The organism is Echinicola rosea, from assembly GCF_005281475.1.
Lineage (GTDB): Bacteria > Bacteroidota > Bacteroidia > Cytophagales > Cyclobacteriaceae > Echinicola > Echinicola rosea.
On sequence record NZ_CP040106.1, the window covers coordinates 3222210 to 3683582 of the forward strand.

At 43.1% G+C, this 461373-nt stretch carries 361 protein-coding genes, 1 tRNA gene, 1 pseudogene and 1 riboswitch (2 of these 364 running past the window's edge); of the genes and pseudogenes, 212 read left to right on the top strand and 151 right to left on the bottom strand.

Annotated features, from left to right (window positions below):
* The 6 genes from FDP09_RS12895 to FDP09_RS12920 all read left to right on the top strand — a co-directional run.
* Positions 1-81 carry the final stretch of a RagB/SusD family nutrient uptake outer membrane protein gene (locus FDP09_RS12895; RefSeq protein ID WP_137403055.1) on the top strand. 1332 nt of this gene lie to the left of the window's left edge, so 81 of the gene's 1413 nt are visible here — the last part of the coding sequence; its start codon lies beyond the left edge, outside the window; it ends in the stop codon at positions 79-81.
* A gap of 178 nt (positions 82-259) precedes the next feature.
* Positions 260-1543: a serine hydrolase domain-containing protein gene (locus FDP09_RS12900; RefSeq protein WP_137403056.1), complete on the top strand. Its 1284-nt coding sequence runs from the start codon at positions 260-262 to the stop codon at positions 1541-1543.
* A gap of 11 nt (positions 1544-1554) precedes the next feature.
* The gene (locus FDP09_RS12905) at positions 1555-3084 is read left to right on the top strand and encodes a glutamate racemase (RefSeq protein ID WP_137403057.1); all 1530 of its coding nucleotides are present in this window, start codon (positions 1555-1557) and stop codon (positions 3082-3084) included.
* On the top strand, positions 3074-4636 hold the full coding sequence (locus tag FDP09_RS12910; RefSeq protein WP_137403058.1) for an N-acyl-D-amino-acid deacylase family protein: 1563 nt from the start codon (positions 3074-3076) through the stop codon (positions 4634-4636). Before FDP09_RS12905 ends, FDP09_RS12910 begins: the two co-directional genes overlap by 11 nt.
* A 1080-nt stretch (positions 4637-5716) precedes the next feature.
* Positions 5717-6877, top strand: coding sequence for a glycoside hydrolase family 43 protein (locus FDP09_RS12915; RefSeq protein WP_373289261.1), 1161 nt, complete (start codon positions 5717-5719; stop codon positions 6875-6877).
* 1389 nt (positions 6878-8266) lie between these two features.
* Positions 8267-8533, top strand: coding sequence for a hypothetical protein (locus FDP09_RS12920; RefSeq protein WP_137403059.1), 267 nt, complete (start codon positions 8267-8269; stop codon positions 8531-8533).
* A 113-nt stretch (positions 8534-8646) separates the two neighbouring features.
* Here FDP09_RS12920 and FDP09_RS12925 read toward each other — a convergent pair whose 3' ends face one another.
* Positions 8647-12702 carry a hybrid sensor histidine kinase/response regulator transcription factor gene (locus FDP09_RS12925; protein WP_137403060.1) on the bottom strand — a complete coding sequence of 1352 codons (4056 nt, stop codon included), beginning with the start codon at positions 12700-12702 and terminating at the stop codon, positions 8647-8649.
* A 1039-nt stretch (positions 12703-13741) separates the two neighbouring features.
* Here FDP09_RS12925 and FDP09_RS12930 point away from each other — a divergent pair.
* From FDP09_RS12930 to FDP09_RS12965, 8 genes are all read left to right on the top strand, one after another.
* Positions 13742-16867 carry a SusC/RagA family TonB-linked outer membrane protein gene (locus FDP09_RS12930; protein ID WP_137403061.1) on the top strand — a complete coding sequence of 1042 codons (3126 nt, stop codon included), beginning with the start codon at positions 13742-13744 and terminating at the stop codon, positions 16865-16867.
* Positions 16868-16879: 12 nt separating this feature from the next.
* Complete coding sequence (locus FDP09_RS12935) at positions 16880-18745, top strand: RagB/SusD family nutrient uptake outer membrane protein (RefSeq protein ID WP_137403062.1); 1866 nt, start codon at positions 16880-16882, stop codon at positions 18743-18745.
* A 13-nt stretch (positions 18746-18758) separates the two neighbouring features.
* A complete protein-coding gene (locus FDP09_RS12940; RefSeq protein WP_137403063.1) occupies positions 18759-19463 on the top strand; it encodes a DUF3823 domain-containing protein in 705 nt (234 codons plus the stop codon).
* Positions 19464-19887: 424 nt separating this feature from the next.
* Complete coding sequence (locus tag FDP09_RS12945) at positions 19888-20952, top strand: family 43 glycosylhydrolase (protein WP_229683505.1); 1065 nt, start codon at positions 19888-19890, stop codon at positions 20950-20952.
* Between the two features lie 28 nt (positions 20953-20980).
* Entirely contained in the window at positions 20981-23068 is a 2088-nt protein-coding gene (locus FDP09_RS12950) for a CehA/McbA family metallohydrolase domain-containing protein (protein WP_137403065.1), read from the top strand.
* 143 nt (positions 23069-23211) lie between these two features.
* Positions 23212-25749, top strand: a complete 2538-nt coding sequence (locus tag FDP09_RS12955) for a glutaminase family protein (RefSeq protein ID WP_229683506.1) — start codon at positions 23212-23214, stop codon at positions 25747-25749.
* A gap of 175 nt (positions 25750-25924) precedes the next feature.
* Positions 25925-28054 (top strand): beta-L-arabinofuranosidase domain-containing protein, encoded by a 2130-nt coding sequence (locus FDP09_RS12960; protein WP_137403066.1) that lies wholly within the window; start codon positions 25925-25927, stop codon positions 28052-28054.
* A gap of 41 nt (positions 28055-28095) precedes the next feature.
* Positions 28096-29928, top strand: a complete 1833-nt coding sequence (locus FDP09_RS12965; protein ID WP_137403067.1) for a glycoside hydrolase family 2 protein — start codon at positions 28096-28098, stop codon at positions 29926-29928.
* 1299 nt (positions 29929-31227) lie between these two features.
* Here the strand turns inward: FDP09_RS12965 and FDP09_RS12970 are convergent.
* The 6 genes from FDP09_RS12970 to serA form a co-directional block, all read right to left on the bottom strand.
* Positions 31228-33711, bottom strand: a complete 2484-nt coding sequence (locus FDP09_RS12970) for a zinc-dependent metalloprotease (protein WP_137403068.1) — start codon at positions 33709-33711, stop codon at positions 31228-31230.
* Between the two features lie 193 nt (positions 33712-33904).
* Positions 33905-34372 (bottom strand): Spy/CpxP family protein refolding chaperone, encoded by a 468-nt coding sequence (locus FDP09_RS12975; protein ID WP_137403069.1) that lies wholly within the window; start codon positions 34370-34372, stop codon positions 33905-33907.
* Between the two features lie 38 nt (positions 34373-34410).
* A complete protein-coding gene (locus FDP09_RS12980; RefSeq protein ID WP_137403070.1) occupies positions 34411-34797 on the bottom strand; it encodes a hypothetical protein in 387 nt (128 codons plus the stop codon).
* Positions 34798-34832: 35 nt separating this feature from the next.
* Positions 34833-35381: an RNA polymerase sigma factor gene (locus FDP09_RS12985; protein ID WP_137403071.1), complete on the bottom strand. Its 549-nt coding sequence runs from the start codon at positions 35379-35381 to the stop codon at positions 34833-34835.
* Between the two features lie 300 nt (positions 35382-35681).
* Positions 35682-36608 carry a universal stress protein gene (locus FDP09_RS12990; protein WP_137403072.1) on the bottom strand — a complete coding sequence of 309 codons (927 nt, stop codon included), beginning with the start codon at positions 36606-36608 and terminating at the stop codon, positions 35682-35684.
* Positions 36609-38300: 1692 nt separating this feature from the next.
* Entirely contained in the window at positions 38301-40193 is a 1893-nt protein-coding gene (gene serA / locus FDP09_RS12995) for a phosphoglycerate dehydrogenase (protein WP_137403073.1), read from the bottom strand.
* Between the two features lie 152 nt (positions 40194-40345).
* Here serA and FDP09_RS13000 point away from each other — a divergent pair, with 152 nt between their 5' ends.
* On the top strand, positions 40346-40870 hold the full coding sequence (locus tag FDP09_RS13000) for a DUF4920 domain-containing protein (RefSeq protein WP_137403074.1): 525 nt from the start codon (positions 40346-40348) through the stop codon (positions 40868-40870).
* Between the two features lie 5 nt (positions 40871-40875).
* Positions 40876-41079 (top strand): hypothetical protein, encoded by a 204-nt coding sequence (locus tag FDP09_RS13005; protein ID WP_137403075.1) that lies wholly within the window; start codon positions 40876-40878, stop codon positions 41077-41079.
* A 143-nt stretch (positions 41080-41222) separates the two neighbouring features.
* Here FDP09_RS13005 and FDP09_RS13010 read toward each other — a convergent pair whose 3' ends face one another.
* The 4 genes from FDP09_RS13010 to sppA all read right to left on the bottom strand — a co-directional run bounded on the left by FDP09_RS13010 (position 41223) and on the right by sppA (position 49011).
* Entirely contained in the window at positions 41223-42542 is a 1320-nt protein-coding gene (locus FDP09_RS13010) for a TolC family protein (RefSeq protein WP_229683373.1), read from the bottom strand.
* A 100-nt stretch (positions 42543-42642) separates the two neighbouring features.
* Positions 42643-45807: an efflux RND transporter permease subunit gene (locus FDP09_RS13015; protein ID WP_137403077.1), complete on the bottom strand. Its 3165-nt coding sequence runs from the start codon at positions 45805-45807 to the stop codon at positions 42643-42645.
* A gap of 27 nt (positions 45808-45834) precedes the next feature.
* Positions 45835-46989, bottom strand: a complete 1155-nt coding sequence (locus FDP09_RS13020; RefSeq protein WP_137403078.1) for an efflux RND transporter periplasmic adaptor subunit — start codon at positions 46987-46989, stop codon at positions 45835-45837.
* 264 nt (positions 46990-47253) lie between these two features.
* Positions 47254-49011 (bottom strand): signal peptide peptidase SppA, encoded by a 1758-nt coding sequence (gene sppA, locus FDP09_RS13025; RefSeq protein WP_137403079.1) that lies wholly within the window; start codon positions 49009-49011, stop codon positions 47254-47256.
* Positions 49012-49094: 83 nt separating this feature from the next.
* On the opposite strand from sppA, the gene folK reads away from it, so the two are divergent.
* Together folK and FDP09_RS13035 are read left to right on the top strand one after the other, a co-directional pair.
* Entirely contained in the window at positions 49095-49577 is a 483-nt protein-coding gene (folK, locus tag FDP09_RS13030; RefSeq protein WP_137403080.1) for a 2-amino-4-hydroxy-6-hydroxymethyldihydropteridine diphosphokinase, read from the top strand.
* A 179-nt stretch (positions 49578-49756) separates the two neighbouring features.
* The gene (locus tag FDP09_RS13035; protein WP_137403081.1) at positions 49757-51148 is read left to right on the top strand and encodes an MATE family efflux transporter; all 1392 of its coding nucleotides are present in this window, start codon (positions 49757-49759) and stop codon (positions 51146-51148) included.
* 23 nt (positions 51149-51171) lie between these two features.
* Here FDP09_RS13035 and FDP09_RS13040 read toward each other — a convergent pair whose 3' ends face one another.
* On the bottom strand, positions 51172-51507 hold the full coding sequence (locus tag FDP09_RS13040) for a HopJ type III effector protein (protein WP_137403082.1): 336 nt from the start codon (positions 51505-51507) through the stop codon (positions 51172-51174).
* A gap of 143 nt (positions 51508-51650) precedes the next feature.
* On the opposite strand from FDP09_RS13040, the gene FDP09_RS13045 reads away from it, so the two are divergent.
* Positions 51651-52283 carry a hypothetical protein gene (locus FDP09_RS13045; RefSeq protein ID WP_137403083.1) on the top strand — a complete coding sequence of 211 codons (633 nt, stop codon included), beginning with the start codon at positions 51651-51653 and terminating at the stop codon, positions 52281-52283.
* 58 nt (positions 52284-52341) lie between these two features.
* Here the strand turns inward: FDP09_RS13045 and FDP09_RS13050 are convergent, their stop codons facing one another.
* The 5 genes from FDP09_RS13050 to FDP09_RS13070 all read right to left on the bottom strand — a co-directional run bounded on the left by FDP09_RS13050 (position 52342) and on the right by FDP09_RS13070 (position 59329).
* Positions 52342-53172 carry an alpha/beta fold hydrolase gene (locus FDP09_RS13050; RefSeq protein ID WP_137403084.1) on the bottom strand — a complete coding sequence of 277 codons (831 nt, stop codon included), beginning with the start codon at positions 53170-53172 and terminating at the stop codon, positions 52342-52344.
* Positions 53173-53275: 103 nt separating this feature from the next.
* Entirely contained in the window at positions 53276-54571 is a 1296-nt protein-coding gene (gene bioA / locus FDP09_RS13055) for an adenosylmethionine--8-amino-7-oxononanoate transaminase (RefSeq protein WP_137403085.1), read from the bottom strand.
* A gap of 345 nt (positions 54572-54916) precedes the next feature.
* Complete coding sequence (gene fabD, locus FDP09_RS13060; RefSeq protein WP_137403086.1) at positions 54917-55792, bottom strand: ACP S-malonyltransferase; 876 nt, start codon at positions 55790-55792, stop codon at positions 54917-54919.
* Positions 55793-56120: 328 nt separating this feature from the next.
* On the bottom strand, positions 56121-56546 hold the full coding sequence (locus tag FDP09_RS13065) for a thiol-disulfide oxidoreductase DCC family protein (RefSeq protein ID WP_137403087.1): 426 nt from the start codon (positions 56544-56546) through the stop codon (positions 56121-56123).
* Positions 56543-59329 (bottom strand): T9SS type B sorting domain-containing protein, encoded by a 2787-nt coding sequence (locus tag FDP09_RS13070; RefSeq protein ID WP_137403088.1) that lies wholly within the window; start codon positions 59327-59329, stop codon positions 56543-56545. Before FDP09_RS13070 ends, FDP09_RS13065 begins: the two co-directional genes overlap by 4 nt.
* 369 nt (positions 59330-59698) lie before the next feature.
* On the opposite strand from FDP09_RS13070, the gene FDP09_RS13075 reads away from it, so the two are divergent.
* From FDP09_RS13075 to FDP09_RS13120, 10 genes are all read left to right on the top strand, one after another.
* On the top strand, positions 59699-60385 hold the full coding sequence (locus FDP09_RS13075; protein WP_137403089.1) for a succinate dehydrogenase cytochrome b subunit: 687 nt from the start codon (positions 59699-59701) through the stop codon (positions 60383-60385).
* Between the two features lie 12 nt (positions 60386-60397).
* Positions 60398-62332 (top strand): fumarate reductase/succinate dehydrogenase flavoprotein subunit, encoded by a 1935-nt coding sequence (locus tag FDP09_RS13080; RefSeq protein ID WP_137403090.1) that lies wholly within the window; start codon positions 60398-60400, stop codon positions 62330-62332.
* 31 nt (positions 62333-62363) lie between these two features.
* Positions 62364-63113, top strand: a complete 750-nt coding sequence (locus FDP09_RS13085; RefSeq protein WP_137403091.1) for a succinate dehydrogenase/fumarate reductase iron-sulfur subunit — start codon at positions 62364-62366, stop codon at positions 63111-63113.
* A gap of 194 nt (positions 63114-63307) precedes the next feature.
* Entirely contained in the window at positions 63308-63619 is a 312-nt protein-coding gene (locus FDP09_RS13090) for a hypothetical protein (protein WP_137403092.1), read from the top strand.
* Positions 63620-63798: 179 nt separating this feature from the next.
* Complete coding sequence (locus FDP09_RS13095) at positions 63799-65235, top strand: sodium:solute symporter family protein (RefSeq protein ID WP_137403093.1); 1437 nt, start codon at positions 63799-63801, stop codon at positions 65233-65235.
* Between the two features lie 78 nt (positions 65236-65313).
* Complete coding sequence (locus FDP09_RS13100; RefSeq protein WP_137403094.1) at positions 65314-65751, top strand: GNAT family N-acetyltransferase; 438 nt, start codon at positions 65314-65316, stop codon at positions 65749-65751.
* Position 65752: 1 nt separating this feature from the next.
* Positions 65753-66823, top strand: a complete 1071-nt coding sequence (locus FDP09_RS13105) for an alanine racemase (RefSeq protein WP_137403095.1) — start codon at positions 65753-65755, stop codon at positions 66821-66823.
* A gap of 116 nt (positions 66824-66939) precedes the next feature.
* Complete coding sequence (locus FDP09_RS13110) at positions 66940-67545, top strand: porin family protein (protein ID WP_137403096.1); 606 nt, start codon at positions 66940-66942, stop codon at positions 67543-67545.
* A 221-nt stretch (positions 67546-67766) separates the two neighbouring features.
* Positions 67767-68312 carry a porin family protein gene (locus FDP09_RS13115; RefSeq protein ID WP_137403097.1) on the top strand — a complete coding sequence of 182 codons (546 nt, stop codon included), beginning with the start codon at positions 67767-67769 and terminating at the stop codon, positions 68310-68312.
* A 325-nt stretch (positions 68313-68637) separates the two neighbouring features.
* Entirely contained in the window at positions 68638-69711 is a 1074-nt protein-coding gene (locus FDP09_RS13120) for a Gfo/Idh/MocA family protein (RefSeq protein ID WP_137403098.1), read from the top strand.
* Between the two features lie 718 nt (positions 69712-70429).
* Here the strand turns inward: FDP09_RS13120 and FDP09_RS13125 are convergent.
* The 9 genes from FDP09_RS13125 to FDP09_RS13165 form a co-directional block, all read right to left on the bottom strand.
* Positions 70430-71317: a carbohydrate kinase family protein gene (locus FDP09_RS13125; RefSeq protein WP_137403099.1), complete on the bottom strand. Its 888-nt coding sequence runs from the start codon at positions 71315-71317 to the stop codon at positions 70430-70432.
* A gap of 152 nt (positions 71318-71469) precedes the next feature.
* Entirely contained in the window at positions 71470-72813 is a 1344-nt protein-coding gene (locus tag FDP09_RS13130; RefSeq protein WP_137403100.1) for a sugar porter family MFS transporter, read from the bottom strand.
* 99 nt (positions 72814-72912) lie between these two features.
* Positions 72913-74409 (bottom strand): glycoside hydrolase family 32 protein, encoded by a 1497-nt coding sequence (locus FDP09_RS13135; protein ID WP_137403101.1) that lies wholly within the window; start codon positions 74407-74409, stop codon positions 72913-72915.
* A 31-nt stretch (positions 74410-74440) separates the two neighbouring features.
* Positions 74441-76087: a glycoside hydrolase family 32 protein gene (locus FDP09_RS13140; protein ID WP_137403102.1), complete on the bottom strand. Its 1647-nt coding sequence runs from the start codon at positions 76085-76087 to the stop codon at positions 74441-74443.
* A 182-nt stretch (positions 76088-76269) separates the two neighbouring features.
* Positions 76270-78012 (bottom strand): RagB/SusD family nutrient uptake outer membrane protein, encoded by a 1743-nt coding sequence (locus tag FDP09_RS13145; RefSeq protein WP_137403103.1) that lies wholly within the window; start codon positions 78010-78012, stop codon positions 76270-76272.
* A 12-nt stretch (positions 78013-78024) separates the two neighbouring features.
* Entirely contained in the window at positions 78025-81174 is a 3150-nt protein-coding gene (locus FDP09_RS13150) for a SusC/RagA family TonB-linked outer membrane protein (RefSeq protein WP_137403104.1), read from the bottom strand.
* Between the two features lie 147 nt (positions 81175-81321).
* Positions 81322-82659, bottom strand: coding sequence for a sugar porter family MFS transporter (locus FDP09_RS13155; protein WP_137403105.1), 1338 nt, complete (start codon positions 82657-82659; stop codon positions 81322-81324).
* A 452-nt stretch (positions 82660-83111) separates the two neighbouring features.
* The gene (locus FDP09_RS13160) at positions 83112-85853 is read right to left on the bottom strand and encodes a hybrid sensor histidine kinase/response regulator transcription factor (protein ID WP_137403106.1); all 2742 of its coding nucleotides are present in this window, start codon (positions 85851-85853) and stop codon (positions 83112-83114) included.
* A 129-nt stretch (positions 85854-85982) separates the two neighbouring features.
* The gene (locus FDP09_RS13165; RefSeq protein ID WP_137403107.1) at positions 85983-86660 is read right to left on the bottom strand and encodes a DUF4494 domain-containing protein; all 678 of its coding nucleotides are present in this window, start codon (positions 86658-86660) and stop codon (positions 85983-85985) included.
* A gap of 945 nt (positions 86661-87605) precedes the next feature.
* On the opposite strand from FDP09_RS13165, the gene FDP09_RS13170 reads away from it, so the two are divergent.
* Positions 87606-89888: a patatin-like phospholipase family protein gene (locus FDP09_RS13170; protein ID WP_137403108.1), complete on the top strand. Its 2283-nt coding sequence runs from the start codon at positions 87606-87608 to the stop codon at positions 89886-89888.
* 79 nt (positions 89889-89967) lie between these two features.
* On the opposite strand, the gene FDP09_RS13175 is transcribed toward FDP09_RS13170, so the two are convergent.
* Complete coding sequence (locus FDP09_RS13175) at positions 89968-91992, bottom strand: cation:proton antiporter (protein ID WP_187328670.1); 2025 nt, start codon at positions 91990-91992, stop codon at positions 89968-89970.
* An 83-nt stretch (positions 91993-92075) separates the two neighbouring features.
* The gene (locus FDP09_RS13180; RefSeq protein WP_137405029.1) at positions 92076-92555 is read right to left on the bottom strand and encodes an Mpo1 family 2-hydroxy fatty acid dioxygenase; all 480 of its coding nucleotides are present in this window, start codon (positions 92553-92555) and stop codon (positions 92076-92078) included.
* Between the two features lie 97 nt (positions 92556-92652).
* On the opposite strand from FDP09_RS13180, the gene FDP09_RS13185 reads away from it, so the two are divergent.
* The 3 genes from FDP09_RS13185 (at position 92653) to FDP09_RS13195 (ending at position 96141) form a co-directional block, all read left to right on the top strand.
* A complete protein-coding gene (locus FDP09_RS13185) occupies positions 92653-93777 on the top strand; it encodes an NAD(P)/FAD-dependent oxidoreductase (protein ID WP_137403109.1) in 1125 nt (374 codons plus the stop codon).
* 274 nt (positions 93778-94051) lie between these two features.
* On the top strand, positions 94052-95533 hold the full coding sequence (gene nhaC / locus FDP09_RS13190; protein ID WP_137403110.1) for a Na+/H+ antiporter NhaC: 1482 nt from the start codon (positions 94052-94054) through the stop codon (positions 95531-95533).
* Positions 95530-96141, top strand: a complete 612-nt coding sequence (locus FDP09_RS13195) for a 3'-5' exonuclease (protein WP_137403111.1) — start codon at positions 95530-95532, stop codon at positions 96139-96141. The genes nhaC and FDP09_RS13195 overlap by 4 nt, the downstream gene beginning before the upstream one ends.
* Here FDP09_RS13195 and FDP09_RS13200 read toward each other — a convergent pair.
* Positions 96125-96721, bottom strand: a complete 597-nt coding sequence (locus FDP09_RS13200) for an IMPACT family protein (RefSeq protein WP_137403112.1) — start codon at positions 96719-96721, stop codon at positions 96125-96127. The two genes, FDP09_RS13195 and FDP09_RS13200, sit on opposite strands and share 17 nt — an antisense overlap.
* 213 nt (positions 96722-96934) lie before the next feature.
* Here FDP09_RS13200 and FDP09_RS13205 point away from each other — a divergent pair, with 213 nt between their 5' ends.
* From FDP09_RS13205 to FDP09_RS13215, 3 genes are read left to right on the top strand one after another with little or no spacing between them, the layout of a single operon-like run.
* Positions 96935-97348, top strand: a complete 414-nt coding sequence (locus FDP09_RS13205; RefSeq protein ID WP_137403113.1) for a sugar 3,4-ketoisomerase — start codon at positions 96935-96937, stop codon at positions 97346-97348.
* Positions 97326-98240, top strand: a complete 915-nt coding sequence (locus tag FDP09_RS13210) for a GNAT family N-acetyltransferase (RefSeq protein ID WP_137403114.1) — start codon at positions 97326-97328, stop codon at positions 98238-98240. The genes FDP09_RS13205 and FDP09_RS13210 overlap by 23 nt, the downstream gene beginning before the upstream one ends.
* 1 nt (position 98241) lies before the next feature.
* Positions 98242-99195: a glycosyltransferase gene (locus FDP09_RS13215; RefSeq protein ID WP_137403115.1), complete on the top strand. Its 954-nt coding sequence runs from the start codon at positions 98242-98244 to the stop codon at positions 99193-99195.
* 3 nt (positions 99196-99198) lie between these two features.
* Here the strand turns inward: FDP09_RS13215 and FDP09_RS13220 are convergent, their stop codons facing one another.
* The 5 genes from FDP09_RS13220 to FDP09_RS13240 are packed head-to-tail and all read right to left on the bottom strand — an operon-like array spanning position 99199 to position 106295.
* Positions 99199-100473, bottom strand: coding sequence for a M16 family metallopeptidase (locus FDP09_RS13220; protein WP_137403116.1), 1275 nt, complete (start codon positions 100471-100473; stop codon positions 99199-99201).
* The gene (porV, locus tag FDP09_RS13225) at positions 100473-101684 is read right to left on the bottom strand and encodes a type IX secretion system outer membrane channel protein PorV (protein ID WP_137403117.1); all 1212 of its coding nucleotides are present in this window, start codon (positions 101682-101684) and stop codon (positions 100473-100475) included. The genes FDP09_RS13220 and porV overlap by 1 nt, the downstream gene beginning before the upstream one ends.
* Entirely contained in the window at positions 101681-104956 is a 3276-nt protein-coding gene (porU, locus tag FDP09_RS13230) for a type IX secretion system sortase PorU (protein WP_187328671.1), read from the bottom strand. The genes porV and porU overlap by 4 nt, the downstream gene beginning before the upstream one ends.
* A complete protein-coding gene (gene pssA / locus FDP09_RS13235) occupies positions 104953-105645 on the bottom strand; it encodes a CDP-diacylglycerol--serine O-phosphatidyltransferase (RefSeq protein WP_137403119.1) in 693 nt (230 codons plus the stop codon). Before pssA ends, porU begins: the two co-directional genes overlap by 4 nt.
* Positions 105642-106295 (bottom strand): MBL fold metallo-hydrolase, encoded by a 654-nt coding sequence (locus FDP09_RS13240; protein WP_137403120.1) that lies wholly within the window; start codon positions 106293-106295, stop codon positions 105642-105644. The genes pssA and FDP09_RS13240 overlap by 4 nt, the downstream gene beginning before the upstream one ends.
* A gap of 57 nt (positions 106296-106352) precedes the next feature.
* Here FDP09_RS13240 and FDP09_RS13245 point away from each other — a divergent pair, with 57 nt between their 5' ends.
* From FDP09_RS13245 to FDP09_RS13260, 4 genes are read left to right on the top strand one after another with little or no spacing between them, the layout of a single operon-like run.
* Positions 106353-107405, top strand: a complete 1053-nt coding sequence (locus tag FDP09_RS13245; RefSeq protein ID WP_137403121.1) for an NAD(P)/FAD-dependent oxidoreductase — start codon at positions 106353-106355, stop codon at positions 107403-107405.
* Between the two features lie 24 nt (positions 107406-107429).
* Positions 107430-110729: a biopolymer transporter Tol gene (locus FDP09_RS13250; protein ID WP_137403122.1), complete on the top strand. Its 3300-nt coding sequence runs from the start codon at positions 107430-107432 to the stop codon at positions 110727-110729.
* Positions 110730-110752: 23 nt separating this feature from the next.
* Entirely contained in the window at positions 110753-111634 is an 882-nt protein-coding gene (locus tag FDP09_RS13255; protein ID WP_137403123.1) for a YicC/YloC family endoribonuclease, read from the top strand.
* Position 111635: 1 nt separating this feature from the next.
* Positions 111636-112430, top strand: a complete 795-nt coding sequence (locus FDP09_RS13260; RefSeq protein ID WP_137403124.1) for a thymidylate synthase — start codon at positions 111636-111638, stop codon at positions 112428-112430.
* Between the two features lie 32 nt (positions 112431-112462).
* On the opposite strand, the gene FDP09_RS13265 is transcribed toward FDP09_RS13260, so the two are convergent.
* A complete protein-coding gene (locus FDP09_RS13265; RefSeq protein ID WP_137403125.1) occupies positions 112463-113287 on the bottom strand; it encodes an aminotransferase class IV in 825 nt (274 codons plus the stop codon).
* 158 nt (positions 113288-113445) lie between these two features.
* Here FDP09_RS13265 and sdaAB point away from each other — a divergent pair, with 158 nt between their 5' ends.
* From sdaAB to FDP09_RS13280, 3 genes are read left to right on the top strand one after another with little or no spacing between them, the layout of a single operon-like run.
* Positions 113446-114123: an L-serine ammonia-lyase, iron-sulfur-dependent subunit beta gene (gene sdaAB / locus FDP09_RS13270; RefSeq protein ID WP_137403126.1), complete on the top strand. Its 678-nt coding sequence runs from the start codon at positions 113446-113448 to the stop codon at positions 114121-114123.
* Positions 114124-114132: 9 nt separating this feature from the next.
* Positions 114133-115479 (top strand): TolC family protein, encoded by a 1347-nt coding sequence (locus FDP09_RS13275; RefSeq protein ID WP_137403127.1) that lies wholly within the window; start codon positions 114133-114135, stop codon positions 115477-115479.
* 11 nt (positions 115480-115490) lie between these two features.
* Complete coding sequence (locus tag FDP09_RS13280; RefSeq protein WP_137403128.1) at positions 115491-116777, top strand: efflux RND transporter periplasmic adaptor subunit; 1287 nt, start codon at positions 115491-115493, stop codon at positions 116775-116777.
* A gap of 103 nt (positions 116778-116880) precedes the next feature.
* Here the strand turns inward: FDP09_RS13280 and FDP09_RS13285 are convergent, their stop codons facing one another.
* The 3 genes from FDP09_RS13285 to FDP09_RS13295 all read right to left on the bottom strand — a co-directional run bounded on the left by FDP09_RS13285 (position 116881) and on the right by FDP09_RS13295 (position 119279).
* On the bottom strand, positions 116881-117750 hold the full coding sequence (locus FDP09_RS13285) for a substrate-binding domain-containing protein (protein WP_137403129.1): 870 nt from the start codon (positions 117748-117750) through the stop codon (positions 116881-116883).
* 210 nt (positions 117751-117960) lie between these two features.
* On the bottom strand, positions 117961-118866 hold the full coding sequence (locus FDP09_RS13290) for a hypothetical protein (RefSeq protein WP_229683372.1): 906 nt from the start codon (positions 118864-118866) through the stop codon (positions 117961-117963).
* The gene (locus tag FDP09_RS13295; RefSeq protein WP_137403130.1) at positions 118842-119279 is read right to left on the bottom strand and encodes a nucleoside deaminase; all 438 of its coding nucleotides are present in this window, start codon (positions 119277-119279) and stop codon (positions 118842-118844) included. The genes FDP09_RS13290 and FDP09_RS13295 overlap by 25 nt, the downstream gene beginning before the upstream one ends.
* Before the next feature lie 220 nt (positions 119280-119499).
* Between FDP09_RS13295 and FDP09_RS13300 the strand changes: the two genes are divergently transcribed.
* Positions 119500-121329: a sensor histidine kinase gene (locus FDP09_RS13300; RefSeq protein WP_244940511.1), complete on the top strand. Its 1830-nt coding sequence runs from the start codon at positions 119500-119502 to the stop codon at positions 121327-121329.
* 19 nt (positions 121330-121348) lie between these two features.
* Here FDP09_RS13300 and FDP09_RS13305 read toward each other — a convergent pair whose 3' ends face one another.
* The 3 genes from FDP09_RS13305 to FDP09_RS13315 all read right to left on the bottom strand — a co-directional run bounded on the left by FDP09_RS13305 (position 121349) and on the right by FDP09_RS13315 (position 127417).
* On the bottom strand, positions 121349-122710 hold the full coding sequence (locus FDP09_RS13305) for an MFS transporter (RefSeq protein ID WP_137403131.1): 1362 nt from the start codon (positions 122708-122710) through the stop codon (positions 121349-121351).
* 82 nt (positions 122711-122792) lie between these two features.
* Positions 122793-125219 (bottom strand): glycoside hydrolase family 31 protein, encoded by a 2427-nt coding sequence (locus FDP09_RS13310; protein WP_137403132.1) that lies wholly within the window; start codon positions 125217-125219, stop codon positions 122793-122795.
* A gap of 1163 nt (positions 125220-126382) precedes the next feature.
* The gene (locus FDP09_RS13315; protein WP_137403133.1) at positions 126383-127417 is read right to left on the bottom strand and encodes a LacI family DNA-binding transcriptional regulator; all 1035 of its coding nucleotides are present in this window, start codon (positions 127415-127417) and stop codon (positions 126383-126385) included.
* Between the two features lie 365 nt (positions 127418-127782).
* Here FDP09_RS13315 and FDP09_RS13320 point away from each other — a divergent pair, with 365 nt between their 5' ends.
* The 13 genes from FDP09_RS13320 (at position 127783) to FDP09_RS13380 (ending at position 148029) form a co-directional block, all read left to right on the top strand.
* Positions 127783-130749 (top strand): SusC/RagA family TonB-linked outer membrane protein, encoded by a 2967-nt coding sequence (locus FDP09_RS13320; RefSeq protein ID WP_137403134.1) that lies wholly within the window; start codon positions 127783-127785, stop codon positions 130747-130749.
* Positions 130750-130768: 19 nt separating this feature from the next.
* Positions 130769-132358, top strand: a complete 1590-nt coding sequence (locus tag FDP09_RS13325) for a RagB/SusD family nutrient uptake outer membrane protein (protein ID WP_137403135.1) — start codon at positions 130769-130771, stop codon at positions 132356-132358.
* Positions 132359-132376: 18 nt separating this feature from the next.
* Positions 132377-133417: a SusE domain-containing protein gene (locus FDP09_RS13330; RefSeq protein WP_137403136.1), complete on the top strand. Its 1041-nt coding sequence runs from the start codon at positions 132377-132379 to the stop codon at positions 133415-133417.
* A gap of 370 nt (positions 133418-133787) precedes the next feature.
* Entirely contained in the window at positions 133788-134849 is a 1062-nt protein-coding gene (fbaA, locus tag FDP09_RS13335; RefSeq protein WP_137403137.1) for a class II fructose-bisphosphate aldolase, read from the top strand.
* A gap of 285 nt (positions 134850-135134) precedes the next feature.
* Positions 135135-136694 (top strand): alpha-amylase family glycosyl hydrolase, encoded by a 1560-nt coding sequence (locus FDP09_RS13340; RefSeq protein ID WP_137403138.1) that lies wholly within the window; start codon positions 135135-135137, stop codon positions 136692-136694.
* Between the two features lie 231 nt (positions 136695-136925).
* A complete protein-coding gene (locus FDP09_RS13345; RefSeq protein WP_137403139.1) occupies positions 136926-137435 on the top strand; it encodes a helix-turn-helix domain-containing protein in 510 nt (169 codons plus the stop codon).
* Between the two features lie 289 nt (positions 137436-137724).
* The gene (locus FDP09_RS13350; RefSeq protein WP_137403140.1) at positions 137725-138273 is read left to right on the top strand and encodes an RNA polymerase sigma factor; all 549 of its coding nucleotides are present in this window, start codon (positions 137725-137727) and stop codon (positions 138271-138273) included.
* Between the two features lie 185 nt (positions 138274-138458).
* A complete protein-coding gene (locus FDP09_RS13355) occupies positions 138459-139415 on the top strand; it encodes a FecR family protein (RefSeq protein ID WP_137403141.1) in 957 nt (318 codons plus the stop codon).
* Between the two features lie 243 nt (positions 139416-139658).
* Entirely contained in the window at positions 139659-143111 is a 3453-nt protein-coding gene (locus FDP09_RS13360) for a SusC/RagA family TonB-linked outer membrane protein (RefSeq protein ID WP_137403142.1), read from the top strand.
* Between the two features lie 30 nt (positions 143112-143141).
* The gene (locus tag FDP09_RS13365; RefSeq protein ID WP_137403143.1) at positions 143142-144611 is read left to right on the top strand and encodes a SusD/RagB family nutrient-binding outer membrane lipoprotein; all 1470 of its coding nucleotides are present in this window, start codon (positions 143142-143144) and stop codon (positions 144609-144611) included.
* A 43-nt stretch (positions 144612-144654) separates the two neighbouring features.
* Positions 144655-145095: a hypothetical protein gene (locus FDP09_RS13370; RefSeq protein WP_137403144.1), complete on the top strand. Its 441-nt coding sequence runs from the start codon at positions 144655-144657 to the stop codon at positions 145093-145095.
* A 623-nt stretch (positions 145096-145718) separates the two neighbouring features.
* Positions 145719-146897, top strand: a complete 1179-nt coding sequence (locus FDP09_RS13375; RefSeq protein ID WP_137403145.1) for a pyridoxal phosphate-dependent aminotransferase — start codon at positions 145719-145721, stop codon at positions 146895-146897.
* 16 nt (positions 146898-146913) lie between these two features.
* On the top strand, positions 146914-148029 hold the full coding sequence (locus FDP09_RS13380; RefSeq protein ID WP_137403146.1) for an AEC family transporter: 1116 nt from the start codon (positions 146914-146916) through the stop codon (positions 148027-148029).
* A gap of 30 nt (positions 148030-148059) precedes the next feature.
* Here the strand turns inward: FDP09_RS13380 and FDP09_RS13385 are convergent, their stop codons facing one another.
* Complete coding sequence (locus tag FDP09_RS13385; RefSeq protein ID WP_137403147.1) at positions 148060-148767, bottom strand: hypothetical protein; 708 nt, start codon at positions 148765-148767, stop codon at positions 148060-148062.
* A 1213-nt stretch (positions 148768-149980) separates the two neighbouring features.
* On the opposite strand from FDP09_RS13385, the gene FDP09_RS13390 reads away from it, so the two are divergent.
* The 9 genes from FDP09_RS13390 (at position 149981) to FDP09_RS13430 (ending at position 160613) form a co-directional block, all read left to right on the top strand.
* Complete coding sequence (locus FDP09_RS13390; RefSeq protein ID WP_137403148.1) at positions 149981-150205, top strand: bacteriocin; 225 nt, start codon at positions 149981-149983, stop codon at positions 150203-150205.
* A 61-nt stretch (positions 150206-150266) separates the two neighbouring features.
* Positions 150267-151439 (top strand): HlyD family secretion protein, encoded by a 1173-nt coding sequence (locus tag FDP09_RS13395; protein ID WP_137403149.1) that lies wholly within the window; start codon positions 150267-150269, stop codon positions 151437-151439.
* 43 nt (positions 151440-151482) lie between these two features.
* A complete protein-coding gene (locus tag FDP09_RS13400) occupies positions 151483-153684 on the top strand; it encodes a peptidase domain-containing ABC transporter (RefSeq protein ID WP_229683371.1) in 2202 nt (733 codons plus the stop codon).
* Positions 153685-154276: 592 nt separating this feature from the next.
* Positions 154277-154732 (top strand): RpiB/LacA/LacB family sugar-phosphate isomerase, encoded by a 456-nt coding sequence (locus tag FDP09_RS13405; RefSeq protein ID WP_137403150.1) that lies wholly within the window; start codon positions 154277-154279, stop codon positions 154730-154732.
* 40 nt (positions 154733-154772) lie between these two features.
* Positions 154773-156170: an NADP-dependent phosphogluconate dehydrogenase gene (gndA, locus tag FDP09_RS13410; RefSeq protein ID WP_137403151.1), complete on the top strand. Its 1398-nt coding sequence runs from the start codon at positions 154773-154775 to the stop codon at positions 156168-156170.
* Positions 156171-156197: 27 nt separating this feature from the next.
* The gene (zwf, locus tag FDP09_RS13415) at positions 156198-157715 is read left to right on the top strand and encodes a glucose-6-phosphate dehydrogenase (RefSeq protein WP_222840286.1); all 1518 of its coding nucleotides are present in this window, start codon (positions 156198-156200) and stop codon (positions 157713-157715) included.
* 3 nt (positions 157716-157718) lie between these two features.
* On the top strand, positions 157719-158447 hold the full coding sequence (gene pgl, locus FDP09_RS13420) for a 6-phosphogluconolactonase (protein WP_229683370.1): 729 nt from the start codon (positions 157719-157721) through the stop codon (positions 158445-158447).
* Positions 158448-158560: 113 nt separating this feature from the next.
* Complete coding sequence (locus tag FDP09_RS13425; RefSeq protein ID WP_229683369.1) at positions 158561-158854, top strand: GNAT family N-acetyltransferase; 294 nt, start codon at positions 158561-158563, stop codon at positions 158852-158854.
* Positions 158855-159134: 280 nt separating this feature from the next.
* Positions 159135-160613: a Gfo/Idh/MocA family oxidoreductase gene (locus FDP09_RS13430; protein ID WP_137403153.1), complete on the top strand. Its 1479-nt coding sequence runs from the start codon at positions 159135-159137 to the stop codon at positions 160611-160613.
* Between the two features lie 122 nt (positions 160614-160735).
* Here FDP09_RS13430 and FDP09_RS13435 read toward each other — a convergent pair whose 3' ends face one another.
* Together FDP09_RS13435 and FDP09_RS13440 are read right to left on the bottom strand one after the other, a co-directional pair.
* Entirely contained in the window at positions 160736-161356 is a 621-nt protein-coding gene (locus FDP09_RS13435; protein WP_187328672.1) for an outer membrane beta-barrel protein, read from the bottom strand.
* A 175-nt stretch (positions 161357-161531) separates the two neighbouring features.
* The gene (locus FDP09_RS13440) at positions 161532-162362 is read right to left on the bottom strand and encodes a helix-turn-helix domain-containing protein (protein ID WP_137403155.1); all 831 of its coding nucleotides are present in this window, start codon (positions 162360-162362) and stop codon (positions 161532-161534) included.
* 125 nt (positions 162363-162487) lie between these two features.
* Here FDP09_RS13440 and FDP09_RS13445 point away from each other — a divergent pair, with 125 nt between their 5' ends.
* Genes FDP09_RS13445 through FDP09_RS13455 form a run of 3 tightly spaced genes read left to right on the top strand, consistent with a single transcriptional unit; the run spans position 162488 to position 164852 of the window.
* Positions 162488-163282, top strand: coding sequence for an SDR family NAD(P)-dependent oxidoreductase (locus FDP09_RS13445; protein WP_137403156.1), 795 nt, complete (start codon positions 162488-162490; stop codon positions 163280-163282).
* A 13-nt stretch (positions 163283-163295) separates the two neighbouring features.
* A complete protein-coding gene (locus FDP09_RS13450; protein WP_137403157.1) occupies positions 163296-163898 on the top strand; it encodes a short chain dehydrogenase in 603 nt (200 codons plus the stop codon).
* 3 nt (positions 163899-163901) lie between these two features.
* Positions 163902-164852 carry an aldo/keto reductase gene (locus FDP09_RS13455; RefSeq protein WP_137403158.1) on the top strand — a complete coding sequence of 317 codons (951 nt, stop codon included), beginning with the start codon at positions 163902-163904 and terminating at the stop codon, positions 164850-164852.
* 537 nt (positions 164853-165389) lie between these two features.
* Here FDP09_RS13455 and FDP09_RS13460 read toward each other — a convergent pair.
* The gene (locus FDP09_RS13460) at positions 165390-166085 is read right to left on the bottom strand and encodes a carbon-nitrogen hydrolase family protein (RefSeq protein ID WP_137403159.1); all 696 of its coding nucleotides are present in this window, start codon (positions 166083-166085) and stop codon (positions 165390-165392) included.
* A 637-nt stretch (positions 166086-166722) separates the two neighbouring features.
* Between FDP09_RS13460 and FDP09_RS13470 the strand changes: the two genes are divergently transcribed.
* On the top strand, positions 166723-167256 hold the full coding sequence (locus FDP09_RS13470) for a hypothetical protein (RefSeq protein ID WP_137403160.1): 534 nt from the start codon (positions 166723-166725) through the stop codon (positions 167254-167256).
* Between the two features lie 583 nt (positions 167257-167839).
* On the opposite strand, the gene FDP09_RS13475 is transcribed toward FDP09_RS13470, so the two are convergent.
* Entirely contained in the window at positions 167840-169510 is a 1671-nt protein-coding gene (locus tag FDP09_RS13475; protein WP_137403161.1) for an ArnT family glycosyltransferase, read from the bottom strand.
* A 119-nt stretch (positions 169511-169629) separates the two neighbouring features.
* Between FDP09_RS13475 and FDP09_RS13480 the strand changes: the two genes are divergently transcribed.
* The gene (locus tag FDP09_RS13480) at positions 169630-170571 is read left to right on the top strand and encodes a helix-turn-helix transcriptional regulator (RefSeq protein ID WP_137403162.1); all 942 of its coding nucleotides are present in this window, start codon (positions 169630-169632) and stop codon (positions 170569-170571) included.
* Positions 170572-170583: 12 nt separating this feature from the next.
* Here the strand turns inward: FDP09_RS13480 and FDP09_RS13485 are convergent, their stop codons facing one another.
* Positions 170584-171162, bottom strand: a complete 579-nt coding sequence (locus FDP09_RS13485; protein WP_187328673.1) for a DUF4377 domain-containing protein — start codon at positions 171160-171162, stop codon at positions 170584-170586.
* A gap of 262 nt (positions 171163-171424) precedes the next feature.
* Between FDP09_RS13485 and FDP09_RS13490 the strand changes: the two genes are divergently transcribed.
* Positions 171425-172900 carry a S10 family peptidase gene (locus FDP09_RS13490; protein ID WP_137403164.1) on the top strand — a complete coding sequence of 492 codons (1476 nt, stop codon included), beginning with the start codon at positions 171425-171427 and terminating at the stop codon, positions 172898-172900.
* An 86-nt stretch (positions 172901-172986) separates the two neighbouring features.
* Here FDP09_RS13490 and FDP09_RS13495 read toward each other — a convergent pair whose 3' ends face one another.
* Positions 172987-173889, bottom strand: coding sequence for a glutamate--tRNA ligase family protein (locus FDP09_RS13495; RefSeq protein ID WP_137403165.1), 903 nt, complete (start codon positions 173887-173889; stop codon positions 172987-172989).
* 251 nt (positions 173890-174140) lie between these two features.
* Here FDP09_RS13495 and FDP09_RS13500 point away from each other — a divergent pair, with 251 nt between their 5' ends.
* The 4 genes from FDP09_RS13500 (at position 174141) to FDP09_RS13515 (ending at position 177451) form a co-directional block, all read left to right on the top strand.
* Entirely contained in the window at positions 174141-174884 is a 744-nt protein-coding gene (locus FDP09_RS13500) for an NYN domain-containing protein (RefSeq protein ID WP_137403166.1), read from the top strand.
* Positions 174885-175117: 233 nt separating this feature from the next.
* The gene (locus FDP09_RS13505; RefSeq protein ID WP_137403167.1) at positions 175118-175912 is read left to right on the top strand and encodes a M48 family metallopeptidase; all 795 of its coding nucleotides are present in this window, start codon (positions 175118-175120) and stop codon (positions 175910-175912) included.
* 160 nt (positions 175913-176072) lie between these two features.
* Complete coding sequence (locus tag FDP09_RS13510; protein WP_137403168.1) at positions 176073-177008, top strand: serine hydrolase; 936 nt, start codon at positions 176073-176075, stop codon at positions 177006-177008.
* A gap of 2 nt (positions 177009-177010) precedes the next feature.
* Complete coding sequence (locus tag FDP09_RS13515; RefSeq protein ID WP_137403169.1) at positions 177011-177451, top strand: GNAT family N-acetyltransferase; 441 nt, start codon at positions 177011-177013, stop codon at positions 177449-177451.
* Between the two features lie 56 nt (positions 177452-177507).
* Here FDP09_RS13515 and FDP09_RS13520 read toward each other — a convergent pair whose 3' ends face one another.
* Both FDP09_RS13520 and FDP09_RS13525 read right to left on the bottom strand, forming a co-directional pair.
* The gene (locus tag FDP09_RS13520) at positions 177508-177975 is read right to left on the bottom strand and encodes a carboxymuconolactone decarboxylase family protein (RefSeq protein WP_137403170.1); all 468 of its coding nucleotides are present in this window, start codon (positions 177973-177975) and stop codon (positions 177508-177510) included.
* A gap of 37 nt (positions 177976-178012) precedes the next feature.
* Positions 178013-178873 (bottom strand): sigma-70 family RNA polymerase sigma factor, encoded by an 861-nt coding sequence (locus FDP09_RS13525; RefSeq protein WP_137403171.1) that lies wholly within the window; start codon positions 178871-178873, stop codon positions 178013-178015.
* Positions 178874-179224: 351 nt separating this feature from the next.
* Here FDP09_RS13525 and FDP09_RS13530 point away from each other — a divergent pair, with 351 nt between their 5' ends.
* From FDP09_RS13530 to FDP09_RS13605, 16 genes are all read left to right on the top strand, one after another.
* On the top strand, positions 179225-179935 hold the full coding sequence (locus tag FDP09_RS13530) for a Crp/Fnr family transcriptional regulator (protein ID WP_137403172.1): 711 nt from the start codon (positions 179225-179227) through the stop codon (positions 179933-179935).
* A gap of 408 nt (positions 179936-180343) precedes the next feature.
* The gene (locus FDP09_RS13535) at positions 180344-180967 is read left to right on the top strand and encodes a hypothetical protein (RefSeq protein ID WP_137403173.1); all 624 of its coding nucleotides are present in this window, start codon (positions 180344-180346) and stop codon (positions 180965-180967) included.
* 79 nt (positions 180968-181046) lie between these two features.
* Positions 181047-183476, top strand: a complete 2430-nt coding sequence (locus tag FDP09_RS13540) for a heavy metal translocating P-type ATPase (RefSeq protein ID WP_137403174.1) — start codon at positions 181047-181049, stop codon at positions 183474-183476.
* Positions 183467-183646: a cbb3-type cytochrome oxidase assembly protein CcoS gene (gene ccoS, locus FDP09_RS13545; RefSeq protein ID WP_137403175.1), complete on the top strand. Its 180-nt coding sequence runs from the start codon at positions 183467-183469 to the stop codon at positions 183644-183646. The genes FDP09_RS13540 and ccoS overlap by 10 nt, the downstream gene beginning before the upstream one ends.
* 2 nt (positions 183647-183648) lie before the next feature.
* Positions 183649-185802, top strand: a complete 2154-nt coding sequence (ccoN, locus tag FDP09_RS13550; protein ID WP_137403176.1) for a cytochrome-c oxidase, cbb3-type subunit I — start codon at positions 183649-183651, stop codon at positions 185800-185802.
* 12 nt (positions 185803-185814) lie between these two features.
* The gene (locus FDP09_RS13555) at positions 185815-186006 is read left to right on the top strand and encodes a cbb3-type cytochrome c oxidase subunit 3 (protein ID WP_137403177.1); all 192 of its coding nucleotides are present in this window, start codon (positions 185815-185817) and stop codon (positions 186004-186006) included.
* Positions 185993-186937 carry a cbb3-type cytochrome c oxidase N-terminal domain-containing protein gene (locus FDP09_RS13560; RefSeq protein ID WP_137403178.1) on the top strand — a complete coding sequence of 315 codons (945 nt, stop codon included), beginning with the start codon at positions 185993-185995 and terminating at the stop codon, positions 186935-186937. The genes FDP09_RS13555 and FDP09_RS13560 overlap by 14 nt, the downstream gene beginning before the upstream one ends.
* A gap of 14 nt (positions 186938-186951) precedes the next feature.
* Positions 186952-188364, top strand: a complete 1413-nt coding sequence (ccoG, locus tag FDP09_RS13565; RefSeq protein WP_137403179.1) for a cytochrome c oxidase accessory protein CcoG — start codon at positions 186952-186954, stop codon at positions 188362-188364.
* 18 nt (positions 188365-188382) lie between these two features.
* Positions 188383-188808: a FixH family protein gene (locus FDP09_RS13570; RefSeq protein WP_137403180.1), complete on the top strand. Its 426-nt coding sequence runs from the start codon at positions 188383-188385 to the stop codon at positions 188806-188808.
* On the top strand, positions 188808-189512 hold the full coding sequence (locus tag FDP09_RS13575) for a sulfite exporter TauE/SafE family protein (protein WP_137403181.1): 705 nt from the start codon (positions 188808-188810) through the stop codon (positions 189510-189512). The genes FDP09_RS13570 and FDP09_RS13575 overlap by 1 nt, the downstream gene beginning before the upstream one ends.
* 168 nt (positions 189513-189680) lie before the next feature.
* Positions 189681-190247 carry an RNA polymerase sigma factor gene (locus FDP09_RS13580; RefSeq protein WP_137403182.1) on the top strand — a complete coding sequence of 189 codons (567 nt, stop codon included), beginning with the start codon at positions 189681-189683 and terminating at the stop codon, positions 190245-190247.
* Complete coding sequence (locus tag FDP09_RS13585; RefSeq protein ID WP_137403183.1) at positions 190216-191457, top strand: PorT family protein; 1242 nt, start codon at positions 190216-190218, stop codon at positions 191455-191457. Before FDP09_RS13580 ends, FDP09_RS13585 begins: the two co-directional genes overlap by 32 nt.
* Before the next feature lie 309 nt (positions 191458-191766).
* A complete protein-coding gene (locus FDP09_RS13590; protein WP_137403184.1) occupies positions 191767-192129 on the top strand; it encodes a 2-polyprenyl-6-methoxyphenol hydroxylase in 363 nt (120 codons plus the stop codon).
* A 16-nt stretch (positions 192130-192145) separates the two neighbouring features.
* On the top strand, positions 192146-192682 hold the full coding sequence (locus tag FDP09_RS13595; protein ID WP_137403185.1) for a YceI family protein: 537 nt from the start codon (positions 192146-192148) through the stop codon (positions 192680-192682).
* 3 nt (positions 192683-192685) lie between these two features.
* Positions 192686-193579, top strand: a complete 894-nt coding sequence (locus FDP09_RS13600; protein ID WP_137403186.1) for a DUF5777 family beta-barrel protein — start codon at positions 192686-192688, stop codon at positions 193577-193579.
* Between the two features lie 308 nt (positions 193580-193887).
* The gene (locus FDP09_RS13605) at positions 193888-194139 is read left to right on the top strand and encodes a hypothetical protein (RefSeq protein ID WP_137403187.1); all 252 of its coding nucleotides are present in this window, start codon (positions 193888-193890) and stop codon (positions 194137-194139) included.
* Positions 194140-194367: 228 nt separating this feature from the next.
* Here FDP09_RS13605 and FDP09_RS13610 read toward each other — a convergent pair whose 3' ends face one another.
* Positions 194368-195435, bottom strand: coding sequence for a LacI family DNA-binding transcriptional regulator (locus tag FDP09_RS13610; protein WP_137403188.1), 1068 nt, complete (start codon positions 195433-195435; stop codon positions 194368-194370).
* 530 nt (positions 195436-195965) lie between these two features.
* Here FDP09_RS13610 and FDP09_RS13615 point away from each other — a divergent pair.
* The 5 genes from FDP09_RS13615 to FDP09_RS13635 all read left to right on the top strand — a co-directional run bounded on the left by FDP09_RS13615 (position 195966) and on the right by FDP09_RS13635 (position 206695).
* The gene (locus FDP09_RS13615) at positions 195966-199268 is read left to right on the top strand and encodes a SusC/RagA family TonB-linked outer membrane protein (protein ID WP_137403189.1); all 3303 of its coding nucleotides are present in this window, start codon (positions 195966-195968) and stop codon (positions 199266-199268) included.
* Between the two features lie 30 nt (positions 199269-199298).
* Positions 199299-200900, top strand: coding sequence for a SusD/RagB family nutrient-binding outer membrane lipoprotein (locus FDP09_RS13620; protein ID WP_137403190.1), 1602 nt, complete (start codon positions 199299-199301; stop codon positions 200898-200900).
* Between the two features lie 1547 nt (positions 200901-202447).
* Positions 202448-204022 (top strand): arylsulfatase, encoded by a 1575-nt coding sequence (locus FDP09_RS13625; protein ID WP_137403191.1) that lies wholly within the window; start codon positions 202448-202450, stop codon positions 204020-204022.
* A gap of 124 nt (positions 204023-204146) precedes the next feature.
* Positions 204147-205598, top strand: a complete 1452-nt coding sequence (locus FDP09_RS13630) for a sulfatase (protein ID WP_229683368.1) — start codon at positions 204147-204149, stop codon at positions 205596-205598.
* A complete protein-coding gene (locus FDP09_RS13635; protein ID WP_137403192.1) occupies positions 205598-206695 on the top strand; it encodes an SGNH/GDSL hydrolase family protein in 1098 nt (365 codons plus the stop codon). Before FDP09_RS13630 ends, FDP09_RS13635 begins: the two co-directional genes overlap by 1 nt.
* Before the next feature lie 47 nt (positions 206696-206742).
* Here FDP09_RS13635 and FDP09_RS13640 read toward each other — a convergent pair whose 3' ends face one another.
* From FDP09_RS13640 to sucC, 6 genes are all read right to left on the bottom strand, one after another.
* Positions 206743-208143: a TolC family protein gene (locus FDP09_RS13640; protein WP_137403193.1), complete on the bottom strand. Its 1401-nt coding sequence runs from the start codon at positions 208141-208143 to the stop codon at positions 206743-206745.
* Between the two features lie 4 nt (positions 208144-208147).
* The gene (locus FDP09_RS13645) at positions 208148-209326 is read right to left on the bottom strand and encodes an HlyD family secretion protein (RefSeq protein WP_137403194.1); all 1179 of its coding nucleotides are present in this window, start codon (positions 209324-209326) and stop codon (positions 208148-208150) included.
* A gap of 50 nt (positions 209327-209376) precedes the next feature.
* Complete coding sequence (locus FDP09_RS13650) at positions 209377-209781, bottom strand: DUF3302 domain-containing protein (protein ID WP_137403195.1); 405 nt, start codon at positions 209779-209781, stop codon at positions 209377-209379.
* 243 nt (positions 209782-210024) lie between these two features.
* Positions 210025-212625 carry a metallophosphoesterase family protein gene (locus tag FDP09_RS13655; RefSeq protein ID WP_137403196.1) on the bottom strand — a complete coding sequence of 867 codons (2601 nt, stop codon included), beginning with the start codon at positions 212623-212625 and terminating at the stop codon, positions 210025-210027.
* A gap of 717 nt (positions 212626-213342) precedes the next feature.
* Positions 213343-213416: transfer RNA gene (locus FDP09_RS13660), tRNA-Arg, on the bottom strand.
* A gap of 55 nt (positions 213417-213471) precedes the next feature.
* Complete coding sequence (gene sucC, locus FDP09_RS13665; protein WP_137403197.1) at positions 213472-214689, bottom strand: ADP-forming succinate--CoA ligase subunit beta; 1218 nt, start codon at positions 214687-214689, stop codon at positions 213472-213474.
* 338 nt (positions 214690-215027) lie between these two features.
* On the opposite strand from sucC, the gene FDP09_RS13670 reads away from it, so the two are divergent.
* Positions 215028-215690, top strand: coding sequence for an ABC transporter ATP-binding protein (locus FDP09_RS13670; protein WP_137403198.1), 663 nt, complete (start codon positions 215028-215030; stop codon positions 215688-215690).
* Positions 215691-215860: 170 nt separating this feature from the next.
* On the opposite strand, the gene FDP09_RS13675 is transcribed toward FDP09_RS13670, so the two are convergent.
* Positions 215861-216319, bottom strand: coding sequence for a peroxiredoxin (locus FDP09_RS13675; protein ID WP_137403199.1), 459 nt, complete (start codon positions 216317-216319; stop codon positions 215861-215863).
* A 391-nt stretch (positions 216320-216710) separates the two neighbouring features.
* On the opposite strand from FDP09_RS13675, the gene FDP09_RS13680 reads away from it, so the two are divergent.
* From FDP09_RS13680 to FDP09_RS13705, 6 genes are all read left to right on the top strand, one after another.
* Positions 216711-218006, top strand: a complete 1296-nt coding sequence (locus FDP09_RS13680) for a cation:proton antiporter (RefSeq protein WP_229683366.1) — start codon at positions 216711-216713, stop codon at positions 218004-218006.
* A gap of 136 nt (positions 218007-218142) precedes the next feature.
* Positions 218143-218973 (top strand): DMT family transporter, encoded by an 831-nt coding sequence (locus FDP09_RS13685; RefSeq protein WP_137403200.1) that lies wholly within the window; start codon positions 218143-218145, stop codon positions 218971-218973.
* Positions 218970-220445: a nicotinate phosphoribosyltransferase gene (locus FDP09_RS13690; protein WP_137403201.1), complete on the top strand. Its 1476-nt coding sequence runs from the start codon at positions 218970-218972 to the stop codon at positions 220443-220445. The genes FDP09_RS13685 and FDP09_RS13690 overlap by 4 nt, the downstream gene beginning before the upstream one ends.
* A gap of 173 nt (positions 220446-220618) precedes the next feature.
* Positions 220619-221236 carry a bifunctional nicotinamidase/pyrazinamidase gene (gene pncA / locus FDP09_RS13695; protein WP_137403202.1) on the top strand — a complete coding sequence of 206 codons (618 nt, stop codon included), beginning with the start codon at positions 220619-220621 and terminating at the stop codon, positions 221234-221236.
* A gap of 50 nt (positions 221237-221286) precedes the next feature.
* Positions 221287-222078 carry a PhzF family phenazine biosynthesis protein gene (locus FDP09_RS13700; RefSeq protein ID WP_137403203.1) on the top strand — a complete coding sequence of 264 codons (792 nt, stop codon included), beginning with the start codon at positions 221287-221289 and terminating at the stop codon, positions 222076-222078.
* 246 nt (positions 222079-222324) lie between these two features.
* On the top strand, positions 222325-222756 hold the full coding sequence (locus tag FDP09_RS13705) for an outer membrane insertion C- signal (RefSeq protein WP_137403204.1): 432 nt from the start codon (positions 222325-222327) through the stop codon (positions 222754-222756).
* Positions 222757-223139: 383 nt separating this feature from the next.
* On the opposite strand, the gene FDP09_RS13710 is transcribed toward FDP09_RS13705, so the two are convergent.
* Together FDP09_RS13710 and FDP09_RS13715 are read right to left on the bottom strand one after the other, a co-directional pair.
* Positions 223140-223778 (bottom strand): peroxiredoxin, encoded by a 639-nt coding sequence (locus FDP09_RS13710; protein WP_137403205.1) that lies wholly within the window; start codon positions 223776-223778, stop codon positions 223140-223142.
* Between the two features lie 247 nt (positions 223779-224025).
* Positions 224026-225213, bottom strand: coding sequence for an aspartate aminotransferase family protein (locus tag FDP09_RS13715; RefSeq protein WP_137403206.1), 1188 nt, complete (start codon positions 225211-225213; stop codon positions 224026-224028).
* A gap of 289 nt (positions 225214-225502) precedes the next feature.
* Between FDP09_RS13715 and FDP09_RS13720 the strand changes: the two genes are divergently transcribed.
* From FDP09_RS13720 to FDP09_RS13730, 4 genes are all read left to right on the top strand, one after another.
* Positions 225503-226636 (top strand): NAD(P)/FAD-dependent oxidoreductase, encoded by a 1134-nt coding sequence (locus tag FDP09_RS13720; protein ID WP_137403207.1) that lies wholly within the window; start codon positions 225503-225505, stop codon positions 226634-226636.
* A 1034-nt stretch (positions 226637-227670) separates the two neighbouring features.
* The gene (locus FDP09_RS23810; protein ID WP_187328674.1) at positions 227671-227940 is read left to right on the top strand and encodes a hypothetical protein; all 270 of its coding nucleotides are present in this window, start codon (positions 227671-227673) and stop codon (positions 227938-227940) included.
* A gap of 200 nt (positions 227941-228140) precedes the next feature.
* Positions 228141-228896, top strand: coding sequence for a 3-keto-disaccharide hydrolase (locus FDP09_RS13725; protein WP_137403208.1), 756 nt, complete (start codon positions 228141-228143; stop codon positions 228894-228896).
* A gap of 97 nt (positions 228897-228993) precedes the next feature.
* Entirely contained in the window at positions 228994-230322 is a 1329-nt protein-coding gene (locus tag FDP09_RS13730) for a Gfo/Idh/MocA family protein (RefSeq protein ID WP_137403209.1), read from the top strand.
* 87 nt (positions 230323-230409) lie between these two features.
* On the opposite strand, the gene FDP09_RS13735 is transcribed toward FDP09_RS13730, so the two are convergent.
* From FDP09_RS13735 to FDP09_RS13785, 11 genes are all read right to left on the bottom strand, one after another.
* Entirely contained in the window at positions 230410-232821 is a 2412-nt protein-coding gene (locus FDP09_RS13735; protein ID WP_229683365.1) for an outer membrane beta-barrel family protein, read from the bottom strand.
* Between the two features lie 126 nt (positions 232822-232947).
* Complete coding sequence (locus FDP09_RS13740; protein ID WP_137403211.1) at positions 232948-233751, bottom strand: helix-turn-helix domain-containing protein; 804 nt, start codon at positions 233749-233751, stop codon at positions 232948-232950.
* A gap of 164 nt (positions 233752-233915) precedes the next feature.
* A complete protein-coding gene (locus tag FDP09_RS13745) occupies positions 233916-234839 on the bottom strand; it encodes a DUF6807 family protein (RefSeq protein ID WP_137403212.1) in 924 nt (307 codons plus the stop codon).
* A gap of 98 nt (positions 234840-234937) precedes the next feature.
* Entirely contained in the window at positions 234938-235906 is a 969-nt protein-coding gene (locus FDP09_RS13750) for a transketolase family protein (RefSeq protein ID WP_137403213.1), read from the bottom strand.
* Positions 235907-235977: 71 nt separating this feature from the next.
* On the bottom strand, positions 235978-236829 hold the full coding sequence (locus tag FDP09_RS13755) for a transketolase (RefSeq protein ID WP_137403214.1): 852 nt from the start codon (positions 236827-236829) through the stop codon (positions 235978-235980).
* Positions 236830-236839: 10 nt separating this feature from the next.
* Positions 236840-237289 carry a thioredoxin-dependent thiol peroxidase gene (gene bcp, locus FDP09_RS13760; protein ID WP_137403215.1) on the bottom strand — a complete coding sequence of 150 codons (450 nt, stop codon included), beginning with the start codon at positions 237287-237289 and terminating at the stop codon, positions 236840-236842.
* A 66-nt stretch (positions 237290-237355) separates the two neighbouring features.
* Entirely contained in the window at positions 237356-239224 is a 1869-nt protein-coding gene (locus tag FDP09_RS13765) for a M23 family metallopeptidase (protein WP_137403216.1), read from the bottom strand.
* Entirely contained in the window at positions 239211-239822 is a 612-nt protein-coding gene (locus FDP09_RS13770) for a fumarylacetoacetate hydrolase family protein (protein WP_137403217.1), read from the bottom strand. Before FDP09_RS13770 ends, FDP09_RS13765 begins: the two co-directional genes overlap by 14 nt.
* Positions 239823-239958: 136 nt before the next feature.
* Complete coding sequence (locus FDP09_RS13775) at positions 239959-240699, bottom strand: hypothetical protein (protein ID WP_137403218.1); 741 nt, start codon at positions 240697-240699, stop codon at positions 239959-239961.
* Between the two features lie 234 nt (positions 240700-240933).
* Complete coding sequence (locus tag FDP09_RS13780; RefSeq protein ID WP_137403219.1) at positions 240934-241803, bottom strand: pirin family protein; 870 nt, start codon at positions 241801-241803, stop codon at positions 240934-240936.
* A 22-nt stretch (positions 241804-241825) separates the two neighbouring features.
* Complete coding sequence (locus FDP09_RS13785; protein WP_137403220.1) at positions 241826-242326, bottom strand: hypothetical protein; 501 nt, start codon at positions 242324-242326, stop codon at positions 241826-241828.
* 563 nt (positions 242327-242889) lie between these two features.
* On the opposite strand from FDP09_RS13785, the gene FDP09_RS13790 reads away from it, so the two are divergent.
* The 6 genes from FDP09_RS13790 (at position 242890) to FDP09_RS13815 (ending at position 251686) form a co-directional block, all read left to right on the top strand.
* Entirely contained in the window at positions 242890-243558 is a 669-nt protein-coding gene (locus FDP09_RS13790) for an MCP four helix bundle domain-containing protein (protein WP_137403221.1), read from the top strand.
* 66 nt (positions 243559-243624) lie between these two features.
* Complete coding sequence (locus FDP09_RS13795; RefSeq protein ID WP_137403222.1) at positions 243625-245373, top strand: ABC transporter ATP-binding protein; 1749 nt, start codon at positions 243625-243627, stop codon at positions 245371-245373.
* Positions 245374-245475: 102 nt separating this feature from the next.
* A riboswitch (cobalamin riboswitch) is annotated at positions 245476-245676 on the top strand.
* A gap of 237 nt (positions 245677-245913) precedes the next feature.
* On the top strand, positions 245914-247968 hold the full coding sequence (locus FDP09_RS13800) for a TonB-dependent receptor (protein WP_222840287.1): 2055 nt from the start codon (positions 245914-245916) through the stop codon (positions 247966-247968).
* A gap of 1 nt (position 247969) precedes the next feature.
* Positions 247970-249124: a DUF5074 domain-containing protein gene (locus FDP09_RS13805; protein WP_137403223.1), complete on the top strand. Its 1155-nt coding sequence runs from the start codon at positions 247970-247972 to the stop codon at positions 249122-249124.
* An 18-nt stretch (positions 249125-249142) separates the two neighbouring features.
* Positions 249143-250285, top strand: a complete 1143-nt coding sequence (locus FDP09_RS13810; protein ID WP_137403224.1) for a PKD-like domain-containing protein — start codon at positions 249143-249145, stop codon at positions 250283-250285.
* A gap of 54 nt (positions 250286-250339) precedes the next feature.
* Positions 250340-251686, top strand: coding sequence for a DUF5074 domain-containing protein (locus FDP09_RS13815; RefSeq protein WP_137403225.1), 1347 nt, complete (start codon positions 250340-250342; stop codon positions 251684-251686).
* A gap of 184 nt (positions 251687-251870) precedes the next feature.
* Here FDP09_RS13815 and FDP09_RS13820 read toward each other — a convergent pair whose 3' ends face one another.
* The 7 genes from FDP09_RS13820 to FDP09_RS13850 form a co-directional block, all read right to left on the bottom strand.
* Entirely contained in the window at positions 251871-253433 is a 1563-nt protein-coding gene (locus FDP09_RS13820) for a M56 family metallopeptidase (RefSeq protein ID WP_137403226.1), read from the bottom strand.
* 2 nt (positions 253434-253435) lie between these two features.
* Positions 253436-253801, bottom strand: coding sequence for a BlaI/MecI/CopY family transcriptional regulator (locus tag FDP09_RS13825; protein ID WP_137403227.1), 366 nt, complete (start codon positions 253799-253801; stop codon positions 253436-253438).
* A 104-nt stretch (positions 253802-253905) separates the two neighbouring features.
* Positions 253906-254238: an L-rhamnose mutarotase gene (locus tag FDP09_RS13830; RefSeq protein WP_137403228.1), complete on the bottom strand. Its 333-nt coding sequence runs from the start codon at positions 254236-254238 to the stop codon at positions 253906-253908.
* An 11-nt stretch (positions 254239-254249) separates the two neighbouring features.
* Positions 254250-255077 (bottom strand): amidohydrolase family protein, encoded by an 828-nt coding sequence (locus FDP09_RS13835; protein ID WP_137403229.1) that lies wholly within the window; start codon positions 255075-255077, stop codon positions 254250-254252.
* A 76-nt stretch (positions 255078-255153) separates the two neighbouring features.
* Entirely contained in the window at positions 255154-256011 is an 858-nt protein-coding gene (locus FDP09_RS13840; RefSeq protein ID WP_137403230.1) for a fumarylacetoacetate hydrolase family protein, read from the bottom strand.
* Between the two features lie 317 nt (positions 256012-256328).
* Positions 256329-257084, bottom strand: a complete 756-nt coding sequence (locus FDP09_RS13845; RefSeq protein WP_137403231.1) for an SDR family NAD(P)-dependent oxidoreductase — start codon at positions 257082-257084, stop codon at positions 256329-256331.
* A gap of 183 nt (positions 257085-257267) precedes the next feature.
* Complete coding sequence (locus tag FDP09_RS13850; RefSeq protein ID WP_137403232.1) at positions 257268-258581, bottom strand: L-fuconate dehydratase; 1314 nt, start codon at positions 258579-258581, stop codon at positions 257268-257270.
* 196 nt (positions 258582-258777) lie between these two features.
* Here FDP09_RS13850 and FDP09_RS13855 point away from each other — a divergent pair, with 196 nt between their 5' ends.
* Together FDP09_RS13855 and arfB are read left to right on the top strand one after the other, a co-directional pair.
* The gene (locus FDP09_RS13855) at positions 258778-259650 is read left to right on the top strand and encodes an AraC family transcriptional regulator (RefSeq protein ID WP_137403233.1); all 873 of its coding nucleotides are present in this window, start codon (positions 258778-258780) and stop codon (positions 259648-259650) included.
* A gap of 4 nt (positions 259651-259654) precedes the next feature.
* On the top strand, positions 259655-260068 hold the full coding sequence (gene arfB, locus FDP09_RS13860; protein ID WP_229683364.1) for an alternative ribosome rescue aminoacyl-tRNA hydrolase ArfB: 414 nt from the start codon (positions 259655-259657) through the stop codon (positions 260066-260068).
* A gap of 36 nt (positions 260069-260104) precedes the next feature.
* Here arfB and FDP09_RS13865 read toward each other — a convergent pair whose 3' ends face one another.
* The 3 genes from FDP09_RS13865 to gap (FDP09_RS13875) form a co-directional block, all read right to left on the bottom strand.
* The gene (locus FDP09_RS13865; protein ID WP_137405037.1) at positions 260105-260992 is read right to left on the bottom strand and encodes a cation diffusion facilitator family transporter; all 888 of its coding nucleotides are present in this window, start codon (positions 260990-260992) and stop codon (positions 260105-260107) included.
* A gap of 97 nt (positions 260993-261089) precedes the next feature.
* Positions 261090-261602, bottom strand: coding sequence for a YdeI/OmpD-associated family protein (locus FDP09_RS13870; protein ID WP_137403235.1), 513 nt, complete (start codon positions 261600-261602; stop codon positions 261090-261092).
* Between the two features lie 6 nt (positions 261603-261608).
* Positions 261609-262616 (bottom strand): type I glyceraldehyde-3-phosphate dehydrogenase, encoded by a 1008-nt coding sequence (gene gap, locus FDP09_RS13875; RefSeq protein ID WP_137403236.1) that lies wholly within the window; start codon positions 262614-262616, stop codon positions 261609-261611.
* Positions 262617-263317: 701 nt separating this feature from the next.
* Here gap (FDP09_RS13875) and FDP09_RS13880 point away from each other — a divergent pair.
* Positions 263318-263599 (top strand): hypothetical protein, encoded by a 282-nt coding sequence (locus FDP09_RS13880; protein WP_137403237.1) that lies wholly within the window; start codon positions 263318-263320, stop codon positions 263597-263599.
* A gap of 156 nt (positions 263600-263755) precedes the next feature.
* Here the strand turns inward: FDP09_RS13880 and FDP09_RS13885 are convergent, their stop codons facing one another.
* Positions 263756-264034: a hypothetical protein gene (locus tag FDP09_RS13885; protein ID WP_137403238.1), complete on the bottom strand. Its 279-nt coding sequence runs from the start codon at positions 264032-264034 to the stop codon at positions 263756-263758.
* Between the two features lie 290 nt (positions 264035-264324).
* On the opposite strand from FDP09_RS13885, the gene dnaB reads away from it, so the two are divergent.
* Positions 264325-265923 carry a replicative DNA helicase gene (gene dnaB / locus FDP09_RS13890; protein ID WP_137403239.1) on the top strand — a complete coding sequence of 533 codons (1599 nt, stop codon included), beginning with the start codon at positions 264325-264327 and terminating at the stop codon, positions 265921-265923.
* Positions 265924-266131: 208 nt separating this feature from the next.
* On the top strand, positions 266132-267130 hold the full coding sequence (locus tag FDP09_RS13895; RefSeq protein ID WP_137403240.1) for a zinc-binding dehydrogenase: 999 nt from the start codon (positions 266132-266134) through the stop codon (positions 267128-267130).
* Between the two features lie 46 nt (positions 267131-267176).
* Here the strand turns inward: FDP09_RS13895 and FDP09_RS13900 are convergent, their stop codons facing one another.
* The gene (locus FDP09_RS13900; protein WP_137403241.1) at positions 267177-267512 is read right to left on the bottom strand and encodes a tetratricopeptide repeat protein; all 336 of its coding nucleotides are present in this window, start codon (positions 267510-267512) and stop codon (positions 267177-267179) included.
* Between the two features lie 491 nt (positions 267513-268003).
* On the opposite strand from FDP09_RS13900, the gene FDP09_RS13905 reads away from it, so the two are divergent.
* The 4 genes from FDP09_RS13905 (at position 268004) to FDP09_RS13920 (ending at position 271763) form a co-directional block, all read left to right on the top strand.
* Positions 268004-268741, top strand: coding sequence for an electron transfer flavoprotein subunit beta/FixA family protein (locus FDP09_RS13905; RefSeq protein ID WP_137403242.1), 738 nt, complete (start codon positions 268004-268006; stop codon positions 268739-268741).
* Between the two features lie 33 nt (positions 268742-268774).
* Positions 268775-269740: an electron transfer flavoprotein subunit alpha/FixB family protein gene (locus FDP09_RS13910; RefSeq protein WP_137403243.1), complete on the top strand. Its 966-nt coding sequence runs from the start codon at positions 268775-268777 to the stop codon at positions 269738-269740.
* A 6-nt stretch (positions 269741-269746) separates the two neighbouring features.
* Positions 269747-270352, top strand: coding sequence for a bifunctional nuclease family protein (locus tag FDP09_RS13915; RefSeq protein WP_137403244.1), 606 nt, complete (start codon positions 269747-269749; stop codon positions 270350-270352).
* Between the two features lie 124 nt (positions 270353-270476).
* Complete coding sequence (locus FDP09_RS13920; protein WP_137403245.1) at positions 270477-271763, top strand: NupC/NupG family nucleoside CNT transporter; 1287 nt, start codon at positions 270477-270479, stop codon at positions 271761-271763.
* A 50-nt stretch (positions 271764-271813) separates the two neighbouring features.
* On the opposite strand, the gene FDP09_RS13925 is transcribed toward FDP09_RS13920, so the two are convergent.
* Positions 271814-272251, bottom strand: coding sequence for a peptidylprolyl isomerase (locus FDP09_RS13925; protein WP_137403246.1), 438 nt, complete (start codon positions 272249-272251; stop codon positions 271814-271816).
* 162 nt (positions 272252-272413) lie between these two features.
* On the opposite strand from FDP09_RS13925, the gene FDP09_RS13930 reads away from it, so the two are divergent.
* Complete coding sequence (locus FDP09_RS13930) at positions 272414-272683, top strand: hypothetical protein (RefSeq protein ID WP_137403247.1); 270 nt, start codon at positions 272414-272416, stop codon at positions 272681-272683.
* Positions 272684-272716: 33 nt separating this feature from the next.
* Here the strand turns inward: FDP09_RS13930 and pckA are convergent, their stop codons facing one another.
* Positions 272717-274315, bottom strand: a complete 1599-nt coding sequence (gene pckA, locus FDP09_RS13935; RefSeq protein WP_137403248.1) for a phosphoenolpyruvate carboxykinase (ATP) — start codon at positions 274313-274315, stop codon at positions 272717-272719.
* 293 nt (positions 274316-274608) lie between these two features.
* Here pckA and FDP09_RS13940 point away from each other — a divergent pair, with 293 nt between their 5' ends.
* A complete protein-coding gene (locus tag FDP09_RS13940; protein ID WP_137403249.1) occupies positions 274609-276192 on the top strand; it encodes a peptide MFS transporter in 1584 nt (527 codons plus the stop codon).
* Positions 276193-276510: 318 nt separating this feature from the next.
* Here the strand turns inward: FDP09_RS13940 and FDP09_RS13945 are convergent, their stop codons facing one another.
* On the bottom strand, positions 276511-276708 hold the full coding sequence (locus tag FDP09_RS13945; protein WP_137403250.1) for a hypothetical protein: 198 nt from the start codon (positions 276706-276708) through the stop codon (positions 276511-276513).
* A gap of 653 nt (positions 276709-277361) precedes the next feature.
* Here FDP09_RS13945 and FDP09_RS13950 point away from each other — a divergent pair.
* Positions 277362-278750 (top strand): exopolysaccharide biosynthesis polyprenyl glycosylphosphotransferase, encoded by a 1389-nt coding sequence (locus FDP09_RS13950; protein ID WP_137403251.1) that lies wholly within the window; start codon positions 277362-277364, stop codon positions 278748-278750.
* Between the two features lie 726 nt (positions 278751-279476).
* On the top strand, positions 279477-280706 hold the full coding sequence (locus FDP09_RS13955; RefSeq protein ID WP_137403252.1) for a polysaccharide lyase: 1230 nt from the start codon (positions 279477-279479) through the stop codon (positions 280704-280706).
* A gap of 160 nt (positions 280707-280866) precedes the next feature.
* Here FDP09_RS13955 and FDP09_RS24025 read toward each other — a convergent pair whose 3' ends face one another.
* From FDP09_RS24025 to FDP09_RS14020, 13 genes are all read right to left on the bottom strand, one after another.
* A complete protein-coding gene (locus FDP09_RS24025; protein WP_137403253.1) occupies positions 280867-281424 on the bottom strand; it encodes a serine O-acetyltransferase in 558 nt (185 codons plus the stop codon).
* Positions 281425-281561: 137 nt separating this feature from the next.
* Entirely contained in the window at positions 281562-282668 is a 1107-nt protein-coding gene (locus FDP09_RS13965) for a DUF354 domain-containing protein (protein WP_137403254.1), read from the bottom strand.
* Positions 282669-282828: 160 nt separating this feature from the next.
* Positions 282829-283875 carry a glycosyltransferase family 4 protein gene (locus FDP09_RS13970; protein ID WP_137403255.1) on the bottom strand — a complete coding sequence of 349 codons (1047 nt, stop codon included), beginning with the start codon at positions 283873-283875 and terminating at the stop codon, positions 282829-282831.
* A gap of 172 nt (positions 283876-284047) precedes the next feature.
* Entirely contained in the window at positions 284048-285133 is a 1086-nt protein-coding gene (locus FDP09_RS13975) for a glycosyltransferase family 4 protein (protein WP_229683501.1), read from the bottom strand.
* A gap of 50 nt (positions 285134-285183) precedes the next feature.
* The gene (locus FDP09_RS13980) at positions 285184-286086 is read right to left on the bottom strand and encodes a polysaccharide deacetylase family protein (protein ID WP_137403256.1); all 903 of its coding nucleotides are present in this window, start codon (positions 286084-286086) and stop codon (positions 285184-285186) included.
* A 57-nt stretch (positions 286087-286143) separates the two neighbouring features.
* Positions 286144-287682: a GNAT family N-acetyltransferase gene (locus FDP09_RS13985; RefSeq protein WP_137403257.1), complete on the bottom strand. Its 1539-nt coding sequence runs from the start codon at positions 287680-287682 to the stop codon at positions 286144-286146.
* The gene (locus FDP09_RS13990; protein ID WP_229683502.1) at positions 287669-289228 is read right to left on the bottom strand and encodes a GNAT family N-acetyltransferase; all 1560 of its coding nucleotides are present in this window, start codon (positions 289226-289228) and stop codon (positions 287669-287671) included. The genes FDP09_RS13985 and FDP09_RS13990 overlap by 14 nt, the downstream gene beginning before the upstream one ends.
* A gap of 339 nt (positions 289229-289567) precedes the next feature.
* Positions 289568-291115 carry an oligosaccharide flippase family protein gene (locus FDP09_RS13995; protein WP_137403259.1) on the bottom strand — a complete coding sequence of 516 codons (1548 nt, stop codon included), beginning with the start codon at positions 291113-291115 and terminating at the stop codon, positions 289568-289570.
* Between the two features lie 45 nt (positions 291116-291160).
* A complete protein-coding gene (locus tag FDP09_RS14000) occupies positions 291161-292387 on the bottom strand; it encodes a polysaccharide pyruvyl transferase family protein (protein WP_137403260.1) in 1227 nt (408 codons plus the stop codon).
* A gap of 84 nt (positions 292388-292471) precedes the next feature.
* Positions 292472-293764: a hypothetical protein gene (locus FDP09_RS14005; RefSeq protein WP_137403261.1), complete on the bottom strand. Its 1293-nt coding sequence runs from the start codon at positions 293762-293764 to the stop codon at positions 292472-292474.
* Positions 293761-294681, bottom strand: coding sequence for a glycosyltransferase family 2 protein (locus tag FDP09_RS14010; RefSeq protein ID WP_137403262.1), 921 nt, complete (start codon positions 294679-294681; stop codon positions 293761-293763). The genes FDP09_RS14005 and FDP09_RS14010 overlap by 4 nt, the downstream gene beginning before the upstream one ends.
* Positions 294682-294882: 201 nt before the next feature.
* Positions 294883-297300, bottom strand: a complete 2418-nt coding sequence (locus tag FDP09_RS14015; RefSeq protein ID WP_137403263.1) for a GumC family protein — start codon at positions 297298-297300, stop codon at positions 294883-294885.
* A 12-nt stretch (positions 297301-297312) separates the two neighbouring features.
* Positions 297313-298137: a polysaccharide biosynthesis/export family protein gene (locus FDP09_RS14020; RefSeq protein WP_137403264.1), complete on the bottom strand. Its 825-nt coding sequence runs from the start codon at positions 298135-298137 to the stop codon at positions 297313-297315.
* Positions 298138-298409: 272 nt separating this feature from the next.
* On the opposite strand from FDP09_RS14020, the gene FDP09_RS14025 reads away from it, so the two are divergent.
* Positions 298410-298892 carry a deoxycytidylate deaminase gene (locus FDP09_RS14025; RefSeq protein ID WP_137403265.1) on the top strand — a complete coding sequence of 161 codons (483 nt, stop codon included), beginning with the start codon at positions 298410-298412 and terminating at the stop codon, positions 298890-298892.
* Here FDP09_RS14025 and murB read toward each other — a convergent pair.
* Positions 298889-299908 (bottom strand): UDP-N-acetylmuramate dehydrogenase, encoded by a 1020-nt coding sequence (gene murB, locus FDP09_RS14030; protein ID WP_137403266.1) that lies wholly within the window; start codon positions 299906-299908, stop codon positions 298889-298891. The two genes, FDP09_RS14025 and murB, sit on opposite strands and share 4 nt — an antisense overlap.
* Before the next feature lie 152 nt (positions 299909-300060).
* On the opposite strand from murB, the gene FDP09_RS14035 reads away from it, so the two are divergent.
* The 4 genes from FDP09_RS14035 (at position 300061) to truA (ending at position 304021) form a co-directional block, all read left to right on the top strand.
* Positions 300061-300999, top strand: a complete 939-nt coding sequence (locus FDP09_RS14035) for a succinylglutamate desuccinylase/aspartoacylase family protein (protein WP_137403267.1) — start codon at positions 300061-300063, stop codon at positions 300997-300999.
* A gap of 63 nt (positions 301000-301062) precedes the next feature.
* Positions 301063-302205, top strand: a complete 1143-nt coding sequence (egtB, locus tag FDP09_RS14040; RefSeq protein ID WP_137403268.1) for an ergothioneine biosynthesis protein EgtB — start codon at positions 301063-301065, stop codon at positions 302203-302205.
* Between the two features lie 12 nt (positions 302206-302217).
* Positions 302218-303177, top strand: a complete 960-nt coding sequence (egtD, locus tag FDP09_RS14045; protein WP_137403269.1) for an L-histidine N(alpha)-methyltransferase — start codon at positions 302218-302220, stop codon at positions 303175-303177.
* A 61-nt stretch (positions 303178-303238) separates the two neighbouring features.
* Complete coding sequence (gene truA / locus FDP09_RS14050) at positions 303239-304021, top strand: tRNA pseudouridine(38-40) synthase TruA (protein ID WP_137403270.1); 783 nt, start codon at positions 303239-303241, stop codon at positions 304019-304021.
* Between the two features lie 52 nt (positions 304022-304073).
* On the opposite strand, the gene FDP09_RS14055 is transcribed toward truA, so the two are convergent.
* Entirely contained in the window at positions 304074-305801 is a 1728-nt protein-coding gene (locus FDP09_RS14055) for a phospho-sugar mutase (RefSeq protein WP_137403271.1), read from the bottom strand.
* A 136-nt stretch (positions 305802-305937) separates the two neighbouring features.
* Complete coding sequence (gene hppD / locus FDP09_RS14060) at positions 305938-307029, bottom strand: 4-hydroxyphenylpyruvate dioxygenase (protein WP_137405039.1); 1092 nt, start codon at positions 307027-307029, stop codon at positions 305938-305940.
* Between the two features lie 306 nt (positions 307030-307335).
* On the opposite strand from hppD, the gene FDP09_RS14065 reads away from it, so the two are divergent.
* Positions 307336-307758, top strand: a complete 423-nt coding sequence (locus FDP09_RS14065; protein ID WP_137403272.1) for a hypothetical protein — start codon at positions 307336-307338, stop codon at positions 307756-307758.
* A 50-nt stretch (positions 307759-307808) separates the two neighbouring features.
* Here FDP09_RS14065 and FDP09_RS14070 read toward each other — a convergent pair whose 3' ends face one another.
* The 4 genes from FDP09_RS14070 to trpS form a co-directional block, all read right to left on the bottom strand.
* A complete protein-coding gene (locus FDP09_RS14070) occupies positions 307809-309824 on the bottom strand; it encodes a polysaccharide lyase family 8 super-sandwich domain-containing protein (RefSeq protein WP_137403273.1) in 2016 nt (671 codons plus the stop codon).
* Positions 309825-309850: 26 nt separating this feature from the next.
* Positions 309851-310789: an SGNH/GDSL hydrolase family protein gene (locus tag FDP09_RS14075; RefSeq protein ID WP_137403274.1), complete on the bottom strand. Its 939-nt coding sequence runs from the start codon at positions 310787-310789 to the stop codon at positions 309851-309853.
* 11 nt (positions 310790-310800) lie between these two features.
* Positions 310801-312201, bottom strand: a complete 1401-nt coding sequence (locus FDP09_RS14080; RefSeq protein ID WP_137403275.1) for an MBOAT family O-acyltransferase — start codon at positions 312199-312201, stop codon at positions 310801-310803.
* A gap of 151 nt (positions 312202-312352) precedes the next feature.
* Positions 312353-313327 carry a tryptophan--tRNA ligase gene (gene trpS, locus FDP09_RS14085; RefSeq protein WP_137403276.1) on the bottom strand — a complete coding sequence of 325 codons (975 nt, stop codon included), beginning with the start codon at positions 313325-313327 and terminating at the stop codon, positions 312353-312355.
* A gap of 71 nt (positions 313328-313398) precedes the next feature.
* Here trpS and FDP09_RS14090 point away from each other — a divergent pair, with 71 nt between their 5' ends.
* Positions 313399-314496 carry a DUF1573 domain-containing protein gene (locus FDP09_RS14090; protein ID WP_137403277.1) on the top strand — a complete coding sequence of 366 codons (1098 nt, stop codon included), beginning with the start codon at positions 313399-313401 and terminating at the stop codon, positions 314494-314496.
* A gap of 4 nt (positions 314497-314500) precedes the next feature.
* Here FDP09_RS14090 and FDP09_RS14095 read toward each other — a convergent pair whose 3' ends face one another.
* Complete coding sequence (locus FDP09_RS14095) at positions 314501-315709, bottom strand: acyl-CoA dehydrogenase family protein (RefSeq protein ID WP_137403278.1); 1209 nt, start codon at positions 315707-315709, stop codon at positions 314501-314503.
* 129 nt (positions 315710-315838) lie between these two features.
* Between FDP09_RS14095 and FDP09_RS14100 the strand changes: the two genes are divergently transcribed.
* From FDP09_RS14100 to ppk1, 5 genes are all read left to right on the top strand, one after another.
* Positions 315839-316810: a tryptophan 2,3-dioxygenase family protein gene (locus FDP09_RS14100; RefSeq protein ID WP_137403279.1), complete on the top strand. Its 972-nt coding sequence runs from the start codon at positions 315839-315841 to the stop codon at positions 316808-316810.
* Between the two features lie 83 nt (positions 316811-316893).
* Positions 316894-318483 carry an NAD(P)/FAD-dependent oxidoreductase gene (locus FDP09_RS14105; RefSeq protein WP_137403280.1) on the top strand — a complete coding sequence of 530 codons (1590 nt, stop codon included), beginning with the start codon at positions 316894-316896 and terminating at the stop codon, positions 318481-318483.
* Positions 318467-318847: a CoA-binding protein gene (locus FDP09_RS14110; RefSeq protein WP_137403281.1), complete on the top strand. Its 381-nt coding sequence runs from the start codon at positions 318467-318469 to the stop codon at positions 318845-318847. The genes FDP09_RS14105 and FDP09_RS14110 overlap by 17 nt, the downstream gene beginning before the upstream one ends.
* A 137-nt stretch (positions 318848-318984) precedes the next feature.
* Positions 318985-320943 (top strand): DNA topoisomerase (ATP-hydrolyzing) subunit B, encoded by a 1959-nt coding sequence (gyrB, locus tag FDP09_RS14115; RefSeq protein ID WP_137403282.1) that lies wholly within the window; start codon positions 318985-318987, stop codon positions 320941-320943.
* 179 nt (positions 320944-321122) lie between these two features.
* Positions 321123-323258, top strand: a complete 2136-nt coding sequence (ppk1, locus tag FDP09_RS14120) for a polyphosphate kinase 1 (RefSeq protein WP_137403283.1) — start codon at positions 321123-321125, stop codon at positions 323256-323258.
* 33 nt (positions 323259-323291) lie between these two features.
* Here the strand turns inward: ppk1 and FDP09_RS14125 are convergent, their stop codons facing one another.
* From FDP09_RS14125 to FDP09_RS14145, 5 genes are all read right to left on the bottom strand, one after another.
* On the bottom strand, positions 323292-324173 hold the full coding sequence (locus FDP09_RS14125) for a Ppx/GppA phosphatase family protein (RefSeq protein ID WP_137403284.1): 882 nt from the start codon (positions 324171-324173) through the stop codon (positions 323292-323294).
* Between the two features lie 88 nt (positions 324174-324261).
* The gene (locus tag FDP09_RS14130; protein WP_137403285.1) at positions 324262-324471 is read right to left on the bottom strand and encodes a hypothetical protein; all 210 of its coding nucleotides are present in this window, start codon (positions 324469-324471) and stop codon (positions 324262-324264) included.
* A gap of 63 nt (positions 324472-324534) precedes the next feature.
* A complete protein-coding gene (locus tag FDP09_RS14135; RefSeq protein WP_137403286.1) occupies positions 324535-325527 on the bottom strand; it encodes a TerC family protein in 993 nt (330 codons plus the stop codon).
* A gap of 62 nt (positions 325528-325589) precedes the next feature.
* Entirely contained in the window at positions 325590-327377 is a 1788-nt protein-coding gene (locus FDP09_RS14140) for an SLC13 family permease (protein WP_137403287.1), read from the bottom strand.
* 3 nt (positions 327378-327380) lie between these two features.
* The gene (locus FDP09_RS14145; RefSeq protein WP_137403288.1) at positions 327381-327656 is read right to left on the bottom strand and encodes a DUF202 domain-containing protein; all 276 of its coding nucleotides are present in this window, start codon (positions 327654-327656) and stop codon (positions 327381-327383) included.
* A gap of 48 nt (positions 327657-327704) precedes the next feature.
* On the opposite strand from FDP09_RS14145, the gene FDP09_RS14150 reads away from it, so the two are divergent.
* Positions 327705-328619 (top strand): DUF3078 domain-containing protein, encoded by a 915-nt coding sequence (locus FDP09_RS14150; RefSeq protein ID WP_137403289.1) that lies wholly within the window; start codon positions 327705-327707, stop codon positions 328617-328619.
* Between the two features lie 360 nt (positions 328620-328979).
* Here the strand turns inward: FDP09_RS14150 and FDP09_RS14155 are convergent, their stop codons facing one another.
* From FDP09_RS14155 to FDP09_RS14190, 8 genes are all read right to left on the bottom strand, one after another.
* Positions 328980-329885, bottom strand: a complete 906-nt coding sequence (locus FDP09_RS14155) for a patatin-like phospholipase family protein (protein ID WP_137403290.1) — start codon at positions 329883-329885, stop codon at positions 328980-328982.
* A 119-nt stretch (positions 329886-330004) separates the two neighbouring features.
* Positions 330005-331525, bottom strand: a complete 1521-nt coding sequence (locus FDP09_RS14160; protein ID WP_137403291.1) for a DUF4301 family protein — start codon at positions 331523-331525, stop codon at positions 330005-330007.
* 219 nt (positions 331526-331744) lie between these two features.
* Positions 331745-332608, bottom strand: a complete 864-nt coding sequence (locus FDP09_RS14165) for an alpha/beta hydrolase (RefSeq protein ID WP_137403292.1) — start codon at positions 332606-332608, stop codon at positions 331745-331747.
* A gap of 86 nt (positions 332609-332694) precedes the next feature.
* On the bottom strand, positions 332695-333561 hold the full coding sequence (locus tag FDP09_RS14170) for a TlpA family protein disulfide reductase (RefSeq protein WP_137403293.1): 867 nt from the start codon (positions 333559-333561) through the stop codon (positions 332695-332697).
* 60 nt (positions 333562-333621) lie between these two features.
* Positions 333622-334494, bottom strand: a complete 873-nt coding sequence (locus FDP09_RS14175; protein ID WP_137403294.1) for a 5-oxoprolinase subunit C family protein — start codon at positions 334492-334494, stop codon at positions 333622-333624.
* On the bottom strand, positions 334481-335197 hold the full coding sequence (gene pxpB / locus FDP09_RS14180; protein ID WP_137403295.1) for a 5-oxoprolinase subunit PxpB: 717 nt from the start codon (positions 335195-335197) through the stop codon (positions 334481-334483). Before pxpB ends, FDP09_RS14175 begins: the two co-directional genes overlap by 14 nt.
* 41 nt (positions 335198-335238) lie before the next feature.
* Positions 335239-335952 (bottom strand): 5-oxoprolinase subunit PxpA, encoded by a 714-nt coding sequence (gene pxpA / locus FDP09_RS14185; protein WP_137403296.1) that lies wholly within the window; start codon positions 335950-335952, stop codon positions 335239-335241.
* Entirely contained in the window at positions 335949-337178 is a 1230-nt protein-coding gene (locus FDP09_RS14190) for an Nramp family divalent metal transporter (protein WP_137403297.1), read from the bottom strand. The genes pxpA and FDP09_RS14190 overlap by 4 nt, the downstream gene beginning before the upstream one ends.
* A gap of 194 nt (positions 337179-337372) precedes the next feature.
* Between FDP09_RS14190 and FDP09_RS14195 the strand changes: the two genes are divergently transcribed.
* The 6 genes from FDP09_RS14195 to FDP09_RS14220 all read left to right on the top strand — a co-directional run bounded on the left by FDP09_RS14195 (position 337373) and on the right by FDP09_RS14220 (position 343577).
* Positions 337373-338617, top strand: a complete 1245-nt coding sequence (locus FDP09_RS14195) for a DNA recombination protein RmuC (RefSeq protein WP_137403298.1) — start codon at positions 337373-337375, stop codon at positions 338615-338617.
* 84 nt (positions 338618-338701) lie between these two features.
* Complete coding sequence (locus FDP09_RS14200; protein ID WP_137403299.1) at positions 338702-339286, top strand: DUF4136 domain-containing protein; 585 nt, start codon at positions 338702-338704, stop codon at positions 339284-339286.
* A 116-nt stretch (positions 339287-339402) separates the two neighbouring features.
* Entirely contained in the window at positions 339403-339741 is a 339-nt protein-coding gene (locus tag FDP09_RS14205; protein ID WP_137403300.1) for a n-acetylglutamate synthase, read from the top strand.
* A 153-nt stretch (positions 339742-339894) separates the two neighbouring features.
* The gene (gene trkA / locus FDP09_RS14210; protein WP_137403301.1) at positions 339895-341241 is read left to right on the top strand and encodes a Trk system potassium transporter TrkA; all 1347 of its coding nucleotides are present in this window, start codon (positions 339895-339897) and stop codon (positions 341239-341241) included.
* Between the two features lie 3 nt (positions 341242-341244).
* On the top strand, positions 341245-342696 hold the full coding sequence (locus FDP09_RS14215; RefSeq protein ID WP_137403302.1) for a TrkH family potassium uptake protein: 1452 nt from the start codon (positions 341245-341247) through the stop codon (positions 342694-342696).
* 77 nt (positions 342697-342773) lie between these two features.
* A complete protein-coding gene (locus FDP09_RS14220; protein WP_137403303.1) occupies positions 342774-343577 on the top strand; it encodes a PhzF family phenazine biosynthesis protein in 804 nt (267 codons plus the stop codon).
* 112 nt (positions 343578-343689) lie between these two features.
* On the opposite strand, the gene FDP09_RS14225 is transcribed toward FDP09_RS14220, so the two are convergent.
* The gene (locus FDP09_RS14225) at positions 343690-344853 is read right to left on the bottom strand and encodes a PQQ-dependent sugar dehydrogenase (protein WP_137403304.1); all 1164 of its coding nucleotides are present in this window, start codon (positions 344851-344853) and stop codon (positions 343690-343692) included.
* A 262-nt stretch (positions 344854-345115) separates the two neighbouring features.
* Between FDP09_RS14225 and FDP09_RS14230 the strand changes: the two genes are divergently transcribed.
* Together FDP09_RS14230 and FDP09_RS23815 are read left to right on the top strand one after the other, a co-directional pair.
* Entirely contained in the window at positions 345116-345568 is a 453-nt protein-coding gene (locus tag FDP09_RS14230) for a hypothetical protein (RefSeq protein WP_229683504.1), read from the top strand.
* Positions 345569-346329: 761 nt separating this feature from the next.
* Complete coding sequence (locus FDP09_RS23815) at positions 346330-346476, top strand: hypothetical protein (protein ID WP_187328675.1); 147 nt, start codon at positions 346330-346332, stop codon at positions 346474-346476.
* Positions 346477-346902: 426 nt separating this feature from the next.
* Here FDP09_RS23815 and FDP09_RS14235 read toward each other — a convergent pair whose 3' ends face one another.
* The 3 genes from FDP09_RS14235 to FDP09_RS14245 all read right to left on the bottom strand — a co-directional run bounded on the left by FDP09_RS14235 (position 346903) and on the right by FDP09_RS14245 (position 353377).
* The gene (locus FDP09_RS14235) at positions 346903-347505 is read right to left on the bottom strand and encodes a hypothetical protein (protein ID WP_137403306.1); all 603 of its coding nucleotides are present in this window, start codon (positions 347503-347505) and stop codon (positions 346903-346905) included.
* Positions 347506-347524: 19 nt separating this feature from the next.
* Positions 347525-349825 carry a TonB-dependent receptor gene (locus tag FDP09_RS14240; protein WP_137403307.1) on the bottom strand — a complete coding sequence of 767 codons (2301 nt, stop codon included), beginning with the start codon at positions 349823-349825 and terminating at the stop codon, positions 347525-347527.
* Positions 349826-350674: 849 nt separating this feature from the next.
* Positions 350675-353377: a TonB-dependent receptor gene (locus FDP09_RS14245; RefSeq protein ID WP_308421166.1), complete on the bottom strand. Its 2703-nt coding sequence runs from the start codon at positions 353375-353377 to the stop codon at positions 350675-350677.
* 1417 nt (positions 353378-354794) lie between these two features.
* Here FDP09_RS14245 and FDP09_RS14250 point away from each other — a divergent pair.
* The 3 genes from FDP09_RS14250 (at position 354795) to FDP09_RS14260 (ending at position 356867) form a co-directional block, all read left to right on the top strand.
* A complete protein-coding gene (locus tag FDP09_RS14250) occupies positions 354795-356027 on the top strand; it encodes a S8 family serine peptidase (protein WP_137403309.1) in 1233 nt (410 codons plus the stop codon).
* 173 nt (positions 356028-356200) lie between these two features.
* On the top strand, positions 356201-356506 hold the full coding sequence (locus FDP09_RS14255) for a hypothetical protein (RefSeq protein WP_137403310.1): 306 nt from the start codon (positions 356201-356203) through the stop codon (positions 356504-356506).
* Positions 356507-356579: 73 nt separating this feature from the next.
* Complete coding sequence (locus FDP09_RS14260; protein WP_137403311.1) at positions 356580-356867, top strand: hypothetical protein; 288 nt, start codon at positions 356580-356582, stop codon at positions 356865-356867.
* 176 nt (positions 356868-357043) lie between these two features.
* Here the strand turns inward: FDP09_RS14260 and FDP09_RS14265 are convergent, their stop codons facing one another.
* Entirely contained in the window at positions 357044-357268 is a 225-nt protein-coding gene (locus tag FDP09_RS14265) for a DUF3820 family protein (protein WP_137403312.1), read from the bottom strand.
* 100 nt (positions 357269-357368) lie between these two features.
* Here FDP09_RS14265 and FDP09_RS14270 point away from each other — a divergent pair, with 100 nt between their 5' ends.
* The 21 genes from FDP09_RS14270 to FDP09_RS14370 all read left to right on the top strand — a co-directional run bounded on the left by FDP09_RS14270 (position 357369) and on the right by FDP09_RS14370 (position 384897).
* Positions 357369-358772 carry an alpha/beta hydrolase family protein gene (locus FDP09_RS14270; protein ID WP_187328676.1) on the top strand — a complete coding sequence of 468 codons (1404 nt, stop codon included), beginning with the start codon at positions 357369-357371 and terminating at the stop codon, positions 358770-358772.
* Positions 358773-359079: 307 nt separating this feature from the next.
* Complete coding sequence (gap, locus tag FDP09_RS14275; RefSeq protein ID WP_137403314.1) at positions 359080-360087, top strand: type I glyceraldehyde-3-phosphate dehydrogenase; 1008 nt, start codon at positions 359080-359082, stop codon at positions 360085-360087.
* Between the two features lie 717 nt (positions 360088-360804).
* Complete coding sequence (locus FDP09_RS14280; RefSeq protein WP_137403315.1) at positions 360805-361614, top strand: polysaccharide biosynthesis/export family protein; 810 nt, start codon at positions 360805-360807, stop codon at positions 361612-361614.
* A gap of 4 nt (positions 361615-361618) precedes the next feature.
* A complete protein-coding gene (locus FDP09_RS14285; protein WP_137403316.1) occupies positions 361619-364042 on the top strand; it encodes a GumC family protein in 2424 nt (807 codons plus the stop codon).
* 2493 nt (positions 364043-366535) lie between these two features.
* Positions 366536-367492 carry a GDP-L-fucose synthase family protein gene (locus tag FDP09_RS14290; protein WP_137403317.1) on the top strand — a complete coding sequence of 319 codons (957 nt, stop codon included), beginning with the start codon at positions 366536-366538 and terminating at the stop codon, positions 367490-367492.
* Between the two features lie 245 nt (positions 367493-367737).
* Positions 367738-368898 carry a GDP-mannose 4,6-dehydratase gene (gmd, locus tag FDP09_RS14295; protein ID WP_137403318.1) on the top strand — a complete coding sequence of 387 codons (1161 nt, stop codon included), beginning with the start codon at positions 367738-367740 and terminating at the stop codon, positions 368896-368898.
* Positions 368899-368936: 38 nt separating this feature from the next.
* Positions 368937-370241 (top strand): oligosaccharide flippase family protein, encoded by a 1305-nt coding sequence (locus FDP09_RS14300; RefSeq protein WP_137403319.1) that lies wholly within the window; start codon positions 368937-368939, stop codon positions 370239-370241.
* Complete coding sequence (locus FDP09_RS24255; protein ID WP_137403320.1) at positions 370213-370758, top strand: acyltransferase; 546 nt, start codon at positions 370213-370215, stop codon at positions 370756-370758. Before FDP09_RS14300 ends, FDP09_RS24255 begins: the two co-directional genes overlap by 29 nt.
* Positions 370758-372092, top strand: a complete 1335-nt coding sequence (locus FDP09_RS14310; protein WP_137403321.1) for a hypothetical protein — start codon at positions 370758-370760, stop codon at positions 372090-372092. Before FDP09_RS24255 ends, FDP09_RS14310 begins: the two co-directional genes overlap by 1 nt.
* Positions 372085-373215: a glycosyltransferase gene (locus FDP09_RS14315; RefSeq protein WP_137403322.1), complete on the top strand. Its 1131-nt coding sequence runs from the start codon at positions 372085-372087 to the stop codon at positions 373213-373215. The genes FDP09_RS14310 and FDP09_RS14315 overlap by 8 nt, the downstream gene beginning before the upstream one ends.
* A 184-nt stretch (positions 373216-373399) precedes the next feature.
* Complete coding sequence (locus FDP09_RS14320; protein WP_137403323.1) at positions 373400-374782, top strand: Coenzyme F420 hydrogenase/dehydrogenase, beta subunit C-terminal domain; 1383 nt, start codon at positions 373400-373402, stop codon at positions 374780-374782.
* A complete protein-coding gene (locus FDP09_RS14325) occupies positions 374779-375942 on the top strand; it encodes a polysaccharide pyruvyl transferase family protein (RefSeq protein WP_137403324.1) in 1164 nt (387 codons plus the stop codon). The genes FDP09_RS14320 and FDP09_RS14325 overlap by 4 nt, the downstream gene beginning before the upstream one ends.
* Positions 375914-376486: an LbetaH domain-containing protein gene (locus FDP09_RS14330; protein WP_137403325.1), complete on the top strand. Its 573-nt coding sequence runs from the start codon at positions 375914-375916 to the stop codon at positions 376484-376486. The genes FDP09_RS14325 and FDP09_RS14330 overlap by 29 nt, the downstream gene beginning before the upstream one ends.
* Positions 376483-377409, top strand: coding sequence for a glycosyltransferase family 2 protein (locus FDP09_RS14335; RefSeq protein WP_137403326.1), 927 nt, complete (start codon positions 376483-376485; stop codon positions 377407-377409). The genes FDP09_RS14330 and FDP09_RS14335 overlap by 4 nt, the downstream gene beginning before the upstream one ends.
* 53 nt (positions 377410-377462) lie before the next feature.
* On the top strand, positions 377463-378191 hold the full coding sequence (locus FDP09_RS14340) for a YdcF family protein (RefSeq protein ID WP_187328677.1): 729 nt from the start codon (positions 377463-377465) through the stop codon (positions 378189-378191).
* Positions 378192-378374: 183 nt separating this feature from the next.
* The gene (locus FDP09_RS14345) at positions 378375-379130 is read left to right on the top strand and encodes a glycosyltransferase family 2 protein (RefSeq protein WP_137403328.1); all 756 of its coding nucleotides are present in this window, start codon (positions 378375-378377) and stop codon (positions 379128-379130) included.
* Between the two features lie 455 nt (positions 379131-379585).
* A complete protein-coding gene (locus FDP09_RS14350; protein WP_137403329.1) occupies positions 379586-380668 on the top strand; it encodes a hypothetical protein in 1083 nt (360 codons plus the stop codon).
* Positions 380669-380993: 325 nt separating this feature from the next.
* Complete coding sequence (locus FDP09_RS14355; protein WP_137403330.1) at positions 380994-381674, top strand: outer membrane beta-barrel protein; 681 nt, start codon at positions 380994-380996, stop codon at positions 381672-381674.
* Between the two features lie 30 nt (positions 381675-381704).
* Complete coding sequence (locus FDP09_RS14360; protein WP_229683385.1) at positions 381705-382520, top strand: YjbH domain-containing protein; 816 nt, start codon at positions 381705-381707, stop codon at positions 382518-382520.
* Entirely contained in the window at positions 382504-383655 is a 1152-nt protein-coding gene (locus FDP09_RS14365; RefSeq protein ID WP_137403331.1) for a YjbH domain-containing protein, read from the top strand. The genes FDP09_RS14360 and FDP09_RS14365 overlap by 17 nt, the downstream gene beginning before the upstream one ends.
* A gap of 93 nt (positions 383656-383748) precedes the next feature.
* Positions 383749-384897, top strand: a complete 1149-nt coding sequence (locus tag FDP09_RS14370) for a glycosyltransferase family 4 protein (protein WP_137403332.1) — start codon at positions 383749-383751, stop codon at positions 384895-384897.
* A 40-nt stretch (positions 384898-384937) separates the two neighbouring features.
* Here FDP09_RS14370 and map read toward each other — a convergent pair whose 3' ends face one another.
* A complete protein-coding gene (gene map, locus FDP09_RS14375; RefSeq protein ID WP_137403333.1) occupies positions 384938-385702 on the bottom strand; it encodes a type I methionyl aminopeptidase in 765 nt (254 codons plus the stop codon).
* 115 nt (positions 385703-385817) lie between these two features.
* Positions 385818-387356: a SulP family inorganic anion transporter gene (locus FDP09_RS14380; protein WP_137403334.1), complete on the bottom strand. Its 1539-nt coding sequence runs from the start codon at positions 387354-387356 to the stop codon at positions 385818-385820.
* 522 nt (positions 387357-387878) lie between these two features.
* Between FDP09_RS14380 and cfa the strand changes: the two genes are divergently transcribed.
* On the top strand, positions 387879-389018 hold the full coding sequence (gene cfa, locus FDP09_RS14385) for a cyclopropane fatty acyl phospholipid synthase (RefSeq protein ID WP_137403335.1): 1140 nt from the start codon (positions 387879-387881) through the stop codon (positions 389016-389018).
* Between the two features lie 707 nt (positions 389019-389725).
* Positions 389726-389929 carry a YwbE family protein gene (locus FDP09_RS14390; protein ID WP_137403336.1) on the top strand — a complete coding sequence of 68 codons (204 nt, stop codon included), beginning with the start codon at positions 389726-389728 and terminating at the stop codon, positions 389927-389929.
* A gap of 36 nt (positions 389930-389965) precedes the next feature.
* Here FDP09_RS14390 and FDP09_RS14395 read toward each other — a convergent pair whose 3' ends face one another.
* From FDP09_RS14395 to FDP09_RS14405, 3 genes are all read right to left on the bottom strand, one after another.
* On the bottom strand, positions 389966-390397 hold the full coding sequence (locus FDP09_RS14395; protein ID WP_137403337.1) for a hypothetical protein: 432 nt from the start codon (positions 390395-390397) through the stop codon (positions 389966-389968).
* 109 nt (positions 390398-390506) lie between these two features.
* Entirely contained in the window at positions 390507-391190 is a 684-nt protein-coding gene (locus FDP09_RS14400; RefSeq protein WP_137403338.1) for a LytR/AlgR family response regulator transcription factor, read from the bottom strand.
* Positions 391191-391193: 3 nt separating this feature from the next.
* Positions 391194-392621, bottom strand: a complete 1428-nt coding sequence (locus tag FDP09_RS14405; protein ID WP_229683384.1) for a sensor histidine kinase — start codon at positions 392619-392621, stop codon at positions 391194-391196.
* A gap of 741 nt (positions 392622-393362) precedes the next feature.
* On the opposite strand from FDP09_RS14405, the gene FDP09_RS14410 reads away from it, so the two are divergent.
* On the top strand, positions 393363-394382 hold the full coding sequence (locus FDP09_RS14410; protein ID WP_137403339.1) for a LacI family DNA-binding transcriptional regulator: 1020 nt from the start codon (positions 393363-393365) through the stop codon (positions 394380-394382).
* A 28-nt stretch (positions 394383-394410) separates the two neighbouring features.
* Positions 394411-394704, top strand: coding sequence for a hypothetical protein (locus FDP09_RS14415; protein WP_137403340.1), 294 nt, complete (start codon positions 394411-394413; stop codon positions 394702-394704).
* Positions 394705-395092: 388 nt separating this feature from the next.
* On the opposite strand, the gene FDP09_RS14425 is transcribed toward FDP09_RS14415, so the two are convergent.
* Positions 395093-396070 (bottom strand): M23 family metallopeptidase, encoded by a 978-nt coding sequence (locus FDP09_RS14425; protein WP_137403342.1) that lies wholly within the window; start codon positions 396068-396070, stop codon positions 395093-395095.
* Positions 396071-396203: 133 nt separating this feature from the next.
* Here FDP09_RS14425 and alaS point away from each other — a divergent pair, with 133 nt between their 5' ends.
* The 8 genes from alaS (at position 396204) to FDP09_RS14465 (ending at position 406377) form a co-directional block, all read left to right on the top strand.
* The gene (gene alaS / locus FDP09_RS14430; protein WP_137403343.1) at positions 396204-398834 is read left to right on the top strand and encodes an alanine--tRNA ligase; all 2631 of its coding nucleotides are present in this window, start codon (positions 396204-396206) and stop codon (positions 398832-398834) included.
* A gap of 92 nt (positions 398835-398926) precedes the next feature.
* On the top strand, positions 398927-400390 hold the full coding sequence (gatB, locus tag FDP09_RS14435) for an Asp-tRNA(Asn)/Glu-tRNA(Gln) amidotransferase subunit GatB (RefSeq protein WP_137403344.1): 1464 nt from the start codon (positions 398927-398929) through the stop codon (positions 400388-400390).
* A 4-nt stretch (positions 400391-400394) separates the two neighbouring features.
* Positions 400395-401516, top strand: a complete 1122-nt coding sequence (locus tag FDP09_RS14440) for a TlpA disulfide reductase family protein (protein ID WP_137403345.1) — start codon at positions 400395-400397, stop codon at positions 401514-401516.
* 74 nt (positions 401517-401590) lie between these two features.
* Positions 401591-402058 carry a nucleoid-structuring protein H-NS gene (locus tag FDP09_RS14445; protein WP_137403346.1) on the top strand — a complete coding sequence of 156 codons (468 nt, stop codon included), beginning with the start codon at positions 401591-401593 and terminating at the stop codon, positions 402056-402058.
* A gap of 26 nt (positions 402059-402084) precedes the next feature.
* Positions 402085-402663, top strand: a complete 579-nt coding sequence (locus FDP09_RS14450; RefSeq protein WP_137403347.1) for a hypothetical protein — start codon at positions 402085-402087, stop codon at positions 402661-402663.
* Positions 402660-403502, top strand: a complete 843-nt coding sequence (locus FDP09_RS14455) for a hypothetical protein (protein ID WP_137403348.1) — start codon at positions 402660-402662, stop codon at positions 403500-403502. Before FDP09_RS14450 ends, FDP09_RS14455 begins: the two co-directional genes overlap by 4 nt.
* Positions 403489-405936, top strand: a complete 2448-nt coding sequence (locus FDP09_RS14460; RefSeq protein WP_137403349.1) for a leucine-rich repeat domain-containing protein — start codon at positions 403489-403491, stop codon at positions 405934-405936. The genes FDP09_RS14455 and FDP09_RS14460 overlap by 14 nt, the downstream gene beginning before the upstream one ends.
* Before the next feature lie 246 nt (positions 405937-406182).
* On the top strand, positions 406183-406377 hold the full coding sequence (locus tag FDP09_RS14465; RefSeq protein ID WP_137403350.1) for an adenylyl-sulfate kinase: 195 nt from the start codon (positions 406183-406185) through the stop codon (positions 406375-406377).
* A gap of 346 nt (positions 406378-406723) precedes the next feature.
* Here FDP09_RS14465 and FDP09_RS14470 read toward each other — a convergent pair whose 3' ends face one another.
* The 4 genes from FDP09_RS14470 to FDP09_RS14485 all read right to left on the bottom strand — a co-directional run bounded on the left by FDP09_RS14470 (position 406724) and on the right by FDP09_RS14485 (position 409634).
* On the bottom strand, positions 406724-407842 hold the full coding sequence (locus FDP09_RS14470) for a formylglycine-generating enzyme family protein (protein ID WP_137403351.1): 1119 nt from the start codon (positions 407840-407842) through the stop codon (positions 406724-406726).
* A 230-nt stretch (positions 407843-408072) separates the two neighbouring features.
* Entirely contained in the window at positions 408073-408531 is a 459-nt protein-coding gene (locus FDP09_RS14475) for a DUF1801 domain-containing protein (RefSeq protein ID WP_137403352.1), read from the bottom strand.
* A gap of 15 nt (positions 408532-408546) precedes the next feature.
* Positions 408547-408942 carry a hypothetical protein gene (locus tag FDP09_RS14480; protein ID WP_137403353.1) on the bottom strand — a complete coding sequence of 132 codons (396 nt, stop codon included), beginning with the start codon at positions 408940-408942 and terminating at the stop codon, positions 408547-408549.
* A 146-nt stretch (positions 408943-409088) separates the two neighbouring features.
* Positions 409089-409634: a ferritin gene (locus FDP09_RS14485; RefSeq protein WP_015266841.1), complete on the bottom strand. Its 546-nt coding sequence runs from the start codon at positions 409632-409634 to the stop codon at positions 409089-409091.
* Between the two features lie 270 nt (positions 409635-409904).
* On the opposite strand from FDP09_RS14485, the gene kdsB reads away from it, so the two are divergent.
* Positions 409905-410633, top strand: a complete 729-nt coding sequence (kdsB, locus tag FDP09_RS14490) for a 3-deoxy-manno-octulosonate cytidylyltransferase (RefSeq protein WP_137403354.1) — start codon at positions 409905-409907, stop codon at positions 410631-410633.
* A 16-nt stretch (positions 410634-410649) separates the two neighbouring features.
* Here kdsB and FDP09_RS14495 read toward each other — a convergent pair whose 3' ends face one another.
* The 13 genes from FDP09_RS14495 to FDP09_RS14555 all read right to left on the bottom strand — a co-directional run bounded on the left by FDP09_RS14495 (position 410650) and on the right by FDP09_RS14555 (position 423342).
* A complete protein-coding gene (locus tag FDP09_RS14495; RefSeq protein WP_137403355.1) occupies positions 410650-410964 on the bottom strand; it encodes a DMT family transporter in 315 nt (104 codons plus the stop codon).
* 225 nt (positions 410965-411189) lie between these two features.
* Positions 411190-411747 carry a Crp/Fnr family transcriptional regulator gene (locus FDP09_RS14500; protein ID WP_137403356.1) on the bottom strand — a complete coding sequence of 186 codons (558 nt, stop codon included), beginning with the start codon at positions 411745-411747 and terminating at the stop codon, positions 411190-411192.
* A 1-nt stretch (position 411748) separates the two neighbouring features.
* Positions 411749-412459, bottom strand: coding sequence for a 16S rRNA (uracil(1498)-N(3))-methyltransferase (locus FDP09_RS14505; protein WP_137403357.1), 711 nt, complete (start codon positions 412457-412459; stop codon positions 411749-411751).
* Between the two features lie 111 nt (positions 412460-412570).
* Positions 412571-414274: a DEAD/DEAH box helicase gene (locus FDP09_RS14510; RefSeq protein WP_137403358.1), complete on the bottom strand. Its 1704-nt coding sequence runs from the start codon at positions 414272-414274 to the stop codon at positions 412571-412573.
* A gap of 428 nt (positions 414275-414702) precedes the next feature.
* Positions 414703-415989 (bottom strand): citrate synthase, encoded by a 1287-nt coding sequence (locus tag FDP09_RS14515; protein ID WP_137403359.1) that lies wholly within the window; start codon positions 415987-415989, stop codon positions 414703-414705.
* Positions 415990-416309: 320 nt separating this feature from the next.
* Positions 416310-416729: a BrxA/BrxB family bacilliredoxin gene (locus FDP09_RS14520; protein WP_137403360.1), complete on the bottom strand. Its 420-nt coding sequence runs from the start codon at positions 416727-416729 to the stop codon at positions 416310-416312.
* A 27-nt stretch (positions 416730-416756) separates the two neighbouring features.
* On the bottom strand, positions 416757-417098 hold the full coding sequence (locus tag FDP09_RS14525; RefSeq protein WP_137403361.1) for a DUF59 domain-containing protein: 342 nt from the start codon (positions 417096-417098) through the stop codon (positions 416757-416759).
* 4 nt (positions 417099-417102) lie between these two features.
* Complete coding sequence (locus FDP09_RS14530) at positions 417103-417534, bottom strand: SufE family protein (RefSeq protein WP_137403362.1); 432 nt, start codon at positions 417532-417534, stop codon at positions 417103-417105.
* The gene (locus FDP09_RS14535; RefSeq protein ID WP_137403363.1) at positions 417531-418754 is read right to left on the bottom strand and encodes a cysteine desulfurase; all 1224 of its coding nucleotides are present in this window, start codon (positions 418752-418754) and stop codon (positions 417531-417533) included. Before FDP09_RS14535 ends, FDP09_RS14530 begins: the two co-directional genes overlap by 4 nt.
* Before the next feature lie 215 nt (positions 418755-418969).
* Positions 418970-420259: a Fe-S cluster assembly protein SufD gene (gene sufD / locus FDP09_RS14540; RefSeq protein WP_137403364.1), complete on the bottom strand. Its 1290-nt coding sequence runs from the start codon at positions 420257-420259 to the stop codon at positions 418970-418972.
* Positions 420260-420304: 45 nt separating this feature from the next.
* A complete protein-coding gene (sufC, locus tag FDP09_RS14545) occupies positions 420305-421066 on the bottom strand; it encodes a Fe-S cluster assembly ATPase SufC (RefSeq protein ID WP_137403365.1) in 762 nt (253 codons plus the stop codon).
* Positions 421067-421160: 94 nt separating this feature from the next.
* Positions 421161-422606 (bottom strand): Fe-S cluster assembly protein SufB, encoded by a 1446-nt coding sequence (gene sufB / locus FDP09_RS14550; RefSeq protein WP_137403366.1) that lies wholly within the window; start codon positions 422604-422606, stop codon positions 421161-421163.
* Positions 422607-422865: 259 nt separating this feature from the next.
* Positions 422866-423342: an Lrp/AsnC ligand binding domain-containing protein gene (locus tag FDP09_RS14555; protein WP_015266856.1), complete on the bottom strand. Its 477-nt coding sequence runs from the start codon at positions 423340-423342 to the stop codon at positions 422866-422868.
* Between the two features lie 421 nt (positions 423343-423763).
* Between FDP09_RS14555 and FDP09_RS14560 the strand changes: the two genes are divergently transcribed.
* The 10 genes from FDP09_RS14560 (at position 423764) to FDP09_RS14605 (ending at position 433125) form a co-directional block, all read left to right on the top strand.
* Positions 423764-426583 carry an alpha/beta hydrolase family protein gene (locus FDP09_RS14560; RefSeq protein ID WP_137403367.1) on the top strand — a complete coding sequence of 940 codons (2820 nt, stop codon included), beginning with the start codon at positions 423764-423766 and terminating at the stop codon, positions 426581-426583.
* A 344-nt stretch (positions 426584-426927) separates the two neighbouring features.
* A complete protein-coding gene (locus FDP09_RS14565) occupies positions 426928-427218 on the top strand; it encodes a hypothetical protein (RefSeq protein WP_137403368.1) in 291 nt (96 codons plus the stop codon).
* An 18-nt stretch (positions 427219-427236) separates the two neighbouring features.
* The gene (locus FDP09_RS23820) at positions 427237-428463 is read left to right on the top strand and encodes a hypothetical protein (protein WP_187328678.1); all 1227 of its coding nucleotides are present in this window, start codon (positions 427237-427239) and stop codon (positions 428461-428463) included.
* The gene (locus FDP09_RS14575; RefSeq protein ID WP_137403369.1) at positions 428463-428861 is read left to right on the top strand and encodes a hypothetical protein; all 399 of its coding nucleotides are present in this window, start codon (positions 428463-428465) and stop codon (positions 428859-428861) included. Before FDP09_RS23820 ends, FDP09_RS14575 begins: the two co-directional genes overlap by 1 nt.
* A 103-nt stretch (positions 428862-428964) precedes the next feature.
* On the top strand, positions 428965-429204 hold the full coding sequence (locus tag FDP09_RS14580; protein WP_137403370.1) for a hypothetical protein: 240 nt from the start codon (positions 428965-428967) through the stop codon (positions 429202-429204).
* Positions 429205-429574: 370 nt separating this feature from the next.
* A complete protein-coding gene (locus tag FDP09_RS14585; RefSeq protein WP_137403371.1) occupies positions 429575-429865 on the top strand; it encodes a hypothetical protein in 291 nt (96 codons plus the stop codon).
* A gap of 19 nt (positions 429866-429884) precedes the next feature.
* Positions 429885-431189 carry a hypothetical protein gene (locus FDP09_RS14590; protein ID WP_187328679.1) on the top strand — a complete coding sequence of 435 codons (1305 nt, stop codon included), beginning with the start codon at positions 429885-429887 and terminating at the stop codon, positions 431187-431189.
* The gene (locus FDP09_RS14595; RefSeq protein WP_137403373.1) at positions 431143-431739 is read left to right on the top strand and encodes a hypothetical protein; all 597 of its coding nucleotides are present in this window, start codon (positions 431143-431145) and stop codon (positions 431737-431739) included. Before FDP09_RS14590 ends, FDP09_RS14595 begins: the two co-directional genes overlap by 47 nt.
* Positions 431740-431960: 221 nt before the next feature.
* Positions 431961-432614 carry a hypothetical protein gene (locus FDP09_RS14600; RefSeq protein WP_137403374.1) on the top strand — a complete coding sequence of 218 codons (654 nt, stop codon included), beginning with the start codon at positions 431961-431963 and terminating at the stop codon, positions 432612-432614.
* A 7-nt stretch (positions 432615-432621) separates the two neighbouring features.
* Entirely contained in the window at positions 432622-433125 is a 504-nt protein-coding gene (locus tag FDP09_RS14605; protein ID WP_137403375.1) for a hypothetical protein, read from the top strand.
* 85 nt (positions 433126-433210) lie between these two features.
* On the opposite strand, the gene FDP09_RS14610 is transcribed toward FDP09_RS14605, so the two are convergent.
* The 3 genes from FDP09_RS14610 to FDP09_RS14620 are packed head-to-tail and all read right to left on the bottom strand — an operon-like array spanning position 433211 to position 437175.
* Positions 433211-434626: a tagaturonate reductase gene (locus FDP09_RS14610; RefSeq protein ID WP_137403376.1), complete on the bottom strand. Its 1416-nt coding sequence runs from the start codon at positions 434624-434626 to the stop codon at positions 433211-433213.
* A 16-nt stretch (positions 434627-434642) separates the two neighbouring features.
* A complete protein-coding gene (gene uxaC / locus FDP09_RS14615; protein WP_137403377.1) occupies positions 434643-436088 on the bottom strand; it encodes a glucuronate isomerase in 1446 nt (481 codons plus the stop codon).
* Positions 436089-436128: 40 nt separating this feature from the next.
* Positions 436129-437175 carry a LacI family DNA-binding transcriptional regulator gene (locus tag FDP09_RS14620; protein WP_137403378.1) on the bottom strand — a complete coding sequence of 349 codons (1047 nt, stop codon included), beginning with the start codon at positions 437173-437175 and terminating at the stop codon, positions 436129-436131.
* Between the two features lie 736 nt (positions 437176-437911).
* On the opposite strand from FDP09_RS14620, the gene FDP09_RS24035 reads away from it, so the two are divergent.
* The 17 genes and pseudogenes from FDP09_RS24035 to FDP09_RS14700 form a co-directional block, all read left to right on the top strand.
* On the top strand, positions 437912-438079 hold the full coding sequence (locus FDP09_RS24035; protein WP_229683383.1) for a hypothetical protein: 168 nt from the start codon (positions 437912-437914) through the stop codon (positions 438077-438079).
* A 15-nt stretch (positions 438080-438094) separates the two neighbouring features.
* Positions 438095-439138: pseudogene (locus tag FDP09_RS14625) on the top strand (glycoside hydrolase family 88/105 protein); the annotation flags it as partial.
* A 77-nt stretch (positions 439139-439215) separates the two neighbouring features.
* Positions 439216-440211 (top strand): pectinesterase family protein, encoded by a 996-nt coding sequence (locus tag FDP09_RS14630; protein WP_137403379.1) that lies wholly within the window; start codon positions 439216-439218, stop codon positions 440209-440211.
* A gap of 78 nt (positions 440212-440289) precedes the next feature.
* Positions 440290-441924 (top strand): glycoside hydrolase family 43 protein, encoded by a 1635-nt coding sequence (locus FDP09_RS14635; RefSeq protein WP_137403380.1) that lies wholly within the window; start codon positions 440290-440292, stop codon positions 441922-441924.
* A gap of 150 nt (positions 441925-442074) precedes the next feature.
* A complete protein-coding gene (locus FDP09_RS14640; RefSeq protein WP_137403381.1) occupies positions 442075-443769 on the top strand; it encodes a glycoside hydrolase family 28 protein in 1695 nt (564 codons plus the stop codon).
* Between the two features lie 6 nt (positions 443770-443775).
* Positions 443776-444528: a rhamnogalacturonan acetylesterase gene (locus tag FDP09_RS14645; RefSeq protein WP_137403382.1), complete on the top strand. Its 753-nt coding sequence runs from the start codon at positions 443776-443778 to the stop codon at positions 444526-444528.
* A 101-nt stretch (positions 444529-444629) separates the two neighbouring features.
* Positions 444630-446531 carry a pectinesterase family protein gene (locus FDP09_RS14650; RefSeq protein ID WP_229683381.1) on the top strand — a complete coding sequence of 634 codons (1902 nt, stop codon included), beginning with the start codon at positions 444630-444632 and terminating at the stop codon, positions 446529-446531.
* Positions 446532-446961: 430 nt separating this feature from the next.
* Positions 446962-450252 (top strand): SusC/RagA family TonB-linked outer membrane protein, encoded by a 3291-nt coding sequence (locus FDP09_RS14655; protein ID WP_137403383.1) that lies wholly within the window; start codon positions 446962-446964, stop codon positions 450250-450252.
* Between the two features lie 14 nt (positions 450253-450266).
* Complete coding sequence (locus tag FDP09_RS14660) at positions 450267-452075, top strand: RagB/SusD family nutrient uptake outer membrane protein (RefSeq protein ID WP_137403384.1); 1809 nt, start codon at positions 450267-450269, stop codon at positions 452073-452075.
* A gap of 31 nt (positions 452076-452106) precedes the next feature.
* On the top strand, positions 452107-453756 hold the full coding sequence (locus FDP09_RS14665) for a DUF4957 domain-containing protein (protein ID WP_137403385.1): 1650 nt from the start codon (positions 452107-452109) through the stop codon (positions 453754-453756).
* 112 nt (positions 453757-453868) lie between these two features.
* Positions 453869-455356, top strand: coding sequence for a pectate lyase family protein (locus FDP09_RS14670; protein ID WP_137403386.1), 1488 nt, complete (start codon positions 453869-453871; stop codon positions 455354-455356).
* Between the two features lie 144 nt (positions 455357-455500).
* Complete coding sequence (locus tag FDP09_RS14675; RefSeq protein WP_137403387.1) at positions 455501-455887, top strand: VOC family protein; 387 nt, start codon at positions 455501-455503, stop codon at positions 455885-455887.
* A 111-nt stretch (positions 455888-455998) separates the two neighbouring features.
* A complete protein-coding gene (locus FDP09_RS14680; RefSeq protein WP_137403388.1) occupies positions 455999-457429 on the top strand; it encodes a glycoside hydrolase family 28 protein in 1431 nt (476 codons plus the stop codon).
* Positions 457416-458762: a pectate lyase family protein gene (locus FDP09_RS14685; RefSeq protein ID WP_137403389.1), complete on the top strand. Its 1347-nt coding sequence runs from the start codon at positions 457416-457418 to the stop codon at positions 458760-458762. Before FDP09_RS14680 ends, FDP09_RS14685 begins: the two co-directional genes overlap by 14 nt.
* A gap of 80 nt (positions 458763-458842) precedes the next feature.
* Positions 458843-459853 (top strand): 3-dehydro-L-gulonate 2-dehydrogenase, encoded by a 1011-nt coding sequence (gene yiaK, locus FDP09_RS14690; protein WP_137403390.1) that lies wholly within the window; start codon positions 458843-458845, stop codon positions 459851-459853.
* Positions 459850-460845 (top strand): Gfo/Idh/MocA family protein, encoded by a 996-nt coding sequence (locus tag FDP09_RS14695; RefSeq protein ID WP_137403391.1) that lies wholly within the window; start codon positions 459850-459852, stop codon positions 460843-460845. The genes yiaK and FDP09_RS14695 overlap by 4 nt, the downstream gene beginning before the upstream one ends.
* Before the next feature lie 138 nt (positions 460846-460983).
* Positions 460984-461373, top strand: the 5' portion of a protein-coding gene (locus FDP09_RS14700) for a helix-turn-helix transcriptional regulator (protein WP_137403392.1). 309 nt of this gene lie beyond the right edge of the window; 390 of the gene's 699 nt are visible here — the first part of the coding sequence; its start codon is at positions 460984-460986; the stop codon falls past the right edge of the window.

Genomic DNA, 461373 nt, shown 5'->3' on the forward strand with positions numbered 1-461373 from the left:
AATGACCGATTTATCCTGCCCATTCCATTGGCAGAGCTGAATGCAAACCCGAATATAGCACCTCAAAACGATGGTTATTAATCAAGCGGCTGAGGAAATGGACGAGGGAGTACTGGTATTCCCTCGTTTGTTTTATATTGACCCAAATATGCTTAACAGTTCCTTTGGATATTAAGGACATGAGGGTTCTTTTCAGTAGTTTGAGCCGGTTATTGCAAAGCCCCCAATACAGATGGAACAATGAACAAAAGACCAATTGATGAATAAGAAATACATGATCTTGGTGATCGTGGGATTACTCACGGTCACACTGGCGTGCCAAAGAAGCAAAGTGGTTTTTCTGGAGGATCATCCCAAGGCAGAAAAACTGGACAGCTTATTCCGTTATTTAAATGCCGAGGGCCTATTTAATGGGGCTGTGGCGGTAGTGGACGAAGGGGAGTTGATTTTCGAGAAAGCCTATGGACTGGCCAATTTCGAGGATAGCAGTGCTTTCGAAACCATCACGGCAATGGAGGTAGCTTCCGTTTCCAAGCAATTTACCGCCTCAGCCGTCATGCATTTGGCCCAAGATGATAAACTTGCCATAACAGATGATATCCGGGCGTACCTGCCTGACGGATTTCCTTATGAAGGCATTACCATAAAGCATCTTCTGAGTCATACTTCCGGCATGCCTGATTATACGGCACATTTTATTGACCATTGGCCCGAAGATAAGCTGGCAAGCAATAAGGACATCGTTGCTTATTTCATCCAGCACCAGCCTCCCGTGAAGTTTAATCCAGGGGAGGCCTATGATTATAGCAATACCGGCTATGTGCTGCTGGCAGAGATTGTGGAAAGTGCTTCTGGAATGCGACTGGATGAGTACCTTGAAGCGCAGCTTTTTGAACCTTTTGGGTTTCAGCATGCGGGGTTTTATCAGCGGGCTGAGATATATACCTTGTCCGATTATGCACCATCGTTCAGGTGGTCTGCCGATTCATGTGGGTACATCCGACCGGAGCATCTACCGGGCAAGGCCTATTATTCATTCCTTAGTGAACGGTTGGGGCCGGGGAGGCTTTCATTGAGTGTGGAAGACCTTTTGCGCTGGGACCGGTTACTCTATAGCGATGATTTCCTTTCATCTGAAACTAAGAAATCCATGTTTACTCCAGTGGAATATGAAGGAGTGGATACCGATTATGGTTTTGGCTGGCACAATTATGAAGATGATCAAGTGGGGCCAGTGAGCTATCACACAGGAAGCTGGGCCGGTAACAAGAGCTATATCAAGCGGTTTAGAGGGGTGGAAAGCACTGTGATCCTTTTGAACAATACCCAGAGCCCTTACATGACCGAAATACGACATGCCTTGGATGCCATTGTGACGGAACGGGATTTGACGCCTATATATCCTTCCTTAAAAGAACAATTTGCCAAGCTTTCCTGTCAGCAGGGATTTGATGCTGGGCGTTGGCTGGAAGGGATTGACTTGCAAGCGTATCGTTTTACGGACGAAGAATTAGATGAGATTAAAGATACCATTAACCATTAACCACATATAGCATGATATACCGGAACACATTAATCTGCGCCTTGGCCATTTCCTTTTTGATCGGCTGTGGTCAAGGAAAAGTGGAGGAAAAAGTAGTGGAAAAAACTTCCGATAATCTGCCGATAGAAAACGCTATTTTGGAGGAACAGGAGAGTTTTTATTATGTGGACTTTGCACAATATCCAGCAAAGGACAGACATTTGCCAATAGGTGTATTTGATTCCGGGACCGGAGGACTTACCGTTTTGGATGCGATCGTGCAGTATGATGGCCATCAGAACGGGGACAGGACAGCTGGGGCCGATGGAGCGCCGGATTTTGATGAGGAGGCGTTTATTTATTTGGCCGATCAGGCCAATATGCCCTACGGGAATTATTCAAGTGAGGGCAAGACCGACTTGTTGGTGGAGCATATTCTCAAGGATACCCAGTTTATGCTTTCCAATAAATACTATAAAGGAGCCGATGCCAAAAATTACAGTGATGACAAATCTCCGGTCAAGACGCTTGTCATTGCTTGCAATACTGCGACAGCCTATGGCAAAGAACTGATTGACGAATTTATCGAAAAAGCAGGTGTTGATGTGCATGTCATCGGTGTAATCGATGCTGGTGCCAGGGGAGTTTTGCAGGTTTTTGGCCCATCTGGGGATGGATCCATTGGTGTGATGGCGACAGTGGGGACAGTAGCTTCCAAAGGGTATGAAAATACCATTTTGAGAATCAAGGAAGAACAAGGATATACGGGGGAAATCCACATATACAACCAAGGAGGACATGGCATCGCAGAGGCTGTGGATGAGGAACCGGATTTCATCAACCGTGAGGCCAGCAAGCCAAGGGACAACTACAGGGGGCCTTCTCTGGACCATCCGGAATTTGAAATTGACAAGACCCTATTGGATATCTATAATTTTGATTTTGACCATTCCAAAATGCTTTGTGATGCCAAGGATACGGATGATTGTACGGTGTTGCAATTGAACGATACGGAGAATTACGTCCGCTATCACCTGGTTTCTTTGATGGAAAAGATCAGAAAAGATCCGGAATCCCTGCCCCTGAAGGCCATAGTGTTGGGGTGTACACATTATCCTTACTTGACGTCTGATATCGAGACGGTCTTGGAAGAACTTTACGATTATAAAAAGGACGGTGAATTTATCTATCGGGATTTTATGGATAAGGATATCGCCATTATAGATCCGGCAGTCAGGGTAGCGCAGGAACTGTATGTTTACCTGCAAGAAAATGACCTTTTCAATCCCGCAGGTGATATGCATAAGAGCCAGTTTTTCATCAGTGTTCCCAATACAGATAATCCCAAGGTATCCACAGACGAAAATGGTCGCTTTCCCTATGCATATAAATACGGAAGGAGTGCCGGGGAGATCCAAGAATATGTAAAAGTGGTGCCATTTGCGCCTTCCAATATACCAGCGGAAACTGTTGATCGGCTTTCAGGTTCGATCCCAGCGACTTTTCAGCTAATACCCGCGCTAAATTCAGAAGAGAAAGTATTGAGCCATCATGAAAAATAACCGAATATGTGTGCCTTGGTTATTGCTGGGGCTTTTTATCCTGATGGCTTCCTGCAAGCCAACGGTAGAAGTGGACGTATTGATCACTGGGGGGATGGTGTTTGATGGTAATGATGCTCCTGCAAAACGTATGGAAGTAGGTATTACCGATGATAAGATCAGCTATGTGGGGACTCCCGGAGAGCATAGTATCTCCAGTCAGCAGACAATCGATATTGCTGGCTTGTACCTGGCACCAGGGTTTATCGATCCACATACGCATGTGGAGCGGGAGCTGTCAGATCCTGAGCAAAAGGCCAATTTGCGCTATCTGAGACAGGGGGTGACGACGGTCTTTGCAGGGAATGATGGCAGCAGTCCCATGCCCATCAAGCGGAAACTGGACGAGTGGGAGAGAAATGGCATCGGCACCAATGCTGCTTTACTCGTCGGCCATGGATCGGTAAGAAGAGTGGTGATGGGAATGGAAGCAAAAGAAGCCAACCCAAATGAGCTAACGGAAATGGAAGAGGTCGTCAATAAGTCGATGGAAGAGGGAGCTTTTGGGATTTCTACAGGGCTGTTTTATTCGCCCGGCAGCTTTGCCAACATGAGCGAGGTGATTGCGCTGTCCAAAGTCGTAGCCAAGCATAATGGTATTTATGATACGCATATGCGTGATGAGGGCTCTTACAATATTGGCTTGATGAATGCGGTCAGGGAAACCATTAATATTGGAAAAAAATCAGGTGTAGCTGTGCATATTTCCCATATCAAATGCCTCGGGACGGATGTATGGGACAAAAGCCCCGAGGTAATCGAGCTGATAGAAAAGGCTAGGGAGCAAGGTGTCCACGTAACAGCCAACCAATATCCCTATTTGGCGTCCAGAACTTCCCTCAAAGCTGCTTTGGTGCCCCGGTGGGCAGAGGACGGTGGATATGAAAAAATGATAAAGCGGTTTGATGATCCAGGGTTAAGAGATACGTTGATCGCTGGGATCACCAAAAACCTTCGCAAAAGGGGCGGACCCGAATCGCTGATATTTTCCGATGCCGTGGAGAAAAATATGAATGGAAAGAGCTTGGGTGAAATGGCCAAGGAGTTGGGCATGAGTTTGCCACAGGCTACTATGGAAATCCTCAGAAACGATGGGGGCATCAAAGTGATATCCTTTAACATGAAAGAAAGTGACTTGGAGCGGTTCATGCAGCAGCCGTGGGTGATGACAGGGTCTGATGGTGGAGCAGGACACCCCAGACAATTTGGTACCTTTCCCCGGAAAGTGCATAAGTATGTGCAGGAAGAAGCGGTGATCGATCTGGCGTTTATGGTGCATAGTTCGTCCGGTTTGACGGCAGCAACTTTTGGTGTGAAGGGTAGGGGATTTGTAGAAGAAGGGTACTTTGCCGATTTGATTGTCTTTGATCCAGAGAAAGTGAAAGATATGGCCACCTTTGAGGCTCCCTATGAGGAAGCAGAGGGTATAGATTATGTTTGGGTGAATGGAGAACTGGTGATCGAGAAAGGTAAATATACTGGTAAATTGGCCGGAAAGGCCTTGAGGAAATGAATTTACGAAGTGCCAAGGAGGTAGCTTTTAGGATTTGCTGCGCATTTTTTGCTGTTCGGGGATTTGTAATCCCGAACCCTAATATTGGGGATTTGTAATCCCCCAGTGCGTTTAAACATGGCATGAACTACTTATATATTCAGATAGGCTCTTTTTCATTTAAGCAATAGGACTAAGTATTTGATATGAATTAAAAAATATTTCAATTAATTTATTGAATTATTTGTAAAATAAATCAAGTGTTGTTACCTTTACAACATAAGGGATGGACAAAAGGTCTTTCAGATACTGTAGGGTGATGAAATTGGCAGACATGCCCCCCTGTCTCGGGGGTGGGGATCTGGGATAAAGCAAATATCGAGCTCGTGTTTTGCCTAACTGCCCCGTGGAGGTTCGAGTCCTTCCCCTACAGCAGGTTATTTTGGGTTTATTGTTAATTGACTAAAGCTATGAGATTGTTTTCATAGCTTTTTTTTTGGCCTAGTTGAAAAGTTACAGGATTGAAAAATTGGAAGATTGCTTCTACTCGATCCCCACTGGCCCCACTAGTCCGCATTTGGAATGCGGACTTCCGAGCAAGGCATTTGTATTGCCACCCTTTCAATCTGCCCATATTAAAACCTTCCATTCTTTCTACCAACTAATCTTCCAATCTTACAATCTTCCCACCCTTACAATTCTAATAATGGGCTGCATGAATTCTTGATCAGCAGGTAATATGCGAATTGTGCGTGATTTTTTGATGGATGAAGCCGTAAAAACTGTAGTTTTGGCCATTATTAATGAAATTCCACTGATATAAAATGTTCCCCATTTGACCTTTCGCTGAAAATTTTACTTTTGTCAGCCTCGGTTGTTTTTTTGCTTGTGAATCCCGCTAGTTCTGCATTTGAAATGCGAACGGTGGCGAACGGCATTTATAATGCTCCAGAAGGAGTGCCAGCGACACGGATGATAGCTGCCTTTGCGCGAAAATTTTGCTCATATAAGATGGAAAAGTACCAATAGTTGGTGGATAATTTTGTGGAGTAAATCAATAATTCAACTACTTTTGACTGTTGTCAACTATTTAGAATAATTATGATGCGTTACCCATTTGATCATTTGTGCAGACAGGTTCTTTCCCTTGTGGTTATCATTTTTCTTTTTGCTTGTAATGCGGAAAAGGAAGAAAAAGCGTCCGTAAAAGTGCAACTAACGGAAGGAAAAACGTATAGCAATCCCTTGGATGTCGCTTTTGGTGATCCGTTTATCTTAAATGATCAAAACGGCAAGTACTATATGTATGGTACAGGTGGCGGCGCTGAGGATGGCTTCGCGGCTTATTCATCTGACAATCTGGTGGACTGGGAATTCGAGGGGCAAGTTTATCGTGGCAATACGGAAGATTCGTGGGCATTGAAATTCTTTTGGGCGCCTGAAGTATATAAGATGGACGGAAAATACTACATGTTTTTCAGTGCCCAGTGGAAGGTAAACCCTACAAATGAGGAAGAAAACTTTATGATCGGTGTGGCCGTGGCAGATAGCCCAACAGGCCCTTTTAAGGAGATGTACGATCGTCCTATCTTTGACCCGGGATATCCCATTATTGATGCCAATGTGTATCAGGAAGATGGTAAATACTATCTCTATTATTCCAGGGCTTGTTACAAACATCCGGTAGAAAGTGAAGTGGCCGATTGGGCAAGGGAAAAGGGTTGGTATGAAGAAATCGAAGAAAGTTGGGTATATGGTGTGGAACTTAAACCTGATTTTTCAGGAGTGATTGGTGACCCAGTGTTGTGTTTACGGCCACCTTTAAGAATGGATGATACACAGGCTGAATGGGAGAGCCGATCGGTGACCAAACATGAGATCAACCGACGGTGGACTGAAGGATCTGTGATTTTTAAGCATAAAGACACCTATTACATCATGTATTCGAGTAATTACTATGCTGGCCAAAACTATGCAGTCGGTTACGCCACTGGGAAAAGCCCCTTGGGACCATTTACAAAGGCGGCCAACAACCCCGTTCTAGAATTGAATACACCCAAAGGAGGGGAGGTTACCGGAACAGGCCATAACAATATCGTCTTTTTGGATAATGGAGAGATGTATTGCGTGTACCACGGCCGAACCAAGGAATCTGGCCAAGAGAGGGTGGTATTCCTGGATAAAATGGAAATCCAGGCCGATGGAACCTTGGCCGTGCATGGTCCCACGACCAACCCCCAACCAGTGCCTTTAAAGAAATAGTGCAAAGTGGTGAATCTTGAGACGTGAGATATGTGTACAGTGGGGGTCGAGATGCGAAATTTTACAAATGCTGGGTTGTGCTGGGTCTTTGCCCCGGCACTGGTAAGTTTTGAGTCGCTGACTCAATTGTGCTGTTCCAGATTTGTAACCCTCTCATTTTTTGCCAAATATAATAATGAAAACTAATATTTATCCGGTCAACACTAATCAGGGAAATACAAGGGCAAACGCATTAAAAAAATGTTCCTGATCGCATTTTTTCACCCCATCCCACCATTCGGTAAGATAGGCTACTGCGGTTTCTAATGTATAAATCGAGGCAAAAATGCTATCGGCACGATAAATTTTGTAACCAGAGGATGAATCCGTAGGAACTTAAGCGCTCATCATCCGTGCTGATGGCACTCCATCGGCACGGATGATGGCTATGCCTACATGAAAATTTTTTCCCTTCAAAACACTAAAAAAACCTCAGTTCGATTATAAAATCGTCACTGCGAGGCTTAGAGGGAGATATGAGGGGTGGAAGCCGTGGCAGCTCGCCGCGGCGAGTTGCCACACCCTTTTCCAACCCACATCCTCCTTAAAAGGGTTCGCTTTTAATAAAAAAATTCAGTCGAGCTTAGGTTAAAAACGTTTGACCTGAGATAATAGGGGGGGTAATAAATGCTGTCGGGGATTTGAATGTTCGGGATTTGTAATCCCCCTCGGCCATTTGTGAAGTGGACAAACATCAAGGATATAGAATTCCACCCACTTACATCCGTTATCCTGCCGGCTATGGCCTACCGTAAGACCAGCTTTGCTCCGCTCGTGATGACGGGGTGTTTAACCCGAAACATACCATAGAAAATCTATTACGGCCTGAAAATGCTTTAAAATCAGTTGCTTCGCTTCCCGGTTGATCGGGACCGATTTTCTTGCATTTTCCGTCCTCAATACTAATCCTATTGCATAATGCGGGTTTAGTGCCGTTTAGTTAGTGCGTATCTGGAAAATACGGGTTCTATATTTTTCCTTGGGCAGTTATTTTTCTAGCTAAATTCCTAGGTGGTTTTCATCCCTTTACCTTTGTATTTTTTTTACTTCAGGCCAAAAAAGTAACCAAAAAACCCCGCGGCTACGCCACGGCGCACAGGTGTGCATCTATTGGGCTAAAATTAAAGCCTACCCCCCATGCAGGCAAACTCCTCCTGTCTAAAGCCAAGCAGGCCTATTTAAAGCCAGGTAAACCTTCTTTAGCCGCCAACATTCTTTTTGTCAGCCTTTCGGCAAACAAGCCTGCCTTCTTGCCTACCCGCTTTTTAATTTCTTAACGCCCAATACCTGCAAGGCGGATTCAGTTAATAAGTCCCAAAAAGGTATCGCTTCCTTATTACGGCCCTTGGTATGCCTGTTTTCCAGCCGATGGTGGAGGCCGTTAAGAAAGGGAGTTGGCTCGCGTCGTGGAACAGCGAGCCCCACTCGCTTTTAGGCCGTAGCCATCGGGTGGAAATTAAAATGGGTGACGGATCCACGTCGCAGGGGAAATCCATGTCCCATTTTAAAGGACAGACCACCGGCCTAGATTTTTTTCTTTCTTTTTTCATCAATGGAAAAAAGGAAAAGGATAAAATCCATCAAAATGGCCAAAGCCATACAATTAAAGTCAAATAGAAAAGAAACTCCTAGCAGGTGAAAACAGGGAAATGGCCTTAACTAAACGGCATTAAATCCGGGTTTAATTATGGGACAGCCTCGCTGATATATAAGTGATAAATAAACGCAGATCAAAGTGTTTCGGAATTTTTGCTAAAGTCCTTTGGAAGTTCTCCGAATTGCTTTTGGAAGCATTTTGAGAAGTAAGATGGTGAATTGAAGCCTACTTTTTCACTAATTTCAGTTACGGTATATTGGCCATTTTGTAGCATTTCCGCTGCTTTTTTCAGCCTTACCAATCTGATGTAACCATTTGGGGTCATTTTGGATACCCCCTTGATTTTGCGAAGGAGGCTTGATTGGCTCATGCAGAGGATGTCCGCCAGTTCATTGACACCAAAGCTTTCATTGTCGAGGTTTTCGAGTATTGCTTCGTTGGCTTGGAATAGAAATTCCTCATCTGCTCGTGTATGGGCGATGGTTTCTACATTGACCATGGGCTGATTGGCAAAGGCCTGGCGTACCTGGTCTCGATAGTGGAGGAGGTTTTTGATCTGCAAACTCAGGTGATCCATGCTAAAAGGCTTTTCCAGGTAAACATCAGCACCCAATTCCATACCCTCTATTTTTGACTGTAAGGTGTTTTTGGCCGTCAGCATAATCACAGGAATATGGCTGAAGTTAACGTCGGATTTGACGATGTCACAAAATGCAAATCCATCCATAACAGGCATCATCACATCGGTAATCACCAGATCGATCGGTTTTTCATTTAGTTGCTTGATACCTTCTTGGCCATTTTCAGCCCTATAGATATGGTATTCCCCTTTCAGCTGATCATAAATAAATTTTTGTAAATCATTATTGTCTTCCACAATTAAAATAGCCCTTCTTGAGGAGGAAGGTTTGGGTTGTTTTTGCGTTTTTTTCTGTTCGAACACATCAAGGTCTTTGATGGGAGACGCTGTTATCTTTATGGTGTTTTTTTGTTTGACAGGAAGGTCCAGTATAAAGGTGTTTCGACCTTTTGGGTTGCTGGGATCTACATGCAGTGTGCCACCATGCATCTCGGCAAGAGACCGTGCGAGGGGAAGGCCTAGGCCCGTCCCTGATGCGCTGTGCTTGTTGGACTCGTCACCGACTTGGAAAAATGGTTCAAAGATTTTCTCTCGGTTTTCCGGACTTATAAGGTTGCCGTCGTTGCTTACAATCACTTTGAAATGGGTGTCGTCAGGAGAAATGACCATTTCCAGTTGTGCAGTGCTTTCTGCATTTTTGATGGCATTGGAGAGCAGGTTACTGATGATTTTGGTAAAAGCCTCCCGGTCTATGTCTGCGAAGAAAGGTTCTGCTCTCTTTAGAAAGTGGAAGTTGATGTATTGCTGTTCGGCACTGCCTTTGAATCGTATGTAGTTGTCCTCCAGTAATTTGTTTATTTCTATTCTGGTAAAATTCAGGGTGATTCCTTTTTTTTCTGTTTTTCTAAAATCCAACAACTCATTGCTCAGATCGATCAGCCTATTGGTGTTTTTGTTCATAATCTGTAGGCTCTCTTTGACCGTAGGGGTGATGGAATTTTCTTTTTTTAGAATGCTCTCCAAAGGTCCTTTGATCAGGGTCAGCGGTGTTCTGATTTCATGGGTAATGTTAGTGAAGAATTCAATCTTTGATTGGTAGATTTCACGTTGTTTTTCATCTTCTAACCGCTTGAATGCAGCGGCTTGTCGATGATGGATCCGATTCTTGTAAAACTTTAGCACCAAGTAAAATGTTAAGACGATCAGTAAAGCATAGACCAAATAGGCCCATCTGGTCTGCCAGAAAGGGGGAAGTATGGTGATCTGAAGGCTCGTTTCCCGATCGCTCCACTCTCCAAAAACATCCGCCGTTTTGATTTTAAGGGTATAATCACCTGGCGGTAAATAGGAGTAGTTTATACGTTGATTTTGGGGGAGGTATGTCCAGTTTTTGTCGAAGCCCTCCATTTTGTAGGCATAGGGTAGGGCATCCGATGCGGTATAGCTGAGCGCCGCAAAATCAAAACTCAAAGAAGATTGGCTGTGGTTAAGCGTGATGGCTGAGGTTTTGGTGATAGATGCATCAAGAATCGGGTCTTCACCACCAATAGGTACAGGTGTATTGAAGATCTGAATACCCGTAATGACTACTGGTGGATCATACTCATAGGGTTCAAATTCCCTCGGGTCAAATGAAATAAAGCCATTGAGGCAACCAAAATAGAGCGTGCCGTCTTTTGCCCGATAGCCGCTTTTGTAGTTGAAAGGGTAGGGCATCAGGCCATTGTCCTTGGTAAACAGCCGGTATTCGGTGGTTTGGGGGTTGAATTCCAAAAGGCCCCGGTTACAAGTGATCCAGAGGTGACCTGAGATATCTTCCAAAATTTTATAGATACTATTGGAAGGAAATCCATTATCGGTGTTAAAAACCGTGAAGTCATCACTTTTTTCATTGTAAATACAAAACCCACCACCTTCTGTGGCGATCCACATCCTGTTTTGGCTATCTTCGAAAATATTGATGATGGAATAGTGAGGCAAAGAATTGGGATTATTGGGATCTGGACGGAATGTCTTGATGTTTCCAGTCTCAGGATTATAGCGAATCAGGCCATTGGAGTAGGTTCCAAGCCATAAATTGCCCTCATGGTCTTCTAGCATGTCATAAATGAATTGGTTCCCGATCTCATTGATAAAATCCACGGAATTGTCCTCTTCATTGAGTTTAAAAAGCCCTACCACCGTTCCCAGCCAGACTTGTTTGTTATGATCTACCAGCAGGCTTTGCATTTCATTGTCATCAGGGGTATTAAGCTCGCTGTGGATTTGGATGTTGTTTATCTTTTTGGTGTTGAGGTTGATGTGGTTTAGCCCGATTGCGAACGTCACCGTACCTACCCATAACTCATCATCTTTTCTTACCAGTCCATGGATATTATGATAGGAAAGGCTTTCTGAGGTGTTGTTAGGAAGATATACGGTGTATGTGTCTGATTTTGGATCATAGTGGTTAAGGCCTGCATCCTCTGTACCTATCCAAATGGTGCCTTTTTTACCTTCTTCAAACTCCCTGACGCGCTGTCCGCTAATGGTGTTGCTGTTGGGAATGGGGTAATGTTTTTTAAATTTTGAAGGATGGTTGGGGAGAAAATTCAATCCTCCAAAGTAAGTGCCTATCCACATTCCTCCTTCTATATCCCGTTCGATGCAGTACACGGCGTTGTCTGAAATGGAATAGGGGTCGTTAAGGTTTTCCTTAAAATGTTTGAACTTATTTTTTTCGAGGTCATAGATGAAAAGCCCTGATTCCGTAGCGATCCAGAGTTCATTATCAGAGATTTTGCAAAAATCCCTGATGAAAAGGTTTTTTCCGTTTGGAGCCTTGGTAAGCAGGGGAGTGACTTCTCCACTGTTTTTATCCATTTCCCAAACGCCCAGGTCCTTCGTTCCCAGTAATATATTGGTGCCGTGGTCTTCCATTTGTAGCACCGCGGCTTTGATCACCTCGGGGTGGGAAAGGTACTGCTGGAATTTCTCGGATTCAGGAAGGAATTTATGGACACCGAGCCTTGAATTGGCTACCCATACTTCTCCTTTTTCATCTACCAAAACATCGGTGGTGTTATTGTCATGAAGGTTGGTGTTGGTTCTGCTGATTTCTTGGTATTGGAAAAGGGAATCACTTTCAAGGTTATACCGAAAAAGTCCTCTGCTGTTGACCGCAAAGTAGATATTGCCGTTTAGATCTTCGGTGATTTTCCCTACTGACCCGTCAATCTGATTTCCTTTGGTGGAAATTTTATCAAAATGGCTAAACCGTTCAGTGGAGGAATTATAAGTGTACATGCCATGTGCTGTTCCCACCCAAATGGTGTTTCGGCTATCCTCAAACAGACCGTAAATAAAATTATCCTTCAAGCCGGATTCATTGCCGGCTTCTGGACTGAATACCTTAAAATTATGCCCATCGTAACGGTTGAGCCCATTTTTGGTGCCGAACCACATAAAGCCCTGCTGATCTTGAAGGATAGAAAAGACCGTACTTCCCGAAAGGCCGTCCTCCATGGTGATGTGCTCGAAATAATAGTCTTGATTTTGGCCAAAGCCTGGTAGGATGATCCCTGCACAACAAACTAGAAGTAGTAAAGTAGTTTTGATAAATGATCGCATATTTGACCTTTCTGGGTTTATTCTGTGATTAAATGTACTAAAAAGCCCTTGACCAAAAGTTAAGCCTACTGAAATATTACATTATGGCAGCACATTTTGAAGGAAAATTTGGGGTATCTGACTGATTTTTTTCATTTCATGGCCTTGACCTCAGGGTTGAATTTGGCGCAATATTTTGGCGCTGACCTCGGTTCGATTATAAAACCGTCACTGCGAGGCTTAGAGGGAGGCCTGAGCGGGTGGAAGCCGTGGCAGCTCGCCGCGGCGAGTTGCCACACCCTTTTCCAACCCACATCCTCCTAAAAAGGGGCCGCAATGACGCTTTTTATACTAAAAATAAGTCGAGCTCATTTTAATATGAATTTTATAATCTGTCTTTGGACGTATTGCCATCAGAAGCTTAAGAGTTCCCCCAAAAAAGACCTTTAAGCCAGGTAGATAAGCTTAAAGCAGGAAATGTGGCATTATATGAAGGATTTGTGATAAGGCTTTGGTAATGGCTTCCGTAGATTAGCATTGTGATAAAACTGCTAAAACCATTAAGTAAGTGGTATAAGGCAAAAAAAGTCAATAACAGTACTAAAGGTACTGAAGATGTGTAACCTTTAAGATCCCAAAATAATGAGATATCCATCCTACCAACGTGTCATGCCGGTGTTAAAGCAGGAGCCATTCTGCAACGGACGTCGGCAATTTCTTAGGCTACGGAAGACTATTGTCGATAAGCTGTGGCCAACAAACCATTCGGTTTGCCCATCTCCGCAGCTAGTTTACGTAGCAAGCCGTTAAAGTTGACACTGGGGAGCCTGCTTATACTACCCTGGGCATCGCGCCAAAAAACGCTCCTCTGACTATTCATTATTGAATTTAATACCGAGTTGTTGCTTTCACTACGAGTAGTGGATGTAACGCATAAATGTATGCTGGTGTGCAGCAGCGCGTGTGGAAATTCCGAGCTGTATCACTGTGGTAACAGGTAAAGCCAATTGCCTGTTTGGAAAATAGGAGTATTAACCTTAACCCAAAATCTATTAATTACATGAAAGAAAAATTACTAAGAAATAGCAGTTTGATTGTTATCCTGCTATGCGGTTTGGTGTTTTCTGCAGCTGCGCAATCGCGTCAGGTAGTGGAAGGTACCGTAAAAGAAAAGGATTCCGGGCAGCCCATACCCGGGGTCAGCATTCTTGAGAAGGGCACCACCAACGGTACCGTGACAGGTATTGACGGTGAATTTAGATTGGAAGTAACTGGTGACAATCCGGTGCTGCGTGTCAGCTTTATCGGTTATAAGACACTGGAAACTGAAGTAGGCAACAAGAGTGACTTTGACCTGCACTTGGAAAGTGAGCTTGGCGACCTGGAAGAAGTGGTAGTTGTGGGCTATGGCCAGCAGAAAAAGGAATCGATTACCGGATCAGTGGCCAATGTCACCAGCCGTGATATCGAGCAGGTGCCTACCGCGACAGTAGGCGGTGCGCTCGCAGGTAAACTTCCGGGCCTCTCTTTTCGCCAGCCTGATGGTCGTCCCGGTGCGGGGGCTCAGCTCCGTATCCGTAATTTGGGCAATCCCCTTTATGTAATAGACGGTATCCAAAAAGACGAGGGACAATTCAATAACCTGGCTCCCGGGGATATCGAAAGTATCACGATCCTGAAAGATGCTTCTGCTGCGGTTTACGGTTCTCGTGCTGCCAACGGCGTGGTAGTGGTAACCACCAAAAGAGGTAGCCGTGGTGAAGAACCTCAGATCAGCATCAATGGCTACTATGGCATTCAGAACTGGTCCAGATTCCCTGAAGGGGTGAATGGCTACGAGTGGATGCTTGGTCGCGCAGATGCAGACATGAACCAGTTTGGCAGTACCAATATCTCTCGTGAGGAACTTGACAAATGGCAAGCAGGTACCGAATATGGCTACCGGTCTTTTGACTGGAGGGACTTTATTATCCAAGGCAATGCCCCACAAAGTAACATTAGTGCAAGTGTATCCGGTGGCTCTGAAAAGACCAATTATTACTTGGCCATTACACGATTTGATCAAAAATCAGTGTTCAGTGACGAGTTTGAATTTAACAGGACCAACCTCCAGTCCAATATCACTACTGACGTGACCGATCGATTGACCGTCGGCTTACAGCTGAACGGTAGATTGGAAAACCGTGAAAATCCTGGTGTACCGGGTGGTGATGATTATTGGCAGCCAAGATTTGCATTGTTCAGAAACCGACCTACAGAGCGGCCATATGCCAATGACAATCCCAATTATCCGGCCAATATCAACAATATTGAAACCAACTGGGCATTGCTGAATTATGACCGGACTGGATTTTTTACCAATTATTGGAAAAATCTCCAGACCAACTTCACCGCGGAATATGACATTCCGGTAGAGGGACTGAAAGCAAAGGGATTGTACTCTTATTATTATGCTGATAACTATGTGAATACTTTCGAATATACCTATGATGTATTTGACTATATCCCCGAGGACGATGAATATATCAGAACAGGTGGAAATGATAATCCTTACAGGGACAGGAATCAACGTAAAATCGAAGAAACGGTAACGCAGCTTCAACTGAATTATGACCGTGTATTTGCCGAAGATCATAAGCTGGCGATCCTTGGATTGTACGAACGTATCCAAAGAAGGGACTACAGAAACTTTATCCATTCCGTACCTACTAATAATTATCTTTCTCTGGTCCAATTTGCAGATATGGACCAATATGATGATTACGATTATGAGGAAGCAAGGATCGGTTATGTAGGTCGTATCAATTATGAATATAAAGGGAAATACCTCTTGGAAGTTTCCGGAAGGTATGATGCATCATGGAAATTTGCCCCGGACAAACGATGGGGTTTCTTCCCGTCCGTTTCTGCGGGATGGAGATTGAGCGATGAGGTGTTTATGGATAACATTGCTGCCAAGACCAATCTGGATGAGTTGAAACTGAGGGTTTCCTATGGTGAGTTGGGAGATGATAATATTGGTATTGGGCCATTTGATTACTTAAGAGGATATGAATATGGAGTTTCCACTGTAATCTTGGATGGCGAGAATGTGCAAGGTTCGAGAAATACCGGTCAGGCGATCGACAACCTATCCTGGTACACCAGTAAGATGTTCGATGTGGGATTGGATTTCTCCTTTGGAGCTGGCAAAATCACGGGTACCATTGATTACTTCCATAGGAAAAGAGAAGGTCTAAGGGATATCAGGGATGACGTGTTTCTGCCGTTGGAACTGGGCTATGGTTTGACGGATGAAAACCTCAGCAGTGATGCTACCCTAGGTGGGGATTTTGGTATCAACTATAACGGAAAAGTGCAGGACCTTACCTTCAGGATCGGCGGTACTTTTGGCTATGCCCGGGGCAAGTTTCTGAATTCCTATAACCCTGCCTTCAGCAGTAGCTGGAACCATTACCGTAACTCAGGAGAGAACAGATGGAATGGTATTTTCTGGGGATATGAGACCATTGGTCAGTTCCAGTCCCAAGAACAGATCGATAACTACGACGTAAATATCGACGGCCAAGGAAACGGCACGCTATTGCCGGGTGACCTGATCTATAAGGATGTCAATCAAGACGGTAAAATCGACGGTTATGATGAAAGGCCCATTGGCTACAGCCTAGATGGAACGCCCACGATCAGTTACGGGTTGAACATGTATTTCAATTATAAGAATTTTGATTTGACCATGGACTTCTCCGGTGGGTCATTGGCTTCTTATAACCAAAACTGGGAAATGAGATGGCCATACCAAAACGGCGGTAACCTTTTGGCCTACATGTACGATGACAGATGGCACCGAGAAGATCCCTACAACTTGGACAGTGAATGGATCCCAGGTGAAAACCCGCCATTGCGCTATAATGCAGGAGGCCACAGTAACTACAACAAGAATTCTACTTGGTGGCTGACCAATGTGAAGTACATCAGGATGAGAACGGCTTCCATTGGCTATACACTTCCTCCTAAGGTGCTGAGTAAGTTGAAGATTGAGCGGGCAAGGGTGTATTTTACAACCTATAACCTGTTCTCAATCGATAATGTTCACCAGTTTGGGATTGACCCAGAAGTTAGGGATCCCAATGGGTTGCAGTATCCGCAAAACGTGAACATGAACCTAGGGTTTAATTTGACCTTCTAAATGAGACTGACCATGAAAAAAATCATATTAAGTATTTGTGCATGCGTAGCCTTGTTTACCGCATGTAACGATGAAGAATTCCTTACCCGCGAGCCACAGGATATCCTGTTGGAAGATCAGGTATGGGAAAGTGAGGATTTGGTGCTGTCCGTTTTGGCAGACCTCTATAATAGAATTCCAGATTACCAACAGCTAGAGAGCTGGTGGAACTATACCAATTTTGATGAGGCTTTTGCTTCCAATGCCGGTGATTACTGGAGACATCAAAACCAAGACTATGGTTATGGTGATTGGGGCATGTGGGACTACGGATTTATCCGTGACCTTAACCTCTTCATAGAGAGCGCCGAGGCGGCTGATCAGCTTGACCCGAATGTAAGGGACAGGTTTATTGCCGAGGCCAAATTTATCCGTGCCATGTCGTATTTTGAACATGTCAAAAGAATGGGGGGAGTACCCTTGATTTTAGAATCATTGGAATATGACTACAGTGGAGATCCTACCTACTTGCAGTATCCGAGGGCAAAAGAGCATGAAATCTATGATTTTGTGATTGAAGAGATGGAGGCCATCAAAGGGGATTTGCCTGATGGAGGTACTGTATCTAGGGCTACAATGGGAGCTGCATTGGCTTTAGAAGCAAGAGCTGCTTTGTATGCCGCTTCTATTGCAAAATATGGACAGAATACTCCTAACGTGTCCCTTCCTGGTGAAGAAGTAGGTATTCCCGCGAGCATGGCAGATGGTTACTATACTACTGCATTGGATGCAGCAGAAGAGCTGATGGGTATGGGAACTTACCAGTTGTACAATAATGATCCAGATCCTGCAGAAAACTTTACCAATATCTTCCTGAACAAATCAGCGAATAATGAGGTGATTTTTGCCAAGGACTATTTGGTGCAGGCCCGAACACATTATTTCACCATCGAGACCATTCCGAGATCCCTTCGTGAAGAAAATACGGTAGGGGGTAAACTGAACCCTTCACTGAATTTGGTACAATCTTTCGAGCTATTGGACAATACCTTTGCGCCGTTGCCGACGACGGATGAAAACGGTGATCCGATCTATTACGATGAACCAGAGGACATCTTTGCAGGTAGGGATCCAAGATTGGCAGGAACTGTGATCCTTCCAGGGACTACATTTAGAGGAAGTGAAGTAGATATCTGGGCTGGATGGAGAACAGCGGACGGAGGCTTGATTACTTCCGACCAACTAGGCGGGAGAGGCGAGCTGCCTAACGGCGAAAGTGCCCAGCTAGTAGGCTTTGACGGTCCCATACCTAACCTGGAATGGTCTGCACAGAATGGCTTTTATATCAGAAAGTTTGTGGATACCCAGGTTGGTTCAGGACAACGTGGTACGAGGAGTTCGGTATGGTGGATTCGTTTTCGCTATGCAGAGGTGCTGCTGAACGCTGCGGAGGCGGCATTCGAGTTGGGGGACAACGCCAAGGCAGCCGAGTACATGAACCAAGTAAGGAGAAGAGCAGGTATGCCAGTGGATTTGGCGCCTTCGGAAATTACATTTGACAGGATCATACACGAACGTAGAGTGGAGCTTTCTTTCGAGAACCATATCTTATGGGACTATAAACGATGGAGAATAGCCCACCAAGTGTGGAATGGTGAAGCGGTACCGCTTACCAATGACCCTAGTGAATCACAAGCCATCAGTACCCGTGTATTTGGGCTGAACCCTTACAAAGTGTACGCACCTGGCACCGCGAACCATGAGAAATGGGTATTTGAGGAGTTTTTGCCAACCCCGGTATTTAACCCACACAGGTTCCGTTTGGGCAACTATTATTCCCGAATCGGTGACGATGTACTGAACGGCAATCCGAAGATTGTCAGAAACCCTAACCATTAAGGATTAAAGAAATATGAAAAAGAACATAAAATATCTTGCGGGACTTTGCCTGATGGCTTTGGGCATGAGTTCTTGTGAATATGACAACTACGATGAGCCCAAGTTGCTTTTTGATGGTAACATTGTGTATGAAGGTGAACCCATTGGCGTAAGCTATAATGACGTTTACTTCCAGCTGTGGGAAGAGGGATGGCAAACCTTTGGAAACATTGGTGTGGCCATAGACCAAGATGGTTCATTCAGTTCCCTGCTGTTTGCAGGAGATTACAAGTTGATCATCCCAGCCGATCAGGGGCCATTTATGAACCTGACCAACTCGGAATCAGGTTCGGATACCATTCCCTTGAACCTCACGGGGAGCATGAATATGGACATCGAGGTGCTTCCATATTACATGATCCGAAATGTGGACATTTCCGGCAACAGCAGTGAGGTGACTGCCAATTTTAGCTTGGAACAAATCATCACAGATGCCAATGCCCGCGGTGTAAACGAAGTGGTGCTTTACTTGAGCAAGACGGCATTCGTGGACGGACGTACCAGTATCAGCTCTGCCAGATTGGGCGGAGGAGATATTGCTGATATGTCCAGTATCCAATTGTCCACAGAGGTGCCTAACATGACACCTACACAAGGTTATGTCTTTGCCAGAGTGGGACTGAGGATCGATGGTGTGGAGGATATGCTGTTTTCTAACATCGAAAGAATAGATTTCTAATGATCAGTATAATCCCGGATTATGCGTTGGGAATCGTAGTGAGAGCTGAAATGGCAAGAAAATCAGTTAGTTTGGAGGCATTCGCGTAGCACCGCTACGGTTATGCCGAAAACTAAAGTGAAACGACTGATTTTGTCCGCCGCGGCGGATCAGGTCGCAACACCTGTGCGCCGTGGCGTAGATAGGCTAGTGCATATTCCGGGATAATTCATTGCTAGGAGCTTGCGACGTGGCAATCCCTAACCTAAATGGATAGATTGCGTCACATCACTGTCGCTGCGTTCGCAATGACCTTTTCCAGTCCGTCATAGCGATGGGGTATGGAGCGATCTCATCTTATGCATATGAGATTGCTTCACTCCTTTCGCAATGACGTATTGGGCTGGATTTGTTATAACCAATTGACCCTAAATAAAACCAAATTATGAAACCACTGTTAGCTTTGATTTTTTATATAGCCACAATGATATCCATGTTGGCCTGCTCTAGCAATGCCCAGGAGCCTGTTCCTGATCCTGTGGAGGAGGATGAAGAAGATGTCCAAGGTCAATACACCAATCCCGTTTGGGAGCCGGTTTTGGCAGATCCCACAGTGGTGAAGTCGGGAGAAACTTTCTATGCCTATGGCACCGAAGACAATTGGGGCGATGAAGGGGGGTATCACCTCGTGCCCGTGATCAAATCAAAAGACTTAACCCATTGGGAGTTGGTGGGGGATGCGCTATCCTCCAAACCCACATGGAAGCCAGAAGGGGGCATCTGGGCACCAGATGTCACCAAAGTAGGCGATCAGTATTTTATGTATTATTCCTTTTCCACCTGGGGAGATGCCAACCCTGGTATTGGCTTGGCCATAGCGGACAATCCGGAAGGCCCATTTGAGGATTACGGGAAAATTTTTGACTCCCAAAGCATTGGTGTAAGCAATTCCATTGATCCCTTTTTTTATGAAGAAGATGGTCATAAATACTTGTTTTGGGGAAGTTTTAGAGGGCTTTTTATGATAAAGCTCACCGAAGACGGAAAGGCTACCGAAGGACAGAAAGTCCAAGTAGCCGGCGATCACCTTGAAGCCAGCTATATTTTAAAGAAAAACGGTTTTTATTACCTTTTTGGATCATATGGTTCTTGCTGTGAAGGAGCCAACAGCAGTTATCAAGTTTGGGTGGGAAGATCAGAAAAACTGGAAGGTCCCTATCTGGACAAAGCAGGAAATAGGCTCTTGGACGGCCACTTTGGAGAGCTGGTGGTCAAGGGGAATCTTGGCGATAACGGTTTTGCAGGGCCAGGGCATAACGCAGAAGTCGTCACCGATAAAGAAGGAACTGACTGGCTGATTTACCATGGTATGCTTAAAAGCCAGCCCAGGACCAATAATGGTACCAACAGAAGAACACTGCTGATTGATCCGATTCTCTGGAACGACGGTTGGCCGATGCTCTTCAGGCACGAACCCAGCACCACGGCCACTGATGGCCCAAAATTTTAATTAAACGTCCATGATACCCTTAAAACCTATGCATCCTTTAAAAAAATTATTTTTCGTTTTTTTATTTTTAATACCTCTTGTGCTCCATGCCCAAGTAGAACCTGTCCTTTCCGATTTTGACAAGAAAGGGGAGGCTTCGGTAGAGCGTACCTCTAGCGGTTTGCTCGTATCGTGGCCTGCTGGAAAAGACCAACATGGTAAACTCGCCATTAATACCAAAAGTGATCAGCCGCTTTTTGAATCATGGCAGTTGGTGCGGGCGGGAGAATCTGTAGAACTTGCGAAAAGCATTGACCCAATGTTTTTACTAACGGTTGGCGAACGGGATTTGAGCAAGGAAAGTGGTTGGAATATCTTTTTTGACCGTACCGCCTATAAACCCCATGAAACCCACCGGGTGCAGTTGGAAAAATCCCACGTCGAGGTATTGAGCGATGGGCAGCGATCGGTTATTAAGGTAGGCGATCTGACCGCAGGGAATTTTTCTGGCTGGTTAGAAGTGACGCTTTACCACGGCAGTCCATTGGTCAATATCGCTGCTGTCATGCACACGGAAGAGGATGCCAAAGCGATCATTTATGATGCCGGCTTGGTGACCAATGATCAAGTATGGAATGAGATATTTTGGTCGGATACAGAGGGGTATTTGCAGTCAAAGGCTGCTAGTCAACAGGTAGGGAAAAGTGAAAATCTAGCCGTAAAGTACAGGACGATAATTGGTGAAAGCGAGCAAGGGAGTATGGCGGTGTTTCCGGCACCGCACCAGTTTTTTTACCCATTGGACAATGTGTACAACCTCCAATATGTTTGGTCTGGCGAAAATTACAGGGATGAGGTAGATGGTTTTGGCATCGGCATCAGGCATGACCTTATGGGTGACAACAGGCATGTACCTTGGTTCAATGCTCCTCCCCACACCGATCAGCGACTCAATTTCTTTGTTTACCTAAGTGCCACCAAAGATGGGCAGGTCATGGAGCAGGTAAAGAAATTTACCAGAAATGATCAGTACAAACCATTGCCTGGTTATAGGACCATGGCCAGCCACTTTCATACCGAACATATGGATGATATTCTTACCCATAAGCCGGTGCCTGATATTCCCGGTCACGTGAAAGCCTTACGTACCATGGGTGTGAATATCATGCATCTGGGAGAATACCACTTGGCTGGAAATCCACGCGATCCCGGGCCGAGGAGGTTGCCGGAACTGGATTTGATGTTTGCTGAATGTGAACGGCTGAGTACAGCGGATTTTCTGATGCTTCCGGGGGAAGAACCTAATTGCCATTTCGGAGGACACTGGATGAATATTTTTCCAAATCCTGTTTATTGGATCATGTCCAGACAGGAAGGTGAACCTTTTGTGGAGGATCACCCCGAATACGGTAAAGTTTATCGTGTGGGAAATAAGGAAGAGATGTTGCGGCTGCTGGAGGAAGAGAAGGGTTTGGCTTGGACTGCGCATGCCCGTACCAAGGGTTCCAAAGGCTATCCAGACGCTTATAAAGATGAAGCATTCTTCCATTCGGACCGCTTTAACGGTGCCGCTTGGAAGTCCCTTCCTGCAGACCTTTCCAACCCTAATTTGGGAAGAAGGGTGTTGAAATTGATGGACGATATGGCCAATTGGGGCGAACGAAAATACGTCATCGGTGAAGCTGATCTCTTTAAATTGGAACCGGATTATGAAATCTATGGCAATATGAATGTCAATTACCTTCAATTGGACAAACTTCCAAAATTTGAAGATGGTTGGCAGCCCGTGGTGGATGCGATGGAGTCAGGAAAGTTCTTTGTCACTACTGGAGAGGTGCTTTTGCCCACTTTCACTATCAATGGAAAAGGAAGTGGCGAAGTGTTAAAGCTGGATGGCAATGGAAAAGCCACGGTCAAGGTGAGTGCAGAATGGACATTTCCCCTCCAATACGCAGAGATCATTTCCGGAGATGGAGAGCAGGTGTATCGAGAGACCATTGACTTGAAAGCAACCCGTGCGTTTGGGGAAGATGAATTTACTTTTGAAGTGGACTTGAAAGGCCGCACATGGGTAAGGCTGGAAATGTGGGATGCAGCAGTAAATGGTGCTTTTACACAGCCGGTATGGATAGAATAAGGAAGTGTCTAATATTTAGTGGCAAGTAGAAAGAAGTGAGACTTGAGAGAGGAGACATGGGACGTTGAATACGGAGCAGCAACGTCTCCTCCTTTAGGAATCAGTAAGCGTAAAGAAATCAAACTTAATTAAACCATATTGAAATGACTTTTAACATGAAAAAATGGGCAAAGCTACTGCTAGCGGGAGGAATGGCCTCGCTAGTGAGCTGTCAAAATGCTGCCCAACAGCATTCCAACGGAGCGGTAGCAGAAGACATGAGTACGCTTCGGCCCCCTGCTTATCCGCTGATCACCGTGGATCCTTACCTAAGCGTTTGGAGCATGGGTGATGCGCTTAATGGTGACGCTACGCGTCATTGGACAGGAGTGACCAATGACCTTCAGGGAATCATCCGTGTAGATGGAAAGTCCTATTATTTTTTGGGACAAGAAATGACCGAAACGGAGACGGTACTTCCGCTGACTGGGCTGGAGGAACCGTGGAGTTATTCCCTGGAAAAGCCGTCACCAAAATGGAATGAGCTGGGCTATGAAGAAGGTAAGCAATGGAAAACCACCAAAGGGGCATTTACCAATGGAGACGATAGCCCAGCCCCTAACCAGTGGAATACAGAAGACATTTGGGTCAGAAGGCCGTTTGAGCTAGAAAAGACTGATTTTTATGACCTAATGCTCAATGTCCATCATGATGATAATGTGAAAGTATATCTGAACGGAGTACTGGCATATGAAAAAGAAGGCTGGGTCAGCAGGCCAGCGACCGTAGCGATCAATGAGAAAGCCAAAGCAGCATTAAAGAAAGGAGAGAATCTACTGGCCATCCATTGCCAAAACACCACAGGCGGAGCATTTTTGGATGCGGGGTTGGTAGAAGTGATCGCGCCAAGTGTGGACATTGCCCAAGCAGGGCAGACTTTTTCGAAGGTGAACGCCACAGAAACCCATTACAGCTTTGATGCTGGTGGAGTGGCCCTTGATGTGACCTTTACGGCACCGATGCTTCCCGATAACCTTGAAGTGATGACCCGACCTGCCAATTACGTTACGTTCGAAGTGGCGGCAACGGACAGCAAGGAACATGATGTGCAGGTGTATTTCAGCGCCGCAGGTAATTTGGCAGTAAATACCATGAACCAGCAGGTGACATGGGAGCGTCCTCAAATACCTGGTTTGAAAGCCATGAAAGTAGGGACGAGTACCCAGCCGGTCCTGGAAAAGAAAGGGGACAATGTGAGAATCGACTGGGGATACTTGTACTTGACGGCTGCAGACCAGGAAAACATCACCTCCCAAATTGATGTGAATACCAACAGTGTGGCGGGATTTGCCAAAAATGGTAAGCTTAGTGATAAGGATGCTGACCAAAAGCCCATCGCATTGGATGATCAGATGATCACTTCAGCTTTTTCTTTTGATTTTGGAAAGGTAGGAGAGAAGCCCAAGGAGAATTTCTTGACGCTGGCCTACGATGATCTGTATTCGGTGCAGTTTTTCAATCAAAACCTGAAAGCTTGGTGGAAGAAATATGGCATGAGCACCGAAGAAATGCTCCAAGCTGCTCAAACGGATTATGCTAAACTGAAAGCTGAAAGTGAGCAATTTGACCAGCAGATTTACCAAGATGCTTTTGCAGCAGCTGGAAAAGAATATGCCGAGATGTGTGCCTTGGTTTACCGACAGGCGGTGGCTGCGCATAAAACCGTTGAGGGGCCAAATGGTGAACTGTTTTTCTTCTCAAAGGAGAATTTCAGTAACGGATCTATCGGGACGGTGGATGTGACGTATCCTTCAGCGCCATTGTTTTTGATCTATAATCCAGACCTGCTCAAAGGAATGATCGAACCGATCTTCTATTACAGTGAAAGTGGCAAATGGGCCAAGCCTTTCCCTGCCCATGATGTGGGGACCTATCCGCTCGCCAATGGCCAAACCTATGGAGAGGATATGCCTGTAGAGGAAGCTGGGAACATGCTGCTGTTGACCGCCGCCATAGCCAAGGTGGAAGGAAATGCTGATTATGCACAGAAGCACTGGGATATCATGACCACTTGGGTGGAATACCTGGCCAAGGAAGGATTTGATCCGGCCAATCAGCTCTGCACGGATGATTTTGCAGGGCACCTTGCACATAATGCAAACCTGTCTGTGAAGGCCATTATGGCAATAGCTGGATACGGTCAGTTGGCAGAAACGTTGGGAAAGTCTGCTGATGCTGAAAAGTACACCGCCTTAGCAAAAGATTTCGCCAAAAAATGGATGGACAAAGCGGAAGATGGTGATCATTATAGTTTGACCTTTGACAAGAAGGGGACGTGGAGCCAGAAGTACAACATGGTTTGGAATAAGCTGTTAGGGCTGGATATTTTTCCGGAGGAAGTAGCCCAAAAGGAAATTGCCTATTACCTTACCAAGCAGGAAGCTTTTGGGTTGCCCTTGGATAGCCGTAAGATGTACACAAAGTCTGACTGGGTGATCTGGACAGCTGCCATGGCCGAGGATGAGGCCGATGAAAAAGCACTGATCGATCCGATGTACACTTATATCGACCAGACGCCAAACCGGATCCCTGTGAGCGATTGGCACCAAACGACCAATGCCGAATCGGTAGGGTTTAGGGCCAGGTCAGTAGTCGGAGGATACTGGATGCCGGTGCTAAAGGATCAATTATTGAAAAATTAGAAGATTCTAAAATTGAAATATAGGTATTCAATTAACGGTTTAAGCGCGAGGACAGGAGACCAGAAGCTGAATCAAACTCATCTCATGTCTCATATCTCATATTTCATATCTCAGGTCTCACATCTCATATCTCAGGTCTCAATACCCAATTCCCATGACTCAATACCCAATTCCCATGACTCAATACCCAATATTAAAAACCATTATCAGTGCAGTGCTGCTTGTTCTTCTCTTTTCGTGTGGAAAGAAGGAGCAGGCCACTGAGGTGTCGGTGGTGGAGCGCATTGATACCGCAGCTACCAACGCTCATTATATCAGCAATAGAGCTCCACTAAAGCCCAGTGCCTTGATCAAGTTGCCTGTAGGCTCAGTAAAGCCGGAAGGGTTTCTGAAGGAATACTTGGTACGCCAAAAAAATGGATTGACCGGTCATTTGGGCGAAATCAGTGCCTGGCTACAGAAGGAAGACAATGCTTGGCTCAGTAAGGATGGCGAAGGAGATTGGGGATGGGAAGAAGTACCTTACTGGCTCAAAGGCTATGCGAATATTGGTTATTTACTGGAAGACCAGCAGATGATCGAGGAAGCCAAGGTCTGGCTTGAAGGAACAATGAACAGCCAGCGTGCGGATGGTAATTTTGGTCCGAAGCACTTTGATGGAGAAAACCAAGATTTCTGGGCCAATATGATCATGCTCTACTGCCTTCAGTCCTACTACGAATACTCCCAGGACGAAAGGGTGCTGGATTTGATGACCAAGTATTTTAAGTTTCAAATGACTGTACCGGATGAGCATTTCCTCAATGGATATTGGCAAAAACTACGTGGCGGAGACAATCTCCGAAGTGTTTTTTGGCTGTATAACCGCACGGGAGAGCCTTTCTTGCTTGAATTGGCTGAGAAGCTGCATCGAAACACTTCCGACTGGGTTGGGAGAGGCCATGACCTAGAGGATATCCATAATTACTATGAAGTACGCGATGGAGGGGAAGTACCCGACTGGTACCGTGACCAGATTGACTGGCACAATGTCAATCATGCGCAGGCGTTTAGAGAGCCGGCGCAGTATTATTTGCTGAGCCACGATGACAGCCACCTGAAAGCTACGTATGAAAATTTCGACATTATTCGGGCGCATTTTGGACAAGTACCCGGTGGGATGTTTGGCAGTGATGAAAATGCCCGTCCGGGGTATGCAGATCCACGTCAGGGAGTCGAGACCTGTGGCATGGTAGAGCAGATGAACTCTGATGAGCATTTGCTTCGCATCACTGGCGATCCATTTTGGGCCGATCATGCTGAGGAGGTAGCCTATAATACTTATCCAGCGGCGGTGATGCCGGATTTCAAATCGCTGCATTACATCACTTCACCCAATATGGCACTGCTTGATGCCGAGAACCACGCTCCGGGTATTGCCAATAGCGGCCCGTTCCTGATGATGAATCCTTTCAGTTCGCGTTGTTGTCAGCATAATCATTCGCAGGGCTGGCCGTATTTTGTGGAAAATCTATGGATGGCTACCCCTGATAATGGTTTGGTGGCTGCGATCTATGGCCCAAGTAATGTGACAGCCAAAGTCGGTGCTGGACAGGAAGTGACCATACAGGAGACTACCCATTATCCTTTCCGTGGACAATTGGAGTTTACCGTGGAAACAGTCCAGCCAACAGCTTTCCCCCTTTATTTACGTATTCCAGCTTGGACTACTGATGCCGCTGTGAGCGTAAATGGCAAGACGGTAAAGGAAAATGTGAAAGGTGCAGGCTATGTTAAACTGGCTCGGGAATGGAAATCCGGTGACAAGGTGAGTTTGTCCTTGTCTATGGAAGTTGAGGTGAAGACTTGGGAAAACAACAACAACAGCTTTAGCGTAAGCCGTGGCCCATTGACCTATTCGCTTCAGATCGGGGAAGATTATATCCGAAAAGAAAGTGACGAAACGGCCATTTGGGACTCCAAGTGGCAAGAAGGCGTGGATACCAAAAAGTGGCCATCTTGGGAAATCCGTCCCACTACTGATTGGAATTATACCTTGGTATTGGATAAGAATAATCCTGCTGCTTCACTGGAAGTGGAAGAACGGCCTTGGCCGGAGAGTGATTTTCCGTTTACTCCTGACGAGGTGCCTGTTTTGATCAAAGCGAAAGGAAAGCAAATTCCGCAATGGACCCTAGACCAATACGGATTGGTGGGGGAACTGAAGGATTTACCAGTCAGTTCCGATCAACTGGAGACAGACGTAACGCTCATCCCAATGGGGGCAGCCAGGTTACGCATCACAGCGTTTCCCGATGTTAAGTAATTAAATTAATTTTCTATCATTTTATTAAAAACCTATAAAACATGAAAAAGTCACTATTGCTTGGCGCCAGTTTGCTCCTTGCCCAGTCATTTGCTTGGGCACAAGATAGCAACTGGGCACCTGCCGAAGGTAAAATTATGACAGAGTGGGCCGAAGAAATCGACCCGGAAAATGTCCATCAAGAGTATCCACGGCCACAATTGGTTCGGGAAGATAACTGGCAAAACCTGAACGGGCTTTGGAAGTATGCCATACAACCTAAAGGAGGAACAGCGCCATCGTCCTTTGCTGGTGAAATATTGGTGCCGTTTGCCGTTGAGTCAGCACTTTCCGGTGTGGGAGAGCGCGTAGGAGCTGAAAAGGAACTATGGTATAAGACCACCTTCGACGCTAAAAAGTCCAGTAAAGAGCGTGTGTTGTTGCATTTTGGTGCAGTGGATTGGGAAGCTGAAGTATTTGTAAACGGCACTTCAGTGGGCGTTCACAAAGGAGGCTATGCACCGTTTTCTTTTGATATCACCGATGCACTGGAAGGCCGAAAAGGCAATGAACTGGTGGTAAGGGTATGGGATCCGTCCAATGATGGCCCTCAGCCACGAGGAAAGCAAATCAAGAATCCACATGGCATTTGGTACACGCCAGTTACAGGTATTTGGCAGACGGTCTGGACTGAAAATGTCCCTTCCAGCTATATTGCCAGTACAAAAAACACCCCGGATGTGGATGCCGGTACGTTGACTGTAGAAGCTGAGGTGAAAAATGCCCAACCCGGTCAAAAAGTGCGCGTAAAAGCACTGGCCGAGGGGAAAGTGGTCGCTGAAGAAGAAGTGGAAGTGGGGCAGCCAGCTGTGTTGAGCATTGCCAATCCTACCCTTTGGGAGCCTGGAAATCCTTTCTTGTACGACCTTGAGGTAAGCGTGGTAAAAGGCAATCGTGAAGTAGATGCTGCAGAAAGCTATGCGGCGATGAGAAAGGTGAGCATGGAACTGGATGAAGATGGTGTACAGCGAATGCTTGTCAACGATAAGTTTATTTTTCAATACGGTCCCTTGGATCAAGGATGGTGGCCTGATGGCTTATATACTGCTCCTAATGAAGAAGCGTTGGTATTTGATATCATCAAGACGAAGGAAATGGGCTTTAATATGATCCGAAAGCACGTAAAAGTGGAGCCTGCAAGATGGTATTATCACTGTGACAAGATGGGGATGCTGGTATGGCAGGACATGCCCAGCGGTGATATGGGCAACCAGTGGAATCCACGTCCAGGGATCGTGGGCGTAGGTACTGAGCGTGACAGAACACCCGAATCTGAAGCGATATTCAGAACAGAATGGAAAGAGATCATGGATGATTTCCATAATTTCCCGTCCATCATCGTATGGGTGCCTTTCAATGAAGCTTGGGGGCAGTTTAAGACGGAGGAAATCGTAGAATGGACCATGGAGTATGACGAAAGCCGTTTGGTAAATGGAGCCAGTGGCGGAAACTTTTTCCCTGTAGGACAAATCATGGACTTGCACAATTATCCCGAGCCTGCCATGCCGAACCCTAAGTTCTTTGGTAAGGATATGGTCATTACCTTGGGAGAGTTTGGTGGACTTGGATTGCCAGTAGAGGGACACACTTGGCAAGAAAAGGACAACTGGGGTTATCAGAGTTTTAAGTCTGTGGAAGACCTCGAAAACCGCTATGCAGAAATGATGGAATCTTTGGCCAAGTTGATCCCAAGAGGGCTCTCAGCAGCCGTTTACACCCAGACCACAGACGTGGAGGTAGAGACCAATGGCTTGATGACCTATGACAGAAAAGTGATCAAATTGACGCCTGAATTCCTCAAAAAAGTGCACGAGCAGCTTTATGATGCAGAGTAAAGGAGTCTTTGGTTAAACCCGGAATATGCATTAGCCTATCTGTTGCGACCTGAAACTGCTTCAAAATAAGCCGTTTCACTTTAGTTTTCGGCATAACCGTAGCGGTGCTACGCTAATGCCTCCAAACTAACTGATTTTCTTGCACTTTCAGCTCTCACTACGATTCCTAACGCATAATCCGGGTTAAACCCAGGATAAATTTTATAAATTATTTCAATAAAGCCCAAGGCGATTTTCACCTTGGGCTTTTTCGTACATGTAGATTAATTCCAAAGATTTTTCTGTAATGATCGGATGGGATTTTTGGTTCTATATGATTTACTGTGGATAACTGATTTACCCTTCTTGATCCCATTCAGCTTGGTTATCATCATTTACTGTTGTTACTTTTTTTCTACAGGTCAAAGTCGAGTAGGCCTGGGCCCTATGCCCAAGCCTCTCTCAGAACCGTACGTGACAGTCTCCCGTCATACGGCTCTTGGCAATCAAATCTGATGTTCCAGATTTTGTTTCAAACAACTCCATCTTCCCTAGTTTTTAGGTTGTGGAACCATTCAAAACCGATTGCCTCAGTCCCTTCGCTCTTTCTCCGTTTCCAGAGCTTTCAACACTACTACGGACTGATCCGCCCCATCCCTATCAAAGGGGATGGTTCTCCTGTTCCATCCAACCGCCTGTTTCGAACTCCTGCCGCCTTAATGCCGCCTGCCAATAGGCCAACTCTCAGTCTGCGCTGCCTATTTTGTCCCGGAAGTTACTCTAGCCCCCGGTTTTGACAGGAAGTATTTTTCACGACACTTCATCGAACGGTTCACTTTCGTTCAGCTTTTCGAAACGCATTCCTTCTGATCGCTCAGTACCACAGCCTTGAAAGCGCAGCACCATCAGGGGAATTTGACTGGTCTGCCTGATCCAGTCCCAGCCGTCGTGCCAAGGGTTGTAACGCCCTATTCGACATCAGTTGGATAGCATGTCCGGTTTCCCGAACTTCAGGACACACAAAGTAACCAAAAAACCCCGCCGCTGTGCAGCTTTTGGGCTAAAATTAACCCCCGCCCTCATGCAGGCTAACTCCTCTCGTTTAGCCGCCAGCCACCTTTTTTCTCATCACTTCGTCAGACAAGCCTGCCTCTTTGCCCACGCACGTGTTTAATTTCTTTATGCCCAATAGCTGCAAGGCGGATCAAATTTTCCGGCTATTTTACTATTAAAGATTACCTTCTAGAATAGTAATGGGATAATTTACCCACTACAATCCATATAGAACCGAATTTTTTAAACAATGGGCTATCAATAGGTTCAATATGTCGTGAAGTTACAAATTGGTTGCAGCCACTGATAGCTCTCTGAGCCAATGGGAGAGCCATCCGGTACTGGAGATGAAGGAAGTTTTTGTGCTGGTTCCACCTGCTCACGGTCTAGGTTGGCCACGATACGGTGGACGTAACTTTGGTGGGCGGTTTGTGCTGTAGATCCATTGGAAGTAATACTGTCATTTAACTTTTGAATCCCCTGATAGGCCAATGCTCTTGCTTGTGCGGAAGCTTGTCCACTTCGATAAAGATCAATCAGCTGGCCTAATAATGCTTTTTGGACAGTACGGGAGATCTCTTCTTCATATTCCGAGGAAGCCGAAAATCCATTTACGGTTTGGATGGTTTTGTCAATGATTTCCATCAGTCCGGGAAGCGCTGTGTTCACTGCATGCTGCGCGACTAGCCGACTTGCCCTATGAGGGTGGAAAATAAATGAGAAAGTCATCTCTGCCGCTACTTGTGGAGGGGCGAGCGGGTCAAATGTCAGCCCTGTATTACCTTGGAAAGTTTCTCTGCTATTGGCGCTGTATCCATAAGGTCTGGGCGGAACAAGTTCCAGCACTTTTGCAGGTACCTCGAGATTTTTTGGGGCTACGGTAGCCAAAAGCGCATCTAAGGCATTGATTTGTGACTTGGCATTGACGGTTGTTGGAGGACTGCTACCGTCGCCTCTTACCGCATACTGATAATTGACCCCAGCGATCAACTTGGAGGCTGCATCCACCTGGTACCGATGAAAAAGGTACATCGGTACAAAGACCTCTTCTATCGTGGCCATAGGTTGTCCCATTTTTATTTTCTTTTCACTGAATTCAGCTAGGACATGTTTTCTGATCTCCATGACTCGGTTCAGTTCATCGACTGCATTGGAGCCGTTGTCCCAGAGGTGAGTGGATGGATGGGCACTTCCTGCTGGTCGGGCATCTTGGTCGGAGAGGAAGTCGAGGCCTTTTTCGCGGTAAGTTTTTACCAGTTTGTCGATTTCTTGGAGCTCATTGTTACCTTCGGGAAATTCACGATAGGCCATTTCGATGGCTACTTTATCCCATTCACCAATTCCAACATCATAGGCATCGGAGAGGTCCAAGTTGCCGTCACCGTCCATCTGTACCAGCGGATGGGGGTAATCCATGACGGAAGCGCGGTCATGTGCACTGGCGATGTAATTATGTGGCAATCCAAGGGTGTGTCCTACCTCATGGGCGGCCAGTTGGCGCATTCTGGCCAAGGCCATATCCAGCATCGCTTCATCTTCTACTTCGCCCGTTTCCAGGTAATTGGCAATGAGCCCTTGCGCAATGAGAAAATCTTGACGTACACGAAGGGAGCCAAGCGTTACTTTACCTTTGATGATTTCGCCAGTTCTGGGATCTGTGATTCCACCGCCGTAAGACCATCCACGAGTGGATCGGTGCACCCATTGGACGAGATTGTACCGTATGTCCATGGGGTCAGCATCCTCAGGAAGTAGTTTTACTTGAAAGGCATTGATAAATCCTGCTGCTTCGAAAGCTTCCGTCCACCATTGGGTGCCTTCCATAAGGGCAGAGCGGATAGGCTCGGGAGTACCAGGGTCAATGTAGTAAACGATAGGCTCCACAACTTCACTGGGATCAGGTCCTGGGTTTTTCTTGATCAGGCGATGTCTTCGAATGTATCTTTTGACGATAGGTTCGTTTATCGGTGTAGCAAAATCGTAAAAGCTTACCGCATTGACACCCGCCCTAGGGTCAAAATGACGGGGTGTGTACTGGTCATCTGGTAGCTTCACAAAGGAATGGTGCATCCTCACGGTGACCGCATCGGAAGACGGTGTGACACTTCGCAGATAACCTCCAGCACCACTGCCGGAGAGGGTGATGGTCGCTTCTATTTCGGTGTTTTCGGGGAAGCTCTTGGTGCGTGGCAAATAGATGGCAGACCGCTTGGGGTCTATTTTATAATTGCCTTGGTTCCTTCTACTGATAGCCGATGAAGCCCCTACTGCATCCTGTAAGGCAAATTCAGTGGCGTCCACCAAATAGTGTGTAGTAGATTGTGCTGCAATTTCAAAACCCCACAAAACGGATTCTGCAAAAGACTCTTCAACGGCTTTTTGTTCCATGGCATTATCAGTGATGGCCCGATAATCATAATTACTTTCTGCCATCAATAGTTTTTTTCCTGATTTTCGGAAATTTACCACATGGGCACCAGAGAGCTTGCCTCTGTCCAGTCCGATGTCATTGGATCCTAGACCGGAGGCGAGGGAAGGGTAGTAGAGGATTTCTTCTTCGGTTTTTGGAATCTCTAGCCATATTTTTCCGGTATTGTCATCCCAGTAAAGAGGGAAAAAACCTGGCTTTATTTCCATGCCTTCTACAAATTCGGCAATGGTAGGGGACAGATTGGATTGGGAAAATCCATAGTGTCCAGCAATGGTAAATAGGATGAGGGATAGTGTGAAGGTTAGTAAAGCTTTTTTCATAAATGGTTATGGTCAGAAAAATGGAAATAATAGAATGTTCTCAGTAGGTATTTGGGATAAATAATAATCCAAAAAAATAGGGGGATAAACTAATAGAAATACATGAATGGTAAGGGGTAGAGACTGTTAGCAAAACAGTCTCTATGGTGTGAGGCAAGCAACTTTTAATAATTTAACCCTAAAGTAGAAGGGATTACGGAATTGGGGCTTCTTTTTTAGGCCTGTTTCCTCGCTGCCTGTTCATTCTAAAAAGCTGTTTGACAAATTCCCTGTCCGCTTCCTGAAGCAAGAAAACCTGTTTGGGACTGAGTGTTTCAGAGAACTTTTCAATCGATTTTTTTTCAAGGTTAAGCAATTCCTCTTGCAGTGCTATTTTGGAATTGATCAGCTCGGTAGCCTTTTCGTTGGTAAGGGATGATTTCTCCACTTGGGAGGTTTTCCGCATTTGGTGGTGGATGTTTCTCCGTTTCTCTTCAAACTCGTTGTAAATTGGCCAAAATTCCTCTGCCTGATCAGGAGTAATGTCCAGTTTTTGGGTAATAAAGGCAATTTTTGCAGCCTCCAATTTTTCGCGATCATAGCCAGGTTTACCTCCCCTATGTTGTGCCAAAAGGCTGGAGGAAATCAAGGCCATCCAAATCAATAAACTTAACTTTTTCATGATTTTTAATTTTTTTCGGTTCCTACTGGTTTCCAAGGTTAATAATACCATAGTTCCTCTTCCAGTTCACTTTCACTGAATTGGTATGATTGCCATTGTTCCTCCACAAGTTCGTTCAGGATGGCATTGGGATCATCAGAAAGCGATAATACATCTTCGGCGTTCCACTCTCCCTGGTCGATTAACAGTTCAATTTCTTCTTCCACGGCCAAAGTGAAGGAATTACTTGTTTCTGACATGTTTTCCGTGCTGAGCTTATAAATAAACAAACTGGTAAACAGGACCACTAGCGCTGCGGCCGCACCGCTGATCCATAACGCTCGCTGTTTACTTTGTGTCTTCTTGGTCATTATCTTGTCAGGAAGGCTTTCGAAATAACCTTCTGGTACACGGAAAATATCGCCTTTAGGGATGTTCTTTTTCATAACCTATATTTTAGACAATGGATACTGGAAAAGGTTTAGTCTCCATTGATTTCGTTTTCAATCTTTTTTACCGCATGGTGATAACTTGCCTTCAGGGCACCTTCGGAAGTTTGTGTGATTTCACTGATTTGCGCATAGCTTAAGTTTTCAAAATACTTCATATTGAAGACTAACCGCTGCTTTTCCGGCAGTTTTAGGAGCAGCTTTTGTAGCAATAACTGTATGTCATCCCCTTCGATGTGTGATGAGCTGTCCAAGTATCCGATCATTTTATGTTCATGGTCTTCTAAACGGAAGAAATTGCGCTTTTTTTTCTTTTCCAGAAAACTTAGACTTTCATTGACGGCGATCCTGTACAGCCAGGTAAAGAGGCTTGCATTGCCTTTAAATTTGTCAATGCTTTTAAAGGCTTTGACAAATGTGTTTTGGGTAATGTCATCAGCGTCTTCATGGATGATCACCATTTTACGAATGATACCATAGACGCGTTTTTGATAATGGCCTATGAGCAATCGATATCCTTTTTCCCTGGTTTGTGGGGTGTTGATCAGTTTTAGTAATGAGGTGTCGTCCAATGGATTCATTTCCTGATTAGACTAGTAAAGTAATGATAAGTTTAATGTTAGGGCTGGATTAAATCAGAGTTGGGTTGTAGGTTGGTGGTTATGAGTGGGTTACTGTTTTTTTTGTTCTAAATGAGCGGGTGATAAAACAGGATCAAATAAAATTTTCCAATACTGATCCCAAAAACAACTTAATCCCTCAACTTTTCCGCTTGATTTATAAGACAAATGAAGTGGAGTGGCCAAAAGGGGACAAAGCAAAAGAGCCAACAAGCAATCCTGCCTTTGGCTCTTTTTAAATATTCTAATGGTGGGAGAGGATTAAATCTCTAGGATATAGTCCAAAATCCCAGCATTTTTTCCTTTTGGCCTTGTAACCACCATGGGATATTTTTCATTTAACTGGATGAGTCGTTCGGCCATGCTGCCAATGAACAGGGCCGTGGCGGCCGTCCTGCCTTTGGCACCAATTATGATACTGTCCACTTCAAGTTCTTCGGCTTTGAGGATAATATCTTCTACTGGATCATCATTACTGTCCACGGTATATACCGGGGTGATATTAATACCTTTGGTATCTATTTTACGAATGAATTTTTTATAGTTTACTTCTGCATTTTTCTTCATGACATCCGCAAACTCCTCATAACTCTTTCCAGTGAGGTGATAGCCAGAAGGGACAGAAAATACGTTTTGACAGATGATGTCCACGTTGCCTCCATTTCTTTCTGCGATCATAATGGCTTCTTCCAGTGCGTCTTTGGAGTAATCAGAGAAATCGATGGGGACCAAGAGTTTGTTTACTTTTGGATTAACGATGGTTTCTGGAATGATGGTCAGTGAGCAGGATGCCCTTCGTGCCAACCTCTGTGAAACAACTCCACTGCCGGCCAGCGTAGTCTTCCTACCTACCAGTATCATGTCGGCGGATTTTTCGTGTGCAAGTTTCAGTATCTTTTTCGATAATTGCCCTTCTTTGACCACGTAGGTGAGTTCTGTGTCGAGTTTTTTGTCGAAATGCTCCTCCACTACTGCTTTCATTTGTCCTTTTCTTTCATCCACCATGTTCTCCACCAGGTTGGGAAATTCCTGTAGAATGTCTTTTGGCATCTGTAGGTTACGGATGACATTGGTGAAATAGATTTTTTTGGTGTGGTTAATTTTAGCAATAAACGACGCGAATTTAACCAACGTGACATCCATTTCAGATAGGTCCAGGCAAACGATGAGTTTCTTGATTTGGTACATTTCCTAAGCAGCTAAATTTGATGCGATACGATATAATTAATATAAGGTAAAAGCAGTTAAAAATTATTTTAATTAAATGATTGGCTTTTTCAGCACATTGCCAATTTATCTCCGAATATAAGGTTAATGTTCAAAATTTACCAAGTAATGGCAGTGCAAGTACTAATCTTATACATATTCTTGGCAATTACGAAATAATGGCCAAGAATATTAAACGTTATCGGATATGTTCATTCATGATTTTTGAATATTGATCTAATATAACCGATTACAATAGGTCTCATAAATTACTTGTTATTTGTTCGATAAAAAATAGCGAGTTGTTTTGGATGCAACGTGTTAATTTCCTGTAAATATATGGTTTAAACTTTAATTGTTTTTATAAAATACTGTTTTTGTGCCTTAAATTAAAGACATTTAAAATTATGTAAATGTATAAATGTGTTGCAGTGGTTATAAATGGTGGTGACCTGAATGATCCTTTTGTGTGAGTTTGCAGTATAAATGGCCGGAAAATAAAATTTCGTTTAGGAAGCGCTGACAATGGATGGCAAGGGGTATATTTTCGTCTAATTTTTACCATTCCCTAATGTAATTTGTATATTTGCAGAGGCTCGGGCCGCAGACATGTTCAAACTTCACAATTAACAAAAATGCCGAGTGAAGCCTTTTTTCAAAACCAGGCCTCATCCGCCACGGCGGACCTCGTTTCTTCGGAAGCAGGATAACAGTGGAAGGTTGCGAAATTCGGGCAGCTCAAATCTTGTCTATAAAGAGGTTTTGTAACACTCCAAGGCCCGGGCTTTATTTTTTAAATTGATTTGCCTTGATTCCGTTCCCTAATGTCCATTTAACCGCTTTATGCATTAGGAATCGTTATGAGAACTGAAACTACAAGAAAATCAGGCTGTTTGGAGATTGAATCATAGCATCGCTATGGTGAAATCGAAAACAGCAGCGAAGCGATTAATTTTGAAGTAGTTTCAGATCGCAATAGATAGGCTAGTGCATAATGCGGGTTCAATGCCGTTTAGTTAGTATGTACCTGGAAATATTGGTTCTATTGTTTTTCTACTAAATTCCAAGATGGTTTTCATCTCTTTACCTTTGTCACTTTTTTGCTGCAGGTCAAAAAAGTGACCAAAAAACCCCGCCGCTACGCCACGGCGCACAGGTGTGCAGCTATTGGCCTAAAATTAAAGCCTTCCCTCATGCAGGCAAACTCCTCTTTCTCTAGCAGCCAACATTCTTTTTGGCTAGTATTTCGTCAAACAAGCCTGCCTTTTTGCCCACCCGCTTTTTAATTTCTTAACGCCCAATACCTGCAAGGCGGATCCGATTAATAAGTTTCTTATGGATAAATTATCATCATTATTCCATGTAGTGGTATATTTTCTTAAGTAACCAAGTTGAGCCGGAACTATAAGCCCACCGGCCTAGATTTTTTTCTTTCTTTTTTCATCAATGGAAAAAAGAAAAAGGATAAAATCCACCAAAATGGCCAAAGCCATACAGTTAAAGTCAAACAGAAAAGAAACTCCTAGCAGGTGAAAACAGGGAAATGGCCTTAACTAAACGGCATTAAATGCGGGTTTAAACGTGGAAAATAAAAAAAGAGGGATATGGACGTCATATTCCCTCTTTTCGATTGTTGTGGTTAATTGTGTCTATGAAATATCTTTAGCTGTTTTCTTAGTAAAGAATTCTAAATCGGATAGTACCTTCAATTTCTTTTAGGGCATCGATGACATCATTTGAATAGCGCTTGTCAATATCCGTGATCACGTAGCCAATCTTTTCGTTGGTCTTCAGATATTGGCCGACGATGTTGATTTTGTAGCTAGCGAGTACCTGATTGATCTTTGCCATAACGCCTGGTGCATTTTGGTGAATGTGGATCAATCGGTGAGCGTCCTTAAGGAATGGGAGCTGAATATTGGGGAAGTTTACGCTGTTGAACGTATTTCCCGTGTTGATGTATTCGATAATTTTGCCCGGTACAAATTGCGCAATGTTTTCTTGTGCTTCCAAGGTACTGCCACCAATGTGGGGTGTCAAAATGGTGTTGGGACAACCGATCAACTCCGATTCGAATGGCTCATCATTGTTTTTAGGTTCTGAAGGGAATACATCTACAGCGGCTCCTGCTAAGTGACCGCTTTCCAGCGCTTCCTTAAGGGCAGGCACTTCCACCACATGCCCTCTACTGAGGTTGACCAGAATGGCACCTTTTTTCATCTTGAAGATTTTCTCTTTGTTCAAGATGTTTTTGTTTTCAGTTCTGCCGTCCACATGTAGCGAAATGATATCGCAGGTTTCTAGCAGCTCATCAAGTGAGTCTATTTTTGTGGCATTTCCCAAGGCAAGTCGTTCTACGATATCATAATAGAGCACATTCATGCCCATGTTTTCGGCAAGTACAGAAAGCTGTGCACCAATATTACCGTAACCGATAATGCCCAGTTTTTTACCCCTCACTTCAAAGCTCCCAGAAGCAGATTTGTTCCAAACGCCCTGGTGCATTTTTAAGGTCTTGTCATGCAGGTTACGCATCAGGAAGATGATTTCTGATATCGCGAGTTCTACGACAGAACGTGTGTTGCTATAAGGTGCGTTAAATACCGCAATACCCCTTTCCTGGCACGTCTCCAAGTCAATTTGGTTGGTGCCGATACAGAAGGCTCCTATGGCCATCAGCCTATTGGCATTTTCAAGTACTTTTTTAGTGATTTGTGTTTTTGATCGAATGCCAATGATGGATACACTTTTGATCTTTTCACATAATTCCTCTTCGGACATCGCAGAACCCACCACTTCTACATTGTAGCCTTCTTGCTTCATGATTTCCACGCCAATAGGATGGACATTTTCCAATAGAAGCACGTTTATTCTGCTTTTAGGATAGCTGAATTTTTTGTTCATTTTATTAACATACAAAATTTCATCCAGACTGGGAGCAATATGGTCCGCTTTTGATGAAACCTTAGGTCTATTGATATTTTCAGTAAATGCGTAAAATTTATTGGCCAACCCGGAAGCCTTAATTTCATAGTCCGTGTAGCCATCACCGATGACATAGACATCACCTTCTAACTTAAGGTTTTTGATGGTGGCAGGTTTGCCATTGTTATTGGAAAGAAGGTTTTCCCTGTTTAGGTCAATGATATTGCCTTCTTCATCATAGATAAAATCGTTGGCAAATACATTTTCTTCCTTCAGGCCATAAGCGGCTACCACTGGTGTGATAAAATCCTTAAAGCCGTTGGATAGAATGTAGATGTTCTCTGCATTCTCCTGAAAAAACTCCCTGTTTCGTTGGAAAGATTTGGACACCTTTAGCTTGAGTGAATCGATAAGTTCTGCTATTTGCGATTTATTCGCTTGCAAGATTTCGATTCTTCTTTCTAAGCTTTCGCGTAGATTTAATTTCCCTTCCATGCCCAAGTCCGTGATGTCCTTGATGGCTTGCAATTTTTCATCTCTTTTGGGGTCATTTCTCAAGCTGATCTCTCCCAAAATATCCAATGCCTCTACTTGTGTAAAGGTACTGTCAAAATCGATGATAAACTTTTTATCAGTGGTCATTTTGTGGTGAACTTTTAATGATTTGCGCGTAAATTTAGCATTTTCTTAATTTATACGAATGTTTGTTGTCAAAAATACTTTCAAAATTTTTAAATGATTTTTAGTCGAATACGGTGTATTTTTGTAAAATCACTGAATTAAACGAAATAGCTATGAAAATCACTCTACAATTATTTTTGGTGTCCATTTTAACTTTCTCTTTTTGGGCTTGTGAAAGCAACGAAAAAGACAAAAAAAGCAACGTTTATTCCGAACATGATTCACCAACAATGGATGTGGTAGCGGGGGAGTATGGGGCGAAAATCAGTGACGACGGAATGTTTTCCCTTACGAATATGTTGCAGGTTTTGGCATCCAAGGAAATGTTTGAAGGAAAGATCAGTGGGGAAATAAAGGAAGTTTGTGCCAAAAAAGGATGCTGGCTTACCATGGATTTACCTAATGGAGATTCCATGCGGGTGACATTCAAGGATTATGGGTTTTTTGTACCCAAAAATGCCCAGGGATATCCTGTGATACTTGAGGGGAAAGCCGTTAAGGTGGTGACCGATGTAGAGACCTTGCGGCATTATGCTGAGGATGCCGGTAGGACTGCCGAAGAGATAGCGAAAATAAACAAGCCGAAAGAGGAATATACCTTTGAGGCAACAGGTGTATTGATTCAAGATAAAATTTAATAAATATGGCCATAGCATTGGATAATTTGCGAGTAGGAAGGGTTTATCATTTGACCAATTATGGGGAAAATCGGCAGCTTGAGGTATTGGAAAGAATAGGTAGGGATAATTTCCAGGTAAAGGATTTGGATACGTTGGAAATCTATGAATTGGAAGAATTGTTGAGATGGGGGATTGGCAAGGATTATGATTTGGACGAGGTACGATGAACATATTCCGAAGAATAAAAGGAGGATATAGTTCAGGTTAAGTCCATTAAAGATAATCTTGGCCGATATCAGGTAGAATACCGCCGGAAGATCTGTTCCAGCGGTATAGGATTAGCTATAATAAATGACAGTCCGTTTAGCGTTTAATTCCATCCACCACCCAAAGAGCGGTACAGGTCTACAACTGATAGGAACACCTCTTTTCTTGTGTTTGTCATTTCTAACTCTGCTTCCAAAGCTCTTGCTTGGGCAGTAATAACTTCTAAATAGGTCGCATAACCTCCTCTGAAAAGGTCATTGGCTATTTGGATAGAATTTAGGAGAACTTGGGTTTCCTCTTCTTTAAGGGCGTATTTCTTTTTCATTTTATCCACCCTCCTGAGATTTGTCAAGACCTCTCTATAGCCATTCATGATGGCTTGCTGATATTGATAATAAGCTATTCTATTATTTGCAATGGATTTATTAAATCCAGATCGGATTTTAAACTGTTGGAATATAGGGGCGGTAATGCCACCAAGAAAACCTACAGTAAGCGCTCCCGGGAAATTGAAAGCAGAGGGGATGTTCTGTTCATTTAGACCGATATATGGCGTAAGGCTTAAGGAAGGGAAAAACTCTGCTCTAGCGGCGGCAAGGTCTGCATCAGTAGCCAGTAATTCAAGTTCTGCCTGTTGGACATCCGGCCTTCTAAGCAATAGATCCGTGGGGACACCAACATTGATTGCTTCTGGCAAGTTTATATCCAAGAGTGATTCTGCCCGGGGTACTTCTTCGGGATACCTGCCCAAGAGATAGTTTAGGGAATTTTCAGCAGCAATGATTTCCTGCTCTTTTTCATATCGAAGACTTTTGGTGGCCAATAACTGGGCAGCAAATTGCTGAACGGCCAATTCATTAGCCCTTCCGGCCATTTTTTGAATTTTGATCAGCTCTAGGGCAATTTCTTGGTAATCGATGTTTTTATTAATGGTTTCCAGCTCTTTATCAAATCCTAACAATTCATAATATAACTTTGCTACTTCAGCTATTAATGTGGTCTGTACCAGCAAGCGTCCCTTTTCTGTAGCCAGTATCCGCTGATGGGCAGCCTTCTTTCGGTTTTTGACCTTTCCCCAAAGATCAATTTCCCAAGTGCTTTGGAATCCTAAAAAGCTACGCTCAATCTGATTGTCCACGTTGCGGTCTCCATTAACGGTACCGGAGAGTAAATTGGGTTTGATATTCCCAGACCTGTATCTGGCGATTCCATCTACAGTGGGGTATAGTCTTCCTTTTTCAATGCGGTATTGTGCGGTGGCTACCTCGATACGTTCCACGGCTGCTAGCATATCCAGGTTGTGTTCCAATGCCTCTTCGATCAAACTGTTGAGGTTAGGGTCGTTGAAGAATTTGTTCCATGGAATATGCGCAATATTAATAGAGTCTTTTTCTCCGATAAAAGTTGCGGGTATTTTTGGCATATCAGGTTTTTCAGGGATGTCTATGGATTTGCATCCCCCGAAAATTCCCGCTATTATAATGATTGACAGTATTACTTTTTGATCAATTCGGATCATTATATTAATTATTAGATAGCGAAACCGCTATGTTTTCCACTTTATTTTTCACCTTGTTCTTTTTCTTGTTCCTTCTACTGGAAAACAGTACATAAAGGCCAGGGATAAGGAACATGCCAAAGACTGTTCCGCTGAACATTCCTCCCAATGCAGCGGTACCTATTGACCTGTTGCCGAGTGCTCCGGCTCCTGTGGCCATACAGAGGGGTACCAGCCCCGCCATAAATGCAAAGGAAGTCATCAGGATGGGCCTCAACCGGGACACGGCGCCAGTAATTGCTGCCGGGATTAAGTCCATACCTTCTTTTCGTTTTAAAACCGCAAATTCGATAATCAGGATCGCGTTTTTGCCCAACAAGCCAATCAGCATAATGAGCGCAACTTGGGCATATATGTTGTTTTGAAGCCCAAGCAAATAGAGGGCTGCAAAAGAACCAAATACCCCGGCTGGCAAGAACAAAATCACTGGAAGCGGCAATACAAAGCTTTCGTACTGCGCTGCCAGCAGTAGGTAAACGAAGACAAGACAGATGATGAAAATGTAAATGGCCTGATTCCCTGAACTTACTTCCTGACGCGTCATTCCGTACCAATCATAGCCATATCCCTTAGGCAGTTTTTCTGCCGCAATTCTTTGTATAGCAGCCACGGCATCACCACTACTGTACCCCGGCGCAGGGATACCTTTTACTTTTGCCGACGTGTACATGTTATGTTTGCTCAGCTGTTCGGGGCCGTATACTTTTTCCAAATTAATGAAAGAGGAGATAGGGACCATTTCGCCGCCGTCATTCTTTACATGGACTTTCAGCACGTCTTCTGGATTAGCTCTATATTGTGGCCCGGCCTGCATCATCACATCATACATGTTTTCGAAGCGAACGAAATCGGAGGCCAAGACACCTCCCATCAGTATTTGTAATGTACTCATGGCATTACTGATGGTAACGCCTTTTTTGGCTGCCATGTCTTGATCTACGTTTACCATATATTGGGGGAAGTTTGGGTCAAAATCCGACTTCACCTCACCGATTTCAGGCGCATTGTCCAACGCTTCCACAAAATCCTCGATCACTAGTGATAGCTTCTGAAGATTGCCACTGCCTGTCTGGTCGAGAACCTTCATTTGGAATCCACTGGAATTACCAAATCCGGAAACCGTAGGAGGAAGGAAAAACTGCACTTGGGCATCGGAGATATCCGCAGTGCGGGCATAGAGCTCATCGATGGTTTCCTGAATAGAAGCTTCGCGCTCATCCCAGTTTTTTAGGTTGATCATGCCCATCCCATAGGAAGCCCCTGACAGTCCTGTGGACAGGCTATATCCTGCAAGGGTGGATACTGCGGCAACTTCATCCAGCCCTTCAGCAGCTTGCTGAATATGGTCAAGTACCTTTTCCGTCCTTTCTACTGTAGCACCCGATGGAGATACGACATTGATGTAAACCATACTCTGATCCTCGACAGGAATGAATCCCGAAGGCAATACTTTGGCCACTCCCCAGGTTCCTATAAAAAAGGCGACAAGCATTATCACAGTCACCAATCGCCGTCCCACCAGCACCCCCAAAGTGTTGCGATATTTGCCTGCAAAGGACTCGTAGGCCTTGTTAAAGCCGTTAAAAAAAAAGTTGAGCAGTGTCTTTTTCTGCTCTGTACCGTAATGGTTTTTTAATATTATGGCACACAATGCGGGTGTTAAGGTTAATGCATTGATTCCGGAAATAACAATGGCTATGGCCAGGGTGATCGAAAACTGGCGGTAGAAAATTCCTACGGGACCATCAAGAAATGCAACAGGTATAAATACTGCCGACATGACTAGCGTAATGGACACGATGGCACCTCCGATATCCTTCATTGCTGCCAATGTAGCTTCCATGGGAGGGAGATGGTCTTCTTCCATTTTGGCGTGCACGGCCTCTACTACTACAATAGCATTGTCCACGACAATACCGATAGCCAGTACCAGGGCAAACAGGGTCAGCATATTGATTGAAAAACCAAATAATTGCATAAAGAACAAAGTGCCGATCAATGCAACCGGTACGGCAAGTGCGGGAATTAAGGTAGACCTGAAGTCTTGGAGGAATATAAAAACGACCAAGAATACCAAAATAAAGGCTTCGATCAATGTCTTTAATACTTCATGGATAGAGGCGTCAAGAAAGCGCGAAACATCATAGGTGATTTTATAATCTACTCCCGGAGGAAACGATCCTTGCTTCAGTTCTTCCATGCGTTTTTTTACCCGCTGGATCACGTCCCTGGCATTGGATCCGGGACGCTGGATGATCATGATTGACGCAGCAGGTTTACCGTCGGTTTTAGAGATACGTCCATAGTTCAATGAACCAAACTCTACATCTGCTACATCTCCCAGTCGTAGGATGGAGCCGTCTTTATTGGCACGGATTACCAGGTTTTCATATTCTTTGGCCTCGTTGAATTTACCGGAATACCGAAGGCCGTACTGGATCATTTGCGCTCCTTTGCCCGAGCTTACCCCTACTTGACCGGGGGCAGCCTCTACATTTTGGTTGTTTAAGGCGGCTTTAACCTCGTCAGTAGAAACTTGATAAGCGGTCATGCGGTCAGGTTTTAGCCATATTCTCATGGAATAATCTTTTGTGCTCATGATTTCGGCAAAGCCCACTCCATCTACTCTTCTTAGTTCCTGAAGGACATTTAGATCAGAAAAATTATATATAAACTGCTCATCCATAGAGGGGTCGCTGCCCATTACGTTGATATAGAGGAGTAGTCCTTCTACTTCCTTTTCTACGGTCACGCCTGCTTTGATGACATCCTGTGGCAAATCATTTACGACTGTAGAAACACGGTTTTGAACTTCCATGGCCGCTTCATCTGGGCTGGTTTCCGCCCCGAAATATACTTTTATTTTGGAGGTTCCCCGGTTACTGGATACTGAAGACATGTACATCATCCCCGGTACACCGTTTATGGCTTTTTCCAATGGGGTAGTCACTGTTTTGGCCACCACCTCGGAATTAGCTCCCCGGTATTTTGCCCTGATCGAAACAGCTGGAGGAGCGATGTCAGGGAATAGGGCTACGGGCAGCGAAAAGAATGTCAGTGCTCCGAGTAAGACAAAGAAAAGGGATATGACCAAAGAAAGTATTGGTCTTTTTATAAATAAAGACAGCATGTGGTTGAAATAAGGTCTTGATGAAAATTATTGGACGGTAGGGGTTTCCTGAAGGGTTCTTAAGTGATCCGCTGCGATAAATTTCGGCTGGATGGTCATGCCTTCTTGCAAGTCCTGAATCCCTTCATAGACGATGTTATCACCTTCCTCAATTCCTGATTCCACGACATAATAATGGGAAAACCGTACTTTAGGAACAAATGATTTCATTTTCACTTGGTTGTTTTCGTCCAGCACAAAAACGTAATGACGGTCTTGTATTTCAAAAACTGCTTTCTGCGGAACCATCAAAACATCGTGTACTTGATTGGTAAGGACTACTTTACCTGTAGCTCCGTGTTTTAGGATTTGTTTTTGGTTAGGAAATCGTGCCCGGAAAGCAATAGAGCCTGTGTTGGCATTGAATTCTCCCTCCATGGTTTCGATTTTACCTTCATAGGGGTAAGGGGTGCCATCAGCTAGAATTAACTTGACTATATCATTGTTGGAATCTTCTTGTGTGTTGACATATTCAAGGTATTCCCTCTCGGATACATTAAAGTAAACATGTACTGCACTGATGTCAGAAACCTTGGTGAGCAAACTTCCTTGATCCAAAAGGCTGCCTATTCTATGGGGAATTCTATCAATTATTCCACTAAAAGGTGCTTTGATTTCGGTATATCCAAGTTGGGTGTCGGCGTGGGCATATGCTGATTTGGCCTCTTCAATTTTGGCGAGCACGGCATTGTGTTTTGCCAAAGCCACGTTTAATTCCGATTCGGAAATGACATTTTTATTTACCATTATCCGAAGCCTATCTACCTCATATTCCAGTGCTTTTGCTTCTGCTATTGCACTTGTGAGGTTGGCACTGGCTTTTGCCAATGCTGCTTTGTATTCTTCATCATTGGTTTTAAAAAGGAGCTGTCCTTTTTTTACATATTTACCTTCATCGATGAGTATTTCCTCCAAAAAACCCGGCACGCGCGATCGCAGCTCCACGTTCTGAATAGCTTTGATATCCGCTACATATTCCCGGTAAAGTGCCGTGTCAATGGAGGTTACCTGCATGACGGGCAGTGATTTTTCTCTTATCTTTTTCTCTCTTGGCTTACTTTCTGTCGAACAGCTGCTGTAAAGAATACAGGCAAAAACCAATAGCGTAATCGTAAAGTAGTGAGGAGTGTGCAAAATTTTCATAATTGACTAGGCAGCAAAACTTATGCTAAAATTTGAAATGTTGTGGATTTTTTCCACAATTTAGTCTGCAAAGCTATTTAAGATACGCTCTTTTCATAATCTTTTTTTTTGAACGGTAGATGTCCGTGATGGTTCGTTTTTCTGTTGTCTTTTAGGTTGTTTATGTCATTTTAAGGGTGCCTAATTTGGTAGAGTTAGGAGTAGTTTTTTTAAGAAATCAGGTTATTGTAAATTGTTGGCATGTTTTTTGTTAGTGGGTTGCATTTATTTGACGTTGATGTCAAAGGGCATTCTGGCTTTGATACCTTTCATGTGTTGGATTTTCTCCATCTTTTTGAGCAGGTGATAGGTTTCTCCAAAACGGTAATTCATGTATCTCGCTTCGATATCAGTGCCTAATTCGGACATGATTTGTTCGAAGATCGATTTTTGTTTGGGATAATAAAGGACACGGTAGTCCTCACCCACATCAGCTTTGGATGCGGCAATTTGGATTGCATCATCCAGTCCACCGAGGACATCGACCAGCCCGTTTTCTTTGGCTTGCAGCCCGCTCCAGACTCTTCCCGAGGCCACTTCCTTTACAGCTTCCTTGCTCATTTTCCTTCCATCGGCGACCCGTGTGATGAACGTATCATAACCCTCTTCGATCTGAGTTTGGATGATGTTTTTTTCCACTTCGCTGAGCTGGCGTGTAGGATTCATGAAATCTGAAAACTCCCCGGTCTTGGCCACGTCAGTGGTGATGCCCAGTTTGTTGTTGAGCAGGCCTTCCGCGTTGAACCACATGCCAAAAATCCCTATAGAGCCGGTAATGGTGTTGGGTTGGGCGACGATGGTGTCAGCAGGTGCGGAGATGTAATACCCACCAGAAGCAGCCAAAGAGGACATGGATGCGATTACTGGCTTGATCTTTTGGGCTTCATTCATTTCCCGCCAAATTACTTCTGATGCCAGTACAGAACCACCAGGGGAATTGACCCGAAGGACAATCGCCTTGATGTCATCATCCATCCTGGCTTTTTTGATTTCTTTGGCATATACCTCAGAACTGATGGTTCCATCTACTTTACCACTGACAATTTCGCCTTCCGCAACGATCACTGCTATGCGGTTGCTGGCTGTGAGGTTCTTGGTTTTGGCGGTTTTGTTGATCCCGGAGATGTTGATGGTGGAAATTTCCGCATCTGCTTCCAGACCGAGTTTTTCCCTTAGCAGGTCCTTCACTTGGTCGTCATACCAAATTCCATCTACAAGGCCCAAATCAGCTGCATCTTGAGGTTTGCGCACCAGCATTTGGTCATTTGCCGTTTTGAGGTCATCGTAATCCAAATCCCTGCTTTCGGCTACTTGACGGATCATGTAATTGTTCATGTCACCAAGAAATGATTCGGTTTGTTTCCTGTTGGCATCACTCATTTGGTCGAGTATAAAGGGTTCCACAGCACTTTTATATTCCCCGACCCTGAAGATCACAGGTTCTATTTCAAGCTTTTCCAATAAGCCTTTAAAAAACAATATTTCGGATGAAAGCCCATTGAATTCAAGCCCTCCCATAGGGTTCAGGTAAATTTCACTTGCGGCGGAAGACAGGAAATACCCTCCTTCACTGTAAAGTTCTGAGTAGGAAATGATGAATTTTCCTGATGCTTTGAAATCCGTTAACTCATTTCTAAGTTCTGTCAAGGCAGCAGGATTAGCCATGACTGTTCCAGCTTGAAGGTAGATGCCCTTAATTTTGTCGTTATCCTTAGCCGTACGGATAGCTTTTTTGACATTGGCCAATCCAATTTTATAGGCTGCCGGAATCGGGCCAAGGGAGGAAAGGTCTATATTGTCCTCTGAAGTCCGCTCTACCAGCACGATATTTTCCAAATTGATATGGAGAACCGAATTGTCACTAACGGTGACTTTTTCTTCTGCAGTGGATAACGTAATCAAGCCAGCAAAGAAAATGAAACTGATGACCGAAAAAATCACCAACCCCAAAATCACAGCCAGCACATTGCTTAAAAATTTCATACTTTACGATATATTTGATTGGCTCGAAAATACGTCTTTTTTCTTATTTCTGTTAGTTTTGAAAGGTGAAATTAAATCTAGGTATGCATCAAATAGTACTGTTAATCGGAGGGAACTTAGGGGATAGGAAAAAGTTGATCCAAGAAGCAGTGGAAAGGCTTAGCAGTAAGTTCAAGGTAGTGGGAGCTTCATCCGTTTATGAAACAGCGGCATGGGGAGGGCATTCTTCCGGTAGGTACCTGAACCAAGCTTTGGTGATGGAGACAGCGCTATCGGCAGAAGAGGTGCTGAATATAACCCAGAGCGTGGAAAATGTCCTGGGTAGGCAACGATTGCAAAAATGGGGAGATCGTACCATGGACATTGACATCATCTATTTTGGTGAGGAGGTGATCGATACGGATCGGTTAAAGGTGCCCCATCCTTTGATGGCCGAGAGGAGATTTGTGTTGACGCCTCTAGCGGAGATTATGCCTGATTTTGTCCATCCGGTTTTAAACAAGACCAATCAAGCGCTGCTGGAGTCATGCCAAGATCCGGGTTTGGTGGAAAAGGTGTTGTTTTAGGTTGGATCATGTGAAAAGACAACTTTTTATTGGATGTAAATCCAATATTTTTCAAATTTGGGGTATCATGAAGTCATAATTGAAGTTATCGGAGATTTTAGGCCCCCGTGGTCTTGTTCGCAGTGTTGGTTACATCAAAGTAGTACACTGCTATTTTTCATTGTTACCATTACTTAATTATGACTTTAGAAAAAATAATCCATCATTTTAAGAAAGCCTTGAGTGGCACCGAAGAAGATTATACCGTAGGGAGTATTCGGAAAGCGATCTTTTATTTGTCCATTCCCATGATTTTGGAAATGCTCATGGAGTCGCTATTTGCCGTAGTGGACATATTTTTTGTAGGGAAACTGGGAGTTCAGGCCGTGGCCACAGTTGGCTTGACGGAATCGGTACTTACCATTGTGTATTCAATAGCCATTGGCCTGAGTATGGCGGCGACAGCAGTAGTGGCCAGAAGGATAGGCGAAAAGAATAAAAAGGCCGCTTCAGAGGCAGCTTTCCAAGCCATTACCATTTGCGCCGTTTTGGCCATGGCGATAGGTCTGTTGGGGTTGTTATTTGCAGAAGACCTCCTGACCCTGATGGGTGGAGAGCCGGAGTTGGTGGCCAGCGGCTATCGATATACCCAGGTGATTTTTGCAGGAAATATCAGTGTGATGCTGCTTTTTCTCATCAATGGGGTGTTCCGGGGTGCTGGTAATGCAGTCATTGCCATGAGAACATTGTGGCTTGCCAATGGGATTAATATCGTCTTAGACCCTATGTTGATCTTTGGTATTGGTTTCTTCCCGGAGCTGGGATTGGAAGGTGCGGCTTGGGCCACGACCATTGGTCGGTCAGTGGGGGTGTTATTCCAGTTATCGGTGTTATTGAGGGGGCGAGCGATTATCCGTTTTGACTGGGAAGTGCTGCGTTTCAAATGGCATACCGTCAAAAATATCCTGAAAATTGCCATTGGCGGAATGGGGCAATTTTTGATCGAATCGGCCAGTTGGATTATACTGATGAGGATTGTGTCCAATTCAGGAAGTTTGGCATTGGCTGGATTTACCATTGCCATCCGGTTGATTATTTTTGCATTGCTTCCCGCCATGGGATTTTCCAATGCTTCGGCTACGTTGGTGGGGCAAAATCTGGGTGCCAAACGTCCGGAAAGGGCAGAGCAGGCTGCTTGGAAGGCGGCACATTATACCGCTGTTTTTTTGGGAAGCATTGGTTTGTTGTTTTTTCTTTTTGGAGAATACATAATAGGCTTGTTCAATGATAACGCGGCCGTCATCCAGATAGGCAGTGATGGACTTGGAATAATCTGTTTGGGGTATGTATTCTTTGCATATGGCATGGTCATGAGCCAGTCCCTCAATGGTGCTGGTGATACCAAAACCCCAACGATGATCAATATCGTAGTGCTTTGGCTTTTTCAATTGCCAATGGCCTATGTGCTATCCAATTGGTTTGGGATGGGGGCTACTGGAGTCTTTATCGCCATTGCAATAGGGCATTCTGTCCATGCACTGGTGAGTGGGCTGATCTTTAACCGAGGGAAGTGGAAACTTATGGAGGTATAGAGGTGACTATCCCTCCTTGGCACTTATTTCTTTTCCAGTGCTGTGCCTTCAAAGATAATCCCTTCCCAACCGTTTATGATGAAATTACGGATGTTTTGGTGATCTTCTCCATGGGGATTTCCCAAAACATCCTTTCGGTAAATATCCCCAAACAAATTCAATGTTTGCTCTGCACTGAGGCTTAGGAGCCTGCCAAGGCTAAAAATCTTACATGAACCGTTATTTTGACCAGCATCATTGACGACATTCCCATTGGTAAACCGGGTGGGGGTGAAGCGGTAGTTTTCTTCAATGTATTGGATCGTTTCCTGAAAGGAAATGGCCTCTGGGTTTTGGCTGATTTTGTCTATGAAATTCATTGTTGTTCGTAAAGTTTGCCCAAAAATAATGGGTTTTATCGACTTATGGTAAATTGATTTGTATAAAGAAGATAGAAGCTGAATGCTAAGATGTTGGTTTTATATTTTTTGTATATTAAACATCTTAATTTGTCTTTAGAATCATGAGGATAACCAACCTACAAAAGAAGGTGCTTGCGGACTTGCTGAGAGATGCCGGTCTGAATATGGTGGATTTTGAAGTTTCAGGCAGTCCTAAGGAATTTAAAATTAAGTACCGCTATGACTATTTCTCGTTTTCACTAGATCGGTTGGAATTACAGCGTTATTCCATTGTTATCTTGCCGGTAAATACTACCGTTCCTGTAAAGGAAAACGGAGATTGGGAATACCTAAAGGCACGCTATAAGATTTGGCTGGACCAACTGTCAAAGGAATTGGTTACCCCCACAGGTTGGGAGCATTTTCAACCTGAGAATTACCTTGGGTTAAAAAGGCGAGATTTAAATAATTTGTTTACTTCCGAGGAGAAGGAACAAGCAAAGGACGCCCTTAATACTTATAGCCAATATATTCATCATCGATTGCCCATGGATGGAGATGCCAAGCAGGTGATTTTAGCAAAACTTGAAGAATTATCCGGGAAAATTGATGCCATGAACAAATTTGATTGGAAATCCTTACTGATCGGGACCATGGCCAATGTAGTTATGGTTTTGGGCCTTCCTTCAGAGGTAAGTGGCATGCTATGGGAAGGGCTGAAAACTGCCTTCGGAAGATTGCGGATCAATGGATAAAAAAAGGCTTTTCGACATCATTGCCAAAAAGCCTTTTGATAGGGTGCAGGAAACTTCCTTATTTTTCCAGAAACTTCAATAAGAGCTTATCCACTTCTTTTCTATGCGTGAGGATAAGTCCATGCGGGCCTCCGGAAATGACATGATATTCATTGGCGGTAATTCCCTTAGCGGCTTGGTCACTGGAAGTCTTGATGGGGACAATGTTGTCCTCGTCTCCATGGATGATGAGTGTCGTCCTGGACACATTTTTCAGTTCAGACCTGAAATCCGTTCCTGCCCAAGCTTCAGCGCACTTTATCGTAGCGATCGGTGAAGCGTGTGACGCAATGGAGAAATCATAATCCAAATTGGCTCTGGACATCCGGTCTGTATTGTTTTCATAATTGTAAAAGTTTTTATGAAAGTCCTTCAAAAAGCCAACTCGATTACTCTTTAAGGCCTCCAAAATGCCATCCAGCATTTCGGCCGGGACACCATCAGGATTGTCCGGTTTTTGGGCTACCAGTGGGATAATAGAACCGATCAGTACAGCTTTACTGATCCGGTCCCCCTCATAATCCGTGAAGTAACGCACTACCTCACCACCGCCCATACTGAAGCCCACGATGGTGACGTCCATCAGGTCAAGTTGCAAAATGATCTCTCGGAGGTCACTGGCAAGCGCTGAATAATCGTAACCATCAAGGGGTTGGGAAGAAAGTCCGAATCCCCTTCTATCATAGGCAATTACACGGTATCCTGCATCCAATAGGGTTTGCATTTGGCCTTCCCAAGCTTGGTGGCTAAGCGGCCAACCGTGAATCAATATTACGGGTTTACCTTGTCCATAATCTTTGTAATATAAATCTACAGGTCCTTGTCCTGTTTCATTGATCAAAAATGGCATCGTTTTAGTTTTTTGGTTAGAAATGGTTTTCTATCACTATAACGATTCGCAGGGTCTGATTGTTGGATAAAATGGAGATAAAATTAGCTACCCGGTTTGGGTTTCAAAGGCGTTTTTTGCTGTAGGCATCTATGCTTTCGGACATGGCGGTGGTGAGTTTCTCCAGTTCGTTTTGAGTGATGACAAAAGGAGGCATCGTATAGACCAGTTTGCCAAAAGGCCGTAACCAAAGGCCTCTTTTGGTAAGTTCATCTTGGATGGCTTTCATGTCCACGGCTTCTTTCAGTTCCACCACGCCAATAGCACCCAAAACCCTTACATCCTCGACGGTATCCAAGTCTTGTAGGGGAGTCAAGGTGGTTTTGAGGTGTTCTTCAATAACCCTGATCTCCTTTTGCCAATCTTTGGCGAGCAGGAGGTCCAAGCTCGCTATAGCAGTGGCACAAGCTAAGGGGTTCCCCATAAAGGTCGGACCGTGCATAAACACTCCCGGAGCACCGGAAGAGATGGTGTTGGCCATGTCGGTACTGCAGAGCGTGGCTGCAAAGGACATGTACCCGCCTGTCAGTGCCTTGCCAATACACATGATGTCTGGAGTGATGCCAGCATGCTCACAGGCAAACAATTTTCCCGTGCGCCCAAAACCTGTAGCGATTTCATCTGCAATAAGCAGGACATCATACTGCTTACAAAGCGCATGCAGGGAGGTGAGATAATCTGGGTGATAAAATCGCATGCCCCCTGCCCCTTGGACGATTGGTTCGAGGATAAAAGCAGCGATTTCATGATGCTGGGTAGCTAGCACCTGTTCCACTTGCTCCAATTCTTCGGGGATCAATTCTCCATCAAATTTGGATTGCGGCGCCGGCAAGAATACCTGCGGAGTCAGGCGATTGTTGAAAATGCTGTGCATGCCTGTCACCGGATCACAGACGGACATATCATGCCAAGTGTCGCCATGGTAGCCATTACGGACGGTCGCAAAGCGGTTTTTGTCCCCTTGGCCTTTGGAGTGCCAGTATTGGAGCGCCATCTTCAAGGCTACTTCCACTGCTACGGAACCTGAGTCGCTGTAAAATACATGCTCTAAACCTTTCGGTACCACTTGTAGCAACTTCTTGGTCAGTTCAGCGGCAGGTCGATGGGTAATCCCACCGAACATCACATGGGCCATGTTTTCCAATTGCTGCTGAATTGCCTCATTCAGCTCGGGGACATTATATCCATGGATGGTGGACCACCAGCTGGACATGCCGTCCATCAGCTGGGAGCCATCTTCCAGTTCCAAGAAAACTCCGTTGGCCTTTTTCACCACCAAGTTATCTACTGGCCTAGATGCGGATGTATAGGGGTGCCAAATGTGTTTGTGATCGATGGAAAGGATTTCTTCCTGGGTCATACGTGAAGCGTGATGGTGATGTTATTGATGTTTTCTGTCGCCTGGTAATGAACAAAGGGGATTGCAAATCCCCTTTGTCAAGAGTTCCTATTTACCTGAGCTCGACTTATTTTTAGTATAAAAAGCGTCATTGCAAACTTTTTTTAGGAGGATGTGGGTTAGAAAAGGGGGTGGCAACTCGCCGCGGCGAGCTGCCACGGCTTCCTCCCGCTCAGGCCTACCTCTAAGCCTCGCAGTGACGGTTTTATAATCGAACTGAGGTTATTTGCAAATCAGGAACAGCAATGAACAGTCAAGACATTAAAGAGACTGCCTTCTAAGCCGCCTAATACTAATGTCTATTCCTTAAAGTCCGGAAACTTCAGCTTCTTTATGGATTTTCTTCACGAGGCCTTGGAGTACTTTTCCTGGGCCACATTCGATGAAGTCTGTTGCGCCATCGGCCACCATGTGCTGCACGGATTGGGTCCACTTTACAGGTGCTGTCAGCTGGGCGATCAGGTTCTTTTTGATGGTTTCCACGTCTGTTTCCCCTTTTGTGCTGACATTTTGGTAGATAGGGCAGAGAGGCTGTTTGAATTCGGTAGAAGCGATGGCTTTTTCCAGCTTTTCCCTTGCAGGCTCCATCAAGGGAGAATGGAAAGCTCCACCAACCGGTAGTGGAAGTGCACGTTTGGCACCAGCTTCTTTGGCTTTTTCACAGGCAATTTTAATGCCTTCATTGGAGCCGGAAATGACCAATTGTCCGGGGCAGTTGTAGTTGGCGGCCACGACGATTTCGCGTTCTATGCTTTTACAGATGTCTTCTACCTTATCGTCGTCGAGACCGAGGATAGCGGCCATGGTAGAAGGGTTGATTTCACAGGCTTCTTGCATGGCTAAAGCCCTTTGGTAAACCAGCTTGAGCCCATCCTCAAAAGACAATGCTCCGGTGGCCACCAATGCAGAAAGCTCTCCCAAAGAGTGTCCTGCAGCCATGTCCGGCTTGAAATCTGCCGTGGTCTGGGCCAAGATGACCGAGTGGAGAAATACCGCCGGTTGGGTTACTTTGGTTTCTTTGAGTTGCTCAGCGGTGCCATCAAACATGATTTCACTGATCTTAAAGCCTAAAATCTCATCAGCTTGGTCAAACAGTTTTTTGGCTTCATCATTTGATTCGTACAATTCTTTGCCCATTCCTGGAAATTGTGCTCCCTGACCGGGGAAAACATAAGCTTTCATATCGTTAATTGTTTTTTAAAATTCCTCTTGGTAATCATTGGCTTAGGAGCTGTGACCATAGCCCTGCCAATTTAAATAAATTTGTGAGGCCAAATATACCAAAAAAATAAGGCTTAGTCGGTAGGGTAGTTCAATTTCGTTTTCGTGATGCGCCTTAATTCCTTTATTCCTTGTTTTGAATTTTGCCCAATTTGTGTCCAGAGCAGTAAGCGTCAAAGCATCACACAAAGAATAGTTCAACATGTGCTTATTGCATTGAAAACTTAATGCTCTTGGATCCAATTCACAGCTGTTGAGGCAACTGGGGTTTGTAATTGACTATCTGCTTTTAAAGGTCCTCTTCGCTCAAAAACTTCATTTTGTCTTCTTCGGTAGGAAACCGGCAGGTTTCCCTTTTGCCAAACCATTTATAGCGGTTGCGTGCGATCCAGTCATAAAGTGGGTCGCGTAAAAAATTTGGGATAATGATAAAACCATACAAAAGTGGCCAGAATCCCTTTAGCTTCTTGGTGATTTCCAGTGCTGCCCGGCTTTTATAATACACCTTATCCTCACGAAGAAGGACGATCGAATCCAAATAAGATTCATTTAGGTTTTTCCCTTTCAGCAGTTTTTTACTGATGTCGTCTTGTAAGGAAGCCAGTTTAAAATTGTTTTTAGAATCCCGTTGGATGATGAAGTCCACCGCCTGATTGCACAGGTTGCAGACTCCATCGAATAGGACAATATCATATTGGCTGGATATTTTTGTCATTTGATGATTTGTATGTGGCCTTTTAATTCTTCCTGGCCTGCACTTTCATCATTGGTGTCATAAAGGACGGTTGCCGAATAGAAATAAGTGCCCGCAGGAAGTTCGTTCCCATTTTGGTCTCTACCATCCCAACGAACATAGATGTCGTTTTCGTTTGAAGTGGCACTGTTATATTCAAAAACCAAGCTTCCCCATCTATTGTAGATGTGGATTTCTACCGCTTCCACAAACCTAGGACATCGGGGGAATGGGTTATCAAAGGCCATGAACGTATCATTGGTGCCGTCACCGTTTGGTGTGAAGGCATTCGGCAGTTCATAATTGGGACAATTGTCCACACAAACGATGTTGCTGGGTTCACTCTCATTACCAGAACGGTCCACGGCAGTGATATAATAGCATCCTTTATAATCTTCCAACTCTGAAATGGTTGCGTCACGGCTCAGAGAGCTTTCCGTGCTGATCAGTTCAAAGGTTCCCTCATCCCCGTTGGGAGAGAAGTAAATATTGAAGCTGCCCAACTCATCATCACAATCTCCGGAGAAATCCGGCTCCCAACTTAAGTCATGATAGAAAGCGTTGAAATTACAGTCTTCATTGGCTAACAATTCCTCGCATACCGGTCCGTCAAAGGTTAGGACTGGTGGACAAGGTAGCCTATTGTCATCAGGGCGTGCGCAGATGACCTGTGAATTGTTTTCCAAAGGATAGGTGATCATGTCCACATTATAAGCACCTTTGGTGATCACATAATAGCAGTATTCGGTTTCCCTACTAAGTGGGACACCATTATGGCTGCCGTCATCCAAGAAGGTGAAACCGTTTGCACTGACGTCCACCTCGGCGATCAGTTCGAAGTTGTCCGCATCACTGGCATCTGGATCTGTCCTGTTTCTGTACACTTCATGGGTATATTGGCCTAGGCTGTTGTTCCAGGGGACGTTAAAGTCCCAATTGAGTTCTATGGCTTCATTAATAATGGTCGGTTGCAGCCATACGGAGGATGCTACACTGGAAGTATCGATCGCTTGCCCACCGTCAAAGAGCACCACTTGGTAATTGTACACCAATGATTCCGTATTCAGTCCTGTATCGGTATAAAGGGTGTCACTGGTGGTGGCGACTACTTCTGGATTGCCACTGTCATTAAATCCTTCTTCCCGTAACAATTGGTATTCATAAGGCCCAGGGTACTGCTGGGTGTCGATATCATAAGGTGGTGTCCATTTGACAAAGATCTCTCCATTTTCTACATCAGTTTCTTCGATACTAACGTTGGTGATGATGGGGACATCGACATCAATAGTCAAGCAAAATTCTTCAGATACAATGCTTTCTCCACCTCTCGGCTGTGGGTAGGTAGCTACTAACCTATAGCAGTAGGTGTTGCCTGGTGCCAGGCCTTCACCGTCGTTGTCATCCAAGAATTCGTAGGTTTGCATATCCGTGGTACCGATAAGCTCATATCCATCTCTGATGCCTGTTTCACAGGAATCCGGGGTATAGGGATTGCTGTTGACACTACGCCAGATTTGCATGGTTTCGGCACTATTTCCACATGAATATGGATCCCAGGTGATTGCGGCGGACCTCCCGACATCCTGCTCCACCGATTGAATGACGGGAGGAGGGCCGACAACACGGATGTTCCAGGTTTGGATATCTACCAGTGCAGGGCCGGATTCGGGATCATCCGTGATCCTGATTCTTACTTGATATTCCCTGGACCGCACGTGGTTGCATACCGTCTGCCAATCAAAGTTTACAATGCCAGGGGAAGATTGGAAAGTTTCTTCAGGATTGTAGGAAGCGGGGGAGGAAGTAATCTCAATGGGGTCACCGAAGACTTCAATCTTGATGTCATCTCCATCCGGATCACTGCCTTGGATGATTTGTTCAATGTCTGTGCCGGCTACTACACAGAGATCATCCGGTACTTGGAGTTGTGGACGTTGATTATCGGAGTTCTCGATGATGATCTGCATGTCCCGTACCACATAGCCGATTTTCCGGTATTCTCCATCGATCTTTCGCCATTCCTCAATATGGAAAGCGACATTATATTGTCCGGCAATACCTGGCGCATCCCAAATGAGGTCTCCTGTCAACGGGTCCATGGAAATGTACGGATTTGGTGAGCCATCCTCGCGGTTAAAGCTGAATTCATTGGAAGCAGGACTGCGGTAGTTGCCTACTGGTCGTTGAAAATCCTGCAAAGGTACCACGTCGTCAAAACGATAGGCGATACTGTCCCCATCGGGATCATAAGCCCCGGGGTTGTGGATATATCGGGTGTTGATCTGGCCGTTGTCCACTGGTGGAATGGTCAGTACCGGAGAGTTGTTGACACCGACAAAAGGGTCAATGGTGATCATGGTTTCTATATAAAAAGGAGTATTGACCGAATTGTCCATGTTGAGGGTCAGGTCATTTCGGTTGAATTCCTGAAAACGGATCGTATATTCGCCCGGACCTTGGTAAGTGTGGGTGATGACAAATACGTTTTTCTCGATTTGGTTTCCCAAGGACTCTACAGTGCTAAACTCACTTTCAGTATTGAGATTTTCTACCACTCTTCCGTCACCGAATTCGATCCGTCCAGGTCCGAATACTACGGAGGACCGGGTGTCTGTGTAGCCGACCACGGTAATGCGGTAGGTCAGGGATTGGGTGGATATTCTTTCTGCAATGATCTCTCCTGCCCTGATGTGGGTGGCCATGGCTTGTTGGAGCCCAAAGAGGAATAGGATAGTGGAGAGTAAGAGAAAAGCTTTAGATTTCATATATCTCATAAGTTTTTACACCGATTGCGCCGTATTTGTAATGTTTTCATATCGCATTACTTAAAAATTTCACGTAAAATTACTTGAATTTTATATACGTAGTTAACTTAAATTTTTGCTCAATTTGTATCTATATACGGATTAAAGTTAATGAAGTGTCCCTATTTATCTAAATACAACCCAAAAATTAAGTGATTAGAGAGTAAAAAGTATGAAAAAGTGCTGAAAATCCTCGTTTTGAAGTTATTTAGAACCTTTTAAAATAAGCTTATTACGTATGAAGTGGATTGTTTGCTAAACTTTCGGCATTTAACTTTGTTAACGAGATTGCAAAATAAAACCATCTACATTAAATAAAGAAAAACGTTTATGAGTTGGGTAACCAAAACCTTTACTAGCACTTTGGGACGAAAGTTGCTAATGGCCCTGACAGGATTATTCCTGATACTGTTTTTAGTCGGCCACGTTTCAGGAAACATGTTATTGTTCAAGGATGATGGCGGCCAAGCCTTTAATGAATACGCCAAGTTTATGACCACCAATCCTGCCGTGAAGGTGCTATCTTACCTGACCTATATTTCCATTTTTGCACACGTTGTTTATGCAATTATTTTGTCGGCAAAAAACAAAAAGGCAAGGCCTATCGGATATGCTGAAACCAAAGCGAGTACCAATAGCAGTTGGAATTCCAGAAATATGGGGATATTGGGTACGATCATTTTGATCTTTATTGTTGTCCACCTTCAGAATTTCTGGGCACAAATGCATTGGGGAGGTATTCCTACAGTGACCTATGAATCTGGCGAATTTAAAGATTTGTACGCAGTAGTGTATGGAGCCTTTGCAAATATCGGTCTTGTGGCCTTGTATGTGGTAGCAATGGCATTTTTGGCTTTTCACCTAAATCATGGATTTGCAAGTGCATTCCAAACATTAGGGCTGAATCATAAAAAATATACGCCTGCGATCAAGTTTATAGGAACTGCATTTTCTATCATTGTTCCGGCATTGTTTGCTTCCATGCCGATTTACATCTATTTCTCAACTTTGAATTAATAACTAGCCAATATGATACTTGATTCTAAAATACCAGCAGGTTCATTAGCTGAAAAGTGGACGAAACATAAATTCAACATGAAGTTGGTCAACCCGGCCAACAAGAGAAAGTATGATGTGATCGTTGTCGGAACTGGTCTGGCCGGAGCCTCTGCGGCAGCATCGTTGGCGGAGTTAGGCTATAATGTGAAGGCCTTTTGCTTTCAGGACAGCCCACGTAGAGCGCACTCTATCGCTGCCCAAGGTGGTATCAACGCTGCCAAAAACTATCAAAATGACGGTGACTCGGTATATAGGTTGTTTTATGACACCATCAAAGGTGGTGATTACCGCTCCAGAGAAGCCAATGTACACCGACTTGCAGAAGTATCTGTCAATATCATTGACCAATGTGTGGCACAAGGTGTTCCTTTTGCCCGCGAATATGGTGGGTTATTGGCCAACCGCTCCTTTGGTGGAGCTCAGGTGTCCAGGACGTTTTATGCAAGGGGTCAAACTGGGCAGCAGTTGCTCTTGGGTGCATACTCAGCACTAAGCCGTCAGGTGGCGAATGGGAAGGTGAAGCTTTACCCACGTACCGAACTGATGGATGTGGTGACCATCGATGGCAAAGCCAGAGGGATCGTTACCCGAAACCTGATCACCGGAGCTATAGAGTCCCACAGTAGCCATGCTGTATTGCTGTGTACCGGAGGATATGGCAACGTATTTTTCCTCTCCACTAACGCCATGGGGTCCAATGTGACCGCCGCTTGGAGAGCACATAAGAAAGGTGCATACTTTGCCAATCCTTGCTACACACAGATCCACCCAACCTGTATCCCAGTATCGGGAGACCACCAGTCGAAATTGACCCTCATGTCAGAATCACTCCGTAACGACGGTAGGGTTTGGGTACCTAAGACAAAAGAACTGGCAGAAAAGCTTCGCAAGAAGGAAATCATGCCAAAAGATATAAAAGACGAAGACAGGGATTACTATTTGGAGAGAAGGTATCCTTCTTTCGGTAACCTCGTTCCTCGTGACGTGGCTTCCAGAAATGCCAAATACGTATGTGATGAAGGCAGAGGGGTTAATGAAACGGGAGAAGCGGTTTTCCTTGACTTCCGTGATGCCATTATCAGGGATGGTGAAGACCTCATCAGTGCGAAGTATGGTAACCTGTTTGACATGTATCAGCAGATCACAGGTGAAAATCCCTACCAGACGCCGATGAAGATTTATCCTGCCGTTCACTATACCATGGGCGGGCTTTGGGTAGATTACCATTTGATGACCTCAGTGCCTGGTCTGTACGCTTTGGGAGAAGCAAACTTCTCCGATCATGGTGCCAATAGACTTGGAGCCTCAGCACTAATGCAGGGCTTGGCGGATGGTTACTTTGTGATTCCTTACACCGTGGGGGATTACTTGGCCGGAATGCCCTACGAAAAAGTACCGACCGATCATGAGGAATTCAAGAAATCAGAAAAAGAAGTACAAGATAAAATCCAACGGCTACTTAGCATCGATGGTAGCAAGACGGTGGATGACTTCCACAAACGATTGGGTAAAATCATGTGGGAATATTGCGGTATGGCACGGACTGCTGAAGGCTTGGAGAAGGCCATTGGCATGATCCAAGAGCTAAGAAAAGAATTCTGGAATGATGTGAAAGTTCTGGGAGGCAATGAAGAACTTAATCTTTCCTTGGAAAAGGCACACCGGGTGGCAGATTTTCTGGAATTGGGAGAGCTAATGGTAAGGGATGCACTGCACAGAAATGAGTCTTGTGGTGGTCACTTCAGAGAAGAATATCAGACCGAAGAAGGCGAGGCCCTTCGCGATGACGAAAACTTTGCTTATGTGGCTGCTTGGAAGCACATGGGAGATGGCGTAGCGGAAGAGCTCAACAAGGAAGAGCTCAAATTTGAAAACGTGAAGTTGACCCAGCGTAGCTACAAGTAACCATTTCAAAACCTAAAAATTCATCACTCTTATGAACTTAACACTTAAAGTTTGGAGACAACAAAACAGCTCGGACAAGGGCAGTTTTAAAAATTATACATTGACGGGAATTTCGGAACATATGTCTTTTTTGGAGATGTTGGACGTGCTAAACGAAGAACTTTCTGAAAAAGGAGAGGATCCCGTGCACTTTGACCACGACTGTCGCGAAGGTATCTGTGGTATGTGTTCCCTCTACATCAATGGCAAGCCCCATGGCCCACAGCAGACAACCACTTGTCAGCTGCACATGAGGTCATTCAAGGATGGTGACACCATCGTGATCGAACCGTGGAGAGCGGCCGCCTTTCCGGTCGTGAAAGACTTGGTAGTGGATCGTGGGTCATTTGACCGGATCATCCAGGCAGGTGGCTATGTATCTGTCAATACGGGAGGAGTACCGGATGCAAATGAGATACCCATTCCCAAGAAAATTGCTGATGAAGCATTTGATGCGGCTACATGTATTGGCTGTGGTGCTTGTGTAGCAGCCTGTAAAAATGCCTCTGCCATGCTCTTTACTTCTGCCAAAATCTCTCAATTGGCGATGTTGCCACAAGGGAAAGTGGAGCGTAAAGAAAGGGCTGAGAAAATGGTGGCCCAAATGGATGAGGAAGGCTTCGGTGCCTGTACCAATACGGGAGCATGCTCAGCAGAATGTCCCAAGGGAATCAGTCTGACGAATATCGCTCGGATGAACAGGGAGTATTTCTCTGCTTCAGCCAGCAGTGAAAACGTATAGATGATCAAGTTATAGTTATAGTAAATGAAAGCCGGTTTTTCCGGCTTTTTTTATGCTATCAAGAGTCACTTTTGGATAAATTACCATCATTATTCTATGCAGTGTCATAACGTTTTTTAAGTAACCAGGTTGAGCTAGAACTACAAGTCCTCTTGAGCCCAAAAAGGTATGGCTTCCTGATAACGGCCCTTTATATGCCTGTTTTTCATCCGGTGGTGCAGGCTGTTAAGAAAGTGAGTTGGCTCGCGTCGTGGAACAGCGAGCCCCACTCGCTTTTAGGCCATAGCCATCGGCTGGAAATTAAAATGGGTGACGGATCCACGTCGCAGGGTAAATCCATGTTCCATTTTAAAGGGCAGACCACCGGCCTGGATTTTTTTCTTTCTTTTTTCATCAATAGCCTGCCCCGAAGGCTTTCGGGGGAAAAAAGGAAAAGGATAAAATCCACCAATATGGCCAAAGCCATACAGCCAAAGTCAAATAGAAAAGAAACTCCTAGCAGGTGAAAACAGGGAAATAGCCTTAACTAAACGGCATTGATTCCGGGTTTAATTATTCCTAGGATTTCTGTTGTTGTAATAGTATATTTTTATAAAATGACCCTTTAAAATAGGAAAAAATAAATAAAACATTAAATTAGATAATCCAAGTGAATATAACCATTGTAAGCAGAACTGATTCCTGAATGGAAATAATAGACCTCCTGATTTTTGTCATTTATATGATTGTCATGCTTGGAGTAGGCGTTTACTTCATGCGTAGGAATGAAGGTAATGATGATTACTATGTTGGAGGAAGAAACATGGGCGCTTGGCATATCGGACTTTCAGTTGTGGCTACCGATGTAGGAGGAGGCTTTTCCATTGGATTGGGAGGTTTGGGCTTTGCGATGGGATTGTCGGGTAGCTGGATGCTTTTTACAGGCCTTTTGGGGGCTTGGTTAGCGGCTGTCTTTTTGATCCCAAAGGTCAAATCCAATCCCGCTTTTGCTAAGTTTTATACTTTCCCCCAGATATTCCAATACTTGTTTAACCGAAAAGTAGGCATTGCCGCGGGGATTATTTGTTTTGTAGGTTATTTGGGCTTTACTTCCTCCCAGTTATTGGCAGGGGCTAAACTGGCCTCCGGTACCTTCAAGGGGCTTGATCTCAATATGGCACTGCTCGTAATGGGGGTTATAGCAGTGATCTATACCGTTATGGGAGGATTGAAGGCGGTGATTTATACGGATACGATCCAGTGGATCATTTTATTGCTAGGCTTTATCTTTATCGGATTGCCGATAGCCTATTTTCACGTGGGGGGATGGGAAGAAATCAGTAAGACCTTACCTGATGAGTATTTCAGTTTAACGAACCTTACTTGGCAGGATTTGGCCAATTGGGGCATCACCATATTGCCGATATGGTTTGTGGGCATGACACTTTACCAGCGGATATTTGCCAGTCGAGATGTCAAGACAGCAAAAAGAGCTTGGTACATCGCCGGGATATTTGAATGGCCGATCATGGCCTTTATGGGCGTTTCATTAGGTGTTTTGGCCAAAGTGGCCTTCGAGCAAGGACTCATAGCGGAAGCCACAGATAACCTGGATCCTGAAATGGGATTGCCCATTCTGCTGAGCCATGTGCTTCCAGCAGGAATCATGGGCTTGATGATGTCAGCATATTTCTCTGCGGTGCTTTCCACCGCTGATTCGTGCCTGATGGCAGCCTCAGGGAACCTTACTACGGATTTGTTTGGTAAATGGCTCAGCAAACAACCTGAGGAAAAGTCCGTTCGCTTCAGCCAATTGTTTACATTGCTCATTGGTACGGCAGCGCTTTTGATCGCTATGCAGATGACTAATGTCTTGGAACTCATGCTGTACTCGTATGCTTTTATGGTTTCAGGATTATTGGTCCCCATATTAGCAGGCTTGTTTTGGAATAAGCGAAATCCAACAGCGGCCATCGCTTCCATGATCCTTGGAGGAGGGGTGACTGCGGGGCTGGCTTTTAGTGGGGTAGCACTTCCTTTAGGCCTTGATGCCAATTTATTTGGGCTTTTATCATCTTTAGCAGTGTTTTTGCTGGTGGATAATTTATTCGAATTAGAGCAAAGAAAATTCAGTGATAATTAACCTTTTCGTGAAGGATCAGTTAAAGTGTCGGGGTGATGTTTTATGCTATGATTCTGCACGAAAAAAAAGAAACGTATTATGAAAATTGAATCGCTTTCTACAATAGATAATGCTACCTATTTACAGAAAAAAGAAATTGCCGATTTCCTTTTTGAACATTTGGACGAATATGGAGACCCTCATGGTTACATTATGAATTGTTTGGATTATGCACTCGACCAGGCGGTGGATAAAGGCGGATTTGTGGTAATGGGGCGTGAAAATGGTGAAATTGTCGGGGCCGTAGTGGTAAATAAGACTGGTATGTCTGGTTATATTCCCGAAAATATACTAGTTTATATCGCAGTAAGTAGCAGTCAACGAGGAAAAGGTTTGGGTAAGAAATTGATGGAAACAGCCATCAATATGACCACAGGAGACATTGCCTTGCATGTGGAACCGGACAATCCTGCGAAAGGCCTGTACGAAAAATTGGGCTTTACGAACAAATACTTGGAAATGAGGTTGAAAAAATAAAATGGCTTTTTTAAATCTTCATAAGGATAATCTTAATAAAAATTACCAATTTCTTAAGGAAAAATTTAATGAATACGGTGTCGCTTGGGGGGCTGTATCTAAGATGCTTTGCGGCAATGAGATATACATCAAGGAGTTAATTGACTTGGGTGTGGATGAAATCCATGATTCCAGGATTAGTAACCTCGCAAAGGTCAAGAACATCAATCCCAATATCAAGACCGTTTACATCAAGCCTCCGTCCAAGAGGAATTTGGCGGATGTGGTGACGTATGCCGATGTGAGCCTTAACAGCGAGCTGACGACCATCCGGTGGATCAGTGAAGAGGCTGTCAGGCAAGATAAGAAGCACCAAATTATCATTATGGTGGAAACCGGAGATCTTCGCGAAGGGGTGATGGGAGAGGATCTGGTGGATTTTTATGCCAAAATTTTTCGGTTGCCAAACGTGGACGTCATTGGTTTGGGAACCAACCTTAACTGCCTCAATGGTGTAATGCCTTCAACGGACAAGCTGGTGCAGCTGTCCCTTTATAAACAAATTATCGAACTGAAGTTTAACAAAGAGATCCCATGGGTATCTGCCGGTACATCAGTGACCATTCCGCTTATGCTAAACCACCAGCTTCCCAAAGGGGTAAACCACTTTAGGGTGGGAGAGACCTTGTACTTTGGCGCCAACCTATTTGATGAAAGTACCATTCCAGGGATGAATGACAGTGTGTTTGAGCTGTGTACGGAGATCATCGAAATGCAGGAAAAGCCATTACTTCCTACGGGCAATTTAGCAGCTAACCCTCAGGGGGATATTACCGAAATAGATGAATCCCTATATGGCCAATCTTCCTTCAGGGGAATTCTCGATATCGGTTTGCTTGATGTGGATCCCAAGTATTTGATTTATGACAAAGATGAATTTGAGGTGCTGGGCGCAAGTTCAGATATGTTGATCCTAGATCTAGGGAAAAATCCGAAGAACTACAAAGTGGGAGACCTGATCCGTTTCAAGTTAAAGTATATGGGGGCATTGGCCATTTTAAATTCCTATTATATTGAGAAGAGAGTTATCTGATTCATCCACAGAGGATTTTATAACTTATCAGAGGCAGTGAATCCGAGACTGCCTTTTTTTATGTTTTTTTGGCATAGTATTAGTGTATGAATGCATGAACCAACTATATCAATAACATGAAAAAAGTAATTTTTGCATTTATCGCGGTTTCATTATTTGTTTGGGATGCCAATGCGCAGCGGAGAACACCTGCCAGTGCACAGAACAGTAGTTTTGGTATCCGGGGCGGTGCGAACTTCTTCAATTGGGGAGGTGATGACGGCTCCAATAACGATTATACCAACAGGGCTGGCTTTCACGCCGGGATTTATGGTAACATGTTTGTGACCGATAATTTCGCTATTGAGCCAGGGGTGTACTATTCTCAAAAAGGAACCGAGGCGGATAACTTTGCCGAGTCCAGGGCCATTTTGCAATACATCGATGTGCCGATTCTGCTGAGGTTTTATGCCAGTGATGGGTTTAACATCTTTGCTGGTCCACAAGGGTCTATTTTGACCAAGGCAACTTATGAGGGAGATGCATTCGGTAACACCTTTGAATTTGAGACGGACGATGTCAATGACCTGGATGCAGGTCTGGTATTCGGTGTGGGGTATAACCTGCCCGTAGGTCTTAATGTACAGGGTAGTTATGACTTAGGCCTGACTCCAGTATTCAAAGAGTCTGATGCTAAAATTTACAATAGAGGATTTAAAGTTTCGCTAGGCTATAGCTTTTAGTGAATATTATAATCCAACCAAAAGGATTCCTTGATGACAAGGGATCCTTTTTTATTGTCCGGGAAAATAGGAGTTTCAGGAAAGTTACCTTATTAGGCCTAACTTTTAGTTAAAAAATACCATCATTTGGTGATTTTTAACGTTAATACTAAAAGTTCTAATTATCTCGCTTTTAAAAGCGCTGTATTTTAACCATGTATTTCTCATAAACCAACACTTTCATGAAAGCACGTTTGATCATTTTTGCAATTGTAATGATGGGAGGATTTCACCAGCTTTATGGCCAGACCGGTATCAGGGCCGGGTGGAATTATTCTGATATTAATGGAATTGGTTCGGATGGTAGTTCTGGCTTCCACGCAGGGTTTTACCATAAGATCAATTTAGGCTTGTTAGCAGTAGAGCCTGGGCTTCAATATACCAGGAAGGGCTGTAAGGTGGACGATATGGGATCCACCGGTAAAGAAAGGCTTCACTATTTGGATGTACCCGTATTGGTACGGCTAGGCTTCCTTCCGCTATTTAACGTATTTGCAGGACCGCAGGCTTCTGTGCTATTGGCGAGGAGCTATAAAGGGACTACCGACATGACCTCCTTGGATGGATTGACCAAGTTTGATATAGGTGGAGTCGTCGGAGTGGGATTAAACCTACCTTTGGGCTTTAACATCCAAGGTAGTTATGATTTTGGATTCGTGGACATGAATTATAATGATGTCGATACCAAGAACAGTGTATTTAAGGTATCACTCGGTAAAAGTTTCTGACCGGTTATACCAAACTTTATATATTATAACCCATCTGTTATAGCGGATGGGTTTTTCTTTTTGTATCTTATTGAGACGGGAGTAGTAAGTAATGAGTCTTGAGATATGAGACGTGAGATTTGAGTTCCGGATTTGCATTCCGGCACTACAAATAAAGAGGATTTGTAATCCCCTAACCCAGTTGAAGAAATCAATTTATTATGACTCGAAAGCTATATCTTTTTACATGCTAAAAGAGCGCTTGGAAAGCCATCAAACATTTAGGGTTTTGGCTATTTTATTATGAACTAAGTAACTTTCAAACCATATAAACCTAAAAGAAACCATGAAGCGACGACAATTTATCCAACATTCTGCTTTGGCCTCGGCTGCCTTGAGTTTTCCTAACATTTCCTTTGGACAAAAAAAGGACAAGCTTGGCGTGGCGTTGGTGGGACTTGGGGGATATAGCACGGGTCAGTTAGCACCGGCACTTCAGATGACGTCCCATTGCTACCTGGCAGGTATTGTGACAGGTACCCCGTCCAAAGCTGAAAAATGGCAGGAACAATACGGTATCCCGGATAAGAACATTTACAATTACGAGAACTTTGAATCCATAGCCGACAATCCCGATATTGATGTGGTCTATGTGGTATTGCCAAATAGCATGCATACCGAGTTTGCGATCAAAGCCGCAGAGGCAGGCAAGCATGTCTGGTGCGAAAAACCCATGGCCAAGACGGTCAAGGAGTGCCAGAAGATCATCGATGCCTGTAACAAGAACAAAGCAAAGCTATCGATAGGCTACAGGATGCAGCATGAACCCAATACCCAGCTGTTCAGGGAATTTGTAAAAAACCAAAAGTATGGTGAGCTGAAAATGCTGGAAGCGGTGGCCGGGTTTTATATGAACAGTAGTGGAATCTGGAGGCTGGACAAGGAGATGGGCGGTGGAGCGATGTACGACATGGGTGTCTATCCCATCAATGGCGTTCGGTACATCAGTGGCCAAGAACCTATCTCCGTAATGGCTTATGAGAGCGTCATGCGTCCAGAGAAGTTTGATGAGGTGGACGAAACCATGAACTATATGCTCGAATTCCCAGATGGTTTGATGGCCAATTGTGCCACGAGTTTCGGTATGAACATGGGAAGACTGACGGTGACTTGTCGCAGCGGGAATTTCAGATTGGAACCCTTCCAATCCTATAGCGGGATCAAAGGCTCGGCCAGTGACGGTACCCAATTTACCAATCAGGTAAAAAGCCAGCAAGCCGTACAGATGGACGATGATGCCTTGGCTATTTTGCAGGACAAGCCTGTGATGGTGCCTGGCGAGGAAGGACTTAGAGATGTCATGGTCGTGGAGGCGGCATTTAAGTCAGCGAGGGAAGGTGTGAGGGTACCTATTGGGTAAGACTGTATAGAGGGATATAATTGGTTCTATATGATTTAGTGTGGGTAAGTATTAACCTGAGTTCGACTTAATTTTAGTATTAAAAGCGTCATACCCTTTTTAAGAGGATGTGGGTTGGAAAAGGGTGTGGCAATCCCGAAATACTGAGACTGCCACGGCTTCCACCCGCTCAGGCCTCCTTCTAAGCCTCGCAGTGACGGTTTTATAATCGAACTGAGGTTTCTAGCTAAATCCCTAGGTGGTTTTCATCCCTTTACCTTTGTCACTTTTTTGCTTCAGGTCAAAAAAGTAACCAAAAAAAACCGCCGCTGTGCATCTATTGGGCTAAAATCAAACCCCGCCCACATGCAGGCAAACTCCTCGTGTTTAGCTTCCAACAACCATTTTTTCCACCATTTCGTCAAACAAGCCTGCCTTCTTGCCTACCCGCTTTTTAATTTCTTAACGCCCAATACCTGCAAGGCGGATCCATTTTATACAAGTTTAAAAAGACCATGGACTAAAACCATAATTTTCTCAATGGACGATCCGTATTGGAAAATCCCTTTAACTAAACGACATTGATAAAACGGGTTTAATTACTTCACGTCCAATAGCGGCTAGGTGGATGATGTCCTTGGGGCTATTTTACGAGGTGATGATTAATCATCACGATTTTTGATAAAATAATCTACCCACTGAAATCCATATAGAGCCATATAATTTTAATGTTCCCTTTTTATCGATTGCGATTTTGTATGGCCTGAATTTGTTCAGTCTCATACCGCGGAGTTCCGCCCTTCTGTGTAGCCACCAAAGCACCGAGCGCGCAGGCAAAATCAAGGATTTCGGCCGGTTGTTTTCCTTGGAGGAATTGGTAGATGAAGCCACTGAGAAAGGCATCTCCCGAACCGACCGTGTCTTCTACTGTCACCTTATACCCAGCATGATAGTGCATTCCATGACCGTCAAAGATCATGGCACCATATGCTCCTTTGGTGATGCATACCATCTTGAGGTCAAATGTCTTGGTGAGTTGTTCGATGCTGGCCTTTTCACCCTTTGGTAAGCCAAAGGTTTCAGTAAGAATTTCCAATTCATCATCATTGATCTTTAGCACTTCAGCTTTATTGAGAAGCTGCTGGAGGAGGCCTGTGGTATAATGCGGCGCCCGAATGTTGATGTCCAGGACTTTTAGAGTGTTGGTTTCCAGAAGCCTGAAAAGTGTATTGCGGCTTTGTTCACTTCTAGCGGCAAGGCTACCAAATACAAAGACATCAGCCTCGTCCACTTTTTCCTGAATGGCTGTGTTCCACTTCATAAAGTCCCAAGCTACTGGCTGGACGATTTCATATTTGATGTTCTCTTTGTCGGAGTTGTCCACCACTACCCGACTGGTCTCATGAGCATTGTCTTTTTGAATAAATGTGCCGTCAAGCCCATTTTTGGTTACAAATGACAACAAATCCGCCCCAAGTTGGTCATGGCCTGTTTTGGAGATAAAAGTGGTTTCGATTCCCAGGTGCTGAATGTGTAAGGCGACGTTCATGGGAGCACCGCCGGGCAGGTTTTTGTTAGGGAAGCAATCCCAAAGCATTTCACCGAAGATTACTGCTTTTTTGTTCATGTTGTTAGATGTTATATGACTTTTCCTAGGTGCCTACAAGTCTGAAGACTTGGGGAGGTTGCGGCCGCAGTCTGGAGACTGCGACCAATAGGTGCCCAATAAATACTACGCCAAGTACGAAGTACTTCCGAAATATTATGCTTCTTTGTTGACTAATTTTTTCCTGATGCGAGGTCCTGCTGGATTTCCTCCAGTGAACGACCTTTGGTCTCTGGCATTTTGGTCATTACCCAGATCAGCTGTAAGCCCATCATGACCGCAAAGAACCCGAAAATACTTACCGGTCCAAATGCGTTGGCAAAGAAGGGGAAGACATTGGCGATGACAGCCGCCAAAATCCAGTGGGTAAAGCAGCCGATGGATTGCCCGTAAGCACGAGTTTCATTCGGGAAGACTTCCGAAATGAAGACCCATATCACGCTGCCTTGTCCCACAGCATGGGAGGCGATGAATATAAAGACAAAAATCGGCAAGAACGCTGTGCTGATGATCCCTCCCGAGAAGGAATAGGCAATGAGCAACAGGGAAATGATGTACCCTATGGAGCCTATAAGCATCAGTTTTTTTCTTCCGATCCTATCAATAAGGTATAGGCCAATCAAAGTGGCGACCATATTAACGGCTCCTATGCCAATGGTAGAAAGCAAGGCACTTTCTTCATCGATCCCTGCCATTTCGAAGACCCTCGGAGCAAAATAAATGATCGCGTTGATTCCCGACAATTGGTTGAACATGGCAATCAATACGGCCAGCATGGTGGTTTTGAGATGACTGCTCTTGAAGAGTACCGCAAATCCGACTGTTGATTTTTCACGGTTGCGTTCTTCTATGGCCAGACGGATGGCCTCATCCACCCCTTCAGGGTCTGTTCTGGTGAGGATGGCAGTAGCTTCTTCCACGTTGTTTTGGTGTGCGATGAGCCAGCGGGGACTTTTAGGAACCTTGATGGAAAGTGCCGTATAAACTAAAGCAGGAATAGCTTCCATGCCCATCATCCAGCGCCAGCTTTCGGTTAGATCGGCTATCCCGATCAGGTAATTTGAAAAATAGGCCATCAGGATCCCAAAAACAATGTTAAATTGATACAGTGCCACCAGCACTCCACGGTTTTTGGCCGGCGCGATCTCACTGATGTACATCGGAGCCACCACTGAAGAAGCCCCCACGCCCAGTCCTCCTATAAATCGGAAGAACATAAAACTGAAGACTTCCGGGGCAAGGGCAGAGCCCAGAGCAGATACGAAGTACAGCACACCGATCCACAGCAGGGATGTTTTTCTCCCGAATTTATCAGCTGGAATCCCACCAAACAATGCGCCAATGACGGTTCCGTATAGGGCTATGGCCACCGCCATACCATGCGTCCAGTCACTCAATTGCCATTTTTCTTGGATAAATCGCTCTGCACCGGAGATGACCGCTGTGTCAAATCCAAACAAAAAACCTCCCAATGCGGCGACAATGGAAAGAAAGATTACGTACTTTTTACTATTCATTATAGGTTCTAATAGGTTTACTTCTTTGACTTGGTTTTAGTTTATCGCTAAAGCTAGCCAGAAGTATGAGGAATTGAAACAATTTATAACGGGTTTGTTTCAACGGTTCCAAATTGATTTTAAATAATGCACTTTTGCACCCGCATCAAAACCTTCTAGGTCCAGTTCTGAAAATGGGGCGTTGGGGAAAATAATTTCGGTCATTACCATCTCTCCGTCATTGATAAAAAACTCTAAAGATGAGCGGTCAGCAAAGACGCGGAGACTTTTTATGGCCATACCAGCGGTGGGAGCGGTGTGGAGGTTCCCAAAACCTGCTTCAAAATCCGTTTTCCCGGAATTACTTCGGTCAAAAATCAATTGGTCACCACTGATTCTAAAGACAATTTTCTCACCAAGCTCATTGCTAAGTGTAAGGCTTGCCTTTTCGTGATTTGCTTTTGTCAGTTCCAGTTCAAATAAAGGCGTTTTCAGTTGATGTGTTGGGCCTTGAATAGACTCGGAATAACTGCGGAGATCCTTTGTCTCACGGATTGGGCGCGAAGCCAACCTATCATCTCCCTCTACTGCAACCAACTCCAATTCACGCGGCAAGGTCATGGCCGACCTCCAAGCAGTGGTGGGTACTACATTGGCATATTGCCAATTGCTCATCCAGCCAATAAACAGTCTTCTACCATCTTTTTGGGGGATATTTGACCAAGTGACTCCTGCATAATCATCAGCTCCGTAATCGAGCCATTTGACTTTCTGCCCTTCAGCAGTAAACCGCTGCCCGTCAAAATTACCCGTGAAGTATTGGGTGGCTGATCCTCCGTTAGGTCCCCCTGGGTTGATGCTGACCAAGAGCACCCATTTTTCCTCCCCGTCGGAAGTTTTCAGCGGAAAGAGGTCCGGACATTCCCAAACACCCCCGTATGCTGCCCACTCGGGGTTAAAATCACTTTGATGTGTCCAGTCGATCAGGTTTGGAGAAGAATAAAAGCTGATTTTGTCCTTTACGGCTAAAGTCATGATCCATTTTCCTGAACCATTTCCACGGTCATACCAACTTACCTTAGGGTCACGGAAATCGGCTATGCCCGGGCTTTTGAGCACTGGATTTTCTTTGTATTTGGTCCATGACCGTCCCTTGTCATGGCTGAAGGCAATGCCTTGGCTTTGGCCGTCTTTGTCATGGTGATAGGTGAAAATGGCCACCATCGGATCTTTGCCGTTTTCTCCCAACCCTGTGGTGTTACCATGGTCTATGACGGCACTTCCTGAGAAAATATACCCAAGGCTGTCTGGATAGAGTGCTATGGGCAAATGCTCCCAATGAAGGAGGTCTTTCGAAACAGCGTGGCCCCAGTGCATCGGTCCCCAGACATTGCTATCAGGATAATGCTGGTAGAATAGGTGATATTCACCATCCAGGTACACCATGCCGTTGGGATCATTCATCCACTGCTGAGGAGGGGAGAAGTGATATTGAGGGCGAAACTGTTCATCAAAGGACTTTTCATCCTTTTGCTCTTGCTCGCTAGTGTTTGGCGAGCACGAAAAAATGCTCGCCAAAACTAGGATAGGAAGTATAGGTTTGATCAGATTGTTCATTATCGTAGATTATTAAAAAGGTATTTTGAATTTATTCCCAAATGGATGCTGCTTTAAACACCTCCAGATTTTTGATGGTGATGTTATTTCCCCAAAAATGGAAGCCCTCTTCATTGCTTTCCACTGGAGTTCTTGGCATGACCAAGGTAAAGGCTCCTTCATCGACAAATACTTCGATGCTGGTCTTATCGATGTAGATATCAGCGGTGATTTCCATGCTGGTCGGATCATCGGGAGAATAGAAAGCATCATTCAGTTTGTTATAGTTTAGGTCATAATCAATGAGGTGCTGACCAAAGAGGTTGAGCCCGGCACTGGTGGCATGGGAGAGTTGGATATGGGTCTTCAATCTTAAGGTCCCTTTTTCCGCATATTCTTCTAAGGCTTCATTGGCTTCTTCGGTACTTAGGTTGCTCCATCGGTTGACTGAGGTGAAGAGTTGTTCGGTTTCTTTTACAGGTTGGTTTAAGAGTCTCGGGCCGTCGTGGGTATTGCGGAGACTAAATTCCGTGGGGAGCATCATCATTCCTTTAAAAGGCATTCCGGGATGGCTTATCTGGCCCCATCCCATTTGGATTCTACGCCCATCATCGACATTGGTAAAGGTCTGGGCAGCATAAATGGGGCCTGAGCTGTAACGATATTTTCCGGCAGTAGGCGTAAAGGTCTTTCCGTCAAATTCACCTAGCATATAGGTTCCTGAGGCACCGTACATTATCCATTTGGTGTTTTTGGGATCTCCGTCCACGGGTAATTCGAAGAGTTCTGGACATTCCCAAAAGCCAGTAGTATGGCTTTGGTATTCCCACTTTTTAAGGTCCTGAGAATTGTATATCGAATGTCCGTCCCGTTCGTTGAGTACCATTACCCAGTGATCACCAGGCTCATACCAAAATACTTTTGGATCCCTGGTGTCCACACTGTTCCATTTTTCTTTAGAGTCGATGACCGGATTGCCTTTATATTTGGTAAAGGTCCGCCCCTTATCCAAGCTGTAAGCAATACCTTGGGTTTGTCTTTCGGGGCTTGCAGCAGTGTAGGCGGCCACCAAGGCAGGTATTTCTCCTTCGTTCCAGCCTGCGGTATTTTGATAGTCAATGACCGCCGAACCCGAAAACATGGTCCCTAGCTCATCAGGGTAGAGGGCATCTGGCAGTTCTTTCCAATGGATCAGGTCATGGCTGACAGCATGGCCCCAGTGCATGTTTTCCCATTCTCTTTCGTAGGGATTGTGCTGGTAAAATAAGTGGTATTCTCCATCATAATAAAGTAGCCCGTTGGGGTCATTGATCCATCCACGGCGGGTGGTGAAGTGAAACTGTGGCCTGTTGTGTTCTTGGTAAAGGCTGTCAGCACCAGCAATTTCATTGGCTTGGTAGATGTTGGAAAGTCCCGCTTGATCTCCCTCGTAGCTGATGGTAAGGGTTTTGCCTTTTAGATTGGAAACATCCTTAAAGACCCAGTAGTCAGGTTTCCCGGCAGTAAGTCTGATGACGATATTCAGTTCTGGCTGACCTTCACTTTGGAAGGTCATTTTATGCCGTGTTTCGTGCTGTGAAATAGGGAAGTTGAGGTATCTTTTGGTGATTTTTAGTTCTATTTCGCTGGCCAAAACAGTAAAGTGGCACATGAGCAGTATGGGTACTGCCAATAGGATATTTTGAGTGTGTTTTTTCATCTCGCGATGGGCTATTGTTAATGGTTTACTTAGGTCTCCGAAATATAGATCCATCCAAACATTGCAAAACTTTTCCATATTCTGAAATTCATTGTTCATTTAATTGGTTTATCGGTTTAGCAGATGCCGGTATGAGGGTTTTATACAGCAGGGAACTAGTTTAGTCCCCCGCTGCATAGGGGTTAGTAACCAGGGTTTTGCTGATATACCCCACCTGTAAAATCTATCTCACGTTGTGGAATTGGATAATATTCATCCCTGCCAGGTGTAAAGGCAGCATTGGAGAGAAAGTCCCTTTTTGTTTTCTCCTCATTCAAGTAAGCGCTGAGCACCTCGGAAGCTTCGCCCCATCTCACCAAATCAAAGAAGCGGTGACCCTCCATGGCGAATTCCAGCCTTCGTTCAAACTTCAGTGCTTTCCAAGCGTATGTTTTACTTGGAAAGGAAGTGTATTGGCCGATGTGGTAAATATCACTGGCACCGGCATCAAGCGGTCTTTGGGTGCTGGCAGCAGCGCGGGACCTTACTTCATTGATGATGGGAAGCGCTTCATCCCATCTGTCGAGCTGGATCAGCGCCTCTGCTTTCCACAGCAAGACATCGGCATAACGAATGAAGTCAATATTTTTGGAGGTACCGACGAATGGTCCTTCTTTTTTGTAGCAAGAACAATCAGGCGCCTGTTGTTCTTTCATGTTGCCAAAGTAGCCATAGACACCCGGATCTCGTGCCCAACTAAAATTATACACCATATCCCCTGAGTTGTTGACGGTATTGCGGTATTTGAACGGTCTTCCTGGAATCCCCACCGTGTGATCGAGTCGTGGATCGACCGTCAATCCGTCAGATGGGGGAGTGGTGCCATCAGGAAGGACGGTCGTGAAGATATCTGTTTCATTAAAGCTGTCCAACATCGGGAGTCCGTTTTCATCGGTCTGGAAAGCATTGACCATGTTTTGGCTGGCCAGATGGAAACCGCAGCAGCCATATAGGACATTTCCATGGGGAGAGTTAAGGCCGGTGACATAGCTTACGCGACCCACAGTGGTACCGTCATTGATGGAAAACTGTACCGCCCAGATAGATTCCGGTCCATTATCAAACCCATCCAGAAAGTTATTGCCAAAATCATCCTCTAAAGTACCAGTCACCTCATTGGCATATTGGATGACTTCCTCCAGGCGTTCACGATTGATGTTAATAACCTCATGTTGATCGTTTTGTTCATATGCTTGGTACAGTCTTACTTTTGCCAGATAGGCTGCAGCCGCATTTTTGTCGGCCCGTCCCACCTCATCTTGGGAAGGTGGGAGGTTTTCATAGGCAAATAGAAAGTCATCTGCGATCTTGTTCCAGAGTACTTCATCAGAGACATCATTGCTTACCAAGGCGATTTCCTCCTGTGTGAGGTCTTCTGTGATATAGGGGATTTTGTCAAAGAGCATTTTCAGGATAAAATGTGAATGTCCCCTGAGAAACCGCAATTCAGCTTGTCTGGTGGTCTTCATGGAATAGTCTGCCTCAGGAATATCCTCAATGACCTGTAGGGCAAAATTAGCCCTGGAAATGGCTTTGTAAAAGTCTGTCCAGGTTCTTGGAGCCATGGCATCTCCCTGATCAGGAATGGTCAGGTTATACTGTTCATAGCGGTCTATTTCGGCTACGTCTCCACGTCCTCCGCCACCTTTGTAGGCATCATCCGACCGCACGCTTCCATATACCCACATGGAAGTCAAGGGACCGATCATTTCGTCATTTCCAATTCCCGCATAGGCGGCAATGACCAAGCCCTCGGCATTTTCGGGTGAGGAAACATTTTCACTTGATAGTACCCCTTCTGGTTCGTATTCGAGAAATTCATCGGAGCATGCACTGATGCTCAATCCCAATAGTGCTGAAGCAATGTATATTTTATAGTTTTTCATGAGTTCCTGTTATTAGAAGTTTACATTAAGTCCCAGAGTGAAGGTGGTGGGGACTGGGATACGGTTGACATCGGTACGTTCAGGATCGGATCCGATATAATCTTTCGGGGTAAACCAAAGGAGGTTCTCTCCTTGGAAATACACCCTGAGCCGTGACATTCCAGCCCATTGGCTGATCATTTCCTCAGGGAAAGAATAGCCAAGCTGAAGGTTCCTGATTTTGAAATAGGCATTCTTTCTGAATAGATAATCGGAAGTTCTGGTGTCGTTAAATGCCAAGGAAAGTGAAGGAATCGAAGACCCTGAATTCTCGGGAGTCCATGCATCCAGCACACCAAGGCCTGCATTTTCACGCCCTTGGACGAAATTGTTCCAGAAGATGTAGGGATCTTGACCTATCCTCCCGGCTACACCTGAGCCAAAAATAGAAAAGTCAAAATTCTTGTACTTGATGTCAATGCCAACTCCATATTCCAAATCTGGAAGGGTAGTGCCGATAAAGTCCCGGTCGTCCGAATCGATCACGCCATCATTATTGATGTCCTGAAATTTAAGCCCTCCTGGCCGTGCACCATCCTGATCGGGGCTGTTATCGACATCCTCTTGGCTTTGGAATAGGCCGTCGGTTTGATAGCCAAAAATTGAAAACTGTGAGTGGCCAAGGATGGAGTTGTTTATGGTACCCGGAAAGGCAGTTCGTACCTCTTCGGGCAGATAGGTGATTTCATCTTTGAAGGCACCAAAATTGGTGTTTACGGATAAGGTAAAATCACTGTTGAAGTCTTTTGCCCAGTTCAAGGCAAGTTCCCAGCCATTGGTGGCAGTGGAAGCGCCATTGAGGACCCTTTGCTGCCCTTCTCCGATCACCGAGGCAATGGGCGGAGTGGTGAGGATGTCTGTTGTCTTACGGTTAAAATAATCGAATGAACCGTTGATGGCATAATTAAACAGGCTGAAGTCAACTCCGACGTTCCATTCCTGAGTGGTTTCCCATTTGAGGTCGGGGTTTTCGGCTTGGATGGAGACAAAACCAGAAGGCAGTGTTCCCGAATCATTGCCATTGATATCATAGGCCGTACCGACATTATAGTACGTTTCAAAAAAGCCACCGCCATATTGCGCTTGATTGGGGCCATAGCGCGATTCATAAAGTCCAAATCGTGCCAAGTCACCAATCTCTTGGTTGCCTACTTCACCGTATCCGAGCCGGAGCTTTAGGTCAGAGATAACTTGGCTGTTTTCCAAAAAGGCCTCATTGCTGATCCTCCATCCCACAGTAGCGGCGGGAAATATCCCGTATCGGTTGTTTTTACCAAATCGTGAGGAGCCGTCTCGTCTTAGGGTAAAAGAGGCAAGGTACCTATCGGAAAATGCATAGTTGATTTTGCCAAACTGTGATAGTAGTCTGCTGCCGGTAGCGGAGCCACTGTTGGTCCGGGCGCCTGAAGCGGCATTGAGGACAAAGTAAGATTCGGATTCTACCGCAAAACCATCCGCTTGGGATAGGATGCTGTTAAAATCGTCTTTGATCGATTCCACTCCCAACAAGACATCAAATCGATGGTCACCCATAACCAGTTTATAGTTTAAGGTATTGGAAAATACCAGGCTGGTGAATTTATTGGTATCCCAAATCAGCCGATTATTATTACGGTTAACGAATCCATTATTCACTTTTGGTTCGATATCCTTGCGCTGATAATCACTGAGGTCGAGGCCCAGACTGGTCTTAAAGGTTAGGTTTTCCAAAATGGACCATTCTGCGAAGACATTTCCGTAAAAGTTGTTTTTACGCGTGTTGTCCCATCGGTTGAGGTACTGCATCAGGACAGGGTTGTTCCTGTCAGAGTATCCAGACCCTAGTGGTCCGGCAAAGTTGCCATTGGCATCATATACCGGGATGGTAGGAGCCAAGGTGATAGCAAGTCCAGGGGTAGGAGCACCTCCCACGTCCATGGCAGCGAGCAATTCATTGGATGAGGAGAACTGGGTGTTTATCCCAAACCGGACCTTGTCGTCAAATAACCACGTATTGGCATTTAGCCGAGCAGTATACCGCTCAAAATCGGTGTACTTGAGCATCCCGGTGTTTTTATAATATCCCAAATTGACCATTAAGGATGATTTTTCTGAATTGGTGGTAACTGTCAGCTCATTATTGAAGGCGTATCCGGTTTCGTACGTTTCATCCTGCCAATCAGTGTCTCCGGCCGGTATGGATTCATCGCCGCCCACAAAGGGCTGTACGGTCACACTGTTCAGCACGGGATTGTCAAAATCCCCATTCCAATCAAAATCATAGATTTCTCCATAGCCACTGGCTGGATCGGCACCGTCATTGACAGATGCTCTCCAAATGGCCTCTCCACGTTGCTGTGCATTTAGCATGTCGTAGCGCTGTTGTTTTTCGGAAAGAACAGAGAAGGTAGAGTTAAAGCTTACGCCCAGCTTATCTCCTCCAAGGGTCTTGTTTTTAGTGGTGACCAGAATGACACCATTGGCTGCTCTGGAACCGTAAATAGAAGAGGCGGAGGCATCTTTGAGCACTTGAATGGACTCAATGGCATCAGGACTTAGACTGGCAAATACCTCTGGACGTTTGGTGGGAACACCATCGATCACATAAAGCGGATCATTATTGCCGAGCGTGGAGACTCCGCGAATCAACACCCTGCTGCTGGCTCCTGATGGATCGCCTGATTTTTCTACATAAAGGCCCGGCACCCTTCCTTGTAAGGCTTGCATGGGGTTGCCGTTGCTCATGCTCTGCCCTTCTATGGGCGTAAGGTCCACTGCGACGATGGCTCCGGTCATATCTGATTTTTTCTGGGAGCTGTACCCCACCACGACCACTTCATCCAAGTTGGACATGTCCTGGCCAAGCACGACATCGATAGAGCTTCGATTTCCAACAGTTTCCTTGGCCGTCTGATAGCCAATAAAGGAAAATAACAATACATCTTCGGATGTTGCAGAAATGCTGTATTTTCCGTCCAGATCCGTGACGGTACCTGTTCCTGTGCCTTGCACCTGTACGGTGACGCCCGGAAGTGGATCACCACTCGCATTGTCTGTTACGGTGCCTGAGATTTCACTGTTTTGGGCCCAGCTGGGCAAGATCAGTAAAACCATGATTAGGAAATTTAATACGCTTGTTTTCATAAGGTAAATGGGTTTGTCATGTTAATGTGATTGGTTTGAATGGTTAGAAAGTTGCAATGCGATAGGGCAAAGCAGGATGAAATCATACTGTCCTGCCCATTCCAGTCTTTCTCCTTCTGTTTTTTGTCTTGATACTTGTGTCTTAATTCATGGCTGAATAGGTTGTTTTTGTTTGTGCAATTGATTTTGGAGATGTTCTAACTCCACTCCTTTGGTCTCCGGCATGATAAACCAGACAAATCCCAGTTGCAAAGTCATCATGCCCAAGAAAATCAGGAAGATTTGGGAAGGTGCTAGGTTATCGATCAATACTGCTCCAAAGAGTGTGATCATGGCAGCAGCTCCCCAGTGAACTCCCGCACCGAAGGATTGCCCCATCGCTCTGACCTTGTTGGGAAAGATTTCTGAGATAAATACCCATATCACCGCCCCTTGTCCTATACCATGCGCTGCAATGAATATCAGGATACTTGTCAGAATGAATAGCGGAGAAGCACCATCATAAAAACCGTAACTGATCAGGCCTAAACTGATGATATAGCCAATGGATCCGATGAGCATCAATTGCTTCCTGCCGGTTTTGTCGATCAGGTACATCCCGATCAAGGTGAATACTAAATTGGTGCATCCAATGAATACAGCACCCAATAGTGAGGAAGAAGTTACAAAACCTGCCTTTTCCATGATTTCGGGAGCATAATAAAGGATGAAATTGATGCCGCTGAGCTGGTTGAATACCGCGATGATGCCAGCAAGAAGCAGTGGGAGTCTGTTTTTGGCAGAGAAGAGTTTCATTTTTTTTGATCGCAGTGAATCGCACTTAATGGACCATAATATCGGGTCGATATTGCCAGTAGTGATCTTTTTAAGGACCTTTTGTGCAGCAGGTTCATCCTTTCGCTTTAAGATCAACCACCGTGGGCTTTCAGGAATGTCCAGGATAAAGGCCAGGTAAATAATTGCCGGTACTATTTCAGCGGCCAGCATCCAGCGCCAGTCATTGTGGCCTCCTACTCCTTGAAGCAAATAGTTTGAAATGTAGGCTACCAAAATCCCCATGACAATATTGATTTGGTAAAGCCCTACTTGGCGGCCTCTTTTATAGGCTTGGGAGATCTCCGATACATAAGTGGGGGCTGCAATGGAACTGGCCCCAATGGCCATTCCTCCAACAAAGCGGTAGACAGAAAATACATAGGGATCTGTTGCCAGTGCTGTGCCTACGGCAGAAACCAAAAATAGTACTCCGATCCAAAACAGGGTGTTTTTCCGACCTATAAAGTGGCATGGGATTCCGCCCAACAAGGCGCCGATCACCGTGCCCCAAAGGGCCACGGACATGATGTAAAAGCCATGGAACCAATCAGAAGTTTGCCAAAGTGCTTTAAGTGGTAGATTGGCACCCGATATTACGACGGTATCAAAACCGAATAGAAATCCGGTGAGGGATACAATAAATGCGTAATAGGTGGTCAAATTCTTCACGTTTTTTGGGTTTTACTGTTGATAATAGCGCAAGGCAACCCTAGTGAATAACTGAAGATGGCCAGGAACTATTGATCTCAATCTAGGTGCGATGAGGGGAAATAATTTTTAATCCTGTGCCAAAATTTTATAATTTCAGATGACAGGCCAAAAACGGAGGAAAAAGTTACCTGGAAGTGTATTTGAGCCCCATTTTTTTAAAAAATCAAAAGGAACGAAGTTATTTCAATATTGTCTCAAATTTTCAAAATTGTACCAATTTTTTGAAAAAGAATGAACTAGTGTCAAGTCATCGCTTAAATGACGGATAAGGCGGTAGGGGATTTTGGGCTAGATCAAGGCACAAAAAACGCTAAGGAAGTCTTTTTGTAACATAGAGATAGATCAAAAGACACACCGGATTACACGTAGGTTTAGGTCTGCCCGCCGGCAAAGGCAAGCTCGACATGGCACTAGCCCTTTTTGCATTGGTCTCTAAACTCGGAAGGAGTGGTTCCGAAATAACTTTTAAAAGCAGTCGAAAAATAAGCCGATGTGGAGAAGCCTACCTGAAAGGCGATATCTGCAATGGGGGAGTCATTTTCAGCCATTAAGCGTTTGGCTTTTTTCATGCGTACCCGGTTGATATAATCGTTTACACTATATCCTAGCATCGCTTTTACTTTCCGGTACAGTTGTCCGCGAGAAAGCCCCATTTCTTCACAAATAGTATTCACTCCAAACTGCGGATTGCTGATGTGTTGTTCTATGATTGCATTGAAGGAATTGATGAATTTTTTATCGGTAGCGATTCCCGGGGATTTGGATTTTTCTATGGGGAGTTCATGGAGGTAATGCTCCCTTAATTTCTGCCTGTTGGCGAGTAGTGTTTTGATGCGCTCAAGCAGTAATGTAAAGCTGAAAGGTTTGGAAATATAGTCATCCACACCAAGTTTGATTCCTTCAATCCGTTCGTCCAGGGTACTTTTTGCGGTAATGACAATTATAGGGATATGGGATGTCCGAATGTCATCCTTGAGCTTTTTGATGATGTCAAAACCATTTCCTTGCTTAAGCATCAGGTCGCAAGTGATCAGGTCAGGAAGCTTGTCAAGTGCCTTGGCAATACCCACTTCAAAATTCTCCGCCTCCAGGATATTGTAATGAGTAGATAGTTGCTGGCAGAGGTACTGCCTTATCTCCTGATCGTCTTCTATGATCAAGAGCGTCTGCTCCTTGTCTTCCTTTGTACTGCTGGGCATGTTGGGAGCGACCTCTTCCAAAAAGCCAATGCTTTCTTCTGAGAAATACTGGGTAGCGGTGCCTTTTAGTACTTCCGTTTCGTTGAAATGAGCTTTTCCCATTTGTAAGGTCACCTCAAAGGAAGTGCCTATGCCGGGTGTGCTTTCCAGGTGGATCTCACCATGATGTAGTTCGATAAGTTCTTTTGAGAGTGCCAGGCCAATACCGCTACCGGTGGCAGAGTAGGTCCCTCCTTGATAAAAACGATCAAAAACATGGCTGGCATCTTGCTGGGACATGCCAGTGCCTGTATCCTCTACACGGATGCACACGTTATTGGAAAGCGGTTTTTCAGTGACTTTTACGATCACACTACCTTGATCAGGGGTAAACTTGAAGGCATTTGATAGCAGATTAAACATGACTTTGTCCAGCATCATGGGATCATACCATACCTTTAGGTTACGGTTATCAGCCAATAGCCTTAGCGTGATGTCATGCTTTTGGGCAGTTTTATCGAAGGAATTTATAATGTCCTGCAGAAATGGAATGAGTTCCTGCTCCACAGCTTTTACTTTCATTTTGGCATGGTCTATTTTTCGCAAGTCCATGAGCTGGTTTACCAGTCGCAGCAAGCGCATGGTGTTTTTACGGATGAGCAAAAGATCAGGCTTAAATGGGGCAGCCTCTTTATTGGCCAATAAATCTTCTACTGGAGCCTGTATGAGGGTTAGTGGAGTACGGAATTCATGGGAGATATTGGTAAAAAAGTCAAATTTTTGTTGCGTGGCTTCTTCCGCTTTTTGAGAAAGGCTGAGCACTTTGTCTTTTTGTTGCAGGATTTCATCGTTTTTATTTTTCAGCTCTTCGTTGATTTCTTGTTTTTCACGAAGGGATTTAAACACATAGGCGAGCGAAATGATGGCCACAAAAAGCGTCAAGCCAAATCCAAAAAGAAAAGTACGCTGGTTTCTGTAGATCTCCATTTGGACATCAATGCGCTCCTTTTGTCTCGTGATATTGTCTTGCTGGTCTATGATTTTATCCGTTTGCTGCTTCATGATACGGATATTGGTAGAGTCTACCACCGCAGTTTGGAGGATGTTTTCCTTTACTATTTGCTCATCAGCGAGGATTTTATGTGCGATTTCAATCGCAATATCACCACCAGTTGGATAGAGAAAAGTGGCGTCCAATATTCCGTCAGTTACGGCTTGGATTCCTCCATAAGGACCAGGAAGAGCATCCACACCGATAAACTTCATTTGTACGATATCTAAGTTTTTGCATATTTCATGTGCGCCAATGGCCATGACATCATTATGCCCAAAGATCAAGTCAAACTCAGGGAATTCGGCAGATTCGAGGTGCTGCATCAGCCTGTTTTTGGCGGTATCTTTTTCCCATTCACCTTTGATGCTGGTAACGATTTCTATATCCGAATCCTGAAAGCCTTTCAGTAAACCTCTATGCCTTTCCTTTGCCGGAGAGCTTCCCTGTAGTCCCCATATCTCCAATACCCGTCCTTGTCCTTTCAGCAGGTTTCTGATGTACTGTCCAGCCGTATGACCCACATCATAATTGTCACCACCGACATAAGCAGTATAGAGGTTAGAACTTATCTTTCTGTCTATCACGATGACAGGAATACCACTTTGGAAAGCTTCTTCCACAATTGGAGTGATGGGTTCTGATTCATTAGGTGAAACGATCAGCAAATCAATGCCTTCATCCAAAAATTCCCTGATTTGTTTGATTTGCGTGGCATTGTCTCCTTTGGCATCTTTGATTTCCAGTGAGAGTTCAGGGTAGAAGCTAAGTTCACGATACATTTCTTGGTGCATCGCCCTTCTCCATGCATCGCCGCTTACACACTGTGAAAAACCAATTTTGTAGGTGGCATGGTCTTTTTCTGAGCTACAGGAAAAGAATACGGCTACAAGAAGTAAAACTAGTAAAAGTTGAATCTTCATAAGATGAAATTGAGGTTATTTCAATCAGTAAACAAATATGCAAAAAATGAGCAATAGGCTTTAATATTTCAAATAAAAAGGCCGCTTCCTAAGCGGCCTTTCGAATATTTTATTTAATAAAATAGCTGTTTATTTGTCCTCCTCTTCGGAGTCTTCCGTATGATCTTCCTCTTCACTTACTTCTTCTTTGATTTCTATATCCTCCTCGGAATGCTCGTCTTCGATCGTGGTTTCGTCTTCTACGGCCTCTTCTTCCTCCTCTTCATGAGTGTGGTTTTGTTGATTTTCTGCCCGGGCTTCATCCCTTCTTTGCTGATCAGCCTTCACTTCACTGACAGGCTTAAGGTGAGAAGGTGGTGGCGGTAACAATTCTTCGTCCTCACTTTCATAGGGGAAGATTTCTACGATAGGACTTTCGTTGATGTCTGGAACACGGAAGGTCACCAGCATATTGCTCAGGCTTTCGTGAATGCGCTCATAAGCCTCTTTCACATCGTGAGCCGTAACCAGCATGTATTGGGTGACCTTTTTTTCTTTTCCGCTGTCGGCATCGGCCACGACATAGGTGATCTTACACTTGTGCCACAGATCGATGTCATCATAAAAGAACACATCCACGATATTACTTTTGCTGATATTGGTCACTTGGAAATCCCCCCGGATGACACTTCCCAGCATATCATAAATCCGGGCTTCTGCTTCTGTAAATGATACCGCATCGATGAGGTATTGTTCCGTTACATTTTTAAGCAGTCCCTGCTCATTTTCTTTCGCGTACTTTACTTTACACAAAAACCAAGTTCTCATTTTTTCCTTCTTTTTGCTATTCGGAGGGCTAAGGTAACACCTAATCAATAAAGCCCAAATAGAAAATTTTAATATTTTAATAGTCTTTCAGAAGTGCATGAAAATCTTCTAGATCCCCGTAAAAATAAACCATACCATATAGGGATTTTCCAATGCCAGAAACGGCTATTTTTGCCCCGGACATGTAATCTTACTGCCTATTAAAGATCCTGTCAAAGCTTGCCCAGGGCAAACGCATTTAGGATTAATTTCGTGTAGGGCAGCTATCATCCGTGCCGCTGGCACTCCTTCTGGAGGCTGATGAGTGCTTAACGTCCTGCGGATGAATCCGCAGGTTACTAAATTTATCGTGCCGCTGGCACTTTACCACAGTTTGTACATTAGGAATAGCAGCAACCTCTCCCTGCAAATACTGAAAGAGCACGAGCATCAGTTGGTCTAAAGGACGAATAATCCACCGCACCTATCTGCCCAAGTGGGGAGAATGGTTTAGATAAGTTTATGTATATTCGTAACGCAACACTTAGCCTCGGAGAAACGAAGTATTCACTGTGAGTCCATTATTCGGCCTTTGGAGCATTCGGTTTTGGGACAGTTGATGGGGGCGTTAAGAAAATGAGTTAGCTCGGGCAGTGGACAAGCGAGATCCACTCATTTTTAGCCCATAGCAACTGGCACAAAATCAAATTAAGGCAAACGAATTCGTACTCATAAACCTAACCACTTAATGCGAAGAATGCTCCATGGCCTAGATTTTTTGCCTACTTTTTCATCAATGGAAAAAGTAGGAAAGTCCAATAAAGCATATGAAGCTAAATTCCATAGGAACGGCAGATATATTCAAATTGGAACACTTTTTTAAATGCGTTCGCCCTGAAAGCCTGCCTGACAAATTTTCAACAATCTATTAAAAAAGTGTATATTAACTTCTAAAATATACCATTTATGTGGAATAATATTGTGCATAGTTTTCCGATACTATTGCTTAAGTTACACCTGAAAAAAAACTTGGCATTGGTGGGGATTTGGGTGCTTTTGGTCCTGATTTTTTCGGATAATTTCGGTAAAGTTCTGGGGATTCCCTATTTGTTTTTGGATCCTGAGTACCTAAATAGTGTTTCATGGATGGGATTTTTTATGATGGGGATTGCGTTTGCCGTTTTTACCATGGCTTTTCATATGACCACTTATATTATGGATGCTGCCAGGTTCCAGTTTTTGGCGGCCCTATCCAGACCATTTATTCGGTTTTGTGTAAACAATAGCCTTATACCATTGGTGGTTTACCTGATCTATATCGTGAACGTGATCACCTTTCAGGTGGACAATATCAGTGAGGATGGTTGGGGAATATTTGGGTATCTTCTAGGCTTTATCGGTGGAAATTTGCTGATGTACATAATGATGTTTGGTTATTTTGCTTTGACCAATAAGGATTTTTTTGTCATGTTCACCGATAGTTTGGACAAGCAATTACGGAAAGTAAAAGTGTCCCGGGCCAATGTCATCAAACGGTACAAAGACATGAAAAAGGCCAAAGATACAGTGGATACCTACTTGGATATTGACCTGAAGTTTAAAAAAGTACGGGAAGATTTGTCCAGGTTTGAGGGGCATAAACTGCTGAAGGTGTTTGACCAAAATCACCTTAATCTGGTGATAATCGGCGTGATATTAGTCGCTATTATCCTTTTCTTGGGTTTTTTTAGAGATTATAAATTTTTACAATTCCCTGCTGCGATGAGCGTTTTGCTTATATTGTCTGTATTGACCTTGATGGTCGGTGCACTCACATTTTGGCTGAGGAGCTGGTCCACATTTGTAGTGGTATTGTTCTTTTTACTGTTGAATGCCAGTTCGAAAACCGAGTGGCTAAACCGACCTCATACGGCATTGGGGATGGATTATAAGGTGGAAAAAGCACCTTATAATTTACATAGGATGCAGTCGCTTCTCCATCCGGACACTTTGGAGAAGGACAAGAAAAAAACCTTGGAGATATTGGAAAATTGGCGTGCAAAGTTCCCAAAAGGAGAGAAGCCGAAGATGTTGCTCATTGCCTGTAGTGGAGGTGGACAGCGGGCGGCTTTGTGGACGCTGCATGTGCTGCAGCAGATGCACCTGCGGAGTGAGGGAAGGTTTATGCCCCATACTCAGCTGATTACAGGGGCTTCTGGTGGAGCGGTGGGGGCAGCTTTCTTTAGGGAATTGTACCTGCGGTGTCAAGATGATCCTTCTATACACCTTGCGGATCAAAAGTATCTTAGGCAGATTTCTTCTGATAACCTTAACCCCATTATTTTTACGTTGATGGTCAATGACCTGCTGATCCGAAACCAGTATGTGAAATACAATGGGAGGTATTATTTACAGGATAGGGGGTATGCTTTTGAAAACCAGTTGAATATCAATACCGGTAAAGTGCTCGACAAGCCGCTTCATGCTTATGCTGAGCCTGAGTATCGGTCAAAGATCCCGATGATGCCCGTGGCGCCGCTGATTGTAAATGACGGACGTAAACTGTACATTTCTCCTCATCATGTGAGCTATATGTGTGTGTCCGAAGATCCCAATTTGGCAATAGATGAAAAAAGCCAAGCCATTGATTTTTTGAGGTTTTACGATCAGCAAGGAGGGAATGACTTGCGGTTTATTAGTGCACTGCGGATGGGGGCTACTTTTCCTTTTATAACACCCAATATCCAACTCCCTTCTGATCCCCAAATGGAAATTATGGATTCTGGATTGTCCGATAATTTTGGGGTGAAGGACGCCTTGAGATTTATCAGTGTTTTTGAAGATTGGATGGAAGCGAACACCTCTGGGGTAGTCCTAGTGACGATAAGGGATTCTGAGAAAAACCTGGAAATCGAAAATAAGACCCCGCCTACGATCTTACAAAAGCTGATCACGCCCTTGAAAAATATTTATATAAACTGGGATAATGTGCAGACCATCAATAATGAAACGATGTTTAACTACATGAAATCTAACGTGGGGTTTGAGCTGGACCGAATAGAGTTTGAGTATTCGACGAAGGATTTTCTAGAACGGCACGGCCCTACCAACGCTTCGGGGGAGATAGATAACAAAGAACTGGATGTTCAGCGCGCCTCCCTCAACTGGCGGCTGACAGCAAGGGAAAAGCGCGATATTTTGGATTGTATCGGAAGCCTGCAGAACCAACGATCCCTTGATCGCCTTTCGCAACTATTTTCCCAGCATTGATAAAATCAGTTGGGATTTATCTTTTCAGAAAGGGGACAATTATGGATTTATTGGCTACCAGTGCCTGTTTTTCCTTAAGTCAATCCTTTTCTCCAATGGCTTTTTCGAATTCACTGAGTCCATCAGGTTTCCCCACTACATATACGATATCTCCGAATTTCAATTTTGTATCTCCATCAATATGGGAGGTAGTTTGGCCTTCGCGTTTTAGCGCCACCAAGTTGACACCAAGGGTTTCGCGCAGGTTAACTTTCTTGAGAGGTTTATTGATGTATGAGCCGCTGTCCCTGTCCACTTTTAGCGAGACGAAATTGATTTCGGGAAGATCGATGTTCAGCCTGTCACGGCCTCTATTCTGGGTAGCACGAAACATCTCATAATTGTGCGACCTTACTTCTTCGGTAAAATCTTCGATATCATCTTTGGCGATAAGGTACTTGTTCAGCACCCGCGTAAAAATCTCAATGGAGGTTTCGAATTCCTCCGGAATTACTTCATTAGCACCCATGGAGAGGTTTGCGGCAATCTCGTTGACATATCGGGTGCGGACGATGATGGAGGCATTTTGGGTGAGGAGCCTGATGGCCGTGATGATGCTTTTGGTGGCGTCTGAATTGGAAATGGCAATCACCACTACGCGTGACAAATGGATATTCACGTGCTTGAGCACCATTTCATTAGAGGCATCACCATAAATGATGGGCTCTCCTTTTTCTCCTTCCGTCCGTACGGTTTCAGGATTCATTTCAATTATGGCATAAGGGATTTTTGCCCTTTTGGCAGCTTTGGAAAGGTTTCGGCCATTTAAGCCATAGCCGATGATGACCAGGTGGTCGGACATTTCTTCCCCCTCCATGTTGGCCATGGAGATATTGCCAGTGGGAGTGGTGAGGTGCGTTTTTAATCTTTGCGGGAGCGGAGCATCCAGCATTTTAAAGGCCAGTTTTTCCCTGTTTTTGAGGACAAAGGGGGTGATGGCCATGGTCAAAATAGATACGGCCAAGAAATATTGGTAGTGGGTTTGGTCAATCAGGCCAATTTCTACCCCTTCTTGTGCCAGCAATAGGGAAAATTCACCGATTTGGAAAATGGAAAAGCCTACAATAAAGGCTTCCTTAAAATCAATGCCTATAGAGCGTACAGCGATGACGGTCATGGTGAATTTAAAAACCAATACCAGCAACAGTATGCCCAGGATGATTTCAATATGTGAGAAAAGAAAGGTAACGTCAAATAACATGCCCACCGATACGAAGAAAAAGCTGAGAAAAATTTCCCTAAAGGGGAGGATCTTTCCAGTAGCATGATGGCTGTACTCTGATTCGCTGATGATCAATCCGGCCAAAAAAGCTCCCAAGCCTAGCGAAAGTCCCATTAGTGAGGTGAGAAAGGCTACGCTGAAACAAATCACGATAATGCTCAAGAGAAAAAGCTCTTCGTTTCTGGTTTTGGCCACCCAAAAGAGCAATTGCGGAATCAGGTATTTGGCAGATAGGATGGTGAAAAGTATTACCAATCCACCTTTAATTGCCATAAAAAACAGTGAAAGCAACACATTGTCCGATTCGCCGGCCAGCATAGGTGTAAACAGCATCATCGGTACAATAATGATGTCTTGGAAAATTAAAATGGCTAAAATGGTTTTGCCCGAGAGGTTGTTTACCTGCCCCGTTTCCTGAAGGAGCTTTAGGACTATGGCCGTACTGCTTAATGCCAGCAAAAAGCCAAAGAAAACGGCAACATTCCAATCAAATCCGAAGAAATAGGCCGTAATAGTAGCGGTCAATATGGTGAGAGCCACCTGAAGGGAGCCGCCTATAAAGACAGCCTTTTTAATAGACATCAGGCTTTTTAGCGAAAACTCCATGCCGATGACAAAGAGCAGTAGGATGATGCCTATTTCACTGAGCACATCTACTGTTGCGGATGCATTCACCAAGGATAGTCCATATGGGCCGGCAATGGTACCTGTCAGTAAAAAACCAATGATGGTGGGGATTTTCAGCCGTGTAAACAGCATGATTACCAAAGTCGCCAATCCGAAGATGATGACTATTTCAGGTAGCATGGGGATTTCTGCCGAAGCTAGTAATGTCGTAATCATATATAATCGATGAGGTAATTAAAAAGCTTTTTTAAAAATACAATAACAATATTGATTTCCACTGCTTAAATTAAAAATTGCTTTCAATAAGAAAAGCCAAACTGTTTGTAAATAAAGTGCATCAACCAAGCTGGGCCGATCAACAGAAATTGGATGTCCTTTAAGAACGAAGGTTTTTTCCCTTCTATTTTATGACCTAAGAACTGTAGTACCCATGAAAAGAAAAATATGATCAAACACACTGTCCACAGCGGAATAGGAACGACAATGGTAATAAAATTGGCCAGGAACAAGCAAAGGGCAGAAAACAGGAACATTCCCAGGGCCAAGGGCGGGGATAGGGAGTAATAATAGAACAAGACGACGATCAAAACGATCGTGGCCCAATTGGCAAAGGAACCCATATGATCCTGTAGAAAGCTGATGGGGCCTGCAGGGATACTGTATATAAGTCCTACCACGCTAAAGAATATTGCAGGAACACAAAACCAATGAATCATTTTATTGGTCTGATTTTGATGGCTTACCCCATATTCTTCTAATAATTGGTCAATTTTTCTTATGTTAGTTTGCTCCATGGTCTATTGGGATATAAAACAATCGTATTCCAGATCAATAATTTAATAATTCTTCATGTAAAAGGCACAAAATTAGAGAAATATGTTAAGCTATTGGGAGAAGAAGAACCTTATTCAATATGATTTGATAATTGTGGGGGCTGGTTTTGTGGGATTGTCCACGGCCATTCACTACAAGGAAAAATACCCGGGAAGATCAGTATTGGTATTGGAAAGGGGCGTGTTTCCCAGTGGTGCCAGCACCAGAAATGCAGGATTTGCCTGTTTTGGCAGTTTGAGCGAGATCGCAGAGGATTTAGAAAATTTCCAGGAAGATGAAGTTTTTGAGTTGGTGACCAAAAGAAGGATGGGGATCAAAAATATCAGGAGTGTTTTTGGCGATGAAGCCATAGATTATAGCTCATGTGGTGGCTTTGACCTGATCAGAGAGCAAGAAGCGCATTATATGGAGAAGGTCGATACCATCAATGCCCTGCTCAGCCCTGTTTTTGGTACCAATGTCTTTGAAGAAGTGTCGGATCGTAAGGCCTATGGCTTTTCGGATAATATCCTTCATTTGGTTAAGAATAAGTTTGAGGGGCAGCTGGATCCTGCCAAATATATTCAATGTCTCTGGAAGCGATGTCGGGAAATGAACATTCAGATCCTGACAGGCGCGGAGGTGAAAAAGTTGGATGAGCAAAATTGCAGGGCCTATGTGCATTCTTTTTACGACGAGGAAATCGCTTTTCAGAGTAGGATCATGGCCCTATGCTCCAATGCTTTCATTGGCCAACTACTGGAGGGAGAGGATGTGAATATCCGTCCTGGAAGGGGGATGATCATGGTCAGCGACCCGATAAAGGACATGGCCCTAAAAGGAACTTTTCATATGGAAAAGGGCTATGTTTATTTTAGGAATGTGGATGGACGGCTTTTGGTAGGGGGAGGCAGGAATATCTCCGAACAGGATGAAATTACCACCGAAAGGGGCATCAACGAGGAGATCAAAGCCTACCTTCAGGAAATTACCGAAAATACGATTTTGCCCAATAGAATTATTTCGTGGGATATGGAGTGGTCAGGAACCATGGCTTTTGGGGATTCCAAAAAACCCATTATTCGTCAGATTTCTCCGCGAGTGGCGGTAGGCGTTCGCCTTGGAGGCATGGGAGTGGCATTGGGTTGGGAAACCGGAAAAGAGTTAGCTAGTTTACTCAGTGACTGAATAAATGATAATTTTTGCTAATTTTAGAGTTCCTAATAGAAAGATAGGATTAAACAGAAAACCTTGTTTTCTTTAAAATCGCCTTTCTGTTTAGTTTGGGGCAGTATCATATAGCTCCAGTTTGGCAGGTTCCGACCTGGTTGCTTAGCTAGCTTACCATAAGGAGCGCAGTCCAAAATCAAGTGTAATGAACTGAGTGGGAGATTTATGGGAGTATTAATCCCCTTATGATTTGGCTCTATAAAGCCGTAAACTTTATTGTAAATTCACATCAATGACGAAACCTCAACAAAAAGCAAGCCTAGGGGAGGCAATGATTCCCATATTATTTCTTATTATTTTATTGGTCATTAACATCCGGGTGTTTGGAACCGATAGCTTGTCCGGTTCGAATCAGATGGTGTTGATTCTTTCCTCCAGTGTGGCATCGTTGATCGCAATATTTCGGTTAAAGATGAGTTGGGAAACCCTCCAAAAGGGAATTGTAAACAGCATTGGAGCGGCGATGCCTTCGATCCTGATTTTGTTGTTGATTGGCGCATTGGCGGGGACTTGGTTACTGAGCGGGATTGTTCCAGCGATGATTTATTATGGGTTAAAGATCCTTAGCCCAGGGATATTCTTGTTGGCAGCTTGTGTGGTAAGTGCAATTGTTTCCATCGCCACAGGTAGCAGTTGGACCACAGTGGCGACAGTGGGAGTAGCCTTGTTGGGAATAGGAAGAGCCTTGGGCTTCGAAGAAGGGGTGATTGCTGGAGCGATCATCTCAGGAGCTTATTTTGGGGATAAAATGTCGCCGCTTTCAGATACGACTAATCTCGCGCCAGCAATGGCAGGGACGGACCTGTTTACCCATATCCGGCACATGACCAAAACGACGGTTCCTTCCATTTTGATAACATTGATCATTTTGGGAATACTAGGTTTTACCATAGATGTGAGTGGTTCAGTAGAGCAAGTAAAAGGGATTTCCGAAGTCATCTCAGATAAGTTTAACATCACAGGCTGGTTGTTTTTAGTCCCGGCATTGGTATTGGGCATGATCATCAAGAAGGTGCCAGCAGTACCCGCCTTGCTTGCAGGAGCATTGCTGGGGGGCGTTTTTGCGGTGGTTTTCCAGCCACAGATCATTGAAGGTATTGCTGGGGAACCTGGAGCCAGCTATACCTATCAGTCGTTTAAGGCTGTGATGATGTCGCTATATGGAGATATAAGTATTTCCACCTCCAATGCGATGGTAAACGAACTGCTTTCCACCGGCGGCATGGCTGGGATGTTGTTCACCATTTGGCTGATCATCTCGGCCATGATATTTGGCGGGGTGATGGAAGAAAGCGGAATGCTGCTAGTGATCGCTGAGGCGGTCATTAGAAAGGTGCATTCCTTGGGCTCATTGATTGCTTCGACCGCTGCGACTTGTGTATTCTTTAACCTCACGACTTCAGATCAATATTTGGCCATATTAGTACCGGGGAGAATGTATGCAGATATTTATAAGAAAAGAGGACTTAAAGGAGAAAACCTTAGCCGGACATTGGAAGATAGTGCTACGGTAACTTCCGTGTTGGTGCCATGGAATACTTGTGGAGCCACACAAGCTTCTGTGCTTGGAGTGGCCACTTTGACATATGCTCCTTATTGTTTTTTTAATATCATCAGTCCATTTATGACTGTCTTGTACGGATACCTTAAGCTTGGTATCAATTATTATTCGGAAGAAGAAATGAGAGAAATCCAAAAAGAACTGGCCGTATGATTCCATATAAAATTAGTAAAGACGAAGTCAATGAACTTCCCTTGGGGCATTTTGAAGGAGAGATTGTGTTGATTGAGGATGAGAATCTGATTCCTGAGGCAGTAGAAGAGTTAAGGAAGTATTCAAAGATCGGATTTGATACCGAAACAAGGCCTTCTTTTAGGAAGGGAGTGCACCATGATGTTTCGCTATTGCAGCTATCTACTCCAGACAAAGCCTTTTTGTTTCGGCTAAACCACGTGGGCTTTCCCAGCTCAGTCAGGAGTATTTTGGAAGATCCCAACCGGGTGAAAATCGGTGCAGCTGTTCGCGATGATATCAAGGCACTTAAAAAATTGGAACCTTCTTTTAGCCAAGCGAGTTTCTTTGACCTAAATGAAGAGCTGAAGAAAGTAGGTTTTCACAATGTAGGTGTCAGGAACTTGAGCGCAATGGTACTCAATATCCGTATATCCAAGTCCGAGCAAGTGTCCAACTGGGAGGCTGAGGAGTTGACGCCAAAACAGCAATTGTATGCCGCTACAGATGCTTGGGCCTGCTTGGAGGTTTTTAATGCACTCTACCAAAAAGGCTATCTGGACGACTTGTTTTCTAACCAGACTTCTTGAAAGAAGAAATCTCCTCAAGTTGGGCGGTGACCTCTCCCCACAGCTTCTCTCTAATGCTAAGTGTCATGCTACAGGTATTGTCAAAATCCTGCTTGATAATTTGAAGATCATAGTCTTTTATCAGGCGCATGACATCGTTCATGTCCAGGTAATCAAATCGAAAACGGATCTTTTTGGTGACGACGGCGGTGATGATTTCATTTGCTGAGATGGCCTCGGCGGCGGCAGTTTTATAGGCCGTGATAAGTCCACCTACACCAAGTTTGGTTCCTCCAAAATAGCGCACTACCACAATCAATACATTACTGAGTTCGTGTGAGCGTATCTGTCCTAGAATGGGGTCACCAGCAGAGTGATTGGGCTCTCCATCATCATTGGCACGGAATTGGGATTGGTCTCGGCCAAGCATATAGGCATAGCAATGGTGACGGGCATCGTAGTACTTTTTTTTCAAGGCCTCTAATCTTTCCTTGATTTCATCTTCATCCTGAACGGGATAAGCAAAAGCCAAAAATTTACTTCCTTTTTCTTTATACAAACCCTCTGAATCGGACTTTAAGGTCAAAAAGGTATCTTCCATTTTCTTTGTCGGTTTAATGCTACGCCTTAGGTGCTGCCAAAAGTAAAAGCTACAGGATGGAAAGACAAAAATGAACAGGTATTTTGGTACGTAATGTTAAGTTTAGGCTATTATTTGTTTAATTCTTGGAGGTAACCCGCATAGTGCAGTAGGTTTTTGATTAAATTAGCCCATACAGTAAGTTGATATCCACAAATCAGTAACGTACCGCCCATGACCAAACCCTACATTTTTCATCTTGGAGAAACGAAAAATTCATCCGGAAAATTGAATTTTTGGGAGCGAAGCCAGCTGCCATTTGAAGTGAGAAGGGCTTTTTGGATTACGGAAGTTCCTGAGGGAGGAGTCCGGGGAGTCCATGCCCACAAGGTGGATAACCAGATTACAGTTTGTCTCCAGGGGAGTGTCAAGGTAACCTTGGAGGATTTGGAAGACAACCAATATGAATATATCCTTAAAGATAGCGGGGAAGCACTTTATTTACCGCGGTTGGTTTGGTCTACGTTTACCTTTACTGCAAATAGCGTGCTTTTGGTACTGTCAGAAAGCGATTTTGACGAAGCGGATTATATAAGAAATAAAGAGGAATTTGATAAGCTTAAAGATGGAGATAACGAAAAACTATGATTTCGTATTACAGGAAAATCCCCCGACAGATCACCCTTATTTTTTGCATGACTATTTGGTAGGAGAAGGGGAGCGTTATGTTTGTGCCAAGTTGCTGAAAAAGCAGAAGGTGAGGGCATTGATCTATGTCGTATTGAAGGCTGATGGTACCGCGATATCCCTTAATCATGCACCATTTGGTGGTTTTTGGACAGAGAAAAGGATTTCTTCTGATAGTTTGCAATACCTTGTTACCGAACTTATCTTGGCGCTACGGGATCTTGGAGCGAATAGTTTCCGAATCGTCCAACCTCCCGGGATCTATGGTGATAATAATCCGTTGGTGCATTATATTTTAAAGTGTCAGGGGTTTCAGCTGGATGGGATTTTATTGCATCACTTTTTGGAGGACAAGAAGTTTATCAAGGGATTTATCCATGCCAAAATTTCCAAGCACAAAAAAAAGATCAAGAAGCTCCATTTTACAGTAGCAACAGGAAATATCAAGACCTTTAATTTTCTAAAAGACATCAAGCAATGGCGTTCGCAAAGGAGCCATGAATATAATGTCCAGGAAGAAAAACTCATTCAGCAAGTCAGTGCTTATGCAGACCGCTATTTTTTGGTGTCGATCTATCATGGGGAACAGGCCGCAGCGCACGCACTTTGTGTAAAATTGACCCCGAATAGCCTATATTATTATCTGCCGGCAATCAACCCTTCCTTGCAGCAGGCTTACACCGGTGAGGGCTTGCTATTTGAAGTGATCCGTCTGGGAGAATCCTTGGGCGTGGATTTTATTGATTTGGGGTCTTCGGATCTGGATGGTCAGCCCAACCATAGCCTGATTCGCTACAAAATGAAAAATGCCAATAATACAGCTAACAAGCTCATTTGGAATTTAAAGCTATAGAATGGTATCTCCTCTAGTCAGTGTAGTTGTCATATGCCACAATCAAGGTGATTACATTCTTGATGCGCTCAATAGCGTTTTGCGGCAGGATTATCCTGTATTGGAGATCATTGTTGTGGATAATGGCAGCAAAGATGATAGCGTAGATAAAATAAAAACCTGGTTATGGATGAATGATCAAGAGCGGGCGGTCAAGACGTTTGTCTATGAGCAGCCCGTTAATTACTGCGAGGCGTTTAATGAGGCCTTGGTATCCACACAAGGCGATTATGTCATTGACTTGTCTGGTGATGATGTGTTGGGGAAGGAGCATATCAGTAAATCGGTTCAGACGCTCAGAGAACATCCTGAAGCGGCCCTTTGCTCCAGTAATGCCAATTTGGTAAATGAGAATGGAACGCAAATCGATACGTTTTTTCCCGTAAGCCAGCAAGGGGAAATCCTGGGGAAAGTGCCTCAAGGAGACGTGTATGAGCGAGTGATCATGCGGTATTGTGTCTGCACCCCTACGGTCGTTTTTGATGCGTTTAAATTGAAGCGGATCGGGGGATATAACGAAGGGTTGGTCTATGAAGATTTTGATATTTTGACGCGACTTGCCCGTAAATATCCGTTTGCTTTTAGCGGTCACCTGGGGGTGAATAAACGGATCCATAGAGGTTCCTTTTCTCGTCAGCAGTACCGGACCAGGTCTTCAGAAATGCTGGTCTCTACCGTTGAGGTATGTAAGAATATAGCCATAATGAACAGAACGGCATCTGAGCGAAAGGCCTTGATCTACAGATGTATGCATGAAGCTAAGCATGCCTTGGGATCTGCTAACTTTGAGGCTGCTGGCGAATTGCTCCATCTAGCCGAAAGCCTTGGTGCTTCAGGGTTGGCTATAAAGCTTTTTAGGCTTTGGCATGGGATGAAGCTGGATGTTTCTATTTTATATGAAAAGTTAAGGAGGTGAGGATTACCCCACCACCACTTCAATGATATTGTCGGTGTCAAAATATTTTTTGCCCGATTCCATTACCTCTTCTGGAGTAAAGGTCTTAAAAAACTGGAGTTGGGCTTCGTAGAAATCATAGTCTAGACCGGCATAGTGGATGGCCTTAAACCTATTGATCAGATCAAAGGCATTACTGAAACTGGACAGGAAATGACCTGCCATAAAGTTTCGCACGATTTCCAGTTCATCTGGGCAGACAGGGAGGGTTTTTAGTTTTTCTATTTCAGAATAGACCTCCCTGATTACTTCGTCGGCATGGCCTTTCTGGACATCTGCCATGACCACCCAATAATCGGATTTTTCCAAGCTTCCGATCGAGCTGTAGATGCCATAGGTATAGCCTTTGTCTTCCCGGATATTTTTGATAAGCCGACTGCCAAAATAACCTCCCAAAATGGTGTTGAAGACCGTCAGCGCATGATAGTCTGGATGGGTTTTGGGGATAAGGTGTTGGCCAAGGCGGATACTGGATTGTACCGCTTTGTCCTTTTCCTCGGTAAGCCGCTTTTCCGGCCAGAGGATAAACTCATCAGGTTTCTTATGACTTTCATGGATAGTGAGGTCTTCAAAAGCCTCCATGATGCGTGTGATTTCCAAATCATTCAAGTTGCCGATAACGAACAGTTCTGGACTGATCAGAAATTTCTCCTGGTAGTAATCGACCAGTTTTTCCTTCGTTACCGCATTTACATGGCGCTCCTCAGAGATAAACCCAAAGGGGTGCGAAGGGCCAAATAGCGCCTTTCGGTAAAGCTGGTTTGCCCGGGCACCATTTTGCTCTTGCTGCATGGCGATGGTCAGGGCTTTTTGGGATTTTCGCTTTAATAGTTCCTTTTCGGGGAAAACTGCCTCTGTCAGCAATGACCTGAACACTGGTAAAACACTTAAAAAGTGCTTTTTTGTGCTCAATAACGAAACTCCTTGCTGCTCGAAGGTCGAAATCGTATCCACTTCCGAGGCATAATGGTCAAAGAAATTATCCAACCCTGGTGAGCTCATGGTCTTGGTGCCCTCCAAGAGCATGTTCAAGGTGAAAAAAGGGACTAGCCCATCTTCTTCTGGTAGCAGCTGCTTATTGGATTCGGTGATGATCTCCAGCTTGATCGCATCGATCGCTGGCGTAGGAATAAAATACAAAGGGACTCCATTTTTTAGAGTCCGCTTGATAGGTCTTGTCAATTCTATCGATTCCGGGATGTTGAAATCCGGAGCTTTTGAGCGATCCAGTACTGTCATTACTTAGGGATATTATAGGCCAAGGAAAATCTCAAGGTTTCGGCCAACGGGTGATTTTGTTTTTGGGGCACCAGGTAAGAGAAGTCAAAGCCCAAACGCTTGAGGTCAAATCCTACGCCCATGGTGAAATATTGCCTTCCACCTTTATGCTTGTTTTCATAGAAATAACCTGTCCGCAGCGCAAACTTTTCCGCGTATTCGTACTCCACACCAAAAGAAATCATCAGTTCCTGCATTTCTTCACTGAAGCCATCAGGAGCATCGGCAAAGGAACCGAACATGGCGCTAAGGAGTGGGCGATCTGGGTCTTTGCCTTGTTCTATTTCTGGGTTTCCATTGGCATCTATAATTAACGAACCATCCTCATTGGTCGCATAGATCGGAGGGGTAGGGACCATCAATTTGTTGAAGTCAAGGGCGAAGGTCAGGTTATTGTTTTCGTCCAGGGCAGTTTCCAGTGCTGTTCCTATCCGTAGGTTGGTCGGGAGGTAATCGGCATCATCAGGATTATTATAGGTGAGTTTAGGGCCTATATTGCTGATATTGGCTCCCCACGACCAGTATGCTTCTTTATTGCTGAACAGCACTTCTTTGCGTTGGTAAACGCCCACATCCACACCTACACTGACGCCTGGTTTGCTGTCTCCGCTGCCATTGGAGGAAATGTTTCCTGCAATATTCGAATGGATAAACCGGGCGGAAATACCCAGGCTAAGCGTCTCGGAGAGTTTTCTGGAATAATTCGTGCCAATGGCAATATCCCTAGGATTGAACTGACCGATGGACTGTCCTTGGCCATTGGTCAGTTGGATATCGCCCATGTTAAAATACCGCAAGTCCACTCCCAGTGTGGACATCTCATCGATCCGCATATAGCCGGTAAGGTAGCTCAGGGACATGTCCGGAACCAATTTTCCCAACCAAGGGGAATAGGATAGTGCAAACCCCATTTCATCTTCCGCAAAGGCCAGCTTGGCGGCATTCCAATGGATTGAATTGGCATCAGGAGTGGTGGCTACACCTGCATCTCCCATGGCCGAATGCCTACTATCAGGGGCAAAATTCAAAAAGGGTACAGCTGTAATGATTACCCTACGGCCTTGGTCTTGTCCAGAAACTCGCACCGAATTTTGGGCTTCCGCCGAAAGAGCAGTAAAGGTAAATGCAGTTAAAAAAGTAAGCGCTTTTAAATAATCACTTGATTTCTTCATTGAATATTTATTTTTCCAATTGCCTGGTCCGAGGTTCCGTCCCTTTCGCTTGTTAGCTGTAATTCGTAAATATAAGTTCCTTTTGCGGGAATTTTTATCATGTCTCTTAAAAAAATCCATTCGATATCGGTGATTTCTGTACTTGCTTTTGGATAACGTTTTTCCTTTGAAAATATTTCCTGTCCCAATAAATTAAAGATGTTCAACTTAAAAATTATACTTTCATTAGGTCGATTATGTTTTATTTTAAAATAACTGATGTCATTTGTAGGATTTGGATAATTTATAAATTCTAAAATTCTTATTTTTTTACTTCCCCGGACTTCTATCTCCAAGATTTGGGTGCTGCGGTTCCCGAAATTATCAAAAGCGGTTAATTCCAGCGTATTCACTCCTTCTTCCAATCCATCAAGGGGCATTTCGATGATGCCAGTGGTGTATTTGCTGTGAATGGCACGATAATAATCATTGAGGATCATGGGGGGGTGGCCATTGACCTGAAGGCTGATGTCCTGACCTTTTCCTGAAACGGTCTGGATGCCGCTTTTATCGTCCAAAGCAGCGATGAATGTGACCCGGTTAGAAGAAATGACGTCATTGTTTTTTATGGTATCATTGGCAAATAAGCGAATGATGGGGCCTTCTTGATCGGATTGGCCATCAGGAGGAGCCTGGCCTAAGGGGATGGAAGTGGCCTGCATGGCTTCGAAGGTATTGGAGCTGGAAGAAGCAAAAGCCCTTATGGTTCCATTGGAGAGGCTGCTGTTGGGGTTGATGAAAAGCTCTGCCATAAAATGGCCATTCTTGACATTTCCTGTTACTCGGTAGAGGATATTGTTTGGGTCTTGATAGGTAGCGGGAGGCCCTTCGTCACCATTGGTCTCTGAGATGGAGGGTGGTCCCAAGATCTCTACTATAAATGTCCCCTCAAAATTATCGACTGGAATTCTGGTGACAGGATCAAGGATACTGCCGCTGATGGTGGATTTTTGATGGGTAAATAGCGTGTCGCTGGGGATTCCGTCAGGGGATGACAGCTGGAAGTCCACGGTCAATTCTGGCCGGGCCAACCGGAGACTGGGATCGCCAAGGAGCGAGAAGTTCCGGTTATAGGGGCCGTTGAGGCTATTGTTTTTTGTAACCTTAAAGATGTCTCCTAGCTGAAGTCCTTTTCCCATATCATTTTCCTGAATGGCCCTGATGAATGCTTTGTTCAATTCAAAGTTGATGCTGCTAAACACCGGTCTTCCTGTGGTCAGCAGGGCAATGGCACCTTTGTTTTTGGCCATCAACAGTTCTTCAGCTCCTGACCTTAAATAGGGGCTGTCATGTCGGCCAAAGGCACAGGTGGCGGTAACGATCAGTGGGAAATGGTTGGTTTCAGGCCAGTCCTGAAGGTCACTTGTTTGGAAGATTCTTTCAGCTGTAAGCGTGTTTTCATTGCCGTGACCAATATAATTAACGAGCAATGCTCCCTCTTCTAGCCGCTTGGACAGCGCTGCTTTTGCTTTTGGAGAAGACTGGGAGCCCTTATCTTTGATTTGCTCGAATGCATCCAAGTAGAGCTTTTGGACTTCATATGCCGGGCTTTCATGTGAAATAGTAGAAGCGTGGTTCTCGCTGTGGCCAAGGTGGATGTTTTGATCTCCATCATCGGCCACAAAAAGAAGTTGCCTTTTCCATTTACCAAGCTGTGCAGAAGGGGTTTCGTATTGGATGATTTTTTCTACGACATTCCGGGCTTCCTGGAAGTTGATTACCGGGATACGTCCCACCCCAATGGAAAGCGGAAGGTCTCCTTGCGCTGTTTCTTGCCATTCCCCTTGCCCAAATTCCAAAAAACCAAAATAGTCATCCGAGCTGAAGGATGTCAATGGATGGAGACTGTTTCGGCTGCAGTAAGTGGGGACGAGGTTAGGGCGACCCGAGCTGATGTTTTTATAGTCAAAAGTGCCTTTTCCAAAAAGCAGTACGTTTTGAAGGGTTTTGTGCAGGTGGTATTGGTCGGCCAGAAAATTACGGATGGCGGTAACATCCCTGGTGCCATAATTATAACAGTCGTATATTTCCTGTGTCGTAACCACCACTGTGCTGATCCCGATGCTTCGCTTAAAATCCGCTAATTTATTGGCTTGAAACATGAGTGATGGTGCCGTAATGATTACCAAGGCTGCTGGATCGATCTGCCGGAGGTTTAGGGTTACCTTGCGGAGATCCTTGATGACGGCTGATGCACTGGTCTGTGCAATGGCGACACGGTGAAGTGGTGCCAGCATGGCTTTGCCATTTTTTGGAAGTAGGGCGGATGGTTGGTCGAAGCGCGAAACATCCCAGTAGAGTTTGTCTTCCTCCACTCCGATTGCAACAGGTTCCTGTGGATGAAGGTTTATATAAATGCCTTTTTGGATTTGATCGGCATTATTTGGAAGTCCTAACAGGAAATAATCCAAGAATGCTACGGCATTTGGATCGCTGCTCTCCAGTTCAATATTAAACTGCGTGGGGTTGCCCAAGTCAGTGTGTCCGGTAAATCCTGTTACGGATTTTTCCCGTCCTTTTAATCCATAGGTGGATTGGGAAATGGGAGAAATAGAGGTGGTGAAAAATTCATGCTGATGGCTTCTGAGCTTTAGTTCAGCAGTACTGGTGGATTGTGCCATGAGATTGGCTTGGTAAAAAATGGGGCCATCATGGTAGGCCTCCACGTGGATGTTAAAAGAAGCGATTCCACCAGCCCGAAGCCTATTTCCGTACCATTTTCTACCGGAAGAAAGGAGGTTCAGTTCTTCTTTTTTATAAGGATAGAGCGAGTAAAGTAGCACATTTCCTGATGGGGAATTAGTATGGGGAGGTGGTTCTTGGCTGGTTTTAATGCGCTTGGGAGTCGGTACATTGGTTTTGATGAGGTAATAGGCGGTGTCAGTATAGGTGTGATGGATGTATTGTAAACTATCGCCTTCCATGGAAAATTGATGAGGCCCTTCCAGGTAAACATACAGACGATTGTCTTTTAGAAGGGAAGGGAGTTCATGAAGTTGGAAAGCCCCTTCTTCCAACTTTTGCGGTAGGATACCATTGGAGCCATAAAAGGCAATTTTATCCAAGGGAGTATCCTTTAGCTGTGGTAGCTCTGCTGTGGATAGCTGGTAGATGCCGGATTGGGTGACCGGAAATTTGTAGTAAGTTGACTGGGCAAATAATGGATCACCTGTACTGAAAAGAGCCAAATATACCAATAGGGTGTATTTCAGTATGTCAGGAATCAGGTTCATAAGGAGGTAAGCCTGCTTTCTACTAAAGAAAGCAAGATATAGCTGATGATGATTAAGGGTATTCCTGCCAATCCCAGCCATAAGACGCTTACTGCTCCGATCGCAGTGACCAAATATCGAAACACATTATCCGTCAATCGAAAGTTTTTGAATTTCAAGGCAATCAGGGGCAGCTCCGCGGTCAGGAGCAAGGCCATGATCAGCGTCAGTCCCAAGAGGAAATAACTGTTTTGCACCAAAGAATCTGCCCAAGTAAATCGTTCGGCAAGAAAAGGCAAGGTACAGATCAATAGTGCATTGGCAGGAGTGGGTACACCGATAAACCGATCAGATTGCCGTGTGTCAATATTGAATTTCGCCAAACGCATGGCAGACTGAATACCGATCAGAAATGCGATAAAAGGAACATATCCTGATGGAAAAGGGATTTTTAACAGCTGAAAAAGCACAAATGATGGTAGTACGCCAAAGGTCACCATGTCCGCGAGTGAATCAAGTTGTTTTCCGATCTCACTGTGTACTTTCAGCAAGCGGGCCACCATACCATCCAAGAAATCAAAAACCGCAGCGACCATGATAAAATACGTCGCTGCAAAGAGATTTCCATCCAGCACGAAAAATATTCCAGCCATTCCACTGGCGAGGTTCATGCAGGTAATTGCATTGGGAATGTGTTTTTTGATATTCAAAATTGAGCGTTTTTACCTACGAAAGGATTGTGGTTTTTTTCATGGCCGATCAGCGTGGTCGGTCCGTGTCCCGGATAGACCTTTACATCATCTGGAAGCACAAAAAGTTTGGATTTAATGGCATCGAGCAAGGTCTGATGATCTCCTCCGGGCAGGTCAGTACGGCCAATGCTTCCTTGAAACAAGGTGTCGCCACCGATACAGGTTTTGCTCTCGGGATGATAGAATACCACATGACCAGGGGCATGGCCCGGAACCCAGATAACTTCCAGCGTAGTCTCGCCAAAGGTTATCTTATCAGCTTCTTCCAAGTATTTTTCGGCCTCGCAGGGTGTATATGCCGGAAATCCGTAATTGGAGGCATAAGAACTGACGGCCATAAGGACAGGTTCATCTTTGGGATGGATTTCCAAAGGAAGGCCATAGGATTGGTTTACGAAATAATTACCTAAAACATGATCAATATGACAGTGGGTATTCAGTAATCTCACTGGAGTGAGGCCATTTGATTGGACAAAATTATCTAATGCTTCCTGTTCGTCCTTAGCATAGCATCCAGGATCGATGATCACCGCTTCTTTGGTGTCATCGTACAGGATATAGCAGTTTTCCTGAAAGGGGTTGAACGTGAAAGTTTGTACATTAAGCATCGTCGAAACATTTTTGAATTCATGCCAAAATAACGAAGAAAGAAATTAATTTTGGGTATGGAAGTAGATTTTTTACTCATTGGACAAGGCATAGCAGGTACGGTTTTATCCTATCGGTTGATCAAATCAGGGAAGTCTGTTCTTGTGATTGATCAGGCCGACGCCAATAACAGCAGTAGGGTAGCTGCAGGGCTGTTCAATCCTATCACCGGCCGGAAAATGGTCAAAACCTGGAATGCTGATCTTCTGTTTCCGGCCATCAAGCCACTTTATGGTGACCTGGAGGCCTTGCTGGGCAAGCAGCTCATGTATGCCAGAAATATCTATCGCCCGTTTTTCAGCATTGAGGAGCAAAATGAATGGATGGGGAAAAGTTGTGATGCGGAAGTACAGGATTATTTGGAGAATGTCAGGACAAAGCCGTTGTATGAAGAGGTCACTGATCCCTATGGAGGCATTATGCTCAAGAATGCCGGTTATTTGGACATCAATACGTTAATGGACGCCTATGGCGATTGGTTGGCAAAAAACGGACGACTACGCAATGGGCACTTCGATGAGGAGCTGCTCAAGCATGAAGCTGGCAAATGGCATTATCAGGATATAAAAGCATCGGCAATAGTTTATTGCAGTGGTCTGGGAGCGGCCAAAAGTTCGTATTTTGATTGGTTGCCTTTTGCACCGGTCAAAGGAGAAATAATCGAGATAGAAAGTGATTTTGCTCCTGAAGAAATCATCAATAGGGGTGTGTTCAGGATTACCATGCCTGACGATAGGATTAGGGTGGGATCTACCTATAGCTGGCATGATCTGGACGAAGGCCCCACTGATCGGGGCAAAGAGGAGATTTTAGAACGATTGGAGAAGATTGTCCCGAGCAAGGCGGGTAAGCTGCTGAGTCATCGCGTGGGCGTTCGGCCTGCTACCAAGGATCGAAAACCTTTTCTTGGAAAACATCCTGCTGCTGAAAGCGTTTATATCTTCAATGGATTTGGTGCGAAAGGGGTTTCTTTAGTACCTTATTACAGCAAGATCATGCTCAGGTTATTATTGGAAGGTAGCGAACCTGAAAAAGATGTTAACATAAGTCGATTTTTTAAGTATATTTAAAAACAAAGACAAGAAAACAGATCAATGAAGGTAAAATTAGTTTTTATTTATTTTACACTACTCTGGCTAGGTTCCTATTCCGTCTCGAATGCCCAATTTGACCAAGAGCGCTTTGGAAAAAACAGAATACAGCACCATGAATTTGATTGGTATTTTTTTTCATCCAATAATTTTGAGGTGTACTATTACGGTGGAGGGAGAGACAATGCCCGAATGGCCATCGACTATTTGGAAAATGAATTTGAGCGGATCACCCAGATGATAGGTTATGTCGCCTATACGAAGCCCAAGATCTATATTTATAACAGCCGGGAAGAATGGTTGGAAAGCAACTTGAACCTGGAAGAGGATAGTTATACAGTCAATGGCGAAACGTTTTTTTCCAAACTACTGGCGGAGGTTCCCTATACAGGGGATTGGGCCTCCTTTAAGGATGAGCTTTTGTATCGCACCATTAGGGTCATTCTCGAGGAGATGCTTTATGGAAGCACGATTGCAGATGCCTTCCAGTCCAATTTGATCAATAGTTTTCCAGAATGGTTTATAGACGGTACGGCCCTGTACCTTGCCAAAGGATGGAGCTTGGAAATGGATGACTATGTACGTCATTATCTAAAAGGTAACGAGTCCCCAAAACTCTATAAACTGAACAAAAGAGAGGCATCTTTGGTGGGGCAGTCCATCTGGAATTTTATTGTGCAGAAGTACGGTAAGCGGTATGTTTCCAGTATCCTAAACCTCAGCCGAATCAATAGAAACGAAGAAAACAGTATTGCCAATACCTTGGGAGTGGGTTATAAGAGCTTTGCCGAGCAATGGCGAGCTTATTATACCACGGTAAATGAGCCCGTCTTTTCAACCTTTAAAGAGCCATCGACAGATAATGTCATCGCATCTACCAAGAAAAATGAAAATGGATCGATCAATGATATAAAATTCAGCCCAGATGCAGAGCACTTGGCGTATGTCCTCAATAACAATGGTAAATTCAAAGTGGTCGTTAGAAACCTTTCTTCCAATAATGAGGTGACAGTGTTTAAAGGAGGTTCTTCTGTTGAAGATCAAGAACCTAATTTCACTTCACCGGTAATAGCTTGGCGTGACACGCTGAATCTGACCATTGCCACCTTTAAGCGAGGATTGACCACATTACGCATGAGGAGCATTGATGGCAGTAGTCAGGACAAGATTTTTCTGCGAAACATCACGCAAATCAACAGCCTTGACTTTTCACCCAATGGCAGGAATATGGTGCTTTCGGCACAGTCCGGTGGTAAGACGAATATCTATACCCTTAACCTGAGAGGCAGGGGAAGAAGGCTTACCAATGACGTATTTGATGACATTACTCCCGTTTTCGTCAATGATTCGACGATCGTTTATGCTTCCAATCGAGCCGATTTGCCAGATAGTGTCCTTACCAGAGCTCCGGACGCTCGGAAATTACCCGAATATTTTAATCTCTTTAAGCTGGAACTGGGCGATAGCCTCGTGACGACAAAGCTTACCAACATGAATTCAAAGAACTTTATGCCGCGTCCGATGAATCAGAATTTTGTGCTTCACCTCAGTGACCAAAGCGGCATTTATAACCTGATGCGATATGGGCTGGGCAGCGAGGTATCCAGCCAAGTTTCTGCCTTCAATACCAGTGTGGAGTCATTTGATTTTTCACCACTGATCAATAAATGGGCATATGCTTATAAGGATGGGACAGGCAGTAAGTTGGTACTGGAGTCTTATCCCAATATTGATCAATTTACGCCAGGCACGCCGCGGATTCAACTAAATCAAGCGAAGAAATTGAACGAGCGTCTGGCAGAAAGAAGGTTGGAAAAGCAGCAAGAAGAGGATGATGAGGAAGAAAAAACGGTTCCTACGCGATTGACTGCTGATACAGAGGATCCGCTGGCCATTGATTCTATCCCGGCTTCATCCAATAAGACAGGAACCATCAATGTGGACCGATTGCGGTTTGAGCACCATTCAGGGATCAATACCGAAAATTACAGCTTCGATACCGTACCGACGCCCCAAGAGAAGAGAGAAGGTAGATTGGCCTCCGGAAAAAGTGATATTTTGGAAGCTTTCAGGAAGCAGAGTCTCAAAAACACCGTTAGAGGGCCAAGGGATTATATGCCCCAGGTACAGGCCAATAGTTTGCGAACCACCTTTGTAGTGGATCCATTGAGAGGTTTTGGCTTGAATATCGAAGGTAAGATGACCGAGCTTTTGCATAATCATGTCTTCCAAGGAGGGATTATGACGCCTTTGGATTTCAGATCGGGAAGTGATGTGTATTTTGAGTACGAATACCTGAAAAACCGTATCGACTATCGGGCTCGCTTTGATCGGAGGGCATTGGTGATTTCAGAAGGAGATGTCACTTATCAGCGTTATGTACTTACCAAAGGGGAGCTTGGTTTCTCCTACCCCTTTACGGAGCATACGAGGTTTACAGTAGCTCCATTTTATGCCAAAACGCAATACTTTAACCTAAATCCCGATTCATTGGTACTGGGGAGCGAGGGGCCGCAAAATCGTTTTGATGTGCATTATGTTGGTGGAAAAGCCGAATTGGTGGTGGACAAGACCAGGCTGCTAGGCCTTCATATGGAGCAAGGGTTTAAAGGAAAAATAGGGTTTAAGCATTATCAGGGCATTGATGAAGGCGATAGGTCGTTTAGCAATTTTTACCTTGATTTAAGAAACTATCAAAAAATCCATAAGAACATAACCTTTGCCACGAAGCTTTTTGCAGGCTCTTTTATGGGGAACAATCCGCAGAGTTACTTGGTGGGGGGCATGAAAAACTGGCTGTTCAATGAGTTTTACGAGCCACCTTCCAATCGACCAGAACCATCACCAGTGAGAAACCGGGATGGTGTTGAGAATTCCAATATTCTATTTGCAGAGTTTGTGGATCTTAGAGGTTATGACTACGATGAAATCCGGGGCAGGAATGTGGTGACCTTTTCCGCTGAGCTGAGGATTCCCCTGTTCTCGTACTTGTCCAGAGGAAATATCGCGTCTAATTTTATTAAGAATTTCCAGTTGGTGGGCTTTTATGATGCCGGATCATCCTGGGATGATGCAGCTCCATGGGAACGTGTAAACGACCAAAATACAGAAGTCATCAATACAGATGGGTCGCCCTTTAATATTACACTCAATAACTTTAACAACCCTTGGTTACAGAGTTATGGTGGAGGGCTAAGAACGGTTTTGTTGAATTATTACGTGAAGTTCGATACAGCTTGGCCGATACGTAATTACGAGGTGGGTGATCCGAGATTCTATGTGACCTTGGGATATAATTTCTAACATGAATTGTTTAAGTTTGCTGAATGATTAAATCCATGACCGGCTATGGTGTAGCCAATGTTGAAAATGACCGCTATATTATCAGCGCGGAAATCAAAACGTTAAACTCCAAGTTTTTGGATTTTAACCTTCGCAGTCCCAGGCAGTTTTCTGACCGAGAGATAGAGATAAGGGGACTGGTGTCAGGCGTTTTGGAAAGGGGAAAGGTGAACCTGAATATTGAGTTCACGGCAAAATCCAGTACCAATCTACCTGTGAGCATCAATCAAGAACTCTTCGAAACATACTTTGATACCTATAAATCTATGGCTTCGCGAGTGGGGGTGAATGACAGCAGTGATTTGTTCCGATTGGCCATTCAAGCGCCTAATGTGGTCACCACCGTTTCGGATAAATCTGATGATCAGGATGAGTGGGAGGCAGTAAAAAAGGTGGTAATGGAAGCCACTCAAAAGTGTGATGAATTCAGAAAGGACGAGGGGGATACGCTCTATCATAAATTTAAGGAAAACCTGGACGTCATCTCAAAGGGACTGGACGAAATCCAAAAGGAGGAGCCTAAGCGAAAAGAGCGCATAAAAAACCGGATCACCAATAATTTCAAAGACTGGATGGAAGAAAATTCCTTTGACGAGAACCGATTCGAGCAGGAATTGATCTACTATTTCGAGAAGTTGGATATTACCGAGGAGATCGTTCGGCTTTCTACACACCTCAAATATTTTGACAAGACCATGTCCTCTTCCCAAAGCCAGGGCAAAAAGTTGGGATTTATCAGCCAGGAAATCGGTAGAGAGATCAATACCATCGGGTCCAAAGCCAATGATGCAGCGATCCAGCGGCATGTGATCATCATGAAAGATGAACTGGAGAAGATCAAGGAGCAGGCGCTTAATATTATATAAAATGAAACAATATCATCAATTACTACAGCATATTCTGGACACAGGAGTCCAAAAGGGAGATCGGACCGGGACAGGCACGAAAAGCGTTTTTGGATATCAGATGAGGTTTGATCTTCAAGAGGGCTTTCCATTGGTGACGACCAAAAAATGCCACCTTAAGTCTATCATCTATGAATTGCTGTGGTTTTTGAAGGGAGATACAAATATCCAGTACCTAAAAGACCATAAGGTCAGGATTTGGGATGAATGGGCAGATGAAGATGGTGATCTTGGACCGGTTTACGGTTATCAATGGCGCCATTGGCCGGATGGCAAAGGTGGAGAAATAGATCAAATCAAGCATTTGATCCACCAAATCAAGAACAATCCTAATTCCAGAAGGCTGTTGGTAAGTGCGTGGAATGTGGCTGATGTGGACAATATGGCCTTGCCACCATGCCATACGATGTTCCAGTTTTATGTGGCGGAAGGAAAACTTTCCTGTCAGCTCTACCAGCGAAGTGCGGATGTGTTTTTGGGAGTCCCTTTCAATATCGCTTCTTATGCACTTTTTACCATGATGGTCGCCCAAGCATGTGGTTTAACACCGGGTGATTTTATCCATACATTTGGTGATGCACACTTATATTCCAATCACATGGAGCAGGCCAAATTGCAGCTATCGAGAGACTGCAGGCCATTGCCCACGATGAAGATCAATCCCGCGGTGAAGGATATCTTTTCGTTTGAGTACGAGGATTTTGAATTGTTAAATTATGATCCTCATCCCCATATTAAGGCAGCTGTGTCGGTTTAGGAAATTGTAAAATTTGAATATCGGGAACAGTACTAATCAAAGAGACTTTCTACTATTTCAATTGAACTGGTGTCAAACGCCTTGTTTTCGATCTGTTGGAGATAGGCGATTCCGGATGCGTTGGTGGTAAACACCTGATCGGCTGAAAAGAGGTCTGCTTCTGTGAATTTTCCTTCAATTACCGAAATGCCATACTTTCTCAGGTGCTTGAGCAAGTTTCCTCTGGCCACACCAGCGATGCAGCTACAGCTTAGCGATGGGGTGTAAAAGATGTTTTCTTTCTTCCAAAACAAGTTTGCAATACCCGATTCGGAAATGCAGTCTGATGGGTCCTTTAAAATGACCTCGTCCATGCCCCGTTCGTTGCGTTCGATATTGGCCATGACATAGGGGAGCGCGTTGAGGGTTTTGCAATGGGACCAGGGGCTTTTGGGCAGGGTGATTTCAGTGCTGATATAAGCAGTTTTTTTTATTCTTTGGGCAGGAGTGGCTTTTTGGATGAGGATAAGTTCTCTGGCGTCATGGTTTTGGGGCGTGTACTTTCCCAATCCACCGCGATAAACATTCCATCGGACCCTTAATGAAGTTTTCCCAAATTGTCCTTGAAGAAACCTCTCCAATGCCACGATGGAAGTCAGCTTATTATCGCAGATTTTTAATTGCTTCAGTCCTTCTTTGAGTCTGGCCCGGTGTGCTTGGCGAAAGCGGATTTTCCCCTTGGTAAAAATCATGGTTTCAAACAGCCCATCCCCAAAATAGGCAGCCCTGTTTGCCAATGCTGCTGGTGCATGAACAAACTCTCCGTGAGTGGAAGGATGGATTAAAAGTGTGTCGTTATCGAACGGTTGTGTGTTCATTATCGGTCAGGTAAGCTTGCTTTTCAAAGATTTGTCCAGTGAATTTAAGTTAAAATCAATGGATAATGATGATGATTTGAGGATTTAAAACCATATTCAGTGATAATTGAATCTTAAGTATTAGATTAGCATAGTACTTGAAAATGTAAATCCCAAATATGACAAGAAAAAGTAGTGTCTTTGATATGATAGGGCCTGTGATGATAGGCCCTTCATCTTCACATACAGCAGGTGTGGTGAGGATTGCAAGGGCAGCGATTAAGGTGTTGGGCGGAATTCCCGATGAGGCTGTGGTTACCTTCTACAATTCATTTGCCCGGACGTATGAAGGCCATGGCAGTGACAAGGCTATCATAGGAGGCCTTATGGATATGAAAACCGATGATGCCCGTATAAAACAGGCCTTTGAACTTGCTGAATCGCGCGGATTGACTTATATTTTTAAGTCAGTAGGAAATGCTTCAGTTTTCCATCCCAATACGATCAAGCTAAACCTCACAAAAGGCGAGCGAACAGTAGAAGTGATTGGTGAAAGCTTGGGAGGAGGACTGATCAATATCAAATCAATTGATGGTTTTCATGCTGAGTTTTCTGCACAAGAGCATACGTTGATTATCAAAGCAAATGATGTCTCTGGAGCCATTGCATTCATTACCAGTATTTTGGCACAGGAGCAAGCCAATATTGCGACGATGTCGGTGTCAAGGAAGGGCAAGCGGGATATGGCTTGTCATGTGATCGAAATGGATTCTGGCCTCAACGCCATTACCGTCAAGTATTTAGAGAGTATTAGTTGGATTCATGAATTAATTTATATTCCGGATATTGATTTATAGTTATACATTATGATGAAAGGATTTTTTACTGCAGTTGTTTTCACTTGCGGTTTTTTGGGTGTGCTGCATGCACAGGATATTACTTCCATGTCCTTGGAAGAATGTATCCAAATTGGACTTGAAAACAATTTGGAGCTGCAGCGGAGCCTGCTTAACCAAGTTAACAACGAAACCAATCTAAAGGAAGCTAAGCTAAGGAGGTATCCTTCCTTATCGGCCTCATCTTCCTATCGCTACAACTGGGGTAGGTCCATTAACCCCGTGACCTCTGTAGCATCATTGGTGGATTTTGGGAGTGCTGGGCTAAACGCTAGTACAAATATGACCCTTTACGCTGGGGGACAGATCAATCATTCCATCAAACAAGCCCAAAAAGACTTGGAAGCTGGTGAAAAAAATGTGGAGGCTTCGAGAAACAATATTACATTGAATATCGTCAACTTGTTCGTAAATGTGGTGTTTGCGAAAGAACAAGTAGGTGTGGCAGACGCCCAATTGGAAGTGACCAGTCAGCAACTGGAAAGAACCCAAAAGCTAGTGGAAGCAGGAGCGCTGCCACTTTCGGATCAACTGGACCTGGAGGCACAAAATGCAACCAGCGAGATGGAGCTTACCAATGCTAAAAACAATTTGAGATTGGCAAAACTGAATCTCTCCCAAGCGATGCAGCTGCCTTTTGAAGAAGAATTTGATGTGGCTGTACCTGAACTGGAAGCAGAAAATTATATGATCAGTAATGATGATGTGGACGAGATTTTTTCTATTGCCGTTACCTTGATGCCTGAAATAGAAGCGGCTGAACTGGGAATGGAAAGTGCCGAATATGGCGTAAAAGTGGCCAAAGGAGGATTGCTTCCGACCTTAGGATTGGGAGGTAGCGTGGGGACCAACTATACGGATAATTTTGAAGATCCCCAGACAGGAGAGCCCAGGCCGTTTAAGGATCAGCTCAGCCTCAATTTAAATGAGGGGCTGGGGCTCAGCCTCAATATTCCCATTTTTAATAACGGCAGTAATAAAGCAAACCTCCAACGTGCGAGGGTGCAAAAATACCTAAGTGAAATTTCTGTACAGGAGGTACGCAACCAACTGCGTCAGGACATCGAGACCGCTTATACCAATGCGGTGGCTTCGAAACAGTCCTATGAGTCATCGACTGTGCGGGTTTCTTCGTTGGAGGAAGCCTTCCGAATGGCCCAAAAGCGCTTTGAAGTAGGGGTGATCAATGCAGTGGACTTTCAGGTAGCACAAAACAACCTTTTTAATGCCCAAGCAGATTTGCTTCAAGCAAAATACGAATATATTTTCAGGGTAAAGGTCCTGGACTTTTATTTGGGTAATCCCCTTACACTATAACACGATGAATCATGGCTAAGAAGAAAACAAACAAGTTAATTTATATTTTGGGTGGTGTCGCAGTGGTGTTAATCCTTTTGATCGTTATCGGCAGGGCCCTTGGGTGGGTAGGGGGTGCCGCTGAGACAGAGGTAGAGATTACCAAGGCTTCCAAGAAAACGATCGTTGAAAAAGTAAGTGCTTCTGGGGTGATCGAGCCAGAAACGGAAGTGAAATTAAGCCCGGACGTGGCGGGTGAGATCATTGAACTGAAAATCAACGAGGGCGATTCAGTGAAGCAGAATGATCTGCTGGTAAAGATCAGACCTGACAATTTTATTTCAGCCTTGGATAGGACACGCGCTAACCTGAACCAACAAAAGGCCAACTTGGCCCAATCCAAAGCAGCACTGAAGCGTTCTGAGGCGCAGTTTGACAGAGCAAGGTTGCAGTATGAGCGAAATAAGACGCTATATGAGTCCAATGTGATTTCGGATTCCGAATATGAGCAGGCCACTGCCGATTATGTTTCCGCAGAAAATGACCTGAAAGCAGCACAGCAATCGGTGCAAGCTGCTGAATATGTGGTGAAAAGCTCTCAGGCAAGTGTCGAGGAAGCCAATGAAAATTTGAGGTTGACCAATGTGTTTGCCCCTACTGATGGAATCGTATCTAAACTCTTGGTGGAAAAAGGTGAAAGGGTCGTGGGAACTCAGCAAATGGCCGGTACTGAAATGCTACGCATCGCAGACCTGAGCGTCATGGAGGTAGTGGTCGATGTCAATGAAAATGATATTGTACGGATAGCCTTGGGCGACACGACGATCATTGAAGTAGATGCCTACTCGCATACTGGAGAGAAATTTACCGGTGTCGTCACCTCCATTGCCAATTCTGCCAATGAAAAGGCCACACAAGATGCTGTTACGGAGTTTGAGGTGGAAATCAGGATACTCAATGAATCTTATGAAAAATTGATCACCAAGGAAAATAGGTACCCTTTCAGGCCTGGGATGACGGCCAGTGTGGAAATCATTACCGAAAAAAAGGCGGATGTTCTATCCGTTCCTTTGGCAGCTGTGACCACAAGGGACAATATTCGGGTGGATTCGACCAATGCGGAGAGTGATCTTCAGGAAATCATATTTATGTCCGATGGTAATAAAGCTAAACTTACACGGGTAAAAACGGGCATTTCGGATTTTGAAAACATCGAAATCAAAGAGGGGATCAAAGAGGGAGAAGAGTTAGTGGCAGGTCCGTACTTTGTCGTGAGTAAACAATTAAAAGATGGCGACTTGGTCAAAAGGACCAATTGATTGTTGTCTGCTATGAAATAGATAAGGCCTTGGAAGTTGATTTTCCAAGGCCTTTTTTCTTTCTGACCTGAGTTAAGGTTTGATTTGACACTAGCTTCCTCAGTTATACCAACTGGACCATTTCAGTGGCTACTAATGATTCCACTGGGACTTCAGTATCTATCAGTCCGAGTTCTTTCAATATAGCCATTGTTTTTTCGAGCGTAGCTTTTTCCACTTCAGGTTTAGTGGACCAAGTAGTTTGGGCTAGCCATTCGATAATATCGGTTTCCTGAAGGTGGTAGGCTTTGCTCAGCAAGGTTGGTAATTGTGTGTTAGCTTTCAGTGTTTTGGATTCGGCATATAGTGCTGAAAGCAGCTTTGGAAGGATATGGGGCTGCTCTTTTATAAGTTTTTCATGGGCCACAATGACAAAGCAAGGCCATGGTGTAGGGATTTCATCTATTCTTCTGAAATGTCCGGCATCTACCAATGGTTTGGTGGTGAATTTCTCCCAAAGGAAACCTTTTGGCTGGTGGTCAGCAAATGCTTCTAAGGCACCGTCCATATTGCCTACTACGTCAAATTGGAGCGTCTGTGGGCTCCAGTTGTTTTTCTTGGCCAGTAGGTAAGTCATCAAATGCGAACCAGAACCATACCGGCTAATAAGGAAGGGAGCGTTTTGGAGGTCATGGATGGTTTTTACGGGCGATTTAGCTGGTACATGGATTCCCCAATTAAGGGGGGACAGCACGTGGTACCCGATGATTTTTCCAGGGTTACCTTCCGTTTTGTCCTTGATAAAGCTCTCGGTCAAAACGATGGCAATGTCAGTTTCCTCTTCGCGGAGGGCCTTGTTCATGGCTCCTGATCCTTTGGATTCATCCTTCCATTCCATGGTATAGCCAGCATCGGCCAATGGCTGTTCTTCAATCAGCTTGAGCCAAGGGAAATTAAAGTGTTCGGGGACACCTGTTATCTTGATCGTTTTCATTGCCCAAAGATAAAAAAGCATTTTATAAATATAATGCCTGGGAAATGATATTCGCGGTACCGAAGAGTGAAACCCACATTTACTTTTTTCAAGCGCAAATAATCCACAATAAGGTTGCTTTCATCCGTGCTGACGGCACTTTAGCTAGGTTTGTGGGATCAAGTGGTGTGTTTTATAATTACGTTTGCCCTGGGACGGAAAAAAGAACAGTCATTTTAACAAAGGCAAAAACCAATACATGGCATGTAGATGATCCACATGGTCAGGTGCTGAATTGCCGGCGAAAGCCATGATGCGTAGGTTGCCTTTAGAAGCTTTTGCCAGTTGCTGCATGCCAAGAGGACCTTCCGTGAGAAATGGCCTTAGGTCTAGGCCAAGCGCTTGTATCAAGTAGTCGGCACATTCGGTAGTGCTGGCAAAGGTGCCGGGAAAAACTGCACTGTGGGTAAAAATAAACTGGGTTTTCCCTTCGATGGATGATTTTGCAAAGTCCAGGAATGGTGACAGATCGTTTGGGTCAATTTTACCGCCAGCGGCCAATGGAGTACCATTGGGGACATATCCTGCATGCATACCGTCCAGAAGAATAATGCCTTTTATGCGGTGTTTGGTTTCGTTTCTTAGGATGCTTCTGATGGCTCCGTAACCGGCACTCCATCCCGAAAGGTAAATGCCTCGAATGGGTTTTGCGGAGGCTTTTGATGCTGCTTGGATAAGTTTATCTAAGGTGTTGGCTTCTGAAAAAGGACTTGCATAAACTGATGATCCACTTCCCAAGTTTACTGTGATAGCCATCCAGCCTGGGTTATGGCTGACGGTATAATTGACCACATTTTGTGCTCCATGAAAATGAATGAGAAGATTGATTGAGTCTGTAACCATTTTTTCGGGCAGGAAAAAATGTACCCTTTTTGGCAATATATTTGGCCATTCTTCATATAGGCCGGAGTTTGATATATCAGGAACGCGCTCATGGGGCCTGATATGCTCTATCATTGGAGAAGGGTTTTGGGAAGCCATTTTAGGCTGTTGCCTAGCCGATATCCCGATATGGACAAGTGCAAGGAGGAAGAACAGCTGTGCTTTTTTGATCATTTGCCAATATCTTCGTTCCATAAGGCAGGTTGATCTTCCATGAATTTTGCCATTAGGTCAATGCACTGCTTGTCATCCATAATGATGACTTCTACCCCATGATCAGAAAGTAGCGATTCTTCACCCTTAAAGCTGGTGTTTTCTCCAATGATCACTTTAGGTATTCCATACAACAGAATTGCTCCGGTACACATGGGGCAGGGAGATAATGTGGTGTAAAGTATGCTTTTTTGGTAAATGGCGGCGGCCTGTCTGCCCGCATTTTCCAAGGCATCCATTTCTCCATGAAGGATGGCACTCCCTTTTTGGACTCTTCTGTTGTGGCCACGTCCGATGATCTTATCATCGTGTACCAATACAGCACCAATGGGAATTCCTCCTTCCTGTAGCCCTTTCTTGGCCTCTTCGATTGCAGCTTGTAGGTGTTTGTCCATAAAGTCGCTATTACCTTTCCCGAATATACGTTATTTGATTGATTTGAAGGGCTTTTAACGTTTCCAATTCACCCAAAATCTTGGCAGGAGCCAAAACGTGTGCCCTGTTCAAAGTACTGATTGAATCTTATATTATTCTCCAAAACGGGAAATTATTATTGGTGTTATTTGGCTTTTATTGTGGTTTATTGGCGTTGGATTGTAATGTAATAAACATTTATTGCTAGATTTATACGATTATTACCGGTATTACCTTTGTTCCTTTACTGTAAAAATGGAATTTTCGCTTAGTCCCTATTCGCTTTCTTTGCTCGTATTTGCAGTCGTCGTGCTGTTATTGGCGGTTTTTCTTTTTACTCGCTTGAGTAAGGATGTGAGGTGGTTTGGGGCGATGATGATTGCCGTGTCGATTTGGGCTGCTAGTGATGGCGTGATGGTGGGGATGGACGATCTGGAAGCGATGTTGTTGGTAGTGGATTTTGAATATATCGGCATCACTTTGGTCCCGGTTTTTTGGTTGCTTTTTGTGCTGAAGTTTGTAGGGAAGGAAGCTTGGTTAAGCCCGAGGTGGATTGCCTGTCAATTTGTTTTTCCCTTGATCTCTATGATCATGGTCTGGACCAATGGTTATCATCATCTCCATTACCAAAAAGCCGAGATTGTGGAAATGAACGGACTGTTTGCCTTGCTTACGGCGAAAGGCCCATGGTACATTATTCATACAAGCTATTTTTATCTCGCCATTGGTTATGGTGTTTACCTATTGATCAGGAGGTATTTTAGCACCAAGGGAGTGTATCAAAAGCAGACCATGATCATACTTGCGGGCACCATGGTGCCATGGATAGCCAATATATTGGTGGTGTTTCAAGTAGGGCCATTTAACGGGATAGATCCTACACCCCATGCGTTTATAGTGACGTGTATGATTGTTTTTATCGGGTTCTTTAAAGTAGGATTGTTTGACATCAAACCTATCGCCAGAAATATTATTGTGGATTCCATGAAGAACGGCATGCTGGTAATCGATGGTGCTAGGCGAGTGGTGGATGTAAATCCTTATTTTACAAAATTGATAGAGAAAAATGTAGAAGATATCACGGGTAAGGATGTGGGTGATTTGGGATTTGATGAGGAATTTTGGAAAAGCCTAGTTGAAAATGACGATGAAGTAGTCGTCGAAAAGATGATTTCGAGGGACGGTGTGGACAGGTACTTTGAGGTGTCCAGTAAGTTTTTAAAGGAAGGCGAGCGGAAATACCAGGGAAGGTTGATTTTATTTAGGGATATCTCCCAGTTTGTTCAAGATCAAAAGAGGCTTGAGTTTCAAGCGAAGAAATTGACTGATCTCAATACTACAAAGGATAGGCTCTTGTCCATTATTTCACATGACCTACGTAATCCCATCCATTCTCTTACCCAGTTTGTAGAGATGGTGGAGTATGGGTGGGTTAAGGAAGATGAGTTCAGGTCCATGTTGCCTAGTTTTGCCAAAAACTTAAAGGATGTTTCTAGTTTTATGGAGAATTTACTGGAGTGGGCACAGACCCAATTGAAAGGAGAGTCCATTCAGGCCGTTAAAATAAATGTCACCCAAGAGGTGCAAGAAGTTATTTCACTTTTTAAAAACCAACTTGATGCCAAAGGCAGCCAGGTCACATTTTGTGCAGAGAAAACGATCTATGCCTTTGCGGACCTAAATATGATCAGGTTGGTGATTCGAAACCTGATCGGCAATGCCATCAAGTTTTGTGATAAAGAAGATCAGATACTCATTAAGATTGTTGGTCAAGGCGAATTGGTAGAGGTGATTGTGGAGGATACGGGAGTGGGAATTGCGGCAGAAAATATGGAGAAGATCTTTTCAAGCAAGCCTTTCACTACCATAGGTACCCAAAATGAAAAGGGAACAGGGCTCGGACTGATGCTGTGCAAGGATTTCGTGGAGAAAAATGGCGGGGAAATTTGGGTGGAAAGTGAGTTGGGAAATGGAGCAAGTTTTCACTTCACCATTCCCCAGATGGTCACCAAAGAAGTCTCCAATTCCTGATAGGGAGCCTGGCCATTTGTCAAACAAGTGCCTTATCATCCTTGTCCTCTACAAAATATGTCAACATTGAGGCCACGATCAACAGTAAGCCGGCGGTGAAAATAGCATAAATCGCATGACCTTCGTACCAATGTTTTACGATCAATCCACCCACAAAACCATTTAGGATCTGCGGTGCGGTAATGAAGAAATTAAAGATTCCCATATATACCCCCATTTTTCTTGCAGGAATAGCACCTGCCAAAATTGAATAAGGCATTGCCAAGATACTGGCCCAGGCAATTCCCACACCGATCATCGAGAAGTTTAGCATCCATTTCATACTTGGATCAGTGATCCATAAAAAGGACATCAACCCCAATCCGCCTGCAATCAAACAAGCGGCATGGGTCATCTTCCTGCCTATTTTGGCAGCTAAAAAAGGTAAGGCTAGGGCAAATATCGCTGAAACTAAATTGTAAAAGCCAAAGATGACCCCTACATAATTCCCCGCTTCATTAAATTCCAAGGAACTACGGTCCATGCTGGGGAGCCCCCAAACGTGCTGAGCCAGAGCCGGAGTCGTAAACACCCACATCGAAAACAGCGCAAACCAAGAAAAAAACTGTACCAAGCCCAGCTGTTTCATCGTTTTTGGCATGCTAATAAAATCCGAGAAAATACTCGATAAACCTTTGTGGGAAGCATGTTTGTGGTCTTCGTGAGCATTCCATTTATCCTGTACCTCTGGAGGATACTCCGTGGTGCGAATGACGGTCCATAAAATAGATACCACCAATACCGTAGCTCCGATAAAAAATGCCCAGAGGACATTTTGGGGGACGATGCCCTCATTTGCCGTCGTGGCCACGCCAAACCATTCGGTAAGGGTGTAGGGCAGCCAAGAGCCGATCACGGCCCCCAGACCAATGAGCAAGGTCTGGACAGCAAAGCCCAAGGTCCGCTGGTCGGTAGGGAGTTTATCAGCCACCAATGCCCGGAAAGGTTCCATGGCAACATTAAACGATGCATCCATGATCATCAGGAATCCAGCACCCACCCATAGAGCAGGCAAAAAAGCTACAAACAGTGAGGCATTGGGCAGCAGCACCAGACCGATGGCCGCTAGAATAGAACCGGCCAGAAAGTACGGCCTTCTTCTGCCCAATTTGGTCCATGTGCGATCGCTGTAATGGCCAATGATGGGCTGGATGATCATGCCGGTGATAGGTGCCACGAGCCAAAATAGGGACAAGTGCTCTACGTCTGCACCGAAGGTTTGGAGAATGCGGCTGGCATTGGCATTTTGGAGCGCAAAGCCCATCTGGATGCCCAGAAAGCCAAAGCTCATGTTCCAGATTTGCCAAAAACTTAATTTCTTCTTTTGTGTATCGGGTTGCATTTAGCAGTTATGTAAGGGGTTTAGGTTGTAAAGTTTGAAGGGTAGTACCTGTCCTCAATGGGGATTAATTGTTCATCAACTCTTATGTCCCAAAAGTAAGGATTATTTCTTCAGCGTGGTGGGGCAGGGTGACAGTCGGCAATCCTGCTATTTCATGATAGGGGAGACGGTTGTCTGGCAATGGATCAAAATCCGATATTTTTCGAAGAAAGGCGATGTTTTCCCTAGTTACCGGCACTTTTTCCCCTGCAGAAGTTACTTCGTTGATTTCAAAACCATGAAAAATAATGCTGAGCTGCTTATAATGGCTTGCAAAATCCCCCGTGGGCTTTGTTAACCGAAGGGTTTTTCGATCACTGTCCAAAACAATTTTTCTTTTGTAATAGCCTCCGTTTTTGTAATCCAAACTTCGTCCATCATCCTCATAGTGGAAGTAGCTGGTAGTTCCTTCTCCTTTGTACACATGAAGGCGCAGAATGCCGTCATGCTTCTCGGCAGTATGGGATACGGGGGACTGCAGTGGCACAATACTTCCTCCTTTGACGAATACGGGCAAATAATTGATCGGCGTGTCCACGTAAATTTCTTGGTCACCTTGATAGGATTGATCATTGAAGAAATAATACCAATTTCCTTCCGGAAGATACGCTTTGGTGATTTCTTTATGGGATTCTACTGGAGCCACCAGCAGGGAATCGCAGAACAAGTATTGATTTTGAAAGCGGCCATCATAGATGTTTTCATCAAATGGATAATCAATGGTCAGGCTTTTGGCCAAGGGCAAACCATCCTGGCTGCTTTTGTAAAAGGCAGCATACAGCAGGGGCATCATTTGATAGCGAAGTTTGAGGTAGTTTTTGGAAATTTCCTCTACTTCTTCTCCAAAGGCCCAAGGTTCTGCGTCCTTGCTATTGATCATGGAGTGGGCTCTGTAGAGTGGTGAGAAGGCCGCGATGCTCATCCATCGTGCGAAGAGCGATTTGCTGGCTTCTCCACAAAATCCGCCCACATCGTATCCTGCGAAACTCACTCCGCTAATTCCGAGGCTGTTGACCAGTCGGATGCCTGCCATCATGTGTTCCTCACTGGAGACATTGTCCCCTGTCCAGGCAGCAGCAAATCGTTGGATGCCAGAAAAACCAGCCCTGGTAAGGGTGAAAGGCCGCTCCTGTCCATTTTTGAATGCGCCTTCCTGTGCGGCTCTGGCCATCTGCATCCCATACACATTACGGGCTTTTCGGTGGCTGACTTGCTCTCCTTCGTAATCAAAATTGATCAGGTTCGGCGTGTGCTGGCCCCAAGATGCCGGTTCATTCATGTCTGTCCAGAATCCATCCACACCGGCATCAGTGTAGAAGGCCATTTTTTCTGTCCACCATTGCCGGGTTTTGGCGGAGGTGAAATCAGGAAAGGCACACCAACCCGGCCACACTTGGCCTTCATAGGTTTCTCCATCCGGGTATTTGAGGAAGAGGTCATTGTCCTTTCCTTCTTGGTATGGAAGATAGTCTTTTTCGGCCTTGATGCCCGGATCCATGATGACCACCACACGGAAGCCCTTTGCTTTCAAGGTCTGGATCATCGACTTGGGGTCTGGGAATTTTTCCCCATCAAAGGTAAATACTTTGTACTTTTCCATATGGTGGATGTCCAAGTAAATGACATCTGCCGGCATATCCCTGTCCCTGAAGTTATTGGCCAGGGCGAATACTTCGGATTCGGGATAATAAGAATAGCGGCATTGCTGAAAACCCAATGCCCAAAGCGGGGGCATGCTCATTTTTCCCGTAAGGGATGTGTAGCCACTGATAATCTCTGCCACGGTGTTTCCTTGGAAGAAATAGTAATCCATATCACCATCTTCTGCAGAGAAATAGGAAAAGCGGCGGTTGGAAGCACCGAAGTTAAAGGTGGTTTTATGGGTGTTGTCAAAGAAAATCCCATAGGCACGGTCGTTGTGAATACCGATGTAGAATGGGATGGACATGTAAAGCGGGTCGTCATTCACGCCATAGGCAAAATAATCCGTGTTCCAGTTGGTAAAGGCTTGCCCAGCACGGTCGATGCCTCCCGTCTTTTCTCCCAGCCCAATGAATTTTTCGTCGGGCTGGAGTTTTTTATAATTGGTTACTTCCGTGCCCAGCCAAGATACCCCAAATGCTGGATCATCCTGATTGAGGAGGTTCCCCTGCTGATCATAAAAGCTCAGTGCCCATTCGTTTTTGGCAAGAACGATTTTAAGTTCTGCCGTTTCCAACGTTAATGCCTCAGGAGTCTCGGAGACGTTTACTGAGCTTCCTTTGGGGGATTGTACCACACTGTAAGGGTTGGGGGAAAACTGCTCGTAACGACTAAGTTGGATACGGACAGTGGTGTCTGTAAATAGGCTGATTTTAAAGTATGAAGCTTCCGTTCTGCCGATTATTCCATGGGGTATTGGCTCCCAAGACAGTACTTTTCCGGCAGACTGGTTTTGGGCACGATTTACTGAGGTGGCTACAGTAGTCATTTGGGTTACTTTAATAAATTGTAAAATGCAATTGTTCAGCGCTTCCGAGGTAGGATTTGGAAGACGAGTATCACCTGATTCATGGGGTTCGCTGGTGACGGCAGCTTGCAGAATAACAGGTAATATGCTGCTAATTTAGAAAGGATTCCGGAAGGAAAAAATTTGGTTTATGTTGTGCAATGCGATATTTGGGGCGTTTTGGGCCTGAAAACCATCCTTATTGATCTATTCAATCGTGTGCATAAAAAAGTGAAATCAGCCTAAAAAAAACGGAAGGCACGCAGATGATCCTGATTGCTTAGCCCCCTGTTGTTCCGATAGCTATGCTGCGGAACCATTGACATTGAGTTTTTAACTCATTACCACCTATTGGGAGGTTTTATGAGCAGCTCGGTAGGGAGCATCCCAAAACCCTCACCATAGGCATAAGCGCATCATACCGGTAGGTATAAAAGCTTGGGGACAGTCTCTAGGTATAGGTCCCTGTTCAGTACCTACGGCACTGTTGGAATGCTTTTCCGCCACCTGTTACCAAGCTTATGCTCCTAACGGAGCATCCTGTTTTCTTTGTCCGCTCCCTGAGCGTAGCCAAAGGGAGCGGTTGGGGTGATTGAGTATGGTTCTATATGATTTAGTGTGGGTAAGTATTAGGATAGATTGTTAAATTTCAGAGAAATGACTCGTTTTACCTATGTCACTTTTTTGCTACAGGTCAAAAAAGTGACCAAAAAACCCCGCTGTATTGCATCTATTGGGCTAAAATCAAACCCCGCTCACATGCAGGCAAACTCCTCGTGTTTAGCTTGCAACAACCATTTTTCCCACCATTTCGTCAAACAAGCCTGCCCTTTTTCCGCCCGCTTGTTAAATTTCTTCACGCCCAATAGCTGCTAGGCAGATAATGTGCTTGGGGCTATTTTACGAGGTGATGATTAATCATCACGATTTTTGATAAAATAATCTACCCACTGTCTTCTATATAGAGCCTTAAGCATTCACCTTGCGTCATTCGAACGTAGCAACAGTTGAGTGAAGCAAATCTGTCCTTTGGAGGAGTGATGGCTTCACTATACTTTTCTATGTGGCCGCTTACAGAGATTGTTGCTTAAGTTTCCCACAAATAATAATCAGTGATCATCCGCTAGATCCGTGTCATCAGCGTGCTATCCTTTCCTTAAGGAGGATTTTCGAATGACCAAACCTGTTTCGAGCATCTCTGTGCGTGCTGTAAATGCTTCCTCATTTTCGGAGTCGATCATTTCCAGCAGTAATTGAGCTGCTTTTTCGCCCATTTTAAAGCCCGGTTGGGAGACTGAGGAGAGGGGAGGGGCTATCATGGACGAAAACTGCCAGTCGCTAAAGCCTACAGCGCCAAACTCTTCAGGAAGTTTTAACCCAATGGCTTTGGCGGCTTGCATGGCACCGGCTGCAGCGATGTCATTCGAGGCAAACACCGCATCCGGCCGGTCTGACGGATGGGATAATAATGCTCGACAAATAGTCTCACTTTCTTCCGGAGTGCCTTTGGGACAGGGGATGATCCAATCTTCGCGAATAGGAATCCCTGCTTCCTGCAGTGCTTTGAGATATCCTTCTTTTCGGTCGATGCTGATTTTTAGGTTTTCCGGGCCAGCCAAATGAATGATTTTGGTATAGCCTTGTTCGATGAGGTGTTTGACGGCTTTATAAGCACCAGTGTGATCATCCACGGTGACATTGACCGTGTCTGGCAGGTTTGGAAGGCGGTCAAAAAACACAATGGGGTAATGATAATCCATCAGTTTTTTGAAATGGTCAAAATCGGATGTCTCTTTGGAGAAGCTCACCAAAAGCCCGTCGATCTGGTTGCTGATGATCGTGTCCACTGCTGCGATCTCTCTGGTTACATTTTCATTGGTCTGTAGGAGGATGACATTATAGCCGTTTGCGTAGGCTACTTCTTCTATTCCACTGATGACGGTGCTAAAAAAGAAGTGGACCACCTCAGGAATAATCACACCGATGGTGGAGGATTTGCTTTTTCTGAGGCTCAAAGCCACGGCGTTGGGGCGGTAATTGAGTTTTTTCGCTAGTGCCTTTACCTTTTCCTTTGTTTCATTACTGATGCCCGGGTAGTCTTTCAGGGCACGTGAGACGGTGGAAGAAGAAATGTTCAGGGCTTTTGCTATATCCTTGATCGTGGCTTGTCCTAGTTTCATGATTAATTTAGACTTTTCTAAGATTCTAATATACTGTTTTACCGGTAAAATAAAATGGTGTTCCCAATCAATCCAAAGCGAACAATGTACGAAAATGGATGAAATTGAATTTTTGGAAGATAAATTTTTATACCCTATGAAAACGTTTGCGGCGACGTTTGCATAAAAAATACCTGGTTTTTTTCGATTCAAAAACTTGCCTGTACGGCTTGTATTCCCTAATATTTGATCATGATCTCGAAAATACCACAATAATCCAACACATCGGATTTTTTGATGAGTTTCAAGATTAGAGAGTACAATAGTATTATTTAAATAATTTATTTACTCTTAAAAATTAACAATTAATCCAAAAACAAACCATTATGCGAAAGATCTCTACCGTCTTAAAAGTAGCGGTAATGTGTCTGGCACTTTTAAGCGGACACTTAATTTATGCGCAGGCTCAGACAGTGAAAGGAACTGTGACAGATACAGATTCCGGCGAGCCTTTGCCCTTCGTGAATGTTCTGCTGAAGGGGACCACAAAAGGTACCACGACAGATATTGATGGCTATTACTCTATTGATATCAATTCTCCAGAAGATGTATTGGTTTTTTCCTTTATAGGTTTTGAGGCCAAGGAAATGACCGTAGGCAATCAATCAACAATCAATGTACAGTTGCAAGGTAATACCAAGCAGCTGGATGAGGTAGTAGTGGTCGGTTATGGTACGCAGAGGAAAGCTGATTTGACGGGATCAGTGGGCTCTGTGGATCGTGACGACTTCAATGTCGGCCAAGTAACCAACCCTGAACAACTGATCACCGGTAAGGTGGCGGGTGTTCAGATTACACCAAATGGCGGTGCTCCTGGATCTGGAGGTAGGATCCGGATCCGGGGTGGCGCCTCCCTTAATGCTTCCAATGATCCCTTGATCGTGATTGATGGTGTGCCACTGGACAACTCCAAGACTTCCGGCACGGCCAATCCTCTTAATTTCCTGAACCCGAACGATATCGAAACCTTTGATATCCTGAAGGATGCATCGGCCACGGCGATTTATGGTTCGAGGGCCTCCAATGGTGTGGTGTTGATCACGACCCGGAAGGGGAAGGAAGGCCAACCGATGCGGGTAAATGTGAATTCGATGGTGTCTGTTTCCCAAGTGACCAATACTGTCGATATGCTCGATGCAGATCAATTTAGAAGCGTGGTGGCCGAACAGGCTTCGCCGTCCCAAGCAGCTTTGGTAGGAGAAGATGCGACGGATTGGCAGGAGGAGATTTATAAGGATGCGGTGAGTTTTGATAACAATGTTTCCATCTCAGGTGCTTATAAATCTTTGCCTTACCGTGTCTCTGTCGGTTACCTGGATCAAGACGGGATCCTTAAAACAGGTAACTTGAAAAGGACATCTGCGAGTGTCAGTTTAAACCCCAATTTCTTTGACGATAGGCTCCATGTCAATTTTAATGTAAAGGGAGTAATTACCAAAAGCCGCTTTGCCAACCGTGATGCGATCGGAGCAGCGGCAGCTTATGACCCGACGCATCCGGTGCATGATCCCAATGGTATAGGAGGATATTGGGAATGGCTCAATGAGGATGGGGTTCCCCAGACCCTGGCTACCAATAATCCGGTGGGATTGCTAATGTCCAAAGATGATCGTGGTACGGTAAAACGGAGCATTGGTAATTTACAATTGGATTATGAACTTCCTTTTATCGAGGGGCTTAAGGCCAACCTTAACTTGGGCTACGATGTGAGTTCCAGTGAGGGTAGGACGATCATCGATGCCAATTCTGCTTCAGGATATTTTGAAGGCGGTAGTATAGCTCCTTACGAGCAAAGTAAGCGTAATTTGCTTGCAGACTTTTACCTAAACTATATCAAGGATTTTGGTGATAGCAGGCTGAATTTTCTGGTAGGTTATTCTGCTCAGGACTTCTTGATCAAAAACCCCACCTTTGCCAGGTTAAATGCAGAAGGGGACACCTTGGCCCCTGCTGGTGTGGTGAGTCGTCCACAGTACCGATTGATCTCTTATTTTGCCCGGGCCAATTATACCATTAACGATAAATACCTCTTTACCGCCACGGTAAGGGCTGATGGTTCTTCACGGTTCAGTCCGGATAACAGGTGGGGCGTTTTCCCGTCTCTGGCCGCTGCTTGGCGGATCAGCGAAGAGGATTTCCTTAAAGCGAATACTACCCTTACTGATTTGAAATTACGGCTTGGATATGGTGTGACGGGGCAGCAGGATATTGGTTCCTATTTCCCTTACCTTCCCCGCTATGTCCAAAGTGACGATGCCACACGGTACAGTTTTGGGGACACCTATTACACCACCTTGCGGCCAGAGGGCTATGATGAAAACATCAAATGGGAAGAAACGACTACCTATAATATTGGCTTGGACTATGAGTTCTTGGATGGTAAACTCTACGGTACCTTGGACTACTATTTCAAGAAGACTGACGATTTGTTGGCGGTGATTCCTGTTCCGGCAGGTACTAACTTGACTAACCAGCTGTTTACCAATGTAGGGAGCATCGAAAACCAAGGGCTGGAAGTAGCCTTGACGTATAATGTGATCAAAACCACGGATTTCAATTGGGATATAGGAGGAAACTATACCCATAACAAAAGCACCATCACCAGCCTCAGCAATGTGGAGGAAGATGCTGTCGGGATCTTGGTGGGGGGTATCAATGGCGGTACCGGTAACACCATCCAAGTGCACACGGTAGGTTATCAGCCCAATTCATTCTATGCCTATGAGCAAGTGTATGATGAGAATGGAGCGCCGCTTGAAGGAGTCTATGTGGACCAAAACGGGGACGGGATGATCAACGAACAAGACCTTGTGAGAAATGGGTTCCCTGATGCACGCCATTACTTTGGCTTTAACAGTTCCATGAGGTACAAGAACTGGGATTTTGGGTTTGTGCTGCGTGGCAATGCAGGAAATAAAGTTTATAATAACGTGGCTTCTTCCAACGCCGCTTACCAAGGACTACGGTTTCCGGGATACATCAATAACCTGCCTTCCGATGTGCTCAATACAAACTTTCAGAACTATCAGTTACGGTCAGATTACTACATTCAGGATGCTTCTTTCCTAAGAATGGAAAACATCTCACTGGGCTATAATTTCGGAAACTTATTTGACTCTGATGTCAGCTTGCGCGCAAGTGCAACGGTTCAAAATGTTTTTGTGATTACCGATTATAGCGGGGTCAGTCCTGAAATAGCCCCAGGTGTAGATGATGCTACTGGAGGGGGGATTGATAATAACTTCTATCCCTTGCCACGCATATTCTCCTTTGGCGTAAATTTCGGATTTTAACTTTAAACCCTGAATAGCAATGAAACTTAATAGGATATATAAAATAAGCATGGTGCTGGCGCTCTTCAGCGTGGTGGCGTGCACAGACTTGGATTTGGAACCTTATAATGAAGTTACCTCCATTCAGGTGTATGAAGATTTTAGCAATTATAAATCTGTTTTGGCAAAACTGTATGCCGGATTGGCTGTCAGTGGACAGCAGGGGCCTTCCGGCAAACCTGATATCAGCGGTTTGGACGAAGGTGCTTCGACCTACATTAGGGCGTATTGGAAGCTTCAGGAATTGCCGACAGATGAAGCAATCATCGCTTGGAATGACCAAGGATTGCCTCAACTGAATACCAGTGAGTGGACTTCGGAAAATAACTTTATTGCGGCCATGTACTATCGGATTTTCTACCAGATATCCTTGGCGAATGAGTTTATAAGAGAGACAAGTGATGAGAAAATGGCTGCTAGGGGGATCTCCGAAGCAGATCAGGAAACAGGCAGGATTTACCGTGCAGAAGCCAGGTTTTTACGTGCGCTGAGTTATTTCCACGCCTTGGATATGTATGGCAATGTGCCTTTCGTGACAGAGGCAGATGCAGTAGGAGCCTTTTTCCCTGAGCAAACCAACAGGGGAGATTTGTTCGCATATATCGAAAGTGAACTGATGGAGATTTTACCCACCTTGGTAGATGCCAGACAGAATGAATATGCCCGCGCAGACAAAGCTGCTGCTTGGATGTTGCTTTCCAAACTTTACCTGAATGCGGAAGTGTATATTGGTGAAGGTCACTTTGATGAAGCCTTGACCTATTTGAATGAAATCATCGATAGTGGTTATTCCCTTGAACAGGATTATAATCATTTGTTTTTGGCTGATAATCACCTGTGTCGTGATGAGCTGATCTTTTCCGTAGCATTTGACGGGGTGAATACCACTACTTATGGCGGGACCACTTTCCTCGTGAATGCCGGAGTAGGCGGGACAATGGACAGAGAGGAATTTGGTATTCCAGGTGGCTGGCAAGGGTTGAGAACCCGGCCTGAGATCGTAGCACTTTATCCTGTTACAGATGGGTCAACAGATGCCAGAGCTTTGTTCCATACGGATGAGCAAAGTCTGGATATAGAGGATATTGCTATATTCCAGAATGGCTATGCGGTAAAAAAATTTAAAAATATTACCAGGGACGGACAGCGAGGCTCCAGTCCAGGTACAGATATCGTGGATACTGATTTCCCTATGTTCCGTCTGGGCGATGTTTACCTGATGTATGCTGAGGCGGTACTGCGTGGAGGTAGCGGTGGTAGTCAGGCACAAGCATTGGCTTATATCAATATGCTCAGAGAGCGGGCCTATGGCGATGCTTCTGGAAATATCACCTCAGGTGAGTTGACATTGGACTTTATTCTGGACGAACGTGCAAGGGAGCTGAAGTGGGAAGCACACCGAAGAACCGATCTGATCAGGTTTGACCGGTTTACTGGCGATGATTATACATGGCAGTGGAAAGGTGGAGTTTTTGAAGGAGCATCTGTGGAAGGCTACAGGAGGCTTTACCCTTTGCCAGTGGCCGACCTGACTGCCAATCCCAAACTCAATCAAAATGACGGTTATTAATCCAAAAAGCCTTTAAAGATGAAGAGATTAACAAGATATATATTGGGCGCATTGCCGCTGATTTTGGCGGCGTCCTGTTCAGAAGAGTTGGATCCTGTGATAAATAGTGATCCCACGGCACCAGTTTTAATGAGTCCTGCCTCCGGCTCTTCGCTTGTGCTAACGGCCGAAGAAGCGGAAAAGGAACTGGTTGTTGCTTATGAAAAGGCCGATTATGGCTTTTCTGCTGCAGCCACTTATACTGCACAGATGGACATGGATGGGAATGAATTTGCGGAGCCTGTGGAGATAGCCACTTCCTCTACTTCTGAGATGATGCTTACCTATGGGGCATTTAATCAGAAACTACTGGCCAAAGGACTGGTGCCAGGCGAAGAATCTGCCATAGCGCTTCGTATAAAATCAACCATAAACAGTGCTGTAGCGGATGAGTTTTCTGAAGTGATCAATATGCAGGTGACTCCTTATGAGGTGGCCTTGGAATATCCCCGAGTTTACCTTCCAGGAGAATACCAAGGCTGGGATCCCGCTAACGAAAACACGGTCATTTATGCTGTGGAATCTGATAATGTATATGAAGGTTTTATCCACGTTTTGGGAGGTTCTGGAGCGTTTAAGGTGAATGAAGGCCCCAACTGGGATGTAAACTATGGCGATGATGGAGCCGATGGTACACTGGAGGAAAATGGTGAAAATATCATAGCCGATGGAGTTGGGACATTTCAGCTGACAGTGGATTTGGCTGCAAAGACCTATATGCTGGGAAATCCCTTGTACTGGGGCATCATTGGCGATGCGACGCCCGGAGGATGGGATGCGTCCACGCCGATGGAATTTGATGCCGACGAAAACCTGCTTATTGTGACGGCTGACTTGAGCACTGGAGTGATGAAATTCCGTGCAAATGATGCCTGGGATCATAATTACGGTGATGACGATCTCGACGGAATCTGTGAGCCCGGCGGTGCTGATATCCCTGTGGAAGAAGCGGGGAATTATACCATCACACTTGATTTTAAAGTTCCCGGTGAAGTGTCTTATACACTTGTAAAGAATTAGATGATTGGGCCATGAATACGGTCGAAGATCAAAGATTAAAGAGGAAAGATCAAAGAAAAATATGGGAACAATAAAATAAACCCTCTAATACAAATCCGAGCTATGCACGCGTCCCTCCCATAGTATAATTGGGGCAAGCCCCATCTCGCAATGGATGGTGAAGCACTTTGGATTGCCAAATTCACGAAAATGACAGAGTCTTTCATGGAATCAGGTATGGTTTGAAAGGAGAAATTGCCAAAATGATAACATTTAGTCTTTCAATTAAAGGATATTAGAGTAGGTCTTTATATCTTTGAGCTTACTGACAGAAATCAGTGACGCGAAAGCATTTTATCAAAAAGTAATCAAACCATTAAACCATTCAATTATGAAATTCAAACCAGGAATAAAGTTCGGTGAAGAATTGAAAGACCTATTGGAGTATGCCAAGGAAAGTGAATTTGCTTTGCCGGCTGTCAATGTGATCAACACCAGTACAGCCAATGCGGTGTTGGAGACAGCTAAGAAAGTAAACTCTCCTGTAATCGTGCAGTTCTCCAATGGAGGTGCTCAGTTCTTTGCTGGAAAAGGGCTGGCGAATGATAAACAACAAGCCTCCATCGCTGGAGCAGTGTCCGGTGCCATGCACGTACACAAAATGGCAGAAGCCTATGGTGTGCCTGTGATCCTTCATACGGACCACGCTGCCAAAAAGCTGATCCCTTGGGTGGACGGTATGCTTGAAGCTGGCAAGGAGCATTACGCTGCCTTCAAAAAGCCTCTTTTCAGTTCTCACATGTTGGACCTTTCTGAAGAGCCCATCGAAGAGAACATCGAAACATCGGTGAAATACCTTGCTGAATTCAAGAAGCTTGAAATGGCCCTTGAGATCGAACTAGGCGTGACCGGTGGTGAAGAAGATGGTGTGGACAATACCGATATCGACAGTTCTAAGCTTTATACGCAGCCAGAAGAAGTAGCTTATGCCTATGAAAAACTAAAAGAGCAGAGTGAGCTATTTACCATAGCAGCAGCATTTGGTAACGTGCATGGTGTGTACAAGCCAGGAAATGTAAGCTTGCAGCCAAAAATCCTGAAAAACTCCCAAGATTATATCTGCGAGAAATTCGGGCTATCCGGTAAGCCAGTAAGCTTCGTGTTCCATGGCGGTTCTGGATCTTCTGTGGAAGAGATCAGAGAGGCCACTGGATATGGCTCTATCAAAATGAACATCGATACCGATATGCAATGGGCATTCTGGGAAGGTGTTTTGAAATACTACAAGGAGAAAGAAGGTTACCTTCAAACTCAGCTTGGAAATCCTGAGGGCGCTGATAAGCCGAACAAGAAAAGCTATGACCCACGAGTATGGCTAAGAAAAGGCGAAGAAAATTTCGTAAAACGTCTTGAAGTAGCTTTTGACATGCTCAATGCGGTAAACAGAAACTAAATTCCATTGGCCGTTTGCCACAATGGTAAACGGTTATGGCTTATTAGGCCGTCTCAGGAGTTGATTTTAACGATATTTTGCCAAGGTGTTTCTGAATGAAACTGCCGACGCTAAGTAGTTAAAAAACTTCTGAGGCGGTTTTTTTATGCCCCAAAATTTGACCAATAGGATGTTTGCTCAGCTGTTTGTAAAGGATTTCCTGCAGGGATGCGCATGATACATACGTCATAGGGAGGTAACCTTCTAAAACAATTAACTTATTAACTCAATAACCAATTTAAAAAGATGCAAAACCTATTGAAATTGTTTGCCTATTGTGGGCTGATTGGAATGACCTTTGGCTGTAACCAAGTCACCGACGAACAAATGGAAATAAAAAACTATTGGCCTGAAGCCGGCGTGACGTATGAAATTTTCATCCAGTCGTTTTATGATACCGATGGAGATGGCATCGGAGATCTCAATGGTGTGACCCAAAAGCTCGATTATGTCCAAGAGCTAGGAGCCAATGCCATTTGGTTTATGCCGCTGATGCCATCTCCTTCCTACCATAAATATGATGTGACCGATTATAAAGCCATACATCCCGATTATGGCACCATAGGGGATTTTAAAAGAATGCTCGATGAGGCTCATAAGCGGGATATCAAAGTGGTGATCGATATGATCATAAACCACACCAGCGACGAACATCCTTGGTTTTTGGAAGCAAAAAAAGGGCGGGACAATCCCTACAGGGATTATTATGTATGGGCAAAATACGACACGATACAGGATTATCTGGATAAAAAAGTGGTGACGCTGGACAGTGACAATATCCGTCAATGGCATGATCTAGGACAAGGAGAAGATTATTACTATGGTTTTTTTACAGGAGATATGCCCGACCTGAATTTTGATAACCCAAAAGTGAGGGAAGAGATCTATGAAATTGGCCGCTATTGGTTGGAAGAAGTGGGGGTGGATGGATTCCGTTTAGATGCGGCCAAACATATTTATCCCGATGACAGGGCTGCTGACAACCATGCTTTTTGGGAGGAATTCAGGGCTGAAATGGAGAAAATCAAACCCGACGTGTACCTGGTAGGAGAGGTTTACGATATGAAAGAGGTCGTCGCTCCTTATCTCACTGGGCTTAGGGCATTGTTCAATTTTGATTTTCATTATACCCTTTTGGAGGCTTATAAAAAGCAGGATGGAATGCTCCTGGCCAAAAAGCAGTATAATATTTTAGCGTTTTATAATGGAATCACTGACGATTTTATTGACGCAACTATTTCTTCCAACCACGACCAGCCTCGTCTGCTCAATGAATTGGGGAAGAGCAAAGAGAAGCTTAAACAGGCAATTGCGATATTGATGACCATGCCTGGTGCTCCATATATTTATTATGGTGAGGAGATCGGAATGCTGGGCAAAAAACCAGATCCGAACATCCGTGAACCATTTCTTTGGGATGTGGCCTCGGTGGATGAAGGTAGGCCAACTTGGATAACGCCTAAATTTTCGACTGATCGTACGGTGACACCTTTGGCTGTCCAGCGAAAAGATGCCGATAGCTATTTTAACCATTATAAAGGGGTGATCAAGTTGAGGAATTCTCATCCGGCACTGGCGATAGGAAGTCTGGAACTACCAAAGTCAACCTATCCCAAGGCAGTGATGGCTTATTGTCGAAAAGCGGAGGGACAGGAATTGTTCGTTTTCCATAACCTGGGCAATAAACAGGTGGAGGTGCCGCTGCCGGAGGGTTTTGGTCAGAAAGTGTATGCGTTGAAAGGTGTGAAAGTGCAAGGAACGAAGATAATTCTTCCTGCATACTCAAGTATTGTGTTGGGAAAATGAATGTTTCTAAAAAAGCAGGTTTCGGCCTGCTTTTTTTTATTCCTCTATGCTTTATATAGGATTTGACTGAAATTGAATTTTTCAATATACAAATCTTCCAATTTTTCAATCCTACAGCCAGTAGCTTTGGCATTGTCCGTTAGTGCGATGTCCTGATTGCTTTTTAAATTTTAACGAGTAAATTTGTTACTCGCAAAATGCTACTTTTATTGATCCATTTGAGAAATTTTCATGCTAGACATACTGATTACATCCAAGACTAGGGTAAAGCTCCTGATCAAATTTTTTACCCATGAGACCAATAAAGGGTATTTACGTGGCTTGGCAGAAGAATTTAATGAGTCCACCAATTCCGTAAGGGTAGAGCTGAACAGGCTGTCTGAGGCAGGTATCTTGGTTTCTGAACACGAGGGGAATACTAAATCGTATTCAGCAAATAAAAAACATCCCCTTTTTGGCGAGATGAAAAGTTTGGTGGCCAAGTATTTAGGTTTGGATAGGTTGGTCGAAGTGGTCATTAATAAACTTGGCAATGTGGAGAAGGCCATTGTGGTGGGGGATTATGCAAAAGGTATTGACAGTGGTACCATTGAACTGGTGCTTGTGGGTAGGGAGATCAATAAGGAGTATCTCGATTTTTTAATTGAGAAAGCAGAAGCAAAAATTAACCGGAGGGTAAAGGTGGTCATTTATGATGAGGAGCCAAAAGGGATAGAAGGAATGCTGCTTCTGGAACTGTGATATATCAAAGTCTATTTTGTAAAATGGTTACTAATTGGATTTTTATTCTAATACGTTTTTTTTGTTATAATTTGCAATTAATGGTTTTATAGGTTGTTTTTTAAACCTATTATTTAATAATTTTTTAAAAATTTAATAAATACAGTTTTAAATTAAACCTAATTTTTATACTTTAACATAAAGTTGATCAAATAAGGTGTTTGTTGAGTTTTTGTGATGGTTAGATTTTATTTGGTTTTTCCGAGTTTATCTCGCTTAAAATAGTGACACATTAATCCCCCAGCAAACCATGAAAGAAATCGAAACAAGATTATTGGCACAAATCAAAAAAGGGAATGAAATGGCCTTTGTGGAGGTTTATGACAAGTATTGGAAGCAATTGTTCAATAGTGGCTATAAACGTCTTCAGAAAAAGGAAATCGTGGAAGGGTTAGTTCAGGAGGTGTTTGTGGAGATGTGGCAAAAACGTGAGACACTGATGGTCCATACTTCACTGGGAGCGTATCTTTTTACGGCCATGAAGTACAAGGTGATCAATCAGATGAAGTCCCAAATGGTCAAGGAAAAATATGTGGCATTTATAACCTCTAGAAATGCGAATTTCGGAAGTGAAGTAGAAGAGAAGATTTTTTACAAAGAGCTGGACGAGGCATATCGGTATGAAGTTTCAAATTTACCATTACAAGCAAAGCGGGTATATCAGCTCAAAAATACTGACGGGATGAGCTATGCAGAAATCTCCCAAGAAATGGGTATTTCGGTGAGCACGGTGGAAAAGCACATGATCAAAGCCCTTAAAATACTCCGTGAAAACTTAAGAAATTATAGCTTGGGCTGAGCGGAAATGAATACGGTTTTGTGTTCGACAGCAAGATAGGATTACGTGTTTGTCAAGAAAACATCGGTTATGTAATGAGAATTATAGCGGGATTGAAAGATTTATAAATATTTTTTAGCTTTTTTATGTTTATATGTAGAGGTAAGGTAGTGGGAAGTTGACTTAAATATAGAAAAGCACTTAAAATGAACCGAGAGGAGATCAATAAACTACTAGATAAATTTTTGTCGGGAGAAATTAGCCCTGAAGAACAAAAAGCCTTGGATCGTTGGTACAAGGATTTTGATGGAGAGGATGATGTTACCGATGGAATGAGAGCGGAAGAACAGTGGGATCTAAGAAGTAGGATGTTGGGAGGTATTCGACAAGAGGCGTTTGATAATATCGAACATGCAAAAGCGCCATCTACCTTGACGTTGCGAAAGTTGGTAATGGTGGCCGCGACATTGATAATGGTGGTTACGTTGGGCTTTTTGTTCTACCGACAGCAAACGCAACCAGTAGTGTACCGTACTGATCTCGGGGAGGTGCTCATCCTAAAATTGCCAGACAGCACCGAGGTGACCTTGAATGGGAATTCAGAAATAAGCTATACTTCAAGCTGGTTTGGAGGGTTTGACAGAAAGGTTCTTTTGAAGGGCGAGGCTTTTTTTGATGTAGTCCATACGATCGATGATCGTCGGTTTACGATAAATGAAGCGTCTGGAATGGGGGTAGAGGTGTTTGGTACTGCCTTTAATTATAGTGTAAGGGAAGGAGTCAATGCAGTTGCCCTGCAGACGGGGAGTGTGAAGATTACACTGCCAGAGGAAGTAGCAGAAAAGCGGAAGTTTCACTTCCTGAAGCCTGGAGAATTTGCCGTATATGACCATCAAAGCAAGGAGGTGGCCATTAATACCCCAGCCAATATAGAACGTTACTATGCTTGGAAAGAGGGTAAGTTGATATTGGATTATTCGACTTTACCAGAGATCATTGACAAAATTAAAGGTACTTATGGACTTAAGATATCCATGGATACCACCAACTGGAAAGCACATAAAGTATCGGGTACCCTGCCGCTCACCAGGGATCCGGAATCCCTCATCAAAAACCTGGAACAGCTATTTGATGTGGAAATCAAAATAACCAACAGAGAGTAAGTGCACTTCAACATCAACAGGCCTGATCAATAGGCCAAAATTACAGGACTTAAGGGAATGTCCCGACGAATCGGGAGTAGTGGAAAGTTATGCTAAAACTTACCATGGGAAGCGTTTGCCTTATTTTAAATGAAATACACGTGTGTGGGGTTTGGAACGGCTTGTTTAGCAAAAAATTGTCACTAGCAATTTTATGCCCAAAATAGCAAAAGTTTAACCACTTTAACCATTAACCAAATACCTATGCTAAACACCTTTACAAAGCGCCTCGTTGTGCTTTTGGTTGCCTGTATGGCCGTAGAAGAGACCAAAGCGCAATTGTTGGCCGAGTTTGCACAGGTTCCTGATCGATACTCGATCTCCAGGGAACCATCGCTGCCAGAAGTCCTTCGAAAGCTGGAAACCATCTACAAGGTTTCTATTGCTTATCCCTCAGACCTAGCCGACCAGAAATGGTCAACGGAATTCACCCCGAATCGCGACCTTACCATTGACGAAAACCTTTCGAAGCTACTTCAGGATTCAGGGTTAAACTATCGGCAAGGTGTGGGGAGCTTTTACGTCGTTGTCAAAGATGAAAAGGCCCCCGAGCCTAAGGAAACATTGTCTGCTACCGTAGCCCAGAAGGATGAAGCCTTTTTGGAAGAAATCACAGGAGTCGTTGTGGATGAGGAAGGCATGCCTATTCCTGGGGCCAGTGTGCTGGTAAAAGGAACCATGGTCGGTAGTGTGACCGATTTGGATGGTAAATTTTCCTTGGAGGTAGATGCTCCTGACGAAGCCGTTTTGGTGGTGTCCTTCATTGGTTTTGAAAGCAAAGAAGTGACCATTGGCTCAGAAAGCAGCTTGACCATTGTGATGACATCCAGTACAATGGCGCTCAACGAAGTCGTCGTAACGGCCTTTGGCCTCGAGCGGGACAAAAAAGCCTTGGGCTACGCTGTCCAAAGCGTAAAAGGCAACGAAATTACAGAAGCCCAGAATCCAAATGTAGTAAACAGCTTGTCTGGAAGAGTAGCGGGTGTCCAGATCAACAGTAATTCAATGCCAGGAAGTGGTTCCCAGGTGATCATCAGGGGATCTTCTTCCGTGGCAGGGAATAACCAGCCGCTTGTAGTAGTGGACGGCGTTCCCTTGGACCAGACTTCTTCCCGTACGTATGGCAATGGCCTTTCAGAAATTAACCCAGATAATATCAAGGAGATGAACGTGCTCAAAGGAGCCACCGCAGCAGCCCTCTACGGTTCGAGGGCTGCAAATGGCGTGATCATGGTGACCACCAAAGACGGTAAAGGCACCAAGGGCATTGGCGTAGCGATCAATTCCAATATGACATTTGACAATCCATTGGTCAAGCCTGATTTTCAAAACACCTATGGTGGTGGTTCGGGATACAGGACTTATTACGTGGATGGCCGAAATGGTTTTGATGAACAAGGCATTCGGGGCACCGCAGGAGTGGACGAAAGCTGGGGTGCGCCCATGGACGGTAGGTTGGTGCCGCTTTGGTATTCAGCACCCGAGCTAGTCCCCCTTACGCCGCAGCCAAATAACTGGGAAGATTTTTGGGAAACGGGGAAAACAGTCTCGAATAACATCGCCGTGTCGGGCGGTAATGATAAAGGTAACTTTAGGCTATCTGTGGGAAGGCTTGACCAAAAAAGTATCATGTGGAATAATGATTACTACCGAAACAATTTTAAACTGAACACCGGATATAACTTTACCGACAAGCTAAACGTGACCATAAGCGCAGAATATGTGAAATCCGGTTCCGACAACAGGAGGTATTCCGGCAGTTCTGACTTTATTTGGTCGCATCGCCACACTGATTTCACCAAATTGTTTAACTGGAGGGATTATTACGGTATCCAGCGTGAAACTTTCAGGGACGGGGATGATTATCCTTACGCCAACTGGCAGCATGAGTATTTTACCAATCCGTATTTTTTGCAGGAGTACTATACCAATGCCAATGAGAAAGACCGTATGGTGGGAAATATAGCAGTAAATTACCAGTTTACGGATGAGCTTAGCTTGATGGTTCGGACTGGTACAGACTTCTGGACAGATACAAGGCTAAATGTCACAGGGGTAGAAAGGACGAAGAACTTCGTGACCACCAAAGGTTCCTATACGGAAACGGTACTCAGAAGCCAAGAAACCAACAGCGACTTTATCTTCACCTATGATAAGGAGTTTTCAAATACATTTTCCCTTAAAGCCCAGGTTGGCGGGATCAACCGGACCAATTATTATAAGCGAAATTATGTGAATGTGACGGAATTGACCATTGATGGGTTATATAACTTAAGCAACTATGCAAGTCCCGTGACACCCGAAAGTACCATTCGCGAGCAGGAAGTAAACAGCTTGTTTGGTTCGGCTACACTTGGCTTCAACAACTATCTTTTTTTGGATGTAACCGGCCGTAACGACTGGTCCAGTACCTTGCCAGTGGACAATAATTCCTTCTTTTATCCGTCAGTTGCCTTAAGTGCAGTGGTGACGGATATTTTCAATGTACAAAGTCGAGTGCTTTCATTTGCGAAGCTACGCGCGAGTTGGGCGCAGGTGGGAAGTGATGCGAGTCCTTATATGCTCAGTCAAGTGTATAATTCTGAAGGACTCTGGGCTGGGACGACCCCTACCTATGCGAATGCCAGTGAAATCGCCAACGTAAACCTAAAGCCGGAAATTACCACGGGTAAAGAAATAGGCTTGGACATGCGGTTTTTGGAGGGTAGGATTGGCTTGGACTTCACCTATTATCATCAGTCAACGACAAACCAAATCTTGGCCGTGGCCATCTCCAGTTCCTCAGGCTATGCCAGTCAGGTGCTTAATGCTGGAGAGATCACCAACAAAGGTGTGGAATTAATGGTATATGGCACGCCTATAAAGTCCGAGACAGGGTTGACCTGGGACATGTCCTTTAACTTTTCCAGAAACCGAAACTTGGTAGTGGAACTAGCAGAAGGATTGGAAAATTACACGCTGGCCAGTCAAAACAGTTTGACTTCCGAGGCGAGAGTAGGGCAGCCATACGGGACCCTGTATGGTAGAAGGTACCTAAGATCACCAGAGGGTGAAATTGTTTACAGCGATGGGCTTCCGCAGTTGGAGTCCGGGACTTTTGCCTTAGGTAATATCCAGCCTGATTGGATGGGTGGATTCTCCAATAATTTCAATTATAAGAATTGGTCACTTGGGGCACTGATCGATATCCGGATGGGCGGTGATCTGTTTGATGTCGGTACTGGTCTAGCACGTAAGACCGGACAATATGCCGAAACTGCCATCGGTAGGGAAGAAGGTGTGATTGGAGCTGGCGTGATGAATGTCGGTACAGAAGAAACCCCTGTGTACGTCCAAAATGACGTCATCGTAGATGCCGGTACTTTCTGGAATGCCCAAAATCCCAGAACATATCACGAGGCAGGAATCTTTGATGGAAGCTATGTGAAGTTGAGGGAATTGACATTGGGCTATTCATTCCCAAAAAACTTCCTGGGCAATAACTTTATCCAGTCCATGAAGCTTTCTGCAGTGGGAAGAAACTTGGCGATTTTGTTCAAAAATCATCCACACATGGATCCCCAGGTGGATATGAAAGGTGGCAATGCCCAAGGATTTTCCTATGGGGAGCAGCCATCTACCAGAAGTATAGGTTTTAACCTAAACGTAACTTTTTGATCCAGTCGAACACCTAAACACAAACGTGCTATGAAGAAAAGTCTAATAAAAATATATACCCTTCTTATGATTCCCGTGGCAGGTCTGATACTAAACGGATGTACAGGAGAGTTTGAAGAAATGAACGTGGATCCCAACAACCCGACCAGTATCTCTCCGGCCTTGTTGTTGCCAAATGCCATTCAGGTGTCAGTAGACCGTTATTGGGGGCACAGTTCACGATTTCAGCGATTGAATATCGACGCAGCCATGTGTTGGATGCAGCATCTGGCGAGAAACATCTATATCAATGTGGAAGGAGATAGCTATGAGATTCCGTTGACCGTTTCCTCCGGGACTTGGGATGCACTCTATAACGACGCCTTGGTCAACTTTGAGAGTGTTCAGCGGCTTTCGGGGCAAGGTGGCGAATTTGAAAATCGTAATTATTACGGTGTCGCTCTTGTGATGAAGGCCTTTACCTTTTCCTACATGACAGATGTCTTCGGTCCCATTCCTTATTCAGAGGCCCTGAAGGGAACAGCCGAAAATCCTATAAACTCCCCTAAATATGATTCCATGGAGGATATATATGCAGGTTTGATGGAGGACTTGCGCTTGGCAAATGAAAGCCTTAATGCGGATGGTCCCGCCATCTCGGGAGATATTCTATTTGATGGTGATGTCATGCGGTGGAAGAAATTTGCCAATTCCTTGAGGTTAAAGCTTGCCAATCACCAGGCAGCCCAAAAGCCAGCCGAGTCACAGGCAGTAATGGCGGAGATTTTAGAGGATCCATCTACCTACCCTGTGTTCACTAGCAATGAGGATTTTGCCCAGCTCATGCATGTTGATGTTATTGGCAGTAGAAATAAGATGTTTGACGTATTTTCTACCCGTTCAGATTGGAACATTAGCCAAACACTGATCAATGAACTGCTGGAGCTGGATGATGAGCGCATTACCGTGTATGCCCAGCCATTGGCTGATGGGTCCTATGCCGGGCTTCCCAATGGCCTCACAGATGCAGCGGCGGGTAATTATGCTGCCAGTGTTATCGGTACCAAATTTCTTGATCCGACCGCTCCAAGTATCTTGATGAGTTATGCGGAATTACTCTTTATAGAGGCGGAGGCAGCTTTGGATGGAGATATTGACGGAGATCCTGCTGCATTGTTGGAGGAAGCTATTGCTGCATCTTTTGACCAACATGACCTGGAAATGCCTTCAGATTATATGGCCCGGATTGGCGAAGTAAATAAAGAGACCATTATGACACAGAAATGGCTGGCCTTGTTTGGTCAAGGTGTCGAGGCTTGGACAGAATATAGAAGGACTGGGTTCCCGGTGTTTCCACCACCAAATCCTGATGCGGTATTTTACAACGAAGGAGTACTGCCTACCCGGTTGGAGTATCCTACTTCTGAATATTCACTTAATAAAGCGGCGCTGGACGAAGGCTTGAGGCTATTGGGTGGTGAAGATACCATGCGGACGCCCTTATGGTGGGTAGAAGACTAAGTGTCCTTATTGTTGATTGTCAACATTCTCAAAACTGATTATTATGAAAAACAAGATGTATAAAAAAATAGGGGTTTTACTCGCTTGCATTCCTTTACTGTTTGCATGCGAAGATGCTGTTGAATTGGCCACTCCCAATGTGGCCTCACCGGTATTGGTGGTGGTTGATGGTAGCGCTTTCCCGTCCGACAGTGATGTGGCGGTTACGGCCAAGTTTATGGAGTTGGACAAGACCGGTATTCTGGATAATGCTGTAGGGATTGATTCGATACCGGTCAGGGATTTGGAGATCACTGTTTGGATCAACCAGACAGAAGAAGTTTCCACCTTGGTGACAGATGGAGATGGGGAAGCTGCCTTGAGCGTAAGCTGGGCGGCTTTGGGGCTAGAGGTTCCTGGAAGTGGTGATCAGGTCCGGCTGGAGTTTGCTGGAACCCATGATAATATTGCTTTCAGAAAATACCATACCGTAAGAGTGGAATAGCGTTCTGCTAAAGATTAGTTAGTGATTAGTAATGGGTAATTCTATAGGTCGGAAACCTGGACGGTATAGCTGTTCAGGTTTTTTTTATGGTAATGTATTAATGAGTCAAAATCAGGATTTGATGTGGGCAGTCGATTCAGCTTATGGTCACACACCGCTTCTTTGGCTTTTCTTTTTCCTCCTTGGACACGGTTCAGGATATGATTACAGGTAAGCCAGCTGAGATCTTAATGGCCCGTCTAGTCTGAAAGCCATCCAAGATGTTTAGGGTCAATCGGAAAGGTGGGGGGAGTTTTCTTGATCGGATATTTGACTCTTAGGCAGTTTTTAATGGTTCTGTAAATGATGTTGTGAGTCTGTTTGTGATAATTTTTTTGTTTAATATAGGGTGCTATTTTAACCTTTAATTTATCATTTTGTGTTTTTCTGTATAAAATAGGTTTAAAAATACACTTGATATGGAGGTTTTGGTTGTAGAGGTTGACATATATATAGAAGCCCGAAATAATTGATGCATAAGTACCAGAAGCCCCTTTCTGGTTTTGACAGTACAGTAAGCCCTTACTAGTAGGAAGTTTAGATATCGAATTCATCAATTTTCAAAATATTAAACCATTTCAACCATGACAACAAAAATCAATAGAAGAGCTTGGCTAAAATCCAGTTTATTGGCCGCAGGCGGAATAGGCTTAGCACCAAGTTTGGTAGCAGGTACCTCTAGTGTATCCTCTCATGTGGCTCCCATGAATCCACAGAGTTTATTGTGGGAGCATGATCCGATGTATAAGGATAGTGTCCCAGCGCTGAGGGCACGCTTATTGGCCAATGAAAACCCGTATGGGCCATCAAAGAAAGTGGTTTCGACCATTTCTGATGCCGTTTCCTTGGGCAATCGCTATGCGCACAGCGATGCGGCGACATTGATCGAGATGATCGCCGAAAAGGAAGGAGTGACCAAAGATCATATCATGCTCGGCCCAGGTTCTACTGATTTGCTGGAAAAAACCGCCATCGTACGATTTCTTGAAGGGGGGAACATCGTTTCGGCAGATCCTTCTTACATGTCACTGATCAATACATCCAGAAGGATCGGAGCCACTTGGAAGCCGATTCCCTTGACGGCTGATTTTTCCCATGATTTGGACGGAATGGCCAAGGCCGTGGACAGTGACACCAAATTGGTATATATCTGTAACCCAAACAATCCGACAGGATCTATTACCGAAGCAGGCAAGTTGAAATCGTTCTGTAAATCCGTAGCCGCTAAAACTCCGATTTTTGTGGATGAAGCCTATTTGGAGTTTATGGATAAGCCAGAGGACAATACCATGGTAGGCTTAGTGGCCGAAGGACATGATGTGATTGTGGCCAGGACATTTAGCAAGATCCACGGCATGGCGGGATTGCGAATTGGCTATATCGTCGCTCAACCGGAAAGAATCGAAAGTATCACTGATATGGTGCGCAGTACCATGGGGCTTTCTGTCACTTCCTTGAAAGGAGCCATTGTCAGTGTCCAAGAAGATACATTCCTCGCGGAGTGTAAAGCCATGAACAAGGAGTGCCGTGATTATGTGTTTAGTGAGCTGACCGCTATGGGATATGATGTCGTCCCCTCCAACACCAGTTTTATGATTTTCCCAATCCAGATGGAAGGTAAGGAGTTTTTGAAGTCCATGTTTGCCGAAGGCGTAGGGGTAAGGGCTTATAACTTCCTCGACAAGCCTTGGTGCCGTGTGAGTATGGGGACAATGTCCGAAATGGAGATTTTCCTCGAAGCCTTCAAGAAAGTTACTGCCTAATAAAAACTAGCCTATCATGAGTATAGCTATACAAAAGACCCTTTCACTGTTACTGTTAATTGTGATAGGGTTTTTACTAAAGAGTAAATTAAACAAGGAAGAACACAAAAAGGGATTGAAGATCATCATCCTGAACATTGCTTTGCCGGCGATTATATTTGTGGCCTTACTTAAAATACAAATCCAGCCTGATTTATTGTTTTTGCCTATTCTGGCATTGGTGTTCAATTTATTGATGCTGTTGGTGGGCAAGTACGTGCTGCCACTCTATGGTATCGAAAATGACACCCCAACGATGCGGACCTTGCTGATGTTATTGCCCTCCCTGGCGCCAGGGCTCTCTTGCTTTCCTTTTTTGGTGGAGTATTTGGGAGATGAAGCGCTTGCTTGGGGAGCATTGGCAGATATCGGAAACAAAGTGTTTGTGTTAATCTTGACCTATTTGCTTGCCATGCAGTGGTATTACAGGGCCAATAGCAGCGTCAATCACAGCGGAAACCAGAAGGTGAAAGGGCTTTTGCTGTCCATGCTCAATGAACCCATCAATATGGTCATGATTTTGGCCATTGTACTGTTGGGCTTCGGGATTACAATTGATAGTCTTCCTCTATTCCTGAGCGATGCTGTCTTGCAGATGAAAGCCATGATGACGCCACTGATCTTGATATTCATCGGGGTAGCAGCAGTGCTGAAATGGGATCAGCTTAAGATGATCGTGGCGCTATTGGCATTCAGGTCTGGTATTACCTTTATCATCAGTGGCTTGCTGGTGACGTTCTTACCTTTACCAAATGAAGCGGCCATTTTACTGGCAGTGGTATTTCCTCAGAGTGCTTGTAGCTTTTGGCCATTTGCCCATATGTCTGCCGTATCGGCAATGGAGAAAAAAGAATTAGCAGGGGGAGAGACATTTGATTTGACACTTGGGCTCAATATTCTGGCAGTATCGTTGCCTTTCAGTACCTTGGTGATCCTTGGTGTGTTCTCTTCGGGGAGTTATTTCCTGAGTCCATACCATATCTTCTTGTGCGGACTCAGCCTAATGCTATTGGCTGCGGTTCCCGTGGTCATTCAGTTGATTAAAAAGTCAAGCGTCCGCTATGAGCTTTCGGAGGAAGAACCTGCAGAGTAAACCATAAACCAAAAATACAGTTGAATGTTGTTAATTTGTGGGATTATAGGAGCCTCGCGCTAGTGGGGCTTTTATTTTTTTCTCCAGTGAATTGTGGAGGCTTTTGATGAAAGGTTGTTTTTCCCGCAGCTGCTTGAGAGAGGTGCGGTAGGTTTTTATCTTTCTGAGATCTGGAAAGCTAAGTTTATTTTTGGAAAGGGAGTATGCAATGGTCAGTGTCGGGAAATTGGCCAAGAGAATGAGTTGTTGGATGCCTTCGGTGGAAATCGGATGGAACCCCAGCTTTTTTGCAGCATTGTCCTGAAGGATGTACGAAGTGCCCTCCAAGACCATTTGGTCATGCACTGCATCTTGATGTTTCTCTATGAAATTGAGCAAGCCCTTCAAGTAACCCAAAAGAATCCATTGTGTCCGTGCGTAACCGGGAAGGTTAAAATCCAACACATAAAAATAGTCAAATAAGGTCCCTCCGTGAAATACGGTTTTATCATTGTCCAGCCTTTCTGTAATGAACATGGGGGAATAGTAAACCAGTTTGCCACTTCTTTTGCCCATGGGGGTGTCGATAAATGGAGCAACGATCATGATCAGGGGTGCCACAAGAATGCTGATCCAATATTGTTTAGTAAGAAAAGCAACAGCAAGGGTGAAGGCAAATACCATAAAAACAGCTATACTGATGAGGATAATAAACCTCTTCTGGCTTTTTTCTGATTTATTGTAAAAGCGGTGTTTCATGAAATTGGTTTGAATTTGCTCCTAAAGATGGTTTTTCAATATAAACCCAGAATACCAATGTCGTTTAGTTAGTGTGAATTTGGAAATATTGGTTCTATTATTTTTATGCTAAATTCCAAGATGGTCTTCACCTCTTTACCTTTGTTACTTTTTTGACCTGAAGCAAAAAAGTAACCAAAAAACCCCGCCGCTACGCCACGGCGCACAGGTGTGCAGCTATTGGGCTAAAATTAAAACCTTCCCTCATGCAGGCAAACTCCTCCTGTCTAAAGCCAAGCAGGCTTATCTAAAGCCAGGTAAACCTTTTCTAGCTGCCAACGTTCTTTTTGGGCAGCATTTCGTAAAACAAGCCTGCCTTTTTGCCCACCCGCTATTTAATTTCTTAACCCCCAATAGCTGCAAGGCGGATCCATTTTATACATGTTTAAAAAGGCCATGGATTAAAACCATAATTTTCTCAATGAACGATCCGTATTGGGAAATCTTCTTAACTAAACGAGATTGCCCAGAATACCCATTAGCCTATCTACGCTGCGGCGTTCAAGTATAGGCGACTGATTCGCCGTGGCGGACAAAATCAGTAGTTAAACTATTAACTTTCGGTTTTATCCGGCGGCCAGGCAGTGTACATTGTAACGCTACTTCGTTCACACCTCCAAACACACTGCTGGACTCAAAACGATTTCTGTGGTATAAACCAGATCAAAGGTAAAAATATATCATAACTTCTACTGAAACTTGAGTAACCTGCTCAGGGAAATCGCTTTTACCCCATGAAGTTATTTAATTCTGGCAAAAAGCGCCAGACCGAGCGGAGTCGAGGTCCAACGTCTAGCCTTCGACTCCGCTCAGGCTGACAACTTTTTACTAATAGTTTAAAAGCGATTTCCCTGGTGACCTGCTGTTGAGATTAGGTTTTTTTTACTTTTTTTATATAATTTTTTACTTTTTTTCAGTAGAATGATGTTTGGTGAATTTAAGTAATGTTTGTTGGAGTTTCTTTGTGTGTCGTATTTTTTATGGTTTTTAAGTGGATTGTTTTGATTGTTAGCTAAACACGGTTTTTGCGAGTTGTTTTTTTAGGAAGAGCGTTGGTGGTTATGGTGATCTAGTCAGGGGAAAAGGTACGTACATAAATTCCGAATCGATTCACAAAGGTGGAATCCGAAAAGCCTTCAAAAGAGTAGGAAACTTTAACCAAAAATTAAACACAATGAAATTTCAAGAATTGAATCAATCAGAATTGAAAGAAGTAAATGGTGGATTTTTAGGCGGTCTATTGGGCGGCGAAGAAGGTGGATCAAAAGGAGGACTCTTAGGAGGACTGAGCATCCAATTCAGCTCTGAGTCTATGGACGATGATGGTGAAATGCAGAAAAGCAGCTTTGGAATCGAACTTTCCGACTTGGGTTCGTTTGAAAATATATTCAGAGACTAATCTGTTAATCACGATAGGAAAAGACAGCATGTAATTGCTGTCTTTTTTTATTCCTAAAACCATGAACAACAGGATTTTTCCATCGGATATTGTTAAGCACACCTCAGATTATCACTTTCGCTACTACCATAAAAGCTCGATCGTGATCTATCAGGTAATATTGGTATTGGTGATGGTAGTCTTGTTATCCTTGTTTTTTATTAAAGTGGATGTATCGGTAAAGGGATTGGGGATTTTAAAATCCGAAACACCACGGACCACCGTGAGGTCGCTTGTCAGTGGCCAGATTGACGAGGTGTTTGTGAAGGAGAATGATAAAGTATCCAAGGGAGAGCTGCTTTTCACGATTCAGTCTTCCATACTTAACGAAAAAAACCGTCTTTATGACAGCCAGATAGGAGATTTGGAAGCAAAAATGGGGGATTTAAGAAAATTGATCCGGTTATGTCGCCAAAATCTATGGGAAAAAGTGCCCCATCTGAATTCGTCCCAATATCAGCAAGAGGCCAACTATTTCTATCAGAAGCTTTCCGATATTCGCTCCCAGTATGCCATTGTCAAGAAGAACTATGAACGATCGAGAACACTATTCGATGTAGGGGCGATATCCGAGCTCGAAATGGATAAGGTCACCCTTAGTCACGATAATGCCAAAAGTGACATTTATGTGACTGTGGATCAACAGGCGGCAATATGGCAATCTGTCCTGAGTGACCTTGAGCAGCAGTTGAAGCACCTGCAATCAGTGGATTCCCAGCTTCAGGAAGAAAAGGATTTTTACCGTGTCAAGGCCCCATTGACAGGCTATATACAGGACATCAAGGGAATTACGCCAGGAGCTGCGGTCACACCAAATTTCCAACTAGGGGAAATTTCTCCAGTCGGTGGCACCGTAGCCGAAATACGGGTTTCACCAGAAAACATTGGATTGCTGAAACCAGAAGGGCCTGTCAGTATTCAAGTAGATTCTTTCAATTACAATGAATGGGGATTGTTACAAGGAGAAGTGCTTTCCATTTCTAACGACGCCTTTATGGGAGACGGGCGAGCCCCCTATTTTAAGGTGATCTGTTCTTTGGATCAGGATTACCTGGAATTGAAAAATGGGTATAAGGGATATTTGAAAAAAGGGATGACCCTTCAGGCAAGGTTTGTACTTACGGAAAGAAGGTTGATACAGCTGTTGTTTGATCAGGCGGATGACTGGGTGAACCCAAATTTGGTTGAAAAATAAAGCAGATACACTTGGCAATTCACACACCATAAACTGGGCTATCATGAGCATGAAGAATTTTTTTGGGTTTAAAAACAGCTATAAACGCACAGAGGTAAAGCAGCATGATTTTACGGATTGTGGTGCAGCCTGTTTGGCGGCAGTGGCCTCTTTTCATCATTTAGAAATGCCGATTGCCAAAATCAGGCAAATGGCTTCCACAGACCGGAAAGGCACCAATGTCCTGGGGCTGATCGAGGCTGCCAAGAAGCTGGGATTTGATACCAAGGGAATCAGGCTGGAAGCAGACCAGCTGGAATTGGTACCGGTGCCGGTGATTGCCCATGTGATCGTAAAAAAAGTCCTGCATCACTATGTGGTGGTATTGGAAGTAAAAAAGGACAAGGTGCTGTTGATGGATCCTGCAGAAGGAAAAGTCAAGGAGGTAGATCGCCAAATATTTGAGGAGATGTGGACAGGTGTGATGCTTTTGTTGCAGCCTGGTGAGACGTTCGAAAGGGGAGATTTTAAAGCGAGTATTTTCCAACGGTTTTGGTTTTTGCTTAAGCCCCATAAGCGGATATTGACCCAGGTGTTACTCGGCGCGATCGTGGCTACTATTCTCGGATTGGCATCTTCTTTTTATCTCCAAAAGATCATTGACAATGTCCTTCCTGAGGGAAATCAGAACCTGCTAAACCTGATGGGGATCTGCATGGTGGTGATATTGGTCTTTCGGATCATTATTAGCTTTACCAAGTCAATTTTGACCGTCCAGACAGGCCAAAAGATAGATGCTCGCCTTATTCTAGGTTATTATAAACATTTGCTAAAGCTTCCACAGTCTTTTTTTGATAATATGCGGACTGGGGAAATCATCTCCAGGATAAATGATGCCGTCAAGATCCGAACATTCATCAATGATGTCATCATCGGTTTTGTGATCAATGTATTTGTCGTGGTTTTTTCATTTTCGTTGATGTTTGTCTTTTATTGGAAACTTGCACTTTTCGTTTTGCTGATCATCCCGATTTATGCTACCATTTATTATTTCTCCAATAAGGTCAACAGCAAAACACAGCGGCAGTTAATGGAAGATAATGCTGAATTGGAGTCGCAGCTGGTAGAATCTGTCAATGCTATAAGTACGATTAAGCGTTTTGGACTGGAGGATTTTACCAATATGAGGACGGAGTCCAGATTTGTGGGCCTGCTAAAATCCGTTTATGCCTCCAGTATCAATAGTATCTGGATAGGGAGTTCCAGCACTTTTAGTACTTCTTTGTTTACCATCTTACTGCTTTGGATTGGGAGTTCTTTTGTGCTGGACAATGAGCTGACCGCAGGGGAATTGCTCTCGTTTTATGCGATAATGGGATATTTTACCAAACCTGTGGCCAGTTTTATCGGGATGAACAAGCTGATCCAAGATGCCCTGATTGCTGCGGACCGGTTGTTTGAGATCATGGATGTAGATGTAGAGGAAAATGAGAAGTCCATGGAGCTTACAGCTGATAAACTTGGCGATATTCGTTTTATGGACGTGGAATTTCGTTATGGTACCAGAAAAGACGTTTTCAAGCAATTGGATTTAGATATTCCCTTAGGGAAAATCACGGCTATTGTTGGCGAGTCAGGATCAGGGAAATCAACCCTGCTTTCCCTGCTTCAAAAGATTTATCCACTGGATGGAGGGAGGATAACCATCGGAGAGTATGACTTGAAATATATCGATCAATATTCCTTAAGAAAACTTGTAGGCGTAGTACCACAGGACATTCACTTATTTGCTGGATCAGTGATGGATAATTTGGCGCTGGGCGAATTTAACCCTGATATGACCAAAGTAATCAAGATTTGTAAGCGGCTAGGGATTTTAAATTTTATTGAGTCCTTGCCAAAAGGATTTGACACCTATATCGGCGAAAATGGAGTGACCCTTTCCGGTGGCCAGCGGCAACGATTGGCCATTGCAAGGGCCTTGTACAAAGAACCGGAGGTGTTGATTTTCGATGAGGCCACTTCATCTTTAGACAGTTATTCAGAGTCATTTGTGAACGAAGTACTCCAATCGCTCCAGAAAGAAGGAAAGACGGTAGTGGTGATTGCTCATAGGCTTAGTAGCGTGATGCAGGCGGATCAGATTTTGGTGTTGAAAGAAGGGAAACTCGTGGAAAAAGGAAACCACACCTCTCTGATCAAAGCAGAAGGGGTTTATCATGAAATGTGGAAGCGGCAAGTGCCCACCAGCGTTTTGGTGGAGTGATTTTCCTGATGGTTGATCGTGGTTTTTTGGTGGTCAATTGAAGCAATAACCTGAGCTCGACTTAATTTTAGTATAAAAAGCGTCATACGAACCATTTTAAGGAGGATGTGGGTTGGAAAAGGGTGTGGCAATCCCGAAACTGCCACGGCTTCCACCCCTCAAATCTCCCTCTAAGCCTCGCAGTGACGATTTTATAATCGAACTGCGGTTAATATTGTGTTGTTAACCGGTTTTTGTGATGCCATTTGCTGCCCTAAGTGGCGCACTGGAGTAATTCCCTATGCTTTCGCTTTTTTACATCGATCAGCCCGGGGACAAGTCTGCAGTGCTTTTCTGCCCAGGTAGGATGGATGCCCAGGGCTTGGAACCGGCTGATTTTCTTGTGCTTTTTTACCATCCCGACATTCCTCCCAAGAGGCGATTGTACCTCCTCTTACATAATCCGGATTGAGCTTCACTTATTTCCCTGTATTTGCCGCAAAGAAAGGCATACTTTCATCAAAAAAAACCTATTTTTGAGATTGCATTGGAACTGGGAAACAACGTGGTTAAAAATCAATTTTGATTTGGTACCGACAAAAAAGGATTAAATATGAAAATAGGAATCGCAGCGGATCATGGAGGATTTGATCAAAAACAGGAGCTGTTTGAATACCTCCATAGCAATGGACATGATGTAACTGATTTTGGGGCTTTTGAATTTGACGAATCGGATGATTATCCGGACAAAGTAAAGCCACTGGCCATCGCCGTATCCAAAGGAGAAATTCAGAAGGGCATCGCAATATGTGGCAGTGGAGTAGGGGTGACGGTAGCCGCTAACAAGGTGCCCGGTGTGAGGGCAGCTTTGATTACAGAGCCATATAGTGCCCATCAAGGAGTGGAGCATGACAATATGAACCTTATGTGCCTTGGAGGACGAGTGATGGGTGGAGTCGTGCTTAAGGAGTTGGTAGAGATTTTTATCACGGCAGAATATGTCGAGGAGGAGCGTTTTCAGCGACGGTTGAGAAAAGTCGAAGACCTAGAGAAGGAATTCCGAAAATAACGCATACTAAACAACGAAGTAGAATCACAAAAAGAATAGAATGAAACAATTCGACTTTGGAATTGTCGGACTGGGAGTAATGGGGAAAAACCTCTTGCTCAATATGGCCGATCATGGCTTTTCCGTCGCTGGTTTGGACCTGGATCAGGAAAAGGCCAAATCCCTTGAAAAAGAAGCCGAAGGCGCCCAAGATATAAAAGGATTCACCGCAGCTGAAAAATTCGTATCTTCTCTGAAAAGTCCGCGGGCGATCATGCTTTTGGTGCCGGCAGGAAAGCCGGTAGATGCCGCGATAGGTTCCCTCATGCCATTATTGGATAAAGATGATATTGTGGTGGATGGCGGTAATTCTTATTTCCCGGATACAGAACGTCGATTTACGGAACTGGCCCAGAGGAATATTCATTTCTTCGGGATGGGGATATCGGGAGGAGAGAAAGGAGCCCGGTTTGGACCTAGTATGATGCCAGGAGGCGATGCACAAGCTTATGAACGGCTCAGGCCGATTTTTGAAGCCATTGCGGCCAAGGTAGATGGGGAGCCTTGTGTGACTTACCTTGGGAAAGGTGCAGCGGGAAACTACGTGAAAATGGTGCACAATGGTATTGAATATGGCATCATGCAGCTGATTGCAGAAGCCTATGATGTCATGAAGCAGGCGCTTGGATATTCGGACAATAAGATCCAGGAGATTTTCCAGTCATGGAACCGTACGGAGCTACAGTCTTTTTTAGTGGAGATTACCGCGCTGATCCTGAACAAGAAAGATGAAGAAACGGGCAAGCAGCTGCTGACGCTAATCTCTGACCAGGCAAGATCCAAAGGTACTGGGAAATGGACCAGCCAAGATGCGATGGACCTTCAGGCTCCCGTGCCGGTAATAGATATGGCGGTTTTGATGCGCGACATTTCGAAATATAAGGAAGAGCGGCTAGAAGCGGCCAAGACCCTTACTTGGGCAGGCGAAGTGGAAACGGATACCAATGCGGAAATGCTTAAAAATGCGCTATACTTTGCCATGATCAATACCTATGCTCAGGGAATGGCGCAACTTCGACTGGCTTCAGAAGCATATGGCTACGGACTCAATCTGGAGGAAGTGGCCAAAATATGGCGGGGAGGATGTATTATCCGTGCGGCCTGCCTGGATGATTTTCGAAAGGCTTTTACAAAAACACCTGATCTGCCCAATTTATTGTTGGACAAAGCCATCGGTGCAGACTTGGTGGCGCGTCAAAAAGACATCAGGACAGTGGTGAAAGTAGCGGTAGAAAAAGGCATTCCAGTTCCGGGATTTATGGCCGCACTTAGCTATTTTGACGCTTACCGCAGTGAGCGATTGTCCACCAATGTGATCCAAGCCCAGCGTGATTTCTTTGGTGCCCATCAATTTGAACGAATAGATAGAGAAGGGTTGTTTCATGCCCAGTGGGAATAAATGACCTGAAAAAGTTTTGATACAATTATGAGTGAAAAAATAAAAACAACCAAAAAAGCAGCCCCTACCATTATCGTTATTTTTGGAGGCACAGGAGACTTGGCGAAGCGAAAGCTGGTACCGGCTTTTTATAACCTGTACTTGGATGGCTGGATGCCCAATAAATTTGCCATTATCGGTTTGGGACGCACGGAACTGGATGATGCATCCTACAGGGACAGGCTGTTTGATGGTCTTACGGAATTTTCTAGGAACGGTAAACCAAAGAAGGACAAGTGGGATGCTTTTTATCCGTCCATTTCGTATTTCCAATCCAATATCAATGATGGAAAATCTTATCAAGACCTATCATCCCAACTTGATAAAATAGATGAGGAATGGGGCGAAAGGGCAAATAGGCTGTTTTACCTTTCCGTGGCACCGCGATTTATTGAGACCGTAACACTAAATCTTAAGGATTCTGGCTTGGCAAGCAGTGAGGTCAAAGACCGGATCATTATCGAGAAGCCTTTTGGTACCAATAAAGCGACGGCCATAGAGCTGAACAATATGCTGAGAAGGACATTTCAGGAGGAACAGATCTATCGCATAGACCACTACTTGGGTAAAGAGACCGTCCAAAATATCTTGGCGTTCCGGTTTGCCAATGCGCTTTTTGAGCCGTTGTGGAATCGAAACTATATCGACTATGTCCAGATCACTGTGGCCGAACAAGTGGGAGTGGAAGACCGTGGAGGCTACTACGAAGAGTCAGGAGCACTCAAAGACATGATCCAAAACCACCTCTTGCAGATCTTGACCATGGTGGCTATGGAGGCACCGGTGTCCTTTGATGCGGAAGAGATCAGGAATAGAAAGGCTGATGTTCTCCGTGCAGTAAGAAGGATAAAGCCAGAGGACGTCCATAAATTTGCCGTCAGGGGTCAATATGGTCCTGGATGGGTAGAAGGCAAGAAAGTACCGGGGTACCGTGAGGAGAGTGGGGTGGACAAAAACTCCGCTACTGAAACCTACGCAGCCATTAAATTTTACCTGGACAACTGGAGATGGCAAGGAGTTCCCTTTTACCTAAGAACAGGTAAAAGGATGCCCGTGAAAACTTCTTCGGTAACCATTCAGTTTAGGCCAGTGCCCCACAGTACCTTTTCCAGGGAGCAGGCGGACAGTGTGATGCCGAATAGGCTCACCATCAACCTCCAGCCACAAATGGATATTCGATTGCGCTTTACGGTAAAACGCCATGGTCTGGAAATGAACCTTAACCAAGCGGATATGATCTATGATTATGACGCCTGTAGCACCCAGACTCCGGAGGCCTATGAAACCCTGCTTTTGGATGCCATGAGAGGGGATCCTACCTTGTTTATGCGATCGGATCAAGTAGAAGAAGCTTGGGATGTGATTGATTCCATTTTGGAGGTTTGGGAAAACAGGCCTTCACTTGATTTTCCAAATTATGCTGCAGGAGCCTGGGGGCCTGAAAATGCAGAAGCCCTGATCGCCAAAGATGGTCACGTCTGGGCATTAAATTTACAAAAAGACTAATTCATGATGATTCAAATAGAACAAGACCCAGCCAAATTAGGTGAAGTAGCTGCAGAACTTTTTGTAAAGTCAGCAAAAGCTGCCATCGAATCAAAGGGAAAGTTCAATGTGGCCCTTACGGGAGGAAGCTCTCCGAAAGGACTCTATCGCCTACTGGCTGAGGAGAAGTATAAATCCCAAGTAGAATGGGACAAGGTATTTGTTTTTTGGGGCGACGAGCGTTGGGTGTCCCTTGACGATGATCAAAGCAATGCAGGGATGGCCTATGAAATGCTGCTGGATCATGTCCCGGTTTTGAAAGAGCATGTTTTTCCCATGTGGGCAGCCGGCATTACCCCTGAGGCAAGGGCACAGGAATATACCGGCTACCTCAAAAAGGAACTTGGCGAAGAAGGAGTTTTTGACCTGATCTTATTGGGAATGGGGGATGATGGACATTGTGCCTCCTTATTTCCAGGTACTGCGGTACTGCAGGAGGAAAACAAATGGGTGGAAGGGTATTTCCTCAAATCCAAGGATATCCACCGTATCACCTTGACAGCACCCCTGATCAATAAGGCCAAAAAAATTGTCTTTTTTGTATTTGGAGAAAACAAAGCCAATGCGCTATATGAGGTGCTGGAGGGAGTGCGAAATCCCACAGAATATCCTTCCCAAATGATTCAACCAATAGCCGGAGATGTGCAATGGTTGGTGGATGAGGCTGCTGCCAGTAAGCTCAAGAATGTTTAATGCATGATCGTGCAAATATTATTTTAATATAAAGGATAAAAAAGGAGGTGTTTACCTCCTTTTTTATTGCTATTTTAAGGTGAAATTTATGATAGTATATGATAATCTAACGAATGTCTAGCATGATAGTCAAAAACAATAACGATGGTAAAAAAGGCTTTTTTGCAGCAATGGAAGATGACGAAGAGGCGGGGCAAATGACCTTTACTTTTGCAGGAGAGGACAGGTTGATTGTTGACCATACGGAAGTCAATCCTGATTTTAAGGGGCAGGGAGTTGGGAAATTGATGCTGATGAACTTAGTGGATTTTGCCAGGAAAAATCAATATAAAGTCATTCCACTTTGCCCTTTTGCAAAATCCGTTTTTAGCAAAGAAGAAAAGATCAGGGATGTCCTTTTTACCTGAGGAAAGAAGTCTGTTGAAAACCAGGTTGTAGCAGCTCATTTTGTCCGCGTCGGCGTGTGCAAGTTAATGCCATACTCCGAGGTATAAATAGATTTAGCATTAACGGGAGAACATATTGAACCATTTTTTTGCCTATCAGTAAGAATTAAGCTCCATTGAATGATTTTTTTTGATTAGTATTCAATTATATAATTATATTTAAGGATATGAATTTTTCAAATGGACTGTTCAAAAGTCTATATGAAGGATAGATAAACCCGTTTAAATTAACCAGCTTAAGATGAAGAAAAATAAGAATAATACGCTGCAAAAAGCAGGTGAAAGAAGAGATTTTTTAAAGAAGAGTGCACTGGCCCTTGGGGCGGTAAGTATTGTGCCGAGTCACGTGCTTTTTTCGAAACCTGAAATCAGGGATAAACAAGGTAAATTGATCCGAAAAGCTTCCATCGTTCCCAGTGACCGTGTGAATTTGGCCTGTGTGGGGATTGGAAACAGGGGAGGGCAAGTGATCAATGCGATTGATGAAACTGGCCATGCCAATATCGTTACGCTGTGTGATGTGGATATGGGAGCAGAGCATACCTTGGAGAGCATGAACAAGTTTCCCAAAGCAACACGTTTTCAAGATTTCAGGGAAATGCTGGACAAGAACAGCGACCAATTTGATGCCGTCATGGTAGCAACGCCTGATTTTTCTCATTTTCCCGTGACCATGGCTGCGATGGCCGCCGGCAAAGGTGTATATGTGGAAAAGCCATTGGCCAGGACTTTCAATGAAATAGAACTCTTAATGAAAGCGGCTGATAAGTACGGTGTGGTGACGCAAATGGGAAATCAAGGACACTCCGAAGCCAACTATTTTCAGTTTAAGGCCTGGGTGGATGCTGGAATCATTAAGGACGTTACGGACATCACTTGCCACATGAATGGCCGCAGGAGATGGCATGGCTGGGATACCAATATGAACAAATTTCCGGCCGCCGAAACTGTTCCGGATTCTTTGGACTGGGATACGTGGTTGACTACTGCCCAGTACCATGATTACAACCATGATTTTATCAATGGCCAGTGGCGTTGTTGGTATGATTTTGGAATGGGAGCACTGGGTGATTGGGGTGCCCATATTATGGATACTTTCCATCAATTTCTTGATCTTGGTTTGCCCTATGAAGTGGATCCCGTGAAAATTGAAGGGCATAATGGACTGTTTTATCCACAGGCTACTACCTTGGACTTTAAGTTTCCCAAAAGAGGGAAAATGCCAAAAGTAAATGTTAGCTGGTACGATGGTATGGACAATATCCCTGAAGTACCGGAAGGATATGGTTCTTCCGAACTGGATGCAGATATCCCAGCGGCCAGTAATGGGAAGATCCAACCGGCAAAGCTAAATCCTGGAAAGATTATTTACAGTAAAGACCTGACCTTCAAGGGAGGCTCTCATGGCAGCACGTTGTCGATCATTCCGGAAGAAAAGGCTAAAGCCATGGCTGGTAAATTACCCGAAGTGCCCGAAAGCCCTTCCAATCATTTTGCAAATTTCTTATTGGCCTGTAAAGGAGAGGAAGATACCCGATCTCCATTCTCCATCGCTGGTCCACTCAGCCAGGTGTTTACCTTAGGAACACTTGCCCAGCGGCTAAATGCCAAATTGGAGTTTGACCGAGATACCAAAACCATTACAAATAATGAATTCGCCAATGCCCTTTTGGTGGGACCACCACCAAGGAAGGGCTGGGAAGGATACTATAAAGTTTAAAAAAATGGCGGGTTGTTTGACTTTCTTCATCAACCCGCCATACACTTTTTTATTTGACGCAGCTATTTGTCGGATTGTTAACAATTGAGGATTTAACCATCCGTTTTTCTTGTGTCTGGTGACTATTTTCTACCCAGGAAGTAATTGATCCCAAAAGAGAAATGTTGCCCGTTTCCGCCAAAGTTTGGCGTGATGTCGGCTTTCTGATTACTGTTCATATTCTTGGATACCGATAGTCCGCCCGGTGTATAGTAGGCTTCAATGCCAAACCGAGGGGAGAGGCGATATTGTGCACCGAGTTGGATGTCAGCGGTAAAGTTGCTTTGATTATAGGAATAAGGTTGACCTGGAAGATTTTTATCCCCCTTTTCTTTGTAAAACGAATTGCTAAGCCCTACAAACGGCATGAATTTTTCGGTGACCTTAAAGTACTTTCTTAATAGAATTCCTCCACCGTATATCGTGCTATTGGCACGGGTAGTATTACCGTCAGCCAAGGTGGTGTATTTTTGTGACCTTGCGCCGATTCTTCCCTCTATTCCGGCATAAAAACCATTTCCAAAAAACTTCCCGATGCCAGGCGTGAAATAGTAGCTGAATGATGTTAGCTCATCACTCATGTTTTCAGGTAGGGAGTATGGGGAGTCTTGTTTACTGTACTGGAAGTTTATCCCTGACCGGATTACTAGATCGTCCTCATTGAATTGAGCATTGGAAGTCGTAGTTGAAAGGAGGCTGATCATTACTGTGAAAATTGAAATAAAACAAAAATACCTGTTCATAATTTAAAGAGTTTATAGTTTACATAATTATATGGTGTTGAAATTATAACAACTGAATAGGCATTTTAAATTGAATGGGTTAAAAAATGTTAGGATTAAGTTATGTTAACAAAATCATAGGCAGATTTAAGGGCATTTAAGATTTCCAATCACTTAATCGCTTGCCCGTTTTGTTTTTGATGAACTTATAGAGGTGACTTTCGTCCACAAAGCCAAATTCAACCGTTAGTTGTTTATAACTCAATTGACCTTTGTGCAACAATTTCAATATAAGTTTTAAACGGTATTGGCTAACATAATCCTTAAGTGAAATGCCCATGTTATGTTTAAACCAAGGCCCTATATAATTGGGACTGAAGTAAAATCGATCTGCTAAATGTTGCAAGGTCAATTTTGATGGTTCACGAATATGGTGATCGATGTATTCCAGTATTTCTTCTGCAATAGGCCGGTCAATGGGCGCGCTTTCGGTGGTGAGTGATTTTAAGTTTCTGTCCAAAATGATCATTATGGACACCAGCAGTTGATAAATAAGGGAGGGATCATCATTTTCGGCTTCTTCTGAAACAATGAGCTCAAACAATAAAGAGATTTTATTTTTGTCAGCAGCATTGGTCAAAAGACTTGCCCTTTTTCTCTCTGGGTGTTTTAGCACGTGATTTGTAAGCTGATTCCAAGTTTCCGGTACATTAATAGCCGGAGGGTGATTGATATACCTTTTGGTGAATTTGAAATAAACGAATTTAGTTTTTTCTTCAATGATAAATTCATGCTTGTCCGAAGGACCAAGCATGAATACATCTCCCATTTCATAAGTGAGCGTACGACCATTTAAGTGATGCGATCCTTTGCCATGCTTTATAAAAATGATTTCATAATGGTTATGATTGTGGATGGGATGTTCCCATTTTACAGCCTCAAAAACCTGGACGATGACATCATCAAATTGTTTGTATCGCTTCATCATTGATTTTTACCTAAATACCATTGAAATATACATAAAAATATGTAGTCCAGATGCGTTGTATATACATATCATTCGTAAAAAAATTCACAACCTCGTTTCATTAATGAGGCTAAAACTAAAGTAGCATGGATCTTCAATTAAAAGGTAAAAAAGTATTGGTGACGGGCTCTACCGCAGGAATAGGCCATTCGATTGCCCAAGTGCTGGCAGAAGAAGGAGCCAGTGTTATTATCAATGGTCGGAAAGCGGAAGATGTCCGACAAAAAGTGGCCGAGCTCAAAGCAGATACGGGTAATCAAAACATCACAGGAATAGCAGCTGATTTTGGCAAGAAGGATGAGATATCGGCACTGCTTGAAGAACTTCCGGAAGTAGATGTATTGGTGAATAATGTCGGGATCTTTAATCAAGTTGATTTTGAGGATATCTCCGATGAAGCATGGCAGGAGATGTTTGACATAAACGTCATGAGCGGTGTACGGCTGTCACGGCATTATTTCCCAAAAATGCTTGAGAAAGACTGGGGGCGGATCATTTTTATCTCTAGTGAATCAGCGCTCAACATACCGACAGAAATGGTACACTACGGCATGAGCAAAACGGCTCAATTAGCCATCTCAAGGGGACTGGCACGACTGAGCAAAGGAACTAATGTAACGGTAAACGCCGTGCTTCCTGGCCCCACCTGGAGCAGGGCCAATAAGAAGGGATTAGAAGAGCAAGCCCAAGAAGAAGGAAAACCAACAGAAAAAGTCCTTCAGGAATTTTTTGAGAATCGCCGCCCCACTTCCTTAATCCAACGGTTTGCCGAAAGTAGGGAAGTGGCAAATTTGGTGGCCTATGTAGCGAGCCCATTATCCGCGGCGACGAATGGAGCTTCGCTAAGGGTAGATGGAGGTGTAGTCAATTCAATCATTTAAATCATAATAATCTATGAAAGTTCTATTGATCGGTGGTCAGGGTACTATCGGAAAACACATTGCCAACAAACTTGATAAAGATGATGAAGTCCTTACAGTGGGACGAAATTCAGGAGATTTTCAGGCAGATATACAAGATATCAATTCCTTAAAAGATCTCTTTGAAAAAACGGGTAAAGTAGATGCCGTCGTTATTACAGCGGGATCAGCTCCTGTAAAGCCTTTGAGAGAGATGTCTCCGGAGGATTTTCATGCTGGTATTGCGGATAAGATGATGGGGCAGATCAATGTAGCACTGGTGGCATTTGATCAGATAAATCCTGGAGGAAGTATTACCTTGACCACGGGGATTCTGGCGGAAGATCCTATTCCCAACGGTACCATACTCAGTACGGTAAACAATGCCGTAAATGGTTTTGTGATTGGCAGCTATGGGGAATTGATCCAGCGTAATATCCGGATCAATGCCGTCAGTCCTGCTCTGGTAGAGGATTCTTATGAAGCATTGGGAAAGTACTTTCCTGGACATACACCCGCCAAAATGGGACATGTCGCGGACGCTTACGTGAAAAGTATAAAAACATTAATTACCGGTCAGATTATAAAAGTCGGATAGGTTATGGAAAAAAGAAGATTAGGAAATACGGAGTTATATACGACGCCAATTGTGTTTGGCGGAAACGTATTTGGGTGGACGCTGGATGAAAAGGAGTCATTTAAGATGTTGGATGAATTGGTGGAAAAGGGCTTAAATACCTTGGATACCGCTGATGTTTATTCACGTTGGGTGAAGGGTAATGAAGGGGGAGAGTCAGAGTGCATCATTGGGAAATGGCTTAAAAAGTCTGGAAAGAGAGCACAGATGAACATCATCACCAAGGTAGGTTCGGATATGGGACAAGGAAAGAAGGATATTTCCAAATCCCATATTACCAAAGCCGTGGAAGCGTCCCTCCAACGACTACAGGTGGAGACGATTGACCTCTATCTGACACACTGGGATGACGACCATACACCCGTAGAAGAGACCTTAGAAGCTTACCAAGAGCTTATCTGTGCAGGAAAGATAAACTATATAGGAGCTTCTAATCTGAGTCCAGAGCGACTAAGTGCTAGTTTAGAGGCCAGCAATAAGGAAGGATTACCACGGTACGAGGTGTTCCAGCCGGAATATAGTTTATATGCTCGCCAGGAATTTGAGGAAGGCGTTGCTAAGATTTGTCAAGAAGAAGGTTTGGGGGTTATCAGTTATTTTTCCTTGGCAAGTGGTTTTTTAACAGGCAAATACCGCAGTCGGGTGGATTTTGATAAAAGTGCGCGAGGGGGAGGGATGGACAAGTACCTTAATCCACGTGGGCTAAGGATTCTGGGAGCCCTGGATGAAGTAGCAGCAGTCCATGGTACATCTGCTGCAGCGGTAGCTTTGGCATGGCTGATAGACAGTCCGCTTGTTACAGCTCCCATAGCCAGTGCAACCAAGAGCAGTCATCTAGAGGCATTCAAGGATGCACTAACGCTCAAGCTAACTTCAGATGAAACTGAAAAGCTGCAAAAGGCTTCTGCCTATTGATGTACAGTCAGTTTTAGGTAGGGCTGTCTCATATATCGGAAATATGTCTTGTTGTTCCTTTGGGGCCTATGCTAACGGATGATGGGCATCATCTAGACGTACTTTCATGGATCGTACCAAAAGCATGTATCTATCATTCCCCATTGAAATGGGGTAAATGTGGATTTATAAGACAGCCTTTTTTAAAGCTCTACCCAACTGGAAGGGACACCGTGGGGATGCTAGACTATAACCCGCTTTATGGCTTAGGAATCGTTATGGCCTGTCCCGAAAGCTATTCGGGAAGAGCTGAAACTACAAGAAAATCAGGCTGTTTGGAGATTGAATCATCCGTCGCGGCTGATGGTGAACCTGTCTGCGGCTAGGTAGAATCGAAAAAAGCAGCGAAGCGACTGATTTTGAGGTAGTTTCAGCTTGTAATACTTGTTCGCCACGGCGTAGATAGGCTAATGCAAAATGCGGGTTTAAACTCCAGTAGGGTGACTTTCTTGTGGTTTCGATTCTCCCAGACATCCGTTGGGAAGGCATAACGCTAGATTAAATCTCCATGGTTAGCATTCCTTCAGAACTGGAGTCCAACTGCCGTATGATATTTCCATGGTCATCCCAAAAGGCGCTTTTTCCGGCACAATGGCCTCCGTCAGCTACTCCTACGCAATTGACCATGGCCACTGGCAATTTGTTGTTCTTAGCGATGTCAGGTAGCTGTTGATAGGCATTGATTACTCCCCGTTGATCCTTTGCCACACTGGAAAGAAAAAAAGAAGGGTGCGTGGCCATTACATTTTGGATATGTTCAGCAACTGAGATTTCATAGCAAATGCCCAGTCCTATGGCAGTACCATTAACCAGTAGAGACTTACGTTGACCCGGAATAAAAAAGGGCACTTCATCGTCATGCAAGAACTGTTTGGAGTAAACTTGGATCTCCTTTTTGGGATGAAAAATCAGTAAGCTGATAGTTGTACCATTGGAGCATTGAACAGGGGCTCCAACAGCAATGATGATTGCCTTTTTATCGCTTATTTCTTGGAATATTTGGAGGCGGGGATCATCCTTAGTAACGGCCAGTTGTTTTGCCAAGGTAGGTTCATAGCCTGTAAGTGATAGTTCTGGGAAAATCACCAATTCGGAATGCTCGGATGCGGCTTTTTCAATCCACTTGATGTGTTTGATGATGTTTTTATCAATGTCTCCTGCAGCAGGGCTAAGCTGAACCAAGCTAATTTTCATTTTCCGTGAGGTTTTTATTTGCTAAAGGCCTGAAAAGGTAGCATGAAAATTTTAGCGATCATTGAAAAAGTAAGATCAATTGCAAATCCCAATAAACGGAAAGGTAGTATGAGTAACCAAATAATCGGGTATAGCAGTAGGAGCAGCAAGGCTACGGGCCAGCATAGTACAAAAAGAATGGTCCAAAGTACGAGATTAAGGAATAATTTCATGATTATCGTTTGTTGATGTATAAAAACCAAGGGAGCCACAACGGAAAACAAACCGCTCAGACATTCTATTTCCCTTCACCTGCCCAAAAGTATGCCATTTGCCTTGTCGGCCATACAGCGATATTTTTCTAGGGTGGGTGTTTTATTATCGGACACTTTTTTGGCTATAATCGGACGATTCAGATAGCGAGGCTGAATCAAGATTTATGCAGCCATTTTAACCAAACTATAGCCTGTGAAAACTGGGCTCACTTATCTTCAAGTATCGACAAATTTAGTTTTGTAATGGATAGTCCTGTAAAGGACCTTAAACTTAGTTGTGGAGTTCATTTAAACTGTAAATTCATTTTATTTATATTAAAATGTTTTTTGAATACTTAAAAATGATGTATATTTGATTACTGACGTTAAAACAAAAAGGAACTATGAAAACTACATTTTTAAAAACGCTACTCTTGTCGTGCGTTGCGGTACTAATGATATCATGTACAGAAGACTTAGAGGATTTGGTAAAACCTCCATCCGTTGTAGGGGTTTGGGAGTTAGAGTCCATGGAATATGATGTCCGGACCGAGGCGATAAAAAATGGGGAGGTTTTTTCCATTGACCACACAGGCACGGCGGAGATTTTTGGATTAAAAATGAATATTTCGGATGATCCGACCAATACGTTTTTGGCAGAGGGATATTATACTGTTGAGATTCCGTCGGACTTGGCGGGAGAGACTTTTAAGGAAGTTTTCCCCTTTATGGATGTTCATAAGCGTGGTACTTGGCTTAAGGAAAGCGATAGGTTGATGTATTTTAATTTTGAAGGCTTGCCTGAAATTGAAGCCGAAATTTTAAAGTTTTCAAGTACAAAACTGGTGATTTCATACGAAGTTACCGTAGAGGACGAAATTGAAGGTACCCTTAGTACCAATACCATAAATGGCTTATATACTTTTAGTAAAGAATAGGTTTAGATATTTTTTGACTTGATTTTTTTAATGAAAGTTGGATTTCGGAGCGTAAAGCGCTATAGGATTTAAGAGAGGCTGTCCTGATCAAGGGCAGCCATTTTTTTCTTGTTTTATCAATGCCATTCAGGGATCAAACCAAAAAAAGTTGGTGTTTGTATATTTTGACAGTTACATATTTTTGGCTCTATATGGATTATAGTGGGTAAAGATATTATTCCGGTTAAATTAATGTTGATTCATGTTCCTTTTCAGTGGGCAATTTTCTATTCTGCCTTGAGGTATTTGACGTTAAGAAATCAAAGAAGTGGGCTGGAAAAAGCGCAGGCTTGTTTGACGTGAATCAGTACAAAAAATTGGTATGCTGCACAAATAGAGGAGTTTGCCTGCGTGAGTGCTGGCTTTGATTTTAGTCATATAGCTCACCGCAGCGGGTTTTTTTGGTTACGTTTTTCACCTGAAGGAAAAAAGTAACAAGGCAACAAGATGAAAGGCAAGCTAGAATTTGACATGCAAAGTAATAGTTACCCATAGTAAATCATATAGACCCATATTTTTAATGCATCCCAAGTACTAGTCCATCCTACCATGCTATCTGAAATGATTTCTGGTCTCCGAAGTACGCCGGATCCAATGAATAATCCATGACATATTCTCCATGGTTTTGAAAGGTGGATAGGTCTTCCTGGAGGTTGTATTGGATGATGTTGACCCATTTGTCCTGATAGATTTCTGTTTTTTCAAAATGGAAATGATCCGCGTAGGCAGTTACCTCCTTGATGAATGCACCTTCTTCAGGATAGGCATGAAGGTAATAGGAATAGATCAGGATGGTGAATTTTTGGGGCAAGCCATCAGTGGCTGATTTTTTTGTCAACTCTTGAATCGAATATAAGGGAAGGTGGCGGTCATATTCCCCTACGAGTACTTCACCGCTTCTTACTACAAAATCATGTGATATAAGCGGAGCATCAGCCTCACAGGAGCTTAGGGTTTTGTGAAAGATTGACTTAAAATGGTCATAGTTTTTTAATTCTTTCTGGTATGCAGTGGAAGCTAATACGGGGAATAATAGTAATACCGCCATGATTGGAGTTTTCCATTTGGCAGGAACTAACAATAATACAGCAGCAAACGAGAAGTAGAATGCAGCTAATTTCCAGTCGAGCAGTCCCAAAGCAACAATTCCTCCAAAGGCAATCCAAAGTGCGCCAAACCGGTTCCAGAAGAAATTATTGGTCCACCTCTTTGCCTCAAGGGCGATGTTGACGGATAAAAGAGGCAGTAAAATGATCAAATGGCGTGGATTGAGATGTATAGGATTATAAAAGGCAAAACTGGTAGTCATAAACCAAAACCCAAACAGTAAGCATACACTTGATAATGCAAATACCAAGTGGAGATCTTTATCATGCTTAAAGGCCCTTACCAATCCAGGTACGGCAAGGACAATCCATATCCAAAAAGTACGCTCGATGAAGGTAAGTATTGGGCTGAAAGTAAGCCGTTCTGCAAGGGCTTTCCACCCTTTGTCATAAAAGGAATAAGGGGAAATGTAGTGGCCTGTTTGGATTCCTTTTAACCTAAAAAAGGGATCTCCATATTGTGCGTAATAATAACCTAAGTAGCCAAGCAAGAAAACTGCGGCGAATAGGATGAAATAGCGGTAAAATATGATCGAGCGTTTATACTTCAAATCTACAAAGAACAAGAGAAAAGGAAGGGGGGCCAGCAGGATGATGGTTTCTTTTGTACATAGTCCGAAAAAGAAGGCCAAGGCCATGACCAAACTGGCCATGAAGGGCTTTCTATGTCGATAGATGGCAGATGCAGGAATGAGTGCAGTCCAAAATACCAACATTGAGTCTGGATAGACCTTGGGCAAGAAATGCAAAAGATAGACTGAAGTGCAAAAGAAAATTACAAAGACATTTTTTGCCAAATACTCCGGTATAATCCTCCAAATCACCACCACTGTCATCAAATAGGAAAGTAGCGAAGGCAATGCGGCCAGGTGGTCATTAAAGCCAAAAAGGTAGGTGATAAGCCCAGGCAGAAGATACGCTCCCCATCGGTAATTGAATAAATCATTCTCCTGAAATGGGATGTCATGCCAAAACTGATACCCCAGTCTCAGGTAAGATACATCGTCACTAAAGGTAATGCCATCATAGCCCCAATACCAAAAAGCTATAAAAAACAGCCATGCAGCGATCAGGCCAAGAGGATAATTGGGAGTAGTGAGTTTCTGCATATTCCCAAAAATAGCTAATTTACATTGAAAAAAGTAACGCTAAAAAAGTGACAATTAGTGTCACTAAAATGGTCTTTTGTTTTCAATACGTTAAATTGCTAATCCAAATTCAATAGGCAATGGGTAAAACAAAAAGTGTTGAGCAACAAAAGATTCTGAGAGTATTTAAATTAATCAACTTGCTCCGCTCCAATATTGGAAAATCGGCCAATAGTCTGGCAGAGATATTGGGGACGGATCGGCGCACCGTTTATCGTTATTTTCAACTGTTGCGGGAGTTGGGGTTTCAGGTGGAGCGTGAGTATGGCAAGTTTAAGATTACCGACAGGGTGGAATATGACAAAACCACATTTTACGGGACTTTTTCGGATGATGAAGCCACCTATTTGGTGGACTTGATGAATAAAAGCGGAAAGAAGAACTTACTTAAAGAATCCATTTTGGAGAAAGTACAGGTTAGGTCAGCTTTTCAGCAAAGTGTTTCGCAGCTTTTTAATGCCAAACTGGGACGGTTTGTCGATGAAATCAGCCACGCCATAAAAAATAAATATCAGGTTGTTTTAAAGGACTATTATTCCCTCAGCAGTGATTCTGTCAGTGATCGCTTAGTCGAACCGGTGGTTTTCTCGAATAATTACGAGTCGGTCTATGCGCTGGAAGTGGCCAGCAAAGAAATGAAAATGTTCAAGCTGGAACGCATCAGTGAGCTAAAGGTCACGACCAAGCGCCACCTTTATGAAACACTGCACGAACCCTTGGAGCAAGGTTTGTTTGGATTTACCGGGAAAGATCAGTTTGAGGTGAAGCTGAGGCTTTCCAAAAAGGCTTACCAATTGCTTATAGAGGAACATCCGGATGCAAAACCTTATACCTATTCGGTAGCAAACAATACCTATTATTTCGAAAGGGAAGTTCCTGAATTGCCAGGTATTGGCCGGTTTGTGTTGGGGCTTCCGGGAGAAATTCTGGTGGAAAAAGGCCAAGAACTGAAGGCCTATTTGGAACAACAAATGAAAAAGGCTGAAAACATGTTTTCAGCCTTTGAACAGGATAAAGTATAACTTGTGGTAGTTTTACTTTAGCTGGATTAATTTAATGATATTATTGCCATTGTGTCTGAACACTCCGGTCACTGTACCGTCTGTTTCCAATGTAATGTCCAAATCCTCACAGAGTGTAGAACATTCAATGGGGATTTCCCCTAACATTTTGTAGCCAACTTCCACATTTCCGAATGCCAACGTAGCCGGTTGGTAGCTTGGAGATTTAAGCGGAAGCTCAAATGTAGCATTGGGACTTACCAGCTCTTTAGACTCTTCCGAGAGGTAAGTGTACGCAGTATAAAAGCCGTCTGTAGCCTCATTGTGCATTTGTTCTTTCCGGATGTTAATCACATAATCGTACCCCATTTGGTAATTAAATCCATCTATCGCGTCGATGGGGATTTCGTCCCATTCATTCGTTCCTTCCTGATGAGATAACTGAACTTTAAGGAATAACGAAGCATTGCCGGCTTCATTGTTCTTTACTACAGGATAGTGTTTTATAGCGATGGTTTCTTCCTTTTGCGGAAGCTCATTAAAGCAGCTCGAGAGTAGGATACAAACTCCTAGAACAAAAAAGGTGGACCAGCTTGTAAAATTATTTTTCATTTTCATTGAATAGTTGATGGTAGATTTTGGTTTAGTTTATATCAGCAACCATACAATTCGGATGCCATGTGCATGGGAATACGCCGTGCCCACGGTGCTTGTGACAGGAGTAAGATTAAATGAGGTCACCGACCACCTATCGCTTTTGGCAAAGCCGTGTAAATGCATCAGACCTTAAAACCAAAAAAATGCCTTCTCTGTGATTCTTGTTTAATGCTAACCGGATAATTTTTATATTCAGCCATCACTTAAATTATTATTTATGAAAAGATTAGTACTGATTGCCTTTGTAGGATGGTGTTTTTCCTTTGGAGCAAGCGCCCAGCAATTACTCAATTCAGATTCTTCTGCTGTTTCAAACCACCAGGTGACCATAAAAGGGGAGAAGGTGAACTATACCGCGACGGTGGGTACGCAGCCAGTTTGGGACAAGGAGGGTAAGGAAGTGGCCTATCTCTTTTATACCTATTATGAGCGAAGTGATGTAGAGGATAAAACCAACCGCCCATTAGTAGTTTCGTTTAATGGTGGTCCGGGTTCTGCCTCAATCTGGATGCACATTGCCTACACGGGACCTGTTTTGTTAAATATCGATGAAGAGGGCAACCCCATTCAGCCATATGGTTATCAGGAAAATGAACAATCTATCTTGGACGTAGCGGACATTGTATATGTGGATCCCGTGAATACAGGATATTCCAGAATTACAGATAAGGAAGCGGATCGCTCCCAGTTTTTTGGGGTAAATGCAGATGTAAATTACCTCGCCGAATGGGTAAGGACTTTCGTTACCCGCCAAAACCGATGGGCATCTCCAAAATTTTTGATTGGGGAAAGTTATGGAACTACCCGCGTATCAGGTCTCGTAAGCCGCCTCCAAAATAGCCAGTGGATGTATTTTAACGGGGTAGTACTGGTGTCGCCAACGGATTTGGGCATTGACAGGGAGGGCCCTGTGGCCGCTGCCAACTATTTGCCCTACTATGCGGCTACTGCCTGGTACCATGGCGTCCTTAACCCTGATTTGCAAAACAAGGATTTGGAAGAGATCTTGCCTGAAGTGGAGGCCTTTACGGTCAATGAACTGATTCCTGCAATGGTGAAAGGAGGCTTTCTTTCTGAGGCAAGGAAAAAGGAGCTGGCCAGCAAAATGTCCGAATACTCAGGCTTAAGTGAAGCAGTTATTTTGGAGCATAACTTGGCGGTGCCGACAGGTTTTTTTTGGAAGGAATTGCTGAGAGATCAAGGCTTGACAGTGGGAAGACTGGACAGTAGGTACCGTGGGGTGGATCGGCAGGACGCTGGCAGCCGCTATGATTATGATCCGGCACTTTCCAGCTGGAACCATGCATTTGCTCCTGCCTTTAACCACTATATGATCAATGAACTTGATTTTAAAACGGATATAAACTATTTCCTTTTTGGTCCGGTTCATCCTTGGGATAGAAGTGGTGACAAGACGGGTGAAAACCTAAGGGCTGCATTGGCCCAAAACCCCTATCTCCATGTGATGATCCAGTCGGGGTATTTTGATGGCGGTACAGATTACTTTAACGCCAAATATTCCATGTGGCAGATGGATCCAAGTGGAAAGCTTAAGGACAGGCTCTCTTGGAAGGGATACCGAAGCGGTCACATGATGTACCTAAGATCGGAGGATCTGGAAAAAGCCAACGATGATATCAGGGAATTTATCAAGAACGCTATACCTAAAGCAGGAACTCCGGCAAAATATTAATAAAAAATGGCACCTTGGAAGCATGTGCCACTGATTGTTGGATGCAGATGGTGTTTCAAAACAAAAGGCTACCGGAAGTCAGTGACTTACGGTAGCCTTTTTTGATTAAAGGCCCGTTCAAATTCCTTCAAATTGGTAACCATTTCATCAAATCCCATAAATATACCCAGTTGTTGGTAAATAGCAGCTTTGGTCTCGCCTAATTTCCTCAACCCGTAAACGGAAGTACTCCCAGCGCTTTTGGAGAGTTTGTGGTCACCGTTTTCCATCATAAGGGGGTGGTGGTAAAAAGTGCTTTGGGAAAATTGGTTTTTAGGTAGAAGGCCTGCTAAAAATAATTGTGTCCAGCTGGAATCAAACAGGTCATCACCACGCACAATGAGGTCCACGCCATAGTGAATATCATCCACGACAGAGGCCAATTGATAGGAGGGAGCACCATCTTTTTTCCTTATGACAAAATCTTTCATCAAGGCAGGAAGGGGGGATGCGCAGTAGTTGTTTTCCAATTTCATGGTCAGTGGATGCTGATCTGTCTTCAGCCGCCAGTTTACCATTTTCTGACCTAGGTCAATGTTTTTGCCAATACAGGTGCCGGGATAGCTGCCATCTGGAGAGGCTAGTGCGATTTTCTTCCTGCTGCATTGGCACGCATACACGCGATCATCTGCCACCAAGTGATCAAGCATCTTGTGGTATAGGGGCATGCGGTGGATTTGCGAAAAGGAATCTTGGTATTCTTTCAAATTTTTGGGACCATAGTGCCACGGGAAATCCAGAAAATCAAGGGTTTCGAACAAGTCTTCCACATAAGGCATTTTCACCCTTTTTTGATCCAAATCGTCTATCCTTAGCATGATTTTGGCACCGTGCCTCTTGGCCAGTGCATACGTAATGGCAAATGACAGGACATTTCCGAGGTGTAAATATCCACTTGGTGTAGGGGCTATTCTGGTCAATCGATATGTCGGGGGAGAAACTGGGGTCATGACAGACAGGGAATAATGGACATACGCAATTATAACAGCAAAATTTGAAAGTAAAAACTTGTCTGAGCGGAAACGGATATGATCCCTGCAACTGATTGGCCAATAGCAGGGGTGCTTCGGGGTCATTGGGAGTTGACTTGCATGCCTATAATGAAAAGAAATGCTGGATTTGCCGCTGAAATGTTATAATTTACGTTAACGTCAGCATTGTCGTCACAATAAGCATGATTTTTAAGTAATAAAATTTATCAATGGAAACCGATTTAAAGCTTGCCGTATTGATTGATGCGGACAATATACCTTCCGGATATGTGAAGGAAATGATGGAAGAAATCGCCAAATATGGAAATCCCACCGTGAAGCGAATTTATGGTGATTGGACACAGCCTAACTTGGCCAAATGGAAAGTGGTACTTCTGGAAAATGCCATTACGCCCATGCAGCAATACAGTTATACTACTGGCAAAAACGCTACTGATTCAGCCATGATCATTGATGCCATGGATATTCTATATTCGGAAAGGGTCGATGGCTTTTGTATTGTGTCGAGTGACAGTGACTTTACCAAATTGGCTACCAGACTCAGAGAGGCAAGCATGAAGGTCATCGGAATAGGAGAAAAAAAGACTCCGACGCCATTTATCGCTGCCTGTGATAAGTTTATCTACCTAGAAATCTTAAAACAGGAAGAAAAGAAAGCGTCTAGGCCCACTGCTGGCGTTTCCAGGCAAAAAGATTCGGAAGTGGACCAAGTGACCAACAAGGTTATTAAGCTGATTGCCAATACCATTTCGGACTGTGAGGATGACGATGGATGGGCCTACTTGGGTGATGTGGGCAATTTGCTCCAAAAGAAGCAGCCGAACTTTGATTCCAGGAATTATGGTTTCCAAAAGCTCACCCCTATGATCAGCTCCATCAATAAATTTGAAATAGAACAACGGGAAGGCCAACGCGGCAGGCACAAGTTGATTTACGTTAAGAACAAGAAATAAAGTGGCTGGGTTAGCTAGGGAAAAAGGAGGTTAACCTATAATTTTAAGGCCATAAGCCGTTTGAAAAAGGAAACTTCCTGTAATTTTGTGACTACAAACAGAGATCGGCCAAAAGACGCACTGGATTATACGTAGGTTTAGGTTTGACTTGACACTATGCTGGTATCATAGTAAATTCCTATGCTCTGGCATCTTTTTTGGTTTAATGTTTCAAAACAATCATACTTATTAATATGCTCAAAAGGATATCAATTTTATTACTTGCAGGCCTAATCTTTTATAGCTGCGCGACAGTTCCGCTTAGTGGCAGGAAGCAGCTAAGTCTGGTGGACAATTCGGAGGTTTTGCCAATGTCCTTCCAACAGTACAATGACGTAAAAAGCGAAAGCAAGGTCGTAACCAATACTGCAGATGGTGAAAGTGTGGTGAGGGTCGGTAAGCGGATAGCAGCTGCTGTAGAAACTTATCTTCATGACAATGGCCATGGAGAGATCCTGAATGGTTTTGAATGGGAATTTAACCTGATTCAGGATGATCAGGTGAATGCTTGGTGTATGCCGGGAGGCAAGGTGGCTTTTTACACCGGTATTTTGCCCGTTTGCCAAAATGATGAGGGCATAGCCGTAGTGATGGGGCACGAAGTAGCACATGCGATCGCCAGTCATGCCCGGGAGCGAATGTCTCAAGGGATGGTCGCCAATGGGTTATTGGGAGGTGTACAGGCGGCCATGGGCCAAAACCCTACCTTGACCGAATCGATTTTTATGCAGGCCGTCGGGATGGGCAGCCAAGTAGGCATGTTGAAATTCTCCAGGGATCAGGAGTTGGAAGCTGATCAGCTTGGACTGATCTTTATGGCCATGGCAGGATACGACCCCAGAGTGGCTCCTGAATTTTGGCAACGAATGGAAGCGAAGTCCAACGGTGAAGCACCGCCCGAATTCCTTTCTACCCACCCTGGGCCAGATCGGAGGATAGACGAACTGAACAGCCAAATGCCTGAGGCACTAAAATATTATAAGAACTGATCTGCTCAGTCTGACGTCAATGAACATAAAAAGCCAAAGCATTTTTTGATGCTTTGGCTTTTTATGTATCTGTCAAAATATCCCTGAATACAGGGACTAAGATTTTTGATTAATTTTGTTAATTGGACACGGAGAAATTAGGTGACAAAATTATAACAAAATGAAGATAAACCGTCTGGTCCTGCTCGTTTTTATGATGGGTGGCTCATTAGCCTCTTTTGGCCAAAAATTAAAAGAAGATAAGAAACTGACAGCGGGTCTGAATGCCTTGATGGAAGAGTTCCAAGGGACAGCTGGAGTCTATGTGGAGCATTTACCTTCTGGAAAGTATGCCGCCATCAATGCGGATACCATTTTTCCTACTGCCAGTATCGTTAAAGTGCCCATTTTGATAGGCATTTTTGACAAGATCGAAAAGGGCGAACTGACCTATCATGAAGAGTTGGTCTATAGGGATTCTATCAAATATGGAGGTTCAGGCCTGATGCAATTTTTTGAAGACAGCACCAAGACAGACCTCAGCACCCTTTTGGCCCTTATGATCACCTATAGTGATAATACCACCTCCCTTTGGAGCCAGGCTCTTGCTGGAGGAGGGGAAACAATAAATCCGATTTTGGAAAAGAATGGGATGGAATTTACCAGGGTGAATTCTCGTACAGCTGGAAGGACGCGGGATTGGGAAAAATACGGCTGGGGACAGACGACACCCCGTGAGATGGCTACCTTGCTAAAAAAAATCAGAAAAGGACAAGTGGTCAGTAAAGCCGCTTCTGAACGTATGTACCGCTTGATGACCAATGTATATTACGATGATTACGCCCTTTCGCAGATTCCCCCTTACATCCAGACGGCATCCAAGCAGGGAATGGTCAATGCATCCCGCTCCGAGCTGGTGATGGTCAATGCTCCCCATGGAGATTATGTTTTTTACATTGCCACCAAAAAAAATCAGGATACCCGGTGGGAACCAGATAATGCCGCCTGGGTGTTGGCCAGAAAGGTCTCGGCATTGCTATGGGATTATTTTGAGCCCCAAATTCCTTGGACTCCTGCCCGTGGCAGTGAAAAGTATGTGGAAGGATTAGATTATTAGACATGAAAGAATTGACCATCGAAAATGTAACGGTTCGTTTTGGAGCAGAAAATATGGACGTAAAGGCCATTCACCGATATCTATCGGAGGAGTCTTACTGGGCCAAGGGGATTGGCTTGGAAAAGGTGAAATCCTCCTTGGAAAACTCTTTTTGTGCAGGTGCATTTATCGCTGACAAGCAAATCGGTTTTGTCCGTGCCGTAACAGACTATTCTACTTTTGCCTGGGTTTCGGACGTTTATGTGCTTGAAGCGTATTCGGGAAAAGGAATTGGGCAGCAAATGCTCAAAGAATTTTTTGCACAAGAGTGGTTTGGCGAGCTCAGAAGGATCATGCTGGCTACCAAAGATGCCCATTCATTATATGGGAAATTTGATTTTACATCCTTGGACAAACCGGACATGTTTATGCAGGTCCTGAGCGACAAGTTCACACTTATGTGAAAAAGCCTCATGGCTTCCAATAGGGCAATGAGGCTTTTCTATCAAGCTTGGACGGCTCAATTCTTGCTTGACTCGTGTATTTCATACTTGCCTGCAATCAATCCAAAGGACCTTACCAGCCTGTTCCATGAGTTGATCTGGATGACCTCCAGGGTGAGCATGGCGATTTCAGCTTGACTGAAGTGAGTTTTCAGTTTGTCATGTATGCCATCGCTGTGCTGTTCAGCAGGCAGATGGGTGAGCATTTCCGCAAATTCCAGAACGGCCTCTTCTTTGGCAGAATAATACGGTGCTTCTCGCCAAGCCGTCAGTGAAATCAACCTAAGCGGTGTCTCCCCGGCATGGACCGCTTCTTTATAGTGCATGTCGATGCAATAAGCACAACTGTTGATCTGGGAAACCCTCATTTTTATCAGTCCTTTAAGGGTAGGCGAGAGGTCATTTTGGTCAAGAAAGTGTTGGACATGCTTGAGTGATTCATAAAGCCCATTGGGCAGCTCTTGATATGAAATACGCTCTTTCATAATGTAGTGATGTTTGGTTTATTCTAATGACAATCCATCACTGATTATGTGACATAAACGGAGGTTTTTTTTGTAAAAAAATCAATTTGTCAGGATTCCGAATAAAGAATATCCGGGCAATTTGGTGATTGTCGAAGACAAATACTTGGCAATTGATCACTTTTCCGATAGGTGAAATGTAAAGTAACGCTGGCGTATGGTTAATGGTAGTCTGCTGAATGGTGATGTCCTGATAGAATTTTTTGTACAAGCCTTGCAGCATGGCCATGACCCTTTCTTTTCCATAGAGTGTTTTGGTGCCGGCAGGTACTTTCCCGCCACCATCAGAGGCAAGGGAGATGTCTTTCACAAGAAGCTGCTCCAATCTTTCAGCATCTGCATTTTGAATGGCCGATAGGTACTCCTTCAAACGAGATTCGTCCGAATGGCTCGGCTGTATAGGGGGAGCATCCTGGAGCCTTTTTCTTGCTCTGGATAGGGATTGTCTAGAGACCTCTGGGGTGATTCCCAGTGTTTTGGAGATGTTCCGGTGACTGTATCCAAAGACTTCTTTCAGCAAAAAAACCGCCCTTTGTCTTACCTCCAGCCTTTCAAGCAGGAGCATCATGGAATAGTGAAGAATATGCTCCTGGGATGGTTCTGGAACAGCAGTGTCCGTTATGATAGGTTCGGGTAGCCATTCATGAGGATATGACGCGATGGTTTGGTTAAGCTTCTTTTTCTGGTCAATGGCTCGGTTAACGACCATGCGGACGAGGTAACTTTTTTCGTTTTGAACCAGTCCTTTTTCGAGCGTCAAGAACTTTTCGAATACATCCTGAACTACATCCTCGGCATCCATGGCCGTGCCCAAAATATTATAGGCATAGGTGAAAAGCAGCGGACGGTACTGTTCCATGCGGCAATGTGATTGGTTTTACTGCAATTTACAGGAGAATCTGGTTTTGTTCAAAGAAATAGAATTGTGCTACTGATAAAGAAGGTTTCTGTAGTTGGTGAATCATGCCTTGGATTTCAGAAACTAACGGAGGGGCGTCGATATTCATTGTTTAACGACGCTGTGGAAAAGCTGTTTTTAATTTTAACAGACCACTTTAAGTGACAAAATTGGAATGTTGAAATTGGAGAAACTCATTTAAATAAGTGATTTTTCACTTAAAATTGTTTAATATGACAAAAGTCATGTTTTTAACTTCGTTTTTGGATTACTTTTGGGGGAATGTTTACCATCTATTAATGAGTGACTATCATGAATACTAAAAATACACCGTGCGAACTTTGTGTCAGCAGGAAATTTTCCTTGTTTTCGGATCTGGACGAGCAGCATTTGTGTAGTTTGTCAGATAGCAAAAATCTGATTACACATCAAAAAGGGCAGGTGCTTTTTTACGAGGGAACGAAGCCGTTGGGAATATTCTGTATCAGTTCGGGAATTGTAAAGGTGTATAAAACCGCTTCAAACGGCAAGGATCAAATCATTCGCCTTGCCCAAAAAGGAGATTTTTTGGGATATACCTCATTGCTTGGAGAGGATGTTTATAGCAATTCCGCTTCGATTGTGGAGGATGCCAATATTTGCTTTATCCCAAAAGAAACTTTTTTGAACCTTCTGGCAAAGGACAATAAATTTCATAAGCGGTTGACCAGATCTATCTGTCAGTCCCTGGGGCTCATGGAGGAAAAGCTCACGGATGCCACCCAAAAAACCATCCGAGAGCGTTTGGCTTTTACACTGTTGAAGTTGAGCGACTCCTATGGCGTGGACGGTGGAGAGAATCAGAAAATCAATATCAATCTGACCAGAGAGGAAATAGCTGGCCTTGTAGGGACTGCCACGGAAACGGTCATCAGGTTGCTGTCGGAATTCAAAAAGGACAAAATGATTTGTTTTGAAGGCAAGAAGATCATTGTGATGGACAGGAATGCATTGGCCCGTCTTTCTGATTTCTATCAGACATAAATGGTATTCAAATTTCCTCTCAGAAGCTCCTGATGGTATCCTTCGATAGGCCCAATGATAATGGTCATGCATCGACGATATGATTACCTGCTGCTTATATTTACCCACTATGATCCATATAGATCCAAAAATCATAGCTTTTTGACTTGAGTTCTATTTAAAAACCGTCCTTGGTAGGTTGGCCACCACCACGGCTTTTCCTATCCGCCCCCCCCAGAATAAGTCGATCTTTCACAGGAGGATATTGCTTGATCGCATACATTAGGTCGATTTTAAAAAGCTTTTAATTTTGTTTAAAATATATTTTTATACCTATAAGTGACATATGTCATGTTTTGGGGTGTGTGATAGTCATTACTTATCCTTCTTACAAAGGATATCTTTGTTATGATAGTAAATCGGAGGTATATGAAAGAAGGTTACATAGACGGCAGTAAGCACATGGGAGGTATATGGTCGGCATTGAGCAAGGATGAACTACCTTTCCAACCCAAAAGGGAAAATCATCAAAGCGACAACACCGACCTACGATCACCACCAATGTTCATCGTGGGGGAAATCTGTACCATAATGGATTGGTATAGAAAAAGAAAACGCAGGATTTACCAATTAAAAAATGGCCCGGAACAACCTTTGGTCATTTTTGATAAACAAATGTCCCTTCAGAGAATTTTGCTCCATTACGACGGAAAGAAGGAATCTGTCAAAGGCATCAAGGGATTTGTATCGATTTTTGAGGAGGAATTAAAGCAAAGTCATATCACCGTAGTTTCTCCGGATTTTATTCCCAAGTCTAAAATTGCGGAAGAGGCGTCTTTGGTTCGCCTGCTTTCACAAAAGTCCACCGAGACAAGCTTCATTAAGTTCAATTTTAATGAGATCAATGAATTTTGGAATTACAGCCTTAAGGAAGAATATACCCTGTTAGTGACCTCTAAGAAAAATCTTGTAAAATTCATAAAACTCTCGCTAATGCTTTGCAAAGAAAATACAAAAGGTGTAAAGAATCATCCAAGCATTTTTTTGGTATAGTATGTTTTGCCAATTTTTATGTGGTAAAGTGTATAAATATTAGTATTAATAGTTAAATTAAAGCATAACCATGATGAGGATGAAACAATTAAATAATACAAGTTTTATATTATGTTTTCATTGTGGGGAAAAATGCCAAGAGGAATCGTTGGTTCATGACGAGAGAAGCTTTTGCTGTCCCGGATGCAAGCTGGTATATGAGGTGCTGAAGGAAAATGACCTTTCCAGTTACTATGAATATGGCAGCCGCCCTGGTACCCGTCAGGCGGGAGCAGGTCAATCTGAAAATAAATTTGACTATTTGGATGAACCTGATGTGATCCAAAAACTGGTGGACTTTTCGAATGAAAAGGAAACCCATATCACTTTTACCATCCCGGCCATCCATTGTGCCTCCTGTATTTGGCTGTTGGAAAACCTACACCAATTGAACGGGGATATTTTTTATTCTAGGGCTGATTTTGTCAAAAAGGAATGCCAAGTAAAGTTTTATACCGAGCGGAGCAGTTTGAAAACAGTCGTAAAGCTTCTTTCTAAGATCGGTTATATGCCGACCATTAACCTGTCGAGCTATAGTGGGAGCAAAGGGGCATCCCAAATGGATAAGCGGTTGATATATAAGTTGGCGGTTGCTGGATTTTGTTTTGGCAATATGATGTTTTTCAGCTTGCCCGAGTATTTTAGTGAAGTGACCTTGCTGGAAGAGGAGTTTAGGGGGCTATTTGGGTACCTAAATTTGGCACTTTCACTTCCTGTTGTGCTGTATGCGGCTACCGACTATTATCGATCCGCTTGGTATGCCCTCAAAAATGGCAGGGTAAATATGGACGTGCCAATCGTCATGGGAATTGCAGCCTTGTTTCTCTATAGTTTGTTTGAGGTGATAGGAGGAGGGGCAGGTTATCTGGATTCATTGGGCGGATTGATTTTCTTTTTATTGATAGGAAAATATTATCAACAAAAGACCTATGATACCCTTTCATTTGACAGGGATTATACGGCTTATTTCCCCTTGGCGGTGACCAGGATGAAACAGGAGGGGGAAGAGGTGGTTTCCTTGCCCAAGCTAAAGGTGGGCGATACGATCAAGATCAGAAAGGGTGAATTGATCCCTGCAGACAGCCTTTTGATCGGAGGTGATGCGCAGGTTGATTACAGTTTTGTAACAGGGGAAGAGGTGCCTGTGCCCGTGACGGTAGGGCATTTGATCTATGCTGGTGGCAGGCAGCAGGCTGGCACTTTGCTGTTGAATGTTCAGAAAGAACCATCCCAGGGATATTTAACCGGTCTTTGGAACCATGACAGTTTTAAGGAAGAGCCACGTGAAGACCTCAGTACCCTGGCCAATAAAATCAGCGGAAAATTCACACTGGCGGTCTTGGCAATTGCGGTGTCCACTTTTGTTTTTTATAGCCTGACCGATTTGTCCTTAGCGGTCAGGGCTTTTTCCAGTGTGCTTATTGTGGCATGTCCATGTGCATTGGCACTTTCTACACCCTTTACTTTGGGAAATACCCTGAGGATCATGGGGAATAAGAAGTTTTTTCTGAAAAATGGCCAGGTGATAGAGCGGCTAGCAGGAATAACGGATTATGTTTTCGATAAAACAGGGACATTAACGGATCCGGGCTTGGCGCAAGTGGAGTTTATTGGCGAGGTGCTATCGGATGATCTTAAAATGGCCATTAAGATGATGGTGGGAGAATCCACACACCCTTTGAGCCATCGGATAAATAGCTGGCTTCCAAATTACGAACCGGTATATGTCGAAGGCATCCAAGAACATGTGGGATATGGATTAGAGGCCATTTACCAAGGAGACATTATTCGTTTGGGGGCGCCTGATTGGCTGGGATTGGAAAAGGTAAAGTGCCAAGCGGGTGGTAATCGGGTGTACTTGGCCATCAATGAAATGGTAGTGGGCTATTTTCATGTCATGAGTACCTTGAGAGAAGGAGTAAGACAAACTATCCAAGACCTCATGTCTAAGGGCGAAGTGCATGTGCTCTCAGGCGACAGGGCCACAGATGGAGCCAAACTACAGAAGCTATTGGGAAGTGGAGTGTTGATGAATTTTAACCAGAGTCCCACCGATAAGCTTGAATACCTCCGTCACCTCAATGCTAAAGGGAAATCGACAGTAATGATAGGAGATGGACTGAACGATGCCGGTGCATTGCAGGAAAGTGACGTGGGGATCGCTGTGACAGATCAGGCGACCTATTTTTCGCCTGCCAGTGATGCCATAATGGATGCTGAAGTGCTACCGAAGCTTCCCGCTTTCATTCATTTGGCGCGTGATAGCAAAAAGGTCATCCTCTCCAGTTTTGTCATCAGTTTGATTTACAATGTAGTTGGGATTGGATTGGCTGTGCAGGGGCTTCTAAGTCCAGTGGTTTGTGCTGTTTTGATGCCGCTAAGCAGTATTTCGGTAGTGGTCTTTACTACAGTAATGATGAATTTTCTTTCATATAAAAGAGGACTTAAATCCAATAGGCAATGGAAGTGATATTTGTATTGATCGGCATCAGTTTGATTTTGGCGCTGGCATTTCTTGTCCTTTTCATCAGGGCAATGAAGGCTGGCCAATTTGATGACACCTATACTCCTTCCATAAGGATACTCTTCGATAAAAACAAAAAGTCAGATTCAAGTAAAACAACAACTAAATCTAAGTAGATATGTCAGAATCACTACTGGAAAAGTTCAGTTACGATAATAAGATCGTAAAGTACTTTGGAGCCGCCACCATCATATGGGGCGTAGTCGGGATGCTGGTGGGTATATTGGCCGCCACCCAGCTTTTTCTTCCTGAGGCCAATCTCGGAAACCCTTATACCACTTTTGGCAGGATCCGTCCGCTGCATACCAATGCGGTGATCTTCGCCTTTGTGGGTAATGCGATTTTTGCAGGGGTATATTATTCCATGCCGCGGTTGCTGAAGGCAAGGATGTGGAGCGATACCCTTAGCTGGATCAATTTCTGGGGATGGCAGTTGATCATTTTGGCGGCTGCCATTACGCTTCCACTTGGGCTGACTACTTCCAAGGAATATGCCGAATTGGAATGGCCCATAGATATTGCCATTGCGGTGGTATGGGTTGCTTTTGGAGCCAATATGATCGGTACGCTGATCAAGCGACGTGAACGGCACATGTACGTGGCCATTTGGTTTTACCTGGCCTCTTTTGTAACGGTAGCGGTGCTGCACATTTTCAATTCCCTTGAGTTGCCCGTATCCTTGTTTAAGAGCTATTCGGCCTATGCTGGGGTTCAGGACGCCTTGGTACAGTGGTGGTATGGACATAATGCAGTGGCATTTTTCCTGACGACTCCCTATCTGGGGTTGATGTACTATTATTTGCCCAAGGCGGCAAACAGGCCTATATATTCGTATAAATTATCCATTATACACTTTTGGGCGCTGATCTTTATTTATATCTGGGCGGGACCGCACCATTTGCTTTATACAGCTTTACCGAATTGGGCACAGGTACTTGGCGTAGCGTTCTCGATCATGCTGATTGCCCCTTCTTGGGGAGGGATGGTAAATGGACTGTTGACCTTAAGGGGGGCTTGGGACAAGGTACGTGTGGATCCTGTGCTGAAATTTATGGTAGTGGCGGTGACAGCTTACGGTATGGCCACCTTCGAAGGTCCCTTGCTTTCACTCAAGAGCGTCAATGCCATCGCCCACTATACAGACTGGATCGTAGCGCACGTGCATATTGGAGGATTGGGCTGGAATGGCTTCCTTACTTTTGGTATGCTCTACTGGTTATGGCCCAGAATGTGGAACACCAAGTTGTATTCCGTCAAGCTGGCCAATACCCACTTCTGGCTAGGGACACTTGGAATCCTTTTTTATGCACTGCCGATGTACGTGGCCGCCTTGACCCAAAGCCTCATGTGGAAAGAATTCAATGAGATGGGGAGATTGGCTTATCCAAACTTCCTGGAAACCACATTGGAGATCGTTCCGATGTATATGTTCAGGGCGTTTGGTGGTGTGCTTTATTTAAGTGGTACGCTGATCATGATCTATAACCTGGTGAAGACCACAAAAGTAGGGACATTCGTAGCTGAAGAACCCGATGAAGCGCCTGCGTTGACCAAACCAAAAGCCCAAAAGGGTGAATACTGGCATCATGTGTGGGAGAGAAAGCCCATTTTCTTTACGGTCTTGGCTACCGTGGCCATTCTGATCGGTGGAGCCATTGAGATCATCCCGACCATTCTGGTCAAGTCCAATGTGCCAACGATTTCCAGTGTGGAGCCCTATACGCCACTAGAGCTCCAAGGTCGGGACATTTACATCAAAAATGGTTGTGTGGGATGCCATTCCCAAATGATCAGGCCATTTCGGTCTGAGACCGAGCGATATGGTGAGTATTCCAAAGCTGGGGAGTTTGTCTATGACCGGCCATTCCTTTGGGGCTCCAAACGAACGGGACCCGACCTGCACCGTGTAGGAGGAAAGTATCCTGATAGCTGGCATTATCACCACATGCTCGATCCGCGAACGATGTCGCCAGGATCCACCATGCCAGCCTATGACTGGATGATCACCGAGACGATGGACCATGAAGACCTGCCTGCCAAAATCCGCACCCTACAGAAACTCGGCGTGCCTTACCCTGAGGGCTATGCGGATGGGGCTGCCATGGAAGACTTGAATGTCCAGGCAAATGAAATTGCAACTGGGCTGAAAGAGGCTAATATTGAGGTGCTGCCCAATACGGAAATTGTGGCGCTGATCGCCTACTTGCAGCGGTTGGGGACGGATATCAAAAAGCTGGATGCACCTACTGAATCAACAAGTGAGGCAAAATAAATCAAGACAACTATGCAAAAGGAAATATTAAGTTCGATCGAAAACGTAGAAATATACCCTATCATTTCGTTACTGGTTTTTGTGCTTTTTTTTGTGGGAATGGGATGGTGGGTCCTACGCGCGGACAAGCAATATATCGACCACATGAAATCACTTCCTGTAGATGATGATCACCAAAATGAAGAAAGCCATGAAAAGAAATAAAATTGCACTGATGACCATTGTTTTGGGATTAGGTTGTACTTCAGCTTATGCCCAAGATGCTGCAGAGGACAAAGGCTTCTGGTCTGCCTTAGGGACCATGGACAGTAGTGAGCTGATGCTTTTGCTGATGATCATGGTGATGTTAGGTGTTTTGGTAATGCTATTATTGCTCATGATTTACCTGATGTCCTTTATCGTGACGCTACTAAAGCAAGAAAACCCAGCATTGGCCAACCAGCCCAGCTGGTGGGAAAGCTTTAAAGAACGTTTTGTTTTCGGAAAACTCAAGCCAGTGGAGGAGGAAGATGAAATCATGCTCAGTCATAATTATGACGGTATTCGTGAACTGGACAATTTTATGCCGCCATGGCTGACTTACCTGTTTTACGGATCCACGATTTTTGCCATTTTCTATTTGATCAATTATTCCGCCATTGGCTGGGGCAAAACACCGGAAGAAGAATACCAAGCGCAGCTTAAGGCGGAGGAAATAGCAGCCGAAAAACGGAAGGCTTTGGCTTTGGCTTCCATAGACGAAAGCAATGTGGAACTGGACCAATCGGAGTTTGTCCTCACGGCAGGTGCGGACATTTATCAAAATAACTGCGTGGCTTGTCATGCTGCCGATGGCGGTGGTGGTGTGGGGCCTAATTTCACTGATGAATATTGGCTTCATGGTGGCAGCATCAAGGATGTGTTTAAAACGGTGAAATATGGAATTCCGGATAAGGGGATGATTCCCTGGCAGGATCAGCTCAGTCCTGAGGAAATCATGCAGGTATCCAACTTTATTTTGTCAATGAGAGGAACCACTCCGGCAAACCCAAAAGAACCGCAAGGAGAGCTTTATGTGCCGGAAAGTGATGATGGTAGTGATGCAGCGGATGATTCAGCCATGGTGAAAGCAGACACCACAATGGTAGGAACCTAAAAAACTTCGTCGATATGAGTGAAAAGCAGCAAAATAGTCAAGAAGCTTTCAGGGATTCCTTGGCCACGGTAAAGTCAGATGGTGGTCGAAACTGGATCTTTCCCAAAAAAGTCACCGGGTTTTTCTATCGTTGGAGAACCTGGGTTTCGTGGCTGTTATTGGTCATCCTGTTTGCTGGACCTTTTCTGAAAATTGATGGTGAGCCATTCCTTCTGCTCAATGTCTTTGAAAGGAAGTTTGTCATCTTTGGTCAGGTCTTTTGGCCTCAGGATACGTATATCCTGCTTTTCCTACTGCTTATATTGTTTGTCTTCATCATCTTGTTTACTGTGGTCTTTGGCAGGGTGTTTTGCGGATGGATATGTCCGCAGACGCTTTTTATGGAGATGGTATTCCGTAAGATTGAATATTGGATCGAGGGAGATGCGAGTCAACAGCGGAAGCTCAATGCTATGCCGTGGAATCGGAAAAAGATAAGTAAGAAAGGTGTGAAATTCGTGATCTTTTCGATGGTATCGCTGCTTATTGCCCATACGGTAATGGCGTATTTGATTGGGATCGAGAAGACGCTTGAGACGATCAGTCATCCGCCAAGTGAAAACTTGGCGGGTTTTATGGGACTGCTTTTTTTTGCGGGAGTATTCATGCTGGTCTTTAGCTTGTTTAGGGAACAGGTCTGCACAGTGGTGTGTCCATACGGAAGGCTCCAAGGGGTATTGCTGGACACCAATTCCATTAATGTCACCTACGACTATGTGCGGGGTGAACCACGTGGTAAGATCAACAAGAGAAAAACAGATGCGCCACCAAAAGGGGATTGTATCGACTGTACATTATGTGTGCAGGTGTGTCCCACGGGAATCGATATTCGAAATGGTGTCCAAATGGAATGTGTGAACTGCACCGCCTGTATGGATGCCTGTGACGAGGTCATGGAAAAAGTCCATCGCCCCAAAGGCCTGATCAGGTATGCCTCTGAAAATAGTATCAAAGAAGGCCGTCAAAAATTGATCACTCCCAGGGTCATGGGGTATTCTGCAGTACTGATCCTGTTGATTGCGGCATTTGTGGGACTATTGATGATGAGGACTGAGCTTTCGGCTACCATCACCCGCTTTAGGGGGATGACGTACCAAGAGCGTACCGATGGCCAGGTCAGTAACTTGTACGAGGTGACGTTTATCAACAAGACCTTTGAAGAACAACACGTACAAATAATTGCAGAAGACGATCGCTTTCGTATTGAGGCCAACGATGAGGGCAACTGGATACTGGAAGGACAGTCCAAGCTTGAAGGAAGGTTTTTCTTGGTCATCGAAGGAGCGGATGTCCGAGCGATCAATGAAAAGGTAACCCTTTTAATATTGCAGAATGGAAAGGAAATCGATCAGATTTCGACCAATTTTATGGCGCCATTGCCGGATTGATAACTAAAAGAAGAAAAAATGAACTGGGGAAAAGGTATTGTATTGTTTTTTGTGGTATTTGTGACGTTTGTCTTTACGATGGTGGGCATCTGCATGAAGCAAGATGATATCCACTTGGTGACCCAAAATTACTACGAAGAAGAAATCAAGTATCAGGAGCAAATTGAAAAGGCTTCCAATGCCGCCATGCTCGACCAAGAAGTCATGGTGTTTGATGTTGGGCAGAAGGAACTGCTGGTCGATTTGGAGAAAGGGGCAAAGGGAACCCTTTGGCTTTTTAGGCCTTCTGATGCCCGATTGGACCAAAAGATATCACTGGAATTTGATAGCCCAAAGCAACAAACGGTGAGCCTTCGTGAGCTCAAAAGTGGCTATTGGAAAGTGAAACTGGCTTGGGAGGTAGGTGGAAAGGCTTATTATGAAGAGAAAAAAATCACCCTCTAATGATTTGGACAGCGCTGATATTGGGTTTTTTAGGTTCATTTCACTGTCTGGGGATGTGTGGACCAATCGCACTGGCGGTATCGGCCACGGATGCCAAGCGGTATTGGTGGAGAAAACTTTGGTATAATGTCGGCAGGACCGTTACTTATGGCGTTCTGGGGATCTTGGTGGGATTTTTGGGTAAAGGACTGGAATTGGCCGGAATACAGCAATGGCTTTCAATGTCGATTGGAGCCCTGATCATTGTTTTTGCGCTGCTGTACAAGCAAAGTGAGCGGGTTTTGGCTCGTGGTGGATTTTATGGGATGATGGCAAAAGTTAAGACAGCTTTGGGCTATTGGCTAAAAAAAGGTGGTACTACGGCCTTTTTTATGACTGGTCTGGTGAACGGTTTTTTGCCTTGTGGTATGGTCTATATTGCGTTATTGGCCTCGTTGGCCTTGTCAAATCCTTTGCAAGGAGCCGTGTATATGATGGCTTTCGGTCTCGGGACACTTCCGTTACTGTTTTTGTTGATGGTCGGAAGTGATGTTTTTTCGCCGATGTGGAGACAGCGACTCTTTAAGATGATGCCCTATTTTGCCGTTTTGATAGGGGTGCTTTTTATTTTTAGAGGATTGGGATTGGGAATACATTTTTTAAGTCCAGAATTGGGAGGTTTTGACCTGACAGCTGGAGCCTCGGACATGACCATTTGTAAGTAATGGTCGGAAGGTCTTTATGGCGCCATTGGAAGGAAATGTTTTTGGTGATAAATAGCCCTTTTCAGTAAATTAATAACATTTCTCAATAAATTATTGGGAGTTTTCAATTAAGCACGCAACCAGAAACAAGGTAGCCTTGTATAGACTGGAGCAACCCTTTTCGAAAAAGTGGATCAAGATCTATCCAAATCGCTCATCACTGGACTTTGTGAAAATGATATAAAGTCTCAGGAACTGCTTTATCGGCAGTTTTACAGTTATGGTATGAGTGTATGCCTGCGGTACACTTCCAATAGGGAAGAGGCTGTTGAAGTGTTGCATGATAGTTTTATGAAAGTATTCACCAAAATCCATCAATATGACGAAAACCAAGCGTTTAAGCATTGGTTCAGGCGGATCCTGATCAATACCGCAATCAACCATTACAAACGTGAAAATAAGCATAATAATAAAACGGAGACGCTCAGTAGCGCCATGCAGGTGAAAGGGCATGAAGAGGATGCCGTGGCTCAGCTGAATTACCAAGAAATGATCCAAGTGATCCAGCAATTGTCACCTGTGTATAGGACAGTTTTTAACCTGTTTGTAATCGAAGGCTATGGGCACGAGGAAATCGCGGAAAAGCTGGAGATTTCCGAAGGAGCATCCAAGTCCAATCTTTCCAGGGCAAGGGCAAAGTTAAGGGAACTACTAACAAGAAATCATGAAAAAGGACTGGCGAAATATGAGCGATAAGGAGCTGGATGATTTCTTTAGGAAGCAATCTGAACAGCCCGACATCCCCTTTGTTCCCGAGGATTGGGACAAAATGAAGCGTCAACTTGCCTCTTCATCAGCTAACGTTGCCGCTAGACCTTGGTATAAGCGCGGAGGAAGGTGGCTGGGCCCTTTGCTACTGCTGTTGTTGGTCGGAGGATGGATGGCTTGGAGTCTTGGTGGTTTTGAAAATGAGTCAATTGGCACAGTGGAAATTAGTGCTGAAGTACCCTTCGCCAACAATAGTGAAAGTGGAAGGAAGCAGCGAGATACCGATAAAGTATTGCAGGGAGACCAATCTAGAAAGGGCGGTAAATCCGTAAATAACAGTAGTCGAGATGTAAGTGACGGAGATGGTTATGGGGCATTTTCAGCGGATCGCACATCTAAAGCGAAAGGGGAAAATCCCAAAAACACCATTCAGGATGAAAATGGACGATTGATGAAGGAGGCTATTTCGTCACCGGTTAGAGGTTTGGCGGATATTCCGGTTCCGGAGTTTGGGGTACAGTGGATGCTTGATAGTGGGAAGTATGCTCTTCCATTAGAAAGTAACCATGTTAGGGAGCTCCAGAAGGAGAAGAAAATGGCCCCAGCTGAATTTTGGCATGATCGCCGATGGAGTGTGGCGGGATTGCTATCTCCCGACATCAGTGCGCTAAAATGGAAAGACGTCCACGGAGTAGGAACAAGTGCTGGTTTAACTATCGAGTACTTTATCCATCCAAAATGGAGTGTCAATTTGGGTTTTCTATATGCGTTTAAAACCTACCGGGGAGAAGAGGAATACAGTGCGTTTGGCTCATATGGTGCGGGCAAGGTAGCCTTAAAAGGAGACTGTTATGTGTTTGATGTGTCCACTGATGTTCGGTATTATGCATTCAGCCGAGATTTGGACAGGTGGTACCTTGGTGCAGGTTTATCATCCTATTTTATGCTAAGGGAAAAGTATGATATAGAATATGAATCTGCTAATGGTTATCCTGCACATAAAGAGCTGGATATTAAAAGTGAAAACAATCACCTTTTTAGCGTTGTCAACCTCAGCATAGGTTATGAGAGAGACTTGTCAGAGAGGTTGTCGCTTCAGGTAGCTCCTTATTACAAAATACCTTGGCGCGGGATTGGGGAAGGTGATGTCAACCTTAAAAGTGCAGGAGTGATGATCGGCTTGAAATACAGCTGGTGAGGATTCCTGATAAATAAACCACAAACATTTCATCCCGGATTATGCGTTAGGAATCGTAGTGAGAGCTGAAAGTGCAAGAAAATCAGTTAGTTTGGAGGCATTAGCGTAGCACCGCTACGGTTATGCCGAAAACTAACGTGAAACGACTGATTTTGAAGCAGTTTCAGGTCGTAACAGATAGGCTAATGCATATTCCGGGTTTAAATAGCATCAGAATGAACTTGCATGGCTGCAAATAAAAAGCAGCACGAAGTTCGGTGGAATGCTATGGTCAAAATTGAACGAACTTTTACCAAAACCAAAGAGACAATGAACAAGCTAAGATTAATGATTATCGGGGTTTTATTGGCTGCAGGGATGTCCTGTAGCAGCGAAAACGAAGATGATATCCAACCAGATCCATCGGGAGACAGGTGTGAAGATGTTTCATCCACATTATCGGGCGATGTGCAGTCGATCATGACCAGTAACTGTGCGACATCCGGCTGTCATGTGTCAGGGACAGGAAGGGTAGATTTTACCGACAAGCAAAACATCATCCAATATGCATCCACCATCAACTCCTATGTGCAAAGTGGCTTTATGCCACCATCAGGTTCTGGACAGAGTCTGACAGCAGGAGAAAAAGATGATATATTTTGTTGGGTATCAGCTGGAGCCCAAGACAATTAAAAAACAGGAGGTAGCAATGAGAGTGTTTTTGATCGTAATGCTGATATGGACAGTTGGTCTGCCTGCAGAGGGCCAATCCTATCGCACAGAAAAATGTGCTGTGAAGTTCTTTTCAAGTGCTCCACTGGAAGATATCAAGGCGGATAACAAAGAGGCTATTGGTGTGTTCAATGCTGATTCTGGGGATTTTGCCTTTGTGGTGCAAATCAAGGGATTTCAATTTGCGAAGTCATTGATGCAAGAGCACTTCAATGAGAACTTTATGGAGTCTGATAAATACCCAAGGGGGACATTTGAAGGCAAAATCGAAGGGTATGATCTATCTGCAAGCGGTGAGCAACAGGTGACGGCCAGTGGTAAAATGAAAATTCACGGAGTGGAGCAACCGATGAATGTCGTTGGGGAACTGACCGCAAGTGGAGGTAAGTTGATCATGGATGCTGTATTTCCCATAAAGTTGGAAGATTATGAGATAGACATACCAAAAATCCTCTTTCAAAAAATTGCCGAAGAGGTAGAGGTGACGGTACATTTTGAATTTAAAGAAGATTAAGACATGGGATTTTTATTTCGTTTTGGGGCAGTTTTGGGGTACTTGGTCTTGATGGCAGGATGTGCCTACGGACAGGATAGTCTTTTGGATCAACTGGAAGAGGAAGCTTCCCCAATAGAGGACCTCACGTATGGGACATTTAAGGGAACCCGCCTTATCAACGGCCAGACCGTGGAGACTCGGGGAGCGGGCAACTTGGATTTTATCATCAGCCACCGATTTGGAAGGGTCAATTCTGGCGCATATAATTTCTTCGGCCTAGATGATGCCAATACTAGATTAGGGCTGGAATATGCTTTTACGGATGACTTAACAGTGGGGATTGGAAGGAATTCTTTCCAGAAAGTGTATGATGGGTTTGTGAAATATAGGCTGCTAAAGCAACAGCAAGGAAAAAAGCAAATACCCGTAACGATGACTTGGTATTCCAATATGTCCGTCAACACATTCAAAAGACCTGAGCTTCCCATGAGCTTTGAAAGAAGATTGGCGTATGCGAATCAGTTGTTGATCGCCCGTAAATTTTCCGAAGGACTGTCCCTACAGCTGATGCCAAGTTATGTCCATCAAAACCTAGTGCCTACGGCTATGGACAGGAATGACCTCTTTGCCCTTGGGGTAGGAGGAAGGCTGAAACTGACACCGCGTACCTCATTAAACATGGAATATTATTACCGTGTCAATCCCAATGATGATGGCTATTACAATGCACTGGCCATTGGGTTTGATATCGAGACAGGAGGGCACGTCTTCCAACTCCAATTGACCAATGCCCAGTCCATGACTGAAACGGGCTTTATCCCCACGACAACAGGTAATTTCTGGGATGGGGATATCCATTTTGGCTTTAATATTTCCAGGTCATTTCAGCTAAAGGACAAAAGTAAGAAATGGTAATGGGGGATTTAGTAGGAAGTTTCGAGTAGTGAGATATGAGAATTGAGATATGACATGGTAGTATTGAGACTCCTGTGGTTGTGCTGGGTCTCTGCTCCTGATCGGTGAAGAATTGAGTCTTTGACTCAAATAATCGATCAGGCACCTCTAGCTATTTTTAACCCGCTTTATCAATGTCGTTTAGTTAGTGTGAATTTGGAAATATTGGTTCTATTATTTTTCTGCTAAATTCCAAGATGGTCTTCACCTCTTTACCTTTGTTACTTTTTTGCTTCAGGTCAAAAAAGTAACCAAAAAAAACCGGCGCTGTGCAGCTAGAGGCCGTTAAGAAAGGGAGTTGGCTCGCGTCGTGGAACAGCGAGACCCACTCACTTTTAGGTCGTAGCCATCGGGTGGAAATTAAAATGGGTGACGGATCTCGGTCGAAGGGTAAATCCATGTTCCATTTTAAAGGGCATACCACCGGCCTGGATTTTTTTCTTTCTTTTTTCATCAATGGAAAAAAGGAAAAGGTTAAAATCCACCAAAATGGCCAAAGCCATACAGTTAAAGTCAAATAGAAAAGAAACTCCTAGCATGTGAAAACTGGGAAATAGCCTTAACTAAACGGCATTGAACCCTGAATATGCATTGGCCAATCCATTGCGTTCGGAAACTACTTCATGAAAGTAAGTCGCTTCGCAGCTGTTTTCGATACCACCATCCATGGCGGATGTCTCCATCTCTGACCATTCCTCCAGAGAACGGGATGGTTTTAGAAAACCGAAAAAACCTTTTTCCTGTTTACCTCAATGCAAAACGGCTTCCAGATAGGAATCAATGTTTTCAGCAGTAATTACCTCCAAGGGAAAAAGCTCTTTTTCGGGCGCAGTTTTTTTAAATAGGAGGTGGTTGGCCAGGTGATGAATGCCCCGGAAGACCTGTCTGCTGGGGTTTTGGTGGATCAAGAAGTCGATGTAGCCCGATTTTAGCAAGTTGATATTTTCATTGAGGAGGTCATATCCCACAATGCTGATGTGGTCAAGGCCATTTTTTTCAAGCACATCAGCGGTTAATTTTGCCCCGGAAGAGGTAGGGATAAACAGACCTTTCATGTCATTTTTTTTAATGGCACTGATCAGTTTTTCTTCAAAAGTATCCATTTGATTTCCCTCGATGATGACTGCTTCGACTGATTGGGCAGGGTGCATAGCCCCGTAAAAATCCCTGAAGCCACGTTCTTTTTCTCGAAAATGGACAGAATGTTGTACGCTTTCCCTAATATGGAGAATAGCCACTTTGCCTTTTTGATGTTTGGAAGCGAGGTGGAGTAAAGAGGCTCCAAGCCTTCCGCTTTGGTAGGAATCCTGGCCAATGAAAGAGAGCGGGGATACTGTTGAGATCATGGTATTGAAATGTACATAGGGAGTGCCAAGTTGGTCAAGCTTTTTGAAAAAATCAATGGCCTCATTTAGGAAAATCGGTGCGCTTACTACTGCATCAGGGACATTTTTCAATAACCGCTGAGCTGCCGAAGTGAATGATTTAGCATTTTCCAACTCAAAAAAACAAGGCTGGAGCTCCATATGGTAAGGCCTCCATTCTTCCTGTGCGGTGTCCAGACCAGTCATGGAAAGCTTCCAGTACGGGTCTTGGCTTGGATCTGGCACCAAAAGTGCTATGGTGTACACCTTGTTGGATCCAAGGGTCTTGGCGAGTAAGTTGGGTGTGTAGTCGATTTCCTGAAGGACTTTTTCCACTTTTTCCCTGGCCTTTTCAGAAACCTTTCCTCTATTGTGAATTACACGGTCCACTGTTCCCACGGATACGCCTGCAAGCTTGGCGATATCCTTTATTCGGATCATTTTTTTATTCATAGGGTCATTAGTTTTAGGGTATTGCTAGCTGCTTTTCATTGGTTCTGTAAGTAGTAGTTTACTGATCGAAGGATGAATATAGAAATCAGATTCGAATTAGCTATTATTTTTTAAATCGGTAACGTTTCCGTGATCCTAATTTTGATTATGCGTTGTTGGGATAATTTCATTTAGGATTTTTCAAACAAAACTAATATTTAGGTCGAATTCACTAATTAAAAACCTTGTCTTGTTAGGTTGTGTTTCCGCAAACAAATAAAGTGTGTGCGGAAACATTATCAAAATTATTTTTGAAAAGAACATTATAATTTCTACTTTGGTCAGGTAAAAAAATCAACAAAGTCAAGTGTGTTATTTTAAATTATTGTTTTAATAATCAAGCTAACGCATAGATTTTATTGATTTTCAAGACATGTAATGATAACATTGAACGCAAACGGGTAATCAGTCCTAATGGTACTGATTTGGATCTCCAAAGAAAATCTCAAGGGAGTAAGAAACTAAAAACTAAAAGCAAATCACTTTAATTTATGAAGCACAAACTTTTACTTACAACAATGCTGTGTTTATTGCTGGGATTTTCAGCATGGGCGCAGGGAACCGTAACAGGGACGATCACCGATGATAATGGGGAACCGATTCCTGGAGCCAGTATCAGGGTGGTGGATACCAACCTTGGCACCGTTACCGATTTGGATGGGATTTATACCATTGAGGTCCCAGCTGGTAAGACGAAACTGACCTTTTCTTTTGTGGGGTTTGAAACCCAAGAGGAAGAGATCAGCGGAAGAACCAAAATAGACGTGACGCTTTCTCCAAGTGTCAGTGATCTTCAGGAAGTAGTGGTCACTGGAGCCATGGGCATCGAAAAGGATCCTAGAAAACTAGGATATGCCGTATCGACCGTGGATTCCAAGGATATTCTTCAGTCGTCCCCGACCAATGTGGCTTCAGCATTATATGCGAAGGCGCCCGGTGTGACCATTTCTACTAATCCTGGTGGTGCTACCAGTGCCGTGGCCGTACAGATCCGTGGTCTGAGTTCCATTAGTTATCAGCAGCAACCGTTATTGGTCGTAGATGGTGTGATTTCACGAAATGGCGACACCAATAACGATGGTTACTGGAGTAGTCCGAGGATCAAGGGTAACGGTATTTTGGACATAAACCCTGAAAACATCGAAAGCATCAATATACTAAAAGGCGCTGCCGCATCTGCACTGTACGGATCCGATGCTGCCGCTGGCGTGATCGTCATTACCACTAAGGATGGTGGCAAGTCCAATGGTTTTGGAGTGGACTTTAATGTTTCCTATGGTGTAGAGAAAGTAGGTGTATTACCGGATGTCCAGAATGTATTCGGACCTGGATATGACCGTGCGTCCAATATGTCACAGGGTGCAGATGAAAATGGATGGGTAGAGAGACAAGTGAATGGCCAAACCGTACAGTCTCCTTTATTCAATGCTTGGGGACAGTTTGGCCCTGAAATGGACGGTAGAGATGTGTATTTCTGGGATGGTGAGATCCGGCCTTATGTGGCTTATGAAGATAACATGAGAAACTTTTACAGAACGGGTCATAGTGGAATCTATAATGTGGCCATTTCCAATGGTACCGAAAAGTCCAACTACAGACTTTCTTACACTCGTAATGACTACAAAGGTGTGATGGAAGGTGGTGAACAGAATAAGAATACCTTTAATCTTAACTCTAAGTACCAAGTGGCTCCAAAGGTAAATGTGGACCTGGTAGCGACGTATATTAGTGAGAAAGTGACCAACCGTCCATGGATGGTGGATCGAATGAGCAATAACTATAGTGGATTCCTTAATCCAGCTACAGACATTCGATGGTTTGAAGAAAAATACCAGACCAGCAGAGGGTATAAGTATATTCCGGCTAACGGAAATTTGTATGATCCAAGTGAGGCTTTTGCTTTGGTTACTGCCGGTACGCCTTATATGGATTACTATTGGACGCAGAGAGCGCGACAATTTACCGAAAATACCAATCGCCTGATGGGAGCGATGACGGTAACTTATGATATCTTGGATAACCTTACCGTGAGAGGTCGTGTTGGGACAGACTATACCGGTTATGCCACAGAAAACAAGGAGCCTAATACCGTTCCATTGTCAGTGGATAACTCTGGGCTATATGGTACTAGCCAAGATCAGTACCGCATTTTCTACGGAGATGTGTTGGTAAGTTATAATGCATCTTTGGGCAATGGATATGACCTTAACCTTAGGGCAGGTTACCAAGCAAGGGAAGAAAACTACCGCTATACTTCCCAAAACACACAAGGCGGACTGACTGAGGAAAACTGGTTTAGCATGAATGCGTCCAGACAAAATCCACGAGGATATTCTACCAGGTCATATTTGGTAAAAGATGGACTCTTTGCCATGGCTTCATTGGATATAAAGGACTATTTGTTTATCGAAACTTCATTAAGGCAAGAAAGGACTTCGACGTTATACTTTGATAATAACAAATTCCTGTATCCATCAGTAAGTGCAGCGTTTGAATTGAGCCAAGTGGCTTCACTTCCTGAGTTTATTACGTACAGTAAGATCAGGAGTTCTTATGGTGTAGTGGGTAATCCAGCTCCAGCGTATCAGGCCAATGTGGTTTATAATGCTTCCAGTATTGATGGAAGGCCTGCACTTTATCCGCTTGCCCAATATGGAAACAATGGCCTACAGAATGAATTGAAACATGAGGCAGAAATTGGCTGGGAAAATAGATTTGTCAATAATAGACTAGGCCTAAACCTGACCTATTACCAGAATACCATTAAGGACATGATCCTGCCGCTGCAAGTGCCATCATCCACAGGTGCGAATACGATCTTGTCAAATGTAGGAAACATGAAAAACTATGGATTGGAAGTTGGTCTTTCTGCCACGCCGGTGCAGACGCAAGATTGGGTATGGGATATCCAGTTCAATACAGGATTCAATAGAAACAAAGTGACCACTTTGATGCCAGGATTGGAGACATTGATCCACAGCCGCCCCGATAATGGGTCTCTGCAGATTGTCTCTCAAATTGGTCAACCAGCAGGTGATATCTTAGGGTACACCTTGTCCAGAGATGAAAATGGTAAGCTATTAGTAGGTGAAAATGGGTTTTATATACCGGATTATGACAATTTGGTGAAACTTGGTAATGTGCAGCCAAAAGCAGCCGGTGGTTTTATCAATAATGTTGGATACAAAAACTTTAACCTCAACGCAGTTATCGATTACAAATGGGGAGGTCAGGTGTATTCACCATCTATACAATACATGAGAAGTGCCGGTATGCTTGAAGAAACCCTTTTTGGCAGAAGTGAAGCATATGGTGGATTGCCTTATTATGAAAATGCAGATGGGGAATTCATAAGTGCAGAAGGAATGTCTCAGGGGCCAAATGGTGAGTCCATCTATCACGATGGGATGATCATGGACGGAGTTACTGCGGAAGGAGAGCCGAATACCACTATCGTTGATGCACCAAATTATTATCTGAACACTTACTATTGGGGTTCCTATCCAGGTTCTGGCCTGAATGGTACTTATGAGTCAGCGGTGTTTGATAACAATTACATCAAACTACGAGAATTGGTTCTTTCTTATACCTTCCCTAAGGTGGCGGTGAGCAAATTCAAAATCCAAAACCTGACAGTTTCGGGCTACGGTAGAAACTTGTTCTACATCTACAAGTCACTTCCTCACTTGGATCCCGAAGCAGCAGTAGGTACCAACTACCTCACTAGAGGTGGTATCGGAAATGGCGGAGCGGCGTCTCGTTCGTACGGATTTTCCATCAGAGCTTCTTTCTAATCCCTAATTCACGAAAACGCGATGAAAAATATGAAAATTAATTTAAGATATATAGGCTTCTCACTCCTGGCATCTTTAGGAGTGATGAGCTGCTCAGAGGCGGATTTTGAGGACAATTACTATGATCCTGAGAAATCTGTCACAGCAAGTGTTGAAAAGCTGTTTACAGGCTTGTTGTACAATGACAACTTAGAGAATAGAAATACCACTTTTCCGAGATATTGGAATCTTTTTACATTCCAAATTCCGATGCTGGGCACCTATTCACAGACCAATGGCTATACCAATGGTCAAAAGCTCTATGAGCAGGCCACAGCGTATAACCAGGACAGGTGGGATTATTATTACTCTGCATTTATTTCTAACTACAGAGAAATGGAAAACCACTATAATTCGATAGAGGATGCAGAGAAAAAAGAACAATTCCGTCTTTTTATGGAAACCGGTAAGGTCCATTTGTACGATCAGACATCACAAATGGTAGATATCTGGGGCGATATTCCTTTCAGTGAAGCAGGTGGACTGATCACTACAGGGGGGGATATCGTAAGACCAAAATATGACAAGGCTGAGGATATCTATACCACAATGATAGATGATTTGAAAAGTATTGCAGATTTCCTCAATTCCTATGAACCGATTGGTTTTTACAAGGCAGCTTTTGACAATGCCGATGTCCTGAACCAGGGGGATATCGAAAAATGGAAGATTTATGCCAATTCCCTACGGTTGAGATTGGCCATGAGGATTTCTTACTACGATGAAGCCAAAGCGCAAGCAGTAGTCGGTGAAATATTGAATAATCCCTCAACTTACCCTGTGGTCTCCAATATAGACGAGACAGTGCAGTTTGTCGCTAGGGGAGAGCAATTGAATTCAGTGCTTACCCACCACGGTGGAGGAATCAAGGATGCCACCATTGGGCTTACTGCGCCAGGTTATATGGTGAATGATTTGATGGTGCCAAGTGAAGATCCTCGCTTAAGGGCAATGTTTGCTGAAAATAAGAATGGAGACTATGTGGGCGTGCCAAATGATTGGGCTGGAAGTAGGGTGACTGATTCCACGCAAGCGGAGTACTTCTCCCGGTTGGATACTGCTACATACAGTAGAAATGATAAATTTCCTGGCATCATTATTACAGCGGCCGAAGTCAGCTTGTTCAAAGCGGAAGCCGCTGAAAGATGGGCTATAGGAGGAGATGCTGCAGAAGCCTATGAAACAGGAATACGTCAATCCATTGAGTTCCTATTTCACATCAACGAACTGAATGATAATGCCGACGGTACCAACTTTATGCCCGAAGAGAAACCAACCGATGCTGAAATAGCGAATTTCCTCAGCAGTGAAATGATCGCCTATACAGGGAGCACGGATGAGAAACTGGCAAAAATCGGTACACAGCAATGGCTAAACCATGGGTTGATGTATGCCTATCACGCTTGGGCAGAACTCAGGAGAACAGGTTATCCTGTACTGGAGTTTGTGGATGATCCGAGCTCAAATCAATCCTCCTTACCACCAATGAGGCTGTTCTATCCAGAAACCGAAAGGACGCTCAATACTGAAAATTATAACGAAGTAGCCGCTGAAGATAGGGTAGATGTGCCTGTTTTCTGGGACGTTAACTAGCGTAAAATTCTATAATTGGTTGAAATTATGATTAGAGTTCCTGAGGCTATTGGCTTTAGGAACTCTTTTGTTTGTTTTGGTTTTGTAGTTGCTTATTTGCTAATAGTGCACCCGTTTTTGAAATCCTAATTATGAATCGTGTTGATGAATGATGTTTTTAATAAAAATAATGTAAATATTGATAATATTTTTTAGTATAATTTGAATTTATAGCCGCTGTTGTTAACTTTGTATCATAAGGAAAGGATAAAAGGTCTTTCAAATACTGTAGGGTGATGAAATTGGCAGACATGCCCCCCTGTCTCGGGGGTGGGGATCTGGGATAAAGCAAATATCGAGCTCGTGTTTTGCCTAACTGCCCCGTGGAGGTTCGAGTCCTTCCCCTACAGCAGGTTATTTTGGGTTTATTGTTAATTGACTAAAGCTATGGGATTGTTTTCATAGCTTTTTTTTATGGAAAAAAATGGGCGCTATTCAGGGATCAAACGGAAAAGTCTGGGACAGCCAGTTTTCTTAATGAAAAGACAAGACAATTAACAATGCCACGAAGGCCCAAAGGCACAAAGTGCATGTTGAATCTACATTGAAAGATTACACTCAAAAGCTAGCCCCAGAGGAGCGATATATTTGTAGCCATGGATGAAGCCCATGATAAATTGCCCATCCAACGTTTTCGGTTTTAGCCGCATTTCCCTCCCTATTCCCCATGAATTCCCGCTAAAACCCATTCGTACGGATGGAGGAAGCCCATCGTTTTAACGGCATGAAATTTCTTTCATATGAGGATGTCAACATTCGTTTCCCTAGAAATATAGCTTGATCTAAAGTCTGGGACTGCCAGTTTTTTTAATGAAAAAAACCAAGACAATTAACAATGCCACGAAGTCCTAAAGGCACAAAGTGCATGATGTGACCTGCACTGAAAGGGATTTACAATTTCTCAAAACCCTATCTGTGTTTATCGCTTCTATCTGTGGCCGAAATAAAGAAAGACATCTCATCGGATGAGAGCAGATGCCACTGGAATTTGCTTTTCTTTTTTCTTGAAAAAAAAGATCGAAAAAATCAAGACCTGGCAATGCTTCCGCCCGCTGGCCAACCGCCGTCCCGCTTTCAAATATGAACAGTAAATGAATTATTCCTGTTCGGATCCAGTTGATTATGGAATGGGACTCAAATCTCCTGATCGATAACCAGTTGGGCCTGACGTATTCACTGCGTGGTGCACGTCTCTTGGTCTATCTTAATCTCTGGAAAACCCCGCTTAGTAACACGTCAAAACCCACTTTTTTACTTTATAAGCAGATCCTCCTTAGCTCCTAGAAAGGTCGATTATTCGCCTAAATAATCAGCTAAATTACCTTTCAGGCATAGAATCGTCTCATCAAATAACCCACAACCCAATCAACATGATAACGTGATTTTCCCAATTGTTTTGCCGGTTTGGTTCTTTCTTTGAGTTATATCCTGTTTATGTTTTTATAATAAAACGAAGAAAATTGGTTTTGATTCGTTACTTTTAATATTGTAACTAAAAGTGAACTACTATGCGAATTCAGATTTTTGTCGGTTGTTTTGTGGGATCTTTATTTATGATGGGATGCCAGTCCACTGCTAATAAGACGACAAAAGAGCAAAACAAGCCCAATATTATTTATATCTATGCAGATGATATGGGATTTGGAGAAGTCGGTACCAATGGGCAGGAAAAAATCAAAACCCCAAATTTAGATAAAATGGCGGCAGAGGGGATGGTTTTTTCACAGCATTACACGTCATCTCCCGTATGTGCACCCGCACGATGTGGGTTGATGACAGGGTTGCACACCGGACATGCTTATATCAGGGGGAATAAACCTGTTTTGCCCGCAAGCTTTACCGATGACATCGAAAATGGCCAGCAACCACTACCTGAGGGCACGGTTACTATTGGCAAAATGCTTCAAGATGCTGGATATGTGACCGGGGCAATAGGTAAGTGGGGCCTGGGAATGACAGGTAATTCTGGGGCCCCAAACAAGCAAGGATTTGACTATTTCTATGGATACCTTGATCAGCGACAAGCCCATAATTATTACCCCACCCATTTGTGGGAAAATGCCCAATGGGATACCTTGGCCAATCCCTATATTTTCGTTCACGCGCCCACTTCACGGGGAAGCAAGGGGAATGCAATGGCCATGGAGCATTTTGCTAAGAGTAATTTAGCGTATGGTGATGAAGGATTTTTTGAAGCTTACAAAGGAGAAGAATATGCTGTGGATAAAATGACAGAGAAGGCCACTCAGTTTATTAGGGGACATAAGGATCAACCTTTCTTTCTTTACTTGCCATATACCATTCCACATGTTTCCCTTCAGGTACCAGATGCAGCATTGGAGCCGTATTTGGGGAGTTTTGACGAGGAACCCTATTTGGGCCAGCAGGGCTATGCCCCGCACGAGTTTCCAAAATCTGCATACGCTGCCATGATCAGCTATTTGGATCAGGAGGTTGGGAAAATCCTCCAATTGCTAAAGGCGGAAGGGCTTGATGAAAATACATTGGTGATTTTTACCAGTGATAACGGCCCCACCTTTAATGGAGGAGTGGATGCGGCCTATTTTAACAGTACCGCAGGCCTGAGGGGACTAAAAATGGATGTGTATGAGGGAGGTATCCGCATGCCGATGATTGCACGGTGGCCAGGCAAGGTGCCGGCTAACAGTAAAACTGATCATGTCTCGGCTCAGTACGATGTGATGGCCACCTTGGCTGACCTCACCGGTACAGATGCTCCAAACACCGATGGGATTTCGTTTCTTCCAGCGCTAATGGGGAATATAAATAAACAGAAGCATCATGAATTTCTTTATTTTGAATACCCGGAAAAGGGTGGGCAATTAGGCATTCGTATGGGCAAGTGGAAAGGTGTCAAAACAGGACTGAAGAAAGCCCCTAGGGCTGAATGGGAGTTGTATGACTTGGAAAAAGATGTCAACGAGACCAATGATATTGCTGGATACCATGAAGATATCATCAAACAACTCGATGCCATTGCGAAACGTGAGCACAAGACGCCAAATTTTAAGCAGTGGGGTTTTATGGAGCAGGTACTAGAAAGCAGGACTTCCGAAGAATAGATGCCCATTATGCGTTTTCCTTTATGATGGAAGGTTATGAAGGGATGATATTCACCCATTGACTTAATTGGTACAAGAAATGACATCCCTGCGTATTAAAAGAATATTCTATAGATTATCAGCTATGAAAAAAAACTCCGTTTATGTATGCTTTCTGTGTGGTTTTCTTTTTATGACCATATCTTTTTCGATAAAGGGAAGACAGGAGTCGAGAAGGCCCAATGTCATTTTGATCAATGTGGATGATTTGGGCTGGAAGGATTTGGGGTTTATGGGGAGTGATTATTACGAAACGCCTTACCTGGACCAATTCAGCAAAGAGGGAATGGTCTTTACCAATGCCTATGCTGGAGCTTCTAACTGTGCACCCTCTCGGGCGACTATGATCAGTGGGATGTATGGACCAAGGCACGGCGTATATACGGTGAGTCCTTCAGATAGGGGCGATGATCGTACTAGACGCATTGTCCCGACCAAGAATGAGGATACACTGGCCGATTCGCTTTATACCTTAGGGGAGATGTTTCATGATAGCGGTTACGCTACTGCTACCATTGGGAAGTGGCATTTGAGTGATGATCCTACAAAAATGGGGTTTGATCTTAATGTGGCAGGTAATCATCGCGGCAATCCAGGAAGAAATGGGTATTTCAGTCCTTATGGTGTCTCCAACTTAACCAGTGGTCCTGAGGGGGAATACTTGACCGATAGGCTGACCGATGAAGCTATTGATTTTGTAAAGGAACATAAAGGAGGTCCTTTTTTCTTGTATTTGCCGTTTTATACGGTTCATAGCCCACTTATGGGGAAGCAAGAATTGATAAATAAGTACAAGGCCAAGCCTGCTTCTAATGGACAAGCGCATCCGGTATATGCGGCCATGGTAGAGGCGATGGATCAAAATGTAGGGAGACTATTGAAGGTGTTGGAGCAATTGGAATTGGAAGAGCATACCATGGTGATTTTTACCTCTGATAACGGCGGTATCCGCAAGACTTCCCGCCAAGACCCACTTCGTGCAGGAAAGGGGAGCTATTACGAAGGAGGGATAAGGGTACCGATGGTTATCCGCTATCCAGGAAAAATCCCGGCAATGGAGAAAGTGGATGATCCCGTGTTGCAAATGGATTTGTTTCCCACCCTGCAGGGAGTGATTCAGGCTTCGGTTCAGGGCAACACATTGGATGGAATGGATATTGGTCCCTTATTATTTGAAGGGAAAAGCCTTCCGAAGCGCGAACTTTACTGGCATTTTCCGATTTATTTGGAGGCCTATTCTCCAAAGGATGACCAAGCACGCGATCCTTTGTTCAGGACTCGACCGGGATCAGTAGTCAGATATGGGAAGTGGAAGTTGCATGAGTATTTTGAAGATGGTAGTTTAGAGCTGTATAACCTTGAAGAAGATCTTGGCGAGCATTACAATGTGGCCGATAAATACCCGGAAGTTGCCGCTGATCTATTGGAACGCCTTAAGACATGGAGAAAATCGACCAATGCCCCAGTTCCGACTGAACGAAACCCAGCTTTTGACCAAGACTTCGAGGCAATGAAAATCAAACAAGTGATGCAATAATGAAGAAGTTCTTAGTGGCCATTTTTGGCTTGATGCTGCTGCATGCTGGAGCGATAGCCCAAGAGTTAGTTTGGCATGACCCCTTAACGGCGGATTTTACAGTGGTAGAAGGTCAGGGATGGGAAAATATGGCTTACAACCGGTTACCAGATAGCGCAAAAGAAGTAGTCAGAGCGCCTGTATGGGGGCTTTCCCGAAATGCAGCCGGGTTACAGCTAAGGTTTACCACTGGAGCTAGTGAAATCAAGGTTGAATTTACACCCGGGCCAAGATTATCCATGCCTCATATGCCTTCGACAGGCGTGTCTGGTCTGGATCTTTATGCCAAAAACGAAGCTGGAAAATGGATGTGGGTCAGGGGCAAGTATCATTTTGCCACGGATAGTGTCAGCTATGCATTCATCACACCAGATAATCCTGCTGGAGACAAAGAATACCTGCTTTATCTTCCGCTCTATAACAGTTTGAGCGATCTTAAAATTGGTGTAGAAGGGACCAACGATTTTGCATTTATCCCAAAAAGTGAGGAGCCACCAATTGTTATCTATGGAACATCCATTGCCCAGGGAGCTTGTGCCAGTAGGCCTGGCATGGCTTGGACCAATATCGTAGGAAGGAAGCTTGGGATACCCTTGGTCAATTTGGCATTTTCTGGGAATGGTCGGCTGGAACCAGAGGTGTTGGAGTATGTAAAGGCCATCGATGCCCGTGTGTTTGTGTTGGATTGTCTGCCGAATCTTGGCCCTTGGGGAGGATTTACGGAAGAGATGGTAAAGGAAAAAATCCTCCAGTCTGTCAAAGCATTAAAAGCAGCACATCCAGTTACTCCGGTCCTTTTGGTAGCGCATGCGGGATATTCTGATGGATGGATTGATGGTGATAGGAAAAGGGCTTTTACAGATTTGAACACATGGACAGAAAGTTGCTTTTTGGAATTGAAGAAGGCTGGAGTGGAAGGGCTGTTTTTTTTGTCCTATGAAGACATCGGTATGGGAAATGATGATTTCGTGGATGGGACCCATCCGACGGATATGGGCATGCAGCGATATGCAGATGCGTATATCAAGAAGCTGAAGGAAATAGCTATTGATCAATAATAGATTACTTCACCGGCGATGCAGATTTTTTTATGCTTGATCCATCATTACATGGCTCCGCCCAAGGCCAGGTATAAGTTTACCCGCTGGATGATTTTTTCAGTTTGTACCCGAAGGAGACTGATTTTGGCGGAGAAAAGGTTCATTTGCTGAATGGTGACATCCCTCAAATCGGATTTGCCCACTTTATAGGCAATTTGCTCCAGCTCAAAGGCCCTTTGGTTATATTTGACTTCTTGGGAAAGGATTTTTTCACGTCCATCGACATTTTGGACCGTTTCCAGGGTGGTTTCCACATCATTGATCGCATCGAGGACCGCTTGGGCATAGACGGTGGTAGCCTGTTCTTGCTCGAGCGTTTTGATTTCTACATTTTCCTTGAGCATTCCTCCCTGGTAAAGGGGCGCTATTAAAGATCCACCGATGCTTCTGATGGGGTTGGCAAATTCCGGCACCAGTGAAATGACTTCACTATTAATAGCACCAAAATTACCTGTCAGGCTCAGTTGTGGAAGTCTTGCGGCTTTGGCAGATCTGACTCTGTGAAAACTGGCATTGAAGCGATGCTGTGCTGCCAATACATCCGGCCTGCGCTCTAACAACTGCAGAGGAATGCCGGCAGGAATGGTGCTGTTAATGGTGAGCAGGGAATCGGATACGGCTACTTCAGCATATGGATACCTGCCCAAAATCAGCTCCAATGCCCTTAACTGATTATGATGCGCCAATTCCAGCATTTGGCGCCCATCTTCTGCGGTACTAAGATTTGCCTGGGCTACCGCTATGTCTTTTTCGTTTCCGATACCAACTTCAAATCGCTTTTCAGCTAGCTCAACAAGGGTCTTTGATAACATGACCATTTCCTCTGCGAGTTTCCTTTCAAGAAATAATTCAGTGGCCAAGTAGTAATTTCTAACCACAGCGGCAGCCAAGGAGAGCCTTGCATAACTGACCTCCATTCCCATGGCTCGGTATTCTTCTATTTGTGCCTGTTTGGTGTTTCTGAGTTTTCCCCAAATGTCTAATTCCCAGGACGCGGAAAAAACGGCTCCATTCAGCCCACCTGCAAAACTTCCTCCCAGCTTACTGTTTTCCCTGGCCAATATATTGATAGCAGGTCGTAAGGCTCCTTGTGCCATTTTTACATACCCTTGGGCTTGGGCAAGTCTTGATTCACTGATATTTAGATTGGAATTGTAAACCAACGCTTCCTTGACCAAGGTGTCCAAGATAGGGTCAGAAAATTCTGCAAGCCAATTTTCCGTGAATTCCGTGGAGTCTGATTGCCCTTCTTTGGCTTCTTGCCAAGTGGAAGGAAGTATGAAATGGGCAAAGGCCTGCTCTTGAAGTTCTTCCGAAGTAGGAGGGGACTTCACTTTGCAGCCACTTGGTAGGTTGGTGACAATGAGAGCGAAGATGTAAATACAAAAATGAAAAGATCGCCTCATAGCATCAGTGTAGTTTAAGAATCAGCCAATCCAATTTGGTTCCCACGCGAATTATGACTTTCCTTATCAAATGGATTAGTTTTCCGTGTTCGGTATAAATTGCGCCTTGTCCTACTGCTCCCGGTGCCAGGAACAAGTCCTCGTTATGGTCGATTTTTAGTCGGACGGCAAATCTTCCTTCATGATGGCCCTCTTCACGGGTATCGGGAATTCTGCCGCTAGCGGTGAGCTGTCCTTGTGCATTTGCCCAGACGATGTGATCTACCGTGCATTTGATGATCCTGTTAGGATGAGTCTTGATGGCGATTTCTGCTTCATTTCCGTCTTCCACCAGCCGTAGTTCATTTTGGGCAAAAAGGGCCACCACCCACTGCTCATCTTCCACAAAGGTCATCACAGGCTTGATGGGGAATTGGACAGCCATAGCACCTGTCCTCAATTGCAGATTGACCACCCTTCCGTCGGCTGGGGCACGATAGACGGTCTGATCCAGTTCCCACCTGGCCAGTGCAAGGTCAGATTTGGTTTGCTCTAGGACCGCACGGGCTTCGGATATTTCTGCTAGTTCACCTTCACTGGATTGGGCAGAGAGTTTTTGGATAATTTGAGATTTTTCAGATTCGGCTACGGCAAGCTGGGCTTCCAGATTTTTGAGGTTGGTTTCTGCTTCTTCAAAATCAAAACGGGATCCTGCTCCGCTTTGGGCCAATTCACGGGTTTGGTCCAGTCGTTTTAAGGCCAGGTCTATCTGGGTGTTGATGACTCTAAGGTGGTTGTTGGCTGTGGTGAGTTGTGATTCCAGTTCCCGATCAAAAGCCTCTGCACTGACCAATTTGGCCTCTAATCCCGGAAGTTTGGCTTCTAATGTGTTTACCTTTAGCTGGAAAGGCGTAGGGTCTATCCGGAAAAGCGTATCCCCTTTTTTTACATGTTCATTAGGTTCTACAGGTACGTCCACGACCAGCCCGGTGACACGCGGAACCACTTCGACATTATAGTTCATTACCCTGACATCATGCGATGAAGGCGCTACGATATTTAGGAAAAGAATGAGTAAAGTGATGGCCACTACAGGAATGGTAATCACAATAACCTGGGAAATGGTGTTCCAAGGCAGTAGCTTAAATTTAAAGAATATCAGCCAGACGATGCCGGCATATATCAGTAGTAATAATATCTCCATAATAGGAAGGTGGAATGTAAGGTGCTAAGAGACCATTTAGGTGTTAATTTTCAGGAATCGCGCTGATCTTTGTTTTTACTTTCGTTAAATTCTTTCAGTGTCTCCTCATGATAATCCCCTTTGTCGGTACCATAGGCCATTTTGTAGAAAACAGGTTTGGAATAGGCCCACAGCCAGGCCAATGGCCAAAGTAAACCTCCAAAAACAAGCGATAAGATGCAAAGGGTTTTGATCGCCTGCGCTTGTGGATGTTGACGCTTTTCAGCAATTTTTTCGGGAAGGACATGGACCATTAGAAAGGCTCCGATGGCTACTATTGGTGCTACGATAAGGGCAATCCAGCTCACTATGTCAGCTAATTTGTCCTCGAAAGTAGCCGCATGAACCAATGATGGCAAGAAGGCTATGCCAATGGTCAATATCGATAACTTGTTAAATAACGAACCGCTTTTCATATTTGAATGCTGTTTAAGAGCTCTTTTGGTTGGAGTAGCCTAATTGATTAGCCTGACAGTTAATGAAGTGTTCTCCTCGAGGGTCAGGTTATCAGAAAAATTGATTCCCTCGAGGATTAAAACTACAATAGTTAAAGTTAGTGGATTTGGAAGAGGAGAGGGAATAGTGGTCGCTCTGTCTTGTGAAAAATTATAAATCCATGCAATATAATTCCTGAAAATTGTGACCACATCCCATTTAGCTTAACTGAGCATTATGGTTCCTTTGGAGGATGGAGAAGATTTTATGCCTTTCTTTTCCCTTGTTTTTCCGGTTTTATCATCCTTTATCCTAACGGTAAATGTCCCTTTGTCAAATACCTTTGGAGTAAAGGTGTTTCCCTTTAGGGCAATGCAATAGACCCTATCTCCAGATTCTTCTTCAATCACTTCTAAAATAGGGTTATGCATACCGTTGAATTTGATCTCTGGAAGCCAAGCGGTGGCTTTACGGCCATAATTGTCCTCTTGGTGGATGGTGATTGGCCATCCAGCATATTGTCCTTTAGGGTGTTTTGATGGATCTACGTGTTTTGGCCAGCATTCAGTGGTGATGGTACGGGCTTTTTTGTTGAATGTGACCATGCCATAGCCCGTGGCTCGATCATAGACGATGGCCGGTTTTTTTCCTGTTTTTCGTGGATTGGCGACGGCTTTTACGGTCATTTTATTCCCAAAACCGTCTTCATAGTTTCCCGTATAAAGAGGATTTTCTGTTGAATAATCCTGGGGATTAGAGACAGGTGGCCACCATCTCCTTGGCCAGATGTTGTTGAGTGCCGGCCCGGCAAAAGCGAAACCGCTATCACCGTATTTGTCCACACCATACTGCGTAAAACTGGCGAGGTGCTGATCTCCTGCTATGTGGAAGGCAAAACACTTTCTGATCTTTTCGATGGCTTTGTCCCTGCCTACCTGTGGCCAGCCATTGCTGTCCATATCGCCGTTGATTTTATCCCCGGTTATATATTTGCCCAGTTGGGGAATTTCCATTTTGGGAACAACAGAATCGTCCATGGCTTCGGCCGGCAGGGTAGAAACGGTATTGAAGATTGTCTGGCTCACCAGTGCTTTCATCTTTACTTCTCCGGACCAGTTTCCAGCCCAGTGATCCAAAAAGGTCAATTGTCTTTCACCAAGTAGTTTGGCATTTTCTACACGGTGTTTTTTGATGTCAAAGTCCGGGTTTCTAATCCAACCGTTCCAGATGTCCGCTGATTCGGGAAGGACGTGTTTAGGGGCTGACTTCCATTTTCTATCTTCCAAAATAGCGAAACTAATCCCGCCAAAAATCCAATCCGTATAATATACTTCAATTCCATGCTGAACAGGGGTGGGGTCAAAAGGGTCTGGCAGGTGTGAGGTCTGGCATTTTTGTACCATATTGACCCAGCTAGGTTCCATTTTATAGCCGCCGGAATCTTGTGCAGGAGCACCCCAGCCATTGGAGATATCGGCGGCTTTTCCGGCTTCTCCCCAGATATTGCCATGATAGACATCATGGTCATCAGGAATGATCGCACAGGGAATATGCCGATAAATTTCACGATAGGACCAGCCGAACATCATCCACTTGCGAAGGTAGTCCAGCGCTGCTTTATTAAGCGGTGATTTTTGGATACCAAAACCGCCTGTGCCTTCATAAAATTGGTCACCCACGAAAAAAGCCAGGTCGGGATGATGGTACTGAACATATTCAGGGACTTCTGCATCAGGGAAGCCATAATCACAATTACAGCTAAAAACTGCGGCCTTTACTTGTTGCTGGTCCTCGGGCAGTGGGCGGATGCTACCTTCGTAGTGGTATTCTTTCAGATCTACCTTTAGTGGAAGTGTAAGTTTTATCCGGTAAGGAATGGCTGTTTTGTGGCTCCAATGCTCGTGTCGAAAGTGAACTGTCCTTGACAGCGGATCGATAGCAGCATTGCCGACGTTTTTCCATTGTCCATCTATCTTTAATTGTAAAGTTACCTGATGGCTCGGGACTTTTTCCACCGGAGCCAACTGGCCAGTGAGTTTTAGGATGCCTTTGTGCAGTGTATATTGTGCAAAGCATATGGGGCCGTATTCATGTTCACTACTGGAAGTGATTTTGGATCCTGTTATCTTCCAGTTGGAAAAGGCAGCAGAAGTGATTTGCTCAGTACTGGCTTCTTGGATGGATGATACCAATGCTACGTTTCCGGCAATGCTAGAAGGAGAAGTATTTTGATCAGTGAATTCGATCTCTTGGAGATTTCCATCGAGAGAAGTCAAAATCACCTTGTTTTGGGAACCGTCCTGAATGGCTATTTCCAATGTGACACCATCGGTGATTAGTTCTTTATCGATAGGGAAAAACTGATCTGAAATTTTTAGCTTTCCAGAAGTGGTAATGGCGATGTCCATACCTTTTCCGTGTACAGCAGCCGATCGGTAATCCTCAAATTTCCCTTTTATTCCCAGCCTGATACCAATATAATTGTCATCAGATGACGGAAGATCTTGGTTTAACTTTATATCAACAGCCGTTTTTAAGCTGCCTTGAACCGGTCTGACTTGGGTGGTTAGGCAGTGTAGGGTTCGGTTGGGTGCAGCGATTTGACAAACGGCACTACCAGCAACTATTTTCCAGTCCTGAAGGCGATTGCCCCAATATTCAGGACCTGCCCAATCTATGTCTGGCCATTTCTGCCAATCACTTTCAAAGTGCAGGTTAGTGGTTTTATCCAATACACGAACTGTCTCTGATAGAGGTGATAGCATTCCTGCCCCTGGCGTCAAAGCCCCCAGTGCCATGATTTTTAGTGATTTCCGTCTTTTCATTTATACTGTTTGCTTTTAGAGGTGTCGATGGATTAGTCCAAAACACCTATGAATTAAGGTATAAATTGACTGAAAAGAAAGGGAAATGAAGATTAATTTTATTATTGGTAACGAAATGAAAATTTTATATCCTTAAATAAGATCAAACGGCAATGTTCGGGACTTATGGAACGGGGATAACGCAGATGTTTATGATTTGTGCTGATATTTTTCTTAAAGGTGAAAAGCCAATTTGTAAGTTCGGGATTTGTATGTTTAGGGTTTTTAATCTCCCTAGGCCATTTGTGATGAGGACAAACATGGATCAAGCGTAAAAGTTGAGGGCTGCCAGTTTTCTTAATGGAAAAACCACCGATACATAAAAGTGCCACAAAGGTATTATGTTTGAAAAGTGCATGTTGGACCTGCATTGAAAGATTACACTCGAAAGCTATCCCCAAAGGGGGGGCACGTTCATAGCGATGGGTGATGTCCTTGGTAAATTGCCCATCCACGGTTTTTCGTTTTAGCAGCATTTCCCTTCCTATTCCCCGCAAATTCCCGCTAAAACCCATTCGTTCGGATGGAGGAAGCCCATCGTTTTATCGGTATGAAATTTTCTTTTATAAGATCATGTCAACATTCCCCCCCCCCCAGAAAAATGATTTGATCCGATAAGCTGGAAAAATGGCGAAATACAAAAAAAAGCCTGATGAAAAAATCACCAGGCTTGATCGGTACGCGCGGAAGGATTCGAACCCTCAACCCTCGGAGCCGAAATCCGATATTCTATCCAGTTGAACTACGCGCGCATGAAACCGATTTAGAGATGGTCATCTCCAAATCGGTCACAAATATAAACTATTTTTATGCGTTTTTAAGCACTTCCTGTACTTTTTCTGCAGCTTCTTTTAAGGTAATGGCAGAGGCCACTTTCAATCCTGATTCGTCGATGATTTTAGCACCTTCCTCAGCATTGGTTCCTTGAAGTCTTACGATGATCGGTACGCGGATGTCACCGATTGATTTATAGGCTTCTACCACACCACTGGCGATTCTGTCGCATCGTACGATCCCTCCAAATACATTGATAAGGATGGCTTTTACATTCGGATCTTTTAGGATAATTCTGAAACCAGCTTCAACTGTAGTCGCATTGGCTCCACCTCCTACGTCAAGGAAATTGGCAGGTTCACCGCCGGATAATTTGATCATGTCCATAGTGGCCATGGCCAGACCTGCACCATTTACCATACAACCTACGTTACCGTCCAGTTTTACGTAGTTTAGGTCTGATTTGCCTGCTTCCACTTCTAGGGGATCCTCTTCAGAAATATCACGAAGCTCGGCAAGATCACGATGTCTGAAAAGAGCATTGTCATCAAGGTTCACTTTGGCATCTACCGCCAGAATCTGGTCGTCAGAAGTTTTCAAGACCGGGTTGATCTCAAATTGGGAAGAATCCGTGGCATCGTATGCCTTGTATAGGGCCGTTATAAACTTAACCATCTCCTTCAATGCATTTCCTGATAAGCCAAGGGCGAAGGCCACTTTTCTGGCTTGGAAACCTTGAAGTCCTACATTAGGGTCAATCCACTCTTTGATGATTTTTTCAGGTGTCTTTTCTGCTACTTCTTCGATGTCCATACCGCCTTCTGTAGAGGCCATGATGACATTGCTTCCAGTAGCCCTGTCCAGTAGAATGGATAGGTAATATTCTTTAGGCTCGGAGTCTCCAGGGTAATAAACATCCTGTGCTACCAAAACTTTGCTTACGGCTTTTCCTTCAGGACCGGTCTGGTGTGTCACCAAGGTCCCTCCTAGGATGTTTTTGGCTTTTTCAGTCACTTCGTCCAATTTCTTGGCCAGTACCACACCATTGGAGCCTGTTTGCTGAATTTTACCTTTACCACGTCCACCCGCATGGATCTGTGCTTTGATCACATACCATGAGGTACCTGTTTCTGCGTTGAGTTGCTTGGCTGCTTCGAGTGCTGCTTCAGGAGTTTCGGCTACTATGCCTTCCTGAATTTTCACTCCGTATCCTTTAAGAACTTCTTTTGCTTGATATTCGTGTATATTCATCCTAGCGAAAATTTTTGCCCGAAGTTAATGAGCAAAGGCCGATAATTCAAGGATTAAACAGGTCTTTTTCCCAAAAATATGGAAGTTGCAATGGCAATGGATTTGAAGGTTTAGGGTTAATGGTGCCATCAAAAATATGGCCTTTGGCTTTAACCCTTTGATGCTGGGGGAATTGGTAGGGATAAAGGAGGCTTCGGTTCTGTCCTGAAGAGATGGCAGAAACTGGAAGATGGTAGGTGTACAAATAACACTTCTATGCTCTTGATATTTAAAATTTGTCGATGATGGGACGATTCTGTCAAGAAGTTTTATCTTTGAAATCGTTTAAATTTATAACTATGCTAAGAGCTAAAGGCATTCATAAATATTACGGAGATCTCCATGTGTTGAAAGGAGTGGATGTGGCCATTGCTGCAGGTGAAATTGTCTCCATCGTTGGTGCTTCTGGTGCTGGGAAAAGTACCTTATTGCATATCTTGGGCACCTTGGATGATGCAGACAAAGGACAGGTATCGATCGGGGATAAATCACTGACCAATTTGAAAGGGGATAAGCTGGCTTCCTACCGAAATCAGGAAGTTGGGTTTGTTTTCCAGTTTCACAATTTGCTTCCTGAGTTTACGGCAGAAGAAAACATCATTATCCCCGGATTGATAGGTAAAAATGATGTGGCAAAATTAAAAGTGAAGGCCAAGGAATTGGCGAAGCTCTTAGGGATAGTGGACAGGTTGGAACATAAACCATCTGAATTGAGCGGGGGAGAACAGCAGCGTGTGGCCGTCGCCCGGGCATTGATCAATGACCCAAAGATAATTTTTGCCGATGAGCCCAGCGGAAATCTGGACACCCAAAGTGCGGAATCACTTCACGAGCTTTTTTTTGCCTTAAGGGACCAATTTGGACAGTCTTTTGTCATCGTTACCCATAACAAGCAATTGGCACAAATGGCTGATCGTATGCTCACAATGCAGGATGGGGTGATTGTTTCGGGACAGCAATAAATCCATAATCGAAAACAGCAGGAATCTGCCAATCAAGGGAATGGGCTATAGCGTAATGTTGTTGCTTCATCCAGGTCTATTGGAGGATAGACAGCCTGTCACTGCTGACATCCCTAAATTGATAGCTTAAAAGCGATTTCCCTGATATGCCAATAGGTTACTGGGTTTTTTCAGCTTCCCATCCCCTTTACTTCCTCCAGCATGGCCTTCACATGCCCTGGGCCGTCAAAGAGCCCCTCATGGACAGCAATGATCTCATGGGACGGATTAAGTAAATAGGTGATTCTCTTTGGCATTTTGATCAGCGGCATGAGCGCTTTGTACTGTTTGCAGACACTCCCATCTTCGTCAGAGAGCAATTCAAATGGCAGGCGATGCATTTGTTTGAACTCTTGATGGCTGGTAAGACTGTCTCTGCTAATACCTACAATGGGGATTTCGAGGGATTTAAATGCTTGGAAATTATCACGGAAACTACATACTTCTTGGGTACATCCTTTAGTCTGGTCCTTAGGGTAAAAGAAAATCAAGGCCGCTTTTTCCTTAAAATTTTCTGATAACCGGAAATTTTGCCCAGAAGTAGATGGCAGGGAGAAGTCAGGTGCTTTGGTGTTTTTTTGAAGAGGCATAATATAAAATGATTGTTATATTGTTAAAGTTACCTATTATAAAATACTAATCTGGTGATTGAACAAAAATCCAGAAAAGTTGTTTGAAAGACATCAGGTTTTTGATGGGGAAGCATTCAGAAATATAAAGTTTTGGCTTATTATTACGGGAAGATTTGAAGATTTTGTGCTTATTGGACCTTATATTTAGGAAGAACCTCCGGGATAGAAGGTCGAAAAATCGCTTTGCACTTATCAATGATAATTCGATAAAGTAAAAGAATGACACGACTTTATGAAAATTTTCGGATGTGATTTTATGGGGGCAAAGCGTGAGGTTTGAGCATGAAAGAATGATTATTTGGCATAGCTGCAATTGTGTCAATAAAATTATTTAATTAAAAGACAACGAATGACAACAACTATTATCATAACGCTATGTTCGCTTTTGTTGATAGCATACCTTTTTGACTACAGTTTTAAGAAGACCAAGGTTCCTTCAGTGATCCTATTGCTGTTGTTGGGCTGGTTGGTACGGCAAGCTACCGTGCTGTTCGAGCTTCAATTACCGGATCTTTCGGCTATTTTGCCGATTTTGGGTACCACGGGTTTGATTTTAATTGTGTTGGAAGGAGCCTTGGAGTTGGAATTGAACAAGTCCAAGATCAAACTTATCAGAAAGTCCTTTTTCGGAGCACTTGCCCCGTTATTGGCTTTGTCGTTTTTGTTAACCTACATATTTGAGCAGTACGGCGGTTATACCTTTAGGGACAGCCTGATCAATGCGATCCCGCTCTGCGTAATTAGCAGTGCCATAGCCATCCCCAGTGTCCGTAACCTTACCAAATCCAACAGGGAATTTGTGATCTATGAAAGTAGTCTTTCTGATATTTTGGGTGTTGTGTTCTTTAATTTTATGCTTCGGAATGAAACAGTGGGCTTGGATTCTTTTGGGATTTTTGGTCTCCAGTTAGTGGTGATTTGTGTCATTTCCTTTGTGGCTACCATTGGACTGTCCTTTTTGCTCAGTAAGTTGGAACACCATATTAAGTTCGTCCCGATTATCCTGCTTACTATTTTGATTTATGCGATATCATATGTTTATCATCTACCGGCATTGATTTTCATTTTGATATTCGGGCTTTCTATCGGTAACCTAAACGAATTGCATAACCTGAAATTTTTTGACATCATCAGGACGGATATTTTGAACAAGGAGGTGAATAAATTCAAGGAGCTGACAGTGGAGGCTACATTCTTGATCAGATCACTGTTTTTCCTCTTGTTTGGTTACCTTCTGGAGACTTCCGAAATACTCAATACATCTACGTTGATATGGGCTGTGGGAATTGTCGTGCTTACTTTTGGCATTCGTGCGATACAGCTAAGGCTAAGTAAGATTCCTTTAAAACCCCTGATTTTTGTAGCACCAAGGGGGCTGATTACCATACTGCTGTTTTTGTATATCAGTCCTGAGAATATGATCGGTTTGGTCAATAAATCCCTGATCATTCAAGTCATTGTGCTCACCGTATTGATCATGATGGTGGGTATGATCACCAATACCAATGATGCTGATGAAGAGGAGGGAAGTGATGGAGGGGACACCGATCTGGAAGGGGCTTCTGGTCAGGCTTCAGTTGAAGAAGCGAAGCCAGTAGAAAATAAGGCCGATGACCATACACCAGGGGATGGAAAATCCACATAATCTTATGAGTCAGGGAACCATTTGGGCATGCAATTGATTTGATTTAAAATTCATTGATTACGCTGGGAGTGCAGCCTTGTGGCAAGTGCTTTGGGATGAGTCGCTTCCAGTGGATTTCCTAAAAAGACAAAGAGATTTGAGTCAAAAAAGTGTCCAACATATGTTATTGGCGGGAATTTTTTTTGCCATTATGCAAGTAATGGTAAAGTATGTTCCCCATTTGCCTGCTGTAGAGGTGGTGTTTTTTAGGTCGCTATTTAGTTTGGTGGCAAGTTATGTTATTCTCAAGAAACAAAACATTCCGCTTTTCGGGAACAATAAAAAACTCTTGGTGCTTCGTGGTGCTTCAGGAGCGCTTGGACTGATTACCTTCTTTTACACGTTGCAGAATATCCCATTGGCCAGTGCGGTTACGCTGCAATACCTATCTCCGGTTTTTACAACCATTTTGGGGATCTTTATTGTCCGAGAAAAAGTGAACCCCATTAGGTTCCTCTATTTTGCCATAGCATTTGGTGGAGTGTTGGTTATAGAAGGATTTGACCCTCGAATATCCATCCAGTACACGCTGATAGGGGTTTCATCAGGCTTTTTTGCAGGATTGGCCTATAATATAATCCGGAAGCTAAAAGGCACGGAGCACCCATTGGTGATTGTGTTTTATTTCCCGCTGGTGACTTTACCGATTGTGGGGATATGGAGCTATTTTAACTGGGTAATGCCCACGGGATGGGATTGGTTGTTGCTGTTGGGAATTGGATTATTCACGCAGTTGGCACAGTATTTTATGACCATGGCCTATCAGCATGCCAATCTTGCTAAGATTACCAGTTTAAATTATATCGGGATTCTATACGCATTGGTTTTCGGTTTTATCTTTTTCGGGGAAACCTTTAACTTGCTTACCTATTTGGGAATGGGATTGGTGCTGATTGGAGTGATTTTAAATATTAGATCGAATAAATGAAAATTACAAGGGATTTATATCAGGGCTCGTTAGCACTGTTAACAGATTTTTATCAATTGACCATGGCGTATGCTTACTGGAAATCCGGCAAAGCGGAACAGGAAGCGGTCTTCAACTTGTTTTTTAGAAAGAATCCGTTCCAAAGCGGCTTTACCATTGCCGCAGGGCTGGATTACGTGATTGATTACTGCCGTAATTTCAAGTTTGATGAAAATGATTTGTCTTATTTGGGCGCGATGGAACAGGCAGACGGCACGCCTACATTTGATCCGGCTTTTATCCAATACCTTCGTGAGTTGGATTTTAGCTGCGACATTGACGCAGTGGAAGAAGGATCCGTAATATTTCCGAATACTCCTATGGTCCGTGTAAGAGGACCTTTGCTACAATGTCAGCTCTTGGAAACACCGATGTTGAATATCATCAATTTTCAGACCTTGGTGGCGACGAAAGCTGCCCGAATCACCTTGGAGGCTAAAGGAGATCCGGTACTGGAATTTGGACTGCGAAGGGCACAGGGAATTGATGGTGCTCTGGCAGCCAGCCGTGCGAGTTATATCGGTGGGTGTTCGTCCACTAGTAACGTGATGGCTGGGAAGCTTTTTGGCATACCGGTATCCGGTACCCATGCGCACAGTTGGATCATGGCTTTTGAAAGCGAGATAGCTGCTTTTGAGGCTTATGCCGCTGCTTTCCCTGATAATTGTATCTTTCTAGTGGATACCTACGATACCATTAAGGGTGTTCAAAACGCCATCAAAGTGGGCAATGCGCTCAAGGCAAACGGAAAAAAATTACTGGGAGTTCGTATTGATTCCGGTGATTTGGCCTATTACAGCAACATGGCCAGGGAGCTATTGGATGAAGCAGGATTTACAGACACCAAAGTAGTGGCTAGCAATGACCTGGACGAGCATATATTATCTTCACTGAAGATGCAGGAGGCCTCCATCGATATCTGGGGTATAGGCACCAAGCTTGTGACCGCTTATGACCAGCCAGCACTGGGGGCTGTTTATAAAATGGCCGCACTTAAGGATGAAAAGGGAAATTGGGTACCGAAAGTGAAGGTGTCACAGCAATCGATTAAGATTAATATTCCCGGGTATCATAATGTGAAGCGTTTTTTCAAAAATGACAAGGCCATCTCGGATATGATATACCTCGAAAATGGAGGTGAATTGGCAGGGGAGCTTACCATTATTGATCCTTATGATCCTACAAAAAGGAGAAAAATAAATCCCGATTCCATGGAAAGCAAGGATTTATTAGTCCCGATTTTCAAAAAGGGAAAGAAGGTATATTCAAGGCCCAAACTGGAGGAAATCCGTAACCGGACATTGACCAACTTGGGCAGGTTTGACAAAGCCCATAAGCGCTTGATCAATCCACACATCTATCCTGTGGGACTAGAGGAAAGCCTCTACCATCTAAGGACCGATCTGGTTTTGAAAGCCAAAAACTATAGTTAATTTAGCTTCTGGTGAGCAATAGTGGTGGATAGCTGAGCAGCTGGAAGAGAAATTAAACCCGGTTTTATGCATTAGGAATCGCCATAGTCTGTCCCGATGGAGGTCGCAATAGAGAGGCTAATGCATAATGCGGATTAAAAATAACCATAACGAAACGACCAAGTAACTAAAACATGAGAGCATTATTGATTGTGGATGTGCAGAATGACTTCTTACCCGGAGGAGCATTAGAAGTAAAGGATGGTGATAAGATCATTCCAGTAATCAACAAGCTTCAGGAAAAGTTTGATTTTATATTGGCTACCCAAGATTGGCATCCTGCTGATCATAAGAGTTTTGCAGCAAATCACGCGGGAAGAAAACCCGGCGAGGTGATTAAATTGGGAGGAACAGACCAAATGCTCTGGCCGGTACATTGTGTTCAGGAGAGTGAAGGTGCGCAGTTTGCACAGGACTTGAACCGGGACAAATGGAACAAGGTGTTCAAAAAAGGACTAAACCCAATGGTGGACTCTTATAGTGGTTTTTTTGATAATAAGAAAAAGGAAGATACTGGGCTGACGGCATATCTCCATGAGCATGATATTTCGGATGTTTATGTGGCGGGACTGGCAGCGGATTATTGTGTAAAGTTCACTGTCCTCGATGCATTGAAGGAGGGATTTGATGCTTATTTGATTTCTGATGCCACCAGAGCGGTTAACCTATCCCCTGATGACTATGATGGATCACTAAAGGAAATGAGCAAATCAGGAGCAGAAGTGATCAGCAGTGCGGCGGTCTCTTTTTGAGATGTGGGCTTAAATGCCTATTTTCATATTCAATCCAATATATTTTTACTATGCAACTTCCCATTGTCACTGTTGATGCGTTTACCGATACGCCATTTTCCGGTAATCCTGCTGCCATTTGTTTGCTTCCTGGCCCCTTGGCGGAGGAAGGTATGCAGCTCATTGCTGCTGAATTGAACCTTAGCGAAACAGCCTTTTTAGAACAAACGGGACCGGCTACTTTTGATCTGAGGTGGTTTACACCAAAAAAGGAAGTGGATTTATGTGGACACGCCACACTGGCTAGTGCCTATATGCTATATGTAGAGGAAGTGGTAGAAAAAGATCAGGAGATAAAATTTTCCACCAAGAGTGGTGAACTGCGGGTGCATATGGAAGGGGAAGAAATCGTGATGGACTTTCCATTGATCCCGACCCAATCGGGCCAACATCCTTATTTTATGGACGATTTTTTTGGGCAAAAAGTGATCGGAGCAGCTTCTTTAAAGGATAATTGGATTTTGGAATTGGAAAATTACCATACCTTGGAGTATGTAGAACCTGAGTTTCAGGTGTTGGCCTTACACAGTGAGCAAGGGATTATCATTACTGCCAAAGGAAATGAAGACTACGATATCTATTCCCGTTATTTTGCGCCGAATTTGGGAATCAATGAAGATCCTGCTACAGGTTTTGCTCATTGTGCCTTGATGGATTACTGGCATAAAAAGGAAGGAAAAGATCAACTAAACGCTTATCAAGCCAGTAAAAGGGAAGGGGAAATGAGGCTTGAAATGCATGGAGATCGCGTTACCATTTATGGAAAAGCGATTAAGATTTTTGAAGGTTTTTTAGAGGTTTAAAATGTTGGGCTATAATGTTTTGGTTAACTATAAGGCTGTAACTGTAAGCACCATGTTTAAATTGATTGATTGACATTAATATGCATAATATTGCTAAAATTTGACGAAAATTGGCAATGCTTTATAGTGATTTTCAATCGTAATTGATGTTAAATTGTTTATATTTGTATGTCTTAGTATTATATTTTAACTTGAAATAATTAAATAATAAAACTAAACCTAATTTTTAAACTAAAGTTAATAACAATGAAAAAATTATTACTTGTATTTTCCGTGTTTTTGATTTCCTATGGCCTCCAGGCTCAGGAAGTTGGTGTTCGTTTTGGAGAGGGCGCTAACAATGTTGCCATTGATGGGATCTTTTCCGTGGGAGAGTTTAGTCGTGTCCATGGTGACGTTAGTTTTGGTGATGGAGTAGGACTCGATTTACTCTATGACTTTCTGTACAAGCCATTTCCTGAGGCTGATGGATTGGATTGGTATGTAGGTGCTGGTCCGTCATTCTATTTTCATGACCCGTTTTTCTTTGGGATTGCAGGTGAAATAGGGCTTGAATATCATTTTGACTTTCCATTGGCAGTTGGCTTAGATTGGCGTCCTACTTTTTGGATAGTTGATAACACAGATTTTAATGCCGGCTATTTTGGACTTAATGTCCGGTATGTCATAGGCAGGTAAGAGTATAAATAGACATCGCAACATACCATGCTCCGTCAATTTTTGGCGGAGCATTTATTTTTGGCGTCCGAGTATGGATTTTTTTTCGAAGATAATTTGTCAAAATCTATCCTCCTAAATTACCTAAAGGGGACTTTCTGATCAAGTCTCCAGATGACGGGGAGTTTTAAAATCAAAAAAATCTTTTCTAATTTCATTTAAATCAGATTTTAATTCCCGCTTTGTGGTTCCGACAGCTATGCCGAAGGAACCACGAATGTTGAATTTAACTCGACATTAATTACAGGAGTTTTTACATTGGGTATGATTTGACGTTTATTATAAACAAGAAAAGCCCGGATTGGTTTAGCAAATCCGGGCTTTGTATTAAGATGATTTCTATTTTAGTCAATATTAGGCTGAGGAGTAGTCCTTAAGTAAGGCTTTATTTCCTTGTGTCCTTTAGGGAATTTTGCAGGGATCTCTTCATTGCTGATCGCTGGCGCAATTACCACATCTTCACCATGCACCCAGTTGGCTGGCGTGGCTACGGAATAGTTTGCAGTAAGCTGAAGGGAGTCGATTACCCTAAGCAGTTCGTTGAAGTTTCGGCCTGTGCTGGCTGGATAGGTGATGATCAGTTTGATTTTTTTATCAGGACCGATGATGAAAACAGACCTTACCGTCAATTTTTCATTGGCGTTGGGGTGAATCATGTCATATAGCTCGGCGACCTTTCTGTCTTCATCGGCGATGATCGGATAATTCACCTCTGTCTGCTGTGTTTCATTGATGTCTTTTACCCATCCGTGGTGGCTGTCAATGCCATCCACACTAAGGGCAAGCATTTTGACATTTCTTTTTTCAAATTCCCCTTTAAGCTTGGCAGCTGTACCTAGTTCAGTGGTACATACAGGGGTATAGTCTGCTGGATGACTGAATAAAATGCCCCATCCATCACCTAAATAATCATACAAATTGATTTTTCCAGCGGTGCTTTCAGCTGTAAAATCCGGTGCGGTGTCTCCTAATCTTAATGACATAGTGATAAAATTTTTTTATGGTTAAATATAAACTCTATAGGTTTTGTAGGAAAACGTGTTTTCTCATGATAAAGTTTAGGAAACCCCCACAAATTTAAAAAAAGTCCGAAGATTAGTAAAAGGACCAAGGATGAATAAAGAATGTGGACCATCTCATCGTACTTCCATGCTTCCTGTTGATCGGATGACTTGTTCGTTTTTATTTTTACAAATGTCCGTAACGAATCAAAAGGCCCAAATCTTTCCTTCAGGCACAATTTTCCTCAATCGATTGTAAAATAATGGTACAAGCCTTTTTGATCTCCTCTTCAGTGATGGTCAGTGGTGGAGCGATGCGCATGCTATCCTCACAGAATAAAAACCAGTCGGTAATAATTCCTAGCTCGATCGCCCGGTCAATAACGGGTTTGAGTACTTCGAAGGATTCAAATTCCACGGCCATCATCAATCCTTTGTTGCGGATACCTTTGATCTTGGGATGCTTTAGGTAAGTTTTGAACAGGTTGGCTTTGGTTTCGACTTTTGGGACAAGTTGCTCTTGGTGAAGGACCTCAATAGTGGCCAGTGACGCTGCACAACTTACCGGGTGACCGCCAAAAGTAGTAATATGCCCAAGAAGCGGGTTGTTTTTGAATACGGCCATGATGGACTGGGAAGCGATGAACGCACCGATGGGCATTCCTCCTCCCATGCCTTTTGCGCAGACCACGATGTCAGGAGCAATATCGTAGTGTTCGAATGCCCAGAATTTACCCGTCCTGCCAAACCCAGCTTGGATTTCATCGAGGATAAGCAAAGTGCCCATTTCATCACAGCGCTGTCGCAAGGCTTGAAAGTAGGCTTTTGACCCGACTCTAATGCCTGCTTCTCCCTGGACGGTTTCTACAATAACGGCGGCAGTTTCTTCTGTGATCAGGTCCAATTGGTCAATGGCATTAAAATCAACATTTCGGATTCCGGGAAGCAAGGGGCGATAGGCCCTTTTGAAAACTTCATTCCCACCTACAGATAGTGCACCGTGCGAAGAACCGTGGTAGGCATTGACACAACTGATAATTTCTCTTCTCCCGGTATATCGCTTGGCGAGTTTAAGGGCACCTTCCACTGCTTCACTACCGCTGTTGACCAAGTAAACATTGTCCAGATTTTCAGGAAGTGTGTCGGTGAGGGCTTTGGCCAATAGTGTCTGCGGTGATTGGACATACTCTCCATAAACCATCAGGTGCATGTACCTGTCCAATTGCTCCTGTATAGCGGCTACCACCCTGGGGTGGCGGTGACCTACATTGCTCACACCGATTCCTGAGATGAGGTCAATATACTTTTGGCCGTTTGGCCCGTACATATAAATACCTTCGGCTTTGTCAATTTCGATAAGCAATGGAAAATCGGTAGTCTGTGCTAAATTGGATAAAAAGAGCTGACGGTTGTTCATCTGATCGTTTGGTTAATGACAGACCCAAAATTAAGGGCTTTTATCCAGAAATGACCAAAAGATGACAGGGAATCCGTGATTTGGTGTGTTGTTGACGTAGATTACTAAAGAAGGGACTTCTGTGGAGGAGCAGAATGACAAAACGTTTAGCTGACGTTTCTTCATGATTTTCCCAAGTGTCCATAATTGAAAAATGATGCATAGACGGATTATAAAGCGAAATGTGTGGTATTATCTACATAATGTGTTTTATTTGGGGAATAATTACACACTAACTCTCTATCCCAGCATGAGTCATTTTGATGTAGCCATTATCGGTAGTGGTCCGGCAGGTGCTTCGGCAGCATACCAACTGGCAGAACAAGGCGTTTCTACTGTTTTAATAGAAAAAGAACTACTTCCCCGATACAAAACCTGTGGAGGGGGCTTTGTTTATCGTGGCAGAAGAAGGTTGCCATTTGATATTTCTGAAGTGGTGGAGCGTGAGTTTATGCAGATTAGGCTTTATTTTGAGCATGAGTCGATGATGCTCACCACCAAGAGAGAGGTGCCGGTGATCAGTATGGTGATGCGGGATGACTTTGACAGCTTCATTATCAAAAAGGCCAAAGAAAAGGGAGTGGTGATAAAAGATGGCCACAAACTTACCGGTATTACGTTTGGCGATATGCCTGTGCTCCATACCAACCAAGGAGACATTAAGGCAAAAATGATCATTGCCGCTGATGGGGCTTTGAGTCCAACAGCAAAAATGGCTGGATGGAAGGAAACCCGGACGCTGATCCCTGCACTGGAATATGAGGTAGAAGTAGGTGCGGAAGATTTTGAGCGATTGTCCAAAGAAGTACGGTTTGACGTGGACACCATTCCTTATGGCTATGCCTGGAGTTTTCCTAAGAAAAATCACCTTTCCTTAGGGGTAGCTTCAGCAAGGAAAGTGCGGATTGACCTAAAAGCACATTATCGCAAATACCTTGATAAGTTGGGCATCCAAGAAGTAATCAGCGAAAAAGCCCATGGCTTCCAAATTCCAGTGGCTCCAAGGACCGATGGTTTTTACCGTAACAAAGTGTTCTTGATCGGTGATGCAGCCGGTTTTGCAGACCCCATCACTGCGGAGGGAATTTCCAATGCATTATTAAGTGGGGAGATGGTGGTAGAAGCCATCGTCAGAGCTAAATTGGATCCTGACACAGCAGGTGCCTTATATGAAAGTAAGTTGGAAGAGGAATTGCTTCCAGAAATCCATACAGGAGTGAGTGTTTCCAAGTGGTTTTACAGCCAACGAAAAATTCGGAATTTCCTCATGAAGCGTTATGGAGATTATTTTATATCCGCCATGACGGATGTTTTTATAGGTGAAAGAAGTTATCCAAAGGACCTCATGAAAAGCTTAAAAAGAAAAGTCAGGGAATTGGTGTAGTAGGTCCACCCACCATAGGAGCGGATCACCCGGCATCTTGATTATCCTATGCTGCTGCTTCTCCTTCACATTTTGGCAAGATCTAGTTTTAGCTTCACTGTACGACGAGAGGTATTGCAAATGTCTTTATCAGAAGGTTGCTTTTCAATTGCAAACAATAGTGAACCCCTTTATTATGCGCCCATGAACTTCATCGTTAATATGCCTGCGTCATGGACTATTCAGTAACCTGCGGATTGATCCGTAGGATGAGAAGGTGTCTTCCATATTCCGAAGGAGTGCCATCGGCAAGGATGATAGCTGCTGCCAAACTGTAGCTTTTCCCCTCCAGCATCGTAAATGCGTTTGCCCTTTGTCAGAAGGAAGTATTTGGAAAAACGTCAAAACGTGTTTCGGGAAAAGTATAATAGCATTGTGTGAGTGATGGAGATCGATAGTTGTTTTACCTGATGGGGAAAATGTGAAATAAGTGATGAGGCAATGCCGTTTAGTTAGTGTGTATCTGGAAAATATGGGTTCTATATTTTTTCCTTGGGCAGTTATTTTTCTAGCTAAATCACTAGATGGTTTTCATCCCTTTACCTTTGTTACTTTTTTGCTTCAGGTCAAAAAAGTAACCAAAAAAAACCGCCGCTACGCCACGGCGCACAGGTGTGTAGCTATTGGCCTAAAATTAAAACCTTCCCTCATGCAGGCAAACTCCTCCTGTCTAAAGCCAAGAAGGCCTATTTAAAGCCAGGTACTTCTTTAGCCGCCAACATTCTTTTTGGCTAGTATTTCGTCAAACAAGCCTGCCTTTTTGCCTACCTGCTTTTTAATTTCTTAACGCCCAATACCTGCAAGGCGGATCCGATTAATAACCTGAGCTCGACTTAATTTTAGTATTAAAAGCGAACCCTTTTAAGGAGGATGTGGGTTGGAAAAGGGTGTGGCAATCCCGAAATACTGAGACTGCCACGGCTTCCACCCCTCATATCTCCCTCTAAGCCTCGCAGTGACGATTTTATAATCGAACTGAGGTTAATAAGTTTCTTATGGATAAATTATCATCATTATTCCATGTAGTGGTATATTTTCTTAAAATGGGTGACGGATCTCGGTCGCAGGGGAAATCCATGTTCCATTTTAAAAGGCATACCACCGGCCTGGATTTTTTTCTTTCTTTTTTCATCAATAGCCTGCCCCGAAGGCTTTCGGAGGAAAAAAGGAAAAGGATAAAATCCACCAGGATGATCAGGTTTCCCCAGCCAAAGTCAATCAAAAAAAGGACTTTTAGGTATATGAAAAGAAGGAAATCCCCTTAACTAAACGGCATTGGGTGATGAGGTGAGTATTATGCTGGAATTTTACAATCAAACCATAAGCTACCTTCGGAAATACATAGAACCATAATTTCACTTGACCAATTGCCATCCAAAAGTAGCCAGTCATCATTAAAACTTTTCATTTTAGCCCAAAAACCTTAACTTCCACTTTTAAAATTTATAATAAAACCCAACCTATAATGAAATTGAACCTATTGTTTCCTGTTGTCGCAGGAAGTTTACTAGCGATTCCAGCACTTGCCCAACATTCCTCTGTACAATTACCACCAGAAGCCACTGAAGTATGGGAGCCAGAACCTCCGATCGTCACTCCTGGGGATGAAAATCATTTACCGCCCTCGGATGCTATCGTGCTTTTTGATGGCAGTGATTTGGATGCTTGGGAAAGTGTGAAAACGGGAGGAGCAGCTGAATGGACCATAAATAACGGTTTCTTTACTGTCAAGCCAGGTACTGGCGAAATTGCTACCAAAGAAAAGTTTGGAGATGTCCAGGTCCACATAGAGTGGAAGGCTCCTGATGTGGTAAAAGGTGAAGGACAGGGAAGAGGTAACAGCGGATTGTTTTTTTGCGAGCGATATGAAGTCCAGATATTGGATTCCTATGACAATCGCACCTATTCCAATGGTCAAGCGGCTTCACTTTATAAAGAAGGTATTCCCTTGGTCAATGCCATGCGCTCTCCTCAGGAGTGGAATACCTATGATGTGTTTTTTACCGCTCCGAGGTTCAATAAGGACGGAATGGTGATTTCACCAGCTTATGTAACCGTAATCCATAACGGGGTACTCGTCCAAAATCACTATGAAGTAAAAGGATCTACCTCTTATATTGGGGTGCATAAATATGAAGCCCATGAAGCCGAGTTACCGATCAAACTTCAAGATCATGGCAATTTGGTAAACTTTAGAAACATATGGGTGAGGAAGCTCTGAGCTGACTTTTGAATAATAACCTTAAACCTGTCGGTACTTACTGTGTACTAGTGATCGACGACTAATCACCAAGTAATTCAATAACCTAATAACCACCATGTCATCAAGAAGAAGATTTTTACAAAACACCCTGCTGGCATCAGCGGGATTATCCATGCCATCCGTATTGACGGCCAGGGATTTTGGCCTGTTCACACGAAGTATTTCCCCCAGTGATCAACTGAATGTAGGCCTAATAGGAGCAAACGGAATGGGCTGGTCCAATATGAACTCATTCCTGAAAATGCCCCAGGTCAATTGTGTTGCCATTGCTGATATCGACCAAAGCGTGCTGGACAGAAGAGCAGTCGATGTAGAAAAGCAAAGGGGTAAGAAACCCGCATTGTACAAAGATTACAGGAAACTACTTGAAGACAAGGACGTGGATGTGGTGATCATCGGTACTCCCGATCATTGGCACTGCTTGGCCCTGGTGGACAGTTTGTCAGCAGGTAAACATGCCTATGTAGAAAAGCCATTGGCCAATTCTATTGAAGAGTGTAACCTGATGGTGAAAGCAGCAGATCGCTACGGAAAACTCGTCCAGGTAGGGCAGTGGCAGAGAAGTGGCAACCAATATGATGATGCCATTTCCTTTGTGAAATCAGGCCAGTTGGGGAATATCCGTTTGGTGAAATGCTGGGCGTACCAAGGCTGGATGAATCCCGTACCCGTTAAGCCCAACAGTACACCGCCACAAGGTGTAGATTATAAAATGTGGCTCGGCCCAGCGCCTGAGCGACCATTCAACGAAAATCGTTTTCACTTCAATTTCCGTTGGTTTTGGGATTATGCTGGAGGTTTGATGACCGACTGGGGCGTGCACGAAATTGACATAGCACTGTATGCCATGGGGGTAAGTGCTCCAAAATCAGTAATGGCTTCAGGTGGTAAATTGGCTTATCCTGACGATGCATCCGAGACACCCGATACCCTACAGACCGTGTATGAATACGATGGCTTTAATATGTTATGGGAACATGCTACGGGTATTGATGGAGGAAATTATGGCTATACCGAGGGAATAGCCTTTATCGGTAATAACGCTACCTTGGTAGTCAATCGTGGCGGATGGGAAATTATCGCTGAAAAGAAAGACGGGAAGCCGTTGATCGAGGGAATGGCCAGGGTAAAACCCGAAGGTAATGCCTTGGATAAGCATACGATAAATTTCGTGGAGGCAATCAAGGCAAATGATGCATCCCAACTCCACTGTGGTATCGAGACAGGTAGTGTGGCGGCTATCAATGCCCATATGGGAAATATCGCCTATAAAACAGGTAAAAAAATCTATTGGGATGCTGATAAGGGACTATTTACGGATAAGGATGCCAATAAACTGGTCACAGCCAATTATCATAACGGATGGAAATTGCCAAAGGTGTGATATATTACCGATTTTCTTTATAGACGAAAAAAGCAACGCATCTTATAAACAGGCGTTGCTTTTTTTATCGAAGAGCGAATCTTTAAATTAGAATTCCTTCTCCCCAAATTCACTTTTGATAAACCTTGATTTATTTTTACGCTGGTTAAAGGAATAGCTGATATTGAGCATAAACATGTCCACTTCATAGACGTAATTAGTGGTGGTGTAAAACTCATTTTCGGACCAGGTGCTGATCCGCTGTTCATTGGTGTCCAATAGTCCCATGTCCATATTCAGCCATTGGAGTGATGTGCTGAGCCTGCCGTCCAGGAAGGTCTTGGTGATGGTAAGATTGGGTGAGAAGAATCTGCTGTCCTCACCTTGCGCCGTTACACGGTCTGAAAGGTAATTAATTGACCATTGGAGGCTTAGGCTGGACGAAATGTCAAAATCTGTATTTGCATTTATGGAATACACCCAGCTGGAAGAATCAATAGGACGATCATTGAATTCACCCATAATGTGGTACTTGTAAAGGTTGCCTCCTGCAAATATTTTCCACCAAGAGGTAGGGTTCAGCTCAATTCCTGATTCCAGCCCAATGGATTTTCCAGACCCCACATTAGAGTAAATGCGGTTGAGGATGGTGTCATTATAGATGGTGTTTACCCGGTTTACCAGGTTCTTGATATCACTGTAATAAGCCGTGGCATATACGGAGTTGTCACCAAAATCCTTGACCACTCCCAATTCTATCAAATCAATAAATTCCGGAAGTAATGTTGGGTCGCCCTGTTCAAGTGTTTCGGAATGTTCTCGTTCAGGGAAGGGGTTCATTTTGAAAGTAGTGGTTCGTTGGACCCTTTTGGTATAGGCTGCTTTTAGGGTCAGTTCATCATTGACTTGGTATTGGAGGCTGGCCGAAGGGAAGGGCTTGATAAAATCATAATAGTAGGTCGTGTCCACAGTGCCGGCCTTATCTCGTAGGTCGAGCTCCCTGTCCATATATTCCAGTCTCAAACCTGCCGAATAAGACCACTTCCCTTTTTTACCGGAAAGAAGGCCATATCCCGAATGGATCTGACGGGTAAGGTCCACATTACTGGAAAAATCAGGGACGAGTTCCCATTGGCCGGTTTCATTGTTTCTCCTTTCGTAAACAAAATCGCCCGTGTGGTTAAGGTTCCGAAATTGATATCCTGCCTCAAAGGTTCCGATCTTCCAGGGAGTAGCCGTATAGGCCGTTTGGAACCGGATGCCATGCAAGGGGTTGTCATTGGTATTGTACTCATCCTGATAGACAATGTCTGTATTAGGATAGCCCAAGTTCTGGTTAGTGGTGGGGCCGCCGAGCATGGTGTATTCATACAGGAAGGACGAGCTGAGCTTCGATGTATTGGAAAAGGTATGTTCAAAATCAATACTGCCGATCACAAAGTCACTCCGTCTGATGCGCAAGTTTTCGTTGTAGTATTGCATTTGGTAGATTTCCTCACCATTTACCTCGGCATGGTTATCATAATAGATGATATCAGCCGTCCTGTCCTTGCTTCTTTTTCCGGCATAGAGCCCCAGGCTCACTTGATTTTGCTTGTTTGGCGTATATCCGAGGGTGAGCCTCCCGGAGTACATTTCCTCCTTAAAGCTTCGTTCACCATCGGAAGGGAAATAGGTGGTGGTATCACCACTGACCGTATATACGTTTCCTTCCCTTCTTCCCGCGAGATCATTTCGGAGGTAGCTGCCACCGGCTGACAAGTCCCAATCCCCCTGACGGTGGTTGATGGTGAAGTCAGCACCATACCGTGTTGGTTTTTCCTTGTTATCATATGGCTGGATGCTGGGAAGGCCAAATTTGGTGTTGACCTGGACAAAGGTACCGTCCTCAACAGGCCTTGAGGTGATGATGTTGATGATTCCGGCTTTTCCTTCTGGGTCATATTTCGCCGAAGGAGCAGTGACGACTTCTATGTTTTGGATACTATTGGCCGGTATCTGGTTTAGCAATATGCTTGGATCCGTTTGGATAGGTTTATCATTGACCATTACCACAAATCCCGTGGTACCCCTCACACTGATATTTCCACTGGCATCTGTGCTGAGTCCCGGAAGATTGCGGAGCAGGTCTGTGGCCGTACCGCCCCGGCTGGCTTCGAAACTGCCCGCTTCGAATACCTGTCGGTCGATTTTGTGCATCGTGGTAAACCGATCGCCACTTACTTCCACTTGATTCAGCAACTGCTCATTTGGGGCTAGACTAACCGGAGGCAGTGTGGTTATCTGCGACTTTCTCACCGTGATCCCATCAATGGATTTTTCGTTATAGCCCAGAAAGGAAATGGACAGGTAATAGGTTCCTTTGTCCACCTTGGTAAGTTCGAAACTTCCATCGGCGATCGTGACCGTGCCCTTGACCAAGGTACTGTCAGGAAGGGAGTACAATGCTACATTGGCATATTCCAACGGGTTCGCATTGGTCTGATCCACTACAGTGCCTTTTATGCCTGATTGCGCCATTGTCTGCCCAACTAGGCATAAAATTAAAAGTGTTAAAACTATCCTATTCATTGAATTGCTCATTTCATGCAAAACAACTCAACGGTTGATGGATTTTACGGTAAAAATTGTCCGATTATGGTAGTATTATCCAATTGCCCTAGATCGATAGTCCAAGGGAGTTAAGGTGGTTTGCCCTTTAAAGAATTTCACAAAGTTGGAGGAATCTGTGAAGTTGAGTTCAAAAGCAATTTCGGAGACGTTCCGGTTGGTGTGCGTCAATAGATTTTTTGCTTCAATAAGTATTCTTTCCTTGATCACTTCTCTTGCGGTAGCGTTTATAGCACTTTTGCAGATTTCATTGAGTTTCTTGACCGAAAGATGGAGCATATCGGCATAAGACTCTACATTTTTGATTTCCGTAAAATGTTCATTGACCAATTGCCTGAATGCGGCAAATTCCTTGGTGACGCTTGGAGTGTTGTTTTTGTTTTGTTGGGCAATAGAACTGCTTTTGATAATCACCAAGTTTAGGTAAGCCGCGAGAAAATCCATTTCATTACCTGCCTTAAACTCCGCGAAAAACGTGTCCAATAAGTGGAAAAAATCGCTTTCATCCGGAATGTTGAATTGCTTTGGGAAATCAAAGAGATAGCTTTGTGCTTTTGGATAGAGCGAGAGGATTTCTTCTTTGAAGAGGATGACATAGCCTTCCGGGATTTTAGAAAAGTCCCAACAGTGAACTTGGCCTGGCCCAAGGTAAAAACCCGTTGGCGGAACGACATCAAAAGCCTCGTCTCCGATGGTGTGCTGGCCAGCTCCCTTGGAGAGAAAAATCAATTCATGATACCCAGCGTGCTTATGTGGTTTGGTTGGTTTGATAATCGGTTTCATGCGTGAAACCTTCAGTACGAGTTCGTCCTCAAGCTTTTTCTTTAAACCAATTTCCATGATTAGGGTGATGATGAGCCCGCAAAATTACGAGGAAATTTCAATTGGAAAATGATTATTTTATAAATGGTAACCGGGATTTATACTGTTACAGTTAAATAAAAGGAGCAATTTCCCCTTGTATATAGCTTTTTTGATTCTTCAGAGCATTACTCCTGGCACCTCTAGTCTTGTCTAAATTGGCGATAATATTCATCTATTTCCTCCGTGCTACATTGTCTATGCACCAAAATCATATTTCTAAAGTGAAGTGGAGCGCCTTTTGGTAAAGCGATAGGTTCCTTTCCCGGGAAGGCAATGTTCTGCATGCTGTTGGCGCTCCGCAGTATCCATCCTTGGTAGGAAGGAAGCTTATCCGGTTCTCCCATAATGGTAATATTCGATGACGTTGTACCGTCGAAGGTGCCGGTGAGATTCATCCAAGGACCAGCTTGGACAGGGAGGTTCTGAGGTGAGATTGACTTTCCTTCTGAGTGGAAAGTAACATCATCTGGGAGCTTGATTCTGGGCGAAAAGCCCCCGTATCCTTTGGCATCTTCCGATCCACCGAGTTGCACACCTTCTACTAATGATGTCAGCGTGACGTCAAATGTGAGTGAAAATGCGTCAGCTTCCAGTCGTTCGAAGGTAATCTTAACTTTCTCTTCCAAGACAGGTGTGTTTTGCAAGCTATCTGCCAGCCATTGGACAGTGGACTGGAGCGTTGCTTGTGGGCCTTGGATGGTTTCTTCGGAATTAATGACCTTCCACGAAATGCCTTCGCAAAACCAAGGGTCGGCGATTCGTTTTCCGTTGACATAGAGCTGATGCCAGGTCCAGAAAATGCCGCGGTGGTGTAAATGGTCGGCAGGAAAGTCTTCCGTTAGCACTTCTCCATCCAGTCCATAAAGTGGATGGACGTAATTGGCCCTGGGGTAATTGCCGTCAAGGGATTTGGGGGCTGTTTGGTAAAAATACCTCGGCTGTCCATTTTCAGTAAGCATTATTCCTTCGGCAGATTTTTCAAAGGAGAACTTTTGTGCATGGGTACATGAGAATAGTAGGTTTAGTCCTAAAAATAAAATAGCGCTATTTAAAATGGTTTTCATGGATTAGGTCAAATGCTGATGAATCAATTGCCTATAAAAATAAAAGCAGCAAACCGGATAAACCAATTTGCTGCTACATATTTAAAATTTAACGGAATTTATTTCCTGCTGATGGCTTTTTTGGCTGCCTTAACGATGTTATTGGCATCCAATCCATATTTGTCCAAGAGCTCCATTGGCTTGCCGGATTCGCCGAAGGAATCATCGACGCCGATAAACTCTTGTGGGGCAGGATTGTTCCTTACCAAGGTCTGGGCGACGCTATCACCAAGGCCACCGTTGTACTGGTGTTCTTCAGCAGTCACGCAGCAGCCAGTTTTGGCAACTGATTCCAAGATAGCCTCAGTATCCAGCGGCTTAATCGTGTGGATGTTGATGACTTCTGCATTGATTCCTTCCTCTCTTAGCATGGCCTCGGCTACTACCGCTTCCCATACCAAGTGGCCAGTTGCAAAAATAGTTACATCCTTGCCTTCGATCATTTTCCAAGCTTTACCAATCTCAAATTTCTGGTCGGCAGGAGTGAAGATAGGCCATTTAGGACGGCCAAATCTCAGGTAAACAGGGCCATGATAATCAGCGATGGCCATGGTTGCTGCTTTGGTTTGGTTGTAATCACATGGGTTGATGACAGTCATGTTTGGTAACATCTTCATCATGCCGAGGTCTTCCAGGATTTGGTGCGTGGCACCATCTTCGCCAAGGGTCAATCCGGCGTGGGAAGCACATATTTTTACGTTTTTCTCTGAATAGGCAATGGATTGGCGAATTTGGTCATAAACCCGGCCAGTAGAGAAATTGGCAAAAGTACCTGTGAAAGGGATTTTACCATTGATGCTCATCCCGGCGGCAAGGCCCATCATATTGGCTTCTGCGATCCCTACCTGAAAGAATCGTTCGGGGAATTCTTTCTGGAAAGCGCCCATTTTCAAGGATCCAATAAGATCGGCACAAAGCCCCACGACATTAGGGTTTTTGCGGCCAGCTTCCAACAGCCCGTCACCAAAGCCGGAGCGGGTGTCGCTTTTTTCTGTATAGGTGAATTTTGTATCTAAAGTCTTTTCCATGATCGGTCAAGTGTTGAATTGAATAATTGTTGAATCGGTCATATTAAATAACAGGATCGATATCCTGATGCTTAATAGTCGCCAAGGGTTTCTTCCAGCTGACCAAGTGCATCTTTCAATTGCTCGTCATTTGGAGCAACTCCGTGCCACTTGTGTGTGCCCACCATAAAGTCCACTCCATAGCCCATGTCAGTGTGGAGCAGGTTCAATACCGGCTTACCCTTACCCAAAAGGGTTCGTGCATACTCAAGGCTGGAAACTACCGATTCCATATCATTGCCTTTCAGGGTGTCGATTACTTCCCATCCAAAGGCTTCCCATTTTGCTTTTAAATCTTTCAGGTTCATGACAGCATCTGTAGGACCGTCTATTTGTTGACCGTTGAAGTCGATGGTAGCGATCAGGTTGTCCACTTTATGGTGAGGAGCGTACATGGCCGCTTCCCAGATTTGTCCCTCTTGCTGCTCGCCGTCACCCATCAGGGCGTACACGACACCGTCATCGCCGTCTATTTTTTTTGCCTGGGCAGCTCCAATAGCCACAGATAGCCCTTGGCCCAAAGAACCAGAAGCAATACGAATGCCTGGCAATCCCTCTTCAGTAGCCGGGTGGCCTTGAAGACGGCTGTTGATTTTACGGAATGTCTTGAGCTCATCAATGTTGAAATATCCGCTTCTGGCCAAAACACTGTACCAAACTGGAGAAATATGTCCGTTTGAAAGAAAGAAAAGGTCTTCTCCTTTTCCTTCTATTGAGAAGTCTTTATTGTGGTTTAATTGGTTAAAATACAGGGCAACAAAGAATTCTGTACATCCCAAGGATGCTCCAGGGTGTCCTGACTGTACATCATGCACCATGCGCACAATGTCCCGTCTCACCTGTGAGGCGGTTTTTTTAAGTTGTTCGGTTGATAGTTTTTCCATTTTAAAGGAATTATTTAAGTATTTGATTTGAATGTTCTTTGGTTTTTACCTTTTCGATGATATCGGCGATATTGCCTTCTTCATCGATGACAAAAGTGGTCCGGACAGTACCCATATAGGTCCTGCCGTAGTTTTTCTTCTCCCGCCAAGTATTGTAAAGTTCGTGTACTGATTTGTCCTCATCGGCAATCAGCGGAAAGGGAAGCTCGTGCTTCTCGATGAATTTCTTATGTGATTTTTCAGAATCCGTGCTGATGCCCAATACCACATATCCTGCATCCAAAAGGGCATTGTAATTGTCCCGAAGATCGCAGGCCTGCGCGGTGCATCCAGGGGTGTTGTCTTTTGGATAAAAATACAGCACCACCTTTTTGCCTTTGTAATCGGACAGTTTTATGGTGTTGCCATCTTGGTCTTTTGCCTCAAAATCAGGGGCTTTGTTTCCTACTTCCAGTGACATAAATGAGTGTTTTATAGGTTTAAGTGTTTTTTTGACATTTAAAGTTCTGAAATATTTTCCAAAAACCTAAAGTTTCCTGCTAAAAACTGCCTGATTACCGGCATTATCAGTGACTTTTAGCTCAAATTGGCCTTTGAAAGGTGCCTTGTCCTGCTTTTGCGTCCAAATTACACCATTTTTATGTTCATACCGCATGATCACCCACTTTCCTTCAATCCTGGCTTCAAACCGCTTGATACCTGATAGATTGTCTCTTATCGAAAAGCGCAACGCTGAGGAGTTGATACGGATGGGACGAATACTGGGAGGTGTTTCGTCCTTTACCAATACAAAAGTACCAAAATATTTCGTTTTGAAGGTGACTTGGCCGTCATTCCATTTGCCCCCGAGAAAGCGCTTGTAGCCATTTGCATACAACTGGTACACGTACACATGGTCTCTGGGGCCATCATATTCACTGACGTCCATGCTTACTTCTATTTCATTCCTTAGATAATCGCCCCGGTCGTTATTGACTTTTACAGCTGGGCGATTATAATAGGTGCTTCTTTCGGTATGGAGAAATAAGGTCTCCAGAAGGGCATCCTTTGGAAAATGGATGGCCGTATGGCCATCGCTGAAATAATATTCCTTGTCAAATGGGATTTTGGCCTGTAGTTCGGGTTCGATCATTTCTGAGCATACATCTACAGAATCCGGAAGTCCAAAATCCATGTCCCAAATATAGGTCCTGAACCTGGGGTCTTCATAAGACATCATAACGTCCATCATCATGCCGTTGACGTAAAATTTGGCCAATTTGTGCCCATCTGTCTTGTTCGCTCTAATGATCATCCAGTTTCGGATGTACTCGACCCTTTTACGGCTTGCACTGTAACTGCCCACCTCGTGGGTTTTCTTTTCCCCTTTGAAACTGAGTTTGAGCAAGCTTTCATTTCCAAAAACATCTTCCAACCGGACGGTTACATCCTTGATGCTATCGGCAGTCACTTCGATGGCACCGCTGAATAGGCTATCAGGACTGTAGAAATCGAATTGATTGAAAGGTGTAGTGTACAGTTTTGTGTAACGATTTTCATGGGTATGTGTCAATAGAAACCTGCCCAAGTTAAAGTCAATCTTGTCAACGTTAACATCAAAAGTCTTTTGGTCTTCCTCGTAAATTTCAAAATGCGGGAAACCATTGGGGTTATAGGCTCCATCCAGCTTGTCGTATCCACTGACTTCGATGCCCACTTTTCCGGTGATGGAAATGTTTCCGTCCACTACGAATTTATTGTCCCGGTAATTGAGTCGAAGGACCGTCCGTTCAAATTTTCCGTTGATCCTACTTTCCAGTGTCAGGGGGGTAATGGCCACAGCCCTGACAGTGGGGGAGGTGCTGTCTTTGACTTCACTAAATCCAAATTTCAGTGGGTCAAGTGCCCTGTCCAATGAATCCCTGATTTCAAAATGAAGGTGAGGCCCCCCAGAACTGCCCGTATTGCCGGAATAGGCAATGATCTCTCCTTTTTTGACCGGTAGCGCCATGGCGTCGGGATAGATCTGTAGGTCATTTTCCTCTGCTTCTGCCATTTTATGCCACATGAAATCAGCGATTCGGGCGTTGAAGTCTTTAAGGTGACCGTAGAGGGTGTATTGGCCATTTGGATGTTTGAGATAGAGCACATTGCCATAACCATAGCTGGAGATTTTCATGCGATAGACATAGCCATCTGCAGCCGCATATACAGGCAATCCCTGACGTCCGTCCGTCTTGATATCGATACCGCTGTGGAAATGATTGGGGCGGATTTCGCTCATGTTTCCTGAGAGGTAATTCCGCTCGCCGGGTTTTATGGGAAACTGGTAGTACCCTTTTTCTATTTGGGCCAATACCGCATTGCCCGTTGATGTACAGATAAACAGCAGTAGGAGTAAACTACTTAATTTCAAAATCCATTAGTTTTTGGTCTTCTATATAGGCTTCAAGCCGATCACCTGTATTTACTTTTCCCACCCCCGCAGGAGTGCCGGTAAAGATCAGGTCTCCTTTTTTCAACGTGAAAAACTGGGAAACATATTCAATGATCACTCCAAAATCAAATAGCATCATAGAGGTGTTACCTTTTTGCTTGAGTTCACCATTGATGTCAAGGTGGAAATTAATGTCCGCAAAATCCTTGAAATCACTTACAGGCAGGAAATTTCCTATAGGTGCTGAGCCATTAAATGCCTTGGAAATTTCCCATGGAAGCCCCTTTTCTTTGCATTGCTGCTGAATGTCCCGCGCTGTAAAATCAATGCCAATGCCGATCTCCCCAAAATAGCGGTGCGCAAACTCTTTTTTGATGAACTTCCCTTCTTTGTTGATTTTCAGTACCAGCTCGACCTCATGATGGACGTCGTTGGAAAATTCAGGCAGGTAAAAAGGAAGGTTGTTCTTTATGAGCGCCGTGTCAGGCTTGAGAAAAACGACTGGATTATCAGGTCTTTCATTTTCTAATTCTTCGATGTGTTTGGCGTAATTTCGCCCTATGGCTATAATCTTCATGAAAAGTTAGTGTTCGATTTTTTAAGTTTTCACAAATAAACAGTATAAGGGCGGATTAATAAAATGTTTGGGGTGGATAATAAATGCTTTTGTTACCTGTATTAAGGATAAATTAATTTGTCAATACCTTTCACGTTTAATCGAATTCAACTATATAGTCGAGTTTTTCTCCTATTTCTAAACGAAGTGTGTCGGATTTACTAAAATATTGATCGCCTTTTCTAATTCCCATTCTTACGATCACTGGTTGCTCTGCGGCCACGTCAATAATATATTCTTGGTCTGGATTCTTGTTGCTCCAGTCTATTATGGTGCCGCAATGTGAGTCAAAATTGATTCCAGTAGGAGACATCGTGGTAAATGAAAAATAGTCATGATCTGCCAACTTTGAGGCACCATTGGAATTTACTTTTAAAGTCGCCTTATAAGGTATCCCATAATTAGTAGTGATGGTGGTGTCATTTTTCAATTCAAAGAATGCAAAACGATGATATGATTCATTGCTTCCACAGATTAAATAGTTTTGATCGATGGGGATTTTGATCATAAAGTAGCCACTTTCCATCTCATCTTCTCTTACCTTAAAATTTAGCTCATAGTATCCGCTGTCATCAGTTTTTGTCTTGGCTTTAGTCCTGATAACACCACCTCCTAAATAGATGGTGTTTTTCCAAATTACTTCTATATCTCTGTTTTTGAAAGGGATCAAACCGTTGCCAGTGGTAATGTTACCATTTAGTGTCGCACAATGGGAGCTGCAGTCTTGGCTGATTAAATCACTTTCATTTTTGATGCATCCAGTTGACAAAAATATAAAGCTCAGAAGTAAGCTGAGGGGCAGTATGTTTTTGCAATTGTCCATTTTAATATCAACCATTCATGTTTCCTATGTGCTATTTCTTTGGTCTTTAGATTCAGTTTTAAAACCGAAGATGGTGACTTTAGCCTAACGAAAAGTCCACGCTTAAATGACGGGTAAGGTGGTAGGGGATTTTGGGCTAGGTCAAGGCACAAAAAACACCCCTGTCCGAAGCTAAGGAAGTCTCTTCGCATCGTAGAGATAGGTCAAAAGATGCACCTGATTACACGTAGGTTTAGGTTTGACTTGAGACTAGGGCCATGGAATATAGGAGTCATCTCCTTTAATCATCGGCCAGTCCTTACTTTTCCATTTTGCTTTGGCTGCTTCGATGGTGGCTTTGTCACTGGCTACATAATTCCATTCGATGAAGCGTTCTTCAGGAAATGCTGGCCCCCCAAACAGGATGATATGGCTATCCTTCTTGATGCGCAGGGCGCATTGGTCATCGATCTTGGAAACCAACAGGTTGTCTTTTCCTACTACATTGTCGCAGGCATTGACTTCTCCCGTGACGATACAAATTCCGATCTCTCCCTCCAAGTGTCCGACGATCTCCAGTTCATAGTCTTCGGAGGTCTTGATGTCGATCATAAAAAGATCAGAATGTACGGGGACTGGAGAAGATTTATCATAGCCTTTTCCGGCTACCAAGGTAAAGGAGGCTCCTTGGTCCTGCCAGTGCGGAAGGTCTTTGGCGTCAATATGGTGAAATTGGGGCTCCATGAATTCCTTATCCTTTGGCAGTGCTACCCAAATTTGGTAGCCGTGGATGGGGTAGGTGTTGCCATCACGCATTTCCGGAGGAGTCCTTTCGGTATGGGTCACACCGCGACCTGCTGTCATCCAGTTTACAGACCCTGGAGCGATCAGTTGTTTTGTACCCAAGCTGTCTTCATGGATCATTTCTCCCTCGAGCAAAAAAGTAAGCGTGGATAGTCCAATATGGGGATGCTGGCCGATATCCATATAATGCCCCGGCTTGATTTCCGATGGCCCCATATGGTCAATAAACACAAATGGTCCCACCATCCGTTTTTTTCTAAAGGGCAATAGACGCCCGACTAAAAAGTCGCCAATGTCACGGCTTCTTTCAGGTATTACTAGGTCTGTATTGGACATGCTACGTTATGTTGGAATTGGACTATAATTTAGCCATATTCCACTTAAGTACCAATGGTTGGGGGAAGAGAAAATTCCTTATGGCAGTAAAGAAAAAACGTTTGCCTTTTTGAGGGATCTCTTCTTTTTTTTGTTTTTCCTGACGGGCTTTGGATTTGGTAAGATTATTTAGGGAATATAGTTTCAAGGTGAAGGTACCTTGGAATATCTCGATTTCTGTAATGTCCAATTCAGCGGTTCCAATTTCTTGATTCCCATAAATTACAGTAATCTCTATGTCTCCCATGTCTTCTACTTTCCCAACTGCCTCGGTCAAGTGACCCTGGATGTCGTCTGTATGAAGAGGAGGGTTCGAAGTCTCCTTTTCGGATTCGGACAGATATACTCGAATCGATTGATCTTTGATGAAATCAATTTTAGATATACCAAAGCCATCGTTGGTGAATAGCCCAGGAAGATATTCTACTTTGACGGGCATTTTGGGTGTCAGCTGAAGTAGTTGTATAAAATCTTTTGCCTGCATAGTTTTGTCGTTCTGTTACTTATAGGTTACGATAGTTTTAACCATGTGGACACAAAGATGACTAAAAAAATGTATGATATGAAATTTGAAAGTTAGAATAGTTATACGTTTTATGTTCAAAATTATAATTGATTTGTTTGCTTCGGGGTTTTGTTGCTGGTAAAATGTAATTCGAATCAAATAAACTGGTTTATATGTCTTTTTTTGGGGTTAATAAAAATTAACATAAAAATCTTAATTGTTTCAAAATTAGTGGGTTAGTGTGCTTTTTAAATTAGGTAGCTTAAGTATTTTTTTTATTGGTTAATGAGATCTGTGTGGGGTAATATGGGGGGCTAAAATGGTCGATAATTACTCATTTTAGGGTGTGTTTTTAGTCATTCTATGATTATTTCAATAGCAAAATACTTATTAAACACGGTCTAAAATGACACCTCTTGTAGTAGATTTTCGTAAAACATAATATGTTTGTTAATTAATTGTTAATCAGGAAAAAATGTTTAAATTAAGATGGAGCAAAAAGTCTTGGATGAACGTTGTATCCTTAAGATAGCGCATGAGTTATGAAATGGATTTATAGTATAAAAAGCAGAATGACTATTGCCGTATTATTAATGGTATTGTTCGTTTCGGTTTTCATTAAGAATATGCTTGATGAAGAAAATGTATCTGAGCTCACCACTTCCTGTTCGACTATCTATCAGGACAGGTTGTTACCTGAGAGTTATATTTATCATTTATCGGATTTTCTCAACAAGAAACAACGACTCATCGATAAATGTAATGACCAGTCGGATTTCGAGCGTTTAGAGGTGGTAAATGATGGATTCAATGCAGAAATAGATGATATCATGGTAGCTTTTGAGGCTACTTACCTTACTCCGGAAGAAGCCACAGCACTATCTGCACTCGGGAACAACATTGATGCTTTATACACTGTAGAAAATGCTATCCAGAAAGGGGATAAAGAGACCATTGATTTTCAACTGGCCAAGGGAAGGTTCAGTGAATTGATAAGTAAGGCATCAACGGATCTGAAGACCCTTTCGGATATTCAGTTGACAGTGGGGAAGCAGGTAAATGACGATTCCAAACGGATCATGGCTGGCAGCTCCATTCTCACACGCTTTGAAACGGCCATTTTAGTGGTACTTGGATTGGTGATCAATGCCTTGGTTTTTGGATTGATATCAAGCAAGAGTAAGATAAGACAACGTCCAAACTGGAATTAAATAGCATTAGAAAGAACTTTAAAGGGGCAATTTTCGTTGGGAATTGCCCTATTTTTATGAGTTATTATGTCAACGGAAAAGAAAGAAAGAAAAGTTACGATAGGCCACGTCTTCAAAACCATTATTTGGCCAAGGCGAAAACAATTGTTTATAGGCTTGTTTTTGATCATCATCAGTCGTCTTGCGGGGTTGGTTTTGCCAGGCGCCAGCAAGTACCTGATGGATGAGGTGATTCCAAACAATAACATGCAGTTATTGAAGTGGTTGGTCATTGCAGTAGGAGCCGCGGTGGCGATTCAAGCGGTTACGAGCTTTGCGCTCACACAGATTCTCAGTGTGGAAGCCCAGCACCTCATTGCCAAGTTAAGGTCAAAGGTTCAACGCCACATAATCCGTCTTCCCCTGCGGTTCTTTGACAACGCCAAAACAGGGGAGTTGGTTTCCAGGATCATGACAGATGTTGAAGGTGTTCGTAACCTAGTGGGTACGGGGTTGGCACAGATGATTGGAGGGGTGTTGACTTCTGTGATCTGCCTAGGGCTGTTGATTTATATCAGTCCGATGATGACCCTTTACGTGTTGGTACCGGTAATTATTTTCGGATTGATTTCCTTGAAGGCTTTTGGCAAAATTAGGCCTATTTTTAGAGAAAGGGGAAAAATCAATGCTGATGTGACGGGAAGACTTACCGAAACGTTGGGAGGTATCCGTGTCATCAAAGGTTTTAATGCAGAAGCCCAAGAAGTAAAGACGTTTGAAGATGGGGTATTACGATTATACCTCAACATCAAATCCAGCTTGACTACCACCAGTATGGTGACCAGTGCCGCTACTTTGTTATTGGGATTGGCATCAGCTGGAATTATGGGAATCGGTGGCTATATGATCATGAACGGTGAGCTTACCTTTGGGGATTTTTTGGCCTTTACACTCTATCTAGGGTTTATGATCGCCCCGATCGTACAGATGAGTAATATCGGCAGTCAGCTCACCGAGGCTTTTGCTGGTCTGGATCGTACGGAAGAAATCATGAACATCCCATTGGAAGAGGATGAAAGGAAAAGGAACATCCAGCTTCCTGCAATCAAGGGAAACGTGGAATTTACAGCCGTTCGTTTTGCTTACGAACCTGGTAAAGATGTGGTCAAGGGAGTGAGTTTCCAAGCACCGGCCGGTACCATGACGGCGTTGGTGGGGACTTCAGGATCTGGTAAGACGACCGTGGCAGGCTTGGTGGCGTCATTTCTTTCCCCTAACAGCGGTTTGGTAACCGTAGATGGACAAGATCTTCAGCAAGTCAGTTTGTCAAGTTATAGAAGCCAGTTAGGGGTGGTGCTGCAGGATGATTTCCTGTTTGAAGGAACTATTCGGGAAAATATCCGTTTCCCCCGTCCTGATGCGACTACGGAACAACTCATGCAGGCGGTCTTTGCAGCACATGTCCATGAATTTACTGATCGGTTTGAGGACGGCTTGGATACGATGATTGGTGAACGCGGTGTAAAACTGTCCGGTGGACAAAAACAACGGATCGCGATTGCCAGGGCTATTTTGGCAGATCCGCGCATATTGATCTTGGATGAAGCCACTTCAAACCTTGATACAGAAAGTGAGACTTTGATCCAAGAAAGCCTCAAGAAGCTAATGAGGGGAAGGACTTCTTTTGTGATCGCCCACCGTCTGAGTACGATTCGCCAGGCAGACCAGATTTTAGTGGTAGAAAAAGGTGAGATCGTCGAGCGTGGTCAGCATGAGGCCTTGATGGAGAAGAAAGGCAGGTACTATGAGCTTTACACCTATCAGGCTAGAATTTAAGAGGGCAGAGAACGAAAAGTTACGCGTCCTGTATGGGTGCCCCATTCTTATTTTCTGAACAGCAAACTTTTCATAAACCTTTTTTATCCTAAAAAAGCGATTTATCTTCGCAGCATTATTGGTTTTCCATTGGGCGTGCCCTTTGGAAATTAAACTGGAATCCGGTGTAAGTCCGGAACTGTCCCGCAGCTGTAAGCTCAACAAGCTAGCTCCAAATTTTAAGGGTCACTTTCTGTCTCGTCAGAAGGGAAGGCCGGAGCATAGCGAGTAAGTCAGAATACTTGCCAATATCCTAAATAATTCAACGCTTTCGGGGATTAAAGCTTGAAAACAAATGAGTGGTCTATTCATCGCTAAAACTGGTTATTGCCCTTCTCAATTTCAGAGAATGGTACTTTCACTGTGTTTTACCACATATAAGTGAAGATGGTATTGTGATGTTGCTGTCCCATAGAAAAGATAGCTTGTCATTTAAGGGCCTTGATCAATTTGAATTCAGTTTATTTCGTTGGAAGCTATTTGATTTGAACAAATAGTGGTATGAAGGTTGGCCCTATTCCGGAAAGGAATTGGTATTGGATGATCAGTTTTCTGTCTTTAATCATTTCTCTCAAGGGAAATGCCCAGGATAATAGTGTCCGGCAGAAGCTTATTCCCCTGGACACGGCCCGGGTTTATGATATTGATGAAGTGACGGTATGGACAAGCCGCACTAAATTTGACCTGACATCCCCCATGCCCGCTCAAATCCTCCGCGGAAAAGATCTGGAGCAGCTTAACAGTTTTTCTGTGGCTGATGCAGTTCGTTACTTTTCAGGTGTTCAGTTAAAGGACTATGGAGGGATCGGAGGACTAAAAACTGTCAATGTACGAAGTCTGGGCAGCGCGCATACCAGTGTGTTTTATGATGGCGTGATTATAGCCAACGCCCAAAATGGCCAAGTGGATTTGGGAAAATTCTCCTTGGACAATATCGAGGCCATCGAACTTTATAATGGCCAGAAATCATCTATTTTCCAGCCCGCCAAAGGTTTTTTCACATCCAATGCTCTATATATGCAAAGCAAAAGCCCTAAGCTATCCGAAGAAGATAAATCCCGTGTCAAGGGTTCTTTTGAGACAGGTTCATTTGGACTGGTCAATCCATCTGTCCTTTTTGAAAGGCATTTGGGAAAAGAGTTTTCCTTGGCAGCAAATGTGGAGCTTGTCAGGGCCAATGGAAAGTACAACTACCGATACCAAAAGGAAGGAGGCTATGATACCACTGCAGTTCGGCAAAATGGTGATATCACTTCGATACGAAGCGAAGTGACCCTTTATCAGGAGTTTAAGTCAGGGGGGAAGGCCACATACAAGGCCTACTACTATGATTCCGAAAGGGGGCTTCCTGGTGCCATTGTGGCCAATATATTCAGTCATTATCAGCGACTTTGGGACAGAAATTTCTTTATACAGGCACAATTGCAAAAGTCGCTCTTTGACAAGCATGATATGCTTTTTAATGTGAAATACAGTAGGGATTACAGTCGGTATGTGGATCCTGATTATCAGACCATTGAAGGAGCGCTTGACAACCGGTATTACCAAAACGGGCTGTATGCCTCTCTGGTAAATCAATACAGGGTCAATTCTTGGTGGAATGTTTCCCTTGCCGGTGACTTAATATACAATGCGTTGGATGCGAACCTCTACCGATTTGCGTACCCGACACGCTATTCCTATTATTTGGCCCTTTCCAGTGCGATGGAGTGGGACAGGCTAGAAATCCAGACTAATCTGCTGGGAGCCTATGTGGATGAACAGGTCGAATATTACCAGCAGGGTGACGATCAAAAGGTATTTTGTCCCGTGATCTCTGTTTCCTATCAGCCCTTTGGCGGATATGAAGCATTACGGCTCAGGGCCTTTTATAAGGAATCCTTCCGGATGCCCACTTTTAATGACCTGTACTACACTTTTGTAGGCAATACTTACCTGAGGCCGGAGTTTACCGAACAGTATAATTTGGGCGCTACCTGGTACCATGAACCCGCGGAAGGGTTCTGGAAGGCCTTTAATGTCCAAGTGGATGCCTATTATAACCAGGTGACCGATAAGATTGTGGCTATGCCATCGGCCAATCTGTTCAGGTGGACCATGATGAACTTGGGAAAGGTAGAAATCAAAGGTTTGGAGACCAATGCAAACGTGACAATGGGGTTTACGAAAGGAGTTTTGCTCGATTTTGGGCTGAGTTATACTTTTCAGCATGCCATTGACATCACTGAAGGAAGTACGGTCTATGGTGACCAGATTCCTTACACCCCTGTCCACAGTGGCTCGTTTACTGCCTCTGCCACCTATCATAATTGGCAACTCAATTACAGCTATATCTATACCGGTGAACGTTACAGCCAAAAAGCAAATATCCCGGTAAATCATGTACAGCCTTGGTACACCAGTGATTTAGGATTGAGCTGGAACAAGGCAATTGGGAAGACCAAATGCAATCTGGGGTTGGAAGTGAATAACATTTTCAACCAATATTATGACGTGGTACTGAATTTTCCCATGCCGGGAAGGAATTACCGCTTAAAGCTGTCCGTAAATGTTTGATATGAAAAAATACAAGTGGCTTTATTTGGCCTTGGTAATTGGATTGATCCTTTCCTCATGTAGGGAAGAGGAGTCCATTGCCCCACCAGAAAAAGAAGAATTGCCCCAACAGGAAGTTTCCTACATTGAAGGGTTTTACCTGCTCAATGAAGGCAATATGAATATGAACAAGGCCTCTTTGGACTATTATGATTATGCTTCTGGTGTCTATAGTAGGAATGTGTACGGTGCTGCTAATCCCTTTGCAACGCTTGGACTGGGAGATGTGGGCAATGATATTGGTGTCTATGGTGATAAGTTATATGCCGTGATCAATTGCTCCAATAAGGTGGAAGTAATGGACGTGGCCACTACCGAACGAATACAGGTGTTGGATTCCAAAAACTGCCGTTATGTGGCCTTTGCTAATGGCTATGCTTATATAAGTGCCTATGATGGTGAGGTTTCCCTTGGTCCTGATAAGCCCAATGGTTTTATCGCCAAATATGACACGACCCATCTGGAGCTGGTGGACCAAATTGAAGTGGGTAGGCAACCTGAGGAAATGGCTATTTCGAATGGTAAGTTGTATATCGCCAATTCGGGTGGATATAGTCCTCCACATTATGAAAATACCATTTCGGTAATCGACCTTGACAGTTTCCAAAAGATCAGGGATATCCATGTGGCCATCAATCTCCATCGGGTAAGGGCTGATGGTCACGGGAATATCTATGTCAGTTCCAGAGGGGACTATTATGACATTCCTTCAGACCTGTACATCATCGATGCCGAAACCGATGCGGTAACCCATGAGTTTGATCTTTCCTGTGCCAATTTGGACATACAAGGAGATACGGCCTATGTGATTGGATCTGAGTTCAGCTATTATACTGGACAATGGACTACCCACTATTCCATGATCAATACCCAGACCAAGGAGGTTTTGGCTGAGCCCTTTATCCCCCATGAATTGATCGAAAAGATCAAGACGCCTTATGGGGTTGCTGTGGATCCTGTTTCCAAAAACATCTATATCACAGATGCAGGTGATTATGTGTCACCAGGCAGACTCTACGCATATAACCCTACATCAGACAGTTTGTTGTTTGAGCAGGTGACTGGGGATATTCCGGCCCATTTTGCATTTGTATCCAAGAAAAACACCAAGTTTTAATATAATCAAACCAATAAAATGAAAAAGACGATACTGTCGTTTGCGCTGCTGGGATTGCTGGCATCATGTATGGATGATAATGAAGCCAACGGGCCCAAAGCACCTGAGTTCACTATCGAAGAACCGGAAAATGGATTTAGCTACAATAAAATGTCTTGGGCCAGGATTCAGCCAGACATGGATAATGAGGTAGATGTGACCTATGAGTGGATCTTGGAAGGCAGCTTGATTTCCCAATCCAAAGACCTGATGTACACTTTCGCCGAACCAGGAGAGTACCATCTGAAGTTTACGGCCACCAATACCATAGGATCTATCTCTTCGGATATGGTGTTGACGATCAAGGATACCACCTATACCAATAACCTCACAAGGCTATACGAATTTTTACCGGCACCCGGCCAGTTTGTCAATAAACTTCCTGCTTGGGAAGAAGGGATTTCTGCGGATAGCGTTTTGAAAAAGGCTGAAGCAACACTCAAAAACGGGTCGCTGATCAGTCTGGGAAGTTTTGGTGGGTTCGCCACCATGGGCTTTGACTATACAGTGATCAATCGCGAGGGCAATGATTTCATCGTGCTGGGAAACGCTTTTAACAATTGGTCGGAGCCGGCCATTGTTATGGTGGCACAAGATACCAATGGGAACGGATTGCCGGATGATGAATGGTTTGAGCTATACGGTTCTGCCCATGGCCATGAAGGCGTGATCAAGGACTATGAAGTCACTTATTCCCGTCCTTCTTCCGAACCTGAAGATCCCAATGAGCAGGATTATATCGCTTGGGAGGATAACCAGGGGCAAACTGGGTTTGTGCCTAAAAACAGCTTTCACCGCCAGAGTTATTTTCCAGGCTGGACGGGAGATGAAATCACCTTTAGGGGAACTTATATCCCGTCCAATATTTTTGACCAATCCGGGAATGGATCCTATTGGGTAAACCCGGCCTATGAGTGGGGTTATGTGGACAATTGGCCTAACAATTCGGAAGCAGGCCAAATGGACATCAGTTGGGCCCGTGACCAGGATGGCAACGCTGTAGAACTTCAGGGAATCGATTTTGTGAAAGTTTATAACTGCAACCTTGCCGCCGGAGGCTGGTTAGGAGAGGTTTCCACTGAAATCGCCGGATTTACAGATCTCAACCTGGAAGGGAATTAAGACCCTATTTAAAAGAAGTACAAATATCAACTATTCATCTATTAAAAAATCAAAATGAAAAATGTAGACCAATTTAGATTGTTATGGGCAGTGGTTCTAGGAACATTTGCCATGTATTCATGTGCAGACGATGAGGAATATTTGCCATCCCTTCCAGAGGCGGCGATCATCGCAGAATCCGATGAGAGTGCCATAGCACAAGGAGATACACTAGTGTTTAATGCAGATGTCGAGAGCGACTTGGAAAGTTCCTTTTACTGGTCAGTCGATGGAGTAAAGGTTTCTGAAGAGGAAACATTTAAGTTTTTTACGGAAGAAATGGGCGCCCATGTGATCATGCTCACCATAGAAAATCCAGATGGTGAGGCGAGCGATTCTCGCGAAGTGGAAGTATATGGGAAATACAGGTTTGGTACCTTTATCCTTAACGAAGGAAACATGACAACTGAAAATGGTACCCTTGTCTTTGTTTCTCCAAAGGGCTATATAACAGACAGTGTTTATATAAAGGCTAATGGAACAGCGCTGGGCAATGTGGCCCAAGACTTGTTTATTGCTGATGAATCCATGTATATCATTTCCCAAAATGGGAATTCCAACGGTGGCGATGGTATTCTGGTGGTTGCTGATGCGGAGACCCTGCATAAGCAGACGGCCTATCAGGAAGAGCTTTCGAGCCTTTCATGGCCTAGTCATGTAGCCACGCTAGGAGCAGATGATATATTCATCAGAGACAATAATGGGATCCATTTATTCAAGCCTTCCACGGGAGCTTTGGCCTTAGTTGAAGGTTCTAAAGGTGCCATAAAAAATAGAATGGCAGTAGTGGGGGAAAAGCTTTTTGTGCCGGGGGGAAAATCGGTAATGGTGATCGAAAAGGGAGTAAGCCAAGTGAGCTATACCATTACTTTTGAGGCAACAGTCACTGGCGTGCTCAAATCTTCGGATGACCACATTTGGGTGTCCACTTCAGGCTCTCCTTCCAAAATCCATAAGATCAATGCTTCTGATTATTCGGTAGTTAAGACCAATGAAATATCAGAAATCAACCTTGGGGCGGGTTGGGGAGCCACTCCGGCCATCAGTGCAAAAGGTGATACCTTGTATTTCAGCAATGCATCTACCACCATTTACCGACATGTGTTTTCAAACAATACGACTGATTTCATGACCGATGTAAAGGATCATGTGGAGGATGCTAATATCGTTTATAATAACTTGGCGGTTAATCCAAAAACCGGAGAAGTATATTTTAATACACTTAAAGGCTATGGGTTAAACTATTTAATCAATGATATCAGTGTGTTTGATTTCAGTGGCGAGGAGGCAATATTGGCCAAGAACTATAAAAATTATACCAACTTCCCGGCCGGTATTTTCTTTACCTATGACTATGAATGAACGGATGTAAGGTTGGAAAAAACACCAAGCTAACGAATATGTATAAAGTGAAGCCGCACCGATTAAACATTGCGGCTTCACTTTTAGTTATTGAGCGTTAAGAAACTAAAGGAGCGGGAAGACAAAAAGGCAGGCTTATAAAACATTTTCCATTTAGTAGTTCTGGTTGGGTTTTAAACGGAATTTACTGGTCAGTGAGTGCTATAGACGGGGGCTTGACATGGTATTTTTCTTTTTTCCATTGGGGGATATTGCCATAGATTTGCTGTAGTTCACTGCGTTTTCCGCCCAATTGTCCATCGTATTTTTTGGGATGTTTTTGGTGTTCATGATAGATTTGAAGGGCTTTTTTATAGACGGAAACTTCGTCATATCCTGTTTTGTTGAGGAAATAGACCCAATAAAATTCATTGTTGGTCATTAGATGGACCTCGATTTCATAATCATATTTTTCTCCGCTGGTTTTCATATAGTTTCTTCGGTAATACCACATGGCAATGTCTTCCTTTTTATATTCGTTCAATTCGCTTTTTGAAATGCGCTGTCTGTCCACCCAAACCATATATTCTGGGTTGGTTCTCCATTCTTTCAGTTGGAAGTTTGTGGGATGTTTTTTGTCCATGATCGGAGGTGCAGGAATACCGCTCATTTTAGGAGCTTTTTCTTTTTGTCTATTGGACATTAAGTCCCATAATTGCCTCATGCGGTCAATGTCTATTTCGCGGTTATCTACCTTGCCATTTTTATCCATAAGATTTTCAAAACGCTGATAGTGCATTTTGTATTCTCTCAGATAATCGGCTTGTCCACCATCTTTCTGTATAATTAAATTAGGTTGAAAAGTTGGTTTGGATTCTTGCGGTTTCATGCTGAAAAGTACCGTTAACCCCAAGGACAGAGGGATAGCAATAAGGGCTTTTAAAAGTATGCTGGTTTTATTTTTGGTTTTGTACATCATCTTCAATCTGTTTTTGGTAAGTGAATATTTAGAATAACTTGCAAATCGGTATGGATGCTGTTGGTCGGTATAGGAAAGTAAAAGGAGCTGGTAACTGTTAATGTCACCAAATTGACGGTTTACGGATTCATCAGCCAAATACTCGTGATTTAACTGAATGGCTTTTTTGTAAAAATGTAGGATGGGGTTGAACCAAAAAACAGCGCTCAATAGCTCAATGAACACTATATCAAGGCTGTGCCATTGTTTAGCATGAGTTATCTCATGATGGAATATCCGCTCATCCAATTGCTTATTTTTAAATTCGTCGGCATTTACAAAGACATAATTAAAAAATGTAAAAGGAGTATCTTTATCAGTATCCATTACTATCTTGACTCCTTCTTGGTGGAATGTTTGACGGGATTTGATCCGCTTACAAAAGCTCCATATCCCTATTGCAAAACGCGATAGGAAAATCACCAGGCAACATCCATAAATAAACATAAACAATTGTTCAGCGGAGATGATAGGTGCAGAAGGGGATTGTTCTGGTGTTATGGGACGCTGATAGGGAATTTTTACCTGAATAGGGGCATTGGAGTTGGGTTCCACTAGGACAGGGATTTGTTTGAGTTCGGGAGTGGATACAAAGGGAGAATGAAAAAGCGGAGCCATAAAAGAAATAATCAAGCTGCAGATCAGGTAGCATCGGTTTAACTTATAGATCCTTTCCTTTGAAAGAAATATTCGGTACACCGCATAAAAGATCAATAGACTAACGGACGACTTGATAAGGTAAACAATCATGGCTATTTGTGTTTAAGTTGTTGGTCAATGAGTTTTTTGAGGTCTTCTAATTCATCCTCGGTCATACCTGTTTCTGATGTAAAGAAGGAGGCAAACTTAGCAGGTGAGCCGTCAAAGAAGTTCCTGATCAAACCCTTTACATGATAGCCGAAATAAGTGTTTTTTTTTATTAGAGGATAGTATTCCCTTGAATTACCATAGGTCTTGTAGGCAACAAAGTTTTTGGCTGTCATCCTTTTTAACAGCGTTGCCACGGTAGTTGTTGCAGGCTTTGGGTCGGGATAAGCATGGAGCAGGTCTTTCATAAATGCCTTTTCCATTTTCCAGAGGTAATTCATCAATTGCTCTTCACTGGCGGATAATTTCATTTCTATGTTTTTAGAGGTTGTTCTATAAATGTAGAGATAAAATTCAAAAAAATCAACTATTCGGTTAGTTTAAAATAAAAAACGTTTTACCTCCTGATGATGCTTTAAAGCTCAAAAATCTTCTTCATCACTTGCCATTTTTCACCTTCTGCTACACCGGGAAGCCCTTGTTGGTAAGTCCACATGAGGTCTTCCCATTCCTGCACTTTCGGATTGGCTGCATCCATTTTGGCTTTTTGGTCAAAGGAAAAAGTGTCGTCTGTTTCCATGATCATAAAGAGCCGATTTTCCCACCGATAGATTTCCATCATGTGAATACCTGCCTGCCTGATACTCTTTTGGATTTCCGGCCAGACGGCTTGATGGTATTTTTCGTATTCTGCGATTAGCGTTGGATCGTTTTTCAGGTCCAGCGCCATGGTGTATCTCTTTGACATCTATAGGTGATTTATTTAATATTATAAAATGCTGAAGCCGTATTCCCCATGATGTCGGCTTGTTCATTAAGGCTTAGATGTTGGATGTAATCTTTGATGATGGAGACGTTTAATGGGTATTCTGCTGCTACTTGCGCCACTGGCCAGTCACTCCCAAACATCAATCTTTTGGTGCCAAAAGCTTCAAAAACCACATCCAGGTATGGTCTCAAGTCCTCTTTGGTCCACTGGCTCCAATTTGCTTCTGTGACCATGCCGGAAACTTTACAGAAAACATGCTCTCTTTCTGCCAATACCTTCATTTTAGATGCCCATTCATCTATTTTGCCATCTTTGATATACGGTTTGGCGATATGGTCGATTACAAAGGGCTGTCGGGGAAATTGGTCCACCAGGTCAATGGCCTCTTCCAGGTGGTGGGGAAAAATGAGGATGTCATAGGTGTAGCCGAATTTCTCAAGATGGCCGATCCCCTTTCTGAAGGGAGGTGCTGCCATCAGCTCAGGTGGCTGGCCTTGTAGGATCATCCGGAATCCCGTCAATTTAGGTTCTTGGGCATACTTTTCAAGGTCCATCAAGATGTTTTCTGAGCATAGGTCCACCCAGCCCACTACTTTTTTGATCCAAGGATATTCAGTTGCCAAGTCCAACAAAAATGTGTTTTCTTCCAATGATTCGTCAGCCTGGACCACCACGGTTCCATCAATTTCTTCCTTGTCCAAGAGCGGCTTCAGGTCTGCAGGCAAAAAGTCTCGCTGTATGGCCTTCATGCTGTCGTCTATCCAGGCATGTTTTTCTACATTATATTTCCAAAAGTGCTGATGGGAATCGATTTTCATATTGTTCTTGTAGGGTTTTGGGTTGGTAAAAGAAGCCCGCCAATCTTTCGACTGACGGGCAAAGTGATAGCGTGAACTATCCTTTATAGTTCACGGCTTTTTGGCTGGAAGTTCCCAATCCGTCGATCCCCAGTTCCACTACATCTCCTTCTTTCAAGTAAGTAGGTGGATTGAGGCCGAGGCCTACCCCGGCAGGTGTTCCGGTAGAGATGATATCGCCCGGAAGCAGTGTCATGTAATTGCTTAGGTGGCTCACCAAAGTAGGAATGTCAAAAACCAGGTCGGAAGTATTGCTGTCCTGAAGCATTTTACCGTTTAGCTTCAGCCACAGCCGTAAGTTGTGCGGATCCTTGATTTCATCTTTTGTGACCAAATATGGCCCGAGCGGTGAGAAGTGGTCATTGCTTTTTCCCTTGACCCACTGTCCGCCATGGTTCAGTTGGAAGTCACGCTCCGAAACATCATTAAGCAAGCAATAGCCTGCCACATAGTCCATAGCTTTGTCTTTATCGACATAACTGGCTTTCTTTCCGATCATCACGGCAAGTTCTACTTCCCAGTCGGTTTTTTCAGAGTTGCGTGGAATGATGATATCATCATTTGGACCACAAAGGGAAGAAGTAGCCTTCATAAAGATCACAGGCTGCTTAGGGACGTCCATGCCGCTCTCCTTGGCATGAAGGGAATAATTCAGTCCGATGCAGATGATTTTGGATGGGCGCTTGATAGGAGGGCCAAGGCGGACATCCCCGCTGATTTCCGGGCAGCTGGCTTCGTTGTTTTCCAGCCAAGTGGCCAGTCTGTTTAGGCCATCATTGTCCAAAAAGTCCTCTGTCCAATCTTCCTCGAAAGCACTGCAGTCTATTCGTGTTCCATTGGCTTTTTCAATACCTGGTTTTTCTTTTCCAGGATTTCCAAATCGTAATAATTTCATGTGTAGTTTTTAGGTTACGTAATTGCTATATTTTTTATCGGAGATTGCCAGTCCCTTTTATGTCAGTTCAGGATTATCAAATTTTAAACAACTGTATTGCCTACTCGATCAGCTCTTCATGGTACGGGGCAAAAAGCATCCCTTCATCAGGCTGAGCAGATATCTTCCTTTGGCAGCTTTGGGCAGCAGACTATTTGCTAGCGAAGCAAGGTCGATAATTTAATGTCCTAGTGCATCCATAAGCTTTCCAGTTAAGCGTACCCGAAAACTTCCTAGCTGCGCGTATCCGAAAGCTTTCCAGTTGAGCGCATCCGAAGCTACATTTTCAAGTTTACAAACCCTCCGTCAATGGGGTAGTTTCCACCAGTTAAGAAAGACGCCTCATCAGAACTTAGGTAAACGGCCATCGCGGCAATTTCCTCTGGTTTGCCCATTCTTCCGATAGGTTGTGTAGCCGCCAATTTGTCAAACATTTCCGTTTCCTTTCCGGGATAGTTTTTTGCCAAAAAACCGTCCACGAATGGTGTGTGAACACGACCTGGCGCAATGCTGTTTACACGGATATTATATTCGACATAATCGCGCGCCATGGAAAGCGTCATGGCAAAGACAGCGCCTTTGGTCATGGAATAGGCAAAGCGGTCAGGCAAGCCCATAGTGGATGCCACGGATGCCATGTTGATAATGGAGCCTCCTTTTTCTTTCATCTTGGGAAGGGCGGCCAGGCTACAATTGTAAATGCCTTTTACATTGACTTGATAGAGCCGGTCAAAATCCTCTTCGCCAGTATTTTCCAAATTTCCCACATGGGAGATTCCTGCGTTATTGACCAGTACATCTATAGATCCTGAAATAGGGGAGATAAGCTCTTTCATTTCTGCGGTCTTGGAAACATCCCCTTGCAAAAAAGTGACTTGATAGCCTTTTCCCTTTAATTCTTCGGCGACCGATTCTCCTGATTTTTGGTCGTAATCTATAAAGTAAACATTTCCGCCTTCTTCGGCAAAGCGGGTGGTCATGGCCAAGCCAATGCCACTGGCACCGCCGGTGATCAAAATAGTTTTATCTTTCATAATTGTTTTTATTCCATTGTTGTGTTGGAAAACTAATCAGTTTAACCCGAATACCTATCCTGTGGGATGCTGAAAATTTTTGGCGGTCTTTACCGTTTAATGCACCCGTAGTAGATTATCAAATGCATTTTCCAGTTTCAATACCGTTTATTTTCTGCATATCTGGAATTATTGGTTCCGGGTTTAGGCCTTTGCGGGTGCTTCGTTCCAGACTGGTCCCGCGGCAAAATCATATTCCGCTAACGAATCTGCTTTCATTTCAATGCTGTAGCCCGGTAATTTGGGAGCTTGGTAACGGCCATTTTTTATGACTACTGGGTCAATGAAGTGTTCGTGTAGGTGATCGACGTATTCGATTACCCGGCCTTCCATAGTGCCACTGATAGAAATATAATCTACCATTGACAGATGCTGGACATATTCACATAGTCCCACACCCCCCGCGTGAGGGCAGACTGGGATGTCAAATTTCTTGGCAATGAGCATGATGGCCAAGTTTTCATTGACCCCTCCAACACGGCAGCTATCGATCTGGCAGATCTGCAGCGCTCTTGCTTTCATTAGCTGTTTGAAGATCACCCTGTTTTGGCAATGCTCCCCAGTAGCCACCAAAATCGGATGCACCGCATCTGCAATGGCTTTATGGCCAAGAATATCGTCCGGGCTAGTAGGCTCTTCTATCCATAACGGATTAAATTTAGCCAATTCTTTCATGTTTTCAATGGCTTCAGATACTTCCCATCGTTGGTTGGCATCCATCATCAGGTACATGTCGTTGCCGATTTCTTCCCTGATAATCCCAGCCCGTCGGATATCGTCTTGCAAGTTGGCCCCAACTTTCATTTTAATGTGCTTCCAGCCTTCTTGTTTGGCTTCGCGACACAGTCTTCTGATTTTATCATCCGTGTACCCTAGCCATCCTGCAGAAGTGGTGTATCCTGGATAGCCGTGCTCTTCGAGGTACTTTATTCGTTCTTGTTTTCCCTCGGCAGTATCCTTCAATATAGCGAGGGCTTCTTCCTTGGTGAGCACATCGGTGATATAGGTGAAGTCGATGCACGACAGCAGTTCTTCGGGGGACATATCTCCCAACAGTTTCCAAAGCGGTTTTTTCTCCTCTTTGGCATAAAGGTCCCAAACCGCGTTTACCAAGGCACCTGTGGCCAGATGGACTACGCCTTTTTCAGGGCCTAGCCAACGGATCTGGCTATCGCTGTTGACGGATCTCCAGAATGCTCCCATGTCTTTGGTAAGGTCGGTAAGGTCTTTTCCGATCACATGGTGGGCAATCGCTTCCAGTGCTGCACAGCAGATTTCATTGCCACGGCCAATCGTAAAAGTGAGTCCATGTCCTTCCAGGTCAGGTTGGTTGGTTTTTAGAATGATATAGGCAGCAGAATAATCCGGATCTGGATTCATGGCGTCTGAGCCATGTTTTTCTTTGCTTGTAGGAAATCGAATGTCTTTGACTTGATAGTCGGTGATTTTAATGCTCATCTATATAACGTTGATAGGTTTAAGGTTCCTATAAAATAGGTATGCAAGTTGGAGGTTTGAGTTGTTTATTGCTACATTAAAATTGGTTATATATAATACTATTTTTGCGTTAGTTTTATTTTTATTGTTTGTGAATGATAATATTTGTATAATTGAGTGTTCTTTATTGTTGGAACTTACTACTCACCCAGTAATTATGAAAGCCAAGTTATTAGAAAGAAAAAGTCCTTTTGGTCGTTCATTTATGGTTGCGCGGCATTCCTATCCCTACTTTTTGGATGTCTGGCATTATCATAGTGAACTGGAGCTGGTGTACATTACTAAGAGCAGTGGCACTAGGTTTATCGGGGACAACATCGAGCAATTTAAAGAAGGGGATTTGATTCTGATTGGAGAAAATCTCCCCCACCTTTGGCAAAACGACCCGGAATATTTTTCTTCCAAAATAGAAGGAAGTGCGGAGGCATATAGTATTCATTTTAAAAAGGATTTTGCAGGAAAGGACTTTTTGATGTTGCCTGAGATGAAAGACATTCGCTCACTCCTTGATAGGGCCAATCAGGGGATAAAGTTTACGGGTGATATTTGCCATTATGCTCTGGAGATATTTAAAGAACTGTCTGTGCTGGAAGGCATTCAAAAGCTGGTAAAGCTCATGGAATTTTTAGCTCAATTATCGGAGGAAAAGGACTATGAAATCCTGAGCACGGATGGCTTTACATTTCCACTACACATTACGGGTGATGACCGGGTGGATAAGGTTTTTTCTTTTACGTTTAATAATTTTAAGCGTAGCATTTCCTTGGAAGAAGTAGCCGAATTGGTACACCTTAACCCCACGGCATTTTGCCGGTACTTCAAGAAGTCCACCAAAAAGACCTATTCCAAATTTCTCAATGAGATCAGGGTAGGATATGCCTGCAAGTTGCTGATTGAAGAGCGGTTGAATATTTCAGAAGTAGGGTATGAATGTGGGTTCAATAACTTGTCCAACTTTAACAGACAATTCAAAAATGTGATGGATATTTCCCCTTCAGAGTACCTCAAAAAACACAAAAAACACCGATAGTATTATGCGGACGGCATCACAGATTTCCCGTTTGGATTTTAGCAATGAGATAACTTTCAAGACTGCCAAGAGCGGTGGTCCAGGAGGGCAACATGTCAATAAGGTCAACACCAAGGTACAGTTGATTTTTGACGTTAAGGGCTCGAAAATCCTTACAGAAAAAGAAAAAGACCGCGTGCTGGAGCAGCTAGGACCAAAACTCAATGCCGACGGCCATATCCAAGTGGTGGTGCAGGAAAGCCGGTTGCAGCTACAAAATAAAACCTTGGCACTACATAAGTTCGGTCAACTGATCAGCAAGGTATTTATCAGAAAGAAAAAGCGTAAACCTACCAAGCCTACCAAAGCCGCTGTAAAAAAACGCCTTGACAATAAAAAACGAAAAGGAGAGAAGAAGCAGTGGAGGAAGAAGCTGTAGTCTAAATATAAAAAACTACAGCTATACCGGAACACGTTAGTCTTTTTCCATTGGCTCCATGGCACATTGCTCACCTGGGAGTTCCACCTCGATGGTGTGGTGGGAAAAGGGGTAATCCTTGAGGATTTTTTTTAAGGTCTTCTTTAGTGCGAGTACTTCATCTAAGCCCTGTACTTCTTTGAGCTTAATATGAGCAGTGAAGACGTGTTTTTCACCGTCCAGTGACCAGATGTGGACATGGTGAAGGGATTGGACATGGTGAAGTTGGAGTAACTTTCCTTTGATTTCTTTTTCATTGATTTCACTGGGGCTGGCCTGTAAGAAAATCATTAGGGTTTCTTTCAGTCTTTTGATGACATTCCAAAGGATATATAAGGTGATCAGTAGGGAAAGTACAGGGTCAATATAGGGGGTATCGACAAAAAGCATCACGATAGAAGCCACCAGCACAGCCGCCCAACCCAGTACATCTTCCAAAAGATGCCACGAAATCACTTTTTCGTTCAAGGTCTTTCCATGGCTCAAGCGATAAGCAGCAAATCCATTGACCAATACACCGATGATGGCAAAGATCATCATGCCTTGTGCATCCGATGGTTCTGGGTGGATGATGCGGGTGACTGCTTCTTTGATGATAAAGAGCGATCCTGCAAACAGGATAAGCCCGTTTATCAATGCACCTAGAAGGGAAAACCTTTTGTATCCAAAGGTGAACGTTTGGGTTGCTTTTTTATTTGCCTTACGGGCAAGGTACCACGAAAGTCCTAATGAAAGGCTATCGCCCAAATCGTGGAGTGCATCCGAGATAATCGCAACGCTGTTGACGTATAACCCGCCGAAAAATTCCAAAACGGTAAAGCTCAGATTTAGAAAAAACGCCAGCTTAATGTTTTGGTGTCCATGGTGATGGTGATGGTGCGACATACGGTGTTTCTTTTCATTGGTGCTGTACAAAACTAGCACGAAATGGTATTAACACAGTTGCAGAAAAGGAAATTGTAAAAGAATAAAGTGCAAACCGTCATTTGCCCAAGTTGTTATAATACTTGATTTTTTCATGGAGCATTTTAAAATCCAAGGCACCCTTTACTTCTTTTAGGTGTTGCACGATGGCAAGGGCCTTGTTCAATCGGCTGTTACTGCTTTTTACCTTGGTGACGATGTAAACCAAGCTTCTTTGCTTGCCCATGGTCAGTGAGCGAAAATACTTGTTCCCTTCCTCATCTTGGTCAAGGAGAACTTGCAGTTCCTCAGGCATGTCATGACCAAACTCAGACCGGTCTTTTTCGATATTGATGTTCACTTTTTCCCTCTCTTGGATGCCGAGTTTTTCCCTAAGGGAGGAATTGAGCAGAATAAACCAATAATCCTTACTTTTCATGAGTGCGGCATGAAAACGGAAAGTGGCGATTTCACAGATTACCCGTCGGTCACCTCCTTCTATAAAAACAGTGGCCACATCATCAGGTACCGGCAAGTGGTATTGCCAAAGGTTGGAGTCGAATTTTTCCAAAGTGGTACTGATGGACTTCATGAGTGTTTAATTTTGGTCAAAAAGACTGATTTTTCCAATGAGATCTACTACTCGGTTTGCATAACCTGACTCATTATCATACCAGCCGATGATTTTGATAAGGGCGCCATTGGCCTCGGTGAGGCTGGCATCGAAAATACAGGAATGGGGATTTCCGATGATGTCCACCGACACCAAAGGGTCTTCTGTGTATTCAATATACCCCTTCATGCTCGTATTGGCTGCTTCAAACATGGTTTTGTTGATTTCTTCCTTGGTGGTGGCTCTTTTTAGCAGCACATTCATTTCGGTAAGCGATCCATCCGGAACGGGCACTCTATAAGCCATGGCGTGGAGTTTTCCTTTAATTTCGGGGATGACCAGCTCAACAGCCTTAGCGGCATTTGTGGTGGTGGGGATGATGGAACAGGCCGCAGCACGTGCCCTCCTTAGGTCTCGGTGCGGTGCGTCTTGTAGGTTTTGGTCGGCCGTGTAAGAATGGACTGTGGAGACAAAACCCTTTTCAATACCAAAATGCTCCTCTAATACCTTGACCATAGGTGCCAGGCAGTTGGTAGTGCAGGAGGCATTGGAGACGATAGGGTCGGTTTGTGTAAGGATATCATCGTTCACGCCGAGCACGACAGTGGGCACATCTCCCAACGCCGGGGCGGAGATAATGACACGTTTGGCACCGGCCTTAAGGTGGTCTTCTGCTTTTTCCTTTTCTACAAATCGTCCAGTACATTCGAGGACAATGTCCACATCCAGTTCTTTCCAAGGAAGCTTTTTGGGTGATTTCTCTCCATAGATGTGAATGTTGTTGCCGTTTACAAGAAGGGAATTTGTTTGGGGGATGATTTCTGCTTGAAATTTTCCATGGACGGAATCATACTTGAGCAAGTGCGCTAAGTTGGTGTTGTCCATCAAGTCATTGATGGCGACTACATTGATATCGGAATGTTGCTGGAGTAACTTAAATACATAGCGGCCGATCCGCCCGAAGCCATTTATGGCCACATTGACTTTGGTCATGCTCTTCATCTAATTTGGGTCCTTTATATATTACGGGAGAGTGAAATTACGAAAGAACCGTCATATTGACTACAAACCATTGGTGATTTGGAGGAGGTATTGTATTTCACCCCTTTGGAAAATAGAAAATATAGCTTTTTTGAATAATGATGGAACGCCGATAACGCTGATTAGGCAGATTTTCACTGATATTTTTAACCCGTTTTATCAATGTCGTTTAGTTAGTGTGAATTTGGAAATATTGGTTCTATTATTTTTCTGCTAAATTCGAAGATGGTCTTCATCCCTTTAGCTTTGTCACTTTTTTGCTTCAGGTCAAAAAAGTAACCCAAAAACCCCGACGCTACGCCACGGCGCACAGGTGTGCAGCTATTGGGCTAAAATTAAAACCTTCCCTCATGCAGGCAAACTCCTCCTGTCTAAAGCGAAGCAGGCCTATTTAAAGCCAGGTAAACCTTCTTTAGCTGCCAACATTCTTTTTGGCTAGTATTTCGTCAAACAAGCCTGCCTTTTTGCCCACTCGCTTTATAATTTCTTAACGCCCAATACCTGCAAGGCGGATCCGATTAATAAGTTTCTTATGGATACATTATCATCATTATTCCAAGTAGTGGTATATTTTCTTAAGTAACCAAGTTGAGCCGGAACTATAAGCCCCCCTGAGCCAAAAAAGGTATCGCTTCCTTATTACGGCCCTTGGTATGCCTGTTTTCCAGCCGATGGTGGAGGCCGTTAAGAAAGGGAGTTGGCTCGCGTCGTGGAACAGCGAGACCCACTCACTTTTAGGTCGTAGCCATCGGGTGGAAATTAAAATGGGTGACGGATCTCGGTCGCAGGGTAAATCCATGTTCCATTTTAAAAGGCATACCACCGGCCTAGCTTTTTTTCTTTCTTTTTTCATCAATGGAAAAAAGGAAAAGGATAAAATCCACCAGGATGATCAGGTTTCCCCAGCCAAAGTCGATCAAAAAAAGGACTTTTAGGTATATGAAAAGAAGGAAACCCCCTTAACTAAACGGCATTGAATGCGGGTTTAAGTTTTACAACTAGCAGCCTATTCTACTGTGCCCTATGTGTCTATGTTGTTCAACTACATTAGCTGTTTTGGGTACTTCTTTTTTGGTATCTAAAGATAAGGACTATAATAGGCAAGTACATTCTTCTTTAGTGCTGCTGGAATCGACGTTCACCTTGGTATGGGAAGTAGCCAAAGACCTTGGTACATGCAGTGGAAGGCGGCTTATGGCGATTTCCTTTAAAATTGTACCTGGCCTTAGTTCTTTAATTCCGAGGTTTTTAAAAGCATGATCCACTCTTCCCGGAAATACCATCATCAGCATTCCACACAGGATAATTGCCAACATTTTCAATTTACTTTTCCCTTTCATAAGCATTTCCCGTTCCGAGAATTTTAACATAGAAAAATACAGTTTGTTACACCTGTTGTGGTTGATAATTAATATTAATATGATCGTGACAGTGTGTTGTAATTTAAAATAAAGATACTGCAATTCAGTGACTTATGGAATACCGTGAAGGTGGTATTTTTTACTTTTATAGGTTAATTTGTGTTATATATGTGGAGTTACGGCCAGCATCAATAGGTTTTATTTGCAACTTGTTGATCAATAGAAGCTTACAAAAGTGTTGATAACGAGGTGAATAAAATGTTTAAAATGTTTGATGTAAAGCCCTTACATTTGTTACTATGGCAGAGAGAAACACCGCAGGAAGGGAGCGCAATCCGCTCCGGAGAAAAAACAACTTAGAGCAAAATATGGTAGGCGGCGTAGGAAAGATTCCCCCGCAGGCTATCGATTTGGAAGAGGCCGTGCTTGGCGCATTGATGCTGGAAAAAGAAGCGATCACTGCCGTGGTGGATATTCTTAAGCCGGACAGTTTTTATAAAGATGCCCACCGGGAAATCTATGATGCCATCTTACAACTTTTTAACGAAAGTGAACCGATTGATTTGCTTACCGTAACCAACAAGCTCCGAAAGAATGGAAAGCTTGAGGTGGCAGGAGGGGCTTACTACATCACCGAACTGACCTCAAAGATTTCTTCCGCAGCCAATATTGAATACCATGCTCGGATCATCACCGAGATGGCGATGAAGCGTCATATGATCCGCATCTGTTCTGAAATTCAAAAAGAGGCCTATGAGGAGACGACGGACGTGTTTGAGCTGTTGGATACCATGGAACAATCGCTGTTTGAGGTGTCCGAGAACAATATCAGAAAGAATTACGCTGACATGAAATCCATTATGCGTGAGGCTATTACGGAGCTGGAAGGTAAGAAAGACCTCGCTGATGGGCTTACTGGTGTGCCGAGTGGCTTTACGGCTTTGGATAGGGTGACTTCAGGATGGCAAAAATCAGATTTGGTCATTATAGCTGCCCGTCCTGCGATGGGTAAAACGGCTTTCGTGCTTTCTGTACTTCGGAATGCCTCCGTGGACCATAGCAGACCAGTGGCCATATTTTCCCTGGAGATGTCAGCGGTCCAGTTGGTAAACCGTCTGATTTCTTCAGAAGCAGAATTGGACTCGGAGAAGATCAAAAAAGGAAATTTGGCCGATTATGAATGGGAGCAGCTGATCCATAAGACAAGTAAGCTTTCTTCGGCGCCTTTGTTTGTGGATGATACGCCGGCCTTGTCCATTTTGGAGCTTCGTGCAAAATGTCGCCGACTGAAGGCCCAGAGTGATATCCAGATGATCGTAATTGACTACCTTCAGCTAATGTCTGGTGATTCCAAGGCCAGTGCAAGCGGTAACCGTGAGCAGGAGATTTCCAGTATTTCTAGAGCACTTAAGAAAATTGCAAAGGAACTTGAAGTACCAGTGATTGCCCTTTCACAGCTGTCAAGGGCAGTGGAAACACGAGGAGGAGACAAGCGGCCACAGTTGTCCGATCTGAGGGAATCTGGAGCGATCGAACAGGATGCGGATATTGTCATGTTCCTGTATCGTCCAGAATACTATGGTATCAACGAGGATGAAGAAGGCAACAGTACCATGGGGACAGGAGAGGTGATTATTGCCAAGCACCGGAGTGGCTCTTTGGAGACCGTCAAGCTGCGGTTTATTGGTAAATATACCAAGTTTACGGACTTGGACCTGAATGTACCTTACCAGCCACAAGGCCAGGAAGCTATGTATGGCAATAAATTTCCAAGTGCTGCGGGTGGAAAGGGATTTGACGATTCGAACATGATCAGGATCCAGAGTAAAGCCAATGGTCCAGATGAGGAGGATGGCTTCCCCGGAGGTATGGGGAGCAATGAGCCTGCTCCTTTCTAGTCCTTCGGCTACGCTCAGGAACACCTTCTGTTGGGATTAGGATTACCTTCGGCTTGGATCAAAAATACCAATGACTTCCTTCGGAAGTACCTCGGTTTCTTTTAGTAATAATTATGGCATTGCTGACGTGCTGATGAGCCCATTTACAGGACGGATTATAGTGCAGGGATGCGCCATTTGCCAAAAACCAATTAATAAATAACCGACTATGAAAGGACTTGTTTTAGATCAGGAGAATGCATCCGGAATCACTATTAAAGATGTGGCATTACCTCACTTAAAGCCTGAAGAGGTCAAAGTGAAAATAAAGGCTGCAGCTTTAAACCACCGAGATGAGTGGTGTCGTCAAGGGAAGTACCCCAATATCAAAAATGGAATCATTTTGGGATCTGACGGTGCAGGAGTAGTAGAGGAAGTAGGTGAAAAGGTGGACAAAAGTTGGCTTGGCAAGGAGGTCATTATCAATGCGGCCAATTTTTGGGGAGAGGATCAGGCTGTACAGTCTTCAGCATTTCAAATCCTCGGAATGCCAAGCAATGGAACACTTGCAGAATATGTGCAAGTAGATGCCTCCAGGTTATGCCAAAAGCCCGATCATTTGTCATTTGAAGCAGCAGCGGCATTGCCGTTGGCAGGCTTGACAGCATTTCGGGCGGTTTTTTATCATGGGTCGGTAAAGCCTGATATGAAAATCTTGGTTACCGGTTTCGGAGGAGGAGTGGCCCAGTTTGCAGCACAATATGGTATCGCCGCAGGTGCGGAAGTTTATGTGACCAGCGGGAGTGATGAAAAGTTAAAAACAGCATTGGAGCTGGGTGTTTCAGGAGGATTCAATTATAACGATGAGGAGTGGGTTCAGCAAGCGGTGGATAAAACAGACGGATTTGCATTGATCATCGATTCGGCCATGGGCGAGACTTTTTCCGACCTGATCAAAGCATTGCGTCCTGGTGGCAAATTGGTTTTTTATGGAGCCACGCTCGGTAATCCTCCGATGCTGGATGCAAGACGGGTCTTTTGGAACCAATTGACCATTCAGGGTACTACGATGGGAAGTGATAGGGATTTTGAAGGTATGGTGAAGTATGTCGCTGAGCAAGGGATTTCTCCCGTAGTGGACAAGGTCTTTGAATTTTCGAATGCTGTGGAGGCCTTCGAGCGAATGGCAGCAGGAAAGCAAACGGGGAAAATTGTGGTCAAAATGTAACGTTTGATGTCACTTGGATTTACCCTTATCCTTTCTTTTCAGCAAGTTATTCATCAAGGTCATTTTCGAACAAGAAATTTTGAAAGGCATTTTTGAGCTCTCTTAGTGCGTGCTGATCATTTTGGGTTTCGGCAAGCTCGATTCCTGATTTGTAGATAGAAAGTGCCTTTTCTATTTCCTCCATGTCTGCATTTGCAGCTGCGGCATGGAAGTAGGTAGGAAGGTATTCTGGGTGCTTGTCCAACAGTTGATCAAAATAACTTACCGCTTTATTCATATCACTGTTTTGATATTCCAGTGCCAGGGCATAGAGGTTGAATGGATTGTCGGGTTCATCTTTTATAAATTGCTGCAATAATTCGATTCGTGATGCACTCGCCATAAGCTGTATGTTCTTCAATGATGGTAACGTGCAAATATAAGGTAAAATAGAGGTTTTGAAAGGATCTTACCGTTTAGGAGGATTACGTTTTTTATGCTCCATTGATTTGGAAAGCCCTTCAGGCCTGAATAAAGGTATGGGGATTGGTCAGGCAGTATGTAGTCATTGCTGAGGTATAACCATTAATTATGGTCGATAGCCAAAATCAATTCATTCGGGATAGGTATTGAACAGCCTTTTTTTTATTTTTGGACATTCCAAAAAAGGATCCCGGGCTTTAGGAAAGTAATTACACACAAGGTTTATGGACTAGTCCACTTTTCATGCTACCGTCCTATGAAATTATACTTGGAAAAAGCACGTTATATCATTGAGAAGAGATGATAGGGCAATCATTTTGACATTTGGAATCGGCTGTTTTTAGTGAATTATAACAGCTACATTAAATTTCTGCGAAGAAACATTATTGACCACTTATTAAAATAAAATATATGAAAATTCTGGTTTGTATTACACATGTACCGGATACCACATCCAAAATTCAATTTACAGATGATAACACCAAGTTTGATAAGACTGGTGTCCAATTTATTATAGGCCCATACGACGACTATGCTCTGGCAAGAGCTGTAGAACTCCGTGACCAATCGAGTGGAAGCCTCACGGTGCTCAATGTAGGAGAGGCAGAGACTGAACCCACTTTGCGTAAAGCTTTGGCAATCGGTGCAGACGAAGCAATAAGGGTGAATTCATTTCCTTCTGACTCACTATTTGTGGCGAGCCAAATTGCACATTATGCCAAGGAAGGAGGATATGACCTGATCCTCATGGGAAGAGAGTCTATTGATTTTAATGGCGGTATGGTGCATGGTATGGTAGCTGAAATGCTAGGAATGCCCTCTGTCTCTCCCGTAATGAAGCTGGACCTAGAAGGTGATGTGGCCAGTATCGCAAGGGAAATAGAAGGAGGAAAGGAATATTTAGAAGTGAAACTTCCTTTTGTGGCAGGTTGTCAAGAGCCTATAGCAGAATGGAAGATTCCTAATATGCGTGGGATCATGTCAGCCCGAAGCAAGCCACTGAATGTGGTGGATCCAGTCAGTGATGAAGCTGCTACAAAAACAGTGGGATATGAGCTTCCACCTGCAAAAGGGTCCGTTAAGCTTATCGATAAAGATAATGTCGAAGAATTGGTGAATTTGCTACAAAACGACGCTAAGGTCCTATAATTATAATCCTTTGATTTTAAATTTGAACACAATATGTCCATTTTAGTATATATAGAGCACACTGAAGGTGCAATTAAGAAAACATCATTAGAGGCGGTATCCTACGCCAGTGCCCTTGGTGAAAAAGAAGGAAAGGAAGTAGTGGCAGTGGCACTGGGAAAAATAGAGGACAGCGCCTTGGCCAAAGCAGGTTCTGCAGGGGCAAAAAAAGTACTGCATGTAGCGGACGAAAAACTCAATGATGGAGTGATTCAAGCGCATGCTAGTGCCGTGGGCCAGGCGTTTGAGCAATCAGGAGCTGATACTTTGGTACTGGCCAAATCTTCTTTGGGAGATGCTGTGGCAGCCCGGCTGTCAGTAAAGCTAAAGGCTGGATTGGCTTCTAATGTAGTCGCTTTACCAGAAGAAGATGGAGGCTATAAAGTAAGAAGAAGTATATACACTGGAAAGGCCTTTACCGATACGGTGATTACAACTGATAATAAGATTTTAGCGGTCAAGAAAAATGCAGTTGCCTTAAAATCCGACGGGGCAGATGCAGCTGTGGAAACGTTAGAGGTCGCATTGGCGGAAGGTGATTTTGCTGCCAAGATCACTTCTACCGATAAAGCAACTGACGAGATTTCATTGCCAGAGGCAGATATCGTCGTTTCTGGGGGCCGCGGTCTGAAGGGGCCAGAAAACTGGAACCTAATTGAAGATCTCGCCAAGGCGATGGGAGCGGCCACAGGATGTTCCAAGCCTGTTTCTGACAGCGGATGGAGACCCCACCATGAGCACGTAGGACAGACAGGTGTAAAAGTAGCGCCAAGTTTGTACGTGGCAGTTGGAATTTCAGGTGCTATTCAACATCTTGCAGGAGTAAATGCATCCAAATACATTTTGGTGATTAATAAAGACCCAGAGGCGCCATTTTTCAAGGCCGCTGATTACGGTATTGTAGGGGATGCTTTTGAGATTTTGCCAAAACTTACGGAGGCTTTAAAAGCAATAAAATAAAAACGAGTGGAGAACACAGTTGAACTAGAAATATTAGGTTTATCATCAAATCATTCACAATCGGGATCATTCACACTGGTGATGGGAGAAACCACTGGGACGAGAAGGCTTCCTATTGTGATAGGGATGTTTGAGGCACAAGCTATCGCCATTGAGATAGAAAAGATTGTTCCCAATCGCCCCATGACCCATGATTTGTTTAAGTCATTTGCCAGTAATTTTGGATTTTCGGTGGATCACATTCTTGTATCAGATATGAGAGAGGGTGTTTTTTACGCTAAGATTGTCTGTAAGGGTGCCAAGAATACAGTGGAAATTGATGCGAGGCCTTCTGATGCCATTGCGATTGCGGTGCGCTTCGAAGCGCCAATATTCTGCGAGAAAAAGGTGATGTCCGAAGCTGCCATTGAATTCAATGAGGAGGAAGAAGAGAAAAGTGGAGGAAAGGCCAAAGCGGAAGAGAAGAAAGTTACCTCTGCCAAATCCAAAAACCAAGAGCCCCTGAAGGATTATAGTCTCGAAAAGCTCAATCAACTACTTGATAAGGCGATTACCAATGAAGATTACGAGCAGGCTGCTCGCATTAGGGATGAGATAAACCGGAGAAATTAACGATATTAAAAAACCTGGGCGACTAAGTTCCAGGTTTTTTTCTTTCCATTCATGCCTCAAAATACCTTATATTTACTTTTCTTTTGATAGGGTCAGACATGAAAGTGGCCTATAAATTTCGTGTATGGATTATATAAGAGGAATGATAGGGATAGTGGCGCTATTGGGCGTAGCGTTTCTATTTTCAGCAAGCAGAAAATCAATAGACTGGAGGTTAGTAGGAATAGGGGTAATCTTACAAATTATCTTTGGTTTTATGATTACGAAAGTAGCTTTTGTAGCATCTGTTTTTGCGGGCATCAGCGGAGCCTTTGTGAAGCTACTTAGCTTTGCCCAAGCTGGAGCGATATTTCTGTTTGGAGACTTGGCGACAGATTCATTCGGGACAATATTTGCATTTCAGGTATTGCCTACAATAATTTTCTTTTCAACCGTGTCTGCGGGCCTTTACTATTTGGGCATATTACAAAAAGTGGTTTACGGTATCGCATGGGTGATGACCCGTACCATGAAGTTGTCTGGTGCGGAGAGTCTTTCCGCAGCGGGCAATATATTTTTAGGCCAGACCGAGGCACCGCTTTTGGTAAGGCCTTTTATAGCTACCATGACCCGTTCTGAATTGATGTGTTTAATGACTGGGGGGATGGCTACTATTGCTGGAGGGGTTTTGGCTGCCTACGTGGCATTTTTAGGGGGAGATAATCCCGCTGAGCAAAGTAAATTTGCTTCCTACCTGTTGGGAGCAAGTATTATGAATGCCCCAGCTGCCATTGTCATGTCAAAATTGATCATTCCTGAAACCAATAAGGAGGGCTTGAACGACAAGCTGGAAGTAAACAGCGATGGAATGGGCGTGAATTTGATTGACGCTATGTCGATAGGTGCCGCTGACGGGTTAAAGTTGGCATTGAATGTAGGGGGGATGTTACTTGCATTTATTGCTGTTATTGCCATGTTGAATTATTTGTTATCTGGCGTTTTCGGTGATATCACTGGACTGAATCAGTTTGTGACCAATTCTACCAATGGGAGGTTTGAGGGTTTTTCACTGGAGTATATTTTAGGTCAAGTTTTCAGGGTCTTTGCATGGCTGATGGGAGTAGAATGGCAGGATACGCTTCAGGTGGGATCACTTTTGGGACAGAAGACCGTGATCAATGAGTTTGTGGCATATTCTGATCTATCTTCCATGAAAGCGGAGGGAGACCTTTCGCCGAAATCAATCATTATCGCTACCTATGCACTTTGTGGATTTTCTAATTTTAGTTCGATAGCGATACAGGTGGGAGGAATCGGAAGTATAGCACCGGGTCAGCAAGGCAATCTTTCAAAGTTAGGAATGCATGCACTATTGGCAGCCACGCTCGCTTGCATGATGACTGCGACGATTGCAGGAATGTTGTTTAGCTAAAATAAAGCCTGAAAAAAATAATTTCTTCAGGCTTTTTTGGACCATGCCTATTAATCTTCAGAAATGAGGATTTTTTCGATTTTGTCTCCTTGTCGGATTTGGTCGATTACATCGAGCCCTTCCACGACTTTTCCAAAACACGTATGGTTTCTGTCCAAGTGGGCTGTATTGTCCCTACTGTGACAAACGAAAAACTGGGAACCACCAGTGTTTCGACCTGCATGTGCCATGGACAGCACGCCTCGTTCATGGTGTTGGTTTTCACCATCTAGTTCACAATCAATGGTATATCCAGGTCCTCCGGCACCATTCCCGATGGGACAGCCCCCTTGGATAACGAAGTTTGGAATTACCCGATGAAAGGTAAGCCCATCATAGAAGCCTTTTTGTGATAGGTCAATAAAATTCTTAACCGTGTTGGGAGCGTCTTTTTCGTAAAACTCCACTTTCATGGTTCCTTTTTCAGTTACTATTTCTGCTGTTTTCATGTAATAATTATTTAAGGCAAATATAGTAAATCTTCCTGTGACGATTACAGATTAATATTGGTGTGTTTAGCTTAAATAGTATGTTTTTTACCAAAAAAATACCATTCAATTTATTTTGGTGTGTTTTTTGATTATATTATCTATAACCAAACTTATTTAATCATGAATAACAGAGAAAAGTTAGAGAAGATGGACCGGGCTTTGAGGTTATTGGATGACCTAAAGCATAGCCAGGTGGCTTTGATAGAAAAAGCTTCCCAACTTCAGCTTGATGCCATGGAGTTCAATTTTTCAAACATGGAAAAAAATATGGGAGATCTATATACCCGCTATAACGAATCGCTTGATATGCTTACTGAAGAGTTAGAGCGATTTGAGATCAGAAGAAATAAATTTGAGCAAGAGCACGGATTGGACAAACAAGAAGAATAAAAAAAGCCCTCCAAATTATTTGGAGGGCTTTTTTTATATGTTTGGTGCTCCATTCATTAGTTCAGTAGAAGCGAAATCCTCGTATTTTTTGAAGTTTTCTACAAAGGCCAGGGCAAGTTGGTGGGCCTTATGGTCATACTCCAAGGGATTGGCCCAAGTATCCCGTGGATTGAGCAATTCACTGGGAACATTAGGACAGGTTTGGGGAACGGCCACATTGAAAACCTCGTGGGTTTTAAAGGTAACATTGTCCAGCTTTCCTTCCAAGACCGCAGTGATCATGGCTCTGGTATAAGGAAGCTTCATTCTTGATCCTGTGCCATAAGAGCCTCCTGTCCATCCGGTATTAATCAGCCAAACGTTCACATTGTGGTCTTTCATTTTTTTGCCAAGCAAAGATGCGTACTTGGTGGGGTGAAGAGGCAAGAAAGCAGCCCCAAAACATGCGGAAAATGTTTTTTGAGGCTCGGATATCCCCATTTCGGTGCCAGCGACCTTTGCGGTGTATCCCGATATAAAATGATACATGGCCTGATTGGTGTCTAATTTGGAAATAGGAGGGATCACGCCAAAAGCATCTGCCGTAAGAAAGAAAATATTCTTCGGCAACGTACCCAGTGGAGGGATAATGGCCTTTTGGATATGGTACAGTGGATAGGCTGTTCTCGTATTTTGCGTGACGCTACAGTCCGTGTAATTGATGGTTCTGGAATGTTGCTCAAAGCGCGTGTTTTCTACCACTGCGCCAAATTTGATCGCATTCCAAATTTCAGGTTCTTTTTCTTTAGAAAGGTCGATTACTTTTGCATAACAACCGCCCTCAAAGTTAAAAACACCATTATTCGTCCAACCGTGTTCATCATCTCCTATTAAGTTTCTATTCGGATCAGCAGATAGGGTGGTTTTTCCTGTACCAGAAAGGCCAAAGAACAATGCTGTGTCTCCATTCTTACCGATATTGGCCGAGCAATGCATGGAGAGGACATTCTCCTTCAAAGGCAAGTGGTAATTTAACACCGAGAAGATTCCCTTTTTGATTTCGCCTGTATAGCCTGTTCCCCCTATCAAGATGATTTTTTTGGTGAGATTAATGATGGTGAAGTTTTTCCCCCTTGTCCCGTCCAAGGTTGGGTCAGCTTCGAATTCTGGCGCGCAGATGATCGTGAAATCCGTCTTTTGGTCTTCAATTTCATCTTTTTCAGGTCTTAAGAACATGTTATGACAAAAGAGATTGTGCCAAGCCAAGGTGTTGTAAACCCTGATGTTTAGTCGGTATCGACTGTCTGCACCTGCATAAACATCCCGTGCAAATAAAGTTCTGTGCCTGAGGTATGAGATCATTTTTCCCAAAAGCTGATCAAAGTGAGTTTCCTGAAATGGAATATTGATTTCTCCCCACCAGATGTTTCCTTTGGTGGCATTGTCTGCTACGATGTAACGGTCTTTAGGGGATCTACCGGTAAATTTACCAGTATAAGCCATTAGGGCACCGGTGTCAGCAAGCCAACCTTCTTGTCCAGAAAGGGCATGTTCGATGAGCTCAGCAGGTGTGAGGTTAAGTTTTACCTGACCATTATCCAGTTGTCCATGGAGTGCTAGCAGGTCAGTAACAGGGTGTGTTTTACTGATCATAAATCTCTAAAGTTATTTGGGTATTACTTAAAAGGAATTGGTACAAATATATAAGAATTGGAGATGATTACTTCCAAAAAAGGATAGAAATGTCGGTTTTCAAACGATTTCGTAGGGCTTTTTGCACATATAGGATGTACGGGAAATGATGGAAATCATGATGAAAATTTTATAGAAGCATAACTATATTCATGAAATATGTGGTAGAACAAAATGGAACGTTTTTCATTGTTTAGAAAAAAATCTCTTATCATTGTAAATTGTAAAGCATTACACAGGAATTATATACCCAAATGTTACAGAACGAAGAATCCAATAATCAACAACTTGACAGAGGTTTTGATGGTCCATCGATGTTTGGACATCCAAAAGGTTTAATGACACTTTTCTTTACAGAAATGTGGGAGCGTTTCAGCTACTATGGCATGAGGGCCCTGCTTATACTTTTTATGACTACTGCTGTAATTGACGGTGGATTGGGGTTTGATGACAAGACTTCCGGAGCTATTTATGGACTTTACACAATGGGTGTTTATCTATTGGCTTTACCCGGTGGATGGTTAGCGGATAGGCTGCTCGGATTGAAAAAATCCGTATGGTATGGTGGGATCATTATAGCTTTGGGACATTTTACTATGGGATTGCCGGGGATTATTTCACTCATGGATGGAGCTCATGAGACAAAATCAGCTTTGAACTCTCTTGATACCACCTCTTTTTTTCTTGGATTGATACTTATTGTGGTAGGAACTGGCCTGCTCAAACCAAATATCAGTTCTATTGTCGGGCAGCTGTACCACGAGGGAAGTTCCAAGAGAGATGCAGGCTTCTCCATTTTTTATATGGGAATCAATATCGGTGGATTTATAGCACCCATCATCTGCAGTACTTTTGCTGAGATTGATTGGCATTTGGGTTTCGGTGCAGCAGGCTTTGGTATGGTCTTGGGGCTGATACAGTACAAATTGACTTCAGGAACTCTAAAAGGCAAGGGAGAATTGGCAGATGCAGATTCTGCGGAGGAGATAGCACATAGGAGGAGATTAAGGTTGTTTACGTTCCTTACGGTGATAGTATTGGCCTTCACACTTTTTTTGATGTTTCAAGGAGTGATAGTCATTAATGCTGCTGCTATAGCTGAAGCATCATATAAAGTGATAGGAGTAGTGGCTGCCGCATTCTTTATTTATATACTGGTTTTTGGAGGGTTGAATAAGGATGAAAAGAAGAAGGTAGTGGTTATTGCGATATTACTTTGTTTTGGAGCCCTGTTTTGGTCAGGTTTTGAGCAGGCAGGATCTACCTTAAATCTCTTTGCTGAGCGGTTTACGGACCGGCATTTAATGGGATGGGAAATACCTGCAGGCTATTTCCAGTCTGCAAATTCCATGTTTATAGTGATTTTTGCACCGGTCTTTGCTGCTTTATGGGTTTGGTTGGCAAAGCGGCATTTGGAGCCGAGTTCACCGATCAAGTTTGCGTTTGGACTGTTGCTCTTGGGGGTTGGTTTTATGGTGATGTATTTTGCCGCTAAAGTGGCTGTATCTGGGGATTTGGCAGCCCCTGCTTGGCTAATGTTCACCTATCTTTTTCATACTTTTGGTGAGTTGAGCTTAAGTCCAGTAGGATTAAGTTTGACGACCAAGTTGGCGCCTAAGAAGTTTCAGGGCCAAATGATGGGAATGTGGTTCCTGTCCGTAGCGCTAGGAAATCTTGTGGCTGGGATTATCGCCGGTGAAGCCAGTGGAGAAACGAAAGAGGCTGTTGCAGAAATGCCCGATCAGTATATGATGATTGTCATGGTATCTGTAGGGGCAGGACTGCTTCTAATGCTTATTACCAAGCCCATCAGAAAATTAATGGGAAATGTAAGGTAAATAAAAAGGGAGCGATCATCGCTCCCTTTTTATTTACTATAATGGATATAGTTATTTTTCTTTTTTGTTTCCTTTAGATAGGCTGTTCCTAATGTCCATATTAGAAATACCAGCACCTAAACCAATTAGGATGCAAACAATAAGTATAAATAATTGGGCTCCTGAGCCTAGTGGGGAATTGAATATTTCCAGTAGCATGTTAATACTGTTTTAGTGATGGCCTAAATTTCCTGCAATTTAACAGGTCAGATTCATTGGACAAAATTAAATTATAAAAACTGAGCTGTCCTTATTCAGCACAGCACAGTTTAATACCAATTAGTCCAATTCTTCATCAAATTCATCATCGAAAAGGTCAAAATCATCCTCTTCAAAGTCGATGAGATTATCTTCGAGCCTTTCATCATCATCATCATCGAGGTCGTAAATGCCCTCATCGAGATCTCCTGTGTTGAATTCGTCTTCTTCCTGGAAGTCGTCAAATTCGTCGTAATACTGTTCTGTGCCTCTTGCCATAGTGTGATAAGTTTAAATAAAATTGATAGGCAGGATTTTATGCTATTTACAACAAAAAACAATTTATTTCAATAGGGGATTTTGAGTTTTTTTTAAGGGGACTGGCTTTATACCGAGAAATACTTACTTGATAAAAAAAAGGTTTGTTGTTTTTGTTTTTTATAATTCAGATAGCTTTGTGTTGCTTAATCGTTGAATTTTCTGTTTTTATATTAAATAATTGATATGAAGAAAAAAATAGCCCTGACTGTGATGTGAAATTGTTACGTAAATCATTTTCATACATTGATGAAACTGGTCCATATGTTTACATTTTTTTTTAGTACCTGTACATAAATACGTTTTGTTGAAATGTTTTTCAAACCATTAAAAATGTTTTTTAAATTAATTTTAATGTATTTTGTTTGTTTTCTTCTTGGGGTTAATATAAATTAGTGGTGTGAAATAGGGTACTGGGTATCAGTTAAATCACATGTAAAGGGAGTTTGTATTTGTATATGATTAAAGGTTGATAAATGGAAAACTGACTACTGTACTGATTTGCTAATGAAAATGTTGTAGTGATGCTTCACCGGTTCTTAAGCCTTTTAGGGGTGGTTTATAGATATTTAATTTATCAAATACGATGATTTTGAATTTTTATTAGAGATACTATGAATAATGTTAATAAACTTGTCGCGGGTTTTTTCTTTATCTGGGACACCGTCATATTAGGGATTACTTTCCTTGTTTCGCTTTATATCTTTAAGGATACGGGTGTGCAGGGGATAGATTGGGCACTGTTTGTGGGTTTGATCTCTCTATGGCTGGTAATAGTGAAATGGAGAAAACTCTACTTCTTTGATCTCAATGGAGATTTTTCCAATCGGATACTGAACTATTTAAAGTCCAGTGCCATATTAGTAGTCCTTCTAGGATTAGCATATTTGATTTTTACGTTTCCGCCTACCTTCAGAAAGGTGGTGCTATCATTTTCCATCGGTTTTCCATTAATCGGTATAGTGACCAATTTCGTCATCTTGAGTATTATTAACCGTTTGAAAAATAGTGGGGGAGTTAGCAAGAATGTGTTAGTCACGGGACAGGGGGAGATGGTCAGTAAAGTAAATTCTTACTTCAAAGAAAATCCAAAAAATGGTTATCAGGTCAAAGGCATGGTGAAATACCATAATGTGACAGAACCGCAACTGGCTGTGGAAGGTAGCGATGAATACGTGAGTGATCTTGAAAATATGGGTAGCTATTTAAAGGATAATCCAGTGGACGAAGTGATTGTGGCCTTACCGATCCAATACTCTGAAGAAATCAAGAAAATTCTTAACACTGCGGATTATTACGGTACCCGAGTGAGGTTTATACCGGATTATCAGAAATTGCTTGGCGAAGATTGCAAAGTGATCAGGCAAGGCAAGATGGATATGGTCAACGTGAGACAAATGCCGCTTGATGATAAAGTTTCTGCCTTTTTTAAGGAGTGTTTTGATTGGTGTTTCTCCAGTTTGATCCTCTTAATGTTGTCGCCGTTATTTTTCTTGATTGTAATATTGATCAAACTTGATAGCCCAGGGCCCGCTTTTTATTGTCCTGAAAGGATCGGTAAAGGTGGAAAACCATTCCGTGTATTTAAGTTTAGGACTATGAGAGAAAACGACAGTACGGGAAGGGCTTCGACAGTAGAAAACGATCCCCGGATCACTAAAGTCGGTAAGTTTTTAAGAAAGTACAGTATAGATGAGCTTCCGCAATTTGCGAATGTATTTATGGGGGATATGAGTGTGGTAGGCCCCAGGCCACACAGAACTTACCTTAATGAGGAATTTCAACGTAGCGTTGATAAAGCCATGGTCAGGCATTATTTTAAACCAGGGGTTACGGGATGGGCTCAGGTAAATGGTTGGAGAGGACCCACAGAGACCGCTGAGCAAAAGGAACAGCGCATAGCCCACGATCTTTGGTACTTAAAAAATTGGTCCATGAAACTAGATATTAAAATTATTTACTTAACGATTTTTGGACGTAAAACACACGGGACTGCTTTTTGATAATGAATACTTGGCATGGGGAATGATAAATTCTCCATGCTTATTCAAGTCTTTTTAAGAATTGTATAAATAATTCGTTTTTAGAATATTTTTATTATTTAATTTTTATTGCATGCCTGATTTATAATATTGTTCTATTTTTCTAATTGGACTTCATGCTCACTTGTACATGTTAACCAAATAATATTTCATTATAGTATGTGTAATTAGTAATCAATTTGTGGATTTTTTCTACAATTATTTTAAAATATTTTTTTGGTAATATTCACAGGAATTCAATTTTATGCATATAATTTTTAATTATTTAAATAATGTTAATTGTTTTTTGTCGAAGTGGTAAAAATCAAGTGTAAAAACATATAATAATACTAATTTATAATATAAAATATTATTGTATTTTTTTATTAAATGTAAACCTAACACTATATTTTATTTCAATCAAAAATTTATTTATCTTATTTACGTTTTTTGATCGTATATACACTCTATTGTGTCGTTTGTTTGTTTTTTGTAAATGCTTTACAATCAGTTGTTTTACGTGGTATGGATATTGGAAATTTAGGGCAAGTCAGGACTTATCACCCTAATGATTTTGCTGACTTGATTTGAAACGAGTTACTAACCAACAACCACACCAATGAAAACTAACATACGAGAAGGGCCTTTTGGCGCTTTATCTTGATCTGTAAAACACTTAAAAGTAATTATCACCTAACTTAATTATTAATGAAATCTATCACCAATTTAACTTGCAAGAGTTTTCTTGCGGGGATTACTACGGTCTTTTTTGCGAGTTCTTGCCAACTAGATGAATCGCAGCAACTGGAAGTACAAGAGAGTACTGAAGTAGCAGAATTAACTACGAAATTATCAGGTTTATTGTTTTCCGAGGACTTTGAGGGAGACGATCCTCTTCGAGGTGTCCATACCCAAGGAGCTGAAGATCATAGTCTCAGAGTCGTTTCTTGGAGGGCGTTTGAAGGAAAAAAGTCGGCGTTCTTTCAACTAAAGTCATCTGATAAAATGATTGCAAACGGCATGAGATCAGAAATTTTGGTTAGTTCTGAAGCTCCTGATCAAGATATGTGGTATAGTTTTGCTGTTATTTTCCCAGAAGACCTATATGAATACGACAAGTCTAATGAATCTATATCCCAATGGAGACAAAATTCAGGAGGGCCTTCGTTATCACTAAGAACTGCAAAGGATGAATTATATGTCCGAGTGATTTCAAAGGATAATGAAAAAGAGTGGGAAACGATTAATTTGGGTCCCATCATTAAAAATAAGTGGACAGAGTTTGCTTTTCGCATTCACCATTCTTCTGGAGACGAAGGATCTGTCGAGATTTGGAGGGATGGAAACAAGGTGCTGAATTATAAAGGTCCGAACATGTACAAAGGAATGGGGATGCCTCATTGGAAGGTAGGGATTTATAAATCAATATGGAACAAAAAGAAAACTGATACGGATGTAAGAGCGCTTTATATGGATAATATCCGATATGGTGATAACAATGTATCTCTAGCTGATCTTGTGACTGGTAGTGTTCTTAACTTAGCTGATGTAGTGATCATGAATCCTGAAGAACCAAAATTGCTTGTAGCTAATGCGGAGAACGAGACTTTGGGAGGTTCTATACATCCTGGTGAAATTATTTATTATTCACGACTTGGTACAAAAAAATTCAGTTTGTTTGCGGATGTAGATAAGAGGGTAGAAAGTGTACATTTTGACTTATATCAAGAAACCAATAATGGCTACAAATTGATCCATTCTTTACTGGATAGTAGTTTTCCATTCCTAATGTTTGGAGATAATGGTAATGGAAACTTTTATTTTGGCAATAGTTTCTTGGAAGAAGGAAGATATCGAGTTGAGGTTGCTTGCTATGGGGATGAAAAAGGTTTGATTCCCGTAGGAGAAAAATTTTCAACCACCTTCAAACTTTATTAAAAAAAATTAGGCTCAATCCTTTTAAGGGTTGAGCCTTTTATTTAACACAAGCCATGCTCTTTTTTATATTTTCAGAACTTCACACTAATCAGGGGGTTGATTATAAATTTTTTTATAGAAGTTTAATTTTTTGCTTTATGAGAAGAGGGTGGTTTTGGTTCTATAGCTTTTTTAAAATTTTGGCCGGTATTCCTCCGATGATGCAACTATCCGGTACATCTTGGGTTACCACACTGCCGGCAGCGATCGTGACGTTATTACCTATCTTGATCGGGCCTAAAATAGTGACACCTGTTCCTATGTAACAGTTATCCCCAATTATTACTTCAGGGTTTTCTATTCCAGGTTTCTTTTTGCCGATAAGGACTCGTGGAAGTACGGTGCAGTTTTTGCCAAGTGTAGCGAAAACAGCAATACGGACAAATCCAGAATGCACAAGGTGAAAACCTTCTCCCAACGTATTTGGATGAATGTAGAAACTGTATTTGAGCTTCATCCTTCTGTGGTTCCAATACCTCCAGGCTAGTGGGACATAATCCCATGGTTTCTTCTTTTTGTTCAGGTAATATTCCAAGTATCGCAAGTTTTTAAAAAAACGATACACTCTGAATCCTTCGGAGTAGGTGATCCGCATGATGAAAGGCCTTTTGATGTCGAGCTTGGCCTTCTCGATGGTTAAAAACCTGTTTAGGTCTTTTCTGGTTTTGATGACATCCATTGATTATAGAAATGCTTAAAACGGATGGGGGAAAATATGGTGGTATTTTACCTTATATAATAATTAAGGGAGACGTCTTGGGAAATCCCTATTAGCAGAAAGTGTATGTCTTGCCGTAGAATTACCCTATTGAGAACTTAGTGTCTTTCACTTGATACTTCCAGAGGAGCTTCAGTTCGATGTAATTTGTGGGTAGCAAGCTGTCTTACAGGCGCATATTCCATTACTTTCTCAATCATATATGCTGTGGTATCTATACAATTATTTAAGAGCTTTCTTCTTCTTTCTTTGAAGACTTGGTCATTATTTTCATCTGATAATATATCAATAGCCTTTTTAATCGCTTCTTCTTGATCTTTTGGGGTTTCTGTGAAATTAAATACTAATTGGTATTTTTTCTCCTGTTCATCTGTATAGCCCCGACCATCATTGTCTAAAAATATGGCAGGTGTTCCTAAAACAGCAGCCTCTGATGCCATGGTGGCACTTTCTCCAAATAGCAATGAACTGTAGTATAGGGCATGATGGATTTTATCGATAGGGATTTTGATGCGATATTTTTCTAAGTCTTCCGGAAGTTCCCTTTCTGATGTTATGAGTACCCTTGCGTATTTGGATATCTCCTTGATCGCTTTTCTTTTATTGTCCAGTGACATACCAGAATGACCAAAGTCATGTACTGAACCCCAAGCCACAAATCGTACGATAACGAAACGTTCATTGGGTTTCACTCCTATGATGTCCAATATTCCAGGATCAGGGGTGAAATAGTTAGGGTGCAAGTATGATAACTCCATATAGCCACTAAAATGATGATGTTTTTCACCTAAATCTGTTCTATAGCAGGCTGGAGTATGGATAGATGTTGCATATGGAACCGTTAACTTTGCATGAAGTGTTGCGTGTTCGGTATCGCTGAAAACAATAGATGGTTTGTCTAGCAGTTTAGCTATATGGGATGGATAGGGGTGCAAAAAATTAAGGAAAACATCTGGCTTAAATTTTTTAGCTATCGTGAATAATTTAAAATCCGCATAAATAAGGTATAAAAATTTCCCAATTGGTCCATTTTGCCCTTTACCACGGTTTATGAATGGGATATCATAAGCTTTCAATAGTTGGTGCTCAATTTCTTTGTTGCGGGAAACAAACAATATTTGGTGTCCCCTGTCTGTCATTATCTTAAAAAAATTTTTAAAATAATGAACGTGGGCCGGATGGTTTATGTCTATTAAAATTTTCATTTTGAGGAATAGTATTTATCAGTGGGCTTATTTAATTGATAATTTGATACGGGTAAATTTATGATGTCGAAGTTAAATTTACTAGTTGGTTTACCCGTTTTAAGTGGTGCTGAATATGGTGGTCCGAAAAATTGTAATTGGTAAATTTAATTGCCAATTATTATCGCAAAACTGACAAATAAATGTTTTTTAGTTTAGTAGCTACCTTTGGTAGCGACAGGCCTAATTCAAATAATCGTGTACGACCTGCACATTCTTCTAAAGATACTACTTTTATTATTTTTTCAAAAAGGTCTTCCGGGGTAAAATCACATATAAAATAACCTTTAGTGTTATTGACTAGGTATCGAACATCCCCTACATCTGTAAATACCCCTTTACAATTGCAGGCCATGGCTTCTTTCACGACATTGGGAGAGCCTTCTTGAAACGAGCACATGATCAATGCATCTACAGAATTGAGGTATTTTGAGATAAGATTATGGCTTATTGGGTAGGGGGCTATTACCTCTATATTCTTTTCCGCCAGCTGCTCTTTAATGGTTTGTAATTGTTTGTAGTTTTTTCTAAGGTCTTTTGGGTTGCCCAGAAATAGAACATATTTTTTTTCAGGAGAGAGGTTTAGTTCCTTCTTGAAGTCATTTTCATAGGGGAGTAAATCTTCCATATTTACTCCGTTTGGCAGGAGATGGCTCTTCCCCTTCTGCCATACTACCTGTTCAATATTTGGCGATTTTGATATGATTTTTTTTACAAATGGCTGTATCAGAAGGCTCAATATGGTGAGGTAATTGAGGCTGGGTTTGTTTTGGGATAATTTATTAACCCTTCCATAGGCATCAGTGCCCATCAGTGACAAGACTATGGGAAGATTTGGTTTTGCTAATACCGCCACCCATGCTGAAAGGGTAAAATGTGCATGAATAAGATCGTAGCTATTTCTTTTTAAATGTTCTTTCAAACGTTTAACATTGGAAAAATAGCCTTTAAGACCTTTTCCAACAACCCTAAAATAGTCCACTTCAATATTTTCATTAATCAATGAATCGCCTTGCACTTTTATAAAGGGGGCCACATCGAAGTTTTTCAGGTTACCAGAAGAAACAAATAAGACTTTCATATCACTTTTAGGGACTGTTTTTGTTTCAATCTCTGTTTTATTGTTATTGGAAGTGGCAAAAGTGGTTGAACTTAAATTAGTTGCCATGCTGCTGTTTTTTCTTGTTTAAATTATAATAAAAATAATTATGAAATATGTGAATTTGATAATAATAACATTGTAATTTTGATTAAAAATCTGGTTTTAATATTGTTTTCTTATCTTTGATGGCGCCCATTATAGGACATTGACCAGATTTTTTTTGTGATGGTTTAAAATGTTATGATTTTTCAATTTTAAGAGTGTCCAGATAGATTTCCTTTAATTTTTGGGCTATATTCCTAGTGTCCAATTTCTTTTCTAAAAGCCTTTCTCTTCCTTTACAAACTTTCATTGTATCTACATCCAGGATTTTGTCCAACAAATCCTCTTTATTAAATGCTGTAATAGCATATCCAGGGGTATTGCCCACTACCTCCCTTATGTCGCCTACATCCGTAAAGACTCCTTTACAATTGGAAGCCATAGCTTCTTTGACAACATTTGGTGACCCTTCCTGCAATGAACATACAACTACCATATCGACTGTACTCAGGTATTTAATAATAGTAGCATGACTGACGGGATAGGGGGCGATGAGGTGGAAATTATGCTTTGAAAGGTCCTTTTCAATTTCTTTGAGAAACTGAAAGTTCTTATTCTTGTCATCTTTTTTGCCTAAAAAAAGGATATACTTTTTATTAGGATCCAAATTCAATTCCTCACTATAATCGGTTCTTTTTCCATCAAACTTGGATAAATCAACCCCGTTTGGCAAAATATAGGATTTGCTTTTGACCCAAACATGTTTGTCGATATTAGAGGACTTAGATATTATTTTTTTTACGAAGGGTTGAATAAGATATGTAAGTATCGTAAGGTGATTAAATACCTTGGCGATTTTCCATTGGCTTTTTACCCTACCCAAAGCATCTGTTCCCATAAGGGATAGGATGAGGGGTTGCTTTGGGAAAGAAAGGGCAGCGACCCAACCGGACAATGTAAAGTGGGCATGGATGAGGTCGAAGTCGTTTTCCTTTATGAAATTTCTGAGATTCTCGATGTTCTTGATGTAGCCTTTGGATCCCTTGCCTTTGATCTTGAAATAGGTCACATTGATACCCACTTGTGCAAGGGATTCACCTTGGACCTTTATAAATGGGGCGAGATCGAAATTCTTCAGGTTTCCTGAAGAAACAAAGAGTACATTGATGGTTTTTTCAGGAGGATAGGCTGTTATATTTTTATTTTTACTGAATTCAATTGCATAGTTGCCATCATCCGTGTCTTCCATCAACGTTTCATCTATGTAATTACTTTTTTTCATATTTTGTTAATTGGGTACTTATGTAGGGATAGTAGTAGCTTGTTGTCTTTTTAGCTTTTGAAGGTCGATTTGGAATACCAGACCCCCATTATGCGACATAAATTTTCTTCTTTAGATGCACCTTCAAGAAATCCCAACCTAGGAAGGGCAAAGGGATTTTTTAAATTACCTTTTTTCAGCGGTACTGCTTTTGTCGAAAAGGCCAATTTAAATCCCTTTTCTTTTAGCGTTTTACTTTCCCTTTCACCAAAATCTCCATTTGGATAGGCAAAGGTGTCTACTTCCATACCAGACCAGAGGGATACTTTTTCTTTACTGATTTTGATTTCATTAGTAACTTCCTCGTCCGTACAGTTTGGCAATATCGGATGGGAGTGGGTATGCGCCCCAAAGGTTACATAAGTGTTACCACCAATGGATTTAATCTCATCGATCGTCATGGCTTCCCTATCACCCAAGTCCGTTTGTTGCTTTAGTTTCTGTAAAATGCTGGCCCTTTGAGTGTTGGGTAACTTTTTCATTTCCTCAGAATTCGGAAAGCCTAGCCGTTGCTTATTGGCCTTCTTTGCTGTTGAAAACCAATAATACCCCTCTTCAATGGCTTCGGTTGCGAGAAATATGGTGATGGGAACCTGATGGTACTTAGCGACTTTAGTCATATTTTCCACATTGGAAGCCCATCCATCATCAACGGTGATCAACACCGCACCTTTGGGAAATGGAGCTTTATCATAGATGATGGCTTTTAGCATATCCATGCTGATAAATTGGAATCCATTATGCTTTAGCCATACGATAATTTCTTCAAATTCCTCTTTAGTAGGTTTGTGAAAATAGATGGATAAAATATGATCTCCATTGAGTGCCTTGTTTTTAGCTAACTTTAGTAAGCCAAGATTAATGACCGCTTTTGCTATTTTTTGAGCGTATATATTCCGGCGTTTCTTATTCATGATATAATGGTCTGGCCTTAGTGGATATAGAGGTTTCTTACCGATAGATGATAGGCTCTACTCCAATAAGGTGGTATTAAAAAGTGGCATATTCAAGGTCGAAATCAAGTGTTCAGGTAACCCATGGTCTTTGATAATTTTGCATACCGTGGATGTGGGCTTATCAAGGCTTGGAGCTAGATACGAAAATTCGAGCTGTTCGCGAGTCCTCTTATTTCCATCAGGATCCTTTGTCCCAATAGGTATAAACCAAAGGGTGGCGATAAGCTGATCGCTCCCTTTAATGGCATAGAAGGTCTGGCCATTTTCTATTCTGTACATAGCGTCAGATAAAAACTCGGTCTTTTTAATGTCTAATGGAAAATCGAGAAGGTCTGCAATTTCATTTTTTTTATAAGAAATGGCCTTAATTACATTTTTCAGTTCTTTTTTGCCAGCAGTTACATTAAGTTGATGGCCTTTTATATTGAAATAGATTTCTATTTGTCCCTCTTGGTGATTGACTGATCCATTACCCTTAGATGGTGTATTGAATAGATCGGAGAGTATAGAGGCCTTTTTTGATTTTTTGCCTATTAGCGTTTTGGCTTTGCTTTTTATTACATCCTTTACCTGCTTTTTCTTGGTGGCAAATACCGAATCCATTTGAATTTCGTAGCAAGTGTGGTAGGTGGTGGCCAGCTTTGCCTTATAACCATCCACTCCTCCCGGCGTCAAGTCAAAATATCGAAAATGATCCTTTTTAAGATGGATGCCAAGCATTAAAAAATGAAGAATGCCCGGACTGTGTTTTGCATAAAATGGGGAATGGGTATTGAGCCCTTGTAGATGGACGGTTTCTCCTGTGATAAAGCCTACGTTGGAAGCGATAATTTCCTCATTGAGCCTTAAGATACTAGCATGTAACAGGTTTTTTTCAAAGGTCTTTGAGAGGAAATCAACCCTTCTGGAATCTTCTAGAAAGGCCAGTTTTCCATAGATGGCTCCTTTTCTAAACTCGTTCTGTTCGACGAGATTGGGAAGTATAGTATTGAAATCATCCACTGAAGTAACCCGATCGAAGGACAATTCTCCCTGTCGTTTCAGCCGGTTTATTTTTTCTTTTTTATTCTTCTTTTTAAGCTCTCTTTCCAAGTGTTCTTCATCGCACTCCATGACGGGCTGTGGATATTCTTTTAGGAAGATGGAGTTTTTGAGTGGACCATTGTTACTGACCCAGTCCAGAGGGGTTTTAGAAGGGATGTATTTGAGGTGTAGCGTATATTCCTTGCGGATCAATTCCAGCCCTTTTGTGATAAATGAAGTATTGTTTTTTGGGTTTGATAACCAAACTTGGTATTCTGCTAAATTATTGCCTGGATAGGAGAGTTGCCGATCACTTTCTACCAAGGGAAATAGGCCAGTCATAACTTCCCCATTCCAATCAGTTATCATTATTGGTGTCTGATCGCTGAACAGTTCATACCAAGTCAATACGAACTCCTTCTGTTGAAAGACCGTTGCCCATGGACATTCCCTAACCAACTGGTCCCAACATCCTATGAAGCTGGTGTCCTGTATTAATGCTAGGACTTCCTTGCCTTTAAGAATTTTCATGATCTGAGGATGGTTTATTTGATGGAGAGGATTTGGATTCACGTTCGATTACGTAGCTTTCAAGTGCTGGTTTATGCTTCCTATAAGCGGTGTGAAAATAACTATCCGTAATAAGCAGAGAGGTTTTATGCTCGTCGGTTTGTTGATCACTTGGTGCTATCCAGATACTGGCCAAAAGACGGGAGTCATCAGAAACAGAGTAAAACTCAGCACCTTTGCTCACAAGGATAAAGGCCTTTTCTAAAAATTCCCATCTCGATTGAGCAGCGCTTTTATCATTGTACTTAAGTAAATCGCTGATGCAGTTTTTGTTAACGGACAGATTGAATTGTTCAGAGGGGAATGAGGTGGTTGGATTTGATTTGTCCGATGAGAAGATCGATTTGGTGATTCCTTTCGTTTTTTCCTTGATCAGGTATATTTTTTTCTTTACGTTTAATTCAAACGTCATCGGCCGTATATCAAACTTGACCAAGGTATGGTGTAGGTTCTTTCTCAGGAATTTTTTAATACCATATTTGATGTTTTTACTTAAGTGCAGTTCTATTACTTCATCTCCACTGGTGGACAATCGTTCTTTGTATCCATCGTATCCAGGAGTAAGGTCAAATTTCTGGTAACCTTCGTCTTGGAGCATTTTTCCAAGCATGTATAAATGGACCAATCCAGGGGAATGCTTTGAATGAAATGGAGAATAGCTGATCAATCCAGCCAAATGCATCCATCCTTTCCCCTTCATCCCGATGATGGATGAAATGGTTTCCCCGTCAAGTTTTAAGGCTGTCACATGAAGAAGATCCTTTTGGAACAAATCGATTAAAAACTTGTTTCGGTTCGGGTTGGATTTTGAAGGAAGTTTATTGAACATAGCGGCCTGTCTGAAATCCAAGTACACAAGAATTTCATTCAATACTTGTACAAACTCATTTGGATCAGTGACTTTAATGAATTCTACTTTTCCGGCGCGATGGATACGGTTGTATTTAGCCTTGAGGTGTCTTTTTCGAAATAGCTTTTGTTCTTCGACCAGTGAAAAGTCCATCAAAGGTCGATGGTGGCTATGTAAAACCGTATGTTTCTCTGTGATCGAGGTTACTGATTTTAATGGCCCAACAATAGAAGCGTCAGGTATAAACCTGAGGCTCAGCTTGCATTGGGGGAATTCATTAAAAAGTGCTTCAAAACCATTTTTGACAAATGTCTCGTTATAGCCATCTTTTACTAGCCAGGTTTGGTATTCTGCGTCAAATTTTCCAGCTCCAGTAATTTTTAAAGGGCTGTTTTTCTTTAGTTCCCCGTCCGCTTTACCTGTCGTCAGGGCTAATAGCCCGATCAATTCCTTTCCTTCAAATACGGTAAGCAGAATAGGAGTGATATTTTCTTGGTTAGCAATATACCAAGCCTCTACAAACTTCCTTTTCTGAAAGACCGTGGCCCACCTTGTAGTTTCGTAAAGCTCGTCCCATCCTTGTTGGAAATCGGTATCCTTAAGGATGTCAAAAACGCAATTCCCAATGAATGTTTTCGAAATTGTTGATGTTGTCATCTTGTTAAAAATGTATCCTAGCATAAATAGTTTGGTTGGGCCAATGGCAAGTGGATTGATGGCTGGTTCTCAGTTTCTTTGGCATTTAGGGAATTAGTCTGAATATGTTTAAAAGCATTTTCCCGTAATTTTTGCCGTTTTTAATCAGTTCTTGACCAGTGGCCTGGTGGAGATTAGTTTCTTTTCTAACAAATAATGGTAGTACAAAAAGGTATTTTGGGCTTATGGATTATTCTTTTGCCTACTATAATGGGTTTATTGCTAATTGTGTGGCTGATGTAAAAGCTGTTATGACCCAAACTTTAACAGATTGTATTTCATACATAAAAGCATTCTAATTTAAGAGAATTTTTTAGTGATCTTTTCTAGTTTAGGAACAATAGTAGAACCGATCATGTCCTTGTCAGTTTCGCTTAATAAAACAAACCAAGTGGAAATTGCGACCAGTACAAAAACTAAAGCACCTGAGATAGTCATCATAAACCAATTGGAGATGGGTACAAAGCTATTGGTAATAAAAGAAATAAGGTAGGTAAACAAAAACAGGATCAGTCCTTCCATAAGAGGCTTATAAAATGTTGTTTTACTGATGTTTAAAATATGACTGGCATAGATAGGTGTAAATATGCCGTTTTTGGCGGTTACAGCAATAGCTCCCGCCAAGGCAACACCCCAAAAGCCAAAACCGAAAACTTTAACAAATACAATCGCCAAAAGTAAATTTAATATACCGAAGCCCCCAGTGAAAAGGCCAGGTATTTTCACTTTATTTAGCGATGTATTGATCTGGAATAGTGGAAGAACTCCCAAATTGATTACCAAATGACAAAGCATTATGATCATTAGTCCAGCGTAAATAGCATATTCAGGACCAAGCCAAAGCGATAGCAATTGGTCGGAAAAACCGCAGATAATACCGGTCATCAATCCCACGCCTATTGCTAGAAACTTGACTCCCATTTTGGCAATTCGGATAACGTCGTCAATTTTGTTCTTGGCAAAGGAGATAAGAAGCATAGGGCCAATCAAGTTGCTTAATACACCAGCCATGGTCCTGATAAGTACATTCCACTGCAGGACAGCGGAATATTTACCAGTAGCTTCCGCCCCAAAGAACTTATTTACGACAAAAATATCAACCTTTAAAAACAATAAAAAGCCAATTTGATTGACGATTAGCCATCCCCCCATACTTACCAGTTTTTTTAGAATAGGAAACCGGAAGTCTTTAATCGATATTCTTAATTGAGGTGTTAACTTAGCCCAATTGGATACGGCGTATATGAAAGCAGTAAGTGCACCTATTAAGTTTGCCAGCCCCACAAATTTCAAGGATGGCTCGAATACCGTAAAACAAATGATGATGGTTACAACACGTAATACGATTCTACTTAGATCCACAACCTTCCTAAGATCCAGTCTGTTGTAAGCATACATGGAAGTACTGAAGATACTGCTGAGTAGCGATATCAGGTACCCAAGAAAGGTAAATGCAAATAAATAGTAAGTGTCATAAACAAGCTCCTCTGGTACTTCAAAAATAGAAGTTACGTCAGCTGTCACATAAGACAAAAGCGGAACTTGTACCAATATAATAGCCAACATTGCAAACAACGCGGTGTTGAACGTTTTGTTGGCACTCAGCCAATTTTCCTTTTGTATATCAATGGTTATAAATCTAGTGATGGCTCCATTTATCGAAACGGTAATAACACTGATGTATTCCGTGAAAACCATGGCCAATGGCACTAAACCATATGCAGCCGGTCCCATATATTTAATTAAGTATGGAACCAGCCATAACCCTATGATGATGTTAACAACGAAGGATAAGATGTTCATTGTTAAGTTCTTAGGGAATTGGTTTTTAAAAGATTTAGTTTGCATAGATGTCGTGTTTCAAGATTTCACAAAAACTATATGTGCTTTAGGTTATGCTGGGAGTTTTTGGAATTCAAGAATCTCTTTAACAATAAAATTGATTTGGTCTTCAACTAAGGCTGTACATTCTTCCATTTTACTGTCAATCTTAGTGGTCAATTGATCGTAATTTTCTTCGACATAGGTTATTTTTTTGTCAACTTCTTCCAGTAGTGGAGATTGATCACCCCATGTTTGATTTCTGGATTCGACGATAAGGTCAGGTAGTGCTAAGCCTCTGCCAATAACGCCCGCATACTTTTCACTATATGCCAAAGAAATTGCTGGTTTTCTCATAAAGAATGTGGAAACGGCAGCATGCATACGACCGGTAATGACCATGAAGCTTCCGCCAAGGACCTGCCTCGCTTCTGCTGGCTGAATGGCATCTGTGATGAAGATGAGGTTTTCCTTCTCTTTTTGGTCCATGCTTTTCTCGATTTCCTTGATCACAAAGCGGTCATCTGATTTAGCAGGTGCCAGTACATGTCCCAGGATTACAAACTTGAAGTCGGGGAATCGTTTTGTAAGATTTAGAATTAGTTTCTTCCAGGTTTTTATATAGCCCTCTTTGTCCTCCGTATATTTATGCCAAAGTCCTGAAGGAACCATGGTGATATACTTGTCAGGATGTAGGTCAGGATAATTTTCAAGTATTTTTCCAAATTCCTTTTGATTTGGCAAAGTCATCATGGCTAGATCCCTGCTTTTCACGAGTTTCTTTATGCCCAGACTTTTGGAAAATTCATAGCTGTTATCGTCTCGGGTGATTATGCTGATATCTTTATAGAAGTTCTTCACCATGGTTCTTGTGGAGCCAAAAAACGGTCCGAATGATTGTCCAGCTAGGATTACCTTACATTTTTTGTTAATAGACTTGTAAACTGATCCCTTTAGCAAAGCTCCTTTCTTGTAAGTTTCAGAAAGGTCATCCCCTCCCAACACGATGAGGATATCGAAATTGTCTGTGATTTTTTTTATGGACTCATCGCTGCCGAAAATATAGCGTTTTACTTTGGTGATGGGGGTTAATTTGGTGTTGAACAATGCGTCGAATTTTTTCAGGTCATGAACACCGGTACCTGCCTTAAGCCTGTCCAAATTGTAGTCATCACATTCACAATAAATTTCAGTATCTGGAAGTAATGGTTTCATCCGGCTAATAAGATTTAAAGCCATCATTGCACTTCCGTAATTGAGTGTTTGGGAGATGTGGGTAATAAGAATTCTTGTCTTCATAATGTATAAATAATAAGGTGGATCTAGATGTAAAAGGTTATTGGGTGGTTAAGACGACATTAATAAAAGGGTCTAATATAAGCTTTAGGCGTTGATAGGCCTTAGTGGATATTTTGTGGGACGATTGACTAAAGATTTTTTAACAGGTATTGGTCTATTTAGCTTCTTGGGTTTGCTTGCTTTTACGGCTGATAGTAAAAAGATGAGAAGTGGAGCAAAAGTAAACGTCCCTATAAATCTTCCCGGTACCAATACGATCAATAGCATAACCAATAATGGGTAAAATACTTGTTGGTTTTCTTTATTCATCTTATTGTTTCCGATGATGAAATAATGGATGAAGAAAATCAGGAACAAAACCATCCCGACTAATCCAGTACTATAAAATAGCATGTTGATGTCGCTATGAATACTTCTTCCATACCCAAAGTGTTTTATTCCAAAATCAATAGTGTCAAATAGCTGGATTCCAAAGAATAATTCTGATGGGTCTTCACTGGTTTTGAAGTGTTTGAAAAGGTAAATGGTTTCCATAAATCTGGGTTCGGTTTCAGAATAGTTCTCTACTTCAGTGATCCTCTCTCTTTCCGCAAGCTGAGCATTTAAGGGCGCTTCGTATAGAGGATATGCAAGTACCATTATTCCAGCTAAGACTGTAAATACAATAATGATCTTAAAGAAAATTTTTCTGTTCAAGAGCACATAGGTCAAAATTCCAAGGGCAAGCATTCCTATCGAGGTACGTCTGGTTATCACTACAAGGAGTATTACACTTAAAGTAATGAAAAAGATATCGACAGATTTAATGAATAGATTGCTCCTTTTGTTTTCAAGTACATAGTGTATAGACATAAAGACTACTATGGGGGCTATGTACATTCTAGATGTGTCAAGAAATCCTGTCGAAAAGCCTCCTCCATAGGCAGCCTCACCGATATGAAGTACATTGGCCATGATGAGGTAAAGAGGGATAGCAATAAGCATAAACCTGTTGTAAGGCTCAAATTCCTTGATAAAGTCCCTTTTTGATCCAAAGAAATTTCCAACCAATACCATACTCAAAGAAATGATGAGAGCAAAGGCAGTTTTGGCTGATAACATAAAGTTTCCTGGATTGAAAAATAAAAGCGCAGTAACATATACTGTTATCAGCATGAAGATCCAATCCCCCTTTCTAAAAGCTTTGTTAGCTATGATATATGCTATTACCATGACTAATGGCAACACGTAACGAATGGCGGCAAAGACCTTTAAGTCCTTATAAAAGCCATCAAACATATCAAATACCAAGTAGAACACCATTAGCGCATAGATGAAATTCTTCTGGTCAAAAATGAAATACCCAATTAGGATTAGTGATAAAAGTATAAGAATCATGATGATGATTTTTTTGACTTAGCCAATGTTTGTTTATACTCTATAATTAGTTTCTTTACAAAACTGGGAGTTCTGTTCAGCAAATAGAGCTTCTTCCATTTGTGCTCGACATCCGGATAGTCCATTATGTATTTAAAATCCTTTTCTATTTTTCTGCTCTCTGATAAAAAGCCACCCCAAGCATAGCGTGTGCCTTTTAGAATTGCTTTCATGGCTATGTATTTGTTTGCGTCATTATTGTCTTTTTGATAGAGATCCTGCCATGCTTCTTCACAGTGGTCTTTTTTATTGCTTCTGTGGATAATAGACTCGTCCTGTTTGATATAAATGGTGAGTGCAGCTGGGTGGAAGGCTACTGGATATTGAATGGCTATCTTTGCCCAGGTATATACATCTTCCCCTGAAATCATTCCCACTGGAAATCCTCCTACTTTATCAAAGACATCTTTCGGGACAATTGTTGCACTGGTCCACGCAATGACATATTTAAGCGATGTCGCGAAATAATTCTCTATGATACCTTTATTGATATCATGGTTCATGTCATAAGTTTTTCCCTTATATATAGTGGAGTGGGCACAATTGTACATTCCAGCTTCAGGATACTCCTGTATGAGTTTTGCCATTTCTTCAAGATAATTTGGCTTCCATAAGTCATCGGCATCCATAAAGGCGATATATCGATTATTGGATTTTTTGATTCCATAATTTCTGGCATCCGAAACTCCGCCGTTTTTTTTATGGTACAGCTTTATCCTGTCGTCTACAATTTCCGCTACTTTTTCAACACTTTTATCGGTAGAACCATCGTTTACAATTACTATTTCAAAATCCGTAAAGGTCTGTTCCCGTACTGACGCTAAGGTTCGGGTGATGTTTTCTTCTTTGTTATATAAAGGAATGACTACACTGAACATGGGGTGTGTGAATTAAATAGGATTATTTATGAAAGTAATAGTGTTGGTGCTTAGGTAGAGCTTCGCCCCGTCAGTCCCATCTCGTAGAACCTAGCAGGGAAAAGCTTTAATGGTGTTGATGGAACTGCCCGTTGCATTAGGCAGCCCCTTGAATATATTTAGGAAAATAGCTGAACTGTCCAGAAAGGTGAAAGGCTGAGACTAAACAGCAGCCCTTCCTCTTCCTCCTTTGAATATTTTGTTGATCATACCGGACTTATTCTTGTCATCGGAATAATATCCATAGCCATATCCACCGTAATTAAGTTCTTTGGAAGGAACATCATTGAACACGGTGTAGATGTTTCTGAAACCTTTTTTATCCTTTAGGTTATTGATATCTTCTATAAAGCTTCGATTGCTATAGTTATGCCTGATGACACATAAGGTGACATTGACCATTTTGAGTACCGCAAGTGTCTCACTGGTGAGGCCTATAGGAGGAGTGTCAAAAATGATCACATCGTATTTTTCTTTAAGTTCCTCTATCATGGTCTCAAACTGGGCTCCTATGAGCAGCTCGGCAGGGTTAGGGGGGGTAGGGCCCGCTACCATCAAGTCCAGGTTTGGGAAAGGGGATTTTTGTATGACGGCATTGACATCATTTACCTGTTTGCTGAGGTAAGTAGATAATCCAACGGCGTTGCTGACCTTAAAGTCATTGAATAGTTTAGGTTTATGCAAGTCGCAGCCTACTAGTATGGTTTTCTTTTCGGCAATCGAATAGGCAGATGCCAGGTTCATGGACGTAAAACTCTTTCCTTCTCCTGCGATGGATGATGTGATCGCGATGGTGATCTTTTCTTCTTTCGGGACGATAAATGTCAGATTGGTACGGAGCGACCTGAACGCCTCTGCAATGGAAGACTTGTTCTTGTTAAGTACGACTAAGTTGTTTTTATTGCTGTTGTGACCCACTGACGTTAGTACAGGGTTGTTGAGTTTGGCTTCTAGTTCTTTCTTATCCTTAATTTTTACATTGGTGAAGATCATGATGCTGATGATCAATACAGGAAGAATAAAACCTAAAGCAATGCCTATAATATAATTCGTAAGTGGTTTAAGCGGAAGTGGTATATACGAAGGTTTCGCACTTTCCATGATCTTATCTGGAGCGGTAGTAGAGACCATTGATATGGCCGCTTCAGCCCTTCTTTGCATCAGGAAGGTATAGATATTTTCATTTAGCGTAAATGACCGCTGAATTCTCAATAGGTCTTGCTCAGTAGAGGGTAGTTTTTTAAACTCACTTTCCAGTTTATATAGCCTATTCTGAAGACTGGAAACCAGCCTGTCTGAGTTATTGATGGTGTTTTTCAATACTTCATTAATAGACTTGTTGAGGTCTTCTATTTTTTTGCTGACTTCTTTTACGTTTGGAGCTGAGGCCGTTTGGGTGGCGAGATACTGAGAACGTTCTGACTGAAGAAGGATCAAATCCTGAATTAATTTGTTCAAGATGGGATCTTCTATCCCTATCCCAGATGGAAGGATGATATCACTGTAGTCTTCTCGAGAAAGGTAGCTCTGTAGATTTTTATAATAATCGTTTTTGAAGGTCTCCTGATTCAATTCAGACTCGAGCTCTGTGATTTTTTGGAAAATCGAGCTTCCTTCTGTTCCGATATTGTAAGTTTTGTTCTTGCTCCTGAACGATTGTAGTTTGTTCTCTATGGTCGATAAAGTATCCGATACGCCGTTGATTTGGTTATCTATAAAATCGACTGTCTTTCTGGCTTGGAGGTTTTTCTCTTCTAATGAATTGTCCAGAAAAGTTTCCAGCAACTTGTTGACATAGTCTGCGCCCTTTTCTGGAACGGTAGTGATCAAAGAGATATTCAGGATGGAGCTCATGGCGTCCATAGGTGCTATGGTGAGGTTTTCTCCGGTATATTGAGCTAATAGACTTTTTCTGTTTCTAAGCGTTACTTTGATTGATCCAGGTGCTTTGGTGTCTATAGGGATCACCTTGATTCTAGCGTGAGCCGTTTCTATCCACCTGTTGAAGGGGAATGCCTTAGGGGTCGTATTAATTTCGATTGGTGTCAGTTTTCCGTCACTTGGAGTGTCCAAGGTATATTCAGGACTGATATAACTGAGCACAAAATTGTCGGCGCTTTTCCACTCGATTTTGAACTTGTTTTCAGTTAGTTGCGGATGATTCCAGTCCACTTCTACCTTTATGGGGGAAGATTGATAAATTTCTTGGTCTTTAAAAGTTCCCTCTTCGTAGTATTCTACATCAAAATCCATCATGTCCAGTACTTCGTTGGCAAGGTTATAGGACTTTAGTTGGTGGCCGTCATTGGCCATTTTGTTTATAAGGGTATTGTTATAATCTTGAGGCATGTTCGTCAGGTTGAGGATATTGCCCCTTTGCATGTCTTCCTCAATTAGCAATTTCCCACTGACCTTATATTCTGATGGTTGTGTTTGATTGAAGAAATAGGCAGCTGCACCAAATACGACCATTGATAATAGGATAATCGGCCAGTATCTCAAGTATTTTGAGAATAATTCCTTGAAGTCAAAAGTATCGTTGCTTCCCTCAGAATAATATTCGAATTCGTTGTTGCTCATGGTGATGGTAATTTAGTTGTTATTGGTGGCATTATAGATCAACACGCCAAGTGTAAGGGTGGTGACAAGTAACTGGAAGGTTTGGACGAAAGTAGCTCCCGTTCCTAGTTCCCTTACTTTCATTGGCTCTGCGTATATGAGGTCATTTGGGCGTAAAAAATACAAATCGGACTCCATGATTCTTTCGTCCAATAGGTTGATTTTATATACTTTGGATCCTTCGGGATACTGTCGGATGAGGGAGACCTCATGACGATTGGCGACGGTGGTCATTTCCCCAGCATTGGCAATGGCCTCGAAAATGGTCACCCTGTTTTGTAGAATGGTGTATTTGCCAGGATTGTTGAATTCCCCCAATGCACTGTACCTCATTCCTCCTAATCGAACACGGACAAAGTAATCAGAGTCTGAATTGACATAATTTTTCACTTCTTCTTCTACCAATGTTTTAGCCGCTTCTATAGTAAGGCCTACGACCTTGAGATTTCCGATGACGGGAAGTTCTATGAAGCCCTCATCATCAATCGTGTACCCCGTCATAAAATAAACGTCTCCACCATCAGCAAGTCCTCCTCGCATGGCATTGCTGTTTGATGCGGCGTCCGAATCATTGAAAAGTAAATTGAGCTCTGGGCTGGTGGTTCTGATATTTACATCAAGCACATCATTGAGTTGCAATTTGTAATCCTCGTACTTATGCACCTTCAAGTCGCCTGAAGTAGCTACCATTTTATCAGCATCCTGTTCTTGTAGATAGATCAATTTCTTGTTGGATATACAACTAAAGGATAACAGGCTGATCAAGCAGAAAATCGTAAAGTTTCTTATTTGTTTCATTGCATTTTGGTTGGATAGTATCTGTAAAAGTTTTGTTCCTTAACAATGCTTAAAGGTAAAAAAAAAATATTCGATAAAGCAATTTTAAATTAAAAAAAATGATGTTTATATACATAAAAAAGTTGAAGATTGCTTTATGATGCATTTCAAGGTAATTTTTTCGCATTTTGTAACATGGGTATTAATGGCCCTGAAATGGATTTAAAAGGGAATATTCCTCGGCAATTTTTAATTCTTATGTACTTTTGTGGAACGGTAAATGGGAGAAAGCGATGAGCAAACCTGATTTTGATGATATTTTTATGGAACTGGCCGTTAACTTGGCCAAAAGATCACACTGCATTAAGAAGCATGTCGGGGCTGTCCTGACCAAGGAGACAAGAATTATCTCTATCGGATACAATGGACCTCCTTCAGGTACGCATAATTGTGATGAGGAATTTCCCGAAAGCGGTTGTAGCAGAGATAGCAAGGGGAGCTGTTCTTTGGCCATCCATGCCGAACAAAATGCCATTCTGTATGCCGTTAAAAACAATGCTTCTGTAGAAGGGTCTACGTTATATGTAACCTTGGCGCCCTGTCTGGCATGTGCTAGGATTATTTATAGCATGGGAGTGGCCAAGGTAGTGTATATGTATTCCTATGCCGAGTATAAAGGTTTGCCCTTTGATGAAGGCGTAGAGTTCCTAAAGAAATTCGGAGTGGAAGTGGAGCGTTACGATAAGGAGATTGTTTACGAAGATCATCTTATTTAAATAAAGTTGACTTCCGGGTGGAGGTCAATATCAAATCGCTCTTTTATGTCCCGTTGGATTTTGTTTGCCAGGGCCTTGATCGCTGCGCCGTCACCATCACCATAATTTACCAGGACAAGAGGTTGCTTTTTATGGACACCCACATTGCCAAACGTTTTGCCTTTCCATCCTGCATTTTCGAGCAGCCAAGCAGCAGGGATTTTTATGCCCTTTTCCTGTGGATAGAAGGGGATCTCCGGATAAAGTTGCTTCAGTTGTTCAAATTGTGATTCCGAAATCACGGGGTTTTTGAAGAAACTGCCGGCATTGCCCAGTTTTTGAGGATCTGGAAGCTTTTCTTGTCTGATTTTGATGACGGCATCGCTGATATCCCTTAGTGTATAGGCATTTTCTTTCCGGCCCATCTCATCTAAAGTGGATTGGATGGCACCGTAACTTATATTGAACGTCGGTTCTTTGGAGAGCTTATAGGTTACATGAGTGATAATGTACTGGTCACGGGCCACGTTTTTGAAAATACTCTCGCGGTATCCAAACTTACATGCTTCCTTTCCGATGGTTTCGGTTTCCAAACTGGTCCTGTTGATAGCTTCCAAGTGGTCAAAGACTTCTTGGATTTCTGCCCCATACGCACCGATGTTTTGCATCGGAGATGCCCCCACGGTGCCCGGGATAAGAGAAAGGTTCTCAATTCCAGCCCAATGCTGGTCGATCGCATGGAGGACAAAATCATGCCATACCTCACCAGCACCGACTTTCACCCAGACGTGTGTGTCATTTTCTCTAAAGACTTCGATTCCTTTGATATTGATTTTTATCACCAGCGCAAATATATCTTTCGTCAATAGGACATTGCTGCCTCCTCCAAGAATAAGCACGGGAAGGCTTTGGTCTCGGGCCACCTTTAGCGCTTCTATTATGTCTTCTATTGAATGTGCCTCTACAAAAAACCTGGCATTTTTGTCAATTTGAAAAGTGTTGTATGGTTTTAAAGAAATGTTTTCTTGTATATTCATGAATGATATTTGCTTGGTCTATTGGGACTGGTCACTCGCTAATGGTGTAACGAACTTAGTTATATATTGATATGGTACAGCAAAAGCTTTTGCGAAATAAATAAGATTTTAAAAATAAAGAAACGAGATTCCAAACAAAGATTATAGTTAGCATGAAAGAAATGATTATTAATGGCATTCGAATCAGACCGGGACAGTCGATCAACATTGAGATTGCCATTGCCAGATTGCCTACTCATACCTTGATTGATTTGCCGGTGTTTATCCGAAGGGCAAAAGAAGATGGTCCAGTAGTGCTGATCAGTGGAGGGGTGCATGGGGATGAAATCAACGGAATCGTAGCGGTAAAGCGCATGCTCGAAGAAGAACTGCTTCAACCGGTGCGGGGTACGATCATTTATATTCCCCTTGTGAATGTATATGGCTTTTTAAGCAATAGCCGGACATTTCCGGACGGCAGGGACCTGAACAGGAGTTTTCCTGGGAATAACAAGGGATCGCTGGCATCCCAGATTGCTTATATCCTCACCAATGAAATTATTCCGGTCATTGACTATGGTGTTGATATTCACACCGGTGGAAGGATGCTGGGGAATTATCCTCAAATCCGAGTGGATTTTAAAGATAAAATAGGGATGGAAATGGCCAAGGCATTTGGTGCGCGGTTTGTGTTGAATTCTTCCCATATCGACAAATCCTTCAGAAAGGAGGCCTTTAAGCGAAAGAAGCACATTTTGGTCTATGAAGGCGGAGAGTCCATGAGGTTGGACGAGTTTTCGATTGACGAAGCTATCAGGGGCACCAAAAGAATGTTGAGTTACTTGGGGGTGATCGATGAGGATATTCCTATTGACGAACCGATTATCATTAAGGAGAGCTCTTGGACCAGGGCAAAGATTTCCGGTATTTTCACACCTGTCGTACAGATAGGTGATGAGGTAAAGAAGCGGCAAGTTTTGGCTCGTATTTCTGATCCTTATGGCCAAGTGAAAGTTCCTGTAAAGAGTAGTTCCAATGGTTTTGTGGTTGGCCTAAATAATTCACCAGTAGTAAATGCCGGTGATGCACTGTTCCACATAGGAAAAGGTTGATGTGGAGATAATTACGTAAATTACTTTAAAAATATTAGGTACCATTTTTGTGACCCATAATTGATGACTTTTAAAGACTATATTCAGATTCGAGAAAGAAGTGAGCAGCTATGTTCCCATCTTGAAACAGAGGATTTTGTGATCCAGGCTGCCGAGCATGTAAGTCCCGTAAAATGGCACCTTGCGCACACCAGTTGGTTTTTTGAAACATTCGTGCTCAAACCCTATCTTATGGATTATAAGGAATTTCATCCTGATTTCAGTTACTTCTTTAACAGTTATTATAATGCCGTCGGAGCCAGGACCGTCAGAAACCAACGCGGACTAATGACACGGCCTACTACCGAAGAGGTATTTGATTATCGCGGGTTTATTGATGAACAGATGAAATTGATCATTGAGGGGGGTATGACAGCTGAAGTGGAAGATACTATTCGGCTTGGCCTCAATCATGAACAGCAGCACCAAGAACTTTTGGTGACCGATCTGAAATACAATCTATGGCTAAATCCATTGCTACCCGCCGTGCTGAACATCAAGGAGTATCCCAAACAGGAGGGAAGTGGCTGGATTAACATACGGGAGGACATCTATGAAATCGGCCATGTAGGGGAAGGGTTTTGCTATGACAATGAGTGTTCACGGCACAAGGTGTATCTCGAAGATGTTCAAATTGCTTCAAAGCTTGTGTCCAATAGGGAATACCTGGAGTTTGTACATGCAGGAGGGTATGAAAATCCAGAATATTGGCATTCTGACGGATGGGCATGGGTACAGCAGGAGGGAATCGGCACTCCGTTATATTGGATGCTGGAGAATGGAGCTGCGTATTATTATACTTTGGATGGGAAAAAGGAGATGGACTTGGATGCTCCTTTGGCACATGTGTCCTTTTATGAGGCGGCAGCCTATGCAGAATGGGCCGGATGTCGATTGCCTACAGAAGCAGAGTGGGAGATAGGCAGCAAAAGATTTTCATGGGGAGAACGATGGGAATGGACCAATTCAGCTTATCTCCCTTATCCTCGCTACCAAAAAGCGCCCGGTGCCATAGGTGAGTATAACGGCAAGTTTATGGTCAATCAGATGGTGCTTCGTGGAGCTTCGGTCGCCACTTCACCGGGCCATTCGAGAAGTACGTACCGCAATTTTTTCCATCCACAATATCAATGGCAGTTTTCGGGAATAAGACTTTGTAAGAAATAAATCCAACTTTCTATGGAATATACCCTTAAAACAGAAACCGAGTTTGCCAAGGATGTCCTGGCAGGGCTCAGCGCTCCACAAAAATACCTTTCTTCAAAATACTTTTATGACCAACGTGGGGACAAGCTATTTCAACAAATAATGCGTCTTCCGGAATATTATCTTACCAAGAAAGAATTCGCCATTCTGGACAGGTATAAAGCAGCTATTCTGGCCCCATCAATATCATCTCGTTTTAACCTCGTGGAAATGGGCGCGGGTGATGGGCTTAAAACAAAAATATTGATCAATCATTTGCAGCAGGAGGGTGCGGATTTTACTTATTTTCCAATTGATATCTCAAGTACGGTACTCGATGAGCTCAAAGCAGACCTTCAGCAGTCTTTTACATCTTTGGATGTGGAACCTATTGTAGGTACCTATAAACGTGCACTGGAGCAAAGGAAATGGGAAAACGATCACCCTACCCTCTTACTTTTTTTGGGAGGCAATATCGGAAATTTTCATTATGAGCAAGCGGTCGGTATGCTCCGTAATGTTGCCGAGTCGCTTAAATCAGGAGATCATCTGTTGATTGGTTTTGATCTGAAAAAGGATCCAGACATCATCTTGCGTGCTTATAATGATGCGGAGGGTGTGACGAGAGATTTTAATCTCAATATTCTTGCCCGGATCAATAAAGAGCTCGGAGGAGATTTTGACCTGACAAAATTCAAGCACTGGCCGATGTACGATCCGGTCACTGGAGAATGCCGAAGCTATCTGGTGAGCACACAAAGCCAAAAGATATGCGTTAAAGGCTTGGAGAGGGATTTTTATTTTGAAAAGGCAGAGCCTATCCATACCGAAGTATCAAAAAAATACAGCCACCATGAATTGGAGAAATTGGCAGCAAAAAGTGGCTTCTTGGTGGTCCAAGATTTTGAGGATCAAGATCATTATTTTACCAATAGCCTTTGGCAGAAGCAATAGGGGATATTGCTTCTTGTATTCATGATGGTTACCTTCGCGATTCGTTAAAAAGAAACCTCTCATGCAAAGCAAGCCCTTTACCTATTTATGTCATGTGCAGTATCTTGGTTTTCGATATCACGGTTGGCAAAAACAACCTGGGGTAAAGACCATCCAAGAAATGCTGGAGAGGAGCTTTAAAGGTTGGCTTGGACATGGAGAATTTAAGCTCTTGGGAGCAGGAAGGACAGATGCAGGAGTGTCTTGCATGCAAGGGGCGTTCGAGCTTTTTTCTGCCTACGAGGAGCAGCTAGAGGGGATGGTGAAGGGAGTGAATGCATTTCTTCCCGATGATATTCGACTGTTATCCGCAGCACCCATAGGTCCGGATTTTAATATTATCCAGGATGTCAAAGAGAAGGAATACCGGTATTATTTTTCCTTTGGGGCTAAACCTCATCCTTTTTCAGCTCCTTATGTAGTGGTATTTCCTGAAGCCCTTGACATTCCCTTGATCCAGGAAGCTGCCAAGCTTTTTGAAGGGGTGAATGATTTTAGGAATTTTTGTACCAAACCAAAAGCCGAAGCGGTTTTTAAGAGGGAAATCGTCGCATCATCTGTGACGGCATTTAAGCAGGCAGTACCGGAATGGGAGATTCGTACCGCTATATACTGCTTTAGCGTAAGAGGCAAAGGATTCATGAGGAACCAAGTGCGGTTAATGATGGGGGCACTTTATGATCTGGGAAGGGGAAAGCTCACTGTTGATGAGCTAGAAAAAGCCCTAAAAGGTACAAAAGAGGTGTTTCCGCTGAGCGAAAAAGCTCCCGCAAGGGGTTTGGTATTGGAAGAGGTGCTTTTCTGAAATAATAAGAGCCCTCTTCAAAAGAAAAGGGCTCTGGAATCAAAAGTCGCTTTTATTCAAAGAATTTTTTCAGTCCATTGATTTTTTCGGTCAAGGAAGCCTCTACTTTTCGGTAGGCGTCACGGTTTGGAAGGTGCTCGTTTACGGAAATGTAGTATTTGATTTTTGGCTCAGTCCCAGATGGTCGAGCAGAAATCTTACTCCCATCTTCCAAATAGAATTGTATGACATTGCTTTTATCCATGTCGAGATCTTCTTCCGTACCCTCAGCGATATTGTATAGTTTGCTTTCTTTTACATCGATCACTTTTACCACTTTGGTACCATTGATGGCTTCCGGCCTATTGGTCCTAAAGCCGTGCATGAGCTGCTGGATTTGCTCTGCGCCGTCTTTTCCTTTTTTGGTGACGGATATCAGTGATTCTTTGTAGAAACCATATTCCTGGTAGATTTCGGCAAGGACATCAAAGAGGGTCATGCCTTTTTCTTTATAATAGGCTACCACTTCTGCCAACATGGCGCAGGCAGAAACACCGTCTTTGTCCCTTACGGCATCACCAACCAAGAATCCATAACTTTCTTCCCCACCACCGACAAACTGTTTTTTGCCTTCAAGTTCACGAATGATGGCAGCAATATTTTTAAAACCTGTCAATACCCTGTAACAAGGGATATTAAATCCACGACAGATTTCCTCGATCAATTCGGTGGTAACAATGGTATTTACCATGAATTGCTCTCCGGTAAAGAGTCCATGTTCTCTCCACTGGTTTAGGAGGTAATAGGTCAGGATGCTACCAGTGTGGTTCCCATTGAGTAGTTCATACTCGCCTTTTTCATTGGGAATGGCAGCGGCATAGCGGTCACCGTCAGGGTCACAGGCAAGGACAAGTTCTGCATTGACTTCTTTTGCAAGCTTCAGGGATAGGCTTAGGGCTTCAGCTTCTTCAGGATTGGGATATACCACAGTAGGGAAAGTCCCGTCAGGTTGCTCCTGCTCTTTTACGACATGTATGTTTTCAAAACCGAACGTTTTCAGGGCAGCTGGGACCATTTTTCCAGAAGCACCGTGAATGGGAGAAAACACGATGCACATGTCCCGTTGGTTAAGAATGGCTTTAGGGGAAAGGCTGAATTTTTTGATATCGTTCAGGTACGTGAGGTCCATCTCCTGGCCTATATACTCGATCAGCGCATCATTCTTGTCCCATTTAACATCATCAATGGATTTGATTTTCTGAACCTCCATAATGATGTTTTTGTCGTGAGGTGCCACGATCTGTCCGCCATCTTCCCAGTACGCTTTGTAGCCATTATACTCCTTCGGGTTATGTGAAGCGGTGATCATTACGCCGCTTTTACAACCATAGTGCCTGATGGCGTAAGAAAGCATGGGAGTAGGGCGCATTTCTTCAAAATACTTTACCTTAATGCCATTGGCGGTAAGGACATTAGCAGTGGTTTCGGCAAAAAGCGTATTGTTTATCCTGGAATCATGGGTGATAGCTACTTTTATTTCTTCCCCAGGAAAACAGGCCAGCAGGTAATTGGCCAATCCTTGTGTGGCCATTCCTACAGTGTACACATTCATGCGGTTGGAACCAATTCCCATTACGCCACGGAGTCCGCCGGTTCCGAACTCCAGGTCCTTATAAAAGGAATCGACAAGTTCCGATGAATCTGATGCGTCTAATAGCTGTTGGATTTTGGTCTTACTTTCTTCGTCAATGTTGCTGTTAAGCCACGATTGGGCCTTGCTGATAATGGATGTGTCTGTCATGTTTAATAAAAAGCTTAAAATGAAATCCTAATTTAAGCATTATTGCGTTTAATGCCACTTCAGTGAATGGGAGATAACGAAAAAGTAAAAAAACTTTTCCTTTTTGTACATCATAAGTAATTCTACATGAGCAAACTCATAAATTACCCCTTAGGGCTTGTTCTTGCTCAATGGCTTCAAATAGTGCTTTGAAGTTGCCTTTTCCAAATGATTTCGCTCCTTTTCGCTGAATGATCTCGTAGAACAGGGTCGGGCGGTCTTGTACGGGCCTTGTAAAGATCTGTAGCAAGTAGCCCTCTTCATCCCGGTCCACTAGAATGTTCAATTGTTTTAACGCTTCAACGGCCTCATCTATTTTGCCTACACGGTCTGTTAAGCTGTCGTAATAATTTTCGGGGACTTTCAGGAACTCAACTCCCCGTTTTCGCAACTCACTTACAGTAAAAATAATGTCGTCCGTGGCGATAGCGATGTGCTGAACTCCGGGACCATTATAAAAATCAAGGTATTCTTCGATTTGGGATTTCTTTTTGCCCCGAGCAGGTTCGTTTATGGGAAATTTGATATAACCATTGCCATTTGAAACCACTTTTGACATGAGTGCAGAATATGCCGTAGAAATGTCCTTGTCATCAAAGGTGACCAAGAGTTTAAACCCCATAACATTTTCATAAAATTTCACCCATTTGTCCATCTCTCCCCAGCCTACATTTCCCACGCAGTGATCAATGTACTTAAGGCCTACTGGAGAGGTGCTGATACCTTTTTGGGACCGATAGCCGGGCAAAAAAGGACCATTGAAATCCTTTCGCTCTACGAACGTGTGGATCGTGTCTCCATAAGTACTGATGGAGGCAAGCCTTACGGTTCCATTGGCGTCACTGATCTTAAAAGGCCGCTCATTACTGGTGGCTCCCCGGGATGTGGTTTCATGCCAAGCCTTTTCTGCATCATCTACCCACAATGCCAGTACCTTCACGCCATCCCCGTGTTTCGATGCATGCTGGGCAATAGGGTGGTCTTCTGTCAACGCGGAAGTAAGTACCAATTTTACTTTACCTTGTTGGAGGACGTAGGATGCACGATCCCTAAGTCCAGTTTCGGGTCCTGCATATGCCACAAGTTCAAATCCAAATGCTGCTTGATAATATATGGAGGATTGCTTGGCATTTCCCACGTAGAATTCGACATGGTCAGTGCCGTTTATCGGAAGAAAGTCAGTATTCATCATGGAGTATTTTGGGTTTATATCTTTTTCTCTTTAAACAAATATAACCTTTTAGAGATGCATTTAACAGTGGATGTGTTGTTCGAAAAAAGGAATTAGCTGCTGAGTGTAAGTTAATTTGCTCTGTTTTTCGTCCGAGCCTGTCAAAGGATGCCATAAGCTCCCTATGTAGAGCCCTATTTCCCCCAGAAATATGGATTGATTGGCAATACTTCAGTAAGTAAAATAAGAATCAAGCTTTCTTTTTGGAAACTCTCAGTGGATTCTCTAATTTCATGTTTCATTTGAAAATCAAGTAAAATAATAATGGATTTAGAGAAGTTAGATAAGGACCTAACCGCTATTGTAGAGAAGAGGATCGAGCTTAGTAAGTTGACCTACGCAGATGAAGATTATGATGATATCGAAGAAGAAATGCATGATCTCGAAGATGACTTCAATGAAGAGTATGGTGACGAACTAGAAGGAGAATTGGCAAAGATTTATGATAAATTGGATTCTGACACGGATATTTTGCTTCCATCTGCCTATCTGGCAAATAAATACACTCCTATGCTTCCCGATGCGAAGGGCGTTGTCTCTTACGAAGTAAAAGGAAAAGAGGGCGTGCCCATAGAGTCGGAGCAGTTTGATGGCCAGGATGTTCGCATTATCATCATCCCGAATCCTACTCGCTTCGTAATGCAGATAAATGGCGTCCCGATGAAGGACTTGTGGCGATCACGATAAATTATAAAAAGCCGAACAGGAATAACCGCTGTTCGGCTTTTTTATTGGTTTCAAAAAGGTAAAAGCGTTCCCTTTAGAAAATTGTTTTTAATTTGATGGCGCTGGCCATTTACAGTAATATTGAAATTTTTATGTGCCGGGTTTGGCGTAGTCAGTGTAAGTCCGGATGAAGATTTAATGAAATATACCGGCACATCAGAAGTTACTGTCAGTTTTCCCACTTTCATTTCTTTATTTGGGGTCCAAATGACACCTGCTATAATTCCATCATTAAATTCAATGGCTTGTAAGTCAGCCGAGTTGCTCAGTATTTTCCAAAATGGCTGTTGGTGGAGGTTGTCTGCAGCTTCTAAGGAAGGTACATTCGCAACATAATAATCGAAGTTGTCAGAATCATGTTTAATGTATGGAAGAAAAACTTTTTTTTGACTGGGGGCTTCTCCTTTGTACTTGATGTTAATGTCTCCCCAAGAAGCTTTGGTATTGGATAAATTGACCCCAAACTTTTTTGCCGAAGTAGAGCCGTAGCTAAAGCCATCGTGATATACCCATCCTTCATTGGTAATGTCGTAATCACCACTTGTAGGAAATACTTTTTCTCCTGATTTTACCCAACCGGCCCATAGTGATTGGTCAAGAGATGTGGTGGATTCACCCTTTGATGATTGGAGATTCGAAACCATTGCTATCATGACATTTTTGTACGTAAACCATGATTTTTGAGCAGAAAGCGCACGGTTTCCATCTTTATCTTCCAGTTCATAGTCCATGACCGCCACGCCCATGCCGTCTGCCGAAAGGCTTCCTGTAAAGGGGTGGCGGTTATAAGCCTCGGTTTCCTTTACATAGGTGAATCCAGGCAGAAAATTCCAGTTCCAAAAGGGCATTAGGTTATAGTATTCCTTTCCGTTTTTTAGAAAGTAAGTATTGCCATAATTCATGAATTTACCCTTGCTGTTTTCTCCATTGATACTTTCAGCAGGAAGGTTTCTGTCGGAAAGCATTTTGATGAAAAAACTCCCGTTTTCAGAATGATGGGTGAGGATATCTGATTTATAAAATGCCCTGGACCCTTTGGGCGTAATGGGTAGAGGGCTGGTAAGGCTCTTCAAAATAGACTCGTACGGAGCAGGGTTTTCAGGGTCAAGATCTTTTAGAAAATTAACTGTTTCTATCGATACCGTTCCTTTCAATGCATCTTTTCTGCTGCAAGCCCTGTCAATGGTAGGAGGGACGGTGTATTCTCCTCTAGCCATCCACCACATACCTTCTGTCAGGAATTTCCGTAAAATATCGACTTTCTCCTGTGGTAAAGCAAAGGAAGTACCGTCAAGCTCCCACGCTATTCGAGCACTGATTTTAAGATAGGCACCGCCATAACTGAATTGCTGTAGGCGTTCCTTATGATGGTAAAAGCTATAGTCTTTTTGAATTCCAGAAGGTGCCCCAATTTGGATTTCATTCACTATTTGCGCTATTGCTTCTTTGGCCTTATTTTCATCACCCACAAGGAGGGCATAGTGGAGGACATTGTCTGCCAGCCAAATCAAGTTGGCACCCGCTTTATAAATCTTGACCTTTGAAGCGTAATCCAAGATGTTTTGATAATTGGCTTGGGTAATTTTGTCGCCCAAAAGAATGGCTGTGTTTAGCAGGGATCGCGGAATCGACACTTGCATAGGGAACCAATTCCTGTTTTCATAATTTTCGTTTAGCCAGTGGTCGAGCGATAGGTTTATAATGTTTACGAGTTGATCGTCTTTATAGTAATCGGAGTGTTCATCGAAAAATGCATAACTTAAATAAGAAGTGCGATAGATATGTGTAGTCGGATCCCAACCTGTTTTATCTGAATCCTGATAATTGAGGTCCTTCCATTTTCCAGTACTTTTGTCAAACCTATCGACGATATTTGACACATTATTGTCCTTAACGGTGTTTCGGAGTAGTATTGACCTGTATTTTTCCAATATGACATCTCCTTCTTTTGTGGTACTGGCAGTTGTGAAAAAGGAGGGCAGGCATAGAAGAAAGAGTAGAGTGTAATGTTTTAAGGTTAAAGCCATTGGTAGATAATATTTGTGAAGGCATCTTATCTGGTTGCACTAAGATAGTTTGTTTGGGATTTAATTTTTTTTGCGATTTCGGCAGAAAAGGCAATAGCTCCGGTCCGGTTCATATGGTTGGGGTCATTATAGTAGGTTTTATTGTCGGTAAACCTAGTATCATTTGAGAAATCAAAAAAGACTATATCCTTTCTGTTCTTAATGTATTCCAAAGTTCTGGTGCTGACTACCTTTTCTTTGTAGTTGGGAGAGGTGATGACATAAACCTGTGTTCCTCGATTACGCAAGGACGTAATAAATTCATCAAATAGTGCTACATATTCTGGATTTAACTCATTGTCCTCTTGAACCACCCTTTGCTCATACTTTTGGGATTTTAGTTTACCAGGTTTGGGTTTCCAACCGGCATCTTCAATTTTTCCGTCCAGGCCCTCAATGGCATATGGTCGAAGGAGGTAGTAATAGGATGAATTATAGGCGTATAGGTTGGAATAATTTAGGTAGGGTTCTGCATAGGAATTATGATTTACTATAGTTCTTACAGATGGATGGTCAATATAAAATGGCCGCAAAATCCCTGCAGCCCGATCAAAGAAGGAATGTTCTTCTTCACGGTATTCCAGGAATATGTCTTCTACATTGATGATGGCGATTTTAGGAGAATGCCTTTCGGTCACTGCCTTGTTCATCGCATACATGAAGGGGAGACTTTGCCCACCTCGCCCTGAATTCCAGCAAGAAAGGCCCAAGGAATCCCTAAAGACCTTAGGTACATAATTGCTTTCTGCCCTTGAACTGCCATAAATGATGATGTCATCTACACAGTCTGATAAGGTATATTGGATTTTATAAAATCTGCCGTCGGGACTGTTTTTTAAGGTAGCGTCCAAGACCGTTCCTATCAAAAAGTCCATCACAAGAAAGCTTGCTATGATAATCGCCATATTTTTGATTAATCTTCTCATCGTAGCGAAATTTAAAATTGAAAGTAGATAAACTGACTATTGTCAAATACACCAAATGTGGTGATAAACATCATCAAAACCACAATGGCCGCGTACCTTACGATAGGGCTCTTGTGGTAGAGAAATTGGTAATCGGGTTTGAACTCCATAACATAATCATGTAGCATCAGGATGGATAGGCCCAGAAGCCCAAACAGAAAGATTCCCTTGTCCCCGAAATAAATACCAGAACCTTGGAAGGTGATGATCCTTTCTAACACGGTCATGGCATCTCCGACGGATGGTGCCCTAAAGAATACCCATGCCAAACAGGTCAACGAAAATACGATAAGCCAATTGATTGGTTTGGGAAGCTTGAACTTAAATACGTATTTTTCCATGATTTGGTAGAAACCATGGAGTGCCCCCCAGATAATATACGTCCAGTTGGCACCATGCCAAAAACCACTGATAACAAAGGTAGCCATGAGGTTGAGGCCTGCACGAAAATTCCCTTGCCTATTTCCACCCATGGGAATATAGACGTAATCCTTAAACCAAGTGGACAATGAAATATGCCAACGGCTCCAAAAAGATTTAAACGAGGTCGCGAAATAGGGGCGACGGAAATTGTCCATCAAATGGAAATCAAATAATTTGGCGCACCCAATGGCGATCAGCGAGTAACCTGCAAAATCACAATAGATCTGGAAGGCAAAGAATGCGTGGGCGGTAAACAACGTCATCCACGAGTGCCTTTCCAACAATACATAGACATCATCCACGTAAATCGCCAAACGATCGGCCACAACTACTTTCATAAATAGCCCCCAAAGCATCAGTTTGCCTCCCTGTGAGATCTGGTCGTAAGAAAAATTACGTTTTCTGGAAAATTGGGGAAGCAAGTGGCTCGCCCGTTCAATTGGTCCTGCTACCAACTGGGGAAAGAAACTGACAAAGGTGAAAAATGCCACAATATCCTTGGTGGGCTCAAGCTTCCTTTTATAAATGTCAATGGTATAGCTCAGGGTTTGGAAGGTATAAAAACTTATACCTACTGGGAGGATGATGTTTAGCCTGCTGGATTCTAGTGGTCTTCCGAGTAAGGTGAACGCTTCATCCAGGCTATCAAGGAAGAAATTAAAGTATTTAAAATAGCAGAGAAAACCAATGTTGATGAATACACTTATGAGCAGCAATAATTTTCTTTTGGACTCTTTGGTGGCCTTGTGCAGGTTGAGTCCGATGGTGTAATCGACAATAGAACTGAACAGGATTAAAAATAAAAACCGCCAATCCCACCATCCATAGAAAAAGTAACTGGCAATTAACAACCAGATATTTTGGCCTTTTATGGTGTTTTTAAGTAATAGCCAGTAAACAAAAAACACTATAGGCAAGAAGAATGCAAATTCTATGGAGTTAAACAGCATATTTGTGTTAGTTTTTTCTATAAAAGTGAAGTACGGTTATTACGAATGTAGTAAAAAGTATTTTAAAATGTGAAAAATGTATTTTAAAATATTATTAAAAAGAAAGGCCAAGTCTAAAACCTGGCCTTTTGATCCACTTTATGTCCTATGGCTACCTGTATCCTAGCTTTGACCTTACCCTGTTTAGTGTAGTTTGTGCTATTTCACGTGCCTTGTTTTCTCCTTCTGCCAGCTTGGCATCCAGCTCTTCCAGGTTGTTCATGTAATAATCAAAGATCTCACGTTCTTTGGCATATTTTTCCGTAATCAACTGCAACAACTCTTTTTTTGCATGTCCATACCCAAAGTTTCCACCTAGGTATTTTTGTCGAAGTGATTCTGTTTGCTCTGCCGATGCGATCAGACTATAGATTTTGAAGACATTACAGGTGTCGGGATCCTTTGGTTCTTCCAGTGGAGTGCTGTCTGTGACGATGCTGTTGACATTTTTCTTTAGCTGCTTGGCAGGTAAGAAAATGTCGATATAATTATTATAGGATTTACTCATTTTTTGGCCATCCGTGCCCGGAATGATCATGACATTTTCGTTTACCCTGGATTCAGGCATTGATAAGATTTCCTCTTCCATTCGGTGGTTAAAGGCACTCGCAATATCCCTGGTCATTTCCAAATGCTGAAGTTGGTCCTTCCCGACAGGCACAATATCCGCATCAAAAATCAAAATATCCGAAGCCATCAGCACAGGATAGGTGAAAAGACCTGCATTTATATCAGAAAGCTTATCGGATTTGTCTTTGAAGCTGTGGGCATTGGCTAGCATAGGGAAGGGAGTAAAGCAGCTTAAGTACCATGTCAACTCAGCTATTTCTGGAATTCTTGACTGACGATAAAAGGTAGTCTTGCTGATGTCTAATCCAAATGCCAGCCAAGCAGCTGCTACCGCATGCACATTTTCTTTTCGCTGATCACCATCCTTGATGGTAGTCAGGGAGTGAAAGTCTGCAATAAAAATAAATGAATCGTTATCTTCCTTTTTCGTAAGCTCAATGGCCGGGATGATTGCCCCTAAGATATTTCCCAAGTGAGGCCTGCCCGAACTTTGAATTCCTGTTAATACTCTTGCCATCGGTTAAATTTTTGACGCAAATTAAGGAAAATAGGACACAATTCGCCTGAATTTTACCGTTATTTGTGTCCATGAAGAATATCCTGTTCATACCCATTTGTGTACTTACTTTGGTTGGTTTTTCTTTACCTGTTCATGCTCAGTCGGTTGTGGATTCCCCGCTTATCTGGGAAAGACAAAAAGCTTCGCTAGGCTCAGTCATGGAGGAATATGGAAAAGTCACCACAGAATTTTTTGTGGTCAATGATGGTACTTCACCTGTGGTCATCGAAGCGGTGGATACCGACTGTGGATGTACCACAGTGGACTTTATCAAGGATACATTGCAGCATAACCAAATTGGAGCCATCAAAGTCGATTACCAGCCTACTGGTTTTGGTGGGGCTTTTGAAAAGAAAGTGGTGGTGAAAACCAACATCAATCCTGCAGGTGATACGCTCTACTTGGAAGGTTTTAATATTCCTTATCCGGAAAATGTCGCTTCTTATTATGATTACAAAGTGGGAAACCTAGGTTTTAGGTTCAGCTCTATCAATATGGGGGATGTTTTTACCAATGCACCGAAGGTTAAATATGTAGATTTTTACAATTTTAAAGATCTTCCCATTACCTTGGACGATGCCCTCAGTGGATTGCCCCCGCATGTAAAAATCAATATGATCCCAGCTATCGTACCCGCAAAATCACGGGGACTGCTGGCCATTCAGTACGATGGAGCAGAGAAGGCTGATCTGGGCTTCTTTGATGAAAAGGTGACTTTTCAGATAGAAGCCAGTGGTAATGAAGGAATCTCGCTGAGATTGCTTACGACGGTACAGGAGTACTTTGCTCCAGTGGCAAAAAGTGAAATTAATCAGGTGCCTAGACTTGGGGTCTCGGAAGTAGAAGTGGATCTGGGAAAAATTTCCAGCAATGAACAGGTAGAGCGTGAAATTACCCTTAGCAACATGAGTCCGGAGCCGGTAAATATACGCAAAGTCGTGACCAACTGTGAATGTATGCAGTTTGACTTGCCCACTTATGACCTAGAGCCGGGAGAAAAGACCACCTTGAAGCTTATCTTTGATCCATCCGGTAGGCTTGGAATAGACCATAAAATGGTGTCGATATTCAGTAATGATCCCTTAAATCCGACCCGCACCATAGTGGTCAAGAGCAGGATTGATTAGTCTTTTATTTAAAGGCTGGGATTCCGGTGATCTCATTGCCCAAAATCAATAGGTGGATGTCATGTGTACCTTCATAAGTGATGACGGATTCCAAATTCATCATGTGGCGCATAATCGGGTATTCCCCGGTGATTCCCATTGCTCCGTGGATTTGCCTCGCCTCCCGGGCAATGTCCAAAGCCATGGACACATTGTTTCTTTTGGCCAGGGAAATTTGGGCTGAAGTGGCTTTGCCTTCGTTTTTAAGTGTTCCTAGTCGCCAGACCAGCAATTGAGCTTTTGTGATTTCAGTAAGCATTTCTGCCAATTTTTTTTGTACCAATTGAAATGATGCAATAGATTTATCGAACTGAATACGTTCCAGAGCATATCTTTTGGCAGATTCATAGCAGTCCATGGCCGCACCGATGGCTCCCCAGGATATTCCATACCTTGCAGCATCCAAGCACATTAATGGCGCACTGAGGCCTGACTTTCCTGGCAGCAGATTTTCCTTAGGTACTTGTACATTGTCAAACACCAATTCGCCAGTACAGCTGGCCCTTAAGGACCACTTATTGTGCGTTTCTGGTGTGGTAAATCCTTCCATGCCCCTTTCTACGATAAGGCCATGGATCCTGTCATTTTCATCTTTGGCCCAGACTACCGCTATATCCGCCTGAGGGGCGTTTGAAATCCACATTTTAGCGCCATTGAGCAAATAGTGATCCCCTTTGTCCTTAAAATGGGTTTTCATCCCTCCGGGATTGGATCCATGGTCTGGCTCGGTAAGACCAAAACAACCTAGCCATTCACCGGATGCCAATTTAGGCAAGTATTTTTTACGCTGCTCATCACTTCCCAGTGTGTAAATGGGGTACATGACCAGGGAGCCTTGTACCGAAACGGTGGAACGCATACCGGAATCGCCCCGCTCGATTTCTTGCATGATCAGCCCATAAGAAATATAGTCAAGCCCTCCGCCTCCAAATTCCGGAGGGATTTGGGGACCTAAAGCACCAACTTCGCCAAACTTCGGTATGAGTTCTGACGGGAAGTGTGCATTTTGGGACCAGCCTTCGATATATGGGGATATTTCCTTTTTTACGAAGGCCCTGATCGATTGGCGGATCAATATATGTTCATCAGAAAGCAGGTCGTCGATACCATAAAAATCCACACCTTCAAAGGCATCCTGTTTGGATGAAGCATTTTGAGTTTGAAATGACGACATATAATTTTGGTTTATTGGGTTTTTAGATGGAATTTTACACTTTATATTTTGATACTATTGTCGCTAAAGCATCTAAAATATAGCCAAGAAGTTTGAAAAAATGACAGCTAAGCTGCAAAAATAAAATCCATGAGCAAGGAACAACCTTCGGAAGAGATCATCGAAAAAATCCAGTCGTTACATGAAAAATACAAGGCTTCCGGTCAGGATATGCTGTCCTACTTAGAAGGACTATTGTATGCTGATTATCTCACTTATTGGGACTATATCAACCTGGATACACTGCTGACCCTACAACAGCCCAAGACTTCTTTTAAGGATGAAAAAATCTTCATCATTTACCATCAGATCACGGAGCTTTACTTTAACCTGATCATATGGGAACTGGAACAAATAAGTGAAAAAGAAGAGCCGAATGCCGCTTTCTTAAAGCAGCGTTTAGAACGCATCATCATGTATTTTGATCAGTTGATATCTTCTTTTTCGGTGATGTGGAAAGGCATGGAAAAGGAGCAGTTTCTAAAATTCAGGATGTCGCTTTTGCCGTCCAGCGGATTTCAGAGTGCCCAGTATCGAATTATTGAAATCATGTCCACGGAAATCCAGTATCTCGTAAATCTTCAGGAAAGGGAAGATTACAGTGATATTAACCTCACCAATGTGGACAGTCTTTTTGATATCCTTTATTGGCAGTTTGGAGCCAAGGAGCTGGCTACTGGTGAAAAAACCCTTACCTTGAAGACATTCGAAGAAAAATACGGTAAACAGCTTAAGGAACTCATCCTGAAGCACAGAAAGAAAAACCTGTGGAAAATCTATCAGCACTGTCCAGAAATCGATGATGAGCTCACCGAACTGATGAGGACACTAGATATTAAAGCAAATGTCTATTGGCCTTTGGCTCATTATAAATCGGCGGTACGTTACCTTCATCGAGCTCCTGCCGATATCGCTGCTACAGGAGGTACCAATTGGCAGAAATACCTTCCTCCCCGCTTTCAAAAAGTGGTCTTTTACCCTGAACTGTGGACCGAAAAGGAAATCGACGAGTGGGGCAAAGGATGGGTGGTCAAAGAGGTGTTTGGTCAGGAAGAATTGTGATGATTTGCCGGTGGGTACCTAGCGGAGCTGTGGTGCAGGATTATTAAGTTGAAACCAGATTTTAAGGATAAAAACCTTACAAAATGAGAAAAGAAATACAGCTTAGACTAAGCCCTGAAGAGGCCTTTGATGAGCGAAGGTTTGAAGCTGCAGTTTGCCAATCCGCTGGCTTGGATCCTGCTAAAGATAGCATTGGAATAAGGCCACTAAAACGTTCGATTGATGCTAGGGGGCGTAAGGTGAAGGTTAATGTTAGGGCGGAAATTTTTATCAATGAAACCCCTCCATCCAGGATTACCGCGACTACTGATTATCGCGATGTAAGTAAGGGGGATGCCGTAATAATCGTGGGAGCAGGACCTGCCGGTCTTTTTGCAGCGCTGCGCGCGATTGAGTTGGGAGGAAGACCCGTCGTTTTGGAGAGGGGAAAGGATGTAAGGGCGCGACGGCGAGACTTGGCAGCGATCAACAAGGACCATATCGTAAATCCCGAGTCCAATTACTGCTTCGGAGAGGGAGGCGCGGGAACGTATTCCGATGGAAAACTCTATACCCGATCCAAAAAGCGCGGCGATGTCAGTCGAATTTTAGAGATCATGGTGGCTCATGGAGCACGTGAGGACATTTTGGTGGACGCCCATCCCCATATTGGTACCAATAAGCTTCCACTATTGGTAAGTAAACTCCGTGAAAGCATTTTGCAGGCAGGGGGAGAAATTCTTTTTGATACGAAGGTTACGGATTTTATTCTAGAAAATGGTGAAATGACCGGAGTGGTGACTGCCGAAGGTGAGCGTATCCATGGTACCGGGGTGATTTTGGCCACGGGACATTCCGCGAGGGATATTTTTCATTTGCTTCACCATAAAGGCATCCTTGTGGAAGCAAAACCGTTTGCACTGGGAGTAAGGGTGGAGCATGATCAGCAGTTGATCGATCAGATTCAGTATCATTGCTCCAACGATAGAGGAGCGTACTTGCCTGCTTCTTCCTATGCGTTGGTACAGCAAACAACGTTTGGCGACAAGGAACGTGGTGTCTTTTCTTTTTGCATGTGTCCGGGCGGATTTATCGTTCCAGCAGCCACATCGCCAGGTGAGTTGGTAGTAAATGGCATGAGCCCCAGCAGGCGGGACAGCAAGTATGCCAACTCAGGCATCGTGGTGGCCGTCGAACTGGAAGATATCCCCTCCCAATACCAGCAATATGGAGCGTTAGCAGCGATGATGTTTCAGGCAGATGTTGAAAAAGCAGCGTGGAAGTCAGCAGGTAGTACCCAGGTAGCTCCTGCTCAGCGGCTGGAGGATTTTGTGAACGGTAAAATTAGCCAATCCCTTCTGGATACTTCATACCAGCCGGGTTTGGCAGCTGTTAATATGGCGACAGAAGTGTTGCCGCCATTCATATCAGCCAGATTGCGACAGGCATTTAAAGGATTTGGTCGAAAAATGAAAGGGTATTTGACCAATGAAGCCCAAATTATAGGGGTGGAAAGCAGGACGTCTTCGCCAGTACGAATCCCCAGGGACCGAGAGACTTTTGAGCATCCCGAGGTAAGCAGGTTTTACCCCTGTGGAGAAGGGGCGGGATATGCAGGTGGCATTGTTTCTGCTGCTATGGATGGAGAACGATGTGCAGAAAAAATCATGGAAAAATATGGCAAACGTAAATAACAAAAAGACCGCAATTATAGGAGCGACTGAAAATCCCCAGCGATATGCTTTTTTGGCAGCAAAAATGCTCAAAGAGCATGGACATCCTTTTGTTCCCCTGAGTATTCATGGTGGGAAGGTATTAGGTGAGGATATCTTGGACCTTAAGATACAACCGGCCGTTCCTGATGTGAATACAGTGACCATGTATATCAACCCCAGCCATCAAGAGGAGTGGAAAGACTACATCCTTTCGCTACGGCCGGAGCGCGTCATATTCAATCCTGGTTCTGAAAATCAGTCGTTTAAAGTATTTTTGGAGCAGAAAGGAATTGCAGTGGTAGAGGCTTGTACTTTGGTGATGTTGAGGACGGGGCAATTTTAACGATTCCAGTACATAATGAGTGGTGATTTTTTGGGGTTTTATCGCTGTTTTGTGGCAAAAATGTCGTATTATTAGAGGCTGAAACTGAAAATGAAGCAAGGGGTTAAAATCCTCTTTATTCTTTTATAAATCCAATTATGAGTAAAGAACAAGCGTCGAATTTAGGGGGATATTCCGCAGGGAATATTCAAATTTTAGAAGGATTAGAAGCGGTAAGGAAAAGACCCGCCATGTATATTGGTGATGTAGGGGTAAAAGGCCTCCATCACCTGATCTGGGAAGTGGTCGATAACTCCATTGATGAGGCCCTTGCCGGCCACTGTGATACGATTCACGTCACTGTCCTGGAAGATAATTCAGTTCAAGTGCAGGACAATGGCCGTGGGATTCCGACGGACATGCACGAAAAGGAAAAGCGTTCTGCGCTTGAGGTCGTGATGACCGTATTGCATGCAGGAGGTAAATTTGATAAGGACACCTATAAAGTTTCAGGTGGGCTTCATGGCGTGGGGGTTTCCTGCGTGAATGCCCTTTCCGTTCACCTTAAAGCTACCGTCTATAGGAATGGAAGGATTTATGAGCAGGAATACTCCAGAGGAGTGCCGCAGACCCAAGTGAAAGAAATCGGAGACACCGACAAGCGTGGTACGACTATTCACTTTGTTCCAGACGGAGAAATATTCAATATCACTGAATATAAATATGAGACTATCGCTAACCGCTTGCGGGAAATGGCCTTCCTGAATGCAGGAGTAAGGATTTTCCTGAAAGACATGCGGGAGTTGGATGATGATGGCAATCCTAAGTCAGATGAATTTTTCTCTGAGGGAGGCTTGGTAGAATTCGTAGAGTACTTGGACGAAACCAGAGAAAAAATCATCCAAGAGCCCATTTACATAGAGTCAGAGAAAAGCGCAGTCCCTGTGCAAGTGGCCATGAGCTATAATTCATCTTTCTCCGAAAATGTGGTTTCTTACGTCAATACCATCAATACTTATGAAGGCGGAACGCACGTTTCAGGATTTAGAAGGGCATTGACGAGGACTTTGAAAGGCTATGCCGATAAATCTGGCATGCTGGACAAAGTTAAAATTGATGTGTCAGGAGACGATTTTAGAGAAGGGCTTACCGCCGTGATTTCAGTAAAAGTAGCTGAACCGCAGTTTGAAGGCCAAACAAAGACCAAGCTTGGTAACTCCGATGTGGTAAGTGCGGTGGACAGTGCGGTTTCAGAGGTGCTCCAATATTGGCTTGAGGAACATCCCAAGGAAGCCAAAATTATTATTGGTAAGGTAGTCTTGGCAGCACAGGCGCGGCATGCGGCAAGAAAGGCCAGGGAAATGGTGCAGCGAAAGAACGTTCTCGGTGGAGGCGGACTTCCTGGTAAACTGGCCGACTGTGCCAATACCAATCCTGAGGTCTGTGAGCTATACCTGGTCGAAGGTGACTCTGCCGGTGGGTCTGCTAAGCAAGGTCGGGACCGTGATTTTCAAGCAATTTTGCCACTAAAAGGTAAAATTCTGAATGTGGAGAAGGCTCATGAACATAAAATTTATGATAATGACGAAATAAAAAACATTCTTACCGCTTTGGGCGTTAAGTTTGGAACGGCCGAGGATGAGAAAGAGCTTGACCTGACCCATTTGCGGTATCATAAAATTGTCATTATGACCGATGCCGATATTGATGGCTCTCACATTAGGACCTTGATTTTGACCCTTTTCTTTAGGTACATGAGATCATTGATCGAAAATGGCTATGTTTACATTGCATTGCCTCCGTTATACCTGTTAAAGAAAGGCAAAGATGAACGTTACTGCTGGAGTGAGGACGAGCGGATCAGGCTCACCAAGGAAATGGCCGGGGACGGTAAAACGGAAAATGTAGGCATCCAGCGGTACAAAGGGCTCGGAGAGATGAATCCTGAGCAGCTGTGGACCACTACCATGGATCCGGAAAGCCGTACTTTGAAGCAAGTGACCATTGAATCTGCTGCAGAAGCAGATCATTTGTTCAGTATGTTGATGGGTGATGAGGTAGCTCCAAGAAGGGAGTTTATCGAAAAGAACGCTAAATATGCTAAAATTGACACCTGATTTGAAAGGTTAATATAAAATTAATTTTCAGGGGCTATATGCCCCTTTTTACTTATATTATTTTTGCATTTTTATCAGTATTTTTCCAGCGCCAGATAGCGTCAGGATGGCAAGGCTAAAACAGGAAGTTTTAGGTGGCCTCAGAGACAAGGCGTTGGATATTAAAGAGAAAAAAAATTATGGAGCAGCATACAATGGAGACCTCAGAGAGAGATAAGATGGATATCAAAATCCAGAGTAGTGACTTGATCAGTAGAGACCTTAGCTGGATCAAATTTAATTACCGGGTGCTGGACCAATCTCAGAAGATGTCAAGAACGATTTTTGAGAAGTTGAAGTTTTTAGCAATTACAGCGTCTAATCTTGATGAGTTTTTTATGATTAGGGTGGGATCTCTCTATAATTATCTGGATTATGATAAAGAGCGAATTGATTATTCAGGTTTGAGGGAAGACCCGTTTAAGGCCAAACTAATGGATGATGCACAAGGTTTTCATTTTGCCCAGCATGATCATTTTTTACATGAAATATTGCCAAAAACCAAGGAGTCGGGATTTGAACTTAGCAATGTTCAAAACCTCAGCGAGGAAGAGCAAGAGATCATCAAGGAATATTTTTACAAGGCAGTTTATCCGATGTTGACACCAATGGTGTTTGATGGATACCATACCTTCCCGATTCTGATGAACAAGCTCTTGATCTTCGGGGTGGTGACCATCAATCCCGGCGACAAGAAGGACAATAGGAAGCTCTCCTTTGTACAAATCCCTTCTAATATCCCAAGGTTTTTTGAGATCGAGCGTGAGGACGATATGGTGTATATTCCCATAGAAGAGGTAATCCGCGAACATATCGTTTCCCTGTTCAGGAATGTTATCATAGAAAGTATAAACCTCTTTAGGGTCATCAGAAATGGGGACTTTACCTTGGAGGAAACGGAAGACATGGACTCCAATTTCCTGGAGGAAGTAAAGCGAAAACTAAACGAGCGTAAAACAGGTCGTGTGGTTCGGGTCGAAGTGGAAGAAGGCTATAGCAAGTGGATGATGAATTTGCTGAAGGGGCGATGGAATCTTCAAAATGACTCCGTCTTTAAGATCAAAAAGGAGAGCATGCTGGATTTTACCAGTTTTTGGCAGATAATTGGAAACAAGCGGTTCAAGGACCGTATTCCACAACCACCAACACAGGTGCCGCCGCTGAGCTACCCCCTTACTGGTGGGCAGGATATTTTCCAAGTGCTAAAGCAAAAGGATGTGCTGCTGCATCATCCCTATAACAGCATGGAACCCATTATGGATTTGTTGCACAGAGCAGCGGAGGATCCAAGTGTAATGGCGATCAAAATGACCATTTACCGACTGGCCAAGAATTCCGGGATCACGCAGGCACTTCTCAGAGCAGTGGAAAATGGCAAACACGTGTCGGTGTTATTTGAAGTAAAGGCACGGTTTGATGAGGAGAATAATATGCAGGAAGCCAAGCGGCTTCAGAAAGCAGGCTGCTTCGTTATCTATGGGGTTAGTAATTTTAAAACCCATACCAAGCTGTTGCTTATCGTGAAGAAGGATGAAAACAAGGTAACCAGGTTCGTGCACCTTGGCTCTGGAAATTACAATGAAGATACTTCAAAGCTATATACGGACTTAGGCTTGTTGACCACCAACGAAGTATTGGCGAATGACGTGTCGGAGTTTTTCAATGTTATTACTGGCCACTCGATGCCTTCCAATTATAAAAACCTGATCACTGCACCTCAAGGGATGCGAAAACAACTGATCGAATTTGTAGAGCACGAGGCAGAAAATGCAAAAAGGGGACTGCCATGCGGAATTGTCATCAAGGTAAATAGCTTGGAAGATAGTGAGATCATCTATGCCCTTTATCGTGCCAGTCAGAGTGGTGTGCCCGTCAAGTTAATTGTTCGGGGTATTTGCTGTTTGAGACCAGGAAGAAAAGGACTAAGTGAGAATATTGAGGTATATTCCATCGTCGGGGATTTTTTGGAGCACAGCAGAATATACCATTTCCATAACAACGGTGATTCCCGTACGTACGTGGGAAGTGCCGATATGATGGTGAGAAGTTTTGAAAAGAGGCTTGAATCACTTTTCCGTGTACAGGATCCTTTTTTGGAGAAACAGTTGATGAACATACTGGCGTATAACCTAAAGGACAATGTGAACGCCTATATTATGCAGGAAGACGGTTCATATCTCGCCAAATCACCTGAAGAGGGCGAACAGGAGTTTAACATCCATAAGGAGTTTTATCGTGTTACACCTGACATTGTCGAAAATGTATCGTTACTTTAAAAAGAAAGCCGGAAATTTTTTCCGGCTTTCTTTTTATGCTTTATCCTTATTACGCTCGTAGAGCACATTCATGACCCCGTCTTTTAGGCCAACGTCAGGAACGATCATTCTTCGCGAATGGGCCGCTTCCATAGCAGTAAGGTAGATGGTAGTGGCAGGAATAATCACATCGGCACGGTCAGGGTTTAGGTTGAGGACATTTACACGTTCTTCAAAGGTAAATGAATCCAAATAAGCTTGGATCTCTTTTATTTTTTCAAAATCTAGGTAACGCTTGTTTTTTCTTGGTTTGGATAGCTCAAAAACCTTATTGATGTTTCCACCAGTCCCAATACAGGTAATGGCATGTTTTTTATCGATGTTTTCTTGGATAAAAGCCTTCATGGCTTTCCATACTTTGGGAGATTCCCTGTGGTCAAGTGACCTTACTGAGCCTATTTTGAATGATCTGGAGGCTTTTTTTTGACGGTTTTGGTAGATGTTGAGTTCTGTGCTTCCCCCACCTACATCGATGTGTAAATAAGGCTTATGGTCAATGTAATTCCAGAGAGCGATATTGATCAGGTCAGCTTCTCTGTTGCCATCGATGATCTGGATCTTTAGGCCGATATCCTGCTTCACTTGTTGGGCAATTGTCCGGCCGTTTTCTGATTCCCTCATCGCTGATGTGGCACATACCATGTAATCATCTACCTCATAGAGGTCAATGAGTAATTTGTAAGCTTTCATCAATTTGATGAATTTTTCCCTACTTTCTTCACTAATCTTTTTGCTGTGAAAAACATCTTTGCCGAGACGAAGCGGAAAACGAACATATTCCAGCTTTTTAAAATTAATTTGCGCTTGGTGATGGGTGACATGTGTGATTTGGAGCCTAATGGCATTGGATCCAATATCTACTGCTGCTAACTTCAAACTATCTTTAGGTTAGTGGTTTTGTTAAATTTTATGGAGTAAAATTAAAAATTTTAAAAGAAATTGATAGCGAATTTTCGATTTGAAGTTATTTTTTACGTGATATTGCCAATAGTATAATCCCGCTAGCAATGGCTATTCCACCTGCATAGGGAGGCCATCCGATGTTGTTGTCTTCGGTTTTGTTGATCGCAATGGGACCTGCATCAATGACGGTTTCTTCCGTTTTGAATGAAAACCCGGTAAAAGTAAACATAGCAATTCCTATGATGATGAGAATTATTCCGATTAATTTCATACCAAACAAGTTAATGATGTCCTATCCGCTACAAAAAACTTACCAAATCACCATCATATGTTATTAATTATTGGATGAAGAGGCATGTTTTTGGAGTTTATAACGGTAGAGCGAAAGAATGATGCACAAAGCCAAAATCACCCCTACGATGATTAGAGAAAGGATACTGGGGAAGTGATAAATGGGGGCGATGACCATTTTGATACCGATAAAAACCAGAATAAAGGCCAGGCCGTGCTTCAGGAAATGGAACATGTCAAAAGCTCCCGCCAATAGAAAATACAATGCCCTCAGGCCTAATATGGCGAAAATATTGGAGGTATATAGAATCACCGGGTCTTTGGATACAGCAAAAATCGCAGGAATACTGTCCACTGCAAACAGCAAGTCGGTAAATTCAATTACCGCTACAACGACAAGCAGCTGAGTAGCGTAGCGCTTACCATTGATTACGGTAAAGAAGCGATCGCCATGAAAATCAGGGGTCACTTTAAACAGCTTATGGATGAGTTGCGTGCCGATTGAACCGGAATAGTCACCAGAATCTTCTTCGTCCGGTTGCCATGATTTCCAGCCGGCATAGATGAGGAAAATACCAAATAGCGTCATGACCGCATTGATTTCTATGGTATGGCCGGCCACTTGAATAGGAGGAAGGTAACTGAGCTCAATTAGCGTGACACCGAAAAAGATAAATATTGCACGCATAAATATGGCACCCAATATACCGTAAAAGAGGACTTTGTGTTGATAAGCATCGGGGACTTTGAAAAACTTGAAGACCATGATGAAGACGAAAAGATTGTCAACACTCAAGGCTTTTTCGATAAGGAAGGCCGTGTAGTATTGAGAAGCTTTTTCCATTCCCATATCAAAATAGATATACCCTCCAAATAGTACTCCCAGGCCTATCCACATCACGGACCATTTGAGTGCTTCTGTGATGGTGACCTTGTGCGACTTTTTGTTGAATATAAAAAGGTCAACCAATAGGAGTCCAATAATCAGGATTCCAAAAATGATCAAGGTGGTACTTTCTTCTTGGATGTATTTCACAATTTACAAGGGGTTGAGTTGCAAATGTAGCTGGATTTTTTTGTTTACACATGCGCATTTCCTTACTTATCAAAAGGAAAAAATATTGGAATACAAAATGTGGCAATGATCCAAAATAAGATGTTTAGTGGCGTGCCTACTTTCAGATAATCGGCAAATTTGTAATTGCCGGGTGTATAGATCATGGTGTTTGTCTGATAACCCATGGGGGTCATAAAACTCAATGATGAGGCAAAGGTCACCGCCATCAGAAAGGGGCGGTCGCTGACGTCCAGCGCTGATGCAATACTGATGGCAATAGGAGCCAAGAGGGCGGCAGTAGCGTTGTTGGACATGATATTGGTAGAAAGGAAGGTCACTAAAAAAACCACACTCATGATGGTCCTAGGGCCAAAATCACCCAATTGGTCCACTAGCGTATCGGCGAGAAGATTGGCCGCTCCTGTTTTTTCCAGAGCAGCCCCCATGGATAAGATGCCTGCCAGCATGAAGAGCACTTTCCAGTCCACTGAACGGTATGCGTCTTCGGCAGAAATGGATTTAAACAAGATGAGTAAGACCACCCCACAAATCGCCGCAATCGGAATCGGCAGCACCTTAAATGCGGCCGTGGTAATGACAGCGACCACAATGAACATCGTAAAGGCGATCTTTTTCCATACCATTCTGGGGGAGGTGTCCTCCGAGATGACCAATAGGCTGTCACTTCCTTTGAGCTGATCGACCATTTCTTCATCACCACGGACGAGCAAGACGTCTCCAGCAGATATTTTGGTGTTTTTGAGTTTTGTGTGGAGGATGTCATTTCGGTGCCTGATGGCCAAAACAGTGAGGCCGGGGTAGGTTCTTCTAAAGTCAATTGATTTGACGGTGTTGTTGATCAAACTGGAATTTGGAGGGACTACCATTTCATAGAGTTTGTGGCCCTGTGAGCGAAAATCTTCATCCTTAAGCTTTAGGTCTATTTTGAGCTCAATGCCTTGGATATTTCTGATTTGGGTCAGTGTTTCCTTGTCACAGCGGACCCTGATGGTGTCCTCCTCTCGGATGACAGTATATTTATAAGCGTTGATCACTTCCCCGGTTTTACGAATGATCTGGATGGGATCCATGTTGTAGTCAGTGAATAATCGGGACATTTTGATGGATTTGCCGGTGTCCTCAAATTTCTTGGTGACAAAGATCTCGGTGATATAATCCCCCATGTCAAAGGTCTCAGAAATATTGCGAGAGGGCTGGCGTTTTGGAATTAGCCATTGTCCTATGATCATCATATAGGCAATCCCAGTGGCCAGAAAGATGAGGCCCATCCCGCTCATTTCAAAAATCCCGAAAGGTTTGGCGCCATGGCTTTGTGCAATACCACTGACGAGGATATTTGTGCTGGTTCCCAGTAAGGTACAGACCCCACCCATCAGCGCTCCAAAGGAAAGTGGCATAAGGAGCTTAGATGGAGTAATGCCAGTGTCTTTTGCAATTTTCAGCACTGTGGGCATAAGAAGGGCGACGACGGCAGTGTCATTAATGAAAGCTGATAAAACTCCCGAAAAGACCATGAGCGTCAACATAAAAGCGTATTCGTTTTTTCTACCCATTCTCAGGAAAAGGATGTTGATGGTGTTCAGGGATCCTGTCCTGAATACTGCCGCACTGATCACAAACATGGCACCAACGGTAATGGTAGCCGGGTTACTGAATCCTGCCACTCCTTCTTCAAAAGTAAGAATGCCAGTGGTCATAAAGGCCACCATGACCATGATGGATACCGTGTCAATAGACCATTTTTCAGAGAGAAACAATGCCATCGCGACTGCGATGATCGAGAGCACTGTGATGATTTCGGGTGTCATAAGTTACATTTTAGCATAATGGCCCCTTTTAATTTTTCTTCTGATTGTAAAAAAATTAATGAATCCAATGATTAAAAATACGACACTAATTCCAAATGAAAGATAACCTAGCCCTTTTATATTTTCCAAGTCCTCGACCTTGACCAAGGCAGTACCACTGACCAAAAAATACAGGCTGGTTCGAATATAGGATAGCAGTGTTCGGTTATTGGCCAATTTAGTTCGCTGACGAGCCAGATAATCTCTTACTATTAATTCATTTTCAGATTCTTTTTCCATAATTTTGGAGCGTATATTTATATTAATATCATAATAAATCTATCAAAAATGTTTTTTTCGAAGAAGAAATTTGTTGCCGTTTTGTCCTTCGCTTCCTTACTGTCCATAGGAACGTACGCACAGGATGTATCTGACAGTGTTTCCCAGGTGGCTACAGATACCACTTATTGGACAAAAGAATTTTCAGCAGGACTTAATTTTAACCAAGGTGCTTTTAGTAGCAACTGGTCTGCTGGTGGTGTAAACTCCGTCGCAATGGGCGGTATCCTTAAAGGAAAGGCAAATTACCTCAAAGGAAAGTGGAGCTGGGACAATCAGTTGGAATTGCTTTATGGGGTGGTGAAGAATGAAGGTGAAGACGGTAGAAAATCCAATGATAGGATATTTTTGGACTCTAAAGTAGGCTATAGTGTGTCAGAGCATTGGGATGCCTATTTTTCTGCAAACTTCCTTTCGCAATTTGCCAATGGCTATAATTATGATGAAGATCCAAGAACTTTGATATCTGGGTTTATGGCTCCTGCATATTTGACCACTTCTTTGGGTTTTGAGTATAAGCCCAATGATGATTTTGTGCTAAGAATCGGGCCATTTTCTCCTAGATGGACATTTGTGACGGATTTATCCATCGCTGATAATGTCGAAGAAAATTATGGTGTACCAGTAGGGGAAAAAGTAAGAACAGAGTGGTTGGCCCTGCAGCTTTTTGCGGAGTGGGACAAAGATATCAGTGAAAACTTCAACATCCTTTCCAGGTATCAGATGTATGCAAATTATGAAACTTTGTCTTTTCAGAAGATTGATCATCGACTGGATGTAACGCTTACTGCCAAAATAACGGAGATCATCAGCGTGACTTTTACAAGCATAAACCTGTATGATTATGATCAAGATCCAGGTATTCAATATAGCCAAGGATTGGCTCTCGGATTACTATATAAGGTGAGTAACAAAAAAGAGTAGATAACATTCCTTTTTGGATAAATATTTTGTTTGTTCACGGAATTTATTATTTTTGTTTAACTGTGGTAGTTAAATAATAGTTGGTTTAGTTTTCAAAGTAAAGAGCAGGGGATTTTTCCCTGCTTTTTTCTTTTTATCGAATGCTATTTGCGATAATTACCGATCTAATGCAAAAAAATGAGCACTGCCAGTTTTCTAATGGATAAACCAAGAGTAAATAAAAATGCCAAAAAGCCCCAAAGTCACCAAGTGCCTGCTGTAAGCTACACTGGAAAGAATTTATAATTTCGCTGTACTTTGGAGCATCGATGGCGTTTCATTGTTTCAAAAAAATACAGGAATTATCAATTACCATGGGGGCTAGGATTGTTCCAGGCACTTGCAAATAGGAGAGGTTTGCTTGGCGAAGTCATATCCTTCCTGCCACCATTTCCGCATTTGGTTAGGGTCAAAAATCAACGAGTTTTCAGTGAGTTCTTTGGGTGGATAGTAAAAGTTCAGATTGACTTTTTTCTGGGATCCTTGGAGCTTACCAATGGTGATATCGTCATTAGAGATTTGATTGAGCATAAAGTCAAATGTCCTCGTGGTGAGCTCCATCGCGTTTTTTACGGGGTGTTGGGGAGAGGTGGGTTTATTGGTTTTCAGGACAATGATGTCAATTTCTGTAGCGCCCCTTCTGATGGATTCTGAAATGGGTACCAGATCCGCCATTCCTCCATCAGCATACTCCATGTTGTTTTTTTCTACGAGACTCATAAATGGTACCATATTGGCCGAGGCCCATATCCAGTCACAAAAATCAATATAATTACATTCCTTAAGTGATTTATATTCCACTTGGTTTGTACTGAGATTTGATACCGTGATGACAACATCTGCGCTATTGGCCTGCATTTTTTTGAAATCGTCTTCGAGGATACTTTTTCGGATGAGTTTGCGGAGGCTGCTGGTGTCACCAAAGGTCTTTTTTTGCTGGATAAACATCTTGATGATCCCCCAGTGGTTAATACGGCTTCTGAAGCTGCCGTTCTCTTTGGAAATGATAAAAGGGCAAATCGTGAAAATGTCCTTTTGCTTAACCGTCGTATAGACATTTTTGATCTTTTCGACATTGTCAATGGAAAGGTGGGGGATGAGGAGGCTTCCCGTAGAGGTTCCCAAAAACAGGTCATACTGAAGTTTGCATTCCCGAAGTAAAAATTCTGCGATCCCCCCCGCGTAAGCACCTTTGCTGCCACCACCCGAAATTACCAATGCCCTCATAGATTCACTGTTCCATAAAATTATAAACCAAAATAACTTGCATGGAAAATTGGCAAACGACCAATGCCCCATGCAAGTACTGTTTATAAATTTACTGCTTTGTCGCTAAAACCCAAATATCAAGATTGATGTTGCTCTCTGAGCAGGTCATTGATGGTCTTGACAGGATTAAAAGTACCCAATGGAACTTCCACAAATATGGAGTTCCAATCCGCCATGGATCCATTCCACAGCCCAGGGAGTTCTTGGGCTTTTAGGTCTTTGCCGTCTTTGGATTTTTGGGTGATAAACCCTGTGGCCGGATCACGGTAGTTGAGCAGGTCGAATTTATTTCCTTTGTAATCTTTGACACCACATACCAAGTCCGTTGGGTTAAAGTGGGAGGAGCTTCTGAATATCTTGGCCACTTTGCTGTCATTCAAATCAAGCTGTGCCGTTTCGCCAATTTGCAAAGAGAAAGCACCATCTTCGTCTTTTACCCAAAAAGGGCCGCCTCCTGGCTCTCCTGTGTTTTCCACCATACCACATACCCTAAGCGGTCTGTTAAGTTTGGATTGAAGGAAGGCCACTTTTTCACTCTCAGATAAGTCATTAAATCCAGATGAGAGCCTTAATCCCAATTTGTTTTCCAAGAGTGACGCTGCAGCACTGATGGTTTCCTCGGATGGATGATCATCCAGTTTTTCAAGTAAGTCAAATAGTTCTACCTGGGTTTCCAAAAGGATAGAAGCAATTACAATTTTGTATCTTTTGGTTGTTTCCTTCAGCCGATCCGGAACCACATTGTCGATGTTTTTGATGAAAATAAGGTCTGCATCGATTTCATTTAGGTTTTCCAGCAGCGCACCATGTCCGGCAGGCCTAAATAAGATTTCCCCGTTTTCTTCCAAGAAGGGGGTGTTGTCCATATTGACTGCAATGGTGTCTGTTGCAGGTTTTTGTTGGGAAAAAGTCACCTCAAAATTTACCTTGGTCTGATTTGCTAATTTTTCCTTGAGTTGGTTCACGTGTTCTTCAAAACGCGTCTGGTGTTCGGGCGATACGGTGAAATGCAGCCTTACGGTGTTGTCTTTACCAATCCCATACTGTAGTCCTTCAATAAAGTGTTCATGGACTGGTGTACGGTTTACGTCGCTGTAGCTATGGAATTTCAGTAACCCCTTTGGCAATTTCCCATAACCGAGGCCTTGTTCATTGAGTAAGTAAGACACAATGGTAGGGAAATCTTCTGCGTCCAGCAGGTCTTTGATATCCAATCCGTTTTCAGCGAGTTTTGCCTCCAGATCTTTGTAAAAAGCAAAAGATTTAAGGTGGGAAACAAAAGTCTTCACGAAAGGATTAGCGTCCAAGCTCTGGTCTTCAGCTTCCAAATAAGCATAGAGGTTTTTGAACATTCGAGTGGCAGCACCACTGGCGGGTACAAATTTCACGATTTCTTTTTCTGCAGTGGCGGAGGCATATTTATGCTCAAAAGCGGAAATTTGTGCATCTGTAATTTCCTCTATCCCATTGCCAATGGTCGCTGGCTCATCGATGGCCAAAAAAGGGAAACCATTTTTAAAGTTGACAATCTGCTTTTCGATCTGCTTGGGATCCTTACCTTGTAAGGTGATTTTCTCTTTTACTACTTCCTCAATCATTTCTATATTACTTATAATTAAAAACTACAACTAAAATGGTAATTATGTCCTAGTAATTGGGTTTATGTACTAATTAAAAGCATTTATTAATTTTATCAAACAATATGATACGTCAATTTTATATAAAAAAATGTATTTTAACTAATTTTTTTTGCTTTTTGTATCTAAAATTGACGTGAATTACTTCAAAGTAGATGAGGGTAGTTTCAGTTGGTAGTGTTAATATTGGTGAAAGGCTTGGGTAACATATTGCAATACTAAAGGTAAAGATTTTCTCCAATAAGTCCAAGTGTGGCCTCCATCTCTTATTCTGAATTCGTGCGGAATATCATGCTTTTTCATGGCAATATGGACCAGACTGTTTCCTTCATAAAGAAAGTCATCATCTCCACAATCAATATACCATCTTACGGCATTTTTATCTTCTTCCGGAATACGTTCGATTAAGGAAAGAGCATTGTGATTTTCATAATACGATTGGAGCTCTTGGTCGGAATATTGTTCTGTATCCATTCTCCTTTTCATTTCATCCAAGGACAAAGGGCCCACATAGGCACTTAGCGGAGCTGATGATGAAAACAATTCCGGATGATGTAGCGTGTAAATCATACTTCCCCCGCCTCCCATCGAGAGCCCTGATATAGCACGATACCGCTTTTCACCTTTGATGCGATACTTTTCTTCGATATGCGGCATGAATTCCTCAAAAAAGAAATCTTCATAATTCCATTTGCCATCGATCTGGTTAAAATACCCCCGTCTGCCCGTATCAGCATCAGGCATAACAATGATCATAGGAGTGGCTTTTCCGGCATTGATGGCTTGGTCAGTGATATGCAGTACTTCCCCAAACTGCACCCATCCAGTCTGGTCATCTCCAGCTCCGTGAAGTAGGTATAGCACCGGATAGCTACGTTCTGAGGTTTCATAATCAGGAGGAAGGTAGATCGCGTATTTTCTCTCTCCATCTAAAATGGTACTTTGCAGCGTAAGTTCATCATAAACTTTTCCACTTTGGGCATAAGAAACGGAAGAAGCCAGTAGCGATACCAATCCAGCAAACAGGCTGAGCTTTATTTTCATAGCGGGATATATTGGGTTTGGATAAATATAAGGTTTATCCAGTTTTATAAAGTGATATTGAATAAAATTGTTTTGTCGAGGACTTACTATTTCTGCAATAAAGCCTCGACGACATCTTTGGCTTTGTCTAGTTGTCCCATAAAGACCATATTTCCTTCCTTATTGATTACCACTACCGTTGGGTAAACATAGACACCAAAATCATCCATGACCTTTTGTGTGCCTTGGAGGACCTTGAAATCATAGCCTTTTTTCCGAATGGATTCGAAAGCCTGACCGGGATGGTCGCTGCTCATTGGGCGGTTTACAGCGTAAATGGCGACTTCCGGTTGATGCTGGTATTGCTCATGGAGTTGCTGTAGTTCAGGGAATTTCTTCCAACACGGGGCACAGCCAATAAACCAAAAGTCCATAAGGACAATTTTTCCCTTTAGGTCTCCATTTGTGATGCTTCGTCCTTCTTGATCGGTAACCTTAAAGTCCACGGAGATCTCATCGGTTACCTGACCTGAAGTATTCCCAAATTCTATATAATGGACCCACGTATCATACAGATTAAGGTTAAGTACAAAGGGGAAGAGAAAAAGTAAGAAGGTATAGCGGTAGCGGTTCTTTATCTGATCCGTAGCGAAGACGGCCGCTGCCAATACGCCCAATGCCAAACTGAGTATTGTAGGGAATACTTTCATCGCAAATTTTAAGCTGGGCAGGTTGGCAAAAGCATAAAAGATGACCGCAAAGAGAGAGGCGTAAATTACCCATTTTGAAGGGAATAGTTTAGTGAGTTTTTTGATGCAAAGTGCGTCAATGGAAAAAATCAATATAAAGCCGAGCAAGGCGCCAAACCCCCAAAGATTATAGTCCCTGGACAAGGATATAATGTGGGCGCAAATAAAAAATGTAACGATAAATAAAATGATTGACAGAAAAATCCTGATAATGGTTGTTTTCATGTATGAAGATAGAATATTTGATTTTCGTTATACTACGTTAGTCTGTAGAGCTTGGTTCAATCACCACTCATCGATAAGAGTAAACCTGACCTTATCACCTTGTTTTTTTTGGGAAAGGCAGGAGATTGCTTGTGGGGAAAGTTGGAGGATCCGTGGATATCCCCCTGTCACTTGGGCATCCTTCATGAGGATCATGAGTTTACCACCAGGAGTCAGTTGGACCGTTCCGGGATAGACCGGAGCGGTAAGGATTTCGCTCAGGCTGTTTTCAAATTTCTCTTCCAGCTGGATTCCCATGCGGTTTTGTTTGGCAGACAAGTAAAACTCACCTGCCAATAACTGCTCGAAACGTTGTTCATCCATCTCTGCAGCTTCTGCACCGCGATATACTTCCAATACCTCATCCTCAAATAACGCATCATCCATGGCTACTTTGGCATGGGGAGCAGTTCGCTTCTGTGGTACCGATTGGTAGGGAAGGGACATTCCTTTTTCCAGCTTGGTGTTTTGGGTGATTCCTGCATACCAGCTTTTGCTGCCCAAGACTTCTTCTGTTTGAAAACCACCATAGATGCCAAGGTAAATCCTACACCCTTTTTTTACTGGAGAGAGCCTAAGGAGCTCACCTGCTTTGATGTCGATGACATGGTTGATGGGATAAGTCTGACCGTTCACTTGGATGTTTACTGGTGCGCCTGTGATGACGATGGTAGTAGGATGGTGAAACTGAAATTCCCCACCGATCAGGGTGAGTTCCAGACAGGCATCGTTTGGGGCATTTTGAAGTAGGTGATTGGCCAATAAGTATGACTGTTCATCCATGGCTCCGGCGGCGGGGATTCCCCAATGTGCATAGCCGAATCTACCCAGATCCTGAATGGATCCATAAAATCCCGACTTGATCACTTCAAGCGTTCCTTCAGATCTTTTCATAAGGCAGTTGGTAGTTTTTTTCTTCCATTTGAGAAATGATGTCTTGATAATTTTCTGCAGAGATAGCTTCAAATTTAATTTTATCCCCAGGCTGTGGTTTTAGCGGAGGATCCATATTGACGTCAAACAACTGGACTGGCGTTTTGCCTATCACATTCCATCCTCCTGGACTGTTCATGGGGTAAATGCCCGTTTGTTTTCCCCCAATTGCGACTGATCCCTTTTCAATCATTGGATCAGGCTGTTCTTTTCGAGGTACGAAGAGCTGCTGGTCCAATCCTCCGAGGTACATAAATCCAGGCATAAAGCCGTAAAAATACAAGAGGTAGCTAGGTGCCTGATGAAGCGCAATGAGCTCATCTTGAGCCAAGCCAGTGTGTTTGGCTACCCGCTCTAAATCTTTTCCGGTGTACTGAACAGGGATGGTCCATTGTTTTCTGGAAAAGTTTGATGACGAACTGCCGTTTTTTTCCGCAATGCGCTCCAGTTTGTTAAGGACTTCATCAAGGGCTATAGGAGATGCAAAGCGAAGGCTTAAGCAATGATACCCCATGGTTGTTTCCAGTAATGCCTCTTGCCAGATATGCTGGATTTGAGTTTTCATGGACATCATTTCCATCAGCGTGGACTCCTCGATTGAGGCGGGCCAATACAGTTCCAATATCGTTGGGGAGATATGTTTGTACTTGAATTGATGTGACATGGATTGGGTTGCTTTAATTAGTGGTTAATATGATGTTCGATTTAATTCTTCATGGCCTTATAAATGGCCTTGGTCAGGGCTAAAGCTCCAGGATTGTCTCCATGGACACAGACGGTATCTGCTAAGATTTGCTGCGTCATTCCTGATACGGTCTGTACCTTTGCCTCTTTCACCATTTTTTCTAAATGAGTGACGGCATCCTCAGGCCTGTGGAGCAGTGCATTGGGGTCGCTTCGGGAAACAAGGCTGAGATCATCATTATAGTTTCGGTCTGCAAATACTTCATGCCAGACCTCTAGGCCATTTTCTTTGGCCGTTTTCGCCATGACGGATCCGTAAGGTGCATAAACGATGGCTTCAGGATAGTAGGTTTTAATGAGCGCTACGAGCAAACTGGCCGTGTCCAAATCTTTGGCCGCCAGGTTGTACAAGGCTCCATGGGGCTTGATATGGTGCAGGGTGGCGTCAGTTTTGGAAAGTGCCTCTTCAAAATCCCTTAGCTGGGATAGAAGTGTAGCCAACAATTCTTCTGCTGGCAAATCCATAGGCTTTCTTCCAAAATTCTTACGATCTGGATAGGAGGGGTGAGCACCGATTTTCACTTGGTGCTTTTGTGCCAATTTAATGGTCGCCACCATGGATTTTTTGTTTCCTGCATGCCCACCACAGGCGATATTGCAACTCGTAATGTAAGGCATTACGTCAGCATCGGATGCCATTCCTTCCCCTAAGTCGCAATTGATATCTATTGTCATAAACTCCAATTTTGTATCACACTCAATATGCTCTTACATCCCAATATCAAGGTGATTACCCAAATGGCAATGCCTAGTATATTGGCTAAAAGGTGGTTTTTGTACTTGCCCATTATCTCAGGCTTATTGACCATCCAAAGGATAAAGGTACTTAAAACAGGTAATAAAATCCCATTCGCGAGTTGCGCCATTGCGATCAATTCGATGGGTTTGATTTCTAAAGAAGCAAAAATCACACCGAGCAGGAGAATGCCACTAAAGGTCCACCGCATGGGGGGTGACGAGAGGGTGTTGCTCCATCCAAAACAACTACAAATAACTAGGCCACCTGCCAATGGGGCAGTGATGGAGGAGGTAATACCCGCCGAAAAAAGACCGATTCCCAAGAAATAGGGAGCAAATGATCCAATTATAGGAGTAAGGCTTTTGCTCAAATCAGTGATGATTTCCACTTGTTTGGCTGTACTCAAGGTACCCGTCACTAAAATAGCCATGGATACCAATCCGCCTAAAATAACAGCAATGAAGATATCGGCTCTTACGTAACGTAGTGTTGTTGTGCTTTTCCATTTTCGTGAAACCAATGATGAATGTAGAAAGAGATTGTATGGGACCACTGTCGTCCCGATCAAAGCCACAATGGTGAGAATATTATCTGCTCGGACACTGGGAACGAGCCCCTTCAGCAGTGTTGGCAAATGAGGCTTTCCTGCCATGGCAGTTATCAGAAATACCCCACTCATTATCAATACTACCCCGATCATGAACCATTCTATTTGCCTATAATTTCCACTCAACAAAAGTCCCCAAGCCACTAGTCCCGTCAGCAAGGGTAAAGGGCGAAAATATCCTCCTAAAGCCGAAGTTGTCTTTTGGGGTAAAAATGCTTCTAGTCCCATCACTGCCCCACTGAGGTTTCCTGCTTCATAGGCCGCATTTCCCGCCACAATGGCCACGATGACCAATCCCAAAGCGAATATCCTGGCGGCTTTGGTCTGTATTTCAGCTCTCATGACTTCGGGCAAGCTTTTTTGGGTGATCAGACCGATTCTGGCGGCCATTTCCTGTAGGATGATAGTCGCGATGACAGACAATAAAAGGGCCCATAATAATTCATATCCGAAGTTCACTCCGGCCATACTGCATACAGTTACGGTACCTGGTCCAATAAAAGCCGCAGCGATCAAGGGCCCAGGCCCTACATATTTACGCCAGTTTTTAATCATCTGTCATATTCATTTTCTGGGATTTGCATAATAGCAATCTAGCTAAATCTGATGATTTAACCCCGAAATACTATTACTATGGACATGTCTTGTCCTTTCGTGTGAGGATTGAGACGTAAATTGTCCCAGTATTGTGGTGGAGGTTTAGTTATAGTGATCGGTGTCTGTTAATTTGCAGTAAAAAACAGCAAGAAATGGAATTGATCCTAGTTGGGCTACTTATCGTGAATGTGTTACTTAGCAGTTGGATGTTGGTGAAATATGGAAATGATCGGTCACATAGCAAAGCGATTGACGAAAAATTTGGTGCTATCAAGCAGGATTTAAATACCCAAATGGCTGAAAACCGTAAGGAAATTGGCTTGCAAATGAACCAACAGTTCAAGTTGGTCATGGACATGGTACGTGAATCAGGTAAGGATCAGAACGAAACCTTACGGGATTTTGGCAAGCTTTTCAGGGAGAATGTCCGTGAATTCAATGACTTGCAGCGGGAGAAATTTTCCGAACTTGAACGGCGACAGGAAAAGATGCTGGTTTCGACTGAGGCACGTCTTGAAAAGATGCGCGAAACAGTGGATGAAAAGCTTCAGAAAACCCTGGAGACGCGTTTGGGACAGTCCTTTGAGGCCGTGAGTAAACAGCTTCAGGCGGTTCAGAAGGGATTGGGCGAAATGCAGCATCTTGCCACTGGAGTAGGAGACCTTAAGCGGGTGCTTACCAATGTAAAAAGCCGGGGGATTTTGGGTGAGTATCAGCTTCAAAGTATTTTGGAAAATATCCTTTCTCCTGATCAGTACACGGCAAATGCCGTCATGAAAAAGGGGAGTTCCGAGCGGGTGGAGTTTGCTGTCAAGCTGCCCGGCAATGATGAAGAGCCCGTTTATCTTCCTGTGGATGCAAAATTTCCCCAGGAAGCCTACCATCGGCTTTTGGAAGCCTATGAAGTAGGTGACAAAAATGGCATGGAAATAGCCACGGCTGCGCTACACAAGGCAGTGAAGAAATCCGCCCAGGATATTTGTCAAAAGTATATCAACCCACCCTATACCACTGATTTTGCGGTGATGTTTTTACCTATGGAAAGTTTATATGCCGAGGTGATCCGCGAAGGGGGATTGGCTCAGCAGTTGCAGCAGCAGTATAAAGTAGTCGTAGCTGGTCCGACGACCTTTGCAGCGATGCTAAATAGCCTGCAAATGGGCTTCAAGACCTTGGCGATACAAAAAAGGAGCAGTGAAGTATGGAAAGTACTTGGAGCGGTAAAATCCGAGTTTGGCAAGTTTGGGGATTTGATCGAAAAGGCACAGAAGAAACTCAATGAGGCCAATAACGAACTGGATACTTTAGTGGGTACACGGACCCGTGTGATCCAGAGGAGATTAAGAGATGTGGAAGCATTGCCAGAAGATGAAAAAGACAAGTTCTTGGAGAGCTAATCGAAGGCAACTGATGAAATTTTCATATTTCTTCATGCAACTTTGTGGTTTAGCACTCGTTTTTTCTGATAAAAGGAAGAAGCTATGAAATCCAAAATAGTAATAGGGCTGGTAGCGCTGGTCATGGCGACTGCGGCTTGTAATCCCGTAAAAGTTTACTTAGAGAAAGAAGAGGTGAATGCTGAGCGGAGCTATAAGACCTTTGTTGTTATCAACCAGTACCAGGGAAAGGAAGCTTGGAACTCTCCTACATTGGACAAGAACCTAAGGGATGGGCTGGCTCAGGGCATGCAGGAGCGCGGTTATGAAGAAAACCTGCAGCACCCAGACCTAATCCTTCGATACAATACATTGCTTAGCGAAGGGGAAAAGGAAGTAAGAAGTAATGATTATTATGGAATGTCTCCATACGGCCCCTATGGAATGTACAATCCATATATGTACCGTAATCCTTATGGAGCACCCTACTGGCCTAGCAGCACGGAAATAGAGAAGTATAATTTAGGCGAAGTAGTGATTGATTTTATAGATCCGAAGGCCGATGAGGTGATTTTGCGTATCAGTGCTGTAGGTGAAGTGAATAATGTGAAGCAGAAGTACAAGAATATAGATGTATCGGTGAACAAAATTTTGAGTGAATTTTCGAGGAATATGCATTCGGGCGGTTAACTGATCATAATTTTTTTCATTGTTAAACGGGAATAAATGCGTTTGATTTGATATTTGTGTTTAGATTTTACTCCTTTAATGATTATTTTAGGACAAACCGACAAGTATTCCGTTACATGATAGACTATAATAACAAGACTTTTAAATCCATATCCAATACCGATAATGGTGAAGTTTCAGGAGAAACTGTTTTTAAGTACAAACAGGAAGAGACTGTGCTATCAGGAACGTACTCAGGAGGAGGAATAGCAAAAGGCAATCTCATCGGAACCGTCGATGATAAAGGCATCATACAAATGAGGTACTGCCATATCAATTCCAAAGGGGAGATCAAGACCGGAAAATGCACCTCAAGACCGACCCAGCTAGCTAACGGAAAAATTCAGCTTCATGAGGTTTGGCAATGGACTTCTGGTGATTTTTCCAAAGGGGAGTCAATTATTGAAGAGGTTTAGGGAAATACTGCTTGGGATAAGAAAGTAAAACCCAAAAACATTATGATATAAGCAAAATAGGGCTACTTTTAGCGTACGCATCCTTTGGGATGCGCTAGAAAAATTGATTTACAATTTTGTCATTGAGGTTCAAAACAACTTATCTTTACGCCCATGGCTATGAATATTGTTATTGCGGGGGCTGGTGATATGGGATTTCATCTTGCAGAATCACTCAGCTATGAGAACAAGGACATTACCCTGATCGACACAGACAAGGATATTTTGGAGCATGTGGCTTCCAGACTGGATGTGCTGACAGTGATGGGGGATTCGGCATCCATTGATGTCCTGAAGAATGCCAACGTGAAGGATGCCAATATGGTGATGGCGGTCACTACTTCCGAGAAAACCAATATCGTAACAGCGATGCTGGCAAAGCAGCTTGGAGCCAAGCGGGTGATTGCAAGGGTGAGAAATCACGATTATTTGTTGGAGGATAATGTAGCTTACTTCCATAACCTAGGCATCGATGATATCATTTCTCCCACGATGCTTTGTTCTGGGGAGATTCACCGTATGGTCAAAAACTCCACTTTTTCGGATATTTTTGAATTTGAAGAAGGCAAGATCAATGTGATGGGCGTGATCTTGGACCAATATTCTTCATTGGTCAATAAAAGGCTTGCAGATACCCGGACCATGTCTATTTTTGAGGATGTCCGGATCATAGCTATTGTGAGGGACCAAATGACCATTATTCCTGGAGGAAATACCATGCTCAGAAATAATGACCACGTTTATTTTGTGTCCAATAAGAAAGCCAGTGAATCCATTGCCCAGCTGACGGCCCAGCGTGAGATAGATATTAAAAACGTAATGATCATCGGTGGCGATGATTTGGCTTTTACCTCTGCCTTGAAGCTCGAGCCCGAATATAAAGTGACGCTTATCCATAACAACAAGGAGCGTTGTAAATGGCTCTCAGAGCGGTTGCATTCTACGCTGGTCATCAATGGGGATTATAAAAATATCGAACTGCTGATTGAAGAGGGCTTGGAAGAAATGCAGGCGTTTTTGGCATTGACAGAGAGCTCCGAAACCAATATTATCACTAGCCTCAGTGCCAAAAACCATGGGGTATATAAGACCATCGCCCATGTGGATACACGAGAATATATCCATATTTCGCATAGTATCGGTGTGGATTCATTGATCAATAAAAAATTAGTGGCTGCCAATCAAATTGCGCGACACCTAAGAAAGGGCAAAGTAGAAGCTATTTCAGGTATTTATGGTGTGGACGCTGAATTTATCCAATACGTCATTTCCAAAAACAACCGGCTTACCAAAAAGAAATTAAGAGAGCTCCATTTTCCAGAAACGGCTATTGTGACTGGGGTGATTCGAGGAGATGAGGTGTTCATTCCTGATGGTGACTTTAAAATGCAGCTGAATGATAAGGCGATTGTACTGGCCCTTCCATCTGCCAAGTCCAGTCTGGAGAAATTATTTAACTAGCATATGATCCATTATAAGGCGATTGCGAAAGTTATGGGAGGATTACTGATGCTGTTGGGGTTGTTGATGCTTCCAGGTATCGGTTTTAGTTTCTACTATCAAAGCGGCGACCAGATGCCACTGATTTATTCGGCCTTCGTGTCCATGGCTATAGGCGGATTGCTGTTTTTTTCATTTTCCAAAGAAGATCAGAATATCCGGAAGCGTGAGGGATACCTTATCGTGGCTTTAAGTTGGATTTTTATGTCCCTATTTGGGATGTTGCCTTATCTAGTGAGTGGTACACTCATCAATTTATCTGATGCGATTTTTGAGACAATATCGGGACTGACTACTACTGGCGCTTCTGTTTTGAATGATATCGAGGCATTGCCAAAGGGGATTTTGTTTTGGAGAAGCATGACCCAGTGGATAGGTGGTTTGGGAATCATTGTCCTCACGGTAGCGATTTTTCCACTCTTGGGAATAGGAGGTATAGAACTGTTTGTCGCTGAATCTCCAGGTCCTACATCAGATAAATTGCATCCCAGGATTCGGGAAACGGCCAAGCGGCTTTGGTATGTTTATGTGGGACTGACGATTCTTTGTATTGGGTTGTATTACCTGGGAGGCATGGATTTTTATGATGCCGTAAACCATGCGCTTACGACGTTGGCGACAGGTGGGTTTTCGACCAAGAATGCCAGCATGGCCTTTTTTGATGTTCCTTTCATCCAGTATGTTGCGATTATCTTTATGTTTTTGGCAGGGACCAACTTTACCGTGATCTATTTTGGGATAATGGGGAAGTTTGATCGGGTGTGGAAAAGTGATGAATTCAAGGCGTATGTTTTGGTGGTGGCATTGATCATTATCGGTTTGACTATTCCTGTGTATTTTATTGGAGGATTGGAGCTAGAAAAGGCATTTAGGGATACAGCATTCCAAGTGGTGTCACTGATTACGACGACGGGATTTGTGACGGCCGATTATACAAGCTTTGGCCATGGCCTTACCATTTTGTTCTTCCTGTTGCTCTTTGTAGGTGGTTGTGCAGGTTCGACCGCAGGAGGGATCAAGTTTATCCGCCACCTTACGTTCTTTAAAAACACCCTTTTGGAGTTTAAGCGGATCGTTCATCCCAGGGCAATTGTAACCCTCAAAATCAACAATGAACGCGTAACGGGCAAAATCATCACGCACATCATGATTTTTTTATTGATTTACTTGATGGTGTTTGTCGTGGGAAGTGTGATGTTGTCTATTGTAGGATATGATATGTTGACCAGTTTCGGAGCGGTAGCAACTTGTCTGGGAAATGTAGGCCCCGCGATTGGCAATGTGGGCCCTTTGGATAATTTCTCCTTCTTTGATCCATTTACCAAAGTCTTCTTATCCGCTATTATGTTGCTTGGTCGTTTGGAGCTGTTTACTATTCTGGTATTGTTTACTCCGTATTTTTGGAGGGCAAATTAGTAGTAAATTGAACTTGTTTTAAAGAAAAATCCTTCTTGTATAAACACTATTTGTTAACCAAACGTATTTTTCACTCTATGGAAATAGATTATCAGATCATTTCAGTTTTTACTGATCAAAACCGCAACTTTACCGGAAATCCTGCTGCTGTGATCCTGTTGGACAAACTTCCTGCTGAAAGGGAAATGCAGGCCATAGCCAAAGAGCTCAATCAGCCAGCTACCACCTTTTTGGTCAAGGAGCCCGGAGATGATCGATTTTCGATCAGGTGGTTTGCGCCTGATGCAGAGATTGGACTTTGTGGACACGGAACTGCCGCGGCCACTGCTTTTTTGGGACAGCAAGAGCCTGGTAACCGGACATTCACGTTTATTTATCCTGAAGGAAAACTGGAAGGGATATTACATGCCGATCAAACTGTCTCCATCAATACGAAGTCGATTGAAGTCTTGGAAGCGCTAGAGGAGATTCCAGAACCCATCGTGGAGGGACTGGGAATCCCTTTGTTGGCCATGTATCGGACGGACAATAAATACATCATTCTGGCCAAAGACGGAGGAGATATTAAGAAAATGAATCCTGACTTTGAGCGCCTATCGGCGTGTGACATTTTTGGTTATGCCGTTACTGCTCCGGGCGAAGATGTGGACTTTATAAGCCGCACATTCGTACCGCATACCTTGCAGAAGGAAGATTATGCCACGGGATCTTCACACGCCATTTTGGTGCCCTTTTGGGCCAAAAGACTGGAGAAGAAGCATCTAAAGTCCTTGCAGCTTAGCAAAAGGGGCGGGGCGTTTTCGTGCGAATTGACCGATAATGGTTTGGTTTCCCTCAAAGGAGCTTTTGTGATGGAAAAAACAGGCAAGCTATCTTTTTGAAGCCTCATAGATGAGGGAGGCGGGGATTTAAAAGCAAAGAGCAGTAAAGGGATTACTGCTCTTTGTTTGGTAAGTGAATATTCCCACCCAAAAAAGCCTATAAATGCCAAATTTATGGGTTAGGGACAATTTTGACAATGCCTGTACCTTGAATGCCGACATAGATGTGGTTGTCTGGACCGATTTTTACATTTCTCATTCTTCCCGAGCCATCCATCAATTTGGTTCTTTTGGTTACCTGCTTACCTTCTAAGGTGAGCATTTCCAAGTATTGGAATTTTAGGGATCCTACGAGCAGGTTTCCTGCCCAATCGGGATAGGTTTCCTCTGGCACCAACGCAAAACCACAGGGTGCAATGGAAGGTACCCAGTAATAAAGCGGCTGTTCCATGCCTTCTCGGTTGGTTTCTTCAGTCAACATTGAATCGTCATAATTGATCCCATAGGACACTTCTGGCCACCCGAAATTGGCACCTTTCTTTACGATATTGATTTCATCTCCTCCTTGAGGGCCATGCTCATTGACCCATATTTCATTGTAAACGGGGTGGAAGATCATTCCTTGGGGGTTCCGGTGGCCGTAGGAATAGATAGCTTTCTTGGCATTTTCATCATTGTAAAAAGGATTGTCTTCAGGAATGGCCCCATCGTCATGTAGCCGATAGACTTTGCCGCCATCACGGGTGATGTCTTGGGGATTTACATCCCGTTCGCCCCTTTCACCTACAGAAAAATAGAGGTATCCATCGTCGTCGAAAGCCATTCTGGAACCAAAGTGTTGTCCCTTTTCTGTATTGGGGGTTGCTTTATAAAGGACCTCTTGATCTGTAAGGCTACTTCCGTCAAATTTCGCTCTCATAACAGCTGTGTGGGCGCCATCACCCTCTCCTTCCCCAGACGAATAGGTGAGATATATCCATCCGTTAGTGCTGTAATCGGGGTGGAGTATAATGTCCAAAAGACCACCTTGCCCTTTGGATACGACATCTGGGGTGCCGGGAATGATTTTCTTTTGGCCGTCTTTGGCGTATATCAGTTCGCCATCTTTTTCGGTAACCAATATGGCTCCGTCTGGAAGAAAAGCCATTCCCCATGGATTGTTGATGTCTTCTACCACTGTTTCGGTGGTGTAGTTTTTTGGGTCATCTCCAATTGGAGGAGTATTTTCCATGACCTCTGGCCTTTTGTCCTGTGCGCATGAAACACTGCCCGTTAAAACCATGACAAAAATGACAAGCCGTTGGGTGAGCAAAATGTTTGTGATCGGTTTTTTCATTTCAATAGGTTTGTTTATAGGTTTCTTTATTTTATAAATATAATCAATTAAATGTGGAAAAGTTTTCCAATAATGAAGATGGAGGCATAAAATACATAAGTGGTGTCCGTAGTGGCGAAAGCCTTCTTCAGCGAACAATGAACTATTCCGACGCAGAGCGTCGAGAAATTCTTCAGATTAAAAAACTATGATCCATTTATCGTCCATACTACCATAAACTGTATCTTTAACCCAAACTTAATGCTCTGCTATACTTATGAAAATGAAATTAGGCATATTGGTATTGTTGATTTTCACTTTTTCCTCTTGCGATGACCTTACGGATTCGCTTTATGAGGATAGGGTCCTTACCTATGATCTTCAAACGGTCAGTACAGCGTATGGTTATACCGGTGAAGCGATCTTTAAGGAATTTTCGAATGGCTCAGGCATCGAGGTGACCATCCAGCTATACGGGGATGCTTCAGAAGACGAGTATTATTTTCCGGCGCATTTGCATTATGGAGCTTATGAAGCAGGCACTGATGCCGGTATGGCGGACATGCTGAGCAGCGTGGATATCAGGTCGCTGCGGAGTGTGACAGTTCTGGAAGGACACAGCCTATCTGATCTAATGGAAGATGACTTCCACATCAAAGTGCACTTGGCAACCTCGGGGCCAGAATACGACGTTATTTTGGTAGCGGGAAATGTCGGTAAGGCTGCTGGCTCATGATCCTTGAACCCGCATGATGCATTAGCCTATCTATTGCGACCTGATCCGCCGCGGCGGACAAAATCAATCGCTTCCCTGCTGTTTTCGATTTCACCATCCACCGCGGCGGATGATTCAATCTCCAAACAGCCTGATTTTCTTGTAGTTTCAGCTCTCATAACGATTCCTAATGCATAAAGCGGGCAATGCCGTTTGGTTAGTGTGTATCTGGAAAATACGGGTTCTACCTTTTTTCCTTGGGCAGTTATTTTTGTAGCTAAATCCCTAGGTGGTTTTCATCCCTTTACCTTTGTTACTTTTTTGCTTCTGGTCAAAAAAGTAACCAAAAAACCCCGCCGCTGTGCAGCTATTGGCCTAAAATTAAAGGCTCCCCTCATGCAGGCAAACTCCTCATGTCTAAAGCCAAGCAGGCCTATCTAAAGCCAGGTAAACCTTCTTTAGCTGCCAACATTCTTTTTGGTCAGCCTTTCGTCAAACAAGCCTGCCTTTTTGCCCACCCGCTATTTAATTTCTTAACGCCCAATACCTGCAAGGCGGATTCAGTTAATAACCTGAGCTCGACTTAATTTTTGTATTAAAATCGTCATACGAACCCTTTTAAGGAGGATGTGGGTTGGAAAAGGGGGTGGCAACTCGCCGCGGCGAGCTGCCACGGCTTCCACCCCTCAAATCTCCTTCTAAGCCTCGCAGTGACGATTTTAAAATCGAACTGAGGTTAATAAGTCCCAAAAAGGTATCGCTTCCTTATTACGGTCCTTGGTATGCCTGTTTTCCAGCCGATGGTGGAGGCCGTTAAGAAAGTGAGTTGGCTCGCGTCGTGGAACAGTGAGCCCCACTCACTTTTAGGTGGTAGCCATCGGGTGGAAATTAAACCCGGAATATGCATTAGCCTATCTGTTGCGACCTGAAACTGCTTCAAAATCAGTCGTTTCACTTTAGTTTGGAGGCATTAGCGTAGCGGTGCTACGCTAATGCCTCCAAACTAACTGATTTTCTTGCACTTTCAGCTCTCACTACGATTCCCAACGCATAATCCGGGTTAAAATGGGTGAGGGATCCACGTCGCAGGGGAAATCCATGTTCCATTTTAAAAGGCATACCACCGGCCTGGATTTTTTTCTTTCTTTTTTCATCAATGGAAAAAAGGAAAAGGATAAAATCCACCAGGATGATCAGGTTTCCCCAGCCAAAGTCAATCAAAAAAGACTTTTAGGTATATGAAAAGAAGGAAATCCCCATAACTAAACGACATTGATAATGCGGGTTGAAAAGCCCATAAAATAGCCCTGGATTCCAGTCGGAAAACAGGGCTTTGCATAAATGTTCAAGGCGTTTTATAGGATTACGTCAAAGTCAATATCCAGATCGCTTTCTCCTCCAGCCTGCACAAAATTTTCCCAACTTGGGTTATTCGCGCCTTCAAAATCCTTGTCCAAATCATGACGTAATACGAGGTTCAACATACCGGTAGTACTGCCTGCATTTTCATCAACGGTAATATAGCCTCGAAGTCCGATAGGATTTCCATCTTCGTCTTCATCGTCATACATATATTCCAGAAAGCCGTTTTCGCCTAAGAAAGCACTCCCCACGAAGAAAAACTGGTGATGGTCTCCTTCTTCTTCGATTTCTTCGGTAACATCTTCATTGGCAATTCCATTAAAGGCAGTAATCTCTACTAAGTATCTTTTACCAGCTTCCAAGCCATCGATGTCGTCGATGACTACATTTCCTCCCAATCCTATACCTTCGTCAGAAGAGGCGTTATATTCCATGGCAGTTCCAATTACCCCATCGTTTCCGTCCACCTCTGTAAAGGTAAGGGAGACGTCAGTGATCACTTCTTGATCTAGCTCTGGTACAGGATCATCCTTGCTACAAGATAGCAACGTTGCTGATGCGATGGCCAGCAGGACCAATGCTGAAAGTTTTTTCATGTTGATCATAGTATTTTGTTTAAAATTCATATTTAAGTCGTAAGGAGATATTTCGGCCCATTTCATGGGTAAAATACCTAAAACGGTTCATGTAATCTTTGTATTCTGTATTGAAGATATTGTTTACGGCAAGACTGCCTTTTAGGCTGGACTTCTCCTTTTGGAATAGCTTCCTATTGATACTGGCACTCCAAAGGTTGTAGCTTGGAGGAGCGGGAGCCAAGTCAAAATCTGGTTCCCTTCTTTGCTTGAATACCGTCAGGTTGCTGATTTCAATTTTCCCGATTTTATCAGCTTGATAAACCAGGCCGGTTTCCAGTCTGTCGGCAGGAATAAAGGGGAGATAGTTTTGTTCTGTAAGGTTTTTTGCCCGGATCAGGCTTCCCTTGATATACCAGGACAGTGAAGGAAGCAATGTATAATCTGCACTTAAATCCATTCCCCAGAAGAAGGCGTCTGTCTGTAAATATTCATAGACATTGAATGTGCCCCTTAGTGATACGTACTCTTCTCCGGTAGGGTTTAAGTAGATATAGTTGTTGATTTTATGGTAATAGCCTGTCAGCTCAGCGTTTAATTTATCATTACTGAAGTTTACCGTGTTTACCCATTTAATGGCCTGTTCACTGACCAGATTGGGATCTCCGATTTCCACTGCGGCAGCACCATGATGCAGGCCTTGACTGAATTGCTCATTGATATTTGGGGGACGCCAAGCGGAGCCCAGGTTAGTGGTAACGAGCCAGTTTTTGTTCAGGCTGTATCCGGCACCTAAGAAGGCCGTGAAGTTATTGAATGTGAAATCCTGTTCATTCAGTTCTCCCTGATTATAGCGGGCTGCATCCACAAAGCGGTAATCGTAGCGTACGCCTCCCTCTAACTCTAGCGGTCCATTGGTGTATTTTTCAATCAAGAAGGCACCAAGATTAAGCATGTCATAATTTGGGATCAGCGGTGTTACGCCTGTTCCGGGAATGTTGTTATTGGCTTGCTGAAGGGCACTCACACCAATAGATCCGTTCCAGTTTTCGTTCGATGTGTGTTCGTAGGATACGTCTATGGTGTTGGTAAACAGTTCGAGGTCCAGTGCTGCCCTATCATTTAAAGCGCCTCTTCTGATGTCATACTCTTGTCGGTTGTTTTGTTGAAAAGCATATTTTAGGTTGATGACACTGTTGTTGTCAAGATGATAATGGCCTTTTGCTTTAAAGAGTTGGTGGACAACTTCCTGTCTGGGATTTTCGACGGTATAAGTGAAATCAGGGTCAGAGAAAGGCCTGCCGTTAGCAATCAGTTCTTCCAAGTCGGAGGAATTGCCCGTATGGGAGTCACTCAGAATCCCAATGGTGGTGGCAAATCGACTATAAAAAAGTTCCATTCCCAATTTCTTAGTATTATAGCCCACTGCACCGGAGAAGTTCAGTTCCCGCATACCGGTATTGTCTTGATAGTATTCAGGTGTTTTGATGTTTCCGCCCGCCCGGGAAGATGCTTGGAGGCGGTATCCAAATCCCTGGAAGTTTTTTAATCCACCTTCAAGAGAAAAAGCAGCAGCACCATTCCAGCCATTTGTACTTCCCACCAAAGTGGCTGACCCAGAAGTGCCTGCAGACACGGGAAGTTTTGGAGGAGATACCAATATGACACCTCCCATTGCTTCTGGGCCAAAACGTACCGTTTCGGCTCCTTTGACCACGGAAATATCTTCGGCCATAAAAGGATCTACTTCAGGGGCATGTTCCACGCCCCATTGTTGGCCTTCCTGCCGAACCTCATTGTTAAGGATCATGATTCGGTTGCTGTGCATGCCGTGAATGACAGGCTTACTGATGTTGGCACCTGTAGTGAATGTGGTGACACCTGGAAGTTCCTTCAGCGTTTCTCCGAGGTTTTCTCCGCGGTTTTCATCCAATATATCTTTGCCAAGGTGGGTGATGCTGTTCAGGGTATTGACAGCGTCCTTATGTCCGACAATCTCAACTCCATCGATCAAATACTCCTTGGACACCATTCGTATGGTCATGTTGACATGATCATGGACGTTAAGCTGGAGCGATTGGCTGGAATACCCCAAAAATTCTACACTTAAGCCGTAATGACCTTCACAGATGTCATGGAGGTGGAAGTTGCCATTTTGATTGGTAATGGTGCCCTTTTCCAGTTCCTTTATCCAGATATATGCACCTTCAATAGGTTCTTGGCTTTCTTGGTCCACCACTTTTCCTTTAAAATCAAAAGCACACTTTTCCTGCGGAAAAGCAGGGCGGCAGATTACCAAAAAGAATAAGATGAAAGTCTGTTGCTTGAGCATTTTGATCATGAGAGCACAAATATAACGCAATAACGTTGCTTAATGCAATTTGGTTTCATTGAAAATTTCCACTTCCAACAGGCGCGGACCGATGACCGTAAAACCAAGTGAAAAGGTTAAACCCGCATTCAATGCCGTTTAGTTAGTGTGTGTCTGGAAAATACAGGTTCTTTTTTTTCCCCTTGGGCAGTTATTTTTCTTGTTAAATTCCAAGATGGTTTTCATCCCTTTACCTTTATTACTTTTTTGCTTCAGGTCAAAAAAGTAACCAAAAAAACCCGCCGCTACGCCACGGCGCACAGGTGTGCAGCTATTGGCCTAAAATTAAAACCTTCCCCCATGCAGGCAAACTCCTCCTGTCTAAAGCCAAGCAGGCCTATCTAAAGCCAGTTAAACCTTCTTGAGCTGCCAACATTCTTTTTGGGCAGCATTTCGTCAAACAAGCCTGCCTTTTTGCCCGCCCGCTTTTTAATTTCTTAACGCCCAATACCTGCAAGGCGGATCCATTTTATACATGTTTAAAAAAGGCCATGGATTAAAACCATAATTTTCTCAGTGGACGATCCGTATTGGAAAATCTCTTTAACTAAACGATATTGATAAAGCGGGTTAAAGTGTCCAAGCGCGAAAGTTTGAGACTACCGGTTTTCTTAACTGTAAAACCTAGGATTAATAGGTGCCAAGTGCTTGTTGTCACCTGTAAAGAAAGAAATTTATCGCTCTCCTAAAATATTGCTTGGTCCGGGTAAGGAAAGCGGCATGCGAAACGTGGAAAAAGTAAGGAAGGTAGCCCTTTGGACACCTATATTGCGGCGTAGTAGATATAGGGGTATCCAAAGGACTTTGTAAAGCAGAAGCTTAATTTTCATACTGTGGCTGATTCCCTCCAAATGCCCTTAGGTTATAGGTAAGGGTGAGCATAAAGAACTGTCTCAGGACATCGGTTCGTTCGGTTTCGATATACACGTCGGTAACACTCCTGTTAATGCTGGTGTTTTGGTTGAGAAGGTCAAAGACAGTCATTTTTAGTTCTAGGTTTTGTGTAGGAGGAAATCGGTATCCAAAGTCAGCATTCATTAGCCAGACAGATTGATCATATTCTTCTCCTAAGCCAACATAAAATTGATTATTGACATTGGTACTGATAAAAAAGCCCTTCCAGAAGTTCCAGTATAGATCCAATCGGGTTTCATGCGAATAGTATTCTGTGTTTCTATTTTCTTGTATCGAGCTTTTTACAAGATTGTAGTTTCCTGAGGTGCTGAGGTTAAAGTCGAGTTTTTCGCCCACATTACTGCTGACCCCTATGCCTTGGCCCAGCCCTAAGTTGTGATTGTTGTTAAGTTGATCATTGATAAGGCCAGGAGTATTGGAGTAACGAATCCTAGTGTCCAAATTAAGGTTACTTTTCATAAAGTTCAGCGGAAAGCCAAACGAGATGCTCGTATTGGCATTCCAAGCTCTGCTGAGATTTACAGGCATGCTGAGTTGCCCGCCTTGTCGCAGCAATACCTCGTTTTGGATTAGGGTATCCTGTGTAGCAATGTAGGTGCTTGTTCCCATAAAATTGTTGCGGAGACCAGCAGAGAACCACATGAAAAAGGACTTGGAGTTTTCCAAGTTGATTTTTCTAATACGGGTAAAGAGTCGGTGCTCATATTCCTGTTCCAGTTCAGGATTCCCCATGCTTATTTGTAGGGGGTTGCTGTTGTCAATTACATCTTGCAATTGTCTTACTGATGGTGCATCGGTATCTGTTCGATAGCCTACACGTACGCTCAGTGATTTGCTCGGTTCATAGTCCACATATAGACGAGGTACGAAGTTTTTGAAAGTTCTTTTGGTATTTTCATATCCTGGGAAGATGCGGTCACTATTGAGCTTAGATACTTCATAGTTTAGCGAAGAAAAAATCCTCCAGACTTCTCCAGCATAGCGATAGCCCAAACTGAGTTCATTTCTTTTGTAGCTATTTTCAAATTCGTTGCTCAAGGTACTGTCCTTTTCAAAAACGGTGGACTCCATTTCACGTTGGGAAACGTCTTGTAAATTGTCGCTCTTGTCATCCCCTATTTCATATTCTACCCTTAATTGGGAATTTTCACCGATTGGTTCGGTGTATTCGATTTCTACTTCATAATCAAAAGACCCATTTTTATTGTTGGTTCTTTGAATGAGGCTATCAAGGTTTCCACTTTGGTAGTTTTGGTTGACAGAGATCAGGCGGGAGTCACTTTTGTTGTCCCGATAGCCCGTTTCGATGCTGGTAGAGATAGTTCTTCCCGGTTTGTTAAATTTGTACCGATAAGTAAAATCATTGTCAAATCTCAGCCTTTCATTGGTGCTTTCAGTGGCATTTACAGTTTCACTGATCGGTGTGGATTGGTCAAATAGGTTGACGGCGGCAAGCCTATTGGTGGAATTCCCTTTCTCATAAGAAAAACGCGGTCTCCAAATGATGGCGTGCTTTTCAGTGATGTCATATTCCAGCTTCATGTTGACCCGGTGCAATTGGCTATTGTTTTCTTCCTGTCTTTCTTCTTCGTAAAATTGTAAACTATCGCTTGGCAGAATGTATTCACGGGTAGATCTCCGTCTCAAGGTATTCTGACTGTCATTAAAGAAATAATTTCCTGAAAATCGGGCTTTTCCATCGTCAAATTTGTCCGTAAAATTGGTGCCCAATGAATTTGTGGTTGTTATTCCGGGCCTTTCACGTACCGTAATATCATCGCTGTCCCTTCTTCCCCATCCACGGCTATCGCCCGCCCCAAAGGCTCCAGTCAGGTCATCTGCTGAAAAATTTTGTTGGTTGATGTTATTGCTAAGTCCCAATAAGGAAAGGCGCTGGGCACCTTCAAAGAAATGGACTGCACCACCTACCAGGTAGTTGTCATCAGTACCGTAACCGGCAAAGAGCTGGCCGAATTTTCCGCCACGAGTTTCCTTTTTTGTGATGATATTAATGGTCTTAATGGTCTCCCCATCGTCAAATCCAGTCAACCGGGCCTGATCGCTTTTTTGGTCAAGAAACTCAATCTTATCGATGACGGCCACAGGAAGGTTTTGCATGGCCATTGCAGGGTCATCCCCAAAAAACGGTTCTCCATCCACCAATACTCTTCCGACCGTTTCTCCTTGGACCTCGATCGTTCCTCCATTCATACGGACACCGGGCATTTTTCTGACCAGCTCACCTGCACTGGCTTGAGAGCGGGTTTTGTATGCAGTGGCATTAAATGAGACCGTATCCCCTTTTACCTCACCTGTCATTGCCTGTCCCTGGATTTCCACTTCCTGCAGTTGGTTGGCATCTTCTTCCAAGGCTATTGTACCAAAATTACTGATGTCGGTTTTCTTGATCGTTCTACGCAGAGTCTTGTAACCGATAAAACTGATTTCCAAAACGAAGCTGTTTGCCTTTGGTTTGGTAATCTTAAATTCACCGTTTTCATCGGTGTATGTATTGGCGAGATTTTCACCCTCAGCATTTTTTAAAAAAATGTAAGCTCCAGGAAGTGTTTCCTTGGATTCCTTGTCCACTATTTTGCCTCGGAGCATATTTTGCCCAATGAGGTCTCCACATAGTAACAAGCAGAAAAAAAATAGTAGATAAATTTTACGCATAGTGTTGTTTTTGAGTTAGTTGTGATTGTTTTTTATTGGTGATCTCTTCTTTATTAGACTGCTAAATTACGTAAAGGTTTACCTTACGACCATATTATTGTATGAGTGGAGCGTATTTAAGGTGAGTGGGGTAAATAGATGGTGGAAATTTGGCCACTATTATATGAAAAAATGCAGAGTACTAGTTTTTTAGGTGCAAAGGAAGCCCCGAATTAGGAACAACTAGCGAATATACCGATCGGATTCCCATATACCGGGATGCTGTTTTCTCTTATTCTTTTAAATGTTGTGTAACTCGTGAATTTGAGATTACGATTACCTAAAACAAGATAGGTTTTTGGGGTAAAGATCCAATGTCGTTTAGTTAGTGTGTGCCTGGAAACATTGGTAGTATTATTTTTCTTTCTAAATCCTAGGTGGTTTTCATCTCTTTACCTTTGTCACTTTTTTGCTTCAGGTCAAAAAAGTAACCCAAAAAAACCGCCGCTACGCCACGGCGCACAGGTGTGCAGCTATTGGCCTAAAATTAAAACCTTCCCTCATGTAGGTAAACTCCTCCTGTCTAAAGCCAAGAAGGCCTATCTAAAGCCAGGTAAACCTTTTCTAGCTTCCAACATTATTTTTGGCTAGTATTTCGTCAAACAAGCCTGCCTTTTTGCCCACCCGCTATTTAATTTCTTAACGCCCAATACCTGCAAGGCGGATCCGATTAATAAGTTTCTTATGGATACATTATCATCATTATTCCATGTAGTGGTATATTTTCTTAAGTAACCAAGTTGAGCCGGAACTATAAGCCCCCCTGAGCCAAAAAAGGTATCGCTTCCTTTTGACGGCCCTTGGTATGCCTGTTTTCCAACCGATGGTGGAGGCCGTTAAGAAAGGGAGTTGGCTCGCGTCGTGGAACAGCGAGCCCCACTCGCTTTAAGGTCGTAGCCATCGGGTGGAAATTAAAATGGGTGCCGGATCTCGGTCGCAGGGTAAATCCATGTCCCATTTTAAAGGGCAGACCACCGGCCTAGATTTTTTTCTTTCTTTTTTCATCAATAGCCTGCCCCGAAGGCTTTCGGGGGAAAAAAGGAAAAGGATAAAATCCACCAAGATGATCAGGTTTCCCCAGCCAAAGTCAATCAAAAAAAGGACTTTTAGGTATATGAAAAGAAGAAAATCCCCTGAACTAAACGGCATTGTGGAAAGATTTAGTATTTACAAGGTTTTTTTATTGTCGATATTAGGGTAGAAAAGGTCTGTTTAGCTTTTTTAAAGATTAACTTTTGTTGATTTGTTTTATGGATTAAATTTTATTTCTATGTTTGTTTTTTATTATTAAAGAATTTTAAAAGGGTTTGAAATGCAGTTATTTTTATTTAAACGTTTTGTAGTGTGTTGTTTTTTATTCAGTGTGCTAGGGGCATGTCAGTCAGATTTACCCGTGCCTGCCAACCATGCTATCACCGACCAAAGTGGAGCGATGAGGAAAACCTTGGAAAACAGGTACGTTGTTGTTTTGAAGGAAGGTGTTGGAGGTTTAAAGGTAGCACAGGACAGCAAGTTGATGAAGGAACAACTCCGGTATCTTATAGGTGAAATGTTGGGTATGCAATCCATGAAAAATGATCGAATAGCCCATATATATAGTAGTGGTTTTATCGGATTTTCAGCCTATTTGAGCGAAGGTGAATACAAAAAACTAAGCCAATTGCCTGAAGTGGCCAGCATTGAAAAAGATCAGGAAATAACTTTCCGGGACATTGAACCTAAAATAAACCAATCAGCGTATGCGGGACGTGCTGGAAGCGTACCAGGAGACTTGGTGCCTTATGGCGTGGAGCGTGTTGGCGGACCGCTATGCTACACGGGTAAGAATGTGGTGTATGTAGTGGACAGTGGCATAGACCTGCAGAATGAAGAACTGAATGTAAATGTATCCCGTGGATTTAACGCCATTTATACAGGAGAGGAAAGCAGTACCTTGCAGGATTTTAATGGACACGGTACCCACGTAGCGGGCATCATAGGTGCAAAAATGGACGGTAAGGGAATTGTAGGAGTCGCGGCAGGAGCGACGGTGATCCCTATCAAAATCGTAGATAAAGATGGAAGAGGAACCTATTCTGGAATTTTAGCAGCCTTGGATCATATCATGATTGACGGCTGCAAAGGTGATGTGGTCAATGTCAGTCTAACCGGGCCAGTGACACCTGTATTGGAAACATCCATAGAAAAGGCATCAGATAAGGGGATAAATTTTGTTTTTGCTGCAGGAAATGAAAGTGATCATGCCAAAGATTACTCCCCGGGGAGGCTAAATGGGAAATATTTCTTTACGGTTTCGGCCATGGATGAAAATGATGTGTTTGCTGAGTTTTCCAATTATGGCAATCCCCCGATTGATTGGTGTGCACCTGGTGTAGGGGTGCTTTCCACCTGGATAAATGGGCAATATAATTTTAGAAGCGGGACATCCTACGCTGCACCTCATGTAGCTGCCTTGATTCTTCAGGGAGGCCCGGTAAAGGATGGTCTGGTCAAAAATGATCCCGATGGAGATTGTGACCCCATTGCAGTGAGAAAATGCCCTTGATTTTGGCGATAAATGGTAGGAGGCAAGCGGAAAGCTTGGGGACATCTTGTGTTGATACCCAAAGACAGGCCAAGATCCCCACCGCCATACACGTCATTAAAGCGTTTACTTGACACTAGGCAATGCACAATTTTTTAAACCGCATTATCAATGTCGTTTAGTTAGTGTGAATTTTGAAATATTGGTTCTATTATTTTTCTGCTAAATTCCAAGATGGTCTTCACCTCTTTACCTTTGTATTTTTTTTACTTCAGGCCAAAAAAGTAACCAAAAAACCCCGCGGCTACGCCACGGCGCACAGGTGTGCATCTATTGGGCTAAAATTAAAGCCTACCCCCCATGCAGGCAAACTCCTCCTGTCTAAAGCCAAGCAGGCCTATTTAAAGCCAGGTAAACCTTCTTTAGCCGCCAACATTCTTTTTGTCAGCCTTTCGGCAAACAAGCCTGCCTTCTTGCCTACCCGCTTTTTAATTTCTTAACGCCCAATACCTGCAAGGCGGATTCAGTTAATAAGTCCCAAAAAGGTATCGCTTCCTTATTACGGCCCTTGGTATGCCTGTTTTCCAGCCGATGGTGGAGGCCGTTAAGAAAGGGAGTTGGCTCGCGTCGTGGAACAGCGAGCCCCACTCGCTTTTAGGCCGTAGCCATCGGGTGGAAATTAAAATGGGTGACGGAACCACGTCGCGTGGGAAATCCATGTCCCATTTTAAAGGGCAGACCACCGGCCTAGATTTTTTCTTTCTTTTTTCATCAATGGAAAAAAGGAAAAGGATAAAGTCCACAAAAATGGCCAAAGCCATACAGTTAAAGTCAAATAGAAAAGAAACTCCTAGCAGGTGAAAACAGGGAAATGACCTTAACTAAACGGCATTGATAAAACGGGTTTAACATCCTTAAACTGGTATTCAACGCAACGGGTTTAATCAGGGACTTTTGGGAGGGAGTATCCAGGAGATAAATCCCTGTTCCGTCAGAAAAATTGTTTGATCTACGATCGGTTTAGAGGTATCAGGCCTTTATGTTTGCTTTATTCTCTTCTTGAGCTCAACGAGCAAATACTCAAGTCCATTGATCCGGATTTCATACATGGTGTGTAGCCACATGCCGAGTTTGCCTTCGGGGAATCCCTTTCCATGCATCCAAACAAGGTAGTGTTCCGGGATATCACAGATCAATTTGCCCTTGTACTTCCCAAAAGGCATTCTTTTGGTCACTAGATCTACAAGTATTTCTTTTTGCATGCACGAAGATATTCTAAATTCCTTTTAACTTTAAAAAGAAATGGAAATACTCCTTCCGTTTTTACCAGCAGTAATAAATAAGGAGTCTAATTTTGATTATATGAGATTATTTAAAGCAATTGGTGTTTTTATTCTTCTAGTTGGTGTAATGGGGAAATCGTCTTTATATGCCCAAAGTGGTGTGGAGGGAGATTGGAAGGGTGTCTTAGAAGTGATGGGGCAAAAGATTCCACTGGTTTTTCATTTGAATAAAGCAGGCGAAAAGTGGGAAGGGACCATGGACAGTCCTGCACAAGGGGCTACAGGCATGGCCTTGGATAAGGTTTTGGTCGATTCTTTGGAGGTGTCCTTGGGGGTTAGCGGCTATAATATCAGTTATAGTGGAAAGCTGGAGCTAGACACCATTCGGGGCATGTTTTTGCAAAGTGGAATGGAAATTCCCCTTTTACTGTGGAGGCTACCAGCCGATGATCAGGGTATGGGCAAGAGACCTCAGGAACCGAAAGGGCCTTTTGACTATGAGCAGATCGAGACTTCTTTTAAGAATGTTTCTGCCGGAATAACCCTTAAAGGAACCATCACGAAACCTAAGGGCGTGGGGCCATTTCCGGGCGTGATTTTGGTTTCAGGCTCAGGTCCTCAGGATCGAAATGAAGAGATGTTTGGCCATAAACCGTTTTTGGTTTTGGCCGATTATTTTACACGAAATGGAATAGCAGTGCTCAGGTACGATGAGCGTGGAGTAGGGGACTCCGGGGGAGAATTTAAAGATGCCACTACCTTTGATTTTGCTGATGATGCAGAAGCGGCCATGTCCCATCTAAGGAAGTTCCCCTTTGTCAATCAGCTAATGGTGGGAGTAATAGGGCATAGTGAAGGGGGCATGATCGCTTGGATGATGGCAGCTAAAGGTAAGGCGGGCAGTTTTGCGGTTTCTATTGCTGGGCCTACGGTTCCCGTGCCGCAGTTGATGAGACAGCAGGCAAGGGATTTTCTAGCATCCGTGGAGGCTTCAGATGAGCAAATGGCAAGGGAAGAAGAGGTAGTGGGGATCATTTATGACGTATTGTCGGAGACCAATGACTATGATAGTTTGGAGATAGTACTTCCTGACAGGTTGGATGAATATCTTAAAAGTACTGGGGAGAACTATTCCGAGGAAGAGCTTGAGGAATTTGTGGCAAAATATGCAAATATCCTTAGCCCATGGTTTTTTACATTTGCTAAAATCAACCTTCAGGAGTATATCCATAAGACGGAGATTCCTGTTTTGGCTCTTTTTGGAGGTAAGGATATCCAAGTGAATGGCAGCAATAATGGGGAGGTCTTGGAGAGGATAAAAAAGGAAGGAGGAAAAGAGAATTTCACCGTGAAAATATACCCGGATCTCAACCACCTCTTCCAGCACAGCAGCACTGGTGCAATGGGTGAATATGGAACCATTGAAGAGACCTTTAGCGAAGAAGCAATGGCTGATATTGCCCAGTGGATCATAAGTCGATAAAGAGAATGGATGTTTGATAATGGGCTCAGTTGCTTTATGGATTTTGCACTAAATTTCGGTTTTCAGTGGAAATATGCCCAAGATAAGGACAAAATCAGAAGAAATATGTCAGATTAATATAGACTACATTTCTTTACTAAATTTTAATTCAATAAATTTGACCTAGCAAAAAATCACCATCCTATACGAGGTTGTACGATGTTTTTAGCATGCGAACCACTTTATTGTTTGGAATGTTTAGAGAGTGGGGAGTGAGAAGATAGATTTAAAATAACAACATAATTTTACCTATTAACCTTAATTAAAAATGACAAAGATTAAAGTAGGAATTAACGGATTCGGAAGAATAGGAAGACTGGTGTTCCGAGCAGCACAGGAAAGAGATGACGTTCAGATCGTAGGTATCAATGACCTGGTAGATGTGGACTATATGGCATATATGTTGAAATATGACTCTACTCACGGTCAATTTAAAGGTGACGTAGAAGTGAAAGACGGCCAGTTGGTTGTAAACGGAAATGCCATTCGTGTGACAGCTGAGAAGAATCCTGCTGATCTTAAGTGGACTGATATCGGAGCAGAATACGTTGTAGAATCTACTGGACTTTTCCTTACGAAAGAAACGGCACAGGGACACATTCAAGCTGGTGCCAAGAAAGTCATCATGTCTGCCCCTTCCAAAGACGATACACCAATGATCGTAATGGGTGTGAATGAATCTTCTTACACTACTGATATGCAGTTTGTATCCAATGCTTCTTGTACGACCAACTGTCTTGCTCCACTTGCCAAAGTGGTAAATGACAACTGGGGAATTGAAGAAGGCTTGATGACGACTGTTCACGCTACTACTGCTACTCAGAAAACAGTAGATGGTCCATCTATGAAAGACTGGAGAGGTGGACGTGGCGCCGGACAAAACATCATACCATCTTCTACAGGTGCAGCCAAGGCAGTAGGGAAAGTTATTCCAGAACTTAACGGTAAACTTACCGGAATGGCCTTCCGTGTACCGACTCCTGACGTGTCTGTAGTGGACCTTACCGTAAGATTAAAAAATGCAGCTACTTACGAAGAAATCTGTGCCAAAATGAAAGAAGCTTCTGAAGGTGATCTCAAAGGTGTATTGGGATATACTGAAGATGCAGTGGTTTCCAATGATTTCATTGGTGATGCCAGAACATCTATCTTCGATGCAGGTGCAGGTATCCAGTTGAGTGACAAGTTTGTGAAGTTGGTATCTTGGTATGACAATGAGTGGGGCTACTCTAACAAAGTAGTTGACCTACTTACTTACATTGCAAAAAAAGGTTAATCCATAACCAGTTCATATAAAAGGACCCGACAGGAAAAACTCTGTCGGGTTTTTTTATGCCCAATTGTGAGCATCCTGATTGGATGTGGGATTGAGCCCGGTTTCCAAGAAATCCATGAATATGTAATTATTAACCTGAGCTCGACTTAATTTTTGTATTAAAAGCGTCATGGCGAACCCTTTTTAGGAGGATGTGGGTTGGAAAAGGGTGTGGCAATTCTGAAATACTGAGACTGCCACGGCTTCCACCCCTCATATCTCCCTCTATGCCTCGCAGTGACGATTTTATAATCGAACTGAGGTTATTAATGTCTGGACTATTGACAAATGGCCAGGGGGGCTTTTAGATCCACATTATTCCGGTTCGAGATTTGTAATCTCGAACAGCTAAGTTCATCTAATTGTGGTAACTGGTACGCTGATACCGCCTTAAAATGACGGCCATGGACTTGACGACAGGATTGGGACGAAGTCACAGACCAATTCCATTGAAAGGCTATATTGTGGCTGGTTTTTCTGCTTTTCTATAGTCGAACATTTTAGAACGTTGAGTGCATGAATTAGTGTGATAAACCATATATAAACTTAGATTTTTAATGGGTATGTACATACAAACTATGCTTGTTTTGAGGACTTTTTACTAAAAATTACTTTTTCTCTGTCTATTTGATTTCAAGTTTTATATATTTACAGGAAATACATTTTAAATATATAAAAATGCATATGAGTAGATATTTTTTGTTTTTTGTATTGTTGTTGATGATCGGGTTAAACTCCTGTATTTCTAACAAAAAGGTTACCTACCTCCAAAACAAGGAAAATGATGCAGCACTAGAAGAGGACAAATTGCTTAATTACCAGATACCTGAATATAAGCTTCAGTATAATGACATCATCGACGTTAAAGTCCTTACTGCTGAGGATATGATCGAAAAAGGTTTTAATGCTGGAGAAGAAGGGGGGATGGCTAACCGTACTTCTCTTGGCCAAAATGGAGGAGATATCTATTATATGACGGGTTATACCATTGATAAAGAAGGGAATATCAGATTGCCTTTAGCAGGAGAGGTGCAAGTCCAAGAGATGACATTGGAGGAGGCGAGGAAGGCCATCGAAAAAGCCCTGAGAAAATATGTGAATACAGAGCTTTATGTAAGGGTGAAACTAGGAGGGATAAGGTACACGGCCTTTGGAGAATTTCGTCGGCCTGGGAAGTATGTCGTTTTGCAAGATCGGATGACTATTTACGAGGCGATAGCCAATGCCGGTGATATGACGGTAGTGGCGAAGCGGGATGAGGTGATGCTGATTAGGCAATATCCTGAAGGTACGAAGCTCCACAAAATAGATTTGAATGACCGAAGCATCATTCAATCTCCCTTTTATTTTATCCAGCCCAATGATCAGATTTATGCCGAACCGATGAAGGTCAGGGAGATCGGAACGGGTGAAAACACCGCACAGACATTGGCTTTGGTTTTTTCAGCCATTACAGCAGTTGCATTAATTATTAATTTGAGTAATTAATATCATGAATAATATTCAGAATAACCCAGGAAACCCGCCACCAGTTTTTCAGTTTAACAGCGATAGTACTTTTGATTTTAGGGCGATCCTAATTAAGTACCTCAGGTATTGGCCTTGGATTTTGTCTTTTATTATCGTAGGAGTGGCAGCTGCATTTTTTATCAACAGGTACAGTACACCTATTTGGTCAGTGGAATCTACCGTGTTGATTAAAGATGAAAGCTCGGGTATGTCAATGGATCTGTTCGAAAATTCAGGTCTCATAAAATCCACCAATAATATTGAGAATGAGATAGGCATATTAAAATCCTACACGCTTGCCGAAGAGGCTATTCAGGAGCTTAACCTGAATGTGCAAGTGTTCAAGCAAGGGATGTTGGGCGCTGTTCCTGCTTACGGGAACCAGTCTATGCTGGTGGAGGTGGATTGGAAGCATCCCCAGATGGTTGGGGGTATGATGAAGCTGGTTAAAGGCCAAAATAATGATTTTAGCCTTTCGTTTGAGGAATCTAATTTTTTAGCATATAATCCAGCAGACCCATTTTATAAAACCCAAATAGAGAACATCACTTTAAGGGAGGGGAATTATCAATTTGGAGAATGGATCGAGGGCGTCAACTTTAGGTTTAGGGTAAAGAACATATCCGCTAGTCCTGACGAAGCGTTTTTGTTTCAGCTCCAAGATACACCATCACTGGCCAAGAAGTACAAGAATGATTTAATGGTAGGTCCTATCAATAAGGAGGCGTCCATTCTGAGTTTGAGGCTGGAGACACCCGTAAGACGTTTGGGGGAAGATTACCTCAATACCTTGATGGATGTGTATCTTCAGAGGGAGTTGAACGAGAAGAACAGGACTTCCGATAATACCGTCAGGTTCATTGAAAATCAACTAAGTGATATTACAGATTCCCTGACGTTTTTTGAGGACAGGCTGGAACAGTATCGGACGCAGAACAAGGTTTTTAATCTCAGTGAAGAGGGAAACCAAATATTTCAACGGATGCAAGAGCTTGAAACAGAGCGGTCCCAAATGGAGATCAACCTGAAATACTACCAGACCCTTCAAAATTATTTAGACACCAATAGTGAAGAGGATTTATTGGTACCTTCTGTAGTGGGAATTTCAGATCCGCTTTTGAATTCTTTGGTATTGAACCTGGGAGAGCTTCAGGCAGAGAAGGTACGGCTATCATCCAATTTTTCTGAACAAACTCCTGCAGTCAGGGAAATAAAGAGCAAAATAGATAATACCAGAAATGTACTTCGTGAGAATGTCAATTCTGCCATAAGGAATACTCAGTCGATGTTAGGGGAGTTAAAGGGAAACATTAGGCAGGTGGAGCAGCAGATCAATGTCCTTCCGGAGACTGAAAGAAGGTTACTGGGAATCCAGCGGAAATTCACCATAAATGAAAATATTTATGTTTATCTCCTGCAAAAAAGGGCAGAAGCTGAAATTACCAGGGCTTCCAATTCTCCGAAAAACACAGTGTTGGATTGGGCCAAAGCCGGGAATATGCCTGTGGCTCCTAAGACGAAAGTGAATTATTTGCTCGGAATGCTCTTAGGTCTTTTTATCCCACTGGGATTTGTGGCGGTGAGGGATTTCTTTAATGTCAAAATTGAGGATGTAAAGGAACTTGAGCGGCTTATAAAAATGCCAGTAGTGGCCAAAATTGGCCGTGCAAAATATGGGGTGTCCGTTCCAGTCCTTTCGGAGCCAAGGTCTTCTGTGACAGAAGGTTTTCGAAGCCTTAGGGCAGACATGACTTATTTAAGTCCTCACAAAAAGGATAACCTTACCATATTGTTTACCTCTACTGTGTCTGGAGAGGGAAAGACATTTTGTAGTGTGAATACGGCGTCTGCTTTTGCTCTAAAGGGGAAACGAACGTTGTTGATGGGGCTTGATCTTAGAAAGCCGAAGATTGCGATGGATTTTGGGTTGGAAAATGAACAGGGGATAAGTACTTGTTTGAGTACGGATATCAGTTGGGAAAAATTGGTTCAGAAGAGCCAAACCGAAAACTTAGATATTTTTCTATCAGGTCCTATTCCGCCAAACCCGGCAGAAATACTCTTGCAAGACAAATTCGAGCAGATCATGAAGGAGATTAAAGACCGGTACGATGTAGTGGTGATGGACTGTCCACCAGTGGGGCTTGTATCAGAGACCAAAGAGCTTTTTCGGTATGCTGATATCAATATGTTTGTATTTAGACAGCAGTATTCGAGAAGGGAAAGTACGGAATTAGCCAATGAGATTTATGAAAAAGGAGGCGTCAAAAAGCTTTATGGCCTGATGAATGATATTCATCTGAATGGAGTTGGTGGATATGGATATGGGTATGGATATGGAGGGAATTATGGATACCATGAGGATCGTCAGGTCTCTTGGTGGAAGAGGTTTGTCATGAAGGGGTAGGTAATATAATGGAAATATTTGTGTTTAGATTTTTTCTATCGATAAGGTATTATATGTGACCTTGGCACTTTACCCAGGTTTGTGCATTGGTAATCAAATTAACCATCTTCGATCATAAGATTGTTTTTCGGTTAATCATTTTAAGTCTTTTTGTAGTAGGTTGCGCATTGGAAAAGACCTGGACAAATCGCCGCGGTGAGGTTCCAAGGTGCCTGCCCACCAATCACATCCAATGCCAGGCAGTGAAGACTTTTACAGTTGCCTATTTCCCCGAAAGTTGGGTTGTGCGGGAAGCACAATGGGGTGACTTGGTAATGTCGTTTAGTTAGTATGTGTCTGGAAATATTGGGTTAATTTTTTTGGTTCTATATGATTTACTATGGGTAACTATTACTTTGCATGTCAAATTCTAGCTTGCCTTTCATCTTGTTGCCTTGTTACTTTTTTCCTTCAGGTGAAAAACGTAACCAAAAAAACCCGCTGCGGTGAGCTATATGACTAAAATCAAAGCCAGCACTCACGCAGGCAAACTCCTCTATTTGTGCAGCATACCAATTTTTTGTACTGATTCACGTCAAACAAGCCTGCGCTTTTTCCAGCCCACTTCTTTGATTTCTTAACGTCAAATACCTCAAGGCAGAATAGAAAATTGCCCACTGAAAAGGAACATGAATCAACATTAATTTAACCGGAATAATATCTTTACCCACTATAATCCATATAGAGCCATTTTTTTTAGCTAAATTCCAAGATAGTTTGTATCCCTTTAACCTGAGCTCGACTTAATTTTAGTATTTAAAGCGTCATACGAACCCTTTCAAGGAGGATGTGGGTTGCTAAAGGGTGTGGCAACTCGCCGCGGCGAGCTGCCACGGCGTCCACCCCTCATATCTCCCTCTAAGCCTCGCAGTGACGATTTTATAATCGAACAGAGGTCTTTACCTTTGTTACTTATTTGCTTCAGGACACACAAAGTAACCAAAAAACCCCGCCGCTACGCCACGGCGCACAGGTGTGCAGCTATTGGCCTAAAATTAAAACCTTCCCTCATGCAGGCAAACTCCTCCTGTTTAAAGCCAAGCAGGCCTATCTAAAGCTAGGTAAACCTTTTCTAGCTGCCAATATTCTTTTTGGGCAGCATTTCGTCAAACAAGCCTGCCTTTTTGCCCACCCGCTTTTTAAATTCTAACGCCCAATACCTGCAAGGCGGCTCCATTTTATACATGTTTAAAAAGACGATGGATTAAAACCATAATTCTCTCAATGGACGATCCGTATTGGGAAATCTTCTTAACTAAACGACATAGGGAGATTTGGTGGTCGGATAAACCCTGTCTCTTTTCTGTGCATGTATGGTGGTTGGCTTTTAAAGGTAACAGGACATTATGGGTTTGTCGTTGCCAACTGTACAGCATGCCACTGTCTATGCTGTCTTTGGTATAGCAGTGAACCTTGTTTGATTACGGATAATACACGTTTTACGATAAATTGTTCTCTTTTTTTTTGTGGATTATAATCAAATGATATTGATTCGCTTAAATTTTTTAATTATGTATATCAAGTCAGTGCCTTTCTTAAATTCTGTAAATCACCATCCTACAATCATAAGTTCTATGTTTATTTGATTTTTTAGTCATACATAAGGTATTAGGTTTTTTGTGACTAAAAAATAGATTGGACATATAAATGATGGTACTTAATGAATAATATTTTTTTCTCAACTTTTCTGTTTTTTCGGATTGTACTGGTGTTTTAATATATAAACTACAATTTATTAATATATAATAAAACAAATAAAAAATAAAAATAAAATGATTTTTGTATCGTATTACATTTTCTGAATTTTATTAAAATGTAAAAATTATAATAAAATATGGTAATAACAAATAAAATTTAGTGCCTCATTTTATTGAATAATATGAATGTAAAATTATAATAAATAAATAAACTCGTTGTTTGATGCTTATTTTATACTGTTCATATTTTTCCTTTATGGGTTATTTGTTTAGAAAAAAGGAAGTCAATAGTAAAAAATAAAAAATACTCATTTCGAGTATTTTTTATTTTAAAGACGTTTATTTTGGTTTGAAATACGTTTTAAAGAATAAAAAATGGCATATTTGTACTGTTGATTCCATTTAAGCAACGGAATTAGATTTCCAGATTTGGTAATGCCCGGTCAGGAATAGGAATGTTGCTTTTGGTAAGCCCATTACTTAATCATAACATCTATTTTTTGAAAATGTTTGATAAAAAAAATGGGGCTTACGTGGCGAAGCTGTATTAAATAGTTGTTTTTAATATTTTAATTATAAAAAACCTATAATATTTATAAAAAAAATGTTTTCTAACGGTGTAAATTGAGTAAAATCAGTTTTTAATTTATAGTATAGAATTATCAAATAAACATTGTTTTTTAGTTGGAAATTTACTTTTGATTAACTTAACTATTGAGAGGCGCTCCCTTTCATTATTCATAAAGGAGGATTTAAAATGGGTTTAAAGGATACCAAAGTATATATCGCTGGCCATAGGGGAATGGTGGGTGCGGCTATTTGGAGAAGGCTGGAAAAGGAAGGATATCAGCAGCTGATAGGTATGAGCAGCAGTGAACTGGACCTGAGAAACCAAGCCGACGTAATGGATTTTTTTGAGCAAGTGAGACCTGCTATAGTTTTGGACGCAGCGGCTCGGGTTGGTGGGATTTTGGCCAATAATGATTATCCCTACCAGTTTTTGATGGAAAACCTCCAAATTCAAAATAACTTGATAGATGCTGCTTTTAAACATGATGTCTCAAAGTTTATCTTTTTAGGCTCTTCCTGCATCTATCCGAAATTAGCTAAACAGCCCCTAAAGGAGGAATATCTATTGACAAGCGCTTTGGAATCAACCAATGAATGGTATGCGATTGCGAAGATTGCGGGGGTAAAATCCTGTGAGGCGATTAAAAAGCAGTACCAAAAAGATTACCTGGCATTGATGCCAACTAACCTATATGGGCCATATGATAATTTTGATCTAAAAACATCACATGTTCTACCAGCTATGATCCGAAAATTTCACGAAGCTAAGCTAAATGGACATTTGCCAGTTAAGCTTTGGGGCAGTGGTAAGCCCATGAGGGAGTTTCTTCATGTAGATGACCTCGCAGCTGCTGTCCAGTTTGCTATGGAAGGAAACTTTCAGGAAAGCCTTTATAATGTTGGTACCGGAAAGGATTTGACGATTAAGGATTTGGCCATAACTATCCAAAAAATTGTCGGGCATAAAGGAGACCTTGTTTGGGATGTACAAAAACCCGATGGCACACCGAGGAAACTTTTGGACGTATCAAAAATAAAGGATGAAGGATGGAAAGCATCCATTGATCTGGAAGATGGTATTGCCGAGACCTATGAGTGGTTTAAAGATCATATTGATCAGCTGAAGGAGGTCAGAATTTCTTGATGGAATTGTTCCCCATAGACTGTTTTTACTGAGGATACCTTTGTGTTTTAATGAGGTTGGGGATCTAAAATAAGTTAATGATAATTAATTATTTACATGCTTGTTTTTTGATGTCTCCAGGTCAGATTCATCCACCATTTCTTTGATAAGGCAAAATCCAATTAAGGTAATAATCGAATTTTTCATGGGTGCGATAAAAACACCTTTTATATAGATATTAAAATCACCATAACCACAATACGACTATGAATACAAACCAGAAAGTAGCGCTGATTACTGGGATTACCGGTCAAGACGGAGCCTATTTGGCAGAATTGCTTTTAAGCAAGGGATATAAAGTTCATGGAATCAAGCGAAGGTCCTCTTTATTTAATACGGACCGTATCGATCATTTATATGAAGATCCACATGCGTCTGATCCTCAGCTGGTCCTGCATTTTGGCGATATGACCGATTCCATGAACCTTACCAGGATCATTCAGGAGACGCAACCAGATGAGATTTATAACCTTGCCGCCATGTCTCATGTGAAGGTTTCCTTCGATACGCCCGAATATACGGCCAATGCCGATGGGATCGGGACACTGAGGATTTTGGAGGCTATCCGGTTTTTAGGCCTTGAAAGGAAGACCAAAATTTACCAGGCATCCACCTCTGAGTTGTTTGGCCTTGTTCAGGCTGTTCCCCAGAAAGAGGATACTCCTTTCTATCCGCGTTCGCCTTACGCAGTAGCCAAGATGTATGCATATTGGATTACCGTAAACTATCGTGAAGCGTACAATATATTTGCTTCCAATGGAATTTTGTTTAACCACGAGTCGCCGTTAAGGGGAGAAACATTCGTGACCAGAAAAATCACCAGGGCGGCAGCCAAGATAGCACTTGGATTGCAGGACAAGCTATATTTGGGAAACCTGGATTCGAAGCGGGATTGGGGACATGCCAAGGATTATGTGCGGATGATGTGGATGATATTGCAAGCGGAGCAAGCAGAGGATTGGGTGATTGCTACTGGAGTGACCACCACTGTCAGGGAATTTGTGCGCATGTCATTTGACTATGTCGGTTTCGAACTTCGATTCGAGGGTGAAGGGGTAGAAGAAGTGGGGATTCTTGATGATATCGATCAGGGAAAATATGCTAACGTCACCGGTAATGTAGTTCCATCTGGACTATTGTCCAGTATTGGGGAAGTGGTCGTGTGCGTGGATCCACGTTATTTCAGACCTACGGAAGTGGATTTGCTGATAGGAGATGCGACGAAGGCATTCAGGAAACTAGGCTGGACGCCCCAATATGAGCTGAATGATTTGGTAAATGATATGATGGAAGCAGATGTGGCGCTATTCCTTAGGGACCTTTACCTGAAAGAAGGTGGGCATAAAGTGTTGACGCAGGCGGAGTAGGCAGATCAACTAAGTTAATTTACTTTAACTATAAATTAATGTTTAACATAACATTGCTCAAATCTCGTATTGAAAAGAATAGGTTACTCAAAGATTCATTTTGGGCAATTTTTGGAAACATTTTAGGTAAGGGACTTGCCTTTATAGCTGGAGTTATAATAGCAAATCTTTTGGGGAAAGATATTTTTGGGCAATATGGTTTGGTAAGAAATACCCTTATTTCATTTTCAATGTTCTCTACTTTTGGAGTTGGTTATGTGGTTATATCAAAGATATCAAAATTAATTAGCGAAAAACAATATAAAATTAGTTTGATATATCAGAAGACAGCAATAAGGATTTCTATATATTTTAGTGTTTTTCTTGCCATTGTCTTCTATATTTTTTCCGAAATGATACTTTCATCTCTTTTTGAAGACTTCAAAGGGAAGCAGTTATTATACCTGTTTCCGCTGCTTTTAATCCTGAATTCTTTAACAACAACTCAGCAAGGTATTTTGTCCGGAGAAAGAAAATTTAAAGAAATAGCACGTATAAATACTTTATATGGTGGCGTTATATTTTTTACTTCATTAATTTTCACTTATTTGTTTGGATTATTGGGAGCACTTTTTGCTTTACTGTTGTCTCAAGTATTTTTATTTTATTGCTATAGGATTAAGAGCGGATATAGAATTAGGGCTTCGATTTTATTTATTAAGAATTTAAATGAAAAAAAAATATTAATTAAATTTTTAAGTAGTGCGTTGCCTGTTGCTATGCGTGAAGGTGTTTATGCTATATCCATATGGGGAAGAAATTTATTGATAGTATTATGGTTTTCCTTTGGTGATTTAGGTTTATATTCAGCAGCGATGCAAATTAATATTATGATTTTATATATTCCTGGTATTTTACAAAATGTTTTTTTGAGTTATTTGTCTGGTGGTAATGATAAAAAGTTATTTAATAAGTTATTATTGTTTAATTTTTTAGTAACGATTATACCTGTGATTTTAGTTGTTCTTTTTCGAAATGAACTTTCAATTATTTACGGGGAAAGTTTTAATGGTCTTAAGGAATTATTATTGTATTCGATTTTAATTACGGTTTTGAGTAGTTTAGCGAATTTGTATTCTCAATACTTCTTGTCATTAGGAAAAAACTGGATAATATTTAAAATATCATTAGTTAGGGATTTTATAATAATTGGGCTGTTTTATTGGTTCCATGAATTTTTTAATCAGATATATAGTGGAGCATTTTTAATGGTGTGGGCTCAATTAATAGGTCTATTATTATTTGTACTCTGCTCTCAAGTTATTAAGGTTAAATATGAAAAGAATTCTTTGGAGTATCAGTAAATTAGGTTTGAAGATAGTCAGGCTAATTAAAAGAAGGATATCCACATTATTTTGGTCGATTATGATTAATCATCAAAAAGGTATAAGAATAGATTATAATGTTAGAATGATGTTTCCAAACAATATAGTTTGCGGGAAAAATTGCATCTTTGGAAAGGGTGTAAGAATATATTCTGAATTTTCAGATTCTCTATTAAAAATTGGAGATGGTGTCAGTATTAATGAAAATTGCTTAATTGATTTTTCTGGAAATGTAGATATTGGTGATAAGACGGTTGTTTCAAGAAATGCAGTGATATACTCTCATTCTCATGGTATTAATCCTTATAACAAACCTGTGAAGAAAGAACTTTATATTGGAAAAAATGTATGGATAGGTTCTAACGCTTTGATAACAGAAAATGTTAGTTATATTGGATCGGGAGCAGTAGTTGCAGCTGGTGCGATTGTGACGAAAAATGTGGAAGAAAAGACTATTGTAGGAGGAAACCCTGCCAGACTAATCAAGACTATATAATGCTACTCTTTTCTATTATATGGTTTTCTTTTTTATACTTATTTGTTTTTTTTAAAGCGAAAAACAAGGATCTTTTTTCTCCGGTAAAGTTTATTTCTCTTTTATATTTTGTAAGAAATGTTCTCTACCTTATAGTTATATATTTTGATCCTTCATCTTTTCCGGATTATATATTGGCCAGTCTTGGGATGACCTTGGAGGATAGCTTGTTGAAATATATACTTCTTCAGTCAGTAGCATTTATCGCGCTAATAGTAGGGATTAACTTAGTCCCTTCAGGAGTTAAGTATTTTAGGGTTTTGCATTTTAATGATATTTCAGCTGTCCGTTTAACATCGATAGTCCTTTTTGGATTTGGATTGTTAGGTTATATGGCTTTTATTTCGAAAATCGGAGGTTTGAGCGTATTAATTCATTCATTAAGTAATCGTACTGAAATATTAAGTGGAGGTTATTCACTTATCCTACTTAAATTGATGGATATTAGTATTCTTTTTCGTATTTATATCGTGAAGTATTCAAACACGAGAAAGAAGGATGTTATTGTTTTTTTAATCCTATTGATAATTTCCATTATACTTTATTCTAGCCTCGGGGGCAGGAAAAATGCTGTGTTTTTGGTATTAATGTGCATAGTAGCGTATCATTATTTTGTAAAGCCTATTTCTCTTTCATCAGTAAAAATGAGATTTGTTATACCACTTGTCACGATGCTTTTTTTTTATGTTTTTATTATTCCAACTGCAAGACAGCCTAATGGAGTTAGTAAATTAATGAATGGAGAGGTAAATCTGATGGATGAAGTAGACTTGAATGGATTTGTTGGTTATTTATCATATACCTACATCGATATTTTTACAGCAAACTATTTTAATGCAAATAATAATTGGGAATTTTCAACTTTGCTTACAATTCCAAAGAATTTAGATTTAACAAAACCGAATTATACAAGACCACCAATAGATGAAGGAGTGTATATATATAATTTGGCTAGATATGGGCACTATTATAAGCCTCCAACACCCAGAAATGTAATGCACGTCGTAGGTTTGCCTATTGAGAATTTTGGTTTTGGTTATGCGAATGGATTAACTCTTGGTTTAGTAATCGCTTCATTGCTACTTGGAATAGTATATAAAATATCCTATAATATTTCTTATTCGAATTTTTTTAACCCAATAGTTTTATTTTTCTATTTACATATGTTGTTCAATTTTAACTTCAGTAGTTTGAGAATTAATAATTTCGTTTATATGTTAATTAATTTTTTAGTAGCAATAGCGATTTACTTTATGATTTTGAAGGTAAGAAAAGAAAAGTTTTATTATGGTTGAGTTTAAGTTTTTTCATATAGTTACTTCTATTGACTTAAGTTCGGGTGGCCCTTCAAAGAGTGTTTCTGATCTTTTATTAGCTCAAACCTTAAGAGGTTTGGATGTTAAAATTGTAACAAAACCTTCAGAAAACCTTTATTTAACTGAAGAAGACCAAAGGGTTGTTTTTTCAAATAATATTAAATCAAAATTAAAGTCACTGATAAATGAAAATGCTGGACAATTTCTTTTTCACGGTCATGGATTATGGCAATCTCCAATCCATTTTATGGCATCTTTAGCAAATAAAAATCAAATTTCCTATGTGATTTCACCAAGAGGCATGTTAGAGCCTTGGGCTTATAGTAATGGTATATGGAAGAAGAAGATAGCTATGGCGTTATATCAGAGAAGTGACCTTGCAAATGCTGCTTGTATCCATGCTACAGCCAAAATGGAAGCAGAAAATATTAGAAAATTGGGTTTCACTAATCCAATTGCCGTGATCCCTAATGGAATTGATGTAGCTGAATTTCCAAAAAAAGACTGGTCGGTTAAAAAGGAAAGAAGGACACTTTTATTTTTATCTCGTATTCACCCTAAGAAGGGAATTGAGTTATTGATCCAAGCTTGGGAGCAATTACCATTAGAAGTAAGGTATGAATGGAAGGTGGAAATCGCTGGAAATGGAGAAGAAACTTATATTAGTGAGTTGAAAAACCTAATTGTTCAGAAAAAATTACAGGACGAAATTAAAATCATTGGGCCACAGTTTGGTGAGGAAAAGATCAAGAGCTATCACCGAGCAGATTTATTTATCCTTCCGACATATTCGGAGAATTTTGGGATTGTTGTTGCTGAAGCCTTGGCATGTGGAGTACCTGTGGTAACTACTAAAGGGGCACCTTGGGAAGAATTAGAAAAACATGGAGCCGGCTGGTGGATAGATGTAGGAGTAAAGCCTATTGTTAATTGCCTTAAGAATGCACTTTTAATGGACAATAGACAATTGTGTGAAATGGGGCAAAAAGGCAGAAAACTAATTCAGGAACATTATAGTATCGAAAAAACTGCTTCACAAATGATTGAAGTATATTCATGGATTTTAAATAAGGGAGAAAAGCCAAGTTGTCTATACCGTTGAGTTATCATTTGATTACACCTTTCTTTTAGAAATTGGAAGTAAGACTTCTATCTATTGAGCTGAAAAACCTTCTTGGTTCAGTATAGCTTTGGTCGGCCGCTGACTCAGTTGTACTATGAGGGAGTCAATTTTTATTTAAAAATATTAAAAAAGCATAGTTATATAACTTTTGATTAGCACTAAAATGAATATAAAGAATGTTTTAGATGGAAACTACTGCGTGGGATGTGGAGCTTGTGCATACCATGGTGGGGGGAGTATGAAGTTGGATAAATATGGTGAGTATAAACCCACATTATCAGAGGAATACTTGAAAAGTGAAAAATCAGCAAGCGTTTGTCCATTTCTCTCTCCTGAACTTAATGAAGATAAATTAGGAGAAGAATTTTTGGATGCCAAGGACCATTATCATAATGGCCTGGGTTATTATAATTCTTTATTTGCTGGATATGTAAAGGAAGGTAGTTTTAGAAGTAATGGAACTTCCGGGGGAATGGGGACTTGGATTGGTGTTGAGTTATTATCGCAGGGACTAATAGATGGAATAATTCATGTAAAAGCGCAACCTAGAAGCTCCACAAATGATCCTTATTACGGGTATTCTATTAGTAGAAATAAAACGGAGGCCCTTGAGGGTGCAAAAACAAAATATCATGTCGTTGAAATATCTTCTGTTTTAAGGGAAGTGAAGAAGAGCCCTGGGAGATATTTATTTATCGGTGTTCCTTGTCTCGTTAAATCCATAAGAAGACTACAGCGAGAAGACCAATCTTTAAAAGAAAGAATACCATTCACCATTTCGCTGGTCTGTGGACACTTCAAGAGTGTAAACTGGACAAAATCACTAGGCTGGGCAGCAGGAATTCATCCCAATGAATTAGAGACTTTTCAATATAGGACTAAAGGAGATGGCATTCCTGCTAGAAAGTATGTTTTTAGAGCATTTAAAAATAAGGACAAGTATATTCAAAAGGATGCTGCAAATGTAGTCGGGGGTAAGTTTAATCAAGGAGCTATGATGCTCCCAGCATGCAATTTTTGTGATGATGTTGTTGGTGAAACAGCTGATATGACTATTGGAGATGCTTGGTTGCCCCGTTTTGAATCTGATGACAATGGGACCAATCTTATGATTGTTCGGAATGAAATACTTAGGAATGTTTTGTTTCATGCAGCAGAGAACAGTAGGTTGGAGTTACATGAATTGTCAGCAGATGAGGCCTATAAATCTCAATCGGGTGGTTTTAGACAGCGAAGAGAAGGGCTGTCATATAGACTTGCGTTGAAAGAAAAGTCTAATCAGTGGGCTCCTACCAAAAGAGTAAGTGCAAATCAATATAAGGTTCCAGGGATACGAAAAGTTATCTATAAAAAGAGAATGGAAATTAGTGATATAGCTCGTGAGACTTTTTATGAAGCTATGCAAAAAGATAATTATAGCATTTATACAGATAAGGTGGGAAAAAAACTAAAGACGTTGAGAAAAATAGAGTTGACCAGTACCTTATTTAGATCACTGACGACTTACGCCTCTATAAGGATAATGAAACTTATAAATAAAGGATGAAAGTAGGAATAATCACCATTTTGAACGTCAATAACTATGGGGCTGAACTCCAGGCGTATGCTTTATTGGCAAAGATCAGATCATGGGGGCATGATGTCGAAATCATCAATTATCTTTTCTACAAGCATCCCCGTCATAAGAGGACTTCTAAGTCCCGTCCATTTGTCCAATTAAGCTTCCAACAAAAGCTAAAGGAAAGGCTGTATCCGATAGTTGCCGATATCAAAGCCATTCCCTACTGGAAGGCCAAAGTGGCTCGGGACCAAAAATTCTCCAGATTCCATGACAGGCACAACCGCCTCTCCAGGGAATTTAGGAGTATGGATGAGCTTTATTCCTTCGAGGGCTTTGACTATGATGTGTTTGTGGTGGGCAGTGATCAGGTATGGAACCCCAATTCAGGATCCAATATTGAACCTTATTTCTTGACTTTTGCGCCCAAAGAAACCCGAAAGATCAGTTACGCTTCCAGTTTTGGAGTGGATTCCATTCCTACAGGATATCATGAAACCTACCGGCAGTTTATCGATGGATTTGATGACCTGGCCGTAAGGGAAGAAGCCGGAACACAGCTGATACGGGAAATGGCCAAAAAGGAAGTGGACTGGGTACTGGATCCTACCTTTCTACTCGATAGAACGGATTGGAGCCAAATCGCCGTTTCTCCAGAAATCGGTAAGCAGTACGTGTTGATCTATGCACTTACGGATGCCGAGTACATCACTTCGTTGGCCTATAAAATCGCTAAGGAGCGCCGGTTGGCAATCGTGCGATTATGCAAAAACGCTTCTAGGGAAGATGCAGACAAATCGATTATTAACGTGATTGATGGTGGGCCGGAAGAGTTTTTGGGGCTCTTTTTGAATGCCTCATTTGTCCTTACCACTTCGTTTCACGGTGTTTGTTTTTCCTTGAATTTCAAAGTGCCTTTTTATTCCGTTCTTAAAAGAGAGAAAACCAATAACAGTAGACAGCTGAATCTGCTGGCGTTTTTGGGGTTGGAAGAGCGGGTTCTATATGTAGGTGATCCTTTTCCTGATCCAGTCCGTGAAATTGATTATGTAAGCGTAAACGAAAAACTTGAAAAAAAAATACAACGTTCAGTTAATTATTTGAATAGTGCTTTGACAAATGAGCAATTATCAGAAGTATCAAAATAACCTGAGTTTTCGGAACAAACTGGGAAGGCTACTTTGGAGTTTTACCTGGATGTTTTTCTTCCGACCACTAAACCTACCTGTCTTTAATGGTTTTAGGATATTTTTGTTAAGGGTCTTTGGCAGTAAAATAGGTAAAGGTTGTAAGGTCAATGCGACAATAAAAGTCTGGGCTCCTTGGAATTTGGAAATGGGGAACTTGGTCGCCATAGGCTTTGGTGCCATGATCTATAATCCTGGTAAGATCAGCATAGGGTCGAAGGTCACTGTTTCCCAAAGGACGCACTTATGCAGTGCTACTCATGACTATACCTTGCCGAGCAATCCATTGGTGACTAAGCCGATACGAATAGAGGATAGGGCTTGGGTGGCGGCAGATGCCTTTGTAGGTCCTGGAGTAGTGGTGGGTGAAGGAGGGATCGTGGGAGCCAGATCAGCTGTCTTTAAGGATGTAAAACCTTGGACCATTGTGGGAGGTAACCCCGCCAAGTTTCTCAAAGATAGAGTATTAGAAGGTGAAAAAACAGTGGAGGAAATTTTGCTATGAATTCCGAAGTAAGTGTTGTTATCCTGACCTATAATGAATCCAAGCACATCAAACGGTGTCTTGAGCGGGCCTTTTCTGTGGCATCCCAGGTATATGTGGTGGATAGTTTTTCGACAGACGATACGGTAAAAATTGCGGAAGCGATGGGAGGTGAGGTTTATCAGCATCGTTGGCCGGGCAACCAAGCAGCCCAGTTCAATTGGGCCCTTGAGCATTTGCCGATAAGGACTGAATGGATCTTGAGATTGGATGCGGACGAATACCTTACGGATGAGCTCCAAGATGAAATCACCACAAAACTTCCCTATCTATCCGATGATATCACCGGCGTCTCTTTTAAGAGACGACACATTTTTATGGGAAAATGGGTGAAGAGAGGAACTTATCCCGTCACCTTATTGCGGTTGTTCAGGAGGGGAAAGGCTGTTTGTGAGCAACGGTGGATGGATGAGCATATCCAGTTACTGGAGGGGAATCTGGTGAATTTTGAGCATGATTTTGTGGATCACAATTTACATAATATAGCTTGGTGGACATCCAAGCATAATAATTATGCTACAAGGGAGGCCATAGAAATACTGGATATAGAATTGGACTTGATCGGTAGAGCTCAGGTTAGTGGAAGTTTGAACAGTCAGGCCACCGCTAAAAGGAGCAGAAAAGAACAATATTCCAAGCAACCGCTTTTTTGGCGTTCATTTGCCTATTTTATCTATCGGTACTTTTTAAAAGGAGGTTTTTTGGAAGGAAAGGAAGGGTTTCTGTGGCATTTTCTCCAAGGCTGGTGGTACCGGACATTGGTAGATTCCCGAATTTATGAAATTAAGAAATCGTGTGGCAATGATCCAAAATTGATCATCGATTATATAGATAAGCACTATCAGATTAATTTGACTCCAGAAAAAAGCTTGGTGGAGGCTTAAAGCGCTTTTCCCACTTTTCAATGTTTTTTTTGCTCGATAAATTAATTATTGCCTTGTTGAATCCTTTGCTATGGGCGATGGTGTTGTTGTTGGCTGGTTTAGGCTTTCGCAATCGCCAAATTAAAAACAGGTTTTGTTGGGCTGCTTTGGCCATTTTGGTCTTTTTTTCCAACCCGTTTATGTCCAAGCAGGTGTCGGAGATTTGGGAACATGAGATTCGGACAGCCAGGGAAGTGGAGTTAGGTCAGCGGCCAGTGGTCTTATTGGGTGGAATGGCAGAATCATGGCCGGGTATGGACAGGCCTATATTTCTCAAAGGTGGTGACCGATTGATCGGAGCACTGGAGTTGCTTCAACATTCTGAGCAGAACATGCTCCTTATAAGTGGCGGTGCTTTCTATAAACGAGATGTGCTGCCGGAGGCTAGTTTTATTAAATCATTTTTGACCAATCAAGACATGATTCCAAATCCTATTGTGGCGGAATCAACATCAACTAATACTGCACAAAATGCCCGTTATTGCCGTGAAATTTTCACGCGGCATGATTGGCCTATGGACATTGTTCTGGTGAGTTCTGCTTTTCATCTCTACAGGGCCAGAAAATGTTTTGAAAAGCAAGGTTTCCAGGTGGAGACCTTTGCCACGGATCCACTTGAAAGTAGGACTCCAAAGCCCATCATCCATGCTTTTATTCCCAATCTTCAAAGTCTAATTACTTGGGAATACTTGTTTAAAGAATGGCTTGGAACGCTTTACTATTACTTAAAAGGGGAAATCTAAGCTGGTTTTGGTATGGAGGCAGTCATGAAGGATGACGGTTTGTTTAAATAGAGCAGGCTAATCCTTCAAAGTGGCCAGTCATACTGGATTTTCAAGCGATCGACCATCTCATTTTACCTTCCTATTCGACAGGTGGGGCAATCTGAGTACTACTATTTCATCTTCCATTTTTACCACAACACCATGAAAGTTTCTTTAGTTACTGCCTGCTATAATTCAGCAGACACCTTGCAAGATACCATTGACAGCATATGTCGCCAGTTGTACGATGATATTGAATATATCGTTGTTGATGGAGGCTCCACGGACGGTACCTTGGAGATTATCCAACGGAATGCCAATTGTATAGACTATTGGATTTCAGAACCTGATAATGGTCTTTATGATGCCATGAATAAAGGGATTCGTGCTGCCACAGGAGATGTGGTTGGGATTATTAATTCAGATGATTTTTATCATCGAGATGATGCAATTTCCAGGGTCGTAGATTGTTTTGAGCGTACTGGTAAGGATTGTGTTTATGCTGATGTCCGATTTGTTTCACCAGAAAATTTGGAAAAAACGGTTAGGTATTATTCCTCTAAGCGTTTTCATCATGGGTTGTTTAAAAAGGGCTTAATGCCTGCCCATCCGACATTTTTTACCTATAAGAAATACTTTGATGAACTGGGGTATTACAGGACTGACTATCGGATTGCTGCAGATTTTGAATTGCTATTACGCTATTTGTACAAATATGGGCTGACCTACGCTTATATGCCTGTAGATCTGATCAAGATGCGTACGGGTGGGGTAAGTACCCAATACCTAAAGAATAATTGGACCATCAATCGGGAAAACTTGAAAGCATGTAGAGATCATGGGCTATACACCAATTATTTCCATTTGTATTCCCGTTATTTTAATAAAGTTTTTGAGTTTGTTCCGACCATGTGGTGATGTGATAAATTGAATAAAATACAATGTTATGTTGAGTTATTCAGATTGGATAAAAGAATGGTTGCAATGATTACGGAAAACTCACTTCTCATATATGAAATACTTTTATTGATTTAATTTTCAATATTTTATTAATTAAATACCAATTAAATATTGTTGAACCTATATAATAATATTAATTTTAGGAAAGTTTTGACATTCGTAATTCATTAAGTTGAATTTTTGCAGGTGATTTCGCTGAATATGTAGTTATTGAAATAGTTATATATCAGCAATGAATTTTAAAATGAGGTTCAATAGGTGTTTACCGTAAACCATTGACATGTTTTTGTATGTGTATCTATACGGTCGGATCAATTCAATAAAAAGTCAAAAGGTCTTACTTAAAATAAAACTTCAAGATCAATTATATAGACAGTAATAATCCTTTTTCTAACATCAAAACCATTAATACAATGAAAATGAAGCAAAATCAAAGACTTGGACTAACGGGGCTTTGTTTCCTGTTTGTTCTATTGTTCATGACGAATTGTGGAACCAAAGAAATGGAATCCACGGATCCTTATCAGTTCCAAGAAGAGGAATTTGAAGCGGTTCCTGATGTTCCCGATGTAGCCGATCCAGAGCCTGAAGTGGTAGAGCCAGAAATCGGTGATGTGGTGACCTCTCCAGGTACATCTGCTGTTATCGACGAATTGGGTAATGTCAATGGAGAGAGTGATATTGATGCAGAGACCAAAAGCAACCTTGAAGATATCCTGGAATTCTCAAATGGTTTGTCTGCAAACTTTAAGTCAAAAGCCGAAAATTTAAGTGAATCGGATATCGATGCGATTTTTGATCCAGCAAACGAGCTTTCCAATGATTATAGTGAAGTTCTTAGTGCGTTGGAAAATGTCTCTCCCGAACTGTTAGGTTTATTGCCAAAAATCAATTACACTGATGATTATGAGGCGATGAATACTGAAATAGCATTCCCTGAGGAAGGTCAGCTTCGGGTGACTGTCCCAGAAGAAGCGACCCAGCGAACTAACAATGTGTATGGTCCTTGTACGGCTGCTGCTCTAAAGGCTTATGACAAGAAAATAGAAAAACTAAAAAAGCAGCGGGACAAAGCCATGGAGAAGGCCCAGAAGAATTATGAAAGACGTCTGGATGAGGCTGAGGATAGATTTGAGTCCAGATCTGATATGTTGGATGAAAAGTACCATGAAAAATTGGCTACCGTAAAAATCACCGTTCTGGCTTTATATGGCGTGGCAGATCAGGTCTCCAGTTTCAGTCCAGAGCTTGGTGCTGTTTTAAAATACTTTACCATCATTTACGGTGTATATGCAAGGCAACAAGTTGACGCTTGGTACAACGAAGGTAAGCTGTTGTTGAAATATAAGTTTACGGAGGAAAAACTGGCCGCATTGGAAGCGCGTGATAAGTGCATTGAAGAAATTTTGATTGAGTACGATAAGTGTGTAGATAAGGCCAATGAAGTATTGAAAGATGCTTTGGCAGCTTGTCATGATCAAGGAGCAGGAAATTAATTCACCATCCCGCTAGTGGATAAGATGTTTTGATATGGATAAAGCTGTATTGCCGATGGAGGTGCGGGGAGATTGCTCTCTGCTCTCCTTCGGTAATTTTTTATCGGATTTATCAAATATCATGTCCACAACAAAACCAATTTTTGAATCATGTACATCCTATCCTTTTGATTACAAGGAGCAATCCATGTAGTGATAGTTTTAGTTCTTTTTGCATTTTAAGTTTGATTCTCAAGGGGGAATGTTCATAGTCCCTTGAATAAAAAAATATTTACGGTAATTCCTTCTACACGAGAAGGGCAATGACGATTGTCGTCTTAGATCAATGAGAAAAACCACGCTTTTAATTGCCTTGTTATGGGGCATGACAAGCCCCTTATATGCCCAAATAGAGTTTAATAATTTGGGAATTGGCTTGACCTATTGGCATAGAAATTATAGTGGAATGGATGAAAGAGGCTTCCTGCCCAATTATCCGGGCGAAGGAGGTTTTTCTAAAGGTGCTGTTATGCCAAGTGTAAGTGGAGAATTGACCCTTACTGATAAATTTGCGCTTGACGGTAGGGTTGGTTTTTGGAGAGGAAATTATTCTGGAGAAACCCTGTTTTCTGATGGGAGGACACTTTCTGGAAAAAACAGGCAGACAATCATTCCGATATCCCTTGGCTTAATGTATGTCAAAGACGACATTGATTATGGGAATGTCCGTGTTTTTGGAGGGATTGGGGCCAACCAATACCTGATTCATAACGATGTCAAAATGACTTATGGAAATGGAGAGGGAACCACCTATGGGCAATCCCAAACCGCGATAAGGTATGGCTATTACGCCAAATTAGGCATGGAATACTTTCTTACTTATTACATTTCCGTGGGATTTGACCTTCGCTATAATGGTGGAAAATACCAGCAGCAAGGGGTGAATACAGAAGAAGTCTATCAGGTGGATATAAAAGGCCCGGAAGCAGGTTTTTCGCTACATATCCACTTTGATGATGAATATTAAAACCAATTGTTTCATTCCGACGAGATATTTTTGAAACAGGCTATAACACATCTGCTAGGTTTGTTTTTGGTGCTGATATTGGGCTATCAACAGGCCGTAGCCCAAATCAACTTTATAGGAAAGCCAGGATATATGACCACTCCTTCAGCAGCATGGGATGAGGATAGGCGCTTAGGGCTGTCCTTCGGGTATGTTCCCAGAAACCATTCCAAGGACATCAATCCTGGTGCTAATACACCGGTTGATTTGAATACGCTGAATTTTTATAATGTAAGGGCGGGGATTACCCGTTTCATGGAGATCAACTTTACGGTTACGTACAGGCCTTTGCTCCCTGATCAGATTGGTATAGGAGATAGGCAAGTGGATTTTCGATTTCACCTGTTACGAGAAAAAAAATACCGCCCTTCGCTGGTGCTAGGGATAACACCTCCGGGATCTGCGGCGCCATTTATGTCCCAGGATTACTTGGTGGCTACCAAGAATATTGAGGCGGGAATTTTGGATTTTCAGTTTAGTGTTGGGTATGGATCACCTTATGTCATAAAGAAAAATAGGGGAGAGGACTCTTCCACTTGGGTGATTGCACTAAAGGAGAAATTCTATAATTCACGCTACCTAGTTGGTTTTTTTGGAGGAATGGAAGTAAAACCCGTGGAATGGGGAGGCGTCATGGTAGAGTACAATACCAGCACCATAAACGCCGGTGCCTTTATAGATGTAAAAGATTGGCTGACCTTTAGTGCTTACACCTTTGAGGGGAAGTCCTGGGCCTTCAATGTCGCATTGCAGTTTGGGCTGGATTTCAAACCTAAAGAGCTTAGGGCTTATGAGAAGAATCACTGATGTTTTTTTAACGCTGCTGTTGGTGTTTTTAGCAGGAGGGACAATTTTACGAGCTCAAGGTGTGATGGATCCGGGTACATTGGAAGAGGCCTTGTACCGATATGGGTTTGAGCAAATACATATCAGGGAGGTTGAAGATAGTTTGGAGGTGTTTTTTGAACATCGGAATTTTCGAAATCCCAAGCAAAGCATGGCTTTTGCGAAACGAATAATAGAGGACACAGGATCGGACAAACCACTGATTCTGATACCTTCATATCATAACCAACCGATGGGAGCTTATGCTGGGAATCAAGGTTCCTTTCGACAATTAGACGTTGAACAATGGGGTTACTTTAAAAAGAACAACACCAAAATGGGTGGCTACCGTTTTCATTTTAGGATTATGCCTGAAGTGTCAGCCCGTTTTGGATATTACGAACGGCCGGTCCAGGCCAAGACCAATATCATCATCGATACCCGAATTTATCTTTTGCCTGGCTTGAGTGTTCAGACGGGGGTACTTTTTCCCATCCAAAATTCACTGGACAATCAGGACATGCTGCCAAAGCTGGCTCCAAGCCAGTTGACATATTTTAGACACTTTATGGCTGACCACTATTTTATGGCGAGTGCAGGAACATTTTTTTCCAACCGCTATGGAGCAGATTTTCAGTATAGATATGCCCCCTTGGAAAGTCGGTGGAGTGTGGGGGTAGAAGTCGCTTACACGGGGTTTTATTACCTACAATCCAGCCAGTTTTATATGGAAAATCCAAATGATTGGATGCTCATCGGAGATGTGGAATACCGTACTCCTATAGAGGACGTAAGCCTAAAACTAAGCGGAGGGCAATTTTTGTATAAAGATAGAGGTGCAAGGCTGGACATGATCAAACAATTTGGAAATGTAGATATAGGGGTTTTTGGGGCGCTTTCAAAAGCCGGAAATACCATTGGTTTTCAGTTTGCATTCCCATTGTACCCAGGAAAGATATTACGCGGAAAGAAGCTAGAGTTAAGGACGACAGAAGAATTCAGGTGGGAATACAATTATCACAATGAGAATTCCATCGTTCAAGGTTTTAGAACAGGTACACCCAAATTAACCGATATATCAAGGCAGTATAATGGTAGGTTTATCAGGGGGTACTGATAGGCTGCTTTTAGAAATGGTTTTGGGAGTAGGTAGTAAGTTTTTATAAATCAATTATATACAGTTGTACAGTAGTTTTTAAACGCTCTTCACATGCAAGTAGTTTTGACCCTAATTTTATCTTTTACAGTTGGATTGATGGTAATCCCCATGGTTATTTTATGGATCAAGAAGAAAAATATTCTGGATTTGCCCGGTGGACGAAAGATCCACAAACGCTCAGTACCCTCCATGGGAGGGATAGGCATTATGATCGCTTTCTTTGCGGGAATACTAGGAAGCCTGTCTGCTAGTGATTATTCCCAATACACTTATGTTTTTTGTGCCGTCCTGGTTCTGACAATGATCGGTTTTTGGGATGACAGAAAAGATATGAGGGCCAGTCATAAGTTAATTGGACAGTTGTTTGCTTTCTTTCTGGTGGTGGTATTGGGGGATATTCGAATAGAGAGTTTTTATGGATTTTTGGGGATTTATGCATTACCCATTTCCGTTAGTTATGCGTTGTCCATATTTATGCTAGTAGGACTAACCAATGCTTATAACTTAATTGATGGTCTTGATGGTTTAGCGGGGACATTGGGGGCTATATCCTGTGGTTTTTTGGGCGTCTGGTTTATGTATGCAGGGTATGCTGTTGAAGGGATTATCTGTTTGGGCATGCTGGGAAGTTTGATGGCTTTTTTGATTTATAATTGGCATCCAGCAAAGGTTTTTATGGGAGATACGGGTTCGTTGCCCATAGGGTGTTTTATCGCGGTTTTTGCACTACTCTTTATTCGTGAAAATGGGGAAATGCATCCTTCTGCAGTGTATAAGTTTCATGCGCCCATTACCGCTGGGCTTTCTCTTATGGTGATTTGTAGCTACGATACGTTAAGGGTGTTTTTAAGAAGGATAAGGAGGGGAAAATCACCCTTTACACCGGATAAGTCGCATGTCCATCATTTTCTAATGAGAATGGGACATGGTCATGATCAAGTGGCCATGTTCCTAGGGGCTATTAAATTGCTCTTTTTGGGCATGGTCATCATGTGCAGTGGGTTAAATGAGCATTTGATGTTTCCCTTTGTGGTGGGCTTGACCATCGCCTTTGGCAGTTTGATCAATGTGGTAACACTGAAAAGGATGCGTGCCAAAGTCAGAAAATCTCCCCCCATTTCACAGCGATATCCCATCAAGCCAACTGCCACGATAAAATCTAAGTCCACCTGGGAGGACGAACCAGTGCTGGAAAGCTAACGGACTTTCTATCCGTGTAAAGTGAAAGAAATATAATTGGTCAGTCCCAGATTCCGTTTGATTTGGTAAGGATCTGCGGATGACCGTCTGTTATCAGAATAGTATGTTCATGCTGTGTGACAAAACCGCCTTTGTCTCCTACCAGTGTCCAACCATCACTGAGGGTGTCGGCGTAGTTTGAATTGGTGGAAATGAATGTTTCTACCGCTACAGTTGAGTTTTTCTTAAAGCGTTCCTTGTTGCTTTTTACCCCAAAATTTAGAATGTCATCTGGCTTTTCATGGAGACTTTTTCCCACGCCATGACCTGCAAGGTTTTTGATCACCTTATAGCCTCTCTTTTTGGCTTCACGCTCTATCAAAAAGCCGATATCGGCTATTTTTACCCCACCTTTGATATTGGAAATGGCCTTTTTAAGAATCTCCTTGGAAGCATCGACGAGAGGTTGGTGATGATAAATGTCTCGGCCCAGGACAAATGATCCCCCATTATCCGACCAAAAACCGCCCAGTTCTGCAGATACATCTATATTGATCAAATCCCCTTCTTTTAGCACCTTGGTAGTGGAAGGTACCCCATGGGCTGCTTCCTTGTTTATGCTGATGCAGGTGAATCCTGGGAAGCCATACGTTTCATAAGGAGCTGACTTTGCACCGAATTCCTTTAGGATAGCACCGCCATATTCGTCAAGCTCTTTTGTAGTCATTCCCGGTTGGGCATATTGGCGCATTGATTTTAGCGTTGTTCCTACGGCTTCACTGGCGCGTTGCATTCCTTGTAATTCAGCTTCTTGGGTGATGGACATGGTTTCCTTTTTTTTTGATAGCTAACGTAATTCAAAACAAAAATAACAAAAAAAGAGGTTGCACCATTGATTTTGGATGCAACCTCTTCTGTAAATGATCAACTTTGATGCCTACTTAATCCATTACTATTTTATAGCTTGGATCATTATCGGCATAATTGACGTTTATGATTTTTTCCGCTTTTTCCAATAAGGTTTTGGAACTGGTGCTGAGGTGTCGGATATAGACCGTTTTTCCGGCTTTATCGTACCTTTCGGTCACTTTGTGCACAGCATCTATGCCGGAATGGTCAACGATTCTGCTTTCAGCAAAATCAATGATAATTTCTTCAGGGTCATTTACAGGATCGAATTTTTCTCCAAAAGCCTGTGCTGACGCAAAGAAGAGTGGGCCATAGATTTCATAGTGCTTCACACCATTTTCATCTACCCGCTTCCTGGCACGGATCATTTTGGAGTTTTCCCAGGCAAAAACCAATGCAGCGATAATTACACCTACCAATACCGCCAATGCCAGGTTGTGCAAAAATACCGTTACCAACATCACCACAATCATTACCAAGACGTCAGAAGTGGGTACTTTTTTGAAGATTTTTAAGGAGGCCCACTCAAAGGTCCCTATGGCTACCATGAACATCAACCCCACCAAAGCAGCCATTGGGATCATTTCGATGTAAGAAGAAAAGAATAGGATAAAGGTCAGTAAACCACATGCAGCTACGATGCCGGAAATCCTGTTCCGACCACCTGCGTTGACGTTGATAAGGCTTTGCCCGATCATGGCACATCCTCCCATGCCGCCAAAGAAGCCCGTAGTGACATTGGCCACTCCTTGGGCGATGCATTCTTTGTTTCCATTTCCCCTTGTTTCAGTAATCTCATCTACCAGCGTTAGGGTCAGAAGGCTCTCAATCAATCCCACACCGGCCATGATGGCCGAGTATGGTAGAATGATCATAATTGTCTCCCAGTTTAATGGTACCATCGGTAAATGAAATTCCGGAAGGCCACCTGAGATAGACGCCATATCGCCGACCGTTCTGGTATCGATGTTTCCAAAAATCACAATGCCTGAGATCACCAGGATAGCGGCCAATGCTGAAGGGATTACTTTGGTGAGCTTCGGTAAAAACTTAATGATGACCATGGTCAAGACCACAAGGGCCAGCATGATCCATAACGGAGGACCTGAGATCCACTCTTTTACCCCAGGGCTTGTTTCTATCTTAAACTGTTCGAATTGTGAAGTGAAAATGATCACTGCAAGTCCATTGACAAAGCCGTACATTACGGGATGGGGCACCAGCCGGATCAGTTTGCCTAGTTTTAATACCCCGACGAGTACTTGGATTATTCCCATCAAGACCACGGCCGCGAAGAGGTATTCTACACCGTGGGTCACGACCAAAGCGACTACCACTACGGCTATAGCACCGGTAGCCCCTGAGATCATTCCGGGCCGTCCTCCTAGTATAGCAGTGATCAGACCAATGAAAAAGGCCGAATATAGCCCTACCAATGGGGAAACCTGTGCAATAAAAGAAAAGGCTACTGCTTCGGGCACCAAGGCCAAGGCTACGGTAAAGCCAGATAATACTTCATCCTTTAAGCTGGATTGCTTAGGACGAAATAGGTTAAAGAACATTTGTGTCATGTCTTTTGCTATTTATAGATAGTATGAAATGTGATTGTACAAGGAAACTGCACAGCTGAATTTTTCAGCCGTCATGGTAATAAGGATATCAAAAAAATCTCCTCAGGGCGGAGTAGGGGTGGTCTTTATGATAATGTTGTTTTCCATCTGGTCTGCAAAGGTAACGTTTTTGCCAAGAAACCAAATAATATTCTTGATTTTGACCAACGTTAGCTTGTGTTATAGATTGCTTGAAAATGCCTTAGTGTGACTAAGAACTTTCGTGATTGTTTATTTTGAAACAAAATTAGTGTTTTGTTATGAATGATTCAAATTTTAGGTGGTTTATTAATTGTTAAGTCAATGGATTTCGATCTATTTGACGTTTCGTAAGCTAATTGAGGATATAGGGATAGTGAAGTTGTAAATATTACTAATTGTAGGTGTTTAATATTTCATTTCATTTTAATAAATTAAGGTAACGTTATCCCATGATTGGAATGACAACAGTTTTTTGAATGTAGCAACCTAAATGACACACTAATGGACTCCTATAAAAAGACCATAACTGAGTTGTTGGAATTTGCAGGTATTCAGCTGAACGGGTCAGCTCCCCATGACCCCCAGGTACACCATGATCATTTTTACAAGCGGGTGATGAGAGAGGGGTCGCTCGGCCTTGGAGAGGCTTATTTGGAAGGCTGGTGGGATTGTGAGCGGCTTGATGAATTTTTTCACCGGATTTTACGGGCGAACCTCGATCAGAAGGTAAAGGGAAACCTAAAAGTCCTCTGGCAAGGGGCCAAAGCGAGGCTTTTTAACCTTCAAACCAAGCACCATTCTAAGGACATCATTGTACAACATTATAATGTAGGGAATGACCTCTACGAAAAGATGTTGGATCAGTACATGATGTACAGTTGTGGCTATTGGGAGGCGGCTGATAACTTGGACGAGGCGCAAGAACATAAATTGGAGCTGATCTGTCAAAAGCTCAAATTAACACCTGGCCTGAGGGTTTTGGATATTGGGTGCGGTTGGGGTGGTTTTGCCGCTTATGCGGCAAAAAATTACCATGTAGAAGTAGTAGGCATTACCCTTTCAAAAGAACAAGCCAAACTGGCCAAGCAGCGATGTGAAGGACTCCCAGTGGAAATCAGGTTGCAGGATTACCGGGATGTGAAGGAGCCGTTTGACCGTATTTTGTCTATTGGAATGATGGAGCACGTAGGGGCCAAAAACCACCGTGAGTACATGAAAACCGTTTACCAAAACCTGAAGGATGATGGGATTTCCTTGGTGCATACCATTGGCAACAATGCCTCGTACCAATATACGGATCCCTGGATCGATAAATACATCTTTCCCAATAGTCTGATACCTTCAGCTGCTCAATTGACCAGTGCCATGGAAGGCTATCTTTTGTTAGAAGACTGGCATAATTTCGGATTGCATTACGATTATACGTTGATGGCTTGGTTGGAGCGTTTTCGTATGGCATGGGGTGGCTTGAAAAAGGAATACGGCCACACTTTTTACCGGATGTGGGAATACTATCTTACCTGCTGTGCCGGATCTTTCCGCGCTCGTAAAAACCAACTTTGGCAGGTGGTCATGGTGAAAGATACCTTTAAAGGAGATTATAAAGCAGTTCGCGCTGTCAATCAAAGCCATTCGGTATAATTTTAAACTTGTTTACCAAGTGCCCGTAGGGCAAACGCGTTAAGTGTTTTGAAGGGGAACAATTTTCGTTTAGGCCTAGCTATCATCCGTGCCGCTGACACTCCTTCGGGAGGTTGAGGAGCGCTTAAGCTCCTGCAGATGAATCCGCGCAGGTTACAAATTTTATCGTGCCGCTGGCACTTTGCCTCGATTTATACATAGGAAACCGCAACAGCCTATCTTACCGAATGGTGGGATGGCTGAAAGAATGATTAGTCGGTTTGGTTGAGGTTAAACTCCGACTTTGTGTTAGCAATTGAGCATCCTGCCTAATCCATCTTTGGCAGAAGGTCATAAAGAAGGTGCTGGTGACAACCAAAAATGATTACACACAAAAGTGTAAGTTCCGTAGGAACGGCAGATATAAATGCAAATAACCTGAGCTCGACTTAATTTTAGTATAAAAAGCGTCATACGAACCCTTTTAAGGAGGATGTGGCAATCCCGAAATGCCGAGACTTCCACGGCTTCCACCCGCTCAGGCCTCCCTCTAAGCCTCGCAGTGACGGTTTTATAATCGAACTGAGGTAAATAGGGATTTTTTTTAAATGCGTTTGCCCTTTAAGTGCCCGGTATTTCTGATTGTTTTTAAGCAGGTTTTGGTAAGTTTGTATGGGTGAGTGAATTCACCTAGCTAAATATAAAGTGTTTTAATAAACAAGCTACTTATGCCTGACGGGAAAAATAGAAAGGATATTCAAATTGGAGACTTGGTAGAGGTCGTCCAGAAACATCACCAGCGAACTGGAGAATTAACGGAGGGCTTGGTGAAAAGAATTTTGACCAAATCGCCACAACATCCCCATGGAATCAAGGTGCAACTCGATACTGGCGAAGTGGGTAGAGTGAAAAATATTATCGAGGAAGACTAAAAAAGGAGCCTTAAAGCTCCTTTTTTTGTTCAATGCTTACATCCAAGCACTCCAAGGGATCCTTGAAAGAATCAAAAGCAATGCAATTCCATAGAACATATACAGGCTTCTGAATCTAGCCCTGTCTTGAGTCAGCTTCTTGGCACGGCTATAACCTACGGTTACGAGGATGACCGCAATAATATTCATAAGAGGATGCTCAAGGGCGTATAATCGACTGACTGAATCCGCCATGGCATTTCCACTGGTCATATTGCTAAAGCCCAATGGACTGATGAAATAAATGATGATGCCTACCAATAACTGGATGTGGAGTGGAATCAAGCCGATAAGGCCAAATTTACGGTCTTTGTCTGTAAAATTCCTGTTTCCCAAGGCACCAACGAGTGCATAAATAAAAACCGCTATCAAACCGGCCAAAACCAAGTAGGCCATTCCGGAGTGAAGGTGTTGAATTCCTGTTTGCATGTTGTCTCTAATTTTTGATACTCAAATTAACGCAAAACTTAGGAGATTTTAACGGATTTTGATCACTTTGTGTTGAGTGGACAGGCGAGATGTGCAGATGTAAATCAGCCTACTGTATATTATCTACTTGAATATTATCGGCATAACTGCTTCCAATAGGAACGGTATGTTTTCCAATGGTGACTTGGTGTCTTTCTATTTTATCAATTTTTGACTTATTGGCAATGAACGAACGATGGATGCGGCAAAAGTAGCTTGGCAATAACTTTTCAGCATCTGAAAAGGTCATTCTTGTCAAAATCTTATTTTCGGGTGTTTGGAAAGTGACATAATTTCCTGATGCTTCCAGGAAAAGAATATCTTCCAGCTTTACCTTGACTTGCTCATAGCCTGTTTTGAGGAATATAGAAGTGTTTTCGGAAGTGTGTTGGTTTTTTAGCATCCAGAGCTCGTTTGCTTTGGTACAGGCCTTGATGAAGCGGGGAAGGGAAAAGGGCTTCAGCAGGTAATCGACTGCGTCCAGCTCAAAGCTCTTAACGGCATGTTCTGAATAGGCAGTGGTAAAAATAATCATGGGATTATGCTGAGGGAGCTCTGCAAATTCCATCCCGGAAATATCCGGCATTTTAATGTCCAAAAAGATCAGGTCCACAGCATGATCCTGCAAATAGTCCAAGGCCTTAAAGGCATTGGTAAAAGTGTCCAACAGGGTCACAAAGGGGACCTTGGAAGTATGGCTTTTGATTACTTCCAAGGCCATAGGTTCGTCATCGATGGCGATAGCGTTCAGCATGGATCAGGGTTTGGTCAATTGTATGGATAAATGTACGAAAAATTCCATGTCATTTTCCCGTATCACCAGTTCGTGGCGCGTTGGATAGAGCAGCTGGAGCCGCTGTTTGACGTTTGGCAAGCCGATACCGGAATGTTTGCCTTCGGGATCATCTTCGCTTTTACGATGGATACTGTTATAAATGTCCATGTGTAGCGAGCCCTCCAAGCACCTAAGGTTAATTCTTACCCATGATTTTTTTTGTAGGCTGATGCCGTGCTTGAAGGCATTCTCAATAAAGGGAATCAGCAGCATTGGTGCGATATTACCTTTGCAATGCTCTTCTTTTCGATTGAATTCGATGGTGATGTTTTCCTGAGTTTCAATTCTTAATTGCTGCAGATCTACATAATTGATCAAATAATCAATTTCCCTGTCCAGCGGGATGGTTTCCTGTGTGTTTTCATGCAGCATAAAGCGCATCATATCGCCTAGTTTTTGGATGCTTTCAGCCGTTTTTTCTGCATTTTCTTGAAGCGAGATGCCATAAATGGTATTCAGGGCATTGAAAAGGAAATGGGGATTGATCTGGTTACGGAGTTGTTTGAGATCAGTGGTCTTTTCCTCCAGTTGTACATTGAGTTTGTCCAGCTTTTCGATATATCCTTGGTATTTAAGGAATAATGCATTTGAAATGGGATTGATCACCAGTACCAGAAGGGCAACCGCCACTGAACCGACCAGGATAATTTCTTCCTCACCAGAGGCGGCCGCAATGGTAAAGAATGTGCCGGCCATTAAGCATATCAATAGCCCATAATATACCTTTGAGGCTTTTGTTTGACCTTTTTGTTTTTTGCGATAGACTAAAAAGTAATTGTAAATGAAAATGACAATAAGTGATGGAATTACGATCGCATAAATGATCAAGATAATCATATTGTAAAAATGATGAAACTTAAAGAGGAATATCAGCAAGAAGATATATAATGCCCCAATTCTGGAAATGTTATAGGCCAAATAGTTAGGGTTTCGCTGCGCCATGGTGGCCTTTTCCAAGAATGATACCACAAACATATAACCCACGTAAAGGGCCACAGCGGCAAAGTAAAATGGAATAAACATGTCATCTCCCCATTCGGCACCCATATAAAAGGCGCCAGTAGCTATCCAAGAAACTATAAATATCAACAAGCTGAAAAGGATAAGCTTCCATATTTTGTGTTCAGTCTGGTAATTAGGGACCACTTTCATGTGCATAAAGTAGAAAGCAGCGAAAAGGATGGCCGGAATAAAAATGGTCGAAAAGTACCGGGCCATTTCGTCCGAATTTCCCCCAATGTAGCCGATACTTATTTTACCGCCCAATATATTGGTCAGGATGATCAGGAAGAATACCCCTGCGACCATCCACCATTCCATTTGTTTAAATTGTAGAGCTTTTTCTTTCATGTTCAAATTTGCTAAATAATGATGAAGCAATGATAGCTTTTGCCTGATCGGTTCCCAAAAAAATGTGACCAATCGTGGGGATTATGGGGTGAAGAGGGAAGATGGAAGTGAGGGAATGAATGATGAATTGAGAATGAGGAATGAGCCATTAGGAATGTGAACGGTTGTGCTGGGTCTCTGCTCCAGCACGGGCAAGTTTTGAGTCTCTGACTCAATTAAGCTGTTCCAGATTTGTAACCCTCTCAGTTAATACCATATTTAATAATGAAAATAATATTATCCATTCAACACTAATCAGGGAAGTACACACAGGACCTGTCCCGGTTTTCGGGAAAACGCTTCTGACTAAAAGGCCAACATCAAATCAGTGTTCATCAGTGTATAAAAGTGGTTAACTTAATGACTGGTGTGGAAGACCGGAGGAGGAAGTGAGTATTGAAGCCGAAAGCCGCTGCTGTGGCTTGCCGGCTCGGTGCTGTGGACTTCACCATAAAAAAAGGTGACACAAGGGCCACCAGTTTAGGGTTCTATAGGTTTTGATAGGATGTTCTCTTTACTTCTTTAAAGTAATTTAAAATATCATTCTGTTCCAAATGTAAAATTTCCGCAAACGGTTGTGCAATCAATTTCGGAACAATAATTTATATGGTTTCTAAATAAAAGGGTTAAAATATTGGGCTTGTGATGGAGTTTATGTAGGTTCATGTTCTTAATTTTGGATTGCGTAAGTAAGTACAAAAAATGTCCGAAAAGCATCAATTAACATTAAAAGATATAGCCAAAGAATTGGGCTTGGCCGTATCGACCGTTTCGAGAGCACTGAAATCACATCCTGACATCAGTGAAGAAACCATTAAAATGGTAAAGGATTATGCCGAAAAGCATCATTATGTGCCCAACCTCTTGGCGGTTAATTTCAGAAAGAGCAAAACATTTAACATAGGCCTGATCATTCCGGAATTGGTACACCAATTTTTTTCTTCCATCATCAGTGGTGTGCTTAGTGCATCCAATGACCAAGGCTACAATGTCATGATCTGCCAATCCAATGAGCAGGTGGATGATGAAAAGAAAGTGGCCAAGGCACTGCTGAACAGTAGGGTGGATGGGGTCATCATTTCACTTTCCAATGAGACCACCGAGGTGGGCCATTTGGAGGAATTCTTGGCAGCGGAGATCCCAGTGGTACAAGTGGACAAGATCATCGAAACTTTTGATACACCAAAGGTCATTGTTAATGATTTTAGTGGAGCACATCAAGCCGTGACTGAATTGATCCATAAAGGCTATCAAAAAATTGCCCATATCCGTGGAAGACTAAATGTCCATCATTCAAATGAGCGCTTTAGGGGCTATGCAGAAGCATTGGCCGAAAACGGAATGGTATATCGAGATGACTACATCAAGGTATGTGATTATCTTAACCAAGAAGAAGGGTATGAATTTGCCAGGTCCCTGATGGAAGGTGAGAATCCTCCCGATGCAATCTTTTGTGTGACTGATTTGGTCGCATTGGGGGTCATGCGATACTTAAAGGAATCTGATATCCATGTCCCTGATCAAGTAGGCGTGATCGGGTTTAGTAATTGGCAGCTGGGAGAAATCATCAGCCCCACACTTAGTACCGTACATCAGCCAGGCTTTGAATTGGGGGAAAAAGCAACTGCCTTATTGCTTGACAAAATCAATAATGGACTGGAAAGCCCTAATGAACTCGTGGTATTGGATGCTGACCTGATCGTCAGGGAGTCAGTAAGGTGAGCACTGGACAAGCAATATTTCTTGGGGAATGAATTTCGACAAACTTTCTTGGAGTTTTGCCCAACTTGATTTTCAGTATAAAGCGCTATTGGTGTCCATTGGGTTTAAGCGTGAATTTATAAGTGCTAGGAAGAAAATTACTGCTAAAACAATGAGATTTAGAAAGGGCGTTGCCCATGGCTCAACATGTTACGCTCTTTCAGGGCTTTTTATGCTACTTGGCTTTTCCCTTTTAAGAAAAAAATCAGCGCAAATCATAATCATCTGCCCTATCAACACTCCATCAGCCCCAAGCTTTTCTACTCGATCCGAAATCGTTTGACAAGAGACTGTTAACAATGAGGAGGCAATAGCTTAATGTTAGGGTAATTTTGGAAGAAAAATATTGGGTGTGTGTTAAAATAAAATTAACTTTGGGCAAATTACACACGCGATGGAGACGGCCCTTACTTTCTTAATGTTTACACTAGCCTATGGGCTGTGTTTTCTTTCATTTTATCCGGAAAAATACTTGCGAAAGTTCAGTTACAAGTATTCCCATAAGCAAATCCCTGAATACAAGAAATTCAGGCTAGCTGAGCCGATGTTTTTCAGTTTTCTGGCCGGCTATCTTGTTGCTTTCGCTATTTTGTTTCTGATGCCCTGATTATATTATTGAGTAAAGTGCCCCAATATTATTGCATGCTCCAATTAATGTCGGTGTATGGGTATTAGGAGAGTGATTGGTTTTCTTTGGAGGCAAGTTCCAGAATTTTATCAAATTCGGTAGGTTCTAGGTCTTTGAAGAAATAGTGGACAGGATTAATGGTACGGCCATCTTTGATGACCTCGTAGTGCACGTGAGGAGCCGTAGAGGAACCGGTGTTGCCCACCGTGCCGATTTGGTCGCCCCTTTTTACGTTTTGGCCCCTACGTACATTGAATTCATTCATGTGTCCATACCTGGTTTCAAAACCAAAGCCATGGTCTATCGTGACAGATTTACCATAACCACCAAATTCTGTTTTGACCTCTTCGACCACTCCGTCGCCGGTTGCATAAATAGGCGTGCCTTTGGGGGCGGAGAAATCAATCCCGGTATGCATTTTTCTTACCTTTAGGATAGGGTGGATACGCATGCCATACCCAGAGGCAAGTCTTTTGAGGTCTTCATTATGGATGGGTTGAATAGCGGGGATTGAAGCCCAGTATTCTTCTTTATTGAGGGCTTTTTCGGCCAGTTCATCATAGGAAAGTGACTGGATGTACATTTGTTTTTTGAGCTTGCCCACCTTGTTCATGACGTCCATGATCAGGTCCTCTTGCTGTAGGCCCTTTTCTTTAAGCTCCCTGAATCGGTCAGATCCACCATAGCCGGCGTCCCTAATGGAGGAGGGGATGGGCTCTGATTCGAAGATGACCCGATAGAGGTTGTCATCGCGATCCTTTAAGTCGGTCATCATCTCATTGAGGTGGGATACCTCTTTTTCCATCATTTCATAGTATAACTTCAGCTCTTCATTTTCTTGTTTAAGCATCAGCTCCTTTGGGCTGTCGAAGTAATAGCTAAAGACCATAAGGATCCCAACTGCAAAAATCGAAGATAAGGACAGGAAGCCAAGAACGCCCAATAAAATGTCCCATTTGCTTTTTGTGTATCGTTCGTATTTACAGGTTTTGGGATCGTAGTAATATTTTATTCTACTCATTATTAATTAAATGGTATTTCTCCTATTTTTGTACCCCTATGAGTGGGTTTCTTGTGGAATATCTCGCTTGAAACATGCCAATATAGGCATATCAGTTGTATAATCCGAATTATTTAAGCATATAACATCTTACATGGACGCTAAAAGAATCAGAAGTACTTTTATCGAGTATTTCCAATCCAAGCAACATCAGTTTGTACCTTCAGCACCAATCGTGGTCAAGAATGACCCGACACTTATGTTTACCAACGCAGGAATGAATCAATTTAAGGATTATTTCCTTGGGAATGAGACCCCTGCGAGCACTCGTGCCACTAACAGTCAAAAGTGCCTGAGAGTTTCTGGAAAGCATAATGACCTGGAAGAAGTAGGCGTGGACACCTATCATCATACAATGTTTGAGATGCTGGGAAACTGGTCTTTTGGTGACTATTTTAAGAAAGAAGCCATTGCTTGGTCTTGGGAGTTGTTGACAGAAGTTTACAAGTTGCCCGTTGACAGGCTTTATGTGACGGTATTCGAGGGGGATGAAGGAGATGGATTGGAGCGGGACATGGAAGCATTTGACATGTGGACAGAGCATGTGGCCAAGGATAGGATTCTCTTTGGGGACAAAACGGATAATTTCTGGGAGATGGGGGATGTAGGTCCCTGCGGTCCGTGTTCCGAAATCCACATTGACCTGCGTCCAGAGGAGGAAATCAAGGCCAAGCCGGGAGAAGAACTGGTAAATGCTGACCATCCACAAGTCATTGAAGTCTGGAACCTGGTATTTATACAATTTAACAGACAAGCCAATGGAAGCCTTTCCGAGCTTCCAGCCAAGCACATCGACACAGGAATGGGCTTTGAGCGATTGGTAAGGGCCATCCAGAAGAAGACCTCCAATTACGATACAGACGTGTTTACGCCGTTTATTGCAGCAGTGGAAAAGAAGGCGGGTAAGCATTATGGAGAAGACGAGAAGATCGATATAGCCATCCGGGTGATCGTGGATCACATCCGAGCCATATCATTTACCATTGCAGACGGGCAGTTACCTTCCAATAATAAAGCAGGCTATGTGATCAGGAGGATCTTGAGAAGGGCAGTGCGGTATGGATATACATTTTTGGGCTTTCATGAGCCGTTCTTGTATGACTTATTGCCATTGCTCTCTGAGCATTTTGGGGAAATGTTTCCCGAGATTTCTTCACAGCAAGATTTTATTGCCAAGGTCATTTATGAAGAGGAGGCCGCTTTCTTGCGCACCTTGGATAATGGCTTGAAGCGACTTGAACAGATCAAAGCAGACTTGGCTGACAAGGGCGAGCAGGTGATTTCCGGTAAGGTGGCCTTTGAGCTGTACGATACTTTTGGTTTTCCGCTGGACCTGACTTCCTTGATTGCACGGGAGAGTGGTATTTCGGTTGATGAAAAAGGATTCGATGTAGAGATGTCCAAGCAGAAAGACCGCTCAAGAGCTGCGGCAGAACATGAAACTGGTGACTGGGTGCAAGTCGGAGAAGATGCGGGGGTGGAATTTGTGGGATATGATAGCCTGGAGACTACCAGCAATATCATCAAGTACAGGGAAATCAAGGAGAAAAAGGGCACGAAATATCAATTGGTGCTGGATGAAACACCCTTCTATGCAGAAAGTGGCGGACAAGTAGGTGACAAGGGCATATTGGTAGGAAATGATGAGACCATCAAAGTCCTTGATACCAAAAAAGAGAATGACCTTATTGTGCATTTTGTGGAAAAACTTCCCCAGTATCCCGAGGCTACTTTTGCCGCTAAAGTGGATGGTGCAAAGAGGGCATTGACGATGAATAACCACACTGCGACCCATTTGCTTCATGCTGCACTTAAGGAAGTGCTGGGAGATCATGTGCAACAAAAAGGATCATTGGTAAATGACCAATTATTGCGCTTTGACTTTTCACATTTTAGCAAATTGAGTGATGAGGAAATTTTGCAGGTGGAGCGCATCGTCAATAAAAAAGTACGGGAAAACATCCCATTGCTGGAGCAGAGAAACGTGCCTATAGAAGAAGCTAAGAAGATGGGGGCTACGGCATTATTTGGTGAGAAATACGGAGAATTTGTGCGAGTGATCACTTTTGACAAGGACTATTCTGTAGAGCTATGCGGAGGAACGCACGTCAAGTACACCGGCCAAATCGGTCTTTTCAAGATTGTTTCGGAAGGATCGATTTCTTCTGGGGTGAGGAGAATAGAGGCGATTACAGCGGATGCCGCTGAGCAATATATCGATGAGCAGGTGAAAGCCGTGAAGTCCCTCCAAGAATTGCTAAAAAGCCCCAAAGATATCACCAAAGCTGTGGAAACACTGGTACAAGAGCGAAATGAGTTGAAGAAGGAAATAGAGTCCCTGCACTTAAAGCAGGCAGGTGCACTGAAGGATGAGCTAATCCAAGCTGTTCAGCGGGTGAATGGTACAAATCAAATCATTGCCAAGGTAAGCCTTCCTTCCGCAGATGCCCTCAAGAAACTGGCCTTTGAATTGAAGAATGAGGTGGATCAAGTGCTTGCCGTCATCGCGGCAGATATCAGCGGCAAGCCTCAGATTGCCGTAGTGATAGCCGAATCGTTGGTCGGTGAAAAATCACTAAATGCAGGTAATGCCGTCCGCCAGCTTGCCAAAGAAATCCAAGGTGGGGGAGGTGGACAGCCTTTCTTCGCTACAGCTGGTGGAAAGCATCTAGAAGGACTCGATCAGGTCGTAATCAAGGCCAATGAGATGTTTTCTACCATCTAATCGTGTAATAGCCTGTTATGAATTTGGTTTTGGGGTAAAACTCTGCCATTTTTGGTTAATTTAACTATAGAACAAATTATTCATTAAGTAAAATGCCTTCACAGGAGATCAAAGATAAGTACGAGTTGGTAGTGGGACTGGAAGTCCACGTCCAATTGCTGACCAAAAGTAAAATGTACGCCTCGGATTCCACGGAATTCGGAAACTTGCCGAACACCAATATTTCGGTCATCACATTGGGGCACCCGGGAACACTTCCCAAAGTGAACAAGCGAGCGGTGGAATTTGCGATGAAGCTAGGTTTGGCCTGTAATTCTGAAATTACCCGAACCAATATTTTTGCCCGTAAAAACTATTTCTATCCTGACCTTCCTAAAGGATACCAGCTTACCCAAGACAAGAACCCTGTATGCGTGGGTGGAATCGTGCCCATTACACTGGAAAAATCAGGGGTAAAACGTGAAATCGAGCTTACCCGGATCCATATGGAAGAGGATGCAGGTAAATCCATGCACCTTGCGGGTGAGGTGGATACCTTGGTGGATTATAATAGGGCAGGGGTGCCTTTATTGGAGATCGTGACAGAGCCGTGTATCCGGGCATCTGAAGAGGCTTATCAGTTTATGGCAGAGATCAGAAAGCTGGTACGTTATTTGGATATCTGTGACGGTAATATGGAAGAAGGTTCCATGCGGTGTGATGCCAATATCTCGATCCGATTAAAAGGCGAAACAGCATTGGGCAAAAAGGTGGAAGTAAAAAACATGAACTCCTTCCGGAACGTGGCTCGGGCCATCGAGCACGAGTTTGAGCGTCAGATCGAATTGATGGAGAAAGGAGAAACAATCATTTCCGAAACCCGGACTTTTGATGCCACTACCGGACTTACGGCGGGTATGCGGACCAAGGAAGATCTGAACGATTACCGTTATTTTCCGGAGCCAGACCTAAGCCCTGTGGTGATTTCAGAGGATTGGCTGGAGCGTATCAGCGAATCCATGCCTTCTCTTCCGCGTGAATTGCATGACCGGTTTGTGAATGATTTTGGGCTTCCCGAATACGATGCCAATGTGCTGACGGACAGCAAAGAAATAGCCCTTTATTTTGAGGAACTTTGTGGTGAAACGAAGAATTACAAAGCCGCCTCCAACTGGATGATGGGGCCCGTAAAGTCTTATTTGAATGAGCTCACCCTACATATTGAGGATTTTGCTGTTCGGCCAAAACATTTGGCTAGTTTGATTGCTTTGATTGATGAAGGAAAGGTAAACTTCTCCGTGGCTTCGCAAAAGATCTATCCTGAGATGATTAAGGATCCATCTAAGACACCGTTGGAGATCGCCCAGAAGCTCAACCTGATCCAAGAAAGCGATGAGGGTTCGCTAAAACCGATCGTAGAGAGTGTGCTCGCAGAAAATGAAGCAAAAGTAGCAGAGTATAGGTCAGGAAAAAAAGGCCTTCTTGGCATGTTTATGGGACAGGTGATGAAAAAATCTAAAGGAAAGGCAGACCCTAAAGTGGCCAATAAAATTTTAACAGAACTCTTAGAAGACTAATTTTATGACGAAGTTCAATTATGTGTTTTTGCTTGCTGCCCTTTTATTGGTGGCAGCCTGCTCCAATGAAGTGAAGGAAGAGGCCGTTTTTGATGGTGAAGTGATCATCAGTGGAAAGCTCAAAAATACACCAGAAGGTGTGTTGATCCTTTCAAGGTACACTGATAATAGCGTGGAGCCCATCGATACCTTGTCCTTACAGGATAATGGCAAGTTTGAATACAACCTTAGCCTCGAAGGGCCGACCTTTTATGAACTTGATCTTTTTGGGGTAAAGCAGGTAAGGTTGGCGCTTTATAATGAGGATGTGACGGTAAATTATGATTTTGATGATGAAGAAAGCCTCGCTGTATCCGGTTCTTTTGACACCGAGCAGGTCAGTAAAGTGGATCAACTGGCCGATGATTATCAAGAGCAGATCAACCAATTAAACAGTGATTATTACGAAGCACTTTCAGCGAAGGACGAAGCGGCCGTAAAAAGCATCCAAGAGAAAGCATTGACCTTGGAATCAGACCATTCGGCAAAGGTTAAAAGTACTATTGATGGAATGAATGGAAGTTTTGCGGCATTGGCAGCAGTGGGAATGCTTAATCCCAGAAATGACTTTTCCTATATCGATAGCCTAGTGACGGAACTTGATCAGAAATATCCCGAGACCAAAATGATCGTAGCGTTGAAGCAGCAGCTTGATGAAATGAGAGCACTCAGCATTGGACAGCCAGCTCCTGAGATAACACTTCCCAATCCAGAGGGAGAGGAAGTAAAGCTATCCGATTTTAAAGGAAAATACGTCTTAATAGACTTTTGGGCGGCCTGGTGTAAGCCTTGCCGGGAGGAAAATCCCAATGTGGTCCGTTTGTACAATGAGTACAATGCCGAAGGGTTCGAAGTATTCGGAGTGTCTTTGGATAGAAGCAAAGATGCCTGGGTGAAGGCCATCGAAGAGGATAATCTTACCTGGACCCACGTATCGGATTTAAAATACTTCAATTCTGAAGCGGCAGCAACCTATAAAATTAATGCTATACCTGCTACCTACATGATTGATCCTGAGGGTAAAATAATAGCAAAGGACTTAAGAGGGCCGGCGTTGGAAAATAAATTAAAGGAAATTTTCGAATAGTGGAATGCTTTTTGTTTAAAAGCACTAGCTGGAATTTTAAATAACCATCGTACTTAATTATTAATCTATCTAACATGAAAAAAAGTAGTTTTAAATCACCACTAAGCAGGTTAGTCACCCTAGTTCTTTTTGGGTTGTTAGCCATGGGTGCTTGTAAGAGTAAGAAGAAAGTAGTAGAGGCTGCTCCAGAACCAGCACCAGTGGAAGAGCCAGCGCCTGCTCCCGCTCCCGATCCAGAGCCCACAGCCGAAGAAGTAGCTGTAGGTAAGTTGGAGGGATATTTCTCCAACATCGCGACTGCCAGTAGCGTACAAAGTGCGAATAGCTCTATTCAAGAAGCTTTGAGTATGTTTTCGAATCAAAACACACCCGTTTTGATCGTTATTCATGAAGAAAATGGTATCAAGGATTATGATGAGCCAACGACCATCGCCAAATACCTCAATTACCTAAAGGATACCAAGAAGAACCTAAATTTCATCAGTGATGTGAGATTGGATGGAAGTGGAAAAATCACGGAACTGGAACTTCGTCGTAGATAAAATAAGGAACAAAGAATAAAATAACCATGAAAAAACATATTCAAGCATTCATTTTACTGTTTTTTGCGACGGGTCTAATCGCCACGGCGCAATCTGATAACATCAGCCCTCAGAGGAAGCAGGCCATTGATTCATTGGCACTGGAAAAGGTAAAAGACCTTAGTAAATATATCAGCATCATCGGGAGTAAGGAAACCCAATTCTCTGAAGCAAACAGGGTAATGGACCGTGCAGAAGAACTCTTTGCACCAGGATCTGAAATGGGCGTTTCTTCCTTGAGCTCTCAGGATGTAGCGTATTATCCAGTAAGAAGATATTTTGAGCGTCTGATGGCCCTTAACTATGATAATGTGACCATTAGCTGGTATGATATCCACTATATCTCTGATCTGGAAAGACAACCTGACGGCCGATACGTAGGCGTGGTGACGATTTATCAGCGATTTGAGGGTACTTCTGTAGAAACAGGCCTAAATTATAAAGATACCACCAAGAAAGACATCACTATTTATGTAGAGAAAAAACAAACTCAGGTAGCCGGAAGAACTATCGAGTTTTGGGATGTGATGCTGGGTGATATTAGAGTGACTGAAACTTCCGCATGAAGAAATTAAGCTTATTAGCAATTATCATAATTTCATCCATACAATTTGTCTCGGGGCAGGGCTTAGGCGGCCCCGGGCAAATTAAGGATGACGGCAGATTCGCTGCCTCTACCAAACAACTAAACCAATTCTTTCGACGATTTAATGCTGAAGAAAGTGAAGACGGGATGACGCGATATCACAATGGTGATGAGTTGTACCATAATCGCGACCTCAGAATAAAATACGTCAACTTACTTTTTGATAATGAGACTGCCAATATAACCAAAAGTCTCAAACAGGAATTTATAGACTATGTTACTGCTGAAAATTACCCGCAATACCTGAATTTTCACCGAGAAGACTGGTTTGCCGAAGTGTCTTCTGTGTTTACCTTTAAAGGTAAAAGGACCAATGTGACATTGTTTATGGAAATTCAGCAGGAAGGGCTTGGTTTTGAGTGGGTCATTAAGAAAGTAGCTTTTGATGGATTCAAACCTTATTTTGATAAAAAAGAGGGCAAGGAAAAACCTTTCCTTCATCCACTGAGCCATGAACTGGGTTTTATGAACCTCCGAAAGGCCCTTCAGGAAAATGATACCCCAGAATCATACACATCAGATGATTATAAACCCGACTATCTAACGCTTTTCCTTTACGAGATCAAGAGTGGCAATATGAAATTTGAAACGGTAAATGGAGTGAAATTTCATTTTTTCCAAATTGGAAATTGGTATTTTGAAGTTTCTCAGTTTAACCGTCCAGGATTCAATACCGGTTGGCTTATTAGTAACCTTGCTAAGGTGGTCAATGAAGAAGAAAAAGAGGCTATTTTAAATTATATCTATGATCAGAAGTAGGCTATATATCGTCTTATTGGGATTGGTGCTTTTGCCAAGAATGGTGTCCGCCCAAGATATGGGAGATTACTCCAAGCAGGAAGTGAAGGATTTCTCCCAGAAAGTAGAAGACCAGATCCAGTTTCTGGAGTATTTTCTCAATACTGTAGGAAGCGCCGAAACATCGGCGAGGGACAAGGATGTGATCATTACGGAAAGCTACAAGAAGATTTTCAGGGATGGCAAGGTTCAGGTAGAAGATGACCTGCTGCTAGACCGCCAAGTGATCACCAATAAGGATGTGCCTGCTTACTTAAAAGACGTAGAATTTTTCTTCAAAGATGCCAGTTTTAAGTTTAAAGTAAGGGATGTAAAGCCCTTTCTCAGGGACAATGACGAGTTGTCCTTTTTGGTATCCATGGATAGAACCCTTAAAGCCATCGGTTTGGACGATGAGGAGATTGAAAATACCAAGCCCCGTTTCGTGGAAGTCAATCTGGATCCACAATCCAGTGAATTGAAAATAGCGAGTATTTATACCACCAAGTTGAGCCGTGATGAGGAATTGACAGAGTGGTGGAGCAATATTTCCTTGGAGTGGGAAACCTATTTTAGGGAGAAATTCAACCTCATAGAGGATTCCATTACGATGGAACATCTAAACCGAATAAGTGCCATAGACAGCTTGGACTTGTCAGACAATAAGCTCATTCAAGACCTGAAGCCTTTGGCATCACTAAGAGACCTTAAGTACATCGATATCAGCAATACGATGATTCGTGAGCTGGGACCGATTAGTAATGTGACATATTTAGCCTATTTGGATGTTTCCAATACGCCTACGGCAGATATCCAATTTGTGAAATATTCCGATAATTTACAGTACCTGAATATTTCCAATACGCTCATCGAGAATATTGATGACCTTACTTCATTGGCAAACCTTAAGGTGTTGATAGCTGAAAACACCCCTCTGATGAGCTTTGCGGGCTTGAATTCGTTTAATGGACTAGAAGAGCTTAATCTGGAAAAAAGTGGTCTCAATAACGTAGAAAATATCAATCAGCTAACAAACCTAAAGCGATTGAATATAAGTGGAAATTACCTGATCAATTTTGAGTTTCTAGCAGACCTTAAAAATCTCGAAGAGATTAACCTGTCAAGAACAAATATTGGAAGTTTGGATCCATTGAGAGACCTTGAGCACCTGGCCGTCGTAAGAATCAATGAAACTTCTGTGAACAATCTTACGCCGTTGGAGCAAAAGAAGAGCCTAATGACGGTATATGCTGATAGGACAGAGATAGCGGAGGAACAAGCAAATGCCTTTGCAGTAAGTAATCGAAAAGTTTTATTGATCCATAATGTCGAAAACTTACAAACATGGTGGACAACATTGCCAGAAGGATGGGAGGAAGTCCTGAGAAAGTATATCCCGGGCAAAAGTGGCAGCATGCCGTCAGTGGAAGAAATCAGTAGAATCGTAGGAGTGGACTCCTTGGACCTTTCAGGCAGTGACATCACTAACCTGCGACCTGTAATTAAATTTAAAAAGCTGATTTCTCTAAAGTTTGATGACACCAAAATCCATGAGCTAAGTCCTGTCAGGGAGCTGCAGACGCTAAAACAGCTTTCTGCCAATTATGCACCGATTGCCAATTTGGAGGATGTAGGTGCTGTAGTGGGCTTGGAAAAAATTTCCCTAAAGGAAACTTTGGTGTCGAGCATAGAACCGTTGCAAAAACTCCACAGTCTGGAATACCTTGATGTGGATGGTACAGAGGTGCCCAAATGGGAGGTGCAGACATTGCTGCAAGTGGTGCCCAATGCCAATATTATTTTCAGATCTGAGGAGCTCAAAGGTTGGTGGAACAGCTTGGATGGTGATTGGCAAACGCTCTTTGTAGAAGAGTTCAATATTTCTACCGAACCAAACTCCCGTGAACTGCACAAGCTTACCTCCAGCAGGGAACTGAAAATTCAGCGAAAGAGTATTCAGAATTTGAGACCTCTGGTGGATTTTATCAATTTACAGACCTTGCAAATCCATGATGTACCATTAAGAGATATTACGGACCTGTCCAGTTTTGAATTGATTAAAAATCTAAGCATAACCCAAGCTCCAATCACTACTGTGGAGCCATTGGCAGGTTTGAAAACCCTAAAACATCTTAACCTTTCCAATACTGGTGTGGAAGACCTTCGACCCTTGGAAGGGTTGACGAATTTGGAAACATTGATTTTGTCAGGGACTAGCGTAAGGAGATTAAGAGGACTGGATACTTTGCATAAGCTCGAAGAGCTGGATATAGCCAGTACTGATGTTCGCAGCATAAGGGATATAGAAGACCTTCGCGGACTCAAAAAGCTAAGCTGCTTTAATACACGAATCAACAGCAGGCAGATCGATAGATTTAAAGAGTCCAATCCTGAGTGTGAAGTGAGGTACTATTAACCTGAGCTCGACTCAATTTTAGTACTAAAAGCGTCACATTAGGAACCCTTTAAGGAGGATGTGGGTTGGAAAAGGGTGTGGCAACTCGCCGCGGCGAGCTGCTACGGCTTCCACCCGCTCAGGCCTACCTCTAAGCCTCACAGTGACGATTTTATAATCGAACTGAGGTTATTAGGATTATATCCATAATCAAAATATAAAATAGCCGTAACAAGATTTCTTGTTACGGCTTTGTTTTTTTTAAAGATGACCCAAATATTTTTAGGTTCAGTAGGTTTATATAATCTTGCAAGAAAAGGATTGATCAAATGCTTTACTGGAATCAATTCACCCTATGAGGAGCCATTGACACCGGATTTGAAAATTTCTACGAAAGTTCCAAACGAAACGAAATGTGTAGAACAGATATTAAAGCTGCTTGAGGATAGGAACTTTATTTAAAAAAACCGGAAAAGCGCTCTGTCGATTCCGGTCTTGACTATGGTTATGGTGGTCGATTACATGTGTTCATCCTTATTGTTTCCCTAGTTTCGCATTTGAATTGCGACCTGCTGAGAAAAGCATTTGTAATGCCTCCATGCTGTGAGACCCCAGAAATATAGCTTGATCCGTAAGTAGCTGCTTATTAAAATGTCTTGGTAGTCCACGTAGGCACAGGTTTTCGCCCATTGAATTTACAATCACAAAATGGTGGATTTTTTCATTCTTATTTTTTCTAACCGGCTTTAGTATTTGGAATCGCAATATTTGTTGAGCAGGGCATAGATAAGCGAAAACATTAGCGGGTTTAATTCATTCCTAGTGTTTTGGCAGGAGCATCTTTTACGCATCTGAAGCCTACATTGGAGGAGCCGCTGTCATAAGCATGACCTTGACGGGCACTGGGCCTGTAGTTGATGCAGTAGTTGTCAGAGCATAAGTATGAGCCACCTTTTATGACCCTTTCTTTTGCGTAAGGATTGGTAGGATTGTAGCATTGGTTCATATTGGCATCCAGTTTAGGGGCATTTCCAGTAAGCCGCTGGAATTTGATCGCGTCAAACCAGTCATCGGTCAGTTCCCATACATTACCGATGATGTCATAAAGTCCATAGTCGTTTGCAGGAAAATTCTTTACCGGTGCGGTGCCCATAAAGCCATCCTTTCCTTGATTTCCATTTGGGAATCGACCTTGAAAAGTATTGGCCATAAACTTGCCCTGTGGTCTTAGCTCATCACCCCAGGAATACCTTTTTTCAGTCAAGCCTCCTCTGGCAGCAAATTCCCATTCTGCTTCAGTCGGCAACCTCTTACCAGCCCACTCTGCATAAGCCAAGGCGTCGTCGTAGGCGATATGAACTACGGGGTGATCCATTCTGCCTTGAAGGTCTGATCCTGGACCCTCTGGATGTTTCCAGCTGGCGCCAGGTGTCCATTTCCACCAATTGGAGATATCCCTCGTATCCACGGGTTGGGAAGGAGCCACGAAGACCAATGACCCTGCTTGGAGCAGGGATTCATCTGGCTTGGGAGTGTTGGGTGGTAGTTGTTTTTTCATTTCCTCCCAATCAGGCTTCTTCTCAGCGATGGTCACATAACCTGTTTCGTCGACAAACTGTTTAAATTCAGCATTGGTCACTTCTGTTTCATCCATATAGAATCCATTTACATGGCGCTTGACAGCCGGCCTTTCCACGGGATAGGCTTCTTTTTCATCGGTTCCCATCATGAAGTCTCCTCCAGGGATCCACACCATACCTTCTTGCTCGGATTTACCTTGATGAGTAGCTTGTTCTACTGGCTTGGAATTATTTTCAGAAGTGGCCTCTGCTGTACTTTTTCCTTCACTACAGGCCCAAAGCAATCCGGCTGTTACAGCTAGGAGCAAAGTGCCGCTAAAGGATTTTCTATAGATAGGTATATTCATAATGGTTAGTTTTATCGCTAAGTAACTAGTTTAGGTTTAGTGGACAAGTTATGTGCTTGATTTTTAAATGAAAAGTAGATCGTGTAAAGATTGCACCAAAATAGGCAATTATTTGCAGTTTGATGCCGTTTTGCGCTTATGAGTGGCTTATTGGTGACAAAAATCGTCAACGAATGATAAGTTAGGTGACAGGCAAAGGCTAAAGAAATAACTTGTTAAAGAGTGACGGTTCATGGATTTTTAATCCTACTTTCATACAGCTCGATGAAATGATCAACGCTAATCTTCTTTACCAGTTTGCCAATAAGCTCAAAGGGAATAGCATCCGGCTTTTTAAACCTAATGCAGCTTTTTCCCATGTCCAATTTGTGCTTGCTGTATTTGGGAAATTCGTTAATAAACCATTTCATGACCTGATCGTCTGCATAAATACCACAATGGTAAAGTGCGATAAAGTTTTTTTGATTGGCAATGGACATAAAGGGAAGCGGTAACCTAGGATCACAATGATATCCTCTGGGGTAAATGGAGTGAGGCACGACATAACCGATCATTCCATAGCTCATGGTTTCCTCAAATCCTCTTGGAAGATTATTGAGGAGGGTTTTCCTGAGTGTAGAAAGTGCATTTCTGCGATCATTGGGAACCTTTGAGAGGTAATCGTCTGGATCTTTAGCTTCTATTTTCATGGCGAACTGCATCTGCTAAGTTTTAGGAAAAGGCTGGGTGATGCGTTGCCTCACCAATTCCTTGACTGATTCTCCTAGCAGTACTACGGAAGAAATCACCAATAAAAGGTAATTTAGGATGATGGTCAAGTTAAAAGGAAGGGCTTTGATGCAATAGATGGTAACGGCAATAAATATCAAGGCGCTAAACCCACCTCCAGCGATCCCCAGCTGAGGCGATTTAAAATGGGCTAATAGTAGGACAGCAGTGATAATGGCTGGAACAGACCAAGACAGCTTCCCTGAAAACACCAAATAAGTCGCTTCTTCACCAAAAACAGCATAACCGCAAACGGCAATCCAAAAAGCTGCCATACCAATTCTGAGGGCCATTTGGCTTATTTTTTCGATTTGAAGTAGTTGATTGACCATAGCTGTTGATTTTTACCTTGGGTTATGTGTTGAGTTTATGATATAAACAGAATAATTGGTTACTATGGTTAAGCTATGAAATATTGGGAAATAAAAAAAGCGACCTGAAGAAACAGGTCGCTTTCTATTTTCCGCTGGGGAGTATTTTATGCATCACTGGTATTGTCGTGAAGCTTCCCTAATTCTTGGTCAATGGTCCATAGTCCAATGCCTTCTTCACCAATAATGTCAAACAGCTCCAGTGCTCTACGAGCAAGTGTTTCCTCTTCACGTTGTTCGGTCACGTACCATTGCATAAAGCTGAAAGTGGCAAAATCCTTCACCCCAAAACAATGATCCACAATGATGTTTATGGATTTTGTCACTTGAATTTCATGCTCCAAGGTGAGTTGGAAAATTTCCTTAAGGGAATTGAAATGATGCTTTATGCCGGTAATTTCTGGCTGTACCGCTAAACCACCTGCTTCATTGATGTAATGGAAAAGCTTCAACATATGTTGTCTTTCTTCTTCCGCATGTTCGTAAAGCAATTTGGCGGCATTGTTATAGCCCATCATATCACACCAAGATGCCATGCTCAGGTAGGAAGCAGATGATTTGCCTTCCATTTCAATCTGCTTGTTCAACATCTTTTCTGTATCGTGTAGTAACGAACGTTGTAGCGTTACGATTTCTTTTTCTTTCGTCTTCATAATCACCTTTTTTTAAGTTCTTGTACAAACATAACCAAATATTTAGAGGATAGTTCATTGTTTTATAACTGTTTGCAGAATTTAGAATTGGTATAATTAAAATTCTAAAGAATTAAATTTGGTTAATGTTAATTTGAATTAAATATAAATAAAATCTGTAAATGTACTATGTGCTGAAATGAAGGGTGTTGACACGGTTTATTGGTTGATTTATCAGGTTAAAAATTCCTTCAATGCCTTACTTTCATCATTTTTTTTTAAAATTGTCGTATGAAAATAGTTGCAATGATTCCAGCACGCTACGGTGCTACACGTTTTCCAGGTAAGCTGACATCAGACTTGTGTGGTAAGCCCGTTATCGTCAGAACGTACCTAAGTACTGTGGCCACAGGATTATTTGATAAGGTGATTGTGGTGACTGATCACGAGCAGATTGCCAAACAAATAGAACAGGAAGGTGGAACGGTTTTTTTCAGTCAGAAAGCACATGAGAGTGGATCGGATCGTATAGCTGAAGCAGTAGCGGATGTAGAAGCCGATGTGGTGGTGAATGTACAGGGAGATGAGCCCTTTCAAGATAAGGAATCATTGTCTGGATTGGTAAAAGCGTTCGAAGATAAATCAGTAAAGGTAGCCTCCCTAATGCGAAAAATTGAAGATGATGTAGATGTCATCAATCCCAATTCGGTCAAGGTAGTGGTGGACAAGCAAAATTTTGCCCTTTATTTTAGTCGCAGCCCCATTCCTTTTGTCAGGGATAAGTACCAACCGAATTATTATAGACATATCGGTGTATATGCTTATACCAAACAGCTTCTGCTGGCCTATACTAATTGGGAAAAGACCATGCTGGAAAAGGCAGAGATGCTTGAACAGCTACGATTATTGGAAAATGGTATTCGCATTAAGATGGTAGAGACTACACATGAGGCCGTTGCCATAGATACCAAATTGGACTTGGATAGGGCCATTGCATTCTACCAGCGTTATTCCCAATAGCTCCTTGTAGATGCAGTTATGCAACGGCCTTTAGGCCAATGATAGAACCTATTAGCAACATCAGAAATCCTATTCTAAGCCAATTAGAGGGCTCTTGGAAAAAGAAAATCCCTACCAGAACTGTTCCTGCCGCACCAATACCGGTCCATACTGCATAGGCTGTACCCATGGGAATGGTCTTGATGGCTTGATTGAGCAGATAGAAACTTAAACTAATGCTGATGAAAAATGCTACAGACCACTTGAAATTGGTGAAGTTGTTTGCCAGTTTAAGGGATGTGGTAAAGGCGACTTCAAAAAGTCCCGCCAAAATCAATAGTAACCAAGCCATAATGATGTTTTTTACAAAGGTAGCACTAAGTGGAGGGAAGAAATTTAACATAGGTTAAAAAAATCAGGTTCTTTAAGATTTACTTTGGGTAACTGATTTGGCCTTTTGCTCTCATACAGCCTACTTTTCCCCTTTTACTGTTGCTGCTTTTTTTCTATAGGTAAAAAATGAAGCCCCAAAAAAATACCGAAATGCAGCTATTGGGCTAAAATCAACATGGTCATATCATTTCCGTCTTATCCTACTCAGGGATACTTGGCTAATCCCTAGGTATGATGCGATATGGCCTAGGGAAATTCGTTGAAGTATCTGAGGGTGCTCACAAACCAATTCATGGTAGCGTTGTGTGGCTGTTTTGATTTGCCGGTCTATCAATCGCCTTTCGGTTTTAAGAAGCTCCAATTCGATTAATTTTCGCCACCAATTGGCAATTTCAAGACTTTCCTGACAGCACTGGTCTAATTTTTCGTTTTTTATTTCCCAAAGTTGACATTTTTCCAAAGTAGTGATGCTTTCATATCCGGGGCTATTTAGGATTTTGCTGTTGTAGGAAAACAATAAGTCACCTTCAAATCCAAACCAAAACGTAACCTCTTTTCCGTCATGGTTAAGGTGGGCCTTCACACAGCCATTGATGATAAGATAGCTTGATCTTTCCGTTTTTCCTTCTTGGATGATGTTGCTATGTGGACCTAACGATACGACCCTTCCAGATTTCACGAGTTTGTCGATGGCCTGATCAGAAAGACCGTATTGTAGGGATAAAAAATCTGTTAGACCCATGTCAATTGTTCAATAAACTTAAGGTATGGACAGCCGAAAGGCCAGCGGTCTCCGTGCGTAATCGGCTCTTACCTAAGCTGACTGGAATAAAGCCTTTGGCTATGGCCTTATTAATTTCTTCAGGGGAAAAATCTCCTTCCGGGCCAATTAGAACCAGATAAGCTCCTTTCTTTTTTGCCAAATCAAATAAATGGTGGCTATGGTTTTCATCGACATAAGCGATGAACTTTTGCTGCGTTTCATCATGGTCACGTATATCCAGCAATTCCTCAAAGGAGGTAAGTGGGTTGATGATGGGGAAATGAGTTTTTATGCTTTGCTTGCATGCTGATATCATTTTTTTTTCCAGCCTGTCAGGCTTCAAAAAGCTCCGTTCTGAATTGGCTGTTTTAATAAATGTCAATTCACTGAAACCTATTTCTGTGATTTTTTCCAGCATCCATTCCATTCTGTCCGTATTTTTGGTCGGTGCGATGGCCAAGTGGATGTGATGGTCGGGCGGGGGAGTCTCTTTTTGCTCTATAATGCTTAACTCAGCTTTTCGTAGGTCGCATTTGGTGATCTTGCAGGTAAATAGGTGACCTTTGCCATCAGTCAGGGACACTTCATCCCCAATGGATTTCCTCAATACCTTCACCAAATGCTTTGATTCGTCTGGGGTGAGGGTGATGTTACCGGAATGGGGGACGTCTTTCTGATAGAATAATTGCATGAATCGGTGAGTTTTGGACAAAGATATAAAGCTTGGGAGGCCTATACCAATAAAAAAAGCGCAAATCATCTGATTTGCGCTTTTCCTAACCTTAATTAACCTTTATATAATTTAATCCTTAGAAAGTTCCATGTTTACTGGCTTACCCTTGATGGTATTCCTTTTCATGACATTGATAACATGACTGGCATCTTTAGATGGTACATCTACAAATGAGAAATTATCAAAGATGTCAATTCCACCGATTTGACGACCAGAAATGCCTGCTTCACCGGCGATAGCACCCACGATATCGTTTGGCCTGATTCGATCTTTCTTACCTAAGTTTAAGAACAGTCTGGACATGTTCGCTTCTCTTCTTCCTCGGTCTTTTCCACCTTTACGGTCTCTTGAACGGTCTCCACGGCCTTTCCTGCCACCTCTATCAAAGCGATCCCTTCCACGACCTCCTCTTTCTCCACGGTCTCTGTCTCGACCCAGATTAAGGTCAAAGTTCATGTCGGAAAGTTCTTGGATAGATTTACCCATTTGCATCTTCACCAACCCAAGAGCGATCTGATCCATGCTCAAACCACCGGCAAGCATTTGACCCAATGCTGCTTCAAAAACTTGGTTGTCTTCCTCTTTGGATAGTGTTTCGGTAACCTCTTTTCCCAATTGGTCCTTTTTCTGGTCGATCATCTCGGACACAGAAGGAGGATTCATTTTGGTCAAGGATGTTTTGATATATCTTTCCAAGTCTTTCAGCCTGAAAATGTCTTTTCTTCCAGTGATGAAAGAAATGGCCATTCCTGAACGACCCGCTCTACCTGTTCTACCGATTCGGTGAACATAATATTCTTCGTCAAGTGGAAGGTCATAATTAAATACCACTTCCACATTATCCACATCAATCCCCCTAGCTGCTACATCCGTAGCCACTAATACGGTGCAGTGACCTTTTCGGAATTTGTTCATCACCTTGTCACGCTGAGCCTGCGAAAGGTCTCCGTGTAGTGCTTCGGCCATGATTCCCCTGGCGATCAAACCTTCAGTTACCTCGTCTGTAGCCCTTTTGGTATTACAGAATACTACGCCAAGGTTAAACTGATGGATATTGATCAATCGCGTGATCAGTTCCATTTTTAATGGAGGCTTGACTTCATAATAAACCTGGGAAATGTTCTCTACGGTCAGCTCTTTCCTAAGGATTTTGACAATCTCAGGATCGGTCTGGTATTTTCTGGTCAAGTCCATGATGGGCTTGGCCATAGTGGCAGAGAAAAAGATGGTCTGACGGTCCTCAGGCATTTGGCTAAGAACCGTTTCGATGTCTTCTCGGAAGCCCATGTCGAGCATCTCATCAGCTTCATCCAGTACGATGGTCTTGACAGTATCCAACTTTAAGGTACCGCGGTTCATGTGGTCCATTATTCTTCCTGGAGTACCTACAACGATCTGAACACCTCTTTTTAGGGTTCGGATTTGTCGGTCAATTGCCTCACCACCATAAATGGCCGTACTGAAAATCCCTTTTTTGTGTTTGGCAAGTTTGGTGATTTCACCTTCTACCTGTACTGCTAGTTCCCGAGTAGGGCATAGTATTAGTGCCTGTGGATGCTTACTGCTACTGTCCACGCGATCTACAATAGGAATCCCGAATGAAGCGGTTTTTCCTGTTCCAGTTTGCGCTTGGCCTATGACATCACGGCCTTCCAGCATTAAAGGAATTGATTGAGCTTGAATTTCTGAAGGTTGGGTATAGCCCATACCTTCCACTGCCTGTAGAATTTCTTCTGAAATTCCCAGGTCTGCGAATAAAATTTCGTTTTCCATGAATTTTTCCTTACTCCTGCGCCTTGATTTTCCTTGAAATAACCCAACACTACCGAGTAAGGAACCTCATGACTCAGAAAAGTTCTTTTCTTAATTGAAATGCAAAGGTATGTGTAATTATTGGTTTATACAAATTATAATTAGGTTTTTGTGAATCAAATGGTTTGGAAGAAAAAAAATATTTGGTGGGACTGTGGTGTTCAATTGCCGTCATGAAGGTTTTGTATCATCTCAATGGGGTATTTCTTCGGTTGTAAGAGGGCACCTGTGGGGAAATAGATGAGGCCAGTTACCTTATCCTTGATACACGATTATTTTCAATGGGGAAATTTTTATACTGCCTTGGGGTATTTTACCTTAAGAAAAAAAGCGGGGCCATTGAGCCCCGCTTTTGGATATTAGTTACAGTTACTAATTGAATTAAGATTTTATCTGTCACCCATGTTGACATAAGAACGCTCATTGGCACCAGTATATACCTGTCTTGGTCGGCCAATAGGTTCGTTGTTTTCTCTCATTTCTTTCCACTGTGCAATCCAGCCAGGAAGACGGCCCAAAGCAAACATCACGGTAAACATGTCCGTAGGGATGCCAAGTGCTCTGTAGATGATACCAGAATAGAAGTCCACATTTGGATACAGCTTTCTGTCCACAAAATACTGGTCGTTAAGTGCTGCTTCTTCCAGTTCTTTGGCGATCTCCAACACTGGATCATTTACGCCCAATTTACCCAATACATCATCAGCTGCTTTTTTGATGATCTTGGCTCTTGGGTCGAAATTTTTATATACCCTGTGTCCAAAGCCCATCAGTCTGAAAGGATCATTTTTGTCCTTAGCTTTATCCAAATACTTTTTAGTATCTCCGCCATCTTCTTTGATCGCTTCTAACATTTCGATCACAGATTGGTTCGCCCCGCCATGAAGAGGACCCCAAAGGGCATTGATACCTGCGGAAATAGAAGCGTAGATGCTGGCTTGGGAAGATCCTACGATCCTCACGGTAGAAGTAGAGCAGTTTTGCTCATGATCAGCGTGAAGGATAAGCAGTTTGTCCAATGCTTTTGCGATAATTGGATCCACTTCGTATTTTTCTGCAGGAAGCGCAAACATCATTTTCATGAAGTTGGAGCAATAGTCAAGGTTATTATCAGGGTAATTTGCCGGATGCCCCATTTTGTTTTTATATGCCCAAGCTGCAAACGTAGGTAGCTTGGCCATTAATCTTACAATGCTCAATTTGATTTCCTCTTCTGTCCTGTTTGGATCCAGAGAGGTTGGGTAAAAGGCAGTCAAGGAACAGATCAAAGAAGACAATACGCCCATCGGGTGTGCCACAGAAGGGAATCCGTCTAAGATCTTTTTGATGTCTTCATGAACTAATGTATGATAGGTGATTTCATTTGCAAACTGGTCATATTGCTCTTGAGTAGGAAGCTCACCATAAATTAAAAGATAAGAAACTTCCAAAAAATTAGACTTTTCAGCCAAGTCTTCGATATTATATCCTCGATATCGAAGGATCCCTTTTTCTCCATCCAAGAAGGTGATGGCACTTTTGGTAGATCCTGTGTTTTTGAATCCTGGGTCTAAGGTTATCAATCCAGATTGGCCTCTTAATTTGGCAATTTCTATTGCCTTCTCATTTTCAGTTCCTTCTGTTACTGGTAATTCATATTCGGTACCATTGAAGGATAACTTAGCTATTTCAGACATAAGTTTTACGTTTATCTATTTATGGTTTTGTTCAATCGTGAAACCGTATTTGGCGGCCTTAAGTTAATAAAAAACCGCCTTATTTTCACAATAAACAGTATATATTACACGAATAAAAATAAGTAATTTTACTTATTTTTTTATTAAGGTTATTTATTGCATTTGTTTTGCGCAATAATCAGAAAAACAGATCTGGTTGGGTTAATGTCTTATGGGGCATATGCTCGAAAACTCAGAATAAAATCTTGTGTTCGATATAATGGGTGTTTTGGGAATAAGCAAAAAAAAAAATAGTCCACCGTGGCGGACTATTTTAATGTTTACTTGCAGAAATGCTCAAAAACTTCTACTAAATGCTCTCCAATAATTTGGGCATTCCTTCCTTCGATGTGATGTCTCTCGATAAAGTGTACCAGTTCACCGTCCTTAAACAATGCCATGGCCGGAGAGGAAGGAGGATAAGGAAGGCACATCTCCCTAACCTTGTTTACAGCTTCGGTGTCATTACCAGCAAATACCGTAGATAGGGTTGTCGGCCTTGCATCGGTTTTGTCAAGGGCATACTTTACACCAGGTCTTGCAGCACCTGCTGCGCAGCCACATACAGAGTTGATGACGATAAAGGTAGTTCCTTTGTCATTTTTTAAATGATTCTCTACATCTTCAGCGGTTTTAAATTCTTTAAAACCCACTTCTGTCAATTCAGCACGCATTGGTGCTACTAATTCTTCAGGATACATAATATCTTCTATTTTAATTTAATGCACTTACATAAATCCTAGTTCCAATTTTGCCGCTTCTGACATCATGTCCTGGGAGTAGGGGGGATCGAAGGTAAGTTCTACTTCCACATCATTGATGCCTTGGATCTGCTGGATCCGGTCTTTTACTTCAGCAGGAATTGACTCTGCAGAAGGGCAATTGGGAGAGGTCAATGTCATTAATACATATACGTTATTCACAGGGAAAACACTGATTTCATAGATCAGTCCCAGCTCATAAACGTCCACAGGGATTTCTGGGTCATATACCAATTTGATCGCTTGGACCACCTTGTCCCTTAGATCAGGAATATTGGCAGGTTGTGCAGTTTGATTTTCTTCAGCCATAAATCTACACGTTTAGTTTTGATTGGTAAGCTAATGCGTATAACTTCATTCGTTTGATCATGGAGGCCAGACCATTGGATCGCTGGGAACCAATGATATTGCCCATGCCTATTTTTTCGATAAAATAAAGGTCCTCATCGATGATTTCCTTAGGAGATCTACCGGAGAGTACCCTGATTAGCAGACTGATCAGACCTTTGGTAATGTCCGTATTGGAATCTGCTTTGAAAATGACTTTTTGGTCTTTCACTTCAGTGGTTAGCCATACTTTTGACTGACAGCCTTTAATCAGGTTTTCGTCCAGCCTGGCTTCCTCGGGAAACTCATCCAATTGGTTCCCCAATTCCATGATGTAAAATATGGTTGACTCTCTGTCTCCTTCCAGAATAGAAAATTCGTCTATGATTTCTTCCTGAACTTGCTTGATGTCACTCATTTATTCTTCAGTTTGGCAATTTTGCGGACACTTTCACAGAGCTTGTCCACTTCTTCTTTGGTGTTATAAACAGAAAAGGAAGCCCTAACAGTTCCCTCAATATTAAATCGGTTCATAAGAGGTTGTGTGCAGTGGTGTCCCGTCCTTACCGCAATTCCTGCTGCATCTAGCATCATCCCCACATCAAACGGGTGCATGTCCTTTATCAAAAAGGAAAGAACACTTAATTTTTGATCTGCGGTTCCTACTGGAATGAAGCCTTTAATGTCTTTTAATTGATGTTCTGCATGGTGGAGCAAGTCTTCCTCATGCTTTCTGATATTAGTTTTGCCCAGTTTATTGACAAACTCCAAGGCCATTTGGAAAGCAATCACATCTCCAATATTAGGAGTTCCTGCTTCAAATTTAAAGGGGATTTCATTAAAAGTGGTCTTTTCGAAGGTTACTTCCTTTATCATTTCTCCACCACCTTGGTAGGGAGGCATGGCTTCCAGAACTTCTCTTTTTCCATAAAGCACGCCCAGACCAGTGGGGCCGTAGATTTTGTGGGCAGACATGACAAAAAAGTCACAGTCTAGTGCTTGTACGTCTATATCTAAGTGTGCAGAAGATTGGGCACCGTCTATGAGCACTTTTGCGCCGACTTTATGGGATTTGTCGATGATCTCTTTGACAGGGTTGATGGTGCCGAGTGCATTGGAAGCATGGACCACTGCGACCATTTTGGTCTTTTCACTCAGCAGCTTGTCAAATTCCTCCATGATCAGTTCTCCCTTATCATTGATTGGGATGATCTTTAGTGTTGCACCCGTTTCTTCGCATAGCATTTGCCAAGGGACGATATTGGAATGGTGCTCTAATGTACTGATGATGATTTCATCTCCCTTGCCAATGAATTTTCTTCCATAGGTAGCGGCCACTAGGTTGATGCCTTCTGTGGTCCCTTTGGTGAAAATGATTTCCTCTTCCTCAGCCGAATGGAGGAATTCCTTGCAATAGGTTCGGGTTTTCTCAAATGACCTGGTCGCACGGTCTGCTAAGGTATGGGCACCACGGTGGATATTGGAATTGTCATGGGTGTAATAAGCAGACAAAGCTTCCAGCACCTTTTTTGGTTTTTGGGTAGTGGCCGCATTGTCCATATAAATGAGCGGTCTTCCGTTTACTTCTTGGTCAAGTACAGGAAATTCTTCTCGGATATGTTGGATATTCAGCGTCATGGATGGCGTTTATTGGTTGTTCGATGGTTTTACCCGATAGCAGTGATGGTCCCAAAAGGCTTGAGCATCAGGTTTTTTTGCACTCTTGACGAAGATTCATATTTCGTCCGTATCTAAGCCCCGGTGTTCTGAAAGTAGGAAACAGGTTTTCATCATCGGGATAAAAGAGGATGGGGCCAAAAAGCCCCATCTCCATCCATCATTTCTTTAGGGGCTTACAGGTTCCCCAATCGTTCTTGTACGAGGGCTATGCAGAATTCCCGCAATGGCTCGATTTTGATATGGTCTAGAATCTCTCCTGCAAAAGCATATAGTAATAAGTTTTTGGCTTCTGCTTTGCCGATTCCTCTCGCTTGGAGATAAAACAGGGCTTCATCATCTAGCTGACCAGTGGTACAGCCATGGGAGCACTTCACATCGTCTGCCCATATTTCCAATTGCGGCTTGGTGTTGATGATGGCATCCTCAGATAGGAGAATGTTATTGTTTTGCTGGAAAGCGTTTGTTTTCTGTGCATCTTGACGCACGAAGATCTTTCCGTTAAATACACCTCTTGACTTATCTGCAAGAACGCCCTTGTAGAGCTCGTTGGAATCTGCATGCGGCTTGGTGTGATCTACATTGGTGTGGTGGTCCACATGTGTGTTGCCGTTGAGCAAATAGAGCCCGTACATATTGCCCTCACAACCGCTGTCTCTGAGGTTGAGGGTCAAGTTATTGCGTATCAAGTCCCCTTTAAGCGAGAGCGTTACTGTCGAAAGGGTGGCATCACGATGGATGTCTGCTTCGAAGTTATTGACTTCTATTGCCGCATCACTTTCGTTTTGGATTTTGTTGTAATATAGGTGCGCATTTTCATGGACCATTACCTCTGTCAAGCTATTTAGAAAATAGGCTTCACTGTCCACGCTGATGATCCTCTCAATAAAGGTGGCTTGGGCATTGGCCTCTCCATGGATAAAGACCCTTGGAGCGATGACCTGACCGTCATTTGCCTGGCAGAAGTGAAGTAGTAAGATAGGCTTCTCCACCACCTTGTTTTTAGCGATGTGGATATGAAGACCATCTTCAAATAGCACAGTATTTAAGGCATTGAACGGTTCCTTTTCGGATTTTGCAATGGTTCCGACTTGACCAGCGGTATCAGCGGAGAGGTCAGAAAATGAAGAGATGGTGTAATTTTCTTCAGTGTAGATAGAGCGAGAGGCATCAAACTGCCCATTGTTAAATACCAATACATCAGCATCCAGTTCGGGGATCAAGGCTTCTTGCACCTGCTCAGGAGTCAGAGAAAGGCTTTTAGCTGTTTGAAGATTGGATATTCCGCTTTCTATCTTTTTACTGATAGGAGTGAATTTGTACTCCTCAGCTTTGGGGGCAGGCAATCCTTGTTTTTCCAGGATATTCGCAGCAGTTTGCCTAAGCTCGGGCAAAGTGCCGGCCGAAGCATTTCGGGCGATTTCCAAGAAGGAATCCGTTAGTTTATTTTTAGCTATTGTAGTCATGAATATTCAAGAAATGTGTGGTTTGACAATTGGACAAGTTGATGATTAGACAGAAGCTCCGTCCACATCCGCTTTGATCCAGTCATATCCATTTTCTTCAAGATCCAATGCCAGCTCCTTAGAACCGGATTTTACGATTCTACCGTTATAAAGTACATGGACATAATCAGGAACGATGTAGTCCAACAGTCGTTGATAGTGCGTTACGACGATGGTGGCATTGTCTGGTGACTTGAGTTCATTGACGCCATTGGAAACGATTTTGAGGGCATCAATGTCCAAGCCTGAATCGGTTTCGTCCAAAATAGAAAGGGTGGGCTCTAACATGGCCATTTGGAAGATTTCGTTTCTTTTCTTCTCGCCACCTGAAAAGCCTTCGTTCAGGGCACGGCTCATTAATTTTTGATCGATTTCGACCAACTTCATTTTTTCCTTCATCAGTGAAAGGAACTTTACAGCATCCAAAGCTTCTTTGCCTCGGTATTCCCGCACTTGGTTTACCGCAGTACGAAGAAAATTAGTGGTGCTCACACCTGGGATTTCTACCGGATATTGAAATGCCAAAAAGACGCCTTCTCTGGCCCTGTCTTCAGGATTCATGTCAAGCAAATCCTTGCCATTGAAAGTCACTTCACCATCGGTCACTTCATATTCTTCTCTTCCTGCCAATACTGATGCCAATGTTGATTTTCCAGAACCATTGGGTCCCATGATGGCATGGACTTCACCTGCTTTAATTTCGAGGTTGATTCCTTTCAGGATTGGCGTCCCTTCGATAGATGCGTGTAGATTTTTTATGGATAACATGATTTGAACTGATTTCTTTCTGATAATTGGTAATAAGAAAGCTTTGGGAAACCTATGTGGCTCCCAAGCTTTTTACATAATAATGTATGGTGGATTATCCCACGCTGCCTTCCAAGGTCAAAGCCAGGAGCTTTTGGGCTTCCACTGCAAATTCCATCGGAAGTTGGTTCAATACCTCTTTGGCGTAGCCATTTACGATAAGGGCTACTGCATCTTCACTGTCGATTCCACGTTGGTTACAGTAGAAAATCTGGTCTTCACCGATCTTGGAAGTAGTGGCTTCGTGCTCTACTTTGGCAGTAGGGTTTTGGATGTCAATGTATGGGAACGTATGCGCTCCGCATCGATCACCCATTAGGAGGGAGTCGCACTGTGAAAAGTTTCGGGAATTTTTTGCCCTTTTCATCACTTGGACCTGACCTCTATATGAGTTTTGGCTATGCCCTGCTGAGATACCCTTAGACACGATCCTAGATTTGGTGTTTTTTCCAATATGGATCATTTTGGTGCCCGTATCAGCTTGCTGATAATTGTTAGTTACCGCTACGGAATAAAATTCACCAACAGAATTATCTCCTTTAAGGATACACGATGGATACTTCCAAGTCACAGCCGAACCGGTCTCTACCTGCGTCCAGGAAATCTTGGAATTGTCGCCAGCGCAAATACCTCTTTTGGTGACAAAGTTATAGATACCGCCTTTGCCATCCTTGTCCCCAGGGAACCAGTTTTGGACGGTAGAATATTTAACTTCAGCATCTTTGGCAGCATAAATTTCTACCACTGCAGCGTGCAGTTGGTTTTCATCCCGCTGAGGAGCTGTACATCCCTCCAAGTAGGAAACATAGGATTCATCTTCGGCCACGATCAAGGTTCTTTCGAACTGACCTGTGTTGGCAGCGTTGATCCTAAAGTATGTGGAAAGCTCCATTGGGCATCTGACGCCTTTTGGAATATAGCAAAAAGAGCCATCTGAGAATACAGCTGAATTTAGTGCTGCGTAATAGTTATCAGTCATTGGTACCACCGAACCGAGGTACTGCTTTACCAGTTCAGGATGTTCATGAACAGCTTCACTGAAAGAACAGAAAATGATACCAAGTTTACTTAATGTATCTTTAAAGGTAGTACCGACTGATACTGAATCCAGTACGGCATCTACTGCTATGCCTTGCAGCTTCTTTTGCTCATTGAGGCTGATACCGAGTCTTTCATAAATTTGCAGCAATTCAGGGTCAACCTCATCCAAGCTCTTGGGCTTGCTTTTCTGCTTGGGTGCAGAATAGTACTTTAAGGCTTGGAAATCTACTTTGGGGTAATGGACATTTGCCCATTCAGGCTCAGTCATATTTTGCCATGTACGGAAAGCCTTGAGCCTCCATTCGAGCAGCCAAGTGGGCTCCTCTTTCTTGGCAGAAATCCAACGGATAATTTCTTCGTTCAAACCGGCAGGAGCTTCATCCGCTTCAAAATCAACAGACCAGCCGTGTTCATATTCTTTTGAGGTGAATTCCTCTAAAATTTCGTTGTCTTTGCTCATAAATCGAGTTATTTAGACTAATTACATTTTGTACCGCAAAGATATAACATTAATCTAAATTTATATGTTCAATGACAATGAAAATTCTTTATGGGGAATAGAAAAAAACTATGCGCTGGCTTAAAAAACAAAAGTTTTCATAACCAAAAGCATGAATTTCATACTTTTGGTTATGTGGGAAAAAGACAAATAAAACTCCAAATTTTTATCTAATTTTTTAAATTAGATTTAATCTAAATAATCACTTTTCTAAGGAAAATTACTTAGCGTCTTGCTCAAAAAGCTGTATGGGTCGATTTATGCTTTCCTCTAATACTATCAAGGTTTCTGTTCTATCGATACCATCTACTTTTTGGATTTTGTTAAGGACATCCCGCAGATGGTTGGTGTCCTTGCATATGATTTTAGCAAAGATGCTGTAATTTCCGGTAGTATAATACGCATTTACTACCTCAGAAATTTCCTTGAGCTTTTCGATTACATTGTCATAAAGTGAGCTTTTTTCAAGGTAAATCCCTAGATATGCTGAAATGTCGTAACCCAATTTTGAAAAATCGATGTTAAGGGTGGCGCTTTTGACAATTCCCATATCTTCCAACTTACGCATCCTCACATGAACAGTACCAGAAGAAACGTAAACCTTCTTTGCAATCTCCGTATAGGGGGTTTTTGCGTCTTCATTAAGTAATGAGATGATCTTTAAATCAACATTGTCAATATCTAAATTTTTATCCATTATTTAATTATTTGGTTACCTTAATTTGAATAAAGATGCATTCAAATTGTTGAATTGTCAAAATTTACGCGAACATTTTTTTTGATTTGCAAAATTACAAAAAATGTATTTACTTTGGGATTACATTGTTTGAAAGGGTAATTATTTGGAAAGCAATCGATTAAATTAGAATAATTTATCGTTTTCAAATGAAATACTTGCAAAAACAATGGTTTTTATATTGAAACTTTTAATCTCTAAAGTTATATTTGGGTTTATATTCTGAAAAGGGTCTTGCTACTGGCAAGACTTTTTTGTTTTATGCTAGCCACATCCAAATCCTACCACTGATCCAACAATTGATAAATAGTTTGTGGATATATCCTTAAATTTTCACCTTCATTTTATGGATACTATAATTTTCTAAAAAGCCCTTTTATAAATGAACAGATTAAACGTTATTTTACTATTGATGCTGGTAAGCTGGTGTGCTTATGGCCAGGATAAAAGATCCCTTAAACATGATGATTATGACGGATGGGAGTCTGTATCATCTACCAATCTTAGCCCTGATGGTAATTGGGTAGGGTTTGAAATTAACCCTCAAGATGGCGATGGACGTTTAAAGGTCGTTCGTCATGATGGTGGGGAAACCAATTATTCGATAGCAAGGGGCGATCACTATGCTTTTTCCCATGACAGCCACTGGGTCGTAGGAAAGATCCTTCCGGAAGAGGATACCGTCCGGATGCTGAAGTTGGCCGATAAGAAGGACAAGGACATGCCCAAGGACAGCCTGTTTATTCTTTCCTTGGAAACTGGCAAAATGGAGAAGTTTTCGCGAGTAAAATCGTACAGCGTTCCGGAGAAGGAAGGAAATTGGCTGGCCGTTCATTTTGATAAAGCGGAAAAAGATGAGAGAAAGTCGCCAAAAGACAGCACGGCAAATGATTCCACACCAAATAAAAAGGAGCCCAAAACCGATGGCACTTTATTGAAAGTGCGAAATTTTGATGGTTCTACCACCTATGAAATCCAGCGAGTGGAGCGGTATGGCTTTTCAGAAAAAGGCGAATTCCTCTATTTTATACAAGCAGCAGAAGACACCCTTAACAATGCCGCTATTGGACTTCTGGCACTGGAAAGTGGCGAACGCACTGTGGTTGATTCAGGGATGACGGATTATTCGGATGCGGTTTTTTCCAAAGCTCTAAAGCACTTTGCCTACTTGGCCACAGGGGATTCTGCCAAAGCAGAGAAGCCTTATTATCAGCTTTATTTGCATGCCATTGGCAAGGAAGGAAAAATTAACATTGTGGATAAAGATACTGAAGGCTTGTTGGAAAATGGCAAATTAGCCAAGAACGGTAACCTGAAATTTTCTGAAAATGGTAACAGGTTGTTTTTCGGTGTGAATGAAGATTACAAGACCTACGCTTATGAAGATGATACGACCATTCTCGATGAGGAGCGTGTATCCCTTGATATCTGGAGCTGGAAGGATGATGAAATCCAGCCGATGCAATTGGAAGATAAGGAAAAAGAAGCCAACAAATCGTTTCTGGCGGTATATGACTTAAAGGACAATACAGTCGTGCAGCTTGGTGATCGAGCGGTGGACAAGGTCAATCTTGATAAAGACGCCAAATATGATGTGGTCATCGCTACAGACGATAGCCCTTATCGGATCAACTACAGTTGGGACATCCAGATCGGCATGGATATCTACTTGATCGATGTGGAGACCGGCGATAGAAAGATGATTGTCAAAAATGCCAAAGGCTATCCGAGCCTTTCTCCTGCCGCGAAGTATGTAAATTGGTACAGTTATCCAGATAGTGCTTGGTTGGCGTATGACATTGCACAAGAGAAAACCATTAACCTTACGGCAGGTATTGAAGATGATTTCTATGATCAGCTACACGACAGTCCCAGCATGCCACGATCCTATGGAGCGGCCGGATGGACTGAGGATGACAAGTCGTTTATCGTTTACTCCCGCTACGATATTTGGAAAACAGACCCCAGTGGCAAAAAAGCTCCCGTAAACATCACCAAAGGATCCGGTAGAACACAACAGACCAGCTTCCGAAGAGAAGTGCTGGATAGGGAAGAGGAATTTATTGATCCAAAAGCTCCTTTGATCTTGTATGCGTTCAATGAGCGGAACAAGAAGAGCGGGTATTATAAAGGAGACATTAACGGGGACAAAATTCCTGAAGAAATGGTGTTTACCGATCATCGCTATTATGGCTTGGAGAAGGCCAAGGAGGCTGATGAAATCATCGTGAGAAGATCCACCTTTCAGGAATATCCGGACGTTTATGCTTCGGACTTAAATATGGGCAACTTAACGCAGCTTTCTCATGCCAATCCTCAACAAAAGGACATCAACTGGGGAACCGTAGAGCTGACAGAGTACATGACGCTGAAAGGCGACAGCTTGCAGGGAATGATTTACAAACCGGAGGACTTTGACCCAAATAAGAAATATCCTTTGATGGTATATTTTTATGAACGAAGGTCTGACAGTTTTCACAATTATATCAGTCCGGCCCCAAGTGCTTCGATCATTAATATTTCCTACTTCGTAAGCAATGGCTACGTGGTTTTCGTGCCGGACATCAAATACGATATCGGCCATCCCGGGAAGAGTGCCTATGACTGTGTGGTGCCAGGAGTAATGTCCGTAGTGGAAAAAGGCTATGTGGATACCGACATTATGGCCATCCAAGGACAAAGCTGGGGAGGCTACCAAGTGGCTTACCTTATCACGCAGACGGACATGTTCAAGGCAGCAGGTGCCGGTGCTCCAGTGGCCAATATGACTTCAGCATATGGAGGGATTCGATGGGGATCTGGCATGAGCAGGATGTTTCAGTACGAACAGACCCAGTCCAGGATAGGAGGGACGCTCTGGGAAAAGCCGATGGAATACATCGAAAACTCCCCGTTGTTCTATGCCGATCAGGTCAATACTCCCGTGCTGATCATGCACAATGACAAGGATGGAGCCGTGCCTTGGTACCAGGGCATAGAGTTTTTCATGTCCCTGAAGCGGAACAGGACACCTGCCTGGTTGTTGGTTTATAATGGTGAAGACCACAACCTACGCAAAAGGAAAAATAGAAAGGACTTGTCCATCCGTCTAAGCCAGTTTTTTGACCATTACCTAAAAGGAGCACCAGCACCGCTGTGGATGACAGAAGGGCTGCCCGCTGTGGAAAAAGGTAGGACACTGAAATATGAGCTGTCAGAATAAAACGCAATTTATTGCTGTTCGGGATTTCTAATCCCGAGCCCAGATAGTGGGGATTTGTAATCCCCGTCCGGATACTTCGACTTTGCAATGCAAGTTTTATAAAAAAGCCACTGATAAAGAGACGATCATTCATTTGAATCCCCTTATCAGTGGCTTTGTTTTTTTACTAGTAAAAACACCTTTTTTACATTAAAATTACGTTATTTTAGTTTTTACAATAATAAATTTTAATATTTATTCAATTTATATTTTATTATTTCGTTTTTGTTTTTTTTCTTGAATAAGAAATTGGTGGAATGCAGCTCATAGAACCCATCATTGTTTGACCTTAAACTATTTTTACAATGAAAAAGCACCTATTACTCAGTGTATTGATTGTATTGGTCTATCTGGCGGGATGCCAGACGGTCAATGAGGAAGAAATGGCCCCACAGTCCGTGGGCACGGCCAAAGAAATCCCGACGCAGCAAGCAGTACAGGTAAAGGACTGGTTTGAGCAGCATGAAGCTGAACTGAACCGGCAAAGTAAAAAGGGAAATGCCAATGCCCGGGAAGAAAATTCGGATGCTTTCTTTGCTCCGTTTATAGAGAAGTTGCCGGATTGGGGGGGACATGCACAGCTTTCGGTTTCCTGACGGAGACAGGTCTATGAGGTGTCCCTGAAAAATCGGCAGTATGTCATCCCCCGACCGGTAAAGGAGGCACTTGGAGAGGAGGGTATCGATAAGAAGGTACTCCAGAACATGCTGTTCATCGAGCGGCAGGGCGGGGGCTATGATATCCTTATCGCCCGCTATTACCCTGCCAGTGAGGCCGATGTCAGGGGCTTTGACGAGATCAACTACGGCATGCTGGCAGAAGGCTGGAGCGGAACGGTGGATGTATATGGGTATGACGAGGGGCATGCGAAACGGTTTATGATAGTGGATGGACAAGTGGTGAATGCGGCCCGTATGCGTCCTGTACGCAGTGAATCAGAAATGGCCAGTGCCAGTACTGTGCTTTGCACAGGTCAATGGGTGGATTTTCCGTACTATCCGATACCTGGTGGTGTAGGAAGTAGCCAATCCCAATATGTTACTGTATGTGATGACTATTTCCATTCGAATAACGAGGGTTTGCATACAATTTGGAATCCTACGCCTGGACAGACAGGATACAGCGGAGGCCCAGGATCCACATGGGGCTCGGATCCGGCAATGCCTGACCCCACATGTCCGGAGTATTATGGTTCCCAGTGTTACCATCAGCCGGGGGCTGTGTATAAACCAACATCTCCTGAAGAGAATTTACAGCGTTATATCCAAAGTATTAAGGATCCAGAGGCAAAACGGAAAGCCCAGCTGGATTACCTCAAGACCCATGGAGGCAGGGATTTTGCTGAGATGGTGGAGGAGCTGCTAAAAACCCCAGGGCTGACAACTGGGGATGTCTCGGAGATCAATAAGCTTGTCGAGCAGATTTACCAGCAGCAGAAGGGCAAGTTCATAATGGCGATCTTCAGTCCGGCAAACCTTTCTCAGATATTGTTCCTCGCTTCAGCGGATATTTCCTCGACTGTTAGAAATAGAGTTTTTAGCTTGACTTCAAAGCTGGCAACCAAGACAGGATCGGATTTATTGATACCTTTGGGATTGGGTTCAACTGGTAGGACTATAGCAAAGAATGTTACCGAGAAATTCGCCATGAAGGAAGTTATGTCTAACCCCTCGGCACTTGGAAAAGCAATACCAAATTTGAAACCGTTAAGTGATCCTCGTTGGAAAGGGTGGATTAAAATGTCAAATAAAAATGCTCATGGAGTAGAGATACATTTTAATGCTCAGTTCAAAAACGGTAAAATTATCAATGTTGACGACTTTAAATTTATTGGACAATAATGAAAGTACTATGTAAATATAATGATCCTGATGACCTTCCTGAAGGTGCACCTTCAGACTTTGATTATGGCTTAGAACTACAAAAGAAATATTTAGTTATGGGCATTATGATCAATGTCGAAAAGTTGTATTATTTTATAGATGAAAATGGGATGCCAGGGTTTTATCCCAAAGAACTATTTGATATTACTGACAATCAATTGTCTAAGGAGTGGTATTTTAAGCCGTATTCAAAAATTGATAAAATGTATCCGTATGTGCAAGCCATTTGGGGCTATTATGAGTTGGTGTTTGACAAGAACCACTATCAAAAAATAGTTGATCGAGAAGAAAGTGCATTAAAACTATACTTCAGGAGAAAGATAGAGTTGGAAAATGAATTAAAGGAGCGCCTTTAGCTATAAAAGTGCCATAAAAGCAGAATTTTGGCCCATTCATCAGTGGCTGGAAGCTAAATTCAACACAAATACATAATGTTTTAAAACATGGAGAGTTATAGTTATGGAATCTGCAAAAAAATATGAAAAAGTAATATTAGAGTTATCTAAAGATGAAGCGATTGTTTTCCTCGAACGGGTATCGCGGTTTAATCAAGATGATAGAAGTGATTCGTTTCAAGACCAATCCGAAAAGCGAATTCTGTGGGATATAGAAGCGTGTTTGGAAAAAGAAGTTACTGAGACATTTAGTAGTAATTATTCCAAAATATTAGCAAGAGCACGGGAAGAAGTTAGAGATTGAAATGAAAAAAGGAAGCCAATTCAGCTTCCTTTTTCTTTAGCTGTTCCGGAGTTACAGTCCCGAGCCCAGATAGTAGGGATTTGTAATCCCCGTCCGGATACTTCGACTTTGCAAAGCAAGTTTTATAAAAAAGCCACTGATAAAGAGACGATCATTCATTTGACTCCCTTTATCAGTGGCTTTGTTTTTTTACTAGTAAAAATATCTTTTTTCACGTTTAAATTACGTAATTATGTATTTTTCAATAGTAAATTTTAATATTTATTAAATTTATCTTTTATTGTTTTGTTTCTATTTTTTTCTTGAATAAGAAATTGATGGAATGCAGCTCATAGAACCCATCATTGTTTGACCTTAAACTAATTTTACAATGAAAAAGCACCTATTACTCAGTGTATTGATTGTATTGGTCTATATGGCGGGATGCCAGACGGTCAATGAGGAAGAAATGGCCCCACAGTCCGTGGGCACGGCCCAAGAAATCCCGACGCAGCAAGCCGTACAGGTAAAGGACTGGTTTGAGCAGCATGAAGCTGAACTGAACCGGCAAAGTAAAAAGGGAAATGCCAATGCCCGGGAAGAAAATTCGGATGCTTTCTTTGCTCCGTTTATAGAGAAGTTGCCGGATTGGGGGGGACATGCACAGCTTTCGGTTTCCTGACGGGAGACAGGTCTATGAGGTGTCCCTGAAAAATCGGCAGTATGTCATCCCCCGACCGGTAAAGGAGGCGCTTGGAGAAGAGGACATTGATAAGAAGGTACTCCAGAACATGCTGTTCATCGAGCGGCAGGGCGGGGGCTATGATATCCTTATCGCCCGCTATTACCCGGCCAAGGAAGCCGACGTAAAGGCCTTTGACGAAATCAACTACGGTATGCTGGCAGATGGCTGGAGCGGAACGGTGGATGTATATGGGTATGGTGAAGAGCATGCGAATGGTTTCAAAATAGAAGATGGAAAGGTCTTACAAAAGTCCGAATACCAGATAATAAAGGATAACGCAAACGAATCGGAATCTTCATGGAGTAGTTGTACAGGTTACTGGATTGATTATCCATATCAATCACAACTATATTATGACCGAGGGGTTTTATATGGCGGTTTGGCTACTGGCCCACAATCTACGTATGTGCAATCGTGTTGGTTTCCAGCAACAGCTCCAGCACCCGGCCCCCCACCAAACGGTGGGGGTACTTCGGGACAAACTCCATCCTACGATAATATTTCGCAAATAGAAGATCAGTTGAAGAACCCATGCATGAATTCTTTTCATGATATTTGTTTTCCACAGCCGGGGGAGAGATATGAATTAGACAATAAATTAACCGATCCATGCGCTTTTGGGCTTTTTAACTATCTTAAAAATAATTTACCACAGTTGCCATCTGTACCGGATGAAGCTGATGATTTTGCACAAGCAATTCTTGATTTATTTGAATATTCAAATAAATTTAAATATACAATAACGAATAAAGATGTTGAAGGTAATTCTACAAGTTTTGCGGTGAAGAATAAGGATACAGGTAAGTATGAGATAACTACAACATTAAGTGATAATTATCTTGAAAGGGCAACTAAGCTTTCTATAGTTCGAACAATGATCCATGAGTCAATTCATGCTTATTTATCTTATGAACAATATACCAATACATTTGAGGATCCTTTTGCAGCTATCAGACAATATGGAATGAATCATGGTATTACAGATTCAGATGTGCTTCATCATGAATTTATGCCTGCGTATATTCATGCTGTGGCTACATCTCTAAGTAGGTGGGATAGTTCAGAAGGCGGTGGTGGTTTATCATGGGACTATTTTGAAGCAATGGCATGGGGAGGGTTAACACATCATGGAAAAGATGGTCCAATGACCGAAGCGTTTAAAGCCAATTTCCCCAATTCTTGGGAAAGAAATAAAATATTAGAAATTTTAGAAAATGAAGCAACTGGAAACCGGAAAGCAAAAGGTGATAAATGTAATTAATTTATTCCTTTTGATAGTATTAATGACAGCGTGTGCCACTTCCCCTTTGTTAATGAAAAATGAAACGAAGAATGACCTAGAGTACGAAGTGATCAAATTACTTTCACTTTCTGACAATGGATTGTTTTATAAGACATTGAAAGCTGATCACCCTAGTATTTATGGGATGATGGATTATAATATGATAAATGAAAATAACCGCAAGGAAAGTGTAATCACAGAGATGGACAGGTATTTGGATTTTGATACGATATTCAATGCATCGCAACGTATGGAGCTGGATCATAAATTGAAAAACTTAAAAAATGTCCACCTTGATAGGAAACAGTTGAAAATAAGTAAACTAAGGTATGAACACACTGGCACTGGGAGATTAGAAAGAATTACTTTTCCTATCTTCCAACAAGATTCAAAAGGAAATTTATATGCTTTTTTGTTTTACAGCTGGAGTACCCTGAAGCGGATGAATGGAGCTTCCTACATTTATATTTTCGTAAAACACAATAATAAATGGGAAAAGTTATCTACTGTCTTTGTTTCCATAACTTAACAGGAATGATAACAGGCTGAAGAAATGAAGATCTATTTAGCAATTCTTTTGGCTTGTTTTAGTTTATTTAGCTGCAAAGCACAACCTACAACCGTTCAGGATCTTTCGGACGATTTATCTTTGAATTGTAACATGGCCAATATCGATAGTGTTGTTTATTCATTTTATGGGCTCTATGATCGGAGTATTATGGTTCCCAGTGTTACCATCAGCCAGGGGCTGTGTATAAACCAACATCTCCTGAAGAGAATTTACAGCGTTATATCGAAAGTATTAAGGATCCAGAGGCAAAACGGAAAGCCCAGTTGGATTACCTCAAGACCCATGGAGGCAGGGATTTTGCTGAGGTGGTGGAGGAGCTGCTAAAAACCCCAGGGCTTACTGTTGGGGATGTAGATGAGATCAATAAACTTGTTAGTGATACTTATACTAATCTTATAAATGAGTATTTTAATGCAACATTGGGAGTAGTTGCTAGAACAGCCAAGCCCTTCATAGAATTGGCACTGTTCAATTCTGTTTCAGATATTGCGCTTAAAGGGCTGTCTGCAGTTTTAACTTCAAAATGGGGGACTGATCTCTTCAATGCCATAAAAAGTATAAAGGTACCTAAAATTACCCAGGTAACCTTTGAGACCATTTCCACCCGTAAAAAACTGATCGAATTCAGATTGGGATTGAAAAGGACTGAGTTTATGGCCAAAATGGAAAAAGCTACAGGGACAACATGGAAAGCCTTCTCACATCCTGAAATATTCAATCTACACTATAATGGGCTTAAATACACGAGAAGACCCTTTTCAAAATTTGCTGGAGCGACTGTGGATATTTACAAGAATGGAAAAAATATAGCAAAATACAGATTATTGGATTGAAAATATTATGGTAGACATTAAGCCGTTAAAGAAAATAAAGGGCAGAAGGATTAATGGTATTAGTGCACTGGCAGGTACGTTATATGAGAGTGGAAGATTTTGTCTGGAAGGCAAAATGGAGTGGCGTTTATGGAAGCAAGATATGGAACCTCTTCATCTTTCTTTATTGTATAACTGTAAAGAACTAGGAGTAGATGACACCTATGATTTAATTGTCAAGAGACTGCCATTAAAAAGAGACTATTTGAGTGAGTCAAAAGTTGGATCCATAAACCCGTTTGGTTTTCATTTACAGTTTGAAAGCGACCTTACTGTCAAGCATCTTTCACTATATCATTTTGTGGAAGAGAGTGTGGGTAAGGTGTATGAGAACAATATCCTGTTAAAATTCGAAGACGGTACTTCCCTCTTGGTACAGCCCCAGGGTTATATCCCGTTTATTAATTTTTATCGGGATGCATCCACAATCAAGAAGGAGCTTGAAGACGGAATAGAAACTGTTGTTTTCTAACAGGCAAGATTAGGGCATATTAAAGAAAAAGGAAGCCAATTCGGCTTCCTTTTTCTTTCTAAATCTAATATTAGAGGTTTATCAATTATACTTTTTCCTTGTCCACCAGTTGGCTTAACTGCTCCGCTATGGCAGCTTGGAGGCCTTCGACTTTGGTGAGGTCGGTATCCCAGAAATTGATGTTTTTAAGGACTTCGTTTGCCACTTGGTCGACATCATCACTTTCCCAGATCGTCTTGAAGTAATTGACGATTTCTTCATCATCCTGTACTGGGGTGGCTTCGCCATTATAGCTTCCTTTATAGAAAACCATCAGGGCAGCCAGCGAGCGGACCAAATTGGGTGGCAACTGGCCTTTTCGGTCCACATATTCCAAAAGAGAAGGCAATACCCTTACCTTAAACTTAGAGATGGAATTCAAGGCGATGCTACTCAAAAGGTGCTTTACAAATGGGTTCTTGAACCGATCCATCACGTCATTGGCAAACTGCTCCAGCTCTTCTTTGGGAAGGTCCAGCGTGGGGATGATTTCACCTTGGATGGTTTCGTTCAGGAATGGCCCGATCACTGGGTCTTCTACTGATTCCCTTACTGTTCTCAGCCCATGCAGGTAAGCTACGGGCACCAACGAAGTATGGGCGCCATTGAGGATTCTTACCTTTCTGGTCCTGTATGGGGATTGGTCTTTGACAAATTTCACGTCGAGTCCAGCTTCCTCAGCAGGAAATTCTGCTTTGACTGCATCTGGTCCTTCGATCACCCACAGGTGAAAAGGTTCGGCTTTTACCACCAAATTATCTTCGTACCCAATGTTTTCTTGAATTTCTTTAATGGTCTCCTTTGGAAATCCAGGGACGATACGGTCCACTAGGGTGTTGGAGAAGGTGTTGGCCTCATTGATCCATTGGATAAAGCCATTGGGTAGCTGCCATAGGGCTGCATATTGAAGGATGATCTCTTTTAGCTTGGCGCCATTTTTATCGATCAGTTCACAGGGGATGATGTGAAGCCCTTTGGCCTTGTCTCCATTAAAGGTGTCAAATCTTTTATAAAGGAGAGCGGTCAATTTACCCGGAAATGAACTGGGTAGTTTTTCTCGATCATCATCTGCTGGATTGTACGAAATACCTGCTTCCGTGGTATTGGATACCACAAAACGGAGATCTGGGTTTTCGGCCAGTTTCAGGTAAGCTTCATAGCTCTCATAAGGATTGACCACTCCTCTAACGCAGGTGATCAGGCGGGTTTCCTCTTTGGCCTCGCCTTTTTGGATGCCGCTGAGCTGCACATGGTACAGGCCTTCTTGGTCATTGATCATTTTACCCAATCCATGTTGGATGGGCTGTACCAACTGCACGTCGCCGTTAAAGTCAGTTTTTTCGTTCATGGTATCGATGATCCAGTCCACAAAGCCCCTTAGGAAGTTGCCCTCTCCAAATTGGAGGACTTTTATAGGTCTTTCGGTAATTCCATCGACAATTTGTCTGTTCAGTGTTTTCATGGTTTATCGAGAATTTCTATTGTTCAAATTCAAAATAATTTTTGGCATTGTAATAGCAAATGTCACTGACAATCTTACCCAGCCATTTCTCATCAGCAGGCAATTCGCCGTTTTCCACATCTTTGCCGATCAAGTTACAAAGTGTCCTGCGGAAATACTCGTGTCTGGGGAAGGAAAGGAAGCTTCTGGAGTCAGTAAGCATGCCTACAAAGCAACTCAGCAGTCCCATATTGGATAGGGCATTCATTTGCTTTTCCATGCCGTCCTTTTGGTCCAAGAACCACCAGCCCGAGCCAAATTGTACTTTTCCCCTTATGGAGCCATCATTGAAGTTGCCGATCATAGTGGCAAGGACTTCATTGTCTCGCGGGTTCAGGTTATAAAGGATCGTTTTGGTCAGCTGGTCCGTGCTGTCCAGTTGGTTGAGAAATTTGGCGATGGCTTCGGCTTGGCTGAAGTCGCCAATGGAATCAAATCCTGTATCGGGTCCCAAGATGCTGAGCATCCGTTCATTGGTATTTCTAAGGGCTCCCAAGTGATACTGTTGTGTCCAGCCTTTGGCGTGGTACATGTGGCTGAGGTGCAGCAAAGTCTCAAACTTGAAATACTGGGTTTCTTCTACGGTTAATGGTTTTTGCTCAGATAGTTTTTGGAAGAGGTCTTCAGCACTGTGTTGGCCCATTTTGAAGAAGTAAAGCTGTTCTAGGCCGTGGTCGGAGAGCCTTCCGCCGTGTTCGTGGAAGAACGCAATCCGATTTTCCAATGCTGCCAAGAGGTCTCCATATTTGCTGATGGTCACGCCGCTGGCTTCTTGGAGCTTTTCCAAATAGGCCATGTAATCGGCTGGATTTTCCACCGCATAGGCTTTGTCCGGTCTGAAGGCTGGAAAAAGGTTTGGCTGTATTCCATCTTTTTTTGCTTTCACATGGTATTCCAAGCTATCGGTAGGATCATCTGTAGAACAAACCGTTTCGACGTTCATTTGGCCCAAAAGCCCTCTGGTGTTGTGGGAGGATTGTTGGAGCATGTCCGTTGCTTTTTGGTAAATGTCATTTGCCGTATCCGGCCCCAGCAGTTCATCGATACCAAAATAGCGTTTTAGTTCTAAATGAGTCCAGTGGTAAAGTGGATTTCTCAAGGTATAAGGAACCGTTTCGGCCCACTTTTGGAATTTTTCCTGGTCAGTTGATCCTTTTCCTGTAATGTATTTTTCGTCAATACCCAAGGTTCTCATGGCGCGCCACTTGTAATGGTCTCCGGCGAGCCAGATCTCTGTAAGGTTTTTGAATGTCCTGTTTTCGGCGATGTCCTGTGGAGACAGGTGACAGTGGTAGTCTATGATAGGAAGTTCTTTTGCATAGTCATGGTAAAGAACCTGTGCAAATTCACTTTGCAATAGAAAATCTTCTGATAAGAAGGTTTTTTTAGTTTTGCGCAATCGATTGCTCACTTCGTCCAACATGTGCTTTTGTGTGTTTTATGTATTTTCAAAAGGTCTAATATTATTTTTCTATAGGTTGACTTACCTTCCGGGTAGAGGATTCCCGAATGATCAGGTCTGGCTTGAGCACGGTTTTTTGCGGAACGTACTTCTTTGGATCGGCTTTGAGAAGTTCGAAAAACAATTCTGCCGCCACATTTCCCATCGGAATACTTACCTGATCCACGGTGGTGAGGGAAGGAGTAGTGAAGGAGGTAAAAGGTTCATTTCCAAACCCAGCCAATCCAACTTCTTCAGGTACGCTGATCTCCTTCTCTTTGAGCATTTGCAAAGCTCCCATCGCGGCATAGTCACTTGAAGAAAAAATTGCATCAAACTCCAACCGCTCGTCGAGCATCTTCAGTACGGACTTCTGCCCGTCTTCCAATTGCATGTTGCTTTCTATTACCAGGTTTTTGTCAAACGGAATACCATTGTCTCGTAAGGCATCTGTATAACCTCTAAGCCTTTCACTGTAGATGTTGATTTTTCGGGGGTTGGTGAAGTGGGCAATTTTCTTGTAGCCATTCTCGATGAGATGTTCTACGGTTTTGTACGCTCCCAAATAATCATCAATGACTACTTGGTTAACTTCTACATCGTCAGTGATTCTATCAAACAATACCAAAGGAATGCTTTTTTCTACTATACGCTCCAGGTGTTCGAAATCTTCCGTGTTTTTACCGATCGACATGATGATGCCATCTACACGGGCGCTGAGAAGTGTGTCCACAATCTGAACTTCCTGCTCGAAGTTTTCGTACGATTGGCTGATGATCACTTTATAGTTAAGCTGATTGGCTATTTCTTCAATGCCCCTGACTACTGAAGAGAAGAAATTCCTATTGGCTGTGGGGACGATTATCCCGATCAGCCTGCTTCTGCCATTTCTGAGGGCTGCGGCAATATTGTTCGGTTGATAATTAATATCCTTCGCAGTTTTATTGACCAGCTTTTTGGTGGCATCACTTATCCTCGGGTGGTTATTCAGTGCACGAGAAACGGTACTGGCAGTAATGCCTAACTTAGAAGCTATATCATGAATCGTTGCCTTCTTTCTCTTATTCATTTTTTCTAAACAGGTTGCCAAAACCTCAAATGTAAGACAATTCTTTCAAATTATGGTAAATGTCTTATTTGGGCGCTAAATGCTTGTTTTGGCTTTTTTCGGTTATTAAGGGTTGTAGCTTTAGTCCGTATTTGTCCTAAAATATAATGTAATCGTTTGCGCAATATAGTTTTTTATTTGAATTCTAGCCAAGTAATGTCCAGAATATTTTTTTATGGGATAATGCTTGATTTGAAGTATAATGATGGTTTATAACCTTCAATCCTTACTTTTTGAAATTATTTTAGGGAATATTAAGGATAAAATTTTAATGTGTGAAAAAAAATAATTAAATATGCAATCGATTGCTCAATCTAACAGTTTGAAATGTGCGGTAATAGAACTTTACAGCCGGAGATGTTAGACGGCAACCTTGAATTTGTTTTGAATGTAATTAGTTTAGGGTTAATGATGTGAAATGTCCCCTTCGCTTGAGGGGGACTTTTCAACCGATCCAAAACGAAAGCATTGGCATAGACCAATTAACCAATAAAACCCAATAATGATGAATTACCTTATCGATAGAATGAACGCCTGGGCATTGCAAATTTTTAACCTGTTGCATCGTCATAAGATGACATGTAAGCCCGTACCTGTAAGAAGTGAGCACACTCATTATTTTTCTTGATCCAATGGAAAGTGTCCCTTGGGAAAACGTTGTTTTACTACCAAAGCTGATAATTTAACCTTTTGTCTTATGTTAAAGCTTAACAACCAAAAGCTACTGAACATACTTGTAATAGTGGCAGTCTTTACCCTTATTTCCTGTTCATCCAATAAATCTTCCGATACTGATGAGACGGTCCAGGTAAAAAATGAACAACAGCCATACTCCACTTGGATGGCAGATTCAGAAATCAAGTGAAATCCTGAAGGCTGGACCTTGGATTTCAATGAAAAACCCAAATGGGAATATACCCATGGGTTGGTCATGACGGCTATGGAGGAAGTGTATGATGAGACAAATGATCAAAAATACCTCGATTACATTGTGAACTTCGCAGACTTTATGGTCGAAAACGATGGTGCAATCAAGACTTATAAAAAAAGTGACTATAACATTGACCGGGTAAATGGAGGTAGGTTTCTGATTGGATTGTACGAGGAGACGAAAGTGGAAAAATATAAACTGGCCATCGACGAGCTTCGTGATCAGATGCGTGAGCATCCCAGGACTTCTGAAGGAGGATTTTGGCATAAAAAGCGCTATCCGCACCAAATGTGGCTGGATGGTCTCTACATGGGCTCTCCATTTCTGGCACGTTATGCAGCAGCATTTGATGAGCCGGCACTATTCGACGATGTGGCGAACCAAATTTTCCTAATGGACAAGTATGGTTACAGTGAGGAAACAGGATTGTACCACCATGCTTGGGACGAAAGCAAAGAACAAAAGTGGGCTGATCCAGAGACAGGCCTTTCTACGAACTACTGGGGAAGAAGTATAGGGTGGTTTAGCATGGCCGTGGTAGATGTACTGGATTACCTACCAGAAGATCATCCTAAAAGGGAAATGATCATTGGAGTAGCCCAGAAAATCGCTGCAGGCATCATTCGCTATCAAGATGAGACCGGTGTGTGGTACCAGGTGGTGGATCAAGGAGACCGTGAAGGGAATTATTTGGAGTCATCTTGTTCCAGTATGTTTACGTATTTTTTGCTGAAAGGAGTTAGGAAGGGTTACTTGGACCAAAAATACCTTGAACACGGTAAAAAGGCATACAAGGGATTATTAAATGAATTTATTAGGGAAGATGCCGATGGAGGAATCAGCATTACCAATGTCTGTGCCGTGGCCGGATTGGGAGGGGATCCGTACCGTGATGGATCTTACGAATATTATATCAGCGAGCCCCAAAGAGACAATGACCCTAAAGGGGTAGGACCTTTTATTCTGGCATCTTTACAAAATGAAGCGTTGTAGTAGGCAATACTGCTTAAAAATCATTATTTTCCATACACGCTTAAAATCAACATACAATAGACCGCAACCTTTGCCCTATGTCAAGAAATGCAATAGCCTACTTTAAGTACCCTTTCGTCCTGTTCTTTGTTTTGGTGTCTTCAGTGCTTATGGCACAGCAGTACGACATTACCGTAGCCAAGGATGGTTCGGGCGATTTTACCACGATCCAAGAAGCATTTAACAGCATTCCAGATTTCAGGAAATCTGTGACCCAAATTTACCTAAAACCAGGTAAATACAAAGAAAAGTTGACCTTGCCATCTACTAAGACAAATGTGCATTTGGTCGGCAAAGATCCCTCGGAAACCATTGTTACGTACGATGATTATGCCTCCAAGGAAAATAAATTCGGTGAGGAAATGGGCACTACTGGCTCCAGTTCTTTTTTTGTGTTTGGGGATGGTTTTTTGGCCAGAAACATTACTTTCGAAAATTCTTCTGGTCCTGTAGGTCAGGCGGTGGCAGTGAGGGTTGATGGTGATAAGGTGATTTTTGAAAACTGTCGGTTTTTGGGGTATCAGGATACGCTCTACCCCCATGGAAAAAGCAGTAGGCAGTATTATAAAAATTGCTATATCGAAGGCACAACGGACTTTATTTTCGGCTGGTCCACGGCGGTGTTTGACGAGTGCGAAATATACTCTAAGGACGGAGGAAGTTATATTACCGCAGCCTCTACAGAAAAGGAAACCCTGCATGGATTTGTATTCATCAAATGCAAACTGACCGGTGATGCTCCTGAGAAAAGTGTCTATCTCGGAAGGCCATGGCGGGATTATGCCCAGACGGTATTTATCAGCTGTGAAATGGGAGCACACATAAAACCAGAAGGATGGCACAATTGGGGAAAGCCCTCTGCTGAAGAAAATTGTTTCTATGCAGAGTTCCGCTCATATGGCCCTGGTGCTGCCCCGGATGACAGGGTCATGTGGTCTTGGCAGCTTACTCCAGATATTGGAAAAGCCTATACTGTAGCCAATGTACTGGGAGGCGAAGACAATTGGAATCCAACAGCATTTACTTCAGAATGAATAGGATAAAAATAGGCGTTTTCGGGGCTCCTTACCAATTTCAATAATAAATTCACTTATAACCAAAAATAACCCTTCATGAAACTATTAAGACCATTATTGGCCGGATTAGCTTTCGGCATGGGAACGACTGTGCCGGTAGTTGCCCAAGATAACAGTCCCTCATCCGTTTGGGTAGCAGACCAAGGAGATGGTACTTATATCAATCCCATCATTCATGCAGATTATTCGGATCCGGACCTCTGTCGGGTCGGCGATGATTTTTATATGACCGCTTCGAGTTTTAATGTGGCTCCGGGGCTGCCGATTCTGCATTCCAAGGATTTGGTGAATTGGGAGCTTGTGGGGCATGCACTGGACAGGCAGGTGCCCTTGGACCACTTTAGCAGCCCGCAGCATGGCGATGGTGTTTGGGCACCGGCAATCCGGTACCATGAGGGGGAATACTACATTTATTGGGGCGATCCTGATTTTGGTATCTATATGGTGAAAACCGATGACCCTACAGGTGAGTGGGAAGACCCTGTACTAGTGGAAGCCGGTAAAGGATTGATCGACCCTTGTCCCCTTTGGGACGAGGATGGCAAGGCCTACTTGTCGCACGCTTTTGCGGGAAGCCGTGCCGGGATCAAGAGTATCTTGGTCGTAAAACCGCTGAGTGCTGACGGTACTACCACCACCGGAACAGGTAAAATTGTCTTCGATGGCCATGAGGACCAGCCAACGGTTGAGGGCACGAAGTTTTATAAACGAAACGACTACTATTACATTTTTGCCCCGGCAGGCGGGGTATCCACGGGCTGGCAATTGATTCTCCGTTCCAAAAATCCCTATGGGCCTTATGAAGAGCATATCTCATTGGAACAAGGCGCTACGGATATCAATGGTCCCCACCAAGGTGGTTGGGTCAGCCTCGAAAGTGGTGAGGATTGGTTTGTACACTTCCAGGACAAGGAAGCTTATGGCCGTATCGTGCACATGCAGCCAATGACCTGGGAAAATGACTGGCCCACCATGGGGAAAGACGAAGATGGGGATGGTACCGGAGAACCAGTGATGCGCTATAAGAAACCCGATGTAGGCAAGACTTATCCAGTGGCCACCGTGGATGATTCGGATGAATTTGACGGGAACGAAATCGGTGTTCAGTGGCAGTGGCATGCAAATCCAAAAGCTACCTGGGCGTTTGCCAATCCGTCGAAAGGGATGCTCCGGCTGTACACAGACCAGCTTCCTGAAGATGCCGAAAACCTGTGGGCAGCATCAAACTTACTTTTGCAGAAGTTTCCTGCCGACGAATTCACCACTACCACCGAATTGACCTTTTACCCTAACGAAAAGTTGGAAAATGAAAAGGTAGGGTTTATAGTGATGGGGATGAGCTATGCCTATCTGGCGGTGGAAAGTGCGGAAGACGGGATCTATCTAAAATATGTGGAGTGCGATGATGCAGAGCATGGGCAGCCGGAGACGGAAACGGTGATCACAAAACTGACGGACAATACGGTACAATTACGGGTGACCGTGGAAGAAGGAGGGGTCTGCCAGTTTGCCTATAGCGAAGATGGCAAGCGGTTTACATCCATCGATGACAGTTTTACGGCGGTACCTGGAAAATGGATCGGTGCTAAAGTAGGCTTGTTTGCAGTACGTGAGGACAAGATCAACGATTCCGGCTATGCAGATGTGGACTGGTTCAGGTTTACGAAGTGATATCAGCATCTACAGATTATTTGATTTAAGGGCAATCGGCAGCTGTTATCAACACAATACCTGTTCTTGACTGGAATTCAATAAAACGCTATATCAAAGGAAGAAAGAGGTATTAGTTGCTCTTAACCAAAACCATTGAACTCAAAAACTATGAAAAAACCGTTTAAAAATATATTTCTTATCGTGGTTCTGACAGTATTTGCTGGATGGACGAAGGCCAGGCAAATAGTACCGGTTTCGGCAGATATCTATGAAGGAGTGGAAATAAACATGCCTAAAGTGCAGCTTCCATCGTTTCCAGACCGAACAGTTAATATCACGGATTTTGGAGCGAAGGGAGATGGTATAGTGAAAAATACCGATGCTTTTGCCAAGGCCATCGACGAAATAGCACAGGCTGGTGGCGGAAAGGTAGTCGTTCCCAGAGGGATTTGGCTTACTGGTCCCATCACCCTTAAGAGTAACACCAATCTGCACCTTGAAGATGGAGCATTGGTGCTCTTCAGTAGGGATTTTGATGATTATCCACTGATCAATACCAGCTTTGAAGGATTGAACACTGTTCGGTGTACTTCACCTATCAATGCCCTTGAAGCAGAAAATATCGCGATTACCGGTGCAGGGGTAATCGATGGAAATGGTAATGCTTGGCGGCCTGTGAAAAAAGGCAAAATGACTGCCGGTCAGTGGGACAAGCTAGTGAAGTCCGGAGGAGTACTATCCGATGATGAAAAGATGTGGTTTCCGACTGTCAAGTCAAAAAAAGGCTACACCAGCAGCAGTAATTTTAATGTCCCTGATTTGATCAGTGATGACGAGCTGGCCTCTGTGAAGGACTTTTTACGTCCAGTTATGGTAAGTTTGGTAAAGTGCAATAAAGTCCTTTTGGACGGCCCGACATTCCAAAATTCACCTGCTTGGAATATTCATCCTTTGATGAGTGAAAATGTGATTATTCGTAACCTTAATGTCCGTAATCCTTGGTACAGCCAAAACGGTGATGGATTGGACCTTGAATCCTGTAAAAACGCCTTAATTTATAATAATACCTTTGATGTGGGAGATGATGCCATCTGCTTTAAATCCGGTAAAAACAAAGACGGGCGGGACAGAGGAATGCCCACGGAAAATGTTATTGTGAAAAACAATACCGTTTACCATGCCCATGGAGGCTTTGTGGTAGGCAGCGAGATGTCTGGTGGTGTGAAAAACGTTCATGTTTCCCATTGTACCTTTATCGGCACAGACGTGGGGCTGAGGTTCAAAAGTACCCGTGGAAGGGGAGGAGTAGTGGAAAATATCCATATTTCTGATATTGATATGATCAATATCCCTACCGACGCGATCCGCTTTAACATGTTTTATGGAGGCAACTCACCTGTCCTAGAGGAAGACCAAGATGCAGAAGATGAAGCTAGGGATGAAACGATCGTACCCGTAACGGAAGAAACACCGGTCTTTAGGGACATTTTCATGAAAAATATTACCGTGATAGGTTCTAATACTGCCGCGTTTTTTATGGGACTGCCTGAGAAAAGCTTGGAGAATGTCCGTCTTGAAAATGCCATATTGGAAGCCGAAAAGGGTATTACAGTGATTGATACCGATGGTTTGGTGCTTGAGAATGTGGAAGTAAAAGCTGCGCATACCTCTGCTCTGACCATTTACAACAGCAAGAATGTTCAAGTTGCCGGATTTTCCTTTTCCGAGAATGGTAAAAGCCCCGTTCGTGTATTAGGGGAGCTGTCCTCATCCATACAACTAAACAAAGCTGATTTTTCAAATGCTAAAGATCAGGTGTCCACAGGGAAAGGATTACCTGCCAATGCACTAAAACTAAAATAAAAAGTGATGAAAAAACTCGGATTGATCATTCCCTTGATCCTAAGTGTAGGTTTTCTGCTTTCATTCATTCCAAAAGATGATGAAATCACGATTTTCATGATTGGCGATAGCACCATGGCCAATAAGCCATATGCCGGTAGTAATCCAGAAAAGGGTTGGGGGCAGGTTTTTGGTTTGTATTTTAAGGAAGGTGTGCGTGTGGATAATCATGCCCTTAATGGAAGAAGCACCAAGAGTTTTCGTGACGAGGGACATTGGGAAAAGGTCTATAAAGCAATTGAACCTGGTGACTATGTCATTATAGAATTTGGTCATAATGACCAAAAATCCAAGTCTCCTGAACGTTATGCCGCCCCAGATACAGATTATAGGGATAATTTGATCCGATATATTAAAGAAACCTATGAAAAAGGCGGTAAACCTGTATTGGCCACACCAATCTCCAGAAGGAGCTATGAAAACGGGACTTTAGTGGATACCCATGGTCGATACTCCGAAGTGGTAAGAGAAGTGGCAGAAGAATACAGTATTCCACTTTTTGATTTGCATAAAAAGACCGTTGAAGTGATCGAGCAGTTTGGGGAAGAAAAATCAAAGGAATTATTCCTGCATTATAAGCCGGGTGATTATGAGCGGTTCAAAAAGGGACAAGAAGATAATACCCACCTTAGCCCAACGGGAGCGTTCAAGGTATGTGACCTTGCAGTAGCTGAACTAAAAAGGGAGCTGCCCGAATTGGTGATGTTTCTGAAGGATTAGGTAGTAAGAATTGAGCAAGGGGCAGGAAAGAAGTAGTGAGTCTTGAGATATGAGTCTTGAGTCTTGACTTATCGAATTGCGTTTACCACCATAAAAAAATAATGATGTTCAATTTAAAATCGGTTTGGGTTATATGTTGTTTGTGTTGGATCGCCTCTTCTGTACCGGCCCAGCACGTCAACTCGTATCCCAAAGATGGTAAAGTACGTGACCTCAAGGGGAAAGTCCAAGAGGACATTGTGGTCGCTAAGGACGGTACTGGTGATTTTTTGTATATCGCTGATGCACTGGAAGCCATTAGGGTTTACTTGCCTAAACCCATTACCGTTTACATCAAAGAGGGTGTTTATAAGGAAAAACTGGAAATTCCCGGTACCATTACCAATGTGACCTTCAAAGGGGATGGCCCTGACAAAACCATCATTACCTATGATGACCATACCGGAAAGGATTATATGGATACCTTTGATAGCTATACCATGCTGGTGTGGGGCAATAGTTTGACCTTTAAGGACCTGACCATTCAGAATACCGCCGGGTCAGTGGGCCAAGCCGTAGCCTTGCATGCTGAGGGGGATCGATTGGTATTTGAGAATTGTCACTTCAAGGGAGACCAGGACACGATGTTTGCCTCAGGAGAAAATAGTCGTCAATACTATAAAGATTGCTATATCGAGGGGACCACGGATTTTATTTTTGGTTCGGCCACCGCATTATTTGAGGACTGCGAGATCCATAGCAAGTCCAATTCATACATTACGGCAGCCTCTACTCCGGAATGGGTCAAGTACGGGTATGTATTTAAGGACTGTAAGCTTACTGCTGCAGGAGAGGTGAATAGAGTGTATTTGGGGAGGCCTTGGCGGGATTTTGCCAAGACGGTATTTATCAATTGCGAAATGGGAGCGCATATTGTGCCTGAAGGATGGCACAATTGGGGAAGCAAACAGAAAGAGCAAACGACCTTTTATGGAGAATACGGCTCCACAGGTCTAGGAGGAGACGATTCAGGACGGGTGAGTTGGGCACATCAGCTTACGGGTGAAGAAGAAAAATTATATACCAAAGCGAATATTTTTGCTGGAAATACTGCTCAAAAAAGTGCTTATGACTTTCCTTGGTACGGTTATGAAATAGACAGTTCCTTTAATCTGGAAGATAGCTATTATAAATACAAAAAGGATTTTCCTGGAATCGAGCCAGTTTATAATACTCCAATAGAAGGAGTCTCTGATAACACGATCGCCTATAAGGATTTGGGATACAGGAGCCTGAAAATGGATGTTTTTTTTCCAGAAGGAAACCGGACCAAAAAGCTTCCCACTATCCTACTGGTGCACGGAGGCGGTTGGCGGTCGGGAGACCGTTCTCTTCAAGCCCCCATGGCCAAGGCTTTGGCCAAAAGAGGTTATGTGACAGCCGTGATGGATTATCGTTTGTCCCTGGAGGCTCCCTATCCTGCTGGAGTGCATGACGTTAAGGACGCCATTAAATGGATGAAGGCCCATGCTGAAAATTATGGTTTGGACACCAATAGAGTGGCCATAATGGGTGGATCCGCAGGAGGGCAGCTTGCCGCCTTGGTCGCCATGACCAATGGAAGACAGGAATATGAATCTCCTTCTTCTGACCAAGAGGCTTCTGCTAGCGTACATGCGCTGATCGATATGGATGGTGTCTTGGCATTTCACCATCCCGAATCTTCCGAAGGGGCTGTGGCCGCTCAGTGGTTGGGCGGGACATATGAAGAAGTCCCTGAAATTTGGGATGAAGCATCAGCCTTGCACCAAGTAGGAGATGGGGGCGTTCCTTCATTATTTATTAATAGCCAGTATCCCCGTTTTCATGCCGGTCAGGATGATATGATAAAAAAGCTGGACGAATTTGGGGTATATGCTGAAGTCCATGGATTCGAAGCTTGTCCCCATCCGTTTTGGTTGTTTAGGCCTTGGTTTGGTGATACGATAAATTATGTGGATTCCTTTTTACAGAAAGTTTGGTAAAGCCATTTTTTTGCTGGTTTTACGGAATCGATTCCGTAAAAGGTAATCGATTGCACATTATTGAATCGATTTAGTGAGGTTAAAGTTGTTGTTGATATCATCGATGGTAGTAAATGTTACATAAACTGTTGAATATAATTTTTTATATGGAAATAATAGATCCTAGTAAAATTTATTTGTAACTGTGAAAATTATTAATTAATATGCAATCGATTGCGCATATGTTGTGTAAGAACACGCATGTAAAGTCAATTGAATTAATAAACCCTTAATTAAAATAACCATGACAAATCCTCATGTATTCCCCTTCCCCGAGGTAAGATCAACGCGCTGTACGTCCCATTTTCTATTTAGGAATTACTTATTGCCAGTAGGCCATCGTTTACTGGAAATCATACATATTTATTAACAAAACCCAATCAATATCGAAATGATGTTTACCCAAAATCTTTCGGGTTTTACCCGATGCATCTCATTGCTATTGATACTGATGGTAATTGGTGTCATGGACCTGCAGGCCCAGACATTGGAGATTACCGGAGTTGTCAAAAGCTCAGAAGGTGAGACCATACCCGGTGTCACCGTTATGCTAAAAGGATCAGGTACAGGAACCAGCACCGACATGGATGGAGCCTATAAACTGACTGTTAACGACCCCAATGGAACCTTAATGTTTTCGTCCATTGGCATGATCAAACAGGAAATTCCGATCAATGGCCGTTCGTCCATAGATGTGACCATGGAAATGGACGTGGCTCAGCTGGACATGGTAGAGGTAGTGGACTACGGTTATGGAACGGTAAAAAAGACCGATATGACCGGATCCGTGGCGTCGATGTCCGGTAAAGAATTGGCCAAGATTCCCGTGGCCAGTGCAGCTCAGGCCATTACAGGCCGGCTTCCCGGTGTAAGGGTCTTGACCACCGATGGTTCGCCTGGAGCCGATGTAGTCATCCGTGTGCGGGGCGGTGGATCAGTTACCCAGGACAACTCCCCCCTTTACGTTGTGGATGGTTTTATCGTGGGAAGTATTCGCGACATTCCACCAACAGATATCGAGTCGATTACCGTACTAAAGGATGCGGCAGCAACGGCCATATATGGAGCCCAAGCCGCTAATGGTGTTATCGTAGTAACCACCAAAACCCCTAAGGCAGGCAAGACATCCATTTCCTATAACAATTTCTTCCAATGGAAGAGCCTTCCCAAGGATAGACGGTACAACGTCCTCGATGCTTATGAATTTACACTGGCCAATTATGAATATGCCAAGTTGCAGTCAGATGCAGCAGTGAGGAATTTCGAGAAGTTTTATGGGGTGTATGATGACTTGGAGCTTTATCAACAAAAGCCAACCACAGACTGGCAAGATGAGCTTTTTGGCGATCCAAAACTCAGCCAATACCATAACCTCAGCATCAGCGGTGGTACCGAGAAAACCAAATTTATGCTCAGCCTTACCAACAATACCGATGAAGGGTTGATGCTGAATTCGGGTTACAAGCGAAATGTGATCAATTTCAAATTGAACCATCAGTTGGCAGACCGCCTGACCATGGACGTAGGAGCAAGGGTGACCCACACGGTGATCGACGGTGCTGGTACCTCAGGGAATGCACAAATAAGCATTAAAGATGCCGTCCAAACGCGGCCCACTAATGGTATTGCGGATGAGCTTGATATCGATTTGAACCAAATCAATTCCGAGGATGATTTCCAGTCTTTTTTATTAAGCCTTGTAAGTCCTGTAGAATTGGCTAAACAAGATTGGCGCAAAAGGTCAGAATATGATTATGTCTTTAATGCAGGATTGACCTGGGAAATCATAGATGACCTTAATTTTAAATCAACTTTTAACGGCTCCCGGGACTTTAGGGAAGATTTAAGGTTCTATGGTCCCTTGACCGGCGAATCCTTCAATAATGGTAACAATATGCCGCTGGGCCAAAGGGATGACCGATCCACCTTTTCCTACCGTTGGTTAAACAGTGTTTCCTATAAGTTTGACAACTTGGGTACTGATCACGACCTTGATTTTCTTGTGGGGCAGGAAGTGTATTCTAGTGGTGGAAAAAGGAGTTTCCTTCGAGCAGAAGACTTTAGGCTGTCCATTACGCCGGAGGAATTGTTTGCCAATATGACTTTTGGCCGTGCAGACCGTCATGAAACCGAGGATTATACCAACTCAAATCGTTTTTCATTGTTTGGTAGGGCCAATTATCAATTTAAGGGTAAATATCTCTTTACAGCCACCGTAAGATCCGATGCATCAAGCAAATTTTCTGAGGAAAATCGGGTGGGTATCTTCCCGGCCGTGGCCTTGGGGTGGAAAATCTCCGAAGAGGATTTCTTAAAGGCTTCCTCTTGGGTTGATGAGCTGAAGTTGCGCTTAAGCTGGGGTGAAACAGGGAATGACAGGATCGAATCCACTGCCACACAGTTCCTGTTTAGCGCTTCCACAAACAGGGGGCCAGGCTTTGGAAATACCGATAATGTATTTTACCAACCATCCAGCAGCACGCTGTATAACCCAGACTTGAAATGGGAAACCACCATTACCAAAAATATCGGCTTGGATTTCACCTTGTTCAAAGCCAAAGTGGAAGGTAGTTTGGATTTTTATAGAAATGTCACTAGGGATTTGTTGCTTCAATCTGCCATCCCGCCAAACACGGGGTTTTCTACCCAATGGAACAATGTCGGAAGCACCTCAAACCAAGGGGTCGAACTGGGCATCAACGCCTTTATCATCGACAAGCCTGACTTCTCGCTTTCGGTAAACTTTAATACAGGGATTAACCAAGCGCGGGTAGAAGAGCTGGACGGCACCAATGAACGGTTCTTCCAGTCCAACTGGGCCAGTACGGACTTGAATAATATCAATGATTTTTACCTGCGTGTAGGAGGCAAGATCGGTGATGTGTATGGCTATGTGACGGACGGATACTATACCGAGGATGATTTTGAAGGCTATGATGCTACTGCGGGGGAATATATCCTGAAAGCAGATGTGCCAAATTCCACTTCTGTGGTCGGCAATACGAATATCAGACCGGGATTCCTGAAGCTCAAGGACCTCAATGAAGATGGGCAGATCGATGCGGATGACAGAAAGGTGATCGGCAACACTTTGCCTAAAAATCAAGGTGGTTTTGGGGTGAATGCCAGATGGAAAGGTTTTGATGCAGCTATCTTCTTCAATTACCAGTTTGGAAATGATGTTTACAATACTGGTAAGATCCAGTATAACCAATTTAGAAGGGTGACATACGGAAATATGCTGACCACCATGTCATCAGAAAACCGCTATACCTATTTGGATGTGGACGGAACTTACACCGGGACACCTGGTGAAATTGTTACCGATCTTGGGCAGCTAGAGGAAATGAACGCCGGTAAGAATATCTGGTCGCACAACAGTTATGGCATTGCTGGAGCCGTGATCCATTCTTGGGCCATTGAGGATGGTTCATTTATCAGGTTGAACAACCTAACGGTAGGCTATTCTTTACCTACTGAGTTGATTTCTCGGATTGGACTGTCCCAGTTTAGGGTTTACGCGACAGGAAACAACTTGAAGTTGTGGACGGATTACACTGGCTACGATCCAGAGGTAAGTACCAGCAGAAGCAGCAGTTATTCTGCGTTGACTCCAGGGGTAGATTATTCTTCTTTCCCAAGGAGCCGATCCTATACAGTAGGTGTTAATGTGACATTCTAAACACGAAACGTATCATGAAAATTAAACATATAATTATAGCAGCGGCTACGGCGACCATGATGAGTTCTTGTCAGGACTTCCTGGAGCCAGAATCGCTTTCTACATTTGATTTGAACTATATCTATTCGAATGTGGATGATGCCAGAAAAGGTGTCAATGCCATTTATTCCCATTTTGGACAGGATGCCTTCCGGTCCAGGTTATCCAATAACATGACCGGCAATACGGATATAGAACACTCCAGTGGTTGGGGTAGCAATGGTGACCGGTATCAAATATGGGATTTGGAAGCCTTGGAAAGCAATAGGGACCTGCAGATCGTTTGGACCTATGCATACCGTGCCATCCGTGATGCCAATATCGCGATAGAAGGTTTGGAAGCCAGTGGTATGCTGGAGTCCACCGATGCAGCGACCGCCCAGACGATGAACCAACTTTTGGGAGAGGCTTATACGCTTCGGGCATATTGGTACAGCATGTTGACATACTATTTTGGAGACGTACCTTATATGATCGAAGCTCCCAAGGCTGGGCTTGATTTTAACCTGCCCAAAAAGGACAGGAATGAGATCCTGACCGAAGAGATCAACAACCTGATAAATGTCGAGGAAAAAATGCTCTGGGCAGATCAGGTACCCAATGGCATTGAGCAGGTAAATAGAGAATATACCTTGGGAATGATCGCCCGTCTTTCACTGCAAAGAGGGGGATATTTCTTGAATCCAGACTTGACGATGACTCGGGAAAGTGACTATCTGGACTATTATCAAATAGCCAAGGACTATTCGCAAAAGCTGATCAGTCTAAAAGACCGAGAGCTAAACCCTAGCTTCCGCCAGGTTTTCATGAATCAGTGTACTTTCCAGACCCCAGTTAATAACGATATGCTATTCGAAGTGCCCTTTGCCCTTGGCAATGGTGATGTAGGGTGGAATATAGGTGTAAGGGTAGAAGGAGGCAATACTGCTTCTCATGATTATGGTTCTGGAAATAACTATATGGCGATTCCGCCTACCTATTACCTTTCCTTTGATACCTTGGATACCAGAAGGGATGTGACCTGCTCACTTTATAAGGTGACGACTGAATTTACCTATGAATTTGTAAATGGTGGGCTGGATATCGGCCAAGGAAAATGGAGCCGCCACTTCCTGCCTACACCTCCCGGTAAATCCACCGCTAAGGGAACTGGAATTAACTGGCCAATGATGCGCTATTCAGATGTATTGCTGATGTTTGCGGAGGCCGAGAATGAGCTGAATGGTCCTACGGCTGATGCCCAAGAGGCATTGAAGCGTGTAAGGCGGAGAGCCTTTGATGCGGCACATTGGGGAGAAAAAGTAGATGCCTATGTCGGACAAGTCTCTGGCGGAAAGGATACCTTTTTCGAAGCCATTGTGGACGAGCGTGCCTGGGAGTTTGGTGGTGAAATGATCCGTAAATATGAATTGATCCGATGGGGGATTTATTCCGAAAAGGTAGCCGAAACGGTGGAAGGATTGAAGGAATTGGCTGATGATGCCTTTAACGGTACCACTCAGTATCCGGATTACATGTATTGGAAAGTGAATGAAAGTGGAAATTTCACCATTTTGAACCCCAATAAGCGCGTAGTGGCGCCGCCTGATGATACCTGGACACAGCAATCTTTCTTGCTGGCACTGCATAGTGATGAATTTGGCTATCAGGAATGGGTAACCAGAGATTGGGCAAACTATATCAACGGTCCACAACCGGGCGTGGTACGGTATATATTCCCAATCCCTACGGAGGCTATCGCCAATAGCCAAGGGACGTTGACCAATGACGGTTATGGATTTTAAGGATTGACCTTTAATGCTAAAAATGGAACCAATGAATTTTATCAAAAACAATATATACCAAAGCATCTGTATCCTTGTGCTAGGCCTGATCGTGATCAATGGCTGTAAGGAAGATGATGAAATGTTTGAAAGGACAAGGCTGTTCAGGCCGGTGTTGATCGAGGACCTTTATTCGGAAGAAAATACCATCATCATCAACATGGGCAAAATGAAGGAAGCGGTATCCTATACCTTGGAAGTGAGCAGGGACTCTTTTGCTACTGCTCCTGAGTATGTGATCGATACCGACACCAATTATGTGGAACTTAACCAAGAGCTCCTTGGGCAATCACTGTTTTGGGACATGCTCTATCAAGTGAGGGCTACGGCACATGCCGATGATCCTGATTATGATAGTAAGGTTTCCGATCTTGGGTCAGTGCGTACCCAGCGGTTTCCGACGATCCTGAACGATCCGGAGAGCTATGATGTGATTGATGTGGCGGCACATGTTACTTGGCAGACCATAGGAGCTGCAGTGACAGAAGTGAAGGCCTTTAGCGCAGAGGACCTGTATTTGGAAACGCCCTTGATCGAGCAAGAAGTATCTACTGATGAGCAAGAAGCTGGCGACATGATCCTCAACGGTCTAGAGCCAGAAATGGAATATCAAGTGGCCATTTACAGTGAGGATGTCCTTCGAGGTTGGGTAAATTATTCCACATTGCCTCAGGATATTGACCCCAATGCACCTGGTGTAATTGACATAAGAGAGAATACCAGCCCTTCAGCAGTGTCTGACGCCGTGGCCATGGCTCCTGATGGTGCCATTATTTTGGTACAGCGCGGAGTGACCTATGATTTCCCAGAGGATAACCTGAACAAATCCATCACCATTCGCGCTGCATATGGTTTTGGTGAGCAAAAAGCCAAACTCTACACGACTGGCAATTGGGACATTGATGATAATTCTGATATCGATCACATCCGTTTCATCGACTTGGAGCTGAGAGGGGAAGACTACGGTGGAGATTATGTCTTTAATCCGAACCGGGAAAATGTCCATGTAGGTGAACTGAGTTTTGAGAATTGTGAGATTGGTACTTTCCGGGGCATTGTCAGGGCGCGTACCAGTACGGTTATTGATAATTATATCATTAGGAATTCGGTAGTGGACAGCATTGGGGGGTATGGATTGTTTACGGTAGATACTGAAGCTACGGCCATGATCAAGAATATTCGTTTTGAAAACTCCACGTTCAATAAGATCCAATTCGGAGTGACCTCCCGTAGTAACTCAGAGTCATTCGTTATTGAGAGTTGTACCTTTGCCAATTTCGTAAGTGGTGGATCCGGTTTCTTCCGATACAGAGGGGGAGATGGCAATAATAATGTGGCCCAAGGAATCGTGATTCACAATAGTATCTTTGGTCATGGTTGGGATGAGGCCATGGAAGATAATTATGCCATCCGGGGAATTTATGATGGATTGGAGGATACTAATTTTGACATTGTAAATGTCTATAGTACCAATGATTTCGGCTTTAGCAGTGGTGAAATTCCTGGATTCCCAGTGGGGAATTATAATGGTGCCCAATCAGATCTTTGGGTAGATCCGGCGAATAACGATTTCAATTTCCAAGACAGAGGATTTGCTGGTCGTTACGACAGCGGAGATCCACGATGGAGGGTACAATTGTAAAATTATTGATCTTTCCCTTATAAGTGTATAACAGAGAGGGCCGTCTTCCATGAGTCAACAGGTCATGACCCTTGACTTTGAGGACGGCCCTTTTCCATAAACCTTAACCTTTATGAATTTCAATTATTATGTTTTCCGTGCGTTTTTTGCGATGTTACTGCTGATGGTTAATGTGAGCTGCAGCGACTCCGAGCCGAATCCTGATCTTGTGGATGAAGAGGAAGATGAGGAACCCTATGAGGGGCCGGAATATGCTTTTCCTGGAGCGGAGGGCTATGGACAGTTTACTACTGGAGGCCGTGGCGGCAAGGTGTATTATGTAACCAAATTAGCTGATGACAATTCCCAGGGAACCCTTCGGTATGCCCTAAACCAAAGCGGAAAACGAACGATAATTTTTAATGTAGGTGGTACGATCGAGTTAAAATCCCGATTGAATATTTCGCGGGGAAACGTCACCGTGGCAGGACAGACTGCACCGGGTGGTGGGATTACGCTTCGAAATTATCCAGTGACCATTGACGCTGACAATGTCATCATCCGTTATTTGCGTTTCCGGATGGGAGACACTGCCCAGCAAGAGGGAGATGCATTGGGAGGACGATTCCATAAAGATATCATTATTGACCATTGCTCGATGAGCTGGTCCACCGATGAATGCGTTTCGTTTTATGCCAATGAAAATTTCACCCTGCAGTGGTGTATCATTGCGGAGAGTTTAAAAAATTCGGTGCACGAAAAAGGAAATCATGGCTATGGTGGTATTTGGGGAGGAAAATATGTTTCTTTTCACCACAATCTCCTGGCTCACCACGACAGCAGAAATCCGCGGTTGGGAGAAGAGGCCGGAAAGGCATTTGCCTTAACGGATTTGGTGGATCTTAGAAACAATGTCATTTATAATTGGGGCAATAATGCTGCTTATGGCGGTGAAGCGATGAATGTAAATATCGTGAACTGTTATTACAAGCCCGGACCAGCCACGCCCTCTGGCAGTAAGCGAAATCGTATTATGTCCATCGACAAAAATAAAAACGAAGGTACGGAAGTGTATGATATCTGGGGCAAGTTTTATATCGATGGAAATGTGGTGGACGGTAGTAGCCAGACTGCTGATGATAACTGGACCTATGGTGTGTACAACCAATTTCATGGTAGTTATGGTACAGTGAGCGAAGCAGATAAGGCCAAAATGAAAATGGATCAACCGCATGAAATGGAAGGATATACCGTAACGACCCATAGTGCAGAAGAAGCATACGACTTGGTCCTAGACTATGCTGGAGCCAATTTAAATAGAGATGAGGTGGATGCCCGCATAATAGCCAGTGTTCAGCAAGGTGATTTTGACGCCGAAGGCTCAAATGGAAGTACAAATGGTATCATTGATACCCAGAGTGATGTGGGAGGATGGCCGATGCTGGAAGCGGGATTACCTGTCACCGATTCGGACGAAGATGGAATGCCTGACAATTGGGAGACGGCCAATGAACTCGATCCCAATGACCCTGATGATCGCAATCAGCTTAAATCCGGTACCCCCTACACTTTCTTGGAAGTTTATCTCAATAGTCTGATCAAGGATTTTCCATTGGAGTAGCTAGTGTCGAAATAAAGAAATAGCGCTGTGAATAATGTTGGGCTGAAAACTTTTCTAATTGTGCTATATTGGCGTATCAACACTATTATTTAGTTTGTACAAATAACAGAACTTAATACGATCATCTTTTAAAAACTATCGAATATGAAATTTGAACATTTTGCGATCAATGTAGCCAAGCCACGAGCGATGTCCGATTGGTATGAAAAGCATGTTGGCCTCAGTGTCGTGAGCAAACAAGATTCCAGTCCCTATATGACCTTTTTGGCTGACGACAGTGATACCATTATGTTGGAGATTTATAATAATCCAAAAGCTCCTGTGCTAGACTTTAATAGCCAACATCCCTTAGTGCTCCATTTGGCCTTGGTTTCTGAAGATCCGGATGCTGACCGTGATAGACTAGTGGCTGCAGGAGCAGAGGTGATCAGCGATGATATTCTTGGTGATGGTTCGCATTTGGTCATGTTAAAGGATCCTTGGGGGCTGGCACTGCAGCTTTGCAAACGTGCAAAACCCATGCTGAAGTAGGCTTAACAGGTTCTTGAGATCATCACTGTGAAATAGCTATTGCTGTGAATTGAATTTCAGTTAAAAATATTGAATAAAAGTAAATAATTGATTTATAACGATAAACTACCTATGATTAGCCGATTTCGATATCATTCCATTGTCATGATACTGTTGGGTTTTGTCCTAGTGGCAGCATGTAAGCAGGAGCAAAAAAAGGAGGGAAGTAAAGCACCTGATGCTTGGGATCAGGTGTCCGGTATTTTGGAAACCATCCAGACACCTGAATTTCCGGACCGGACTTTTTCGATTACCGACTATGGCGCCGTGGGAGACGGGAAGTCAGATGCCAGTACGGCCATTGCGGAGGCCATTAAGTCATGTGTAGAAGCTGGTGGAGGTAGGGTACTCGTTCCTGAAGGTGATTATGCCACAGGGCCTATTTATTTGGAAAGCAATATAAACCTGCATTTGGAAAAGGGTGCTAGGTTGTTGTTTTCCACTGATCCCAAAGACTATTTACCACTAGTATATACCCGATGGGAAGGGGTAGAGTTGATGAATTATTCTCCGTTGATCTATGCATTTGAAGAGGAAAACATCGCCATTACCGGTGAGGGGGTATTGGACGGACAGGCCAATGAAACCAATTGGTGGCCGTGGAAAGGTAAAACGCAATACGGTTATAAAGCGGGAGACCCACAGCAAGAAGATCCTGACAAGCGACACGCACTTTTCCAAATGGCAGAGGACGGGGTGCCCGTGGAGGAAAGGAAGTTTGGAGAGGGCTTTTACCTTCGTCCGCAGTTTGTGCAGCCCTATCGGTGCAAGAATGTGTTGGTAGAGGGAGTAAAGATCGTCCATTCACCCATGTGGATATTGAATCCAGTGCTATGCGAAAATGTGACCATCCAAGGAGTAACAGTAGAAAGCCACGGGCCCAATTCGGATGGCTGTGATCCGGAATCGAGTAAAAACGTGCTCATAAAAGACTGTTATTTTAACACTGGGGATGATTGTATAGCCATCAAGTCAGGTCGAAATGCCGACGGAAGAAGGATTAATGTGCCCAGTGAGAATATCATTATCCAAAATTGCAAAATGGCCGATGGGCATGGAGGCGTGGTTATTGGCAGTGAAATTTCCGGCGGTGTACGGAATGTTTTTGCGGAAGATTGTGAGATGAACAGTCCCCACTTGGACAGGGCACTCCGTATCAAAACCAGTTCTATGAGAGGTGGTGTGATCGAAGATATTTATTTGAGAAATATTGACGTTGGCCAGATTGCGCAGCAAGTGATTCGTGTAAATATGTTTTATGAAGATAGCGGCGCATATGTCCCTACAGTAAGGAATATCCATGTGGAGAATATGACCGTAGAAAATGGTGGTAAAGTCGGTGTGCTATTGGAAGGCTATAAAAACTCTCCGGTGGAGAATATAAAGCTAGAAAATTTGACGGTCAAGCAGGTAACAGAGGATTATAAGTTCTCTAATGTGAAAAATGTGCATTTCGAAAATGTCATGATCAATGGTAAACCGGTAAGTTATGATCAAGATTAAGGTGTTTCGATACTGCCTAATATTAATTTGCATACACCTTTCTGTTTTTTCCTTTGGACAGGCGTCCAGTGAGAAGATATTGGCATTTCCTGGTGCAGATGGTTTTGGCAAATATACCACAGGCGGACGTGGAGGAAAAGTCTATGTAGTCACCAATCTACATGATGAAGGTCCGGGGAGTTTGCGTGAGGCAATTCGGAAAAAAGAACCTCGCCTCATCGTATTTGCTGTTTCCGGCAATATCAAGTTAAAATCAAGTTTGGACATAAACCATGGTGACCTTACCATTGCAGGCCAAAGTGCTCTTGGTGGTGGGATCACCCTGCAGGATTTTCCCTTGAAAATCAAGGGAGACAATATCATCATCAGGTACATCAGAAGCAGGTTGGGAGACAAGGAAGATGTTCAGGATGATGCCATGAGCTGCCTACGCAATAAGGATATAATCATCGACCATTGTTCTTTGAGCTGGGCCACGGATGAGTGTGGTTCATTTTATGACAATGAGAATTTTACACTCCAGTGGTGCATCATCTCAGAAAGCCTCAATGCTTCTGTCCATGAAAAGGGCAACCACGGTTATGGAGGCATATGGGGGGGGAATAAAGCCACTTTTCACCACAATCTTATCGCAAGCCATGCCAGTAGATTGCCCCGCTTCAATGGTGCGAGAACGAGCAAAGATCCCCAAAAGGAGGTAGTAGATTTTAGAAATAATGTGATCTATAATTGGAAAAACAACAATGCCTATGGTGGTGAGCAGGGTCATTATAACATGGTAGGTAATTATTACCAGCCAGGACCAGCGACCACCTCCAATGAAGACCGGATCATAGAGCCCTATGAGCCCTATGGGCAATTTTATCTTGCTGGGAATGTCAATTCCCAAGACTGTAAAGTGTCGCAGGACAATCGCCGAGGAGTGGATGGGGTGCAGGATGTAAATACGGTACTTGTGGATAAACCTTTTCCATTTGTGATGGAAGAAACAGAAAAAGCGTCTGTGGCTTATTTGCGAGTCCTTCACCACGCCGGTGCAAGCCACCATCGGGATCAAGTTGATAAGCGATTGCTGAAGGAGCTAAAAAAAGGAAAGAGTACTGCTGGTAAAGGGCAAAATGGAATTATTGATAGCCAGCAGGATGTGGGCGGCTGGCCCATGTTAAAGTCCAAAAAAGCTATAAAGGATCAGGATCGGGACGGCATGCCTGATCATTGGGAAGAGAAAATGGGCTTGGATATCCATGACGCTACTGATGCTGCGGGAAATGACCTGCACGAGTTCTACACAAACATCGAGGTATATCTGAACAGTTTGGTGGCGTATGATTAATGGTAGGTCACCTATTCAAAATTGAGCTTCACTTTTTGCAGGAGGGCATATAATCGGTAAATTGAACTGGAATATATGCTATGGAAAAAAGAGTTGACTTTTCGGAACTTCAAGAAGTCTTGGAGCAGGTGCTATTGCAGCATGAATTTTCATCAGAGCGCGCGTCATTGAGTGCGCGTTTGTTTGCGCAAGCCAGCTTGGACGGGGTGCCATCCCATGGTTTGAATCGATTTTTGAGTTATTTGTCCTATATCAAAAAAGGTCTGATCACCCCATCCGCCCAACCGGAGGTTTTGGCCAAGTTTGGTAGTTTTGAGCGATGGAATGGTCATGCAGGTCCAGGCAACCTCAATGCCCATGTAGCGATGAAAAGGGCTATTTCCATGGCCAAATCTACGGGGATTGGTTGCGTGGCACTCCAAAATACCAACCATTGGATGAGAGCGGGCAATTATGGCTGGCAGGCCGTAGAAGCCGGATGTATCGGGATTTGCTTCACCAATACCAAGCCTAATATGCCCGGTTGGGGAGGAAAGGAGCCAAAATTGGGAAACAATCCCTTGGTGGTGGCGATCCCTCGCCAAAACGGACCAGTGGTACTGGACACAGCGATGTCGCAGTTTGCCTACGGAAAGATGGCCATTTATGCCAAAGCGGGCAAAGAAATGCCTTATGATGCTGGATTTGACGGGGAAGGAAACCTGAGCAGGTCCCCCGCGGAGATCATCCAAAGGGAATTGGCGCTGCCCATCGGTTTGTGGAAAGGTGCTGGCCTGTCGCTGGTGTTGGACATGCTGGCAATGCTGCTTTCAGGTGGACAGGCTACCTTTGAAGTGGGTAAGCAGGATAGTGAAAGTGGACTGTCCCAGTTTTTTTTAGCATTGAACCCCAAGGATTTTGGATTGGATGCTTGGATGGATGAAAGGCTGGACGAGGTAATTAATGACTTTAAGAAAAGTGGAGTTTTTAAGGAAGGTACTGCCCTTCGCTACCCTGGTGAACACACGCTACACGTAAGGGCAGAGAATATGAAACGCGGAGTTCCGGTGGATGAAGACATCTGGAGCGAGATCAAAAATATACTTGCATGAAAAAAATCAATGATAATGAAGTGCGGTGGGGGATTTTGGGAGTAGGGGACGTATGTGAGGTGAAGAGTGCCCCAGCCATGAATTTGGTGGATGACAGTCGATTGGTAGCAGTGATGCGGAGAAATGAGCAAAAGGTAAAGGATTACGCGAGGCGGCACCAAGTCCCAAAATGGTACACCGATGCTGACGCGCTCATAAATGACCCTGAGGTCAATGCAATATACATTGCAACTCCTCCATATGCGCACAAGGAGCTGACATTAAAAGCAGCGGCTGCTGGAAAGCCGGTGTATGTGGAGAAACCCATGGCCAGAACCTATGCGGAATGTCAAGACATGATTGCTGCTTGTGATAAAGCGGGAGTGCCGCTCTATGTGGCCTATTACCGGAGAGCATTGCCCCATTTTCTAAAGATCAAATCATTGATAGAAGGCGGGACGATCGGAGAGGTACGCCAGGTGTCCATTCAGATGAACCAAGTTCCCAAGCCCGGAGTGGTGAGGAATCTTGCTCACAATTGGCGGGTTGATCCGGATATCGCTGGTGGAGGTTATTTCTATGATCTTGCTTCCCATCAACTGGACTTTTTGGATTTTGCCTTGGGACCGATAAAAACGGCAAAAGGCATATGTACCAATCAAGCTGGATTGTATGAGGCTGAAGATATGGTAGTGGCTGCTTTCGAATTTGAGTCGGGGGTGTTGGGGAGTGGCAGTTGGTGTTTTTCTTCTAGCAAAACGGCTGAAATGGACAATACTGTCATAATTGGCAGTAAAGGTAAAATCAGTTATGAAACCTTTGGTGGTGGGAATGTATCGCTTGAAACTGATGATGAAGGAAAAGAGTTGTTTGAATTTCATTTACCTAATCATATCCAAATGCCTTTGATTCAACTGGTAGTGGGTGATGTATTAGGAAAGGCTTTAAGTCCATCTGATGGTTTGTCAGGGAGCCGGACCAACCGCATCATGGAAGAGATTATTTGGAAATGAATGGATATAAGTATAAATACCTGTATTCTTAATTTATAAGCTTAAACACTTATAAGTATATTTTATATGTGAATTCACTTATAAATTGTTTTTATAAGTTTAAAGCACTATATTTAAGGTGAGTTTAAACTACGCGTTATGGGGAGAGTAGCAGTCATATCCGGAGATATCGTATCATCCACCAGTTTGATTCCAGAAGACCGGTTGATGCTACACGATCGTTTGAAAGATCTTATCACTGACCTTTCTTTAAAATTCGATACGTATGGAAGGGTGCTGAAAGGAGACTATGTAGAATGCGTGTGCAGTAATCCCCATGAGTCCCTTGCGGTGGCCTTGGCGATAAAGAGCTATGTGAAAGCCATTGAAGTAAATGCTGGAGCAAAAAGCAGCGACAAGAACCGCATTAAATTATTTAAGACACATGGTATCCGCTTGGCTATAGGCTATGGTGAGCTCACTACCTTGGATGTGGAAAATGGCGTGATAGACGGGGAGGCGATTTACTTGGCAGGAAGAAAGATCAAC

Coding starts and splice junctions, on each gene's coding strand:
- FDP09_RS12900 (WP_137403056.1), top strand. CDS start 260: ATGAATAAGAAATACATGATCTTGGTGATCGTGGGATTACTCACGGTC.
- FDP09_RS12905 (WP_137403057.1), top strand. CDS start 1,555: ATGATATACCGGAACACATTAATCTGCGCCTTGGCCATTTCCTTTTTG.
- FDP09_RS12910 (WP_137403058.1), top strand. CDS start 3,074: ATGAAAAATAACCGAATATGTGTGCCTTGGTTATTGCTGGGGCTTTTT.
- FDP09_RS12915 (WP_373289261.1), top strand. CDS start 5,717: ATGATGCGTTACCCATTTGATCATTTGTGCAGACAGGTTCTTTCCCTT.
- FDP09_RS12920 (WP_137403059.1), top strand. CDS start 8,267: ATGCCTGTTTTCCAGCCGATGGTGGAGGCCGTTAAGAAAGGGAGTTGG.
- FDP09_RS12925 (WP_137403060.1), bottom strand. CDS start 12,702: ATGCGATCATTTATCAAAACTACTTTACTACTTCTAGTTTGTTGTGCA.
- FDP09_RS12930 (WP_137403061.1), top strand. CDS start 13,742: ATGAAAGAAAAATTACTAAGAAATAGCAGTTTGATTGTTATCCTGCTA.
- FDP09_RS12935 (WP_137403062.1), top strand. CDS start 16,880: ATGAAAAAAATCATATTAAGTATTTGTGCATGCGTAGCCTTGTTTACC.
- FDP09_RS12940 (WP_137403063.1), top strand. CDS start 18,759: ATGAAAAAGAACATAAAATATCTTGCGGGACTTTGCCTGATGGCTTTG.
- FDP09_RS12945 (WP_229683505.1), top strand. CDS start 19,888: ATGAAACCACTGTTAGCTTTGATTTTTTATATAGCCACAATGATATCC.
- FDP09_RS12950 (WP_137403065.1), top strand. CDS start 20,981: ATGCATCCTTTAAAAAAATTATTTTTCGTTTTTTTATTTTTAATACCT.
- FDP09_RS12955 (WP_229683506.1), top strand. CDS start 23,212: ATGACTTTTAACATGAAAAAATGGGCAAAGCTACTGCTAGCGGGAGGA.
- FDP09_RS12960 (WP_137403066.1), top strand. CDS start 25,925: ATGACTCAATACCCAATATTAAAAACCATTATCAGTGCAGTGCTGCTT.
- FDP09_RS12965 (WP_137403067.1), top strand. CDS start 28,096: ATGAAAAAGTCACTATTGCTTGGCGCCAGTTTGCTCCTTGCCCAGTCA.
- FDP09_RS12970 (WP_137403068.1), bottom strand. CDS start 33,711: ATGAAAAAAGCTTTACTAACCTTCACACTATCCCTCATCCTATTTACC.
- FDP09_RS12975 (WP_137403069.1), bottom strand. CDS start 34,372: ATGAAAAAGTTAAGTTTATTGATTTGGATGGCCTTGATTTCCTCCAGC.
- FDP09_RS12980 (WP_137403070.1), bottom strand. CDS start 34,797: ATGAAAAAGAACATCCCTAAAGGCGATATTTTCCGTGTACCAGAAGGT.
- FDP09_RS12985 (WP_137403071.1), bottom strand. CDS start 35,381: ATGAATCCATTGGACGACACCTCATTACTAAAACTGATCAACACCCCA.
- FDP09_RS12990 (WP_137403072.1), bottom strand. CDS start 36,608: ATGTACCAAATCAAGAAACTCATCGTTTGCCTGGACCTATCTGAAATG.
- serA (WP_137403073.1), bottom strand. CDS start 40,193: ATGACCACTGATAAAAAGTTTATCATCGATTTTGACAGTACCTTTACA.
- FDP09_RS13000 (WP_137403074.1), top strand. CDS start 40,346: ATGAAAATCACTCTACAATTATTTTTGGTGTCCATTTTAACTTTCTCT.
- FDP09_RS13005 (WP_137403075.1), top strand. CDS start 40,876: ATGGCCATAGCATTGGATAATTTGCGAGTAGGAAGGGTTTATCATTTG.
- FDP09_RS13010 (WP_229683373.1), bottom strand. CDS start 42,542: ATGCCAAAAATACCCGCAACTTTTATCGGAGAAAAAGACTCTATTAAT.
- FDP09_RS13015 (WP_137403077.1), bottom strand. CDS start 45,807: ATGCTGTCTTTATTTATAAAAAGACCAATACTTTCTTTGGTCATATCC.
- FDP09_RS13020 (WP_137403078.1), bottom strand. CDS start 46,989: ATGAAAATTTTGCACACTCCTCACTACTTTACGATTACGCTATTGGTT.
- sppA (WP_137403079.1), bottom strand. CDS start 49,011: ATGAAATTTTTAAGCAATGTGCTGGCTGTGATTTTGGGGTTGGTGATT.
- folK (WP_137403080.1), top strand. CDS start 49,095: ATGCATCAAATAGTACTGTTAATCGGAGGGAACTTAGGGGATAGGAAA.
- FDP09_RS13035 (WP_137403081.1), top strand. CDS start 49,757: ATGACTTTAGAAAAAATAATCCATCATTTTAAGAAAGCCTTGAGTGGC.
- FDP09_RS13040 (WP_137403082.1), bottom strand. CDS start 51,507: ATGAATTTCATAGACAAAATCAGCCAAAACCCAGAGGCCATTTCCTTT.
- FDP09_RS13045 (WP_137403083.1), top strand. CDS start 51,651: ATGAGGATAACCAACCTACAAAAGAAGGTGCTTGCGGACTTGCTGAGA.
- FDP09_RS13050 (WP_137403084.1), bottom strand. CDS start 53,172: ATGCCATTTTTGATCAATGAAACAGGACAAGGACCTGTAGATTTATAT.
- bioA (WP_137403085.1), bottom strand. CDS start 54,571: ATGACCCAGGAAGAAATCCTTTCCATCGATCACAAACACATTTGGCAC.
- fabD (WP_137403086.1), bottom strand. CDS start 55,792: ATGAAAGCTTATGTTTTCCCCGGTCAGGGAGCACAATTTCCAGGAATG.
- FDP09_RS13065 (WP_137403087.1), bottom strand. CDS start 56,546: ATGACAAAAATATCCAGCCAATATGATATTGTCCTATTCGATGGAGTC.
- FDP09_RS13070 (WP_137403088.1), bottom strand. CDS start 59,329: ATGAAATCTAAAGCTTTTCTCTTACTCTCCACTATCCTATTCCTCTTT.
- FDP09_RS13075 (WP_137403089.1), top strand. CDS start 59,699: ATGAGTTGGGTAACCAAAACCTTTACTAGCACTTTGGGACGAAAGTTG.
- FDP09_RS13080 (WP_137403090.1), top strand. CDS start 60,398: ATGATACTTGATTCTAAAATACCAGCAGGTTCATTAGCTGAAAAGTGG.
- FDP09_RS13085 (WP_137403091.1), top strand. CDS start 62,364: ATGAACTTAACACTTAAAGTTTGGAGACAACAAAACAGCTCGGACAAG.
- FDP09_RS13090 (WP_137403092.1), top strand. CDS start 63,308: ATGCCTGTTTTTCATCCGGTGGTGCAGGCTGTTAAGAAAGTGAGTTGG.
- FDP09_RS13095 (WP_137403093.1), top strand. CDS start 63,799: ATGGAAATAATAGACCTCCTGATTTTTGTCATTTATATGATTGTCATG.
- FDP09_RS13100 (WP_137403094.1), top strand. CDS start 65,314: ATGAAAATTGAATCGCTTTCTACAATAGATAATGCTACCTATTTACAG.
- FDP09_RS13105 (WP_137403095.1), top strand. CDS start 65,753: ATGGCTTTTTTAAATCTTCATAAGGATAATCTTAATAAAAATTACCAA.
- FDP09_RS13110 (WP_137403096.1), top strand. CDS start 66,940: ATGAAAAAAGTAATTTTTGCATTTATCGCGGTTTCATTATTTGTTTGG.
- FDP09_RS13115 (WP_137403097.1), top strand. CDS start 67,767: ATGAAAGCACGTTTGATCATTTTTGCAATTGTAATGATGGGAGGATTT.
- FDP09_RS13120 (WP_137403098.1), top strand. CDS start 68,638: ATGAAGCGACGACAATTTATCCAACATTCTGCTTTGGCCTCGGCTGCC.
- FDP09_RS13125 (WP_137403099.1), bottom strand. CDS start 71,317: ATGAACAAAAAAGCAGTAATCTTCGGTGAAATGCTTTGGGATTGCTTC.
- FDP09_RS13130 (WP_137403100.1), bottom strand. CDS start 72,813: ATGAATAGTAAAAAGTACGTAATCTTTCTTTCCATTGTCGCCGCATTG.
- FDP09_RS13135 (WP_137403101.1), bottom strand. CDS start 74,409: ATGAACAATCTGATCAAACCTATACTTCCTATCCTAGTTTTGGCGAGC.
- FDP09_RS13140 (WP_137403102.1), bottom strand. CDS start 76,087: ATGAAAAAACACACTCAAAATATCCTATTGGCAGTACCCATACTGCTC.
- FDP09_RS13145 (WP_137403103.1), bottom strand. CDS start 78,012: ATGAAAAACTATAAAATATACATTGCTTCAGCACTATTGGGATTGAGC.
- FDP09_RS13150 (WP_137403104.1), bottom strand. CDS start 81,174: ATGAAAACAAGCGTATTAAATTTCCTAATCATGGTTTTACTGATCTTG.
- FDP09_RS13160 (WP_137403106.1), bottom strand. CDS start 85,853: ATGAAGATTCAACTTTTACTAGTTTTACTTCTTGTAGCCGTATTCTTT.
- FDP09_RS13165 (WP_137403107.1), bottom strand. CDS start 86,660: ATGAGAACTTGGTTTTTGTGTAAAGTAAAGTACGCGAAAGAAAATGAG.
- FDP09_RS13170 (WP_137403108.1), top strand. CDS start 87,606: ATGTGGAATAATATTGTGCATAGTTTTCCGATACTATTGCTTAAGTTA.
- FDP09_RS13175 (WP_187328670.1), bottom strand. CDS start 91,992: ATGATTACGACATTACTAGCTTCGGCAGAAATCCCCATGCTACCTGAA.
- FDP09_RS13185 (WP_137403109.1), top strand. CDS start 92,653: ATGTTAAGCTATTGGGAGAAGAAGAACCTTATTCAATATGATTTGATA.
- nhaC (WP_137403110.1), top strand. CDS start 94,052: ATGACGAAACCTCAACAAAAAGCAAGCCTAGGGGAGGCAATGATTCCC.
- FDP09_RS13195 (WP_137403111.1), top strand. CDS start 95,530: ATGATTCCATATAAAATTAGTAAAGACGAAGTCAATGAACTTCCCTTG.
- FDP09_RS13200 (WP_137403112.1), bottom strand. CDS start 96,721: ATGGAAGATACCTTTTTGACCTTAAAGTCCGATTCAGAGGGTTTGTAT.
- FDP09_RS13205 (WP_137403113.1), top strand. CDS start 96,935: ATGACCAAACCCTACATTTTTCATCTTGGAGAAACGAAAAATTCATCC.
- FDP09_RS13210 (WP_137403114.1), top strand. CDS start 97,326: ATGGAGATAACGAAAAACTATGATTTCGTATTACAGGAAAATCCCCCG.
- FDP09_RS13215 (WP_137403115.1), top strand. CDS start 98,242: ATGGTATCTCCTCTAGTCAGTGTAGTTGTCATATGCCACAATCAAGGT.
- FDP09_RS13220 (WP_137403116.1), bottom strand. CDS start 100,473: ATGACAGTACTGGATCGCTCAAAAGCTCCGGATTTCAACATCCCGGAA.
- porV (WP_137403117.1), bottom strand. CDS start 101,684: ATGAAGAAATCAAGTGATTATTTAAAAGCGCTTACTTTTTTAACTGCA.
- porU (WP_187328671.1), bottom strand. CDS start 104,956: ATGAACCTGATTCCTGACATACTGAAATACACCCTATTGGTATATTTG.
- FDP09_RS13240 (WP_137403120.1), bottom strand. CDS start 106,295: ATGCTTAATGTACAAACTTTCACGTTCAACCCCTTTCAGGAAAACTGC.
- FDP09_RS13245 (WP_137403121.1), top strand. CDS start 106,353: ATGGAAGTAGATTTTTTACTCATTGGACAAGGCATAGCAGGTACGGTT.
- FDP09_RS13250 (WP_137403122.1), top strand. CDS start 107,430: ATGAAGGTAAAATTAGTTTTTATTTATTTTACACTACTCTGGCTAGGT.
- FDP09_RS13255 (WP_137403123.1), top strand. CDS start 110,753: ATGATTAAATCCATGACCGGCTATGGTGTAGCCAATGTTGAAAATGAC.
- FDP09_RS13260 (WP_137403124.1), top strand. CDS start 111,636: ATGAAACAATATCATCAATTACTACAGCATATTCTGGACACAGGAGTC.
- FDP09_RS13265 (WP_137403125.1), bottom strand. CDS start 113,287: ATGAACACACAACCGTTCGATAACGACACACTTTTAATCCATCCTTCC.
- sdaAB (WP_137403126.1), top strand. CDS start 113,446: ATGACAAGAAAAAGTAGTGTCTTTGATATGATAGGGCCTGTGATGATA.
- FDP09_RS13275 (WP_137403127.1), top strand. CDS start 114,133: ATGATGAAAGGATTTTTTACTGCAGTTGTTTTCACTTGCGGTTTTTTG.
- FDP09_RS13280 (WP_137403128.1), top strand. CDS start 115,491: ATGGCTAAGAAGAAAACAAACAAGTTAATTTATATTTTGGGTGGTGTC.
- FDP09_RS13285 (WP_137403129.1), bottom strand. CDS start 117,750: ATGAAAACGATCAAGATAACAGGTGTCCCCGAACACTTTAATTTCCCT.
- FDP09_RS13290 (WP_229683372.1), bottom strand. CDS start 118,866: ATGGAACGAAGATATTGGCAAATGATCAAAAAAGCACAGCTGTTCTTC.
- FDP09_RS13295 (WP_137403130.1), bottom strand. CDS start 119,279: ATGGACAAACACCTACAAGCTGCAATCGAAGAGGCCAAGAAAGGGCTA.
- FDP09_RS13305 (WP_137403131.1), bottom strand. CDS start 122,710: ATGCAACCCGATACACAAAAGAAGAAATTAAGTTTTTGGCAAATCTGG.
- FDP09_RS13310 (WP_137403132.1), bottom strand. CDS start 125,219: ATGACTACTGTAGCCACCTCAGTAAATCGTGCCCAAAACCAGTCTGCC.
- FDP09_RS13315 (WP_137403133.1), bottom strand. CDS start 127,417: ATGAAACTAGGACAAGCCACGATCAAGGATATAGCAAAAGCCCTGAAC.
- FDP09_RS13320 (WP_137403134.1), top strand. CDS start 127,783: ATGCGAAAGATCTCTACCGTCTTAAAAGTAGCGGTAATGTGTCTGGCA.
- FDP09_RS13325 (WP_137403135.1), top strand. CDS start 130,769: ATGAAACTTAATAGGATATATAAAATAAGCATGGTGCTGGCGCTCTTC.
- FDP09_RS13330 (WP_137403136.1), top strand. CDS start 132,377: ATGAAGAGATTAACAAGATATATATTGGGCGCATTGCCGCTGATTTTG.
- fbaA (WP_137403137.1), top strand. CDS start 133,788: ATGAAATTCAAACCAGGAATAAAGTTCGGTGAAGAATTGAAAGACCTA.
- FDP09_RS13340 (WP_137403138.1), top strand. CDS start 135,135: ATGCAAAACCTATTGAAATTGTTTGCCTATTGTGGGCTGATTGGAATG.
- FDP09_RS13345 (WP_137403139.1), top strand. CDS start 136,926: ATGCTAGACATACTGATTACATCCAAGACTAGGGTAAAGCTCCTGATC.
- FDP09_RS13350 (WP_137403140.1), top strand. CDS start 137,725: ATGAAAGAAATCGAAACAAGATTATTGGCACAAATCAAAAAAGGGAAT.
- FDP09_RS13355 (WP_137403141.1), top strand. CDS start 138,459: ATGAACCGAGAGGAGATCAATAAACTACTAGATAAATTTTTGTCGGGA.
- FDP09_RS13360 (WP_137403142.1), top strand. CDS start 139,659: ATGCTAAACACCTTTACAAAGCGCCTCGTTGTGCTTTTGGTTGCCTGT.
- FDP09_RS13365 (WP_137403143.1), top strand. CDS start 143,142: ATGAAGAAAAGTCTAATAAAAATATATACCCTTCTTATGATTCCCGTG.
- FDP09_RS13370 (WP_137403144.1), top strand. CDS start 144,655: ATGAAAAACAAGATGTATAAAAAAATAGGGGTTTTACTCGCTTGCATT.
- FDP09_RS13375 (WP_137403145.1), top strand. CDS start 145,719: ATGACAACAAAAATCAATAGAAGAGCTTGGCTAAAATCCAGTTTATTG.
- FDP09_RS13380 (WP_137403146.1), top strand. CDS start 146,914: ATGAGTATAGCTATACAAAAGACCCTTTCACTGTTACTGTTAATTGTG.
- FDP09_RS13385 (WP_137403147.1), bottom strand. CDS start 148,767: ATGAAACACCGCTTTTACAATAAATCAGAAAAAAGCCAGAAGAGGTTT.
- FDP09_RS13390 (WP_137403148.1), top strand. CDS start 149,981: ATGAAATTTCAAGAATTGAATCAATCAGAATTGAAAGAAGTAAATGGT.
- FDP09_RS13395 (WP_137403149.1), top strand. CDS start 150,267: ATGAACAACAGGATTTTTCCATCGGATATTGTTAAGCACACCTCAGAT.
- FDP09_RS13400 (WP_229683371.1), top strand. CDS start 151,483: ATGAGCATGAAGAATTTTTTTGGGTTTAAAAACAGCTATAAACGCACA.
- FDP09_RS13405 (WP_137403150.1), top strand. CDS start 154,277: ATGAAAATAGGAATCGCAGCGGATCATGGAGGATTTGATCAAAAACAG.
- gndA (WP_137403151.1), top strand. CDS start 154,773: ATGAAACAATTCGACTTTGGAATTGTCGGACTGGGAGTAATGGGGAAA.
- zwf (WP_222840286.1), top strand. CDS start 156,198: ATGAGTGAAAAAATAAAAACAACCAAAAAAGCAGCCCCTACCATTATC.
- pgl (WP_229683370.1), top strand. CDS start 157,719: ATGATGATTCAAATAGAACAAGACCCAGCCAAATTAGGTGAAGTAGCT.
- FDP09_RS13425 (WP_229683369.1), top strand. CDS start 158,561: ATGTCTAGCATGATAGTCAAAAACAATAACGATGGTAAAAAAGGCTTT.
- FDP09_RS13430 (WP_137403153.1), top strand. CDS start 159,135: ATGAAGAAAAATAAGAATAATACGCTGCAAAAAGCAGGTGAAAGAAGA.
- FDP09_RS13435 (WP_187328672.1), bottom strand. CDS start 161,356: ATGATCAGCCTCCTTTCAACTACGACTTCCAATGCTCAATTCAATGAG.
- FDP09_RS13440 (WP_137403155.1), bottom strand. CDS start 162,362: ATGATGAAGCGATACAAACAATTTGATGATGTCATCGTCCAGGTTTTT.
- FDP09_RS13445 (WP_137403156.1), top strand. CDS start 162,488: ATGGATCTTCAATTAAAAGGTAAAAAAGTATTGGTGACGGGCTCTACC.
- FDP09_RS13450 (WP_137403157.1), top strand. CDS start 163,296: ATGAAAGTTCTATTGATCGGTGGTCAGGGTACTATCGGAAAACACATT.
- FDP09_RS13455 (WP_137403158.1), top strand. CDS start 163,902: ATGGAAAAAAGAAGATTAGGAAATACGGAGTTATATACGACGCCAATT.
- FDP09_RS13460 (WP_137403159.1), bottom strand. CDS start 166,085: ATGAAAATTAGCTTGGTTCAGCTTAGCCCTGCTGCAGGAGACATTGAT.
- FDP09_RS13470 (WP_137403160.1), top strand. CDS start 166,723: ATGAAAACTACATTTTTAAAAACGCTACTCTTGTCGTGCGTTGCGGTA.
- FDP09_RS13475 (WP_137403161.1), bottom strand. CDS start 169,510: ATGCAGAAACTCACTACTCCCAATTATCCTCTTGGCCTGATCGCTGCA.
- FDP09_RS13480 (WP_137403162.1), top strand. CDS start 169,630: ATGGGTAAAACAAAAAGTGTTGAGCAACAAAAGATTCTGAGAGTATTT.
- FDP09_RS13485 (WP_187328673.1), bottom strand. CDS start 171,162: ATGAAAAATAATTTTACAAGCTGGTCCACCTTTTTTGTTCTAGGAGTT.
- FDP09_RS13490 (WP_137403164.1), top strand. CDS start 171,425: ATGAAAAGATTAGTACTGATTGCCTTTGTAGGATGGTGTTTTTCCTTT.
- FDP09_RS13495 (WP_137403165.1), bottom strand. CDS start 173,889: ATGACCCCAGTTTCTCCCCCGACATATCGATTGACCAGAATAGCCCCT.
- FDP09_RS13500 (WP_137403166.1), top strand. CDS start 174,141: ATGGAAACCGATTTAAAGCTTGCCGTATTGATTGATGCGGACAATATA.
- FDP09_RS13505 (WP_137403167.1), top strand. CDS start 175,118: ATGCTCAAAAGGATATCAATTTTATTACTTGCAGGCCTAATCTTTTAT.
- FDP09_RS13510 (WP_137403168.1), top strand. CDS start 176,073: ATGAAGATAAACCGTCTGGTCCTGCTCGTTTTTATGATGGGTGGCTCA.
- FDP09_RS13515 (WP_137403169.1), top strand. CDS start 177,011: ATGAAAGAATTGACCATCGAAAATGTAACGGTTCGTTTTGGAGCAGAA.
- FDP09_RS13520 (WP_137403170.1), bottom strand. CDS start 177,975: ATGAAAGAGCGTATTTCATATCAAGAGCTGCCCAATGGGCTTTATGAA.
- FDP09_RS13525 (WP_137403171.1), bottom strand. CDS start 178,873: ATGGAACAGTACCGTCCGCTGCTTTTCACCTATGCCTATAATATTTTG.
- FDP09_RS13530 (WP_137403172.1), top strand. CDS start 179,225: ATGAATACTAAAAATACACCGTGCGAACTTTGTGTCAGCAGGAAATTT.
- FDP09_RS13535 (WP_137403173.1), top strand. CDS start 180,344: ATGAAAGAAGGTTACATAGACGGCAGTAAGCACATGGGAGGTATATGG.
- FDP09_RS13540 (WP_137403174.1), top strand. CDS start 181,047: ATGAAACAATTAAATAATACAAGTTTTATATTATGTTTTCATTGTGGG.
- ccoS (WP_137403175.1), top strand. CDS start 183,467: ATGGAAGTGATATTTGTATTGATCGGCATCAGTTTGATTTTGGCGCTG.
- ccoN (WP_137403176.1), top strand. CDS start 183,649: ATGTCAGAATCACTACTGGAAAAGTTCAGTTACGATAATAAGATCGTA.
- FDP09_RS13555 (WP_137403177.1), top strand. CDS start 185,815: ATGCAAAAGGAAATATTAAGTTCGATCGAAAACGTAGAAATATACCCT.
- FDP09_RS13560 (WP_137403178.1), top strand. CDS start 185,993: ATGAAAAGAAATAAAATTGCACTGATGACCATTGTTTTGGGATTAGGT.
- ccoG (WP_137403179.1), top strand. CDS start 186,952: ATGAGTGAAAAGCAGCAAAATAGTCAAGAAGCTTTCAGGGATTCCTTG.
- FDP09_RS13570 (WP_137403180.1), top strand. CDS start 188,383: ATGAACTGGGGAAAAGGTATTGTATTGTTTTTTGTGGTATTTGTGACG.
- FDP09_RS13575 (WP_137403181.1), top strand. CDS start 188,808: ATGATTTGGACAGCGCTGATATTGGGTTTTTTAGGTTCATTTCACTGT.
- FDP09_RS13585 (WP_137403183.1), top strand. CDS start 190,216: ATGAAAAAGGACTGGCGAAATATGAGCGATAAGGAGCTGGATGATTTC.
- FDP09_RS13590 (WP_137403184.1), top strand. CDS start 191,767: ATGAACAAGCTAAGATTAATGATTATCGGGGTTTTATTGGCTGCAGGG.
- FDP09_RS13595 (WP_137403185.1), top strand. CDS start 192,146: ATGAGAGTGTTTTTGATCGTAATGCTGATATGGACAGTTGGTCTGCCT.
- FDP09_RS13600 (WP_137403186.1), top strand. CDS start 192,686: ATGGGATTTTTATTTCGTTTTGGGGCAGTTTTGGGGTACTTGGTCTTG.
- FDP09_RS13610 (WP_137403188.1), bottom strand. CDS start 195,435: ATGAATAAAAAAATGATCCGAATAAAGGATATCGCCAAGCTTGCAGGC.
- FDP09_RS13615 (WP_137403189.1), top strand. CDS start 195,966: ATGAAGCACAAACTTTTACTTACAACAATGCTGTGTTTATTGCTGGGA.
- FDP09_RS13620 (WP_137403190.1), top strand. CDS start 199,299: ATGAAAATTAATTTAAGATATATAGGCTTCTCACTCCTGGCATCTTTA.
- FDP09_RS13625 (WP_137403191.1), top strand. CDS start 202,448: ATGCGAATTCAGATTTTTGTCGGTTGTTTTGTGGGATCTTTATTTATG.
- FDP09_RS13630 (WP_229683368.1), top strand. CDS start 204,147: ATGAAAAAAAACTCCGTTTATGTATGCTTTCTGTGTGGTTTTCTTTTT.
- FDP09_RS13635 (WP_137403192.1), top strand. CDS start 205,598: ATGAAGAAGTTCTTAGTGGCCATTTTTGGCTTGATGCTGCTGCATGCT.
- FDP09_RS13640 (WP_137403193.1), bottom strand. CDS start 208,143: ATGAGGCGATCTTTTCATTTTTGTATTTACATCTTCGCTCTCATTGTC.
- FDP09_RS13645 (WP_137403194.1), bottom strand. CDS start 209,326: ATGGAGATATTATTACTACTGATATATGCCGGCATCGTCTGGCTGATA.
- FDP09_RS13650 (WP_137403195.1), bottom strand. CDS start 209,781: ATGAAAAGCGGTTCGTTATTTAACAAGTTATCGATATTGACCATTGGC.
- FDP09_RS13655 (WP_137403196.1), bottom strand. CDS start 212,625: ATGAAAAGACGGAAATCACTAAAAATCATGGCACTGGGGGCTTTGACG.
- sucC (WP_137403197.1), bottom strand. CDS start 214,689: ATGAATATACACGAATATCAAGCAAAAGAAGTTCTTAAAGGATACGGA.
- FDP09_RS13670 (WP_137403198.1), top strand. CDS start 215,028: ATGCTAAGAGCTAAAGGCATTCATAAATATTACGGAGATCTCCATGTG.
- FDP09_RS13675 (WP_137403199.1), bottom strand. CDS start 216,319: ATGCCTCTTCAAAAAAACACCAAAGCACCTGACTTCTCCCTGCCATCT.
- FDP09_RS13680 (WP_229683366.1), top strand. CDS start 216,711: ATGACAACAACTATTATCATAACGCTATGTTCGCTTTTGTTGATAGCA.
- FDP09_RS13690 (WP_137403201.1), top strand. CDS start 218,970: ATGAAAATTACAAGGGATTTATATCAGGGCTCGTTAGCACTGTTAACA.
- pncA (WP_137403202.1), top strand. CDS start 220,619: ATGAGAGCATTATTGATTGTGGATGTGCAGAATGACTTCTTACCCGGA.
- FDP09_RS13700 (WP_137403203.1), top strand. CDS start 221,287: ATGCAACTTCCCATTGTCACTGTTGATGCGTTTACCGATACGCCATTT.
- FDP09_RS13705 (WP_137403204.1), top strand. CDS start 222,325: ATGAAAAAATTATTACTTGTATTTTCCGTGTTTTTGATTTCCTATGGC.
- FDP09_RS13710 (WP_137403205.1), bottom strand. CDS start 223,778: ATGTCATTAAGATTAGGAGACACCGCACCGGATTTTACAGCTGAAAGC.
- FDP09_RS13715 (WP_137403206.1), bottom strand. CDS start 225,213: ATGAACAACCGTCAGCTCTTTTTATCCAATTTAGCACAGACTACCGAT.
- FDP09_RS13720 (WP_137403207.1), top strand. CDS start 225,503: ATGAGTCATTTTGATGTAGCCATTATCGGTAGTGGTCCGGCAGGTGCT.
- FDP09_RS23810 (WP_187328674.1), top strand. CDS start 227,671: ATGGATAAATTATCATCATTATTCCATGTAGTGGTATATTTTCTTAAA.
- FDP09_RS13725 (WP_137403208.1), top strand. CDS start 228,141: ATGAAATTGAACCTATTGTTTCCTGTTGTCGCAGGAAGTTTACTAGCG.
- FDP09_RS13730 (WP_137403209.1), top strand. CDS start 228,994: ATGTCATCAAGAAGAAGATTTTTACAAAACACCCTGCTGGCATCAGCG.
- FDP09_RS13735 (WP_229683365.1), bottom strand. CDS start 232,821: ATGGCGCAATCAGGCATAAAAGGCACTGTAGTGGATCAGACCAATGCG.
- FDP09_RS13740 (WP_137403211.1), bottom strand. CDS start 233,751: ATGGAAATTGGTTTAAAGAAAAAGCTTGAGGACGAACTCGTACTGAAG.
- FDP09_RS13745 (WP_137403212.1), bottom strand. CDS start 234,839: ATGAAAACCATTTTAAATAGCGCTATTTTATTTTTAGGACTAAACCTA.
- FDP09_RS13750 (WP_137403213.1), bottom strand. CDS start 235,906: ATGGAAAAGACTTTAGATACAAAATTCACCTATACAGAAAAAAGCGAC.
- FDP09_RS13755 (WP_137403214.1), bottom strand. CDS start 236,829: ATGGAAAAACTATCAACCGAACAACTTAAAAAAACCGCCTCACAGGTG.
- bcp (WP_137403215.1), bottom strand. CDS start 237,289: ATGTCACTGGAAGTAGGAAACAAAGCCCCTGATTTTGAGGCAAAAGAC.
- FDP09_RS13770 (WP_137403217.1), bottom strand. CDS start 239,822: ATGAAGATTATAGCCATAGGGCGAAATTACGCCAAACACATCGAAGAA.
- FDP09_RS13775 (WP_137403218.1), bottom strand. CDS start 240,699: ATGGTTGATATTAAAATGGACAATTGCAAAAACATACTGCCCCTCAGC.
- FDP09_RS13780 (WP_137403219.1), bottom strand. CDS start 241,803: ATGTCCAATACAGACCTAGTAATACCTGAAAGAAGCCGTGACATTGGC.
- FDP09_RS13785 (WP_137403220.1), bottom strand. CDS start 242,326: ATGCAGGCAAAAGATTTTATACAACTACTTCAGCTGACACCCAAAATG.
- FDP09_RS13790 (WP_137403221.1), top strand. CDS start 242,890: ATGAAATGGATTTATAGTATAAAAAGCAGAATGACTATTGCCGTATTA.
- FDP09_RS13795 (WP_137403222.1), top strand. CDS start 243,625: ATGTCAACGGAAAAGAAAGAAAGAAAAGTTACGATAGGCCACGTCTTC.
- FDP09_RS13800 (WP_222840287.1), top strand. CDS start 245,914: ATGAAGGTTGGCCCTATTCCGGAAAGGAATTGGTATTGGATGATCAGT.
- FDP09_RS13805 (WP_137403223.1), top strand. CDS start 247,970: ATGAAAAAATACAAGTGGCTTTATTTGGCCTTGGTAATTGGATTGATC.
- FDP09_RS13810 (WP_137403224.1), top strand. CDS start 249,143: ATGAAAAAGACGATACTGTCGTTTGCGCTGCTGGGATTGCTGGCATCA.
- FDP09_RS13815 (WP_137403225.1), top strand. CDS start 250,340: ATGAAAAATGTAGACCAATTTAGATTGTTATGGGCAGTGGTTCTAGGA.
- FDP09_RS13820 (WP_137403226.1), bottom strand. CDS start 253,433: ATGATTGTTTACCTTATCAAGTCGTCCGTTAGTCTATTGATCTTTTAT.
- FDP09_RS13825 (WP_137403227.1), bottom strand. CDS start 253,801: ATGAAATTATCCGCCAGTGAAGAGCAATTGATGAATTACCTCTGGAAA.
- FDP09_RS13830 (WP_137403228.1), bottom strand. CDS start 254,238: ATGTCAAAGAGATACACCATGGCGCTGGACCTGAAAAACGATCCAACG.
- FDP09_RS13835 (WP_137403229.1), bottom strand. CDS start 255,077: ATGAAAATCGATTCCCATCAGCACTTTTGGAAATATAATGTAGAAAAA.
- FDP09_RS13840 (WP_137403230.1), bottom strand. CDS start 256,011: ATGAAATTATTACGATTTGGAAATCCTGGAAAAGAAAAACCAGGTATT.
- FDP09_RS13845 (WP_137403231.1), bottom strand. CDS start 257,084: ATGAAAGATAAAACTATTTTGATCACCGGCGGTGCCAGTGGCATTGGC.
- FDP09_RS13850 (WP_137403232.1), bottom strand. CDS start 258,581: ATGAGCATTAAAATCACCGACTATCAAGTCAAAGACATTCGATTTCCT.
- FDP09_RS13855 (WP_137403233.1), top strand. CDS start 258,778: ATGAAAGCCAAGTTATTAGAAAGAAAAAGTCCTTTTGGTCGTTCATTT.
- arfB (WP_229683364.1), top strand. CDS start 259,655: ATGCGGACGGCATCACAGATTTCCCGTTTGGATTTTAGCAATGAGATA.
- FDP09_RS13865 (WP_137405037.1), bottom strand. CDS start 260,992: ATGTCGCACCATCACCATCACCATGGACACCAAAACATTAAGCTGGCG.
- FDP09_RS13870 (WP_137403235.1), bottom strand. CDS start 261,602: ATGAAGTCCATCAGTACCACTTTGGAAAAATTCGACTCCAACCTTTGG.
- gap (WP_137403236.1), bottom strand. CDS start 262,616: ATGACCAAAGTCAATGTGGCCATAAATGGCTTCGGGCGGATCGGCCGC.
- FDP09_RS13880 (WP_137403237.1), top strand. CDS start 263,318: ATGCCTGTTTTCCAGCCGATGGTGGAGGCCGTTAAGAAAGGGAGTTGG.
- FDP09_RS13885 (WP_137403238.1), bottom strand. CDS start 264,034: ATGTTAAAATTCTCGGAACGGGAAATGCTTATGAAAGGGAAAAGTAAA.
- dnaB (WP_137403239.1), top strand. CDS start 264,325: ATGGCAGAGAGAAACACCGCAGGAAGGGAGCGCAATCCGCTCCGGAGA.
- FDP09_RS13895 (WP_137403240.1), top strand. CDS start 266,132: ATGAAAGGACTTGTTTTAGATCAGGAGAATGCATCCGGAATCACTATT.
- FDP09_RS13900 (WP_137403241.1), bottom strand. CDS start 267,512: ATGGCGAGTGCATCACGAATCGAATTATTGCAGCAATTTATAAAAGAT.
- FDP09_RS13905 (WP_137403242.1), top strand. CDS start 268,004: ATGAAAATTCTGGTTTGTATTACACATGTACCGGATACCACATCCAAA.
- FDP09_RS13910 (WP_137403243.1), top strand. CDS start 268,775: ATGTCCATTTTAGTATATATAGAGCACACTGAAGGTGCAATTAAGAAA.
- FDP09_RS13920 (WP_137403245.1), top strand. CDS start 270,477: ATGGATTATATAAGAGGAATGATAGGGATAGTGGCGCTATTGGGCGTA.
- FDP09_RS13925 (WP_137403246.1), bottom strand. CDS start 272,251: ATGAAAACAGCAGAAATAGTAACTGAAAAAGGAACCATGAAAGTGGAG.
- FDP09_RS13930 (WP_137403247.1), top strand. CDS start 272,414: ATGAATAACAGAGAAAAGTTAGAGAAGATGGACCGGGCTTTGAGGTTA.
- pckA (WP_137403248.1), bottom strand. CDS start 274,315: ATGATCAGTAAAACACACCCTGTTACTGACCTGCTAGCACTCCATGGA.
- FDP09_RS13940 (WP_137403249.1), top strand. CDS start 274,609: ATGTTACAGAACGAAGAATCCAATAATCAACAACTTGACAGAGGTTTT.
- FDP09_RS13945 (WP_137403250.1), bottom strand. CDS start 276,708: ATGGCAAGAGGCACAGAACAGTATTACGACGAATTTGACGACTTCCAG.
- FDP09_RS13950 (WP_137403251.1), top strand. CDS start 277,362: ATGAATAATGTTAATAAACTTGTCGCGGGTTTTTTCTTTATCTGGGAC.
- FDP09_RS13955 (WP_137403252.1), top strand. CDS start 279,477: ATGAAATCTATCACCAATTTAACTTGCAAGAGTTTTCTTGCGGGGATT.
- FDP09_RS24025 (WP_137403253.1), bottom strand. CDS start 281,424: ATGGATGTCATCAAAACCAGAAAAGACCTAAACAGGTTTTTAACCATC.
- FDP09_RS13965 (WP_137403254.1), bottom strand. CDS start 282,668: ATGAAAATTTTAATAGACATAAACCATCCGGCCCACGTTCATTATTTT.
- FDP09_RS13970 (WP_137403255.1), bottom strand. CDS start 283,875: ATGGCAACTAATTTAAGTTCAACCACTTTTGCCACTTCCAATAACAAT.
- FDP09_RS13975 (WP_229683501.1), bottom strand. CDS start 285,133: ATGAAAAAAAGTAATTACATAGATGAAACGTTGATGGAAGACACGGAT.
- FDP09_RS13980 (WP_137403256.1), bottom strand. CDS start 286,086: ATGAATAAGAAACGCCGGAATATATACGCTCAAAAAATAGCAAAAGCG.
- FDP09_RS13985 (WP_137403257.1), bottom strand. CDS start 287,682: ATGAAAATTCTTAAAGGCAAGGAAGTCCTAGCATTAATACAGGACACC.
- FDP09_RS13990 (WP_229683502.1), bottom strand. CDS start 289,228: ATGACAACATCAACAATTTCGAAAACATTCATTGGGAATTGCGTTTTT.
- FDP09_RS13995 (WP_137403259.1), bottom strand. CDS start 291,115: ATGCAAACTAAATCTTTTAAAAACCAATTCCCTAAGAACTTAACAATG.
- FDP09_RS14000 (WP_137403260.1), bottom strand. CDS start 292,387: ATGAAGACAAGAATTCTTATTACCCACATCTCCCAAACACTCAATTAC.
- FDP09_RS14005 (WP_137403261.1), bottom strand. CDS start 293,764: ATGATTCTTATACTTTTATCACTAATCCTAATTGGGTATTTCATTTTT.
- FDP09_RS14010 (WP_137403262.1), bottom strand. CDS start 294,681: ATGTTCAGTGTAGTCATTCCTTTATATAACAAAGAAGAAAACATCACC.
- FDP09_RS14015 (WP_137403263.1), bottom strand. CDS start 297,300: ATGAGCAACAACGAATTCGAATATTATTCTGAGGGAAGCAACGATACT.
- FDP09_RS14020 (WP_137403264.1), bottom strand. CDS start 298,137: ATGAAACAAATAAGAAACTTTACGATTTTCTGCTTGATCAGCCTGTTA.
- FDP09_RS14025 (WP_137403265.1), top strand. CDS start 298,410: ATGAGCAAACCTGATTTTGATGATATTTTTATGGAACTGGCCGTTAAC.
- murB (WP_137403266.1), bottom strand. CDS start 299,908: ATGAATATACAAGAAAACATTTCTTTAAAACCATACAACACTTTTCAA.
- FDP09_RS14035 (WP_137403267.1), top strand. CDS start 300,061: ATGAAAGAAATGATTATTAATGGCATTCGAATCAGACCGGGACAGTCG.
- egtB (WP_137403268.1), top strand. CDS start 301,063: ATGACTTTTAAAGACTATATTCAGATTCGAGAAAGAAGTGAGCAGCTA.
- egtD (WP_137403269.1), top strand. CDS start 302,218: ATGGAATATACCCTTAAAACAGAAACCGAGTTTGCCAAGGATGTCCTG.
- truA (WP_137403270.1), top strand. CDS start 303,239: ATGCAAAGCAAGCCCTTTACCTATTTATGTCATGTGCAGTATCTTGGT.
- FDP09_RS14055 (WP_137403271.1), bottom strand. CDS start 305,801: ATGACAGACACATCCATTATCAGCAAGGCCCAATCGTGGCTTAACAGC.
- hppD (WP_137405039.1), bottom strand. CDS start 307,029: ATGAATACTGACTTTCTTCCGATAAACGGCACTGACCATGTCGAATTC.
- FDP09_RS14065 (WP_137403272.1), top strand. CDS start 307,336: ATGGATTTAGAGAAGTTAGATAAGGACCTAACCGCTATTGTAGAGAAG.
- FDP09_RS14070 (WP_137403273.1), bottom strand. CDS start 309,824: ATGGCTTTAACCTTAAAACATTACACTCTACTCTTTCTTCTATGCCTG.
- FDP09_RS14075 (WP_137403274.1), bottom strand. CDS start 310,789: ATGAGAAGATTAATCAAAAATATGGCGATTATCATAGCAAGCTTTCTT.
- FDP09_RS14080 (WP_137403275.1), bottom strand. CDS start 312,201: ATGCTGTTTAACTCCATAGAATTTGCATTCTTCTTGCCTATAGTGTTT.
- trpS (WP_137403276.1), bottom strand. CDS start 313,327: ATGGCAAGAGTATTAACAGGAATTCAAAGTTCGGGCAGGCCTCACTTG.
- FDP09_RS14090 (WP_137403277.1), top strand. CDS start 313,399: ATGAAGAATATCCTGTTCATACCCATTTGTGTACTTACTTTGGTTGGT.
- FDP09_RS14095 (WP_137403278.1), bottom strand. CDS start 315,709: ATGTCGTCATTTCAAACTCAAAATGCTTCATCCAAACAGGATGCCTTT.
- FDP09_RS14100 (WP_137403279.1), top strand. CDS start 315,839: ATGAGCAAGGAACAACCTTCGGAAGAGATCATCGAAAAAATCCAGTCG.
- FDP09_RS14105 (WP_137403280.1), top strand. CDS start 316,894: ATGAGAAAAGAAATACAGCTTAGACTAAGCCCTGAAGAGGCCTTTGAT.
- FDP09_RS14110 (WP_137403281.1), top strand. CDS start 318,467: ATGGCAAACGTAAATAACAAAAAGACCGCAATTATAGGAGCGACTGAA.
- gyrB (WP_137403282.1), top strand. CDS start 318,985: ATGAGTAAAGAACAAGCGTCGAATTTAGGGGGATATTCCGCAGGGAAT.
- ppk1 (WP_137403283.1), top strand. CDS start 321,123: ATGGAGCAGCATACAATGGAGACCTCAGAGAGAGATAAGATGGATATC.
- FDP09_RS14130 (WP_137403285.1), bottom strand. CDS start 324,471: ATGAAATTAATCGGAATAATTCTCATCATCATAGGAATTGCTATGTTT.
- FDP09_RS14140 (WP_137403287.1), bottom strand. CDS start 327,377: ATGACACCCGAAATCATCACAGTGCTCTCGATCATCGCAGTCGCGATG.
- FDP09_RS14145 (WP_137403288.1), bottom strand. CDS start 327,656: ATGGAAAAAGAATCTGAAAATGAATTAATAGTAAGAGATTATCTGGCT.
- FDP09_RS14150 (WP_137403289.1), top strand. CDS start 327,705: ATGTTTTTTTCGAAGAAGAAATTTGTTGCCGTTTTGTCCTTCGCTTCC.
- FDP09_RS14155 (WP_137403290.1), bottom strand. CDS start 329,885: ATGAGGGCATTGGTAATTTCGGGTGGTGGCAGCAAAGGTGCTTACGCG.
- FDP09_RS14160 (WP_137403291.1), bottom strand. CDS start 331,525: ATGATTGAGGAAGTAGTAAAAGAGAAAATCACCTTACAAGGTAAGGAT.
- FDP09_RS14165 (WP_137403292.1), bottom strand. CDS start 332,608: ATGAAAATAAAGCTCAGCCTGTTTGCTGGATTGGTATCGCTACTGGCT.
- FDP09_RS14170 (WP_137403293.1), bottom strand. CDS start 333,561: ATGAAAACAACCATTATCAGGATTTTTCTGTCAATCATTTTATTTATC.
- FDP09_RS14175 (WP_137403294.1), bottom strand. CDS start 334,494: ATGAAAAGATCTGAAGGAACGCTTGAAGTGATCAAGTCGGGATTTTAT.
- pxpB (WP_137403295.1), bottom strand. CDS start 335,197: ATGTCACATCAATTCAAGTACAAACATATCTCCCCAACGATATTGGAA.
- pxpA (WP_137403296.1), bottom strand. CDS start 335,952: ATGACAATAGATATCAATTGCGACTTAGGGGAAGGAATGGCATCCGAT.
- FDP09_RS14190 (WP_137403297.1), bottom strand. CDS start 337,178: ATGATTAAAAACTGGCGTAAATATGTAGGGCCTGGGCCCTTGATCGCT.
- FDP09_RS14195 (WP_137403298.1), top strand. CDS start 337,373: ATGGAATTGATCCTAGTTGGGCTACTTATCGTGAATGTGTTACTTAGC.
- FDP09_RS14200 (WP_137403299.1), top strand. CDS start 338,702: ATGAAATCCAAAATAGTAATAGGGCTGGTAGCGCTGGTCATGGCGACT.
- FDP09_RS14205 (WP_137403300.1), top strand. CDS start 339,403: ATGATAGACTATAATAACAAGACTTTTAAATCCATATCCAATACCGAT.
- trkA (WP_137403301.1), top strand. CDS start 339,895: ATGGCTATGAATATTGTTATTGCGGGGGCTGGTGATATGGGATTTCAT.
- FDP09_RS14215 (WP_137403302.1), top strand. CDS start 341,245: ATGATCCATTATAAGGCGATTGCGAAAGTTATGGGAGGATTACTGATG.
- FDP09_RS14220 (WP_137403303.1), top strand. CDS start 342,774: ATGGAAATAGATTATCAGATCATTTCAGTTTTTACTGATCAAAACCGC.
- FDP09_RS14225 (WP_137403304.1), bottom strand. CDS start 344,853: ATGAAAAAACCGATCACAAACATTTTGCTCACCCAACGGCTTGTCATT.
- FDP09_RS14230 (WP_229683504.1), top strand. CDS start 345,116: ATGAAATTAGGCATATTGGTATTGTTGATTTTCACTTTTTCCTCTTGC.
- FDP09_RS23815 (WP_187328675.1), top strand. CDS start 346,330: ATGCCTGTTTTCCAGCCGATGGTGGAGGCCGTTAAGAAAGTGAGTTGG.
- FDP09_RS14235 (WP_137403306.1), bottom strand. CDS start 347,505: ATGAAAAAACTTTCAGCATTGGTCCTGCTGGCCATCGCATCAGCAACG.
- FDP09_RS14240 (WP_137403307.1), bottom strand. CDS start 349,825: ATGATCAAAATGCTCAAGCAACAGACTTTCATCTTATTCTTTTTGGTA.
- FDP09_RS14245 (WP_308421166.1), bottom strand. CDS start 353,377: ATGCTCCGAGGCAAAATAGTGGACAAGGAATCCAAGGAAACACTTCCT.
- FDP09_RS14250 (WP_137403309.1), top strand. CDS start 354,795: ATGCAGTTATTTTTATTTAAACGTTTTGTAGTGTGTTGTTTTTTATTC.
- FDP09_RS14260 (WP_137403311.1), top strand. CDS start 356,580: ATGCCTGTTTTCCAGCCGATGGTGGAGGCCGTTAAGAAAGGGAGTTGG.
- FDP09_RS14265 (WP_137403312.1), bottom strand. CDS start 357,268: ATGCAAAAAGAAATACTTGTAGATCTAGTGACCAAAAGAATGCCTTTT.
- FDP09_RS14270 (WP_187328676.1), top strand. CDS start 357,369: ATGAGATTATTTAAAGCAATTGGTGTTTTTATTCTTCTAGTTGGTGTA.
- gap (WP_137403314.1), top strand. CDS start 359,080: ATGACAAAGATTAAAGTAGGAATTAACGGATTCGGAAGAATAGGAAGA.
- FDP09_RS14280 (WP_137403315.1), top strand. CDS start 360,805: ATGCATATGAGTAGATATTTTTTGTTTTTTGTATTGTTGTTGATGATC.
- FDP09_RS14285 (WP_137403316.1), top strand. CDS start 361,619: ATGAATAATATTCAGAATAACCCAGGAAACCCGCCACCAGTTTTTCAG.
- FDP09_RS14290 (WP_137403317.1), top strand. CDS start 366,536: ATGGGTTTAAAGGATACCAAAGTATATATCGCTGGCCATAGGGGAATG.
- gmd (WP_137403318.1), top strand. CDS start 367,738: ATGAATACAAACCAGAAAGTAGCGCTGATTACTGGGATTACCGGTCAA.
- FDP09_RS14300 (WP_137403319.1), top strand. CDS start 368,937: ATGTTTAACATAACATTGCTCAAATCTCGTATTGAAAAGAATAGGTTA.
- FDP09_RS24255 (WP_137403320.1), top strand. CDS start 370,213: ATGAAAAGAATTCTTTGGAGTATCAGTAAATTAGGTTTGAAGATAGTC.
- FDP09_RS14310 (WP_137403321.1), top strand. CDS start 370,758: ATGCTACTCTTTTCTATTATATGGTTTTCTTTTTTATACTTATTTGTT.
- FDP09_RS14315 (WP_137403322.1), top strand. CDS start 372,085: ATGGTTGAGTTTAAGTTTTTTCATATAGTTACTTCTATTGACTTAAGT.
- FDP09_RS14320 (WP_137403323.1), top strand. CDS start 373,400: ATGAATATAAAGAATGTTTTAGATGGAAACTACTGCGTGGGATGTGGA.
- FDP09_RS14325 (WP_137403324.1), top strand. CDS start 374,779: ATGAAAGTAGGAATAATCACCATTTTGAACGTCAATAACTATGGGGCT.
- FDP09_RS14330 (WP_137403325.1), top strand. CDS start 375,914: ATGAGCAATTATCAGAAGTATCAAAATAACCTGAGTTTTCGGAACAAA.
- FDP09_RS14335 (WP_137403326.1), top strand. CDS start 376,483: ATGAATTCCGAAGTAAGTGTTGTTATCCTGACCTATAATGAATCCAAG.
- FDP09_RS14345 (WP_137403328.1), top strand. CDS start 378,375: ATGAAAGTTTCTTTAGTTACTGCCTGCTATAATTCAGCAGACACCTTG.
- FDP09_RS14350 (WP_137403329.1), top strand. CDS start 379,586: ATGAAAATGAAGCAAAATCAAAGACTTGGACTAACGGGGCTTTGTTTC.
- FDP09_RS14355 (WP_137403330.1), top strand. CDS start 380,994: ATGAGAAAAACCACGCTTTTAATTGCCTTGTTATGGGGCATGACAAGC.
- FDP09_RS14365 (WP_137403331.1), top strand. CDS start 382,504: ATGAGAAGAATCACTGATGTTTTTTTAACGCTGCTGTTGGTGTTTTTA.
- FDP09_RS14370 (WP_137403332.1), top strand. CDS start 383,749: ATGCAAGTAGTTTTGACCCTAATTTTATCTTTTACAGTTGGATTGATG.
- map (WP_137403333.1), bottom strand. CDS start 385,702: ATGTCCATCACCCAAGAAGCTGAATTACAAGGAATGCAACGCGCCAGT.
- FDP09_RS14380 (WP_137403334.1), bottom strand. CDS start 387,356: ATGACACAAATGTTCTTTAACCTATTTCGTCCTAAGCAATCCAGCTTA.
- cfa (WP_137403335.1), top strand. CDS start 387,879: ATGGACTCCTATAAAAAGACCATAACTGAGTTGTTGGAATTTGCAGGT.
- FDP09_RS14390 (WP_137403336.1), top strand. CDS start 389,726: ATGCCTGACGGGAAAAATAGAAAGGATATTCAAATTGGAGACTTGGTA.
- FDP09_RS14395 (WP_137403337.1), bottom strand. CDS start 390,397: ATGCAAACAGGAATTCAACACCTTCACTCCGGAATGGCCTACTTGGTT.
- FDP09_RS14400 (WP_137403338.1), bottom strand. CDS start 391,190: ATGCTGAACGCTATCGCCATCGATGACGAACCTATGGCCTTGGAAGTA.
- FDP09_RS14405 (WP_229683384.1), bottom strand. CDS start 392,621: ATGAAAGAAAAAGCTCTACAATTTAAACAAATGGAATGGTGGATGGTC.
- FDP09_RS14410 (WP_137403339.1), top strand. CDS start 393,363: ATGTCCGAAAAGCATCAATTAACATTAAAAGATATAGCCAAAGAATTG.
- FDP09_RS14415 (WP_137403340.1), top strand. CDS start 394,411: ATGAATTTCGACAAACTTTCTTGGAGTTTTGCCCAACTTGATTTTCAG.
- FDP09_RS14425 (WP_137403342.1), bottom strand. CDS start 396,070: ATGAGTAGAATAAAATATTACTACGATCCCAAAACCTGTAAATACGAA.
- alaS (WP_137403343.1), top strand. CDS start 396,204: ATGGACGCTAAAAGAATCAGAAGTACTTTTATCGAGTATTTCCAATCC.
- gatB (WP_137403344.1), top strand. CDS start 398,927: ATGCCTTCACAGGAGATCAAAGATAAGTACGAGTTGGTAGTGGGACTG.
- FDP09_RS14440 (WP_137403345.1), top strand. CDS start 400,395: ATGACGAAGTTCAATTATGTGTTTTTGCTTGCTGCCCTTTTATTGGTG.
- FDP09_RS14445 (WP_137403346.1), top strand. CDS start 401,591: ATGAAAAAAAGTAGTTTTAAATCACCACTAAGCAGGTTAGTCACCCTA.
- FDP09_RS14450 (WP_137403347.1), top strand. CDS start 402,085: ATGAAAAAACATATTCAAGCATTCATTTTACTGTTTTTTGCGACGGGT.
- FDP09_RS14455 (WP_137403348.1), top strand. CDS start 402,660: ATGAAGAAATTAAGCTTATTAGCAATTATCATAATTTCATCCATACAA.
- FDP09_RS14460 (WP_137403349.1), top strand. CDS start 403,489: ATGATCAGAAGTAGGCTATATATCGTCTTATTGGGATTGGTGCTTTTG.
- FDP09_RS14465 (WP_137403350.1), top strand. CDS start 406,183: ATGACCCAAATATTTTTAGGTTCAGTAGGTTTATATAATCTTGCAAGA.
- FDP09_RS14470 (WP_137403351.1), bottom strand. CDS start 407,842: ATGAATATACCTATCTATAGAAAATCCTTTAGCGGCACTTTGCTCCTA.
- FDP09_RS14475 (WP_137403352.1), bottom strand. CDS start 408,531: ATGAAAATAGAAGCTAAAGATCCAGACGATTACCTCTCAAAGGTTCCC.
- FDP09_RS14480 (WP_137403353.1), bottom strand. CDS start 408,942: ATGGTCAATCAACTACTTCAAATCGAAAAAATAAGCCAAATGGCCCTC.
- FDP09_RS14485 (WP_015266841.1), bottom strand. CDS start 409,634: ATGAAGACGAAAGAAAAAGAAATCGTAACGCTACAACGTTCGTTACTA.
- kdsB (WP_137403354.1), top strand. CDS start 409,905: ATGAAAATAGTTGCAATGATTCCAGCACGCTACGGTGCTACACGTTTT.
- FDP09_RS14495 (WP_137403355.1), bottom strand. CDS start 410,964: ATGGCTTGGTTACTATTGATTTTGGCGGGACTTTTTGAAGTCGCCTTT.
- FDP09_RS14500 (WP_137403356.1), bottom strand. CDS start 411,747: ATGGGTCTAACAGATTTTTTATCCCTACAATACGGTCTTTCTGATCAG.
- FDP09_RS14505 (WP_137403357.1), bottom strand. CDS start 412,459: ATGCAATTATTCTATCAGAAAGACGTCCCCCATTCCGGTAACATCACC.
- FDP09_RS14510 (WP_137403358.1), bottom strand. CDS start 414,274: ATGGAAAACGAAATTTTATTCGCAGACCTGGGAATTTCAGAAGAAATT.
- FDP09_RS14515 (WP_137403359.1), bottom strand. CDS start 415,989: ATGTCTGAAATAGCTAAGTTATCCTTCAATGGTACCGAATATGAATTA.
- FDP09_RS14520 (WP_137403360.1), bottom strand. CDS start 416,729: ATGTATCCTGAAGAATTAGTAGCACCAATGCGTGCTGAATTGACAGAA.
- FDP09_RS14525 (WP_137403361.1), bottom strand. CDS start 417,098: ATGGCTGAAGAAAATCAAACTGCACAACCTGCCAATATTCCTGATCTA.
- FDP09_RS14530 (WP_137403362.1), bottom strand. CDS start 417,534: ATGAGTGACATCAAGCAAGTTCAGGAAGAAATCATAGACGAATTTTCT.
- FDP09_RS14535 (WP_137403363.1), bottom strand. CDS start 418,754: ATGACGCTGAATATCCAACATATCCGAGAAGAATTTCCTGTACTTGAC.
- sufD (WP_137403364.1), bottom strand. CDS start 420,259: ATGACTACAATAGCTAAAAATAAACTAACGGATTCCTTCTTGGAAATC.
- sufC (WP_137403365.1), bottom strand. CDS start 421,066: ATGTTATCCATAAAAAATCTACACGCATCTATCGAAGGGACGCCAATC.
- sufB (WP_137403366.1), bottom strand. CDS start 422,606: ATGAGCAAAGACAACGAAATTTTAGAGGAATTCACCTCAAAAGAATAT.
- FDP09_RS14555 (WP_015266856.1), bottom strand. CDS start 423,342: ATGGATAAAAATTTAGATATTGACAATGTTGATTTAAAGATCATCTCA.
- FDP09_RS14560 (WP_137403367.1), top strand. CDS start 423,764: ATGAACAGATTAAACGTTATTTTACTATTGATGCTGGTAAGCTGGTGT.
- FDP09_RS14565 (WP_137403368.1), top strand. CDS start 426,928: ATGAAAAAGCACCTATTACTCAGTGTATTGATTGTATTGGTCTATCTG.
- FDP09_RS14575 (WP_137403369.1), top strand. CDS start 428,463: ATGAAAGTACTATGTAAATATAATGATCCTGATGACCTTCCTGAAGGT.
- FDP09_RS14580 (WP_137403370.1), top strand. CDS start 428,965: ATGGAATCTGCAAAAAAATATGAAAAAGTAATATTAGAGTTATCTAAA.
- FDP09_RS14585 (WP_137403371.1), top strand. CDS start 429,575: ATGAAAAAGCACCTATTACTCAGTGTATTGATTGTATTGGTCTATATG.
- FDP09_RS14595 (WP_137403373.1), top strand. CDS start 431,143: ATGAAGCAACTGGAAACCGGAAAGCAAAAGGTGATAAATGTAATTAAT.
- FDP09_RS14605 (WP_137403375.1), top strand. CDS start 432,622: ATGGTAGACATTAAGCCGTTAAAGAAAATAAAGGGCAGAAGGATTAAT.
- FDP09_RS14610 (WP_137403376.1), bottom strand. CDS start 434,626: ATGAAAACACTGAACAGACAAATTGTCGATGGAATTACCGAAAGACCT.
- uxaC (WP_137403377.1), bottom strand. CDS start 436,088: ATGTTGGACGAAGTGAGCAATCGATTGCGCAAAACTAAAAAAACCTTC.
- FDP09_RS14620 (WP_137403378.1), bottom strand. CDS start 437,175: ATGAATAAGAGAAAGAAGGCAACGATTCATGATATAGCTTCTAAGTTA.
- FDP09_RS24035 (WP_229683383.1), top strand. CDS start 437,912: ATGTTAAAGCTTAACAACCAAAAGCTACTGAACATACTTGTAATAGTG.
- FDP09_RS14630 (WP_137403379.1), top strand. CDS start 439,216: ATGTCAAGAAATGCAATAGCCTACTTTAAGTACCCTTTCGTCCTGTTC.
- FDP09_RS14635 (WP_137403380.1), top strand. CDS start 440,290: ATGAAACTATTAAGACCATTATTGGCCGGATTAGCTTTCGGCATGGGA.
- FDP09_RS14640 (WP_137403381.1), top strand. CDS start 442,075: ATGAAAAAACCGTTTAAAAATATATTTCTTATCGTGGTTCTGACAGTA.
- FDP09_RS14645 (WP_137403382.1), top strand. CDS start 443,776: ATGAAAAAACTCGGATTGATCATTCCCTTGATCCTAAGTGTAGGTTTT.
- FDP09_RS14650 (WP_229683381.1), top strand. CDS start 444,630: ATGATGTTCAATTTAAAATCGGTTTGGGTTATATGTTGTTTGTGTTGG.
- FDP09_RS14655 (WP_137403383.1), top strand. CDS start 446,962: ATGATGTTTACCCAAAATCTTTCGGGTTTTACCCGATGCATCTCATTG.
- FDP09_RS14660 (WP_137403384.1), top strand. CDS start 450,267: ATGAAAATTAAACATATAATTATAGCAGCGGCTACGGCGACCATGATG.
- FDP09_RS14665 (WP_137403385.1), top strand. CDS start 452,107: ATGAATTTTATCAAAAACAATATATACCAAAGCATCTGTATCCTTGTG.
- FDP09_RS14670 (WP_137403386.1), top strand. CDS start 453,869: ATGAATTTCAATTATTATGTTTTCCGTGCGTTTTTTGCGATGTTACTG.
- FDP09_RS14675 (WP_137403387.1), top strand. CDS start 455,501: ATGAAATTTGAACATTTTGCGATCAATGTAGCCAAGCCACGAGCGATG.
- FDP09_RS14680 (WP_137403388.1), top strand. CDS start 455,999: ATGATTAGCCGATTTCGATATCATTCCATTGTCATGATACTGTTGGGT.
- FDP09_RS14685 (WP_137403389.1), top strand. CDS start 457,416: ATGATCAAGATTAAGGTGTTTCGATACTGCCTAATATTAATTTGCATA.
- yiaK (WP_137403390.1), top strand. CDS start 458,843: ATGGAAAAAAGAGTTGACTTTTCGGAACTTCAAGAAGTCTTGGAGCAG.
- FDP09_RS14695 (WP_137403391.1), top strand. CDS start 459,850: ATGAAAAAAATCAATGATAATGAAGTGCGGTGGGGGATTTTGGGAGTA.